Raw genomic sequence first — 461,373 nt, forward strand, 5'->3', positions numbered from 1 at the left:
TCTTCAGTTACCAAATGGAAAAATGGCTTTGCCATTGAATATCGCAAAGACGAAGAGGCTGATTATGTACATGGCGTTTTAGTGGTATCTGACGCCGGAAAATTAGTTTATAACTATCAGCTTAGCCGTACCGAATAATAACAACAGGCAAATTTATTTGCCTTAACTTTAATGATATGGGTTTTACCAATTTTTTTAAAGAGCAGTTTGCAGCAGTTATTGAATGGAAAAATCAGCCGCAGGAGTTGCTGTTTTATAAATATCCATTTAATAGCGATGAGATTAAAAATACCAGTAAGCTGATTATAGCACCCGGACAGGGATGTGTGTTGGTGTACGAGGGCAAAATAACCGGCGTGCTGGATAAGGAAGGCACGTATACCTTGCAAACGGATAACGACCCGTTTATTACCACTTTGTTTAAACTGATGCAGGGTTTTGAAAGTGAACATAAACTGAAAATATACTTCTACCGAAAAGCTGAAATAACCAATCAGGGGTGGGGTACCTCAAGCCGTGTTAAGTATGAAGAGCCGGTTTACCGGTTTCCGGTTAGCTTGGGAGCTTATGGTAACTATTCTTTTAAGCTGATAGATGCAACGTTGTTTTTAACTGAAATAGCTGGACTGACTGACAGTTATACCACAGCGCAAGCCCAAATGTTAATTCAGTCCCGTATCGAACAGCAGCTTACGGTTACGCTGGCTTCCGCTGCCTATTCAATTTTACAAATTGACAGCAAGCTTAATGAACTGGCCGGTGAATTAAAAACACAATTGAACAGCAGCTTTTCGGTACTTGGGTTCGAGCTAACGGACTTAAAAGTGCAAGGCGCATCTTTTGATCAGCAAACACAACAGCAGGTTAATCAAATAGCTAATGCCCGGGCAGGAAGCTTAGCTGCCGAACAGGCGGGGCTAACTTATACGGAGATGGAAAAGCTGCAAGCCCTGCGTGATGCCGCCCGTAATGAAAGCGGCGTTGCAGGTGCTGGCCTGCAATTCAACTTGGGTACTGGCTTAAGTAACATGCCGAACAATGTAAATAGTTCGGCTATTGAAAAGCAGGAAGATGCTGTAGCGCAATTACAAAAATTAAAATCACTTTTAGATCAAGGAATACTTACCCAAGAAGAGTTTAATTCTAAAAAGAAAAATTGGTTAGATAAATTATGATGAAGGTAAAAACTATATTCAGTTGCTTTTTGCTGGTGCTGCTAGCGTTTACGGCATGTCAGCAAAATCCGCAAAATCGTGCGGTTAAAAAGAACCGCATCAAACCCAAAACTCAACCTGCCGTAACCAGCAAAGAAGATCAGATAGTAGATTTGATTATAAACCTGGAAGAAGTAAAGCGGAAAGGTGACCAGGTAGAAAAGCTTAGCAAAGGCAAAAGACACTTATCAACTTACGTTGAAACCGAGCCTACCGCTCAAGACCCCAACTATTGGGTAAAGGTAGCTGAAGACAATGGCGGTAGCCTGGTTACTTATTATACTTTTGCAGTAGACGGCAAAACTAAACAGATACAATACTATGATGTAGTACAAGATACTGTGCTATCGCTCAAACAGTGGCGTCAAACTACACCACTTGCTGAACGATAGCCTATTTGCTTTATAAGCGCTGAGCAGTGTAAAAACGTGTATTAAATTGCGCCAACTAATCAACTTTAGCTAATTGCGATAACGGCATAAAGCCTGTTGTTTCTTTGCCTGCTTTGTTCATATAAGACACAAAGACCCAACTGGTATTGCTGGCTGCAATGTTTTGCATATCAAGCGTTACTTTATCGCCTTTTAGTACATATGCTTTAAGCGGGCTGCCTTTATCAGGCTTTTTGTAAAAGTAAACTTTGGGTACAGTTGCCTGGTAATCTCCTGCTACCGCATCTGTAATTTTGGTATACATGCCATTAAAATCTTCCGTAAGGTGGTCGGTTGCACAATTGGCAAATGATGCTTTGATTTTATCCTGCACCAAACTTAGTGTTACTTTACAAGTGGGTTCATTTTCATCACTATGCAAAACTACTGTGTTGTTTTTGAGCGTACCCTGTCCATAATAACTGCCTGTTTGGGCATTGGCTGAATTCCACCATGAAAAAGCTTCTGCCGTAATTTGATTTCCGCTTTTTTGAAACGAAATAACGCAATAAGCCCCTTTAGGATTCTTTTTCTCATAAGTGCCGCTTTGTGCAAATGCTGATGTTGTGCCCAGTAAAATGCAGGCTGCATATACAATCTTTTTGCTATGCCCTGAAAGTAATGTGTAAAAATCCAAGTAGCGAGTGAATTATTTAAGTTTGTTAGTATACGATGCTCGTTTTGTTCGTAAAATGTATGTGGTAACAGCCGGAACAGGAAGCCAATAGCTCTATTCTAGCCGTTATTTACATACTGCTATTTACCATCAATATAATCACGCAGGTAGCTGCACTCTCCAACGGCTTGTTTATAAAAAGCAGTAGGTTTATATTGGGTCATTTCTTTGAAATACTTGTTTTGCTTTAGTGCTGCCAGGTATTCTTTTTCACGCTTATCATAAGTATCATAATTTATAAAAGAAGGCGCTTCATATTTCTTTTGTTCACATTTAGCAGCCATGAAAGTACACTTAGCTTTAAATTCCTGGTTGTTGCTCAAATCTCGTGCTTTCAGATAATACTGTTTAGCCAAGGTCGTATTAATATAATCCCCGTCATAATAGTATAGCGGTTTTCTGCCAAAATCGTAAGACGACCATTTGTAAGCAATTAACCCCCATGAGTTACCATAGGTGGAGGTGTTGTAAATACCGTTGGCCATTTGATAAAATAAATCTGCATTTTTTGGATCCGACTTCATTTTACTTTCTAATTCGGCCATCTTTTGAGCGAATGTTGATTTTGTATAACGCTTGCCCGAAAAGTGTTTAGGGTAATCGTTTATCCCAACAGAAAACGGATCGCCTTGATAGCTCTCGCCATTGCTGTAATAGTCTTCACCATTATAAAGCGCGTTCTTTATCTTTTTATCTTTAATGCGTTGAAATGCCACCGCCGCTTCCGGATAGTGGTGTTCACGCAATGCGATAGTGCCCAGAAGTTCATAGATCTTATCATTACTCACAGTTTTTAGGTCACTGCTTAAAAAAGACAGATAAGAATTGGTTTGCGGATGTTCTTTCCAATTTATAATTTGTTTTAAATGGTTGGAATGCAAAAAATTAAACCAAAAGTCTGGAATACGCTCGTCAATGTAACCACTGTAGCTTAAAGGGTCGTTATTGCCGGCTTTTAACATGGCTAAGGCGGCTCTTGCCGTATCACCCTGGCGTAGGTAAGCCGGCGCCATTACATAAGTATAAAAATTACGCTCGGTGATGGCAAACCGGTTATAATTTTCGGGCTTTTCCGGGTACTCATTAGTTTTATGCTTACTGGCTTGGTTGGCTTTACCATGTAACCACTGTAAAGACGGAAGTAGAGCGGTTTCATCAACTTCCTTGACTTGTTTAAGGCGCTGGGCTGATAGCAACAACTTAATGATCTGTTTCTGATCTGCCAGGTTGCTGTTTAATGATTGATTGTCTAATTTACGCAGGCTTGCTAATCCATCATCACTTTTGTTTTGCATAAAACACAGGTAGGCGTTTGCAATAGTGCCAATTTGTGGTTCAGCATATTTACCATCGCTGTTAAGCGTAGTACAAAAATTTTTCAACTTTTCAATATGCGCATCATATTTCGCTTTAATACTGTCAGGCACATTGATAAAGAAACTGCCCTGAGTTAACGATTGGGCATTGTTAGAAGGTTTGTTTTTCAAATAGCTGACGGCAAACCAGGTGATACCCAAAATGCCTGCCACCACCAAAATACCACCGGCTATTTTACCAATTGGTTTTTCATTGCTTTTTTTGATAGCTAAAACAAGTACAGTAATACCGGCAACAAAAATAAGGATACCCACAATTAACGGCCATTTGGCTACAGTTGGTGCAGATTGTTGCAGCACTGGCTGACCAGACCGGCTACTGTAGGCTTCATCAGTGTTGTTGGCCAGTGCAGGAGTTACATAGTATTGTTCCAGCTTGTTAATTTCCCGTACCAACAGCACGCCAACCAAAGAAGAGGAAGGTGCATTGGCATAAACCTGTTCCAAAGCATCTGTTTCAATTTCCGGGTTAGCAAAACTTTTGATGGCGTACAGGTTGGCTTTCTCTTCCGGTGTTTGCGCAAGCTTTAATACATCAGTAAATGGCGCTGCTATGTAATGATAATTACGATAAGCCTGTAACCTGCGTTCAGGATAATCGGCAAAAACCTTGGCGAAGAGATAGGCTGCGTGCGTAGTATCGCCTAAGCGTCGTTCTTCGCCGGCTTTTAATGCCAATGCCCATCCCTTTACATGGCTTTTTAATGGTATTTTTGCAATGTGCTGATCGTAAATATCTTTAGCCTGTGCATAATTCTCCGCATAATGATTAAGCTTTTGTGCCTGATACAGATACCGCAGTTTTAAAAAGTTATCGCTCTCATGAAGTGCGGCTTGCTGGGCTGTATCAGCGGTGGCTTTGAGCCCGGCCGTATCCAGCGGTGCGGGTTCCCAATAATTATAACTCGATTGACCTAAATACTCGGCCTGTTGTGCAAATTGGTAATATTTCCTGGCGGCGGCATGCGCCGGATCTTTTAATGCCCACAAAAACTTGTTGGCAGCTAAGCTGTCGGCAACCGGTGGATCTTGTTCAAAAAAATGAACGGCTCTTTCTTTACCGGCACTATCCAGGCCGTACATTATCTTTTCTACATCTCGCGGCTTTACCGTATTGCCCAGATAATTGGCCCACTCTGCAGCGTTTACCGATGCCTCGCTTACCGGTTCTGCATCGGTATAAGTAAATTGGTAATCGGTAAAATAAAACGCGCTATAATTTGCTTTACCCTGAACATCCGGGTGAAAAAAGGACGTATAATAATCATAAGGATCTACTTCGCCTCCGCAAGCCAGTACTATAACTAAGCAGGTTAGCCATACGCCGGTAAGGCTAACGGAATAAAGCAGCAGTTTCTTCCAAAGTTTCATAAGGGTAATGTTTGAGTGATTGTTCGTCTAAGTGAAAGTAAATGATGTTTACGGTATCTGATTTTAGGTACTTTTGAATGTGTTGTGCCGCATGCTGCAACTGATCTCCCGATATAGTTTCCCACCTGATTTCGTCGGCACGTTTAAGTCCGTAGTCCGGCAAGTTTTGCTGTAAAGTGTACAGATGAGGCTCATTTTGGTGAAATAGCTTGTTGTCAGACAACAAAGCCAGGTTTAGTCTCTTAGCTATTCCGGCATATTGTTTTTCCCTGAATACCACCGCCCAGCTAAAAAGCGGCAAGCCTACATCTACCGGCATGGGATATTTGGATAAGTTATGCCCTATATATTTTTCAAGCTCGCTTTGTTCTAAAATTGAATTCTGACTGCCGTACTTCCGCAAATTTCCCATGTTATAACACATCAGCATAACACGGTTAACTGGCGGAATGCCACTGCCTTTTTGGTTTTTAAGCTGGTGCAGGCGTAGGGTGGCCGACAGGTATTTGTTTTTAAGTTGATTATTAGCCTTAATACAATTGAGCAAGTAAAAGTAATTATCACGAGTGGTTTGGGTCCAGTCGCAATCAATTTGCAATTCGTTGAAAGAGGTTTTGCCCGATTGTTTAATTTTCCCGGCAACGTAGTAAACTATTTTTCCGGCTAAATCATCCAGTTGTTTGTGCGTTCGGTTTTTAAGTACTTCATTAACAACAAATACTACCGGAACAATTTGAACAGAATCCGGCAACGGCGTTTTAAACGTAACTGGCGATACCGGTATTGTGTTGCCATCAACAACATCTACATCCATCATTCGCACATACATTTTTTTACAGTGCAGCGTGTCGAAGTATTGCTGTTCTGTTGAACTGATATTATACACCGTTTTCCAAAAGTAAAACGAGGTTTGAACCGTCCTCTTTTTATGGCAGGAAGCCAGTGTTATTAATGTGAGGGCCGTAACTAAGTAAACACGTATGTTAAACTTCGTCATACAAAAATGCGCAACGTTATATTGTTCAAATAGATTATGTTGTTATGGCTCATGATACGCATTGGGAATTTTCAAAGCTATTATGCTACTGAATTATTAAGCTTTTTCTTTTTATAATAAGTAATTACAGAGAATATGATAGTCGAAACCGGAATAACTACAGCTGTTAAAGAAATTCCTAAAAATGCAAAACCGACCGATGGTGTAGCACATTTGGTACCGGGAGGCAAATTGATAATATCAAGGTAGCTGGCCAGTACCGGCAGTACTATGCCCAGCAAAAAGCATATCAGTGTTATTAAAATTATTGATAAACTGATACGCCCGGCAATATGCAGGCTGCATAAAATAATATGCGCTACAGGTGCTGTAATCATTAAAATTAAGCTCAGCAGAAACACCATTGTACCGTTATTTTAACTTAATACAGCAAGGTAGGCTAATGTAACCCTGTTGCTTGAAATAGTTAAGTGTTAAACGTTATTGTTCAATGGTAATGCCGTTAATAGATATTTCCTTGCAGCCAAATGAAATGGATGATGCGCCATATGCATCGCTATAAGAGGATGTTGACATTTGGTCGGCATAACTGTATAAACTGGCTTGCTTGAATTTAATGGTGCGAGTTGGGTTTTTGCCGTAAGTGTCAACTATTGTAATGGTGCCGTCAAACCGGTTTTGCTTTTTAGAAAATACATTAAGCAATTCATCACTGATTTTTTTGGCATCCATTGTAATATACAAAGAGCCTGGATAGTATAAAGGTGATTTGCTTTTGACAGAATCCTTTACAGCTGCCACTGGCGGTGTTTCATCATTACTGCGAGATAAAGAAGTGCTTACAGTGTTTAGGTCGGTAACGATGCTTTTGTCACCATACACCACTGTTAACTGTATCTTAGTGCGGTTTTCATCAGACTGTGCTTGAGTGCTTGTAGCAAAAAGAAGAAACGATAATAATGATAGCGTAAATGCAAATAAGTTTTTCATAGGTTGATTTGAATGAATATGTTGGTAACAAACACTCTTAGTGGTTGTTGGCTTTTGTGTAAATAATTTATGCTATCAGTAAGTATTGCTAAGTAATTGCAGGTAATAGTTTCAATTGTATAGTTTTAGATGCTGATGTTGTTATGTGTTATGGTACAAAAAATGAAGCAGCCCTGTTTTACAGGGCTGCTTCATTTTTAATTGATCTCATCACCTTCTTTTAACTCATCACCGGCGTTGAGCACCAGATGTTCGTTCGGTTTCAGATCTCCGAATACCTCTGTTGAGTCGTGGGTGGTTAAGCCTTCTTTAATATTAATTAATGCTGCTTTACCATCTCGTACAGCTACCACATACTCGCGTTCTGTAGACCGGACAATGGCATTATTGGGTATTAATAACGATTTTGCGCCCGACACCATAGGTATTTCTACCTCGGCATACATGCCTGGCTTGAATTGCTGCTTATTGTTAACAACATCAATTTCAATGGCTTCAGAACGCATGCTTCCCAATGCATTGGCCGACCGGCTGATTTTTCCGGTGTGTTGTTGGCCAGGCATGGCATTAAAGGTGTATTTAACATATCTTTTTAAATCAACTTTATCCACATAGTCTTCCGGTATGTAAACTTCCAGCCTCAATTTACGGGTGTCTTGCAATACCAACATTGGTTGATCGGTTGCTTTACCTGGTGTTACCAAAGCCCCTGGCGATACATTCCGTTGCACAATCATGCCATCAAAGGGAGCATAAATATTTAAATAACCTTGTAAAGTATTTACCGATGTTACATTTGAACGTTCTGAACTGGCCAGCGCGGCATCTGCTTTCATTTTTGCCAAGGCGTTATCTAAATCGAGCGGCGATACCGATCCAGGCTCTTTAGCGGCTTCTTTTAGCCGCTGGTATTTTTCGCTGCTGGCTTGTGCGTTTTCCTGTGCCTGCAAATAGCGTGATTTGGCCGCTTGCACCTGCGACTGCATTTCGGGCGCTTCCAGCCTGATGAGCAGTTGACCTTTTCGTACAACAGAGCCGCGGTCTACAAATACTTCTTTTACAAAGCCGTTCACTTTAGGAAAAAGATTTACCTCGTTAAAAGGTCTTAATTGTCCCGGCAAACGTACCGCGCTTGAAAGTGCCTTTTCGGCTACCGTAGCTAACTGCAATTCGGATGTTTTGCTTTTAGAATTGCTCTCGGTTAAATCTATCGGTTTGTGGTTGCCTGAGCAGGCATATAATGAAGTTGCTGTAACAGCAAGCAAAAATGGTTTTATATATTGTTTCATGATGAGATTAAGCGTTTACAGTTTCCGGTTCAATGGTTGGTTCATTCTCTGGCATTAAGGCCGGCGAGTCGTAGGTAGTTTTATCCTGTACCCAAGCAAATACCAGTGGCAGGATGAATAGGGCAGCAAGCGTGGACGCAATTAATCCTCCAATTACGGCACGGCCAAGTGGTGCAGATTGTTCACCAGCTTCGCCAAGGCCCGAGGCCATGGGTATCATTCCGGCAATCATCGCTAAGCTGGTCATCAATATTGGGCGAAGACGAATGGATGCACTGGTAACCGCAGCCTGGGTCGCATTCCGGTATTCCAACCGAAGCTTTTCTGCATTGGTGACGATAAGGATGGCGTTGGCTACAGATACCCCGGTTGACATTATCATGCCCATGTACGATTGCAGGTTAAGTGTAGAACCGGTTAACAGCAATAAACTCAGCGACCCTAATATTACCGCCGGAACGGTAGAAAGTACGGTAAGTGATACTTTGAAAGACTGGTAGTTGGCAGCCAGAAGCAGGAAGATTACCAGGATGGCAAATAATAAACCGTTTTGCAAGCTGCTCATAGTTTCAGTTAACAGGTTTGACATGCCGCCAATGGTTGCCAGCAATCCTTTAGGCGGCGTACCTGTTTCTTTAAGCGCCTGCGCAACATCTGTAGTAGCTTTGCCTAAATCCTGTTTATAAATATTGGCGCTTACGGTAAGGTAACGGCGAGGGCCGTCGCGGTCATATTCACCAGGAACATATACTGTTTTAAAAGTGGCCACATCACCAAGTACGGGTGTGCTTCGTCCTTTAAGTAACGGTATTTCCCTTAGCTGATCCATATTGTTCATTACATATTCCGGTACCTGCACCTGCACCGAATAGGTATAGGCTCCTTTTTCATCCAGCCATAGGTTCTTTTGGGTAAAACGGCTGGAGGTAGTACTTGCGGTAACGGAATTAGAAATGTCTTTGATATTAATACCGAACTGCGCAGCCTTTAAACGGTCTACGGTAATTGAGATAACGGGAAATTTTAAAGGCTGGTTAATTTGTATATCGCGCAGGTAATCTATCTTTTTAAGCTTTTGGATTACCTTATTTGCATACCCTTCAATCTGCTGCATGTCTTTACCGGCTACCTGCACCTCGATGGGGGTAGACGCACCCTGACTCATAATCTTCTCTGTCATGTCTATGGGCTCAAAAGTGATCTGTAAATCGGGTAATGCCTGACGGATGTTTTTACGCAAGGCATCCTTTAGCTCATCCATGTTGATATGGTAGTCTTCATCCAAATTAACCTGTAATATTGCTTCTTGTGTCCCGGTATTAAAGATGTACAAGTTGCTGCTGCCGTAACTGCTTGGAATCAGGCCAATATAGCCTGAAGTGATTTTTACATGGCCATCTACAGTTTTATTAATGATGTTGAGCACTTGCTTAAACTTGTCTTCCGTCCGTTCCAAACGGGTACCGGCAGGGGCTTTCATCCTAATCTGAAACTGTCCGTTATTAATTTTCGGCATCATGTCTTTGCCGATGAATACAAAACACAATCCGGCCAGCAGGATAACGCCCACCAGATACACTGATATAATTAGTTTTTTTCGCGGTATCATTCGTTCAAGCGACTTGATAAAGCGAAGCTTAACCCTTTCAAAGCCATCATTTTTTTCCGGTTCTTCTACCTCGTGCCGGTAATGCTCATTCACCTGTATTTCCTCGGGGCGGTTTAATGCTTCGCCGGCATGGGCATGCAAGCGGCCATGCTCATAGTGCTGGTATTGCTCTGCCTTAATAAGCCAGTTGCTCATAATTGGTACCAGTGTTTGGGCTACAACATAAGACACGATCATGGTAAGGCCGATGGACATGGAAAGTGGCAAAAACATGGCTTTTGGTACACCGCTCATCATAAATGAAGGTGCAAACACGGCAAGAATACACAGCAGGATAAGCAATAACGGAAAGGAAATTTCTTCACAGGCATCATAAATGGCCAGCCGCTTGGATTTGCCCATTTCCAGGTGCTGATGAATGTTCTCGATAGTAACCGTAGCCTGATCGACTAGAATACCAATAGCCAGCGCCAGCCCGCTTAGCGTCATAATGTTAATGGTTTGCCCGAACAGGCTAAGCAGCAACACCCCTATAAGGATAGAAACCGGTATAGTAATCACCACAATTAAACTGCTGCGCCAATCACGCAAAAACAGCAGTACCATTAATCCGGTCAGCAATGCGCCTAAGCCGCCTTCGGTCATCAAACTCTCTACAGCATTCACTACAAATACCGATTGGTCAAACTCGTATGAGAGCTTTACATCATCCGGCAGCAGCGATTGCATTTCGGGTAGTTTCGATTTTAAATCCTGCACCACCGACCATGTAGAGGCATCTGCTGTTTTCACCACCGGAATGTAAACAGAGCGTTTGCCATTAATCAGGGCATAGTCAACCGTAATATCTGCTGCATCGGCTACACGGGCAAAATCTCTCATAAAAATAGGTACGCCGTTTTGCGTTTTCACCGGGATGTTGCCAAAGTTATCGGCACTTTTAATCAGTGAGTTCATAGAGGTCAGATACATCGTATTATCCATTCGCAAGTTTCCGGATGGTGCCATGACGTTAAACTTCGATAACGCGTCCACCACTTCGTCGGGCGTAAGGTTTAAACTGCGCAGTTTATCTGGATTAACGTTAATGGTTATTGACCTTGCATTGGCGCCAAAAGGAGGGGGGGCAGATAAACCCGGAATGGTAGAAAACATGGGCCGTATACGGGTAGCGGCCAAATCATAAATATCCTTCAGCGGCTTTGACGGACTGGAAAACACCAGTTGGCCTACCGGCAATGAGGATGCATCAAAACGAATTACTTGTGGAGGCAAAGCACCTGGTGGAAAAAAGCTGGTTGCCCGGTTTACCTGTAATGCAACTTGGGCAGAGGCCTCAGCCATATTGGTGCTCTCGTAAAAGGTAAGTTTAATAAGCGTTAGCCCTTGAATATTTTTACTGGTAATACTTTTTACACCATTAATGTATAGGAACTGATTTTGCAAACCGGTTGAAAAAAAACCTTCCATTTGCTGAGCCGACATACCACCATATGATTCAATGACGTAAATTGTAGGCAGATTTAACTGCGGAAAAATATCTATCGGTATTTTAAGTGCGCTGAGTACTGCAAAAATTAAAAGGCTGAGCGTTATCACTATGGTAGTGACAGGCCTTTTTAATGCAGATGTGACCATTGACATAGCTGTTTATTTTAATGTATTTAACAAGGTGTTAACTTGGTTATCGGTAATAGCCTCGCGAAACAATGCGTTGGTATAGGCATATTTGGCTTGCGCATAATCCGTTTCGGCACGATACAAAATATTTAATGCAGCGTTAAGCTCGATGATATCGGTAAGGCCGTTTTTGTATAGGGATAACTTTTGGCGATAGCCTGCATTGGCAGCACGAAGCTGATTAGGAATTTCATGTAGCCGCTCACGAGCCGTTTGCAACTCTGTTTGTGCTTGTGTAGCACTGCTGGCAAGTGCTATTTTCTGTTCATTTAGCTGTCGCTGTGCAAAGTTGCTGGCTGCCTTTTGCGTGCGCAGTTTTAATTGTTTTCGCCTCAGATCAAAGAGGTTATAAGAAACGCTCAGTCCAACAAGATAATTGCCGCGATCAAAATTAAAGCCGCTATTTACCGGCCCGAAATTATCATTAGCATCAACGCTCGATCCACGTCCCCAGGCTGCAGCTTCCAACAGTATTTTAGGGTTGTATTGCTTTTTCACAAGCTCTTCGCGTTGCACACTGTTTTGGTATAACGACTTGTAATAGTTAATCAGTGGATGAGTTGCAGTATCAGGCAGTAAAGGTTGTATTGATGTGGCCTGAGTAAGCAACTGGTTTTGAGCCAAAGTGTCCGCAACAATTGCCTGTGCCGGAAGTCCGCTTACGGCCGAAATCTGCTGTTGTAATTGCCGGTACTGGTTACGAAGTTCAATATAATTCAACCTCGCTTTAGAAAGTTCTGCTTCGGCTATACTGGTATCTACCCCCGGTCTTACACCACTTTTAGCCAAAGCGTAAATAGAGCGTTTAATTTGATCGTTACGTTGGATATTCCGTTGCTGAATGGAAAGGTAATTTTGCAAACGGGCCAGCTGCAGATAGGCACTAATTACAGAAGACTGCAACTGGTATTTGGATTGTGCATAGCGGCTTTGTTCTATTTTAATTTCAGAATTAGCTACGCGGTTTTGTGCACCATAAGCGCCAAAGTTGTAAATTTCCCAGTCAAGCGCAGCAATGCCTAGGTTGTCGCCCGTTGCTGTACTATTACTTCCCAGTCGTACACCTCGTGAGTTGGATGGGATGATACCAAAGCCAAAATAAGGGCCCGCTACATTGTTGTTGGTACCGATATCTGCCTGGTAATTTAATTTAAGATTGGGCAGCCAGTTATTTCGAGTTTCGGCGGCCTGAGCCTGGCGTATGGAAATAGCTGCTGAATCTGTAAGCAGCGAAGGTGCTTTCTGATCAACCTCGCTGAGTAACTGTTTTAATGATATTGGGGTGGTTTGCTGAGCAACGGTATGTAAACAAAATAACAAGCATACTATTAGGCCAGCAACTTTTTTAAAGTCTGACATTTGAAACTTTTAGAAATTAATACTTGATTGAATAGCTCAAAAATGGCACTAAGCCATGTGACTAATACAGTAAGAATTCCTGAAATCAGATAGTAAGTTTACCGGTAAACAAGTACGTTTTGCTGCCGTATTCAGCATCCGTTAAAATGATGCAGACCGGGCTTTTTTGTATTTGTTTGAATAGAAAAGCAAATGGGAATAAAAGCGACAACAGCAATGCAATGCTGATCGTGTTTTTTTGCGGAGGGTTGGAAATTCTGTATTGAAAGCTGGCCTTTTCCTTCTCAGAGTCTTCCAGAAATTCAGGCTTACGTTTGGTAAAAGCCTTAACTAATACCAACCGGCGGTTATGAACATGTTGTAATCCATTTAATGTATTAAAACCTATAAACGGCTTGGCAATAAACAGCAAAGCTGCTATTGCCAATATGAGTTTTATAGCTTTTAAATAATGCATTATTACAAAGTTGATTAAAAATATGAACGCTGCATCAACCGTAACACCTTTGTTGCAATGTGAATAATTTAAATTGGACTTGTTGAGCCAGCGGTTGCTGCACAAGTAATCATCACCTTAATTATTGTGTTGTATGTTGTTAAAAGTAACAAACTTTGGCGAACAAAGACACCGCAATTAATACAGTCCGCAGGCTTTATAATAATAATGGGCGTTTTTGTTTTGGTGTATTACAACGATATTTCCAGCCTTATCTAAACTATGGAAATATTTAATATTCTAAAAGTAGTTACCTTTACTCTCCATCCGGCATGATTCTACTCATCAGAATAGAGCCATTCGGGTGAAGTGAAAAAGATAATTTGAGTTTTGCATTTAACGTGGTAAGCGCAAATATTATTTATGAAAAAAATCGGATTTTTATCATTCGGGCATTGGTCTAACCATCCTGCCTATCAAACTCAAACGGCGGGGGATACCTTGCTACAGTCTATCGACTTGGCTGTTGCTGCAGAAGAAATTGGTTTGGACGGTGCTTATTTCCGCGTGCATCATTTTGCACGGCAGTTGGCGTCACCATTTCCTTTACTTTCGGCAATTGGTGCTAAAACCAGCAAAATAGAAATCGGGACGGGTGTAATAGATATGCGGTACGAGAATCCTATGTATATGGTTGAAGATGCGGGTGCTGCCGATTTAATTTCTGGCGGGCGTTTACAACTAGGCATCAGCCGGGGTTCGCCGGAGCAGGTTATTGACGGCTGGCGCTACTTTGGTTATGAACCTGCCGACGGAGAAAACGACGCAGATATGGGACGCCAAAAAGCACTGGAATTTTTAGATAAGCTACAAGGCGTCGGGTTTGCACAGCCCAACCCTTACCCAATGTTTCCAAATCCGCCTGGCTTACTGCGCTTGGAGCCATACTCGGAAGGGTTGCGCGAGCGCATTTGGTGGGGAGCTGCATCTAATGCCACCGCCGTTTGGGCAGCCGAAAACGGCATGCACCTGCAAAGCTCTACCCTGAAATTTGACGAAAGCGGCAAGCCGTTTCATATTCAGCAGGCCGAACAAATCAGGGTATACAAAGAGGCATGGAAAAAAGCCGGGCACCAGCACGAGCCACGGGTTTCGGTAAGCCGATCCATTTTTGCATTGGTAACCGATCAGGACCGGTACTACTTTGGGCAGCAAGCCAAAGGTGGTGATAGTTTCGGGTATATTGAAAGTGACAAGCGCGCCATTTTCGGGAAAAGCTATGCAGCCGAGCCTGATCAGCTTATTAAAGAACTAGCCAAAGATGAGGCCATTCAGGAGGCCGATACTCTGCTTTTGACTATACCCAACACCTTAGGCGTTGATTATAATGTACATGTGCTATCGGCAATTTTCGAGCATGTAGCCCCGGCATTGGGCTGGCGATAAAAAGCTGTCTATCCAGTAGTTAAAATGGAATATTTATTACCTTTTTAAGGTTTACTTTCTTGTTGATTGGCTTTATAAGCCAATCAACAAGTTGTTTAGCAGCAGCTGAAAATATTTTACGATATGAGTATTCTCCGCTCATTAAACATTGCTACTTCTCATTAATGATCTTGCGCTTACTAGGGCTAGCAACGTAACAACACCTGCTATGGCAAGGTAATAACCCACGTATGGTAAGCCGTATTTGGTGGCCAGTGTGGTTGCCAGGTAAGGTGTAAGCGAAGCGCCCAAAATACCTGCTAAGGTAAAGGCCAGCGATGCGCCTGTGTAGCGAACTGCCGGCGGAAATATTTCTGCCAGCGCCGTGCCTATCGGCCCGTAAGTTAATCCCATCAAAAACATGCCCAGTGATAAAAATACGGCAGTCATTATTACCGAGCCCGTTGTAAATAGGGACGCAAAAAATATCCCGAAAAGAATGATACAAATGGTTGCAATGATAAGCATTTTGTTACGGCCGTAACGGTCGGCTATTACGGCAGAAAGCGGTATACCCATAGCAAAAAATAACATGGAAATCATTTGCATCACCAAAAAAGTTGCTTTTGTATAATGCAAGGCCGCGGTGCCCCAGCTTAGCGTAAACACGGTCATCAGGTAAAACAACAAAAAGGTGGTGATAGTAATTAATGTACCCAGGATAATGGCCTTTGTATTTTTTAAAAACACGTCAGCAATCGGCACTTTAGCCTTACTGTCGGTGTCAATAACCGCCATAAATTCGGGTGTTTCGGTAATGCGTAAACGCACAAACAGACCCAGCCATACTAATACCGCACTCGCAATGAACGGAATCCGCCATCCGTAATTCAAAAAATCTGCATCGCTCATGATTTTGCCCAGCAGAAAGAATACCCCTGTTGAGAGTAAGAATCCTATTGGTGCGCCTAGTTGAGGAAACATACCGTACCATGCTTTTTTATGCGCGGGTGCGTTTTCCGTAGCTAGTAATACAGCGCCTCCCCATTCGCCACCCAGGCCAAGACCTTGTCCAAATCTAAATAATGCCAGCAATATCGGCGCAGCAATGCCGATAGTATGATAACCCGGCAACAATCCAATAGCAACTGTTGATGGTCCCATGGTCATCAGTGCTGCAACCAAAGTTGCTTTTCTTCCTTTACGGTCGCCAAAGTGACCGAATATAGCCGCGCCCAAAGGGCGTGCAAAAAATGCAAGTGCAAAAGTTGCCAAAGACTCCAATGTTGCAGAAGTTGGATCAGCAGTCGGAAAAAATAGTTTAGGAAAAATCAATACCGCAGCTGTGGCATAAATATAAAAGTCAAAAAACTCGATTGTGGTACCAATAAGGCTGGCTGTAAGGATGCGGCCTACAGGATTACCAGGGGACGAATGCGGATTCATAAAACCAAATGTATAAAATCCTAAAACAGTTTTGGGTTCACTTTTCAATTCTCATCTAAAATATTCTGTTATCGTATTGCATCTGCAAAAACAGAAGTTGTATAATAAGATTTAAGGTCATCTACCGCTTATGGGCACTAAATACAGGAATATTAATATATTTGGCGGTATTACATAATCTCTAAATCATAAACACATTTAGCCATGGAAAAATTAGCAGAATTGAAAGCGCTGTTAGAAACAGCTGAAAAAGAAGGAGCGGCCTTTTATGAAAAAAACAATAAAGCCGCAGGTACCCGTTTGCGTAATGCCTTACAAGAAATAAAGGTATTGGCAACAGACCTAAGAAAAGACGTTACTGAAAAAAAGAACGCAGCAAAGTAATCCTGCTGATTGTATCATGAAAAGCTGTACCATAATAGGTGCGGCTTTTTTCATAAGTATATTACTTGATCCCTCTTTTCAATTTTAACCCTTCGGTTCGAAAAATTGAAGCCACTACGTTTCATTAAAATCATTACCTTTCCATTTTAACTGCATTGCGTTAGATTGTATCTGAAACGGCGGATTGCAGGTAAACAAACTAACCATGTTAAATAATTAACAAAAGCAGTTTTTGCTTAATTGTTTAATATGGTTTTATACCGGTTACTGCAGCTGCTTGTCAATAGGGTGTTGCAATGGAAAGCATGTTGTTCTGAATCGGGAATTACACTAGACTTTGTCTTTTATTAAATATAGATTATGCTAAAATATTCTGCTTTACTAACGCTTCTTTTTCTGCTATTTGGCGAGCTTCGCAGTACTGTTGCCCAAAGGCGAACCGATATACTTGCAAATGGTGTTTCAAAACTTACTGTAGGCAAGCCCGATAGCCTTAGTCCTTACCGGTTTGCTGCAATGCAGCCCATGAAGGCGGCGCTAAGTAAACTTCCATCATCTCGTGCAACCTTTCCGGTAGATAGTGTACAGGTTAAAGTAAACAACCGCGGAACTGTTGTAGTGTTGCCTCTATCGGCAGATGAGCAGTTATATGGTTTGGGTATGCAAATTGGTGCGTTTAATCAACGCGGATTAAAAGTGCGGCCCATTGTAAACGATAATCCGCTGAACGATTTAGGCTATACGCATGGTCCGGCTACATTTTACTTGTCTAACAAGGGGTACGGTATTCTCATAAACACCGCGCGTTATACTACCTTTTACTGCGGTACCACTGCAAAGCTACAAACAGTAACCGGCGGTGCGCAGGGTGGAGGTAACTCCGTTGCAGAGCTTTATGCAAATAAAGGTGCAGGTACCGGAACCATTACCGTTGACATTCCGGGTGCACAAGGTGTTGAGGTATTCATTTTTGATGGCCCGGACTTAAAAACGGCCATGCAGCGATACAATCTGTTTTCGGGTGGTGGTGCATTGCCGGCTATTTGGGGACTTGGCATCAAATACAGGGTAAAGGCTGATTTTAACCAGTCGCAAGTTGGGCAAATGGCTGCTTATTTCCGTGATAACCATATACCTTGTGATGTGTTAGGACTGGAACCCAAGTGGCAAACTGCTGCCTATTCCTGTTCATATGTTTGGAATACCAAACTTTTTTCTACGCCCGACAAATTTATAGACACCATGCTTCATAAAGGATTTCATTTAAATTTATGGGAGCATGCTTTTGTATCCAATCAATCTCCATTATTTGAACCCTTAAAAAACCGCGCTGGCGATTACCTGGTTTGGAATGGGTTGGTGCCTGACTTTGGAGACGCTGCGGCGCGCAACCTTTTTGCCGATTATCATGCAAAAACTTTCGCTGCTAAAGGTATTTCGGGCTTTAAGATGGATGAGTGCGACAATAGTAACTTAGCTATGGGTGATGCTACCTGGAGCTTTCCGGAACTGAGTACTTTTCCATCAGGCCTTAGCGGTGAGCAAATGCACCAGCTTTTTGGGCTGTTATATCAGCAAACTATTTACAGCATTTATAAAAAGCAAAATAAAAGAACTTATCTGGACGTGCGTGCATCCGGTGATTTTGCATCGCCTTACCCGGCGGTATTATACAGTGATAGTTATGACCACAAGCAATATATCCGTATGATATCCACAGCTGGTTTTGCAGGTATGCTCTGGTCGCCCGAAGTGCGCGAATCAAAATCAGTAAATGATTTTATGCGCCGTAGTCAAACAGCTGTTTTATCTGCACAAACGTTATTCAACTCCTGGTATCTGAAAAATCCGCCATGGCTTCAAATTAATATTGAAAAGAATAATCATGACCAGTTTATGGACGAGGCCAAGACAACGGAAGCAGAAATACGCAAGCTCTTCAATTTTAGGATGAGCTTAATTCCGTATTTGTATGCAGCCTTTGCCGATTATCAGGCAAAGGGAATTCCACCATTCAGAGCATTGGTTATGGATTATCCCAAAGATTCAAAGACCTTTAATTTGTCTGACGAGTATATGATTGGCAGCGGCATACTGGCCGCTCCGTTGACTGAGGAACAGAACGAGCGGCAGGTATATCTTCCCAAAGGTACCTGGTACGATTTTAATACCAATAAGAAATATCAGGGAGGCCAAACGTATACTATAAAACCAGAACTGACCCAGTTGCCTATATTTATTAAGTCGGGTACAGTGTTGCCGTTGGCCAAGCCGCTGGAGAATGTATCACCCGATTATAAATTTGAATTGGTTTGCTATGTTTATGGCGATGGACCTGCATCTGCTTCTCTTTTTGAGGACGATGGTTACACATTCAATTATGAGAAGGGCAGTTTCAACAGAATCCAATTGAATTGGGATGGTTCTAAAGGAAAGCTAATTCGCAATGGGCAGTTCAAAGAGCATAGATATGCGGTATCCCGTTGGCAACTAATTAAATAGTAGGGTAAGCTTTGCTGCGTAAAGTTGTGCTATACGAAGTAGAGTAACACGGCAGTCATCATACTATACCTAAGATATCTCGAAAAGATGAAACATCCGGATTTTGTATGCTAATTCCAGTGGATGTTACCGACGGGCCTTTCGCCGAAGAAAACGGTTGGACAATGCCGGCCACTTTTGCATAAATAAAAATTTTTCAAGATTGATGGTACAGCTAGCGAATTAGTTAGCTAGCTATACCATCAATAACGGTTATTTTCAAATAGCCTTAGTTGTACGCTGTTACCGTTATTAAAAAGGATAACAGTAGTACGGTCAGATTAGACTATTCGGCCTAAATCTTCAACCCGCCAAAAATGCTGGTCATCATCACGCTTAATACAACAAGCGTGATGATAACATAGAGCTTGTCTTTTTCCAAAGCAAACGCTACCAGCGAGAAGAATACACGTAGTATCGGTGTGGCAATTAAGGCCAGCACGCCCAACTGGATGATTTCCGCTGCGCGCAGGGCTAGTGCGCCTTTCAAAATTCCGCCGTAAGTGGTATAGCCGGCACCTGCTCCAACAAACTTACTATAAGCAGGTATGCCCGAATTGCCATGCTGTATAATGTAAAGTGCGCCACCCAAAAAAGCGATGCCACTGGCAATAATCACACCGTATCTTAACAACTGGCCAACCAGTTGCTCTACATCGGTATCATTCCAAAAACTTTTTGATAGTATCTTTTTCATGTATAGTATGGTTAACTTTTAAAATTTATGCTGGTAGCCGTTGTAAATCATTTCGAGCGCTACAAAGGTGATGGCAACGCAAAATATGATTCTTAAAACCTGCGGGTTCATTTTTTGTAGCAGTTTGGCCCCGGTAAGTGCGCCACCCAACACACCCAGTATCACCGGAAACGCCAGGCCTGGATCCATATAGCCCCTTTGCAGATAAACGGCGGCGCTTGCTGCTGCCGTAACGCCAATCATAAAATTGCTGGTGGTGGTGCTCACTTTAAACGGAATACGCATGGCCGTGTCCATAGCCAGCACTTTTAACGCACCCGATCCAATGCCCAGCAATCCGGATATCACACCGGCTAATGTCATCAACGAAAAACCGGCTCCTACATTTTTAAGCTTATAGGGTACCGGGCCATTGGTTGTAGGGTAAGTACTATTGAGTTTTAAAAGGTAAGACAAACGACTGCCTTGTGTTAATACTTCCTGATTTTTTTTACGCAGGGTCATAGCGGCCGAAAAGATCAGAATGCCGCCAAAAAGCATGGCGATGGTATTGGTTGGCGTATATACGGCAATTAAAGCGCCCAGTACTGCGCCAATGGTTGTGGCAATTTCCAGAAACATGCCCAAACGGATATTGGTAATCCCTTCTTTAACATAAGCGCTTGCTGAACCCGACGATGTGGCAATGGATGCCAGCAAGGCAGCCCCGATGGCATAGCGTATATCCACACCGAACACCAGCGTAAGTAACGGAATCACCACTACGCCGCCACCCAAGCCGGTTAAAGATCCAAGTAGTCCGGCCAGATAAGAACCGGCTAAAAGTATTAAACTGAATGTGAGTATTGTCATACCTAAATTGGATTAATAATTATTATTCAAAATTTGCTCAAGCACTTGTTGCGCTGCCTTTGCTTTTTTTGCTTTGATGGCTTGATATAGCTGCTCGTGCAAATGGTGTGTGAGTGCAAAATGGCTAACGCCTTTTGCTTCCCGCGCCTGAAAAAAGTTTCGGATAAGTTGTGTAAAGCTTTCGTACAGGTCAAAAAGTACGCGGTTACCGGCAGCATGTGCAATGGCCATATGAAAGCCAATGTCAGCGTCCATACACTGCTGGCGGTCTTCCTGTTCAATGGCATTCCGGCGTTTACCGAGCCACTGTGCCATCTCGTCAAGGTGTGCCGTGTTATGATGGCTAACGGCTAACAGCACAATTTCTTTTTCAAGTAACTTTCTTACCGTATTAATTTCATCAAAATCAGCCCGCTTTAGCCGGTTATCTAATGAGTCGGTGGGCTGAGCAGTACTAACAGTTGTACCTACTCCCTGCCGTACGTGTAATACGCCGTTGGTCACTAACGTTTTTACCGCTTCCCGGATAGTTGACCGCCCGACACCGTATAGTTTCATCAATTCTGGTTCTGGTGGAATTTTGTCGCCACCCTTATACTTGCCCGAACTGATGTCTTGCCTGATCTGATTGCAAATGCGATCGCTAAGTTTTTCTTCGCTGTTCATCATACTTAATAATGCAAAGGTATGATGTTTATTTAAACATATGATGTTTTAATTGAATTCTAATGTATAATTGCAACTTTAGATTGATGATTCATGGAAAACTTACAGTACATTTAATAAGAGGCACACGATAGAAGACTTGGCCAACATACCCGACGAAGCGTACCGCATTAATACAGCTGCCATATCCGGTCGGCACATAAAAGGTATAGCCGAAGAAAAGCAAGCAAGCGTGAAAGAAACCGCATGATTTTAAAATACGCTACGCAAAATGGTTGCCGGGTAATATTATCGGGTATCAATGATCAGGAAGATTCTGTTTATATTGTGCTGGACAGGTACAGAAAAAATTTACGTGTTAAAGGATAGCAAATTGCAAGCTGGCCGATATTAACGAATGGGCATAAAAACTAATTATGATTACGACGCTGTAGTAGTAGGCTCGGGCCCTAATGGCCTAGCCGCAGCTATATTGCTACAGCAGCATGGTTTATCAGTATTATTGCTGGAAGGCAAGAGCAGGATAGGCGGCGGTTTATCGAGTGAGGCGTTAACCCTGCCCGGTTATCTGCATGATGTATGTTCGGCCATTCATCCGCTGGCCGTTGGTTCGCCGTTCTTGCAAACTTTACCTTTGGATCAGTTTGGCCTGGAGTTCATCTATCCCGAAGTAGCCGCCGCTCATCCGTTTGATGATGCACCGGCTGCTATATTAAAAAATGATCTTTATGAAACGGCTTCGCTTTTCGGAGATGATAAAGATACTTACTTAAAATTGATGCAGCCAGTGGTTAAAAACTGGCCATTTATTGCGCCCGATATATTGGGGCCTCTGCGTTTACCTAAGCATCCATTAGCTATGGCTGCCTTCGGATTGAAAGCTTTGCAGCCGGCAACACTTTTAGCCAAACACTTTAAAACCGAGCGAGCCAAAGCACTTTTTGCCGGTATGGCGGCACATGCTATTCAGCCTTTGCAAAACTGGGCTACATCGGCCATCGCCTTGGTGCTGATGGCGAATGGACATTTAGAGGGCTGGCCTTTACCTAAAGGTGGTTCCAATCAAATTGCGCAGGCGATGGCCGCTTACTTTACTTCCATCGGCGGAAAAATTGAAACCAATACTTATATCACATCGCTCATGCAGTTGCCATCGGCCAAAACGGTACTGTTTGACATCACGCCACAGCAACTATTGCAAATAGCGGGCGAAAAGCTATCGGGCTTATACAAAAGCCAGCTGCAAAAATACCGGTATGGCATGGGCGTTTTCAAGATAGATTGGGCCTTGGATGCACCAATACCTTTTGCAGACGAGTCCACCCGGCAAGCCGGTACCGTACATTTGGGTGGCACACTAAGTGAAATTGCCTACAACGAACAGCAAACGGCCAAAGGGCATCATCCCGATAAGCCATTCATATTATTAGCTCAGCCCAGCGTGTTTGATCCAACACGGGCTCCTGTTGGAAAACACACAGCCTGGGCTTACTGCCATGTACCCAACGGATCTACCGTTGATATGACGGCGGCTATTGAAAATCAGGTGGAACGTTTTGCCCCTGGTTTTAAAGATAGGATACTGGCTAAGCATACTTTTGATACAGCCGAATTACAGCAATACAATCCCAATTTTATTGGTGGCGATATCAATGGCGGTATTATCGATTTAAGGCAGCTGTTTACTCGTCCGGCCGTGCGCTGGTCGCCATACACTACGTCAGTTAAAGGCCTGTACTTATGCTCGTCATCTACGCCGCCGGGTGGAGGCGTGCACGGCATGTGCGGCTATCATGCGGCTAAACACGCGCTGCAAAATCATTTTCACATTAAAGTTTCATCTCTGCATACTCATTAACAAACAATCAAAATACATGTCATCAACTGATACCAAATTTAAATTACATGAAGACTGGGTGGTGGTCATCCTCGGTTCATTAATTATTCTGCTGGCCCTAGCCGGTGTGTTGCTTGCTGTACCGGCGTTTGGCTGGAAAACCAGCGACGATTTAATTACTAAAGTTTTAGGTGCCGGCAACTTAAAATTAATCGGTTTGCAGTTTTTATTTGTGGGCATAATTGGATTGATAGGCGTATGGTTAAGCGGTAAAAGCTTTACCGATTTTTCACGTGGCTTTCCCATTGTATACCTGCTCACGATTCTTGCACTGATTTTGGCCGGCAGTAGTCAGGCCAAAGCGTTAAATCTCGAGGCGGTAATTTTTAGCCTCGTGATCGGTTTACTCATTAGTAATGTGTTCAATCTGCCCGAACGGCTGCGTAATTCACTATCTACTGAGCTGTTTGTGAAAATTGGCTTAGTGCTGTTGGGAACCAGTGTCATTTTTTCGGATATTCTGAAGGCGGGTTCTTTGGGATTGATACAATCATTGGTGGTGGTTACCTCGGTATGGTACTTTGCTTACTGGGTTTGCCGGAAAATGAAAATAGACGATGAAATTACCATGATGATTTCCAGCGCTGTATCTATCTGTGGTGTATCGGCAGCTATTGCAACCGCTGGGGCTATAAAAGGTGATTCGAAAAAGCTGTCGTATGTCATTTCTATGGTGCTCATTACAGCCATTCCCATGATGATTGTAATGCCGATCATCGCCCACCACTTTAATATGCCGCAAGAGGTGACCGGCGCCTGGTTGGGTGGAAGTATTGATACCACCGGCGCTGTGGTAGCGTCGGGTACTTTGGTAGGCGAAGCTGCTCTAAAAATCAGCACTATTGTTAAATTCTCACAAAATGTATTGTTAGGCCTGGCCGCTTTTGCCATATCTGTTTACTGGACGTACACCAAGCACCCTTCAGCTAACGATGCGGATAAGAAACCTACATTGAGCGTGATATGGGAACGGTTCCCCAAGTTTGTATTAGGCTTTATAGGTGCATCTCTATTGTTTTCTTTTGTTATTCCGGCTGATGTAACCGCCCATGTAAAAGACAGCCTGAAAAATTTGCAAGGCTTGTGGTTTGCTTTGGCTTTTACCAGTATTGGTTTAGAAACTAAATTTAGCGATTTGTTTAGTGCCAATGGCAAAAAGCCACTTTATGCCTTTTTAATTGCGCAAACCTTTAATATTTTCATCACGTTGGCTATTGCTTTTCTTTTATTCAGGTAAATGTTTAGGCTACGCAAAGCGCTCATTTATAGTCATGTGTAAAGCGATGTTTGTAAAAGCCATAGCATACAAGCAGGTTAAGCTTTCAAAATAATGTTACAGCATTTGCCACAAAAAAAGCGGCACAATAGTGCCGCTTAGATAGTTTATACTGAGGCAACGGCCCCCCCTTTAACTGGTTCTTTTATTTATAGCCATTATTATAACTCCGCCCAAAATCAATATGCCACCTGCGTAAGGCGGCCAGTTTACACTTTTTTCTTTATCAGCAGAAACCTGAATCGGTCCTGCATCAATTACTTTTTCTTTTTTGGTGTAAGTAAAACCGGTCCAGATGAGCATAATTACTCCTAAAACGATCATACCTATGGCTAATGGATTTTTCATAGTTGTTGAATTTTTTTGATAGTTATTAAATAAAATTGATAATACTGCTTATACCAATTCATCGCATGTGCACATCCGTTGCAGCAACTCTTGCACGAGGTAAGGCGTCAATAAGTTATAAGAAGCTAAAGACGATTCGCTACCCACTTTAATAGTGAATGCATTGCTGTTCCCTTGAAGTTTTCTAAACATGTCTTCATCTGTTTGGTCATCACCAATACATAAAACAAAATCTGATGGGTATTGGCCCAGCAATTGGGCAATGGCTTCACCTTTATTGATATTGGCACCCTTAACTTCAATTACCTTGTGCCCCTGTAAAATGCTCAGTGCTGCAGGGTCTACCGTTGATGAAAGTAATTGGTAAAGTTGCCTGGCTTTCAACTCAGATATTGAAAGGTCGGCCTTACGGTAATGCCATGCCACCGAAAAATCTTTTTTTTCGATGAAAGAACCAGGGCATTGCTCAACAAAGTTCATCATCAGATTTTCAACATTAAGTAAAGCCAAGCGCGTTGCTGCTGTACCGCGTTCTTGCCAGGCAGTTTTAGGGTGTTTTACTTTAACGCCGTGTTCGGCGATTAACCCCACTGGTAAATGGCCAAGCCATCGTTCAAGTGAGTCGCTGTCCCGGCCAGATACGATATACAAATAGTTCTTCGAATCGGCACTAAGTTCAGCAAGAACCTGTAATACCGTTTCTGATGGTGAAGCTGCCTGAGGGTCTGCCGTAAATGGTGCCAGAGTGCCGTCATAGTCCAGCAATAACAACCTGTTTTCTGCCTGTGTATAATGTTGAAATAGTTTTGCTTTAGCAAAATTGTCCAGCAATCGTGGCTCAGTTTGATTTTGTTGTTGCCGTGCTTGGTCAAGCTTGCTAAAAAAAGCCTTCGCCCAGGTTATTACATTATAAGAACTGATGCGTTGCTGCATGGCCGTCATACGTTCTTCCTGTTCGCCCGGACTCATTTCTAAACCCATGCGAATCATTTGCGCAATCTCTTTACGGTCGTTCGGGTTAATCAGTAATGCCTCGGTCAGTTCGTTGGCTGCTCCGGCCATTTCGCTTAGTACCAGCACACCCTGCCGGTCGCGACGAGAAGCAACAAATTCTTTGGCCACCAGGTTCATGCCATCTCTGAGCGGTGTAATCAGTGCCAGATCGCAAGCGGTATACAAGCCTAGCAGTTCTTCAAAAGAAAGGTGGCCATATTGATAGATAACCGGTTGCCAGCTGATGTTGCCGAAGCGGCTGTTGAAATTGCCAATATACTCGTCAATCATTTTCTTCCGCTCAGCGTATTTACTGATATTATCACGGGATGGTACAATTACTAAGGCAAAAACAACCTTTCCTCTGTAACCTGGATTTTGTACCAAAAATTCGCGGTAGCCTTTAAGACGGTTAAAAACGCCTTTAGTATAATCCAGCCGGTCAACCGAAAATAAAAGCTTTTTGTCTTGCTTTGAACGAAGGTAATCAGCTCTTTTGGCAAGCACGTTACGATCACTCGCGGCATTGTGAAAGCGGTCAAAATCGATCCCGATCGGAAAAGTTCCTGTGCAAATCTGGCGGCCATTGTAGATAATCATCTGGTTTTCGCTTTTAGCCTTAACCACTTTTTGTACACAGCTAAGAAAATGCTGCCTGTAATCTTCTGTATGGAAGCCAATAACATCGGCACCAAGCAATCCGCTCAACAGTTCGTGTTGCCATTGTTTAGGAATCACCCGGAATAGTTCATAAGATGGAAACGGAATGTGCAGAAAGAAACCTATGGTTAACGATGGTAGCTTTTTTCTGAGCATGCCGGCCAATGGCAATAAATGATAATCATGTATCCAAACGGTGTCATCATTATTCAGGTTTTGCAGCAAAACGTCTGCAAAGTGCGTATTGATTTTTAGGTAGGCCTCAAAAAACGATGGCTGGTAATCGGCGAATGAAGGGAAGTAATGAAATAGCGGCCATAACACAGAATTGGAAAACCCGTTGTAATACTGATCGTACGTTTTGGGCGATACAAACAAAGGTTTAAAATCGTAATCTGCACTCATGGTTCCGGCAGCAGTTTGCCAGACAGTTTCCGAACATTCAGAAACCCCAACCCATATTTTTTGGGCAAACCGTGTATTTCCGTCCTGGCTTAGGTAAGCACTTATGGCGGCAACAAGTCCGCCTGATGATTGCCGGTAGGTGTAGGTTTCGCCTTGTTTTTCTATAGTTACAGGTAGCCGATTGGCCACCACAAATAATCTGGACATTTGATCCTTTCTCTTATAGGTATGAAAATAGCAAGCCGCTGTTATCAAATACTGCAACTAGGTTTTGATAGCTGCATTTGATACGGGCGCCTTGTGTAGAATTAATAAAATGATAATCGGCCAAAGCCGTGCAATACCAAAAGGATCAAAACGGGGTTAATCGGAATATAGGAACATCCGGAGATAAGATTCTTTTTACTTTATAGTACGGATTAGATGCTAACGATGTCAATTCTGCTGAAGGGCAGAAACTGGTTTTCAACAAATCAAACGCTTGACAAACTACCCCGAGGCTTTGATACCTGCTACCCATGTAGCGGTAGCTGTACTTTATTTTTTGCGGTAATGCATCGTCATCTTTTCCCAAGCCATTGTGCGTACTGGCTAATAACTTAAGAAGATTATTAGGAACGCGCACATGTTTCTGAACGCTTTGCGAATTACTTACACTGCCCTCGAACGGATTACTGCTATGGAAGCAAACCAGGCTATTAATTAGCCAGACCGAAACGAGTATATAAAGCAGTTTTTTAAGCGCCATCTTTTCTAATATAACAAAAACTTTGCCTTTTATCAAATAATGGGAGTATTTAGTGTTCGAAAATAGAGGTTTGCAATTCGTTTGCGACTCGATACATCAGCGTGTTGCCACTAGGTTACTACGGGTAATCCAGATTACTCAATAAAACCAAACAAGGAAGTGATAGTGAAGAAATTTCTTTTCTTGTTTTTGTACCGAACTTGTCAATCTGATAAAATAACCCTTTCATTTTGGAAGGGTTAGGGGGGAGTTCAATCCCTATAAAGTAATTTTTTGTAATTGTATATTATTGATATACAAATAAATATGTAAAATTCTATGATTTTGGTATTGGGTTTGGCTATGTCGAATCAAATTATCAAAGTTATGCTGACTTTATCCTTACTCGTTGCCCTGCTCATTCTATGCTGGGTCATTTTTAAATCCATCGACTGGTTCGAAAAAATCTAAGAAACTATGTTAGCCTTATTCATTATCTCCATTGCGGTATTCATCTACATGATTTATGTACTGCTTAAACCCGAAAAATTTTAATCTGATTAAACTATGAACACCGAATTTTTAGGCATTGTAGTATCGTTCCTGATTACGCTGCTTATTGGCATTCCGCTGGGTAAGTACCTGGCCAAAATGTTTGCCGGCGAGCGTGTGTGGACCGATTTTTTAAAGCCGCTCGAAAATGGTATCTACAAACTGTCGGGCATCAACCCTAAAGAGCCCATGAACTGGAAACAGTTTTTGAAGGCTATGATGACCATCAACATCTTATGGCTGGTATACGGTTTTTTTATGCTGATATTTCAGGATAAACTGCCATTGAACCCAGATGGCAATCCGGGCCAAACGCCGGATCTGGCTTTTAACACCATCATCAGCTTTGTAGTAAACTGTAATTTGCAGCACTACTCGGGCGAAAGTGGCGCCACTTATCTTACCCAGCACTTTATATTTATGTTTTTGCACTTTACTAGTGCGGCAACAGGTATAGCTGCAGCAGTTGCACTGTTTAACGCATTTCGTGACAAGACTACCGAAAACCTGGGCAATTTCTGGGATTATTTTGTAAAATCCATTACCCGCTTGCTTTTACCGTTAGCTATTGTAGTAGCGTTAATTTTAGCCTTCAACGGTACGCCAAGTAGTTATGCTGGTAAAGATCAGTTCATCTCCATGCAGGGCGATACAGTGAATGTTTCCCGTGGTCCGGCAGCGGCCATGATTGCCATTAAACACCTTGGCACCAATGGTGGTGGCTGGTTCGGGGTTAATTCTGCGCATCCGCTCGAGAATCCCAATTATCTAACCAACATGGTCGAGATCATCTCGCAAATGATAATACCTATAGCCATGATTATTGCCTTTGGCTATTACATCCGACGCAAAAAGTTGGGCTGGGTTATCTTTTCGATGATGACTTTGGGTATGCTGATGCTGATGATCCCGACCATAAGTAGCGAATTGGGCGGTAACCCGGCCATTGCTAAAATGGGCATTAGCCAAGCTACAGGAGCTATGGAAGGTAAAGAAGTGCGGTTTGGCCCGATGGCAACCGGCTACTGGAGCACTTTAACCACCATTGTATCCACTGGTTCTGTTAACAGTATGCACGATAGTACCATGCCGCTTACGGGCTGCTGGCAGCTGCTGGGCATGATGATTAATGGCTTTTTTGGCGGTTGTGGCGTAGGTATACTCAACTACTTTATTTATCTCATAATTGCTGTATTCATATCGGGCTTGATGGTGGGCCGTACCCCCGAATTTTTGGGCCATAAAGTAGAGGCACGAGAAGTGAAGATTGCTGCCCTGATTACCTTACTGAGCCCGTTCCTGATTATGGCAGGTACAGCTCTGGCCAGCTACGTGTATATGGCGCATGGCAATGCCGATTGGTCTGTGAAGCCATCGGCTTGGCTTAATAACCCTGGTTTCCATGGCTTTTCAGAAATGTTGTATGAAATGACTTCCGCGAACGCCAATAACGGTTCTGGTTTCGAAGGTTTGGGCGATAACAATATCTTCTGGAACGTAAGCACAGGGTTTGTGCTTATCCTGGGACGTTTTCTGCCCATTTTCGGTCCGGTGGCTATTGCTGGCTTGTTGGGACGCAAAAAATATGTGCCCGAATCGGCCGGTACACTCAGAACCGATACTTTCACTTTCGGCATCATGACGTTTGCTGTTATCCTGGTGCTTAATGCGCTGTCTTATTTCCCTGCCTTAGCATTAGGTCCGCTGGCAGAATACTTTTCCATGCTTAAATAATTGACGTTTACAAGAATGAAAACTCAATCCAATAAACTTTTCGAGCCGGCACTGGTGCAAACTGCACTTAAAGAATCATTTGTAAAGCTCGATCCCCGCGTTATGCTGCGTAATCCGGTAATGTTTACCGTTGAAATTGGCACAGTGGTAATGCTTTATGTAACCATCTATAGCTTAACTCATAAAGGCCAAGGCTCATTTGCCTATAACCTCATTATCTTTATCATCCTGTTGCTTACGGTACTGTTTGCCAACTTTGCAGAAGCAATTGCCGAAGCACGCGGCAAAGCACAGGCCGATAGCTTGCGCAAAACCCGCGAGGAAACACCAGCCAACGTGCTGTTGGATAACGGTACCATCGTGTCTAAATCATCCAACGAGCTACGCAAGGGCGATGTCTTTGTTTGCGAGGCAGGCGATACCATTCCTACTGATGGTGAGATTACTGAAGGTTTGGCTACGATAGATGAATCGGCAATTACTGGCGAATCTGCCCCGGTTATCCGTGAGGCTGGCGGCGATAAATCGTCTGTAACCGGTGGTACCAAGGTACTGTCCGACAAGATCAAAGTGATGGTAACCACTCAGCCCGGCGAAAGCTTCCTAGACAAGATGATTGCACTGGTTGAAGGCGCATCACGCCAAAAAACGCCTAACGAAATTGCCCTGACTATTTTGCTGGCCAGTTTTACCATCATCTTTATTATTGTATGCGTAACGCTTAAACCGTTTGCCGATTATGCAAATACACCTATCACCATTGCAGCATTAATTTCCCTGTTCGTTTGTTTGATACCAACTACCATTGGCGGTTTACTTTCTGCCATCGGTATTGCCGGTATGGACAGGGCGTTGCGGGCCAACGTGATCACCAAATCGGGTAAAGCGGTGGAAACTGCAGGTGACATTGATGTATTGCTGCTAGATAAAACCGGTACTATTACTATCGGTAACCGTAAAGCCACTCAGTTTTGGCCGGCACCCGATGTATCGCCGGATGATTTGGTAAGGGCCGCGGTACTGTCTTCTTTAGCGGATGAAACTCCTGAAGGTAAATCCATTGTTGAGTTGGCTGCCTCGCATATGGCCATTCCGCAAGTACCCGCCGGTGCAGAGTTTATTAAGTTTACAGCCGAAACCCGTTCGAGTGGTATTAATACACCAGATGGTGACCGTATCCGCAAAGGTGCTTATGATTCTATGCGCAAAATGGCGTTGAATGCCGGGCATACCGTATCTGCTGCTGTTAAAGAACGTGTACAGGCCATCTCCTCAAACGGCGGTACACCGTTGGTAGTAACCTACAACGAAGAAGTGTTGGGTACCATTGAGCTGCAAGATATCATCAAACCCGGCATCGCCGAGCGTTTTGAACGTCTGCGTAAAATGGGCGTAAAAACCGTAATGGTAACTGGCGACAACCCGCTTACCGCCAAGTTTATTGCTGAAAAAGCCGGCGTGGATGATTTTATTGCCGAAGCTAAGCCGGAAGATAAAATGAACTACATAAAGCATGAGCAAAACAGTGGTAAACTGGTAGCCATGATGGGCGATGGTACTAATGATGCACCGGCCCTGGCCCAAGCCGACGTAGGCGTAGCCATGAACAGCGGCACCCAGGCGGCCAAAGAAGCCGGTAACATGGTGGACCTGGATAACGACCCGACTAAGCTGATTGAGATTGTGGAAATAGGCAAGCAGCTTTTGATTACCCGGGGTACACTTACCACCTTTTCTATCGCTAATGACGTAGCTAAATACTTTGCTATTGTACCGGCCTTGTTCATCGCATCTATCCCAGCATTACAAAGCCTGAATATTATGCGCTTACATAGTCCCGAAAGCGCTATCCTGTCAGCTGTAATTTTTAACGCCATCATTATCCCTGCATTAATTCCATTGGCATTAAAAGGAGTGGAGTACAAACCTATTGGTGCCAGTGCGCTGCTCCGTCGTAACCTGCTTATTTATGGATTGGGCGGCGTAGTAGCACCATTTATAGGTATTAAGTTAATCGATTTGTTAGTCGGCCTTTTCTTTTAACAGGCTTAATTCATCGACTCAGTTATAAAAAAAATAAAAAAATGAAAACGTATCTTTTACAGGCATTGCGGTTAACCATCGTTTTAATTGTTCTGCTGTGTGTAATATATCCTTTAATTATCATGTTTGGCGGTAAACTATCCAATGGTCATGGTGATGGCGAAACTGTTAAAGTGAATGGTAAAGTAGTAGGCTATGTTGCCATCGGTCAAAAGTTTGACAGTCCGCGTTATTTCTGGAGCCGTCCATCAGCCGCTGGTTACAACGCTGCGGGTTCTGCAGGTTCCAACAAAGGTTCAAGCAATCCCGATTATTTGAAAGATGTAAATAGCCGAATAGATACCCTGATGAAATATCAGCCTTATCTAAAACGTAGCGATATCCCAGCCGATTTGGTTACGGCATCAGGCAGTGGTTTGGATCCGGATATTTCACCAGAGGCAGCCCGTATTCAAATCAGAAGAGTTGCAGCCAACCGCAAACTGGATGAAAAGCAGGTAGAAAGCTTGGTAGAAAACCATATTCAGCAGCCGCTGCTGGGCTTGTTAGGCCCCAAAACAGTAAATGTGCTGAAGCTTAACATTGCCTTGGATGAACTAAAAAAATAACATCGCCACCTTATCTAAATTCATACACATTTGCGCAGCCTTATAGCGGCTGCGCTTAACAACTTCATCTAATGAAAAAATTTCTATTGGCTGCCGCATTGTTAGGCAGCACATTAGCTGTTAACGCTCAAGATTCTACCAAAAAAGCAAACAACTTTACCATCAGCGGTTACGCTGAGTTATATTATGGTTTTGATTTTAACCGACCGGTAAATAATACCCGTCCGGGCTTCGTATACTCGCATAACCGCCACAACGAGGTGAATTTAAACTTGGGCTTTATCAAAGCTAATTATGATAACGGAAGCGTGAGAGCTAATTTGGCTTTGATGGCCGGCACTTACGCCAATGCAAACTATGCGGCCGAACAGGGCGTACTTAAAAACGTATTTGAAGCCAATGCCGGAATCAAACTTTCTAAAACGGCCAACCTGTGGTTAGATGGTGGTATATTCGCCTCGCACATTGGTTTTGAAAGTGCCATATCCAAAGATTGCTGGGTTCTTACCAGAAATATCGCATCAGAAAACACACCTTACTATGAGTCGGGCGCAAAGCTAACTTACACCACCAATGATGGTAAGTTAACACTAACAGGTTTGTACCTGAATGGTTGGCAACGCATTAACCGGCAAGATGGCAACAGCAAGCCTGCCGGTGGTTTACAAATATATTTTAAGCCAACCGATAAAATTACCCTAAACTATAGCAATTACCTGGGTACTGAAGGGGCTGACTCGATAAGGGTACGCCGTTTCTACCACAATTTTTACGGCATATTCCAAATAACATCTAAACTTGGCTTAACCGCCGGGTTTGATTACGGAACACAGCAAAAAGCTAAAGATAGCGACGGGCATAATCACATCATATCGCCGGTGGCTATTGCCAGGTATCAGTTTGCCGACAAGTGGGCTTTGGCCGGACGGTTTGAGTATTATCAAGACAAAAACGGGATGATTATAGCCACCGGAACGCCACATGGTTTTAGCACCAAAGGTTATTCGCTTAACATCGATTATGCGCCTATGCCTAATGCACTAATCCGTTTGGAAGGAAAGGTGTATGATAGCAAAGACGATATCTTTTCAAAGCTGGAAACAGTGAGTAATCATAGTCCGCTGGTTACGGCAAGCTTCGCCGTTTCTTTCTAATTTGTATAGCACAGCAGTTAATCAAAACGGGTGGTATTGCCGCCCGTTTTTAAGCTTTTTATTCAAAGCCGGCCAATTATGGGGTTAGAAGAAGAACATAAAGACAGTTCTGTTAAAAGTTTTCTGGAACTGGTTAAAACATCACGGCGCGGAAAACTTAAAGTGTACATAGGTATGAGTGCCGGTGTAGGCAAAACATACCGTATGTTGCAGGAGGCACATGCCTTGTTTCGCAACGAAATTGATATACAGATTGGTTACATTGAAACTCATAACCGTGCAGAAACCCATGCTTTGCTGGCCGGTGTGCCAATTATAGCGAGGCGCAAAATTTTTTATAAGGGGAAAGAGCTGGAAGAGATGGATTTACAGACCATCCTGAACCGGCACCCAGAAGTGGTTATTGTTGATGAACTGGCCCACACTAATATAGAAGGCAGTAAAAATGTTAAGCGCTGGCAGGATGTATTGGATATTCTGGACGCTGGTATTAGTGTAATCACAGCCGTAAATATTCAGCACCTGGAAAGTTTGAACGAAGAGGTGGAGGATATCACCGGCATTCCTATTACCGAGCGCATACCCGACAAAGTGCTGCAACTGGCCGACGAAATTGTAAATATTGACCTTACAGCCGATGAATTAATAGATCGGCTAAAGCAAGGTAAAATATACGATCCGACTAAGATTGAACGCGCACTTCAAAACTTTTTTCAAAGCGATAAAATATTGCAGTTACGTGAGCTCGCCTTAAAAGAGGTGGCTCATCATCTGGAGCGAAAGATAGATGTAGAAGTGCCTAAGCAAGTAAAGCTACGGCCCGAACGTTTTTTGGCCTGCATCTCTTCCAATGCCGAAACAGCCAAAGTAGTCATCCGCAAAACGGCACGTTTAGCTTCGTACTACCGCTCGCCCTGGATAGTGCTGTATGTGCAAAGCAGCAGCGAAAGCTTGGACCGTATCAAACTGGATAAGCAACGCTTCCTGCTAAACAATTTTAAGCTCGCTACCGAACTGGGTGCCGAGGTGGTCAAAATAAAAAGTGACCAAATTACCCAAACCATCTTACATATAGCAACCGAGCGGGAAGTTACCACCATTTGCATAGGCAAACCGCACCTAAGCCTTTTTCAGGTGATATTAAAAACTACGGTGTTTAACGAGCTGCTTAAGCGGCTGGCAGCAACAGAAATAGATTTAGTTATACTGTCATGAAAATCAAGAGTAAATTAAGACTTGGATTTGGGTTCTTATTTGTTATCGTGCTTTGTTTTGGCGTATTGTCGCTTTATTACATCAGCCAGATATCTGAAAGTGCTAAGGTAATTCTAAAGGATAATTACAATACCCTACGATATACGCGCGAAATGCGTGGAATATTAGATAAAAATGATTTGCCGTTAAGCCCTTCTGCAATTACAGCTTTCAAATCTGCCTTTGCTAAACAAGAAAATAATGTCACAGAAAAAGGTGAGTTTGAATTGACCACCGCTGTACGGCGTTTGTTTGAACAGGTTCAAAATCCGGTGCTGACTATGCAGGCCAAACAGTTGGCTGTTAGAAGCCTGAGAGCTAAGTTAGGTGCCATCGAGCAACTGAATATGGTTGCTATTGAACGGAAAAATAACAAAGCGCAAGAGTCTGTCAAAAATGCTACTGTGCTATTAAGCTTAACAGCTACTTTAACATTTTTAATCCTATTTAGCTTCAGTGTAAATTTTCCGGGCTTTATTGCTGATCCGCTACGGCAACTAGCTTCGGGGATTCGAGAAATTGGTGAAAAAAATTATGATGAGCGGCTGCATTTTAATAAAGACGACGAATTTGCCGACGTAGCTATTGCCTTTAATAACATGGCTGCACAGTTACAAGAATGGGAAAACAGCAACCTGGCCAATATCCTCTCAGACAAACAGCGCATCGAAACTATTATTGAGCAGATGCAGGATGCCATTATAGGCGTAAACGAGAAAGGAAAAATACTGTTTATTAATACTACCGCCGAAAATGTTTTGAATTTGAAAGAGCAGCAGCTGGTTGGGAAGCCGGTAATGCACTTTGCCCAAAGTAATGATTTGTTAAACTCTATCATCAGTACTCAACCTCCTCAAAAGCCATTCAAAATTGTGGTAGATAAAACGGAAACATTTTTTCAATTAGACGTACGTGAAATTATTGTGCCGGTGGTTGAATCTGTAAAAGACGAATCGCAGCCGCTTAACATTGCTAACCGTTCGGCAGGCAAAGTATACATCTTGCGTAACGTAACAGAATTTACGCAACGCGATGAGGCAAAGTCAAATTTTATTGCCACCATATCGCACGAGTTGAAAACGCCTATCTCATCCATTAAAATGAGTTTGAAACTGTTGAAGGACGGCAGGGTAGGCACGCTTAATGACGAACAACTGCAACTGGTGCAGCACATCACTGAAGACAGTGAACGGTTACTGAACATTGCCGGTGGATTGCTTGATCTTTCGCAGGTGGAAACCGGAAATATCCAGATGAATTTGATGCCGAGTCATCCGGCGGATATTGTCAATTATGCAGTAAAAGCAGTTAAGTTCCAAGCAGAGCAAAAAAACATCCGGTTAGAAACTGTACTGGATAACAGTTTGCCACAGGTACAGGTAGACACCGAAAAGACGGCTTGGGTGCTGGTTAATTTCCTGTCAAATGCACTACGGTACAGCTATGAAGGCTCTAAGGTAGTTATCGAAGTTCGTTTTAGGGGAACGCAAATGATATTTTCAGTACGTGATTTTGGAAAGGGAATAGAAAAGCAATATCAAAAGCGGTTGTTCGACCGGTACTTTCAGGTACCAACCGATGGCCAGAATAAGTCGGGATCTGGTTTAGGACTGGCTATATCTAAGACCTTCATTGAAGCGCAGAACGGACAGATTGGTGTAGAAAGTGCCATTGGCGAAGGAAGTAGGTTTTATTTCACCTTGCCTACAGTAAGTTAAATAAACTAAAAGTGATGATTAGCGAACACGTGAAAAAGGAATGTCATCCGGGAAGTGGCAAAGTGCATGTAGATGGGGTGTGGACACGTTACCAGCATATTCAGGCAGAGCGCTTATTGTTTGGCTGCAATTGCAGTGTGGCATTAGCTTATTTATTAGTGGTGTTCTCGTCAATAAAGTTTTACAATGTTTTTATTGATAAAAATGAATTTCACCTTCAGGTAATCCTTTGGTTAATAGGTGCACTGTTTGGCATTTTTATGTATCTGCATTGGCTCGATTCAAAACGAAAGATTGGGCGGTTTGAAGAGGAAGTTGAAAACCGGATAGTGCCTGCCCATGTAGCTAAACAAGTCCGATTAATTGTAATAAGCCAGTGGCTTTTCTCCTTACTACTTTTGGGGCTCTGGCTTTTGTTTCTATCAAGTAACTACTTGGTTTGGTTGCAAGTGCTATACTTCATGCCTTTATTGAGCCTTTTGGTATACGCTTTGGGATTGTCGCTTTTGTTCTTTCTGTTTAGATTGAAACGGCTTTGTGCCTTTACCGTTAAATATTAAAGGCATATATTGTAAACCCCAGCTTTTAAGCAGCTTAAATATTTGCGGTTTGCAATCGAATCATCCAATAAAATTCTTGTACAGCATGTTTATGAATGCGTACAAGAATCTTATTGGATGAAGCAGTCGCAAATTTTATTAATCTTCTAGCTGTTGTTGTGTCAAAATAGCCATAAGCGATTAATAGAAACGTAACAAATCATGACAGGGGAGCGCGCGGACATGTCAATCGGTAAATTGATACATGATGAAAAACGCCCTGCAGTTTTAGACAAATCGGCTTCGTTTCTATAAGATATTGAAGCATAAGCTTAGCTAATTTCTTTTTCTTTTAATGACTGCATATCAATTACATACCGGTAATGTACTTCCTGATCCTGCATTTTATCATATGCATCGTTAATGTCTTGTATCTTAATCAGCTCTATATCGGGTAGAATTCCATGCTGAGCGCAAAAGTCAAGCACCTCTTGGGTCTCGCCAATTCCGCCAATTAGCGATCCGGCTACAGTTCGACGGTGCATAGCGATATTCATGTTGTTAAGTGCTTTAGCATAAGGTGCCAGCAAGCCAACAGTAACCAATACACCATCTTTTTTAAGCAGGTTGATGTAAAGGTTCACCTCAAATTCGTCGGGAATAGTTACCAAAATGAAGTCTAACGTCAGCTCTTGTTTAGTCATTGCTTCTTTATCAGTCGAAATCAGCACCTGGCTGGCACCAAAGCGCTCGGCATCCGCCTGTTTTTCTTTGTCACGGGTAATGGCCGTAACTTCTGCACCTAAAGCTTTAGCAAGTTTAATGGCCATGTGGCCTAACCCGCCGATACCTACTACACCTACTTTGCTACCTTCTTTAACTCCCCAGTGTTTTAAAGGCGAATAGGTGGTAATGCCGGCACATAATATAGGTGCAGCTGATCTAATATCCAGTGCATCAGGTATCTTAAGCACAAAGGATTCTTTCACTACAATTTTATCCGAATAGCCACCAAATGTATTGTAGCCGCTGCCGTCAGGTTTCATGGGGCCGTTATAAGTGGCCGTCCAACTCACGGGGCCTTCACAATAGTTCTCTTCACCTTCCTGGCAAGGGTTGCAATGGCCGCAAGAGTCAATCATGCAACCCACACCTACGGTGTCGCCCACTTTATATTTGGTAACGGCGCTGCCTGCTTCTAAAACTTTACCAACAATTTCATGGCCTGGAACGCAAGGGTAAAGGGTGTTACCCCAATCGTTCTTTACCTGGTGCAGGTCTGAATGGCATACGCCGCAGTATAAAATGTCAATCAGAACCTCATCTGCCTGAGGTGGTGTACGCTCAAAAGCCATTGGCTTTAAGCTGCTGAAAATAGAGCCTGTAGCGCCGTAGCCTTTGGCTTTTAAGTTTTCCATAGTAACTGTTTAGTGTTTGTTCTATTAGTCAACATTCACCCCACGCACAGGTTTTTCACCAAGTCATTATTTAGAGCAACCATTTACAACCCTTGGCTCTTACTGACGATGTTTCGTTTAGCTTTAGCAAGTAACGGCTACTGCTTAATGTCACTGGTGCTTTTCAAGGCCCAGTAAATTAAAGCGGGCTGGAAAAGTAATCGTGCAAATCTCTTGGTATCGGAATTTAAGCCAAAGGCGTCACGATGATGCGTGTACTGTGCTATATTGCCTGGAAAAACGGCTGCAAAGAAGGCGGCTGCCACTTTGCCAACGGTTTCACGATGTTTTTTGGGGGCGAAGATGATTGCACTGCCTAAAGCAATTTCTGCAAAACCGGAGTATACTACGGTATCATCTATTTTAAGCGGAACCCAATCAGGTACCTGCGCCCTAAAATCTTTGCGCGCAAAAGTGAGATGGCCAATACCGGCGAAGATTAGGTTGCTTCCTAAGAGTACCCGTGCTATGTTTTTAATCTGTTCAGTTTTCATAGTAGCTGATTTAAGGTTTTTACTCTTACAATTACCATTCCACAGTAGGCAGAAGCGCTTTCATAGCCACAGTGGTAAGCATTAACCATTAAAAAAATTAAAGCCCGTTCCTTCTTATCAGGAGCCGGGCTTTAATGTATAGCTTATCTTAAAAGACTGATAATTTACTGTTACCAGATGCTTTGTTTCTTAGACGTTATTTAGTGCTGGCTTTAACAGCCGCAGACTGGCTTCCGTCGGTAAATAATTCGTGCAGCTTAGCAGAAAGCTGTTCGCCGCTTAAGTTTTTGGCGATGATTTTACCAGATGGATCGAGCAAAAAGTTTTGTGGTATGGCACGAACCCCGTAAAGCTGCGCTACTTCGTTGCTCCAGTATTTTAAATCTGATACCTGTGTCCAGTTTAACTGGTCGTCAGCCACAGCTTTGAGCCAAGCCTCTTTTTTGCTATCCAGTGATACGCCTAAAATAGTAAAGTTTTTATCCTTAAAGCGGTTAAATGCCTTTACCACATTAGGGTTTTCTCGCCGGCACGGGCCGCACCACGAAGCCCAGAAATCTACCAGAACATATTTGCCTTTAAAACTGGCTAAAGTTACAGCTTTGCCATCTTTATCTTGCTGTGTAAATAATGGTGCTTGTGCACCCAAAGCTGTTTTTTTCCAGCCATCTAGCCAGGTGCTGTATTGTTGTCCGGCAGCACTACTTTTGACCTGATCACCTAATTGCGCATATAAAGGCGCTACTTCGGTAGCTTCCGGAAAATAGCCACCGTAAGTTTTTAATGCATCCAGTGCAACTACCGATTGATTATACTTTTTGATAAAGGCCGGTAATACCGTTTTTTGTTGTACATTAATGGCTTCCAGTTGTTTATCCAGTGCATCTCCGTTTCGTTGCGCTTCAGGTTGCGCGCGGTATGCCGCCAGCGCTAGTTTTCTTTGCTGTTCAAATGGTGCCAGCACACGATTTAACTCATCATTTATCTTGTTCACATCATAGCCACTCACCTTGGCGCGCAAAACCGAATCGGGTGAGTTTATTGCAATTTTTCCACTTTCAAGATAAATAGCCAATGCATCGGGGCGGCGGATGGTACGCAAGTTTTCGCCATGGTGCGCAATGATAAGCGTAGCTTTAAGCGGTTCGGCCAAGTTGCCTTTAAATGTAAAACTTCCGGCGTTGATAGCGGCAGAATCTGTGACATTACCATTAGCTGTGCGGTAGCTTAAATAAGCCTTGGCAGGCGAATTAAGCTTTCCAATTTTTCCGTTTACAATGTATTGCTGTTGAGCCATAAGCAGGGCCGGGGCTAGCATGGCGATGGTAGCGAGTGTTTTTTTCATCATTTAATATGTGTGATAATAATTTTGTTCTGCTAAATTCAATTTAAAAAATTCATGCGATAATGTTATAAAATATCTTTTGGATACTATTTAATAATTGAGTTTGGCAGCGATTTCAAAAAATTAATGTAGAATCCAATAGTGCTTTTAATGACTTACTTTTAATCTTAAATAGCCACCGGCTGTAAAGATAAATAAATATCTACTATTTCTATAGGGAATATATAATATAGTACTATATTTGCTGCTGTTTATTGAACGTTCTTTGTCAACTTATCCAGAAAGACTGAGGGAAAGGCCCTATGACGTCTTAGCAACCTATACCAGCCTATGGGCAGGTAAAAGGTGCTAACTCCTGCTCTTGCTTAACTGTAAGAGAAAGATAAGACAACAAGTAACATACCGCATGGCGGTATACTGATGTCGTTTTCAGGTTTTCGGGTATAAGTGGCAAAGCTTTGTAGGTCAACTTAAAATAGAAACGACATGAGAATTTATCTGGACAACGCCGCAACCACTCCCTTAGATCCCGAAGTTTTTTCGGCCATGACGCCCTATTTGCTTAATCATTTTGGTAATCCGTCGTCGCATCATGCGCAAGGCCGTCAAGCCAAATCAGCTATAGAAGACAGTCGTGCTGCGATTGCCTCATTGTTAAATGCTTTGCCAGAAGAAATTATTTTTACATCCGGAGGCACAGAAGCTGATAATACAGCTATTTTATCTGCAGTATATGGGCAGGGGATTGATCATGTGATTACTACCCGGTTTGAGCATCATGCCGTATTGCATACGCTTATTGCCTTGCAGGCGCAGGGTAAAATTAAAATCAGCTTTATTGAGCATGATGAGCAGGGAAATTTGGATTTGGAGCATTTGGCGTTTTTGTTGCAAACACACGGCCGCAGCCTGGTATCGGTAATGCATGCCAACAACGAGGTGGGCAATTTAAATGATATTGAAACCATCGGCCGCATTTGTCAAACCTACAACGCCTTGTTTCATTCAGATACGGTGCAAACCATGGGGCATCACCGCTTTGACCTGCAAAAATTAAACATTCATTTTCTGGCTGCATCGGCGCATAAATTTCATGGTCCTAAAGGTGTTGGGTTTGTTTATGTGCGCAAGGGCGTTAAAACCACCCAGCTGATTCATGGCGGCGGTCAGGAAGGCAAACTACGTGCGGGAACGGAAAACATCCCGGGCATCGTTGGTTTGGCTAAAGCACTACAGCTGGCTTATCAGTATCTGGATGAGCATCAGCATCACATTCAGAAATTGAAACAATACACCATTGAGCGGTTGCTGGCCGATGTGCCTGGCATCACATTCAACGGTAATTCGGCCATTGCACACAAAAGTTTGTATACCGTTTTAAATGCAAGTTTTGCAGTAGAGGGCTACGCCCAAAACCTGCTGCAACGTTTAGACGAACAACATATTTCCGTATCCGGCGGAAGTGCCTGCTCTACGGGTGCATCATCACATGTGTTAAGTGCGCTGGATGCGCCAACCAACCGTCAGCACATCCGCTTTTCATTTAGCAAATTTAACACTCAAAACGAGATTGATCAGGTAATGCAAATCTTAACACAGCTATATCAAAGTATAGCTGCTTAAACTATCATCTTGTAAATGCCAGTTGCGCATGCAAAATACTCGCCATAACTTGCAGTTGTTTCTGAATTTGTAGAGGCATGTCTTATTTGACACTTATAATGCATACCTTCTCATAATTATGCCGTATTTTGCATGCGCATGCATCACCTTCAAGATCCTTTATTTCAGATACTGTTCAATCAGCTCAAAGAACCGCGCCTGCTTGTAAAAGCAGCCTCGCCGCACTATACCGTTATAGCTGGTAACCAGGCATGGCAGGAGCTGTTCCGTAAACGGGTAAATGAGTTATCCGGCGCTAATTTTTTGGCAATGGTTGAAGAAATAGCACCCAATGATGCGTTAACTGAACAGATAAATGAAAATTTGCAGCGTGCAGTATTAACTTCATCATCTCAAACGCTTGAACCTTTTTTAATAGCACCGGATGGACTTATCTGGTGGCAGATGGAGTTTTTACCCATAGGCGGAGAGGGCGATGGAGAAGCGAAGTACGTGATGTGCTCCTTGAATAATGTTACCGCTCAGGTGGCTGGTCAGATAGCACTGGAAACTGCTCAGCAAAACGAGCTGCACTTGCTGCGCGAGCAACAGGCGCTTAATGAAGAACTGGCAGCGGCAAATGAAGAATTTAGTGCCATTAATGAAGAACTATTACAATCTCAGGCAAGCCTCTCTGAACTGAATCAGGAGCTTGAGGCTAGGGTAGAACAACGTACGCAGGCGCTTGCTGAAAGTGAGTCAAGAATTCGGGGCATGGTAGAGCAATCTGCCGCGGCTATGCTGGTATTGCATGGCGATAATTTAGTAATTGATATTGCGAATCCACAAATGCTGGAATTGCTTGGCAAATCCGACCATATTATCGGACTTCCTTTGCTCGATGCCTTGCCCGAAATTAAAGGGCAACCTATTTTTGAGATTCTTCATCAGGTTTATCAATCTGGCGAGCAGGTTTCAGAAACGGAGATTCAGGTTGAATTGTATCGCAATGGCCAGACGGAAACCGGCTATTTCAATTTTACTTATACGCCGCTTTGGGAAGAAAATAGAATTACCGGCGTGTTGGAGGTTGCCACCGAGGTAACTGAAATGGTTAAAGCCCGGAACAAAATAGAAGAAAGTGCCAGGCGCTTTACCCGTATGGTATTAACTACGCCCATTGGTATGTGCGTTATAAAAGGCCGCAATTTGATAATTGATATTGCTAACCAACCAATATTAGATGTATGGGGCCGGATTAGTGAAGATGTTTTAGGAAAAAAGCTCATCGATGTTTTTCCGGAACTGGAAGGGCAGCCTTACCCCAAAATGTTGCTAAGCATTTTTGACAAAAAAGAACCGGTTGCCTTCGCCGAACTGCCAGTGACTATCATATTGCCCGAAGGTGGCGTAAAGCAAGCGTTTATTGATTTCTCTTACGATCCGCTGTTTGACGACGATGGTAATGTTGAAGCTATTTTGGTTAGTGTTAAAGATATAACTGAAATGGTGGAAAGTCGCAAGCTTTTACAGGAGCGGCAGGAAGAGATGGAAGCGCTGAATGAAGAATTGGCTGCATCCAACGAAGAGCTCATGACCACTAATGAAGAGCTCACGGAAGCGCAGATGGCTTTGGAGCGAATGGTAGATCAGTTGGCAGATAGCGAACAGCGTTTAAGCAGCTTAATAGACCAGGCACCAGTAGGTATGTGCTTTTTGCGTGGGGAAAACTTGGTGATTGATTTGGTAAACCAAGCCATGCTTGATATATGGGGACGTACACAGGAGGAAGTGCTTGGTAAACTACATAAACAGGCCAGGCCTGAACTGCAGGGTCAGTCTGTTCATGCCTGGATGGACGAAGCGTACCAAACCGGAATTACCCGTTATAATACTGATTTAAAAGTGACGCTTTATCACCAGGGCGGGTTACGGGAGGCATACGTCAACTCCATTTATCATCCGCTTAAAGATCAGAATGGTAAGGTTACCGGCCTTTTAATTATTCTGAATGAAACTACCGACCGCATACTGGCTCAAAAGAAAGCCGAACGCGTGCAGGAACAGCTAAGTATGGCTGTTGAGTCGGCACAGCTTGGCACGTGGTATTTGAATACCGAAACTCAGGAGTTTTTTGCATCGCCCAGACTAAAAGAGCTATTTGGATTTTTGCCGGATGAGGAGATGACCTTTGCAGCGGCCGCAGCCCAAATCACTGATGATTATCGCGACATGGTACTTAACACCATTGAAAAAGTAGCGCTGCAAGGTGGCAGTTATGATCTTGAATATCCTGTACATGACTTTCATGACGGTAAGCTGCGCTGGATTAAGGCAACCGGTAAGCTTTACCCCGCAGAGAATGGGCAGCCGGCTCACTTTTCGGGCACCAAAATGGATATTACCCAACGTAAGCTGGAAGAGATCAGGAAAAATGATTTTATTGCCATTGCCAGCCATGAGCTTAAAACACCATTAACCAGTTTAAAAGCTTATTTGCAGGTAATGAACATAAAGGCTCAAAAAGCAGAAGAAAGTTTTTATAGCAGTGCCTTAACTAAATCGCTTACCCAGATAGATAAAATGCAAGTGCTGATTAAAGGCTTTTTAGATGTAGCCAGGGCCGAGTCGGGTAAGTTGCATTTGGATGCTACGCCATTTGATTTAAACGAACTTTTGCAAGAAAGTGCAGATGAAGCAACGCTTTTGTACCCATCTCATCAAATTAGTGTTTTGCCGTGCAATCAGGTTAAGGTAATGGCCGATCGCGATAAAATTGGGCAGGTGTTAAGCAATTTCCTCAGCAACGCCATCAAATATTCGCCCAAAGGTAAAATGATAGAACTGTTTTGTAGCCACGCTGGTAACGACGTAAAAATTCAGGTAAAGGATGAAGGCATGGGTATAAAACCGCAGGATTTAGACCGACTGTTCGACCGATTTTATCGTGTGGAAAGTAAGCACACAAAAACCATCTCCGGCTTTGGTATCGGCCTTTATCTTTGTGCAGAAATTATCCGTTTGCACAACGGTAAAATATGGGCTGAGAGTACGCCCGGCGTAGGTTCTTCTTTTTATTTCACTTTGCCCATTTATGAGGTAGGCTGAACATCCAAAATCTAGTTTTATATTACTATAAACATATCATTGTGATTTGTAGCGCCTGTTGTAAAAGTGCAGGTTTTAATATTACACAAATTAAAGTTTCACAGGCTGGCTTTTCATACTTTGCTTAATCTTTTCTCTATGCTGCTCGCCCCAGGAGCTTAACTCGTGCAGTACATTTTTCAATGTCAGGCTATGCTCGGTGGCCTCATATATGATGGTTACCGGTGTTGTTGGATATACGATGCGCTTTACAAATTCATTCAATTCCAGGTCTTTTAACTCCTTAGCCAAAATTTTTGGTGAGATGCCTATCACTTCGTGCTGAATTTCATTAAACCTTTTTGAGGATTGTACTAAACTCAATATCAGCGGTAGTTTCCACTTGCCACCCAAAACGTACAAAGCATCCAACACGTTGTTCAGTGAACTTGCACATGTTGCTTTATCAGGAGCGGTTATCAAATCTTCAATCATCATTGTCATATAAGCAAAGCTACGCACTTTCCTGAAAGTAAGCGCTTTCCTTTGGGTAAGTACTGTCTTTTTGATAGTTAGTCCAGATACCTTTGCTGATAATAATTGCGAGAGCCGGATAGCCGTTTGCATAAGGAATCGAAGCTTTGATCATGCATAAACATCTATTGTAAAAACGGCCCTAAAGCTCCCGCCATATGTAAAGCTTTTAATATCAAAAAAAATTATGAAACGTATTTTGCATTTAATTTCCAGCATTCAGGGAAATGAGTCTTACAGCCTTAAACTGGGCCAAGCCATTGTAAAAAAGGCAATGGAAAAATATCCGGACAGCACGGTTGAAGAGGTGAACTTAAACGATTTAGACATCCCGCATTTGAACCCTCAGATTTTGCAATCCATGTTTACGCCCGGCGACCAATTGACTCCCGAAGCTAAAGAGTCGATACGCTATTCTGATGAGGCAGTAAAACAGTTACTGGCTGCTGACATTATTGTCATCGGCGCTCCGCTTTATAATTTCACTATTCCTACCACTCTTAAAGCTTGGATTGATCACATTACAAGGGCTGGGGTTACTTTTGGTTATGGTGAAAACGGCCCTGTAGGTAAGGTTACCGGCAAAAAAGTTTATGTGGCCATGGCATCGGGCGGCATCTATTCGGACGGGCCTTCAAAAGGATACGATTTCGTAGCGCCTTACTTAAAATCGTTCCTCGGCTTTTTAGGGATGACCGATACTAAGGTTTTTCGTGCGGAAGGTGTTAAAGTACCCGGCATTAAGGAACACGCTTTGGAAAAAGGTGTTGCCAGCATACATATAGACTAGTTAACAACCTTCTTTCTTTTCCAATACGTTATTGGTTAAAAGAAATTTAATAACGGCTACATTAAAATAAAAACCCCGAAGCTATAGCTTTGGGGTTTTTATTTGTTAAGCATTACTTATAAAATTTTAACCCAAATTGAATATCGTTTGTGGAATTGAATTTTTTAACAGCTTTTTTATGATCTAATACTTTTTTTTATAGTAAGCACTAACATAAACCTACTATTTATCATATATTAAAATTATAATAATTTTTTAGTATAGATATCTGCAATGTGCCAATAATTCGGTTGAGTCGTTATTGATTTGATAATATGGTTGCGTGGTTGACTTAACAAGGTGAATCTAGTTTTGCCGCAAACTTAAGCAATCAATAATGTTCAAAACTCTACACAAATCAATAGCAATGATGTTGCTGTTGTTATGCTGCTTCGCCCGAACGACTGTATGGGCACAAACCTCACAAGCCGGTATCACGGGTACCATCACCGACGAGAAAAAAGAAGGTATCCCCGGCGCTACCATACAAATCCGGAATGAATCAACCGGCTTTACTACCACCACACAAACTAACCAGAAAGGTGAATATGTTTTTAAACAAGTGCCTTTGGGTGGTCCTTATACCGTTAACGTAAGTTATGTAGGTTACGGCTCACAAAAAAGAAGTGGCTACATGCTTAACCTGAGCGATTTGTTGCAGCTAAACATTCAAATGCAGGCAACCAACAACACGCTGAATGTGGTAGAGGTAAACGGCAACCGTATGCAGAACAACATTCCAAACTTAGGAGCCTCAACATCGGTTAACGCCAGAAATATCCAGAAGCTACCGGTAAACGGCCGTAACTTTACTTCGTTGATTGACTTGTCGCCATTAAGCCGCGGCAATAACCTGTCCGGCCAGTTAGCTACATCAACCAACTTTACCATTGATGGTATGAGTGCCAAAAATCCAACTTTTGGCGGTACCGCAGCACCAAGTTCCCCTTACTCTATCTCTATTGAAGCGGTACGGGAATTTAAGGTAGTAACTAACCAGTATGATGTTACCTACGGACGCAGCGGTGGTGGCCTTATCAACACGGCTACCAAATCGGGTACCAACACCTTTAGCGGCAGTGCTTTTACATTTATCAGAGCCGATGAATTATCATCGCCTTATGATACCCGTGGTAATAAACGCGACGTGCCATTCTCTACTTATCAGTACGGTTTCTCATTAGGCGGACCAATCATTAAAGACAAGGCTCACTTCTTTGTAGCTTTAGATCGCCAGCGCGATGCCAGACCTCTGCAAATTGCTGATATACAGAGCCCGGCCGACGAGTCCCGTTACAGTATAAGTCAATCTGTATTGAATAACTTTTTAACTACTGCCCGCAACAAATACGGCGTAGCGTCCTCCCCGCAGGTGGGTTCATTTGATAAGAAAGAAAACACCACAGCGGTATACGCCCGTGTAGATGTGCAACTGAACAGCAAGAACTTATTAACGGTAAGCAACAACTACATTTATGATCTGAACAACCAGAACATTGGCGATAACACAAATATCACCCTATACGAAACCTATGGTACCACCCGTAATAAAAGTAACAGTACGCTGGCTACCTTACGTTCAACTTTATCGCCGCGTTTAACCAACGAGTTAAAGTTTCAGCAAATGTCGGCTTCTTTAGAAAGCCTTCCCGGCAATCAGCTGCCGCAGGGTACGGCTACAATTCCGCGTGTTATTGTAACAAACGTACCTTCGGTAGTAAATGGTAAAACAGTGCGTACCTCACTACAATTAGGTGGTCAGCGTTATGCACCCGAGTACTTTTTTAGTAATGTATCGCAGTTAACCAATAACGTATATTACAATACGGATAAGATCAACTTCACATTTGGTACCGACCTTATGTATACCCACATGAATTCGAGATACGGTAGTGAAGTGAACGGCAGGTTTTATGTAAATGGCACAAACGGTCTTGATAACTTCAATAACCTGGTTGCCGAACGTTATGCCCGCGAGATTCCGCTGGTAGAGGATCCAAGCGTACGCCAGAATTTCATCAACACCGGCCTGTATGCGCAAATGCAAACCAAGCTGGCAAAAGGATTGGATATGATGGCCGGTTTACGTGCCGATTATACCAATTACCTGGACAAACCAAACTTTAACCAGATAGTGTACGATGATTTGGGTTTAAAAACAGACCATTCACTCACTACTTTCCAGATACAGCCACGGGTACAATTTACCTGGGATATAGGCGAACGTCAGCGTGATATTATTCGCTTTGGTGCAGGTATATTCGGTTCTGATATCTTGAACTATACCATGATCAACAATATGGTATTTGATGGCACTAAACTGGCCGCAGTAGATATTAGCATTCCTAAGACCGGACCAAGCCTGGTACCGGTTCCAAATTTTCCTTTATACCGTGCTGATCCTTCCAAATCTCCGGGTGCAGAATTGTTTAACATCCCCGGCGTATCTAAATTAGCAACCATTAACCTCAACCGCGAGGATGTGAAAATACCGGTAGTATACAAAGCAAACTTCTCATACAACCGCTTTGTAACAGAGCGTTTAAGATTAGGTGTGAGCGCCTACATGACACTGGCCCGTAACAACTATATGTATACCGATGCCAACATGGCCGATCAGCCTTTCTTCAGGCTTTCTAATGAAGACAATCGCGGTGTATATGTTCCGGCATCAAGCATCTTGGCCAGCGGCGCTACCGACTGGACCCTTGGTCGTAAAACCAACCGCGTAGGCCGTGTGCTGGCGTTAAACAGCGATGGCAAGGTTAACCAGTATGCATTTGTGTTTGACGGTACTTACCGTTACTGGAAAGATGGTGAAGTTTCTTTTAGCTATACCTGGAATGATACCAAAGACAATACCTCATACAACGGTAACGTGGCCAATTCGGCAACCCTGTCCGTTCCTGTAAAGGATGATCCACGCGATTTAAGCAAGATGACTGCTTCGGATAACCAGTTCCGCAATAAGATTGTATTTTACGGTACCCTGCCTACTTTTTACGGCTTTAGCGTTGGTTTCCGTTATTCGGGCATAGGCGGTACCCGCTATTCGCTGTTGGCTGGTGGTAACGTAAATGGTGATTTTGTGGCCACTAACGATTTGGCCTATGTTTTTGATCCTAATAATACTGCTGTTCCGCAAGCTGTACGCACCGGTGTACAAACCCTGCTCGACAACCCCGATGTAAGCTCAAGCCTTAAAGATTACGTGCGCAAAAGCATAGGTAAAGTAGCTGAAAGAAATGCTGGTGTCAACGGCTTCTATGGTCAGTGGGATATTCGTATTGCTAAGCGTTTCAGAACTTTTACCAAAAAGCAATACATCGAAGTGTCAGGCGACCTGTTTAACGTAGCTAACTTATTTAACAAAAATAAAGGTGTGACCAAAAACCTTGGCGCTACCAGCATTTACGCGTTAACCGGTTTTGATGCCGCCACCAGCAATTATAATTACAGCGTTAACCCTAGTGCAGGTGTGGTGGTACCAGGCGGTAACCCTTATCAATTTCAGCTAGGATTGCGTTACGGATTCTAAAATCTAGAACTGCTAAATAATGAAATACCTTTCCACTATACTACTGTGTCTTGCCCTTACCGGGGCAAGAGCACAGTCTGTTACCCAGCCAACACCTAAAAGTATTTATTCTCCTCAGGTAGAACAAAATGGTTCAGTAACATTTAGGTTTTTGGCGCCAAACGCTCAAAAAGTTTCTTTGATTATGGACGATGCCAAACCCCGAACTATGAGCAAGGATACTGATGGCGTTTGGACTTATACAGAAACCTTTGCACCTGATGTATACCGCTATACTTTTTCGGTAGATGGTAACGTACTGCCCGATCCAAATAATCCTTACATCAAACCTTTATTTAAACGTGCCCTGGGGCAAAGCCTGGCTCATGTGCCAGGACCAAAAACATTAAGCTGGGAGGTGAATGATGTGCCGCACGGTGTGTTGAGCCAGCATTTCTTTAAATCGAAACTAATTGGTGATGATCGTGACATACGTGTGTACACGCCACCTGGATATGACCCTAAGCGTAAGGAGCCATACCCGGTACTTTACCTGTTTCACGGACTTACTGATGAAACCAGTGCATGGGTAACAGCCGGACGCGAAAATATAATCATGGATAATTTGATTGCCCAAGGCAAGGCCAAGCCCATGATTATTATTAACACGCTTGGTTATGGCGCACCCGAAATGTTTGATCCGGGCACCGGTCAGCGCACCAAAGAAGCTTACCTGAAAAACGAAAAACTATTTATTGAAGCTTTGCTGCAAGAAGTGATACCCATGGTAGAAGGCTTGTACAATGTAGGCAAAACCAAAAAGTACCGCGCCGTTGCGGGGTTATCAATGGGCGGTGCCCAGGCATTGGACGCAGGGTTAAACCATGCAGATACGTTTAATTATATGGGTTCATTTAGTCCGGCGGTGATATTGCTCGACCCGGATTGGAACAAGGCGTTTCCCGGCTTAAACGAGTCGGTTAATCAGAAATTGAAATTAGCCTGGATTGCCATTGGCAAAGATGATTTTTTAACGCCGAATGACCGCAAATTCATCGACTGGCTAAAGGCAAAAAAAATCAACCATCAATACAAAGAAAGTGAAGGCGTGCATAGTTACCAAGTATGGCGCCGCTACCTGACAGAATTTGTTCCCCTGCTATTTAAATAAATTAAATCAACTACTCATAATGAAAAAACTTTTAATAATACCGTTTTGCTGCCTATTGCTTTCGGCATCTGCACAGCAAAAATTGGATGTACAGGCTCACCGTGGTGGCATGGCTTTAATGCCCGAAAACACGATTCCGGCCATGTTAAATGGCGTAAAAATCGGCGCTAAAACTTTAGAACTGGATGTTGTAATATCGGCAGACGGAAAAGTGGTTGTATCACATGACCCATATATGTCGGCAGTGTTTATGACCAAACCGGATGGTTCTTATATTACCAAGGAAGAAGAAAAGAATCTGGCTTTGTATCAGATGTCTTACGATAGTATCAGCCGGTACAAATCAGGAATAAAACCACATCCTATGTTCCCTGAACAGATGAAATTGGTTACCCGTAAACCGCTATTAAGCGATTTGATTGATAGCGTAGAGGCCTATGTAAAGGTGAATAAGCTAAAACCGGTTTACTATAACATCGAAACTAAATGTTCGCCTATGGGCGACGGAAAGTATAACCCTGCGCCAGACGTTTTTGTGAAAACCATGATGGATGTAATCAATCAAAAGGGTATCAAGAAGCGAGTTATGATTCAATCTTTTGATGTTAGAACTTTACAGGTATTGCATAAAACGGAGCCTAAGGTTAAATTGTCATTGCTGGTTAGCGGAAAAATGCAGCTATCTGAAGAGCAGTTGAAAAAGTACGGTTTATCTGCCAAAGAAGTGGCCGACTATTTTAAACAAGTGAACTCAAAGAAAGGCGGCCTGGATGATGATTTAGCAAATTTGGGCTTTGTGCCGGATATATACAGTCCGTATTACAGCGGAGTGGATGCAGCAATGGTAAAAAAAGCGCATGATAAAAAAATGCAGATCATTCCATGGACGGTGGATAAAGAAGAAGATATGACCACTTTAAATCAATTAGGTGTGGACGGTATTATTTCCAATTGTCCTGATAAATTGGTAAAACTATTCGGCTCTTATCAAAAGTAAAAACACATTTACTTAGTTGATTTATGTGCAACGCCTGTATAGGCAAAACACAGTCAAATCATAATGATAAACGAACAAGCCCCTCACATAATTCTGAGGGGCTTGTTCGTTTATAAAAAGGTGTATATTACCCAAAGTTGATTTTTATGGTGCGAAGGCCTCCACGCTGATAGATACATAATGCCCATTTATCACTAAATTCAACATTTTAACCACGCCATGATTGACAATTTCCCATTCTACCTTTGCCTAGTAATCACCATACTGTTGTTGATTATGCTGGCTAATAAAATTAAAATCGCTTATCCGGTTTTGCTGGTTGCTGCCGGCTTACTCATCAGTTTTATTCCGGGTATACCGGAGTTACATATCGAATCTGAACTGATCTTCGTCATCTTCTTACCGCCGTTATTATATGATGCGGCATGGCAAATTTCTTGGAAGGAGCTGTGGCACTGGCGGCGTATTATCAGCAGTTTTGCGTTTATTATTGTGTTTTTTACAGCATTGGCTGTGGCGTTGGCAGCTAATCATTTTATTCCTGGATTTTCTTTAGCGCTGGGCTTCTTGTTGGGCGGTATCGTGTCTCCGCCGGATGCCGTAAGTGCTGGGGCCATTCTCAAATTTGTTAAGGTGCCAAAAACTATTTCATCAATTTTAGAGGGCGAAAGTTTGTTAAACGATGCGTCGTCGCTTATCATATTCCGGTTTGCCATGATAGCGGTTGGTACCGGGCAGTTCATTTGGTACCAGGCAGCCCTTTCATTTGTATGGATGCTTTTAGGCGGTGTAGGTAGTGGGCTGCTTATTGGCTGGCTGATGATGAATGTACACAAATTCTTACCCACGGATGCCAACATGGATATCATCCTAACCTTGGTTACACCGTATGCTATGTATATAACGGCCGAAGAAATAGGTGCCTCGGGCGTGCTGGCTGTAGTAGCGGGCGGGTTATTGCTCTCTAACAGACGGCTGCGGTTTTTGAACAGCACCTCACGGTTGCGAAATGTAAACGTGTGGGAAAGTTTAAGCTTTATTTTAAATGGGCTGGTTTTTATGCTGATAGGCTTGGATCTGTCGCAAATTACAGCCGAACTTGGCGATGTAAGTTTAACTACCGCTATCGGGTACGGCCTGCTGATTACGCTTGTGCTAGTTGTAATGCGATTAATATCTGCATACGGGGCAGTAGTATTTACGTTAATTGCACGTAATTATATTACGGTAGCAGATTCCCGCAATCCGGGTGTTAAAGGGCCATTCGTGATTGGTTGGGCGGGTATGCGGGGTGTTGTTTCGCTGGCTGCAGCTTTATCTATACCGGCCACCTTGCCTGGCGGTGCAGCTTTTCCTGAACGAAGTTTGATTTTGTTTATCACGTTTGTGGTTATTTTAAGCACTTTATTGATACAGGGATTAACTTTACCTGTTATCATTAAACGCCTAAATCTTACGGATGTATATAATGACCAACCCAAAGAAGAGGAGCAATACTTAGACCTTAAAATACAACTCAAAGAGGTGGCTCTAGATTATTTGCACCATAATTACCAAAAAGAGTTAGAGCAGCATCCTGCTTTGCAGCAGATGGCGCAAAAGTGGCAGCTTCATTCAACAGAACCAGATGCTGCCGAACTAACCCATCAACCCAAAGAGATTTACCAGAATATCCTTGAAGAGCAACGCCGCTGGCTGATTCAAAAGAACCACGACGGTAACAAATACAGTGAAGATGTTATTCGGCGGCATTTGCTTTTCCTTGATTTGGAAGAGGAAAAAATGAGTTTCATATAATCTATTTATTTAGAGCTTGTTGCTATAATTAATTGGAAGAGCCAACAAATACTTGTTCAAACACGTTATGAAAGTGTTCACCGTATCCCACCCATTATGTATTTGATGATCGACTGGCACACGCTTTTTGTTAATGACTTGAATGTGGCTTATGCTTTGGAAATTGCTCTCCGAACCATTTTAATGTTTGCTTTTGTGTTATTGATGCTGCGGTTGTCGGGCAAAAAGGGGGTACGGCAATTAACAATTTTTGAGGTAGCCATCATTATAGCGTTGGGTTCGGCGGCAGGCGATCCGATGTTTAATAAAGACATGGCTATTTTACCGTCGCTGCTGGTGTTTGCCATTATACTTGGGTTTTACCGCTTGCTTACCTATATTGCAGCAAGGAGTGTTCGTTTTGAAAGTATGCTGGAGGGCGATCCGATGTATATAATTGAAGATGGTATGTTTACCTTACAAGAGGAAAGCGATAACACTTTTGCTAAAGATGAATTTTTTGCCGAAATGCGTGCAGAAAGCATTGAGCATGTAGGGCAGGTGCGTACGGCAGTTTTGGAAACTAACGGGCAAGTAAGCTTTTTCTTTTACCCGGATGGTGAAGTTCGCCCGGGGCTTCCTGTATTACCGAAGCCATACAGCAAGCGGTCTAAAATCATCAAGACACATGGCGATTATGCTTGTGCTTACTGCGGATATGTAGAAAGCCGGGGCAATAGTGGGCAATGCACCCGTTGTAAACATGAAGAGTGGGTGGAGGCTATAAAAACCCTTAGAATTGGCTGATAAACACCAGTCAAAAAAATAACTTTTAATGATAAATATAATATGAGCACAGAAAAAGCAATATTAGCAGGTGGATGTTTTTGGGGAGTAGAAGAGCTCATCAGGCATTTACCAGGTGTGGTTTCAACGGTTGTTGGTTATACCGGCGGCGATGTTCCTAATGCAACTTACCGTAATCATGGAACGCATGCAGAAGGTATCGCTATAACATTCGATCCGGAAAAGCTTTCTTACCGCAAGCTGTTGGAGTACTTTTTTCAGATACACGACCCAACAACAAGAAACCGGCAAGGCAACGATATAGGCATGTCTTATCGTTCGGCCATTTTTTATCTTACAGATGCACAACGCGATACTGCTAATGCCTTGATTGCCGAGATGGATGCATCGGGCAAATGGCCCGGAAAAATTGTAACCGAAGTTGTACCAGCTACTGATTTTTGGGATGCAGAGCAGGAGCATCAAGATTATTTACAAAAAAACCCATACGGGTACACGTGCCATTTTGAAAGGCCCGAGTGGAAGCTGTAAAGATTTGATTTGATAATAACTTTGGTTGCATTCCAGAACCTTGTTCGGCTTAATTCTGGAATGCAACCAATTGTTTAATAATGACCTTTGTTGCGTAGGTTTTAATAGTTTTTAGCGTTTATTAATTTACGCTTAAAGGCAAATCACACCAAAAAGTACTGCCTTTGCCAAGATCGCTGTGCACACCTATTTTGCCACCATGCCGCTTTATAATTTCGGCACTGATGTATAATCCTAATCCCAAGCCCGAATATTGAGTGCCCGAAAAGTCAGCCCGGTAGTGGCGGTCAAATAAGTGTAAAATCTTTTCTGCCGGGATGCCCGGTCCGGTGTCTCTAACTGATATTCTTACAAACTCGCTTTGCTGTTCTGCCTTCAAGTAAATGATAGGGGAGTCGGGTGCATATTTGACGGCGTTATTAAGTAAGTTAATCAGCACCTGTTCAATACGGTGCTCATCTGCATGTAACTGAAGGCTTTCATCACATTCAATATGCACTTCATGCTTTCCGTTGGCTACGATATGGCTGGATGAGGTGCGAAGCAAATCAATTACGGCAAAAGTTTTCTTTTGCAGTTGAAGTTGCCCTTCATTCATTCTGGTAGCGTTAAGAAGACTGTCAATCAGGCTAATTACCTTATCCACACTACGGCCGGCCTGATCAATCATTTTAGGTAATGCGGCAGAGGTTGGCGTATTTTTAAGACGCTCTAATATTTGCAACGCCATTTTAAGGCTGGTTATCGGTGTTTTAAGTTCGTGGCTGGCAACACTGATAAAATCATCTTTACGCCGCTCCAGTTCTTTTTTTTCTGTAATATCTGTAAATAACCCCACGGCACCGGTAACATTTCCTTCTATATCGATAATAGGTGCCGCATTCATCGTTAAATACATGCGACGGCTACCGGGTCGTTCTATGGCCAATTCGTAATTAAAAACAGGTTTTTTAGTAGCCATGGCCACCATGGTAGGGTGCTCACTGTCGGCCATAGGTGTACCATCGAGATGAATATTGTACCATTCAGGAGAATTGCTGGTTCTTTCGGGAAAACGCTCACTATTGGTGTCCAGTATTTGGTGAGCCATTGGGTTCGAATAAATGATTTGGCCTGATGTGTCTGTGATACCTACGCCTTCGGCCATATGATCCATTACCCGCTTTAATTGCTGCTCATTTTGTTGGAGTAACTGATTGGTACGTGTAGTTTCCGTACAAACCACCAGAATTCCTTCCGGAACGCCTTGCACTCCCCGTATAGGATTGTATGAAAAAGTCCAGTACACATCATCCAGCTTGCCGTTCCGGTATATGGGAATGAGCTGATCTTCCAGATAAACAGAATTTCCGGTGGTTAGAACACCCTCAATCATCGGGCTTATTATCGGCCATATTTCCTGCCAGGTATCTTCTCCCTTTTGCCCTAAAGCTTTAGGGTGCTTACTGTTTACACCTGTGCCCAGAATTTTTAAATAAGCATTGTTATAAAACTGGATTTTGTCTTTTCCCCACCAAATGAACATCGGAAAGCTAGAATCGAGCAAAAGGTTAACGGATGTTAACAGGTTGGCCGGCCAGGTATTTATGGGCCCAAGCATAGTACTGCTCCAATCAAAGGAGCGTATAAGGTTGCTCATTTCTCCCTTACCATAAATATAATTTGCAGCTTCTGCAGTCTCGTTATCCATATCTTTAATTATCCTGCAAATTTGCAGCGAGTACTGGTAAAGTAAAATAAAATGTGCTGCCTTTGCCCAAGGTACTTTCTGCCCAGATGTTGCCACCATGGCCCTTTACAATCTCACAACAAAGGTAAAGACCAATTCCGAAGCCTGCAATATGTTGCGTTTCGTTTCCTTTTACCCGGTAAAATCGCTCAAAAAGTTTAGGTAAATCTTCTTCCTTAATGCCCATGCCTTCGTCTTGAACGCTCATCTGAGCTTGTCCATTTATGGTAACACAAGCTACTTTTATGGTTGAGCCTGCTGGTGAATATTTTACCGCATTGCTGATAAAATTCTCAATAACATGTCCTATCTTTTCCCTATCGGCCATTATCCAGGTTTCATCAACAGGTGCAAACACTACCTGGTGGGTGGTTACAGAAGCAAGAGATTCTTCTTCGGCTTCTTTTACCAGTAAAGCCAGGTCAAACCGTTCCTGGTCTATATGAATTTTACCTGACTCGAGCCGGGAAACATTCAGGAAACCGTTAATCATTTTGGACATTTTGCCCAGCTGCTTGCCGGCGCGCTCTAGCATGCCAGCAGCTACCGTGTCGCCGCTTGTTGATGCTTTTTTTTGTGAAACCTGCACATAACTAAACGCAGAGGTAAGCGGCGTTTTTAACTCATGGCTTACCATACTGATGAAGTCATTCTTACGCTGCTCGTTCTGTTTTTGCTCGGTGATGTCTAACACAGTACCGAGTATGCTCAATGGCTTGCCACTTTCATCTTTTTCAATAACACCGCTTACCCTTAACCATCTTACAGAAATGCCGTTTTGTGGTTGAAGAAGATAGTCTGTTGTAAAGGGAGTATTGTTACGAATAGCGTCGGCAATTGCGTTTTGTATCGGCGCTCGGTATGCTGGGTCTATCCAGTCAAAAAATGCTTCCAGCGTAAGTTGCCTGTCTTGTTCTACACCATGCAGTTCTCTGCTTTTTGTAGAAAGTTGTAACTCTCCCGACACCAGGTTTGCCAGCCATGTTCCCATGCCTGCCGACTGTAGCGCCATTTGCAAAGTTTGTTCGCTGCGTGTAAGATGATTATTAGCTTGCAAAAGGCTTTGTTCGCGTTCCTCTAATTGCTTGTTGGTTTTGTAAAGGTTTTGCTGAGTTTGCCGCAACTCTTCATTAACGGTTTCCACTTCCTTGTTGGTTGCGGCCATCTCTTCATTGGTAGCCTTTAATTTATTTACCAAATTCTGTAATTGTTCCTTTTGCTCTTTTTGCTCGGTGATATCAACGCTAGAACTTATATAGCCTGCAAAAGTGTTGTCTGAACGGAAACGCGGTGTACCCCTGGCTAACAACCACCTATATCCTCCTTGGTAGTTTGGCATACGAAACTCCCATTCCCAGGGCTTCTTTTCTCGAAAAGCCTCTGTGAAAATTTTCATGACATAATCTTTGTCATCCGGGTGCATGGCGTCTATCCACCCAAACTTCATCAGGTCTTCTGTTTTTTTTCCGGTTAAGTGAACCCATGCCTGATTAAAAAATACAGCAGCACCGGTTTCATCACCTACTGAAATGAGCACTTCAGTTCCTTCGGCCATTAACCGGAAGCGTGCTTCACTCTCTAGTATGGAAGCTGCGGCATTGTTGATTTCTGTAATATCTCTGGTAGTGCCGGCTACAGCTTCTACTTCACCGTTTTCATTTACAACGGGGGTGAGAATATAATCATATATCCGCCTGCCTAATGTGGCGTGCGGAAAAGCAACTTCGCCCCTAACAACTTCTTTAGTTGCACGTACATGGTCAATCTCACGTTCATGCATCAGGGCATGCCATTCTTCGTAGCCGTTTTCGCGCAAACCTTTTCCAATAGCGGTATCCCAGGTTTTACCCCACATATCCAGCAATGCCTTGTTGGCATATGTAAAACGGTATTCCAAATCAAAAACGTAAACCAGGTCAGGCGTGCAAGATGTGATGGTTTCGTAAAACCTTTTTTGCTGCTCTGCTTTTTCCTTTTCTTCCCGCAAAGCTTCCTCTGCTTGGGTGCGTCCGGCTAGGGTACAAAAAATGCCTGTTGGCTCGTCATGCTCTCCATATATGGGTGTAAAGCTAAAATCATAGTACGCACTTTCGGTATTGCCGTTTTTATGTAATGCAACATGCTTCAAAGAAGCAGATTGTCCACTAAGTACTTTGCGAAACTCAGGTTCAAATACCGGCCATAGCTCGGGCCATATATGCATACCAGGTTTGCCTAAAGCATCAACACGCTGGTTACCTAAAACAGTAGCAAATGAGTCATTATATATCAAATTGAAATCTTTTCCCCAATATATAGCAGCCGGAAAGTTTGCGTTAAGGCAAATACCTGCAGCCATACGCAGGCTCGGTGGCCATAATTCGATGGCGCCAAAAGCGGTTTGCGACCAGTTAAATTCCAGGATACGTTGGCTCATCTCACCTCCACCCGTTAAAAAAAATAGAGAAAGGCTTGATGGATTAGCTTTGTATATCGGTGCACTCATAGGTTGCGTAGGAGAAAATCTAAAATTATGTGCCAAATTAATTATTATATAATTGTTTTTCTTGAGACTTATGTGATATAAAAACAAGAACAATTAAAAATTTTATATCAACACCTTCTGCCGTTTTACTTAAGTATAACACGCAAAAATTTAAATCTGCATGTTAAAAACCCGTTGTCAGTGTTTGTATTTATTAAATAAATAAATTCTGAAATAGTTTAGCGCTTCAGTTAATATTTAAATGAAAGCCAGATGTGTGGTTATAAGCAATTCAACAATCGAAATACAGGTTTTATTTAATTAATTTGAATGTTTATAAACGCCGTGGTAATTATGGAACAGGTGCTCCGAAATCAAATTGAAAAAATAGTAAAGCTAACAGATGAGGAGTTTCAGTTTGTACTATCGCATTTTACGGTACGCACTTACCGTAAGCATCAGTATTTGGTACAGGCAGGTGATCCGGCGCCACATGATCATTTTGTAGTTAAAGGCTTGCTGAAATCTTTTTATGTTGATGACGCTGGCAAAACGCATATCATGCAGTTTGCCATGGAAGATTGGTGGATATCCGACCCACAGGCTTTTCATAATCAAACCTTGGCTACGCTGAACATAGATTGCATAGAAGATACGCAAGTGCTTTACATATCTTATGATAACCGCGAAAAGCTATGCGCCCGTATGCAAAAAATGGAATACTTTTTTCTGAAAAAGACGGCGGCAGGCTATGTGGCTTTGCAGCGACGGATATTGTCGCTCATGAGTCAAACAGCTGAGGAGCGTTATCAGCAGTTTATTGCGCTTTACCCGTCATTATTGCAGCGTTTGCCCAAAAGCCTTATTGCTTCTTATCTGGGCATTACCAGAGAAACGCTAAGCCGCTTACCTGTATAGTAGCGTGACCTGTATCACACATATTTTGTGCGATACATCCTTTGCCAGCTATTAGGCCATGTTCAAATTTGCAGCTTTAATAAATTATCAAACAAAATAATTTTATAAATGCTCAGTTTGAATATGGAAAAGATAGCATTAGTAGTAGGGGCAAGCGGCATTACCGGCAGCAACCTTGCCGAAAAGCTGATTGCCCAGGGATGGACAACTTACGGATTGGCCCGAAATCCCAATACAGAAATAAATAATCTATTGCCGGTTTCAGCAGATTTATTAAATACCAGCAGCTTAAATACGGCATTGGCTGATATTGCGCCTACACATGTATTTATCACCAGTTGGATGCGTAACGAAACAGAGGCTGAAAATATTCGGGTAAATAGTTTAATGGTGCGTAACCTGTTGGATGTGCTGTCGGCCAAAAAATCTGTGCAGCATGTAGCTTTGGTTACCGGGCTTAAACATTATTTAGGTCCGTTTGAGGCTTATGCCAAAGCCGGAACATTGCCGGTAACGCCGGTACGCGAGGAGCATCCCCGTTTGGAAATTGAAAATTTTTATTATGCGCAGGAAGACGAGGTGTATGCGGCTGCCGAACGAAATGGTTTTGCCTGGAGCATACACCGTCCGCACACGGTAATTGGCAAAGCGGTAGGCAATATGATGAATATGGGTACCACCTTGGCAGTATATGCCAGCATATGCAAAGAAACCGGCAGGCCATTTCATTTTCCCGGCTCCGGCGCACAATGGAACGGGCTTTCTGATGTTACCGACGCTCGTATACTAGCCGAACAGCTAATATGGGCATCAACCACTGATGCCGCGCATAACCACGCATTCAATATTACCAACGGAGAAGTGTTTAGATGGAACTGGCTATGGTATAAATTGGCCGACTGGTTTGGTGTGGAAGCCACCGGTTTTGACGGCACCATTCATTCACTGGAAACCGAGATGGCTAATGATGGCCCGCTATGGAAAGAAATCGCTATAAAGCATAACTTAAAAGAGTATGATTTAAACAGGCTGGCGTCGGCCTGGCACACCGATTTAGATTTAGGGCGGCCTATTGAAGTAATGACAGATATGTCTAAAAGCCGTAAGTTAGGTTTTACCGCCTATCAGGATACCCGCGAATCGTTTTTTGATTTGTTTGAGAAGTTAAGGGAAGAGCGGTTAATTCCATAAATATTTATGTGTGAAGCGGCAAAACAAAAGCCGCTTCACACATCCATTTATCCATTAAGCATATCTTGCAAGCATCCGCATTTTGGCTACATATAGCTATAAATAGAATTCGCTTTACAATATGCACTTCTTCATTAATGAATATGCATTGTTAATTGCTTTGTAGTAGTAATTTGCTAATAGTTAACATGTTGTTGTTTTTGTGATAGGCTGTGTTTAACTTTAAGTAAACTTATCGCATATGTCAGCTTGGGGACCTTTACAGCAACGCTACGAAACTGTCCGGCCGCGAAAGATACTAGCCTTGGATGGGGGCGGTATACGGGGCATCCTTACGCTCGAAATTCTGGCAGCTATAGAAAGCCAGTTAAAAGCCAAGCTAAACCAAGATGATAGCTTCCGGCTTTCAGATTACTTTGATTATATAGGTGGTACCAGCACGGGTGCTATCATTGCAGCAGGCTTGTCGTTGGGGATGTCGGTACAGCAGTTGATTTCATTTTATGAAACCAAAGGCGAAGCCATGTTCGACAAAGCTTTTCTGCTTGAAAAAGTGAAGTACTTTTATCATGATGGCCCTTTACTTAATGAGTTAAAAGCAACCTTCGGATCGGGCAGTATTGATTTGCGGACAGGTGTTTTCAAAACCTTGCTTTTAGTAGTCACCATGAACCGCTCAACGGATTCGCCCTGGCCAATCAGCAATAACCCGATGGGGTATTACAATAACGCTCAAAGGCCCGATTGTAATTTACAAATACCCCTTTACCAATTGGTAAGGGCCAGTACAGCAGCACCTGCTTATTTTAAGCCGGAAACTTTGCAATGGAATCCGGATGATCCTGATAAAACCTTTGTTTTTGTAGATGGTGGCGTTACGCCTTATAACAATCCAGCTTTTTTGATGTACCGTATGGCTACGCAATCAGCTTACGGGCTAAATTGGCAAACGGGCGAACGCAATTTATTAATTGTATCGGTTGGAACAGGTTCGGCAGCATCCACAGGCGTTTATGACAACATCTTGGAAACACTAAAAGAACTGCCCGGCAATTTGATGTATGCCATGCAGGTAGATCAAGACATTAATTGCCGTACGGTTGGACGCTGTATTTACGGCGCACCGATAGACCGCGAACTGCACGACATGATACCCATGGATGCAGCAGGTAATGTGTTAAATATTGATACTGATGCCAACCGGCATTTTTCATACTTGCGCTACAATGCCGATTTAAGTGTAGAAGGACTAACCGCACTTGGACTAAGCCATATCAATTCTGATAAAATAAGAGAAATGGATTCTGTAAAAAATATACGACAGTTGCGGGAAGTTGGACAAAAAGCAGCGGCTCAGGTAAATGTAGCCAAGCATTTCGCTTCGTTTTAAAACGCTACTTTGCGGAATGAAACATTATCTGCTTTTTACAGGCCATATGATAGATAAGGATGGACGAAGTGAAAAGCGTTTTCCACAGGATAAAGAAATATCAGCAAAAGAGAAAATTAAGCAGGTATTAGTTGATATATCAGCTACCATTCACGGGCCATTTGCGGGCATTGCCGGTGGTGCCTGTGGCGGGGATATTCTTTTTCATGAGTGCTGTGCAGAACTGGGTATTCCGTCAAAAATGTATCTGGCCTTGCCGCCCAACGAATTTAAAATCACCTCGGTTTCATTTGCAGGCAAAGATTGGAGCGAACGATTTGACAGTTTAATACATCAATTACCAGTTGTAGTACTGCCAGATAACGTATATGCTGGTGAAGGCTACAATATCTGGCAGCGTGCAAATTTGTGGATGCTTGATGCAGCACTTCAAAACGGTCGCGTTAACATGACACTGATCGTTTTATGGGATGGCAGCCCCAGCAATGCTGAAGGCGGCGCAGCACACATGGTAGAAATTGCAAAATTGCAAAGGCTGACTATAGCACACATAAATACGGCTTTGCTTTGATGCTTAAACCCCCAACTTGTCAGCCATTGCTATTGTCCTGGCTTTAAATTAAGGAGCGAGTTATGCATCCAGCCAATGATTTTAATGCTGCGTACTTTGCCGCTTTGTTTTTGTAAAACCTCGTTTTGGCTGTTTACCAGATAAACTTTACACCACTGCCCGTTGGTTTCGATCAAGCCAACTTCATATCCTGCACCAAGCTTTTTAATAATAGGCGAGTTGGTAGATGATCCGTTGCGGAAGTTTGTTCCATCGGTGTTTACCACGTAAACTTTGCCGGTATTATTAACGCTTCCAAATACCTGTTTCTTAAATTCATTCCACGGAAAAGCCGGACCCGGATCGGGTTTGCGCGCCGGTGAAATATCATCATGCCCAATGGCTGTTATCAGGTGATAGGTATTAAACAACTCCTTACATAATTTATATAGTGCCTGTAACTGAGCATCAGGGAAAATATGCCAGAAATGGTTATCCCGGCCTGTCCAGAACTTATGTTTATGCTCAAGTTTCACAAACTTTTGAGCATCTGTTGCAGGGTAAGTTTTAAAACCACTGTCGGTACTTCTTCTAAAGCTGCCGTCGGTAAGCCTTTCGGCAAAGCCGGGGTTTACAATTTCTATCCCTATGGCATGAAAGTTTAGGTTGTCGGTGCCATCCCATGTGCTAGTGCCTGCATGGTTGGCGCGCCGGTTAAAAGGAATAAGTTGTGTAATGGAGCCATCATAATCAAGCACGATGTGTGCCGCAATTTTATCAGGGTTGTTGCGGGTGTCCATGAACCAGTTAATAGCAGACGATGCTGTATCTGTTGCTGTGTAATGGATGATTACGTAATCAGGATCTATCAAATCCCTTACATTGCCCGATTTGGAGATTTTAATTTTGTCATCGGCACCATCAGGCACCAGCCAGTGATTTTGAATTTTCATGTTATAAGGTTTAGCGTATTTTAAGCTATCAGAGCCCGTGGCGGATTTAACAAATATTCGTAAGCCGCCATAATGGGTTTAAGTTTGCTGAGTTGTTGATCAAACTTTTTGATGATTAAGCCATCGGTATCCAGCGTTTTGGCCTGGTCATAAGCCTGTTGAAAGTTTTCCATTTGGCTTAATCCAAAGTAAGCCTCTGCCTTGTTTACCAAAATCCAGATTTGTTGCTCCTTTAACGTTTTTTCCTGCGATGCTTTAATCTGATCGTCAAGCAAAATAGCTTGCTGTTGATTATGAGCGGTTTGGGTAACTGTAATCCAATCTTCTTCACACATTCTAATCACTTCATGCCTTATTCGCTTGGCCCAAACCATATCGGCAATTTTTTCCTGCTCGGTGTCATATACATCAGAAGCTGCACGTGCGTTCAGTAAAAAAGCCAGGTTTACCGCTTGGTAACGTGATGTTAATAAATAGTAACTACGGGCTGCATAACTGATGGCTTTTTGAAGATGCTCACTTTTTAACGTGTTAAAAAAAAGCCTCTTTTCAATTTTTGCTGCTAGCGCAACGGTTTCAGGATCATTAGTGTCTTTTAAATCAAGCTCCGCTAAGATATTTATAGCTTTGTTTAGTGCAGTTGTTTCATCTGGCTGTTTACTTTGAAAGGTAGCTAAAGCTAAACGCTGAATGATATAGGCAGTGTTAGACATAATCTGGTCTTCACAGCCTTGTTTAAGAATTTGATAAGCCGCATTATAAAAAGTTGTAGCGGCAACAAATTGCTCGCTGTTAAGCGCAGTTTCGCCTTGCTTTATCAGTGTAGATATGGTTTGCAGTGCTGCATCATCATTTTGTTGAGCAATCACATTAGCCAGGTTTTCCTTGCTTTCGTTAACGGCTTTATTTACTTTTTGGGCCAGTTCATCTGCTTCCTTTCTTAACGATGGGGGAATTAATAGATCGTAAAAAGTGTAAACCGGGCTATCCGTATCCGGATCAGATCTTTGTAGCAAAGCGTCCAGCATTTCACCTAAAAGTTTCTGAAACCTCAATACTTCGTAGTAATCTATATTAAGACCAAGATGGGTATATTTTGTAATTAAAATGTGATTTAAATCGAAGGGATAAGATAAGTGATCTTCACTGATGACGATAGTAGTATACGGGCGTAAAGCATGCCTGATTCCTAATTCATAACATGCGTTTGGATTGGCGGTTGATATATCTGCAATAACAATATCAGCTGTAAACAATTGCTCATACATTACCTTGTCTATAACCCCTGCGTGCCTTATCTCATCGGCTCGTACACAAAGCAGGTTTTTGCTTTCTACAACAGGTTTAATCAGCGCATGATAGGTATAATCCAAATCGAGCTTGCGCCCGGTAGCAAAATCGGTTTTTAAACCAAATCCCATTACAACAAAGCACGACTTCTGATTTTCCATACCGAAAGTGGTTATTGCTTATATAAAGCTATATGATATAAAATTAATTAGCAAGTGTATCTTGTTGATTTTGAGAATATTTATGGTTTATTGATTAATAATGTGCAAATAAGTTTCTGGGAATGTTTAACTAATAATGTTTCCGGTTTGACGATGGGTTAAAGTACCTATCAGTTAAAGTATAACTTAATTATTACATAGCTTATGCGCTGTATTAGGTAAGATTTACTAGCTTAAAGAAATTAGTTAATGCAATTTTTAAAAAGTTGCATTTTTTTGGTGAAATGAGTTGAATCTTTTTAAAAAATTAAAAAAGTTTGCTTGTTTATCAGAAAAAAACTAAATATGTAAATCTTTAATTCTCTTAACCAATGCCCCAAAATATATCTGCTTTAGTTACCAATGCTAACGCAATTAAGTGTTTGTATTACAATGAGGCTTTATCAAGCTCTGATATCAGCGGTTATATTGGGAAAAGTATCCCTCATGCTATCAAAGTACTAAATGAGCTTATTAAAGAAGGGTATGTTATTGAAAAAGGGTATGCTAGTTCAAGCGGTGGTCGTAAGCCTTTGCAATATTCGCTCATACCAGATACACATTACATTGTATCAGTAGCCATCAGCCAGTTTTATATTCAAATTGGCATGCTGGATATGAACAACCGGTTTGTTACCGAAATTGTACAGCATGAATTTAAATTGTACGATTTGCAAGCAGAAGAGCTTGCTGCTGAGATTGAAAAGTTTATAACGCAGGCCGGTTTTGAAAAAAATAAAATATTAGGCATAGGGGTTACCATGCCCGGATTTATCGATCCGGTTAAAGGTATCAATTATACCCATTTGGAGTGCAAAGACCAATCTTTGGTTGAATACCTTCAGCAAGCCGTTTCCCTTCCGGTTTTCATTGAAAACGACTCAACCGCCATAGCATTGGGCGAACAGAAATTTGGGGCCGCTATGTATCAGGATGATGCCATGGTTATTAACCTGGGTTGGGGTATTGGATTAGGCATGATAGTAAATGGTAAAATTTTTAGAGGCCATAGTGGGCTGGCCGGCGAATTCAGCCATATTCCGCTGGTTAAAAACGGTAAGCTTTGTAAATGCGGTAAGCACGGCTGTTTAGAAACCGAGGCTTCGCTCATTGCTATTATTTCTAAAGCAGCGGATGAAATAAGGCAGGGGCAAAGCAGTAGCCTGGCTAATTACCCTTCAATAGACGCTGATGCTATTATAGAAGAGGCTATTAAAGGCGACGTGCTTTCAGTAAAACTGATTTCTGAAGCGGCCTATCACGTAGGGCAGTGTTTAGCCATTCTAATTCATATCATGAACCCGGCTACCATAATTTTTAGTGGTAAAGCAAGCGTGATTGGCCGGTTGTGGATGGCGCCTATGCAACAGGCTATTAATGAGCATTGTATACCGCGCCTGGCAGCTTACACCGAACTGGTAATATCAAGTCTTGCCAGCAACGCTCAGCTGATAGGAGGGGCCGTACTGGTAGTAGAGAATATTGGGAAAGTGCTGGAAGATAAGATGGAGGCTTTAAACAAAGAAATTAATATCAATCAATAATACAAACCGGATGGCAAAACAAATACGTCGTAAGCTGGCAAAAAGTGCAATTGTTGTATTGGGATTATTATTTGCCCGTAATGCTGATGCACAGGTGCATGAAATTTCTAAAAAGTATCAGGCTCCTACCGATCCGGCCGTTCAGGCAAAACTGGCCCACTGGCAGGATTTGAAATTTGGCTTGTTTATGCACTGGGGCACTTACTCGCAATGGGGAGTGGTAGAAAGCTGGAGTATTTGTCCCGAAGATGAAGGCTGGACGCAGCGTAAAGGCCCGTACGGCGCCGATTACAACCAGTACAAGCAAGCTTACGAAAATTTGCAAAAAAGCTTCAATCCGCAAAAGTTCAATCCCGAAAAATGGGTAAAGGCGGCTAAAGATGCCGGTATGAAATACGTAGTATTTACTACCAAGCATCATGATGGCTTTTCCATGTTTGACACTAAACAATCTGATTACAAGATAACTGACCCTAAATCGCCATTCGCCAGCAACCCGCGGGCTAACGTTACGAAAGAGATATTCAACGCTTTTAGGAAAGATAACTTCATGATCGGCGCTTATTTTTCAAAGCCCGACTGGCACTCGCCTTACTACTGGTGGCCTTACTTTCCACCAAAAGACCGTAACGTAAATTACGATCCGGCCAAGTATCCCGAAAAATGGAACCAGTTTAAAGACTTTACTTATAACCAAATTCAGGAATTGATGACCGGTTACGGGAGCGTAGATATTTTATGGCTGGATGGCGGCTGGGTACGCCCTAAAAATACTATTGATACAACTATCGACTGGCAGCGCGGCATCAAATTCAACCAGGATATTGACATGCCTAAAATTGCGGCAATGGCACGCCAGCACCAACCAGGGCTTATTGTGGTTGACCGTACTGTACCTGGCCAGTATGAAAACTATACCACGCCCGAGCAGGAAGTACCTGCTGCACCGTTAAGCTATCCTTGGGAAAGTTGCATTACCATGGGCAACTCTTGGAGCTATGTTCCAAAAGATCATTACAAATCAACCCACGATATTGTGCAGTTGCTGGTTAAAATCGTTTCGCGCGGTGGCAACCTGCTCATGAACATTGGCCCCGGTCCGGATGGTGATTGGGATCCGGAAGCTTACAAACGTTTGGCTGGTATAGGTGCCTGGATGAAAATCAATAGCCAGGGCATTTATAATTCGCAAGCAATAGCGCCTTATTCAGAAGGCAATGTTTTTTATACTCAAGCTAAAGATAAGTCGGCCGTATATGCCTATGTACTTAGCGATAGTGAAGAAGTAAAGCTTCCTGCCTCGCTGCAATTCAAATTAAGCAACAATCAAAAAGTTAAAAAAGTAAGCTTGCTCGGTTCATCTCAAAATATTAAGTGGCAGCAATCAGCAGGTGCCATAACGGTAACTGTACCGGCAAGCCTGCAGAATTCAAGTGGCTTGAAGCAAGCAGCTACATTCAAATTAGCATATAAATAAGCATCTAAGTACAGATTACTTTAAAAATTAAAGCCGTTCAACATAATCAATCACTATGGGTAAAAACAAGCATCCTTTACAAAATTTATATCAGCAATACAAAAAAGCTTTTCTTACAGCTTTTCTTGCAACAGGCATTTATGGATCTGTTAAGGCTCAAACCGCCGTTGAACTTAACACCGGATGGAAATGTGCTGCTATAAAAGAAGTAAATACAGATGGTGTAAATATTTCCAAATCTACCTACAACGTTTCTGGCTGGATGCCGGCCACCGTACCTGGCACGGTACTAACCACTCTGTTAGATAATCATAAAGTGCCCGACCCATTTTATGGTATGAACAACGAGCGGATCAAAGATATTTATGATACCGGCCGTGACTATTATACCTATTGGTTTGTAAACAATTTTAAGGCATCTGCACCTGCAAATGGTGGTCAGGTTTACCTGAACCTGCGCGGTATCAACTACAGCTGCGATGTTTTTGTGAACGGCCGCAAGCTGAACGCCAGAACGCACTATGGTATGTTCTTACGTCAGGAGTATAACATTACGCAAATGCTTGATAAATCGGGCAATAACCGTCTGGCCGTTGTAGTTTGCCCGCCCGACCCGGTAGGGAAGGCTAACGGCGGGCAAGGTGGCGATGGCCGTATTGCTAAAAACGTAGGATTACAATACACCGCCGGCTGGGATTGGATACAACCCATGCGCGATCGTAATACCGGTATTTGGGATAAGGTAACCATTGAAACCACTGGAAAAGTAAACCTTAAAAATCCGCATGTAATAACCCTGGTACCGGGTGTGCGTAAAGTTACAGGCCCGCAACAACCGGCTATTATCAAAGCCTCGGCCGAATTGCAAAACCCTTTAAGTACATCTGTAAGCGGTACATTGCAGTTCGTAATCAACGGCAATCGCGTAAGCCAAAAGGTAGTGTTGAAACCCAATTCAACAACTACAGTTAATTTGGGCGATTTGACTTTGAAAAACCCCAACTTGTGGTGGCCTAATGGTTATGGCAAGCCTTATCTATATCCTTCGCAAATTCAGTTTTACACGAATGATAATAAGCTGTCTGATCAGGAAAATATCAATGTTGGCGTGCGCGAAATTCAGTCCACTTGGAACAGCCATACCAACAGTCAGCAAATTTCGGTAAACGGTCAGAAAGTATTTATCAAAGGCGGTAACTGGATTATATCCGACGCCATGCTGCGTTTGTCAGATGCCCGTTATGATGCCGAAGTTCGTTTTCATAAAGACATGAACCTGAACCTCATCAGGGTTTGGGGTGGTGCACTGATTGAGCGCCCGGAGTTTTACAACGCCTGCGATAAGTATGGTATGCTAGTGTTTCAAGATTTCTGGATTTCGGGTGATGCCAACGGCAAATGGGTGGACCCTATGAAAGCCGAAGACCAATGGACACGTCGCAAATACCCGGATAATCATCAACTATTCCTCCAGTCGGCGGCCGATGGGGTTAAGCTGGTGCGTAATCACCCATCACTGGCCATCTGGTGCGGTGGTAATGAAATTACACCACCCGAAGATATTTTAACCGGCTTGCGCGATTCTATCATTCCTAAATTAGATGGCACGCGTTGGTTTGTAGAATATTCCAACTCCGATAAAATGTCACTGAATACCTTAGGTGGTAATGGCGATGGCCCTTACGGTATCCAGCCGCTGTCTACTTTCTGGGAAACACGCACATTCCCTTTCAATTCCGAAATAGGTTCGGTTGGCGTGAGCGATTACGAATCCCTGAAACGGTTTATTCCTGAAAAGAATTTGGTAGCGCCAGAATACTCAGCTTCCAACAATTCATCAAAGGTTGATTCGGTTTGGGATTATCATAAATACATTGGTTACGATGCATCTATTGAGCCTTATGGCAAAGCAAAAAATGCTGAAGATTTTGCAAACAAAGCCCAGCTGGTTAATTACGATCAGTATCGTGCATTAGCAGAGGGTTTCAGCTCACATATGTGGGATTGGTATACCGGCGTAATTATCTGGAAAACCCAAAACCCATGGACTGCGATGCGCGGCCAGATGTATGATTACTACCTGGATCCTAATGCCTGCTTGTATGGCTTACACAATGGCAGCGAGCCGCTGCATGTGATGTACAACCCCATTACTGGCATGGTATCGGTAGTGAACAACACTTTTGAAACCAAGCGCGACCTGATGCTGGTGGTTAAAACCGTGGATATGCAGGGTAAGGAAAGCCCCATTACACAAATTTTTATTGAGGCGCCGGCATCATCAAGCAAAAACTTTTTGCCTCTCAAGGCAGCGATCGACAAGCGGGCTAAAGAAGAGGGTACTTTCCTGTCGTTGCAATTGCAGGATGTTAACAAAAATGTTTTGAGTGATAACCTATACTGGCTGCCTGATGCCGAAGGCAATCATTCGGGCCTGAAACGTATGCCTGCATCGCAACTTCAGGTTTCCGGCAAACGTATGGGGGCTGGCAAAGTAGAAGTAACTTTAACAAACCCGTCAAAAGCGCCTGTGGCATTTTTCAATCGTGTATCGTTGGTTAACAGCAATACTAAAAAACGGGTATTGCCGGTGTTTTACTCTGACAACTATGTATCGGTATTACCAGGCGAAGAGCGAAAAATGATTTTGGATTATCAGCCGGATAATACTAATCCGCAAAATTTGCAACTGTCGGTTAGCGGCTGGAATTTTTCAGAAAAGCTACTGTCTATCACTAACTAATCAATTTAATATAGAGTTCAACTAACTAGAAATACAATTTTATATGGCACGTTTAAATCTCTTAGAAGAAACCCGGTATGAAAAACTACCGGTAACTGTTTATCCGAACCAAAAAGAAGCGTCCAAACAAGTAGCGCAAAGAATTGCCGGTTTAATTAAAGCTAAGCAAGAAATTGGCAAACCTGCAGTACTGGGGTTGGCTACAGGTGTTACGCCCATTGGCGTATACCAAGAGCTGGTACGGTTACACAAAGAAGAGGGGTTAAGCTTTAAAAACGTAATTACCTTCAATTTGGATGAGTATTACCCGATGCAGCCCGATGCCGCACAAAGCTATGTGACCTTTATGAACGAGAATTTGTTCAACCACATAGATATTGAGCAAAGCAATGTTCATATACCAAACGGCACACTTGACAAAGATGCGGTAGCGGCTTTTTGTATGGACTACGAGCATAAAATTGAAGAGCTGGGTGGCTTGGATCTGCAAATTTTGGGTATCGGTCGTACCGGTCACATCGGTTTTAACGAGCCGGGTTCTGCGCCAAATTCGGGAACCCGTTTGGTAACACTTGATGATTTAACCCGTAGCGATGCATCACGTGATTTTGGCGGTAAAGAAAACGTGCCAACCAAAGCCATTACCATGGGTATTGGTACCATTTTTAAAGCTCGCGAAATTATACTGATGGCTTGGAGCCAAAGAAAAGCGGCCATTATTAAAAAAGCGGTTGAAGGAGAAATTTCAAGTGAGGTGCCGGCAACCTACCTGCAATTATCAGAGCACGTAGAGTTTGTGCTTGACGAAGGTGCAGCATCAGACCTGACTCGTTTTGATACACCATGGTTAGTAAAAGACTGCGTTTGGGATAATAACTTGAAAAAGAAAGCCGTAATTTGGTTAGCAGGCGAGCTTCAAAAGCCGGTACTAAAGCTTACCGAAGAAGATTACAATAACCACGGCATGGCACAACTGGCAGTTGAGCAAGGTCCGGTTTACAATATCAACATCGACATATTTAACCAGATACAGCATACCATTACCGGTTGGCCAGGTGGTAAACCCAATGCCGATGACAGCCAGCGGCCTGAGCGTGCCAATCCGGCTAAAAAAAGATCTATCGTATTCTCTCCGCACCCTGATGATGACGTAATCTCAATGGGCGGTACTTTTATTCGCTTGGTTGACCAGGGGCATGATGTACACGTAGCCTATCAAACGTCAGGAAATACCGCAGTTTGGGATGATGACGTGCTACGTTATGTGGAATTTGCCATCGATTTCAACAAAAGTATTGGCGATGATACCGATAAACTTACCGGTATATATGAAGGTATGCGCACTTTTTTACAGCAAAAGCAGCCTAACCAAATAGATAGCCAGGAAATACGTAACGTAAAAGGTTTCATCCGCAAAACGGAAGCCATCGCTGGTGCGCGTTACGCTGGTTTGCCAGATGACCATATTCACTTCATGGCCTTGCCTTTTTACGAAACCGGTAAAACCCAGAAAAACAAAGTAGGCGAGGAAGATGTGCGCCTGACAATGGAGTTATTGCAAGCCGTAAAACCGCATCAGGTATTTGCTGCCGGTGATTTCGCCGATCCGCATGGTACGCACGTGGTTTGTTTCAATATCATTCTGGAAGCGTTGAAACGCCTTAAAGAAACCGAAGATTGGGTAAAAGATTGCTGGTTATGGCTGTACCGTGGTGCATGGCACGAGTTTGCTACGCACGAAATTGAAATGGCTGTTCCGCTATCTCCGCAAGAGGTATTGCGGAAGCGTCATGCGATATTCAAACACCAGTCGCAAAAAGATACCCCGGTGTTCCCGGGTGATGATGCCCGTGAGTTTTGGGTACGTGCCGAAGACCGTAACCGCGAAACAGCGAACTGCTATAACCAGTTGGGCCTAGCCGAATATGAGGCTATGGAAGCTTTTGTTCGATATAAATTCTAATTGATCTGTGGGTTGTAAAGTTCGCAAATTATTTACAAAAATAAACAGGTTAGCTGCAAACATTTATGTTTTAGCTGGCCTGTTGCCGTTCAGGTTAATGGTAAAAGCGTTAGTTTAGCCATTTATCTATCTCTACTTATTACCTATTATGAAAAGAAGTGCCTTTATCCGCAACGCAGGATTACTTACTGCCGGATTATTTGTAAATAAAACCGTTTTAGCTGTTATTGACGAGCGTGTAAGTCAGCGGCCGCCTTTAGCTAAACGTAACTTTAACAGTACAGCTGTTGAAGATGCTATTAAGCAATTTAAAGCAAAAGTTAACAATAAAGAGCTGTCCTGGATGTTCGAAAATTGTTTCCCGAACACCTTAGATACCACGGTATTCTATTCGGTTAGCAATGGCAAGCCAGATACCTACGTTATCACCGGTGATATTGACGCCATGTGGCTGCGCGACAGTTCGGCACAGGTTTGGCCGTATTTAACCTTTATCAAAAAAGATAAAAAGCTGCAACAAATGGTAGCCGGTGTTATCAACCGCCAGATGCAGTGTGTAATAAAAGATCCTTACGCCAACGCTTTTTACAAAGACGAAAATAAAGAAAGCGAATGGAAAACCGACCACACCGATATGAAGCCGGGCGTACACGAACGCAAATGGGAGATTGACTCTTTATGCTACCCTTTGCGTTTATCATACCACTACTGGAAAAATACCGGAGATACGCAACCATTTGATGCGCATTGGAAAAACGGTGTTAAGCAAATTTTAGCCACCTTTAAAGAGCAGCAACGCAAAAACGGACGTGGCAGTTATCATTTTCAACGTGAAACTGCTAAACCTACCGATACTCTGCCAATGGACGGCTACGGCTTCCCGGCCAGACCAAATGGTCTAATCTGTTCCATGTTCCGCCCAAGTGATGATGCTACTATTTATCCGTATTTAATTCCGTCAAACTTCTTTGCGGTAGTAAGCTTAAAACAAGCTGCCGAAATGATGCGGATATTAAATGAAGCCCCATTGGCAGGCGAGTTACAAGCATTAGCTACCGAGGTAGAACAAGCTATACAGAAACATGGTGTTGTAAACCATCCATACGCCGGTAAAATTTATGCTTTTGAAGTAGATGGTTTGGGCAACGCCAACATGATGGACGATGCCAATGTACCGAGTTTACTATCCCTGCCTTACCTGGATGCGGTATCAACATCTGATCCCATTTATCAGAACACCCGTCGTTTCGTATTGTCAGAATATAACCCTTACTTCTATAAAAGCCAGGTGGCCGAAGGTATAGGTGGTCCGCACGTGGGTAAAGATGGAATGATTTGGCCGTTGAGCATTATCAGCCGTGGTTTAACCAGCACCGATCCTCAAGAGATTAAGCACTGTATTCAAATGTTGCAGACTACGCACGCAGGTAAAGGATTCATCCACGAATCGTTCAATAAAGATAACCCGGCCGATTTTACCCGTAGCTGGTTTGCCTGGGCAAATACCATTTTTGGCGAGTTTTTATGGAAAACTTTCCAGCAAAATTCACAACTATTAAACAGCTAATTTTTTCCGGTGAAAATATCTGTCAATAAACTTTTTTCTGCTGTGGCCAGTGTCATGCTGCTGACTGGCGGTTTATCTGCCTCGGCACAAACCAGGCATACCTTTTCTTTGGGCGATGCTGACTTTTTGTTAGACGGTAAGCCGATGCAAATGATATCGGGCGAAATGCATTGCGCACGTGTGCCCCGCGAGTACTGGCGTGACCGCATGAAAATGGCCAAAGCGATGGGCCTGAATACTATAGGAACTTATGTGTTTTGGAACGCCCACGAAGCAGTAAAAGGTCAATTTGATTTCACCGGAAACAATGATATTGCCGCCTTTGTGAAAATGGCGCAGGAAGAAGGCTTATGGGTAGTATTGCGCCCAAGCCCCTATGCCTGTGCCGAGTGGGAGTTTGGTGGCTATCCTTGGTGGTTGCTTAAAGACAGTACTTTAAAAGTAAGAAGTACCGACCCTAAGTTTTTGGCTGCCTATACCAACTACATCAATCATTTAGCCAAGCAGCTGGTGCCTTTGCAGGTAACGCATGGTGGCAATATACTGATGGTGCAGATTGAGAATGAATACGGGTCGTACAGCGATGATAAAAATTACCTGGATATTAATCGCAAAATTTTCCGTGATGCCGGTTTTGATGGCGTTTTATTCACTTGTGATGGGGCCGACCAAATGCCTAAAGGTTATCTACCCGGCTACCTGCCTACGGTAAACGGCCTGGAAGATCCGGTTAAAGTAAAGGAATTGATTAACAAATATCATGGCGGCAAAGGTCCATACTATGTTGCCGAATGGTATCCCGGCTGGTTTGACAATTGGGGGGGCAGGCATGCCGCTGTTCCGGCTGATCAGGCTGCGCAAACGTTGGACAAAATTTTGTCTGCCGGCATTTCTATCAATATGTATATGTTTCATGGCGGTACCACCCGTGGTTTTATGAACGGGGCCAACATGAATGCAAAAGACCCGTATGCCCCCCAGGTATCCAGTTACGATTATGATGCGCCGCTGGATGAAGCCGGTAATGCTACCGAAAAGTATTACAAGTTTCGCGAAATTATAATCAAGCATTTGCCCACTGGTCAAAAGCTGCCCAATGTGCCGGCCAAAAAGCCAACCATGGCTATCAGTAACATTAAGTTGAGTGCTTCTGCCGACGTGTTCAACAACTTACCTAAGCCAACGGTATCTGTTAAACCTTTATCCTTTGAGGATTTAGACCAAGCTTACGGTTTTGTGTTATACCGCACACAGGTTAAAAGCAACGGCTTATTAAAGCTTAAAGACCTGAGGGACTATGCCATTGTATACGTGAATGGTAAGCAGATAACTACGCTAGACAGGCGCTTAAAGCAAGATTCGGTGTTGTTGACGGATGTTCCGGCTAATGCTACACTCGATATTTTGGTTGAAAATAACGGCCGTATTAACTACGGTCCATACCTGGCCGATAATCGCCATGGTATCACGCAGAGCGTAACCTTAAACAATAGCGAATTGCTGAACTGGAAAATGTACCGCCTGCCGTTCAATAGCCTTGCTAGAAATACTTATCAGGCTAAGCCGTTTACCAATGCTCATCCCGGTTTATATAAAGGCTCGTTTACCTTGAACAAGGTAGCCGATACTTATTTGGATATGCGCCAGTTTGGTAAAGGCTTTGTGTTTTTGAATGGGCATAACCTAGGCAAGTACTGGCAAATTGGTCCGCAGCAAACCTTGTATGTGCCTGCCGGCTGGCTTAAAAAAGGCCAAAACGAGGTTGTAGTTTTTGATGAGCTGAAAACCGGCCATCGGAATTTGCAGGCTTTAGACCATTCCATATTAGACCAAAAAATGTAAATTAATTACAGGCGATTAAATCCTCATCATGAAAAATATTTTAAGCCGTAAAATAGCGCTGGTTGCCGCAATGTTTGCATTAGCAGGGGCTGTTAAAGTAGCTGCGCAGGATGTGTCAACACGGTTTCCACTGGTGCCTTATCCGCAAAAACTAACTACTAGTACCGGGCTGTTCGTTATCAATGCGCAAACGGTTATCACAACTCCAGCCGGTAGATACCGCCAGGAAGCCGATTTGCTAAACGAATTGCTGCACAATAAGCTAACGGTTAAAACAGGTGGTGCGGCATCGGCTAAAAATGTTATTCAATTTATTGAAGATGCTACGATTACGGCAGATGAAGGTTATCGCTTACAAATTACACCACAAAAAATTGTAGTAAAGGCTAAAACCGGCGCAGGCATGTTTCGTGCGGTTGAAACCATACGCCAGTTGTTACCGGCAGATATTGAAAATAAGCAGCAAACGTTACCCAGTCAATTATCATTACAGGCACTTAATATTGAAGATGCACCGGTATATGCCTGGCGGGGAATGCACTTGGACGTGTCCCGGCATTTTTTTTCGATAGCTTACCTTAAAAAGTTTATTGACCTGCTGGCGTTGTATAAGTTTAATAAATTTCACTTGCACCTTACAGACGATCAGGGCTGGCGCATAGAAATAAAAAAATATCCAAAACTTACTGAGGAAGGCGCATGGCGCACCTTTAATAACCAGGATTCGGTGTGTATGAAAAAGTCTGTGGATAATCCCGATTTTGTAATCGATACTAAGCACATCATTCACAAAAATGGCAAAACCCTTTACGGCGGTTTTTACACACAAGCGCAAATGAAGGATGTGGTAGCCTATGCCACCGCCCGTCACATTGATATCATCCCCGAAATTGATATGCCCGGCCACATGATGGCGGCTATCAATTCGTATCCATTTTTAACTTGCAATGGCGAAAACTCATGGGGCAAACTGTTTACCAAACCTATTTGCCCCTGCAACGAAACCACTTTTGAATTTGCACAGAATGTTTTTGACGAGATTATGGCCATATTCCCGTCTAAGTACATCCATATAGGTGGCGATGAGGTAGACCGTACCGATTGGGGAAAATCAGAAGTGTGTAAAGCTTTTATGCAAAAAGAAGGCATTAAAGATTTGGCCGGTTTGCAAAGCTACTTCATCAATCGTATGGAAAAATACTTCAACTCCAAAGGGCGCAAGCTTATTGGATGGGATGAGGTTTTGGAAGGCGGTATCAGTCCAACCGCGTTGGTGATGTACTGGCGGGTATGGGTGCCTAAAGCACCGGTTGAGGCTGCAAAAAACGGCAACCAGGTCATTATGTCGCCGGGTAACCCGCTGTATTTTGATACGCCTCCTGACCGCAATTCTGTCGATAACGTTTATCATTTCAATCCGATACCAAAGGGACTTACTGACAAAGAGGCCAAAGGCATTATCGGCGCACAAGCCAACTTATGGACTGAGTACATTCCTTCTGAAAACCGCGCCGATTATATGTACATGCCCCGCATGACGGCGCTGGCCGAAAATCTGTGGTCGCGCGATCATAATTACGACTCATACCAGGTGCGTTTGAATTCGCAATACGAGCGTTTAGGGAACTTGAATGTAAACTACCGTTTGCCCGATTTTGACGGGTTAGTAGAGCAAAGTGTGTTTATTGATAAAACGGTACTTGATTTGAAAAAGCCATTGCCTAATACGACTATACATTACACTACCGATGGCAGTGTGCCTACTATTAAATCTCCAGAGCTGACTGCGCCGCTTACTATTTCAAAAACAAGTTATATCCGTTTAGCTGCGTTTAAAGCGAATGGTATTGCCGGCGATTTGTATAATCTGCATTATACCCAGCAAGCACTGGCTGAGCCTACTGCAAAAGCAGATGTGAAAAATGGCTTATTGTGCAGTTATTATCCCGGCGAGTACAAAAGTTCAACACTGATGGCTAGCGCACAACCGAAAGAAAGCTTTGTTGTAGATAGCTTAAATGTACCTAAAGCAGTAACTGCGCCAAGCTTTGGTTTACGATATCAGGGTTATTTTAATGTGCCGCAGGATGGTATTTACAGTTTTTACTTAACCTGCGATGATGGCGGCATACTTAAAGTAGCCGGCCATACTACGGTAGACAATGATGGCTGGCATGCACCTATCGAAAAAAGCGGCCAAGTGGCTCTTAAAAAAGGGTTGCAACCGGTTGAACTGAGTTTTGTAGAAGGTGGCGGCGGTTACACGCTGAAGCTAAAATACAGCGTAAACGGTTCTCCGCTGCAAACTGTACCGGCCAACTGGTTAAAACATTAAGCTAATGAAAAAGTGGGTTGTAATGGCTGCACTGGCAGCTAAATGGATAACAGGTTACGGGCAAAGTACCCCTGCACCTTATGGTGCATTACCATCGCAATCGCAGCTTAACTGGCACGAAATGGAGATGTATTGCATCATCCATTTTGGGGTAGATACTTATACTAACAAGGAATGGGGATACGGCGACGAAGACCCGAAGCTGGTTAATCCGGCAAAGTTTGATGCTATTCAAATTGTGGGTGCTGCTAAAGCCGGCGGTTTTAAAGGGGTGGTTGTGGTAGCCAAACACCACGATGGGTTATGTTTATGGCCAACCCAAACCACTGAGCATAACATCAGCAAAAGTAATTGGCGCAAAGGCAAAGGCGATATAGTGAAAGAGTATCAGTTGGCCTGCGAAAAGCTGCGTATGCAGCTGGGTTTATACTGTTCGCCTTGGGACCGTAACAGTGCTTATTATGGTCAAGCCAAATATGTAGACATTTACCGTAGCCAGCTTAAAGAATTATACACCCGCTACGGCAAGCTGTTTATATCATGGCATGATGGGGCCAATGGCGGCGACGGATTTTACGGCGGTACCCGCGAAGTGCGTAAAATAGACAGAACTACTTATTACGGTTGGCCGCAAACCTGGGCCATCACCCGCAAATTACAACCCGATGCTGCGCTTTTTGGCGATGTTGGGCCCGATGTGCGTTGGGTAGGTAACGAAGAAGGCCATGCCGGGGAAACCTGCTGGGCGACTTACGATCCGCAAGCGCCAGATGCAGGCAAAAAGCCAGCTAACGGTTATACTAAATATGAGTTAGGAATAGAAGGAACCCGGCATGGCAAGCACTGGATGCCTGCCGAATGTGATGTTTCCTTACGGCCGGGCTGGTTTTATCATGCCAGCCAAAACAGTCAGGTAAAATCACCTTATGAACTGTTGGATTTGTACTATAAAAGTGTAGGGCGAGGAGCAGGCTTGGATTTGGGTTTATCGCCTAATCAGCAAGGTTTGTTAGATACTGAAGACGTTCAATCGTTGCAGCAATTTGGCCGGTTGCTTAAACAAACTTTTGCTGTGAACCTGGCTGCCGGTGCAAAGGTTGAGGCTAGTAATGTACGCGGAAATAACAGTAGCAAATTTGGTCCGCAGTATTTGCTGGATGCCGGGCGCTACAGCTATTGGGCAACCGACGACGATGTGAAAACGCCAGAGTTGATATTTAACTTAAAAGGAATCAGAACTTTTAATGTCATCCGCCTGCGCGAAAATATTAAGCTGGGCCAGCGTATTGAAAATTTTGCGGTAGACGTTTATTACAATGGCGAATGGAAGCAGATTGCCGCAGCTACCAGCATTGGCGCTAACCGCCTCATCAGGTTGCCGCGAAACGTTACGGCTGCTAAAGTGCGCCTGCGTATCACCGGTTCGCCGGTGTGTATAGCCTTAAGCGATTTTGGTTTGTATAAAGAGCCTGCACATTTAACAGCACCGGTTATTAGCCGTAGCCGTGAAGGGGCGATAATTATTACTACCTCAGCGCCCGTTTCGGCCATTCATTATACACTTAACGGTAGCGAGCCTACATTGCAGTCGCCTGTTTATACATCATCTTTCCAAATGCCTGATGGTGGCACGGTTAAGGCCATAGCGGTAGATGGAACACAGCAAAGTGAACTTGCTACGGCTACTTTAGGCTTAAGCAAAGCAGCATGGCATATATTATCTACAGAACAATTAACCACTGGTAGAAGGCCGGAGAATGCAATAGATGAAACCAATTCATTATGGAGCACCTTGCAGGCCGATACCACTAAAGGCTTTGCACCAGCTCAGCTGAGCATTGATTTAGGGAAGGCCGAAAACATAAGCGCTTTTACCTATTTGCCGCGGCAAGATAAATCAGTAGCCGGATTAGTAGACCGTTATGCGTTCTTGGTAAGCACCAACGGTAAAGAATGGCAACAGGTAGCCACCGGAGAATTTTCAAATATCAAGGCTAACCCAATTGAACAAACTGTTGCATTGCAACAGCCGGTTACGGCGCGTTATATTCAGTTTAAGGCCTTGCATGTAATTGCGGGCAATGGGGCAACTGCGGCTGAAATTGGCCTCATCACGAAAAAATAATTGAAATCGAAATAAATGAAATTCACACATCAACGCACAAGCGGGTTTCTAAAAGGTAGTTTAAGTCTGCTGTTATTATTGGCAGGTAGTGCTGCATCTGCCCAGCAGAATTTTAAAGGGCTTGATCTGTTGTTTACCACGCCTAAAAATTATGTTGTAAAACATACCGATGCTGCATTGTCTATGGATGGTAACTTAAACGAACTGGCTTGGCAAAGTGCACCGTGGACGACAGATTTTGTTGACATTGAAGGCACCAAAAGGCCGCTGCCTGAATTTAAAACACAGGTGAAAATGCTGTGGAATGATTCGACGCTATTTATAGCCGCAAAGCTACAGGAGCCGCAAATATGGGCTACGCAAATGCACCACGATGATATTATTTTTAAAGATAACGACTTTGAAATTTTTATTGATCCGGATAATAATACTCACCAATACTATGAGATAGAGATTAACGCTATTAATAAAATATTCGACCTGTATTTACCCAAGCCTTACCGTAATGGTGGCGATGCCCTGATTGGATGGGATGTTAGAGGCTTAAAAAGTGGCGTACAAATTCAAGGCACACTGAACAACCCGGCTGATAAAGACGAAGGCTGGACGGCGGAAATGGCTATTCCGTTAAAAGAGGTTCGTATGGGATTCCCCGTTGCCGTGCCAGAAGAGGGCTCTACCTGGCGTATTAATTTCTCGAGGGTAGAATGGCATACCAAGGTTGAGGACAACAAAAACGTTAAGCTGAAAGGTACCAACGGACGCGATTTGCCGGAAGAAAATTGGGTATGGTCGCCGCAAGGGGTAATTAACATGCACTATCCTGAGCGTTGGGGATATCTGCAGTTTACACGTAAACAGGACGTCACATTTAGCTTGCCTTATGCCGAGCAGCAAAGACAATGGCTTTGGCTGGTATATTACCGGCAAAAAGAATATTTGCAGAAGAATAAGCGTTATGCCACTAGCTTAGTCCAATTAGGTATAAATGCTGCGCCGGTAATTGGTAATCAAAAAAATACTTTGACGCTCGAAGCTACGAGCCAGCAGTTTAAAGCCAGTATTAGCGTAGCTGGTCAGCCAGCTATCAGTATTAATGATGAAGGATTAGTTGAAAATCAAAAATTGAAACCATGACCAGCAGAAGAAGTTTTGTAGCCACCAGTTTACTAGGTGTAGCTGCAGCCGCCCAACCTTTTAAAGGCATAAGTAAAGATATCTCCCTGGCGAAAAAGAAAGCGCCTAAGCACTGGATATGGACTAATCCCGACGTAAAAGATACAGAAGAACAACTGGCTACGCGCTACAAGCAATACTATGAAGCGGGTGTGCGTGGCGTATTCTTTGAAGCCGACAGCGAGAAGCATTTTCGTGCGGCAAAGGCCCAAAAGCTGGAAGCGCACCGCTGGATGTGGACCATGAACCGTGGCGAGAAAACATTACTCAGTTCACATCCTGAATGGTATGCTATTAACCACAAAGGTGAATCATGTGCCGATAAGCCGCCATATGTAGATTACTACCGCTGGCTTTGCCCATCCAAACCCGAAGTGCTACAGTACTTAAAAGATCAGGTAAGCAGCATCCTGCAAAAAGATTATGTAGATGGCATTCACCTGGATTATATCCGTTTTTGCGATGTAATACTGCCCGTGAATTTGTGGGATAAATACGGCATAGACCAAACGCGTGAACTGCCCGAATATGATTATTGCTACTGCGATGTTTGCCGCAGCAAATTTAAGGCATGGCGCGGCACCGATATTAATGATATTCAATACCCACAGGCCAGTCTTTCATGGCGGTTGTTTAGATACAATGCCGTTAATAACATTGTAAACAACCTGGCTTTGGTGGCAAACAGCTACAAAAAGCCTATTACGGCTGCCGTATTCCCAACACCCGAAATTGCCCGCCGCAATGTACGGCAAGATTGGACCAACTGGAACCTGAACGGCATTTGCCCGATGATCTATCATGGATTTTATAAAGAGAAAGTAGAGTGGATAGGCGATGCCGTAACCGAAGGCGTACACTTTTTGAATGGGCGATTCCCATTATATGCAGGCCTGTACTTGCCGGATTTTAAAAATAATGAAGAATTGCACAAAGGCATCGTCTTGGCGCTTCAGCATGGGGCCGCAGGCGTATCTCTGTTTGGTAATCCGCCGCAGGATATTTTGGATACTTTAAAATCGGCAACGGCAAGCAGCCAAAATACCATATGAGTAAAAAGTACTGGTTAAGTTGGTTCTTATTTATGTTGGCTGCCATGCAGGTACATGCACAAAAATCTGTCATTACTAACAGCTACACTACCGAGCAAGGCTTACCGCATTTACAAATAGAGCGCAGCATGATATTTACGCCGGACGATACCTGGTTGTATTCGCATCACGCTTCTATCATTAGCTTTAAAGGTAAACTGATTGCCTTGTGGTCAAACGGTATCAAGGATGAAGATTCACCTGGGCAGCGTGTAGTGTATGCAGTATCTAAAGATTTTAAACATTGGTCGGCACCGGCTGTATTGGCTGTTCCGTCTAAAACCAACGATACCTTGAACGTGCTCACCGCAGCAGGCATGTATCAGCATAACGGTACTTTGGTAGCTTATTACGGCGAGTATACCGTACATCGTACCCAAACTAAATTGTGGGCGAAAACCAGTACCGACGGCGAGCACTGGAGTGCCCCCATCAACATGCAGGTGCCTTTAATCCCTAACCACGGGCCGCAGCAATTGAACAGCGGCAGACTATTAATCAGCGGTAACTTTTCATTCCCTTACACGGATGATCCCACTGGTTTGTCGGGGTGGAAGATGAACAGCTTTTACAGCGCCGATTTATATACGCAGGATAACCCGTCTGCTTTTTACGCTCCGGCCGAAAAGAATGGTTTTCCGCCATTATGCGAAGGCTCGTTCTTTCAAACCAAAGACAACGTGATACACATGTTGCTTCGCGTTACGGGTAAAGGCTGGAAAGGCAAATTGTGGTTAACCGAAAGTAAGGATAATGCCGCAAGCTGGTCAAAACCGGTTGAAACTACCTTTAGCGATAACGACAGCAAGTTTCATTTTGGTCACTTGCCCGATGGTCGCGTATATTACGTAGGTATACCTGATACGTTGCATCATTACGACCGCAATCCTTTAGTGCTAAGTGTTTCTAATGATGGTAAGCAGTTCAATCATGATTACGTTATCAGTGATGAAATCTACAAGCTTAAAAAAGAAGGATTATGGAAAGGCGGGCAGTATGGCTATCCGCACACTATAATAAAAGACGGATATATGTATATAATTATATCCCGTCAAAAAGAATCAATAGAAGTTTTACGTTTTAAACTTAACCAGCTTCATTAAACTGGTTGTTCATTTTATAAATATGATGAGTTTTTTATCTACGAAAAAAAAGATGTTGCTGTTGCCTATGGCGGCAATGTTGGGTGGTTTAGGACTGGGGCAGGTGGCCTATAGTCAGCAAAAGCCCGCTGCCAGTTTAACCAAATATGTTGACCCTTATATTGGTACTGGTTTTCACGGTCACGTGTTTTTAGGAGCTAATGTTCCTTTTGGTGCTGTGCAATTAGGCCCTACACAATTGGGTCCAGCTAAAGGAAAAGATGGTTGGGACTGGTGCTCGGGTTATCACATATCTGATTCCACCATCATCGGCTTTCAGCACATGCACTTAAGTGGTACCGGTATCGGTGATTTGGGTGATGTATCCATCATGCCTACAACCGGGCAACTTAAGGTGATGAAAGGTACGGTAGAAGATATGCAAAGCGGCTATGCCTCCACCTTTAGCCACAAGCAGGAAACAGCCCGTGCCGGTTATTATGCCGTAAAGCTGAAACGCTATAATGTTGACGTGCGTTTAACTACCACACAACGTGTAGGCTTTCACGAATACACGTTTCCAAAATCAGAAGATGCACACATCATCATCGATTTGCAGCAGGGTATAGGTTGGGACCGTCCGGCCAAAACTTATATCAAGCAAATTAACGATACTACCATTGCCGGTTATCGTTACTCGATAGGTTGGGCTAAAGATCAGCGTATCTATTTTACCGCTATACTTTCTAAGCCTATCAAAAACTTTGTGGTTTATGATACCACAACGTCTAAATCAGGCAACGAATTAGAAGGTGAAAGAGTAAAAGGTGTATTAAATTTCCAAACAAAAGCAGGCGAGAAAATTTACATCAAAGTAGGCATCTCTCCGGTAAGCAGTGAAAACGCTTTGGCCAATATTAAGGCCGAATTACCAGGCTGGAATTTCAACAAGGCCGTAGCAGATGCAGATGCGTCCTGGAATAAAGAACTGCAAAAAGTGCAGTTGAAAACAGCCGACGAAGATAAGAAGCGTGTTTTTTATACCGCTTTTTATCATACCATGATTGCACCATCTATCTTTAACGATCATAATGGTGATTATTGGGGAACCGACAAAAAAGTGCATTCAAAAGAAGGTTTTAATAACCTGACTACATTCTCGTTGTGGGATACTTACCGGGGTGCCAACCCACTGTATACGGTTTTGCAGCCAGAGCGTGTGAATGATATGATTAACACCATGCTGGCCATTTACAAGCAGCAAGGCAGCTTACCGGTATGGCATTTGATGGCTAACGAAACCTATTGTATGGTTGGCTACAGCGCAGTACCTGTGGTAGCCGATGCTATCTTGAAAGGCTACAAAGGCTTTGATGTTAACCTGGCTTACGAAGCCATGAAAACTACAGCCATGCAAGATATCCGCGGAACTAACTTTGTTAAAAAGCTTGGTTTTATTCCGGCAGATAGTACGGCCGAGTCTGTATCGATGGGCCTGGAATATGCCATTGATGACTGGTCTTTAGCACAAGTGGCGCGCAAATTGGGTAAGCAGGATGATTATGCTTATTTCAGTAAACGCGGTCAGTATTACAAAAACTACTTTGATCCGAAAGCAGGCTTTATGCGCGGTCGTTTGTCGGAAACAGCATGGCGTACGCCTTACAACCCGTTTACGTCTATACACGAGCATGGCGACTTTACCGAAGGTAATGGCTGGCAATATACTTTCCTAGTACCTCAGGATGTAGAGGGACTGATTAAGCTGCTGGGTGGCGAAGCTAAGTTCAACCAAAAGCTCGATTCTTTATTTATTGCCAAAGGCGATATGGGCAAGTTTGCATCAAGCGATATTTCGGGCTTAATTGGTCAGTATGCACACGGTAACGAGCCTAGTCATCATGTTACCTATATGTACGCATATTCTGGTCAGCCCTGGAAAACGGCCGAAAAAGTAAGGTATATCATGAAAGACTTTTATACCAGCAAGCCTGACGGTATTATTGGTAATGAAGACGTGGGCCAGATGTCATCATGGTATGTGTTCTCTTCGTTAGGTTTTTACCCGGTTAATCCGGCAAATGGTAATTACGTTTTTGGTAGTCCTATTTTTGATGAGGCAGCCATTAAATTGCCAGGTGGTAAAACCATGCGTGTGGTAGCACATAACAACAGCAATCATAACATTTATATACAGCGTGCAACCCTTAACGGTAAAAACTATACGAAATCGTATATTACACACGCCGAGTTGGTGCAGGGTGGCGAATTGGTATTTGAAATGGGTAGCAAGCCTAATTTAAACTGGGGTAAAGCGCCACAAGATCGTCCGTACTCGGTAAAACAATAATTGATTTAAATGTCAACCAATAATTGGAAAGCATGAAGAAAGTATTTTTCCTGGCCTGTTTATTAATTACTGCTGTTTGTGTAAAAGCGCAACCGAACAGCGCCGCATCATTCAACGCGCAAAATTTGCGCATACAGTGGGAGGTGTTGCAAAATAATTATAACGGTAAGCAGCAGTTTAAATCGGTGCTGCGGTTTACTAACAATGATAAGCAAGCCATGTCGGCAAGCGGCTGGAAAATCTACTTCAACTTTGCAAGGCAGATTGTGCCCGATTTGGTTGACGGGCCAGTGAAAATAGAACATTTGCAAGGCGATTTCTTTTGTATGTCGCCTAAAGCAGGCTTTGCCGGATTAAAAACAAACGCCACCTTGCAGGTGGCATTTGTTGCAGGCGCTTGGGTGGTAAGTTATACAGACGCACCAGACGGCTTTTATTACGTTGCAGATAAAACACCTAACGTTACGGTTCCCATCAAAAATTTTAGCCAAGTACCCTCTACTAAACCCGAGCAACTGCAACGAACTCCGGCCGATAGGGTAGCCATAGTTACGCCACAGGCAGTGTTTCAAGAAAATGCCCTGATTAAAGATTTGCCGGAAGCCGAGCTTCCGCAAGTTTTTCCTACACCGGTTAGTTATCAGCAAGGCGGTCAACCTTTTGTGCTTACTGGTAATACAGTTGTGAATGCTGATGCTGTATTTGCTAATGAGGCCGCTTACCTGAAAAAAGAACTGGCTGGCATATTTAAATCATCAGTTAAAACCCAGTCGGTAACAGGCAAAGCTATCACATTTGAAAAAAAGGATGCTTTAGGCGCAGAGGCTTATGAGTTAAAGGTGAATGCAAATGGCATTGTTATCAGTGCCAGTACGGGTGCCGGTGCCTTTTATGGTATTCAGTCGTTAAAAAGTATGCTGCCTGCAAAAGCCTGGACAGGTAAAAATCAAAGCCTGAGTGTTGCAGCAGTGAGTGTTGCTGATGAGCCGCGTTTCGGCTACCGCGGCATCATGCTCGATGTAGCCCGTAACTTTCATTCTCAAAAAGAAGTTTTAAGGGTAATCGACTTAATGAGCATGTATAAGCTGAATATACTGCACTTGCATTTAAATGACGACGAGGGATGGCGGTTAGAAATACCGGCATTGCCGGAGTTAACCAGCGTAGGTTCAAAACGAGGCCATACGCTAACCAATACCGATCACCTGCAACCTGCATACGGTTCGGGCCCAGATGTGAATAACAGTGTTGGTAGTGGATTTTATAGCAAGGCAGAATATATTGCGCTTTTAAAATATGCCAACGCACGGCATATTACCGTAATACCCGAGGTTGAAAGTCCCGGTCATGCACGTGCCGCCATTAAATCGATGGATGTCCGTTACAACCGGCTGATGAAAGCCGGTCAGCAGGCCGAAGCTGAGCGTTACCTGCTACACGATTTAAACGATCAATCGGTTTACTCATCTGTGCAGCATTGGAACGATAACGTGATAGATGTTTCACTGCCAGCGGCCTATAATTTTATCGAAACGGTAACTGATGAGATTATAAAAATGTATAAAGAGGCAGGTGCACCATTAAAAACCATTCACTTTGGCGGTGATGAGGTGCCGGCAGGCGTTTGGGCCAAATCACCATCTGTGCAAAAACTGTTAGCCGGTTCAACCGATACCAAAACCACCGACGATCTGTGGTATTACTATTTTGGAAAAGTAAATCAGATATTAAAAGCCCGTGGTTTATATGTGTCTGGTTGGGAAGAAGCTGCTTTGAGAAAAGTATCTGTGAACAACGTAAAGAAACAAGTTCCTAATCCCGATTTTTCAAAAGAAAACTTCCATATGTATGTATGGAACAACGTATTGGGATGGGGAGCCGAAGATTTGGCATATCAACTGGCTAATGCCGGTTATCCGGTAATACTTGGCTGTGTGAGTAACCTGTACTTTGACATGGCTTACCAAAAGAATTTTTACGAGCTGGGGCAGTACTGGGGTGGCTACGTAGATGTTGATAAGCCATTTAAATTCATTCCTTACAACTATCTGAAAAACATTACGGAAAATGCCATGGGAGCGCCGGTATCAGCTTCGGCTTGGGCTAAAAAAGAGAAGCTTACCGATGTTGGCAAAGCTAATATTGTAGGTATACAAGGACAGTTGTGGAGCGAAGAAGCCAAAGGCAGCGAGCGGATGGAATACCTGCTTTTGCCTAAAATGCTGGGATTGGCCGAGCGTGCGTGGGCCAAAGATCCGGATTGGGCAGTTGAAACAGATAGTGCAAAATCGGATGAGCTTTACGCTACCGCATGGAGCAGGTTCTGTAATATATTAGGAAAACGCGAACTGCCCAAATTGAACTATGTAAGTCAGGGTTTTCAATACCGTATACCAACCGCTGGTGTTGTTGCTGAAAAAGGCACTGTAAAAGCGAATGTGCAATTTCCGGGTATGACTATAAGGTATACTGTTAACGGGGCCGAACCAACTGTAACCAGCCCTGTTTACACCGCGCCGCTTACCCAAAAAGGAACATATAAGTTCAGAGTATTTAATACTGCTGGCCGTGGCGGACGGTCTGTTGCTATAACGAACTAACGGTTGGTTAATAACCCATAAAAAAGGTCTGCAAGTTAAATTTTGCAGACCTTTTTTTATGGCGTAACGGATAGTTATTTACCGATGGTAAAGCTACTGCTAAGCTTTTCTGTTTGCGAATCATTGCCAATTACCACCTGGTACTGGCCAGGGTAAAGCTTCCACTTGTGATTAGCTAAATCCCATTTCAATAATTCTTTTACAGGAATTTCAATAGATACTTCGCTGGTTTGCCCTTTGTTTACGCTTACCCGTTTAAAACCTTTTAGTTCTTTCAGCGGCATACGTTCGGCATTAGGGTATTTAATGTAAGCCTGCACGACGTCGTCGGCATCCATTTGGCCGGTGTTACTTACGTTTACCGTAAAACTGATATTATCGGTAGCTGTATATCGATCTTTAGGCTTACTTTTCCAGTCATAGCCAAATGTGGTATAACTCAAACCAAAGCCAAAAGGATATTGCACTGCGCCGTTAAAATACCGGTATGTGCGGTTTTTCATGCTGTATGATGAATAGTCCGGCAAATCATTGGTTGATTTGTAGAAAGTAAGTGGCAGGTGGCCGGAAGGTGAAACTTTGCCTAACAAAACATCTGCCAAAGCATTACCACCTTGCTGACCGGGATACCAGGCCATAATAATAGCATCCACATACGGTTCAATGGTACTAATATCTATATCGCTGCCGCCTGTAATAACGGCAATAACAGGCTTTTTAGGGTTGCCTTTACGCAATGCTTTGATGAAAGATATATTACCTGCAGGTAAACTTAAATTGGGCTTATCGCCACCCGTAGGAGACAAAAACGCATCACCCGCTTCGCCCTCCAGTACTGGCGACAGGCCAATTACTGCCACGGTTAAATCGCTGTTGCCGGCTGCCCAAATGCCGCCAAAATGTGTAGTGTCGCTGTAGTTTGATCCCAAGTCATATTCTACACGTGTATCCAAACCGACAGCGCCTGTAATACCTTCCACAAAATCAACCATGTGGCTGTTTACACCGTGATAGCTACCAGCCAGTACGTCCAGCGAAGAAGCATTGGTGCCCAGCACGGTAATGCTGGAGTAGGTGTTGGGTTTAAGTGGAAGAATGTTGTTTGCATTTTTTAACAGTACCATACTTTGTGCAGCCACCTTACGTGCCAGTGCCGTATGCGCAGCATTGTTGATGCTGTCGGCACCATAGCTGTAGTAGGGGCTATGGCTCTTCTCGTCAAAAAATCCGAGCTTAAATTCGGTCCTTAAAATTTTGGCCAGCGCAACATCTACGTCTTTTTCGGTAATCAGCTTTTGCTTTACCGCATTTTCAACGTCATTTTGTAAAATGCTGGAGCAATCTAAGCTGATACCTGCTTTAATAGCGGCTGCCGCTACCTGTACGGCGTTGGGCAGTACTTTGTGGCGTAAATAAATATCATCCAGAGCGCCGCAGTCGGTAACCACATGGCCTTTAAAGCCCCATTCTTTTAATAGCACCTGGTTAAGCAACTTTTTGCTGGTAGAATTGGGTTCGCCGTTTACCCGGTTGTATGCGGTCATCACCGATTCAACACCGTTATCAACCAAATTTTTAAATGCATACAGATAGGTTTCGCGTAAGTCTTTCTCATCAGCAATGGCATTGAACTCGTCGCGTGTGGCCTCGGGGCCACTGTGGGCTACAAAGTGCTTGGCTGTTGCCGATACTTTCAGATGTTTAGGATCGTTGCCTTGCATACCACTGACATAGGCAACGCCCATGCGTGACGTCAGGAATGGATCTTCTCCATAAGTTTCCTGTCCGCGGCCCCATCTCGGGTCACGGAATATGTTAATGTTGGGCGACCAGAACGTTAGTCCCATGTATTGCAAGTGGCGGTCTTGCTGCATGGCTAGGTTGTATTTGGCACGAGCTTCGGTTGATATTACGGTAGCTACTTGTTTAAGCAAATCAGGGTTAAAAGTAGCCGCCATGCCAATAGCTTGCGGAAACACGGTTGCCTGGCCGGCTCTTGCTACACCGTGTAAACCTTCGTTCCACCAGTTATAAGCCGGTATATTTAAACGGGGTACTGCCTGGCTGTTATAACCCAGCAAATTCGCTTTTTCTGGTAAAGTTAACTCAGACAATAGCGATTTGACACGTGCATCGATGGGTTGGCTTTCGTCCCTGTATAAGGGCTTGTTTTGCGCATAAGTAGTATGTGCAGCAGTTAAACAGGTAACAAAAAGCGCTTGGGATAGAATGCGCTTCTTTTTACTTAAAAACATAAAATTCATGCAGATTGGGATTAGAGTAGCTGTATTTGGTAGTACTAATATTGGGTATTTTTAAGAGGCTTTATGCCAGCCTTGGTGATAGCGGCAAGAATGTATTGTGCAATGCGTTCGCCTTGCTCATAACCGTTCTCAATCGAATCGCGAAAATGGATGCCGCCATATAAGCGAGAAATGCCTGCTTCTTGCGCAGCTTGCCTGAATGATGTAAAGTTACGCGGCTGCACATCATAAGGTACTTCCGAGTCATCAGTATAAGAAAAATTATCACCCAGCAAATAAGTCAGTACCTCGGCAGATGCGCTGGAAATGATACTATGCCCGCTCGTATAATCTGGAAACGGCGGCGTTTGTAAAAGCGGCGTCCACTTCAAATCAATGTAACGGTTTATATAAGTTTCGGGCCGAATACGATTGCTGGTATATTTTTCTTTCCAGCAGCAGATAAAAGAATCCATCAGTGTGGCGGCCTCAAGCGTTAGCAACTCAATTGTTTGGTCGAAATTAAGATTAGCTTTTGCAGCGGCAATTAACGCAATATTCATCCAATGGCCACCGGGACTAAGTTTTTTAAATCCAATCATCATGTGGCCAGAGGTAACTACCGTAAACGGATTACACTCCCAAAAATTTGCAATGTTAATTTGTTCGGGCGTTGCTGTTTTGGCGGTGGTGTAAACCTCGTTGGCAATTTTGTAAAACTCACTGCCTGTTTCTTTACTAAACGGTACAGCCGGTTTGGGCTTAAATTGCCCACCCGAGTCAATCATCAACGGTTTGAGGGTTGCCCAATTGGGTTCTACCGCTTCCATATAGGTGGGAGGGGTGGGGTACCAGTAAGCTTCGCCTTTAATAGGCGTGTAGCGTAGTTTAGTACTCAAACCAAAATAATTGTCGGTTTTAGCATAGGCTACTACCTGGTTGGCCATGTCAGTAGCTTCAGAAATCGATTGCTGAATCACCTCATCTTTAACCTTTTGCTTTTTCAGCAAAGCGATATACTTGTCTTGCTCTTCCTGCAAAGTATAGCCCGAGGGTAACAACTGTTTTCCGGCTTCCAGCACGCAATATGCGGCTGCAATTTGATAATCTGCACCCTTATATTTGTTTTTTTCAAGTGTAGTGCGATAGCTTTTAGTGAACTGAGAGGCATCGGGCATGCTTGTGTTGTAAGCCGATACAATCTGGTAAGCGCCCAGCATCACATAGGCATAATAGCGGCCCGCAACCGGTGGACTTATGACATCATGCATCATCACCAGCGATATAGCATTTAATGGACGCTGCATAGATAAATGCTCGGGAACATTTTTGGCCGAAAGGGCAAATCCTGGCTTCAATGCAACTATACAAAACAGTATGACAATAATTAATCTTTTCATGGCTCCTTGTAAAACATAAGGGGTTCGCCCGATATCCCAATCAATAAATATTTTGTGCCGCTGATGGTAATTTCTACAGCCGACTTTACATCTCCTTTAATATTTAAACCACTAACCTGCTGACTTACATAAGTAAAATTGCCTTTGCCATCACCTTTTAATAAACAGCCGTAGTTGGCGTCAATGCTGCCAATCTTCAAACGATTATCGGTATGGTTGCCCATCAGTAAAAGGTCGGTTTGCTTATCATGATCAAAATCCTGTGCTACAACTTTGCTTACCATCGAAAATTGTGCTTCTGTTGGAAGGGTGTTTTTTACAAACTTTCCGTTTTGATTTAAAAAGACACAAGTATTTACTTCGTTTGCAACTAGGTGAGTCGCTTTCTCCAGCTTGTCGGCTGGTATAATGTCTTGCACGGCGGCATCAGCATAGGCTTTGTAAGAAGTAAACTTACGGCGCATAGGGTACATTTGCTCATTCAGCTCGTCGCGGCTTACAAATGGGTAGCTTTTGCCTTGCATGTAAAAGCTAAAAAAGGGATCGATAGAACCATTACCATCAAAATCGGCAAAATACATATCGGCAGGTTCTTGAGCAGATGCCTGGATCACCGAGTTGCAACCTAAATTGCCTGCAATGATATCTTCTTGTCCATCGTTGTTTATATCTGCAAGGGCAATGGTGTTCCAGAAGCCATTTTGGGCAGTTGTAAAGTAACTGCCGGTTTGATCTTTAAAACCGTTTATGCTATTGATGTAAACCTTTATCGGCATCATTTCGCCGCATATAATCAGGTCTTTCCGGCCGTCTTTGTCGAGGTCTACCCATTTGGCATCGGTAATCATACCCACTTCAGCAAATGGAACCTCAACCGAACTGAATTTTCCTTTGCCATCATTTAACAACAAATAGCTTTTTGGTGCAAGCGGATATTTACCCGGAACAACACGGCCGCCAACAAACAGGTCAATGTCACCGTCTTTATCAAAATCACACGGACTGACGCAGCCTTTGCTGCTGGCGTTTACAGCTGGCAGGGCTGTGGTGATGAGGTTAAACCGGCCCTTGCCGTTGTTGATGTAAAGTTCATCCTGTAGGTTGTCGCTGTCGGCATCGTATAAACCATAACCACCCTTAGCCAAATACAGATCGGGATACCCGTCGCCGTTGGCATCAAAAAAAACTGCGGCTGATACAGAGCCTGCTGATGGTTTACCGGTTTCTAGATGTGCGCTTGCAAACTTACCACCGGGTTGTTGCAGGTAAATACTGCCTTGTTGCTGATTACCTCCGCTAATGTATAAGTCTTCCAATCCGTCTTTATTTACATCCGCTTTAGCTATAACTGGTGTGGTTTTGGAGTACATAAACAGCATCAGCAACTGTCGTTTGAAATCGTTTATGGCATCTTCCGGAGCTTGATAATTAATAAAAGGTTGTGTAGAGGTGAATAACGGTTTAGCTTGTTTTAACTCGTTATTAGTGCCGCCTGGCTTGTAAGTGATTTCTAATAGCTGATTGGCTGGCACCTGTTTTATTACCTGAACCTGATTGTCGGGCCAGATGATCTTGATGGAATCAACCACAGCAATTTTGCCTAAGCCAAAAACGGCCTGGGTGCTTACGGCCGAAAGGTAGCCGCGTGCCGGGTTCACTTCCTGGTATTGGGTGTTACTACCCGCGTAAACATATATTTTGCTACCGAGAGCTTGTGTGTTTTTATTATTGCCTTTAAGTTTTAGGCTGATGTAGGTACTACCTAACACATCATGTGCTTGATTTTGGTAAACGGATGCGGGTTCGTTGATATTATTAACCACCAAATCCAGGTCGCCGTCGTTGTCTAAATCAGCATATATGGCACCGGCCGAAATACTGGCTTTACCTAAGCCCCATTCTGTTTGCTTATTGGTAAAAGTTAGGTTGTGATTGTTCTGAAAAATATAGTTGGGCAGGGTAGTGGATGGCATGGCCTGTACTAAATCCATCAGCAGATAAGGCTCACGGTCCATCGCTTTTTTGATTTTGTAATCGCCCCAATATCTTAAAAAGTCTTTGTTGGTATAATCGCGCAAATACCCATTGCTGATAAAAATGTCTTTATAACCGTCGTTGTCAAAATCGGCTATTAAGGGGCACCAGCTCCAATCGGTGTTGGAAACACCAGCCAGTTGCGCAATTTCGCTGAAGGTATTGTTGCCGTTATTCAATTGCAACATGTTGCGCATGTATTGTTTATACAAATCTTGTTGCTGCATTAGCTCAAAAGACTCGTAGTTTTCTTCGAGTTGTAATGATTTTTGCCGGTGATTATCACGCGGCAACATATCTAGGGTCAAAATATCAGGATAGCCGTCATTGTTGAAGTCGGCAATGTCAACACCCATCGAGAAATGAGACATGTGCCTCACATATTGTTTAGAAAGTTCGGTAAAAGTGCCGTTGTGGTTGTTAATGTATATATAGTCGGGTTCGTTATAGTCATTAGTTACATAAACGTCGGGCCAGCCGTCTAGATTAATATCGGCTATGGCAATGCCCAGACCAAAAGTTAAGGGGTTTTGAATAATGCCGGCTTTTTTAGAAACGTTGGTAAAATGATTGCCGGCGTTTTCGAATAATTTATTGCCTGCATATTCATCAGTTTCATTTTTGTATTTGGCAAACTCCATGTTGTCAATTTTTTTGACATTATGATTTAGCAAAAACATATCTAAGTCGCCGTCATGATCGTAATCCAAAAATGCGGCTTGTGTGCCATATCCTGGGTCGTCTAAGCCATATTCCGTAGCCTTTTCGGTAAAAGTAAGATTGCCGTTGTTAATAAATAACTGGTTGCGGCGCTTATCCGGATCAGCCTTGCCAGAGTAGCAAACGTAAATGTCGAGCAGTCCATCGCCGTTGACGTCGGCCATGGTAACGCCGGTTTTCCAGCCGTCTGCACGGATAAATAATGCCGGGCAGGCCTGTTTGGTAATGTCTTTAAATTTTAGGTGACCTTGGTTAAGGTATAGTTTGCAGGATTGCATGTTGGCGGTAAAAAACAAGTCGGTAAGGCCATCATTGTTGATGTCGCCTGCTGCAACGCCGCCGCCGTTGTAAAAGTATTCGTACGAGAGTACGTTAAGCTTTTCAGTTTCGTTTATCGCGTTTACAAATTTGATGTCCGTTTCTTTCTCTGTCAGCAATTTAAATAATGGCTGTTGTGCTTGTATAGATGATGTAAATACGAGGCACACTAACAGAAAAACCAAAAAATGCTTGTTAGCAATTAAGCGGCTATCAGTAAACATGAGTAAAATTAAATTAGGTTATAAAGCAAAAGTACAGTACGATATCGTACTGTACTTTTGTGGTAAGTTAGCAATTATTGCTTATCCCACCAAACGCGGGTAGCAAAATCATCTTTGCCGCCCATGCTGGTAACAGCTGCCTGGTAATTGGCGCTATTGGTTTGCGGCAGAGTAATAGGATAAGGCATTCTTCTTGGAACAGAGCCGCTTAAGTATTGACCCTGATAAGTTACCGGCGTTAATACCGGATAACCTGATCTTCTCCAGTTGGCAAATGTTTCGTTGAAGTTGAATGTAGTTGAAGTTACCACATAGTACTCCATATTAATTTGCTGTAAGGCTGTGGCTGCAATTAATGGATGTGCTGCTACATAAGTGTTAATGCTTGCATCGTCAACTACAGCTTGTGCTGTATTGTTCAACTGCGCTAATGATTTCATATCAGCGGCTAAGGCATTTGCATAGTGGGTGGTGGCAGAGCCGGTGTTCCATCCTCTGGTGGCAGCTTCAGCTAACAAAAGTTCACTTTCGCCGTAGGTATAGATGACGTTAACAGCGCTACGGTCATCATAAACAGCAAACCGTGGACGAGAGTATTTACCTACAGGAGCGTCGCCGCTGGCACCCGGATAGTTAGGCGCTTTTGAAATATCAGTAGCACCGCCGTTCAAATCATAACCGTTAGGCATACCAACTTGTAGGGCATAGGTGTTATTTCCGGGTGCAAGTGTTTCATTAGCTGCTTTGCCGGTTCCGTTTGAAATTTCGGCAATAGCACTTACACGAGGGTCGGTTGATGATTTCATAAAATCAATCAGTGTTTTACCCCAACGTACTTCTCTAAAATCGTCCGGAACTAACAAGGCATCAGTGTTAGAGTTACCGTTACCATTTGCATAGTCTGTTAATACTTTAGCGTTATCAGCAATGCTGGTCATCGTGCCACCTGCATAAGCTTTTTCGGCATAAGTTTTGGCAGTAGCAGGATCTACTTTAGTAAGGCGCATTGCTGCTTTCAGCATTAATGAGTAACCTAAACGTTTCCATTTGGCAACATCACCACCGTAAAACAAATCTGACGTTGGTCCTGCTTTACTTGGATCTAAAGCTGCAGTGGCTGTTTCCAGCTGCGACAACATGGCTTTGTAAATATCCTGTTGTTTGTCAAATACAGGGGTAACGTTGCCAGATTTAGCTTGTCCTTCTTGAGAATAAGGGACATCGCCATATAAATCTGTAACGCGTTGTATAAACATTACCCGTAATATGGTTCCACAGGCATCCAGGTTACCATATTCAGCCTTTCCCTGAATTAGGTTTTTCATCTCGTCTATGAAAGTCAAAGCACCGTAGGCTCGATTCCAGGTACGGTTGTAATAACCGGTTCCGCTGCCTCTTAATACATACTTATCACCGTTAGCATAATAATCAAATGTTGAAGCTAAACTTTGCACCCACATGCTTTGGAAAAGCAATTGATCATAGCCAGTTTGTGAAAACTGTATCTGTGCTTGTGATACCAAAAAATTAGGGTTGAAGTTTTCGGCAGTAGCTTTATATGGATCAGTATTGACCTTATCAAAGTTTTTAGTACAGCTTGTTGCTAACGTAGCGCCTGCAATCAGCCAACCGTATATTAAACGTTTTTTCATGTCTTTTAATTTTTGAATTTAAAGTTTACGTTGAAACCATAAGTTCTGGTTTGTGGTAAGCTGGTACCTTCAATACCTGCGTATCTTACATCATTTGAGAAGCCTGATTCTGGGTCAATGTTGTCTGTGTGTTTCATGATAGTCCACAGGTTACGTGCAACAAATGATACGTTGATACCGCTGAATGGTGTACGGGCCAAAATATTTCTTGGCAAGTTGTATCCAAATGTAACCTGACGAAGTTTGATAAAGCTTCCATCTAATACATCTAGTCCTGAGATACGACGTGCTAACTCTTGGTAGTAAGTTTGAGCAAGTACAGCAGTTGTGTTTCCTGAACCATCAGCTTTAACAGAGTTTGGCGTAATCACACCACCTTCACGGCCGTCAAGCGTCATTTGGTTTAAGCCACGCAGAATGCTGTAGTAGTTAGTAGCCGACAAGATTTTGTTACCAAAACGGTAGTCAGTTAAGAATGATAAATTGAATTGTTTATAGTTGAATGAGTTGTTTAAACCGCCATAAACTTTTGGGATAGTTGATCCCATTGGTTTAAGCGCACCTTGTACAGGAATGCCAGCTGCATCAACTATTACTTGTCCGGCAGCATTACGTGCGTAGTCGTAAGCTAATATCTGCGGACCAGACATCCCTACAATTAAAGCAGTAGAAGCATTTTGTGGACGATAGGTACCGAAAGCTACGTTAGCATTGGTCTTTGGATCTGTTTGTAAAATCTTATTTTTTACATAAGTAAAGTTAAACGATGGTGTCCAGCTAAAGCCTGATACTTTCACCGGCGTTCCATGAATCTCTAACTCCACACCTCGGTTTTGCGTAGAACCTGTACCTAAGTACTGATTATTGTAACCAGTTGATGGGTCAATGTTGGTGTTAATGATTTCATTATTGGTTTTACGTGAAAATAAAGCTACGTCAAAACCTAATCTATCACCCCAAAACTTCATCTCTACACCCGCTTCTACTTCTTTTAATGTAAACGGTTTTAAAAATAAGTTAGGTAGCTGTGTGCCGAACCCGCCTGCCGGAACCCCATTGATAGAGTTGTTTACAGAGTAATACACTTGATTTGCATAAGCAGCAGCGTCATTGCTGGTTTGAGCGTATGATAATCTGAACTTTCCGAAATCTACATTCTTCAGATGTAATAGGTCTGAAAAGATGAAACTTCCAGACACGGACGGAGAAAAGATGCCCCGACCTACTGAACTTGAAATACTGCTGTAAGTATCATAACGTCCAGTAGTGCTTAATACCAAATAATCTTTGATAGAAAAATCTGCGGAATAGTAAGCAGAATTAACATGCTTGTTTTGGTATACGCCATTGTCTAAAGTACGTACTGAACGGCTTGCAAAGTTGGTTATTGTATAAAAGTACGGAATAATAAACCCACCGTTACCAGAGGTAATCAAACCATCATATTTACTTTGACGAATGTTTCCACCAACGCTCAAATCCAAATTCAACCAATCTTTAATGATGTCATGCTTAGCGTTAATTAAAGCATCGGCGTTGAACTCTGTAGTTTCAGTATTATACAATGTTAATGCTCCATTGTCGTTACGATAGGCTGTACCTGTTGGTTCAATACTGGTACGAGTATCATTGATATTATCGTAACCTAAACGTGCTTGGGCATATAACCACTTGGTGAAATTGTATTTAGCCGCTAATGACGAGATTAAACGTTTTCTGATGGTATTGTTCTGAAACTCGTAAGCTGCAAAATACGGGTTGGTTACATAAGTATCGTTAGTGAAACTTTGTTCCCTGCCAGTAGCAGTACGGCTGTTAGCTAAAATGCTCTGGTCCTCATTGGGTGCTAAGAACTGAACGTTATTAGGATTACCAGGACCGTCACTTAGCGCTGATCTGTTTTTGCCTTTTTCAATCAGGTAATTAGCTATAACAGTAATGTCTAATTTTTTAGTAACAGATTGTTGACCGTTAAAATTGAACGTTTTTCTGTCCAGATAACTATTTGGTACAATAGAATTGGCACGTAAATTTGATAACGATAAACGGAAACTGCCGTTTTCCCCTCCATTGGTTAATGATACAGTGTTGGTATAGCTAGGTGCTGTCCTATAAAAAGAAATATAATTATCTTTAACAGGTGAGTAAGCATAAGTTTGACCGTTGAACTGAATCACTTGTGAACCATCCATTTTCGGCCCCCAGGCTAAATTACCTGTAAGTAATGCTTCTGCTGCAGTTCCTGGTTTAGTTCCGTTTTGACCCTGCCCATAAACTTGTTGAAAATCAGTATTGTCAACCGGTTTATCAAACTGGAAGTTGGTATTAAATTCAACACCGAAACCTGAATTCTTTTTGCCTGATTTAGTAGTAATCAAAATTACGCCGTTTGCCGCTCTTGAACCATATAGCGCTGATGCCGATTGACCTTTTAGAACGGTCATTGATTCAATGTCATCTGGGTTGATGTTTGAAATACCGTCGCCATAATCTGCACCGCCCCATTCATTTGCTGAACCGCGTTGTGTGTTATCTAATGGTACACCGTTAATTACATACAAAGGCGAACCTGCAGTGAAGCTGGTTAAACCGCGAAGTAACACACGGGCAGATGAGCCTGGACCGCCGTTTGATGCGCCAACGCTTAAACCAGCTACGCGGCCCTCTAATGATAAAGCAACGTTAGACTCGCGGGCTTGGTTCAAATCATTGCCATTTACGGTCGAAACAGAATAGCCTAATTTTTTTTGGTCTTTTTTAATACCCAAGGCCGTTACCACTACTTCGCTTAATGCGCTCGATGATGGCGTAAGTTTAATAGTAATTTCAGTTTTGCCGTTGGTTGGAATTTCCTGCGCAGCATAACCTACATAAGTTACTACCAGGGTAGCGCCTTCTGGAGCATCGATGGTAAAATTACCATCTATATTGGTTACCGTGCCTGTTGGCCGGCCTTTTACTTTTATAGATACACCGGGCAATGCCTGGCCGTTTTCATCAACTACTTTACCTGTAACTTTTACATCGGCAAATATATGGTTGAAGGTTAGTGCCGAGGCCGTATGAGCAGGTGACTCTGGCTTGTACTTGGTTACTGTTGCTGCCGTAGCATCCAGGCTTATGACCAAGGTGCCGGCTAATAACAATTTTTGAGCGAAGGAGAATTTAGGTAGGTTAAACCTGTCCTTTTCACCTTTTAGGGGCTTGGTAAATTTCATACTTATACATTAGTGTGTTAATGACTTTAATCAAATGTTTTTTAGTAGCGAGGGGCCAACTAAGGCTTTGCAAAAGGTTGCTGCCCGGAGCGTTACCTATGCATAATTTTAAGTTAGGTTTTATTCATATAAAATAGGTTTGGTAAGCGTTTGGTGAGGTTTACTTATCAGAATAAATGGTTTAGTAAAAATTGAATTATAACAACGTTGCAAACCGTTATCAATGGAGTTGTGTAAATACGGAACAGTAATAGGATGCGTATAAAATCTATTCATATGTGATTCTGCATATATTTTTGATCGTGTATAATAATAACTCAGGATTTTTAACTGTCTGCAATTATCGTTTACACTTCATCCGTACGTACTAAAGGCTAAATTTTGGTTGTAAGTGCTGATTGTAATTCTGCATCTACATTAGTCTAAGTAAATGAAATAGTTTATGAAAACAAAATATCTTTTAAAAAAAATTAAAAAGTTTTTACAAAAAAGGCGCTTTTTACGGTACTAAAATGTTTTAGCTGGCTTTTTTCTATAAAGTTTCAACTTTTGCGAGTATATTTGAGCAATTTTATTAAAAGTTGCTTTTTTTTGTAGTTTATTACTCCTAAAATTAAAATAAAGCTCGTTTAATTTGACTGAATTTTTAAAAATAATATCTTTCGTTTAGGAATTATGTAATAAATGTGTGTTATTTTTGAGTAATTTATTTTAAAATGGGTTTCGTTCAAGATTGGTCAATTTCAAATCAAAAGGGGAAACGATTTAAAGAGACGCCCGGCTTATTAAATGAAAAGGGTTTTCGATATGCTTGCGTTCATTATTTAAAATGAGCTTTGCTGTTATATCGCCCATTTTCTGAAAATCTGTAGATATGGTAGTTAGTCCGTTAAGTATTATCTTTTTGAGAGGTGTTTCATTATAAGATATTACGCCTACATCTCGCCCTACAATAAGTTTTGTTTGTAATATTCTTTCAATTAAAGCTACTACATCACCTTCGGTTAGGGTGATGAATACTTCGCCGGCGCTTATAGGTTCGGATTGCAGTTCGTTTATAATCTGGTAATTAAAGGCGTATTGGGTACAAAATGCCATAAATCCCTGTAATATTTCGGTTGGAAAATAGGTCTGCTTCGGAAATGCTAATTTAATGGTATTATATTTTGACAGCTGTGGCAAAGCGTATTCCAGCGCCTTAAAAATGTCTTGTTCAAAATTTTCATAAACTGCGGCATATTCACCTTCCACGCCGGTAATAAGTCTGTCCAATAATATTAGCTTCTCTTTAGGTAGCCGGTTAATTACTTCATGGGCTTTTTCTCCGCCTTCCATAAAATGACCGATAATTACATAATGCGTGTAATCATCTCCTGCATTTTCCAGGAACTTTTTAAATAGCGAAAAATCGTTGTTGTAAATGTAAAGATCAATGGCGGCTTGATTATTTAAACCCGCTACCAAGGCATCATAAATGATTTTTTTATGAGCGCTTAGCTTATTGAACAATAAGAACACTTTATACTTAGGCACCGATTCGGTACTTTTAATATAGTAACCTTTTCCAGGCACCGAACCTAAAATGCCTATTGCCTTTAAATGTTTGTAAGCCTTTTCGGCCGTATCACGTGAAAGCTCAAAGTTGTAATTCAGCTCGTTGATAGATGGTACTGTGTCGTTCTTACTAAGCTTATTATCTCTTACAGCTTTTATGATTGAGTTGGCGAGCTGCAAATATTTTGGCGTAGAAGAATGATAATCAATATAAATATATTCTAAAAAAGGAGACGGCATGGCTTAATATTGGTTACAAACGGTGTGGTACCGTTTTGGTAAAAATAGAATAAAATTATCGTTGCATTAAAATTAAGTTTTCCGGTGCAGGCGGGTGTAGGGCAGGTTAACCATGACAGTGCATGATAGCTTTATTATACAGCTTTTATACTTTCGTCTTTATACCAATTGTCATTTATCGTACCTAAATTCATGGAAGCAGTTCTTGGCGTTATATTTCACTTTATCGGCGGCTTTGCATCCGGTAGTTTTTACATACCATATAAAAAGGTAAAAGGCTGGGCTTGGGAAAGCTTCTGGATTGTTGGCGGCATCTTCTCTTGGTTGATAGTTCCGCCGCTTGCCGCTTGGTTAACCATCCCGGGTTTTAGCGAAATCATTAGCCATACCAGTGGCAGTGTGTTAACACTTACTTACATATTTGGCTTGCTGTGGGGGGTAGGCGGCCTAACTTATGGTCTGGGTGTTAGGTATTTGGGAGTAGCCTTGGGTAGCTCTATCATATTAGGTCTTTGCTCTGTGTTCGGTTCCTTGATTCCATCCTTTTATTATGATCTTCATCCGCAGCCCGGTAAAGATTCTTTCAGTATGTTGATGAACAATCATTGGGGCCAGATGGTGCTGCTGGGCATAGCAGTATGCGTACTGGGCATTATCATTTGCGGCAGAGCAGGTGTTATGAAAGAAAGGGAACTATCAAAGCTAGGTGCCGTTGGTGTCAGCAATACCGAATACAAATTCGGATTAGGCATTTTTGTTGCCATAGTATCAGGTGTATTAAGTGCCTGTTTTGCTTTTGGTATTGATGCCGGTAAAGATATGGCCAACGAGGCCAACGCCATATGGAAAGCGGCCAATCTTGGTCAGGGTGAGTTTCTGTTTCAAAACAACGTTACTTATGTGGTAGTGCTTTGGGGCGGACTGACCACCAACTTTATATGGTGTATGTTTTTAAATGCCCGTAATAAAACTTTTGGCAACTATACCGACAAAAGAACCCCTTTATTAAAAAACTATCTGTTCTCGGCCTTGGCCGGAACAACCTGGTTCTTGCAGTTCTTTTTCTACGGAATGGGCGAGAGCCGTTTAGGTAATGGCCCAAGCTCATGGATATTGCACATGGCGTTCATCATCCTGATTGCCAATATATGGGGACTGGTGCTTAAAGAGTGGAAAGGCGTTAGCCGCAAATCGTTAATTACAGTGGTTGTGGGTATAGCCACCATTATATTGTCTGTATTAATAGTAGGATACGGAAATTCTATTAAACCTTAATTCGTAATCAAAAAATCTTAAATACAATGTCATCTAAAACACTTGAATTTAAACATGTAAGTTATTTGTGGGATGAAGCCAAAGCGGCCGAACTGGCTGGTGATGAAGTGGCTTTATTAATATATCGTTCAAATTTGCTTGGTGCCGATTTACGCCTGACTAACTATGGCGGCGGTAATACATCATGCAAAGTAATGGACAAAGATCCGCTCACCGGCAACGAGGTTGAGGTAATGTGGATCAAAGGTTCCGGCGGCGACATCGGTACTTTGAAAAAGAGCGGATTAGCCGCTTTATATGTAGACCGTTTACGCAGCCTTAAAAATGTTTACCGTGGCATTGAGCACGAAGACGAAATGGTGCAACTGTTTAACCACAGCATCTTCGACCTAGACTCTAAAGCGCCATCAATTGATACCCCTTTGCACGGCTTTTTGCCTTTTAAACACATTGATCACCTGCACCCTGATGCAGCCATAGCAATTGCTGCAGCAAAAGACGGTAAAAAAATTACCGAAGAGCTGTTTAGTGGTACTATCGGTTGGGTTGACTGGCAGCGCCCTGGTTTCGACTTAGGTTTGCAACTGCGCGAGTGTTTAGACAGTAACCCCGGTATCCGTGGCATTATGTTAGGTTCGCACGGTTTATTTACATGGGGCGATACTGCTTACGAAAGCTATGTAAACACATTGGAAGTAATTGAGCAATGCGCCGAGTACCTGGAACAAAACTATGGTAAAAAAGGCCCGGTGTTTGGCGGACAGAAAATACAAAGCTTGGATGAAGCCAGTCGTAAAAAACAGGCTGCTGCCTTAGCGCCGGTACTGCGCGGTTTTTGCTCAAGCAAAACCAGAATGATTGGTCATTTTACGGATGATGCCCGCGTGCTGGAGTTTACCAACTCCAACGACCTTGAGAGGTTAGCGCCAATGGGAACCAGCTGCCCGGATCACTTTCTGCGTACCAAAATCAGTCCGTTGGTTTTAGATTTACCAACCGATGCTGATTTGAGCGATGTAACCGCTTTAAAAGAAAAGCTTACGCCTGCATTTGAGCAATACCGCCAAATGTATACCGATTATTATAACACTTGTAAACATGATAACAGTCCGGGCATACGTGATGCTAATCCGGTAGTTATCCTGTATCCGGGTGTGGGTATGTTTACCTTCTCAAAAGACAAACAAACCGCCCGTGTAGCTGCCGAGTTTTATATCAACGCTATCAACGTGATGAAAGGTGCCGAGGCTATTTCTGAGTATACTTCGCTGCCACGTCAGGAAGCGTTTGACATTGAGTACTGGTTGCTGGAAGAAGCAAAGCTGCAGCGCATGCCTAAACCTAAAGCTTTGTCCGGTCGTGTGGCCTTAATTACCGGTAGTGCCGGTGGTATTGGTAAAGCTATCGCTAAAAAGTTTGTAGAAGAAGGTGCCGTAGTTATCCTGAATGATATGAATGCCGAACGCCTTGAAGGTGCCGGCGAAGAATTTAAAGGTAAATTCGGTAAAGATTCTTACGCTACAGCTATATTAGATGTAACCAAAGCCGATCAGATACAGGAAGCCATGAACGTAGCTGCATTAGCATTTGGTGGGGTAGATATTGTGGTGAACAATGCCGGTTTATCTATCTCCAAAACCATTGCCGACCATACCGAAAAAGATTGGGATCTGTTATATGATGTATTAGTAAAAGGTCAGTTTTTGGTAACCCAGGCCGCGGTTGAAGTCATGAAAAAGCAAGCTATTGGTGGCGATATTATTAATATCGTTAGCAAGAATGCTTTGGTTAGCGGACCAAACAACGCAGGCTATGGTAGCGCCAAAGCTGCCCAACTGCACCTGAGCCGTTTGAATGCTGCCGAATTAGGTCCGGACAAAATCCGGGTTAACGTAGTAAACCCAGATGCGGTAATCAGCGACAGCAATATCTGGGCAGGCGGCTGGGCCGAAGGTCGTGCTAAAGCTTATGGTGTTACCGTTGAAGAGTTGCCGGCTTACTACGCAAAACGTACTTTGCTAAACGAAATTATATTACCAGACGATATTGCCAATGCCTGCTTCGCCATCACTGGTGGCTTGCTGAATAAATCGACCGGCAACGTGATTAACGTAGACGGCGGGGTTGCTGCCGGATTTGTACGATAAGCAGTCAATATAAATTCATGGTTCATAATTGGCAGTTCGTAATAACAGGCATTAGCTTTTAATATGAACTGCCAACTATATACTATGACCATTTATGAACCAACCAATTAGAATAAGTTATGCTTATAGAAAAATATAGAATTGATGAACAAAATCATCAGTTAAGCAGCAAACACCAGCGCCAATTTGAGTATGTAGCTGCTGATGTGCCAAACCTGGATGAGGTGATGAAAAAGCTTCAGGCATTTAATATTGCTATTCCAAGTTGGGCGCTGGGTACAGGTGGTACACGCTTCGGCCGTTTTTCGGGCGGTGGGGAGCCACGCAGCCTAGAAGAGAAAATTGAGGATGTAGGCGCGATACATGCACTCAACAAGTCAAGCAATTCTATTTCACTCCATATTCCATGGGATATTCCATCAAACGCAGATGCGATCAAAGCTGTTGCGGCACAACATGGCTTACGCTTTGACGCGGTTAACTCTAATACTTTTCAAGATCAGCAAGACCAGCAGCAAAGCTATAAATTCGGTTCATTGCATCATGCTGATAAAGCGGTGCGTAAGCAGGCTGTTGAGCATAATATCGAGGTGATTAAATACGGTGTGGAATTGGGTTCCAGTGCCTTATCGGTATGGTTGGCCGATGGCTCAAGCTTTCCCGGCCAGTTGAACTTCCGTACGGCATTTCAAAATACGCTGGAAAGTTTGCAGGAGATATACGACGCCCTGCCCGACGACTGGAAAGTATGGATAGAGTACAAACCTTACGAGCCGTACTTCTATTCAACCACCATTGGCGATTGGGGACAATCTTTGTTATTGGCCAACAAGCTAGGTTCAAAAGCATCTACATTGGTTGATTTGGGTCACCATTTACCCAATACCAATATTGAACAAATTGTCTCGTTACTGTTAATGGAAGGCAAACTAGCCGGATTTCATTTCAACGATTCCAAATATGGTGATGATGATTTGACTGTGGGTAGCATTAATCCATATCAGCTATTCCTGATCTTTAACGAACTGGTAGAAGGTATGGACGCACGCGGTATGACACACGCTACGGATATTGGCTGGATGATTGATGCCTCGCACAATTTGAAAGACCCGATTGAAGATTTGCTACAATCGGTAGAGGCCATAAAAATTGCGTATGCACAGGCTTTGCTGGTTGATACGGCTGCATTAAAAGACGCACAGACTGCTAATGATGCAGTGGCTGCTCAGGAGATATTGCAAACTGCTTACCGCACGGATGTTCGTCCACTAGTGGCCGAAGCTCGTTTAAGAGAAGGCGGTGCTTTAAACCCGTTATCAGCTTACCGTAGTTTGGATGTACGTAACAATCTAATTAAAGAACGCGGTGCTAAAACCGTAGCTACAGGATTATAAAATGGCAGCAACTCCCGTTATAGCCGTATTTGACGTAGGCAAAACCAATAAAAAGCTATTCCTCTTTAATGAGGATTACAAAATTGTCTATGAAAAATCGGCACGGTTTAACGAAACGGTTGACGAAGATGGCGATGCCTGCGAGAATGTGGATAGCTTACGCTTATCGGTATTCGATTCGTTGCACGCCATTTTCCGGCGATCAGAGTTTGAGGTAAAGGCCGTCAACTTTTCATCATACGGTGCCAGTTTTGTATATGTGGATGAGGAGGGAATGCCTTTAACGCCGCTTTACAACTACCTGAAACCATATCCTGAAAACTTGCATAAGCAATTTTACGATACTTACGGAGGGGAGGAGCAGGTTGCCCGTCAAACTGCTTCGCCGGTGCTGGGGAGCCTTAATTCCGGTTTGCAGTTATATCGTTTAAAATATGAGCAGCCCGAGGTATATAGCCGAGTTAAATATGCGTTGCACTTGCCGCAATATCTAAGTTATTTGCTTACAGGTCAGGCCAGCACGGACTTAACCAGTATTGGCTGCCATACTACACTATGGGATTTCGAAAAGCAGCAGTATCATAACTGGGTATTACAAGAAGATGCGATTAGCAAACTTGCACCCATATTAGATGCAAACACAGTTTTGCCCGCATCATTTCCGGGCAACAGTTATAAGGTAGGTATAGGTTTGCACGATAGTTCGGCTGCCTTAATACCTTATCTGGTAAGTTTTACTAAACCATTTGTGCTATTGTCAACCGGTACCTGGACCATCAGTTTAAACCCGTTCGATCACTCGCCGTTAAGCGCTGATGAATTGAAAAACGACTGTTTAAATTACATCCAGTACAAAGGGCAGCCGGTAAAAGCCTCGCGCTTATTTGCGGGTTACGAGTATGAGCAGCAGGTAAAACGCATTGCCGCGCATTTTAACCAAAACACGGCGCATTACCGTACCTTAAAGTATGATGCTGATGTGGTTGCCCAGCTGTTAACTAAAGAACCACAAACACTTATTACCGGGGCAAATAGCTTAAAAGTATCAGTATTTGGTCATCGCGATTTGAGCGAATTTGCAAACGAAACCGAAGCCTATCATCGTTTAATGATGGATATCGTGAATCAGCAAAAAATAGCAACAGGCTATGTGCTTAAGGGCAATGCCGTAAAGCGCATTTTTGTTGATGGCGGGTTCAGTAAAAATTCGGTATATATGCACCTGTTAGCTTCGGCTTTTCCAACCATGGAAGTGTTTGCTGCTTCAATGGCGCAAGCCACAGCGGTTGGTGCGGCCCTGGCCATACACCATTCCTGGAATACGGCGCCGTTGCCTCATGATTTATTGGAGCTGAAGTTTTATTCGGCTTCACAAGCTATTACAACTTAATTTACACTATTAGGAGAGAAGATGCGGGTAGGATTATTTATACCGTGTTATGTAGATCAGTTTTATCCTGGTGCAGCCATAGCCACTTTGCAACTGTTAGAAAAACTGGGCGTCGAAGTGGCATATCCCAAAAATCAAACCTGTTGCGGTCAGCCAATGGCCAACTCGGGCTTTGAACATTTGACGGGTGGCTGCAATCGTTTATTCGTCGAAAACTTTGCGGGGTTCGATTACATTGTTGCCCCTTCGGGTAGCTGCGTGTTGCATATCCGCGAACATTTGCACGACGAGAAACAGGAGGAACTGGCACATGCCATCAGCCAAAAAACATACGAGCTTACATCTTTTTTAACCGATGTGTTGAAAGTGGAAAGTTTGCCATCGCGTTTTCCGCACCGGGTAGGCATGCATCAAAGCTGCCACGGTCAGCGTGGATTGCACTTGAGTTCCATGACCGAACTGGTGGCACCTGCTTTTTCAAAGCCGGGCTCGCTACTTAAAATGGTAAAAGGCATTGACCTGATTGAGCTTGACCGTAAGGACGAATGTTGTGGCTTTGGCGGAACATTTTGCGTGGTGGAAGAAGCTGTGTCGGCTAAAATGGGTAAAGACCGTGTGGCCGATCATCTGCAACACGGTGCCGAGTATATTACCGGCGTAGATATGTCGTGCCTGATGCACATGGAAGGCATTTTAAAACGCCAGGGAAGTAAAGTGAAAGTGATGCATATTGCAGAAATACTAAATGCAGAGTGAGATGGAAAGTAACAAAGATCATGCAGCACTAGCTGAAGTATTTAATAAAGACGAAGACCGTGTAGACTGGCACGATGAAACCTTATGGTGGATACGCCAGAAGCGCGATAAAAACGTTCACCAGTTGCCCGAATGGGAACTGTTGCGCGAAACTGCTTCTAATATCAAGCATAATGTATTATCGAATTTAAGCACCTATTTGGAGCAGTTCGAAAAAAGTGCGCTTGCCAACGGTGTAAAAGTGCATTGGGCTGCCGATGCAAAAGAGCACAACGAAATCATATTAGGTTTGCTTAAGCAGCACCAGATTGACCGTATGGTGAAAAGCAAATCAATGCTTACCGAAGAGTGCGGTTTGAACGATTACCTGGCCACGCATGGCATAGATGTAATTGACTCGGATTTAGGAGAGCGTATTGTACAACTGGCCGGCGAGCACCCGAGCCATATTGTACTGCCTTGTATTCACAAAAAGAAAGGCGAGATTGGCGATTTGTTTCACAAATACCTAGGTACACCGTCTAATGTAGACGATCCGCAATTTTTAACGGAAACCGCCCGCCATCACCTGCGCGAGATATTTTTGACCCGTAAAGCTGCCCTTACCGGCGTAAACTTTGCCATTGCCGAAACGGGCGAGTTTGTAATATGTACCAACGAAGGTAATGCCGATATGGGTGCCAACTTGGCCGAAATACACATTGCCTCGATGGGTATCGAAAAGCTGATACCAAAACGTGAGCACTTAGGCGTGTTTTTAAGACTGCTTACCCGGAGCGCCACCGGCCAGCCTATTACCACATATAGCAGTCACTATCGCAAACCTCGCGAAGGTAAAGAGATTCACATTGTACTGGTAGATAACGGCCGTAGTACGCAATTAGGGCGCGAAGATTTTCGTAACTCCCTTAAATGTATCCGTTGCGGTGCCTGCATGAACACCTGTCCGGTTTACCGCCGCAGTGGTGGTCATAGTTATCATACAGCGGTGGCGGGCCCAATAGGTTCCATACTGGCACCTAACTTGGACATGAAAAAGTATGCCGATCTGCCATTTGCCTCTACGCTTTGCGGCTCGTGTTCCAACGTGTGTCCGGTTAAAATTGATATACATCAGCAGCTTTATAAATGGCGGCAGGTGCTGGTGAAGGCCGGTTATGCGCCTGCCGGTAAAAAGATTGCGATGCAGGTTATGGCAGCCACTTTATCGTCGCCTACTTTGTACCATGCTGCCGGTAAAATGGGGCGGGCCACTATTAAGTTTGCGCCATTTGCAGTTAACAACAAACTGAATCCTTGGTACAAGCAGCGGGATATGCCAACGCCACCAAAAGAATCATTTGGCGAATGGTACGCAAAGAATAGAGGAAAATAGAGATAGGAGCCAAGAATTAAGAGCCAAGATTTTTCTGGTGCAAGTGGCCAAACGAGCGATGAACCAAGAACTATCAACCATGAATTAAAAATGACCAGCAGAGAAAAAATATTAGCTGCCGTAACACGTAATCAGCCAGCATCAACGCCATTGCCCGATTTAAGTGTATTTAGTGGTGATACAGATAGTGTAGTGGATAAATACATTTCGGTATTAACAGGTATAGGTGGAACGGCTTATCAGGTAGGTGGCTATGATGAAATAACGGGCATTTTAAATGCCAAGTTTACCGAAGGTAGGGTGGTTAACACGGTGTCCGAGTTGCATCCGCATCATCAGGTACACGTTTTTGATAATGATATACATGGCTTGGAAAACGTAGAGCTGGCCATTATCAGTGCGCATTTTGCCGTAGCCGAAAATGGGGCCGTATGGGTAACCGAAGAGTTAATGGGCCGCAGGGTGTTTCCGTTTATTTGTCAGCATCTGGCAGTTGTGGTACCCATCAGTCAAATTGTGCCTACCATGCACGTGGCTTATAAAGTTATCGGCAGCAAAAACTATGGCTATGGCGCATTTATAGCCGGTCCGAGCAAAACAGCGGATATTGAACAGTCACTGGTGCTGGGCGCTCATGGGCCGCGCAGCATGAATGTTTTTTTGATGGCCACATAAATATCCTTATCATTACCACTTTATAAACCTGTACATTTTTTGAGAACCCTATGGCCAGAAAGAACTACCTGTTTCCTTTTATACTGGTTACGTCTTTATTTTTCTTGTGGGCATTTTTGCACAACATAAATCCCATACTGATACCTCACCTCAAAAAGGCTTGCCATTTAAGTGATACGCAATCGTCGTTTATAGACCTTTCTGTGTCGCTGGCTTACTTTCTGATCGCCATTCCTGCCGGGTTGTTCATGCACAAGTTTGGCTACAAAAATGGTATCTTATTGGGGTTGACGTTATATGCCGTTGGCGCTTTTCTGTTTGTTCCAGCAGCGTCCGACCGTAACTATTTCCTCTTCCTGTTCGCCTTATTTGTAATAGCCAGCGGTGCTACTTTTTTGGAGGCCGTGGCCAATCCGTATGTGTCCATTCTGGGTGATAAAGAAACGGCTGCTCAACGGTTAAACTTTGCCCAATCCTTTAACGGTCTGGGGGCATTTATAGCACCTATTGTAGGTGGGCGATTTATTTTGACCGGAGTAGAGCATTCGGCTCAGGAAATCAAACAAATGTCGCCTAATCAAGTAAACGCCTATCTACAATCTGAAGCTGATACTGTCAAGATGCCTTATATGATCATTGCCGGTGGAGTGTTACTTTTATTGATATTGTTCTTATTCACCAAGCTACCCGATGTAAAGGAAGACGATTCCGCAGAAGATCTGCACGCACCGGGAACTAACTTTTCTGCAAAAGTGTTGCGCCATACGCACTTGCGTTGGGCCATCATCGCACAATTCTTTTATGTAGGTGCACAGGTAGGCGTGGGCAGCTTCTTTATCCGCTACGCCAAATTTGTGGCCGATGTGAATGAAAAACAAGCCGCCTTTTTATGGGGTGCTATAGCTATGGTTGGTTTTATGGCCGGCCGGTTTGCCGGTACGTTATTAATGCGCTTTATACAGCCGCCAAAACTGTTAAGTTTATATGCGCTAATTAACGTAATCCTATTACTGGTTGCGTTATACACCAAAGGTACCGTAGCCTTATATGCGGTTATGGCAGTGCCGTTCTTCATGTCTATTATGTATCCTACCATATTTGCGTTGGGTATTCAGGGACTGGGCGAAGAAACCAAAATTGCAGCGTCATTCTTGGTAATGGCTATTATTGGCGGTGCAATTGCGCCATTACTAATGGGTTTTATATCAGATAAAACCGGCAGCATACAAGTGGCCTATTGGGTTCCGCTGTTATGTTTCGCCGTTATTTTATATTATGGATTGAAAGGGCATCGAGTACAAAAGAAGATAGTTTTGGAGCAGGTGCTATAGTCGGATTTAAGCAAAATCATTCGTTGCATTGCAGCAATCGTTTACTATAATTAGAAAGACATGTTTAGTTTAAAAGATAAAGTAGCCGTAATTACCGGCGGAGGCAGCGGTATTGGCAAAGCCATCTCTGTGCTGTTTGTCAAGCAGGGCGCACATGTTCACATCATCGAATTAAATGCCGAGGCCGGCAGCCAGGTAGTCTCCCAAATTGAAGCTGATGGTGGCAATGCGCAGGTACATGCCGTTAACGTAAGCGATCAGCAGGCTGTGGTTGAAGCCTTTGAAGCCATCGGAAAGATAGATATCTTAGTAAACAACGCAGGCATTGCGCATGTGGGTAACGTTGAAAAAACAGCTGAAGTTGATTTTGAACGGGTGTTTAACGTAAATGTAAAAGGTGCTTACAACTGTTTATATGCGGTTGTTCCGTTAATGAAAGCTAACGGTGGTGGCGCTATCCTTAATCTAGCTTCGATCGCCTCGCATGTGGGTATTACAGATAGGTTTGCTTATTCCATGAGTAAAGGCGCTATTTATGCGATGTCGCTTTCTATAGCGCGCGATTACCTGAATGACCAAATCCGTTGCAACAGTATATCTCCGGCCAGGGTACACACGCCGTTTGTGGATGGTTTTATCACCAAAAACTATCCCGGTCAGGAACCTGAAATATTTGAAAAACTGTCCAAAAGTCAACCCATCGGCCGCATGGCCAAACCTGATGAAGTGGCTGCTTTGGCGCTTTACCTATGCTCGGACGAAGCAGGGTTTATAACCGGTTGCGATTATCCTATCGATGGTGGTTTCATCAAGCTCAACAATTAAAAGTTATTATCCCTTATTGAAGCATCAATAATGTATTGTATTATACAATGTTGATGCTTTTGTTACTATGAAAGATAATTTATCATAATAGAATGCTAAATATGTACAGTTTTAATCTGTGCTTTTTTTATCCCTTTGATTTTAACCAATTATAGCTACCGAGCAGTCGTTTCAACATTACTTAACTTGCCCGTAGTGTAAATCATTGGACTTTTTGACTTAAAACAACATGGCGAACACCGTATCGTTACCTAAAATAATATTTGGCACCAGTAGTTTGGGCAACTTGTATACCGCACTTGATGAAAGTGTAAAGCAGGAGATTGTTAAAGAAATTATCGAAAATTCGCCCAAACCTGCTGTGTTCGACTCGGCAGGCAAATATGGCGCGGGTTTAGCGCTAGAATCGCTAGGCAATGCGTTAAATGCGCTCGGTGTTAGTAAACATGACGTAATTATCAGTAATAAACTAGGTTGGTATCGTACCGAATTAACAACACCCGAACCAACCTTTGAACCCGGTGTGTGGCGTGATTTAAAGTACGATGCTGTTCAAAAAATAAGTTACGAAGGTATACTGGAATGCTATGAACAAGGTAACCAACTGTTAAACGGTTATGACGCGCAACTGGTATCGGTACACGATCCGGACGAGTATCTGGCTGCTGCCGAAACAGAAGCCGACCGGGAAAAACGTTACCAGGATATACTGAACGCCTACCGCGCACTGTTTGAGTTAAAGCAGCAAGGTAAGGTACTGGCTGTAGGGGTAGGCGCTAAAGATTGGAAATCCATCCAGAAAATAACCAATGATGTGCCGCTGGATTGGGTAATGATTGCCAACAGCATGACCGTGCACAGCCACCCGGCCGATTTGTTGGCCTACATGCAATCGTTAAAAGACAAGGGTGTATTGATTCTCAATTCGGCTGTTTTTAACGGCGGCTTTTTGATGGGTGGTGAGTATTATAACTACAAAGAAGTTGACCCCAATAACGAACATGATAAAGCTTTGCTAACCTGGCGCGAAAAGTTCTTCGCGCTGTGCAATCAGTATAAAATCCGTCCGGCCGAGGCTGCTGTACAGTTTGGTTTGAATGCACCCGGCGTAACCAGTATTGCACTGAGCACTACCAACGCCAAGCGGGTAAAAGGCAACATTGATATGGCCAGTGTAAAAGTACCGGCGGCGTTTTGGGAGGATATGAAAAAGCAGGGCCTGATGTCTGCCGAGATAGAGAATTTATAGATACCAACCCCATACCTATGTATAAAATTGATTCGCATCAACATTTTTGGCAGTTTGATAAAGAGCGTGATAGCTGGATTACCGATGATATGGAAGTTATTCGTCGCAATTTTTTGCCGGATGATTTGCAACCCTTGCTAAGCAAGCATGGTTTGCAAGGATGTATTGCGGTGCAGTCCGACCAATCAGAAGAGCATAACTCCTTTTTATTAAAGCTGGCGGATGAATACGATTCTATTAAAGGTGTGGTAGGATGGGTTGACTTGCAGGCTTACGATGTTGAGGACCGTTTAAAGCGCTATCGCCAATACAAAAAGATGAAAGGCTTTCGTCATGTTTTGCAGGGCGAGCCGCAACGCGATTTGATGCTGACAGAGGCATTTAAGCACGGGATCGGTTTGCTAAGCAAATATGGCTTTACTTATGATGTGCTAATTTTTCCCGACCAGTTGCAATACACCGCACAGCTGGTAAGACAGTTCCCTGATCAGGCTTTTATCATCGACCATATTGCTAAGCCGGATATTAAAAACCAAACCATTGATGATTGGGCGCGCGATATACAAACCGTGGCGCAATATCAAAATGTTAGCTGCAAAGTATCGGGCATGGTAACCGAAGCCAACTGGCATCAGTGGCAGGAAAAAGATTTTGAACCTTACCTGGATGTGGTGTTTAAAGCATTCGGTGCTGGTAGGTTATTATACGGATCAGACTGGCCGGTGTGCATGGTAGCCGGTGGGTATGGCCGTATGATAGAGCTAGTGAAAAATTATACCACACAATTATCAGCCCATGAGCAGGACCTGTTTTGGGGCGATAACGCCGCGCGTATTTACCAGATAGATATTGATTAATAAATGAAAACTTTAGTTTGTACTACACCCGGTGCCTTTGCCTATCAGGAGCAGGAAAAACCTGTTCTCGGAAAAGACAGAGCCATCATCAAAATAAAACGTATTGGCGTTTGCGGAACAGATTTACATGCCTTTAGAGGAACGCAACCTTACTTTAGTTATCCCCGCGTGCTGGGCCACGAGCTTTCGGGCGAATTAGTGGAGGCCGATAATGCTCCGGGTTTTGCCATTGGAGAGGCCGTTACCTTTATACCTTATTTTAACTGTGGCGTATGTATTGCCTGCCGATCGGGCAAGCCTAATTGCTGTGTAAACATACAGGTATGTGGCGTACATGCTGATGGGGGAATGGTGGAATACCTGTCCGTACCATCGCGGTTACTGGTACATGGCGAAGGTTTATCTTATGATGAACTGGCGCTGGTTGAACCTTTGGCAATTGGCGCGCACGGCGTGCGCCGTGCCGATGTGCAGGCTGGTGAGTTTGTGCTGGTAATTGGAGCCGGACCAATAGGCTTGGGCACCATGGAATTTGCCCGTATAGCCGGTGCCAATGTAATAGCTATGGACGTGAGCAACGATCGCTTGGAATTTTGCCGTGAGAAGCTGAATATCCAACACACCATTAATCCGGCTGAGGCGGATGCGGCGGAAGAACTGCGTCGTATTACTAATGGCGATATGGCTACCGTTGTAATCGATGCTACCGGTAATTTAAAGGCCATTGAAGGCGGTATCAATTATCTGGCACATGGTGGCCGTTATGTATTGATCGGTTTGCAAAAAGAAGCATTTAGTTTTAGTCACCCCGAATTTCACAAACGCGAGTCGACCCTGATGAGCAGCCGGAATGCTACACGGCAGGACTTTGAACACGTAATAGCCAGTATGAAACAAGGTTTGGTTGATCCTAAAACTTATATCACCCACCGGGTGGACTTTGACCAGGTAAAAGATCAGTTTGAAAACTGGCTGAATCCCGAAATGAAAGTAATAAAAGCCATGATTAGTCATGCTGATTAATAAACATCATATTATAAAATAGTTGAAGCTGGTTTATGAAGGGATTTAAAATTGCCGGATTTTTTGTTGCTGCATTGTTGAATTACACCTTAAGTAATGCTCAAAACAAGCAGGTACTGGGTTTTGATAAGTTAAACAGGTACGTATCTGAGTTTAACCGCACAGATACAGAAACGGTTAAAAACCTGGTGCCCAATGAACAGGCTGCAGCCTGGATGACACAAAACGTTCCGGTATTTGAATGCCCCGATTCTACCATCGAAAAAATATATTATTACCGCTGGTGGACTTTTAGAAAACACCTAAAGCAAACGCCGGATGGCTATGTGTTTACCGAGTTTATTACCCCTGTAAATCACGCCGGTATATACAATACGGTAAGCAGCGCTTTAGGTCATCATATCTACGAGGGTCGCTGGCTGCGAAATCCGCAATACGTCGAGCAATATATTTCGTTTTGGCTGTTTACTGATCCTAAACAGAAAAAGCCGCATCTGCACGCCTTTAGCAGTTGGATAGATGATGCGGTTTATAAGTTTTATTTGGTAAATCAGAACAAGTCGTTTATTCAAAAATTGGTTCCGGCGCTGGATGCAGATTACCGGCTATGGGAAACCGAAAAGCAGTTGCCGAGTCAGATGTTTTGGCAGTTTGACGTTCGTGATGCTATGGAAGAATCCATCAGCGGATCGCGTAAGCTAAAAAATGTACGGCCAACTATCAACAGCTACATGTACGGTAATGCAGTAGCCTTAACCGACATGGCTAAGCTTACTGCCAATGATACCCTGCAAAAAAGATACAGCCTTAGAGCAGCGAAGCTGAAAGATTTAGTTCAGGAAAATTTATGGGACGATACCTCATCTTTCTTCAAAGTGCAATATCCTAACGGTAAGCTATGTGACGCCCGCGAAGAGTTAGGCTACATCCCATGGTATTTTAACTTGCCAGATGATAAAGCCAAATACGCCAAACAGTGGGAACAGCTTACCGATGAAAAAGGCTTTAATGCCCCTTGGGGTATTACCACGGCCGAACGCCGTCATCCGCTGTTCAGAACGCATGGCACCGGCCACGGCTGCGAATGGGACGGTGCAGTTTGGCCTTTTGCCACCTCGCAAACCTTAACCGGCCTGGCTAACCTGCTTACCCGGTACAAACATCATGATGGGATGTCGGCCCAAGTGTTTTATAATGAACTGCATAAATATGCGGCTTCACATCAAAAGCGAGGTTTGCCTTACTTGGGCGAGTATCAGGACGAGAAAACAGGATATTGGCTAAAAGGTGATAATCCGCGTAGCAGCTACTATAATCACTCTACCTTTTGTGATCTGGTAATCAGTGACCTTATTGGCTTGAAGCCAAGGAATGATAACACTTTGGAGATATATCCACTTATCCCGCAAAATCAATGGAACTGGTTTTGCCTGGATAACGTAATGTATCACGGTCGCAACATTACCATCCTATGGGACAAAGACGGCAGCCGTTACCATAAAGGACAGGGTTTACGTATATATGCTGATGGCAAAGAAATCGGCAGAGCTAAAGAATTGAAGCATCTTTCCGCAAAACTTCCATCCTGATTGGTGCAGATGGCAAGATAATATAATAGCATGAAAAAATGTTATAGGGTTTGATAGGCCTGTACAGGTAGTTTTGGCAATATTGAATTACCAATTATACATTTAACCTGATAATTAACTTAAAGTCCTGTAGTAAAATAAAGTATGCGTTTGCATAAATTTATAGGGAATATTTAAGGTAATTAGCAGTTTGGAGAAATCCTATTTATGGCTAAACTAACCAAAGGCTGCATTATTGCCTGTCTGTATTGTTTATTATCTAATTTTTACCAGGCAGACGCTAAGCCTGCTGCCCAGCCGGTAAATATCGTGTTATCTAAAGCAAGTCATGCACGTGTTACTTATGGCGCTCAAAAGCTGGCTGCAGTTTTAGGTAAGCATGGCTATACAGCTAATATAATGTATCAACCGGCCGCATCAACCAAAGGAATATCAATAACGGTTGGTACGTTGCAGGATGCCTGGCTTAAAGCGGCATTAAATAAAAATAAAATTAAAGTAAGCCGCCAGCCGGGTAAAGAAGGGTTTGCCCTGCAATCGGCCAATAACAATATTGTCATTGCTGGCGCCGATAACTCAGGCGCATTATATGGTTGCCTGGAACTGGCCGATCAGGTGCAGGCTAAAGGGAAGCTGCCGGTAAACCTCCAATTAACAGACCAGCCCGAGATGGTGATGCGCGGCGCGTGCATTGGTGTTCAAAAACCTTTTTTGTTACCGGGCCGCGGTACATATGAGTATCCGTACACGCCCGAAAGTTTTCCGTGGTTTTACGATAAAGCACTCTGGCTGCGCTATCTTGATTCGCTCGCGCAAAATCGCATGAACTCCCTGTACCTTTGGAACGGGCATCCTTTTGCTTCTTTAGTTCGGGTGAAAGATTACCCAGAGGCAGTAGAAGTAGACGATGCTACGTTTAAAAAGAACGAGGATATATACCGCTTTATAGCCAATGAGGCCGATAAGCGTGGCATTTGGCTGGTGCAGGGCTTTTATAATATTATCGTACCTAAGCCCTTCGCCGAAAAACATAATCTGGTTACGCAAGACCGCAACCGGCATATCATCCCAATCATTTCTGATTACACCCGCAAATCTATAGCCGCATTTGTTGAAAAGTACCCTAATGTTGGCTTGCTGATTACCTTAGGTGAAGCCATGGAAGGTGTAGGACAAGATGATGTGGATTGGTTCACCAAAACTATTATTCCAGGTGTAAAAGATGGTTTAAAAGCCTTAGGTCGTACTGATGAACCACCTATTGTATTACGTGCGCATGATAGCGATGCACCTACGGTAATGAAATATGCTATGCCATTATACAAAAACCTGTACACTATGGCTAAATATAATGGAGAGGCGCTAACCACCTATACGCCGCACGGCTCGTGGGCTGATTTGCACCGCACGCTTAGCCGTATCGGTACCGTGCAGATAGAGAACGTACATATCCTAGCCAACCTGGAACCGTTCCGTTATGGTTCGGCCGATTTTATACAAAAGTGTGTGCAGGCAATGCACAGCGAGTACGAAGCCAATGGTTTGCACCTGTACCCGCAAGCTTCTTACTGGGACTGGCCATATACTGCCGATAGTGCCAATCAGCGTTTGTTTCAACTGGATCGCGACTGGATTTGGTACAAAGAATGGTCGCGCTACGCCTGGAACTGTCACCGTGACCGGGCCGGAGAGATAGCTTACTGGGGCAACCAGTTAGCGGCGCGTTATGGCTGTACACCGCAGCAAGGCAAAGCCATACTAGAAGCTTATGAGCAATCCGGCGAAATATCACCGCAAATATTGCGTAGGGTAGGTATTACAGATGGTAACCGCCAGACCATGACATTGGGTATGCTGATGAGCCAATTTGTTAATCCCGAAAAATATGGCTTGTTCAGCTTGTTATACACCTCAGAAGCGCCTGTTGGCGAGATTTTAAGTGATTATGCTGAAAAAGAATGGAAACATGAACAACACGTAGGCGAAACACCTATTGACGTAGCCAGCAATGTTCCGTTATACGGTAAAAAGGCTGTGGAAGCCATTAATCAGGCTACAGCAGGTGTTACACGTAATGCGGATGAATTCAAACGGCTTAAGAATGATATGTACTGCTACAATGCCATGGCTAATAGCTATTCGGCCAAAATAAAGGCAGCCGTGCATGTACTCAGATATAAATACTCTAACAACGTGGCCGATTTGGAAAATGCCCTGCCCGAAATGGAAAGCAGCCTGGCTTATTTTAAACAATTGGTCAATTTAACTAAAGACACTTACCTGTATGCTAACAGTATGCAAACCAAGCAGCGCAAAATTCCTGTTGGTGGTAACGACGCCAAAATGAAAACTTGGATTGAGTTGTTGCCGGTGTATCAAAAAGAACTGGATAATTTTAAGAAGAATCTGGACTCGCTGAAGTTGCCAGCGACAAAAGCTAAACAAGCTCAAAAAATTCAGTTTACCAATGCGGATGTAAAAGTACTTAGTGGTACCGAAGGATTCTACACCTGGAATGCCGGGGAACAGCCCTACGCTGATACGGCAGCCGTTATTCAAAATTTTGGACCAGAGTTAAAAGGTTTAAAAGGTATAAAGCTATCTAAAGCCAAACAAGTAAGCGATGGTGCTACCATCAAGTTTAGCAATAGTAAACCGGTTAAAGTGCTGGTTGGATTTTATACGCAAAAGTCTGGGCCGTATTTGCAGCCACCCCAATTGGAAACTGATGCCAGCGCTAACGATTTTGGTCAGGCCGATATTAAGATGGCTAATGCTGCGCTGATTCCGGGAATGCCTCCGGTAAATATTCATACCTACACGTTTAAGCCGGGTACTAACACACTCAGTTTAGGCAAAGGTGCCTGTTTAGTGCTTGGCTTTATTGACGATGCACAACCCGTGCCGATTTATGATGCCGGGTTGAGTGCCACAGGTAACATTAAAGATTTACGCTGGCTGTTTAACTAATTATTTATGCTTGCCAAGTTTTCATATTTCGTTAGCCACAAGAAGGGGCTATTTATATCAGGTGTATTGAGCTTGCTGGCTGCATTAAGTGCTGGTAATGTGTCAGCTCAAACACAGAACTTAAAACTATGGTATAATCAGCCTTCCAAAAAATGGACAGATGCCTTACCCATTGGCAACGGTCGTATAGGCGCCATGATTTTTGGCGGCATAGATACCGAACGTATACAGTTTAACGAGCAAACTTTGTGGACTGGTCGCCCACGTGATTATCAGCGCGAAGGAGCTGCCCAATACCTGCAACCTATCCGCCAGTTGCTGGCCGAAGGCAAACAAAAAGCTGCCGATTCGCTGGCCGAAGCGCTTTTCATGGGCAAAAAGGACAATGAAGATACCTATGAGGCGCAAAAAGCAGCTTGGTTCAAAAAGATACGCAACTTAAATCTATCACAAACACCAGCTTTCGAAACCGGAAAGTGGACGAGCATTAACCTGCCTACCGAAAAAGGATGGGAAACAACCCGTGGTTTTGAAGGACTGGACGGAGCCGTTTGGTTTCATAAAACCTTTACTGTTCCTGCCTCATGGGCAGGCAAAAACCTGGTACTAAGTTTGGGCCGCATCCGTGATATGGATTTTACCTACGTGAATGGTAAACAAATAGGCACTACTGATGGAACGAATTATCGTAAGTATACCATACCCGCTTCTGCACTACATAATGGCGAAAACGAGCTGGCCATACAGGTAATTAATTACTGGGATAAAGGCGGACTAACCAGCGCAGCAAAAGAGCTGATGGTATATCCGGAAGGTGAAAGCCTAGATAGCGGCATTAAGCTAAGCGGTGCATGGCAATACTGGATACAAGATTTTAACCCACCGGCGTTTCCGCGTTACAACGCCGATTATCAGCCGTTTGCCGATGTTTATTTGTTGTTTCCTAACCAGGGTAATATTACCAATTACCGGCGAGACTTAGACATCAATAACGCTACTGCTCATGTAACTTACACCAGCAACGGTGTTAACTTTAGTCGCGAGTATTTTGCCAGTAAGCCCGATCAGGTAATTGCTATGCGGCTCACAGCTAATCAACCTAGTAAACTTACTTTTAATGCTGTGCTAAGCACTTTGCATAAAAATATGTTGCTCCGCAAAGTAAACGATCATACCCTGGCCTTATCTTTAAAAGTTGGCAATGGTGTATTAAGAGGGGTTTCTTATTTAACCGTGCAAACTAAAGGCGGAAAGGTGGATGTTTCAGCTAAAGGTATCAACATTACAGGCGCTAATGAGGCTACATTGTATCTAACCGCAGCTACCAGTTATAAAAATTATAAAGATGTTTCGGGCGACCCTGATGCGATTTGCAAACAGGCCGTAGCCAGCTTAGGTAACAAAAATTACCAAGCTATCAAAAATGTGCATTTGGCCGATTATCAGCGCTTGTTCAATACCTTTTCTATTAACTTAAACCAGGGCAAAAACGCCGCACTGCCTACCGATCAGCGTATATTAAAGTTCAACAGTGCCGACGATCCATCACTTATCAGCCTGTTTATGCAATACGGGCGGTATTTGCTGATATCTTCATCACGACCAGGTAGTGGTCCGGCTAATTTGCAAGGCATATGGAATGATTTATTGACACCGCCGTGGGGTAGCAAATTCACCACCAACATCAATCTGGAAATGAATTACTGGCCTGCCGAAGCCTTGAACTTGTCAGCCTGTGCAGAGCCTCTTTATAATATGATTGATGATCTGTCGCAAACCGGTAAGCTTACGGCCAAAGCGCATTACAATGCACCGGGGTGGGTATTGCATCATAATACCGATGTGTGGCGTGGTACGGCACCGGTTAACGCGGCTGATCATGGTATATGGGTTACCGGTGCTGCCTGGCTGTGCCATCAGTTATGGGAGCATTATGAATATTCGCAGGATAAGACATTTTTAAAGAACCGCGCTTATCCGTTAATGAAAAGTGCAGCTGAATTCTTCAATGCCAATCTGGTTAAGGATTCGCAAACAGGTTACTTGATCAGCACACCATCCAACTCACCCGAGCACGGCGGTTTGGTGGCCGGCCCAACTATGGATCATCAGATCATACGTGATTTATTTAAGAACTGTGTAGCTGCCGCCAAAATTTTAGGGGTAGATGAGCAGTTCAGCCAAACGTTGCAAACAAAGTATAACCAAATAGCACCTAATAAAATAGGCAAATACGGTCAGTTGCAGGAATGGCTACAGGATAAGGATGATACGACCGATACCCATCGCCACGTGTCGCATATGTGGGGCGTATATCCGGGTACAGACATCACCTGGCAAACCCCCGATTTGATGAAGGCGGCAGAGAAGTCGATGTATTACCGAGGCGATGACGGGACCGGATGGAGTATTGCCTGGAAGGTGAACATATGGGCGCGTATGCGCGAGGGCGATCATGCTTACCTGATGCTTAGCAAACTGCTATCACCGGCAGATGCAGTGCCAAATCACGAAAAAGGCGGCGTATATCATAATTTATTTGATGCCCATCCGCCATTTCAAATTGATGGAAACTTTGGCGGTGCGGCAGGTATAGCCGAAATGCTGCTGCAAAGCCAGTCGGGCAACTTGGAACTGCTGCCGGCATTGCCATCAGCATTGCCTAACGGCGAGGTAAAAGGTATCCGGGCAAGAGGTGGCTTTGTGCTTAATCTTAACTGGAAAAGCGGACAGTTGGAGCGGGTGGAAATAACTTCGCAATCAGGCAACGCTTGTTCCGTAATCTATAAAGGTAAATCTATTAAGTTCTCCACTCAAAAAGGGCGTAGCTATAAACTTAATGCAGATTTAAAATTAGTTAAAGCATAATGATTTTATCGAACAGGCATACCTTGTCTTCTAAAAAATGCTTGAGTAAAATATTGCTTCAGGTAGTATGCCTATTGGTAAGTACATGTGCTTTAGCACAGTTAAGGCAGGATATTTCTATAAATAACAATTGGCGGAGCATAGCCAACAACACGCAATCAACCGCCTATGCGGGTTTCGAAAATCAGAATTTTGACGATAAGGTCTGGTCACACGTAACTGTACCGCATAACTGGGATACCTATGAAGGTTACCGGCGGTTAAAGCATGGCAACCGTCACGGCTATGCCTGGTATCGCAAAACCTTTACAGCCAGAAATGCAGGCGCAGGTAAGCGTTACTTTTTATGGTTTGAGGGGGTTAGTTCGTACGCTACCGTTTGGCTTAACGGCAAAAAAGTGGGTTATCATGCCGGGGGGCGTACCTCTTTCACCTTGGATGTAACGGAAGTTATTCAATTCAATAAACCCAACCTGCTAAGTGTTCGGGCCGATCATCCGGCCAACATAGCCGATTTACCTTGGGTATGCGGTGGCTGTTCGGATGAAATTGGCTTTTCGGAAGGTTCGCAGCCTATGGGTATTTTCAGGCCGGTGCATCTGATGGTTACTAATCCTGTCAGGGTAGAGCCGTTTGGCGTACATATCTGGAATGATACCACGGTGTCCGAGAAATCGGCTCTGTTGAATTTAGAAACAGAGGTAAAAAACTATACTGCGCAAAAGCAGGAATTTACTATAGTAAGTACACTTCTGGATAAAAGCGGAAAGGAAGTGGCCCATGTACAGGTGGCTGCAAATATTAATTCTGGCTCATCTTATACAGTATCACAAAAGCTAAACTTAACAGGCAATGTACACTTGTGGTCGCTGCAAAACCCTTATCTGTATAGCTTGCGTACGCAGATACGGAGCGGACAAAAGGTCATCGACGAAACCACCACCACCTACGGCATCCGTTGGGTTAGCTGGGGCATTGATAAAAATAATGGCGACGGCCGATTTTACCTGAACGGCAAGCCTGTTTTCATAAACGGTATTGGCGAATATGAACACCTGATGGGGCGTAGCCATGCCTTTACCAGTCAGGAAATAAAAGCCCGTGTTATGCAAACCCGTGCTGCTGGCTTTAACGCTTTCAGGGATGCACATCAACCTCATAATCTGGAATATCAGAAGTACTGGGACGAATTAGGGTTGCTTTGGTGGCCGCAATATTCGGCGCATATTTGGTTTAATACACCTGCTTTTCGGGCTAATTATAAAGCTTTACTGGTTGAATGGGTAAAAGAGCGACGCAATAGTCCGTCTGTCATTTTATGGGGATTGGAAAATGAAAGTAAACTACCCGAAGATTTTGCACGGGAGTGTACCGAACTAATCCGCAAGCTAGACCCAACGGCATCTGTACAACGTAAAGTAACTACCTGCAATGGCGGTAAAGGCACCGATTGGGATGTACCCCAAAATTGGACCGGCACCTACGGCGGTAACCCGCTTACTTATGCCGAAGATTTGCAAAAACAGATATTAATTGGCGAATACGGTGCCTGGCGCAGCCTGGAACTACACACAGAAGGCCCATTTGTAGCAAACGGCCCCGTAAGTGAAGACCGCATGGCGCAGCTAATGGAAACCAAAGTACGTTTGGCGGAGTCGGTAAAAGGTAAAGTAGCCGGGCAGTTTCACTGGTTACTGTACTCGCACGAAAACCCCGGCCGTATACAAGGTGGCGAAGGCTTGCGGGAATTGGATAGGGTAGGGCCTATCAATTACAAAGGTTTGTTTACCCCGTGGGGGCTGCCATTGGATGTATTTTACATGTACCGCGCCAACTATGCATCCAAAGATAAAGAACCGATGATTTATATTGTTTCGCATACCTGGCCCAACCGCTGGGTTAAACCCGGACGAAAAGATAGCATAACAGTATATTCTAACTGCGATGAGGTGGAGTTATTTAATGATGTACAAAGCGTATCGTTTGGTAAAAAGAAAAGGCAAGGCATTGGCACCCATTTTCAATGGGACGATGTGAATGTGCAATACAATGTACTGTATGCAGTAGGCTATGTAAATGGTAAAGCTGTTGCAAAAGATTACATTGTTCTTAATCATCTGCCCAAAGCCCCTCGTCTTAATCAGTTGAGCACGGGAAACAGCGATATCTTAAAACCAGTGCCTGGTCAAAAATACTTGTACCGGGTGAATTGCGGTGGTGATGATTATCAGGATGGGAATGGTAATTTATGGCAGGCCGACCGTCATCAATCTGGAAAAAATAATTGGGGTTCCCTATCTTGGACGGATGATTTTGAAGGTATGCCGGCATTCTTTGCCAGTCAGCAACGCACGTTTGATGTAATTAAAGGTACGAATGATAGTCAGCTATTTCAATCATTTCGATACGGCACCAATAAGTTAAAATATTCATTTCCGGTACCCGATGGCGATTACCAGTTGGATCTGTATTTTACTGAGCCGTGGTATGGTATAGGTGGCGGCATGGATTGCAGCGGATGGCGGCTGTTTAATGTAGCAGTTAACGATAAAATAGTCCTTCATGATCTGGATGTCTGGAAAGAAGCAGGCACTAATCAGGCACTGAAAAAGACCATAAAAGCGCATATCACCGGTGGGCAACTCATACTGTCTTTCCCTAATGCTAATGCCGGTGAGGCTATCATTTCGGCTATTGCTGTTAGTACCTTAAATCAAAAAGCTACCGCTGCTCCGCCATCAGCAGGTATTATTCAAAAGCTAGATGTGCCAGCGAATTGGAAAGTAAAATCTTGGCTGGATATTGGTGATAAGCTTTATGCTGACCGGTCAAATATCACCCTAAATGAATTGCCACCTGTTTTATACGGAGCCGATTGGCTGCAAACCGCAAGTAGCGCACAGTCAGCCAAATTTACAATGGGAGCTGATGGTAGTGTGTATGTCGCTATTGATGCATCGCCAAATCAACGGCCATCCTGGCTAAAAGATTATGAAGTGAGCGGTTTGGCTGTGAAAACGGATGCCCAAAATGGCCAGTCCTTGCAGTTATACCGCAAGCTTTTTAAAAAAGATGAAACAGTTGTGCTGGGCGAAAATGCCGGATATTTACTATACACGATAGCGGTATTACCGAGTGTGAAACTTGAACCTGCTACCGATCTACGTAAAACCGTTACGTATAAAGCGGATAACGCCCTTACGCAAGGCGCTACAGTGCCTGATACCCTGAGCGGTAAAAAAGTAATTCGATTCACCGGTTCAACAGCCGGAACAGCTACCTTTATCCTGACACCGGGCGTGGCTGACCTGTATGCCTTACGCATTAAATATTATAACCAAACGGATAAATCTTTTACCGGTAAAATGGAACTTCAGGCGGCAGATGGAACGGTGATGAAAACTGAAAACGTTACTTTTAAGCCGGTACAAAAAGGAAAGTCCGGCACGGTGACTACCACTACGGGTACCAGCATCAATGCTGGTAATTACAAATTGATTATATCTGCCGAGCAGGCTGCCGGGCTATGTATATCAAGCATAGAAATGCAGTAAGGCCATATTGATTTTAAGCAAATGATAAAAAGACTTTATATCGCATTGTTATTGTTGCACTTTCATGCTTTTGCACAAGGCGTAAGAGTAAATGCGTTAAAATGCGAGTATAAAAGTAATCCGTTGGGTATCGAGTCGGTCGCGCCGCATTTAAGTTGGTTGTTACAAAGCACCGGGCGCAACGTTCGGCAGACGGCTTACCGGGTATTGGTGGCCGATAACCCTGTCCTGCTGAACAAGAATGTAGGTAATTTGTGGGATTCCAAGAAGATCAGTTCTGACGCCTCCATCCAAGTTGCTTACAATGGAAAGCCGCTCCAAAGCGCTGCCACCTATTACTGGAAAGTAATGGTATGGGATAATCAACACCATGTGAGTGCCTGGAGTTCTGCAGCGCACTGGCAGATGGGCTTGCTTACGCCGGCCGACTGGAAAAATGCCCGCTGGATAGCTTATGATAAACTGCCCGATACATCCAGAATTGTACCCCTGTTGCACGGCCGCGGCCCTAAAAAGCTGGGGTTGGCTAATGATGTGTTGCCCATGCTGCGTAAAGGTTTTGTGGTAAATAAACCGATTAAAAAGGCTACCATGTACATCTGTGGGTTAGGGCATTTTGAGCTGAGTGTAAACGGGCAAAAAGTAGGCGATCACTTTTTGGATCCGGGATGGACAAACTACGACAAGCAGGCGCTTTATGTACCTTTTGATGTGACTCGGCAACTTAAGCAAGGTGAAAACGCAATTGGTGTCATGTTGGGCAACGGCTTCTATTACATTCCGCGTGATAAGCGGTACCGCAAACTTACCGGGGCTTATGGTTATCCAAAAATGATTTGCCGTTTGGTAACGGAATATCAGGATGGCAGTGTAAGTAATGTAATAAGTGACGCTACCTGGAAAACAGCACCAAGTCCTGTTACCTTTACCAGTATTTATGGCGGCGAAGATTATAATGCTAATCTGGAACAAGCGGGCTGGAACAGAGCTGCTTTTAATGACCGGAACTGGAAAAACGCTTTGTTGGTTGACGGCTCGCCGCAATTGAGCGCGCAATTAGCCGAACCGTTGAAAGTGTTTGAAAACTTCAACCCTAAAAAGATTACATCGGTTGCACCTGACAAATGGTTGTACGATTTGGGGCAGAATGCATCGGGTATACCACAAATCACTGTTAAAGGGAAAAAAGGTGATACGGTAAGAATTTATCCGGCTGAATTAATTAATGCCGAAGGTGCCGCAAACCAAAAAGGATCCGGCGGACCGCATTACTATACTTACATTTTGAAAGGAACAGGAGAGGAAACTTGGCAGCCACGCTTTACTTACTATGGTTTTCGTTATGTGCAGGTTGATGGCGCTGTGCCGCAAGGTAAAGGTAATGCACAAAACCTGCCGGTGATTGTAGATATTAAAGGTCTGCATACCCGTAATGCTGCACCGCAGGTGGGTAGCTTTTCTTGTTCAAACGATTTATTTAACCACATTTACACGTTAATAGACTGGGCGGTAAAAAGCAATATGGTAAGCGTGTTTACTGATTGCCCGCATCGCGAAAAACTGGGCTGGTTGGAAGAAGCACATCTGGTAGGCAGCTCTATCCACTACGGATATGATATCGCCAACCTAAGCCGCAAATGTATCAGCGATATGCAACTGGCTCAAACGCCCGAAGGACTGATCCCGGAGATTGCCCCTGAGTTTACCAAGTTTGGCGAACCCTTCCGCGATTCGCCAGAATGGGGAAGTAATGCAGTGATTTTTCCGTGGTATGTATACCAGTGGTATGGTGATAAGCAGTTACTGCAAGATAACTATCCTACCATGCAACGCTACTTGGACTACCTGGCCGGCAAAGCCGAAAATCACATTCTGACACAAGGCCTGGGCGATTGGTATGACATTGGCCCTAAAGCGCCTGGCTTATCGCAAAATACACCTAAAGGCATTACGGCTACGGCCATTTATCACTACGACCTTACTATCGCCGCTAAAGTTGCCGCATTGTTAGGCAAACCCGAAGATGCCAACAGATACAACCAGTTAGCACAACAAGTAAAGCAGGCTTTTAATAGTGCATTCTTTAACGTTGATACCAAACAATATGGTACAGGTAGCCAAACAGCTAATGCGATGGCGGTGTACGCAGGTTTGGTAGAGCCGCAATACAAAGCTGCTGTAGTGAATAATCTGGTACAAGATATACGCAGCCGTGACAACAGCTTAACCGCTGGTGATATCGGGTTCCGTTATCTGCTTCGGGTGCTGGATGATGAAGGGCGGTCGGATGTAATTTATGAAATGAATAACCGCTCGGATGTGCCGGGCTACGGTTACCAATTGGCCAAAGGTGCTACGGCGTTAACCGAATCCTGGCAGGCGCTGGGCGGCGTATCTAACAACCACTTTATGCTGGGGCATATTATGGAATGGTTCTACACGGCTTTAGCCGGTATTCGTCCTGCTGCAGATGCAGTAGCGTATAATCGCATTGAGATAAGGCCGGAGTTAGTCGGTGATATTACCCATGCACAGGCTACTACCTTGTCACCTTACGGAACTATCAGCAGCAAATGGAATAAAATGGCTAATAGTTTTGAGTTGGATGTAAAGATACCGGTCAATACTGAAGCTACGCTTTACCTGCCTGTTAACCAAACTGCTAAGATTGTTGAAGCGGGGCAGTTAATCGGAACCAATAAACAAATTACCTACAAAGGTTACAAGAATGGAAAGGCAGTAGTGCAAGTTGGCTCAGGTCATTACCATTTTGTTGCTCAGTAAATGAATATATTACAGGAATTTAAAGCATGAAAAAAACGAAGATATTAAGCTTATTGCTGTTGATGAATGTGCTGATTGTGGCTGCTGCACAGGCACAAACCAACCGTACGCAGGTGCCCGATAAAGTAATGCAGGAGGTGTACGAAAAAGTCAAAACACCTCACAAGTACGGTTTGGTAATAGCACCCACAGATAACAGCCAAAAGGCCGATTGCCCCAGCGTATTCCGCAAGGGCAACCAATGGTGCATGACGTACATTATTTTTAACGGTCGTGGTTATGAAACCTGGTTAGCCAACAGCAAAGATTTACTGCACTGGACAACTAAGGGCCGTATTCTGTCTTTTTCGGACACTACCGATTGGGACAGCGACCAAAAGGCCGGTTACATCGCTTTGCAGGATACCAAATGGGGTGGAAGCTACCAGTTAAATCAATTTCAGAATAAATACTGGATGTCATACTTTGGCGGGCATGACAAGGGATATGAGAAAGGTTTGCTTTCTATCAGTATGGCGTATACTGACAAGGATCCGTCAACCGTGCATGAGTGGCAGCGTTTGGGCCACCCGGTATTAATGGCTACGGATAACAATGTAAGCTGGTGGGATAATCACACGTTATATAAAGAAACCGTCATTAAAGACAATGCCCGTTTAACCGGCTACCCATTTGTAATGTATTACAATGCCAATGGCGATAGCCTGAACAAAAAGCGCGGAGCAGAGCGTATAGGTATGGCCGTATCTAACGATATGGTGAACTGGAAACGCTTCCAAAAAGATCCGGTGTTGAATCATAACGTGGGCATTACCGGCGACCCTTACCTGCAAAAAATGGGCGACTTATGGGTGATGTTTTACTTCGGCGCTTTCTGGAAAGAAAAAGGCGGTGCTTTTAACCGCTTTGCCTGCTCTTACGATTTGGTGAACTGGACGGAGTGGAAGGGCGATGATCTCATCCAATCATCCGAACCATATGACAATATGTTTGCCCATAAATCATTTGTGGTAAAGCACAAAGGTGTGGTATATCATTTTTATTGTGCCGTTAACAAGGCCGATCAGCGCGGTATTGCGGTGGCGACTTCAAAAGATATGGGTAAAAGTCAGCTCAACTTTGTAGAGCCACCACCATCTAAAAAGAAAAAGTAAGCTATGCGGATAAACATACACTTGAAATATTATGTGCTTATCGCCTGTTTGCTGGGTTTAACCTCGGTGCAAGCCCAACGCAAAACGGAAAATTTCAATAACGGCTGGCGTTTTAATTTGGGTGATGATAGTTTAGCCCGAAACATTAATTATAATGACAGTAAGTGGAGGCTGCTTAACCTACCGCAAGACTGGAGCATTGAAGGTGCATTCAATGAAAAAAATACTACTACTCAGGCTGAAGGCGGCTTGCCGGCCGGAATAGGCTGGTACCGTAAAAGTTTTACGATGCCGGTTTCTGCAAAAGATAAAAAGGTTTTTATTGACTTTGATGGTGTTTACCGCAACAGTGAAGTTTGGATAAACGGGCATTTGTTAGGTAAACGGCCCAACGGCTATATTTCATTCCGCTACGATTTGACACCGTATCTGAGGTTTGGTACCACAAAAAATGTAGTTGCTGTAAAAGCTGACAACTCAGCACAGCCCAACTCCCGCTGGTACACCGGCTCTGGCATCTACCGTAATGTGTGGTTGGTTACCACCAACAAAAGCTATTTTACCAATGGTGGTACCTTCATTTATACGCCGCACGTTAGCGCTGCTACGGCAACGGTCCGTGTGCAAACTGGCATCATGCCAAGTGGTAAAGCGCTGAAATTAAAAACGCTGATTTACAATCACCAAAATAAGTTAGTCGCGTCGCAATTGTCGGCAATCAAAGCAGCAGATGATACCGTTGTTAGCTTTACAGAGCAAACGTTGCAAATTAATCACCCGCAGCTATGGTCGGTAAATCGGCCTAACTTGTATAAAGCACAGCTGCAGTTAGTGTCTGATAACAATACCATACTCGACAGCTATTCAGTAAACATCGGTCTTCGTTTTTTTGATTTTGATGTAGATAAAGGCTTTTCGCTGAACGGTGAGCGCATGAAAATCAAAGGCGTATGTATGCACCATGATTTGGGCGCTTTGGGCGCGGTAGTAAACTTGCGGGCGATGGAGCGTCAGTTGGAGATTTTAAAAAATATGGGCTGTAATGCTATCCGCACATCCCACAACCCGCCCGCCCCAGAGTTTTTAGACTTGTGCGACCGCATGGGCTTCATTGTGATGGACGAAGCTTTTGACATGTGGCGCAAAAAGAAAAGCAAGCAGGATTACTACCAATACTTTGATGCCTGGCACCGGGTAGATTTGGAAGATCAGGTAAAGCGCGACCGCAACCACCCATCGGTAATGATGTGGAGTATCGGTAACGAAATTCGTGAGCAGTTTGACAGCACCGGCATTAGCATCGGCAGGGAGTTAGTTAAAATTGTTAAGAACCTCGACCCAACCCGACCAGTTACCTCGGCGCTAAGTGAGTCTGATCCTAAAAAGAATTTTATATACCAGTCGGGCGCGTTGGATTTGGTGGGGTTGAACTATCATCAGGAGGTTTATGCTGATTTTCCCAAAAACTATCCAGGCCAGAAGTTTATTGCAACGGAAACTATGTCAGCTTTGGAAACTCGAGGGTTTTATGATAAGCCTACCGATACCACCCGGTTATGGCCCCATAGTTCCAAAGAAAAATATACCAAAGGCAATCCCGAAATGGCTGTAACAGCTTACGATAACGTGGCTGCTTACTGGGGATCAACACACGAAGAAACCTGGCGCATTATCAAAAAGCATGATTACCTGTCGGGCCTGTTTGTGTGGACCGGTTTTGACTACATTGGCGAGCCTACGCCATACCCGTGGCCGGCGCGCAGTTCCTATTTTGGTATCATTGATCTGGCCGGTTTTCCGAAAGATGTTTACTATATGTACCAAAGCGAGTGGACCAATAAACCAGTACTGCACCTTTTGCCGCATTGGAACTGGAATGCTGGCGATACAGTAGATGTGTGGGCGTATTATAATAACGCCGATGAAGTGGAGCTGTTTTTGAACGGCAAATCGTTGGGCATCCGTAAAAAACAAGCTGACGATTTGCATGTAAGCTGGAAAGTAAAGTACGAATCGGGTACCCTTAAAGCAATATCGCGCAAAAACGGAAAAGAGGTGTTGGTGCGCAATTTGCATACCGCTGGCAAACCGGCCCGTATACTGTTAACTGCAGATCGCAAAGCCATCCGGGCAGATAATGAAGACCTCTCTTTTGTTAACGTTTCCATTGTAGATAAAGACGGTAACGTTGTGCCGGATGCAGACAACCTGGTGAATTTCATTGTGAAAGGCGGCAAGCTTGCAGGGGTAGATAATGGCTCACCTGTTAGTATGGAATCATTCAGGGCAAGTAATCGCAAAGCGTTTCACGGCTTATGTCTGGCTATATTACAGGCATCTGCAAAAGCCAGTACAATTGAGTTAACCGCCACGGCTGCAGGTTTACCAGCAAGCAAAATAACCATTAAAGCACGATAAAAGAATATCTCTTTAGTAGTGCGTTTATTAAAGCAGCAATCAGAGCGCAACAGCGCTTTAATTGCTGCTTTTTTGTTTAAGTAGGGTATTGAACTACTTGATATGATAACATCCTATATTATCAGGCCAAAATATTATACTTCATCCGGTATGCAACCCAATACATTTGTTTTTAGTGTAGCATTTCGCCATCCGGTTATGGCCTGCCATGTAAACCAATTATTTTATAAACGCCAATGAGAAGTTTGCCAACGCTTGATTTGACTGTAATTGTGCTGTATTTGGGTGCCATGTTGTTGGTAGGCTGGTATTTTTCCCGAAAAAACAAAAATGCCGAACAGTTTACCAAAGCATCAGGAAAAATTCCGGGGTGGGCTATTGGTATTTCTATCTATGCCACTTTTCTAAGCAGTAATACGTTTTTAGGTGTGCCAGGTAAAACCTTTGGCGGCAACTGGAGCGCCTTTGTATTCAGTATTTCAATGCCATTTGCGGCTTGGATCGCCTCTAAATACTTTGTCCCGTTTTACCGCAACACCGGCGAAATTTCAGCTTATACACATTTGGAACATCGCTTTGGTGCATGGGCTCGTACTTATGCGGTAGTTTGTTTTTTGCTGACGCAACTGGCGCGAATGGGGTCTATATTTTTTGGCGTAGCGCTTACGCTGCAGGCACTTACCGGCTACAGCATGAAAATGATTATTCTGTGCATGGGTATTTGTATTATCATTTACACCGTTCTGGGCGGAATAGAAGCCGTTATCTGGACGGAAGTAGGGCAGGGCATTGTAAAAACGTTTGGTGCATTCTTAATACTTTATCTTATCATCATCAATATGCCGGGCGGTGTATCCAAAATCACTGCAATTGGTTTGCATGATCAAAAATTCGGGCTAGGCAGCTTTGCTATAAATTTTCAGGAACCCACGTTTTGGGTAGTGTTGTTGTATGGGTTTTTTATTAACCTCAATAATTTTGGCATGGATCAAAATTATGTGCAGCGCTATCACACGGCTTCATCATCAAAGCAGGCCGTTAAATCTATCTGGCTATGTGTGGTGCTGTACGTGCCGGTGTCGTTACTGTTTTGCATAATAGGTTCTGCTTTGTATGCCTTTTATCAGGTGCACCCCGAGCTAACCGAAGCCATCAGGCATCAGGCCGCCGCCGAGCATTTGCCTGCCAACGCCACCGCCAGCCAAATTGCAAACTTAGCAGCAAATCTCTCTCCAGCCGATTATGGCGATAAGATTATGCCCAACTTCATGATCACCAAAATTCCAGCCGGATTGGTAGGCTTAATCATATCCGCCATCCTGTCGGCCGCTATGAGCACCATTAGTTCGGGCATGAATGCTTCGGCTACGGTGTTTTCGGTAGATATCTATAAACGATATTTCAAACCGGGTATTAACGAAAAGCAAACCCTTTGGCTGTTGCATACCGCAACAGTGGTTGCCGGTGTGGCTGGTGTAGCTGCGGGCATAGCCATGATAGGGGTAAAGAGCGTGTTAGATGTATGGTGGCAGCTGTCGGGCATTTTTGCCGGTGGTATGCTGGGTTTGTTTTTACTGGGCATGATTAGTCGGCAAACCCGTAATCACGAAGCGTTGGTTGCCACCATTGTTGGTATACTGGTTATTTTATGGATGACCCTATCAGTATTACTTCCCGAACAGTATGCCACGTTCCGCAACCAGTTGCACCAAAATATGATTATTGTGGTGGGCACCCTTACCATATTTCTGGTAGGCGTTATCTTGACCAAATTAAGGCAGAAGCAGAACCCCATTGCAACAGTGAATCATCAAAACCCCGTTGAAAAGCACATTTACTAACGTTATAAAATACATACACAAATAACATGAATAGCATCAGCAATAATCAGCAGAAAAAAGGCTTTATTCCGGTAATGCTAACCCCCTTTACCGATGGTGGTAAGATAGATTATGACCAATTAACTTTGCTGACAGAGTTTTACCTGAATGCTGGTGCAGCCGGATTGTTTGCCAACTGCCTATCCAGCGAAATGTTCGAACTAACTGCTGACGAGCGACTACAGATCATTAAACATGTTGTTAAAGTAACGGGCGGTAGCGTGCCCGTGGTAGCAACAGGTACTTTTGGAGGACCCATTGGTTCTCAAGCTGATTTTGTAAATCAGGTACATGATACCGGCGTACAAGCTGTGATAGCCATTACCAGTCTGCTGGCAAACGCCGACGAATCGGATGATGTGTTCAATTCACGTGCTGATGAATTACTGGAACTTACACCCGATGTACCGCTAGGCTTCTACGAATGCCCTGTTCCGTATAAAAGAATATTGTCTGCCGGGCAACTTCAGCATTTTGCGTCAACCGGCCGGGTAATTTACCACAAAGATACCAGCTTAGACATAAATCAGATTAAAGCCAAAATAGCCGTTGCGCAAGGTAGTAACCTGGGGCTGTATGATGCTTATATGGTACATGCTGTGGAATCGTTAAAGGCCGGATCGGCTGGTTTATCCTGCATACAAGGCAATTATTTTCCAGAGCTGATTGTATGGTTGTGCGATAATTACAATAATCCTTCTATGCAAGAACAGGTAGATAAAGTGCAGCAATTTTTTATAGATAATATGGATGTAATGCATGACGTATACCCAACTGTAGCTAAATACTACCTGCAGCAAAGGGGGGTAGAAATATCCACGTTTACCCGGCGCAAGGTGGGCAACTTTAGCAGTGCTATTCGTCAAAATATCAAGAGTTTGTATCAGAAATACAGTCAATTACAGAACGAATATGGTATTCAGCCGGTTGTTTAATCACTAGGCTGAATTCCTGAAAATTTCGCCTAGTATACTTATTGTATACTTTACAATATTATCATATTGCCAATACCTCTATTGCCTTTACTTCGTGTAATGATTAGGCATCACACAATTTAAATTATAAAGAAAAGAATTCACCGTTTAATAGGGCGACAAACGATGTTTTCTTTAATTAAATTGTATATTACAGCTCTTTTTTACATGGGTGACTTCTACAAATTTGGTAAGTGATTAGTCTACATGTTGAAAAGAGCTTTAACTAAACCGAAAATTACAATATGTTTCCAGAATATTTTATGCTAACATCCTATAGTAAATGGATAAAAATTAGCAAAAAACGACGTTCGCGTTAAATGATATTTGTGTATAAACCTGTTTGAGTGTTCAAACAAACCAATTATTAGAACCAATCAATAAACAGTTAACAAACTGTAATTTAGTTTTTTAATTTTTATTGAATCTTGAACAAAAATCAGCTTCAGGCTTGGCCTTTATTAAACAGAGTGGAAGCGAAGCCATCATTGCTTTGATACATAATTATTATAACGATGTTAAAAGGAGATCATAAAAAGCAGATTGTGTTGGTTGCCAGTGGCGATTTAAGGCTATCTGCAAACCAAACCTGCTGGGCCGTGCAAGAGCAGATGGAAGCGAAGCTAACCGCTGCTCTCGAAAAATTGGGCTGGTCTGTTCAACGTGCACATACTTACAATGCCGGCAGGCAACATGGCTTTATCGACTCGCAACGGATGGGCATCGAGGTGTTCAAAACCATCGATACGGAGCAGCCGCTAATTGTTGCTGAAAGTGTTTGGCAGTATACCCACCACGTTTTACCCGGCTTAACTACGCATAAAGGTCCAATACTTACGGTAGCCAATTGGGATGGAACCTGGCCTGGTTTAGTGGGCATGCTTAATTTGAATGGTTCACTTACCAAAGCAGGGGTTGAATACAGCACGTTATGGAGTGAAGATTTTACCGACTCGTTTTTTACCCAAAAGTTGAATGAATGGTTGCTGACAGGTAAGATAAAGCACGATCAAAGTCATGTTCAAAATTTTGATTTGATAGATATCCCTTTGGAAGATGAGATGACTGGTAGAAGTTTTGCTAAAAACTTGAAGCGAAATAAAGCCATCATGGGCGTATTTGACGAAGGTTGCATGGGCATGTACAATGCCATTATTCCCGACGAAATTTTGCACCCTACCGGTTTGTTCAAAGAAAGATTAAGCCAATCTACCCTTTACGCAGCTATGCTAAAGGTACAGGATACCGAAGCTGAAGCGGTTTTGAACTGGCTGCTGCAAAAAGGTATGCGCTTTAACTGGGGAACTGATGAGGCTACCGAATTGACCCGCAACCAAACGCTGGAGCAGTGCAAAATGTATATTGCCGCTGTCAGGCTAGCACATGAATTTGGTTGTGATACCATCGGTATACAATATCAGCAAGGCTTAAAAGATTTAGCTCCGGCAAGTGATTTGGTAGAGGGATTACTGAATAATCAAGATCGTCCACCCGTTTTCAATGAATCGGGAGAAGAACTTTACGCTGGTCAGGCACTGCCCCACTTTAATGAGGTAGATGAATGTGCTGGTTTAGACGCACTGGTAACTTATCATTTATGGAACCAACTGGGTATGCCGGGCGAAACCACCTTACATGATTTGCGCTGGGGGCAACATTTTACCAGTGAAGGAGTGGATGACTTTGTTTGGCTGTTCCTGATTTCGGGTGCTGCACCTCCTGCACATTTTATTGATGGTTATGCCGGTGCGGTGAGTGAACGCCAGCCGTCTATGTACTTCCGTTTAGGTGGTGGAAGTTTGAAAGGGATAAGCAAACCCGGGCATATTGTTTGGAGTCGCGTATTTGTAATGGACAATCAACTGCATTGCGATATTGGTGTAGGTGAAGCCGTTTATTTGCCCGAAGAAGAGACAAACCGCCGTTGGGAACTTACTACGCCACAATGGCCAATTATGCATGCCACGCTTAAAGGCGTAACCCAAAACCAAATGATGGCAAGGCACAAAGCCAACCACATACAAGTAGTTTATGCAACTAACGCAGAAAAAGCATTACAAGCCTGCCGTATTAAGGCGGCTGCTATGGCCGAATTAGGTTTAAAAGTACATTTTTGCGGAGACATAGATTTTACAGTAACCGATAGCAGTGACATAGAAGAAATTAATGTATATGAAAAAGCTGATTAAATACGCTGGTATAGCAGCGTTGTGTGTATTGTTTGCAAAGCCGGTACAAGCGCAGGACGCACAAACGCAAGCAGACAAAGAAGCTGCTTATGTAAAAACCGTAACCGGAAGAGCGGCTAAAATTACGGCAAGCCTGGGGCTGAATGATGAAAGCAAGGCAGCAAAAGTGACCGCCATTATTGCCAAACAATATCAGGATTTGAACAATGTGTATATCACGCGTGACGCCAAACTGAAAGAAGTGAAAGAGCGCTACGCTGATAACAAACAAGAATTGCCTGCCGCACTAAAGGCGGTTGACGTAAGTGTTGCCGAACAGTTGAAGCCGGTACATGCACAATATATAAGCAACTTGTCTGCTTATCTTACGCCAGAACAGGTTAATAAAGTTAAAGATGGCATGACGTATAATGTACTTAACGTTACTTACACAGCTTACAACGATATGATTCCCACGCTTACACAAGAGCAGAAAAGTCAGATCATGACCTGGCTTACCGAGGCCCGCGAGCAATCCATGGATGCAGAATCATCAGAAAAAAAGCATGCCTGGTTTGGGAAATATAAAGGCCGTATCAATAACTATCTATCAGCAGCCGGTTATGACATGAAAAAAGAAGAAGCCGGTTGGATGGAACGTATCAAAGCTTCTAAATCTAATAACAAATAAACTATTGATTGCCGGAAGGTTAAAGCAGTGCTTCACTTTCCGGCATAACCATTAATGAACAAAACTTGGGTATAAAAAAATTTAAGCGTATGAGATAAATTATTACTACTACACACCAATTAAATCTATATTAAACCAATTAATGAACCATTTTAAATTAAGAGATGAAGAAAATCTACTTATTGATTTTGCTTTTGCCACTGTTAACCTACTCGGCATTCGCGCAAAATCGTACCATAACTGGTACAGTAATAAGCGCCGATAAAAACGAGCCGCTTATCGGCGTATCCATCCAGGTAAAGGGTGGAAGTACCGGTACCCAAACTGATGCCAACGGAAAGTTTTCCTTAAAAGTAACTAACCTGCAAAACGTAGTTATTGGCGTACGTTATGTAGGTTATGCTTACCAAGAGCATACTTTACGAGTGGGTGAAAACAACCTGGATGTGAAAATGCAGCCCAGTGCCGAAAGTAACTTAAGCGATGTTGTAGTGGTAGGTTACGGTACACAGAAAAAAATTCACCTTACCGGTGCTGTGGCATCTGTAGATACCAAGCAAATTCAGGATATCCCGGCAACAGACCTGGCATCAACATTACGCGGCCAGGTTCCTGGTTTAAATATATCCGGTGGTAATGCACGTCCTACAACTAATTCAACAACTATCAGTGTCCGCAATCCAATTGTATTTCCCGGCGCTAATAATCCAGGTCCACTATTTATTATCGACGACGTGTTTCGTGACGCGGCCGCATTCAATAACTTAGACCAAAGTGAGGTTGAAAGTATATCCATTTTAAAGGATGCAGCAGCAGCAATTTACGGTATACAGGGTGCGTACGGAGCCATTGTGGTAAGAACCAAAAGAGGCAAAAGCGGTGCCCCAAAGGTAACCTACAATGGTGCATACGGCGCTTCTACTGCTGTTAAAATTCCTGATGTGTTAACTGGCGGCCAAATGGCTCAATTTTATAATGATTATAATGCCACGCCAATCATCGCAAATAATCAAACCATTGATGAGCACGGTTATGTAAGTCCGCTTACACCAGGTGGAGCACCTACAAAAAACCTATCTTATTTTACGCCCGACGAGTTGGCTTATTTCAATAATCCCGCCAATAACACCGATTGGCTAAGATATGCTTTCAAAACCGCTGTTACGCAACGTCACACTTTAAACATTAGCGGTGGTAGCGATAAGGTAACTTATTTTGCAAGCTCAACTTATACCAGCCAAAATTCGAACTTTGCCGGTGTTGGCAACAACCGGTGGACTTATCGCGCCAGTGTTGATGCCAAGGTAGCCAACGGTTTAAAAGTGGCATTGTCGCTTAGCGGATCAATTAACAATTCTAAAATCAGATACTTTAAGCAAGGCACCGAAAGCGCAGATAACGATTTCAGGACATTGCTTACAGTAGCACCTTGGACCCAATACTTTATCAATGGTATTGCAGCGTTGCCCAGCGGTCCGCAAGGCAGCACAAGTAGCAACCTGTTGCAAAATTTTAACTATTTCCAGGCTGCACAACAGCTAAACGATTATTCGTTGACTAAACCAACAGTGCTTAATATCAATCCAACAATTAGTTATGATGTTCCTTTTGTAAAAGGCTTGCGTTTAACAGCCAATTATAACAGGCAAATCACTAACACCTTTTCCAAACAGGTGGGAACCAGTTATACACTTACTCAATTTGCCGGTTTAGGAGAAAATAATCACATTCCCGGCGGTGCAATTTTAAATGCCGATTTGAAACAGAACAACGGTGACTTAATACGTTTTAATCCGGCTTACGCAAATGACTATCAGTTAACTACTACGGCATCTTATAGCCATAAATTCGGGAAGCATGAAATCTCTTTATTAGGCTTATACGAGCAGCAGGAAAGATACCGTGAAGGGATTGAAGCCTATGCAAATGGTGTCTTAATAGGAGGCTTTGATAACCTGAATTTTACCAATGGGGCTCAGGTGGCTAATCAGGCCAACGGTGCTATCTCAAACTTTGGTCGCCAGGCTGTTGCTGGTCGTTTAAACTATAATTACGACGATAAATATTTGTTTGAAGGCGTTTTCAGAGCTGACGGAAATACCAATTTTGCACCGGGTAAAAATTGGGGCTATTTCCCATCGTTCTCGGCAGGTTGGGTAGTGTCACAAGAAGGTTTCTTTAAAAACAATGTAAAATTTGTAGATTTCTTTAAAATCAGAGGTTCAGTTGGATTTTTAGGGGCCGACAATACCAAACCTTTCCAATACCTGGAAAATTATAACTTTGGCCAAACTCAAAAAGCAGCCGTATTTGGCGGTAATAATGATCGTGGCTTGGCTATCTTTCAGTCAGTGGCGCTGGCAAACCCTAATGTGCGTTGGGATAATGCCAATAAATATAACTTAGGCTTAGACCTGCAGTTTCTTAAGAACCGCCTGTCAATGAGTGTTGATGGATTTTTGGATCATCGTTATAACGGACTTGCCAACTTAACTTCATCAACACCATTAGTGGTAGGTGCAAACGTTCCAACTGAAAACTATGCTGTGGGCGATAACTTCGGTTATGAAATTTCGGCTACCTGGCGAGATCATATCGGTAAAGATGCAACCTATTATATTACAGCAAACTTTAGCTGGAGCGATAACAAGTACATTAAAGTAGATCAGGATGCTGGTAAAGCCGGAACTTATTTGGATGGTATCAATCGTTCAAGTGATTTAGGCTTACTTGGCTATGTATATGCTGGCTTTCTAAGAACTCAGGCAGACGTTGACTCTTGGATGTCATCTCACCCTGGTTATACACTCAATGGTATTGCTCCTAAACCGGGTATGTTGGTTTATCAAGACGTGAGAGGTCTTAGAAATGCTGCTGCACCAGGTGGTTACAACGCCCCTGATGGTAAAATCACCGATGCCGACTTGGAATATATTAAACCAAAATCGAGCAACCATTACGGTGGTGCCTTTAATTTTGGTGGAACATACAAAGGCATAAGTGTTCAGGTTATTACTACATTAGGCTGGGGTGGCGCAAGCATGTTAGAGGCAGAAGCGCTTAACCCAATTGGCGGTGTTTTCAGCGCAAATGGTACCATTCCTCTGCAAAATCGTCCGTCTTTCTGGGCTCCGGGCAATTACTGGACATATAGTAACACTAATGCCGAATTGCCAAGTCCTTACTATGTAGGCAGAAACGGTATGAACGACGCAACATCCGATTTTTGGCTTAAAAGTTCGTTCCAATTCCGGATGACTAACCTGAATGTTTCTTACGCGTTGCCAAAAAGATGGGCAAGTAAAGTTGGTGTAAGCGACATTCGTATTTATACAAACGTTGTTAACCCGGTTAATTTCTACAATCCATACGGATGGCGCGATTCGGGTACGAATTTCCTCCAATATCCTTTAGTTAAATCTTACACTTTTGGCTTAAATGTGGGCTTTTAAAAAATAGAATGATGAAAATCAATTATATAATTTTTGCAGCGTTCGCAGGAGCGGTGCTGTTTTCAAGCTGTAAAAAGGTGCTTGATAAAGTAGATGTGGGCAAAGGTACTGCTGAGCAGGTTTACAGTGATTCAATTTTAACCAAACAGTCGGTAGATTATATTTATGGCCAAAATTTACCCACATGGGGAGGTAATGGTGCTGATGGCGGTACCATACCAACTTCATTAACCGGTTTAACTGATGAAACTACCGGAGACAACAAGTTTTTGCAAGGGGTTGCAACCAGTGCGGATGAAGGCTCAATAGGTACATCCAACAGTAACTCCAACTTTTACGGTAAAATGCGTATTATCAACACGTTTATACGTGATTGCCGCGCAGGTACACTTCCAACCGCACAAAAAAACAGGTTCATTGCCCAAGCTTTATTTTTCAGGGCTTTCAAATATTTTAGCATGGTGCGCGTTTATGGCGGTGTGCCGCTGGTACTTACACCACTATCTTCAGTAGGCGATGAAAATAAATTGGCCAATCAGCAGCCACGTGCTTCAACGTCTGCTTGTATTGCACAAATTACCGCTGATTTGGATACCGCTATGAAATACCTGCCTGCAAAATGGCCAAACACCAATGATTGGGGACGCATTACGTCAGGCGCTGCAGCAGCTTTCAAAGGTCGTGTGTTGCTTACTTGGGCAAGCCCTCAATTCAACCCGAGCAATGATCAAACCCGCTGGCAAGCGGCTTATGATGCCAGTACAAAGGCTATCACGTTACTTGCTCAGGGCGGATTTGGCTTGTTTACCTCAACCGGCAATTCAGCAGCCGGTGGTGGTAGTAATGCTTATGCAAATATGTGGTTTACCGAAGTAAACAACCCGGAAGCTGTTATGGTAACCGGATATAATACCACTACTTCCGAGCAATTTAGGAACGGTAACAATTATGATAAAAGTGTTCGCCCTGCCTATCTTGGTGCCGGAGGAAGCTCTTCACAGCCAACATGGGATTTTGTTAAAAACTACCTGATGAAAGATGGTAAAGACACATTAACATCTAAGTATGGTAAATCGGCAACGGGTGGTTACAGCCTGCAAACGTTCTGGAAAAATCGCGATCCGCGTTTTGACTGGACTATTGCTTACAATGGTTGTACATGGCCTACCTTAAATGTGTCCAATTATAAGTTATGGACTTATGTTTATTATACAAACGCTGGAAAAACGGCTTTCAAATCAACTGAAATTTCCGGACAAACATCAACGGGTTTTTACTTGAGAAAGGCAACCAATGCTACTACTAATGCAAGTGACTTACAATACAGCGGTACCGACTGGATGGAAATCCGTTATGCTGAAGTGTTAATGAACCAGGCTGAAGCTGCGGCAGAATTAGGTCGTTTAGGTGTAAGTCAGGAAGCTTATGCAAATATTATCGCCATTCGCAAGCGCGCTGGCATTGAGCCAGGCACTGATGCCCTTTATGGATTAACTGCTGGTATGGGACATGATGAAATGATAAATACCATTATGAATGAGCGTGCTGTGGAGTTTGCGTATGAAGGTAAACGTTTCTGGGATTTGCAAAGAAGAAAGCTTACTCAAACATTGCTTAATTTTGAAAATAGAAAAGCGCGTTACGGTATTACTATTTCATTGAAAAATGCGCCTGCTACCGATTACGCTCTTGCTACCCGCGAGACAGCTAGCTTGGACGATCTTTACACTAACACTTTTGAGGTTAAGGTTAATAGAAAGCTTGACACTAAGTATTCTTTGAACTGGCAAAATAATTATTTATTCTTTGCCATACCACCGAACACTATTTCTAATGACCCCGCCATTGTTCAAACAAACGGATGGGATTTAGGTGGATTTGATCCGCTGAAATAACGGTACTTATTATATAAACAACAAAGGGGGAGTAGTTTACTTCCCCTTTGTTGTTTAAACTAGTTTGTATAATATTAACAATTAAGATTTTAGTAGGTAGCATTGTTAAACTGATTTGAACAGGTGCTATAGCTATAAATGTAACATCTTTGCTATAAACTTATTGTAATGCTGATAATGAGTCCTATGCTAATATTTCACAATACTTTGTTAATATTTCATATAAAATGGGTGTGCAAGGCGTGCATATTTGAACAGAGAACAAAATAAACCAATAGTACCTAAGTTTTCCAATCGCCATATACATTACCAGTTTAAATACTATTTTATTGTATTTTGACAGGCATTTAATGGCTTTAAACTAAACATATTCTATATAATGAAAAAGACTTGTATTCTGCTATCAATGTTTGCTTCCGCCTTGATATCAAAAAATGCTTTGGCACAATATCCCAATATACCTGCTGATATTAAGGCGCAAAGTGAGGCAATGATGAAAGAAAACGAGCGTAAATCCGATTCGGCATGGAAAATTGCTTACAAAGTGGTTGATTATGATATGAGGCACGGTAAGCCTTTCATTCCATGGGCTGCCCGCCCGAATGATTTGCCACAATCAGACCGTTTGGCCTTCCCCGGTGCCGAGGGTGGCGGTGCACATTCTTTTGGCGGTAGCGGCGGTAAGGTTTACGTAGTAACCAGTTTGGCCGACAGCGGCCCCGGTACACTGCGTTGGGCCTGCGAGCAAGGCGGTGCCCGTATTATTGTTTTTAATGTAGCTGGTGTTATCCGTATAAAAACACCACTTATTATAAGAGCTCCTTACATAACTATCCAAGGTCAGTCTGCACCAGGCAGTGGTGTTTGTATAGCCGGCGAGTCAGTTTGGATCAATACGCACGACGTGGTAATCCGTTACATGCGTTTCCGCCGAGGTGAGACTAATGTTGGTCGTCGGGATGATTCGTTGGGCGGTAACCCGGTAGGAAACATTATCATTGATCATTGCTCTACCAGCTGGGGTTTGGATGAAAACATGTCTATCTATCGTCACATGTTCGATCCGGGCGATGGCAGCAAAGAAGAAAAATTGGGCACGGTTAACGTAACTATTTCAAATTGTATTTACTCAGAATCTTTAGATACTTGGAACCATGCCTTTGGTAGTACCACCGGTGGCGAAAACAGCTTGCTGATTCGCAATGTGTGGGCTGATAACACTGGCCGTAATCCGTCTGTTGGCTGGAATGGCATTTATAACTTTGTCAATAACATTGTATTCAACTGGGTACACCGCTCAATGGACGGTGGCGATTATACAGCTAAGTTTAACATCATAAATAACTATTTTAAACCAGGTCCGGCTACGCCTAAAGAGGGCTTGATTAGTTACCGTATACTGAAACCGGAGTCGGGCCGGAGCAAGCTTAAAGAACGCGTGTTTGGAATGGCCTATGTGAATGGCAACATTATGGAAGGCAACGCCAAGGTTACCGCAAATAACTGGGACGGCGGTGTGCAGGTTGAAGGCGCTGGTGGCAAAGAGCAGGAAGCAGGAGAATACGCGCCTTACATGAAATGGAACAAACCATGGCCAATGCCAACTGCCAAAATCCTGACTGCTGAACAGGCGTTTAAATGGAATATTGCCAATGCCGGTGCAACTCTTCCGGTGCGTGATGCGGTTGATACCCGTATCCTGAAACAAGTTGCTACTGGTAAAATTGAATACAAAGAAGGTGTTGAGCTGCCTAAAACGCAGTTTGAGCATCGCCGCTTACCAATCGATTCTTACAAAGTTGGTATTATCACTGATCCTCAACAGGTAGGTGGTTATCCGAATTATTCGGGTACCCCTTATAAAGATGCTGATAACGATGGTTTGCCTGATGATTACGAAGTAAAACATGGTCTGAATCCTAAAAATGCAAATGATTCGTCTCAGATGGCCAAAAATGGTGGCGGTTACAGCAACATTGAAGTTTACCTGAATGAGTTGGCCAAGAAGGGCGAAAAAAGTGTACCGGGAGTTAAATAAGGCTACTTATAGTGACGTTACGAAATTTATATCATAAAAAGTCTTTTCAGATTGGGATCGGCTTCATTGTAGGGTGTATGCTTATGCATGCACCCGCAATAGGCCAAAACAAAAAAAATACACCAAAGCCGCAGCCGCCTATATCAACTGATAAAAGCGGCAAGCTTGTTTATGCAATAGACAGTAGGGGCGATCGTGTACCCGATTTTTCATATTGCGGCTATATGGCATCCGAGCAGCCTATCCCAAATGTAGCTGTCAAGGTAGTGGTTCCTGTAAAAGCGGGCGACGCCACCTGGCGTATACAGGCGGCCATCAACTATGTAGCTGGCTTACCAGCTGATAAAAACGGTTTCCGGGGAACCGTACTGCTCGAAAAAGGAACCTATGAAGTTCAGGGTAGTCTCAAGCTTAATAAATCTGGCGTAGTTTTACGCGGCAGTGGTATGGGTACTGATGGTACTTTACTTGTTGCTGCCGGTAAAGACCGCGAAACATTCATTCGTGTGGAAGGTGTGAATGATAAGCAGGTTGGCGAATTAGTTAAAGTGACTAATGCTTATGTACCTGTTAATGCCAATACAATAAGTGTATCAGGCAGCAAGTTTAAGGCAGGAGATAATATAACCATTCATCGTCCAAGCACCCAAGCCTGGATTAATACGCTAGGTACCGAACACTTCGGCGGCGGTATAACTACACTGGGCTGGAAACCCGGCGAACGCGATATCTACTGGGACCGTAAAGTGGTTGCGGTTAATGGCTCCGCTATTACCTTGGATGCACCTTTAACTACCGCTTTGGATACTGCTTACGGTGGCGGAACAATTAATACCTACCAATGGGCTGGTCGCATCGCGCAAATTGGCATAGAAAACTTGCGTTTGCAATCAGCCTACGATACACAAAATCCAAAAGATGAAGCACACCGTTGGATGGCCATTACTATTTCCAACGCCAGCGATATCTGGGTTAGACAAGTAAGTTTTGAGCACTTTGCAGGTTCGGCTGTATTTGTTTTGGAAACAGCCAAACGTGTTACCGTAGAGGATTGCAAGTCCTTAGCACCGGTTTCTGAGATTGGCGGTCAGCGCCGTAATACCTTTTGGACTATGGGGCAGCAAACGTTGTTTCAGCGTTTGTACGCCGAAAATGGGTTCCATGATTTTGCAGTAGGTTATATGGCCCCTGGTCCGAATGCGTTTGTACAATGCCAATCTTGGCAGCCCTATAGCTTTAGCGGCGGTATTGACAGCTGGGCATCAGGTGTGTTGTTTGACGTGGTGTACGTAGATGGACAGGCCTTGAGCTACATGAACCGCGGGCAGGATGGACAAGGTGCTGGTTGGAACGCCGCCAACAGTGCTTTTTGGAATTGTTCTGCGGCTCGGGTTGATTGTTATCAGCCACCCACCGCACAAAACTGGGCTTTTGGTACATGGGCACAATTTGCCGGCAACGGTTACTGGGGCGAATCCAATAATAGTATAAATCCGCGCAGCCTTTACTATGCGCAGTTAGCTGAACGCCTAAATAAAGATGTTAAACAGCAGGCTGCAATACTACCTGTAGAAACCGAGGCATCAAGTAGTCCTACTGTTGCGCAAGCTGCGGCATTAACCGCTAACTCTGTTAAACCTGCTGTTACCATTTTGGATTGGGTTGATCAGTCATCTACCCGTAATCCTATTCCGGGAAACGCATCCGGCGTTAAAAGTATTTATCAAATCAAATATCCACAGCTGGTTCAGCCGGTTCAGGCTGCCACCATGCACTTAAGTAATGGCTGGTTAGTGAGGGGTAACACCGTTTTAACCGGCATGCGCCACGAGGTGCCTTGGTGGAACGGATCGATTGATCCTGTTTATTTGCAAAAAACGGCTAAACCACATATTACTCGCTGGGTGCCTGGACGTACTGGTACAGGGCTAACCGACGACATTACTGAAGTGAGCAACTGGATGCAGAGTAAGCACATTGTGGCTTTAGAGCATAATTATGCTTTGTGGTATGAGCGTCGCCGCGACGACCACGAGCGCATACGCCGTTTAGATGGCGATGTGTGGCCACCGTTTTACGAATTGCCTTTTGCCCGCAGCGGGCAGGGCAGCGCCTGGGATGGTTTAAGCAAATATGATCTTACCAAGTACAACTACTGGTACTGGAACCGCCTGAAACAGTTTGCCGACCTGGCCGACCAAAAAGGCTTGGTGCTTATCCACCAAAACTACTTTCAGCATAATATCATTGAAGCTGGTGCACACTATGCCGATTTTCCATGGCGTCCGGCCAATAACATTAATAATACAGGTTTCCCTGAGCCGCCGCCTTATGCCGGTGATAAGCGGATTTTTATGGCCGAGCAGTTTTATGACGTGAACCATCCGGTTCGCCGCAAATTGCACGAAGCCTATATTCGCCAGTGTTTGGATAACTTTAAAAATAATAACGGAGTTATCCAGTTTATTGGTGCGGAGTTTACCGGACCACTGCATTTCGTACAATTCTGGGTAGAAACTATTCAGCAGTGGGAAAAAGAAAAAGGTGAAAAAGAAACCATCGGCTTAAGTACTACCAAAGATGTGCAAGACGCTATATTGGCCGACCCTGCCCTATCATCAGCTATTGATGTGATTGACATTCGTTACTGGCACTATCAGGCTGATGGCAAAGCTTATGCACCGGCAGGATGCCAAAATTTGGCGCCACGCCAGCAAGCACGCCAGTTTAAACCTAAAGCCACATCGTTTGAGCAAGTTTACCGTGCCGTGTCCGAGTATCGCACCAAGTATCCCGATAAAGCAGTAATTTATTCTGGCGATGGATATGATCGATATGGCTGGGCTGCGTTCATGGCAGGTGGTTCGCTACCTAATTTACCGGCAGGGGTTGATACACAGTTTCTGGCTGCTTCAAGTGATATGAAATCAACGGCTGGTACTACAGAAGGGGAGTGGGTATTGGGTAATCCAACCAAAGGCTTTATCGTCTATACGAACACTACTAATTCTTTAAAACTGAACTTGGATGCCGATGCCCGTTATACAGCACGCTGGATAGATCCCGAAACCGGAAAATTTTTGAAAGGAACCATACAAATAAAAGGCAGCAATGCTGCCAACCTCACCAGCCCTAAAAGCGGTGCAGTAGTATTGTGGTTAAAACGTATTTAATATGCTAAAAAAGTTTCTTTATATACTAATTGCTGCGGCAATAACGACTTATGCATTCTCTTGGAACAACGCGCAAGAGTTGGAAAAGCTGAGTGTGTCTGCCAACCATCGCTATTTTGTATCGGGTAATCAAAAACCTTTTTTTTGGTTGGGTGATACCGGCTGGCTGCTGTTCTCCAAACTCAATCGCGAGGATGCCGAAAAGTACCTGGAAACCCGCCGCCAGCAAGGTTTCAATGTAATACAGGTTATGGTGGTGCATGATATTAAAGAAACCAACGCCTATGGCGATTCGGCATTAACCAATTTAGATATTTCTCGTCCAAAAACAACTGAGGGTAGCGATGCAGCAAATGCCGAACAGTATGATTATTGGGATCATATAGATTGGATGATAGATCGTGCGGCAGCCAAAGGGTTGTACTTGGCTATGGTACCGGTTTGGGGATCGGTGGTAAAATCAAAGGCAGGCATTACTTCTGAAAAGGCAAAGGTATATGCCAGCTTTTTGGCCAATCGCTACAAAAACAAATCAAACGTCATCTGGCTAAATGGCGGCGATATTGCCGGCACTGACTCAACCCGAGTATGGAACACTATAGGCAATGTATTGCATACCGAAGATGGTAATCACCTGGTTACTTATCATCCCCGTGGCCGCACTACTTCGTCTATCTGGTTTCATAATGAGGAATGGCTGGATTTCAACTGTTTCCAATCGGGCCACCGTACCTATGCGCAGGATACATCCAAAAAAGACTTAAAGTATGGTGAAGACAACTGGCGCTACGTAAAAGTTGATTATAACAAACAGCCGGTTAAACCTACGCTGGACGCTGAACCATCATATGAAAGAATCCCACATGGACTGCACGACGTTACACAACCCCGTTGGACAGCCGCCGATGTGCGCCGGTACGCTTACTGGTCAATTTTTGCGGGCGCTTGCGGCTATACTTATGGCAACAACGACGTAATGCAAATGCATAAGCCCACGGATAAAAAAAGCGCTTATGGCTCTAAAGAATATTGGTATCAGTCTATTAATGATCCGGGTGCACTGCAAATGCAATATGTGAAAAAGCTGATGCTATCACGCCCTTACTTTGAGCGGGTGCCCGATCAGTCGCTTATTGCTGCCGGCAAGCAGGGCAAACGTTACAACTACCTGATGGCTACCCGTGGCGAAAAGTATGCTTTTGTGTATACCTATACCGGGCGCAACATCAACGTAAACGCCGCAAAATTGCCGGGCAAAAGACTAAAAGTAAGCTGGTTTAACCCGCGCACAGGTGCTGTTACCAATGCAGGTGTACAAACCAAAGCCGGTGTAATGAACTTTAATCCGCCCGGCGAAGTAGCCAATGGTAACGACTGGGTGTTGATTTTAGATGAAGCGTAATTGAGGTATTTGAAGATGAAAGGAAACAAGATTTACATATGGCTGCTCTTGGCGTTAACGCTCGCTTCGTGCGCATCAAAAAAGGATGTCTATATGTTTACGTCCTTTCATGAGCCTGCTTCAGAAGGTTTGCGTATGTTGTACAGCGATGATGCTTATCATTGGACTGATCTAAATCACGTTTTCCTGAAACCGGAAGCCGGCGAGGCAAAAATTATGCGCGATCCGTCTTTGGCGCAAGGCCCGGATGGTACCTTTCATTTGGTGTGGACAACCAACTGGAAAAATGATAACGGGTTTGGTTATGCCAGTTCCAAAGATTTAATTCATTGGTCGGCCCAGCGGCATATTCCTATTATGGCCAGCGAGCCAAACACTGTGAATGTATGGGCGCCAGAGTTGTTTTATGATGATGAGCAAAAGCAATTCATTATTGTTTGGGCATCAACCATTCCATTCCGTTTCCCGAAAGGGCAGGAGGACGAGAACAACAACCATCGCCTTTATTACACCACCACTAAAGACTTTGTGACCTTTACTCTGGCGAAACTGTTTTTAGATCCTGGGTTCAGCGTGATAGATGCACAGATAGTAAGAGTAGCTAAGGGAAACTACGTGCTGGTAATGAAAGACAACACCCGGCCGAACCGGAATATACTGGTGGCTTCGGCCAGCAGCCCGCTAGGCCCGTATAGTAATTATAGCAAACGTTTTACAGAGTTGTACTCAGAAGGCCCTAATGCAACTAAGGCTGGTGATAAGTGGCTGATTTACTACGATTCTTACCGGTTAAAAAGATACGGTGCCATGGCCACGTTTGATTTTAAAACTTTTACCGATGTATCGGGGCAGGTAAGCGTACCTGAAGGACATAAGCACGGAACGATATTCAAAGTGTCCAGAAAAACATTAAACAACATTAAAAAAGAAGCCGGTCATCTATAAAGGCTGATTTATAAATATTAGCATGCTGAACTTTAAAAACATATTGCTATTACTTACCACCGGTTTAGGCTGCCATGCAGCCTTTGCACAAGATACCGTACGTTATGTTGGCAATACAGTAGTAAATGTAGATTATCATGATGGTCGCCTTACACCTGTAGTAGGCGTTCATAGCAAGCAAATATTCAGGGCCAATCGCGAGCACCCCGAGCAGGCTGAAGGGTTTGGTTTTACCTATAACCATGCGCCCATGCTGGCCTATTGGAACAACACGTTTTATGTAGAGTATCTGAGCGATAAAGTAGGGGAAAGCGTTCCGCCAGGTCAAACATTGGTGATGACCTCAAAAGACGGTGAAAGCTGGACCAAACCCGAAGTGGTTTTCCCGCAATACAAAATACCTGATGGTACCACCAAAGAGGGCCACCCCGGCGTTGCCAAAGATTTATACTCGGTAATGCACCAGCGCATGGGCTTTTACCGGTCAAAATCAAACCGTTTGCTGGTGCTGGGCTTTTACGGAATTTGTTTAGATGCACATGACGATCCGAATGACGGATTAGGCATTGGCCGTGTAGTGCGCGAAGCACTGCCTAACGGCAAATACGGCCCCATCTATTTTATCCATTACAATCCTAAATGGAACGAAAGTAATACAGCTTATCCATTTTATAAAAAAAGCAAAAATAAAGCTTTTGTACAGGCTTGCGATGAATTGATGGCTAACCCGCTGATGATGATGCAATGGGTGGAGGAAACCGACCGCAAAGATCCATTAATTCCTCTGCATAAAGATTACAAAGCATTCAATTTTTACCACCTGCCCGATGGCCGTGTAGTAGGCTTATGGAAAAACGCCTTAACATCCATCAGTACCGATAACGGTAAAACCTGGCCAACCAATGCATCCCGAGCCCCGCGTTTTGTAAACGCCAACGCTAAAATTTGGGGGCAGCGTACCAGTGACGGGCGCTATGCTACGGTTTATAACCCGTCAGAATTTAGATGGCCGCTGGCCTTATCTGTAAGTCAGGATGGCTTGAATTACACAAACCTTTTACTGGTAAACGGCGAGATATCTACTATGCGTTATGGCGGTAATTATAAATCATACGGTCCGCAATATGTGCGGGGTATCATTGAAGGCAACGGCACGCCGACGGATGGTAAGCTATGGGTAACATACAGCATGAACAAAGAAGATATTTGGGTATCATCCATACCTGTGCCGGTTGCCGATGCTGTAACCGAGCATGCTGACGAAGATTTTGCCAAACTACCCGCCGGTAAAGAACTGGACAAATGGAACACTTATAGTTTGCAATGGGCACCGGTAGGCATCGACAAAGCGCCTGATGGTACCAAAGCTTTGGCTTTAAAAGATTGGGACAGGTTTGACTATGCTAAAGCTGAAAGAGTTTTCCCCGAATCAAAAAAAATAGCCGTTGAGTTTACCATAACACCGGCTCAAAATAATAACGGGCAGCTGGATATTGAATTCCAGGACGCTAAAGGTCAGCCCTGCATCCGCTTAACGTTCGATTCAGCCGGTGTGTTCAGAACTAAGGCAGGTTATCGCAACAAAACTTTAACCAAATATGAGGCCGGTAAAACTTACACTGTTAAAATGACACTGAATGCCGATTCGCGTTTTTACACCGTCAATATCAATGGTAAAAATTTATCACCTTCGTTGTTTTTTGCCCCGGTAACCAGCATTAAAAAAGTAATGTTCCGTACCGGCGATGTAAAGCGTTTCCCGGATGCTGATACGCCAACCGATCAGGATTTTGACTTAAAGAATGCCGGTGAGCCGGTTAAGGCTGCTGCGTTCTATATCCACTCATTTAAAACCGCTAAGTTTTAATACCATGCATCTATCGTTAACCAAATTTTACAAACCATTTATCGCAGCCTTGCTGCTGTTATGCAACAGTGCAGGTGCCGAGGTGGTATTGCCTAAAATTTTGGGTAACGATATGGTGTTGCAGCGTAACCAACCGGTACCGGTTTGGGGAAAAGCATCAGTTGGCGAAGTAGTAACAGTTAAGTTTAGCAAGCAAGTAAAAAAAACAACTGCTGATACGGCGGGTAGCTGGAAAGTGATGCTGGATCCAATGTCGGCATCAGCACAAGGGCAAACCTTGTATATAAGCGGCAGTAACGCCATCGAGCTAAACAATATACTGGTAGGCGAGGTGTGGCTATGCTCGGGCCAGTCGAACATGCAATACGAAATGCGTAAAAATAGCAAGGTGCGTAAACCAGACACCAGTACGGTAAATTCGCCTGTTGATGAACTTGAACGTGCGCATAATCCGGCCATCCGTATATTCATGGCTACGCAAAAGAACTTGCTTAAGCCCGATGCAAAACACGAAGGCTGGAGCATAGCGCAAGATTCGGCTTTGCGGGCATTTTCGGCGGCAGGCTATTTTTTTGCTAAAAATTTATACCAGCATTTACGGGTGCCTGTAGGCGTTATCTGCTCATCCGTTAGCGGTAGCCGTATTGATCCTTGGATACCTGAGCCCGCTTTTGCGGAAGAGTCATACTTTAACAACATTAAGGTAGAGGGTGACCCCGGCAAGTTTTATGCAAAAATGATTGAACCACTGGCACCGTTTGGCATCAAGGGTTTTTTATGGTATCAGGGCGAAAGCAATTGCTTTTTGGGTGAAACCATTAGCTATACCTACAAAATGCAGGCGCTCATTAACAGTTGGCGCAAGCTCTGGCAAAACAAGAATCTGCCTTTCTATTATGTGCAGATAGCTCCCTTTTACTATTCAAAAAGCAAAGGCCAGGTAGCTTACACACCGCAAACGCTGCCCGAGTTCCGCGAAGCACAAACAGCTGCCTTGCAAATACCGCATACCGGCATGATCATCACCACAGATTTGAACGATGATATCAACAACCTGCATCCGCCCTTTAAGTGGGAGGTTGGCCGCAGGTTGGCTTTGCAGGCATTAGCCAACACTTATGGTTTTAATAAATTGGTTTACGCTGGCCCGGTGTACCGGGGTATAAAAAAGAAAGGTAGCCAGATAGAGCTCAGTTTCCGTTCGGAAGGTAGCGGTCTGGTGAGTCATGATGGTAAGCCGTTAAATAATTTTATCATTGCTGGTGCCGACGGAAACTTTGTAAATGCCGATGCGAAAATCAAAGGCAATAAAGTGATTGTTTCATCACCAGCGGTTACTAAACCTGTTGCTGTACGCTTTGCCTGGGATGAAGCGGCTCAGCCCAATTTTTATAACAAAGAAGGATTACCTGCAGTGCCATTCCGTACCGATAACCCACTAAAATATACTTATCATCCATAATTGCTAAATGAAGTCTGTTGGTCTGAAAATATTTGTACTTACACTGTTAACCACTTGTTGGGTAGCGGCTTTCGCGCAACAAACGCAAAAGTCATACCTATCGGGTACCGGTAGCGATCATACCGTAAAATGGCAGTTCTACTGTACAGCGGGCCGTAATTCAGGCAAGTGGACTACCATTCCTGTGCCATCCAATTGGGAGTTGCAAGGCTTTGGCAAATACAACTATGGGTTTAATAAAGATAGTTCACGTGGTAAAGAGGTTGGCTTATACAAGTATCAGTTTAAAACACCTGCTAATTTTAAAGACAAAACAATCAACCTGGTTTTTGAAGGCGTAATGACTGATGCTGAAGTAAAAGTAAACGGCAAAGCTGCCGGACCCATTCATCAAGGCTCCTATTACACATTCAAATATAATGTTACCCCGCTTTTAAAAGCAAGTGGCAACAATTTGCTAGAAGTTAAGGTAGCTAAACACTCGACCAACGAGTCGGTCAATGCAGCCGAGCGTAAAGGTGATTTTTGGATATTCGGCGGCATATTTCGTCCGGTGTACCTGGAGGCCTTGCCGCAACAGCACATTTCGCGGGTATCTTTAGATGCTCAGGCCGACGGCGCTTTTAAAGCTAATGTTTACTTCGGTAATTTGAAAGAGGCTGGCGTTATATCGGCCCAATTATATGCCGCAGATGGTAGTAAAGCAGGCAACGAATTTAGCGTAAATATTAAAGCAGGCGATACCACTGCGTTGCTTCAAACCACTTTGCCTTCGCCTAAATTATGGTCGTCCGAGTTTCCAAACCTATATGAGGTTGTGTTTACCCTGTTGCAAAATGGAAAGGCGGTTCATACCATTAGCAAACATGTCGGTTTCCGTACTATTGAAGTTAAATCGCGGGATGGCGTATATGTGAACGGCACTAAAATGAAATTTAAAGGTGTAAACCGTCATTCGTTCTGGCCATCAACAGGTAGGGCTATAAACAAGGCCTTAAGTATTACCGATGTCAATCTAATTAAAGACATGAACATGAATGGCGTGCGGATGTCTCACTATCCGCCCGACGAGCATTTTTTGGACGTATGTGATTCGTTGGGCTTGTTTGTGCTGGACGAGCTTGCCGGATGGCACGGACATTATGATACGCCCACAGGCACCAAGCTACTGAAAGAAATGATGGTGCATGATGAAAATCATCCATCCATTGTATTTTGGGTAAATGGTAACGAGGGCGGACACAATTATGAACTGGATGCGCTGTTCCGCAAATGGGATATGCAGCACCGTCCGCTACTGCATGCCTGGGAAGATTTTGGCGGCTTTGATACGCAACACTATCGTGATTACAATTATGGTATCGGCAACTATGATAACGGCCATAGCATTGTAATGCCTACCGAATTTTTGCATGGTTTATACGATGGTGGCCACGGTGCAGGCTTGCAAGATTACTGGGAAGCCATGTGGCATAATCCGCTTTCGGCCGGTGGTTTTTTGTGGGATTTTGCCGATCAAGGGGTAGTGCGTACCGATAAGAATGGCAAGATAGATACTGATGGCGACCATGGTCCTGATGGTATTGTAGGCCCCTACCGCGAAAAAGAAGGTAGCTTCTTTACCATTAAAGAAGTATGGTCGCCGGTACGTTTTGATAAGCAGGAATTAACTTCATCTTTTGATGGCGTATTCCACCTGGAAAACCGCTACAATTTTACCAACGTCAGCCAATGCACTTTTGCAGGTAAACTGGTGCGCGTAGGTGATACCTATGGCAAAGCAAAAGCAGCCGAGCAGCGCTTTGCTATAGCTTCGCCCAACATCAAACCATTCGAAAAAGGTGATTTAAAAGTAAATCTGCCGTCTGACTGGAAAAGCTACGACTTTTTGTACATAACCGTAACCGACGTATACAAGCGCGAACTGTTTACCTGGAGCTGGCCCATTACCAAACCTGAGCGTACCGCCCGCAAAATTGTTGTTAAAGATGCACCTGGCAGTGTAATGGTATCTACTGTCGATTCACTTTACCTTATTGCGGCTAACGGCATTAAGCTATCCATCAACAAAAACAACGGTTTGCTGCAAAGGGTTGAAAATGGCAAAGGCATAATACCTTTTACTAATGGCCCAGTAGTGCAGCAAGGTGTTAACAATTTTGCCGGGTTTGATACCCGGATGGAAGGTAAGAACCTGATCATTGAATCCAAGTTTGATAAAAAGAGTAGTTATAATACCCTGCAATGGACTGTATACCCTTCTGGCTGGGTTAAAATGCAGGTGCGTTATTTTCCCGGCGATTACTTTACCGATTTTGCAGGCGTCAATTTTTCGTTCCCCGAAAGCCAGATGAAGTCAGTTGAGTACATGGGCAGCGGTCCGTACCGGGTATGGAAAAACCGCATGAAGGGTACCCGGTTAGGCGTATGGAAAAAAGATTACAATAATACCGAAACGGGTGAGGCCTGGGTATACCCCGAGTTTAAGGGCTATCATTCAAATTTGTACTGGTGCAAATTCATGACCACAAGCCAGCCGTTTACGGTAGTGGCCGAGGATGAAGATACATTTTTACGCCTGTTTACCCCGGCGTTTAAGGATGACAGCTGGCACAATTATTTGATTAAGTTTCCATCTGGTGACATTTCGTTTATGCAGGGCATAGGTGCCATTGGTACCAAAACCCAACGTGCCGAAACCACCGGGCCAATGGGGATGAAGCATGCGTTTTATGATTATGATAAAACTAAAATGCGTGCTAAAGAACTAAATTTATACTTTGATTTTTCGGGCAGATAACGATATGAAAAGAATTTTTAAACATACTGCCTCCATTATATTAGGCTATTTATTGTTGATGGCGTTAAAAGCTAATGCTACCGATATACAATTGCAGAATTTGCGTTGCGAAATGCTGGTTGATCCGCAAGGTATTGATGCAATACATCCGCGTTTAAGCTGGCAAATTAATAGCGATGAAAGAGGCGTATTGCAAACGGCTTACCATGTTTTAGTGGCTTCATCGCCGCAAAAGCTGGCCGCTAACCAAGGCGATTTATGGGATTCTAAAAAGGTAGGTTCCGGCGAATCGGTAATGGTTACTTACGCAGGTAAGGTATTAACCAGCCGTGTGCCCTGCTATTGGAAGGTTAAAATTTGGACTGCGGACGGTGAGAGTAAGTGGAGCAAACCCGCCTACTGGAGCATGGGCTTGCTTAACACTGCCGATTGGAAAGCCCGCTGGATTGGTGCCGAGCATGGCTTTGCATGGGATAGTGTTTCCAAATTCTCCCGCTTATCTGCCAGATATTATCGTAAAGAATTTCGTGCGCCACTGTCCGTAAAAAGAGCTACGGTGTATATTTCCGGGTTGGGCCATTACGATCTTTACATTAACGGTAACAAAGTAGGCAATCAGGTGCTGGCACAAATGCCAACGGATTACAATAAAACCATTTTATATAACACGTTTGATGTCACATCACACATCAGGAAAGGCGGCAATGCCATAGCAACTGTTTTGGGTAACGGCCGGTACTTCACCATGCGGCCTAAATACAAACCGAAAAAAATCAAAGAGTTCGGCTTTCCAAAAATGCTGTTGCAGCTTGAGGTAGAATATACCAATGGCACCAAGCAGCTTATTGTGAGTGATGCCAGCTGGAAAATGACTGCTGATGGCCCTATCCGTACCAACAATGAATACGACGGCGAAGAATACGATGCTACTAAAGAACTGCCCGGATGGAATCAAACAGGTTATCCCGACAGCAAATGGTTAAAGGCCGAATCGGTTCCGGTGCCTTCCGGTAAACTGGCGGCCCAGATGAGTGAGTATATCAAGGTAATGCACACCATTAAGCCTAAAAGTATTACCGAGCTCAAAGCAGGTACCTATATTATGGATATGGGGCAAAACTTTGCGGGATGGGTTCAAATGAAAGTGAAAGGCAAACGTGGCGATAAAGTTACCCTGCGCTTTGCTGAAACCTTAAAACCTAACGGCGAGTTGTACACCGCTAATTTGCGCGATGCAAAGGTGACAGACGTGTATACTTTAAAGGGAGGCTCAGCCGAGGTTTGGCGTCCGGCATTTGTTTATCACGGCTTTAGATACGTAGAAATTACCGGCTATCCGGGTAAGCCTGATGGGGATGATTTTGAAGGTCAGGTTGTGTATGATGCCTTGGCCACTACCGGTCAGTTTGAAACTTCAAACCCGGTCATCAATCAGGTTTATCAGAATGCTTACTGGGGCATTCTCAGCAATTACAAAGGCATGCCGGTTGATTGTCCGCAGCGCAACGAGCGCATGCCCTGGTTGGGCGACCGTGCTACCGGCGCATTGGGCGAAAGCTTTATGTTTGATAACCAGAAGCTATATGCCAAATGGCTAGATGATATTGAAGACTCGCAAACAGCCGAAGGGGCAATACCTGATGTGGCACCTGCATACTGGAACTACTATTCGGACAATGTAACTTGGCCAAGCACCTACCTGCTGATTGCCGATATGCTGTATAAACAGTACGGCGATGCGCGGCCTATAGAAAAGCATTATCCTTCTATGAAAAAATGGCTTAACTACATGCAAGCCAAATACATGAAGGATAACATTATTACGAAAGATAAATACGGCGACTGGTGTGTGCCGCCCGAATCGCCTGAACTGATCCATTCTAAAGATTCATCACGCAATACCAACGGGCAGTTGATTGCTACCGCCACTTATTTTAGGATGTTGTTTTTAATGAAGCGCTTTGCCAAGATGCTCAATAAGCCAGATGATGCGCAGGCGTACTCGGCACTTTCGGCAAAGATACGCGACGCGTTTAATGCCAGATTTTTTAATCAGCAAACGCACCAGTATGATAATGGCACGGTGACCGCCAATTTGTTGCCATTATATTTTGACATCACACCAGAGGCCGATCGTAAGGCTGTGTTCGCCAACATTGTTAACCGGGTGCAAACTACCGATAAAGGGCACATTGGTACCGGCGTTATTGGTACCCAATGGCTGATGCGTGGATTAACCGAATATGGCCGGCCTGATTTGGCGTACCGCATAGCCACAAACAAAGATTATCCAAGCTGGGGCTACATGGCCGAACATGGTGCTACCACCATTTGGGAGTTATGGAATGGTGATACCGCAAACCCAGCCATGAATTCGGGTAACCACGTTATGCTGCTAGGCGATTTGATAGTATGGTATTACCAAAATCTGGCGGGTATCAAAGTGGGGGTTGATAATCCCGGATTCAAAAGGGTTTTGATGAAACCTATCCTTCCGGAAGGGCTCACTTTTGTAAAAGCATCTTACCAGACACCGTACGGCGAAGTAAAAAGCGAATGGCATAACGAAAAGGATTTTACCTGGAAAATTACTATTCCGGCCAATTGCACGGCGCAGGTTTCCATTCCGGCAACCTCAGCTAATTTGGTGAACGAAAGCGGCCACAAAGCAGCGGAAGCGAAAGGCGTTAAGTTCATCAAAATGGATAAAGACATGGCCGTGTTTGAGGTAGCATCTGGCAGTTATGATTTTAGTGTGCAAGCCAATAAGTAAACCAAAAGATAGAGTTATGAGAGGGTATAAAATATTATCAGGAGTGCTGTTTGCGGCTTTGCTGGCAACCATCACATTAACAGCAAGTGCCCAACAATCATCCGGCAACACAGACGCTGCTCCGCAAATGAGTGCCGACGCCCGTGTCAAGTCTGACGAGGAAGCAGATAAAAAGGCGGCGGAGTGGGTAACCTCGTTGAACTTGAGTGATAAGCAAAAAGCCCAGGCGGTAACCTCCGTTATTGCTACGCATTTGAAAACCATACGCGACTGGAATAACGAGCATCCTTACACCACTGTACCCGCAGGCATAAACCCGGCAACTGGTACGCCGCTAAATACTATGGACAGGCAGATCATTGCCATATCGGCCATGCCAAAATCAGTACACGAAAACCTGATGAACGGTTTACGTCAAAACCTTACCGAGCCACAGGTGGAAGCTGTACTGGATAAATATACTATTGGCAAAGTGGCGTTTACCTTGAATGGTTACAAATCTATCGTACCTAACTTAACTGCGGAAGAGGAGAAAGTGATTCTAGACAATCTGAAACAGGCGCGTGAGCAAGCTGTAGATTTTAAGAACATGAAACAGATTTCGGCCATTTTTGAAATCTACAAAACCAAGAATGAGCAGTATCTAAATGCACATGGCCGCAACTGGCATGAAATGTTTAAAGCTTATACTGATGCTGTAAAAGCTAAAAAAGCCGCTGCAAAACAGGCTGCAAAAGCTTCGCAGTAATCCGTTGACTAATTAATATGTCTAAATGAAGAGAAGATATTTTGCATCACTATTGTTGCTTTGTGCTTTAGTTGCAGGCAAGTTAAATGCACAAAACGCCAACCCGTGGCGTACAGGTATTGTTACCGATGAGTTTATTTACGAAAAAGCGCCTTATAAAGAATGCCATGCGGCCACCATCGCCCAAACGCCCAAAGGTTTAGTTGCATCTTGGTTTGGCGGTACTAAAGAGCGTAATCCCGATGTTTGTATTTGGGTAAGTCGTTATGTAGACGGTAAATGGACCGAAGGTGTAAACGTAGCTGACGGTATTCAAAACGATACCCTGCGTTACCCTTGCTGGAACCCGGTACTTTACCAGGTACCTAAGGGCGAATTGATACTATTTTACAAAATTGGCCCAAAGCCAGCGACTTGGAAAGGGTATTACAAAACTTCTAAAGATGGCGGTATCACCTGGTCTGCACAGCAAGCCTTGCCCGAGGGATATTTAGGTCCGATTAAAAATAAACCGGTATTAACAAAAAATGGTACGCTCATCAGCCCAACCAGTACCGAAGGAGAGGGTGGCTGGAAAGTACATTTTGAACTGAGCAACGACTTTGGTAAAACATGGACAATGGCTCATGTGCCCGAGGGTGATAAAACACTAAAAGCTATTCAGCCTAGTATTGTGTTCCATAAAGACGGCCGTTTGCAGGCCTTGTGCCGCAGCCAGAACCGCACTATCCTGCAAACTTGGTCGGTAGACAATGGTAAAACCTGGTCGCCGCTCGAAAAAACGAATTTGCCCAATAATAATTCAGGCACTGATGCCGTGACGCTGAAAGATGGTCGTCAACTATTAGTATACAACCATGTACTGCCGCCGGGTACGCTGGCTAAGGGCCCACGTACGCCGCTTAATGTGGCGATATCTAAAGATGGTGTTAAGTGGTATGCGGCGTTAATTCTGGAAGATTCGCCGATCAGTCAGTACTCTTATCCTGCCGTTATTCAAACGTCGGATGGAATGGTGCACTTTGTGTATACCTGGCGTCGGCAGCGCATTAAGCATGTGGTGGTTAATCCTGCAAAATTAAAACTGGTTGAAATTAAAAACGGCGAATGGCCCAAAGTGGAAGGCTATACTTTGCCGGAAATAAAAAGCGATTCTAAAGATTTATAATATGCAGTTAATAAAGATAAGTGCTTTTGTAACTGGGTTACTATTGCTAGGCAGCACTGCGTTTGCTCAGCAGCTTAATGATTCGGACAACGAATATAAAAAGCCGTTGAAACAGGTACTTACCGAGATACAAGATAAATTCCATGTCAAAATCAAGTACTCGGAAGATATGGTGAAAGACCGCTGGGTACCTTATGCCGATTGGCGTTACAAACCAACAGCGGCTAAAACGCTGGCTGCTGTGCTGGCACCGCTGGATATGAAAGTAAATGAGGAAGGGCCTAACGCTTTTAAGCTCAAATATTACGAGTACTCGCGCATTACACCCGAAGAAGGCCGTGAAAAGCTGGCTTATCTTTCCTCGTTTTACCATGATTTATCTGGCTGGGAAAAGCGCAAGGCGGATTTAAAGCCGTGCATGTACCAGGCGTTAAAGCTATCGCCGCTACCTGCCAAACCAGCTTCAAAGCCCATCATTACCAACAAACGGGTAATGGATGGGTATACCATTGAAAATATTGCTATCGAAACTTTGCCGGGTTTATATGTGAGCGGGTCTTTATATCAGCCCACAAAAGCCAAAGGCAAAATACCGGTAATATTGTGTCCCGATGGGCATTTTGGCGATGGCCGTTACCGTGCTGATGAGCAATACCGTTGCGCTACCCTGGCGCGTATGGGTGCTATGGCCATCAGCTACGACCTGTTTGCATGGGGCGAATCGCTGCTGCAGTTTAAAGGCGAGGATCACCGCCGCAGCCTGGCCATGACTATCCAAGCACTGGATAGTTTCCGCATTCTTGATTATTTGCTGTCTCTAAAAAATGCTGACCCCAACCGTGTAGCTATTACCGGCGCATCGGGTGGTGGCAGCCATACCATGCTGATGACAGCGTTAGACGACCGTATTAAAGTAAGCGTACCTGTAGTCATGTTGTCCAGTTACTTTTCGGGCGGTTGCCCTTGCGAAAGCGGCATGCCGGTGCATCTATGTGGTGGTGGAACTAATAATGACGAGTTGGCGGCCATGGCGGCCCCGCGCCCGCAGTTGGTTATATCCGATGGTAAAGATTGGTCGGCCAACGTACCGGATACCGATTTGCCGTACCTGCAAAAAATATATGGTTATTACGGCAAACCCGAATTGGTCCAAAACGCCCATTTCCCAACCGAAGGCCACGACTATGGCAAATCCAAACGGATGGCTATGTACGATTTTATGGCCAAATACCTAAACCTGAACATCAACGCGGTAAAAGGAGCAGATGGCAAGATTGACGAATCGAAAGTAACTATCGAGAAATATCCCGCCATGTATGTATTTGGTGAAAAAGGAGAGCGTCTGCCCGCCAATGCGATCCACAGCTTCGAGCAATTGGAAAAAGTGTTTGCATCAGCTACCAAAAGCAATGTTTCTGCAACCCATTAAACCTTCTTTATGAAACCAGCTGATTCAAAAGGTCATTTATCTCATTCAAGGCGTAAGTTTTTAAACAGTAGCGCGTTGCTGGCTGCAGGTATACTATTGCCTAAGCAAAAGGGTTGGGCTTCGGCGCTAGCTGCGTTCGCCAAAAGTCCGCGATACAAAGTAGCGGTAGTGGATCTGATGATTCTGAAACGTCAGAAACTCGGCGCTTTTCAGCTTACCAAAGATATAGGTGCGGACGGGGTAGAAGTGGATATGGGAGGCTTGGGAAACCGCGAAACCTTCGATAATCAACTGGCAAAGCCGGAAATACGAGAGCAATTTTTAGCTAAGACTAAAGAGTTAAACCTGGAGATATGCTCGCTGGCTATGACCGGATTTTTTGCACAATCATTTGCCAAGAGGGATGGGGTTGATCGTATGGTGCAGGATTGTATTGATACCATAAAGGCCATGAATGTTAAAACTGCTTTCTTGCCGTTGGGCGTCAATAGTGATCTCACAAAGAATCCCGAATTGCGGCCGGTAGTAGTGGAACGGTTGAAACTTATTGCGCCTAAAGCCGAAGCCGCAGGGGTTATTATCGGTATAGAAACATCATTAAATGCTACCGATGAGGCTAAGCTGCTGGATGAAGTTGGTTCTCCGGCGATTCAAAGCTATTTCAACTTTGCCAACGCTTTGGATAATGGCCGTGATGTATGCGAGGAGTTAAAAATATTGGGTAAAAAGCGCATTTGCCAAATACATTGTACCAATACAGATGGTGTATGGTTGCAAAATGATACTAAGGTCGATTTAAAGAAGATAAAGAAAACCTTGGATAAAATGAAGTGGAGCGGCTGGTTAGTAATTGAACGCTCGCGAGATGCTAAAGATCCACGCAATGTGAAGTGGAACTTTAGCGCTAACGCCGCCTATGTTAAATCCATATTCCAATCTTAAGCTTGTGCGGTATATAAAGAAGGTATCAATTTATCTACGGCTGATTATGCTGGCGGTATGCTTCAACTTAAGCGTACAAGCTGCTGATATTTGGGTGTCGCCGTCGGGAGCAGACAATAACCCCGGTACGGAAAGCAGTCCCAAAGCTACAGTAGCAGCAGCACTGCGTCAAGCCCGCGAGCTGCGTCGGCTAAATGATCCTTCTATCAAAGGTGGTATTCATATCAAGCTGTCAGGAGGTGAGTATAATTTAACAGAACCTATTTTCATCCGGTACGAAGATTCCGGAACAGAAAACTCACCTACGTATATCGAGGCGGCTTCAACGGCTCGGCCCATAATTAGCGGAGGCATAGCCATAACCGGCTGGCAACGGCTGCAAGCCACCGTTGCCGGTTTGCCGGCGCAAGCCAAAGGCAAGGTTTGGGTGGCCGACATACCAAAGTTTAACGGGCAATCATTACAATTCCGCCAGCTTTGGGTAAATGGCAATAAAGCCACCCGTGCACGTGAAGTAAATGATGATAACCAGATGCTGCGCATACTGGCTATGGATAAACAAAAGCAAGAGATGTGGATTCCGGCTAATGCAGCCAGGTTACCGAAAGATATTGGACAGCTGGAAATGGTTATCCACCAAATGTGGGCCATTGCCAATCTAAGAGTAAAAAGTGTAACACCAGAAGGCGACAAGCTAAAGCTTACCTTTCATCAGCCCGAAAGCCGCATACAGTTTGAGCACCCGTGGCCCGCTGCGGTAATTGATAAAGAACATAAGATGAATGGCAATTCTGCTTTTTATCTGGTGAACCATATATCGTTTTTAGATACGCCCGGCGAGTGGTATGCCGATGTAGCCAATGGCAAAATTTACTATTGGCCACGCAGAGGTGAGAATTTGGTAACGGCTAAGGTAACAGTGCCTGAATTGGAAAAACTGGTACAGGTAACCGGTACTATTGATCGGCCCGTTTCATCCGTTTACTTCAAAGGCATCAGCTTTCAATACAGCACTTGGCTGCGGCCGTCGCAACAGGGGCATGTACCGCATCAGGCAGGCATGTATATGATAGACGCCTACAAGCTAAAAGTGCCAGGTACGCCCGAAAAGAAAGGTCTGGAAAATCAGGCATGGGTAGGCCGCCCTGCGGCGGCAGTAGAACTGGCTTATGCTCATCATACAGTGTTCGAAGATTGCCGTTTTGAGCACATGGCTTCAACTGGTCTTGACTATCAGCGCGGTACGCATGATGATGTAATTAAAGGAAATCTATTTAAGGATATTGGTGGAACAGGTGTGCTGGTAGGCGTGTTTTCAGACGAGGCCCAGGAAGTGCATCTGCCATACAAGCCAAGTGATTTGCGCGAGGTGTGTACCAACGAGCGTATCGAAAACAATTTAATAACTGATGTAACCAATGAGGATTGGGGCTGCGTTGGCATAGGCGCAGGTTATGTAAAAAATATTAACATTTCGCATAACGAAGTATCCGAAGTATCCTACAGTGGCATCAGCATGGGGTGGGGGTGGACCAAGCTACCCAATGTAATGGAAGGCAACCAAATTGTCGGTAACAAAATCCATCATTATGGTAAGCACTTGTATGATGTATCCGGCATTTATACTTTATCAGCACAGCCCAATTCAACCATTGCACAAAATTATATTGACAGCATTTATAAGGTGCCTTATGCCCACGATGTGCATCATTGGTTTTACTTGTACTGCGATGAAGGCTCATCCGGTTTTACCGTAAAAAATAACTGGTGCCCAGCTGATAAATTTTTGCAGAATGCCAACGGGCCGGATAATGTGTGGACAAACAACGGTGCGCAGGTAGCGGAAACCATTAAGCAGCAGGCCGGTTTGCAAGCTGATTATAAGAGCTTGTTGAAATTCCAGCAAACCGACAAGCAAGGTAATATCAACTACGTTGGCTACGATATTAAAGCCGATCATCCGCAGGTGCTGGAAGTGATTGACACTACCGGCAAGATGCCCGATGCCGAAAAAGTAAAAGCTGTTTGTGTACGCAACGGTATCCCAGTTTCATCGGTTTACCAATGGCAAAACCGGATAGTGCTGTTTGGCTACCTGCCATCGGCCGAGCGGATTCAAAAGCTGTTGCGTGAAGACTTACCTTCAGCCCAAGTCAAATTATACGACAAGCCTTTTTACGTTTTCAACAACCAGCAACATTGTGCAAAAAATACAGTTGCCGCCAAGCAATGGGATAACGTTGTGTTGACGGCTAATTTGGTGGCTGATCCCAAATTGCAGCAGGAATACCTGGATTATCACCAAACGCAGTTTCAAAAATGGCCACAGGTATCGCAGGGTTTTTGCAATGCCGGTTTCCAGCAATTGCTGGTGTTTAAAAACGGCAGGCAGTTGATGCTCATTATCAGCATACCCAAAGGGGCTAACTTGGATGAACTGAATCCAAAAACTACAGAGAATAACCCGCGGGTTGTGGAATGGAACAAACTGATGGCTAAATACCAGGAAGGCGTTGCCGGAACAAAGCCTGGCGAGGTTTGGGTGTTCTTTAAACCCGTACCAGCCAATTAATATAACTTATAATAACCAATATACTACAATGCTCAAAATCGGAATTTTAGGATTAGGAGAGGGACGAAGCACCATGTCGGCAGCTTTACAAAGCGACAAGCTGGAGCTGAAAATGGTGTGTGACAGAAGTTTGGAAACCTGTAAACACCGTGCTAAAGAGTTCGATTTCCATCAGTATACCACCGAGTATCAGGACATGCTGAATGATGCCGAGATTGATTTGATAGCTATTTATACACCCGACTACCTGCATGCCGAGCATGTAAAACAAGCACTATTGGCGGGCAAGCATGTAGTGTGCACCAAACCCTTTATTGATGATTTAAGCCAAGCGAGTGAACTTATACAATTATCTGAAACCACCGGCAAAGCAGTGTTTATTGGACAAAGCTCCCGTTTTTTTGAGCCGGCTAAACGGCAGCGTAAAGATTTTGAAGCCGGTTTAATTGGCGAGTTAATTACCATTGAAGCGCAGTATCATGCCGATCACCGTTGGTTTTTAGAAAAACCCTGGGCGCTGGAACAAGCTTTCAAATGGCTATATGGCGGCTTAAGCCATCCGGTTGATTTTATACGCTGGTATCTGCCCGATGTTGAAGAAGTAATGGGCTACGGCATGATCAGCAGCAACGGCAAAAATGCCGGGCTTAAAAATGAAGATACCATGCACTTTATTTTCAAAGCTGCTGATGGCCGCATAGCACGTGTCAGCGGATGTTATACAGGACCAACGCAACCAGCCTATCGTGATAGCGGCATGAGTACCATTTTACGCGGAACCGAGGGGGCATCACAAGCCGATTACCATGAGCTGCGCTATGCTGTTACCGATAAAACCAGCGAAGAAAAGATTGTGGTTTGGGGCGATTCTACACTAAAACACTACTTCCGTTTTGAGGGCCAAAGCCACCATGCCGGCGAGTACCAAAATTACCTGGAATATGTGGCCGATTGCCTGGAAAGCGGCCGTACTGCTTATCCCGATGTAAAAGAAGGGGTAGGTACCGTTGCCTTACTGCAAGCTATGGACCGCTCGCTCAAAACAGGTATGCCGGTGAAAGTAAATGATATTTTAAACGAATACGGTTTAAGCCGCGAAGCTTTAAAAGCCTGATATTGATGGGAAACATTGTACAACGCCTTACCACTTTAGATTACTTAATTGTGGCTGCCTATTTGGTGGTGCTGATGATTATTGGCTACCGCGCAAGCTTTGCCAGCCGTAAAAAGCCTGATGAAAGCTTGTTTCTGGCCAATAAAAGCTTAGGCTGGGCCAGTATTGGTTTTAACATGTGGGGTACCAACGTAGGGCCATCTATGCTGCTGGCGTTTGCCAGTATTGGTTATAGCACGGGTATTGTGGCGGTAAATTTTGATTGGTATGCATTCGTGTTTCTGATGCTGCTGGCGTTGGTGTTTGCGCCCCGCTACCTGGCATCGGGCGTTAGTACCATGCCCGAGTTTATGGGCAACCGTTATGGCAGTTCCACCCAAAATATACTGGCCTGGTATGCGCTCATTAAAATTTTGATTTCGTGGTTATCACTTGGATTATTTGCCGGTGGTTTTTTGGTAAGGCAAATTTTAGGCATCCCTATGTGGCAATCGGTAATCGTGCTGGTTTCATTTGCAGGCTTGTTTACGTTTGCAGGTGGGTTAAAAGCCATTGCCAAAGTCAATGTTTTTCAAATGATATTGCTTATAGGCGTATCGTTAACCCTCACAATTTTAGGTATCAGCAAAGTGGGCGGCCTGTCAGCCGTATGGCATCAGGCACCGCCTAGTTACTGGAACCTAATTCATCCGGCTACAGATACCAAGTACCCGTGGTATGCTATACTGCTGGGTTATCCGGTATCGGCCATAGCATTTTTCTGTACTGATCAGGCCATGGTGCAGTCGGTTTTGGGTGCCAAAAGTTTGGAGCAAGGACAGTTAGGGGTAAACTTTATTGGCTGGCTCAAAATACTTTCGCTCCCCTTATTTATACTCACCGGCGTACTTTGCTACGAGTTGTTTCCCCACCTGAAAGATCCGGCCGAAGCTTACATGACGATGGTAACCAATCTGTTTCCGCCGGGCATGAATGGGCTGGTTATTGTGGTGTTAATTGCGGTTTTAGTAGGTACCATAGGGTCATCGCTCAACTCACTAAGTACAGTATATACTATGGATGTATACGTTAAAAAGATAAACCCTAATGCTACCAATAAAGACATCATTCGTGTAGGCCGGTTAACCGTAGCTGCCGGATGCGTGTTTGCTATCATTATGGCACTGGCCATTGACAGCATTAAAGGGCTCAACCTGTTCGATGTGTTTCAATCCGTTCTAGGTTTTATAGCACCGCCCTTAGCGGTGGTATTTTTGCTTACCGTGTTCTGGAAAAGAACTACCCGTAAGGCTGTTAATACTATATTATCCGCTGGCTCGGCCTTCAGTTTGGCTACTGGCATGGTGTACCTTTGGTTATTACCGCCCGACAAGTATCATTTTTGGCCACATTATTTGATGTTGTCCTTTTTAATTTTTGCATTTCTGATGGTGGTTGCCATCCTGATATCCTTATTTGACACCTCGCCCCAAGTATACCAACCTACTGCAGATGACCTCACGCCGCTGGCTGAGCCAACCATGCGTGTAAAGGTTGCTTGGGTGCTGCTTACGGTGGTAATGATTGGCCTTTACATCATATTTAGCAGACATTGATTTATGAAATCAACTATATCTTTTAAAAAGTTTTTAACTGCAATAGCGGTTTTGTGGATAATGTTCAGTGCCGATGTAGCGATAGCACAAAGCAAAGCCACCTGGATATGGTATCCAGGCGATTACGAAATTTGGCTAAGCAATAAAATGCAAAATCGCCGCACCGAGCGCGGCTCGTTCCTTCCGCCGTTCTGGAAACTGGACAGCCATTACGTGTTGATTGATTTTCATAAAGATTTTGAAATTTCGGCATCCGAAACTGCCGAAGTTGCCGTAGAGGGACAGTACAATTTAAAAATTGATGGTAAAGCCATTGCCGGATATCCCAAAAGCATCACACTTCCGGCCGGCAAGCATCGCCTTAGCGTAAAAGTATATAACCAGGCCAGTGTACCTGCGGTATTTGTAAAGAGTGCGCATGTGGTAACCGATACCTCTTGGCGGGTTACTTTTGAGGATAAGGAGTGGATTGATGCATCAGGTAAAACCTCTGATATATCCGCCACTCAATACCTGTCGGCTGATGCCTGGAATTTTAACGAGGCAACGGCATTGCCGTCGGCCTTTCGGCTGCCTACTGTAGCACAATCGGCGGTTAGTCAGGATAAAAAAGGCAATTCCATATTGGTTGATTTTGGTAAAGAAACCTTCGGCTACATTAAATTACAAGGTGTAAAAGGCAAGGGTAGAGTCAGGTTGTATTACGGCGAATCGAAAGAAGAAGCGCTGGATACTTTGGGTGGCGAACTGCTGGACCGTATTGATGTTGACCAACATCAAAGCGGCGATGTAATACTGGATGGTTCACGGGCCTTCCGTTATGTAAACGTACAGTTTGACGAGCAGGTGAGCATCAATGAAGTCTCGATGCTGTACGAATATTCGCCGGTTACCCAACGTGGCAGTTTTATCTGTTCCGATGAACAGATTAATAAGATATGGCAGGTATCAGCGTATACCATGCAGCTCAATACCCGCGAGTTTTTTATCGATGGTATTAAGCGCGACCGCTGGGTATGGTCGGGCGATGCTTACCAGAGCTATTTGATGAATTACTACCTGTACTTTGATTCGCCAACGGTAACCCGCACACTAATGGCCCTGCGCGGCAAAGATCCGGTAACCAGTCACATTAATACCATTATGGATTATACCTTTTACTGGTTTATGGGCATTTATGATTACTACCAGTATACGGGCGATAAAACTTTCATTCAGCAGTTTTATCCTCGTATGCAAAGCCTGATGAATTACTGCCTGTCGCGCCGCAACAAGGATGGTATGATGGAAGGCCTTACCGGCGATTGGGTATTTATTGACTGGGCAGATGGCCTGAGCAAAAAGGGCGAAGTAAGCTTTGAGCAACTGCTACTGGCCCGCAGCCTGGAAACAATGGCTTTATGTGCAAATTTAATGCGCGATGCTAAAGGTGCTACACAATACAACTTATTGGCCAAAGATTTAAAAGCTAAATTGTTTACATACTATTGGAATCCGCAAAAGCATGCGCTGGTACACAGCCGCGTTAAGGGCAAGGCTACGGAAAACGTTACCCGGTATGCCAATATGTTCTCTATCTTTTTTAACTACTTCACCGAAGCGCAAAAGCAGGATGTGAAAAAGTATGTGTTGCTGAATAATGATGTTCCTAAAATAACCACCCCATATATGCGCTTTTACGAGCTGGAGGCTTTGTGCGCTATGGGCGAGCAATCCTACGTTTTACAGCAAATGAAAGATTATTGGGGTGGCATGCTCAACCTGGGCGCAACCTCGTTTTGGGAAGAGTACAATCCCGACAAAAAAGGAGCAGAACATTATGCCATGTACGGGCGTCCGTTTGGTAAAAGCTTGTGCCATGCCTGGGGCGCAAGTCCTATCTACCTGTTAGGTAAGTACTACCTTGGCGTAAAACCAACAGCCCCCGGTTATCAGCGGTATGTTATTGAACCTAAATTAGGCGGTTTACAGTGGATGGAGGGTGCCGTGCCAATCCCTAACGGCGATATTAAAGTGTATTGCAGCACAAAACAGATTAAAGTAAATGCGGCTGAAGGCGATGGTACATTACGTATCAAAAGCAAAACCCTGCCGGTGTGCGAAGGCGCTTCCATTAAGTTGGTTGCAGGTTACTACGAGATTGCTATCCAAAAAGGAAAGGCATACACGGTAGCCTATAGTGCCTTGTAATTGAACATGATGATAAACAGATACGCTATATGTTTTTTGCGGGTACTTTATTGAGTGGCAGTATATACACAGCTGGTTGACAAAACGCCGGTAGCTGTATCTAACGCTCCCCAGGTATACCGTGCCGAGCCTTGGAAAAATCAATTGGTAAATAGCATTAACCACGAGCCTGCCCGGGCAACCACATGCCTTAAGGAAATGGTAACGAATTTTAAATTCAGACAAAACGGTATCATTATGATTTTTACCTGATGCTTCATATCGGTCAACCGGAAACTATCAGTATTTTGAGCGAAAAAATAAAAGGCTGTTACCAGCTATGATAAAAAAAACTTTCTTTTTTACACTTGCTTGTTGCTGTGTTACATTGATACAGGGTTTTGCACAGGTCCGTAAGGCTGCCGCAAAAATTAATCTCGACCAGATATTTCAGCACCCGCCCGAATCGGCCAAGCCTTGGGTGTTTTGGTACTGGATGCAAGCCAGCGTGAGTAACGCCGGTATTACTGCCGATTTGGAGGCCATGAAGCAAGCCGGTTTGGGAGGGGCTTACCTGATGCCGATTAAAGGCCCGGCAAATCCACCCTATATCAATCCGCCGGTTGTACAGCTTACACCCGAATGGTGGGACATGGTTCGCTTTGCATTCAAAGAAGCCAACAGACTGGGCTTAAAGATGGCTCTGCACGATAGCGATGGTTTTGCTTTAGCTGGTGGCCCATGGATTACGCCTGAACTATCGATGCAGAAAGTAGTGTGGTCGGAAACAAATGTAAGTGGCGGAAAACTTTTTAACGATACTTTGCAAAGACCCGAGAGTTATAAGGGTTACTACAAAGATATTACTGTATTGGCGTACCCATCACCGGTTGGCACAGGTATATCTACCAAAACCATTGTTCCCAAGATTACTACGAGTATTCCTAACACGGATGTACAATATTTAGCCGATCCAGGCAATAAAAAGACATTCAGCAGCAACGATTCTTGTTGGTTGCAATTAACTTTTTCGGAACCTTTTACCTGCCGGTCGCTGGTTATCCATACCAACTCCAGCAACTACCAGGCACAGCGCCTTTTATTGCAGGTGAGTGATGACGGCAAAGCATTTCGCGCTGTGGGCCGCTTAGATGCACCACGCCATGGCTGGCAGGATAACGATGCCGATGTTACGCATAGCATTATACCTACAACTGCGCGTTATTTTCGCTTCATTTACAATAAGGAAGGCTCGGAACCAGGAGCCGAGGATTTAGATTTTGCCAAATGGAAACCTACATTGAAGTTATCGGGTATTGAGCTATCATCCGAACCGCGTATTCATCAGTACGAGGGTAAAAGCGGTGCAGTGTGGCGCATCAGTAAACATACCTCTGCCCAGCAGTTACCCGCTTCGTTATGTGTGCATAAAGATAAAATTATTGATATTACTGATAAGTTAGATGCCAGTGGGCGCCTGCATTGGAACGTGCCTGCCGGGCAGTGGACCATATTACGCATAGGCCATACTTCTACCGGGCATACCAACGCAACCGGTGGTGGCGGTATTGGTTTAGAATGCGATAAGTTTAATCCCGAAGCTATCAAACTACAATACACCAAGTGGTTTGGCGAAGCGGTGAAACAATTAGGCCCCGACCTATCCAAAAATGTTTTGAAGGTGTTTCATATAGATAGCTGGGAGTGTGGCAGCCAAAATTGGTCGCCGGTGTTTAGGCAGGAGTTTCAGAAACGCAGGGGATATGATATTGTACCTTACTTGCCCGTAATGGCTGGCATACCAGTGCAGAGTGCCGAGCAGTCGGAAAAAGTATTGACTGATGTGCGTAAAACCATTGCCGAACTGGTGGTGGATAAATTTTACGGTACCATGGCCCAATTGGCACATGCGCAAGGTTGCACGTTTACTGCCGAAAGTATTGCCCCCACCATGACCAGCGATGGTTTATTGCACTACAGCAAAGTAGATGTGCCTATGGGCGAATTTTGGCTGCGTAGCCCCACACACGATAAGCCTAATGATATGCTTGATGCCATATCAGGTGGGCATATTTACGGTAAAAATATTATTCAATCAGAATCTTTCACCGAGTTGCGCATGATGTGGGATGAACACCCCGGTATGTTGAAAATCGCCGCCGACCGAAACCTGGCGTTGGGCATAAACCGTTTTGTGTTTCATGTAAATACCCACAACCCCTGGACGGACCGTAAACCCGGCATGACACTGGATGGTATCGGCCTCTTTTTTCAGCGCGATCAAACCTGGTGGAAACCCGGCCGGGCTTGGATGGAATATATGCAGCGTTGCCAGGCAATGCTGCAGGTGGGTAAGCCGGTTATCGATATAGCGGTTTTTACCGGTGAAGAAATTCCGCGACGATCAGTTTTACCAGACCGATTGGTTCCTATACTACCGGGCTTGTTTGGTGCCGAACGTGTTGCTGCCGAGCAGAAACGTTTGGCAAACGTAGGCACGCCTATGCGTACCATTCCGATAGGGGTTAATAGCGGAGCCAACATGACGGATGCGGAAAATTGGATTAACCCGCTGCATGGTTACGCCTACGACTCCTTTAACCCCGACGCACTGTTGCATTTGGCTAAAGTAGTAAATGGCAGAGTAGAACTGCCTGGCGGCGCGAGCTATAAAGTGTTGGTGATGCCAGGAGCTACTAAAATGTCGCCTAACGGTGATGTGCTATCGGCAGAGGTAAAGCAGCGTTTGCAGGAGCTGGTAAATGATGGTGCAAACATCGTTATCGACAACCAACTTCAGGTAAAGCAAGCCGGAAAAGGCCGGTTGTTACCAGTACCTTATCAAGCCTCAACTTTCAGCGAAATTAATTTGCAGCCTGATGTGATTTTCACAGACTCGTCTGGTACCGTTGCAGAAAACGTAGCTTGGACGCACCGAGCTGCGCCGTCATTGGATATTTATTTCATCTCTAATCAAAACGATGCAGAGCGCACGGTAAACCTGTCTTTGCGATTAGCTGGTCGCGTTCCCGAATTGTTTGATCCGGTAACAGGGACGATTCGGCTGGCTGACAACTGGCAAATGAAAAACGGCCGCACATTATTGCCTTTGCATTTGCTAGCTGGTGAGTCGGTTTTTGCGGTGTTCAGAAAAGCCGGTACGCCAACACAAGTTCATGCCGGTAACAATGCATTAGCAGTAAAACCTATACAAACGCTTAAACAGGATTGGCAAGTAACTTTCGATGCAAAAATGGGTGGCCCTAAAGATCCGGTACGTTTTACGCAATTGCAAAACTGGGGCAGCATGGTCGACCCGGCTGTTAAGTATTATTCGGGCACGGCCGCTTACCAGCAGACGTTTAACTGGAATCAAAAGATTTCTAAAAGCGTATGGCTGGATGTAGGGCAGGTGAATAACATTGCCGAAGTTTATGTGAATAACATTTCATGCGGTGTGGTTTGGACGGCTCCTTATCGGGTAGACATTAGCAAAGCCCTAAAGCCAGGCAACAATACCATTCGCATTGAGGTTGCCAATACATGGGCTAACCGATTAATAGGCGATCATGGTTTGCCTAAAGAAAAGCAAATTACCTGGACCAACGCACCTTACCGTTTAGAAGGCAAACCGTTATTGCCGGCAGGTTTGTTGGGCCCGGTAACCTTGCAAAAAGTTAAGTAAGATACTCCCGCTGGGGCAACTGCGGACATGTTGATATGGAAACATGGGTATCGTTAGGCAGGTAAATCAAAGTAACGATTCTGTCATTTCGAGTGATAACTTTTTTAAAGCAATTAGCAGAATTGCATGCTTTAAAGTTTTCTCACTATCGCTAGAGGTGATAAGTTATTTTAGCATATTCACAACATCCTGCCGCCGCGATTCAGGCAACACTTTCAAGTTTTCCACATGGCCGTTTTTAACCGTAGCTTCAATAGTAGTGTTGTAAGGGGCACGCAGTTTAAAATGTACATCCCATGTTTTGGGCCAGGCGGGGAATAGTAAAATCTTTTTGCCGTCAACCTGTAGCAGCATTTCCTGTAAGCCTATCACGCCGGAGCCGCCCCAATTGTGGTCGGGTGTCCAATCGTAGCCGGGGCCCCAGAACGCCGGAAAGCGCCTGCCGGAATCTTTCAGTTTAAATGTAGTCAGTTGGGCGGCTTCGTCCGTTAACCCTAACCGGGCAGCGAAAATATTGTCTTGCTTCCAGCCAACGCCGCTTCTAAATTTTACCGCCAGGGTATCATACTTCCATGTATTAATGGCTACGTCCAAATCAGGCTTGCCCACACCGTATATTCCCCACGGAAAAACAGGATACAACTGCATCGATTCGGTATTATTTACCCGCTCCCAAGTTATAGCTGGTGATATGGTTTTATGCCCATCAAATTCGCGGAAATTTATTGGTGGAATTCGGTTGAGCATCACTGTCCAGCTTTCGCGTTGCTCAGCACTTAAGTAATGTTCCGGTAATTCCAGCAAACGTGTAAGTACCGTTTTTAAAGCCGCAATGGTAGAGGTGGAGTTGTAAGCCATTTTGTAAGTTTCGCCACCAGCGCCCGGATATAGCACCAAATTTCCGTTGCCATCAAAGGTTTTGTTACTTCTGTTACGGGCTAGATATTGATAGTGCTCGTTAAAGAAGGTAAGGCAGCTTTCAATAAAAGGTATGTAGTCCGATATATTTCTACCTTCGTAGCGTTCTGTTTCCAGCATCATTAGGCAAAATTCTAGTACGGTATCCCATTCATATTCCAGCCAGGCATTGTATTCAACACCTTTATCAAAACTGGTCGGGCGTTTAAAGCCATACTCGGCTATGTTGGGCAAACCAAAGTTTTCCAGCTGCTCGGTAAAGCAGGCTCCATCATGGTTCCAGTATACTTTTGAACGAAGCTCTGCATTATGCAGCGAGCGCAGATAAAAATCGAACTGCGGTTTCATCATATCCCAATCGCCGCTTTTCAGCATTGGGAAATAAACCAGTCGCTGGTTCTGCGCCGTCATTAAGCCGCCGCCCCAGTTCCTGAAATCGGGCGTTAATTTAATATCTGTGTTAGTAAGCTCAGGATCGTAAGTAAACAAGCCTCCGTTAAATTTTGTGGGATATTGCCCATAAGCATTACAGCCCAGCATATAGCGAAACAATTGATAATTGCGGCCCACTTGCCATTCAGTTGTAGTTTGAGGATTGTTAATAAAAACAAAACTCCGGTTCCAGTAGGCTTTCCACCAGTTAGCCGTATTCTGTTCGGCTTGTTTGGCCTTACTTGTCGCTTCCTTTACAATTTCTTGCAACCCGGTTTGCCATTGGCTAACGGATGGTGTTTGCTCGGTATATAGATAAACTTGGACGCTTTGTTTGCGAGTGGGCTTAATACTTTTTAGTTGCCAGCCTTTAAACGCCGTACTGAGGTACTGGCCGCTGTAAGTACCTGCAGGAGCCATATTTGCCGCCGCCATGTATCCGCCAAACGTCAGGTTTTTCAAGGGATTAAATAGTTGTGGTTTTACACTATCCAGCCCTTCATGTTGTACCGTAGCATCAAATATAGTACTGTCTTTATTGTGATGATAAAACAGGATGCCGTTGTTTTGAATGGTAACTACATCTTTATACGTTTTAATATCTGTACGGGGCGACCACTTCCATGAGTTTTGATTATTCTCTCGTCCTTTAATAGGCCGGTCTTCAAACCGCCAATTTTCATAACTAGCCAATGTAGTTACTGGTTGATTGCTCTGTACATCCACATGTACAACTGGCCTGAAAACATCTACCCATACTTTTATGCGGGCCGAAAGTTTACCGTCTCTATCCTGAATAGTAACCGCACCATCTTGCAGGGTAAGTTGCTGCTTAAAATTTTGCCCCGTCAGCGGATTTGGCTGCATTTTAATGCGTACCCGCCCCAATTTTAAAAAGCTATTGTTTTCATCGAAAGTGCCGCTTTTGGATAAATAAAACAGGAGCTCGCCATTTTCTACCCAAACGTTCAAGCCAATATCGCCACCGCCACAGGGCATGGATTCGCCCGAGTTTTTACTTTGGCTCGTCCAGGTAAGGTTGTTTTGTTGCAATTCTGCCGGTTGTGCCAACGAACTTGCTACCGCAACAAGCAGAATAAAAAAGGTCAGGAAAGCTAATTTCATGAAGACTAAAATTTACCAAGCGTCTGTACGGAACGAAGATACCGGTAAACCTTCGGTGCTGTATAAATCGCCCACAATAAAATCGCGGAAAGCGTACCGAACGGCTACAGGTTCTTTCACATCCGGTGCTGATACAGAAATCGAACTGCCATAGATAACCGCTTTTGCGGGATGAAACACCTTATCTTTCCCGGCAATTTCAAAGCTGTTTAACTCTTTTCCAAATGAGGTAAGACCGTTAGTCGCGTTAGTAAATTTTACGACGGCAATATTGCCGTTAATGGTTACAGATTCATAATCTGGACTGGCATAGCCAAAGCCTTTCAAACCGTAAGTTTGTGCCAGGGCCAGGTAAGCCAAACGTGTGCCGCCAGGTTCTTTATGTGCCGGGTGAATAGAAGCTTGCTCACCTATATCCATCAGCACCGCCATACCACTGTTTGGGATGGTTTTTTGAGATTTGCGCTGTGCATCCCTTAAATAAGCAGAATTATACTTGCCGCCCGAGTTGTACGGTGGCAATTGCGCATAATCATAAGGTGCAATCTGTGCGTAATAGAAAGGGAAATTGCCTTCATTCCATAATTCACGCCAGCGGGTTACCATAGCCGGAAATAGCTTTTCATATTGGTCGGGCCGGTCATAGTTTGATTCGCCCTGGTACCATATGCAACCTTTGATGCCGTAACCAATAACCGGGTAAAGCATGGCATTGTATAAGGTAGTAGGGGTGCGGCTTACCGCTTTAATAGAATCAGTTTTAGCCGGAATTTTAATTTCAGGAAAAGCTTTCAGTACATCCGCATCCATCCAAGCTTCTATGGAAGAGCCGCCGTAGCTTACATTGATTAAACCAATCGGCACATTCAACATCTCGTTCAGTAAGCGGCCAAAATAATAGCCGGTAGCGCTGAAGTTGCTCACAAACTCCGGGCTTGCTACATGCCAGGGCGAAGGCTTGCTGTTATTTTGAAGTTCGGTTTTAGATGAGCGCGGTACGGTATAAATGCGGATGTTGTTATTTTTAGATTTTAGAATAACCTCATTTGAACCAATTATAGGTTGCCCTTTAAAACCTTTCATGGGCATTTCCATGTTCGACTGGCCGGTGCATAGCCATACCTCACCAATCATAACATTGTTGAGTTTGGTCGCTTTACCATCGCTGATCGTTAGTGAGTAGGGGCCGCCAGCTGTTGGGGTAACCACCTTAATTCTCCATTTACCCGAAGCATCTGCCTTACCTTTATAATGCTTGCCGTTCCACGAGGTGATAATATTAATGGTTTTGCCGGCATCATCCCAGCCCCAAACTGGTACTTGTGATTGCTGTTGCAGTACCATATCATCAGTAAAAATAGAAGCCAGCTTTACTTGGGCTTTAGTTTGTAATGTTGAAAGAAGAATAGAAGCAAAACCTATAAAGCTGGTAAATTTTATGCTCATGTAAATGGTTAAGTATGAATTGGGTTAAATATCTGAAAAGTTATTGAATAGTGACCAACCCTTCGAAGGTGCGTTTGGTAATTTGTGGTGAAAAGCAAGCCAGCATCTCCTCTGCTTTCTTAACCATCTGCTCCGAGCCAATCACAATAGCGGTGCGCTGGTGCAGATCCGTCACTTCCAACTCCAGTATCCTCGAGTAACCGTTACTCGCTTTACCACCCGCCTGTTCTACAATAAAAGCCATCGGGTTGCACTCATACACCAGCCGAAGTTTGCCGCTGGGTGCCTGTGCTGTCATGGGGTATATGAAAATGCCGCCTTTAATTAAGCTTCTATGCAAATCGGCCACCATTGAGCCGGTATATCTGGACGTATAGGGGCGATTCGTAGGCTTATCTTCTACCTGGCAGTACTTGATGTATTTTTTGATGCCATCCGGAAAGTGCGTATAGTAACCTTCGTTGATTGAATAGATATTGCCATCTTTAGGCATCTGCATATCGGGATGTGATAAACAGAACTCACCAATAGAAGGATCCAGTGTAAAGCCGTTGACCCCTTTGCCGGTGGTGTACACCAGCATGGTCGAGGATCCATAGATAACATAGCCTGCCGCTACCTGCTGGGTGCCTTGCTGCAGTACGTCATCCATCGTGGCTTTGCCTTCGGTGCTTTTTCTGCGGTAGATGGAAAAGATGGTGCCAACGGCCACATTCACATCAATGTTGGAAGAGCCATCCAAAGGGTCAATGGCTACAATGTATTTGGCGTTCTTGGAAATCTCCGAGTCGATATACAGGTACTCGTCGTTTTCCTCACTCACCACAATGCAGCACTCGCCACCGCTTTGCAAAGCCGAGATGAACTGCTCGTTGGCATACACGTCCAGCTTTTTCTGGCCCTCGCCCTGGATGTTGGTCGAGCCGGCATCGCCCAAAATGTCCGCCAGCCCCGCTTTGTTCACCTCGCGGTTCACCAGCTTGGCGGCAATGCCAATGTCGCGCAGTAAACGCGAGAGCTCCCCCTTGGCATAGGGAAAATCCGCCTGCTTTTCAATGATAAATTGTCCTAATGTCTTTACTCCTTGCATAGATAGATGATAGATATGATGTTAAAAAATTATTATCTCGGTAATAGGTATGCTAAAAAAGTACTTGGCAAGTTGTTAGCTTACTTAGCCGGGATAAGTGCTATAGGCTAGCACTCAGGTTTATCTGCTACAAAGGTATAAGTACAGCGTAGCCTGGCATTGCTAATTTTGGCCAAATGCTATACAATATTATCAAAGGGAAGGAAAGAAAGTATTATAGGCTAGTTTTTCAAATAGCGTCGTTTGTATTCCGCCGGTGTTATACCTTTAACTTTTTTAAAATGCCGGTAAAAGTTAGATACGTTGTTAAAACCGCATTCAAAGCAAATCACCTCAGTAATCAGTTTGTTTTCTACCAGTAAGCGGCAAGCGTGACTTATTCTGATCTCTATCAAAAAATCATAATAAGTTTTATTAGTCATCAGCTTAAAATACCGGCAGAACGAGGTGACGCTTAAATTGCTTAATGCCGAAATTTCATTTAGGGTAATGTCGCGCTTGTAGTTGGATAGTGTATAAGTATAAATCTGGCTCAAACGGGCATCGTCGGTTTCACTGGGTTGCTGAAACGCATTCAGATTGTTTACAATGGGCTTAAATTCTTTTGTTTCGGCCAGTTGTTTTAAAATAGAAAGCATTACAATTAAACGATCCAAGCCGCTGGCATCTACACCGGCCCGCATCAAACTAATAACCTTTTCTTTTGCCTCGCCCTGAATAATCATGCCGCTTTTAGCCCGCTCAAACATCTTATTAACAACATACGCTTCAGGAAGCGACAAAATATCTTTACCTAGGCAGGTTGGTAAAAACTGAAAAACAATAGCTTCAATATTTAAGCAGCTGTTGGGCTGGTAATATTCCTCGCGGCAGCGCCAGGCGTGCGGTAAATTTTGGCCCAGCAAAATCAATTCGCCTGCCGAAAAGTTTCCAATATTATCACCAATAAACCGAACACCCTCTCCTTTGATATTATAATGTAGCTCCAGCTCGGGGTGATAGTGCCATATGTTGCCAAAGTTTGGTTTTATATCATGGCGAATAGTGAATGAGGTTTCTGCCTCGCCCGACAGTTTTCGATAAAGCGGCTTCATAGCGGTGATTATAATTGGTCGTTAAAGTTAATAAAACCGGTATAAAAAGTATAATATCTATACCTATAAATGATGTATTCTGAGGCGTTTCATGGTAAGATGCTATTGTTTATAGAAAAAATGCTACAAAAAATGGAGTGTATACGTAGCTATGTTTGTAATGAAGAAACCAGTAAACCACATTATTATTTACTAAAGGATCTATTTAAATGGCGTTTTTAAATACGGCTTTATTTATTTAAGGCGTAGTATTTATCGCTCCTTATTTTTAAAGAAAATTATACTACAAAGCTATAAATGCAAAATTTGAAAATTCACTTTCCGGGTAAGCTGATTTTTGGAAACGGATGTTTGCAAAACTTGGCCGACGAGATTCAGCAATTGGGCTGCAAGGAGGTGTTAATTGTTACCATTGAGCCGCTTCTTTCACAAATTGATGCCTTAATTAAGCAGTTAAAGGACTTATATATTAAGGTTAATATAGATACCAGCATTGTTAGAGAACCTACTTTTACCGATTTTGATGCATTAATGCAAAAGCAAGCTGCATCTAATCCCGATGCGGTATTGGGTATAGGCGGTGGAAGCGTTTTAGATATTGCCAAGCTGGTTGCTGCGCAATTAGGCAATTTGCAAACGTTATCTGAAATTGTAGGCAACGGTCTTTTAAAGCAACGTCACAAAAAACTGATTTGCGTGCCTGCCACCTCGGGCACAGGCAGCGAGGTTTCGCCTAATGCTATATTGGTGGATGACTCGGATAATCAGAAAAAAGGCATTATTAGTCCGTTTTTGGTTCCTGATATTGTTTATGTTGATCCTTTACTTACTATAAGTGTTCCACCCGCTATCACAGCGGCTACCGGACTGGATGCATTAACTCATTGTTTAGAAGCCTATACCAACAAATTTGCCCAGCCTTTTATTGATATGTATGCTTACGAAGGCATGCGCTTAATTGCAGCCAACATAGTTACGGCTGTAAAAAACGGTAATGACGAAAACGCACGTACACAGGTAGCGATGGGTAGCATGCTGGGCGGATTTTGTTTAGGCCCTGTTAATACCGCAGCTGTGCATGCACTTTCTTATCCTTTAGGTAGCATGTTTCATTTGGCGCATGGTTTATCTAACGCTTTGTTGCTCCCTTATGTAATGGAGTTTAATGCGGTAGCAGCGCCGCATCGGTACGCAGATGTAGCGGTGGCGTTAGGTTGCAGCCGGCAAAGCGATGATAGGGCAACTGCTCAGGCAGGCGTTGATAAAATTAAAGAACTGATAGCCCAATGCGGCATCCCGGCAAGGCTCAGAGACCTGGATATTCCGCAGAATGTGATACCGCAAATGGCTGATGATGCCATGAAAATTACAAGATTATTAAACAATAATCCCCGACCGGTCACACTGGATGATGCAATAGCTATTTACCAGGCGGCTTATTAAAACATTCAGCAGACAATTAAAAAGAGATTGAAGCTTAAATGAAAACAAACAAACAATTCCGGGGTAATGTAATACCGGTTATTACACCGCTTACGGCCAAATATCAATTAGATACTGAGGCGGTAGAGCGGATATTTGCCAACCTGTACGCCAACAAGGCGATGCCTTTTATATTGGGTACCACAGGGGAATCGCCTTCTTTATCTGCCGGAATTAAGTACGACTATCTGCGCGAAGCGTCGCGCCTTAAAAAGGCAGACAGTTTGCTGTACGTAGGTATTTCTGGAAATAGCCTGGAAGAAACCATAGAAATGGGCAAACGGAGTTTGGATGCAGGGGCAAATGCACTGGTAGCTACACTGCCGGCATATTACAACCTCACTACCGACCAAATGAAACGCTATTTTACAGATTTAGCCGATCAGGTAGCCGGCCCGCTAATTGTTTACAATATCCCGGCAACTACACACATGTCAATTCCGCTTGATTTGCTGGACGAGTTAAGTTATCATGAGCACATTGTTGGTACTAAAGATTCGGAAAGGAGTAAAGAGCGCCTGGATCAATCGTTGGCGCTATGGGCATCGCGGGCAGACTTTAGTCATTTTTTAGGTTGGGCGGCACAATCAGCCTATGCGCTTTTTAACGGTACCGACGGTTTAGTACCGAGTACGGGCAATTTGCTACCCGATATTTATTGTGAAATGGTTGATGCCGTTTCATTAAGCGATGAAGACCGGGCTTACCGCTTTCAGCACCTGTCTGATGCGTTTGGAAATGTGTATCAAGCTGATCGATTACTAGGAGAGTCGTTGGCTGCCTTGAAAGTGCTGATGCAGGAAGCCGGTTTATGCCAGCCGTATATGATGTCACCTTTGCAAGAATTAGGTGAAAATGAAAAAGTTAGCTTAAAGCAGGCTTTATATGCTTTGATGGACAAAGAAGGAATTAAACTGAATAAATACAATCATGTCTGAAAAACCTATATTAGGCATCACCATGGGCGATCCAGCCAGTATCGGTCCGGAAATTGCCATCAAGGCGTTGCTCAATCAAGATATCTACGAACACTGCAGCCCTTTATTGGTAGGGGATGCTGGTGTATTTAATCACATCATTCAAAAACTGGGTTTACAGGCTACTATCAATCCAATTAGCCAGGTGCAGGAAGCACAGTTTAAATTCGGGCAAATAGATGTGTTCGATTTAAAGAATGTAAACCTGAATGAACTTGAGTTTGGCGTAGTTTCGGCTATGGCAGGTAATGCAGCATTCGAGTCGGTGGTAAAAGTGATTGAACTGGCTATGGCCGGCGAAATTGATGCAACCGTAACCGGGCCGCTTAATAAAAAATCGATGAACGAGGCTGGCCATCATTTTGCTGGTCATACCGAAATTTATGCGCATTATACCCATACCAAAAAGTATGCAATGCTGCTGGTAGAAGATAACATGAAGGTGATCCATGTATCAACCCACGTATCATTACGTCAGGCATGCGACTTGGTAAAAAAAGACCGGATTGTTGAAGTAGTTGAGCTATTACACAATGGCCTGATTAGCTTAGGCGAAACGAACCTTAAGATAGGTATTGCCGGTTTAAATCCGCATGCCGGCGACTCGGGCTTGTTTGGTACCGAAGATGATCAGGAAATATTGCCAGCTGTTCAGGAAGCGCTTAGTTTGGGCTATGATGTAGAAGGCCCTGTACCTGCCGATACGATGTTTTCAAAAGCTGCCACCGGTTACTATGGTGGGGTAGTGGCTATGTATCACGATCAAGGGCACATTCCGTTTAAGCTATCGGGCTTTAAATGGAACCCCGAAAAAAAGCAGATGGATAGCGTGAAAGGTGTTAACATCACCATGGGCTTGCCTATTATCCGTACCTCTGTAGATCACGGTACCGCGTTCGAGATTGCGGGCAAAGGCATAGCTAGTCCTGATGCGATGGTGTTAGCTATTGAATCAGCCATACAGCTGTCTAAAAACAAAACCACAGCATAGCTTTATGATTGCTGTAATTGCTGATGACTTGACAGGTGCCGCCGAACTGGGCGGTATCGGACTGAGATACAATCTTCAGGTCGAGATCAGTACGCACGTCAGCGCAAACACAGCTGTCGATCTGTTAATTATCAACACCGACTCCCGCTCCAAAACAGAAGCGGATGCCGTTGAAGCAGTTACCGAAATCAGCAAAGCATTAAAACAGCTTCATCCACAATTTATTTACAAAAAAATAGATTCCGTACTGCGTGGTCATATCTTGCCCGAAGTGCAAGCTGAAATGCAAGTTTGGGGCGTACAAGGCACATTCATTATTCCCGCGAATCCGGCACTAGGGCGTACCTTGGTTAGCGGAACTTACTGGGTTAATGGTCAGCCAGTACATCAAACTTCTTTTTCCAGCGATCCCGAGTTTCCGGTAACCAGCGCTAATGTGCTGCACATGCTCAAGGCCGCTCAAGATAAATTAGCATTTAAAAAGCACCACGAGGTATACAGCAACACGGGTATAATAGTTGGCGAAGTAAGCGATGTTCGGGATTTAAATTCATGGGCACAAAAAGCGGCTCCGTATCGATACGTGGTGGGGGCAGCCGGTTTCTTCAATGCTTTGCTACAAGCCCGGGTTAATCCTAATGAGCATGCTTTGGTAGAAATAGCACCGTTTGGCATGCCGGCTTTGTATGTGAGTGGTACTACCTTTGCTAATAGCGCCAAAGCCATTAAAGCATTAAAAGTTTCAGGCGGACCCGTAAGTTATTTACCGTTGATAAATGATTTAACGCCCAAAGCTTGGCAGCAATGCCTACACGCATGGTGCGAAGATATATGCAAATTGATCAACGAGCATGGTAAGGCAATTATGTCTATTGATCAGGAGATATCGCTTGATAAAACCATCAGCGCCTTACAATTGCGGGAAGGCATGGCAAGCGTTGTGAAAAAGGTGTTTGAGCAAGTAAATGTTGAAGAGCTGGTTATAGAAGGCGGCTCAACTGCTGCTGCAATATTGAAATGCTTAAAGTTAAATACCCTTTATCCTGTTGAAGAATTGGCTGCAGGTGTTATCAGAAACAAGGCATTGTTTCATCATAAATTATATGTTACTTTAAAACCAGGTAGTTATAACTGGGGAGAGAAGATATGGCATTTTTAACTATCTGCTTGCAATAATACTAACCAAAAAATATGGCCAAACCCGTATTAGCAGTAATTGATTATGTGATAATCATTGCTGTGTTATTAACAACACTTTTTTTTGGGCTACGATATGCGCGTAAGCAAAATTCTACACAAAATTATTTTGCAGCCAAAGGCAGGGTGCCTGCCTGGGCTATCGGGATGTCATTACTCGCTACGTTAATTAGTAGTGTGACGTTTTTGGGTTATCCGGGCGAGGGTTACTCGTCTAACTGGATTTTGCTGGTACAGGGCTTAATGGTACCAGTGGTGCTGTTGGGTACTATATGGTTTATTGTGCCGCTTTTTAGAAAAGTAATTGGCTTGAGTACCTACGAGTATTTTGAGAAGCGCTTTGGTTTGTTTGCGCGTTACTACAGCTCTATTGCTTTTGTGCTCAGGCAGTTTTCAGGAATGGGAACCGTCTTTTTTCTGCTGGCGGTAGCTTTAAGTAACATGACGGGAGGAAATACCTTCGCTATTATTGTGGTGGTAGGCGTAATTATTATTGCTGTTAATTTGCTGGGTGGCATGGAAGCCGTTATATGGCTGGATGTATTTCAGGGTTTCATGCTGTTTGCCAGTGGTTTGTTGTGTTTAATTGTACTGGTGTTTTCGATAGACGGCGGCCCATCTGAAATCTGGAAGGTGGCATCGGCCGGAGGGCGTACCGGTTTTGGACCATACGACATTAATTTTACGCGTTTAACATTCATTGTTATGGCTATAAACGGGCTGTTTTACGGCATACAAAAGTATGGCACCGATCAAACCGTAGTGCAACGATATTTAACAGCCAAAACAGATAAGGCGGCTATCCGGGCATCTTTGTTGGGTATATCGCTTACCGTGCCCGTATGGACCATGTTTATGCTGATTGGTACTTGCCTGTTTGTTTATTATAAACAACATCCGCTTCCGGCAGATACCAACGCCAATGCAGTGTTCCCGTTTTTTATCATGACCAAGCTGCCCAGCGGCGTTATCGGCTTCATTCTGGCAGCCATGATATCGGCAGCTATTTGCAGCTTAAGTGCCGATTTAAATTCACTGGCGGCGGTAGGGGTAGAGGATTATTATAAAAAGTTTAGACCTAACAAGTCAGACAAAGAGTACCTTAACGGGGGTAAATGGTTAATTGTTATTTCTGGCATTATTTCCATCGCTATTGGCGGCATATATATCAATATTGGTAATGAAGGTATCTTGGGTATCATCTTTACCCTGTATGCCATATTTTCGGGTGGTATTGTGGGCGTATTCCTGCTGGGCATTTTTAGTGCACGGGCCAACAGGCAGGGTGTAAATATTGCTATTGGTGTATGTATCCTGTTTACGTCTTACGCATTTCTGACTTCAACACCCATCGGGCTAGGCCAAAACAAATCGTTGTTGCTTGATCTGGGTAAATACAACTTTACACACAACAAACTTATGCTGGGTGTTTACAGCCATTTGGTTGTTATTGTAGTTGGTTATGTGGCCAGCTTGTTTTTCCCTAAACCGGTGCTTGATCAGCGATTGCTGTACAGTGGTTGGCGTCAAAGCAGAAAGGGTCAAAATTCGCAAATTGAAGAGCTTACCAATGCTCACTAACCTATTAAGAATAGAAATTTAAAAAATAATCGGCTGATTTTAAGGACTATTATAATTTAGGTCAATTATTTTGTTGGATTTATAATTTTCACGTCTATCTTTGCAGCAGATTCACAGTTAAGGACATCAATAATAGCTAAATCATCAAACGGTTTAGAAGTTAAAAAAGCCCAATTGTTAATCACTTTAGCAGCCAGAAAATGAAGATTTCGAAATGCTAAAAGTTCTTTAAAATAATTTGCAATAGTAAATAAAAAGCTTACCTTTGCAAACCCTTCCGGGATGTAGCGTAGCCCGGTATCGCGCCACATTTGGGATGTGGAGGCCGCAGGTTCGAATCCTGCCATCCCGACGATACCACATATCAAACGATATGAAAAGCCTGTAAATCATTGATTTACAGGCTTTTTTGTTTTCCTGTCAACGCAATTTGTATCAAATCATCGCAAGTTATCCGTCACCTAACTGAACACCTCTTTTCGTTTCATACTTTTGAGGTATTCAAAAGTGGTTTAAATAGCTGTGTTACAACAGGTTACAAGGCAACGAACTTGCGTTGTTTTACGCTGATTTGAGCTGATCTTTTGATACCATCAGGTATGATTTAATACCAAATAAATGCAAATGGTTTAATTAAATCAATGTTATGAAGCCGATCAACACATTCAGTGTCCACTTTAATTTGAGGACAGAAAAAGGAAAAGAAGGAAAAGCGCCGGTCTATGCGGCAATTAAAGTCAACGGAGAGAAAGCCATGCTGGCACTAAAGCATAGCGTTGCTACAAGGTGCTGGGACGTTCGGAAAGGCATGGGGAAAACTACGACCGCTGAAGGCAGGGAGCTCAACATTTACCTGGAAGAGGTAAGGCAGGTATTGGGAGAATGTTACCGGGAGTTGCAACTCAAACGGCGTGTGCTCAGTGCCGATGCCGTTAAAAACGCTTTTTTGAAAAGTGGTGATGATGAACACACCCTGGAAGAAATTGCTGAGTATCATAATGAAACTTCCCAAGGTGTGCTTGCACCAGCTACTATGAAGAATTATTACACCACCCAAAAGTATTTGCGAGAGTTTGTGAGTAACAAGTTGAAAAGAAGATCATTCTTTCTATCAGAGCTCAATTACAAGTTCATCCAGGACTTTGAGGTATTTCTTCGCAATCACCAGCCGGTGGATCATCAAAAGTCATTAACAACCAACGGCATTATGAAGCATCTTGAAAGGTTCAAAAAGATGACAATTTGGCTTGCCGGATCGAGTGGTTATACCGTGACCCTTTCGAGAAATATCAATTAAAATTCGACCGGGTAGAGAAAGACTTTTTAACATCTGAAGAGCTGGCTGCACTGGAACAAAAACATCTGCTACTGCCTCGATTGAGTGTCGTAAGGGACATATTTGTATTTGCGTGTTACACCGGCCTCGCCTTCGTTGATGTGATGGAGCTTACGCCAGGCAACCTGGTTAAAGGACAGGACGGCGGACTGTGGATCAAGACTTTTCGTCAGAAGACCACCATTCCCGTCAATGTTCCGGTACTCAACGAACCAGAGCGGTTATTGACGAAATACAAAGGAAACGTAAGAGCAGCTGCAAGCGGAACCATCTTCCCCAAATTATCCAATCAAAAAATGAATAGCTACCTCAAGGAACTTGCTGAACTATGTGGGATCAACAAAGTCCTCACCTTTCATATGGCCAGGCATACCTTCGCCACCACTGTAACGCTCGTGAACGGTGTGCCAATAGAAACGGTAAGCAAGCTTCTTGGCCATACATCGATGCGTTCTACACAAGTCTATGCCAAAGTTATCGAAAGAAAAGTGAGCGAGGATATGGCAGCGTTGAAAGGTAAGCTCAAAGGACGTTGTGTCGCTTGATCATATGTTATTTAAAATTTCGAAAGAATGGAAAATCAATCACAGCTGTTTGTTCCTGACGAAGTCGTTATGAGCAAAATATATTTAATACGTGGCCAAAAGGTAATGCTCGACGCTGACCTTGCTGAACTTTATGGAACTGAAACTAAAAAACTTAAGCAACAGGTTAACCGCAACCTTGAGCGCTTTCCGGGCCACTACATGTTCGAACTAACCAAAGAGGAAAATGAAATTTTAAGGTCACAATTTGTGACCTTAAAGCGAGGTGAACACTCAAAATACCTTCCCTATGTGTTTACAGAACATGGGATACTGATGCTATCGAACGTTTTAAAGAGCCAAAGAGCCATTGCGGTCAGTATTCAGATCATCGACATCTTTGTTAAACTTCGAGAAACTCTAGCGGGACAAACTGATATTTGGTTGGAAATTGAAAGGATAAAATCCACGCTGATGAAGCAAGATGGAAAAATTGACTTGTTGTTAAAGTATTTAGATCAGCTCATTCAACAACATCACGAACCTCAGCCAAGACAAAGAATTGGCTACAAGCCTGATAGGTATTAAAGTAATGACAAATCTGGTTTAAAACGGTGAGCTGTAAACTTGGTCTTAATAACACGTCGCAGATAATAATTGCGACGTGTTTTGTTTCCTACGTTCAGATTTGAACAGAAGCATCAGACATTTAATATTAAGAAACTTTCAAATACTGATGACATTTGATAATACTAGTCTGCATGATAATAAATAGTTATCAGTTATTGAAACTACTTGTATACCCAAATTAGAACAATCGTTTTCAATAGCCTTTGAGTACGTGCAGAATAAGCACAAACCCTAAGCGGATAACATGACAAAATGAAAGTAAATATTGACTAGCATAATCAAGATTTCTTTTTATTGTTTAGAGTGTGACATTTTGACTGTCGCTTGACAAAAAGCCTGACAAAAAAATTTTAGGCACAGACTATGCAGGAGTAATTTGAAGATAAAAAAGACGCTAAAAAGTAAGAAGAATACCAGCGCCGGATTGCGCGGACTTCGGGGGCTGGTCACCCCAAATGCAGAAATAAGGCTGTTTTGACGCAGCGAAGATAAATAAACCTAAACAACTTCAAAATTATTCTTCACCTCTTTTTTGCGATACCCGGAGCGATACTTGCGGCAACGAGACACCTAATCGACAGCATGATAGAATTAAAATACAAAACTAATGAGTTTAAAAATTACTAAAATTCAAAAAGACGGTGATGCAAAAGAGGAATATATTCTTTTAGAAGCCACCGAGAATGTAAATATCAGCGCTTACGCGGTTATCGATAAAACGTTTAATAAAGACGGAAAGGTATCAAACGTGCATAAGCACTTTTACCGTTTCCCTTCAAAAACAGTAAAAAAAGGAGAATATGTATCTTTAAGAACGGGCAAAGGCACCAACACGGTAGGTACATTTACTGATGGTTCCACTGTTCATCGATTTTACTGGGGTTCGGATGCTGCATTTTGGAATGACAATAATGTAGAGCAGGCTGAATTGTTAAAAGTAGAAACGGTAGCTAAAAAGGCTGCTTAAGCTGTATTTTAAAAATAGCCCAGTCTGTAAAGGCTGGGCTTATTTAAGTAATATCACACGATCAAATGTAGCCTATGAACAGAATTGACTTTACTAATAAAATCAATACTTATGCAGCGCGATTTGTGCTTGAAGTAGAAGGCTTTAACGCTACTAGCCAATATCATATAAATATCCACGCGGAAAGTTTTCTGATACCTGTGCTGAATGAAACCTTTGGCTTGGAATTAGAGAACCTTAATGCCACACAAAAAAAAAACTTTCCAGCTATCGACCTTGCTGATTTTAAAAACAGGGTTGCTTTTCAGGTGACTTCTACCGCTGATCTTGATAAAATAAAGGGAACGTTAGAAACATTTTTCAAGCACAAGCTCAATGAACAATTTGATGTGCTATATATCTACATTATCACGCACAAAAAAGAGAAATATAACGCTACCAAGTTAGCAGACTTAATTCCTGACAACTTTTCATTTGATATTGATGAGCATATTTTAGATAAAGATGATCTGTTAAAAAAGATTAATGCTATTAGTTCTACCCCCAAACTACAGGCAATTTCAAAGATATATGAGCACGAGTTTTCAGATGTTCAAATACAAACACGGCAGCAAAAATTTGTAAGCGGTTATTTGAGCACCGAAACAGAAGCGATTTTGCCCAACATGCTTCGTGTGAGCTTTCCGCAAGCACTTTACAAAGCAGAATTGAATATTGAAGACGAAGCTTTTATTATTGCAGATGTTAATGAATATTTAGTCAAAAACGAACGTAAGCCTATCAAAAGCATGAAGAAAGGCAAACTCATCAAACATGCTTTGCGGATGAAAAATATCTATTCCGCGGAATGGGTGACTTACGAGAATTGTATCTATACATTTATTGATTTAACTAATTCATCTGAACCAATGCGTCAGATCGTCGACACCGGTAACATCGAACGATTTGAATGTGCTGAATTTTATGAAACTAATGACGATTATAAACGAATATTTAAGCACCTGCTTAGAAATACGTTAATGGCGTTCTGTAAACTTAAGCTGATCGAATGGTTTGGCCCGCGGGAAATTTTCCGCTTCGCAAATAACCCTAAAGTTCCCAATCAAAAAAGGTTAAAATGGAAAGGCAAAAAAGAAGCAACTAAAACCGTAATTTTTGAAATGATGAACAAAAAAGAGCAGCATATCATTTGTTACCGGAATCTTGCTTTTAGAAGTTCTTTTCTCGACTTGGGCGAAGATTGGTTTTTAGTTATCAACCCAACCTGGAGTTTCACCAATCCCGGCGGCTATAAAGAAAGTCGTTTTGAAGCTGATTATATGTCAGGGATCAAACGAATGGAGAATAACAGTGCCGTGTGTAATTACTTCAGGTTCTTTAGCTATTACTTTACGTATGTTGATCTATTTACTCCTGAATACCCGCACTTAAAATTACATCCGGTGGAGCCACTTAGTATCTCACCAAAATTAGAGGAGGCTACATGGAACCCTGCTAAAGTTCCTACAAAAAAAGGTAAAGCCTTAGAGGCAGAGTTACAGGTAGATAACGAATTGTCAGATAACACGCTTTTTGAATAATGAAATTAAGATATATTGAAGAACCTTCCTTACAGTTTGGCACGAACCAGCATATCTGCCCTAAACAGGGAATTTATAATTTTACACCATTTGACATTTCCAACGTGAGGCCGGAAAAAATCACAATTGGCGTTATCGGAAAAGGTGAAAGTGTTGATAAAGTGTTAGAATGGCTAGACAGTTGTAAAGCACATATTGCAGGAAAAGAAAGCAAAAACCCTCATCCTACACTTTTTATGAACTTTTGTGGATTCAATAAAGATATTGGGTTCAAAAGCGAGGTGGTTTACGATGATACTTACATCCGTAAAATTAATAATTCAGACTTTGACGAGATCATTAAGTCTAAATCAAACCTCGAAGAAAGAATAAAAGATATTGCCGGATTGTATCTTACCGAAATTAAGTTTCTTACAAAAAACAAAAAGCCGGATGTGGTTATCTGCGCATTAGGCGAAAACTTTATTACCTATATACAAGACAGTGAGGTTGCAAGACCCGACGACGACGACGATATCGAAAGCGAAGACAGCGAAATAACGGATGAAGAAATATCGATCAAAGAACAAAACTTTCGTCGATACCTGAAAGCTGCTGCCATGCAGTATAATATCCCCATACAAATTGTAAGAGACAGAATTGCTAAGCCAACTTCCGAAATGCAGGATGCCGCTACGATTGCATGGAACTTTTTCACGGCATTATACTATAAAGCTGCGGGTACTCCCTGGGCTTTAGTAAGAAAAGATTCTGCTGAAACGACCTGCTATGCTGGTATCAGTTTTTTTAAAAGCCGTGATAAATCAACCACCCAAACCAGTATTGCTCAAATTTTCAATGAGCTTGGTAAAGGGGTTATTTTGAGAGGTGAAGAAATTACCTTAAAAAAGAGTGATCGGACACCGCATCTGTCGGAAGAACAAGCGTTTAATCTGCTGTCCCAGTCTTTAAAGGAATATTACGACGCAATTAAGATATTTCCTAAACGCTTAGTACTGCATAAAACTTCCAATTTTAATGAGGGCGAAATTTATGGCTTCAAGCAGGCCGCAAAAAACTTTCATATTCATCAGGTAGACCTCGTCTCAATCCAACAGTCAGACATTCGCCTGTATAGATTTGGGGGCTACCCTCCAATGAGAGGCACACATCTCCACTTAACAGATCAGCATCATGTACTTTATACAAGGGGTTCGGTACCTTATTATGAAACTTACCCAGGAATGTACATTCCAAGCGCATTGGAAATTAAACTGGCATCTTACGACGAATCGCCCAATGTGATATGTGATGAAATTCTCGCACTTTCTAAGATGAACTGGAACAATACTCAATTTGACCGAAAATTTCCGATTACTGTCGAGTGTGCAAGAAACGTTGGTGAAATACTCAAATACCTAAATCGTACAGATGAGATGCAATTAAAGTATAGTTTTTATATGTAACAGCAATTTTTTGTCATCGATAAATGCCTGGTTAACTTTCTCTTGATTTCTTCATCAACTTTTTGTTCAATAAAATACTATTTCAATTTTATTTTGAAGCATCATCTTTATAGCCTCATTCGCAGCAAAATATTGATGGCTGCGGTGAAATATTAGTCCTCGATTTCAGAGATTTTGCGGAATGACAACAATTTCAGTTTAGTTCGTTTCTTAAAGTACAGCATTATTAATGCTATAATTGATGCTTAAATCACAAACCGGAATCTCAACTTCGTCTCTTTGAAGTTCCCTTAGCTTCCAAAACTCCTGTTGCGTACCAGCAATATCGTTTATCGCGATTATATTGTACGTCGTATATCCTCCACGGTTTTGATTTGCATATTGCTGCATTATCTGCTCTATCTTTTAAATCACAGCAAGTATAAAAGGGACAACAGTGGTTTTCCGATGGCGATGCCTCTACGCGGGCAGTTGCTATTCCACCGCGATGACTAAAGAAAAAGTGATCGTATGCAATTAAGGTTTTTAATGCGACGGATGTTTCCTCAGGTAAATTTGTGGCCATAAAATCGCGGTTAAACTCCAGATCAACTGCGCCCTCATTAGGCAAAAACTTGTACAAATAATCACAAAGCGGAGCCGTTTCAAGAATTTTATCATATTCCTTGTTTAAGAGCCAGGTTAATTCAAAGAAAATATCCTCAATTCTTTTATCGTAAAGTCCCTTACTTACTTCAGCAAGGTATTTATATGCTACCTCTAATTGAGTTCTTCCTTTAAATGCTTCAACATAAGCATCTTGTTGCGAGAAAAATGGAGCACGTTGCCGTATTAACACCTGCTTAGTCTCTTCTGCAATTTCATTAAGTGTAATATCTTGATCTATACCTTGATAGAAAGCATTACCAATTCGTTGTAAGGTAGATATGAACGCATGCCCCGAATCGATATTCTGTAAAGCCAGCAAGCCTGCTGCCATAGCTATTTCCTGGCGAACTAAAGGAAATATCATTTGAGCGACCATTCGGCAAACAGTATATTCAGTACCCTTTAAAGGGTCTTCAATTTCCTTTAACCCTCTTTTACGCATATCTAATATTTGATCCATTTCATACGCAAGAAATTCAAATAAATAAAATCTACCCAGGCAAATACTGCCGGTAACGGGTTTACCATTTAAGACTCCAGAATAAGTAATGGCAGGCACGTTTATAGTACCATCTTGTTTGCCTTCAGGAGCAATAGGAAAATGAAGCTCTTGTATCTCTGGGGCAATACGATCAATCTTCTTCATTGGAAACTCTAATGGCCCAGATCCGGTCATCACTTCATTTGATTTCCAACTCCGAACAAAACTCATCATTAAATCAGGCTTGTTTTTATCTGTTCCCAAGGATGCGCCAGAGCCAGGTGTCGGATCGAGATAGCTGGTGAATATACTAAGCATCAAGATCCTGTTTTGAAATAATGCGCTACTCAAAATTGTACTCACATCATGGAGATAATGAAAGAACTCATGAAAAATGGTCGGCAGGTTCTCCTGTTGAATTTCATTTTGTATTTCAGCCGAAATCTCAAATTGTTTAGATGACAGTCCAGCCTGCTTACGAGTCCATTTTGTTTGAATTGAGAAATAATATCGGCTCAAATAGTATTTCCCCCATTCTTGACTCGAAAGGTGATCAAAATCATCAAAATTGAAATTATCCATAATTATAGGTTTAGGTTGATTGGCATTAAGACTTATGATTGGTGTTAAAAAAGATTAAACATCAGTATCGGCTTGATTTGAATCATTTGACGGCAATCGCCTACGCTCGTAAACCACACCTGAAGCTCCTATACTAAATGCCTTTGTCGGACTGAGGTTAATTCTGGTGATCAACCGATCTCTTTTCTTGAAAGCACTTTTGGTGCCGATGGCTTTACCATCTTTCGTTAAAAGATAGGAGAAATCCCATTTGTTTTTACTATCGAGAATGAAGTAGATTTCTGCTATGTCTACATATTTTTGCAGACTTAATATTTTTTGATGTACAGCAGCCAACTTAGCCGGTTTAAGTCCTTTTTCAACCTTCGATGAATCGTTGGAGCGTATGTGTAATTCAATATAAGGTTCCCACGGTATTTCGAATATTGTCAACAGCGTTTTATTAGCGGGAATCATGTTTTCTCGACTAATTCTAACAGAGGATGATAATCGGTTTAGTAAACCTTTCAAGCCAGATTTTATGCTTTTATAAAAGTCTTCAGCAATATCTTCTGCTATTTTTTCGCCCATCTTTACCAGAAACGGCTTAACCAAAGGATAAAGGACCATTGCATAAGGAGCTAGCGTTATAACTATCCTTGGATCGGGGTAGAGTTCCTTGCGCATATCCAGTTCGAGAGCAACCTTGCCTTCAAAAGTGTTATGAATATGTCCTCCAGTACTCTGAAGATCACTGATATTTTGAAAGTTATTTTTATCTACAGAAAATGTAATTTTTTCCCCTGGTTTATCCGTCTTGCGGCTCATTAAAGGTATAGCCGTGCTATTTCCTGTAGCTATTAGGTTGTCGTCCCAATCGGCGACCGCCCTCTCTGTATATTCAATTGGCAATACCCAAACATGATGAACGCCGTCAATATTTTGAATTTCTGCGCCGTCGAAATATCCCATTGGCGGAATATCTCTTCTGTGATTTGCCAGATACCGCATTTTGAGAGGGCCATTAACTGCATCAGCATAATCCTTTAACATCTCTACGGTAGTCATATCCCCATGTCTGTCAATCGTTGCTGAGCGGATAATCACTTTTTGAGTCATAAAGCTTTTTAATTAATAATTAAGTTTTCTATATGAAAGCCTAATCCGAAAATAAAGAATTTCTAGGATTAATATCAGCTCTCACATTTGGATAACCTCCTTACTTGACCATGCTGTTCCGTGCTTATTCAAGTAACGGTAGTGTAAATGAATCTTAAATTCAGCTATCTATTTCAAGAAGATAGCATGGTCAAAGTTTAACAGAAAGCTTTGAACTCATTTCCGGAATGGGTTGTCAACGGCTCCAGAATTCCCAGTGGTGTGTTTTATTCTTATATTCATAAGACAATTGCAGGTGTAAATGGAGGGTTGGGCCGTAACGAAAAATTGGTCTTACCTGCTAACCGGATTAATTATATTTGTTGTAAAGGCCTCTGTTTATTTAGGGATAAGTCAGAACCTTATTGATTAAACTATGCCGAATAAAGAAAAGGACTTAAAAGATATTTACCGGTTGCTTGGATCTTGGATAACTGAGATCAGGTTGGAAAAAGCGGTCAAATATTTAGATATTAATAAGGTATCGGAGGGCTTTGCTATGAAGCTGCTTAACCTGATCTACGATTATAATTTAGTTGACCTGAATGATATAAGGGAGGATTTTCCGGGACTGGATCTTGGAGAATTGGATCAAAGTAAAATTGCCTTCCAGGTTACCTCAAGGACAGATACGGCTAAAGTTATTTCGTCTTTAAAAACGGTAATCGCTGAAAAGCATCATGAGACCTTCACCGGAGGCATAAAATTTCTGATACTTGCTGAAGGGGAGAAGATCAGATTCCCAAAGACTTCTGATCCTACCATTTATCTGCAGAGTTTTGATATCAGTAGCGACATTGTTTATCCTGAAGATCTTTCCAAAGCGATTGAAGGGATATATGATAAAGATGACTTTGCCAAATTTCTGAAAATCAAAATGCTGGTTGAAAGGGAACTGCAATTTATCACTACAGTTCGTCCTGAAGTTGTGGCTGAGCTGATTACTGAATCGGAAGGCAGGATCCAGGAAACCATTACAAAACAGTTTGCTGAACTATCGGGCGTAACTACTGCTAATCAGCAACGTTTTTCATACGGTTCAATTGAATTAGCTGAATTTCCATCAATGGAATTGCCCGGTCAGCGAACAGCTTTGGTTAAAGCTTACTTTAATAACTTTGCTAAGAAAGCTATTTTATGGCTCACGGGTATGTCTGGGAGCGGTAAGTCAAGTTTAGCTTATCTTGTCGGGCAAGCGTTCACTGGCGTAAAATTGTGGGTTGATCTGCGCGATGTATTAGTGACTGAACTGCCAAGTACAATCATCGAGCCGCTTTCCAATTCGGTGCATGCACTAAACGGCGTTATTCCTAAGGATTTGGAGAATTTGATGGTTGCTATAGGCAAATCAGCCGTTGTAGTATTAAATGACCTACCAGACCTGGCAGCTAATGATAAAAGCGCGCGTTTCCTAACCGGATTTGTGTGTACTGCGATCAAGCACGGTATTGCAGTTATTCTAACAAGTAATTTCCAGCCGCCATTGAATTTTAAGAGCAGATTCTCCGGACATCTTGTAGTGGATCAAATCCCTTTATTTACCGAACAGGATACCAGCGAAGTTTTAAAGTTTATGGATATCCCGGACGAAGTATTGGAAAGCCATGTTAAAACTGTGCAGGTCCTGTCAGAAGGTTATCCTGTTGTAGTTAATAGTATCGCTGCCTATTTAACAGATAATGAATGGGCGACAGATGAGGGTGTTATTAACCGGATTTTTAAGAACGATTATAATGATCAGCTTAATCATGAAATTTATAGTAAAATAATTTCTTCTACTGAGGATGAGGCAACACTGGAGCTGCTCTACAGGTGTAAGTTGATCATAGGAACGTTTGGCAGTAAAGAAATAGAAGCGCTCGGAAATGCAGGACCGGCAATCACCCATTTTCGCCAAAAGTTTGAGCGATTGAAAGGCGTCTGGATACAAACGAGTCAACCCGATAAGTTTCAACTTTCCCCTTTAATTCGGAGATTAGAAAGTAATGTAAGCGAGGAAACAGCAAAAGCCGTCAATATCTCCCTGGCAAAATTGCTGATCAAAAAAGGAACGCTTGATCAATTCGATGTTAGTAAAGCCTTTCACTATTTCGTTAATGCTGGTGTTTATACGGACGCGGCCTTCCTGCTGATCTCTATACTTCGGGAGTCAATGAAGAAGCCTTCTTTGTTTTTCGAATGGGGTTTTACACTTCATTGGTTTTATAGCCCTATCCCTGTTGAAGTTAATGTAACCACGCGGATTTTTATACGTTTTTTGCAGGTAAATATTTGTATGGCGGCAAAAGAGCCATATGATTTCCTGCTTGATGACATTAAGCAGATTTTGGCTACCGAAAAAGTAAGTGAGAGGGTAGTCGGAATGACGCACATGTCGTTTTTCCAGGCATTGGTCAACAGCGAGCCCCTTGACGCCATGCGTCATTTGGTACTGGCCATTCAGAATGTGCCTTTAAAGGAGCTTTTTGCGGACGCGCAGGGAGAACTCGATCAGAAAGAACTCCAAAATGCTATTTGGTTTCCCTTTAGCAATTGCCGCACGCGAGCTGATTTTGAAAACTGGTTTGATGAGGTTGATAAACTGTCTCTAAGCAGCTTTACTGTTGGTATGGAGGATAATCACGCTTACGTTGCAGCAGGTCTTTCACTTTATTTCAACTTAATTGGTGTGCGCCAGATAGCACAGGTGAACGAGCTTCAGCAGCTCCTTTTCTATATATTGGATAGATCAGTTAATGCTGGGCTTGGTTTGATAACGGCTTACTGCCTGCGCAATCTGGTCGTAGTAATAAGTGAGGATTTGAATGGAGTGAACCAGGCGGAAGAAATGGTTGGTATTTATCATTCCTTTATTAATTCTAATTCCGTTTATAAAGTGTTGGTATACGATGAGTTAGGGCGGCAATTCTTCGCAGCAAGAAATAAAGAAAAGGCGATATTTTATTTAGATCAGGTGGTTGAGCTGAAGCTGCCTGAATTTTTCACGGAACAGGTAGTTAGCTTTAGGGTTTATGCTCAACTTGTTGGAGATGAAAACCCACCACTGGCATTGAGGTTTACTCAGAGGGCTTTGGATTTCATACTTTCAAATTCTTTTTTTCCACCTATCGAAATTGTCAGAAATCATGGAGAAGTTGCTATAGCGAAGTGGCTGGCTGGAGATATTAATGGCTCTGTAGCGTCATTTGAAACAGGTTATGACCTTCTGAATAAAATATTTGACGATAGCCCGGAGCATCGGGCGCAAGTTGTACGTTTTGGTAGTTCGGCCAATTATGTGGCGCAGATACTTACCAAAGGCGTACCGCCAACAGAGTCGGAGTTTGGTGCTTACTCAGTACCCAAACGAGGTTCGTTCTATTTTTTGGATGACAAGATACATGAATCAGGTATCTACAACCCGGAGCGGCGATTCATGTCTGCGAATATGTTCCAGGTCACTTATCAGAAATTAGGAGACTATGACACTGCCCGTAAATGGGCACTGATCTGTATTCAGATCATGCTAGACGTAGAGGAGCCGAGGTTCGCGATCCTGTTACATTGCAGTCTTGTTTATTTAATTATTGACCGGGATTATGGTAAAGCGCTCAATGTGTTCAATTATATCAGGCAGCATTATCGTCCGCAGTCGATAAAGCCGGGAGAGAGTGGGTTTGACGAGGAAGTCAGAAAAACTTCGGAGCGAATTAACAACAATGATGGTTTGTTTTACGATTATCTTTTCGCGCCTATCATCATCCGGGTCATACCCGATATCATGGAAGGGAAAATTGCTATTGATGAAATCGATCAGCTAACAGCAGACCTTTTTGATAACCCTGCATTATCCATTACTGATCCGATGACGTTGAAGTTTATCCGTGAGATATTTGCAGTAGCTATGAAAGGCCGATTTGATGTTTGGGATTTCCATCAAAGGATGAACAGCTACGAAGGCGATTATATGGTTGAAGTTCAGATGATCAGTTACCTTTTGGTGAGTTTACATGCCAGTGCGAAAGAAGCTGCGAATCTTCATCTGAGCATTGTTAACCGGATGGAAAGCCATTACGCTGGTATCTTTTCTCAGATTTGGGACCTAATCATAGCCCCGTTTTTTGAGACGTTCTGGAGGATCAAAGCGGAGCAGCACCAATCTGAATTTTATGATTTTGGTATATGGGCAACCGAAAGTGTTCCGAGATTTAGCCAGGAATCTGGTAAAAAAAGAGCGAAGGCGTTATTTAAAACTTTAGTCTACCATCTTGACCTGGAGCCTCCTGCTAACGTAACTGAGTGGATAAGAAGTAGGTAGTGACGCGTCGCTTTATGCTATTAAATCAATAGTGTTAGGTATGACGCAAAAAAGAACCGATACTTGATACAACCTTGGATTGATTTCGGAGGAAAGCTTGTCCAAAGTGAAACCTGCGCTTGAAGATTTCATCAAGAAGAATGAAGGCCAAACTAAGAAAGTTAATTTCTTCATCCAATGATTGAGCGGTTGGAGTTTAACTTCTATCTGGCACCACAATCTAACGACATCCAGGGCGATTTAACATAGGTTGCTAATCTATATCAATGATATTTCGAATTTAAAAATCCATTAATAATGTTCCACTATACTTTTTCTGATTCAGTGTTCCATTAAGCCTCCTTGAGTCCAAAACCTGCGATTAAACGCAAATTTTCAACAAATTGGTTCGAATCATGTCCATTGTCGGCTTAAGGAAACGCAAATATCAAGCGTTTTCTTTTTTTATTACCATAACTTTTTGACAATAAAGTAGTTAGCCGATTCTAAACCCGGTTCGATAATTTCGCAGTAAGTTTTTCTACTTTTTGACTTGGGGGCTCAAAAAGTGTATTTAGATGTAGTCAGGGGATGTTTTGATATCGTACTTGAGCAATTCCGAGGAAATGTATTGCTCCGCCATGAACTCACTAGGTTTGTTATCGCGCATATTTCAATTGATCAATTTATTTAAAATAACCCAATGCCGGCGAACCTGCCCCCTGATTTTGTTATTGGGCAATTTATTTGCAGCCAAGTGGGCATATGAAATATAATTTCCCCAATTATGCGTTTCCGTTTTGATCCAGTTTGACGGGTCTTTTTTATCCTGCACATAAATGCGCCGGCGCTTTGCTCCGAGGTAGGTATATTTTTTATAAAGTCTTGTCTGAAAAAGTTGGCCAACCGATTTTGAATGTTTAACCGACTTGGAATAATAACGGCTTCTTTGTACCGCGCGTTTCATCTTGCGATAATAAGAGGCCAAACTCGCTGATTTTAAAAACGTATGTTCGCCATCAAACTCAAAACCCAAGTACTCCAAATTCTTGGTTAGATGAATGCCTTTATCATAAACTTGTGAACACCTAAACCTACCGCCTTCACGACTAAACTTGAAGATTTGCGTTTTGTCATGCTGTATTTCCAGTTTTCGTTCTGCAATAGCGGTTTCGAAGGCCAATAATATATCTGCACAATGCTTTTCTGAGCAAACAACAATCATATCGTCGGAATAACGGCGATATAAGCCTCTAATTTTTCTAACGGTTTCGTTAATGCTGTAATCGAAAGGCAACATATATACGTTTGCCAAAACAGCACTCATAGGCGTACCTTGAGGAATACCGATACCACGTTTATAATACCCACTTACAGCATTATTGCCGACAATGAGATTGGCGTTCCGCAATGATTTAACTCCGTTTAAGTCACAGTATGCGATAGCGTGAGAGTCCTTTAAATGCTTAAAGCGTTTAATGGGTTTGATCTTCTGAATACCAGACGGGGTTTCCGTCAGAATTTGCGCTTTGAAATGCTCAAAAATCTCGTTTTCATTAACAAAAGCGAAGTCGGTCAAACTTTTAAAAATATTGTATTCTGCCTCGGTCAGCGTTTTGCTATCATTGATTTCGTACCAGGCTTTTTTCAACCGGCCATGTTCGAGCGTATCAAAAAATCCTTTGATATCAAAGGTTATTGCTACCAAATCATCTTCTTCATGATCCAAAATATATTGAAAAACCTCGGCCGCAAAATCAGCGCTGGATTTATTTACAGATTTGGGATTGCCTGGGCGAACAGCAATTCGCCGGTAGGCTGTTACAGCATTGTTCAGTCCGAACTTATTCAGCTTCTCTTCATAAGCCGCATTTAAGTTTTTAGCATAGTAACCATAAATGCAAGCATCTAAATGGTTGGCGTAATATAACTGACGGGGTTTTGATGAGGCATAGCGAAGTACCGAACGGGCACCTGTTTCTTTATCTACTTTTTTGCGATATTTCCTTACTACTTTACTGCGATGAATCAGCGGGTAAAACGCATGGGCAGCTACTTTCGCCTCAGTGGTAATATAGGCGGTAACCCATGGCCGGTCAATCGCCTTTAAGGGAAGCCCGATATGCGGATATTTTTTTAACCTGAACCAATCTTTTTCTTTTTTCATCTAAGTAATGCAACTAACCGCTGGTGACACGGGCCCGCCCTGACAAATGGACAGATACATGCTCTAACCGGTGCCTAAACACCGCCCTTTCACGTCGGGAAATTAATTGCTTATCTTTACACACAGATACAATGCGCCATATAGTTACATTGCTCTACAAGGTCATCATTCACTTCCTACTGGAAGAATATACTGAGAGCGCTTGCTTGTTTGAAATTACGCACCCTTAACGCCGTATATCGCGTAAGCAAATTTTAATAAACGTACCTGCCAGCCCCTGCGGCCAGCTGCATCAATGCAAATATAACATTTTCAGGAAATTAAGAAAGATGTATCTGGTGTGGAACCTACACCTTGTCCAACACCTCATAAGGTCTTACGAAAGTAACAGAGCATAAATGCAATTATTTATTCAACAACAGATAACTGAACATTATCCTGCAAGTTGTTTAACTGAAAAATTAGCTAACACACTATCCCATTGCATCGCTTAAACAACCGGCAGAAGCAAGCAGGAAAACTGTCAAGGGCGCTGCTGCCATTAAAATTAATGAAGTGCAGCGTTTATATACCCTTGACCGTTTTCCTGTGATGCTAATTTTGTGATGCGGTGCAGTGGTCAATTGCCATACAGAGGGGAAGGCAATTCTATGGTGAGGGATAACGAGCCATAGTATTGCCTGTGCGGCAGGAAGGCTGTCGGTGTTATGGAACCCGAAGCGTAGCGTGTGGTGAAATGCAACCGTCTGCCTTACTGCGAGGGCTAATCCTTGAGTTGCTCTATTATCTGGTTATACATTCCTTCAGCGGTTATATACAGCTTGCAGACTTTGTCCGATAAAGCATTTACTATATCCTTGTCTGCGTAAAAGTCGTCTCTATACCGTGCTGCGGAGTAGGCCGTTTGTAACAAATCAAAAAGCTGCACATCGCTGGCCACGGTAAAGTCAAAGACATTTTTCAGGTCATCTGTAAAGATTAATGTTATCTTTAATTGCCTCGCCAAGTTATGAATGGAAAGGCGGTAACCTAAGCTAACTCGTATAATGGCGCTTAGCGTGCTTTCTACCGCCTGATGCATCAGGAATACAGCTAAATTATAGTTGCCATCATCAAAGCAACTTAACGATGTATCCAAAAAGTCCTTTCCCTGCTTACCTCAACGGTTCCATATGGCTTCCACCTGGTTCTTGATAGACTTTTCATCGGGATTGCGTAGCTCGGGTATTTCCAATTTAGATGACTGGTAAGCTATCTTGTTTTTTCGTAAAGCATTGATAAAAAAGCGACTCCCTTCTTCGAGTGCTCTTATAAAAGCATCTGACTTATGAACAATTGCGCAGACATTGATGAGATGACCGCATTTCTTCTCGATCTTATCTAAAAATTGATGCTCAGGGGTTTTGTCTTTCTCCTCTGTAATAATTAGCAGATAGAATGTGTCAGGATCGGGATGTGTCCCAAGATGAATAATCATCAATACAGAAACGATCTCCTTGAGTATGATCTTTACCAATTGATTTAAGCCAAGCTGTTCAGCGGGGGTAATAGCTTCATTAAATCTGCAATTGAAATTCATTAATGGCAACCTTACAGGATAACGCTTCACTTGGACAGATACCGTCTCATCACGACTATCTGCGCTCTTTTTTAATGTTGGTTCGATCTCTCGCTGCTTGATGATCCATGCGGCTTCGTAGAACCTCTGCATGTTCTCGTAGAAATAGATCACATCGCTGGTATCTAAGAACTCATCTGCCGAATGATTGGACAAACCCGTTTCCAGCCACTCATAAAGCAAATTAAGATATTGACTAACAGTATAGACCTTAAAGAAATTACTGATAGCAAAATATGGATTGATGCGTTCTATAGAGGACAGGTGAACAGGATAATGCAGCCATTCCTGCTCTTCCTGCTGCAATTGTTGATCGAAGTTGATATGAATGGCACCAGCAAGCTTCAATGCCCTTTTAGTTCGGCTGATTAAGTAAACGGCTTCAATTAGCCTTGCATTCAACTGGTGCGTAAAAAGCAACCCAGCTGGACTTTTTTTATGCTCATCCGTGTAATAGCCCTCTTCGATCACACGCTTTCGCCATTCGAGTAAGCTTTCTAAATGTCCAGGTAGCCAGTCGGCGGAAAAGAAATCATTGATCACCTTTAAAGGCTCGTTGACCTCATCCTGGTCAAGATACTTAGGATGAAAGTTCTGTACATCGTATTGCTTTAAGTCCATGACTGATGCTATTGTTACGGGCCTGCATTGACCGGCAACACAAAAGAATAGCAGTGTACGCGCGTGCCGAACCATAGCGATTTGTACTTTACAATAATGAGCTTGTTTCGTACATTTACAATAATTGATACATTTACACCATGGCAGAGACTTTACACATTGGAAGAAAGATCAGTAAGATTCGTGAGTTACGTGGTATGAAGCAGGAAGCTTTAGCTGCGCTACTTGGCATAAGCCAACAAGCGATTTCTAAGATCGAGCAAAGTGATGAAGTTGAAGATTTGGCTCTGGAAAAAATTGCTAAAGCTCTTGGCGTTACACCTGAAGGAATTAAGAAATTTAGTGAGGAGGCAGTCTTCAATATAATCGGTAACAATTATCATGACAACTCAAGCTCAGTTCAATATCAATGCACCTTTAATCCTATTGACAAATTGGTAGAAGTGTTTGAAGAAAACAAAAAGCTTTATGAACAACTACTAGCAAGCGAGCGTGAGAAAATCGAACTTTTAAAAAACTCGAAATAATATAAAGCTCCACAAGGGGCTTTTTTTATTTGCTATCGCATCCTTAATAGTTCGTTTATTAGAAATGCATATTTCTGCATTTCTAACTTTATGCATTTACAGAAATGTTCATTTCTACAAATACAGAAATCTAGTTTTCTATATCTCTACATTTGCAGGCTATATATGGAATTAGTAAAATTATTTGTCGGGGGCTTTCCACTGGAGATCGACGAATTGGAGCTAGCCAAGTTGTTTGGCCCTCATGGTGACATTAGCACCATTAAGATCGTTCGTGATAAGAAAACACGGATATGTAAAGGCTATGCATTTATAGAAATGAATGACCGCAGAGGAGCTGAAGCGGCTGTTGAATCACTGGATGGGGCGGAAATGAACGGGAAACAGCTCACCGTAAAGATCAATGAGGAACCCGCTGTAAAACCAGCGTATGCGCCTAAAGCTTTTTCTCCGCAAAGGCAGACCGTTTACCAGAAAGTATCAAGGCCTGGCACCGAGGAAAGAAAGAAAAGACCAAGAAGGGCTTTATGATCAAAAACCATTACTAACCTAATCTTTGCCCTTTTCGCTTCTTACGTTTGCGTTTGTACTCATTCAATGGACTTTGATCCATATCACCAGCAGGGTGATCAGTGCCGAGCAAACTCCCGATAAGATCGCCACCAGGTAAAGCCTGATGACCCACCTGCTGCCTACCTTGTTGTTCGCTTTGGATATCTGCTCCGCGCTGTATACGATGCTTTTGATCTGGAACGCCAGATTGGTTGCTGTGCTGTCCATCAGTTCCAGCCGCCTGCTGGTATCTGCTATCTTTTGCTCTGATCTGATCCTGTAGCTTTCCAGCGCCTTGCTGTATAGCTTTTCTATTTCCGGCAGTAACTTTTGTATCTGCGTCAGTTCCGGTTGCTGGTCTTCTTGTGGTGGATTCACTGGCTCTTGCTGATCGTTGGGCGTCTCTTGTCCTAACATTTGCCTGGTAGATTGCTGTGCGATCTCTTTCTTGTTCATAACTGATAGCATTTTTAATGGCCTGCCATTTATAAGCGTTACCTAAATGAGCGCCTTTGAACTGTATACCCTCATAACCGTATGATATGCCGCTCACAAAACCGGTACTGGCCTGGTTAAACAATACGTTGATACCCTTCGCTTCCAGAGCCTCAATGAATTGTGCTGCATCTGGCTTTCTACGGAGCACATCCTTAATGATCTCCTGTAACTGCATTTTGGAGGACGGCACATTGGTCCGCTTCATCATTTCCAGTTCATTCTTTGTCATCGCCCTTTCTTGAGCCTGTCTACTTGAGATGACCTCGGTCAGGCCATACTGCTTCTCCAGCTTTCTAAGCACCTTCTCGCTCCGCTGATAATCTTTGCTGTCAGACACGACTGTGCCATCGTAGCCAATACGGTTAACAAGAATATGCAGGTGCGGATGATCCGCATCGTAATGCCGGAAGATGGCATATTGGTGCTGGTCAAATCCCATATTGTTCAAATATTCATTTGCAATAATGTTCATTTGTTCATCTCCCAAGTTCTCATTCGGCGGAAAGTTTAGGGAGGTATGATAGAAGTACTTTTGGAGGTTGGGTCTTAACATTCTGACCAAAGCCACTTCACGCATGATAGAATCCTCTTTGCCCGATGTAAAAGTCATATCCAGGACTTTCGCCTTACCTTGCTCGACCTTTTGCAGGTTGTACCGCAACGCGCCCCTGAATCCTTTTCCTTTTACCTGGTCCGCTGTCATTTCATTAAGCAGTTAAGAATGTCCTTTTGAGTTTTCATCAAAGCGGTTAGTATGGTTACAAAAGCCGGTGATAATTTACCCGAGTTAAGTTGCTTTACTGCTTGGTTCAGGTTAACACCGATCTTATGCAATTCCCGGTAAAGTGCTGCGTTGATCGGCGAAAGCTTGATGACAGGGAACCTTCCGGTAAAAGCCTTCTGCCTGATCCAGTTGGCTGGTGTCATTGCCGATGCCTGGGCATAATTGCACACCATATCGTTCTCTTCTTTTGTAAGACGGATATTGACCTGAATGATCCTTTTATTCTCTTCCTGTAAAGCCGGTCTTCCCATGATCCTAGATTTTAAAACGAAGTGCAAAATCTTGCTTCCTCCGAAGGAGCAAGCCGTTTAAGCGTAGCGAAAACATGGCTTGCTCCTAAACGCTGAACACACTTCTAATTACTGAAACTGATCCGCTTGCTCTTCACATCACCCTTTAAAACCTTCATGATATCCTCGTAATTGTAATACAGGATACCACCGATTTTTGTAAAGGGAATGGTGCCATTATCTCTGAGCGTTTGTAAAGTGTTGCTGGAGATCTTGAGCAGGTTCTTGACCTGGTAACTCTTTAAAAACTTCCTTGGCTCTTCATTTGAATCGCCGTTGATCAGCGCTTTCATTTGACTCAGCAGTCGTTCGCCGAACTCCTGCAAGTCTTCCTTCGTGATGATTTCTGCTGCCATAATTATTCATTTACTTACATAAAAACTCAAACCTAAACTCCTGTCAGATGCTCCACAAGTACAACTTTGAAGTTGTACCCCTGCAACAAAGTTGTACCCTTACTTTAAGAATAGCTGACAACCTGCACACACCTTGGGTGCTTTTTCACATTGCGTTTATTTAAGTACAAAGGTGCTGACCTGATATAAATAAATATCACACCTCATGTACGAGGTAGGATGTTTTATACAAAAATGAGTGAAGTGAATTGGAATTTACTCCGAGTTTATCCGAGTCGGATTTGAAAACTCCCAATATAGATTTTAGGCTCATAACCTGAAGGTCATAAGTTCGATTGCTGCTCCCGCTATTTAATAATAAGGCAGTTACTTTAGATCGTGATTGCCTTTTTTTCTGTTAACGTGTTGTTAACGTTTTCCTGCTTTGCAAACGGCTTATATGAAGATATGAATTTGAGTCGAATCAAAGAAACTTTAAGCGCGTTCATCATCCTAAGATTGGCGGATTGCTTCTGCGCCTGCTATTAAACATAGTAAGTTAGGAGAATAGTAGCTACCATTCTTGGTATCGGTCATATAGTGTACGCTAAATACAAAGTAGCCGACTGGAATCAAAATGAATAGCAAGATTATAATTTATTCATTAATTAAACCCAACGAAGCGGCATGTATTGGTATAGTAATAGCTTCTTCTACTTCAACTCTATTAGCCACTTCTATCTTATTATAAATTTCGTTCTCTTTACTTATCGCCTCAAAACTGATGACCAGAGCGAAAGGGATTTCAGTATCGGTTCCTTTATCCCAACCTTTGTGTCCAACTACGGCAAATGATAGCTCAGCCGTAAGCACATTAGATTTTAAAATAACCCAGTCCTTTTGGGTGGCGCTGTCTTGTCGTTTCATACCTTTTACTTGACCATAGCCAGGAGAGGTAGAAACGACCCATTTTATACTGTTAACGTCCTGTTGAAGAGTATTTTCGTCGTCCGTTTCTTCCTCCATCCGTTTAAGAACCCGGTCAGCAAAATCGTCGAAGGATTCGCCAAGTTTGGACGATTCCCAAGTAAGCCAGGAACCAAAATATGATTTGAGTCTCTTTCGTGTTCTTCTCGGCTCAGCAGTGTATACCAGCGTGACTTCTAATAAAATATCGTAGTCGTCTCCTGCACGGGTTAATTCGCTAGGCACGTTAATAGAATATAAATTGGCTTGGTGAGCGGCAACTTTTCCTTCTGTCGTAAAGGTAATTCGGTAAGGCGTGTTTTCGACCGCTCGTTGCAGATCAGGAATACCAAAACCGAACGCGCGCATCGTATTACGATTGGGTTGGTGGAATGCATGTTCCGGTAAGCGTGCGGATTGCACGACCAACGCCTTATACAACAAGGTGCTTTCTGTTGGAAAACGTTTAGCCAGGTGCGCAATAATATGAGCTACTTTTGGGGCCGCGAAAGAAGTTCCGATGGCGTATCCGGTGGCATTCGCGCCGGTTTTAATAACTTTGACGGATACAGAGTCGTCCTGCGTCACTAAAAACCCCCTTTTTTCACGAAGCAAATCTCCACCATATTCTACCACATCCGGTTTAACACATCCCCATAGCCCCGGCCCCGTACGGGAAAATGCAGACAGACGTCCCCTGGTACCAAAAGATTTACGGTCCTGGTCCTCAAAATCTGCATTGCAAACAGAACCTACCGTGAGACTTAATAAACTTTGCGCCGGATTGGCGATCCGGCAACTGGACTCCAATAGATAGCGCGGATAGTCTCGGCCAGCGGTGATGTGTTCCAGAACGCCGGGCCGTTCCGCTAAACCGGTGCTGATTTTAAGGTTTCCTGCCGCCAATATAAAAAGCAATTTTCTCTGATGGATGAGACTGTCTAATTTGGCCGCCCAGGTGGAAATATGATTTAGGCGACATGGTCCTGATGTTGCAACCGACATATTAAAAAGCCTTATCCCGTCGAAGTCGTCCGCAATTTCTTCCATCAGTTCCGCAGGGAAAAGCCGGTCTGACAACCTGTTATGTGCATCCAAAATACGCGCATTGACCAAAAAACAAGGTGGCTGGTAGGCCCCATCATCGGGTATAGTATTACCAAATAAAATGCTTCCGGCTACTTTAGTCCCGTGACCACCATCAGGTACATGGTCGGCGGTCGTATCCTCGTTAGGGACGTAATTTTTTGAATAGGTAGTTAAAATTGCAGGTTCAAGGTAAAGATGCTTTTCCTGTATACCGCTGTCAATTACGCAGATTACCGGAGAGTCCTTTTCCGGAGGAGTAATATCAACCGCTGGAAAAGCGAAATCGGAGGCCGGTTCTTCCATTTGGATTTCTTCGCCTTCGGTGATTTCAAATACGTAAGCGTAGTTCCGGATTAAATCCTTTAAGGCCTGGCCGTTCATTTTTGCCTTAAAGCCAAAACTGTCTTCCAAATCCACGAAACTGCTCAACAGTTCACCCTTATATACTTTTTCAATAAAGTTAGTCAGGAAATCTTGTCGTTCGCTGGCGATGTTATCGCGCTCAATTTCTGCCGCTTGTGTTCTCTTTAACCAATCATCCAGTTTTCGCTGATATTGTTCATCGCTTTCTGGTTTGCGGATAGACCGATATTCTTTTTTTTCAGGATTATCTTTATTCTTTGCTTCATAATGAGCTTTGTTTTCCGCATATTCTTCGTCAGTTTCCGGCATTACCCGAATTGGCTTGGAAGGCATTTTTAAATAACAAGCAACGGAAATATCTACTGTAAAAAGTTGGCCGTCCGCCATTCCATCAGGAAAAAGCTGCTTTAAGCCGGGCGACAAAATATAATCGGCCCGCCACTGATCACCCTGGACGATTTGCCAAAGTTTGGCGGCTTGATCTTTCGACTTGCCTTTTTGATCAATGAACTGCTGGATCTTATTGGCCAGTGAACTAAAACTATCCACGTTAGCACCAATAATAAAGCCATTTTCTTCTTCGGCGACAATTTCAATTCCATAACCCTTCAGCGCTTCGATATCAAAATCGCGCGGGTCTACTTGAAGGAATACAGGCAGTACAGTTTCAGAAAAGATATCAGGCAAACCAGCTTCCTTCCTTTGCAAAAGTTGCTGTGTGTACGCTTGTTGCAATCCTGACGCGGATGCCGTTAAAGCAGCGCCATGCCCAGCCCGGTTGCTTAGATTGGCCGCTGTTTGCGCGTCAATTTTTTTATCAATAGGAACGCCGGTAAATTGATACGGACCGTTGATTTTTCTTTTAAGGAGTAGGTGTGGGAATTCAGGCATTAGGCTTTGTGATACAGTTCATTTTCTTTCAGAGACAGATCAAAGTGGCCCTGGCTGATGATGCCGTTTCCCTGAATGACTGAAAATTTTGCTGCATCTGTTGCCACCTTTACGACCATCGCTGACGAAAAATCTTTTAATTGTCCGCTGATTTTTTTCCAGTCAACAGTCTTATCCGATTTTATCGACGCTAACGTTGACCTTAATATCCGGTGGATCTCATCCTGACCAGGTTTTGGTAGTTCGATAATATCGTCGAAACGCCTGAAAATAGCTTTGTCAATAGCACCTTCCAGATTGGTGGTCGCAATGATCAGTCCGGGACCATTGAAATCCTCTAATACATTAAGTAAAATATTAACTACCCGGTGCATTTCGCCGACATCCTGTTTGCCATCACGGGACTTGGCTATAAAATCAAACTCATCCAATAAAAGGACACTGGGGTAGTTTTTTATTGCTTCAAATAACTTAGTGAGATTGCTGGCCGATTCCCCCAAGTACGAAGATACCACTGCTTCAAATTTAACTTTCAAAAATGGCAGGCCAATATTCCAGGCAATTCTTTCCGCACTCATTGACTTGCCGCAACCTGGTGCGCCATGGAGCAAGATTCTCCTCCGAGGCTTCAGTCCATAATGTGCTAATCGCTCTCTGGCCAGGAATTCTTTTTCTATACGGGTGATCTTTTCCTCAACATCTGCTGACAAAACCATCTCGTGACGGAGCAATTCATTAGGAATATGTGCCGCAAGCGGAATATTACTCCGTTTGTCCGTTGGTATCAAGACAGACCCGCCAAAAATATTTCTTAATTCGCCTTTAAAAGATTGATTGGTCTTGATATTCTTTTCCAGTATTCCCTGCAACCGGTCGGCAAGTTTGGCATGACCTTTTCTTCGCTCGTCTTCAATGATCGAACCGGCAACCCTTACGATATCATCGGATTGTTCACCGTCTATGGAACGGAATAAGCGGACGAGCAGGTCTTGGTTCATGATTTAAATAAATTCAAACGCAAATATATTACAAATAATATGCCTATCGCGATGATTTAAAGTTATGTTAAATATAATGCTAATCGCCGTCAGCTCAAAACTTATTAATTAAGGAGAAACGAATTTCTCTAGCAATTTGATAAAATCGTTATTTTCAACTTTATTCGAACAACAAGCTTTTAAAATATTGAACTCCAAATAAAATTGCCAAACTATAATTCTTATCACAACATGCCCGTAAGTAAATTGAGAAATAAATACTCCAAAGCAAAAAAGAAGAAGATAGTAATCAGCAGGAAGATAGTTTTTAAAAATGCGATATCAAAGCGAGATGAACGGGGGATTTTGCCGGTAAGGACTTTGTGCTATAATTTTTCGGAGTTGTTTTTTAATATCTCTCCCGATTTTAAGTCCGAATTCGATGTTGAGGTGGCAAGCGGTTTAAGTGATAAAATACACTACAAAATCTCTGCCCAACCTGTCCGCGAAGTTGCTGAGTTGAAAAGCTACAAGGAACCCGGAGAGGTAAAAAGCATTCAAGAGATCGTGTTGTACGAAAATTATAATCAATTTCTTTGGTCACTTTGCTATTCACTTTTAGTTCTTTTCGATAAGGGCATACACGAGCCTCGTTTGAATGGTGTTTACAGAGGTACATTCGTGGACACCAAACAAGTACGTGAAGCGTGGGAAGTATTTAAAGCAGGAATTTCTTTAACCACCGAATTTAAAAGAACGATCTTTTTTGCTCTCCCAAACCCCGAGATGGACTCTAACCGAAAATATGTAAGTTTAGCAAACGCGATTTACTGTGCTGCACTTGAATTTATATTACTGCATGAGTTCGGACACCAATTTTTTGGCCACTATGCCGATGATCCAAACCCAGAGCAATCAAAAGAACATGAATTTTTGGTTGATGATTTTGCCATTGAAAAGATGTCAGCACATTTTTCAAAAAAAGATGGCCCGACTTTGAAGGCAGGAATCTTATTCGGAACGCTTTCATTCTTTTTCCTTGATCGCCGTATCAACGGAGGTGATACCCATCCAGATTTGGACGATCGCTTAATCGAAATTGTTGACAAGCTGGAATTAAATGAATTAGATAATTTATGGGGCATTGCCAGCCTGGGTATTAACCTATGGGGACATCATTTTAATCACAATATTAAAATACCTAGAATCGGTGAAACGTACCAGGCATTGTTTAAAGACACTGTTAAAGACTTAAAACGATTCAAGTAATTATAAAGCCAAAGGGCGCAGCTAGGTTAGTGAGAATCACAGTTTTCTTTTCATTCTTTAGAAAATTACCCATAGATTAGTATTTTTTTAATCAGACTTTCTGATTACTTGCATGATCTTATCTAGGAATCAAATGGGGATATAGTTCTTGTATTTTTGCCTTCTTTTCATCGGTATCTGCCATGTCCATCATCCTCTGATATACATCAGTTCTTAGGTAATGTGTCTCAGCACCTTCGTAATAATAGCCGCTGATAAAGTCTACTGATAATTCTAGTAACGACTTCATTTCCGCTAACCCAGGCGCATCATAAAGGATTATCGTGTCGTCTTGCAAATTATCATCGTATTTGATAAAATGTTCTTTGAAATTTCTCGGAAGCATTGCTACATGCTCAACAATTTTAAAAAGTGGTTCAAGGACTATTATCTGAAAAAGTGAGTTACCATGCCCATGATTATTCATCGCTTGTAGTGTTGTTTGATAAATCAACAAAAGGTTATGGCTATGAGGAGTTTCAGTGCCTGTCAATGATAGGTATGCTTTGCAAAAGACCTCGATATAGAAAGTCACATTGTGAAAGATTGTTGGTGATAATTTGCTAAGTAAAGAGAATTTGTAGGAATCAATATCATATACCCTGTTATCATTGACAAGATCAATGGCTTTCTCTATTAACATTAAGATTACCATGTGTTGGTTCAAGCAGGCGTTGACTGCGCGATTAGCCGTTGCCTTATTTCGGGCTATCAACCCATAAGTACTGATCCATACATAACCAAATTCACTTTCTGAAATATGAAGTTTACGAGCTGGATCATAATAATAGTACCTGGTTGAGAAGTCCTCATCATCGATGTTTAATGCATTCAGTAGCTTAGTAAAATAGCTTCTGTCTGAAAATTTAAACTGATTTGCGAAGAGTTGCCGGTCTGTAAAGCACTCTATGATTTCATCAAAATCAGTTTGATCCGAGATCAATATATACTGTTCCTCTTTTTCGGTAATAGTTTTCATTTACTTAACATGGATTTCTTTTTAAATACATTAAGGAACAAATTAAAAACAGTCATGCGCATCCTATTTGCGTAGTTCTTAGAAAAAGGAATAACTATGGCTGTTTTGTTATTATCAATTCCTGGGCTAACTCATCCAGCAAAGCTTTGTCTGGGCCGTAAGCAATCTTATTGAAATGTTTGATCGCAAAATTGTTGGACATCCGGATCATATCATCCGATGCCTCAACCATAGGAAATTGCTTTACAGTGGGAGCAGCTAAAAAAAACGGATCTTCAGATGCATCTGAAATAGTAAGACAGTACGAGGCTGTAAGGGGCATAAAGAATAAAAAATCGTGGTCAAAATAAGTATTATGAATTTTATTGTCACTATCAATAACGCATCCCGGATTGTCATTGCTGATAAACTTTCCATTTGATCTCATCACTACCCATCTACATTTAAGTAATTTAGGTACGAGTGATGTCAGCAACGTATCGTAGCCGTCTTCCCTATTTACGAGTGAAGACAAATGTGCGTGTTTCTTAAATTTAGGGTCGTTTAATAGCATACCCTTTACCGAATGGTTAATAGCCGCCATTTCTTCAGGGGTAATTCCTAAATATTTCGTTCGAAATTCCGGATCGTTCACGAAAGTAGCCTTGATCTCTTCAAAAGCCTCATTAATTACTTCGGTTTGTCTCGGGCCTATTAATTTTTCCCGGTAATATTTATTCCTGAATTTCAGGTCAACGATAATGCGAATCAACCTTGATGCATCGTTAACACTTAATGTAGGACCTGAAGTAACTTTAGTTATAAGTTCCTGAAAAGTGTTCTCATATTCATGGAAACTTTTTTCTACCAAAAACTTGTCGGTCACCTTGCTGAGATTGTACACTTTCGCATCCTCTTCTACGGTGTAAAAATGCACATCCTTACAAATCTTAGCCGGATTAGATTCCCTGGCGTAAGGCCTTTTACCGCGCTCAACAAACAATTTCAGATCCAGTGAAAACAATTTTCCTTTTTCATTAACAAAGCCGTTTAAATAACATTGTGGTAAAAAATGCTGATCCTTGATCTCTTGTTGCTCTCCCATACGTACCTAAAATAAAAAAAGCCCTTTCGGGCTAAATATAAAGAACTCTTTCGAGTGTATTTTCAGGCGGGGATCGAACCCGCACGCTCTAAAAGCACGGTCTTTTGCGAGACCTGTTTTTCAAAAGCCGACATACAACCGCAATAGCGGCTAAAAATGGGCAAGTTACATTTCCCTCCCTTTCTATTCAAAGTTCCCTGTACATTGTTAGTGAACTTTATTATTATCGTTACTTCCGAGATACGCAAGCCAATAATCTTCGCCGTTAATCACAAAGAAGTATTTATAAATATAAACCAAGGCTTTTGTTTAATTAAGATTAAATGTATATCTTTAATTATGAAAAGAGGTGGTTACCTAAGTGAACACCTGCTTTGATTTGTTTCAATTACGACGTTGATAATAAGGAATTTACAAGCATAGGTTATCGTCCTGCCATCCCGACTAAAGCGATACCATTAAGTATCAAAACCCTGTATATGAAATATACAGGGTTTTTTTGTTTTTAGACAGTTCCCTAAATAGCTAAAATAAACCAAAGTTTTCCATATTATATTTCCCCTATCTGAACACCTGTTTTGGTTTGTACCTTTGCAGTTGTTTTGAAGTATTTTAATATTCAATAAATCAACTATTTATAAAATATTAAAATTGAGTGATTCTGATTGGTTTTAGAGCCCTTTTCGAGTGGGTTGGAAACACCTAATTCGCCATAGGATTAGTTCTTACAGTTTATGAAAACAGTTAAAAGTTTTGATATCTATTTCAATGTCAGGTCAAAAAAGAAAAAGCAAGAAAAGCGCCTATTTGTATGTGTACAGTAGAGTGAAAGAAAACATGGGTTGCCTTGCAGCAGAAAATTTCAATCAAATGCTAGGATACCGGCAAAGGTGTCGGTAAATTAAGGCATTTTCGCTAAAAGGCTTCAGCGATAGGAAACAAACAATTAAAATCGAAAAGTTTGCAGTACAAAAGAAGTGAATTACGAACTTTCTATCAGTAAAATGGATTGCGTTTCCTCTTTTTTTTGACAATCACTATATTTATTAATTATATTCGCTATACAAGAAGTGAGTGACTATAAGCAATATACCGATCGAGAACTAATGTCCTTAATTAAGGGTAATGATCACTCTGCGTTCACCCAGATATATGATCGCTATCAGGGTTTGTTGTATATATATGCCTGTAAAATTACCAAGGATGAAAACGAAGCTGAGGATATTGTACAGGAAGTACTATTTTATCTTTGGGATAAGCGTTCCACGATATCTTTTGAGCATAACCTTGCATCTTACTTATATAGTGCGGTAAGGTATAAGTTTTTTAACTTGCTTGATCGTAAAAAAGTAAGAACCGATTACGCCGTATCTTTTCAACAGTTTATCGATCTTGAGACAGTTCAGGCGGACTATGTGGTTCGGGAAAAAGAATTTAGTCGATTAATAGAGAAAGAAATTGCTTTATTGCCCGAAAAGATGAGAGAAGTTTTTGAATTGAGTCGGAAATATCATCTTTCACATAAAGAAATTTCGATAAAGCTTGATATATCTGAGAAAACAGTCAAAAATCAAGTTAATAATGCGCTAAAAATTCTAAGAATCCGGCTTGGGTTCCTTGCATTTATATTGTTTTTAATAAATTATTAACAATTTATTAAAAAAACTGTAAAACCTTCTAGGCCTTGGGTGCCGTCCAGCTTACATATATTATATCCCCATCGGGATAATAGTATATGGAAGACGAAAATACACCGGAAAAACTAATACAAAAGTATGCAGATGGTACTTGCAATGAACAGGAGAAAGCACTTGTAGAAAGCTGGCATCTCTATGACTTGTCTAAAAGCGACTTTAAACCATCAGAAGAAAGCATCAATGGCGCCTTTACACGGGGTCGGCAGGCAGCAATGGCTCATTTACAGGCTAGCCGTACAGTGCTTAATTTAATGCCGCAAATTCTTATAGCCGCCGCTTTTTTAATTTTCTTAAGCATTGGCGCTTTCTTTTTGTTTTCACAACACCATTCGCCTATGGCGGAAGAGAGACTTTCAGCTATTAAGCCCGGAGGAAACCAGGCTGTTTTAACATTAGCTAATGGTCAGCAAATCAATCTAACCAATGCTAAAATTGGGCACCTTGCCTCTCTGGGTGGTACAAGTATCAACAAAGCCACAGCCGGCAATTTAACATTTCATACCGTTTCAGACAAAGGTAGTGATAATACTAAATTGAAGTTTAATTCAATGAGCACGCCAGTAGGCGGTCAATACCATTTAACACTTGCTGATGGTACTGATGTTTGGCTTAATGCCGCATCATCTATCAGGTTCCCGACTGTCTTTCTAGGCGCCGAGCGTAAAGTTGAAGTGACTGGCGAGGTTTACTTTGAGGTAGCCCATGATGCAGCTAAACCATTTAAAGTAATTGCCAACAATCAGTCAATTGAGGTTTTAGGAACGCATTTTAACATTAATGCATACGCTGATGAATCGAGCATAAAGACCACATTGCTGGAGGGTTCGGTAAAAGTTACTGCCGGAAATACGACTACAGTTATAAAACCAGGACAACAGTCGATTTTACAGGCTGGCAACTTAAGTGTAAACAAAGCGGTTGATCTTAACGAGGCAGTGGCTTGGAAAAACGGTTATTTTCAATTTAAAGATGAAAAGATAGAGAGTGTTATGCGCAAGCTATCCCGCTGGTATAATATTGAGATGCAATACCAGGGCGAACCATTGAATGAAGGATTTAATGGTACTATATCTCGTTCTAAAAATATCAGCCAGGTTTTAAAAATGCTGGAAAGAACAAAGGCTGTCCATTATAAGATTGAAGGAAGGAGGGTTACTATAATTCAATAAAATCTTTACTAATAATTTTAAAAAAAGCCATTCCGATTGAGCCCGGAATGACTTACAATGAATTTTCAAAAATAATAACTATTGATGAACAGTGCTATGCCTCTCTCATTCGCACAATGCAGGGCCATGCACTTAAACCCATGTTTCCCAAATGTACAAATTTTACCCTAAAATTTTTGTACAGCCGCCCGGCTGTATCCACCGTTTGATCTTGACTATGAAGTTAACTGTCCTATTCTTATTAATAGCTGTTTTTCACGTAAGTGCATCTACATATGCGCAAAAGATTAGCCTTTCAGAAAAAAATACACCCTTAGAGCAGGTTTTTCAAAAAATTCGGACACAAACTGGTTACGATATTCTTTATACAACGTCCTTGTTAAAAGGTTCAAGGCCTGTTACCCTTAAAGTAACCAACGGGAATATAGATGATGTGTTGAAACGGGTGTTTGATGGACAGCCGCTGGAGTATTCTATCGAAGACAAATCTGTTGTGGTTTCCAAAAAGCAAGAGACCCTTTTTGAAAAGGCGATAAATTTATTTGCTATTCCCGTAGATGTAAGCGGACGGGTAGTGAACGATTCTACCAGAGCACCACTTATTGGAGCGAACGTTCGGTCAAAGGCAAATAACGCCGTTGCAACGACCGACGTAAACGGTGCGTTTACGTTAAAAAATGTAGAGATTGGCACTGTATTAGAAATTTCATACATCGGTTTTGTAACGCAGCAGATAACAGTAACCCGCGAAAACGCTTCAAGTATTGACATTATCCTCAAAAACGATGTAAGCAGATTACAGGAAGTTTCTATTGTTTCTAACGGTTATCAAACTATTGCTAAAGAAAGAAGCGCAGGCTCATTTGCCAAACCGGATTTGACTGTTGTTGTCAACCGTTCAACCAGCATGAATATTCTACAGCGTCTGGATGGTTTGATACCAGGCTTAACTGTAAACAATGCACCGGGGCAAACTGCTTCTCCTTACATTATCAGGGGTTTAACTTCGGTAAGTATTAGCTCATCGCCATTGTATGTAGTGGATGGTATCCCGATTGCTGATGTTAGTAGCATTAACCCGCAGGATATAGCTGATATTACCGTGCTTAAAGATGCAACAGCCGCCTCCATATGGGGTTCGAGGGCTGCCAACGGGGTTATTGTTATTGCTACTAAAAGAGGTGCAAGGGCTGAAAAAGTAAGGCTTACCTATGATGCGTTTGTTAACTTCCAGGGCAAACCTGATTTAAATTACTTTCCTGTATTAAATAGCCAGCAATTTATACAAGCTGCCCGCGAAACTTTTGATCCGGTAGCTTACCCATACAACACCGTTACTTTGCCAAATGCAGGAGCAGGATTAGCGCCACACGAAGTAATACTTTATAACCAAAATTTAGGCAGAATTACTGCTGCGCAGGCAACCGCCAGTTTAGACAGTTTGGCCGCTATCAATAATAGTCGTCAAATTAAAGACCTGTTTTACCGTAATGCTATGCTGATGAATCATACTTTATCAGTATCGGGCGGACAAAAGAATTATGCGTTTTACAGCTCATTGGCTTATACAGATAGTAAAAATAACAGTCCGGATCAAAGCAATAAAACTGTTAAAATAAACATACGTCAAGACTTTAATGTAGGTAAACGCATAAAGTTGGGGTTGATAACCGACTTATCCAATAATTTTGGTAGTAGCCCAAGAAATCTCACCGTAACCAATCAGTTCTATCCTTATCAACTGTTTCAGGATAACGCAGGCAACAATATTTCCATGCCTTACATGACGACTTTGCCTGATGCTGTTAGGCTTGATTATGAAACGCGTAGCCGTATCAATTTAAATTATAATCCGCTTGATGAGGTTAATTATGGTTACAATAAAACCGATCTGCTATTGAGCCGCAACATCTTCAATGTTAATGTGAAGTTAATTGATGGGTTAAGCTTTACCGGAACTTATAGTTTTATAAAAAGCACCAGTCGCACGCGTGATTACGATGACCGCAATAGTTTTAGAGTCAGGGCACAGACCGCACAGTTTACTGTTGCACCCACAGCAACATCAACACCTGTATATAACCTGCCTAACATAGGCGGCAACTATCAGGTAAGTAATGCAAACCAACGTAATTGGACGGTACGCAACCAGTTAGATTACAACAAGAGCTGGAAAAATGGACTGCACCAACTCACATTGCTGGCCGGCCAGGAAGTACAGGAACAGTTCAACGTTAATAATTTAAGTAGCATAAAGGGCTGGGATCCGTTGCTGCAAACAGGATCATTAATTAATTATAATACGTTGAATGCTGGTCTGCAAAATCCGGTTTGGCCTACCGTTTTAGGGTTAAACATTAGCCAGTTAAATGATCCATTTTTTGGACAGGCAGAAGTGTTGAGCCGTTTCAATTCTTACTTTGGTAATGTAGCATATACATTTGATCATAAATATGCTATTAACGGGAGTTACAGAATTGATAAAAGCAACAATTTTGGACTAAATACAGCTGCACAAAATAAACCTGTTTGGAGTGTAGGTGGAAAATGGGCAATTGACGAAGAGAATTTTATAAAAGGCGTTACCTGGTTAGATAATTTAGCCTTACGTGCAACCTATGGTATAGCCGGTAACGCCCCTACACCAGGTACAGCGGCTTCTTACGATATTATTGCGCCAACATCGAATAGCTTTTTGCCAAACGGCCGTGGTCTTCAGATAGCTACTCCAGCCAACAGGTCATTGACTTGGGAGGGTAGCACTACCATCAATTTGGGCGTAGATGTTGCCGTACTTAATAACCGCTTAAGCGCTGCCATTGATGTTTACCAAAAGAAAACAAAGGATTTGTTAGGTTATTTGCCTACCAATAGCCTTACCGGCTATCCAAGCATATATGGTAATTTAGGCGATTTAGAAAATAAAGGGATAGAGCTTAGCTTAACTTCTATTAATCTGCGCAAACCAAATTTTACCTGGAGCACCACACTCAATGGGGCGTATAACAAAAATAAAATCACCAGCTTAAATATCTCTACTACACCTGTAACTACAGGTAGCGGCAGGGTTTCACAACAATTTACAACCGGTTACCCAGGTTATGCATTATTTGCTTATGGATACGCTGGTTTAGATAATCTGGGCGATCCGCAAATACGTTTGGCTGACGGTACGGTTACCAAAGCCTTAAACGCAAGCAAGCCCGATGATATTAAGTTTATGGGTAGTACGCAACCAAAATGGAGCGGCGGTTTATCAAACAACTTTACTTACAAATCTTTTGGACTTAACCTGAATGCCATCTTCAATTTGGGGCATGTAATGCGCAGGGATGTAAATAATTTTTATTCAACCCGTTTAACACATGGCTCTACTTCCGGCGGCTTTACTACCGGGAATGTTCACGCTGATTTCCTTGACCGCTGGAGACAGCCGGGCGATGAACAGACTACCAATATACCATCTTTTGTAGCTAACCCAACTATAGCCGCACGGCGTGATATAAATTATTATACGCTTGCCGATATAAACGTGATCAGCGCATCTTTTATTAAAATGCGCGATATAACGCTCACTTATAGCTTGCCTCAGCAATTCATTAAAAAGATTCATGCCGAAGGCATTACGCTGCGTGCGCAAGTGTCAAATTTAATGCTTTGGAAAGCTAATAAAGATGGTATAGACCCTGAGTTTCAGAACGGTTACAGTGGTTACAGAACCTTACGTACCGGCCAGGGAACAGTATCATTCGGATTAAATGTAAGATTATAATATCTCTCAAAATGAAATATCGCTATCACAAAATAACGCTTTTATCCCTGTTGCTGTTGATTGCCACAACTGCTTGTAAAAAAAGCTTTTTAGAAGTAATTCCAAAAGGCAGGCTTGTTGCACAAACAGCTTCAGAATACAGCTTACTTTTAAGTAACCTTGACTTGCTAAATATGGGTGCCGCTAATGTTCAGGTTCCCATGGGGGATGAGGTAGCTGCAATTGAACCTTATTTTACCACAGGCGTGTCGGCATCATTAAAATCGCAAAGAAGCTTTCGATGGGATGCTACCATTTACGAACCAAATGAAGATGCAGGTGAAACATTGGTGCCGCTCAGAAACATCTACCTGTACAATAAAGTAATTACCGAAGTGCCAAATGCTACCGATGGTTCGGCTCAGCTCAAGCTTCAAATAGAATCTGAAGCGAGGGCAGGCCGTGCATGGGCTTATTTTCTGCTCATTAATTATTACGGAAAACCTTACAATGCAGCTACCGCTGCTACAGATCCGGGTTTTCCAATAGTAGAAGTGGCCGATGTTACCACTACAAAGTTTGAAAGAGCTACTGTGCAACAGGTTTATAATTTTATTATTAATGACCTCACTACAGCCATCCCTAACCTTAACAACCAGGTAGTTAACCGTACGCGCATGTCTAAAGCAGCAGCCGAAGCTATATTAGGTAAAGTGTATACGTTCATGGGGCGGTATAATGATGCACTGCCTATGCTTAATGCCGCTATCGCTGATTTAGCAAACCAGGCAACGCCCGTAAAAATATATGATTACAACGTTGAATTTGCTACCGGAGGTGTGTTCTTACCCATAAATGCCACTTCGGGTCCGGCTTCAATTTTGCTCCCTAATAATGCTGAAAGCCTGTATTCAAAACAGTTTGCAAACGGCTTTACCAGCTCGTATAATGAAATTGTAATTACACCGCAAACGGCTGCTTTATTTGGGCCTACAGATCAACGTTTAAAATTCTATTCAAACTCTACCTATAGTACAAAGCTTCCATTTCCGGTAGCGGGTGTTTTGCGTAAACAGAAAGGTTCGCAAACACTATTTGGTGTACAACTGCCCGATCTTTACTTACTAAGGGCTGAATGCAGGTGCCGTACCAATGATTTAACGGGTGCCAAGGCTGATGTGGAAGCATTAAGAACAAAGCGTATGCCCGCAACCGATGCTACTGTGCCTTCAGCTATTGAAAATCAGCAATTGGCATTACTCAATTTTATTTTGGATGAGCGTATTCGTGAATATGCGGTTGAAGGTTATCGTTGGTTTGATATGAGAAGACTCTCTGTTGATCCTCTTTTCGCTTCTAAAACTTACACTCATACCTTGTATTCAGCAACAGGCGCTGCCACTACTTTCCAATTGAAGCCCGAACGGTTTACCCTAAAGCTTCCCCAAAAAATAATCGATCAAAATCCTAACATCGAGAATAATCCGTAATTGTTATGACTTTAAAAAAAATAATTTCACTTATTACTGCCTTAGTTCCTATGGCAGTAATGGCACAAGGCAGTTACACGCTAACCGGTAAAATACCAGGATTAACTGTGACGGCCAAGGCCTACCTGGTTACTTTACAAAATGGTGCCTGGAAAGAGAAAGATTCGGTAGCTATCATCAATGGCAAGTTTCAAATTAAAGGAAGTGTCGCTGAGCCTCAGCAAGCTATTTTAGCTGTAAGGCGCAATGGCGTGCCCGAGGTACCGGCACGCCCCGATAATTTAGGCTTCTTCCTTGAAAATTCGAATATTGTATTCACAACTACCGATTCCATCACCAAATCGAAGGTTTCGGGCTCTGTTGCCGATCGTGAAAACAGGGACCTTGAAGCTGTTATAAGACCCATAACCAAAAATATCATGCGGTTAAATAACAAATTTTCAAAAAGCAACAAAGCTTCGGCAAACTACACTGCTGAGGAGCGTAAAATAGCGTCGGACAGCGTGGCAGCATGGGTAGCCGAGATAAAGAACATTCGATTAAAGTTTGTAGAATCGCACCTGAACTCTTATGTGGGTTTATACACTTACAACTACGCTATATTAGGAAGCAAATTTGATCCCGCAGCGATGGAACCCTTGTTCAAGAAGTTTTCTGCAACGCTTAAAGCATCGGCATTGGGCAAAATTACTGCCGAGCGGATAGCTATTGCCAAAAGAGGGCAGGCGGGCATCAAGGTAACCGACTTTACGCAGAATGATGTAAATGGTAAACCATTCACACTTTCATCTTTGCGCGGTAAATATGTGCTGGTAGATTTTTGGGCCAGCTGGTGTGCGCCCTGCCGTGCAGAAAATCCGAACGTACGTAAAGCTTACCAGGTACTAAAAGATAAAAACTTCGAGATAGTGAGCGTATCGCTTGATGCCGGTAAATCACAATGGGTGGATGCTATTAATAAAGATGGCATGCCCTGGATACACGTAAGCGATTTAAAAGGATGGAAAAACGATGTGGCCGTTTTGTACGGCGTTAACTCTGTGCCTCAAAATTTCCTTGTCAACCCCGAAGGAGTGGTTGTAGCCAGAGATTTGCGGGGCGAAGATCTCACTGCCAAATTATCGTCATACATCAAATAAATGGTCAGTTATAGTAAAAAAGCAATGAAAAATATAATATTAACAATACTTTGTATAATGCCCTTTGTGGTTAAGGCTCAGGATAAATTTGAAGTTAACGGTAAGCTTACAAATGAAGGAACCAACAAGCTTGCCATACTCAGCTACAAAAACAGCCAGGGTAAAGATAAGAGCGACACCGTAGCCGTTAAAAACGGCGCGTTTAAATTCATGGGCGAAACTGCATTTGGTAACAGGGCTTACATTATTTTAGTTCCTGCTAAAAAAGACAGCGTTAAAACACGTCGGCAAGCCGATTACAAAGACTTTTATCTTGAAAAAGGTAAATATGCAGTAACAGCTACCGATAGCATTAAGTATGCAAAAATAACCGGTGCCCAGGCACAAACAGATTATTTGGCTTACAACGAACAAATGGGACCATTACTAACCCAGTATCAGCAACTCACAAGCCGTTATTTAAAAGCCAGGTCTGCAAAGGATACAGCCGAAATGAAAAGGATACAAACAGAAGGCAGACCACTGGGGGTAAAAATGAACAGTACATTGGATGCTTTTATTCTTAGCCATCCCGATTCGTATGTAACGCTAGATCTTGTAGCTACAGAAAAAGCTGCAGTAATTGATCCTAAAATTTTTGACTCCTACTACAAACCACTAAGTAAAAGAGTGATGGCCAGTTTTACTGGAAAAAGGCTAACGGCGAAGTATGAAAAAGCCAAGCAGCTGTCCATTGGTAGAACCTTAGACTTTACTCAACCCGACAATAAAGGCAATGAATTCAAATTATCATCGCTAAGGGGAAAATATGTGTTAGTGGATTTTTGGGCCAGTTGGTGCGCGCCGTGCCGCGCAGAAAACCCTAATTTGTTAAAAGCTTACAAAGAGCTGAAAGACAAGAAATTTGAGATTGTGGGTATTTCCTTGGATGAAACCAAGGCCGCGTGGTTAAAAGCCGTTGATGCAGATGGTATGCCGTGGATACAAGTTAGTGATTTAAAAGGATTCAAGAATGACGTGGCCATTCAATTTGGCATTACAGCCATACCGCAAAATGTGCTGATTAATCCTGATGGCGTTATCATTGCAAAGGATATACGAGGGGAAGATGTTAACACAAAAATTTCCGCATTTATTAAATAAAGCATAACAAGTCGGTAACTTAATAACGTTCATAGTCTTTAATAAGGTGAAACGGCAGGGGCAAAGACCCCTGCCCACCTGTTACGCTGCGTAGGTTCAATAAACAGGTGCATGGCCGCCTGCATGATAGCGGATAGGCAGTCTGGCTCTTGGTTCCCGACAAAACAAAGGAGCTTTGCAAGGTGGTAATGCAGGGAAGCCTGAACACATTAATTCGATAAAAGTCGTAATAGGCATCCATATTACTATTGGCAATGTGGAGAATAAAGTCAGAAATACCGGTCATTTGAAAACAGTCTATCACTTCCGGAAATTATTTGACTCTCTCTCGTTCAAAGGTGCTTAGGGTTTCACCGGTGCGGTCATTCGAAAGCAGCGGGCTGAAAGCAATAAGGCTCTGGTTTATTTTCTGATGTACAGAATAGAGACGGTGCGTTTAATAATAACCATGCTTTTTTAATCGCCTGATTCTTTCAAGAACGGTGCAATAGACTTGTTCAATTTAATTGATATTTCCTTATTAGTCAGTAAGGCATCTGTTTGCAAAAGCTTCAAAATCTTGGCTTTTGTCGGATCTAGTTCGGTAAGAGGCATGGTAGTAGGTAAGGTGCTGAAGAAATCAAGATTTTGATCAAAAAGTAGAAAACAAAACCGAATAGCTTTCTGAAAAAATATATCCAATTCTTGAAATATCAGCTCATTCATTGTAAAAAGATACTTTTTAGATGAGCGTTACTAAACTTATATAACAATAATGATAAATGATGAAATAGTCAGCGCAGCTGCATCTTTAACAAAGAAGTTTAACAATCTGTGGCACTTGGTTGGTAATACTCCTATGCTCCAGTTGCGTTACACCTATCGGGGTAAGCCAGGAAAAATATACGTAAAATGTGAGAATTACAATTTAACCGGTAGTGTAAAAGACAGGATGGCTTTGTATATCATGCACAAAGCTTATGGTGCACAGGTTATTAAATCCATTGATGTAATTGTTGAGGCCACCTCTGGCAACACCGGTATTGCTTTCGCGGCCATTGGCAAGGCTCTGGGCCACGAGGTTATTATCATGATGCCCGACTGGCTTAGCAAAGAGAGGCAGGACATCATTAAAAGCCTCGGTGCTAAAATTCATCTGGTAAGCAAATCACAGGGCGGTTTTATGGGCAGCATACTTTTAGCAGAGCAGTTGAATAAGCATTCTGATAAGTATTTTTTGCCCCGGCAATTTGAAAATATTTATAATGCCGAGGCGCACGAAATGACAACTGGTCCAGAGATATGGGCCCAGTTGCAAAGCGAGGGTCTAACGCCCGACGCTTTTGTTGCCGGTGTAGGTACCGGCGGCACGGTAATGGGTACCGGCAAATTCCTGAGGTCAAAAAATCCAAACATCAAGATTCACCCCCTTGAGCCTGCCGAATCGCCAACACTTACCACTGGTTACAAAGTTGGTTCACACCGTATCCAAGGCATTTCGGATGAGTTTATACCAAACATCGTTAAGCTAAGCGAACTAGATGAAGTAGTACAGGCTAATGATGGTGATGCCATCATCATGGCACAAAACCTAGCTAAACAACTGGGGCTGGCAGTGGGAATTTCATCAGGTGCTAATGTAATCGGTGCTATTAAACTGGCGGAAAAACTAGGGCCGGATGCCGTGGTAGTGACTTTACTTTGCGATAGTAACAAAAAATACCTCAGTACAGATCTGGTTAAAGAGGAGCTGGTAAAAGACGGTTACCTCTCAACCGATGTAATTTTTACAGACTACCATCCAATCTGCAGGTTAACAGAACCTATGATTAACCAGACGCTATAATTTATTGAAAATTTAATATTACATGAAAAAAATTTTAGTTGCGCTGATGCTTTTTTTGGCTGCGGCCTCACTTAAAGCACAGATCTTAACACCTGTTAAATGGGCATATGCTGCCAAAAGAATAAGCAAAACGGAAGCTGTAGTAATGATGCGGGCTACGGTAGATGATGGCTGGCATATCTACTCTCAGCATGTTGCCGACGGAGGGCCGGTAAAAACAACTTTTACTTTTACTGCAAGCCCCAATTATGCGATTGCAGGAAAGACTGTTGAGCCTAAGGCCATCACAAAATACGAAAAGGCATTCGGCATGAATGTGAGCTATTTTGAGCATTCCGTTATATTTCAACAAAGGGTTAGGCTCATGAGTGCCGGTCCAGTTACGGTAAAAGGCACGTTGGAATATATGACCTGCAATGATGAAAAATGCTTACCGCCAGATAATGTAACGTTCGCTGTAGCCATTAAATAATAATCTCAAAAGTATCCGCTGTGCAACACTTAAAGCGCGTCTATATTTTATTTCTGTTTGTAATGATGGTACTGTTGCTACCCCTAGCCGGGTTTGCAATTGGTCAGGATACCGTCTCCACTGCCGACCTTGAGTTTACATCCGTCGAAAGCTCTGCAGCTGCTACCCAAGCCACCGGGACAGTTACAAAAATTGGCAGTATTAAAGGGGCTAAAACACAAGCTGTAAAGCCAACACCGAAGTTGACAGCGCAGCAGGAAAACAAGCAAACACTTGGCGCCATATTTATAGCCGGCTTTTTAGGCGGATTGGCTGCGTTGCTCATGCCCTGTATTTTTCCGATGTTGCCTTTAACGGTAAGCTACTTTACTAAAAAGTCGCATTCACGAGCGAAGGCTATCCGTACTGCATTTTTTTATGGCATTAGTATCATTAGTATTTATGTGGTACTTGGACTGGTGATTACCATCGTCTTTGGTGCCGATGCACTCAATAGCCTATCAACTAATGGTATATTTAACTTCGTATTCTTTTTGTTGCTGGTAGCTTTCGCCGCGTCATTTCTGGGAGCTTTTGAGCTTACCTTACCAAGTGCATGGGTAAACCGCATGGATGAAAAATCTGATAAGGGGGGCGTTGCAGGAATCTTTTTTATGGCTGCCACACTCTCACTGGTATCGTTCAGCTGTACCGGGCCCATTGTTGGTACCTTGCTGGTACAGGCTGCGGTAAGTGGCGCATTATTGGGACCAGCTATTGGCATGCTAGGCTTTTCTCTGGCATTAGCTATTCCATTCGCATTATTTGCCATGTTTCCCAGCTGGCTTAGTGCCTTACCCAAATCAGGCGGCTGGTTAAACAGCGTCAAAGTTATACTAGGTTTTCTGGAGCTGGCTCTGGCACTTAAATTTCTATCCAACGTGGATCTGGCCTATCGCTGGCATTGGTTTGACCGGGAAGTGTTTCTATCACTATGGATCGTCATCTTTGCGCTAATGGGGCTATACCTGCTAGGCAAACTCCGGTTTAGCCATGATAGTGAGTTGCATTACGTCAGTGTTCCCCGTTTGTTCCTCGCCATTGTCGTACTTTCATTTACCAGCTATATGGTGCCCGGACTTTGGGGTGCGCCTCTCAAGAGCATCAGTGCATTTTTGCCACCGCAGTCTACCCAAGATTTTGATCTGTATACTGCCAGCCTAGATGGTAACGGCACTAATGCCGCTGTTTTGACCGATGCTAGGCCACGCAAGTATGCCGAGCTATTTGAAAAGCCTGCAGGGCTGAATCCGTTTTTCGACTATGCCGAAGGCATGGCTTATGCTAAAAAGGTAGGAAAACCTGTTATGATTGACTTTACAGGCCACGCCTGCGTAAACTGCCGCAAGATGGAAGCTAATGTTTGGACAGATAGGACGGTGTTGCCGGTAATTCGTAATCAATATGTATTAATCCAGCTTTATGTAGATGATAAGGAGTTATTACCAGCAGGGGAACAGTATACCAGTAAATTCAGCGGACGAAAGATCACAACGATTGGTGCCTTAAACAGTGACCTGCAAGCTTCACGCTTTAACAGTAACTCTCAACCTTTCTATGTATTGTTTGATCCTAACACGGAGCAGGCACTTGTACAACCGCAAGGCGCCGACTTTGAGGTGTCTCGTTACCTCTTATACCTGCAAAGTGGATTAAGCGCTTTTAAACCCTGATCTTCATTTGTTCTTTTTATAGTTCAGTTAATTAAATGGTTTTTTTTCAGCGAAGCGTTCCCTGGAGAGGGTGCTTCGCTTTATTATCCAACATCACATTAAGTTTCAATATTACTTTAACAAAATGAAATATTCTAAAATTGCGTTGTTCGTTTTCCTCGCTGGCCTACCCGCACTTGGTAATGCCCAGATTATGCCAAAAACGGCATCGCCCGGCAAATCCAGTAGCAGTCAACCGCTTCCGTTAAACCCGCTAGTTAGAACCGGCAAACTACCCAATGGATTTACGTACTATATTCAAAGAAATACGGAGCCCAAAAACCGTGCTTATTTATATCTGGCCAATAAAGTTGGTTCCATTTTGGAGACTGAAGAACAACAAGGTTTGGCTCACTTTATGGAGCATATAAATTTTAACGGTACCACGCACTTCCCTAAAAATGAATTAGTAAATTATCTACAAACAGCCGGTGTTAGATTTGGCGCCGACCTTAATGCTTATACAAGCTTTGATGAAACCGTTTACATGTTACCCATACCATCAAACAAGCCCGATGTGTTAGCCAACGGTTTGCAGATTATGCGCGATTGGGCACACGGAGCCACGCTGGATGTGGAAGAGATTAATAAGGAACGGGGGGTGATTTTAGAAGAGAAACGGTTGGGGCAGGGTGCCGCGCAACGCATGCGAAACCAGTATATGCCGGTAATGTTCAACGGATCCCGATATGCGTCACGCCTTCCCATAGGCCAGGAAAAGATATTACAGACCTTTAAGCCCGAAACTATCAAAGCTTTTTTTAATGATTGGTACCGGCCCGATCTGCAGGCGTTAATTATTGTAGGCGATGTAGATGTTAGTGCTATGGAGGCTTCGGTAAAAAAAATGTTTTCTACACTCAAAAATCCGGCGAAAGAGAAAGCCAGAACGGCTTACACTGTCCCGCTAACCGGAAAGAATCAATTTATTGTTGCTACAGACAAAGAATTTCCTCAAACAGTAGTACAGGTTTTCTTTAAGCATACTGGTAAAACCATCAAGAGCAATATGGATTACCGGACACAAATGGTAGAAAGCTTAATGAACCAGATGCTGGCTGTACGTTTCAGTGATTTGAGTAAGGTGTCTGATCCGCCATTTGTGAATGCGGGGGCCGGTAACAGTGAGTTTATCTCCAACCTGGAAGCGTTTACCGGTTATGTTAATGCTAAGCCAGGGCAGCTGGAACAGGGCTTTAAGGCCTTGTGGAGCGAACTGGAACGGGCCCGGCAATATGGTTTCACTGCGGGCGAACTGGAGCGTGCTAAAACGAGTTATCTCAAACGAGTAGAATCGCAGTGGCGGGAAAAAGACAAAACACAGTCGGCAAACTTTGTAGACGAATACTTAAAGCACTTTTTACATGGCGAAGCCTCACCAGGTATTGACGCAGAGTACAAGCTGGCGCAGCAGTATCTGCCAGGTATCACGCTCACAGAAACCAGTACACTGATACAGCAGCTTATTGAAGCACAAAACCGGGACATTATTATTATGGCACCCGAAAAAGACAAAGCAACCTTGCCCACCGAGGCAGACGTTACTGGTTGGATAAGTGCAGTACGCCAGTCGGGTGTGACGGCATATAAAGAGGAAGCAACATCAGCGGTGCTGATGGCCGTTAAACCGGTAGCCGGAAAGGTTATCTCAGAAAAGAAAAATGATAATCTAGGTATTACGGAGTTAACCTTGAGCAACGGCGTTAAGGTAATATTAAAGCCTACCACGTTTAACAATAACCAAATCAGCTTCACTTCATTTAGCCCCGGTGGTACATCCCTGGTTAGTGATGCTGATTATCAATCAGCCGCAAATGCCGCGAGCATACTGGCTTCGGGTGGCCTCAGTAACTTGAATGCTGTACAGTTACCCAAAGTACTGAACGGCAAAGTGGCTGGTGCCATGCCTTATATCTCCGAACGGACTGAGGGTGTATCAGGAAGCGCTGCTCCTGCTGATCTGGAAACCGCTTTGCAGTTAACACATCTGTATTTCACCAAACCCAGAAAAGATACCGCGATATTCAAGGGTATCATCTCGCGGGTAAAATCGTCCCTGGCAAACCGGGAAAACGATCCGGGAAATGTATTTAACGACACCATTAGTGCTGTTCTGGGTAGCTACAACGTGCGGCGCACCGGTCCAAGCATTGGTAAACTGAACCAGATTGATCTGGAGAAGGCCTATCAAATTTATAAGGATCGTTTCGCTGATGCTTCAGATTTTACTTTCCTTTTTGTAGGAAGCTTTGATGTTGGAAAGATTAAACCATTGCTTGTGCAGTACTTAGGTTCACTGCCCGCACTAGGCCGTAGAGAAGCAGCTAGAGACTTGGGTATACATACTCCTGAAGGACGAATTAACAAGATTGTTTATAAAGGAACGGAGAATAAAGCTACGGTATACATGATTTTGAGTGGCCGTTACGACTATAATATGGAAAATAATTTGAGGCTTGATGCCTTAAAGGAAATCATTGGTTTTAGGATGTTGGATCGTTTGCGTGAGTCGGAAGGCGGGGTATATACGCCGGGCGTGAGGGTTAATTATAGCAAAAGTCCACAATCGCGTTATGCATTCTTCGTCAACTTCGGATGTTCTCCGGCTAACCGGGAAAAACTTTTAGCCGCTGCAATGGAAGAAATTAATCGTCTTAAAAAAGATGGCCCAACAGTAGCCGCACTCCAGAAGTTTATCGCACAGGAAAAGAACAGCACGGAAACAGCCTTAAAAACTAATAACTTTTGGTTGAGTTATCTGAATAGCCAGTATCAAAACGGTGAAGACCCTAATGAGATATTGCGCTACATGGAACGGTTAAACAAACTAAATCAGGATGTTGTTAAGGCCGCTGCAAATTTGTATCTGAGCGATAAAAACCAAATAATATTCAGTCTGCTGCCAGAAGAGCGGCCAGGCAATTAAATAGCGTGCAAAGCTGTGCAATGTCTTAGCATTGCAGTTATCAAATTAAGAATCTGATACCCAAAAGGCATAGCATGGTATGCATTGATGACAATTATCTCAAATTCATGTAGGATAAGCGATAATTAACGAGCTTCAATTCTAAACAAAGCAACCCCAAGCTGTAAAAGCGAGTGGCTGTTTTGTTTAAACTCTTTAAGTTGATGGCTATCATTCAGAATCTTGACATATATTAGGTACGGTAACTAACTGATGGTATTGTAAAGGAAAAAATTATAGGTTTCTAAATCAACAGTTTTTCTTAAGTAACTGCATGTCTTCACTAATTTTGCTGTCATTACCTTTGCATAGATTTGCTTAGGCCTTATACTAGTATGTCCCATTATTTTAGTAACGCTCTAAATAGGTACGCCGTTGTTTAATGTTACGGTCGTTGCGAAGGTATGCCGGGCAATGTGAAAGGTAAGCAATTTGCTAATCCTGAAATCTTAAACTGGATGTTGTCTAAGTAGGTGTTTAAGGCTTGAGCTCTGCCTTGCTGCCGGTTGCCCGCTCGGTGGCATTATCCCATTTGCCGGGATCGCACTTGCGGCTGACCGCAAGTTTCCTACACTGGCCGTCTATCGTAATGCGGAGATAGATAGGATATCTCGCCTAACGAATAATTTTTTGGCTTTCTGAATGAAAAGCAGGGAGAGTGTGGTTCTCATACCTTTTGATCAATTAAAAAAGTGAAACTAATTTGATTAATTAATCATCAGGAATCAAGATGTTTGTGTGCTGAACCTGCTGCTGATCGGTCTATTATGAACTGATTCGTGAGTTGCTTTTGTTGGTTCTAGATGACTCCCGAATTATTCACACACACACACACATTGTGATTTGCTAAATAATTTGGTGTACCCCTGAAATGAAAAACGCCTCAGATGAGGTCATCTAAGGCATTTTTGCTGTCGTTAATATTGACTTTGCGGAATGGACGGCTCCGTAACCCTGTCNGCTTGGTAATGTTACCTTTTTAGCGGAATGGACGGGACTCGAACCCGCGACCCCATGCGTGACAGGCATGTATTCTAACCAGCTGAACTACCACTCCTCCCGTTCGGGAATGCAAATATAGACACATATTTTGTCTATACAAATACAATAATCGAAATAGAGGGTAATTTTTTGTATTGTGCTTGCTTACTGATAATTAAATTTATTGTAAGATATAAGGTTCATCGTTATTTTAAAGTTTTTGACACATACATCATCTCCTGACGCTGAGATGTCTACTACAATGTTGTATTATAGTTTGCTATATCGATTCTTATAGTGACAAGGATATTGTTAGCATATATTTTCTGAAATGGCATAAGAACTACAATAAGATATCAAATGAGTCTGTACGCTGCTGCGGTTATATCTGATAGGTCATGGTCAACTGTCTGATATTATTATACCGATTTGATAGTGCGTGTAGTATCAGAATCATTTTCAGTCGGTGAGGCCCATTTGTTTACTTTGGTACTCATCATTTTTTCTTTGCTTCGCACAGTTTACCTGACAGTCTGCACTGTAATTTTACGGCCACCTATTATAGCTTTATTTAACTGCTTCTTTAATTGGCTTTCTGTGCCAGTAAGTAGCCAGTAACGAGCCGGTGATATTCATCAATGGTCCAAAAACAGCAGGCGCTAAACCGACTGTCGCCATTTTTCCCATCTCTTTAGCTAGGCCCGATGCTAAGCCGCCATTTTGCATGCCTACCTCAATAGCCATTGTCCGGCAATCGCGTTCGTCCATTTTAAACAGGCGACCGGCCCAGTAGCCGAAAGTATAACCCATTAAGTTGTGAATCAGTACAATTAGCACCAGCATAAAGCCGATATTCAGCAAGCTGCTGCGGCCCGCCGCTGTGATGATGACGATGATAAAAGCAATGCCAAACATGGATACCAGTGGCATTACCACTTCAAGCCATTTGGCTCTTTTAAGTAAATAGCGGTTAAATAAAATACCGGCACCAATAGGTACAATTACCATTTTTGTGATATCCCACATCATATCCAAAACCTTAATTTCAATGAATGCGCCACCAAGCGTTTTCATCAGTAAAGGCGTAAAAATAGGAGCCAGCATGGTTGATATGGCTGTTATCGTTATGGATAAAGCCAAATTAGCTTTTGCCAGATAAGATATAACATTAGACGCCATGCCATTAGGAGAGCAGCCAATAAGAATAATACCTGCTGCTATTTCGGGCGGAAAACCGCTTAGCTTAGCCAGTGTAAAGCCCAGCGTTGGCATAATTAAAAAATGGCTAAACACGCCTATAAATACACCTTTAGGCATTTTAATAACACCTACAAAATCCTCAACACCCATCGATGTCCCCATACCAAACATAATGAGCTGTATTAATGGCGTAATAAGAGCAGAAAGCTTAAAGCCATTTACGGTAATAAAATACTGTGGGTAATACAGCGCTGTAGTTACCGCCGCAAAGATAATAAGTGTGTAAGAAAACCCTCTTAACAGCGCAGACCCCCGGAAAGAAATGGATAAGGCAACAAAAAAGCCTATAAGCAAAGGTCCGGCTTTGGCAATATTGCCTTGTATGATAAGTACCAGTGCAATTAGCAAACAGAGTACAGCTATGCCTGCTAATATTTTGTAAGTATTTTTCAATTGGTTAGTATTAAAGTTTAGAAGTTAAAGCTTTTAGTACGGTGGTTGCCTTAAATACAAGCGTTACCACGTGCGCTTTTGCATAAACTCGTCTAATTGGGCACGGGTCATCTTCATTTCTTCGGGATGCTGAGCCAGCCATTTTAAAAAGGCGTCTTTGATTTGACTGGTCCACTGGCTGTCAATTTCGCCGGTAGTGTAAGTGCCTGCCTTTAACATGGCCTGGCCAAACTTATCGCGCAGGCCTATAAACTCAGCAGTAACAATTACCTTTTCGGCTAAATGAGCAGGGATGAACAGCACGCCTTCCTTTTCGGATATTACCAAATCACCAGGCAGTACAATAGCACGCCCAATTCGGATAGGGGTATTTAAACCCATCAACACCACAGCATCCAGGTACGACGGATCAAAATCGCGCACAAAGGCATTAAAACCCTGAATTTTGCTTAAACCTTGCAAGTCTCGTGCAGAGCCATCAAAAATAACCCCGTTTCCCGATTTACTGTAAATGGAGTTACCCAGATTGTCGCCGATTAGCGTTCCTTCTTTTATTTTGCCAAAGCCATCAGCTACATAAACATCGCCTTTGGTGAGCACGTCAATAGGCCATGCGTTGGTGTTGCCTTTGCGGCCTTGTTTTGCACCTCTGGCTTTAATGTTTTTCTCAACGTCGGGGCGGCTGGGCATATACATGGCTGTTACCACGCGGCCTACAACGGGTACATCATCATGCACCATTTTCCAATTACTTTCGAACTGGTTAGTGTAGCCTTCGTTTTTTAAAACTGTCCATGCTTCTTCAATACCTATGTTTTTTGCTCTTTCTATTAAATTGTCAGGTATCTTAGGCCTGCCGTCGGCAAAGCGTTCGCCTTTCCATTCGGAGGTATAAAATATAAGTTCGTCTTTAGATATGGTTTGAGCTTTTAATGGACGGGCATAACTCAGACCCAGCATAAGTGCTAGGCACAAGTACGTCCTGTAGTTTACTTTCTTCTTATTCATAATTCAGGTTATTGCCAGCGTAGTACTACTGCTGTTATCCGTTAGTGCTCGTTTGTAGTTTTAGGCGGAATGATAGGAGTGGCAATACCGTTAAGGTCGTACACAATTTTGCCGGCTCTGATGGTCATCTCACATTCCAGTTTTTTCTTGGCCTCTACTTTATAGCCGGTGTAATCAAATAAGCCAAATTTGCCATCACGCAAGTTCAGGATAGCTACGTCGGCGTCGGCACCTACTGATAGGTTGCCCAGTTCTTCGTGCTTAATCTCCTGCGCCGGATTAGAAGTAGATGCCTGAATTACGCTTTTTAAATCCATACCGATAGCCAGGAATTTCGACATGGTGGTTAACATATCTTTCATGGCTGCGTTCATGCTGCCTACGTGTATATCGGTACTGATAGAGCTTGGAAAAAATCCCTCCTTGGCAGCCGGGATAGCTTGCGAGTAAGCGAAACTAATACCGCCGTAGCCCACGTCAAAAAAGATTCCTTTTTTTCGGGCTTCCCATACAAACGGTTTTACTTTTTGGGTATTAATATCAACAATGTATTCCCGGGTAGCTAACTGGCCAAAGCAATGAGTAAATATATCGCCAGGGCGCAAGTGTTTCATGAACAATTCTTCGATAGGCAAGGGGGGATTACTGCCGCCAAAATCAACCATTACCGGGATGTTGCCGGCCATTTTACCAGCTTCCACCGCACGGTCAACCGGCGACCAGTCGTGCCCTTCAAAGTGTGCTACTTTAAATCCCACAACATAGTTTTTATACTGCCGAGCTATTAAAGCAGACATTCTCGAATCCATATCATTCAAATTCTGCTCGTAGCCGCCACGCATACCTTCACCCACAATATTGATAAATGCTAGTACACGTGTTTGTGATTGATCAATGGTTTGTGCTTTGAAAGTGGCAAAAGTACGCCAGCCCGAACTGCCTGCATCTACCACAGTAGTAACGCCATTGCGAAAAGTAAAGCCATCGGGCGGAAGCGCCAGGTTGCCATTCTCGTACTGGTGGTCGGGCTGGGTACCCCAAAAGTTGTGCGAGTGGATGTCAATAAGCCCTGGCGTAACATAAAGTCCTTTAGCATCAACTGTTTGCACGGCTTTTTTACCGTCAATATTTTTAGCTACGGAAACAATTTTACCGTTGGTAATGGCTACATCCATTACACCGTCAATATTGTTTTTGGGGTCGATAACATGTCCGCCTTTAATAACAATACTGTATGATTGTGCCCAGGATACCTGGCTTAAGCTTCCCCAGGTTATCAACAGCGCAAGTATGGTTTTTTTCATAAATAGGTTTATTCAATTTAAATCAGCAGTTCATTATTAAATAGTTGTGTCATTAATAATTTTTGCAAGATTGTGGTTACAGGGCCAAAGTGTAGTCACTGCACAGCCCTTAACTGTTAATTAACAGCCTGTAAAAAATAATTTTAAATAGTGCTGCTATACTGCCACAGCCTTTTGTAGAATCTCTTTTACCCGGCCTGCTACAATGTCAAGCTGGTCTGGACGTAATAAAACTACACCCACAATCAAGCTGTCTCCTCTACGATTGGCAACGATGCTTGGTGTGCCGTTTTTTAAAGCAGTTAATACATCATCGGCCTTGATTTTTATTTTATTGGGGTCCCAGGTTACTTGCAGACTAGGGAAAGCATTGGCCGGTCCTGGATCTACAACCGTTTGGGTTTTTACGGTTTGCACTGTTTCCAGTTTATTGCCAATGTATTTGGTACGCTGCAACCAGTCTTCCCATTCTTTTTTATGATCGCGTTCCAGGTAGGCTTTTAATGCTGCATACATGCCAAACATCTCTTCTTTATTTACCTTCATCGGGCGACCGATAGGTGCCTCGTGCGGACTATGATTAAGGCGTGCTGCGGCAATCAAATCTTTGCGTCCAAACAATAAACCTGCGCTTTGCGGGCCACGTATCATTTTGCCACCCGAAAAGGTTACCAGGTCAAAGCCTATTTTCTGGAATTTAAATAAGTTTTCTACAGGTGGTACATCAGCTGCGGCATCCAAAAAGGTGGGTATATTGTTTTGCTTAGCAATGCTTACAAACTCTTCGTGTGTAATGCTGCTTTTGTCTGCTGCATTAAAAAACAATGCCATAACGGTATTTTTGTTGATAGCTTGCTTCATTTCTGCCGGGCCTTCCACTTCAATAATCTTAGCGCCGGTTGTGGTTACCGCCTGGTCAAATAGGTAACGATGCGTTTTTTGCATGATAACCTCTGGCCTTGGCCCTGGATGGTTGGGCAGCATTTTAATTTTAGCAGCATCGGTGCCGGTAATGGCAGCGGCAGTGCCTAACAACATGGCGCAAGCAGCGCCCGATGTTACCATAGCTGCTTCAACGTGCAGCATTTCAGCTATTTTGGCGCCAACTTTATCTTGCAACTCATACATGTTGGCGAAATCGTGACAGGTAGAGTTGATAGCCTCCAGTACCTCGGGCAACATGAGCGAACCTGATAAAAACGTCATGGTTACACCTGCATTGATAACAGGCGTTACACCTAGTTCTTTAAAAAAATCGCGTTTAGGTGCGGCAGCGGCAGGCGCCGATTTTGTTCCTAATGCTGTTGCTGCCTTGGCTACAAAGCCGTTGGCAAGCGGAAGTAGGGTAAGGCCCTTAAGTATATTTCTGCGTTTCATGGCTTGTTCTATTTTTATACGTAAGCTATGCAATCCATCTCTACCAATGAATCGCCGGGAACGCCGCCTTTGGCAACGGCAACGGTGGTGCGTACCGGCGGGTTTTTACCAAAGCGACCTTTGTACACTTCATTCATGCCTTTATAGTCGGCAATATCGTTCAGGTATACGTTTACCTTTAAAACCTTTTCCATAGATGAGCCTGCTTTTTTTAATTCGGCTTCCAGTTCTTTCAACACAATTTCAGTATGTGCTTTAATTTCAAATGGAGCAACGTGAGCGCCTTTGCCCGCTATAAAAATCATGTTGCCTAATTTGGTTGAACCAGAAAATAGCGGTACATCTTGATAATTGGTGACGTTATTAACCTCTTTTTCGTCTTTTGCTTCCAGTGGGTTTGCTTTAGCCAAGCCGAATACTGAAATGCCACCAACAGAGGCTAATAATTTTTTTAAGATTGATCTTCTTTGTGCTTTCATTTTTGGTTTGTGTATGATGTTTAATGTTTATTTGATGCTTTTACCCAGACCATTACCCGTGGCAAGGTCTGGGCTACTCACTTCAATAAATTTAATCATTTAATTTAATTACGGGCGATCCCACCATATGCGTGTCATCAGTTCATCCGGACCCTGACGAGCTATAACGGCCTGATAGTTTTCGGCGTTCAGGTTCTGTTCGTTTTGTGGGTAAAGGAATCGCCTGAATATTTTGCCGCCGGTAGCATTGCCTACATAGTTATTAGGCGTAAGGGCAGGGTAGCCGGTGCGCCGGTAAGTGGCATACACCTCTTGTGAGTTTGGATATACGCCTACCCAAAACTGGGTGTAAATTTGCGCCATCTGGCTCTCAAAAGGAGCCGTTGCATCCAGTTTGTGATACCTAATGTACGTTTGGATCTGATTGCTGTTAATAACGCCTCCTGTTCCAAATAATGCCCACTGGCGCATAGAAGCACTGATACCATTCTCGTACAAAGTGCTTGCCGAATTAGTTGTGTACCAGCCACGCAATGCAGCTTCGGCCAATAAAAAGTTAGTTTCGGCATTAGTTAATAACAGGTACGGGCTATTAAATTGTAATATAGTGCTTGGGTTTGGCTCAGAATAGGTTACAAAATCAGCGGGTTTAGTACCCAAAGTTGCCGACATACCTTTTTGCAGCGCAGCTGATGTGTCAACAGTGGTTTTGCTGGTCCAAACAACGGCCAAAACGCCTAAACGAGGGTCTTTGTTACTTTTGAGGTAATTAATGAATACATCCTGATATTTTCCACCTTCGGGGTTGTTGGTACCAAAGTTGGCGGGGTTATAATCGGAATTGTACATGTTCAAAGCCAGCGGATTTTTGTTGATATCCTGGCCTGAAGATACATAGCCATTTACACGCGCCATATCGGCATCTTCCAAAATAACGCCGCCGGTTATAGCCTTTTGAGCCCAGGTTTGCGCTGCTGCAATATCAACCTTGGTCATGCGCATGGCTGTGCGCAGCATTAGCGAATAAGCAAACTTTTTCCATTTATTAACATCGCCTCCATAAATTAAATCTGCAGCGCCAAAAGTAATTTTTGCGGCATCAAAGCTTTTTGCAGCTTCGTCAAGTTCCTTTAACAGGTCTGCATAAATTGCTTTTTGCTCATCATATGCAGGTTTGTAAAGTGCGCTGGTATAGCCTTGTGCGGCTTGCGAATAGGGGATGTCGCCATATAAATCGGTAAGCCGACTAAAGCAATAGGCTCGCCAAACGCGTGCTGCAGCCAGTTGGTTAATCAATTCGGGCTTTCCGGTTACGGCGGCTATTACCTGTGTAATCTCATTAATTTCGTTAGGGTAAGCGTTGGTGAAAGCATTCCAAGTTTGCTGAGTTTGACTTAACACATACTTAGCGCCAAAACCTGCTACGTCATTATAACTGGTGGTATACTGCATGGTGCCTTGCAACAGAACCTGGGCTCTGCTTGCACCATCCAGTTGCGCCTTTGTAAATACGTAGGTAGGGGTAGGGCTGCTTGATGAGTTAGGATCGGTATTCATTTCATCAAAACCCTTATCGCAGGCTTGTAATCCTATACTCGCCGCAAAAAACAGTATTGATAGTTTACGTTGATATTTTCTCATGTTCATTTACATTATCAGAATGATAAAAATTAAAACTTAACCATCAGGTTCAAACCAAAGCTCCGTGTTCTTGGCAAACCAAACGATTCTAGACCTTGTGCCCTGTCGTTGGTAAAACTTGCTTCAGGGTCAAAATTGTCAGTTTGTTTATAGATAGTCAGCAGGTTGCGGGCAACGAATGATATTGAGGCGCCTTGCAGATTCACCATTTTAAGCTTGTTAACCGGAATGGCATAACTGAAGATGATTTGTCTAAGCTTCACAAACCCTGCATCGTGCAAAAACAGTTCGGAGTATGATTTATAGTTGTCATAATAAGTTCTTAAGTCGCTGATGGGAACTGTTCTGGAATATGGTGCACCGGTCTGGTCAACACCATTAAGCTGTAATCCACTTTCTCGACCTGGCAGTGTGGTTTTCATTAAACCTAAACGGGTACCATACACTTCCATTAACGAGAAGATTTTGTTACCGAACTTGCCGTCAACTAAAATGTTCAGCGAGAAGCGCTTGTATTTGAAGTCGTTGGTTAAGCCCATGGTGTAAGGGGCAACGCCATTACCTAACACTTGCAATCCTGTGGCTACAGGCAGTCCGGTGGTGCGGTTAAATACAGTATTTCCGCTAGCATCTTTTAACATGCGTGTACCTACAATAGAGCCGAATGATTCGCCAACGATATTGTTAATATAAGCCCAGCTGTTAACTGAAGTAGCCATTTGAATTTGATTTAAACCTGCCGCCAGTTTTTCAACTTTGTTTCGGTTGTAAGCAAAGTTGTAGCTGGTATTCCAACTAAAGTCTTTGCCTTTAACAGGTGTTCCGGTAAGTAATAGTTCTACACCACGGTTATCCAACTCGCCAACATTCAATACAGCAGCGTTGTAACCGCTTGCACCTGATATAGCAGTGGTTACGATATCATTAGTTGTTTTACGATCATATAAGGTTACATCAAAACCTACGCGGCTGTTCAAAAAACGGGCTTCGATACCCGCTTCGGTAGTGGTTGAGGTATAAGGGCGTAAATTTTGATTGGTGATAGTTGTGCTGGAAACGTTTTGTATAGGCTGCCCTGAACTTGGAACCATTCTGAAAGATTGGTTAATAACATACGGATCTGGAGCGCCGCCACCTACCTGCGCCCATGATGCTCTTAATTTAGCATAGCTGATGGCCGAAGGCAATTTAACCGCTTCAGACAGTACAAAGCTACCACCCACCGATGGGTAGAACAAGCTGTTGTGTTGAGGACTTAACGTTGAAAACCAATCTTTACGGCCGGTAAAGGTTAAGTAAGCGTAACCTTTAAATCCTAAGTCAACCGAACCCATTAATGAATTGATACCCGTTTTGTTGTTGGTAGGTACAGTAGAAAGGGTTGATAAGTTTGTGGCGCTATAAAAGTAAGGGATGATATAATTGCTACCGGTTATAGCGGTTTGGTTATACACCGAACGCTGTTGATTGCCGCCTACAAAGGCTGTTAAGGCCAAGTCTTTGCCAATTTTACCGCTGTAATTTAAGGTCAGCAATCCGTTGGTTTCTGATGCGTCGGCTTTTAATTCGTTGTATTGTCCGTTCAAAAAGTACAGGGTACCGGTAGGGATAATGTACTGGTAGTTATAAAAATAAAAATCGCGGCTAACAACGGCTTTTAATGATAGGTTTTTAATAAACTCGTAAGTAACGCCACCTTGACCAATAAAGCGGTTTTTGGTATCGCGCTGTTGAAATTTGTTTACCACAAAATAACTGTTGGTTGCAATAGAGGCATCATTCCAGGCAATCTCATTACCAGAGGCGTCATAACCTGGTTCTAACCAACGGATGTCGGCAGTATTGGCCGCCATGTACGGTGTCCAGTTAGGGTTACCCGAAGCGTCACCAGCCGAAGCACGGTTTTTAGCTCTTTCAATATTGTATTGGGCAAGCGCTTGAAAAGTTACCTTGCTACCTAGTTTTCCGTTCACATTAAGGTTAAAAGTTTTACGGTCAAAATTGCTGTTAGGCAATACGCTCTCGCTTTTCAAATCAGCAACCGAAAATCGGTAAGTAACCGCCTCAGTGCCACCAGTTGCGGCGATGGTGTTGGTAAAAGTAGAACCGGTACGGTAAAAGTCTTTGATTTTATCTTTTTGTGCTACGTAGGGGTGCTCTTTTCCATCAAACCCCACAAAGGTAGAACCGTCAATTTTGGCACCGAAAGAGCGACGGCCGGTGGTAATAGCAGCACTTTGTGTCATCGGTTTAACACCGCCATCACCTTGGCCATACTCATATTGCCAATCAGGGAAAACAGCCGGAGTTTCCATGGTATAAGTAGTGTTATACTCAATACCCACTCCTTTTTGCGCGCGGCCTTTTTTGGTAGTAATTAAGATTACACCATTGGCAGCACGGGCACCGTACAAAGCTGCTGCGGTACCACCTTTCAGCACGCTCATGGTTTCAATATCGTCAGGGTTAATGCCGGCTATACCGTCGCCACGGTCAACGTTACCAGCACCACCGCCGGTAGTGGCACTGCCGCCAGGTACCGAGTTGTCTATAGGCATACCATTTACTACGTATAAGGGCTGGTTATTTCCGCCTAAAGATCCATTACCACGAATGATAACCCGGCTTGAGCCGCCAGGTCCGGTAGATAAACCGGTAGCATTTACACCGGCTACTTTACCGGTAAGGGCATTGGCGATGTTGTTTTCGCGGGCTTGGGTAAATTCGTCGCCTTTAACCTCGCTTACCGAATAGGCCAACGCTTTTCTTTGGCGGGATATACCCAGTGCGGTAACAACTACCTCATTTAAATCCCGGCGCTGTTCTTTCAGTCTCACGTTAACTACCTGTCTGCCGTTAACCGGTATTTCTTGAGTGATGAAACCTACGTATGAAAACACCAATACCGCGTTACCATCAGGTACGTTAATATTGTATCTGCCATCGGGATTGGTAACCGAACCGGTACTGCTTCCTTTAACTTTAACGCTTACACCTGGTAGGGTGGTGCCTACACTGTCGGTTACAATACCGGTAACACCTTGCTGTGTTTGCGTTTGTTTAGGAGCTTCGGTTGGGTTAATTTTCTTTTTTTCGATGAGGATTACGTTACCGGATATAGAAAAATCCATGCCCAGCGGATCGAACATTTTTCTGAGTACCGAGTTCAGTAATTCGTCTTTTACATCTAAACTGATCGCCTGATTGGTAACAATCGCGTTACTAAAAACAAAACTAATTTTGGTTTCTTTATTAATGTGTTTGAGTACATCTTTAACGGGCATATTTACTACCCGTAACGATATTTTGGGATTAAGGTCTTGTATGTCGCGTGGCTTTGCATTTGTCTCTGTACAAAACATGGCAAACGTAATAGCTATCATGACTATCCTGCTTAATGCATTACATAGCAAACAAAAGGACAATGGTTTTTTTGTCATATATTTGATCAAAATTTGTAGTGGTGAAACTCCCTTTATGGGAAACTATGAATTGATTCGGGCCTGGCCCAATATGGGTTGGATGTGCTGGAACCACATTCAACCTTTTTCTTTTTTTGTAAAGCTCTCTTTATGCTATAGGCAAACTCCTTTCTTTTTTAGAAGCGTTTTATAATTTTTTTCGATTATAAAGGGTGTAAATGTTATCGTTTTGTAGGTACTTCGCATGGGTAAGTTTGGTAATTGCATTCAAAATACCCGTTAGGTTTTGTCCCTGAAAAATGGCGGTAATGTGTTGCTGTGCTAAAGCCTGATCTGTTATCTTAATATTAACACCGTACTTATTACTCAGCTTTAAAGCCACTTCATTTAAGTTAGCGTTTTCAAATATGATTTTGTCTTCTGTAAATGCAATCGCATCTTCTGGTGTGGCAAGGCGTGCCAGCAAAAACTTGTTATTCCCCTGCCAGGTAGTGGCCGACTGGCCTCTGGTTAATACAGCAAGGGCTTGGGTGCTTTCATTTTTTACCGCAACTTTACCGGTAAGCACAGTTACATTCATTGGTGCCGTTTGCGAATAGGCACTTACTGTGAAAGATGTGCCTAAAACATGGGTGGTTAATTTACCCGAATGAATAATAAATGGCTTTGTTTCGTCATGAACAACGTCAAAATACGCTTCGCCTTTTAAATAAACTTCCCGGCGTTCGCCATTAAATTTTTCCGGATACTTCAGTTCTGAATTTGCATTAAGCGTAATCTTAGAGCCATCGCTCAGCACAATTGATTTTGTTTTGGCTGATGCGGTATGCTGGGTTAAATATTTTACAGGAACGGTAGCTTTTTTCAAGAACGCAACTGCTAATAAGCCCATAACTACTGTAATAGAAGCTGCGTATTTAAAATAGCTGCTGGTTTTTACAATGCTGTTATTCTGTGTCTTTACCTTGGTGCTTATCCTGTTCCAGTTAACGTTGTGGTGTCTTAAATCTTGATGATTAGTGGATGCCCAATACCGTTGCATAGCCTCATCAAATGCTTCGTTATCCTGAGTGTCTTTAAGTGTATTGATAAATTCATCGAACTCTTCTTGCGTACAAGAATTATTCAAATACTTTTCTAAAAGGTCAGACTTTCTTTTGTTGATATTCATCTATGCCCGGTTTCTACAATAAAGACACAGCAAAATCAATAATAGACTAACTTGTTTTGAATTTTTATCTAATTGATATGGAAAAAATTAAGTATCCGGCTTGTTGGAGTGAAAATATATTCAAAATCAACAGTTATTTGTTATAAAAATTAAACAAATAACCTTTTTTATTTAGCAAAATGGAATTTATTTGATGAAAATGCGGCAAAACTGTAAAAGAAAGTAGTCTTTTCTTTTATTGTGCCGATATTATAAACAATAGAAAGTAAGTATAGCAATTAATGTGGGATGCACGCCGTTTTTTGTCAGGTAACTGTTAATAAAACTGAGTGCAGCCAACAGGTGGTTTTTTACGGTGTGTTTGGATAAATTTAGGTGTCCTGCTATTTCATCATAATTTAAGCCTTCTTCTTTGCTCATCCGGTAAACAATCTGTCGCTGAGGCGATAGTTGGCTTACTGCTTTTGAAATTAGATTTTTGCATTCTGCTACCTGTATTCTGGATTCTGTATTATTGTCATTAGTAACGGCAACACGTAAAAGTTCGTCAACCAAACGGCTGTCACTAGCAGCTTTTCGCAAATAGTTTAAAGAGTAATTGCGCACCATAGTATAAATGTAACCATCAAGATTATTTATACTTTTTAACGTATCCTGATTCATCCATAATTTGATGAATATTTCTTGAGTAACTTCCTCAGCCGCATACTGCGATTTGGCTATAGCGTACACCTGCGCATAAACACGGCGTTTATAGTCTTCAAATACTTTTTCAAATTCAAAATTCTGATGTTGGTTTAAAGTAGCAACTCTCATTAATCAGCAACAGCTTAAATGTTAAAAAAAGGTTAACTCATTTAGGAATCCCAATTTAGATAAAATTTTATCTTGTGCAATAAAAACCAAATAAAACATTAGTAATTTGTGAATATTTCAATCATTAATTCCATTTATTAGCACATCTTGTATCAATGTATGGGTATTTTGTGAATTTATTATTAAAATACTTGCCATTTAACACCATCACTCATCATTACAATAAATTTATATATATAATTTATGCAAAAGCCTGATAGTATTATATTTGACATGGACGGTACCCTTTGGGATGCCGTGGATACCTACGCGCAATCATGGAATATTATTTTTGAACAGAAGAATATTAACCGGGTGATAGAGCGCCACCATTTAATGAATATGATGGGGTGGGAAGGAAAAAAGGTAGTAGCTGCTTTGCTACCTGAATACAGCGAAGATGAAGGCATGGAAATTTATAACACGGTAACAACGTTGCGCAGTGACATATTGCCCAAAATGGGAGGGCGGTTGTATGAGGGCGTAATTGATGGCTTAAAACAATTATCAACCCAATACCAATTGTTTATATTAAGTAACTGCGCCAAAGGGCATATCCGCTTGTTTATGGATTGGGCCGGTATAAATGAATATATTGTTGATGAATTTGCTTATGGTGTTAACCGTATGCCTAAACATCACAACATAGCACTGTTGCAACAAAAGCATCATCTTAAAAATCCGGTTTATGTAGGTGATACCGAAGGCGACGGTCAGCAAAGCCGGTTGGCCGGTATTCCGTTTGTATTTGTGAGCTACGGCTTCGGAAAAACGGACGATTATGATGTTAAGTTTGACGACTTTACATCGCTCACCAAATATTTTTTAGATTTATAAGTGTTCGCACTTAAATAATACAGATATTTTGCTTTTAATTAAGCTTAATTCTTAAGCGCCTAAATTTAAAACAAAAAAAGTTTGTAACTTTTGTGTTGCCATTAGTCGCTGTGTTAATATAGTGTGTCTTTAATGTGTTCTGGTTTTTTGTTTGCCCTACCTGTAGCATACCCCGCTGCATGCATTCGCAGAAACCGGCTTAGTGATTTGGTCCTTTAATAGATTAGCGCGTGTTTTTAAATATCATAAAACCAATAACCAATATTAAAACCTGTACACCGCATGAACCTAAGAGAATATGGTTTAAGACAATTAAGCAATTTAAAATTTCTTAACAGCCGCTACTTAAAAGTTGTCGGAGCCGGCTGCCTTTTTGTTTTTACAGCTTTTACGCTGTATTCCGACGAAAAACATTTACCACAGCCAGACACCGACAATGGCGGACTTTACCTGCCCGATGGTTTCGGTGCCATAACCGTTGTTGATAGCTTAAAGGGGCGCGCCAGGCACATTGCCGTGAATAGCAACGGCGATATCTATGTAAAAGCCAGGTTTCATAACCTGAACGATGGCGATGGCAACATTGCCCTACGGGATACCAATGGCGATGGTAAGATGGACATAATACAGCCTTTTGGTAAATATGACGGCCACTCGTACGGTACGGCTATGCGTGTACATAATGGCTACCTGTATTTTAGTTCTGAGCTTACGGTTTATCGCATGAAACTTAAACCCGGTCAGTTGGTGCCTGATGGTAAGATTGATACCATTGTAGCTGACGATCCGCCTTATCATGAACATCAAACCAAACCTATTGCTTTTGATAATAAAGGGCATATGTTTGTGGGATGGGGAGCCGGATCAAACGCCGGGCAGGAACGGAATCGTGTTCCGGGCTCAAAAGGGGAGGGCGATCCTTTTTCTGCCGACAAGGGAAATCCGTTGCTGAAAGATCATGGCGGCATATGGATGTTCGACGCCAATAAGCTTAATCAAAAACAAAGTGATGGCAAACGTTACGCAACTGGCTTGCGAAGTATTGTCGCGTTGGATTGGGATCCGAAAAGCAAAGCGCTTTATACCGTTAATCACGGTCGCGATGATTTTAGATTGTTGTGGCCCGACATTTATACGCCCTGGGAAAGTGCCATGCTGCCCGCTGAAGAATTTTTTAAAGTAAATGAAGGTCTTGACGGCGGATGGCCATATTACTATTATGACCAGATTAAGGGTAAAAAACTGTTGAACCCCGAATTTGGCGGCGATAAAATTAAAGAAGGTAACGGCGCTAAACTACAAAAGCCTTTAGTTGGTTTCCCAGCTCACTTTGCACCAAACGATCTTTTGTTTTATAAAGGCAAGCAGTTTCCTGACCACTACAAAAATGGCGCTTTTATTGCCCTGCATGGTGCCACTAACCGCGCACCGTATCCGCAAGCGGGCTATGTCATTGCCTTCGTGCCATTTAAAAACGGAATGCCTTCGGGCGATTGGGAGGTTTTTGCAGACGGTTTTGCCAGAGTAGATCCTATTGTAAGTGTAAGCAATGCTGTTTATCGCCCGATGGGGCTGGCTGAAGGGCCAGATGGTTCACTGTATATTAGCGATACTGAAAAAGGTAGAATATGGCGAGTAATGTATAAAGGCGATAAAAAGGCTTTCGGTACGGCACAATTGGCGGCCATGGAAAAGCGTAAACAAACGGCGTCAAACATTAAAACACCTAATGAGATAGAAGATAATTTATTTAAAAATCTTCCAAAAAGCTCTGCTATATACACTACTTATTGTGTATCATGCCATCAAAATGATGGTAAAGGTGACGGAAACCGCTTCCCGCCGCTGGCACAATCAGAATGGGTAAACGATAAGAATCGGTTGGTTTACGTTATACTAAACGGGTTAAAAGGACCAATTACCGTTAAAGGCCAGTCATACAACGAAGTAATGCCTGCCCACGGCAGTTTCCTGTCTGATGAACAAATTGCGGAGGTGGCAACTTATGTAAAATCTAATTTCAATAACACGCCCGATATCATCACTGCTTCTGATGTGGCGCGGGTACGTAAAATGCCAATCAATAAATAATATGCTTAACTATCAATCTTTTAAAAAGATATTGTTACCAGCACTGGTAGCTACTGTGTTTAACGCCAAGGCACAAACAACCGATAAATCGGCTCTTTTTACTTCTTCAGTTTTTACACCTCCGCATAGTTTTACCGTAGGAGCAGAGGGCCCCGCCGTTGATAAAGAGGGAAACGTATATGCGGTGAATTTTGACCACGACGGTACCATAGGTAAAGTAACGCCGGATGGAAAAGCGAGCGTGTTTATCGAACTCCCTAAAGGAAGCGTAGGTAACGGAATCAGGTTTGATAGTCACGGTGATATGCTGATTGCCGATTATACCCATCATAATATCATCAAGGTAAATATGGCTACTAAAGAACAGCAAATATTTGCGCACGAGGATAAAATGAGCCAGCCTAATGATATTGCTATAGATAAGTATGACAGGCTTTATGCCAGCGACCCAAACTGGAAAGCTGGTACCGGTAAAATATGGCGTATTGATACCAACGGCAAGGTTACCCTGCTGGATAGTATGGCAACGGTTAACGGTATTGATGTAAGTCCGGACGGCCATACTTTATATGTGAACGAACTTCGCAAAATATGGGCTTATGACTTGTCCAAAAAAGGTGCTATCAGCAATAAAAGACTGGTGATTGAATTTGCCGATTTTGGTATGGATGGTATGCGTGTTGATCTCGACGGTAATATTTATCAGGCCCGTTACGCAAAAGGAACGGTTGCAAAAGTATCGCCCCAAGGCAAAGTTTTGCAAGAGATTAAATTAATCGGCCAAAAACCCACCAATGTAGCTTTTGGTGGTACTGATGGCAAAACAGTGTATGTAACCCTGCAAGATCAGGGTAATTTGGAAACTTTCAGAGTAGATACTCCAGGCCGTGAATGGCTGATGACCCAAAAGCAGAAAAAATAATATGAAACTAAACTTATGGATAGCAGGTGCAGCCTGCATAATGCTTACCGTTTGTGCAGGCAGTACCTTTGCACAAGCTAAAAAGGTTACTGCGAAAACTGCTGTTAAAAAAACAGCCGCCGTCACAAAAGCCGCTCCAAAACCATTCGCCACCGCACAAGAAATAGAAGATGGTAAAGCGCTTATTGCCAAATCCGATTGCTTGGCCTGCCATAATGCAGAAACTAAGTTAGTGGGACCGGCTTACATCGCCATTGCACAAAAGTACCCGCAAGACCAAGCTACTGTTGCAGCTTTAAGTGAGAAGGTAATTAAAGGCGGGAGTGGCGTATGGGGACCTGTACCGATGACACCGCACCCTGCCCTGGCTGCGGCAGATGTGAACAAGATGGTGGCTTATGTGCTGTCGTTGAAAAAATAATGGAACATCGAGCAAAATGTTTAAGCAGCTTTTATGAAAAATTATTCCGATAATAGCTAAGCTTAACCAGCTAAAAGCCTGATTTTTTTATGAACCATGTCTATCTCACCCGCATAGCGGCAATGTTATTGGTAATGTTGTGGTCTGCCGCATTTCAAAAAGTATCGGCCCAAAAACTTTCGGTGTATGGCCTTACGGTCAATCATCAGGTTAATCCGCTGAGTACTGATAATTTAATGCCAAGGTTTAGCTGGAAGATTAAGTCAGCGCAAAAGAACACCGTTCAGCAATCCTATGAACTAAAGGTCGGGGAGTCTACTATGCGTGCAGCAACCGATCAGTCGGTGCTGATTGCTTATCAAGGACCTGGGCTAAAGCCGGGCACCGTTTATTATTGGAAGGTAAGGGTTAAAGATAATCATGGCAATACGTCGCCATGGTCGGCACAGCAATTTTTTCAAACCGGCATTAAAGCCGATGACTGGACTGCCCAATGGATTACAGTAGCTGAAAAAGATACACCGGCTAAAAGCCCGCTTTTCAGAAAAGAGTTTAAACTGCAAAAGTCCATCAAATCGGCTATGCTGTATATCACGGCAAAAGGGCTTTATGAAGCGCGTATAAACGGAAAACGGGTAAGCGATAATTATTTGGCGCCCGGTTGGACCAGCTATAATAAGCATTTGCAATATCAGGTATATAATGTTACTGCCGATTTAAACAAAGGACCAAACGCCATTGGCGTAATATTGGGCGATGGATGGTACAAAGGCCGGGTGGCCTTTAACGACCGGCATAACTTTTATGGCGATACCCGTGCATTGCTTATGCAGCTAAAGGTGACCTATACCGATGGCTCCAGCGAAGTGATTAAAACGGATAACAGCTGGAAATACGCCTATGGCCCAATTCAGGCATCCAGTATATATGATGGCGAAATTTATGATGCCCGCTTGGAAAAGACGGGGTGGGATGCAGCGGCTTATGCGGAAGATAAAAACTGGGCTAATGTTCGGAGCATAGACAAAGGCAAAGAAGAGCTTATCAGCATGAGCGGGCCACCGGTTACCGAACATGAGGTATTTAAGCCCATGAAAATTTTTAAAACCCCTAAGGGTGAACTGGTAGTTGATTTTGGACAGAATCTGGTAGGCTGGGTGGTATTAAAAGCCCAAGGCCCCGTGGGTACTAAAATTAAGCTAAGCCATGCCGAGGTGTTGGATAAAGCCGGTAATTTTTATACTGCAAACCTGCGTTCGGCCAAACAGCAAAACACCTATATATTAAAAGCAGGCCCTGAGCAAGTATTTAAGCCGCATTTTACTTTTCAGGGCTTTCGTTATGTGAAAGTAGAAGGTTATCCTAGAGAATTAAAAGCTGAAGATTTAACCGCTGTAGCGCTATACTCAGATATGGCGCCAACAGGTAAATTCAGCACATCTAATGCCTTACTTAACCAGTTGCAGCATAACATACAATGGGGGCAAAAAGGTAATTTTGTTGATTTACCTACTGATTGCCCGCAACGTGACGAGCGCCTGGGCTGGACAGGAGATGCGCAGGTGTTTTTTAATACGGCCGCCTACAACATGGATGTTGCCGGCTTTTTTACCAAGTGGCTAAAAGATGTAAAGGCCGATCAGTTGCCCAACGGAAGTGTGCCTTTTGTGGTTCCTAACGTGTTAAATGCGTCGGACGCCGGATCAGCCGGGTGGGGCGATGTGGCCACTGTTATTCCCTGGAATTTGTACACCGTTTATGGCGACAAGCAGATACTGGAAACGCAATACGGCAGTATGAAAGCTTGGGTCGATTACATTACATCTGTGGCCAAAAACAACCTTTGGAATTCGGGCTCTCACTTTGGCGACTGGCTATTTTACCGCCCGGATGATGATAATGATGGCCGGGCCGCTGTTACCGATAAGTATATGATTGCGCAAAGCTTCTATGCAAATTCTACACAATTGCTTATTAATGCGGCAGGTGTGTTAGGTAAAATGGATGATGTGCAAAAATATACAGCCTTGCTGCAAAACATCAAAAATGCTTATGTTAAAGAATATCTTACAGCTAATGGCAGGCTGGTGTCCAATACGCAAACGGCCTATGTGTTGGCTTTACAGTTTGATATGCTTCCGGAAAATTTAAGGCAACAAGCGGCCGAAAGGTTGGTGGCCAACATACGCGATTATGGCAATCATCTTACCACCGGATTTTTAGGTACACCTTATTTATGCCATGTATTAAGTAAATATGGATTTAACGATGTGGCATATGATTTACTGTTGCAGGAAACCTATCCATCATGGTTGTATCCGGTTAAGATGGGTGCCACAACTATTTGGGAAAGATGGGATGGGTTAAAGCCTGATGGTAGCTTTCAAACTATAAGTATGAACTCATTCAATCATTACTCTTACGGTGCCATAGGCGATTGGATGTACAAAAATATCACCGGCATTAATCCAGGTGCTAGCAGTTCTGGTTATAAAAATATTATCATCGCGCCAAAACCGGGCGGAAAGCTAACCCATGCTACAGCTGAGTTGGAAACAGTATACGGCGCAATTAAATCCTCGTGGACTATGGATAACGGCTTGTTTAAACTGAATGTGAGCGTCCCCTGCAATACTACAGCCATAGTGATATTGCCTGATGGAAACAGGCATGAAACAGGATCCGGAGATTACCATTTTGAATGTAAAGCCGGTACTATAACAACACTGAGCAGTCAGCAAAAGTAAACAGTAAGTACGCCGGATAAATCTCTTTTCTATTTAAGAAGCTGATACAATACTATTGTACTTTTGCAGCAATTGCTACCGGCTGTTTAATTGTGCAAATGATATCACAACAGACGGTAGGCCTGGGCAAAATTTAGCTTTTAAACAAATTTTAAATGAAAGAACAATTAGTTGAATTGATCAACAATCTAAAAAGTCAGTCGCTTGTATTTAATGATGTTATCAAGTTTATAGAAACCTACTACCAGCATCAGCCAACCGCATTTAAAAATGGTGATGTGTACAACGAAGCCACTCAAAATCAAGGCAGCGCCAAGGTGTTTGCTTTTGGTAAGCTTAATAATTTGAGTGAAGAAGATACCCTGTGTTTATTTGCCGAACATTACCAATCTGTACTGAATCATCCGGATGCGGCAGACCATCAAAACATAAGGCAGTTTATGGTTCATGGATGGTCGGGAGTAGTATTTGAAGGTGAGGCATTATTAGCAAAATAATTGCGTATGATTATTTACGGTAGGCCTGCCATTGCGTTGGCTTACCGTAAGTAAATTGTATGATCTATGTCTGATATTTTATGTGTTAGTGTTTAAGTTTTTTAAGCCATTAACTCGGGTTTGATAAGCAAGGTTAAACAAGGTGGTTGTGTCTGTGTTGTAGTCTTACATCTATCAAGAGTACTATATATGATCAAATCAACCGAAACCACTACTGCAGCCCGGTTTATGTTTGTTTACAACGAAGAAATAATTTTTTGTACATCAGATTTAAACGCCTACAAAAAAGCTATCAATCCACATGATATAGGCCAGATTTCTTCGCAAGATCAGGTCCTTATCCACGAAGAAGCGTATACTATTGAAAGTATACAAATTGAACACTATTCGTGGCCTATGGATCATCCCACACCTAATCAGGCTGGGCAACCGTATCTATATACGATTAACGTAACATTAAACCTTTCGAAAACATCTGATGATCAGTATTAATCTTAACCGGCTTGTGTTATGGCTTTAAAAGTTTACCGCTATTAATTGGGAGTTTTTTATTTGTATCCCATGGCTTGTAAATTAAACAAGTTGGCATAGTGTCCGCCTTTGATAAGCAATTCTTCATGAGTGCCCATCTCCGCTATCTGTCCTTTTTCTAGCACTAAAATGCGGTCGGCCATCCTAACGGTAGAAAACCGGTGCGATATCAATACGGCCATGCGGCCTTGGGTTAATTCAGTAAAGCGTTCAAAAACCTCAAACTCAGCCCGGGCATCAAGTGCAGATGTGGGCTCATCCAGTATCAGCAACTGTGCATTGCGCATGTAAGCTCGGGCAATGGCTATTTTTTGCCATTGCCCGCCCGATAGCTCAACACCTTCTGCAAACCGTTTGCCCAACATTTGCGCATAGCCCCCCGGCAGCCCTTGAGCAACCTCTTCGGCCAAACTTAGCCGCGCAGACATATGGATAAGGTCTTCGTTCTCTGATTCGCGGATATTGCCTGCTGCAATGTTTTGCGAAAAGGTCATTTGGTAACGCAAAAAATCCTGAAATATAATGCCGATATGTTGCCGAAGCTCTACTAAATCATATTTTTTCAAATCATAACCATCCAGCAAAATACGGCCTTCGGTAGGGTCATATAATCTGGCCAGTAATTTAACCAGGGTGGTTTTTCCGGCGCCATTTTCGCCAACCAGTGCCAGTTTTTCACCGGGATGTAGCGTAAAATTTAAATGCCGGTTGGCCCAACGCTCACTGCCTTCATATTTAAAGCCTACATTCTCAAAAGTAAAGCCGTTACATATGGGGTTGGGCAAAGGCCTTGGTGTGGGCGAGTTATGGATTTTAGGTTTGATGTCAAAGAATTCAAAAAAGTCGCGCAAATAAATAGCACCCTGTGATACCGCAGAAAAACGTGTAAGTACACCTTCCAGCAAGCTTCTTAATTGCCTGAAAGAACCGGCCAGAAAAGTAAGTTCGCCAATAGAAAGGTGGCCGCTAATGGTGCGTACAATCATAAATAGATATGCACCGTAATAGCCCGTGCTGCCTATCAAGGCAAAAAGAGTACCCCATAATGAACGTTGTACGGCAATGCGTTTATTATCGGTATAAAACTGGATAGCTAGCTTTTTAAACCGGTTGATGATAAAGCCAGATAAGTTAAAAATCTTAATTTCTTTAGCTGTTTCGTCGCTGGCACCCAAGTAGCGTAAATAATCCAGTTCGCGCCGTTGGGGCGTTTGGCTTCTGGACAGGGCATAAGTTTGATCGTTAAAATAAGATTCGCCTAAAAATGCCGGCAAAATGGCAACCAGCAAAAGCAGAATAAGCCACGGATTAAAAGCAAGTAGCCCGGCGGCCAAAAAAGTCATCGTAATTAAATCCTGCACTTGGCTTAATACCTGCGACAGCAATATCGTTCGTCCAACGGTTTGTTGCCTGGCCCGTTCCAGCTTATCGTAAAATACAGCATCTTCAAACTGGTCCAAATCAAGCGTTGCGGCATGCTCCATTATCTTTACCGATGTATGGTTAGAAAATAGGTCGCCTAACAGGCTATCCATTAAATTGATAATCCGGCTAAGAGCATCAGAAACAATGGCCAATATGAATTCAGCAGTTACCAGTTTCCATAAATAAGTATGCGATGTTGTAACTGTTGTTGCTCTGTTCAAATGAATAACCTCATCAATAATAAGCTTGCCAACATACAGTATAAGTAGCGGAAAAGCTGCCTTTACAATGCGCAGCAAACTGCTGGTGAGCATCATTTTTGGGCTGGCTTGCCACACTAGTTTAAAAAATGCAGGCAAATTGCTAAGTGCCTTTAGCCGTTCTTTCCAGCTAGGCTTGGGTGTTGGTTTAAATACAGGTCTTCTCAATGCTAAACTTAACGTGTTTGTGTAAAGATATGGACTATGATTAGAGTAGATACGTTAACAAGCGTGATGATTTTAAATATTGCATTTCAATTGATTGTTTATGATATTTAGCCTCTGTTTTAGACAAAGCCTGCGTGATAACACATTTAATGACGAGAGCGAATAGCGGCGACAAACACAATCTGGTATTTAAAGGCGCCAACATTGCCAACTTAACCGAAACCCTTATTGCGCGCCATACCAGCGGCTCAATAGATTGGGATGGCAAAGCATGGCAAAACGTTACGCCGCAATATCTGGACATCAACAGCGGCGCATTTACCAGTTTTTTTGCTTCGGCTACTTCTGCGGTGGTAATCATCACCCAGCAAAAAGATGGTTTACATATCTCGTGCGACTGTACGGCCGGGCCGGGTATGCTTTGCGAACATCAGGCAGAGGTGCTGTGGGCCATTGTCAAGAAAGAGGAGTTTCGCTTATTTTTTGATGATGCCTTACGCTATAATAAGCTTCGTAAATTCGCTGCTGATTATGGGCTGGAACAAGAGGCCAATCTGGATCAATACTTTAGCATTGCTTATATTAACAAAAAACTGCACCTGGCGCCTAAGTCGCCCGCACTGCTGCCAGTTACCAAAGAAAGCTTAAATACTTTACAGCAACTTATAGTTCAGGATAGTATTCTGCCGCATACTGCTGCTAATGAGGGTCAACAGATAACTTGTGTGGTACTCAAACAGCATAAGTATTATAAATATCTTTTTATAGAGCTATACCAGACGCAAACCACCCGGGAAGGTAAAATTAAAAATCCGCTCACGTTTTTGCCGCCTTTAGATCAGGTTTGGCAAACGGAAGATGCTGAACAATTGAAGTTTTTTACCGGTATAAATAAGTTTCAAAATCATTTAAACAGCAAGCGTAGCGACGCAGATATAGCTGCGTTAAGGGCGGTGGTTAAAAATCCGTTAGGGTATCCTTTTTATTATCATAACAGCGAAGTGTCTGATAAAATAACCGCCGCATCTGTAATGCCGGTAGTTGTAAAATCATTACCGAATCAATTAACGCTGACGGTTGCTCAGAAAGGTAATTTTTTTGAGATAGCGGGCAATGTCAAAATAGCTGGAGAGACGTACGAGTTGAAGTCGATGCAAGTTGTTCTTACTTACTTTGTAAAGGCTGGCGAAGTGTTTTATTTAGCCGATAACCTGCAGGTGCTCAATGTGATTGAGTTATTTGCCGGTAAGCCCGAAAATTTGCTGATACATCAAAGTAAATATCCCGAGTTTAAATTACAGGTGCTTTCTAAACTGGAAGATAAAATTCATATGCGTTACCAGCATATAAAACCGGCAACATCTATACAGTTGCAACAGCAGGGCTTTAATGCGGAAACAGAGAGCATTATTTACCTGTCTGATTTCGGTTCTCATGTAATGCTGATTCCGGTAATGCGCTATGGCGAGGTAGAGATATCCACACGTACAAAAAGGCAGATTTATAGTGTAGATAACCGGGGTAACGAGTTTATGGTGCAACGTAACGAGGCTGAAGAAGATGATTTTACGGCCTTACTTATTAAACAGCACCCGCAGTTTGAAGAACAGTTATATGATAATGACCTGCATTATTTCTATCTGCACAAAAGGCATTTTTTAGATGAAGACTGGTTTTTGAATGTGTTTGAAGAATGGAGAAGCCATCGTATTACTATACTGGGTTTTAACGAGTTGGAAGGCAATCAGTTGAATCCACACAAAGTTAAAATTAGTATTAAAGTACTAAGCGGTATCAACTGGTTTAACGTGCAGGTAGGTGTGCGCTTTGGTAAAACCCGCGCAGCGTTAAAGAAAATATACCGGGCGGTAAAAAACAAATGTAAATACATTCAGCTCGACGACGGTACGCTAGGTGTATTGCCCATCGAGTGGCTCGAAAAGTTTGAAGGGTATTTTAACTCGGGCGAGGTGGCCGACGATGAAACCATTCGCGTTCCTAAAATTAACTACACGGCTATTGAGCGATACTACGATGCCGAGCAGTTGGACGAGGGTGTGTTGGACGAACTAAATATTTACCGCAGGCAACTGGCCGATTTTAGCGAGATTAAAGACATTCCGGTACCTGATGGCTTAACCGGAACGCTGCGTCATTACCAAAAGCAGGGCTTAAACTGGCTTAACTTTTTGGATGATTTTAACTTTGGCGGTTGTTTGGCCGATGATATGGGCTTAGGTAAAACTATTCAAATCATCGCCTTTATCCTGTCGCAGCGTACTAAAGTAAGTCATAATACTAATTTGCTGGTGGTGCCAACATCACTGATATTTAATTGGCAGCAGGAAGTTGAAAAGTTTGCGCCATCTATAAAAATGCATACCATATATGGAGCTAATCGTATCAAAAGTATTGAAGCGTTCGATCAATACGAGATTGTGCTTACTTCTTATGGTACCTTACTATCTGATATTAACTTTTTAAAAGACTACACTTTCAATTATGTTTTTCTGGACGAGTCGCAAAATATCAAAAATCCTGAATCACAACGCTACAAAGCTGCCCGTTTGCTAAAAGCCCGAAACCGGGTGGTGATTACCGGAACGCCCATAGAGAATAACACTTTTGATCTGTACGGGCAGTTGTCCTTCGCTTGCCCAGGGTTGCTGGGTAGCAAGCAGTATTTTAAGGATATCTATTCATCGCCCATTGATAGTTTTAAAAGTAGGAAGCGGGCAGTGGAACTGCAAGAAAAAATAAAGCCGTTTATTTTACGTCGCACCAAGCAGCAGGTAGCTACCGAACTGCCCGAAAAAACCGAGATGGTGCTGTACTGCGAGATGCAGCCGCCGCAGCGCAAAATTTATGATGCCTACGAAAAAGAGTTTCGTGAATATATCTCGGCCACTACGGGCGATGTGTTAAAGAAGAGCGCTATGAATGTGCTAAAGGGCTTAACCAAACTTCGGCAAATATGCAACTCGCCACTACTGCTCAAAGGCGAAAAGATGCCGGGCGATGCTGCTATTAAAATTGACGTTTTGATGGAGCAGATAGAAGAGAAGCGTTCGCAGCATAAAATTCTGGTGTTTTCGCAGTTTGTATCCATGCTGGATTTGATTCGTAAAGACCTGGTGAGAAAGGGTATAGGCCATACCTATTTAAGCGGGCAAACCAGAAACCGCGAGGCTGTGGTTACCGAGTTTCAAACCAACCCGCATGTTCGTGTTTTTCTCATTAGCCTTAAAGCTGGCGGTACCGGACTTAACCTTACCGAGGCAGATTATGTTTACCTGATAGACCCTTGGTGGAACCCGGCTGTAGAAAACCAAGCTATTGACCGTAGCCACCGCATTGGTCAGGATAAAAATATTGTGGCCGTCAGGCTGATATGTCCCAACACGGTAGAAGATAAAATAACGGTGCTGCAGCAAGCCAAAAGGGATTTAGCACGGGATTTAGTAAAAACGGACGCCTCGTTTATACAATCGCTTAAAAAAGAAGATCTGCTGAACTTGTTAGGACATACTAGTGACGATTAAAGCAGCCGGCATTTTATTCATCATTTTGTTCCATTTGGGTGATGATTTGGTTTACTTCCGATTCGGCATTTTGTAGCTTGGTTTTGCAAAGGCTCACCAAGTACGATGCACGCTTAACTTTTGCGGCCAGCTCGTCAACCGACATGGTTTCTGATTCCAGTTCGCGGGCAATGGCTGTTAGCTCAGTATAAGCTTGTTCATAGGTTATTGTCTCTTTCATCGTGTTCTTTCTTGTCGGTTACTGTAGCTAATAGTTGTTGCTTGGCAAAGATAACGGCTATTTCATTACCCGGTTCAATGTTGTTGCCGTTGCTTACAAACTGTTCGTTATGTTTAATAATCGCAAAACCTTTTTTCAATACGTTTTCTGATGATAACAGACGGATGTAGGTCGAGAAGTTATTCAACGAATGTTGCTGGTTTTGTATAAAGTGTTTGCTGTTTAACAACAGTTTTTCAGCCATACCATCAATATCCCTTTGCTTTTGGTAAAGCAGCAAGCTGGGCCGCCTTGATACCTTTGCCGATAAAGCTTGCAGGTTTGATCGGTGCTGATAAAGCAGCTTTTGGCTTTGTGTAGCCACAAACTGATTCTGATTGTTTAGTTCTTGCTTTTGTGTGGTAATTAAATCTTTGACTGAGCTGATTAGGCGGTTGTTTATCTGCGCCAAAGCCTGCATATGGTTGGATACCATTTGCTGCGCACGAATGATGATGCTCTTTTCCATCGATAGCATGTCATCAAAGAAATCGCGATTGTGAGCGATTATAAACTCGGCCGCTTTAGTTGGCGTTTTAACGGCGGTATGAGCCATTAAATCGGCTACGGTTTCGTTTTTTTGATGACCGATACCAGTGATGATTGGAATTGGAAAACGGGCTATGGCACGGCCAACGGAATACTGTTCAAACAACAGCAAATCGGTTTGAGCACCGCCGCCGCGGATTACAACCACCGTATCATAAGTCTTACCCGAATGGTAAATCTCAATCAACTTTTCTACAATATACTGTGCATTGTTTTCGCCTTGAACTACCGTAAAATAGGGTTCTATCTTAAAGGTGTAACCAAATTTGTTGTTTTGCAGCGTATGTAAAAAATCTTCATAACCAGCCGAAGTACTGGATGAAATAACAGCAATATGCTGTAGTACATGGGGTAACTCTAATTCCTGGTTAAAGGTGATGTAATTATCATTCTCTATCCGCACATGGTCAGCATTCTCTTTAACAAGTCTTAATAAGGTAGCCTGTTTCTGCTTTTCAAGTGTGCCCAGTGTAAAACTGGTATCAATATCATGCACAACCAGCTGTAAGCCAAAAGCAGGGTGGTAATTTACGCTTACCAGTACCAGCACATTGATATCATTGGTAAAGCGTTGACCGGTTGCTTGTTCAAATGCGGTGATTTGTTCCGAACCTTCTGTCCAAGCCCTGGCAGCAAACTTGGCTATGATAGCGCTGCTGCCGGGGTCTTTTTCAATCAGGTCAAAATAATGGTGATTTTTGCCGGCTTTATAACTGTGGCTGGTTACATCTGCTATTACCCAAAAGGCCCTGCCCGAAAAAACCTGTTCCATTACCCCGGCCACTAGGCCCGATAGTTCGGATAAGCGGAAAAAAGGTGCGGTGCTCAATGATAGTATAATTTGTTAGCTGCAATCAAGAACTTAAAGCGCAGGTGCAAGTGCTAAGCTCGCACCATTTCTACATGTGGTATGCCATCTTCATCGTAATGCTCGCCCTGAGCCACAAAGCCAAACTTTTCATAAAACGGTAATGCGTATACCTGTGCGCCAATACGAACCGGCCCCGAGCCAAATAAACGCTGAACTTCTTCAAGCGCACGCTCCAGTAATATACTTCCCATTCCGGTACCTCTAACTGTACTGCTGGTTATAATTCTGCCAATAGATGTTTCAGGGTAGGATATACCGGGCGGTACCAAACGGGCATACGCCACCAAACTGCTATCCTGCCAAAGCATCAGGTGATGGCATTTTTGATCTTTATTGTCGGCATCTTGAAACACACAATTTTGCTCTACTACAAATATCTCGTTACGCAAACGTAATATGGCGTAAAGCTCGATAGGGGTAAGATCGTAAAAAGATTTGCAGCGATCGATATAACTGATTGACATTAATGTGTTTTTCGAATTAATTGTTGTGTAAAGCCTCTAACTGGCTGGCAATAGCCTGTAATAGTTGCGGATTTAGTTTTTTACTTTCTTTTTCGGCCAGTTCAGGACTGATTAAGGCTCGGTACCGGTACTCTTCATCCGGTTCAAAAAGCACAGCAATGCCATTAACATTCACCTCAAATTTATGCTGGTAGCCAAATTGCAAAAGCCTGCTATCCAAAAGCAACTCTTGGGTGTCATAATTAACCGGAAGTTGAAAAACATCATCCATGCTGCAAAAATAAGCTAATTTTTTTAGGATTAGTTAGCTAACTATATACAATAAGATAAGGAATTGTTAATGCAGGGTAATTTAGACAGCAACTTTTTAACAAGGAACGAAGCGCTTATGAGTAACATTCTAATTACGTAATCATAACAAAAAGATATAATAATTTACAATTGTTTTTATTTAGACTGATTCTTATTAAATTCGCTTCCGTTATACCGTAGTTTGTTAACTCATAGTGATAAGGTATACACCTGCTGTTAATTGCCACAAAAATGAAAAAGATACTTATTACTATTTCCGCCTTTATTTCTCTTTCGGCGTATGCACAAAAGAATACATTACTAGATCAATCTTTTTGGCAAAATAAGCCTGACGTTACCCAAGTAAAAGCCGAGGTAGATAAAGGTAACAGTCCGTCGCAATTGAACGGCATGAGCTTTGACCCGGTGGTGATTGCTATTAATGCGCAGGCATCAACCGAAACCATTAAATTTTTGATAGATCAGCCAGGTAACGATGTCAACAAATTAACTCATGATGGCCGTACTTATTTGCATTGGGCAGCCAACCGAGGTAATGACGAAGTAGTAACTTATGTAATATCAAAAGGTGCTAAAGTAAATTTGGAAGATAGTCATGGTAGTACACCTTTAACTTTCGCTGCCGGCAGCGGCCAGCAAAACACCAAAGTGTACGATGCGCTTGCAGCGCATGGTGTAGATTTGAAAAAAAGCACTAATCAGGATGGTGCAAACGCACTGTTGCTGGCTATAGCTAATGATAAAGATTTTGCGCTCACCAATTATTTTGTGTCTAAAGGGCTTGACTTAAAAAGCACTGATGCTGCAGGCAACAATGCCTTTAGCTATGCGGCTAAAAGCGGCAATATGGAGTTAATGAAAACAGTACTGCAAAAAGGAGTTCCGGTTAATCAAAATGCCATGCTGATGGCTGCGCAGGCAGGCGGTGGTCGTCGCGGACCTGGCAGCAGTGCCGGTGCAACCCTGGCCGTTTACCAGTATTTAGAAAGTTTGGGTGTTAAGCCAACTACAACCAGCAAAACCGGCGAGAATGTATTGCATTACATTGCACGCAAACCCAATCAGGCTGAAATTATACAGTATTTTCTGAGCAAAGGTGTAGATGTTAACAAGGCCGATGAAGAAGGTAATACGCCTTTGATGAATGCTGCATCATCTAACCGCGATACAGCGGTGTTGGGTGCGTTATTACCCCGCGTAAAAAATATTAACCAAGCTAATCAAAAAGGTGTAACTGCGCTGGCTTTGGCGGTGCGCAACAATTCGCCCGAGGTGGTACGTTTCCTGGTAAACAAAGGCGCCGATGTAAAGGTGACCGACAGGGCAGGCGATAACCTGGCTGCTTACTTAGTACAGTCTTACAGTAGTGGTGAAGGTAGATCTGGCGGTTTTAACGGCCCTAAGCCTGAGGATTTTGATGCTAAATTGAAAATTCTTCAGGATAAAGGTTTTGACTTAAAAGCACCGCAAAAAAATGGCAACACCCTGTATCATTTGGCTGTTACCAAAAATGATATTTCATTGCTTAAACGCATCCAACCGCTGGGTGTAGATGTAAATGCTAAAAACAATGAAGGCATTACCGCTTTGCATAAAGCCGCTATGATTGCTAAAGACGATGTGATGATGCAATACCTTTTATCAATCGGTGCTAAAAAAGAACTGACCACTAATTTTAAAGAAACGGCATTTGACTTAGCCAGTGAAAACGAGTCATTAACCAAAAAGAACGTATCTGTTAATTTCCTGAAGTAATACACATGTCTAAGTTATTTAAAGCAACATTTTTATTCGTGGTGCTAATTTTTGCGCTGTCAACCGTATCTTTTGCTCAGTCGGGCGCTACCTCAAAGTATCGCTGCATGATTCAGATGACCAATTACATGGGCGAGGGGGCATACATTGTAATATCCTTAATTGATGGTAAAGGCAATTACGATAAAACACTGTATGTGCTGGGCTCTGATAAAAAATGGTACAAAACGCTAAAAGAATGGAATAAATTTTACGCTAAAAAACCAACCAACATCAGCGCCATTACCGGTGCATCGGTTACCGGTGGCGACCGTAGCGTAAATGTTATTGAAATTGAAAGTGCAAAAATTAACGCTGGTTATAAACTGCGTTTCGAAAGTGCGGTAGAAGACAAAAACTACTATGTGAAAGATCTGGAAATACCGCTGACTACCGAAACCCTATCGGGCAAAAACGAAGGCACCGGATTTATCCGTTATGTGCGCTTCAGCGCTAATTAAGGCATTTTAATATCGTATATGACTATTTCGATATGGAGATACAGCCACTTAGCTTTGGCTGTATCTTCTTTTTTGTTGCTTACGCTGGCATCTGTAACGGGTGTTATACTTGCTTTCCAGCCAGTATCCGAAAAGGCGCAACATTATCGTGTTGATGGTTTTAACCAAATCACACTTGCTCAGGCATTACCAGAATTGCGAAAGCTATATCCTGATATCAGCGAGCTTACTGTAGATGCCAACCAGTTTGTCCAAATCAAAGCCAGCGACGCACAGGGTAAGAATCTAGTTGCCTATGTAAATCCTTTAACCGGTAAAGTGTTAGGTAAACCTCGCCCTAAAAATGAATTCTTTCAATGGGTGACTGATCTGCACCGTTCCTTGTTTTTGCATGAGACAGGCCGCTTTTTTGTTGGCTTAACCGCTTTTTTGTTATTGCTGATTGCGCTATCGGGCACTATGCTCATCATTCAGCGGCAACGAGGGGTGAAACGCTTTTTTACCCGTGTAGTACGTGATAACTTTGCGCAGTATTATCATGTTGTTCTGGGGCGGCTGTCGCTTGTAATTATTATCGTTATCGCGCTTACCGGCACCTACCTGTCCATGTCTCGCTTTGGTTTGGTTAATACAAACGTCATATCTCCCAAAGTTGATTTTGATGCCATTCGTTCCAACCCTAAAGTAAATCCTGAGGATATAGCCATCTTCCGTAATACTTTACTGTCGCAGGTGCAAAGTGTAGAATTCCCTTTTTCAGAGGATGTTGAAGAATATTATACCCTTAAACTTAACGATAGGGAGCTAACGGTAAATCAAATAACCGGAGATGTTCTTACCGAAATTAAGTACCCTACGGCTATAATCATTGCCAATTTAAGCCTTAACCTGCATACGGGACGGGCCAGTGGTATTTGGGCTGTTATTTTAGCTATAGCATCCGCCAATATCTTGTTTTTTATTTATTCAGGCTTTGTAATTACCTGGAAGCGTTTGGCCAATCGAACCAAAAACAAGTATAACGTAGCTGATTGTCGCTTCATCATTTTGGTTGGTTCAGAAAACGGCAGTACCTTTCGCTTTGCACAAGCAGTACACAATCAGTTGCTTAAACAGGGTGAAAAGTCGTTTTTAACGGATTTAAACAGTTATACCGCTTTTCCAAAAGCAGAGCATTTGTTGATTATTACCGCTACTTATGGCATGGGAGAGGCTCCAACAAATGCATCTAAGTTTGCTACCCTTTTGGCCAAATATCCGCAGCCTAATAAGATTCACTACTCGGTACTTGGGTTTGGTTCGCACGCTTACCCTGACTTCTGCAAATTTGCGTTTGACATAAACAACCTGTTGGCTAAACAGGAGTGGGCTCGGCCGCTGATTGATATCCAAACGGTTAATGATAAATCTCCAGACGAATTTAGCTTATGGGCCGAGGCCTGGTCGCAGCAATCAGGTATACAGCTGGCTGTACTTCCGGAACTAAATAGCACTAAATCTGCCCGCTATGAAACGCTTGTTGTAAAGAACATCACGCCATTAACCCGTACCAATGGCACTTTTCTGATTCGTTTACAACCCAAGCGCAAGCTACGCGTTACCTCGGGCGATTTGTTGGCCATCTATCCGGCAAATGATCACCGGGAAAGGCTCTACTCTATTGGGTTTGTCGAAAACGAAATCCAATTAAGTGTGCGACTGCATGAAGGTGGACTAGGATCAGGATTTTTACACCGTTTGCAACCCGGTGACGCCATAAAAGCGCGCATTATTAACAACGAACACTTTCATTTTCCGGCTAACGCCCCCGAAGTGGTAATGATTTCGAACGGCACCGGCATTGCCCCATTTTTAGGCATGATTAGCCAGAACACTCAAAAAATATCTTGTCATTTATACTGCGGTTTCCGGGATGGCGCTTCTTTTGAAATATATCAAGACATCGTTGATAAAAATAGGGCCTTAGGCAAACTTACCCGACTGCATGTAGCTCGTTCGCGCGAAGGGGAAAAACAGTATGTTAGTCATCTGATTGACAGGGACGCTAAATTTATTGCCTCGGTGTTGGCAAAAAGTGGTGTAATTATGATATGCGGCTCGCTCGCTATGCAAAAAGATATTATCGAACTGCTCAAAAGTATTTGTCAGCATCAAACCGGAAAGGGTGTTAGCTTCTATCAGTCGCACGGGCAAATTTTAATGGATTGTTATTAGGATTTCAGATTTATCATCGCCTGATTATAGCGCATACTTTTTTACATCCAAGTTCTGCGAAAAGATTTTTTCATCGTCCCCAATCATGATGCAGCTATAATGCGGATACCTTTTAATGAGTTGCAGTCCTTTTACTTTTCCTAAAACCATCATAGAAGTGCTTAGTCCATTTGCCACTTCGGCACTGGGGCCAAATACGGTTACGCTGCACAGCCCGGTAGCCGGGTAACCAGTGGCCGGGTTAATGATATGTGAATATCGCTTTCCATTAAAGATTACATATTTTTCATAACTGCCAGACGTAACCACCGCACCTTGCTTCAGGGGCACTACGGCAAATATGGTATCCTTATGTAGAGGGTTAGTAATACCAATGGCCCAATCGTTGCCGTTGGGTTGCTTTCCCCAAGTGTTCATATCGCCCGAGCCGTTTACAATACCAGCTTTAATACCCCGTGCCAGCATCATGTCGCGGCAACGGTCGGCTGCATAGCCTTCACCCAAGGCACCAAAGCCAATCTTCATACCTTTCTTTTTTAAGAAGATAGTGGAGTTTTGGGCATTCAATACAATATTGCGGTATCCCACTTTTTCTACCGATTTCTTAACGGCCTCGGGGGTAGGCATCTTGGTCATAGAGCCATCAAACTTCCAGATGCGATCCATAGCGGCAAAACTTATATCAAAAGCGCCGTTAGTTATTACGGATAAATGAATTGCCCGTTGAGTTAATGCAAATACCTCGGCGCTTACTTTTACTGGTTTAATGCCGGCATTACGGTTTACCTCCGATATCTGGGTGTCAGCTTTCCAGTCGGATATTAAATTTTCTATCCGTGTAATTTCTGCTATAACGGTGTCTATGTTTTGCTCTGCAGATAATGAATCATTAGCCACAATCGTAATATCAAAACGGCCGCCCATCAGCTTGGTTGTTCTTTTTCGCAGCACCTGTGCCGATGTGCTAAAGCTAATAAGGATAATCAGCAGAAATAATATTTTTTGCAAAGAATGGCTATTTATTTTCATGCAGTAGCTAGGATGCTATAAATGTTTAATTTAAAGTAGATAATGCTTTTCTACAGGTGATAAATTGTGCAAAATTACTACTGTAAGTTGATTTCATGATAAAGAGATTTTAGAAAAAATGTACCTTTGTTTCATTTCATTCACTGCTCCTCAATTTATATTTGACACCTCTAACACACTTCATTAAAGGTAATTATCGAACAGTATTTTCGATAAGTGTTCTTTGCATAGTTTTTTATTTGTGTGTTCAGCAAAATTACCTGCTTTTTCATACAGTGGTCGAGCTTTTCTCTATCGTGATAGCTTTTGCGGTGTTTATTGTGGCCTGGAATTCCCGTAAAATGCAGGATAACCACTACTTATATTTATTGGGTATATCATATATTTTTATAGGAGCATTGGATTTGATGCATACCCTAACCTTTAATGGAATGCACTTGGTAAAAGGGCCTTCTTATGCAGCCAATCAGTTTTGGGTGGCTACCCGCTTTTTAGAATCGGTTACTTTTGTAATAGGATTCAAATTTATAAAAAGCAAAACACGACTGAACGCCGAAATTATATTTTTAACGTACTTCTTAATTTCTCTCGCCGTTTTCCTCTGCATTATGGTGTGGCGTATTTTTCCGGTGTGTTATATAGATGGCATAGGTCAAACACAATTTAAAATATATGCCGAATACGCCATTATTGCTGTTTTGCTGCTGGCTGGCTATTTGCTTATAGAAAATAGAAAGCATTTTAGTTTGGCTGTTTACCGGTTGCTTTTTGCATCACTGATATTTACCATCATCAGCGAGTTCTGTTTTACCCTGTATGTATCCAATTACAGTACAGCTAATGAGCTGGGCCATTATGCCAAGCTGATTTCGTTTTTTCTAATCTATAAAGCTAATGTGGAAACTGGTTTTTTAAAGCCAACCACTGCCATTTTTAAAAATTTGAAAGAGGACGAAGTGAAATACCGTACACTGGCCGAAAATATGCCGGGGCTTATTATGCGGTTTGACGAGCAGTTGAATTGTTTATATACCAACAGCGTTTCAACCAAGTTGATGGAAAACAGTGGCGTTCCGTTATTAATTAGTAACCGGGAGGTGCCGCTAATGCCAACAAATTTACCACAGCTTATTAGTAAAGTTAAGCAAACGCAAGTGCCGCAAGAAACAACATTAGCGTTTACTGATAACGGAAATCAACAGATATACGCTATACAGGTGATAGAAGAAATGGCTGGCACAGCTACAGATTCAACTTACTTGGTTATAGGCCAGGATGTAACCAAACAAAAAATGGCCGAATCGCAAATGTTAGAACTGAATGCTACAAAAGATAGGCTTTTCTCCATCATTGCGCACGATCTTAAAAATCCATTCACCTCATTGCTTTCTTTTAGTGAACTGATTTATAAAAATGCTGAAAAGCTTTCTAAAGAAAAGGTGGAGCAGATGGGGCTGCGCATAAACGAATCGGCAAAGCAAGCTTATGCACTTTTAGAAAATTTACTGGAATGGTCAAGAATACAAACCGGTGTGTTAAAAGCTAGTCCGAAAAGTTTATCGATTGCTACCTTACTTACCGATGTAAAAAGATATGCTTCGCCACTGGCGTTGCCTAAAGATATTACTGTAGAGATTGACACCACTACCGAAAGTACAGTTTATGCTGATCCGCACATGATTGCTACCGTTTTAAGAAATTTAGTCTCAAACGCTATTAAATTCAGTTATACCAAAAGTACAGTAATCATCAAAGCTGAAAAGCAGTTGCATGAGGTGTTGTTTTCGGTAACAGATTCTGGAACCGGCATTGAAAAAGAGAATCAAGAGAAGTTGCTGCGAGTAGATAATACTTTTACAACACCAGGTACTGCATCTGAAAAAGGCACAGGGTTGGGCTTAGTATTATGCCGGGAGTTTGTAGAAATGAACGGCGGAAGTATATGGTTGGAAAGCGAATTTGGGATGGGTACTACTTTTAGCTTTACGCTACCATTTCACTAAGTGATTTTCGAAAAAAAAGTAAAGGCGGGCCTGTTTACAGCGCCCGCCTTTTTTATGAGATAAGGGTTTATTATATCAATTCCAGCCGCCGCCTAACGACCGATATAGGTCAATAGAGGCGTCTAGCTGAGCTTTTTTAAGGCTGGTTAGTTCCAGTTCGCTTTGCAATACATTGCTTTGGGCTGTAATAACTTCCAAGTAATTGGCCAGTCCGTTTTTAAATAGCATGTTGGCATTGCGGGTGGCCTGTTCTAAAGTTTGGGTTCGGGCGGCTGCAATTTGTTGTTGTTGCTTTAATTTATCTATCCGTACCAAAGCATCAGATACTTCGCCCACAGCAACCAGCACTTGTTGCCTGAACTGAATTACAGTTCGTTCACGATCAACTTTGGCTAATTCGTAATTGGTTTTCAATGCGCGGCGTTGAAATAACGGTTGTGTAATGCCGCCAGTAGCCAAGCCAAATAATGAGGCCGGAACATTAAACCAGTTGCTGGCCTTAAAAGCATTCACACCACCCTGCGCTGTAATAGTAAGTGCCGGGTACATGCTGGCTTTGGTGTAACCCACTGTAGCGTTAGCCCGTTCAATAGCTAGCTCAGAACTTCTTACATCTGGCCGTTGGCTCAACAATTGAGATGGCAAGCCGGCAGATAAGTTTTGCGGAAGAGTTACATCGTTTAACCTTCCCGAACGGGTGATGGCATCAGGTAACTTGCCGCTTAAAATACTCAAGGCATTTTCTTGCAGAGCAATGGCTTGTTCAAATTGAGGCACCAATCGTGCAGCAGTTAGTTGTTGTGCTTCGGCCTGCTGAACAGCCAGCGAAGTAACCTGACCAGCATTGTATTGCAAGCGAATAATGCGTAAGGTGCTATCATTCAACATTACGTTCCGTTTAGCTATCGTTATCTGTTCGTCCAGCAACAACAAGTTGTAATAGCCTTGCGACACGTTGGCAATTAATTGCGTTTGCACCGCTTTACGGGCTTCGTCTGTTTGCAGATATTGAGCCAAAGCTTCGGCCTTGCGGCTGCTAATTCTGCCCCAGATATCTGCTTCCCACGAAATATTAGCAGCAGCGGTATAATCTTCAATATGCTTGCTGCCTAAAAACTGGCTTAGGCTGATGCCGTTCAAGCTATTGTCTGACGGGCGGTTAACAGTAGCGGTAACTTGTAAACCAACCGTAGGTATATTTCCCAACTTGGCTTGTTGCAGAGTAAGCCGCGCAGATTCAATGTTTTTTACGGCGATTTGCAAATCGTTATTACGGGTAATGGCACTGTCAATTAAACGCTGCAGTGTAGCATCGGTAAAAAAGCTTTTCCAAGGCAACTTGGCAACCGAGTTGGTATCAGCGGCTGTTGTTGCTGTGCGATAGGCGCCGGGCAAGTTCATATCCGGCGCTTGTATATCTTTAGATACCTTACAGGCGCTGGCAATGCTCAGCAGCAATAGAAGCAGGTATCCGTTTATATTCGTTTTCATTTTATTGTTTAAATTGATATTAATGTGCTGAAATCTCTTCGTGGTGATGCACAGATGGTCCGTTGGTATTAGGCACCTTATTCACTGGTACACCGCTAATGCGTTCCTGCAAATGCTGGAAGATGACAAACAGCACAGGTATGATGAACAATCCTAAGATAACACCCGTTAACATACCACCTGCAGCACCGATACTGATCGAGTGGTTGCCCTGGGCAGATGGACCGGTTGCACGCATCATCGGAAGCATACCGGCAATAAAGGCCAGCGACGTCATGATGATAGGGCGCAAGCGAGATTTGGCACCATCTAGTGCGGCAGCAATTAAACCTTCGCGGTTACGGCGGCGTTGCAAGGCAAATTCCACAATCAGGATGGCGTTTTTGGCCAGCAAACCGATAAGCATAATCAGCGCAACCTGTACATAAATGTTATTGTCAATACCACTTAAGCCAATGGCCGCAAACACACCGAATATACCGGTAGGGATTGAAAGGATTATAGCGAACGGTAATATGTAACTTTCGTACTGGGCAGATAGCAGGAAGTATACAAACACCAAACAAAGAATAAATACTACAGTTGATTGTCCACCTGATGAAATCTCTTCGCGGGTTTGACCTGAAAACTGGAAGGCAAAACCTGCCGGTAATTCATCTTTAGCAACTTCCTGTATAGCCTTGATGGCATCGCCCGAGCTGAAGCCCGGTTTAGGAATAGCGTTGATTTGTATGGAGTTAAACAGGTTGTAACGTGACGCGGTTTCTGAACCATAAACACGAGTTAATTTAACCAGCGTATTAATAGGCACCATTTCGCCTGACTTATTTTTTACAAATACACGATCGATAGATGCAGGGTCGGTTTTATCAGCAATATCTGCCTGAACCACCACGCGGTAATATTTACCGAAGCGGTTAAAGTCTGATGCCTGAGCACTACCAAAGTAAGCCTGCATGGTTTGCAAAACGTCTCTTACATTTACGCCTAACTGGTTAGCTTTTTCATCGTTCACTTCTAGTTGTAGTTGCGGATAATCGGCCTTGAATGAGGTAAATGCGTAAGCAATAGCTGGTTTTTGCATCAGCTTACCAATAAAGTTATTGGCAACACCGCTAAACTTATCCAGCTTGCCGCCAGTTTTGTCTTGTAAAACCAGGTCCAATGCCTCAACGTTACTGAAGCCCGGTACGGTAGGGAAGCTGAACACGAAGAAGCTACCTTTTGATATGGCTGCTAATTTGCCGCGAATGATGTCTTGAATGGCGTTGATGTCTTTTACTTCACCACGCTCCTTGTTGTCTTTCAAGAGTACAAACACTACTGCCGATGATGGGCTGCTGGAGTTAGTTAATAAGTTAAAGCCAGAAATTGCCGTAACAAAACGTGCAGCAGGCAATGCTCTTAATTCGCCTTCGGCTTGTTTCAGCATTTTAGTGGTTGCATCTAACGATGTACCTGACGGCGATGAAACTGAAATGGCCACAAAGCCTTGATCTTCTGTAGGGATGAAACCCGATTTGGTGGTTTGCATCATGTAAACGGTAGCAATCACTACAATTGCCAGTCCGCCCATGCTTAACCATTTATTCTTGATCAGGAACTTAAGTCCGCCCACATAGCGATCGGTCATGCTGTTAAAGCTCCTGTTAAAACCGGCGTAAAACCGTTGAACAAAACTTGTTTTAACTACCGTTCCATTGTGGTTTATATGGTTGCTCTTTAAAAACAAGGCAGCCAATGCCGGACTTAACGTTAAGGCGTTTACAGCCGATATAACGATGGCGATAGACATGGTAAAGGCAAACTGGCGGTAAAATATACCAGTTGAACCGGTCATGAAACCTACCGGCAAAAACACCGCTGCCATAATTAAAGTGATGGAAATGATAGCGCCTGTAATTTCGTGCATGGCCGAGGTTGTCGCTTCTTTAGGGCCTAAATGCTCGTTTTCCATTTTAGCATGTACCGCCTCCACAACCACAATGGCGTCATCCACCACAATACCAATGGCTAATACCAAGGCAAACAGGGTAAGCAAGTTGATAGAGAACCCAAACAGGTTCATGAAAAAGAACGTACCTAATATCGCAACCGGAACTGCAATAGCCGGAATTAAGGTTGACCGGAAATCTTGCAAAAACAAGAACACAACAATGAATACTAATATAAAGGCTTCAATCAACGTATGTTCTACCTGACTGATCGATTCATCGAGTGCAGTTTTGGTGCGATAGAAGTTGTTGTATTCAATACCGACAGGAAAATCTTTCGACGCTTTTTCCATCAGTTCATCAATAGCTATCTGAATTTCGTTAGCGTTGGAGCCTGCTAACTGTATTACACCAATAGCAACACCATCATTACCGTTCAAATGGCTTACGCTGCTATAAGAGTAAGCACCCAATTCTACACGGGCTACATCCTTTAAACGCAGTACTGAACCATCGGGGTTGGCACGTATGGCAATGTTTTCGTATTCTTCTGGCTTGGTAAGCTTGCCTTTGTATTTAATTACATATTCAAATACTTCTTTGCTTCGTTCGCCCAATTTACCTGGTGCAGCTTCCAGGTTTTTATCCTGTATGGCGGCCATTACTTCGGCGGGGGTAATTTTGTAGGTAGCCATTTGGCCGGGATTAAGCCAAACACGCATCGAATAATCTTTTACCCCGCCAAAAATGGTTGCCGAACCTACACCGGGTATCCGTTTTATTTCGGGAATGATGTTGATTTGGGCATAGTTGGCCACAAAAGTCTGGTCGTATTTTTTGGGATCCTTGGTATACAAACCTACGGCACCAATTAAGCTGTTTTGTTGCTTGGTGGTGGTTATACCTTGTTGTATTACCTCGGCAGGCAACTGGCTTTGCGCTTGCGCCACGCGGTTTTGTACGTTTACAGCAGCCTGATCGGGGTTGGTGCCTTGTTTAAAGTAAACGGTGATAGCCAACGAACCATCGTTGCTGGCGGTTGAGCTCATATAGCTCATATTTTCCACACCGTTAATAGATTCTTCGAGCGATGGGGCTACAGAGCGTAATACCGTTTCGGCATTTGCACCAGGGTAAATAGCTGTAACTAATACCGCTGGCGGTGCTATATCCGGAAACTGTTGTAAAGGCAATTTGGTTAGGCCAAGCACACCCACAATCACCAACAAAATGGAGATTACGGTGGAGAGTACCGGCCTTTCTATGAATTTCTGAAACATGATTTTAATGTTTTAGCGTTGAAATTAATTTTTAGCGATAGCAGGTGCTTTTTCAGGCGCTTTTTGCGGACTGATTTTCATGCCATCCTGTAAGTGGTCTATTCCGCTTAGCACGATATGCTGGCCGGCTTTAAGGCCGTCTTTTACCAGGTAGTTGGTGCCGCTTTTACCTGCAATGGTAATAGGTTGTTTGGCTACTTTATTACTGTCGCCAACGGCGTATACAAATACCTTATCCTGCATTTCTATGGTAGCATCTTGTGGTACAACAGCTACGTTGCTGTGTTGCAGGCTTAAACGTACTTTGCCGGTATTGCCCGAGCGTAATAAGCCAGAAGCATTAGGGAAGTTGGCTCTGACGGTGATGGCACCGGTTGTTTTGTCAAATTGCCCGTCTATCACATCAATGTGTCCGGGAATGCTGTAGGTGCTATTATCTGACAATACCAGGCTAACCGGTGGCAAATGCTTTATTTTATCTTGCAGCGTACTACCTGCATATTGCGATTTAAAATTGATAAAGTCATTTTCACCTAATGAGAAATATACATGTACCTGGTGTACATCTGATAACTGGGTTAAGGCTTCCGCATCATTTGGTGCAACCAAGCTACCCTGCTTTTTTTGTAGGCGACCGATATAACCGCTTACCGGTGCTTTAATCAACGTATAGCCTAAGTTAATTTGTGCTGTACCTACCTGAGCCTGGGCTTGCTCAACATTGCCTTGGGCAATTTCTTGTGCGGCTTTAGCTGCTTTTAACTGGTACTCGCTTACTACTTTGTTTTGTACAAGTGGTGTTAATTTTTCAACTTCCAGCTTGGCATTTAACAAAGCGCCTTGGGCAGCGTGTAAGCTTGCTTTCGCGTTGTTTAATGCCTGGCGATATGGGTTGTCGTTAATTTTAAATATCGGTTGTCCTTTTGATACATAAGCGCCTTCATCGGCAAAAACGCGGTCTAAGGTGCCGCTCACCTGCGGGCGAATCTCTACATTAATCGCTCCTTCAACAGAAGCTGGATATTCTTGATAAGTGGTAGCCGTATCTATTTGTACTTCGGCCACTGGCAAGGCCTGTGGTGCTGCGGCTTGTTGTTGCTGGGGCGGCTGTGAGCAGCCATATAGTACCGCCAGCGTAAGTAATAATGCTAATGGTTTCATGAGTGTGTAGTTTTTATGAGTGGTTGGCATAGTTGTGTGTTTTATGTATGAATTTGTTTGATTTTTGTAATCACCAATTGGTAATAAAAACATATTTTATAACAGTATTAAAAAATCTAACAGTGTTAATTAATTGTGATAAGAAGTTGTAAGTCATGTGAATACATTTTATAAAATTAAAAAAGGGAAATACTTGAATGTATGATAGAAAGGCAAGCTAGCCTTTAATAGCTCTTATAACACCACCAATGGCATCTCTTAGCACCTGTTTGTTAATATCTTCAGAAACACCTTGCCGTACTAGGTTAATAGATATTAAACCATGCACAACCGACCAAAAGGTATAATAACGCCGGCAAACTTCATCTTCCGAAACATTTTCTCCGCCCATCAGTTCGCGAATAGCATTGCTGATCATGGTGGCAGGAACTTCAGATTCCGGAATTTCATTGTCAAATACACAACAGTTTACTTCAATACCAAACATTAGCTGATAAAGCTCTTTTTCGGTAAAGGCGAAGTGCCAATAGGTGAGCCACATGGCTTCCAACTGCTTTTCGGGTAAGTGGTGCTGATTGCGCGCGGCTTCCATGTCGCGGCTCAACATCAGGTAACCTTTTTTAGTAAGCTCCAAAAGCAAAGCTTCTTTGTTGGCAAAGTACTCGTAAATAACGGGTGGCGTGTATTCAATCACATCAGCAATTTTGCGCATACTAAGCGATTGCCAACCTTCGTGTTTGCCTATAGTATGGGCAGCGTCCAGAATATTGCATCTGGTTTCGTCTTTTAAACGTTGCTTTCTTTCTTTACTGCCCATTTTAAAACCGCTATTAATTTATCTAACAGCGTTAAGCAAATGTAGAAAGGTTTTAGAGAGATAGTTTAATTTAAATGTCATTAAATCATCTCAAGTTAAATTTGGTTTCAAATACTTAAATGTTTTGACGGCGCCGTTAGCAAATATTTAATAATGATAATTTTAAAGTATAATTTTGTCAAACTAAATTGTTTTATCGGGTGTAAATGTTCTTGATAACTCCCAACCGATAATGGCTGTTTTACGTGTTTTGTTCCAACGGTAGCCACCATAAATACCTGTGCCTTGTATGACACGGTGGCACGGAATTAAAAAAGCAACCGGGTTACTACCAATGGCCGTGCCTACAGCCCTCGAAGCTTTAGGGAGCTCAACTTTTTGCGCAATGGTGCCATAAGTAGCTAATTTTCCCATGGGTATAGTTAATAAGGCTTCCCAAACTTTCAGTTGAAAATCGGTTCCTTTTAGATGGAGTTTTATTTGCGACAACTGATTCCAGTCGTTTTGGAAGATGGCTAAAGCATTTTGCTGAAGTTCATTGGTTTGTGGAATAAGGGTAGCATTCGGGAACTTCACTTTCAGAGTTTCTAAAGCTTCGCTTTCTTCGTCATAAAAAGCCATATAACAAACGCCTTTTGGCGTTGAAGCGATCAGCATATCACCAAATGGACTGGCCGACAAACTAAAACTTATTAATAGGTTTTGTCCTCCATTCTTATATTCAGCAGGGGTCATTCCTTCAATAGTCACAAACATGTCGTGTAAGCGACTGGTACCCGATAAGCCGGTTTCGTAAGCGGTATCAAAAAGGCTGACCTTATGTTCTGACAGTAATTTTTTTGCATAAGCTATGCTGGTGTATTGCAAAAACTTTTTAGGCGTGGTGCCAGCCCACTCGCTAAATAGCCGCTGAAAATGGAACGGACTAAGATTCACCACTGCGGCAATTTCCTCCAGGCTTGGCTGTTTTTTGAAATTTGTGCTAATGTACTCAATCGCTTGCGCGATGCGCTTGTAATTTAACTGATCTTGGTTTTCCAATTGTTGCAAATCCATAAAACAAATGTCGGCATGTTCTGGCGGTATTAAAATCCGAAAGTTGCTAAAGTTTAATTAGCTAACTGATGTAAACGATAGACATGCCTATCAAATTTTTAACAAAGTATGCCAAGTGTTGTTAAGCTAATATGGCTAGCAACTTAAACAGGTTTATAGACGCCCAAGAGCGGGATTATGATACGGCACTATCCGAAATTAAGAACGGCCGTAAACGCAGTCATTGGATGTGGTATATTTTTCCGCAAATACAAGGTTTGGGTTTAACGGATACCTCGAGGTATTACGCCATTAATGATATGGCCGAAGCGGAAGCATATCTGGCTCACCCGGTGTTGGGTCCGCGGTTAATTGCTATTTCGCAGGCATTACTTAAGCTTCCGGGAAGTAATGCTACACAAGTTATGGGAAGTCCGGATGATTTGAAATTGCGTTCGAGCATGACTTTGTTTGCCAACGTGCCGGGTGCCGATTCGGTTTTTCAAGCCGTACTGGATAAGTTTAACAACGGTCAGCAGGATACGCGTACTTTACAGCTTATCTGAGCAAATCGTATTTTTACATCTAGTGGCGTAAGTGAATTTAGTTTGATAATTTCGCGCCATGCAACCCCTAGCAGTAAAAAGAACAAACAGTACAGATACTAATTTTAGAAAACTGGTAACTGAATTAGACCAGGTTTTACGCCAGCGTAACGGCGAAGACATGATGGACGTGTACGACCAGTTTAATGTCATCGAGAAGATAGATACAGTTGTAATAGCCTATTGGAACGATGAGCCGGTTGGATGCGGTTGTTTTAAGCCTTTTGATAATGAAGCCGTTGAAATTAAACGGATGTATGTGCGTGATGTATATAGAGGAAAAGGCATCAGCAAAGCATTACTGGCAACATTGGAAACTTGGGCAAAGGAGTTGGACTACCATTTTACTGTTTTAGAAACCGGTACCAAGCAAATAGAGGCCATTAGTTTATATGAACGATACGGCTATCAACGCATACCTAAATATGGGCCGTATATAAATTTGCCCGATAGCATATGCTACCGTAAGCAGCTGTTGTAGTTTCGGTTACCATAAGTCAAACATTAACCGGCTGATTATGGTAGTATAATAAACCATTCATGTTATGCAATCTGTTGTTTATAAAATTGTAATTTCTGGATTTTTATTAACTGCCGCTTTAACCGCCTGTCATCATAATGAACCATCTGCAGGTGCAGGTAATCAAAAGCCCAATGATACACAACCAGGTACATCAACGCCTGTTGAAACCAATGCACCTAACAGTAGTTATAAACCTGCTTTTGCGGGGCAAACGCGTATAGGCGGCGTGCATACCCAAACACCATTGGCTATTACCGTTCTCAATAGCAACTTGCAACGCCCGTGGGCGATATGCAATTTGCCCGACGGACGCTTTTTGGTAACGCAAAAAGGGGGTAGCATGCTCATCCTTGCACCAGATGGTAAAGTGAATAAGCAAATAACCGGATTGCCTGCTGTTGTTGATGAAGGGCAGGGCGGCTTATTGGATGTGAATATTGATCCGCAATTTACCGATAACCGCATGCTTTATTGGGATTATGCGGAACGTACTTCGGGCGGTTCTTTACTGGCTGTAGCCAAAGGCCGGTTATCGGCAGACGAAACTAAAATTGAAAATGTGCAAGTTATATATCGGGCCGAACCTGCTTACAATGGAGGGTTACAATATGGTTCCCGAATTTTGTTTGACGAGCAAGGTAACCTGTTTGTAAGTACCGGCGAACGCGGTGCTGATGATATTCGTGTTAAAGCACAAGATTTAAGCGCAGCTATTGGTAAAGTTATTCACATCACCAAAGAAGGTAAGCCGGTTGCCGGAGGCCCATTTGCTGGTACAGCTGGTGCTCGCCCCGAAATTTATGCATACGGGTTGCGCAACCCCGAGGGAATGACTTGGAACCCAGATACGCATGAATTATGGGAGGTAGAATTTGGTCCGCGCGGAGGCGACGAAGTAAACATCATTCGTGCCGGTAAAAACTATGGCTGGCCGGTTATCACTTATGGTATTGAATACGCGGGCGGTAAGGTAGGCGAGGGCATACAGCAAAAAGATGGTATGGAACAACCACTTTACTACTGGGATCCTGTAATATCACCGGCGGGCATCACTTTTTACAACAGCGATATCATCCCGGAATGGAAAGGTAACCTGTTTATCGGCGCCCTAAGCGGGTCGCATGTTTGCCGTTTAGTAATTAAAGACAATAAGGTTGTGGGCGAAGAACGTTTACTAGCCGATAAAGGCGAACGTTTTAGAGCCATAACTCAAGGTAAAGATGGCGCTTTGTACACAGTAACCGATGGTGGCAAGTTATATAAAATAGCAAAAAAGTAAGTTTAAGGACATTGCATAGTTAATCATCTATTGGTAACTCAATGGTAAATGCAGTGCCAACACCTACTTCGCTTTCTACAGAAAGAGTACCGTCTAACGCTTCTATATGACTTTTTACCAAAAATAGGCCTAATCCCTTTCCTTGCGTGTGGGTGTTGAATCGCTTATAAGGTTTGAATAAATCGCTGCCATGCTTAGCTAAATCCAATCCGATGCCGTTGTCGCGAACGCAAATACTCACAGCTTTGTAACCGGCTGTAACAGTAATATGAATTATAGGCTGCTTTGATGATCGATATTTGATAGCGTTGCTAATTAAGTTGTAAAAAATGCTGTATACATAAGCTTTATGCGAGAACAAAATAAACGGCTGATCCAGTTCAGTAATAACAGCGTCCGAACGGATGATAGCATCCTTTAAATCAGTTTTTATGTTACTGATAACTTCTTGCAAATTAATGCTTTCATGATGAACCATCAGTGATCCGTCTGTAGCCGATAAAATGGTGCTTAAATCTTTAATTACCATGTCTAAGCTTTTAACGGCTTTCTTAAGGTTATCAGCGCACATTTCAACTGTATCTGCGTCTTCCTTGTCCATGTCAAGCAAATCAGCTATACCCATAATGTTGGCAACCGGCGAACGCAGGTTGTGGGAAACAATGTAGCCAAATTCATGCAGTTCCTTGTTGCGCTTGTATAAATCATCTGCAAACGCTTTTAATTCTTTTTCTGCTTTTTTTTGCCCCGATATATCGTGCATGGCACCAACCATGCGTAATGCTTTACCTCGTTCATCGCGTATCACAAAGCCTTTATCTACTACATACGCATAAGTACCGTTTGCCCGTAAAAAGCGATATTCGTCAACCCAGGTGTTTTCTGTGCTGTTTATCACATTGTATATTCCGTCAGATACCCTTTTAGAATCTTCGGGATGTATATTGTTAATCCAGGTGTTGATGCTTAAATCATCTTCGTTTATTAAGTGGCCAAAGGTTGTTTCAAAGCCTTCACCTAAGTAATGAAGGTTTTGCTCCAGGTTCCAGTCCCAAATAGCATCAGAACTGGCTTTGGTAGCGTACTTGTATCGTTTGGTACTTTCCTCAAACGATATGGCAAGCAGCTTTTGTGCAGTGATGTCTTGCAGGGTACCTATTACAATATACTCGTCGGTTTTATCATCTTTTACTTTGCGGCCGGTTTCGCAAACCCATTTGATAGTGCCATCGGTATCAATAACCCGGTATTCAATGCTATGTTCTTCACCACTTAAGTACTGAGCCTGCTTTTTAAAATATCTTTCTTTATCATCCGGATGAATGACGGTTAAGAGAGATACCACATCGTTCAAATCTGCCTTTTTGCTTATGCCCATAATATTAAAAACCTCGTCAGACCAGTAGCGGTTAGTACCATCTGCCAGGTGCTGCCAATACCCTAAGCGGGCAATCTCCGCAGCTAATTTTAATTTTGCTTCGCTTTCCTTTAGCTTGTCTAACGCCTTAATTCTCTCTGTAACATCACGTGAGTTGGCCACTATGCCGCCAATAGTTGGGTCGCTTAGCCGGTTGGTTAACACCGTTTCCAACCAGCGATATCCACTATCTTGATGTTTAAAACGGAAAGGCGGGATATGAACAGTTTTTAAATTAGTTAGTTGCTTAAAAGCAGTTAGCACCATTTCATGATCGGCAGGATGAATAAAGTAAAAAGCATTGCGGCCAATAAATTTTTCGGGGTGCCAGCCGGTGATGGCGTAAGATGATGCACTTTTGTAAATGTAATTGGCATCCATGCTCAAAATGGAAATCATATCCGAACTATGTTGAACAAGGCTTTTAAAGCGCTGTTCGTTTAATTGCAACTGCTGGGCTGCCTTTAACCGTTCGGACCCATCGCGGGCTATACAATATATCATCTTTTGCTCATCGTCACGCCGGGCCGACCATGCCATAGGTGCAAGTGATCCGTTTTTACATATAAAGCGGTTTTCAAGGTTTGTAACGCTATGTCCGGCCTTAATTTTTTGACCTTCTAGACGAGAAGCAAGCTGATCATCAGGATGAATGAAATTAAAAACATGTTGGCCAACCAGTTCGTCTGGTTTATAACCCCAAATAGATAATGCAGCAGCGCTAACAGTAACAAACTTCCCTTTAGCATCTATAGTGCAAATAACATCAAGGGATAAATCCAGTAGCTTACTTAGCTGAATTTGATGTTGATTATTTGTTTGATGCGTTATAATTTCTTGGTCTGCCATTAGGGAAATTTGAGTTCTATTGTCTAAGAATGCATGCTGGTACGTTGCAATTTATAAAATGATATTTTATGTCTGAAATTAATAGCATCATTGCTTTAAAGGCAAAATTTATATAATGTTTTTTGAAATATTATTAAATTAATCTTAGTCAAATGGCTCTTGTTACAACAACCTATGGGTTGGCTTGTTACTGAACCATGAAACATGCTTCCCGACTATACGAGCCCATTGAAAATTACGGAATTATAGGAGACCTGAAAACAGTAGCCCTGGTATCGCTTAATGGTTCTATCGATTTTATGTCTTTCCCAAGATTTGATTCACCAACAGTATTTGCTTCCATGTTGGACGCTAATAAGGGCGGTTACTTTTCTATTGAACCGCAAATGGGCAAGTATAAAACCAAACAACTATACATTCCGGGAACGGCTATTTTACTAACCCGTTTTTTTTCGGAGTCGGGTATTGCCGAAATTATTGACTTTATGCCACTAAACCCGAAGGATAAAGATTCAGTGAGCACTATCGTTCGCAAAGTGAGGGCCGTTAGGGGAAATATTACTTTCAAAATGCATTGCGCCCCAAGGTTTAATTATGCCCGTGATGAGCATAGCAGCGAATTAAAAGATAACCATATCATATTTTCGGCCAAAAATGACGGTATAGCAAAGCTGCGTTTACAAGCCGACGTTCCATTGCAGGTACAAGACCAAGATGGGTATGCCGAATTTACGGTCGATGAATCGGGTGTAGCGCATATCATCTTGGAGTCGGTCGAAACCGGAAACGAAAGTGCGTTTCATAACTTGGAACATTATACACACAACACCTACCAGCAAACCATATCCGCCTGGCGTAAATGGATTACCAAAACAACTTACCGGGGCAGGTGGAGCGAGTTAGTATGGCGGTCGGCCATCACTTTAAAGCTACTTACGTCACATAAATACGGTTCGGTGGTTGCGGCGGCAACTTTTGGTTTGCCAGAAGCTATTGGTGGTAACCGTAACTGGGATTATCGGTATACTTGGGTAAGAGATGCTGCTTTTACCATGTACGCTTTTTTGCGTTTGGGGTTGTATGACGAGGCGACTGAGTTTTTGACCTGGATTTTTAATGTCAGCACTAACAACAAATTACAGTTAATTTATGGAATTGACGGTACTACCGAGCTAGAGGAAAAAGAGCTGGATCATTTAGATGGATACCGCGATTCTAAGCCGGTACGTATAGGTAATGCCGCGCGCGACCAGCTGCAGATTGATATTTATGGCGAATTGATAGATACCATTTACATCTACAATAAATCGCACAAACCGATTACTTACGAGTTTTGGCAGGTGGTGTGCCAGTATGTACAAGTGGTTATCGAAAGCTGGCATTTACCCGACCATGGCATTTGGGAAATCAGGAATGAGAAAAAAGAATTTTTGCATACCCGCCTAATGTGCTGGGTGGCAATGGATAGGGCTATCAAAATAGCCGATTTCCGTTCATTCCCATACCCGGAGCAGGAATGGAAAAAAGTACGCGACGAAATTTACAATGATATCTACCATAATTTTTGGAACGAAGATTTAAAGGCTTGGGTACAATACAAAGGTGCACAGGTTGTTGACGCCAGTGTATTACTAATGCCGTTGCTGCATTACATTTCGCCTGTTGAACCGCGCTGGCTATCTACTATGGAAGTGATTGATGATAAATTGCGTTTGGATGTTCTTATTTACAGATATCAAAACGAATTCGAGAAAATTGACGGATTGGATGGCGAAGAGGGTACTTTTAACATGTGTTCTTTTTGGTTTATTGAAGCTTTGGCTAAGAGTGGTGAAATTGAACGTGCTGTAGAAAATTTTGAAAAAATGAGAGGTTACGCCAATCATTTAGGATTGTTTAGTGAAGAGCTGGGTAAGCAGGGCGAGCATCTGGGTAACTTTCCACAGGCGTTCACCCACCTGGCACTTATCAGCGCTGCACTCGAGTTAGATAAGCAAATAAGCAGATTACATTAGTATTAAGCAAGGGTAGGATACGATTCAAAAATTTTTCAAAAAAATTTTTGAATCGTAAATGTAGTTTCTATATTTGCGCTCCCAAACGGAAAGAAGCTTATTAAAAACAAGCCTTTCCAAACAGGCGAAAGTAGCTCAGTTGGTAGAGCACGACCTTGCCAAGGTCGGGGTCGCGAGTTCGAATCTCGTCTTTCGCTCTTCAAAAAGCCGGTAAGTAATTGCCGGCTTTTTTGTTATAATAATATTAAAACAAAAAAGGCCTTCCCATCGGAAGGCCTTTTTTGTTTAGTACGCTAAAATCTACTTATAAAGTAGACATGTCAATTACGAAGCGGTAATGCACGTCGCCAGCTAAGGTGCGCTCATAAGCTTCATTGATTTTGTCGATGCTGATCACTTCTACATCCGAAGTAATATTTTTCTCAGCACAGTAATCCAGCATTTCCTGTGTTTCTTTAATACCACCTACCAGTGAACCTGCCAGCGTACGGCGACCTAATATTAACGGGAAGGCTGCAACAGGGGTTGGTTCTGGCGGAGCGCCCAATAGTACCATCACACCATCCGTTTTCAACAAGTTCAAATACTCATTGTAATCGTGAGGAGCTGATACGGTATTGATGATAATGTCAAAACTACCGGCCAGTTCACTCATGGTATCTTTATCGGTAGTTAATTTGAAATAATGTGCACCTAATTCGGCGGCATCTTTCTCTTTACTTTTAGAGCGGCTTAGCATGGTAACTTCGGCACCCATTGAGGCAGCCAGTTTAACAGCCATGTGGCCCAAACCGCCTAAACCTACTACGGCTACTTTATCGCCTTCCTTAACATTCCAATGGCGCAATGGAGAATAGGTGGTGATACCAGCACACAAAAGCGGTGCAACTTTTTCAAGCGGCAATTTATCCGATACCGATAAAACAAAGTGTTGGGTTACCACAATGTGACTTGAATAACCACCTAGCGTTATAGATGATTGGTCTTGTGTAGGGGAGTTGTAAGTTTGCGTATGTCCGTTCAGGCAATACTGCTCTAAATCATGCTCGCAATTAACGCAGTGCATGCAAGAGTCTACAAAACAACCTACACCTACGGTATCACCTTCTTTAAAGCGGGTTACATTTTCACCCACACGTGTTACTTTACCTACAATTTCGTGACCGGGAACGGCCGGGTAAACTGTACCACCCCACTCATTACGGGCAGTGTGAATGTCGGAGTGGCATACGCCACAATATAAAATTTTGATTTCTACGTCGTCCGGACCGGGTTCGCGCCGATCGATGGTAAACGGAGCCAATGGCTTGTCGGCTGCCTGGGCAGCATAGGCTTTTGCTGATGTCATGTTTGGTTAATAGTTTGTACAAAAATGAATACCCAAAGCCGAAGTTTTGTTTGCAGAATGCAATTTTGAAGTTTAAACATTCAAACAGTATTTTCGAAACATAAAAAGTCCCACTTCTGAGGTGGGCCTTTAAACTATTAATCACAATTAAATTCTTACTGCTTTTCAGGAGCTTTACCAATCAAATCCATAAACTGATCCAGTTTTGGCGTGATAATGATTTGTGTACGGCGGTTTTTAATTCGTCCGGCCTCCGTGCTGTTGTCAGCAATAGGATTGTATTCGCCACGGCCACCAGCGGTTAAGCGTTTGGGATCTACACCGTAATTGGTTTGCAGCGCCAATACTACTGATGATGCACGTAAAGCACTCAAATCCCAGTTGTTACGAATGTTTTTCTGGGTAATAGGTACATTATCGGTATTACCTTCAATCAGCACATCATAAGTGCTGTAATCTTTAATAATTTTAGAGATTTTGCTCAGCGTTTCTCCAGCCTGAGGTGAAATTTCATAACTGCCCGATTTATAAAGCATGTTATCAGCCAGTGAAATATAAACCACACCTTTTAATACCTGCACATCTACATCACGCATTTCCTGCTGACTTAACGAACGTGTCAGGTTATTGGTAAGTACCATATTAAGCGAGTCGCTTTTGTTTTTAGCGTTCACCAATTGCTGAATGTATTTGTTAGAACGATTAATCTCGTCAACCAGTTTAGAGATATTAACGTTACCCTGGCTGCTGGAATTTAAACATTTGTCTAAAGCCTCCTGCAATGTTTTGTTGTTGGCACGTTCCGAAGCAATTTGTTCTTCCAGGCTTTTTACCCTGCCGTTTACCACCGCCAAGTTGCGTTCGCTGGTTAAAAAGCGGCCACGCATGTCGCGGGTGTTGCTATCTAGCCGGTTGTAGCGGGTTTGCAGTTCAGTGTATTGTTTTTTGCTGACACAACTCTGGGCCATCACGGCCAACAAAAGCAAGGCCGGTATAGTTAGTTGAATTTTCATAAGCTAATACTTAAGTTAGTAATATGTACGAATGATAGTTAAACTAAAAAAAGGCAAGAAGGTTTGATTTGTGGTTGTAAGCTGGTTGGCATCGTAAATCCAAAATGCTGATATATCATAAAAAGCTGCAGCAAATTACATTGTAAACTCCTCATAGGCGGCTGTGAGGCTCCGCTTAATACCATCGCCCTGCCATTCAGTAACACCAGGTATGCTGGTGGCAGCCAATATTTCGTCTTTACTTTTACCGGCTTTGATACTGCTTTTTACAAAATCTATTAGGCGTTCCATATAGTTTTGCATAGCAGCTAAATCGGCCATAGATCCGGTTACCTTCTCGGGGTCAAAGGCATGACCAAATACGAATAAGGTATCTTTATTAAATTGCTTTTGCGCTTTTTGTAATACGTTTACCCAGCTTTGCACGGATGCACCTGTTGTGCGGTCAACAAAAGGGTAGCGGCGGTTAAATACCAAATCGCCGGTGTGTACAATGTTGGCGTTTTCAAAATGAATCATGCTATCGCCGTTGGTATGGCCAGCGCCCCAGTAATAAGCATGTATGCGCTCATCGCCCAATTTTACTTTCCATTCAGTGGTAAAGGTAGTGTCAGGGTATAGCTGTTTGTCATCGTTGTTTTGCTTAGCGGCTGTACTTTTTTGATTAGCCAGTGAATTGGCGTGTGAGGCTACGTGTTGTGCTATGCCTTTAAATGAGATGTTCCCACTGGTATGATCGCCATGATGGTGGGTGTTAATAAGCCATTGAATAGGTTTGTCTGATTGCTTTTTTAACTCGGCAATTAAATGCTCGGCTGGTGCCGGAAACTCGGCATCTACTACAGCTATACCTTCTTTATTTACCAGCCAGGCAATAGTGCCGCCCTGCTCTGCAAATATGCCCACGTTGTTGCGTAAAGGTTTAAACTTATAACCGGGCTGCAATGCCCAGGCTAAACTTTTTTGATTAGCCAGTGACAAGGCACCCGCTGATAATAAGCTGCTGGTTAAAAACTGACGACGTTGCATAATTGGTTTAATGATTTTGGTTCGGTAAGATAAAAAATTAATAAGAACTTAATTATACTAGTTACTTTGTTATACATTGAGTTGTAAGTAAGTTGTTAATTTCAAACAAATTCAAATGTCAGTACTTTAATCTGCATCTTATTAATATGTTATATAGCAGATATGCTTATGTGGAATACACTAAATAAATCATACAAGATATTACTGATCCTACTCGTTGCTTTAATTATATTCAGGCTATTGCTACCAAGCATTGTCAAAAGTTATGTGAACAAACAGTTGAATGAATTGCCGGGTTACACCGGCCATGTAGACGATATTGATATTCACTTGTTGCGTGGCGCCTATGCCATTGATGGGCTGGTGCTTAAAAAGCGTTGGGATAAAAGTAAGTACCCGTTTCTGCATATTGATCATACTGATCTTTCCATTGAATGGAAATCGGTATTTAAGGGAAAGTTAGTTGGAGAAGTAATTATGGATCGCCCGAGTATCTATATTTTGGCGGCATCGGCAGATTTGGACAAAGAGCCATCCCGCGAAAGCTGGACAGAAACTGTCAAAGACCTGATGCCTATTACCGTTAACCGGTTGCAGGTAAATCAAGGGAAGTTTACCTATCTGGATTTCGGCGCCAGTCCGGATGTGAATTTATACATAACCGGCATGCAACTTACCGCCCTAAATTTAGCTAATGCAGATAAGAAAGGAGAGCGGCTGCCATCCAGTGTTACGCTTACCGGTACATCTATCGGCAACGGGCATTTGAAAGCCGATATGAAAGTGAATGCATTAAAAGATATTCCCGACTTTGATATGAATATGCAGCTTACCGGTGCCCAACTTACTAGTCTCAATGGTTTTATTAAAGCGTACGGAAAATTTGACGTTGAGCGCGGCAGCATCAACATTTTTAGCGAGCTTAAATTGATGAACGGTCAGTTGGATGGTTATGTTAAACCTTTTATTAAAAACCTGAAAGTGCTTAACTGGAAAAAGGACAAAAAAGAGGGTGGTATATTACAGGCCGTCAAAGAAGCGGTAATAGGCTTGTTTGGAAAGGTGGTAGAAAATCATAAAACCAAACAAATAGCTACCAAAGTACCCATCAGCGGTAATATCAGGGATCCTAAAACCAGTAGTTGGAAAACCTTTTTAGGTGTGCTTAAAAACGGATTCATTAAAGCTTTTAATCAGGGTATTGAGGGATCATTGAACTAAGCAAAAATGCCTTGCCTGTTTTATAAAGCAAGGCATTCAAATAGATTACTGGTTTTCCTTTAACAATTTTTGCGCCCGGAATAAGTTATCCGTAGCCTGCAAAATTTTACCTTTTAGCTTAGAAGGATAATTGGGATGTGTCTTTAAAAAGCTTTGCACAATTTGATTAGCTTCCGCACTTTGATAGCTGCCAAACGTAGCACTGAGCCACGATTGCGGGAAAAATATATCGCCGGTTGACTGAATCTCTTCCATTAAATCCAAACTTTTGGGTAAATACTTAACAGATGTGCTTTGCCTTAACGGGTGATGCAGATAGCCTAACGCGGATAGTACCCAAGCTTCCTTACTGCGATTGCTGCGTTGCGCTAAGCTGTTAAAAAATGTGTCCCTAACCGAGGCATCTAATGACAAGGCGGGCATCAAAAATTCCAACCTTTTTTTGCGGTCGGGATTTTTAATACGGTCTTCCTGTTGCTTTATTACCTGGGTTGCTGTGTCACTTTTTAAGGCAATAGACAGCGCCAAAGACGTGTAATCATCCTCGGTAAGCTTCACACCTGCCGGGGCCTGTTGCTTTTGCCAGATGGCGTACATGCTGCTTTTTGCTGAAGCTGAGGTGTAGATGCTTTGATATAATGAAAATAGTATCTTTTTATTGTTGGCCGCAGTTTGTTGCTGCATGGCATCCCAAACCGATTGTTCCAATTGGGCAGACAGGTTTTCGCGTATAGAGGGTTGTAAAAACGTCCAGTAAATACTGCTTAGGTAACCGGTAATCAAACGCAGGTTCATTTCATTTTTTTCAACCGTTAGTCCGGTTTGCAATACATGAAGCAATTCCAGCGGTTTGAAGGAACGGCCAGCCAGCATATTTTCATAAGCCGCTATATACACGGATGCTCGTTGCAGCGGACTTTGAATGGTATATACATTTGAATCTAAATTTTTATCCGTTGGAAACAATCCATAACCAACCCCATCAGAATTGAAAATGATATAGTTAGGTCTGGGCATCCCGTGGGCGGCGGTAAGTTCAGTTCGGGCTGTATTGGAGTTAACGATAATATCTTTACTATGGTCAGCGTACACTAAGGTAACTTTAAATACTTGTGGCCATATCCGGTCTGGTGAATACTCAGCTTTTTGGAAGATGGTTAACTTGCTGATAGTACTACCATTGGTGGTCATGTCGAAATCAAAAATCGGTCTACCGGGTTGATTTACCCACACCTTATTCCAGCTGTATAAGTTGGTTTTGGTATGTTTACTTAAAATAGCTATTAAATCATTCCAGGTGGCATTGGTATAAGCATATTTTTTAAGGTATTCCCGTATGCCTAGTCTAAAGTTATCTTTACCCATCAGCGTTTCCAGCTGGCGCATCATAATAGGTGCTTTATGGTAAATGATGTTGCCATACATGGAGCCGGCTTCCTGTAAGTTGTCCAGTTGTTGGCGAATGGGATTGGCACCCAGCGTACGGTCAACACCATAGGCGGCAGGGTAGTGGTCTTGCAAAAATTTGAGGTTAAAGGTTTCAGTACCCATTAGTTTTTCGGTTACCTTATCGGCCATAAAATTGGCGAAAACCTCTTTCATCCATACATCGTTAAACCAGCGCATGGTTACCATATCGCCAAACCACATATGCGCCGTTTCGTGCGAGATAAGGTTGATGCGGGAAATGAACTGGTCCTTAGTGGCGCCTTCATCCAAAAATAAGCTCGATGCTTTGTATTGCACCTCTCCGGGATGTTCCATGCCACCAAACTGGAAGTCGGGTATAGCCACAAAGCCTACTTTTTGAAATGGAAACGGAATGCCTGTCCACTGCTCCAAAAAGCTGATAGCATCCTGATGGGCCTCAAATACCGAATCGACACTCAATCGTATTTTGGTCGAATCTGTTTCCCGGTACAAAAACTCGGCCGAACGAGCACCTACCATCTTAACGGCTGATTGATACTTGCCTGCTGTGAACGAGAATAGGTAGGTAGGCAGTTTATCTGAGTTGGCAAAATGATACACCGTTTGTGCACCATCAGCAACCGAATCTTTTTTAGCCCCATTAGCCTGAACCTTCCAATTTGCAGGTACACGCAAGGTGAGCAAAAATCGAGCTTTCAAGTCAGGCTGGTCAAAGCAGGGAAAGGCCGTGCGGGCATGGTCGGGTACAAAGAGCGCATACAGATAGTCATCATTGCGGTTCAACGAGGCATCTCCGGCTGTGAATTGAATGGCTATGTTGTTTACTCCCCTTTTTAAATACCGGGGTTCAATCACCAGGTGTTCTGCAATTAAGGCAATGCCTACCGATTTGCCGTTTACCGTTATGGTTTTAATCCGCTCGGGGCTTTCTTTAAAATCGAGTTGTAAAGGCTGACTTACATCAGATAAATTGAAGCTTATATTTTCGACTGCTGCAATGCCTTTCGCTCTTTCGGCAGGGATAGTGAAATCTAAATTGTACTGTATATTGCTGATAATCGAATGCCGGTAAGTGGCCAACCCTAAAGATACGCCCGGCTCAACCGCCACAAGTTTTGTTTTTTGCTGCGAAAAAGCAGCGGTGCTTAAGCTTAACAGAAGTATAGTTTTGCTGATAGATAGCTTCACTTTGGTAAACAATTTATGTTTTAAATTCAATTTTAAAATAAGTCGGTAATAGCGCCTGCGCTCATCCAAGTCATAATGGCTACTACCATTATACCCAAAAAGGTTAACCAAAGTGGCTGTTTATACTCGGCCACAATTTTGGTACGGTAAGCCGCAATCAGCATTATACTTAAAGCAATGGGGAGTATAAGGCCGTTTAAAGCGCCAACCATGATTAGTGTTTTGACCGGTTTTCCAACCAGCAGAAATATACAAGTGGAAACCCCAATAAACGCAATGATGATTTCCCGGTTCAATTGCATAATACGGGGATGAAAGCTTTTGATAAAAGAAACCGACGTATAAGCCGAGCCCACAGTGGATGAAATACCCGCCGCCCACAGCACTAAGCCAAATAATTTATAACCAACATTGCCTGCAGCCAATTGAAACACAGAAGCCGCCGGGTTATCAGGGTTTAGCTTACCATAATGGGTAACTACGCCCAATGCTGCAATAAACAGCAAAATGCGCATTAATGAAGCCAGACCAATAGCGCTTAAAGCCCCTTTATTTATTGCCGACAGATTTTCTTTACCAGTTTGCCTGGCGTCCAACAAGCGGTGAGCACCGGCAAACGTAATGTATCCACCCACGGTTCCACCCACAATAGTTAGTACAGCGGTGAAGCTGAATTTTGACGGATTGACAGACCGCACCATAGCCTCGGCCACAGGCGGATTACTGATGTAGGCAATATAAAGGGCTAACAGTATTTTGATTAGACCCATCGTTTTGGCAAACGTATCTAATACCTTACCTGCTTCGCGGTATATAAAAATTCCAATGGCAATAATGGCGCTCATTATAGCACCTTGCCCTACGTTTATACCAAACAAAACATTTAAGCCTAAACCAGCACCGGCAATGTTGCCAATGTTAAACGCTAATCCGCCTAAAAAAACCAGCATGGATATAAAGTATCCCAATCCCGGTAGCAACTGGTTGGCAATATCCTGTGCCGGTTTATCGGCCACAGCTATAATGCGCCAGATGTTCAATTGGGCAATGGCATCCAATAATACCGAAAGCAAGATAACAAAGCCAAAGCTAGCTCCTAATTGTTGGGTAAAGGTGGCCGTTTGTGTTAAAAAACCCGGACCAATGGCCGACGAAGCCATTAAAAATGCGGCGCCAATTAGAACGCTCCAGTTGTACTTTTTCATTTATAAACAGGAGCTTTTACGTTTACACCTTCGGCTTTTAGTCTTTGGCTGATGGTTTTCGCAAACTCCACTGCGTGTGCACCATCGCCGTGAAGGCACAGCGTTTCGGCTACCAGTGAGATGTTTTTTTGGTTAATAGATATTACCTGTTGTTGCTTTACCATGAGCAATACCTGATTGATAGATTGCTGCTCATCTGTAATTAAGGCATTGGGTTGGCTACGGGCGGTAAGCAAACCATCGTCCTGATAAGTGCGGTCGGCAAATACTTCGGAGGCTGTATAAATGCCGATTTGCTTTGCAGCCTTTATCATCTCACTCCCGGCAAGGGCATATAAAATCAGGTCGGGGTCAAAATCGTGTACGGCCTGTACAATAGATCGCGCCAAAGCCGCATCTTTTGCAGCCATATTATATAAGGCACCATGTGCTTTTACGTGGTGTAATTTGGCGCCTGCTGCTTTTACAAAACCATATAAAGCACCTATTTGATACAAGGTTATCTGGTAAGCTTCGTTTGCCGATATCTTCATCTCGCGGCGACCGAATCCCTGCAAGTCGGGCAAGCCAGGGTGTGCCCCAATAGCTACGCCTTTTTTTACAGCCATGGCTACGGTATGCTGCATTACGTCATGATCGCCGGCGTGGTAACCGCACGCAACATTGGCCGAGGTAATGTAATCCATCAAGGTTTCATCATTGGGCATTGGATAGTTACCAAAGGCTTCGCCCATATCGCAGTTTAAATCGATAGTTTGCATTTGTGTGCTATTTTGTAATTGTTTAAGCATACTTGCTTTTTATAGCGTGGGTAAGCTTTTGTAACTGTTGTTCCTGTTCAATATACAGCATTTCGGCTTTCTGGCGGCTGATTTCTTCAAATTGGATCTGGTCGCCTGGTTTTAGTTGCCCGCATAGCGGCACATCTACAGCTGCCACTTGGGCAATGCGCGGATAGCCTCCGGTAGTCTGGCAGTCGGCCATCAGTAATACAGGGTTGCCGCTGCCGGTAACTTGTATAGTGCCGGGTGTTACCGCGGTGGATAGTAATTCCTTGTGTATCCTGCGGTTTATTACGGGACCTTCCAGTTGATAACCCATGCGGTTGCTTTGTGAGGTTAATGTAAATGGAGTAGTTAAAAAGTTGATGATAGATTGGCTATTAAACCACGTAAACTCTGGCCCCGGAACCACACGGATGATTTTACGGTTAGAAGGAAGAAATGCGTGGCTCGTTAAGCTCCATGCAGGATATTTAAGATGTTCGCCGGTTAAACTATTTAATATTTTGGATGTTGTTAAACCGAGTTGGCTGGTGTTGTACAGTAGATCATTGCTCTGCAATAGCCTGCCATGTAAGCCACCTAACTGAGCGGTAGTATATGTGCTACGGCTACCCAAAACTACCGGCACATCAAAGCCTCCGGCAATAGCCAGGTAAGTGCGGCAGCCTGCCGGATTATTGGTTAAGTGCACAATGTTGCCTGCCGGAACAAACACGGGCCGATCCGTGGGTATAGCTTGATTATCGCACTTCAGCAATGCACCATCGCCGGAGTAAGCTATCAGTAAATCAGTTTCTGCCTTAAACGACGCTGAAGAATAAGTAAATTCAATAACCGCGTCGTTATCATCATTCCCTAAAACCTTATTAGCCAGTCGTGCTGCAAGTGCATCCATTGCACCCGAAACCGGCACAGCTTGCGGCAGAAAGTTCCATCGGCCTAAATCTTGCACCGTACTGAGTATACCTGGTTTAATGATGCGTATCTGCATGGTGACGGTATAAATCAAACTCGTGGTGAGGGATAGGTTCAAATTTAATGGTGTCGCCGGCTTGCAATAAGGCAGGTTGTGAGCGGCTAGCAGCAAATAAGGCAAGCGGTGTGCGGCCAATTAACTGCCAGCCACCCGGTGTATCTAACGGATAGACACCGGTTTGTTTCCCGGCAATACCTACCGAGCCGGTAGGTATTGCTTTTCGCGGCGTGGTTAAGCGGGGTGTTGCCAGTACTTCGGGCATGCCGCCTAAGTAGGCAAATCCAGGTACGAAGCCAATCATGTATACCTTATATATAGCCGAACTGTGCAGGTCAATCACTTTGTCGGTTGTAAAGCCGTGTGATGCTGCAACATATTTCAAATCCGGTCCAAATGTGCCGCCGTAGCAAACAGGTATGGTTATCATTTTGCCTAAGCCAGGTTGATCCTGAGCCAAGTGCTGCTTTAGTTGCTCCAAGTAATGCGTTACTTTGTCAAAGCAGTCTGTGCCGGGCAAATCTGACTGTATAACCAGCAAAGGATCATAAAATACTGTAAGCGTTGTATATGCCGGAACGGTTGTGTAAAAACCAGGAAAAGGTTTTCGATGTAAAGTATGGTTAAATTGGGTAATCTGTTGTAACGTGCTATCGTCAATGTCGCTTCCAAATACAACGCTGATGGCTCGTTCACTTAAAGAATAAGTGTTGAAAAAAATAGCGTTGTGCATTTGAGACGACATTCGAAGGTGAAATTTAATGATTAACACATTAACCATGCAAGTTTTTAACTAACATCGTTACACAAAGCATCATCTAAACCATTTTCCACATCTCGACTTTATGTTCATGCTTGGTTTATTTGGGCAAAACATAACCTTTGCATACGTTGTTAAGCCGTAATCTGAATGTGTGCCCGGTGGGTTAGTGATGCAAGGCTTTTTCATACTATCAATCTTACCTGTCTTAATGAAGAAACTGCTACTCTGCTTTTTGCTGTGTTTACCGTTAATAGTAATGGCACAGGACTCCGTATTATATCGCATAGTTTACATAGGTGATGCCGGCGAGCTTGATCCGCAGCAAAGCGGTGTGCTTAGGCACGCTGCCAATAATATAATTCCCGGTAAAAGCACGGTGGTTTATTTAGGCGATAACATTTACCCAACCGGAATGGGCCTGCCCGGAAGCCGTGAAGAAGAAGAAACGAAGAATATTTTGCAGTCGCAATTCAAGCCCATGCGGCAAAAAGGAGCGCCTGTATACTTTATTCCCGGTAATCATGACTGGGATCGTATGGGGCCGCGCGGACTGGCCAAAGCCAAACGGCAGTGGGAGTACATCGCCGAGCAAAAAGACTCACTACTAAAAGTGATACCCGAGGATGGCTGCCCCGGCCCGTACGAGATTAAGGTAAACAACGATATCACCATTATCGCATTCGACTCGGAATGGTGGTTGCACCTGTTCAGTAAAGATAATCCGAACGCCGATTGCGATTGCAAAACCAATGATGAGATCATTGCCAAGATGCGTGAGTTGCTTTACAAAAATCGTGATAAGATTATCATGTTGTGCGATCATCATCCTTTCCAATCGTACGGTCACCATGGTGGTTACTATAACCTGGCTGATTATTTTTTTCCGCTCACCTCAGTTAAACACTCTTTATATATACCGTTGCCTGGTTTAGGTGCGCTGTACCCATTTTTGCGCGCCAACTTTGCCACCGCACAAGACCAAGGGCACCCGCTGTATCGTAATATGGTGCAGCAAATTGATGCCGTTTTTGATGGTTTTCCAAACGTAATACACATATCGGGGCATGAGCATGGCCTGCAGTTTATCAATGGCAAGCAAATGCAGGTGGTGAGTGGGTCGGGGGCTAAGCAGGCCTTTGTAAAGAAAGGAAAAAATGCTTTGTACGCTGCATCAATTGGTGGTTATGTAACAGCCGATCTGCTTTGCAGCAAGCAGATTAAATTTACCTATTATGCCAGTGAAGATAGCGTTTTACGTCAGGTTTTTACTTATACAAAGCCTTATGTGTCTGTTAGTGAAGAATTAGAGGCAAGTGGTGAGCCACTGATGCAGGATAGTATTATAGTTAAGGCGCATCCGCAGTTTGATGAAGTAAGCAATTTTCACCGCAAATTGTACGGCGAAAATTACCGCAAAGAGTGGGCTGCCCCCGTGAAGCTGCCGGTCATCCGCATTAGCGATGCCAAAGGCGGTTTAAAGCCAGTACAATTGGGTGGCATTCACCAAACCGCATCATTAATTTTGAAAGATGCTCAGGGCAAGCAATGGGTGTTAAGCAATATCGAGAAGTATCCGGAGGTGATCTTAACGCAGGCACAAAAAGAAACGCTGGCCAAATCGTGGTTGCGCGATGCCATGTCGGCTCAGCATCCTTATGCTACTTTGATGGCACCGGTGCTGGCTAATGCGGTAAAGGTATCACATACCAACCCAATAATTGGCTGGGTATCGCCCGACGCAAAGCTGGGCTATTATAATAAGATATTTGCCAAGACTATCTGCATTTTGGAAGAGTACAACCCAGGCGGCCGGTCGGACAATACCGGCAACATGCTTAAATCGTTAGATCGCGACAATGATAATTTGATTGATACCGCCGAGTTTTTTAAAGCCCGTTTACTTGACTGGTTTATGGGCGATTGGGATCAGCAGGAAGACCAGTGGCGCTGGCAAAATCGAAGTGTTAATGGGCATAAGTATTATTTTGCTGTGCCTCGAAACCGCGACCAGGCATTTTATATTAACCAAGGCCTAATACCAAAAGTAAACTCCAGTATGTGGGTGGCGCCTTATTTAAAGGGTTACACGGCCGATGTTTCTGCAATTAACTTTTTTTACTACAGTGGTAGTTCCTTAAATACTCGTTTTTTGGCCGGACTAGACCATGACACCTGGAGGAGGCTAGCGCGACAAGTGGCGGCAGGGCTTACCGATTCGGTGATACAAGCTGCTTTATTAAAATTGCCGGGCGAGACTTATCGCATAAGGCATAACTGGTTGCAGAAACATATGCAAGAACGGCGGGATCACTTAGTAGAGGCCTCAGAAAATTACTACCGCTTTTTTAACTGCATTGTTGACATTAAGGCAACCGATAAGCATGAATTGATAACTGTTCAGGATACATCAAACGGTGACCTATACGTTACCATTCGTAAAATATCAAAAGCAGGCATTGAAAAGCAAGTGCTGTTTAGTCGTATTTACGAGCCAAGTGTCACTAAAGAAATTAGGATGTATGCTTCAAAAGGTGATGACAGTATATTGATCAACGTAAAGCATTCACCCATCAAACTGCGCATCATTGGCGGCACGGGTAGCAAGCGTTATAATGCACAAAATGCTACTGGTAGAATAGACGTTTATGAGAAACTAGATAACGCGACTTTTAGTGGCCAGGCACAAAGTAAATTAGATAAGCACATCAGTAAAGATTCATTAAACGTAAGCTTTGTGCCAACAAACTTATATAACACTTATGCTCCGGTGCTAATGGCTGGTTATAATCCCGACGATGGTGCATGGTTGAATGTGGGCGTACGCTTCGTTAACCAAGGATTTCGCAAAAATCCGGGTAATGTGCAGCAGTTTACGGCAATGCATGGTTTTGGTAATAACGCCAATAAGTTCGGCTATACCGGCCAATGGTATGATGCCATTGATAAGGCAGATATTGAAATAACCGGTAAAGTAAGCCTACCTAACGTAATTAACTTTTACGGCAGGGGCAACAACACTGACTTTGATAAGGTAGATGATTACAAAACATATTATCGTGCCCGTTTCAATTTGTACGATTTCAATGCATCCTTACGCTGGCAAAACGCCAGTGGGGTAACCAGCTTACGTATTGGGCCGGCTTTTCAGTACTATCATTTTTTACCGGATGATAAAAATAGGCTGATTTATAATACTAACCTGATACACAGTTACGATAGTACCACGGTAGCGCAAGATAAATTACATGCAGGTTTGTCTATTACCTATATCAACGACAAGCGGAATAATGCCGTGCTACCATCATGGGGTATCTATTTTGGCGTTAATGTAAAAGCAATGGCCGGATTAAATGGCAGCTCGGGTTCTTATGCGCAGGTGACACCATTAGTTGAATTTTATAAAAGTGTAACTACCAATTCTAGCTTTGTTATTATCGATAAATTGGGTGGTGGTTTAACGGTAGGTAAGGCGGCTTACTACCAGTCTTTATTTTTAGGCGGGCCGGATAACCTGCCAGGATTCCGTCAGTACCGTTTTGCCGGTCAGCAAATGCTTTATAATAATCTGGAAGCAAGAGTAAGGCTAAACCGTATGGCTACGTACATTTTGCCTGGTCAGTATGGTGTTACTGGCTTTTATGGAATTGGCCGGGTTTGGGAAAATAAAATGAATTCAACTGCTTGGCACAATGTAGTAGGAGGAGGTATGTATTTTTCTCCGGCAGATCTGGCTTTGTTGAAAGTTCAGGCTGGTTATTCGCATGAAGGTTGGTATCCGTTTGCCACTTTTACGCTAAGTTTTTAAGTGGCCTTTCTTAATAACAAGAAGTATTTTTTATTATAATGTCATTTCGAGTGATAACGAGATATCTATTGAAGCAGATAGACAGGTTAACTGTTCGCTTTTAGAAGATTTCTCGTTATCACTCGAAATGACATTTCCATTGAAAATTTTAAAAGCCTTCCCTAAAGGCAGACAACTTATTGAAAACCCAACACCGGATGAGGTATATACAATTCTTCCAGCTGTTTAACTTCTTCGTCCGAAAGTTTTACTTGCAATGCGGCAACGGCATCTTCCAAATGTCCCGGCTTGCTGGCACCTACTATAGGAGAGGTTATGTACGGTTTGCTCAGCATCCAGGCCAGTGCGATTTGTGCGTTGGGTACGCCTTTTTGATCGGCAAGGTCTGATACACGGTTTACAATTTCAAAGTCTGCGTCCTGTCCGTACAGTGATTTGCCGAAGGCGTCGGTTTTAGCACGCTCCGTTTCGGTACGCTCTTTACTGCGGCGACCGGTAAGCAGGCCACGCGCCAGCGGCGACCATGGAATGATAGCTATCTTTTGATCGATACAAAACGGAATCATTTCACGCTCTTCTTCCCGGTACACCAGGTTGTAGTGCGGCTGCATGGAAACAAATTTGGTCCATCTATTGCGCTCGGCAGCAAATTGGGCTTGGGCAAATTGCCAGCTATACATAGATGATGCGCCTATGTAACGCACCTTACCTGCCTTAACTAAATCGTGCAGGGCTTCCATTGTTTCTTCAATAGGGGTGTCGTAATCCCAACGGTGTATTTGGTATAAATCCACATAGTCGGTACCGAGGCGTTGCAGGCTGGCGTCAATAGCGCTCATGATGTGCTTGCGTGATAAGCCTTTGTCGTTTGGGCCGGGTCCCATGGGGTTAAATACTTTAGTTGCCAATACTACATCGTCACGTTTGGCAAAATCTTTCAAAGCACGGCCTACTACTTCTTCGCTGGCTCCGGCCGAATACACATCGGCAGTATCAAAAAAATTAATGCCCAGTTCTAATGCTTTTTGAATAAAAGGACGACTCTGTTCTTCATCCAGTGCCCAGGGCCAGCGCTCGGTAGGGCGACCATAGGTCATGGTGCCCAAACATATGCGCGATACCATCATGCCCGTGTTCCCAAATCTTACATACTCCATAATCAGTGTGTTTTTAAAGAGTACAAATGCCCGTCAGATAGGTTTTTATTCACGAAGAAAGATGGTTTAAGATTGTAAACATAAAACTACTTATTTGATATTGTGTGGCTTAATGTTTATACTTAAGCAGAAAAAAGTAGAAAAGTACTTATGTAAAGTATAAAAAGCAGGCGATTTGCATATTATTATTTTAATTATTAAATTAAATAGGAAGTCATATTGTCATTTGCATATAGGTATCCTTTATGCAATACAAAAGCTGTTAAACGAAACGTAGCCCGTATTGTACTTAAAAAGCGCCCATTTATTAAGCGATTAACAGTGCGTTCAATTTTTGGTGATGAATGTAATTGAGCGGACCACCTTCTAAAGTGGTAAGTGATTTTGACTTCAAATTGAGCGAAAATAAATTAAAATTAAGGCTTCGTAGAAGCGTTTAAAGGCGTTTTGAAATTTATGTTGTGTTTACTTTTAACAAATGGCACTTTTTTGGTGTTAAGCATACACGTCGAAATTTTTAGCTGATGAGTAGAGTATTTACTATAGTTGAGGGTCTTGAAAACTTAGGTGCGATGCGCACGGGCGGCCAAGGCTCAGTATATAAGGGTAGAAGAACAGGGCAGATATTAACAGCCGTTAAACTGCTGCCTACACCCATTCATAATGAGAGCGAGGATGATGCCAACTACCGCCGTTTTTTAAACGAAGTAGAAAAGCTTAAAAAGGTAAACGAGCAGCCTAGTCCGCATGTGGTGAAAATTCTGAGTTCCGGCCTTACCGAAAGTGGTAACTTCCCCTTTATTGAAATGGAATTTATTGAGGGGCCCGACCTGGCAGATCTTTTAGAGCCACCCAAAGGCGAAAAAGTTTTCACCATTAAGGAAACCATTAAAGTAGCCGAGCAATTGGCCTCTGCTTTGGCACACTGCCATGGGGTAGGCGTAAAGCATGGCGATATCAAAAGCAACAACGTCAAGTACAATGTGCATACCGGCAACTATGTACTGCTGGATTTTGGTCTGGCAGTGATGTCTGACGAACAGCGGAGAACCAGCATTCGGCATGCCGGGGCCATTGAGTTTATGGCGCCCGAGCAACATGAAGGTGTGATGTTGCTCGAAACGGATATATACAGCTATGGCGTAATATTATATGAACTGCTGGCGGGACAAGTACCTTTCCCTTTACATGACGGCGGTGAAACAGCCCGGAATGCGGTGATTGTATCCCATATGGAATCGGCCATTCCTAACTTTATGGAATTGCGCAGTAAAAACGTACCGTCTACATGGACTTATGAAAAGCAATTGCAGGAAATGCAGGTACCCGAATGGCTTTCGGGTATTATTCTTAAATGTTTGCATAAAGATCCTAAACAGCGTTTTGCCAATGGGGTAGAGCTGCATTATGCAATCGTGCAAGGGAGTTTATCTGCCAGTGTAAACAGTGCGCAGGATGTAAATGCGCTTGCCCGATTAACTGCATTGGAGAGTGAAAACAAACGATTGGAAAACTTATTGCTTCAATACCAGCAGGCTGATGCTGACAGGGAAACAACCGAAGAACCCGGTGGACCCAATGTGTCGGTATCTAAGCCATTATTTGCTGCTATCTTATTTATCCTGGTTACGTCCATGGCGTTTTCTATGTATACTTTGTTCTTCAAAAAAACGACACCATACAATGCAGCCGATAACGCCGCTTATCAGGATACCACCAGCACCATGCGTGTTGATACCGGTGGTGGGGTAGGCGCACCGGCTACTGAAGATCCGCAAACACCTGTAAATACACAGCCGGTGGTTCAACAGCCGGTAGATACTGCAGATTCTACGCCTAAAGAGCCGATCAAGAAACCTAAACCGGCTAAAGACAGTACCGAAACGGAAAAAAGTGACACTACAGAGGTAGAGCCCTTTTAAGTGTTTGGCAATATTTTGATGGTTGGCTGATTACGTTGCGCTCGCAAACATCAAAAGGCGTTTTGCTGTTCAGTACTCACAAACAAATTGTAAATCATTGGCAAAGCATTTTGCCTGTTAAATTGACGGGATTACCTTTTATGGAGTCTAAACCTAACTTTTGGCAACGCATAGGGTTGCAAGATTGGTTCCTGACCGATCAGAAAAATGATTCGGGCAGTCAGCCACAAGCATTAACGCCCGATAGCGTATATAAATATATCATTGACAAGTTTAAAGAATCCATTGCCGAGCTTTCATTTGCCCAACGCGTGGTTTTTTATCATGAGTATATTATCAGCTTTAGTCCGGATGATTATCATGCTTTTATGCAAAACAAGCAGGGCATCTTCGGCATTATCGTGCACGAATCAGTTAATCAGTTCTACGAGATATTGAAAGAGTACCGGGCACAAGGTAAAACCGTGGCGCCATCGGCCTCTAAATGGGTATTCCGTTTAGTGTCTCACCCCGATTATACCCGTGGCGATAAAGGCTTCATCGGCAAGCTGCTGCCCGATAACAATACAAGTCCTAAAGAAGAAAACCTGCGTGTTACGTTCATACCGCGCCAAACCGGTATTGCGCAAACCTTTGACGTAAACCAGGATGTGTTAAAGGGTTTTACTTACTACAGTGAGGGGTATTATGAAATACCTTACGATGAAGGTTTGGAACAGGATACGGCAACACCAGGCGTTAAATCAACGAACGATTCGGTGTTGGCTCGTTTAGAAACCATTTTTCCTAACCAGCAGTTTGCCGGTAAAAAGGTGGAATATTTAATGAAAGAAGAAGAAATTCTGGTATCGGGAAAAGATGGCGACCGTAAAGAAACCAACGTTTTTTGGATACCATCTGAGTGGGTGGATACACCGCATTTGGGCATTAAATATGTAAAAGGCGAGGATAAGTTTTATGTGGCCTCGTACGGAGAAATGACCACTTTAAATGAAGCGCCCCTAGAGCGTAGCGATTTTATCAACCCAAAATGGACAGAACTGCCGGTTAACTCCCGAATGTTGCTTAACGGCATTATCGGGATCAATATTTTTAAATCTTAAACAATGATGTCGCAGATATTATCAATTGGATTATTGGCTATTGGTGTGCTATTGCTGGCAACCCATTTTGCCGAAATTAAAAATTCAGGTAAACGCAATGGCTAATAACATATACGGACTAACAGACACTGGCCGGGTACGCGGCAACAACGAAGATACTTTTATTGCACTACCTGTGCTTGGCAACCAATATTTGCTGGCATGTGTAATTGACGGCGTAGGTGGCTACCACGGTGGCGAAGTAGCGGCTGAAATAGCCCGCGAACAGATATTGTACCAATTTGCCGTTAAACCCAGTGATATGAAAACGGCCATGCTGGAAGCTTTTAAACAAGCTAACGAAAATATATTTTCGGAACGGCAGCGGGTGAAAGAGATGGATAGTATGGCTTGTGTGGCAACCTTGGCCATAGTAGACATTGAAAATAATCAGTTACATTATGCCCACATCGGCGATACGCGTTTATACTTGCTGCGCGATAAATCTTTGATCAAAATCACCAAAGATCATTCATTTGTGGGCTTTTTGGAAGACTCGGGTCGGTTGACTGAATCTGCAGCCATGAATCACCCAAAGCGCAATGAAATCAATAAAGCGCTGGGCTTTGCCAGCCCCATCAATACTGACGGCGACTATATTGAAACGGGACAATCGCCATTTTTACCGGGTGATATGCTACTGTTGTGCAGCGATGGGTTAACGGATATGGTAGATAAAGATACCATCACCAATATCATCACATCTGACCAGTCGCTTCAGCAAATGGCTACTAATTTAGTAGAAGCAGCTAACCTTAATGGTGGGAAAGATAACGTAACAGTGGTTTTGGTGAAAAACGATAAGGCACCTGTAGTGCAGGAAGCCGTGCAACCGGCAACAGCCGTAAAAAAAAAGCCTGAGCCAAGTCCCCAACAGCCACCACTCCAACAGCCAACTAGACAACAACCTGTACAGCCAAAACCGCAACCGGTAAGCGCGCCGGTTGCCGAGCCTGTAGTTGCCGCTACACAGAAACCCAAAAGCAGTAGCAGCGGACTTACTATGCTTCTGGTAGTTTTATGTCTGGCGTTGTTGGCTTCAACGGTTTGGTTCTATCTGCAAAGCAAAAAAGGCGGGCAGTCATCAAGCACTGTTGTAAAACCAGACAGCGTCGCTAGAAATCCTTCGGAAATCAAGTTGCAACAACTTATTAATTCTGCCAAAGGCGATACTGTTTTGCTTACTGATTCGGCATTCAAATCACCTGTTGTAATTAGTAGTGCTATACAGGTTCAACAAGATACGTTATATATTAAGGCTAAAGGCAAAATTGAACTGAAAGCCGATTCGGCATATTCAGGCCCGGCGCTTTTATTGGCTTCTAACTGCAAAGTGGTGGTGCTGGATAGTTTGCAGTTTAGCAATTTCAAAGTAGGGATATCTGTTTTTAACGATGCGTTAAAGCTTAAACATACGCAGTTTAACCAGTGCCCTTCAGCTGTACAGGTTAACTACGCCCTGGCCGATAATCAACCAATTAATGGGCGTTCGCCGGTTTCAAAATTTAAATCTGACTCTCTAGCTTCATCTACTTCAAAAACTAATGGCTCCCGATAATACTATTCAACCTGCATCTGCCGGACGGGGTAAAGAACGTCTTTTCTTATTACTGATTGCTGTTGTTTTGGGCTTGTTATTTTACAGGCTTTACACGGTAATTCAACAGCGCTTTGCCGATGTTGATCGCCGTTTAAAAGATGGCACCATGGTAAACCTGAATGCAAAAGACCCAGCTGGTCATCTTAAAGTGCTGCTCGAAAAAGGTTATTACTTTGAAGATAAGCGGGATGTTGCATTGATAGAGTCGATTGTTGCAGATAGATATTCGTCTGATCAACAAACAGATAACATTGGTGAGCTCAACAAACGCAAATACTTTATTGATGCTGACGTAGCCTTTACCAAAGGCGGCGAATCATTTAAAAAGCGGGTAGTTGCCTCAAGGTCATTGTTGGGATACACCGGTGCCGACTCAGTACGTTTTGAACAGGAACGGACTAGTCCACCGCAACTACCATCTGCAACAGATCTAGGTGTAGGGCAGCATAGTTTGTCGGGCAATATTGTTAACGAACAGAAACAACCGGTTAGCGGCGTACTGGTGCGCTTACAAATGGTTGTTCCACAGGATAGTATTTTCAATGATGACGAGATAGAAAGCATCCGCATTAACAGAGAAGCAGGAGCCGGTTTTCGCAAAGAGTACTTGCCCGATAGTGCTGGAAAACGGCGTTTACAAAGCCTGACGGCTTTTGCCCGTACCGATGCCGAGGGGCATTTTGCATTTATGCACCTGCCTGATGGCAAAGCTTTCAGAGTGTTGCCTCTGCAGCCTGGATACCAGTTTGGTACTTCACAAGGCGTACAAGCCTTGGATGATGATGATGATGATGTGAACTTTAGACAGGCACCACATACTATTCGCTTGCTATCTACCCGCGATTTCAATATCCTGAAAAAAGAAAAATCTCTTATAGTACGCACTCCGCAGCAATTTAACCACTGGTACTGGATAATTGTAGGAAGCTTTTTTGTAGGTTTTTTGCTAGTGCATTTGCTGTTATCTATTCGCTTTAAGGCTGCTGATCAGTTACTGCTGCCATTGGTTATGATATTGGTGGGTATGTCGTTCCTGACACTATTAAGTTTGCAAGACCCGCTGCGTGACCGCTTTCTGGCGAAAGACAGTTTAACTTATCTGGGTATTGGCTTGCTGGCTATGTGCATGCTCATGTTTTTTAACATCAAACGCTTTACGGCCGATTCGGGTTTATACCGAGCTTTCGTATTCAGAAATACATCTAGTGCCGCCAATGGCTGGCCTTGGGCAGCTATGGCTATGGGATTGTTGTCGCTCACTATTTTGTTTGGTACAGGTCCTGAGGGTAGCGGCGTAAAAGTGAACCTGTTTGGCTTCCAGCCCAGCGAAATTGTAAAGTACCTCATCATCTTGTTTTTGGCAGGCTTTTTTGCAGCCAATGAGCGGCTTATTAGTGAGTATACTAGCTGGACCAAGCGCTGGTCGTTCTTTTACATAGCCTTGTTTGCTATTGTAATAACCTTGTTTCTGTTTCTGATGCTGGGCGATTTAGGACCGGCTATGGTGGTTTGTTTCACTTTTATTGCGCTGTTCTCATTCTCACGTGGCGATTTTATGTTTATGGCTGGGGCTGTAGTCATCTACGTGCTGGCATCATGGGTATTAAAGAACGTATGGCTGTCATTGTTGGTTACCGTGGCTACCGTAGGTTTGGTTATGCTATTTAAACGTCGCCAGCTTAGCGAATCGGCTGTGATGGTGCTGGTCATTATGGCTGGCTTCTTAACCATTGATAAAATTCCAAAATTAGATAAGTTAATTCCCGGCCCTGTGCAGCGATTGGTTGATCGTAAAGCCATTTGGCAGGATGCCTGGAACAACGAAGTATACGGTGGCGATCAGGTAGCTAACGGCCTATGGGCCATGTCGAGCGGTGGTGTATCTGGCCAAGGCATAGGCGAGGGTTTTGCCAAAACCATACCCGAAGCACATACTGACATGATATTGCCATCAATGGGTGAAGAGTTTGGATGGACAGGTATCGTCTGTATTTTTGTAATGTTTTTACTTTACCTGCACCGCTCAATTTTAATAGGCAGGCAAACAGGTACACCGTTTTTGTTTTACCTGTGTGCTGGTATTGGTATCTCCACTTTTGTGCAGTTTTTGCTGATAGCCGGAGGGTCTACCGGTGCACTGCCGTTGTCGGGAGTGTCATTGCCTTTTCAAAGTTATGGCGGTTCGTCGTTGGTTGCTAATTTACTGGCATCGGGTTTTCTGTTGTCTGCATCATTAGTGAAAGGTACGCCTGTGCAAATGAGTTACATCACTAAGCAGCAAGATCGCAACTTGGTGCCTGCACTGATGGCCGCTTGTATGGGTTTGTTGTTATTAACGGTAAACATATCCCGATATTTATTCAACAATAAAAAATGGGTGGTGCAGCCAGCGCTTGTAGCCGATAAAAGCGGCTTACGTATGTTTAGTTATAACCCACGTATCGCTATTTTGATGAATCGCCTGCAGGCAGGCTCATTATATGACCGCAACGGGCTAATATTGGCAACCAGTCATCCCGAACTGGTTAAAAAACAACGAGCGCAGTTAGCAGGTGCCGGTATGGCCAATTATAATCTGGATTCGGCTATGCACAAGCGTTTGGATAGATACTATCCATTTGATGAGCAAACTTTTTTTTGGATAGGTGATGCTAATACCGGTGTATTCAACGGCAGTAGCAACGGCTACTTTGCGGAATATGAACATGCGGCCGAGTTGCGCGGCTTTGAAATGCCCACTACCAATTACAATGTATTGGCTACCCGTTTCCGCGAAGACCGTTTATTGCCTAAGGGTGTTAAGGAAATGACCGTAGTTAAAAAAGATTACGGCGCTTTGGCCCCGTTACTGTTGGCCGGTATCAATAGTGCCGAAGTAGAAGCTTTCAAAAAACGTAACCGCGATGTGAAACTCACCATTGATGCCGGACTGCAAACCACTATCCAAAATTCATTGGCTACCGATACTTCATTGCTGGATAACCGCGTATCTGTTGTGATTATGGACGCTAATAAGGGCGATGTGCTGACCTCGGCTGTATACCCCCTGCCACCAGTGCATAACTGGGAACAATTGACTATGAGCTATTCCGAGCAAAACCAATTGGCCGGTTGGATGACTACGCAGGATTTAGGTTTTACCCTGGCCACACAGCCTGGTTCAACAGCTAAGGTGCTTACTTCTATGGCAGCATTCAATAAATTAGGAATGGCTGCTGTCGATAAAAAGTTCACCGTTAGTGCGGCCGAGCGTATCCGTACCAAAGGACTTGAGCCGGACGAAACTGGCGTAATATCGATGGAACGGGCCATTGTAAAATCTAACAACGTGTACTTTATCAAGCTGGCCAATGAAGAGCATTTGCAGGAAGATATGGCTAGCCTGTATTTAAAAACCGGTATGTTTTTGCATGGGGTAGGCGGTTATTATTACGGCCGGCAAACGGAAAATGCGGCGCAAGAAGAAAAGTGGCGCAATTTATGGCGAAAAACAGAGTTCAATACTAAGCCGCGGTACAATCCCAATAACATTCGCCGTACACGGGCCAAAGGCATTTCCGGTATGGCTTGGGGGCAAGGTGAGTTGATTGCTACACCAGCGGCAGTAGCGCGATTGGTATCGGGCGTGGCTAACAATGGCACTTTAGTTGACAGTCGTTATGTGCTCAAGGTCAGCAATTCAGAAAGTCAAAGTAAGGGTAGTATTCAACTGGCCGCCAATCCGCAATACGCACAACTCATTCAAAAATACATGATCGAGCAAAGTGCACCGAAAGCTTATACTCTTGGCATTGCAGTAGGAGGTAAAACCGGTACGCCCGAGCGTATTTGGAAAGGCGAACAAATTAACGATGGCTGGTATACCTTTTTTGCACCAAAGGCTAAAGGGCCGGGCTACATGGTGGTGTGTGTTCGTATAGAATCAACTAAAGGATCATCTGATGCAGTAAAGCTGGCCGGACAACACGTAGTGCCATATCTGCTTAAAAAGGGTTATATTAAAAGCCTGATAACGCAAACAACCGTTCAGCAGTAAGTTTAAATATATCCGAACAAAAAGAGATATTTGTGGTGCGAAAAATGACATAAAAGCATGTAAACTTTTATATAATTTTAGAGTCGGATACAATAAAATATACGATTAACTATGGTTTTCAATCTATTCAAAAGCGATACAGACGAGCGGCCCGACGACGTGAAAGGCGTACGCCAAGCGTTGCTGCGCTTTATTAAAGATGTTTTGCAGAAAGCCGAAGGTGGCGAGGGTGCTCACATCAAAGGCTTATGTCTTTTTATGGCCTGTAACGAAGACGATAAGCACGTTTACGAAGCTGCTGTATACTTAGAAGAGCAGGAACAATTTAAAAACGAAATTCAGCGTATTGCCGACGATTATGCCATCGGTTTACCGCCCAATTGGACGCTTGAGTTTATTTTTGGTGAAGATTATCCTACCGAAGCGATAAAGGCATCTAATTTGGATGCTGCACTATTTATCAAAACCAATAAGCATTTTATACAACAAAAAGCATCAGCTTATATCAGAGTTCTGAGTGGAGAAGCGGAAAAAAATGAGTATGCCATTACTTCTGATACAGGCAAGTTAAATATCGGTCGCGACCGCAAAGCGCAGGTAGATGATGGGTTTTTCCGAACCAACCATATTGCCTTTCCGTCAACTTCTGCTAACGATGCTAACAGATACATTAGTCGCCAGCATGCCCACGTTGAATGGAGTAATGATGCTGCCTGCTTTATGTTGTTTGCTGATGATGGTGGCGTACCGCCCCGTAATAAAATAAAAATCCGTTCTGTAGATAGTGAAGAGTTGATAAAGCTGCACTCTACACATATTGGCCATCATTTAAAAGAGGGAGATCAGATTGTACTAGGCGAGTCGGCCGTTATTGAATTTAGCTACAAGCCAGAAGAAGACTAACGAATGAGCAGAGTGTTTACTATAGTTGAAGGCTTGGAAAACCTGGGTGCTATGCGTACCGGCGGGCAGGGTTCCGTGTATAAGGGAAGACGCACCGGTCAAATATTGACGGCAATCAAAATGCTGCCAACGCCTATACATCATGAAAGTGCGGATGATGCTAACTATCGCAGGTTCCAAAACGAAGTAGAAAAACTTAAGAAAGTTAATGAACAGCCAAGTCCGCATGTTGTAAAGATTCTAAGTTCCGGACTTACCGAAAGCGGCTCTTTTCCTTTCATAGAAATGGAATATATTGAGGGGCCAGATTTAGCAGAATTGCTTGTTCCACCAAAAGGCGAACAAGTTTTTACAATTAAAGAAACAGTTAAAGTAGCCGAACAACTAGCCTCTGCATTAGCACATTGTCATAAAGTAGGCGTTAAGCACGGCGATATCAAAACCAATAACGTTAAGTATAACTTGCACACCGGCAACTACGTGCTATTAGACTTTGGATTGGCCATCATGTCGGATGAACAACGGCGAAGTAGCGTCCGGCATGCCGGCGCTATTGAGTTCATGGCACCCGAGCAGCATGAAGGTGTAATGCTGCCTGAAACTGATGTGTATAGCTTTGGAGTAGTGCTGTACGAGTTACTGGCTGGCCAGGTACCTTTTCCGTTGCAAGACAACGGCGAAACAGCCCGTAATGCAGTGCTGGTTTCTCATATGGAATCCCCAGTGCCCGACTTACGTATCGTACGCAGCAAAAACCTGCCGAGCAGTTGGACCGCCGATAAGCAACAATCGGAAATGCAGGTGCCGCAGTGGCTGTTGGATGTTATTGACTGCTGTTTAAAGAAAAAACCGTTAGAACGTTTCAGGACAGGAGTAGAGTTGCATCAGGCCATCAATTCTGGTATGGTATCCGTTTCAGTGCAGGGTAACCAGTTACAGGCGGTACAGCAGATTACCGAGTTACAAGATGAGAACCAACGGTTAGAAAAGCTTTTGTTTCAGTACCAACAAAGTGACTCCGAAAAAGATAAGAAGGTAGATACACTGCAAACAATGCTCTTGCAAGCTGGCGGTACGTTCAATTCAGAAAAAGGCATAGTTGAGTTAACTAAATCTACCGTACATATTTCCAAAAGGTTATTTTATGGAATAATTGGTTTTGCAACCTTGTTTATGCTATTATTCATTTTTTCATTCCTGAATAAGAAAGACGGAGATGGTAGCAACAATGTTTATAAAACTTACGAACCATATCTAAGCTTGCCGGTAAAATCTGAAATGGAAAAAGCTTTAGCACTGAAACCATATACTTATGACAGCTTAATTGTTGACCAAGCGGAATCAAACGCCCGGCGTGCTGCTGCATGGCGACGAAGTCACCCGCCTATACATCATCAATGGAAAGTGAAGAAGAATAAGAGTTGGTTTAGCATATTCTTTTAACAAATAGAGACTTATGTATTTGTATATGTTAACTATAAAATATATATTTTCACTAAATGGAAAATATGCCAATTATTAAGCTTACCTTGCGAGCTTAGTAAAAAATATAATGCAAAAAGAAGGAACAGTAAAGTTTTTCAACACCGAGAAAGGTTTTGGATTCATTTCACAGAGTGATAACAGAGACGACGTTTTTGTACACTCAACTGGCCTCATCGATCAAATTCGTGAAAACGACAAAGTATCATTCGATGTGGAACAAGGTCGTAAAGGCCTTAATGCGGTAAATGTAAAAGTAATTTAAGTATCACTATATCACATAATCGTAAAGCACCTGCCCTTAACCAGGCAGGTGCTTTTTTATTCTTTAATTTTTAATATCAAAGCATGGCTAAATCAAAAGCGTCATTTATGAAAAAAGAGCTGGAAAAGAAAAGGCTCAAAAAGAAAGAAGAAAAAGAACAGCGCAAACAAGAGCGTAAAGAGAATTCGGCGGGCGGCGATCTTGATAGTATGATGGCTTACGTTAACGAATTTGGTGAGATTGTATCAACACCCCCCGAAAAGATTGAAAAGAAGCCAGAATAATTATGTTGTTCGTTGCAAAAGCTTCAGCTTACTGTATCAGAGTTTTATATAAACAAAAAACGCCATTGCAAAGAGATTCAATCGTGCTTTGCAATGACGTATGGTACAGTATTAATTTAGCCTTTTAAAGGCTGTATTACTTTATCATTACCCCAGGTTTGTTCAGCACCGGCAGGCGTATAAAGTTTGACTCCACTATGCTTTCAGGCAAAAAGATAAACTTTTTGTCGTATATGTCCCGCCCAATATAATAGCTCAGCCAGTATTCGTTATTCAAGCCAAATGTCTGCTCGTCGATGGGCTCAATCAAAGCTGATGCATTGGCTTCAACTAAAGGTATCATATGGCGCAGGGTAGAAGTTTTAACTTGTTCTCCATCTTTTTCACCATAGCCCTTTGAGGTTACAAGAACGTTTTCAATAGGGTGGTCTTTTAAGTTGACGAGGTATACATACCAAATTTTGCTTTCTGCACTTTCTTTTTCCAAAGCAACCGCAATGGCAACGTCCTCAACAATATTTTCGGGCAAATCTTTTTTCATAATGTAAAAACGCCTGTTTTTAGCAGGCGCGATGTAGTATTATTTCTTTTTAACAGCTTTTTTTGCAGCCGGTTTTGCCGGTGTTTTTGCTGCTGTTTTGGCGTTTCTGCCAAATCCCTTCTTCGCATCTTTAGGCATGGCATCGGCTAAGGCTTTGCACTGCTCGTAAGTAAGCGTTTGTGGGTCGGTAACGTCTTTCGGTATCTTGACATTTAACTTGCCAAACTCGATATAAGGTCCCCAGCGACCGTTTAATATTTTAACTTCCGGGTCTTCGTCAAAAGTTTTAATCAGCTTCTCTGCGTCTTTTTTACGTTTCTCTTCAATAATTTCGATAGCCTGCTGTTCGGTAACGCTCATTGGGTCTACACCTTTAGACAGCGAATAAAAGCTGCTGTTGTGCCTAATGTATGGACCAAACTTGCCAATAGCTACAGTCATCTCCTTGTCTTCAAACAAACCGACCTTTTTAGGCAATTTAAAGAGTTCTAAAGCATCTTCTAACGAAATAGTCTCAATCATCTGCCCAGCACGTAAGCTGGCGTATAAGGGCTTCTCTTCGCTTTCTGCGTCGCCAATCTGAACAAATGGACCGAAGCGTCCTATGCGTACGGACATCTTCTTACCGGTTTCAGGGTGCACACCCAAGTCGCGCTCACCACGTGCTTTATCAGCCGTTTGGATCGTGCTTTCTACACCCTCATGGAAAGGATCGTAGAAATTGCGGATCATTTTAGTCCAGTCCTTTAAGCCTTGCGCTATCTCGTCAAACTCTTTTTCAACGTTGGCTGTAAAGTGATAATCTACAATGCCTTTAAAATGCTGAACCAAAAAGTCGTTCACTACAGCGCCAATATCCGTCGGGAACAGTTTGCCGCGCTCGGCACCGGTGTTCTCCGATTTTTGCTCTTGCTTTATCTCTCCGCTTTTTAAGGTCAATACCTGGTAGTTGCGATTCTTTCCTTCACGATCCTCCTTCACCACATAACCGCGGTTTTGCACCGTGGAAATAGTTGGAGCATAAGTGGAAGGACGGCCAATACCCAATTCCTCCAGTTTTTTAACCAAGCTGGCTTCTGTATAGCGGGCAGGAGGGCGGGAGTAACGCTCAGTGGCACTCATTTCCTGCAATGTTAATTGCTGCCCTTTGGCCAATGGCGGCAAAATAGCATTGTCGCCATCCTGATTGTTATCATCATCGTCGTCATTCGATTCGAGGTAAACTTTCAGAAAGCCGTCAAACTTCATCACCTCACCATTAGCAACTAAGTCTTCCTGGCGGGCAGATATATCAATCTTGGCAGTAGTTTTTTCAAACTGCGCCTCGCTCATCTGTGAGGCAATAGCCCTTTTCCAAATCAATTCATACAAGCGTTTTTCGGCGTTATCGCCGTCAACAGTATGCTCATTGAAGTAGGTTGGGCGGATAGCCTCGTGCGCTTCCTGAGCGCTAGCCGATTTAGTTTTGTATTTTCTTTGCTGATGATAGCGTTCGCCATATGCTGAGTTAATTTGCTGAGCAGCAGCTTGTAAAGCTGTGTCAGATAAATTAACACTATCTGTACGCATGTATGTTATTTTACCCGACTCGTACAACTTTTGTGCTACAGACATCGTACGTGATACTGAAAAGCCAAGCTTACGGCTGGCTTCCTGCTGTAAGGTAGAAGTGGTAAACGGTGCAGCGGGCGAGCGTTTGGTTGGTCGAGTATCTAGTGATTTAACAATGAACTCAGCCCCGATACAATCTTTTAAAAACTGCTCAGCATCTTCCTGTTTTGTAAAGCGTTCTGGAAGTTCGGCCTTGAACGCTTCACGTCCTTTGCCAAATATAGCGACAATACGAAATGCAGCTTCAGCTTTAAATTTATTAATCTCGCGTTCGCGTTCAACAATCAGGCGTACAGCTACTGACTGGACACGGCCAGCCGAAAGGGAAGGTTTTACCTTTTTCCACAGAACCGGCGATAGTTCAAAACCTACAATACGGTCTAACACCCGGCGGGCTTGCTGAGCATTCACTAAATTGTAATCTATTTTTCTTGGATTTTCGATAGCCCGCAAAATGGCCGGCTTCGTAATCTCATGAAAAACGATGCGCTTAGTTTTATTTTCTTTCAGACCTAAAGTATCAAATAAGTGCCAGGAGATCGCTTCACCCTCCCGGTCCTCATCGGAAGCTAGCCAAACAGTTTCTGCTTCTTTAGCTAATTTTTTTAATTCGCTTACTATCTGCTTTTTATCTGCTGGTACCTCGTATTTTTGTTCAAAGTTATTAGCTAAATCTATAGCATCTTCCGACTTGATCAGGTCTCGGATATGTCCGTAACTTGACTTTACCGTGAAGTCTTTTCCAAGATAACCTTCAATGGTTTTGGCTTTCGCCGGGGACTCAACTATGAGTAAGTTTTTCGCCATTAACGCTTAATTTTCTGCAAATAAAACACAAAGAATGTGAATCACAAATTCGCACGCTTTATAATTTATATCTTTCTAACATTAAAAACAATGATTTGTTCGGACCCTTAAGCCCAGCAGTCAGGATATTGACTACATCAAAAAGCCACCGCCCAGCAGATCATTCCCTTCATAAAACACAGCTGATTGCCCAGGTGCAATGCCCGATACATGGTGATGAAAATCAACCTTCATGTTCTCACCCATTTGCACAATAGTACTTTCAGAACCTGCGTCTTTATAACGTATTTTTGTAACGGCTTGTATAGGTTCGTTAATGTTTTCGTATTTAACCAGGTTTAAATTACGTACCCAAGCTTCCTTGCGTTGTAATTCATCAGCAATTCCTAAAACAACGGTGTTAGTAGCGGCATCGATACGGGTTACAAACATAGGTTGGCCTAAAGCAATACCTAAGCCTTTACGCTGACCAATAGTATAAAAAGGATAACCTTGATGTTTGCCTACTACAGTGCCATCAGTAAGTACAAAGTTTCCCGGACCAACACGTTGATCCAAGTCTTCTACCTTATGGCGTAAAAAGGCGCGGTAGTCGTTATCGGGCACAAAGCATATCTCATAACTTTCACTCTTGCCAGCCAGTTCAACCTGGCCGTAGTCTAACGCCATCTGGCGTATTTCAGCTTTGGTAAAACTGCCTAAAGGAAATTTAGTGCGTGCCAGGTTTTGTTGTGATACTCCCCAAAGTACGTAAGACTGATCTTTGTTTTCATCGCGACCTTTCGACACTACATAGCGGCCATTATCTTGTAAGCGAATATTGGCATAATGGCCGGTGGCGATAAATTCACAATCTAGCTTATCAGCACGTTTTAACAGGGCTTCCCATTTGATGTGCGTATTGCAAAGCACGCATGGGTTAGGCGTACGGCCCGCTAAGTATTCGTCAATAAAATTGTCAATTACAAAGTTGCCAAACTCGTTACGAATGTCCAGAATGTAATGCGGAAAGCCATAACCTACAGCCAAAGCGCGGGCATCATTGATGCTATCTAAACTGCAACAACCTGTTTCTTTAGAATTGGTACCTGATGAGGCATAGTCCCAAGTTTTCATAGTAAGGCCAATCACCTCATAGCCCTGCTCATGCAGCATAATTGCTGCTACCGAACTATCCACACCACCACTCATGGCTACTAATATTCTACCGTGCTTACTCATGATTTTACAAAGATAAGCTTTTATGCACTGGTGGTGAAAAAGTGATGGTCAGACTTAGGTAAAAGATAGTTTAAAATTAACAATTGCGGTTAACTATAGGTTAACTGCAATTGTTAATCAGTAGGTTGTAATGGTTAAGTAATTGGTTTGGTTAGATCGTCTGTTTATTTTCTGTTCAATTATTTTATATAAACCGTCTTAATATTTAGAAACTCATGAATGCCAAACATGCCTAATTCGCGACCATAGCCCGACTCTTTAATGCCTCCAAATGGCAACCTTGGATCGGACTTAACAAGAGAATTTACAAAGCACGACCCGGCTTCTAACTGGGTAGCCGCAATGCGTTCACCTCGTTTAATATCTTGTGTAAACACTGCCCCTCCTAAGCCGAACTGACTATTGTTGGCAATCTCTAAAGCTTCAGTTTCATCTTTTGCAACAATGATAGAAGCTACGGGGCCAAACAACTCTTCATCAAAAGCTGGCATACCTTTTTTAACGTTAGTAAGAATTGTTGGTGGGTAATAAGCGTTATTGCCTTCCGGAATCTGGCCACCCAAAATACATTGTGCACCTACCTCTATTGATTTTTGTACCTGCTCATGTAAACCATCCCGCAAATCAACTCGGGCCTGTGGTCCAACCTCCGTTTCTTTATCTAACGGATCGCCCATGCGTTTGCCTTTCATCTTTTCCAACATCAGTTGGGTGAACTGCTCGGCAACCTCTTTTATCACAATAAAACGTTTGGCAGCAATGCAGCTTTGTCCGCTGTTTATTAAACGGCTATCTACGCAGGTGCGTGACGCATGTTCTAAATCGGCGTCTTCCAGCACCAGGTAAGCATCGCTGCCACCTAATTCAAGCACTGTCTTTTTGATGAGTGATCCTGCCTTGGCCGCAACTTTTTGTCCGGCCTGAGTACTGCCAGTTAAGGTCACTGCTTTGATAAGCGGATTTTCGATAATGGCGTCAACCTCACTGCTGCCTACCAGTAAGGTTTGGAACACGTGCTTGGGAAACCCAGCTTGCTTTACTACATCTTCAATAGCCAGCGCACAGCCTGGTACATTAGAGGCATGTTTAAGTACGCCGCAGTTTCCGGCTGCTAAAGCCGGTGCTAAAAAGCGGAACACCTGCCACAGTGGAAAATTCCAGGGCATGATAGCCAGCACTACACCGATAGGCTGGAAGGTGACATAGCTTTTTTGCGCATCCGACTCAATTACCTGATCTTTTAAAAAGCCGGCAGCGTTTGCAGCATAGTATTCACATACTGACGCACATTTTTCAACCTCGCTAATGCCTTGGCTAACGGGTTTGCCCATTTCTAATGCCATAAGTTCGGCTAATTGGCTTTGTTGCTGGCGCAATACTGCTGCCATTTGGTTGAGCATGGCTGAGCGGTCAGTCGGCTCTGACAAGCGCCACTGCGTCCAGGCTTGATGTGTTTGTTGAATTTTAGCGCTCGCCTCTTCGGCGGTATGTGCAACATAAGTTTTGATGCTCTGTCCGGTAGCCGGATTTATACTGGTAATGGCCATTTTTAATAAAAAGTAAAAAGTGATTTTAAATTGTTTAGGGCGTTTTTTGCTCAAAATCGCATTCAATGCGTTTTTGAATAAAAAATACCTGCTGTGATAATAACCGTTGAAAAGGGAAAAGGAGTTAAATAACTGTAAACTTTAAGTTATTTTCTTAAAAAATGCTGGAGTTTGATGAAGAAAATATATCACAAAACTTCACACATTGATTTTTTTACAAAAGTGCAAGAAGGGGTTGCACGCATCGTTAGGGCCACTATATTTGGATTTATACCCTAATATAATATGAACATCAGTAAATTAACTTTAGAGCAAAAACTGCAAGGTGTGATTCTACTAATCATCACTTGTGTAGCTTTTATCAACTATGTGTTGTAGCAGTACACTTGTTGATTTAAATATTGATTAAACCGGCGCTATTTTTTAGCGAAATCATGGCCCCAGTTTTTAAGAGAGTAGTTCCAGTTGGTTTCAGAAACATCACCATCTGGCTTTTGTGCCGAATGGCGCTTAATGTAACCCACTACTTTTTGCATATGCTTATAGTCGGCTTCATTGAGGTCGACTTTTTTCTTGTGTAGAATCTCGATGATTTTCTCGCCCGACTTGTGACCAACCGATTCACCGTCGCCGCTATCCCAGCCAACTGATTTTGATTCATCTGTTTTTAGCCATTTTTCAAGCGCTGAAGCGGGCATATTTACCAGTTCTTTGAACTCTTGATAAATCTCTTTTTCGTGCTGTTCATCCAAATGCTTATCCATGCCTTATTTGCTTTGGTAGGATAAACAGTAGTTAAATCGTTTTGTTAGATATGATTTAATTCTTGAATGGTGTAAACCTGCTACCGATTGTAAATTTGATAAGTGCCAACTACGTGGCGTTCTTCGGGCAAGCCAACCAATACGGTTGCAATTTTTTTATCCATCATTAATTGTTCGGCTTTATGGATAAATTCATCTTCCGACACAATAACCGGATTGCGGGTCATCATATCTGCTGGTTTGAGGCTTGATGTGTCCGGATGGCGCAATAAGGCCCTTCGCAAGTCGCCGTCGGTAATGATGCCTTCCACATGCGCTGCGTTGCCCACCATCACCATACCTAAGCGACCTTCAGACATGCGCAGCAAAATTTCGGTGAAGTTTGCATCCGAATCAATAAACGGCAAGTTGTCCGTACGCATCAGGTCTTTTACTTTAACCAGTAGTTTTCTTCCCAAACTGCCACCCGGATGGAACCGTGCAAAATCTTCTGACTGAAACTCCCGTGCTTCCATCAGCGCTACGGCCAAAGCATCACCCATCACCAGCGTAGCGGTAGTAGATGAAGTTGGTGCCAGTTTAAGTGGACAAGCCTCATGGGTGATATGCACGTTAAGGTGGAAGTCTGTATTTTTGGCAATGGTAGATTGCGGGTTGCCGGTGATACTGATAGTCGTGTTCTTATTCCATTTTAAGAAAGGGATGATTTTGATAAGCTCGTCAGTTTCGCCCGAGTAGGAGATAAGCACTACCAAATCCTCAGCACCTACCATACCTAAGTCGCCATGAAAGGCTTCGCCGGGGTGCATAAAAAAGCTTGACGTTCCGGTGCTGGCTAGTGTTGCCGAAATTTTTCGGCCAATCAGTCCCGATTTACCGGCGCCCGATATAACCAGTTTGCCTTTGCACTGCAAAATAGCTTCTACACACAGCGTAAACTGCTGGTCTAAAACGTTAGCAACTTCTTGTAAAGATTCTATCTCGTCTTTAAATACTCTTTTAGCGATGTCTTGCATTGGGGGCGTTCTCGGTTGTCCGTTGTGTGTTGTCTGTGTTTTTTATGTATTAAGTCACATAGCTGACAACTCGCAACAGACAATTAAATCAACGGTTGTATTACTCGGTCTAAATCTTGTAGTTTAACCATGTTGGGGCCGTCGCTTAGGGCATTGTCTGGGTCAGGGTGAATTTCCATGAAATATCCGTTGGCACCAAATGCTTTAGCGGCAAGAGCCATCATGGGCACAAAGGTACGGTCGCCGCCGGTTTTGCCACCCGCGCCACCCGGGCGTTGTACTGAGTGAGTGCAATCCATACAAACCGGGTAGCCAAAGGCCTTCATATCATAAATGTTTCTGAAATCTACCGCCAAATTATTGTATCCGTACATATTACCCCGTTCGGTTAAAATAATTTGTTTGTTGCCGGCTTCTATTACCTTTTGGGCCGGATAAAACATATCCTGGCCTGATAGAAATTGTGCCTTTTTTACGTTTACTATTTTGCCGGTTTCAGCAGCGGCAACCAGTAAGTCGGTTTGGCGGCATAAAAAGGCGGGTATCTGTAAAATATCTACTACCTGTGCGGCTATGGCTGCCTGAGAGCTTTCGTGAATGTCAGTTGTTACAGGCAGGTTAAAACGGTCTTTTACCTTTTGTAGCATTTCTAAGCCTTTTTCTATACCCGGACCACGGTAAGAGTGAATAGACGTGCGGTTGGCTTTGTCAAATGATGACTTAAAAATCACAGGTACTTGATATTGTTCACCCACGCGTGCCACTTGTTCGGCCACCTGGTATAGCAATTCCTGATTTTCCATCACACACGGGCCCAAAATAAAAAAGGGCTTGCTTTGCATTTGTTCAAAAAGCATAATCATCAATAATTTGCAAATATGCTAAATATTATGATTCATTCTTTGCAATGTAATACGAACGAATTGTAATTTTTTAGCCAGTTTTCAATAGCTACACACTAATGCTTAAGGCCATCCCATAATGCTTTAAATGGGTTCTTTCTATATCGTACGTTGTCTTTATATAATTTCCGGTAACATTGCAAATATAAGTCGGCATGCTTAGACATCAAGTATGTCATCATTCGCAGGTACCTTTCCTGTTGCTGAAATTCACTTGAATGTGAGGTGTTGTTAATTCTATAGTAAAACAGTTCAGAATCTATAAAATGCATTTTCCAACCAGCCTTCACTATTCGTATCCATAAATCGTAGTCTTCATGACCTACTTCCGGGTGTTCATCAAAGCCTCCTATTTCATCAATAGCTTTTTTCCTCACTATCGCACATAAATCGATATAATTACCTGCTAGCAACTTATTTAAGTCAAAGGCTGCTGTAACGAAACGAGGCTTTGTAGTTGCGCCAAAAAATATGGGTTTGCCATAAATTACGCCAATATCCTGATTTGCATCTAATGCCGCTATTCCTTTGATGATATAATCAGGCCTGATTTTATTATCGCTGTCTAAAAATAATATATAACGACCTTTTGCCGCTTTTAAACCAACGTTTCGGGCGACAGCCTGACCTTTGTTTTCCTGATGAATCACCCGGCAACCGTCTTGTCCCAGCTTTTCAAGCAACAGTGTTGCCTCGGGCTGAGTAGAGCCATCGTTAATAATGATGATCTCATATACTTCTTTGTTAGGGTAAAGCCACACACTTTCTACCGCCTCCATTATGGTTTCAGATGCGTTGTAAAAGGGGATTATAACGGATACAATGGGATTCATTGATTTAAATTTTTATCCATGCAGGTAGCTGAATTTGTATTTTAGCGTTTATGTGCGCTGGCTTAACCCATTGGTGCGGAGCTATCACAATTTTATTTGGACTACGGTTTAAATAAGCACCCCACCAGCTAAAAGAACTATTGGCAATAATGTGGTGCCTGCACTTGCTCATTGCATCCAGTTCCAAATAATCTTTCGAACCGTTATCAATATCTACAAAATAAACGTCGTTATTTAATTTTAAATTTTTCCTGGCCCAGTCCAAATCATCAGAAAAAACATAATAATTAGGCGCTTTCACTTGCTCATTAATGTAAGCTATCGCTTTATCATAATAAGTAAGAGGTAGTACCCCTAGCAAATCGAATGCATTTGGGTCACTTATATAATCTCCCCGCCTGATATGTATGGAAACAGCGTTATCGTCGGCCTTGAGCATATCAAAAATCGGGTAGTTATTTCTTTCTTGCTCATTTTTTAACGTAAGCTCGTCAAATATACGGTCATCAATATGCTCAAAATACCTATGATGCTGCCAATAACCATCCAGATAAATATTCGAATTTGCTGAGTAAAGAGAAGGTTCATATACCCACGGTTCGAGTTCTTTAAAATAGCGCTTGCCATGGCGGGGCTTAAGTCGTTGTATTTTTCGATATAACCGGGCGCGCAATGACTTGCTTTTCAAAACATAAAAAAAGTTATCCAATTCTTGTTGCGTTGCAACCTCAGCTTTAATATTGTAATGGCTTAATTTAAAATTACGAAGCTCCTGTGTTTCATAAAACGATACATCCAACTTCAAAGGAACATGCCTTAAGTAAGATAATTGCCTGGATACTGCATATTGGAAAAGCTGGTTACCCAAACCGCTTATTAACTTGCTATAAATCATTACTGGCTAGTTTATACCTAACTTTTTTAAGATGATATTTAATAAAGAGGGCTTGGAGTTGATTTTTTTTACAATCTCCACATGATTAGGAAAGTGCTTAGTTGATATGTATAAGTGATCGCCTTGCATACCCGTTACACAGTTCTTCGCTAATACAAAGTTATGTTGTTGCATAAAGTCCTGAACATCGTTAACCAAGGGCTGGTTTTTATATAAGTGTACAGTAGATACTTCGAGCCAAATGGCCTTGATGTGTTGTAAATAATCAGCTGCGCCTTCAAGCACCATCAATTCTGCGCCCTGTACATCCATATGTATAAAATCAATTTCAATGATATGATGATTGGTGCAAAACGTTTTAAGGGTTTGTGTTTCTACTAAGATTTGCTCATTGAAACTAATGAAATCTGCCAATTCCTTATGTTTGTCGGGAGGTAACAATGAATTGGATTTGTTTCCGTAATCCCAGTCTGTCTCAGTTGCATGTTCCGGTCGGCCGCTGGATACATGAAACTCTGTTGTTCCGTTGATGGAGGAGAGCGCTAATTGATGAACGGAAACGTTATGCGCCTGATATTTGGCAATATTACTGCGTATATATTCAACGTTTTTTGGTAAAGGCTCAAGGGCATACACTTTTGCGTGAGGGAACAAGCGTGCATACCTCATGCTGTCTTCACCTTCGCATGCACCAATTTCAAATATAGTTAGTGGGCTGCCTGTTTTGAAAAGCATTTTAAGCTCTTTTTCAATTGCTATAGGCTCTATAATATAAGTTGCTCTATCAAAACTCATCTGTGTAAGGCTGCACGTAAGGTATTATTAACAGAAATAAAATTTGAATATATATAAAAATTGCCGTCCTTTTGGCATTATTAAATCAAATCTTTGATTTTTCAGTTATACGTTATGACCATTAGCTATTTCGAATTTTACGATATCCCAGAATCTTTTAACGTTGATGCTGCAGCGTTAAAGAAAAAGTTTTATGCATTAAGTAAAGAGTATCACCCCGATTTTTTTGCCAATGAAGATGAGGCCCGCCAGCAGGAAATACTGGAGATATCTACCATCAATAATAAAGCTTATCAAACGCTGTCCGATCCGGCCAAGCGGTTAGAATACATTCTTCGGCAGCATGATTTGGTATCGGAAGGGGCCAAGCCGCAGCTGCCGGCCGAATTTTTAATGGAAATGATGGACATCAACGAGCGCCTGATGGAGGTAGATGATGCCCAACAACTGGCAGAAATTACTACCGAAGTATTAGAAGTTGAAAATAATTTGAACAGCGAACTGTTAGCTTTAACGGCTGATTATGAGACGTTAAATAATACCGCTAAAGAAAATAGACTGAATTCGATAGCAGATATTTACTACAGACAGAAATATTTGTTGCGAATTAAAGAGAGTTTAGCTACATTTGCATCCCGCTTCTGAAGGAACGGGACAGGCCCAGATGGCGGAATCGGTAGACGCGCTGGTCTCAAACACCTGTGGCCGCAAGGCCGTGCCGGTTCGACCCCGGCTCTGGGTACTACTTTAAAAGCCGCTAACTTTATGAGTTAGCGGCTTTTTTATTTGTTTCAATTGTAGGTTTGATGGAAGTTCAGAGCGCGCTTGATTTGCCAATAGTTACTTACTTGTTGGCAGCCGTGCTAACTGTACTCCGATCCTGCACAAACTTTATCCGCAACCATTTCCGAACCGGCTCATCATACCATTTTAGTACGGCATAGGCCAAAACAATTGCACCTATTAAAATCAGCAACGCATAAGGCCAAGCCTGCATAATGGTTATGCCTTTATGATTGCTGATCCAGGCAACATAAAAATAGACCAGCGGGTAATGTACCAGATAAAGCGGATAAGATATGTCGCCTAAAAATTTGCATATTCTGTTCTCTCTTTGCGTTTGTATCACGCCACTGGCACCCAGGTATACGATAAGCGGAAAAACGATAATAATGCAAACAGATTCATAAATGCCATTCATCCAAACACGTTCAGCACCACCAATACGCGGCATATAAAGTGCAATAATTACTAAAAGGCTGCACCATAAAAAGGCATTCCTAATTTGAGTAGGCTTTGCTGTACGCGAGAGTAACAGACCGGCAAAGAATGGGTATATGGTGCGTGTTAAACCAATGCGTACCTGTTCTACATTTAGTGTCCAGCCACCGCTAACATCGCCGTTTGTGATGGCCAGGTGCGCAAGTGCAATAGCTGCTATACCCACTAAAATACTTAATGCCGTTTTGGAAAACTTCCTGATCCAGACAGCATAAAGAACGTTGGCTAAGTATTCAAAAAACAATGACCATCCTACGCTATTCAAAGGGTGCATCTCTTCCCATCCACGTATATCCAGCGATAAGGGTACAGGCAGGATGGTATAACCGATCAGCATCACCAGCAACATTTTCCAGACAGGAATGGTGTGGATGAGTGGCCATAGCGTAGAATCCGTGAAGTAGAATCCGATAGCACCGAGGGTCATCCCTAAAACTACCATTGGTTGAAGACGTTCGATACGGCGTTTGAAAAAATTGCCAACCGTCATCTTACGCCAGCGATCATCATAAGCATAGCCGATTACAAAACCAGATAATAAAAAGAAAAAATCGACTGCCAGATAGCCGTGATTGACCAGTATATCCAGGTGCCCAGTTCCTAATGGCTCGGTTAAGTGAAAGGTGACAACGATAATGGCTGCAACACCGCGAAGGCCATCTAATATGGGATAGTGTGGCTTAGTGGCCAGCTCATTATTCAGGTCAATTCTCATCTAATAGGTTGTAAAAACAGCAATTTGCAAAAAATAGCCAACATTTAAATATCTAGCCAAATTTTCCATAATCAGTTGATGATTATCGTTCAATCCTGTTTGATGAAGTATGAGGTTTTGAAAGTGCGATTGTAATTGAAAAATTGAGTAGCCAGTTGCTTAAATTAGTATAAGTTTTAAAAGGGGATTTCTACCAATCGAAATTAATACAGGCGCAAAAACGTTTATGTCGTCAAGCTTTTTGTGCTAAGTATCTGACCAGCCTTGGTAAAATATTCTTAATTTTCGCTCTCGAAACCAAATTATACCATTATGAGTCGTTTAAAATTTTTTGCAGCACTTGTGGCCCTGCAATTATGTTTTGCTGCTACTACTTTAGCACAAAAGCAGTTCAAAGTGTTATTAGTGACCACAACCCGGGGCTGGCACCACGAGTCGGTGCACGCGGGTGTACTGGCAATACAGCAATTAGGTGTGCGCAATTATTTCGATGTAGTGTTATGGGAAGATCCGGGCGGTTTCACTGATAAATATTTGCAGCAGTTTCAGGCGGTTATCTTTTTAAACACTACCGGCGATATTTTTAATGAGGAGCAGCAAAAGGTGATGGAGCGATTTATACAGTCGGGTAAGGGCTATGTTGGTATTCATAGTGCATCAGATACAGAGTACGATTGGGAATGGTACAATAAATTGGTTGGCCGTATGTTTAAGATACATCCTGCCGTACAAACCGCCAAAATGAAAGTGCTGGACGCCAAATTTCCAGGTTTGCAAGGCTTTGCAGACGGCCGGTTGTGGACAGAAGAGTGGTATGAATTTGGCCCGGAAAAGGTGTCCGATTTAAATTATGTTTTAGGCGTGGATGAATCCACCTACAACCCTAAAACAGATTGGGGAGCAAGGGGAAAAGGTGAGGGGATGGGCAAACTGCATCCTTTAGCCTGGTATCATAATTTTGATGGAGGCAGAGCATTTTACACGGCACTGGGGCATGTGCCAAGCAACTTTAGCGAGCCAGCTTTTATGAACCATTTGTATGCAGGGATACTTTGGGCTGCTACAGGGAAGAAATAAGGATTTGCATTTATAAGAATTCATGATAATAAAAAAGGCCCATGTATATACATAGGCCCTTTTTATTATTGCAGATTACCATCCAATACCATAATCTTCGCCATGATTACTGGAGCCACCCCAAAGGCTGCCATGTTTCCAATCAAAGTAAACAGCATTGATAGGGCCGCTTGTACGATCAGCGAAGCTTAAATTGTAACCCATCTTTTTTAATTCGTTGCGTACAGATTCGGGCGTATTGCTGTTAAGCAAAATTTGACCAGGCTTCGGTTCGCGGTCGGCCATTTTAGTGCCGCCTAAAGACAGCCACAACTGATTTGTATTAAAATTGGCCGCCTCTGTAGCCTTTTGTACCGGCATGCCGAATTCGACTATATTCAAGAAGAATTGCAACAGGTTTTGATCTTGCGTATCGCCACCCTGCACGGCGGCTGACAGAAAAGGTCTGCCATCCTTTAGAAACAGGGAAGGAGAAAGCGTAACCCGCGGACGTTTACCAGGCGCAACCACGTTAAAAGGGTTCAAAGTAGAATCGAGCACAAAGCTTTGCATACGCTGACTCATGCCAATACCTGTATTGCCTGCGATACAAGCCGGCAACCAGCCGCCACTTGGTGTGATGGATACCACCCAACCTTCTTTGTCTGCCGCTTCAACTGATGTAGTGCCGCGCCACAAACGGTCGTGATACAAGTCTTCGGATGTATGGCTCATACCTAAATCATGTCGGGGAGCAAAGTTTCGTTTGGTGGTATCCAGCTCAAATCCCCTTTTCTTCAGCAGGTCAATATAGGGGTTCATTTTTCCTTCAAAAGGATATGGGTTGCCCGGACCAATCTTCGGATCATTTTTGTCGAACTGTATCAACGCTGAACGCTGTTTGGCATAGTCCTTACTTAACAGCCCCTGAATGGGTTCGCGCGGGGTGGCATATGAGTCGCCATAATAAAAATCGCGGTCGGCAAAAGCAAGGTTCATGGCCTGGTAAACCGTATGAATGTATTTGGTGCTATTGTAACCCATGCTTTTTAAATCAAAATTTTCCAGGATGTTTAGTGCCTGTAGCATTACCGGGCCTTGTGTCCATTGTTGAAGTTTGTATACATCTATACCTTTGTAATTTACTTTCAGCGGCTCTTCTTCAATTGGTTTCCAATTAGCTAAATCTTGCAGCGTAATTAGTCCGCCTTGTTCCTGGCAGCCGCGCACAAATTCACGCGCAATATCGCCCTTATAAAACCGATTATAAGCCGCCATGAGCGCTTGCTTACGTGATCTGCCTTCTTTAAGAGCCGTCTGTTCAGCATCCACCATTTTGGTTAAAGTTGCTAGCAGGTCTTTTTGCGCAAATATTTCTCCGGGTTCAGGCGCTTCACGTTTCTCGCCCGGATGCGTTAAAAATACCTTTTTGCTGTAAGGCCACTGTTTCAGCATTTCTTTATCACGTTCCATTGTATTGGCGGCCTGTGCTTCAATGGCATAACCTGCCGCCATATGCATGGCGGGTGCCAGCACCTGTTTTAAACTCATGGTGCCATAGTTCATGAGCATATAAATAAGGCCGCCAGGTGTGCCAGGCGTAGTAGCCGCCAGCGGACCGTACTCGGGCGGAAAATTGTAGCCTTTATTCTTAAAATATTGTACTGTAGCACCGGTTGGCGCAAAGCCCATAGCGTTTATGGCAATTACCTTTTTAGTTTTCGGATCGTAAATTAAGGCCTGAGTTTCGCCACCCCAACTTAAGGTATCCCACATGGTGCATGCAGCGGCCAGCATAGCACAAGCTGCATCTACAGCATTGCCGCCTTGTTGAAAAATCATGGACCCGGCGGTAGCCGCCATGGGCTTACCCGTTATGGCCATCCAGTTACTGCCATACAGCATTGGCTTTTGCGTTGGCTGTGCTGACAATGATAATGTAAAACAAATAGAAATAAGTAATGCCGATAACCGTTTCATGTTCCTAATTTATCATAAAGTCACATAAAAGTTGGTCAACAGGGATAAAATCAACCTCAAGTCAGGCAAGATTTATCTTTTTTACAAATAAAGAATCTCATTTAGCCACAACCCAATAGACATTTAGTAGACACCCACGCAATGATTACCGATAGATGTTGTATAATAAAGATATAAATAGTACGTTTGAGAACAAGTAAGCAACTCGCTTACTATTGTGATAAGGTTTAGGTTGAAAGCCCCCAAACAGCGAGTGTAAGGGGGCTTTTTTTATGCGGTTTAATGTTGTGAATTTTTAAATTTAATAAGCTATTGCCATTTTCACACAAAAACCACATATTTGCACCGCAAAACACTTGCGGGGTTCCGTAGCTCAGCTGGATAGAGCAACTGCCTTCTAAGCAGTAGGTCTTTGGTTCGAATCCAAACGGAATCACTTTAAAAAGCCTTCCCATGATGAATGAGGGGGGCTTTTTTGGTTTTAAGCCTATCCATGAAGGTCATGGAAATCATCAGTTTGTTTGTGCATTGTTTGTACACTGTTTGTACAATCACAGCGACCATAAAATCAAAATTATGGTTTATTACAAAGTTGTCCTTGACAACAGAAGGCCAAAAGCAGATGGCATTTACCCAGTAGTTATCCGGTTAACTTTTAATCGTAAGATGACAACATTCTCTTCAGGAGTTAGAATTCACGAGAACCAATGGAATGGAAAGGTGTCGCAAGTATTTCCCTCCAATGCTAACTTTCAATTGTTAAATAAGAGGATTACAGAATTCTATCTTAAGGTTCAGAAGCTCGTTTTGGAGTTAGATGCTGAACAACTGTTTTCTTTTGAAGCTTTAAAGGAACGATTGCAAGACGGTTTTAAAGCACCTGTAATATCTAAGTCAAGCGTGTTCAAAGAGTTTGCAGATAAGCTTGTAGAGGATTTGATTTCAATTAATAAAGCAGGAAACGCAATGGTGTATAAAGTTGCTATTAACCGCTTTAACAAGTATGTTAAGAATCCAAAACTTAAGTTTGTTGATATTAATTACAATTTATTAGAAAGTTTTAAACGTCAACTTATAAAGGATGGTGTCAAACAGAATACCATTAGTAATTACTTTCGAACAATACGGGCTATTTACAACAAAGCCATTAAGGCGAAATTAGTTGATCGTTCACATTACCCTTTCTTGGATATTCCTATAAAAACCGAACGAACAGCGAAGAGAGCTATCAGTATTGACGACCTAGTTGCAGTTTCACAAAAAGCTCTCCAACCAAAATCCCAGGAATGGCATTCACGCAATTACTTCTTTTTGAGTTTTTCTTTAATAGGTATGTCATTTACAGACCTTGCTTACCTTACATCTAGTAATATAAAGAAGGGTAGATTGATATATAAAAGAAGGAAGACAGGAAAGGAATTGAGCATCAAATTGCATCCTTATACAGAGAAGCTATTTAGTTATTACAAGGGATCTAGCTCCAAGTACCTTTTACCAATACTACCAGCTGATATTGTGGAGGATAGTATGAAAGCTAAGTCATTACTTATGTCTAAAATCAAACAGGTCAATAAATACTTAAATAGAATCCTCGAAGATAGTGATATTGAGTTAACAACATATGTAGCTAGACACTCTTGGGCAACAACAGCTAAACGTCTCGGTTATGCGATAGAGATTATCGCTGAAGCAATGGGGCATGAGCATGGTAACCGCATTACTAATATTTACCTTGATAGCTTTGATCAGTCTTTAATTGACGAAGTAAATGAAAGAGTAGTTAAGCTGATAGAATAAGGCACTTATAAAAGGATAGCGGAGTGTGATAGCTTCGCTATCTTTGCATTATGTTATACTTTAATCTTTATCCAGATTATGAGATATTAAGCAAGTATGTTCGCTTCAATCAAACATTTGAGCAACTTGTCAACGAAGCGGATCAAGGTTACCCGATAGTCGTCGATTACTTTGATACTGATGATAAAATTGATCGTGTGCAAAAGACATTTAGAAAGCTGCTAGTTGATAATAAGCTAGAGGCCCATTATGACAATTTGTTATTGTTAAGCCTAATACTAATAAATCAACATCAGTCGTTCATAACAGCAGCCAACGATTACTACCAGATTCAAATCGCAAAAAAAGAGATAAGAAAGTTCCTGTCCACTTGTAACAAAAATGGGATAGCCTTATCCGTAAAAAAACCTAATGGCAAATCAGATAAAATTAATAATAAGCCTGTAATTGAGTGGATAGGTAAATTAATTCAAGAGGCTATTGACAATAACAACATGCCACGTAGCATCTCTGGTCATTTAGGGTTCTCTGCTATTCCAAACTATATATTTAACATTAACGCGCCAACTCTAGACTCTTTTATTAAACAGAATGATACAAGATTCATATCAGAGTTTTGTATAACCGTTTGCACATACTTGAATAGCGAAACCACTTTGCAGAGTTCAATAAATGGCGACTTTGACCATGCTCAATTAACATTTGTTTATCATTTGATGGTTATGTTGAATCTATTGAAGGATAAAGTGTTTCAACTTGGGTCAACTGTTGAGCATTATGATTATCAGCCTCACAAATACATTAGATCTACGCTCAACCAATACAAAAAAAAGTTGAAACTTGACGGAAAGAAATTGAAGAATCCTAATTAAATACCTTTCCTCGTCAGGTTATTACTTACAAGTAGTTTTAAAAACTCAAAGGCAATAAAGTCTTTGTTAAACTATTTAATTTATGGAAAAATGGCGTGAAAGGCGATCTAAAGCTTCTCAAAATGGAGACATTAAGACGCTGTCTACTGCTGCCTTCTTGGGTAAAGATGGTAGTACTCCCTATGTCAAACCTGAAGAGTTGTTAGCCTTTAATGACAATGGGCGCATTGCTGACATCGAAGGGATGGCAACTTTATTTAATCTTATAAAAGGTCGACATCAAATTATTATCAACCGTAAAGATGGTAAAGACAAGGCTGGCAAGGCTTACAAGTATCAGCCGTTTAATAACGGTGGTATGGCCGATGGTGCTAAAGTTGTTCTGATAAGCAGAATGGCAGACTTCTTCAATGATCTTTATAGCAAGAAGGTCATTACAGAATTTACCTATGATGAGCTTTTAGAAGAAGCTGAGAGAGCTTAGTTCCATTTCTACCCGGCAGCAATTCAGTTGCCGGGTTCTTTAAACAACTATTTTATTAATCTACCTGACATAGCATGTTACTGCTCTGTGTAGGACAACTATTTTATTATGAAATCAAAAACAATTTCAATAAGCAAAGATCAAAAGATTAGTCACCTTAAATTCTTCAAAATGTTTGGCATAATTGCCAACGCTATCTATAACAAGACCATTCCAGGCTGTGGGTTTACCCGCTTCGCCATCGAATTCTTCTTACATCATCTAATCTGTATTCTACCGAATGTTCCAGTGATAGAGGGTAAAGTTCGCAAGCACAATGAAAAACACCCTGATGATAAAATATTAGGTGTCTACAAGGGTATTGATGTTGAGGACATTAAAACCTATTTAAGATCAGATGTACAATACAAGAAAATCTTAACCACACCAGAAGGATTTCTTTATAAAGTGCTATTGGCATTTGACGATTTAACCGTAATGAGAAGTTTATTCTTTTTATTGTTTGATGAAAGTGAGCGCATTGTTACCGATGTGTCTTATCGCGGCGATATCGCGGCACCTATCGACGAGTTTTTTAAGTTTAACAACAAGGCTTTAGTTTCTGCTACAACACTACCGTTCACAGATGAACGGTTCAAAGACTTTGAACACTACGTAATTGAACCCGACTATGACTATAGCCAACCATTAACATTGATTACAACAAACAATGTAGCAGCATCGGTCAGAAATCACTTAAATAACTTAGACAGTGAGCATGTTTGCATATTTATTAATTCAACCAATGGTATCAAAGCAATTGCTGAGAATATTGGCCTTGAAGCGGAAAGCAAAGCCTTTTGTGCAGAAGAAAGTGTAGCCTCTCTTGCTATCAAGAAATACAAGCATGCCAGTAGTCGCTTTAATACAAAAGACATGGTTAGATACAACTTTTTTACAAGCCGTTACTTTAGTGCTGTAGATATAGAACTTGATTACAAACCCGATATAGTCCTCGTGACAGATGTGATTTTTGCAGATCACAGCATATTAGACCCACATACCGAAGTCATACAAATAGCAGGTAGGTTTAGGAACGGAATAAACAGTATAACTCATATTACAAACTTTGACTCTAAGTTACAAGCTAAGAGTGAATCAGAAGCATTAAGTTTCTTGCATGGAAGATTTGAAGCATACGAAGACTTTGTTCAAGCTCATGCAATAGCAATCAATCCGGGCAGCAAGTTTGAATTTGAAATAGCTATAAAAAACTCGAAAGCTAATGCATTTTATACTGACGGCAAACTTAATCAGTTCATGATAGACAATTATCTTTATGAAGAGCGGGTTAAGGGCTATTACCAAAATGCCGAGCAGTTGAAAGCAGCTTACGCAGAGGTTAGTAAACATTTTGTAATTACTCATAAGCCTGAGAATTATAATATTGGTGATAGCGACTTGCGAATGTTATCCAGCAGGCAGACACTTAAAGAGAAATACAAAGTAGTTGCAGAACTTTTAGACAAGAATACGTCAAGAAACGACCACTTCGTGTTTGGCAAAGAGGATTTTGTTAACAAGATAGCGGCTAAATACCCGAAAATTACACAAGCTTTTCATATAATCGGCTTAACGGGGCTTGAAGCAACTGGCTACATCATGAGCGCAATAGAAGACGCTGTAAAAGAAGCTAAAGAGCGTAAGGAGATCGAACGGTTAGCACCATATGTTTATGCGTTCACAAGTGAATTTGGAACTTTTGAAGAAACCTACTTATTAACGCAATTCACTTTATTATACAGCAACAACGGTATTGTAAGGAAGCCTCATGCAGCAGATATAATGAAATATTATGTTGTGTATAGAAGCTCAAGGCACGGTATTAAGGTTTACAAAACACAATTGAAACGTTTTTCTCATATCGACGCTTTTCAATCCAGCGGATCTTAATATTTAGCTTTTATAGAGGTAAGTAATTCTTTGGATTGACTGTCCTTCAATTAATCTATCAATCCTTAATTAATTAATTAATTGCTTTTATAGAGGGTATAGAAATCGTGGATTGTTAAGAAGGCTGCCAATGTGCAGCCTTCTTTGTTTCTATAATAATTATATTTTATATGTCAACCATCGCAACCTTATACGTTAACCACTTCCAAACACCCCTATACCCAATTTGGCTCCCTCCGGCCTTCAATTCTAAGCCTCGGCTTCTATTAGCAGTTAAATCTGTTATTTTTCGGTCCATCTCTGGAAAAAATCTTTTGAGAGGTTTAACCACGCCTCCAGGTCTGAAATTACCGCCCTGCGTTGATTACGGGAAAAGCGAAAAATATCTAAGGTGAGTGCACTCCGTGCGCTTTGCTTTCTTGAAAAAGCTGATCCTACAGCAAGCAATCACTTTTGCTCAATACCTTCCATGACTAGTGCCTCAAGCACTTTCGTCCGCTAAACATTGCCTGCCACAATCCTCATTTCACCTTTAAAAGTAAACCTATGGAATTCACCGACAAATCAAAGTCTAACTCTTATTCCTATGACTTATCCAAGCATCCACCTAAGCTCAGACGCTATTCTAAACGCTGGCGGGTGGCAAGACTTAAATGGAACCAAAACTCCGTTCATCAAGCTAACCTGTCTACCGAAAGGCAATACAAGGATATCTTAATCAAGATCAAGAAGTGCTATATCCCGGAAGGTACACTATACTTTGAAAAGGATTACCGTAATGATAATTCAGAGAATGCTTTCAGTATGCACCGGTTCTATACCAACAACTTCTCCATTGAGCTGGATTGTGATTTCCTTTATTACTATATCGTGCTTTATGACTTTGATAACTGTCCTTACGAGCAGGAATTGCAACAACTTATTGATGCTTACTTCATAGAACTGAAAACAGAAAGGTGTCATCACAAGCCATCCCTAAATGCTTACTTTGATGTCATCAGAAACTACCAATCGCAAGAATACTTCTTTTATCACAGAGCCGAGGCGAAGTAGCCACATTACATCACTAAACTTATTCATTCACCCGAAAGCCTGATTCATCCAAGAGTCAGGCTTTTATTTTAAAAGTAAACCCATGAACCATCAACCATCATCAACACTCACAAAGGAAGAAGTCTTAGCTTATAACAAGACTGTTCGGCAAACCTATTTTCAAATCCTTAAGCAAGCCAAAGCTATGCTGGCTGCTATTGAAGAGGAACCATTACGTTTTACCCTGATAAGGGAAGACAAGCAACCCGTCACGCAAGGTTCTATTATACATGAGATCGTAAGCCCATTGCTTTATTTACGTTTAGAATGCTATGCAGAAAACAAGCTCGGCATCCATTACGGCTTTGAGCTGTCACCAACTTTCGGTCAGTATTACCATTTGACCAATACATTTGTCCGCATACTTTATAAGTTATCGATGGCTAATGCTACACCTGTTAATATTGAGGATAGTATCAGAACAGACTATGTTCTTAATGATTGTTCTGCCTTATATGAGCATATTGAAGAAAGAGGCTGTAAGCATCATACTTTCATGCTGATACCTTATAAGGCTAAGCCAGTCAAAAGAAAGTTGAGGAAGGTAGCTTAACTTATAAATAGGAGTCTACGTACTCCTATTTAAATGGCTCATCAGGCATGAAATCTTTGATAGAGCAGTTAAAGATTATCGCCAATTTATTCAAGTGATTAAGGTTATACTTTGTGGGCGAGTTTGAACTTTCTGCTTGGCCAATAAAGCCGTTCGATACATCTAACCGTAAGGCAAGTTCAGATTGTGATAGTTTTGCTTGCTCACGCTTCTCCTTGACCTTTCTGATTACATAAGCTTCAATATCCGTTTTTAGGTTAGCTGCCATCAGCTACGAAAGAATTAAAACAATGCACAATATTTACTTAGCAATAACTAAGTATTTTCATAGCTTTGTACAAGCAACTAGTCCACTGCTTGATGATTAATCCACCGTAAGAAAGGACTGCTTCGGTACTTCAACCCTTTACCCAATGTCCGATACTACTAGAGGATGGTTAGCTTTCGCTATCCTTACTGTTGCTTTTTACGCTATTGTTTCGTTTACCCAACTGACCATTGACTTTACTGACTGGTCAGTTACTGCACGCACTGTATTAATTGCAGGTACAGTTGCCATAGGCATATTCGTCATGTGGCTCACAGACCCACCAACATAAAACTAGCGCATCCTACATTCTTTAAAAGTCAACCATTGCAAGCAATTGCATTCAACATGCATTTAACAACAATCCCTAATATATCACAACAAGATCAACACAATGAAAAAGATCATTATCCTTGCCTTATCCGTAACTACATTATTCGCCTCATGCTCAAAAAGCAGCAATGAACCAGAAACTACGCAGCCAACCCTCTTACTCAAGCGGATCACGGAAACAACAGACGGTACACCAGTAGTCAACATAGAGTTGACTTATAATGGTAAACAGCTTACCAAAGCCAGCTACGAAAAGAATGCGAATGGCAGCTTTGCTATAGAGCATAACTTCACTTATAACAGTTATGGCCAGCTTACCGGCATGAACGTTACCTCAACCATTCCGCAGCCAACTTATAAGAAAGCAGACATTACTTATAACGGGAATGACCTGGCTCAGGTTAGCTTCACCCGTTATGACAACACTTTAACCAAAGTATCTTACACTTATAATAATGGTAAGCTGGCAACAGAGAAAATGGAGAATACAGGCAGTACCATCAATAGTCAATATACTTATGATGCAAGCGGACACAATACAAAGCAAACTTATAGCAGTATATCAGGCGGACAAACCTTAAACGGCACTTATGAGTTCAGCACGTTCGATGATAAGAAAAGTTTGATCTCAGCATTGCCTAGCTGGATATACTTCAAAGCTTACAGCTACGATATGCAAGGTTTGGGAGATGCGTTTGGTACGAACAATGCACTCACTGGTAAACTTACAGCTACAGGCGGCACTTATCCAACTAATGAAACCTATACTTACAGCTACACCTATAACAGCTATGGCTATCCGGCTACAATGACAAGAAAGGACAATACAGGTTCTATACAGTCATTCAGCTATGATTACATTGAAGTGAAATAGCAATTTCGACCACATTCTTTAAAAGTCAACTATGTTGAATACAGAGCTTACCTGTTTGGGTAGGCTTTTTTATATTATCTTTAACAGTCATGGAATCAAATAACGTACAGCAAACATTAACTTTTGAAAAAGAACATACCGGAAGATGGTATGTGGTATTACCTGAGTGGACAGGAGGCAAGGCGGCATTGGAAATGGTAGAAGGTGCAGATACGATGCTGGATATCATGGCACAAGGTGAAAAGGAAGTAACACTTACAGTAAGTGAACAACCTTTTGAAGATGCCAATAAACTGATTTTAACGGAAGACTTATCCAATAGTATAGGTGGCGGTATGTACCTTTTAAAAGATTATCAGGGTGGTGAAATTAACCATAAGATGTGGTTATGCGAGGTGATCACTTATGTGTTTAAGAAATTGCCACCAGTAGTTTATTTCAAATAAAGCTATTATAAGGAGCTTGGTAAACAAGCTCTTTTACTTTTATATGAGTATATACAAAAGTTGTATTGGTGGTATAACAAGTTTTAAATAGTCACTGCAAAAACATTGTATCAGCAATATAACAATGTGAGCTTACACCAGTGCCAGAACGGTCAAAACCATAGTATTCCCTTTCTCACAGGAGTTGCTTATGGGTAGGTATACTATTTTGACTTCATTGTGTTTGTGTTGGAAAGATTTGTACTTAAGTAAAAGCATATGTAGATTTAAGCCTTAGTGACAATTCGAGCAAAGCAAATCCCACTTATAGTTGTAGCGGTAGTGTTATTATGTATTAATTACGTTACTGTGAAAAGGTTGCTTATAGGCAGAAGTGAGCTAACTAAGGTCACCGGAACCATTGATAAGCAATATAGGTTCTATACGGAAGGAAGAAGTTCATCTGTATCCATCGTAATAAGCTTAAGTGACCATCGTCGTGAATTTGCCATACAAGACACAAAGGAACGTGCATTTAAGTATTTGTCAACGCACGATGTGCAGGGCAGTGAAGCAACTATCCTTTATGATGAAGACGGGTTTACTGGTTACAGTGATAGGATATTTCACATTTACGAACTGTATATCGGTAAGCAGCAGTTAATGACACTAGATGAAGCTAAACACCCTAATATAGTAGGACTCGAAATATTATCAGTGTTTGAAGTCGTTGCCATTGGAGGCGCATATCTGGCTGAAAGAAGTAAACGCAAAAAGTTTAGTATACAAAGTAGTTGAATACTCTTACCTAAGCCTTCACTTGCCTTACCCGCTGATGGGTTGCCTAAGACGGGATAAGACAAGCTCTGCTTATGTCGCTCGGTCCAGGGCCAACCGCACCACCCACGAGGAAGATAGGTATTACGCAACACCTAAGCTTCTCAAAAGCAACCGCCAGATGTCGTTACGTTCAACAAGCTTTTCAAGCACGTTTCACTGCACTGCTCCTGCGCTCAATGCCACACATTTTTATTTCAACCCCCTTACTCTAATACCACCCGCAATAAAAATGTGCAGTTATTCTTTGCCCTGGCTACGCAATCTGTCACTTGCTTTGAGTGTAAGCAAAGGTGCTGCCCCATGAAACCTTTCTTTGTCTCTGCTTGCATTACGCTAACGCTACATTACAACCAAAGTCAATCGGTTTCCTCAATTTTACTCACCTACGCATCGGAGAAGACTTCTAAACTGTCATGGGATTTGATAACACTTCTGCACATGCCCTATGTTCAAATCCAACGCCAGTATCTTGTGAAGCATACTTTGTAGCCGCACTACGTGCTATTCCTACAAAGATCTTCTCCTCAGTTCGTAGGTCGGTTCGCTGCTTTGCTTATTGATCAATTAACTAAATATTCTAAAGTTTGAAGCTTTGTTCTATATGATATTTTACCATCACTAAACCTGTTGTTTGGTCTCCAGGTGGCTTGTGAGAGGATAATTATTTTGTTGGCATTATAAACATACAGTATATTTACTGTAAATATCCTTATCACATATTACATGCAGCCCAATGTTTTTGTCAGAAATGCGTTTTTTATAATAATAGGCACAACAATCCTTATAGTTAAGTCGGATGTGATTGAAGCTTTATACGGTTTTAAAAATCCACAATCCGCATTAATTGTAAGTTTAAGTTTAACGCTCAGTTCGGTTATCTTCCTTTTATTTGGTATCTCAAGGTTCCTTTTTTTTTATCTACAAGGCAACTTTAATAAGCCAATTCCAAAACAAACTGAGATAAATATTTTCTCTAGGTTAGAAAAGATAGACGAAGCTGTAGCAAAACTTGCGCAAGAAACTCGATTAGATGAAGATGCTCGAAAACACTTAAATGAAAAAATTGAAGAATTAAGTACAGAAGAGTTTCTGAAGTCTGTTGAAGGCAAATATGAAGAAAGGCTATTCGAAAAGGCTAAGCTGGATTATATCTTTACAGAGTTAAAAGCAATCAATGAGAGGTTTTCAACGGAAGTAAAAAGAATACATAGAATCAGCAATATTAATCTTGTACTTGGTTTTTGTACAACAGTTATTGCAATAACATTTTTAGCGATATCTCTTTTAACAACAGACGATGCTACAAAACAAATATTTGATCTCTTAAGCGTAGACACAGATAAAGAAAAGGATGTACAAACCCTTTTGCCTTTATTTCTTATCAAATTTTTGCCTAGATTATCGGTTAGTATCTTCATAGAGCTTTTCTCCTTTTTCTTTTTGAGAATGTATAAAAAAAATATTGACGATATTAAGTACCTGAATAACGAACGAACAAATGTTGAGTTAAAGCTTCTATCGCTTATTACCTCGTTAGTTAGTGAAGGTTCTCCCTCGCTTGATGTAATTCTAAAAGAACTAAGTAAAACTGAAAGAAACTTTATTTTAAAGAAAGATGAGAGTACAGTTGAAATTTTAAAAGAAAGAAATGAAAGCAGCTTTTATAAAGACAGTTTAGAACAAATCACTAAAATTCTGAAAAAATAACTTTTTTTACAGAATAAGGTTAAGGATGCACATAAAAATGCTAGCCCTTCATGAAAACTTTAAATTGTTTCTTTTTAAGGCTCTAGTTGCAATCATACACAAGATACGCCCTTCATAGTCACCTTGCAACTCTCTATAGGGAGCCGTTGCTTTTCATCAAACTTAAGTTCATATGTTTAGCATTTTATTTGCCAGCTGATTGATTTTTCACAGACTAAAGTTTCTTTATATTTTGCTTGAATATATAATACAAACTAACTATTTCTACCAGATTAAATTAATTAGTAGCCTTCTACGGCCAACAAATACCATCAATGAAATTAAAGAAGTCATCCTTAGAAACCTATCAATCATCTTTTCCTGATATTATCAAACAAGTCGGTGACTATTTGAAGCTGATTGTAAGTAAGGACAGTTTAGATACTTTGACGACCTCCACTGGCACATTTGCCACATTAATAAAAGTTTTCAGTAAGCCAATAATAGACACCGTTTTTAAGCAAATAGAGTCAAAACAACTTGAAGATTATGGATTGAACATATATATTGAAAGTTCCATAGAGCTTGCCAACGAATGTCTAACAAAAATATTGGAAGATGAAGAAGTGCAATTTATTGAGGGTATTACAGAAGATCTTAATAAAGATGTAATTACGGAGTCAATAAGACGACAAATAGATATACATTCAGTAAATACAGTTTTAATATTTCAACCGAGATTTCACCCTATAGTGGTGTTAATCAAAAATATTTATTCAGATATACTAAAAAGACAAATTGTCAATGATGAGATTAATAATAAGTTCTTAAAAATGTTTAACACTAATATTAGCGAAAAAATAAAAGCAAATTTTGGTGGTAATTATTATAAACATTTAGAGGAAGTAAAAGCCTCGCATTTATCTGAAAAAGAAGCGGAAATTTTACATGAAGCTATACAGAATGCAAGAATTGGATTTGATGAAAATGAATCTTTGAATTATGTAGAATCATTCGCCCAATGGGAAGAAGTTAGTAAGATAGATATTTCTATTAACAGAATCCTTCTTGACAAAGAAGAACTATCTAAAACAGAGTCAAGTCTAATTGAAGCAAAAGAACTAATAAGGACTTATTTTGAAAGTGACAGTGAAGCGACCATTGAAAAGATATTGTTTTTAATTGCGGATTTCGGAAAAGGGAAGTCAGTCTTCTTAAAAAATTATGCATCTCAGTTAGCTAAAGAGTATCTACTCAATTCAGAAGGTTACATACCAATATATTTTAATTTAAGAGACTTTAGCAGATATCATTCTGATTCAAGAAATGGTGTAATTTATGATTTTATTGAAACTAAATATGGAGTTAAGCTAGATGACCAATATTTTAAAAGTAAACGTTATATATTCTTAGTTGACTCATTAGATGAAAGTGGTGAGTTAACTAAGCAGAGTGTTGACAAGGTTGTAAATAGTATAAAACGCATACAGAATATAGATAAAGAACACTGCAGAGAAAACAGAATTGTAGTAACCAGCAGGCCTTTTGACGAAGGACTGAAGAATCATTTATTATCCCATCAGCCTTTTCAAAAAACGGGAGACAACGGTAAACCGCAGCCACTTTTCATTTCGTTGTACGGATTTAAAAAAGATCAGTTTAATCAATGGTTGAGTTCGATGTTGATAAAAAATGAGGCCTTTCTTAATGGAGCAAGAAGCACGTATAGTATTAAAATCATTAGTTCATTAAAAGAAAGTTCTGTAGTTGACTTATATGATACATTGAGCAAAGATGAAACGTTATCATACGAAGAGCTGAAGCGACCAATCTTCGGGTATATGATTTATCAACTTTTGATAAATGACTATGACTTTTCGAAAGTAGGCAAGATTGGTGTTTATCTCTCATTTATTAACTTGTTAAGTAAGGAGGCGAAATATATACATGATAAAGACTATTCATTTAGTTTAACTGAGCAGTTTGAATGCAGAAATATCTTACATTCTGTAGCCTCGCTATGGGCTCATGAAAGGGTTTTAGGAAGGCAAGGTTCTCTTAAAAAGGCTGACATTTGTCGAGCTATGGAAGCTGATATCATCAACCCAAATGATGAAAAAGTTTTAGCAAAATATAAGGGCGAAGGCATAAACGAGATTAGCTTTTTATCGCACTCCTATTTTGGTGAAAATGACAACGTATTGCACTTTCAACATCAGTCATTTGCTGAGATCCTTCTAGCGGAATATTATCTCAAAGTTTTAATCAAGTTTTCATTAGATCGCACTGTCAACTATAATCTGGCAAGAAAAAAGTTGTTCGTAGGTCAGCCATCTGCTCAAACGTTAGATTTTTTTAAGGGGTTGCTGATGTTGTTTAGAGAAACATGCTCTGATGTTATCAATGACGACATATTAGAAAAAAGAAAACTCTTATTTCCATTTATATCCTCAATTGCTTTAGAAAAGTACAATAAAGAACTTTCCTCTGAAACGTTATTTTTTAAATGGTTTGAAAATTTTAATTGGAATAAAAGTATAAGTGAGCCACCTAAAACTTTACTTACAAACTGGTTCTTCAATCGTGAACATATCACTAAAATAGCGGACTTGTGCCAAGAAATACTTGAGGATGACAGTTATGAACTTATTATTTCAAATTCATCAAATGAAACTGCAATTTTCAACAACGAACTTACAAAGTTGAGATCTGAAGACTTAAATATAAGGCACCTAGATAAATTAATCTGTCTATTTGCCGGAAATATTTTACTCAATGATAGTAGCAATGACCAATACTTCATGAGAAGATTTTCACCTATCAGCAGTGAAGTAATTTTAAACCAACTATTAAATAAAAACTTCAAGATATTTAAAGCTTTTAAGACAAATTGCTTTAGAGGAACTATAATTAAGAGTGATAATGTCTTTGATGCTAGTAACTTAGACTTAGAAAATGTAGACTTTGCCAACTCACACTTCTCTAATGTTACGTTTAAATACTTAAATTTATTTAACACGAATTTTCGCAATTCAACATTCTATAATGTAGATTTTTCACGGGCTGATATATATTCCACAGATTTCGAAGATTGTAAATTTATGGGTGTCGCTAATTTTGCTTTATCAATAATTGGGCAAGGAGTTTTTTTTCCATATTCTCTTGCTTCAAGAATCTTTGATTTAACCAGTCCTCCAGAATTTGAAGAAGACAATTTAGACATCGAATTTATTGGTATATACACCTGTTTTGGCGATAATAAATCTGTAATTCGGTCGGAATATTATAAACCTGGGACGGACTACCTGAACTCTTTCAAACAAATAATTCAAGCATTTATCAAAAAGAACACAATAACCATGGAAGAGGTGTTAGATGGTTTTTACTTTGATAAATCGGATAACTTAGAATATACTAACAATATAGAAGATTTGTTAGAATACTTAAATTGTTAGGTTAAGCAAAGATAAGTGTTTATCAATCGCCGTTTATTTTAGAGCCTATGACAATTAGTTATCAAATGAAGTCTTCGTTGGCTTACTTTAAAGAAGCTTGAAATATTTCCTGACATTCTTTTCATTAATTAAGTGTCTGAAAACTTCGGCAATGAATCCTTTATAATCTGTTAGAAATGTAAGGGTAAATGCTTAGTTGACAATAAAATGTTAAACTATCTAATCCTCTACTCAAAGTTAGCTTCACACCCGCACGTAGTCGCTAACGCTTCAAGGTAGTATCTCGTAATTGGGTATCCATTGTCATGGAGCCTCCGTAATTACTCAATCTCCACCTTGCCTTAGTGCTGCCGTTCAGCAGTTCGTTGCTTCGAGAATTCACTCGAACATAAAACTTACTGCTATGACAGAGATTAAACCACTACTTACTGCTTTTGAACGTTTTGCTTACGGCACTTCGTTACACACTGCTTTTACTGATCTGCTGGATTGGATGCTGTTACCTTTTAAGATGCATGAGAATGCAGAAGCACAAAGTGCAGCACTGGATACATACCGCAACCATAAGAAAGTGAATGAACTTGTTGAACTTGTAAAGATAGTAGGCGACTTGTCAGAAGGCTTTAGAGATCCACTAGGTGAACTGTATATGCAAGCTATCAGCAATGGACATAATGGTCAATACTTTACACCTGAACTTATCTGTGATATGATGGCAGCCATAAGCGTCGGCAATCCAACCGATGGACAAACCGTTGCTGATTGCGCTTGTGGGAGTGGTAGAATGCTGTTGAGTGCAGCTAAGATCAACCGACACCTTAGGCTTTATGGAGCAGATCTTGATATAACATGTTGCAAGATGGCATTGGTTAACATGTTGCTGAACTCTTTACAAGGTGAAATAGCACACATGAACTCTTTAAGCAATGACTTTTATAGAGGTTACAAGATTAATACCACATTGGTGAATGGCTACCACATGCCTTACTACATTGAGTTTACCGAGCCTGAGCAAAGCTATATATGGCTTAAGCCTATAAAGGAGCAACCTAAGTTTGATAAACCGTTTGAACCTGTGAGGGCTAAGTCTCCTATTAATGGTGTTCAAGGTAGTTTGTTTTAACACTACCGATGCAAATTTTATTTGCTTATAAATGTATACATTGCAATATAGTTTACTGATACAGAATCAATAGTCTTTATGAAACCTAAAACCGTTACTAGAATCATTAATTACTTCGAGCTACAAATCAATTACCAACCATCTAAATCTTATCAAGACATTCTATTGCTGTTCTCGTTTTTGAAGAAACAAACCGATAGTAGATCGAAAGACCGATTTGTAGTAAATTCCAATAAGATAACATACTTGCATGAAGTGAAGTTTGATGCTCCTAACAAGCAAATATCCGGCAAACTCCTATTTATAAGAACAGATGTGTTTCCTGAGCTAATGAACACTGATGACGACAAAATACGTGACATCGAGGCTGCTGAAAATGAAGGTATTATCGAAACGACTCACTTCATTTTATCCTATAACGAGAACACAATTTTTGTATCACTAGAGTTCAATCAGTATGGTCCTAGAATTAGTGATTTTGTCTACTATCTAAATCATTATGGCTACAAACAAGGAATCACGAATGGAATTGATTTTCTTGCCTTATACAGAGATGACCTTAACTCCTACAAAGAGAGGATTAATAGAGTATCCTGTGTTACCGCTAAAATACATAAGAATAATATAAGTCGAATGAATGATATCGATACAGAGCTTTTTGAAGGGTTTGCTGTTGCGGAGAAAGCTTCTGAAGCCGAATATGTGACGCTAACATTTAAGTATGATTATCAACAGGCAAATGGTGTGTCGAAAATAAGAAGCAAAGTACTTAATATTATTGACAAGCTTAAATCAGATAAAAACAATGTTAATGTGTTAAATACACTTAAAGTGAAAGCTGAGGATCAAAGTCGGAATAACAAACTTAAAGAGTTTGATCTTTTAAATATTTGGGTTAAAAGCGAAGTTAACGTCGAGCAAAGATCCAAAAGTAGAGCTATTGTTTCCAGTGATATTTTAGATAAAATGAAGAAGGAACTTTTGCAAGAGTTTAACAGATGAGCAAGATTTTAGATATATACATTAAAAGGCCTTTGCTGTATGATCTCATTATATGTACCTTAATGTATCTTATTATTGGTTCAACAATTGATCACTTGAAGTACCAACTAGATTATAAAGCGGATGATCTCAAATCCATTTTGTATGACATAATTACAACTTCAATTTCTTTAGTTGGATTCATACTTGCTTCGTTGACAATAATAGTGACATTCAAAGATAATATCGCGAGGAAAGTCAAAAACGAAACATCCAAGGATACTAGTCTCAACAATCAACTTACAGGACTTGAAGTACTGTTTTCTAGTAAGCAATACAGAAGAATAGTAGGCGTTTTTACAGGTGCTGCTTTCATATTCTTATTGATTTTCTTGATTTGTGAACTTGTAAGGTTATATAGCGTAGTGTTGCCTTTGAAAGTATTGTATCGTACTTCAATATGTTCTCTACTTTTGATAGCCTTAACAGTTTTTAGATGTTTGTTTGTATTATATAAAGTTGTCAAGCTACAGGTAAATGATAGTCAATAAGAGTAGTGAAACCCATCAACCTTCCAAGCAAAGTAAAATCAGTTTTACTCGCTTCATAAATGGAATCAAACATGTGCGAACTAATACGTCGTGCAGTTACTCGAATGCTGACTTCCATATGTTGGCTTTTAAAAGATACAGGTAAACTATCAACCTCATTTTTCTAAACGGCACAATCCTAAAAAATCATCCACCACAGATTCCATAACTATGGGTTATAAAACCCTTTTTAATCAATTAAGTGTAGTGGACTTCATAATCGTTAATCCGAATTTTTAGTTGCCGGTATAAAGAAAGAAAAATGAGTTTTCGTGGATAGATCATCTACAATTACTTATTATAAGATAAGAGTTGTAATTTGCTACCACCATGCTTAAACAATACTTCTGCTACTTCCTCTACGGATTTATTATCTTCTATCTAAATCTTTTCATTTGGGGATTCTCAGCAGGTGCAGCGGACTTTAGACCTTACCTTACACTAATATCATCAGTTTTACTCTTTGCTATTGCTTCCACTTATTCATTATATAATCCTAAGATTGCAGCTATATTAGGAAGTGTTGGTATAGTTGGAGCAACACCTTTTGCTGCTTATATAGTTACTGATTCTCTACAAGGTAAATTAAACGTTTTTGCACTTTTCATAATTGTAACACTGGCATTGCTGTTTGTATTAAGCACTCTATTCACTGTTATGACATTAAGGAAATACAAAGAACCATCTTCCAGGTCGACTACGAATAAATATTTACGAATAATACTAACTGCTTTACCACTTATTTTAATCGTTTGGTGGATAGTAGGTGTATTTATCATTAGATAAGTTTCACTCAAGTTTGGACTACCATAACTTTTAATCCAAGGTATTTCCCTCCGGTATAAAGTAAGAAAAGTGAATAATCGTGGATTGAAGAAAGAAGAAAATCATAAAATTATTCAGCAAAGTTACGCCCATAGCTGCTGTAGCGTGCAAGAGCTTCCGGCATAAACCCACAATGCAACCGCACTACCTATTTATTCCTTTTCCATCTTGCACTTGATTGCTATAAGCGTGTTGTGGCACCATAATTCTTTTATTCACTTTAAATAATTAGTTATGGTAGATACATCTTAAACACATTTCGTCATTACACGCCAAAGGCGTACATTAGCATTGCAGTTCATTAATTTATTAACTCGGTTGCTGATGTTTGTACATAGTTTGTACAACTGCACATAAACAAGTCAAAAAAGGCTATTGTGATACCATAAACGAATATATGACCTCTAGCTTCTAAGCAGTAGGTCTTTGGTTCGAATCCAAACGGAATCACTTATAAAAGCCTTCTCATGATGAATGAGAGGGCTTTTTTGTTTGCGTTTAAATTTGAAATCAACTGAGCTACAGAACCCCGCAAGTGTTTTGCGTGCAAATTGCTTGCAAATTTTTATAAGTGCATAAACATTGTCATATCAACTCTCCAAGTTGAATCTTACATTCTTGCTTAAACTTTACCATAACTTCCTTGGGAGGAGGTGCTAATATAGAATCGGGGTAAACTTTCTTTAATTTCGAAATAACGCAATTACAATATTCTCTCCTAATTTCAGCACTCTCATTAATGAGCTGTTTGTCGTAAGCTTCTTTAATTAATTTCTCAGCTTCTGGTGACCATTTGGTACAAAATGGTTTCATTTTGGTGTGCTTACCTTCTCTTTTGTGCTTACAAACATACGCTGTTCCTGTTTTTGCATTGAGAGTTTGTATGCTATCCTTTGAAACAGAACTACTACTTTCAGGTAAATCCTGCTTCAATCTACATACATTAAATTAGAAAAACTACCAGCTGTTAGGTGCATGAAATGCACCTAACAGCTGGTAGGCCTAAGCTTAACTTCAGTTTAGGCTTGGCGCGGTAAGAGAAATGCAAACCGCGTGCCTATAACAAAGTTTAAATTCACTTTTATGATTTGTTTGATGGCCTATTATAAATCAGGTTGAACCTCATAGCCAATAGGCTTAAATGAATAGTTGTTTGACATTTCTGCCGAGCAGGCCGTCATACCAACAATCAAATCCATCTGCGCCTCAATCACAATATGATCGCCTGCTTTACTTTTTGGAGGCAGTACACTTATTTTTCCGCTCTCGCCATCTACTGCCACATGCATAAACACGTTAAAGCAAATGGGGATCTCGTCGGGCGTAATGCCGTAAGGTGCTAAAGCTTCACACAGGTTGCCAAAGCAACCTCGGTGGGGGTTGGTATCACCGTATATTATACGAAATGTATCGGCACTGCACGGGGTCAGTAAAAAGTCATGTCGTCCAACCGTATCTTCTACAATTTCGAACATAATATTGCTCCGGTTAGAGTAAAACGGATTGCCTTTAGTCAGGAAAATTGTTTCTGCATAGTCAATCGTTCGACCAGAGGAAAGGTATTCTTTGGTATCATGCTGGTTAAAGCAGATAAAATCAGAAACCTGCTCGCCTTGAATATCGGTGATCAGAAGGCGCTCGCCTTTTTTGAGTGTAAAGGCAGCTCCGCTGCGTGGGGGTATGGTGTTCATAGAGTGTTACGTTTGAATGGGCATTGCCAAGTGCTATCGTATTTCATGCCGCTGTATTGATAAACTTCAGATGCTGTTCCGAAATCTTGCAGCATGGGATTGATAGAACCGCTTAAGGCAACATCTTTTTTACGCACTATGTTTTTCATTTTATCATATCGCTCCAGATATCTAAGTTCTTCAAACTGGTCATGGGGGTTAAATACAATTACTGGATAGTTAAACCGCCGGGCCTGCCTGCTGCTGTCGGCATGAAGACCGATAACGAAAAAGGCCTCTTCTTTTAAAGAAAAACTAAAATTTTCGGATTGGGGGTCAGAACTTACACGCTGATCATAGCCGTATCTTTTGGCGTCAAGGTTAGACAGCGATTGCAGGCGCATCCACAGAAAACTCTCAAACGTCGCTTCATTAATACCTGTTGCATCAGGAAAAATGACACAGGCAGTATGGAACTGCGCCTCAGACTTGCGATAATTATCTACAAAATCATAAATAAAGTCCAGAATAGCAGCATCATCTTTAGGACAAGCTAGATGACCGGCTACAAATAGCTTCATGTGGTCTTTATTTAGGGCGGCTTTTGCTGCTACACATGGAAATGATGGGTCGTCGATGAACGCTTTAAATTCTTCTTTGATGTAGTCTTGCTCTGCTGATTTAAGCAGTCTATCTTCTAAATTTTCGGTCGTATCAATCGGTCTCATAACAGGTAAATTTGCAAAGCCCGTGCCATTGGTAGGCGTATAACTTCACCTGCATTATTATAAAGTGCGTTTAAATGAGATAATTTGATGGCTGAATTGTTGACGCAAAGGCTTTTACACAGCCATCAAACCAGTCAATAATGACAAATATGCCTGTACTGATATTGGTACAAATTTTAATCTTTTCTGTGATGTGCTGTTTCATTCAATAATACCCGATCAGGCTACAATAACGCCGGTTTACAGCGTTAAAGAATCTTTTAGCTGGACTGTTTAGCTACTAATTCCGACTTTTAAAACTTCACTCTAAAGTTACGGTATTAGAAAAGCGCATAATTATATATGTTATAGGTGAAGTTTCAAAGGTTTTGAGCTGAGTTTAGTGTAGATAGCATGTTTTGCACCCAGATGAAGTATAATTAACTATTTACAGTGGCGCCGAAATTCTGCTCCATTTACAACTGCTTTGTTAACGGCAACACAATGCATGCAGATGATCTAAAATATTCGTTCTACATAATTTCTATATGCATGCAGAGTGTGTAGCATCTCTTTTACCGCCACCTGATACTAAGTACCAGCTAACGTATAAGGTACATTAAAAGGCAATTAGCTAGAAGATGATATATGAAATGAGGGAGGAAAGGTAAAGGCCTATATTATTTTAGCTTAAAGTTGGTAGAGCTGGTAACAAAAGTTAACGGTTTCAAATGATTCTTAAAGGTTTCTTGGCCGACTTATTGCAAACAGGTAGTGAAACATTATATACTATGGAAAGCATTAAATCATCTTCATTGAAAAGCAAGCAGGAGGTCATTAACGATCTTAAGAAACTTTTAGCGTTAATTAACGACGGGAAAGAGGGTTACCAGTCTGCAGCAGAGTCAACTGATAATGAGCAATTAAAGGCCTTGTTTCTTAAATTTTCTGGTGAGCGAATTGTTTACGCATCAGAATTAAAAGACCATATTGCGCTGCATGGCGACGAAGCAGAGAACGAAAATGGTGGTGTATTGGGTGGTTTACACCGGGCTTGGTTAACCGTTAAGCAAGCGTTGATCAGTAAAGAGGATATCTCGATTTTGAATGCAATTATGACAGGGGAAAAAGCCGCCATAAATGGATATGATGCCTGTATCACCGATTTCGCAGATCATGCAGATCATATTACACTGTTAACGGAACAAAGAGACGGCATTAAGGCTGCGCTTGCTGAAATTGAAAGACAAGCGGTTCTTGCAAACCATTAACATAAAAGGGTTGCTTATTCCAACCCTTAATTCACATATAGCTGGCCGCAATCATTTTTTGATTGATTACCGTCGGCTTTCAACCGTATAAACAAAGCTATCGGCTTTATAATAGCCTAAGTTGTATTCAATAGGGCGTTCTCCTGGGTCAAATACAAAGCGCTTCCTGAAAAGTACGGGTTCACCGGTTTTTATATGTAACTTTTCGGCTATATGTTGCTCGGCCGCATGGGCACTAATTTCTTCTTTAGACAAAGTTGCAATTGTGGAATAATCATGTTCCAGCAACTCATATAATGGTCGTTTGAAATCCTCATCTCCAGTTAACCCAATTCTGGGATGAAAGTAGGATATAAAGTAAACAAAGGGGTCGTCTTTTTTACCGCGAACTCTTTCCAGCTTTAGAATTTTCTTATCTGCTGTAATCTCAAAAAAATCGGCAATTTGTTTGTCTGGAAAAATCCATGAAATATGAAGTTCAAAATTAGTAACGGTGATGCCACGCAATTTCATTTCTTGCGAAAAGCTTAGCCAATTGTTAGATTTTGAACTAACTGTCTCCTGATTGACTTTAGTACCTTTCCTTTTTTTGCGAATTAGCAAGCCTTCAAATACAAGTTTATTAATGGCTTGGCGTAACGTAGTGCGCGAAATAGCAAGCATTTTAGCTAACTCTACTTCATTAGGCAACAGTTTTCCATTCTGAAATTCTTCTTCGGTAATTAATTTCCGTAAAAGTTCTTCCGCCTGTATATGTAAAGGAACGGGGCTTTTATGATCGAGAGAATATTTCATAAGAAACAATTGCACTGCAATTATAACAAATTTAACGGGTGTTATAACAATTATACACACAGATGCGCTAGTTCATTTCAATTGATTGGGCATAAATAAATTTAACAAATGTTTGTAATGATATATTTTGTTTATATGTTTGTACATATAGTTATAAACCAACAATAGCACACATTTTATAGACATTGCTTTCCTTTAAATCGCTTGTCTGTGTGTTGCTAAATATGTATATACATTACAACAAAAAATGATTACTGATATCAACAATCGCGAGAAAACAGCTACACTGTATTCCGAAGTAAGGAAAACTTCACAATTCTTAATGCCTGCTCAGTTAGACAATTCTTGGAATACTGATGGTGCATACGATATATATCCAGTTGCCTCATTAGGATCAGGAAAGATATTTAACGGTTTTGAATCATTATCAAAATATATCATCGAGAATAAAACTGTTGTAATAGATGGTTATGCAGGAGTGTTTTGGGATAAGATTCAAGATAACCTACAGCTGTGCTTTGAAGAAAAGGGGTTAAGTGTAAATTGGATAAACACCGCCAACCTGTTGAAGCCCGCCGAGCAGATAGATGCGCTGGTAGCACCATTTTTAGGCGAACAAGCATCTGTATGGGGTACTAAAACTACGTTGACGTTAGCCGATTTGTTTACTGAGACTATCACTGCACAGTCTATAAACCGCAGTTGTGATATCAATATTATTATTGGTACAGGATCTACATTATCTGGCTGGGATGCTCCAGTTATTTATTTTGACATTCCCAAAAACGAAATACAGTTTAGGATGAGGGCCGGCAGTGCCACCAATTTAGGTGCTGATAGCTTAGCAGAACCTTTCCAGATGTACAAGCGGTTTTACTTTGTGGATTGGGTAATGCTCAACAATCACAAAAAAGCAGTTCTTGACCGTACAGCTGTAATAGCCGATGGCCAGTGGCCAGACACGGTTAATTGGATGTACAAAGCAGATTTTGCTGATGGATTAAACCAATTAAGCAAATCGGTACTGCGTGTGCGGCCTTGGTTTGAGCCGGGTGCCTGGGGTGGCCAGTGGATGAAAAAGCACATCAAAAACCTGAACACCGACGTGGTAAACTTAGCTTGGTCATTTGAGCTGATTGTACCTGAAAATGGCTTGGTGTTTGAAAGCGACGGAAACCTGCTGGAAGTGTCTTTTGACACAATCATGTTCAGCAACAATAAAAATGTTTTAGGTAAGCATGCTGAACGCTTTGGCGATGAATTTCCTATCCGTTTCGATTTTCTGGACACTGTTGAAGGCGGCAACCTGTCTATCCAATGCCATCCAAGACTAAAATATATACAGGAAAATTTTGGCGAAAATATCACGCAGGATGAAACTTACTATATACTGGATTGCGAGGATCAGGCAAGCGTTTACTTGGGTTTCCAAGACAGCATTAATCCGGCAGAGTTTAAAAACGCTTTAGAACAAAGTCAGGCTTCCAGCAAAGCCATAGATATTGAACAATATGTGCAAGTGCATGCCGCAAAAAAGCATGATCTGTTTTTGATTCCTAACGGCACAGTTCATAGTGCAGGCGCAGGTAACTTGGTACTAGAAATAAGTGCTACACCATACATCTTCACTTTCAAGATGTATGATTGGGTGCGGTTAGATTTGGACGGTAACCCACGCCCTATAAATATAGATCACGCATTCAATAATCTCGACTTTAACCGTAAAGGTGAGCAGGTACAGAAAGAACTGATTTCATTACCTCAAGTAATAGAAAGTGCCGAAGGTTATCAACTAGTACACCTGCCTACTCATGCCGACCATTTTTACGACGTACACCGCATTGAATTCGACAGTGAAGCAAGAGTGAATACAGATAATGTATGCCACGTACTGATGCTGGTGGAAGGAGAGGCAATTATGGTGCAAACGGCCGATGGCACCAAACATCGCTTTGCTTATGCCGAAACATTTGTAATACCGGCAGCCGCACAGTCTTATACCTTAACCAACCTTGGTAGCGCCCGTGCAAAGGTGATTAAAGCTTTTTTAAAATAATGGCGATGGCAAATTCAACTGTTCACAGCGAAGTTAAACAGAGCAGCATTTACCTGTATCTGGTTTGTCTTGTAGCCGCTCTTGGCGGATTCTTGTTCGGTTTTGATACGGCGGTTATCTCAGGTACCGTTAGCCTGGTCAAGCACGATTTTGACTTAAATGCAGTTAGCGAAGGTTGGTTTGTAAGCTGTGCCTTATTGGGCTGCATTGTTGGCGTTGCTTTTTCTGGAAAGCTAAGTGATAAATACGGACGTAAAATTGTGCTCATCCTGTCAGCTATACTGTTTTTAGCGTCGGCATTGGGCTGTATGTGGTCCAATTCATTCAATGTGCTAATTATTTTTCGGCTTATTGGTGGTTTAGGTATTGGTGTTGCCTCTATGGTGTCGCCATTATATATATCAGAATTTTCGCCGGCCCGGTACCGTGGTACTATGGTTTCGCTATATCAACTTGCTTTAACCATAGGCATTGTACTGGCATATTTTTCTAATGCTTGGTTAGCTAATCATGCTACTGATAATATTGGTACAGGTAGTTCTCATCTCATCTTATCTGCTCAGGTATGGCGCGCTATGCTGGGCTTAGGCGCTTTGCCTGCAGCTATATTTTTGGTATCATTATTTTTAGTGCCAGAATCGCCAAGGTGGTTATTGCTAAAAGGAGAGGAGCATAAGGCTAAACTTATTCTTACAAAGATAGATGGTGGATCAGCAGCTGCTCATGAAATTGATGCTTTTAAAGCACAAGCCGACAGCGATGATACTTCATTAAAGGAACTATTTAAACCGGTGTATCGAAAAGCCCTTTGGATTGGTTTACTATTACCATTCTTATCACAAGTATGTGGTATTAACGCCGTAATATACTATGGACCCCGAATTTTAGAACAGGCCGGTTTCACCCTAAATAACGCTTTGGGTGGTCAGGTAACTATCGGCTTAGTAAATGTTGTGTTTACCTTTGTGGCAATTTTTACCATAGACAAATGGGGACGCAAGCCGTTGCTTTTTGTTGGTGTGGGTGGGGCCGTAGCTTCGCTCATCATCATAGGTGCCTTGTTCATGTTGGGCGTTACCTCCGGCCCTTGGATATTGATATTTATTTTGGCATTCATAGCCTGCTTTGCGTTTTCATTTGGCCCGGTTTGTTGGGTAGTAGTGGGCGAAATATTTCCTAACGCCATTCGCGGCAGTGCTATGGCACTCGCAACGCTATCCTTATGGGTAGGCAACTTCTTGGTTGGCCAGCTTACGCCAGTGATGCTGGAAGGCCTTGGCTCATCATGGACATTTTGGCTGTTTGCTCTTTGCTGCTCGCCAGCGTTATGGATCACCTGGAAGCTTATCCCCGAAACCAAAGGCCGCTCATTAGAAGAAATAGAAAATCACTGGAAACAGACCTATCAAGATAGAACCTAGCAAAACTCTTGCCGATAAATCAAAACCAATTTAACCAATTAATTATGAGATTAAAACTATTACACAGATTCCAAAAGCTGGCTCGGTGTCACAGCAAATCGCTGCTCGCTTGCACGCTTTGCCTTGTTGCATCAAGCAGTATGGCTATGGCCGGTGGTGCTGCCACCAACGAGTATCAAAATAAAAGGGCGGTTGATGTTGCTATATCCGGCCGGGTACTTGATGATGCCGGTCAGCCGTTACCGGGTGTTAATGTGAGTATTCCGGGTACTACCATCGGTACAGTTACAGATGTAAATGGCCGGTACAAACTAAATGTTCCTGACGCTTACGCAAGCCGTAATTTGAGTTTTTCTTTTGTTGGCTTTGCCACTCAAAGTGTAGCAATTGCCGGCAAAACCGAAATAAATGTAAGCCTCAAAACAAATAACAGCAACCTTAGCGATGTGGTGGTTGTTGGCTACGGTACCCAAAAAAGAATAAATGTAACTGGTGCTGTAGGTACCATCAGCTCTAAAAATATTGAAAATAAGCCGGTGCTTAACACCTTTCAGGCGTTACAGGGCGAATCTCCCAATTTAATTATACAGCAAAATAATTTCAATCCGGGCAGTGATGTTACGGTTAACATCCGTGGTGTTGGAACCTTGGGTGATAATAACCCCCTTGTTGTAATTGATGGTATTGTTGGGGGCAATTTAAGTACGCTTAATCCTAATGATATTGCAAGCGTATCGGTGCTGAAAGATGCTGGCTCCGCTGCTATATATGGATCACGCGCTGCCAACGGTGTATTGTTGGTGACAACTAAAGGCGGAAAGTTCAATTCAAGATCTACAGTTAATTATAGCGGTAGTTTTGGTTTGCAAGACGCAAGGGTACTGGTACACAAAGTGGACGCGTGGGACAACGCTTATTATAAGAACCAGTCGTTAATTAATTCTGGCTTACCGCCTGCTTATACGCCTGATCAAATTCAAGCTATAAAAGATGCTGGTAATGGTACTTGGGATATTGAGCATTTACTGAAAAAAGCGCCATTGCAATCACATAACGTAAGCTTTACGGGCGGTGGTGAAAAGAGTTCTTATTACGTATCTGCAGGTTATCAAAACCAAGGTAGTAACTTGATTGGCAACGGTGGATCGGGAGCAGATTTTGGGTATCAAAAATACAACTTAAGGGTTAACCAAACTTCTATTGTCGGTAAGCTTAGAGCAAACATCATCTTAAATTATACTAAAACACGCAATAAAACCAATAGTGTTGGCGACAACAACATCTTTGCTGATGCGAACCGTGTACCTTATAATTACAGTTGGAAGGATGCTGACGGAAATTACCTAACCAACCCAGTTGCATCACAATACAACGAATATGGTGTGCTTGAAAAAGGTGGTTTTAATCAGGCAGATAACGATGAAATCTTCGGTGCGTTCAACGGTCAGTTAAGTATTACCAAAGACTTAAAATTAACAGGTGAGTTTGGTGGTACCTTGCAAAATAACGGTACATTCTTTAGGCGTACACAGGTAAACTACTTGCCGGCCGGTGTGTATGGTAATGACCTGTCGGTGTTAGACGGTAATAGCAAATCTTCCTTGTTCAATACCAAACTTTATGCTGAATATGGAAAAAAGATAACCGATCACACTTTTAAAGTTCAATTAGGTGTATCAAGCGAAAACTATAGTCAGCGCGGTTTTCAGTTCCAAAATACTTTCACTGATCCCTATTTGGGAACGCCAACTACAGGTACTATTGCAGATACACAGAACTCTAATAACAGTATAGGTATTAATAGCAATAGTTTACTTTCCGTATTTGGCCGCGTAAACTACTCTTATAAAGACAAATATCTTTTCGAGGCCTTGTTCCGCGATGATGCTTCATCAAAGTTTGCAGCGGGAAATCGCGCCAGTTTCTTCCCATCGGTTAGCGCAGGCTGGATTGTAACCCAGGAGTCGTTTATGGAACCTGTAAGAAATACATTGAGCACTTTTAAATTAAGAGCTTCATACGGTATTGTCGGAAATCAGAATGTTAACAATTTCCAATATCAAACCCTATATTTTAATTACCCTAACGCTTACGGTTTTGATAAAAATGTTGTTGGTGGTGCAGGTACAAATATCGCCAACCGCGACATACGGTGGGAAAAATCAGCTAAATTAAACATCGGTTTTGATGCTGGCATATTTGACGATAAATTAACGGCTACTTTTGATTATTTCAGAGAAACCAGAAGCGATATACTAGCTCCAAGGGCTGATGTGCCTTATATTTATGGCGCAGGTACTCCCGATTACAATGTGGCAAAAGTTAGAAATACTGGTTGGGAAGCCGCATTAACTTACAACTTAAGAAGTAAAAATGTTACCCAAAGCTTTAGTGTAAACATAGCTGATAACAAGAACACGCTGCTTAAATTAACCGGTTCCGCTACAGAGTTCATCCAGCCGCAGGATGTGTTCCAGTTAATCAGAAGAGTAGGTGACCCTATTACCCAGTACTATGGATACCAAACAAACGGTTTTTTCCAAAATCAGCAAGATATAGACAACTCACCTAAAATTGCAGGAAATAACGTTCAGCCGGGTGATGTGAAATTTAAAGACCGTAATGGTGATGGTGTTATTGATGAGAAAGACAAAACGGTTTTAGGTAACCCATTTCCACGTTATACTTTCGGTTTTACATACCGGATAGCTTATAAAGGATTTGACATGTCTTTATTCATCCAGGGTGTAGGTAAGCGCGATGCCTTTTTACGTGGCGAGCTTGTTGAGCCGTTCCATTATGGTTATGGTGCTACCATTTACGAACACCAAACAGATATCTGGTCGCCAACCAACCCCGATGCCCGTTACCCAATTCTGGCTAACATCGGATCGCCGTCAAACACTAACAACTGGCGCACAGGGTCTGACCTTTACAAGTATAACGCCGCTTACGTACGCTTAAAAAATGTAAACATTGGCTACACATTTAGTAAAGGCGTTACACAAAAGCTGGGTATCCAAAGGTTGAGAATATCATTAATCGGCCAAAATTTGGCCACTTTAAGCAAGCTTAAATTCATTGACCCAGAAACCTCAGAGTTTAATAACAGGGTTGATATTTATTCCTCATCAAACAGTGCGAGGCAATATCCGCTGCCGGTGTTTTACGGCGCAGGGCTCGATGTAACATTTTAACAGATCATCTTTAAAACATACAGAAAAATGAAATTTTTTAAAAAGCTTTTAATCGTATCTGTTGCGGTTGTAGCGGTATCAGGTTGTAAAAAACTTGATATTGCGCCAACAGATCAATTTTCTGACCTAACCTTTTGGCAGATTGACGTAAACGTTTACAATGCGCTTAACAACAACTATAGTTTAATGTACAACAGCGGCCTCTACTTTGACGCTGAGGCATTATCTGATAACGCCTATTCACCGTCTGGCGATTTGAACGTGATTGCAAGTGGCGGTGCAACAACACAAACTGCGAAATTTGAAGGTGACTGGAGAAGTTACTACTCGGCTATCAAGTCATGTAATATCTTTTTGGCCAACATCAACAGAAATACTACGCTGCCGGCTGCAACCATAGCGAGGTTGACTGCCGAAACCCGTTTTATGCGCGCTTTTGAACATTTTAACCTGGCTAAGTGGTATGGCGATGTACCCATTGTTGACCATGATGCCACACCTGAGGAAGCACAAACTATTAGCCGTTCGCCAAGAGCAAATGTGTACAAATTTGTGATTGATGAACTAGAGGCTGCTGCCGCTGCATTGCCATCAAGAGATGCTATTCCGGCATCAGAAAACGGCCGTATTACAAAAGGGGCTGCGCTTGCTTTAGAGGCAAGGGTGCTGTTGTATCAGGGCGACCGCATGGCTGATGTAGTACGTATCTGTGAAAGATTGATGAACGAACAAGGTGCTAACGGAAGTTATAGCCTGGAAAGCAGTTACAGTGCTTTGTTCAGTGATCCGGACGTGAACAGGAACACAAAAGAAAGCATCCTTTCATTGCAATACGTTCCATCTAGACGTACCTGGAACAATTTCTGGGATTTTGCTCCACGCACCGTTGGTGGCCGGGTAAGCAGCATGGCACCTACTCAGGAATTAGTTGATGATTACATTATGCTGAATGGAAAAGGAGTTAAAGAGGGCGGATCTGGTTACAACGAGTCAAATCCTTATGTAAATCGCGACCCCCGTTTAACCGCTACTGTGGTATACGACCGTTATACTTGGGTTAACGCCGACAGAACAACGAAAACTATCTATATCAGGCCTGGTAGCGATCCTGTGCAACCTGGACTAGATGAATACAGCGCTGGTTCACAAGCGGCATCAGCTACCGGTTATTACTGGAGAAAATATTATGATCCAAGCGCACTGCCCAATTTTGTATCAGGTAATAACCTGCACTTGATCAGATACGCCGAAGTATTGCTGGATTATGCAGAAGCCAAACAAAGCCTTGGTCAAATGGATGCAAGCGTTTGGAACAAAACAATTGGTGCTTTGCGTGCCCGTGCGGGTTTTACAGACGCAGGTGCATTAAATTATCCTGCTGGAGCCGATTTAACCAACATTATTCGCCGTGAGAGAAGAGTTGAACTAGCTATGGAAGGTTTGCGTGTTGATGATATCAGAAGATGGAAAATTGCTGAGACGGTAATGAACGGCTACGCACATGGTGCTAAGTTTTCATCAGATGTAAATACCGATAACGGGTACATCAGGGCACAGTTCAGAAAATTCAATCCATCAAGGGATTATCTGTGGGCTATACCTGCACATGATGTTAACTTGAACAGCAATTTAGGTCAAAATCCGGGCTATACCAATTAAACCAATAAAACCAAAATTATGAATAAGATTATAAAGCTGGCAGGTTGCATGCTGCTGGCATTGATTATGATTAGTTCCTGTAAAAAGGATGATAGACCTTTAGATTTAAATCTGAATCCGGTAGGTACTTTGGCAACACCAAATGACAATGCTGATGTAAAGCTTGATCCTACAAGCTCGGCAACAGTACTATTTAAATGGGAACCGGCAACTACTGAAGATGGTGGAGCCATATTGTACGAGGTTGCTTTCGACAAAGCAAGTGGCGATTTTTCCAAACCTGTTTATAAAATAGTGTCTGATGGTGCAGGTGTGAAACCGCAGCTGAGCATCAGCCATAAAGACCTGAATAAAATTGCTAACGCAGCAGGTATTTCATCATCAAGTACAGGAAAGCTTAAATGGACCGTTATTGCGTCAAAAGCTACTAACGCAAAACTTGCATCTGTATCACGTACATTGCAATTGGAGCGTCCGGCTGGTTTTGCCGAAAGCCCAACCGAACTATATATTACCGGTTCGGCAACAGAAGGCGGCGCAGATCTTAGCAAAGCTGTGAAATTTAAAAAGAATGAAGAAGGTGTATTTGAATTATACACGTCTCTTAAAGCGGGCGATTATATTATCACCGATAAAAATACAGCCGGCGGAAAAACTTACTACATAGATAACGGCATCCTTAAAGAAGGAAACACACCGGTAAGTGTAAGTGGCACGCAAAAAGTTTATCGTTTAAATTTTGATTTTTCATCTGCTACGTCTAAAGTTACGGAAATCCAGTCTATCGGCTTGTTCATGTCAGCTTATAATAGCGAAATTGGCACGTTAAATTATACAGGAAACGGCAAGTTCGAAGCGGCCAATGTTGCGGTTGAATTCTATCAGTTTTCGTGGGGTAGGGATGAACGATATAAGTTTGTTGTTCATACGGCTGCGGGTAACGAATACATGGGTAGCGTAAACCCAAACAATGATGCACCTGCAGGTAAACCGGCATCTTATTTTTATCTGGTACCTGTTACCAATTCGCAGTGGGATAATACCTACAAGTTTGATCCATCTGCAGACAAAAAGCATGTAAAGGCTGAAGTAATGCTGCAGCCTGATGCTTACACACACAAGATTACCGTTTTATAAGCCAATAATAATATCAGCCCCCTCCGTTGAACGGAGGGGGCTTTTAAACCTAGAGTGATGAAGAACGTTTTATTAGGGTTGATGACAGCTGCAACAATACTTACGGTATCATGCAGTAAAGACAAAAATATCGAACAGGGCGGTGGTACTAAACCACCGGTAACACAGCCGCCTGTAGCCACAAAAAGTTACCTGGAACTGGCCAAAGAAACCCGCAGCTTTTCAACAAACAATTTGCTTACTCCCAGTTTTGGCTACCGAGCCAATACCACAACCCGTGCTAATGAATGCCATGAATGGTATAATGTTAGCCAAATATATGCCGATGCTGCTTTAATAGCAGCAGGAGATGCATCGGCATTACCATACATGAATAATACTTTTAAATTCATGGAAAACTTTTGGGATAAAGCAGATGCACGGGGTGGTTACTTTGCAATTGTAAACCTAAACGGCGCAGGTGCTGCCGGCGATAAATTTGTTGACGATAACAGCTTGACCGGAATGGTTTACCTGGAAGCTTATGAAATTACTACTGGCGCAGATAAAGCCGCTTACTTAGCTAAAGCCCGGGCTTGTGCCGATTGGCTCATCAACAGCGGTTTGTGGGATAATACTTACAACGGTGGCTTTTGGTGGAGTACATCGAAACCTGACAAGCCTACACAGTCGAACGGCTTAGCGATGCAGCTTTTTTCAAAGCTATATACCGTTACAGGTGAGCAGGTTTATCGCGACTGGGCCGTTAAGGTAAACAACTGGTTGCGTAACAATATGTACGACTCGGCGAGCGGCTTATATATCTGGAAAGTTGATGGAACCGGTGCCGGAACCAAGCATTATGAAAAATTTACCTATGATAACGCTATAATGCTGGAAGCTGATATATTATTTGGCAAAGCCACCAATGATGCCTCATATTTAGCTAATGCACAATCAATTGGTAACGCTATGAATGCTGTTTTGTGGAATTCGCAGTACAAAGGCTATATCTTCAATACCGACCCAACGCAAACACGTGTAAATCCGGCTTGGTGTGGTTGGGGAACACAGGGTATGATTCGGTTGTATGAGCAGGATAAGGATGAAAAATGGCTAACCTACGCACGTAATAATATTGATGCGCTTAACAAAGCTGCAAGAAATGCCGATACACATGCGTATTATTACTTCTCGGGATTTGCAGGCAACAACCGCTCGCCCGAGATAGAAGGTGTTGACCAAGCCTGGATGCAAAGAATACAGGCTATGGTAGCAAAATATGACAAGTAACTAGGTGATGGTTTAGGCCATTAATGTTAATATATCTACATGAAAATTAAAATGATTTCTGCTGCGGCGTTATTGTCAGTATTAATGGCAAGTTGCAGCGTTAAACGAGAAAGTGTTTTTAAATACGTTGATCCCAATATTGGTACCGCACACAGCCGCTGGTTTTTTTACACGCCTGCTGCAGTGCCTTACGGCATGGCTAAACTGGCACCATCAACTAATGGACATTATGGCAACCCATCCGGATGGGAAGCTGTTGGGTACGATACCCGTCAAAATTCTATTGAAGGCTTTGTGCATTTCCATGAGTGGCAGGTTGGCGGCGTAAGTTATATGCCAACAACAGGCACATTGAAAACCAAGCCCGGCGATTTAGAAGACACCCAATCAGGTTACCGCTCAAAATTTGACCGGAAAAACCAAGTGGCCGAACCGGGATACTATAAAGTATTGCTTGACGATTACCAGATCACAGCCGAACTCACCGCTACTAAAAGGGTGGGCTTTCAACGCTATACTTTCCCACAAAATAACCAGTCGCACATCATACTGGATATTGGTAACAAGCAGGGCGAAAGTGATATTGTTACTGATGCAAGCATTAAAATGCTGGACGATACCCACTTTGAAGGCTTTGTAAGTACTTATCCTAAATATGTAAAAATTTACGATCCGGCAGGCAAGGTAGCCATGTACTTTTATGGTGAAATTAGTAAGAAACCAGCAAGTGTAACCGCATTTACCGCGAACAAAGTAGAAAGTAATACCAACACTGCGTCAGGTAAAGGTGCCGGGCTGGTTCTGAATTACCAGACCAGCGAAAACGAAACTATTGAAGTTAAAACTGGCTTGTCTTATACCTCAAACGCTAATGCTAAGCAGAATTTTATTGCCGAAGCCAATGGTCTGTCATTTGCGAAAGCAAAAGAACAGGCACAAAAAACATGGCAGCAGGAATTAGGTAAAATAGCAGTACAAGACACCAACACGCAAAATAAAACCAAATTCTATACTGGGTTATTCCACGCCCTGCTGGGCAGGGGTATAGCTAGTGATGTTAACGGAAACTATCCCAAACATGCCGGCCAAACCGGGCAGCTACCGGTACAAGCAAATCAACAGCTTAAAGCAGAATTTATTAACACCGATGCCATATGGGGAGGTTACTGGAACCTTACACAGTTATGGTCACTTTCTTATCCGAAATGGTACGGTAGCTTTGTAAACACCCAGCTTCAGCTTTATAAAGATAGGGGCTGGTTTGGAGATGGTATCGCCAACAGCGAATATATATCTGGCGTGGGTACCAATTTTGTAGGACTCGCTGTGGCAGGTGCCTATAACGTAGGCATTCGTAACTACGATGTAAATCTTGCTTACGAGGCTGTTAAAGCTAATGATCTAAACTACAAAAACCGCCCGGTAGGAGCGGGCAAGATGGATACCAAAGCATTTATACACTACGGCTATGTACCATACTTTGATCAAACCGGACGTGATTTTGCCACGGACTCAACGGGATCAAATTTTGCCGGTTCACATACGCTCGAGTATAGCTACAGTGCATTTGCCACCGCGCAAATGGCCAAGGCTATGGGTAAAAACGAAGACTACAACAGGCTGATTAAATTATCAAACGGCTGGCGGTATATATTCAACCCACAGAGTAAGTTGATACAACCCAAACGCGCAAACGGGCAGTTTATTGAAAAGTTTGATCCTTATCAGCCTTGGAGAGGATTTCAGGAAGGAAACGCGGTACAATATACTTTTTTTGTGCCACAAAACCCGGCTGGTTTAATAGATGCTATTGGAAAAGACAATTTTAATAAGCGCTTGGACAGTATTTTTACCGTATCAGAAAAGCTTGGCTTTGGTGGTGGTAAAACCATCGATGCTTTTGCTGGCATTAATTCTATTTACAACCATGGCAATCAGCCTAACTTACATATCAGCTGGTTGTTTAATTTCTCAGGTAAGCCGTGGTTAACTCAAAAGTGGACAAGACGCATAGGCGAGGAGTTTTATGGTACGGAACCAATACATGGTTACGGTTATGGACAAGACGAAGACCAAGGGCAGCTCGGATCATGGTATGTGATCAATGCTTTAGGTCTGTTTGATGTGAAAGGGTTTACCGATTTGCGTCCTATCATAGAACTGGGCAGCCCGCTTTTTGACAAAACCACTATCGCATTAGGTAATGGTCAACAACTCATTATTCAAACTCAAAATAATTCAAAAGATAATGTTTATATACAGTCAGCTGAATTTAATGGTAGGCCGTTAAACAACAGTTGGCTTTACCGCGATGAGCTGATGAAGGGTGGTAAATTAACCTTTGTTATGGGCAGTAAGCCTAATACAAACTGGGGCGTGAACACACCGCCGCCATCAGTGCAATAAGCAGCTGAGGTATAAATACTTGCACATTTTCAGAATTTATTTTAATGAATTTAACTAGTAAATTTAAAGGTGCAGCCGCGTTACTCGCTTTCTGTGTGCTACCCGGCTTTTCTTCTGCACAAAAAAGCTTAGCAGCAGAATATAAAGCAAGAGCTGAAACTGTTTACAGGAATGTTTGGACACGTTACCGGGTACCATCTCAAAGGGCACTTTTTTCAGAAAACTATCCGTCAAACAAAAAGGATACGCTTAACTATTTCCAGGGCGAAGCAGTAAAGGAGAAAGAGGTTAGTTTTTTATGGCCATTTTCAGGCGTTTCTTCGGCAACTAACGTGCTGATGAAAATACCAGTGCTGAAAGCCAGATATAAGCCTTATCAGGACAGTTTGGCAATGGGAATTGAGCAATATCGGGATACTGTTCGCATGCCAACAGGCTACCAGGCTTATCCGGTTAAATTTGAAAAGGCTGATAGGTATTACGATGATAACGGCTTGGTGGGTATCGATTATATGGAATCTTACTTTAACACTAAAAACCCGCTGTATTTGCAGCGGGCTAAACAGGTGTTTAAGTTTATTTTAAGCGGATGGAATAATGACGCAGGAGGTGGCGTAACCTGGCTGGAAGGACATAATGACCAAAAACCGGCATGCAGCAATGGCATGGCTACGTTAACAGCGTTGAAAATATATCAGGGTTGTAAAGAGAAGTATTACCTGGAGCAGGGTAAAAAGTTTTACAACTGGATGTACGATACCCTGCGCGACAGCACGACAGGTATCATTACCAACGATGTTAAAATTGATGGCAAGCAGAACCGGACGTTTTGGACTTATAACACCGGTTCGGTGATTGAAGCTGCCGTAATGCTTTATCAATTTACCGGCGAAAAGCAATACCTGGAGCAAGCCAAGCAGTTAGCCGCCGACAGTTACAAATATTACAGCGGTGTGCCGCATGATAAGAATCTGATTTTACATATCGACCTGCCTTGGTTTGTTACGGTGCTGTTTAGAGGTTATGAAGCCTTATATAAGGTAGATCATAATGACAAGTACGTAGCCGCCGTTGAACATGACCTAAATTATGCCTGGCAAAACACCCGCGACCAGTATGGCTTTACAACCCACAGCTGGACGCCCAAACAGGATGAAATTAAGAAGCCTAAATGGCTGTTGGATGAGGCTTGTATAGCTGAGTTATATGCCCGGCTAAGTATATTAAAAGGAGAGAAATAAAGAAGCTTTTCGCAATCTTTCGACGATAATAATAATCAACCTTAGCTTATTTTAATTGAATAAGGCTATGGAGTTTGTTGAAAGCAAAGTAAAAATAATACAATACAGAAGAGAACTTTATCTAAAAGTTCTCTTCTGTATTTAATAAGGTTCCATTCTTACGCCTGTTGTTGGTGCAAACTTTGAATGTTACACTGAATTGTTACCAACCGTAATTTTGTACAAGGGCAGGGTCTATATTAAGTTCTGTTTGTGGTATAGGCATCAGGTAGTGTCTATCTAAAAATACCCTTGTTTGATCTACAACAACTTTATAAAATACTGCTACTCCCGCAGCTTCGCTATTAGGATCTAAGCCTGTAGCATTTAGCTCGGCAGGGGCCGGCCTGGCATTTAATCCGTGCATATTGCCATTGTCAACATTTTTGGCAATCAGCCAGCGGCGCACATCCCAAAAGCGTTGGTTCTCAAATGCAAATTCAACACGTCTTTCGTTTTGTATCCTTTTCCGCATTCCCTCTTTGCTATTGTCGCTAGAGATGATGGGAAGTCCAGGCATAGAAACGCGGCTTCTGATTCTGTTTACAGCGTCAAAAACTTCGTTGTTAGGCGCCGGCAAAAATTCATTCATGGCTTCAGCATAAATCAAGTACATTTCGGCTAAACGTATAATCGGAAAGTTTCTGTTGGCATTACCGCCGCCTTTTAGATTAACTTGCGGATCAGCCCATTTACGCCAGTTATAGCCTGTTTCGCAATTAGTTCCGGGTTTTGGCCAGCCGTCGCAAGCTCCACCATTATTTCCAAACCAGGCAAATCTTAGCGGCCGGGCGTTATTGGCGTAATTCCAAACGCCGTATTGAAAGAAAATGGTTGCATAAAACCGTGGATCGCGGTTTTTGTACATATTCGAAACGTTAGACACAGGCGTGTTTCTTACACCATCCCATAATGTGCCGTTCCAAAAGCCGGTTTCCTGGTACCCTGATTGCGGGTCACTAATCGGACGGCCATTGTTCATTTCATACGAGTCAACCAGTTCCTGGAAAACGCTCATTTTGCCGTTACCGTTCACCGCGTTTGCATCTCGGCCATTAGGCATATAGTTACCTTCAAAATCACGGTTGCCGCCCATAACCAACGGTAGAATTATTTCGTCAGAATTTCTGGTGAAAAATAATTGTGCGTAATTATCAACCGGATTGCTTGGATTTGGACTAGATAGCGTGTAGGCATTCAAATCTATCACTGCTTTGGCAGCATTTGCAGCCAACTGCCACTTGTTGTTATCATACGTTTGCGGAAACAATTGCTTACCATCAGCATTTCTAATACCGGCATACATGGTATTGCCATTAAACAAAGGGCTAGCAGCATAAAGTAGGGTACGTGCCTTAAGGGCCAGCGCAGCGCCTTTAGTAATACGTCCGTAATCGCTTGAGCCACTGGGGTAAGATATGGGTAAACTTGTTGCTATGTCATCACACTCCGATGTAATGAAACCTACCACTTCGTCTATAGAGTTTCTTACAGCATTGGTGGCCGCAGGATCGGTGGTGGCTAATGCAGTATTAATTAAAGGTACAGCACCGTACCGTCTGAACAGTTCAAAGTACTGGTTTGCCCGCAAAAATCTGGCCTCTGCTTTATATTGTGGAATGCGGGGCTGATAATAATCGAGCCGCGAGGCCGGAAGGGGTGTCTTGTCTATATTCGCTAAAAATATATTTGCCGAACGGATGTATTGGTAAGCACGTCCCCACATGTCCAACGAATTACTGGTTGCATTCCAAGCGCCGGAGTTAAAAGGTAATTCAGGTACGTTTTCCCAATGATTTTTACATTCATCTGTACAAGCGCCCAGTATAGTTCCACCACCACGCACAAACTGCACATCATTATTATTTAAAGAAGCATATAAGTGAGACCAGGCACCTTCAGCATTTTGAATATTATTAAATACCGCTTCTTGGGTAACCAGTTCGGTGGGTACAACGTTTAGATATTTTTTGCAGGAAGCTGCCAGCAAGCTAACAGCTAATATGAGGTATAATATTTTAGTCTTTTTCATATCAGTCAATTTAGAAGGTGAATCTTAAGCCGGCATTTATCACTTTTTGCTGCGGATAGGTACCGGTACCATTGCTGCTTATTTCAGGATCAAAATTGAAGTCTTTCAGCTTGCTCCACGTCAGCAGATTGATACCATTTACAAAAAAGCGAGCATTGTTAACACCTATTTTCTTTAACAATTGTTGTGGCAACGAATAGCCTAATTCTACCGTTTTTAATCGTAGGTAATCTGATGAGTATATCCAAAAAGTAGAAGCTTGTTGGTTATTTACGTTGTCGCTGGCTGAAATTCGCGGGAACATGTAGTTTCCGTCGGGATTTGATGGCACCCAATGATTATCCACTACCTGCACCAATGAGCTGGCAAATCTTGAGAAGGTAAACACACCCGATCCTGACAGCAACGTAGAGCCACCCAGGCTGCCCTGAAACAATACGCTTAAATCAAAACTGCTATAGTGATAGCTTAATGAAACGCCAAACTGCGATTTTGGATTGGCTATTTTATCGGGCAGATATCCCGCATCAAGGCTGGTTATAGAGCCATCTCCATTTAGGTCTTTATATTTGATATCACCTGGTTTGATAACCCCGAAACTTGACTGGGAAGGGCTGTTATCAATATCTTCCTGACTTTTAAATAAGCCCACAGCCGTGTATCCGTATATTTCGTTAATGCTGGTGCCTTTTAGTGCCTGCCATTCACGTCCGGGATAATCTGGTTGTGCAAAAAACAATATTTTGTTACGTGCATAAGAATAATTGATGGTTATACCATAGCCTTGTTTTCTGCTAAAATCATGTCGGTGGGTTAGCGATATCTCATAACCTTTGTTTTCTGTGATACCAGCATTTACGGTAGGTATCTGTGGCAGGCCGATGAAGCCTGGAATTAGCTGAGAAGTTGCCAATATATTGGTTCGGCGTTCTCTGAATATATCTGCTGTTAGCGATAAGCCCCCGCGCCAAAAACTCAAGTCAAACCCCAGATTTAGCTTACGGGCTTTTTCCCAAGTAATAAGCGTATTACCTGCTTGTCCTTCCAGATAGCCGGTATAGCTGTTGCCATTGTTGTTTAAACCAAACGTATAACCATCTCCTGTTACCCAGGTGCTCAAATACAAAAATCTTAATGGGTTGTTAGGGTCCGGCGCAATCTTATCATTACCCACAATACCGTATGAACCCCTGAACTTTAACTGGTCAATAAAGCTTAGCGACGGGTTATCTTTAATAAAGTGTTCGTTAGAAAGCAGCCAGCCTGCCGATACTGCCGGGAAAAATCCGAACCGGTGTCCTTTAGCAAAGTTTTCCGATCCGTTATAACCAAAGTTAAACTCGGCCAGGTATCTGTCGTCATAAGCATAAGCCAAGCGTCCTAAGTAGCCTTGGTATTTGTAAGGCAATCCATTTTTAGCGTTGCCTACACCACCGTCTACATTATTAAAAAAATTTGTTTGATTATAGATGGCCATTGCCTTTACCGAATTTTTGCCAAAATCCCTATCGTAATTAATGTAGGCTTCTAACACGGTACGGCGGCTGCCATTTGCAGCTACCCTGTAATCGAGCGTACCGTTGCCATTGTTTAAGGTAAGATAATGCCCATTGGCAATTAAATCTTGTACGGTATCGTCAACCCCTGGGTTTAACTGGTACTGGTAAGTACTATAAGATAAAGGCCGGGATACATTTCTGTAGTTATCATTGTCAAAAGAAAGCCGCACACGTGTACTTAAGCCCTTGGTTAGCCAACCCCAATCCCATTTAAACCCTGCAGTTGATTGGAGCTGAGTCTGAAAGTTTCTTTGATAACCCGACTGCGTTAAATCTACATAAGGTGATGGGTTAGTATTTGGTGCGCCGCTGGGCGATCCGTCGGGGTTTGTAATAGGATAATACCAGGCCGGCGTTTGTTTTATATCGTTAAATATTTGGGATGCGTTAACGCCGGGATAATTCCGGTCGAACACAATAGCACCCAGGTTTAACTCCATTGACAGCCTTTTGGTAAGCGCTAAATCAATGTTAGATCTGAAGTTATACTTTCTGGTTACTGCTTGTATATCATACTGGCTTATTGTATTCTCATAATTATATAACCCGTTTTGTTGCAAGTACGATAATGATATAAAATATTTTGCTTTATCGCCGCCACCCGAAACGTTTAAGTTTGCTTGTGATAAGTAAGAAAAACGTTTTAACATAGCTTTGGTCCAGTCTACATTAGGGTATAGGTACTCGTATGCCGGGTTGGTGCGGTCCCTGTATTTGTTCAGCATCACGTCAGTGTATGCACTGGTATCTGAAAACCGGCCGTCATTTATTAAACCTTCTTTAAAAAGTTTTCGCCCGGTATAGGAGTCAACATACTTTGGTAGGGCAGTAGGCGATTGCCATCCGTTTTGTGCCGTTACTGAAATACTGGCTGCTGCATTCTTGCCCCGCCTGGTGGTTACTAAAATTACGCCGTTAGCACCTTGAATACCGTATATCGCTGTGGAAGCCGCATCTTTAAGGATACTTACGTTTTCAACTTCATTAGGGTCTAGTCCGCTAAAATCACGCTGTATACCATCCACCAAAATCAGCGGCGCAGCGTTATTAGTGGTACCAAAACCCCGGATATTAAGGTTTGAGCCGTCGGCTCCGGGCTCCCCGCTATTTTGCACCGTTAATAGGCCTGGCAAGCGGCCAGCCAATGCATTACTTAAATTTGCTACCGGGCTTTGTTGCAGTTCTCTGGTACCAACAGCCGCAATAGCGCCGGTAACACGTTCTCTTCTTTGCGTGCCATAACCTACAATTACAACATCGCTTAAGGCGTCTGTGCGCGATAATTGAATCCGATGCAAATCATCCCTTGCAGCAACTTCTCTTGCCTTATAGCCGCTAAAAGAGATAACCAAAATAGCATCATCAGGTACATCACCGATGGTAAATTCTCCTTTTTCGTTAGTTATACCGCCTTTAGTGGTTCCTTTAATTTTTACGGTTGCACCAGGCAACGGCTCACCGGTTTCATCAACAACCACCCCTTTGATAGTAATATTGGGTGGTGCGGTGTGAAAATTGGATATGGGTTTAACGGTAGGTATGCTTTTTATCACAATTATTTTGCCGGCAAACTCATAGGATAATAATTGTCCTTTCAAGCACAGATCGAGTACATCTTTTATATCAGCATCTTTTACATTTATAGATACCGGATGGCTGTTTTTTAAAAGTTTGTTTTTATAAAAAAAAGTGTACCCACTTTGTTTTTTGATCGCTTTGAACAGCCTGTCTAGCGATGCTGCATTCTCGGATAAGGTTATTTTCTGTGCGTATACACCAGCCTTGGCCTGCAGGGCAAAAACTATTGTTAACAGAATAATTAATTTCATTAGCAAAAACGATCTTCGATATATAGAAAGATGTACATAGAAAATTCTACCACGTAAATAAAATTTCATAGTTTCGTTAGGTTTTGGTTAGATAATTAGTGAACGCGAAGGTTTTTCTGAGATCTTTAAGCCAAAACACTGCGCAAGCAGATTCCGCCGGTTGTGTTGGCGCACATCCGGCATTTTTGTTGGCCAAGATTTCAATTGAGGTTAAAAGGTCTGTTTTTTATTCATCATAATTTGTGGGTTTTGGTTTTTAATTGGTTGGTTTAATAAGTAGCATCATTTTTAAAAGCACATGCTAAACACTTTTTATAGCGAAACGATAATAGTTCGTTGACTCACTTTTAAATTGATGTCGTTTAATTTCAAAGCTTTAATTACTTCGTCTAAATCTGCATTTCTGGATATCTCTCCGCTATAGGTGTCATCTGATGGTTGCCCCTGGTACGTTACTTCCACATCATACCATCGGGCTATCTGGCGCATAACGCTTTTGATATCCGCATTTTTAAATACAATGAATCCGTTTTTCCAGGCAATGACATCGTCGGCATCTACCACCGATTTAGATAATTGGTTATTTTTAAACGTGGCCTGTTCATCCGGTTTAATAACTAAGCCATTTTTTTGAGAAGCAGATGATGAAACGCTACCAAAAACTTTTACGCTTCCACTAAGTAAAGTAGTTCTTATAGCGTCTTCATCAGCATAAGCATTGATATTGAAATGTGTACCCAGAACTTGCACTACTTGCCCCTTACTTAACACTTTAAAGGGCTTGGCTTTGTTATGTGCCACTTCAAAGTAAGCTTCACCAGATAATTCCACTATGCGCTCGTTTCCGGAAAAATAAACCGGATAACGAATAGAGGAAGCTGCATTTAGCCAAACTTTGGTTCCATCTGATAATACAAGTTCATACTTGCCGCCCCGTGGCGTTACCATCGTATTAAATATCTTTGCTGCACCAAAACTTTTAGTGCCGTCTTTTTTATAAGTTACACTGGCAGCTTCATCTTTATCTACCAGTATATGGTTCTGTGAAAATAAAGTTCCTTTTTGGGAGTTGTCCAGTGCTATTTGTCTGCCATCCGATAAAATTAGAATGGCTTTATCTATACCATGATTAATAATGTTTTTTCCCGCTGCTAGATGATGAGTGGCATCCTTATTTACGCTTAGGTAATTGATAGAAACTAAAACTCCTCCTACTAATACTATAATTGCTGCTGCTACGCCCCAGTAAAATCTTTTAATGGGTTTTACTTTGTTGTCACGCAGTCTGTTCTGTAAATCTTCCCGCAGCTTTTTTTCTATTGCATCACGGTCGCCAAATTGGGGTGCCCAAGGAATATCCGATAAATCGAAGCCGTCGCAATATTCTTCGAATAGTTTTTGCTCTTCGGGTGTGCAGTTTCCTGCCGTACAGCGTTCGTACAATTCTTTGAGTTCCTGGAAGGTCATAAATATAACTGGTACTTATATAGACAACCAATTCAGGGCAAACTCACATACTTTTTTTATTTTTTTTAGTAAATATTTATTGCTCCACAATTTGCAATTAAATTAATAACTGAAATAAAAAAGTTGTTGTTAATGATATAAAAAGTTACATTTAAATTCCGTTTAAATGAACCAATTTCTGCCCCTAGATGACGAGTTGTTTGCAGCAGTTAAGCTTAATGATAGAAAAGCTTTCAATCTGTTGTATGAACGATATTGGGCATTAATTTACAAAAAAGCTTTCTTGTATTTGCAAGACACCGAAGCCTGCATAAGTATTGTGAATGATATATTTATCAATATCTGGGAAAAGAGAGATGTGCTCAATATCATAAACGTTAAAAATTATCTCACTGCGGCTGCACGTTATCGTGTATATAATTATATCAAGGCTAATAAATCCTTGCGCCTGACTTACATTGACGATTATGAGAAGTTTGAAAGCACAGCAGTTGAATATAACGTTGGAGAGGCTGTGTTTCATGAAAATGACTTAGAACTGCTATTGAATAAGTTACCTGCCCGGTGTAAGGAAATATTTTTGTTAAGCAGGGTAAACCATTTAACCAATGATGAAATTGCCCTTAAGTTGTCTGTTTCCAAACGGACGGTTGAAAATCAACTTTCTTATGCGTTAAGATATCTAAAGCCGCTGCTTAAGCATTATGCGGCGATGATATTACTAGCCGGAATAACTTTTAATTATCTGCATAACAGCAAAATGCTTTTTACAGCCGAACGGCAGTTTAATCAGCGTAAGCATTAAGTTCGTATTAAGCGGAATGCAGATTGGTTAGTTACAATGATATTTTACGTTTCTATTTAGAGTAAATACTCCAATGCCATAATCTGGTATATGTAAAGTGAGTAATGTTATAGCTTTACGTGTCACACACGCTTTCTTATTAAATATTTTAAAAAAATGTAATATAAGAAGAGGAAAGCCTTTTACAGCTTTCCTCTTCTTAATTTTAACTTACAACTGGTAATGAGCCGCCGTCAATAGCGTAAATTGTTCCGGTTAGGTAAGCTGCGGACGGAGAAACGAGGAAGTGCACAAGAGATGCCACCTCTTCGGGTTCAGCCATGCGGCCCATAGGGATGCCTCCGGTTTGTACCATCAGTTGTTTCATGCCTTCTTCTGCCGTAATGCCAGCTGACGCCGCGTAATCATTGATAAATTTTTCCATAGGCGGGGTCTTGGTCGCACCCGGTGCTACCGTCAACACGCGCACACCTTTGTCGGCCAGTTCAGTTGCCAGCGCCTTGCTATAACTATTTAAGGCCGCTTTCGAAACTGCATATGCCAGGTTTAAATTCCATAATGCCTGTTTGGCGGCAACGGAAGAAATATGGATGATAACGCCATTTTCTTGCTCAATCATTTGCGGCAAAAGTGCTTTGTCTAAACGGATTGCAGATAGAAGATTGAGCTGTAACTCTTGTTCCCAATGCGCATCCGTCAGTGTGCTGAACCCGCCACCCGGCGTGGTTAGGCCGCCTACGTTGTTAATGAGAATGTCAATGCCGCCAAAGTTGTCTTTAATTTCTTTTGTCAGTTGCGCTACGTCTGATGGACTGGTTAAATCAGCTGCAATAAAATGATGGGCACTTTCTTCGGGTTGCGTTCTGGCACTAACAATAACTTGTGCGCCTGCCCGGGCTAATTCATCTGCAATAGCTTTGCCTATACCTTTTGTGCCACCGGTTACCAAAGCTTTTTTTCCTTTAAGATCTGTTGTTTCCATGATGTTGTGATTTATTCTGAAACAAATGTTTCAGAATGGGTAAAAAAAATTTATCTTGATAATTGTTTAATAAAGTACTGCGCCATGCGCTTTATTTTAATGGGATCCTTGTGCAGAATGTAGGATTCGTACCAACCCGTCCAGGTGCTATTAAAATAATCGGCCAGTAAAGCCGGGTCTTCATCAGCACGAATTTCGCCCTGTTTCATTGCATTCTGAATCAGGTTGTACAAAAATTGATAAGCCCGGTCACTGTCGGCTTTCAAAATATCCTTAATACGTTGGTCATTTGTAGCTACTTCAAAAGCGCTTTTTACCGCCATACAGCTGTCCTCACCATTAATAATTATGTTCACCGCTTCGTGAATATAATCTACCAGTATCGAAAAAGGAGAACTACTGCTGGCAAGGCGTTTTTCCCAGTCGTGCTTCCGCAAATCGGTGTAATACTGTACACAACGAACAAATAATTCCTGCTTATCGCCAATAGTATTATACAAACTGCTGCTGTTAATCTGCATAGCATCAGTCAGGTCACGCATGGATGTACCGTTATAGCCTTTTTTCCAAAAAACTTCCATTGCTTTTTGAATTGCTGCCGTTTCATTAAACTCTACATTTCTGGCCATGACAATGCAAAGGTACATTAATTTGAAACACGTGTTTCAGATTAATGTCATTATAGTAAAGTGAAACAAAGGATGATGGTAATCAAAAGTACCAGACCAGTAAGGCCATACACAAAAATTTGCAGCCGTTTCGCAAATACATTTTTGGGGGTTGATGCCGTTGATGGATTGCTAGGGAACATTCGGCCTAGTAATAAAGATGATAATCCGACAGCAAATAAATACCCACCAATCCCAATCAATGAAATAGGGTAAGCTATTTTAACATCTGGTTTTAGAATAATTAAAATTATGCCGGCAATAAGCAATATTATGCCAAGTACAACGGATGTGATTTTTATAGTATTCATACGATATCATATGAATACTATAAAAATGATAATTAGTTTGCCATGCTTGATGAGTAGATGTATTAATTTTTAACTAACGGATAATACATTTAGCCATGGCAATTGAACTCAATAGCAAGGTTGCAATTATGTAGCCATAAAATAGGCTTTAGCTATTCCGCATAGAATTAAATGATTGGCAAGGCGCAATTTCTTGCTTTACTTTTACCGCTGTAAAACCTGATTTAACTTCGGTTTCCTTAAATCATTTAAACTTTCAACGATGGATACAAATTCAAATGACATCAGCAAGTGCCCATTTCATAATGGCACCATGAAACACAACACAGCCGGCGGTGGTACCCGTAATAACGATTGGTGGCCCAACCAGCTAAAATTAAATATTCTCAGACAAAATTCGTCTTTGTCTGATCCTATGGATAAAGACTTTAATTATTCAGAAGCTTTTAAAACACTCGATTTAGAAGCTGTTAAGCAAGATCTTCACGCATTGATGACCGACTCGCAGGATTGGTGGCCGGCAGATTTTGGTCATTATGGCGGTTTATTTGTCCGTATGGCATGGCATAGTGCAGGTACTTACCGGGTAACCGACGGTAGGGGCGGTGGCGGTGCTGGCTTACAGCGTTTTGCGCCATTGAACAGCTGGCCGGATAATGTAAGTTTGGATAAAGCCCGCAGATTACTGTGGCCTATTAAACAAAAGTACGGACGTAAAATTTCATGGGCCGATTTAATTATTTTAACCGGTAACGTTGCCTTAGAATCCATGGGCTTTAATACTTTTGGGTTTGCCGGTGGCCGTGAGGATGCTTGGGAAGCAGACGAGTCGGTTTATTGGGGCTCGGAAAGAACCTGGTTGGGTGGCGATGTTCGTTATGCAGATGGATCGGAAGGCGTACCCGGCGGAGGCGTACTGGTATCGGATGATGATGCAGACGGCAAAATTCACAGCCGTAACTTGGAAAAACCGCTTGCAGCGGTACAAATGGGCTTAATCTACGTAAATCCCGAAGGCCCTGACGGTAATCCTGATCCAATAATGGCTGCTAAAGACATCCGTGATACTTTTGGCCGGATGGCTATGAATGATGAGGAAACCGTTGCACTGATTGCCGGCGGGCACAGCTTTGGCAAAACACATGGCGCAGCATCGTCAGACCACGTAGGTAAAGAGCCGGAAGCTGCGGATATGGAATCTCAAGGTTTTGGCTGGAACAACAGTTTTGGATCGGGTAGAGGTGCTGATACCATCACCAGCGGTTTGGAAGTTACCTGGACCACAACTCCAACGCAATGGAGCAATAACTTTTTTGAAAACCTGTTTGGTTTTGAGTGGGAATTGACCACCAGTCCGGGCGGTGCTCACCAGTGGGTTGCTAAAAATGCTGAAGCAATTATTCCTGACGCATTTGATGGCACTAAAAAACATCGCCCTACCATGTTAACCACGGATTTGGCGTTGCGTTTTGACCCAGCTTATGAAAAAATATCCAGACGCTTTCTGGAAGACCATGAAGCATTTTCAGATGCCTTTGCCCGTGCCTGGTTTAAACTAACACACCGTGATATGGGGCCACGCAACCGTTATCTTGGCCCGGAAATTCCGCAGGAAGAATTATTATGGCAAGACATCATTCCTGCTGTCAATCATAATTTGATAGATGAAAGTGATATTGCTACTTTAAAAGCCAATATTTTAAATTCAGGTTTAAGTATCTCCGAGCTGGTTTCAACAGCTTGGGCTTCAGCATCTACATTTCGTGGTTCAGACAAGCGTGGCGGAGCCAATGGTGCACGTATTCATTTGGCCCCTCAGCGTTACTGGCGTGTAAACAACCCGGTACAACTGCAGAAAGTGTTAGGAGTGCTGGAAGGTATTCAAAACGAGTTTAACGGTGCGCAAGTTGACGGCAAAAAAGTGTCGTTGGCCGATTTGATAGTATTGGCAGGTAACGCTGCTGTTGAACAAGCTGCTGCTGTTGCCGGACATACTATTCAAGTGCCGTTTAATCCTGGCCGTATGGATGCTTCGCAAGAGCAAACTGATGTGGAATCATTTGGCTATCTGGAGCCGTTAGCTGACGGTTTCCGTAACTATCGCAAAGCAGGGCTTCGGGTATCAACCGAAGAACTTTTAGTGGATAAAGCGCATTTATTGACGCTCACTGCACCAGAACTTACTGTGCTAATGGGCGGCTTAAAGGCTATTAACATTAACTATGATGGCTCAACTCATGGTGTATTTACCTCACGCCCTGGGCAGTTAACCACTGATTTTTTTGTGAACCTGCTTGATATGCGCACCGCCTGGAAAGCAGCATCAGCAGACCGGGAAATTTATGAAGGCAGTGACCGTACTACAGGTGAACCCAAATGGACTGCTACCCGTGCCGACCTGGTTTTCGGTTCGCATGCCGAACTGCGGGCTGTTGCAGAAGTTTATGCAAGTGCCGATGGCGAGCAGAAATTTTTGAATGATTTTATATCTGTTTGGAATAAAGTGATGAACCTAGATAGATTTTAATTTAATTCCACTTAGCTAGATAATGAAAAACGAAAGGGCTTACACCAGTAAGCCCTTTTTTTATGATCATTTAAGAATATACCATAAAGGTCATCCACAGAAATTATATGCTTGCATCTCTTCTCATAAAAGCTCGTTTTGTTCGGCTTTTAATGATAAGCATTCGGTCCAAACGCCCCTGACTTTTTAGCTTCTCAAATTGCAATTAAATAAATTCAATTATTATAAGTTATTTTTTTGCAACTGCTATAACCTTTTAGCAAATTTGTTTGTTACACAATACAACCAATAACACCGTCTGACTATCAGACAACAAAAGCCCCCTCAGGCAAAAAACCTTTTTAACCAATTTACTGACTTAAAATTATGAGAAACGAAAACACAATTTTTTTTGGGCAATCTAAATTGTTCGCTACGCAGTTACATGGCTGCAAAAAGCTATTAGCTATTACTGCTTTAGCACTCGGCACAGTGTTCACCGGGTGTAAAAAAGATCAGATGGACAGTAGTACAGCAATATCTGGTACAACGGCTGCTACGAATAAATTTTCTACACTGGCAACTCCAGCTTTACCTACTAAAGCTGAAGCTTTACTGGCCATGCAGGTTTACAACAATCATTTTTACAACCAGTACGGCACATACGGGCCATCTTATAAAGCTTACTACTGGAAAGATGATAACCATACCGGCCGGATGGATTTTTGGACCCAGCAGGAAGCTATCGAAATGCTTATAGACGCTTATAATATTAACCCCAGTGCCGACCTAAAAAATAAAATCTCTTATCTGTACAATGGTGTTAGGGATGGCTACGGTTTGCTTTGGACAAATAATAAATTTAATGACGATGTGGTATGGGGTTCGTTGATGTGCGTTAGAGCTTATAAAATTACCAATGACGGTGGTATGTTGGATATGGCCAAAAATAATTTTAACATGATGTGGAACCGTGCCTGGGATACGCAATCGTTAGGTGGCGGTTTGTGGTGGACTACCGATAATCAAACCAAAAACACCTGTGTAAACGCACCGGCAGTTATATGTGCCATGCTGCTATACCAAGCAACCGGTGATGCCACTTACAAAACTAAAGCCAAGCAAATTATGGATTGGATGGTTACCAAACTTTATGATGCCAATACAGGTGAGGTAAAAGGTGCCATTAACAAGGCGGGCACCATTACCGAAGGGGCACTGTCTTACACACAAGGAACTTTTATAGGTGCGTGTGATTTGCTGCGGGCCGATTATCCGTCGGTTAATTACCTGGCTATGGGTTCAAAAGCAATGGATTATGCGCGCAGCAGCATGTGCAATTCATCTGGCGGAATTTTGAAAGACGAAAACGACGTTGCCGACACCCAAGGTATGAAAAGTATTTTTGCACGTTGGGCTTGCCTTTTTGTAAAGAATACCGGCACGGCAGGCAACTACGGCGCTTGGCTGGATGCTAATGCTGCACAGGCATGGTCTATCCGCAATTCACAAGGGTTGATGTGGAATATATGGGGGACCCGCACACCCGAAAGTGTACGCAATGCTTTTGAAACTACCTGCGGCGTAGCTATGGTTAACGGCATTTACTATTACCGGTAGTGATATAATCTGTTATTAAAATACAGCGAATCTCGTACCGATTATAAAAGCTATAAAAGCCACTTGTTCAAGTGGCTTTTATAGCTTTTAGCATTAATTATCCCTCATTGTCCGGATAATCCGCACCTAAAGAAAGTTCTTTCCAGTCGGTAAAATTCTTTTGCAGCATATCAAGTTTTTCCACAGCCATATCATATGCTATTTTACCTAGCAGTAAACGCAGGTGTGGTGTGCCATTTTCTACTGCCGTAATTATCGCCTCACAACCTCTAATGGGATCGCCTTTTTGCTTGCCGCTACCCGAAAGGCTGGTCTCCATGCGTTTGCCAACGGTATCTTTATAATCGTCAAACTGGGTAGGCGTATCTATTCTGGAACGGCCTGCCCAATCGGTACGGAAAGGACCGGGTTCTACAATAAGCACTTTGATACCCAATGGGGCCACTTCCTGTTGTAAAGACTCGGACAAGCCTTCTAAGGCAAACTTAGTAGCATGGTAGTAGCCGGTTGAAGTAAAACTTCTTAAACCACCAATGGAGGAGAAGTTAACAATAGTACCGCTACGCCGGCTGCGCATGCCCGGCAACACTTCCTGAATCAGACGCACCAAGCCAAAAAAATTAGTTTCAAACTGCTGCCGGATTTTATCTTCTTCGCCTTCTTCGATGCTGGTAAAATAACCGTAACCGGCGTTGTTTACCAGTACATCAATCTTTCCAAACCGGCTTTGCGCTTCGGCTACCGCAGATTGGACCTGGGCAGTGTCGGTTACATCCAAAGGTAAAACTAAGGTGCTTTCTGCAAAACCCTCGGCCAAATCTTTTACCTTATCTTTATCACGTGCGGTGATGACTGCATTCCAGCCTCTTTGCAATACCAGTTTTACTAATTCCCTGCCAAAGCCAGTGGAACAACCGGTAATGAACCATACCGGTTTATCTGTTGATGTTGTCATGATACATATACAGTTGGCTTAATCAAATGTTGCAAAGTGTAGCTTTTCTAACAAGCTGTTTACAATTTAGCGCCAGTGTCACTTTCTCGGCTTCGTTAAAAAATTATTCACTATCATCAAATTCGTTATTAATCTCACTCATAACTTCAGCAAACAATTTGATGGATTTGATGCGGTCTTCAATAGCGTAGGTAGTGGATACTACGATGAGCTCGTTCAGTTGTGTCTCTTTTAAAAATGTTTTTACCTGTGCCTTAACCTTTTGCTTACTACCAACAAACGAGTATTTGAGCATCTGGTGTACAGAAGGATGTTTTAAAATGTCTCTCAAATCGTCAGTCATGTCGGTAGGCGGGTGCAGGGCCTGTGTATTTCCGGTTAACACGCCTACAAACATTCTAATTAAGGTGGTAAATAATCTTTCGGCTTCTTCATCGGTATCGGCAACAAATACATTTATACCGGCCATAGTATACGGCTGATTCAAAGATTCTGACGGCTGAAATTCCTTTCGATAGATTTTTAAAGCCTCTAATAAATGAGTAGTTGCAAAGTGGCTGGCAAACGCATAAGGTAACCCCTTGGATGCTGATAAATGCGCACTGTCTGTACTGGATCCTAATATGTATAAGGGCACGTTTGTGCCTTCGGCAATGGCTGCCCTCACTTTAGAACTTTGATTTGCTACAGAAAAGTAGTTTTCAATTTTATTAACTTCTTGCGGAAAAGACTGTGCCGCCCGCATAAAATCTGACCGGATAGCCTGGGCCGTATCCATATCAGTGCCAGGTGCCCTGCCCAAACCCAAATCAATGCGGCCGGGATATAAGTGAGCCAGGGTGCCAAATTGTTCTGCTACTACCAACGGCGAGTGGTTAGGAAGCATTATACCGCCCGAGCCAACCCTTATACTATGCGTATTATCTGCCACATAGCCAATAAGCAATGATGGCGCATTGCTGCCGATATAAGCAGAATTGTGATGCTCTGCAAACCAATAGCGTTTGTAACCTAAAGATTCTGCTTCTTTGGCTAAAGCCAGCGAATTATTCAGCGTTTGTTTAATTGTGCTTCCTTGCGGAACAAGTGCCAGTTCTAATATGGAATAAGCTATATTTTCTTTTTTCACGTTGATTGTAAGATATGGTCAATTGGCAAGCCGGAAATAGTCCAGCTTGCCAAACAAGGCTTTAAACCTCATCAATACAAATTTAGCAACCTTCTTCTCGCTCCGTCCAAGCGAAGCGTTATCTCAGTGTAATAAAATGAATTGCATACCTACTAAGCCCCGGTGCAAATAGTAGCGAAGCGAAGTATTTAAGGTTTCCTGCTTTATAGTTTTCCAATCATGCAATAATAAAAATCAGCTATCAGCCATGTAAGGCAATTCGCCAGTTAGTAGTAATTTAAATAATCTTGTCTAGATAAACACATGGAACCAGTTCTGTAGGGCATTAAAACCGAAGTTTAGTCAAAGGCTCAACTGTGTAAGGCCGCGCTAAATTTAAAATTGAAGTGTATCATCCGGGGCCGAAAAAGCGTGCACTTCAATTTTTCTTACCCCAACAAGGAGTAAACGATAATTCTGCGTAACATTTGCTGAATTTCTCAAGTATAATTGCCTGCTACGAAAACACTTCAACCGTTTCAAAATATGCTGTGGGCTAGAAATGAGAGATATTTTAAGTTACCGGTGAAGTTAATTTGCAGATGCTTATGCTAGATATCCCCGTTTCTCGTGCTCATAATGTCGACAAAGCGCATACCCCTTTATGTGGTTCTGGTTGTAACCATACATTAAATTCTGCCTCCGACACAAATCGTCCAATTGCAGATTTTTTCAGTAAGCTTTTTGATACTGGCGATTTTCCGGCTCGATGGCATTGTGGTAACTGGACAGATTTTCATGGCTGGTTGTATATCCTATCAGATGTTGCGATCTGGCTAGCTTATTTTACCATCCCGGTTCTGTTATTGCGTATCATGATCAAGCGAAAAGATGTAGCTTTTAACGGCGTGATTTACCTTTTTTTGGCGTTTGTGCTTCTGTGCGGTTTAACGCATTTGATAGATGCGGTTATATTTTGGTGGCCAGCCTACCGGTTAAGTGCATTGTTGCGCCTCGCTACTGCCATCGTTTCCATCATTGCAGCTTACGCGTTAAGCCGTTCATTTCCTGCACTGCTAGGACTCCGATCGGTCAGAGAATTAAAACGGGAAATCGGTAAGCGAAAAAGAACAGAAGAGCGTTTGTCTGATAGCGAGTTTTTGTTATCGGAAGCGGGTCGGATTGCCCGAGTGGGCGGATGGGAATATGATCTTGTAACACGTAAGTACAGCTTATCTAAAACCGTTTATGAGATTTTAGAGATTCCGGCCGATTTCGACATTTATCAATACCATCCATTGTCTTACTACCCGGATCCGTTCCGCGGTCTTTTAGAAAAGGCCGCATTAGACGCTATTAAAACAGGAACCAAGTGGGATATAGAAACACTCGCCATAACTACAAACAATAATAGCTTGTGGGTTCGACATATTGGAGAGCCTGTGTTTAATCAACAAGGGGAGGTTGTTAAAATTCGGGGAACACTAACCGATATCGACCAATACAAAAAGCACGAATTGGAATTAAGCCGGTTGCTAAAATCAACACAAGAAAAATCCGAACAGTTGAAAAAATTCAGCTATGTATTATCACATAACATTCGCAATCATACCAGTAATTTGGCTGCTCTAGCTGATTTAGCCGAAGTGGATAATTTAGATGAAGACAACAAAGAAGTTATATTAAAAAGCAAGCAGGTTACGGGCACGCTAACAAAAACCTTGGACGACTTGGCTGAAGTTATAGAGGCTCAGCATACCAGTGTAGTTGAAGAAGTAGTTAACTTTGAAAGTGTAGCAGCAAAGGTATTGGATGGGCTGTCGTTAGCAATCAGTCAGGCTAATGCGCAAATATCGTTGTCTTTTGCGGTACCGGAAGTTCGCTTTTCTACCTTGTATCTGGATAGTGTTCTTAAACATTTACTGTCTAACGCCATTCGCTACCGTAATCCGGCGAGGGTTCTAAATATAGAACTGAAATCTTTTTTGAATGATACCGGTCAAACAGTGCTGGAGTGTCGTGATAACGGATTGGGCATTAACCTTAATCAGAACGGTGCAAAGCTATTTAACCTGTATGCTACTTTTCATCCCTCTCTGAGCGCCAGAGGCGTTGGTTTGTTTTTGATCAAAGCACAAATAGAGTCGCAGGGCGGAGAAATTACTGTTAGAAGTAAGCTTGGTGAAGGAACTGTTTTTCAGGCGCTTTTTGGCGAAAAGGATGTATTAAATCCTTAAAACAGAGGAGTGGCACAGGCTAAAGTGAGCTTATTTGATGATTGAAATTTAAGGTTTTTTATTGGCATACCACTGAATTTAAAAGGCAAGCCAATAACTTACTTAAATCTTGTTAAGGGCAATGTTGAATCCGTTTTATTTTGGGTAATTATTGCTTAGCGTAAACTTTGGGAATTTCTTCTCTTGATTAAGCCAACGGACTGAAGCAGCTTATAGCTACCCCTGCACTGACCTAAGGTTAAAGCTCACGGTAATAAAACGCTTCTAAAAACTTTACATAACCTGCACCGTCAGCTTTGTTCGGTTTAAATTCTTTGATAACGCCGCCAAGTTGCAGTTTGGTTTCCGGAAGCTTTTCTTTGCCATGGGTATGGGCCACAAAAAATGTATCTGATGTTTGTTCATCATAAATTTCGTAAACATCATAGCGGTCAATGATCGGTATCATTGACATGGTCATTACACTTCCGGCAAATATGGGAATCATAATAAATCCTTTAAATTCACTTTTAGCATCAATGCGCCTGGGAACGCCGGTCATTACGGCACTGGACGATACTTCGGCTTGGGTCGCTGCTTGTGCAGGGGTAAGAAATATCGGATAATATTGTTCAAACGCCGTCTTTAATTCGGGCGAAAGTGAGTAAAGCACCTGTTCGCGGGCAACTGGAGTTAAGTCTAGTACCGACATGGATAAAAAAACCGACATCTGTTGCTTGTCGGCATATACGCCCGCTACTTTACCAAGCTCTGCTTTTGTAACGATGCCATCATTTGCCTTGGTAGCTAGATTAAAAAAATGTCCGCCATTGTCTAATATAACCAGGGCATCATCTGTACTTTTAAAGGGAACTATTTGCTGCATGAGTTGGATTTGTCAGCGTAATTTAGAAAAGTTTCGGCACATTCGGTCAGCTTAAGCTTTTGTACGAATAGTTGATTTTGCAATTATCCTTTATTCATTTTATTCTTAAGCTAATTTTAACTACTTTCGCCGCCCTTTAAAAATTTAAGGTTGTTGCAAACACGGTATATGGATAAGTTTTTATACGGAATTGATTTCGGTACTACCAACTCGGCTTTGGCTATTTACAACGAAGAATCTAGGGAAATTGCGCATACCATCATTATCCCTTCGCTTATTTACTTTTATGAACAGCGCAATTCGGACGGTACGCCCAATTTTGTTGTAGGTGAAGAAGCCATCTCGGCTTATTTGAATGAGGGTATGAAAGGGCGCTTCATCAAGTCGGTTAAACAAGTTTTATCACGATCTAGCTTTACAGAAACCCGTATTCAAAACAAAAGGTATACCGCAGCCGATTTGGTGGCTATTATTTTGAAGGAGTTGAAAGGCAGGGCGGATAGTTTAATTGGGGAAAACTGTCAAAAAGCAATCATTGGCAGACCTGTTTTTTTTGACGATGATAATGTGCAGAAGGATACATTGGCACAAACTCGCCTAAGCAAGGCTGCCGAACTTGCCGGTTTCAACGAAGTTCGCTTTCAGTTTGAACCCATCGGCGCTGCCTTTGCTTATGAAAGAACCTTAAGTAAAAAAGAAAACGTATTGGTGGCCGATTTGGGCGGCGGTACAACAGATTTTACTTACTTAGTGCTAAATCCGGAGAAGGCCAATAGCAAAAACCGCAAAAGTGACATGATGGCTACAGGTGGCATTTATATTGGCGGCGACAGTTTGGATGCAGCGTTTATGTGGGAGCGTGGGACGCCTTACTTTGGCAAGCATACACAGTATGAGGCTACATCGGGTAAGCGGCTAACGGTACCCAAATCACTGTTTGCCAACATATGCTCGTGGGAACAAATGAACTTTTTTAACGGGCCGCGTATCAAAAAGGATATTGAAGACTACTACTATTTTTCGGGTAAAAACCGAAAGTTTAAAAACCTGCTTACGCTTATTGAAAATAACTTAGGCTATTCGGTATTCAGATCCATCGAAAATACAAAGATCACGCTCTCGGGTGCAAACATGGCCCGGTTCAGTTATCAGGAAATGGACATTGAAATAGATGAGGAAATATCTTTGCCGGATTATGAGCAGATCATCGCTAAAGATGTAAACCGAATTGCCAACTACCTAGATCAGTTCCTGTTACAACACCATATAGAACCTACAAACATCGACAGTCTTTTTCTGACTGGCGGTACATCTTTGGTGGGTAGTATCCAAAAGTTATTTAAGGAGCGGTTTCCGCATGTGAACCTGAATTCGGGCGATAATTTTAAAAGTGTAGCGACAGGATTGGCCTACAGCGGTTACCTGTTTGAAAAGTAAAAAGGTTGTTTAGATCTCACATTTCATTTATCTGTTCAAATTTTAAAAATTAAGGTATAAATGATATCGTCAAGCTTTAATTGAGCAGTACTGTAACTAATTGGTTCGAACTTGCATCTTATGGTTATGGTATCACAACGAGTATTATTTTTAACCTTATTTACAATGTTGCTATGCAAGTGGACTTACGCACAAACTCATAATAGCAAAATATCCGGTTTAATACTAGATGATACCAAAAAGCCGCTCGACGGCGCAACAGTGATATTACTTGCTGCAAAAGATTCGGCAGTGGTAAACACACAACTGTCTAATGCAGATGGTACTTTCAGCTTTTCAGACGTTAAAAATAATACTTACTTAATCAAGGTAACTTACATTGGTTATCGTAATTACCGTAGCGCCGATGTAATTGTCAGTCAGCAACAAGCGGTTAATCTGCCTGCCATTATTTTACAGCCTGCAGGAAAAGCATTAAAAGAAGTAGCCGTTACCGGGCAAAAAGCTTATATACAGCAAAAAGTTGACCGTACAGTGGTTAACGTTGGCGCTTTGATATCAAACACCGGAGCTAATGCTTTAGAAGTACTGGCCAAAACGCCCGGCGTGCAGGTAGACGCCGATGGAAATATTACTTTTAAAGGTAAAAGCGGTGTGTTGGTGATGATAGATGACAAGCCAACTTACCTTTCTGCCGCAAATCTGGTAACTTACTTGCGCTCATTACCTTCTACTGCGTTAGACCAGATAGAATTGATGGACAATCCACCAGCTAAGTACGACGCCGCCGGTAATGCAGGTGTTATCAACATTAAAACCAAAAAGAATTCTCTCAAAGGTTTAAATGCCACTGTATCGGCTAATTACGGGCAAGGGTTTTACGGCCGTACAAACGAGAGTCTGAACTTTAATTACCGTATCAATAAAGTTAACCTGTTTGCCAACGTTTCTTATAACAAACAGCGTACTTTCAGAAGGCTGGCGATTGATCGTATTTATTTAGACGAAAGCGGAAATCAGGCTTCTTCTTTACAAGATATATCTTATTTCAGGCCCAGAAGCAATAGCACAAACATCAAGGCGGGCATGGATTTTTACCTGTCAAAGAAAACCACCTGGGGTATAGTGTTTACCGGTAACATATCACCCGATCATGACAGCAGTCCGGTTTATAGTTTGCTATATAATCGTAACGGCCAGTTAGATTCTTCAGTCACTACATTTAATACCTCTAAAAACAAGTTTAATAGTAAGGGTATCAACATGAACTATACGCATAAGTATGATAGTACCGGCAGACAGCTTACTTTTGATTTAGATTACATTCGTAATAAATCGGGTAGCAACCAGTTGTTTATGAATGATACTTTTTTGCCGGATAACACTTTAATTCTGACCCAGGTCATACGCAGTGACCTACCGTCAATTATTAATATCTATGCGGCAAAGGCAGACTATACCCAGCCGCTTAAAGGCAAAGCTAAGCTGGAAGCGGGTGTGAAAAGCAGCTATGTAAATACCGATAATGCAGCTAACTATTTTAACGTTATTAATGATGTAAGCACTATTGATTATAACAATACCAACCGGTTTTTATATAAAGAAAATATCAATGCGGCTTACCTGAATTTCAACAAAACCTTTAAACGATTTTCTATACAAACAGGCTTGCGGGCAGAAAATACAAACGGTAATGGTCATCAGCTGGGTAATAGTCAAAGGCGCGATTCATCTTTTGTAAAGCATTATATCAACCTTTTTCCAACAGCGTATCTTTCTTACAACCTGGATACGGCGGGGCACCATGTGCTGGTTGCTTCATACGGCCGACGCATAGGCCGGCCCAATTATGGTAGTCTGAACCCTTTTACCTTTTTTGTAGATAAGTTTACTTATTTTTCAGGTAATCCTTTCCTCCGGTCAGAGTTTACCAATAATTATAAGCTGGCTTACAGTTTTAAAAGTCTTTTAACCATAGCAGCCACTTATAACTACACCACCGATGTGCAGGGAGAAACCATTCGTAAAGAAGGCAATATTTTCGTTAGTACCACTGGCAACATCGGTAAGCAAAAAGTGCTGAACTTTTCGGCCAATACCAATTTTCAGCTAACTAAGTGGTGGTCGGTTAATTTATATGCCGAGGTGTTCAATAACACCTACCAAGGGGCCTTTTATACCGGTTACCTTAACCAGTCTAAAACAACATTTAGCATGAATGGTAACCAACAATTTACTATATCAAAAAACTGGAGTGCCGAGTTAAGCGGTTGGTATAGCAGTGGTGGTACCTACGGCCAATTTATATCCATACCTACCGGTATGCTAAATGCTGCATTGCAGAAAAAGATATTGAACAACAAGGGCTCTATAAAATTAAACGTTCAGGATGTTCTACGTACTTTCAGCCCAAGCGGTACCATAACTAACATAGCCGGAGCTACAGCAACTTACCGCAACTTTTCAGATACGCAGGTAGCCACACTAGCATTTACCTACAATTTTGGCAAATTAACAAACAGCGTTTCAAAACGGGAAACCGGTGGTGCAGAAAGCGAAAAGGGCAGAGCTCATTAGTGAAACGTGGTTTGTAATTTTATGAAGTTTTCTCTGTCTGCTAACTCAACTATATCGTAAAAGGGTGTAATATTAAGATGTTTTTAATATTGCATAAGTGATAACCTTATGTCGGATGTTACTATTTATGATTTTTGTTCCAGCCTATTTTTATTTTTCCATTTTCATCGTCATGCGCCAAAATATGTAACACGATACCTTTGTATCGCCTTTCTTGCAGCTCTTTTTCGTCGGTAATATCTTCGTCTTTTTTAGGATTTCGCAAAGGGATGTCCAACGCAATACTGGTTCCCTTGTTTAAGCCATATACACCCTCAACGTCAGCATTTAGTACACTCGAACTTATTTGCATAGGTTTAATGATAATATGTTCACCCCGTACATCAAACCGGCCGTTTAAGGTTGGAATAGTGATATTATTTAAATCGCGGAATGGAAAAGCAAACTTTCCTACTTTTATTAATGGATCGAAATCAAGCAATGCGGCATTTTGCAAATTCAATTCAACTGTGCCGTTAAGCGACCGGGGTAGCAAACTCCCTTTGTCTGTAATACCACCATTGAGCTGGGCTTTGGCCGATAAATATCCTTTAAGATTTTCGTATGAAAAGCCGCTCATTCCAAAATTATCAAAGGCTTTGAAAAACTCGCGCACGTTTACCCTGCTTATTATAGTATTGATAGCAAAACGGTTAACGTTGTCGCCCTGTGTCATACGTCCCTTAACTTCTAAAGATCCGCCTGCATGCCTTAGTCCCAAATCTTTTATAAAAATGCCTTCTTCATAGGTAAGCAAGTTGGCATGAACGTTAGTGGCTAAAAAGTTTTTATAATAAAGTTTATCTACAGAAACATGCATTTCAGCATTGCCTTTGTCTAAAGCGTTACTCAACTGGTCAATAATGTTAGTGCTGTTGGCGGTTCTTCGAACAGGTCTTGCTGAAGGGCGGCGCCTGTTTAAAAAGCCTAAAAATTCTGCCACCCTCAATTCAGGGCTGCGGATTTGCCAAGTCAATAAAATCTTTTCGGGATCATTGTAATACAAGTTCAAAAAGTTTTTTACCCGGCCCTGCATATACACCACACTATGGCCGCTTTGCACACGCATATCGCTAAGTACTAAATCGTTGTTAATAAAGCCCAGCGACATAGATGTGTTCTGAAACTTTAAATTCCGGGGAATATAGGTAGCGTCGGCTTTAACCAGCTTAATCATTCCGCTGATGATGGGTTTGTTAAGACGGTAGTCTACCACGTCAGCTTTAAAATGCAGATTTAAATTTGCAGAACCAGTGCTGAATTTAGCTATATCCTTACCCAACAATTCGTTTAAATTAACTAGCGGAAAGTTGGATACAAAGTTGCCGGTAACAATAGGCTTTTTCAAATTGGCTATAGTACCGGTATCCACCCTTACAGGCACTTGGTGATATTTGCCGGTAAAATGGTATACCTTAATAACAGAGTTTTCATCTGTTAAACCTTTGCCTTTTTCTGCCTCATTGGTAAATTGGGCATCAAAGCTGCAATTGTCAAAATCGCCGCCAGGCGTGGTTAATCGGTTGTTGTTAATATTGCCAACTACATTAAGTTTCGGGTCGCCTCCGCCAAAGCTTCCGGCAATGGTTGCTTTTACAGCAAACGGCTTTTCTAAATTAAATTTGTTGAGTGTGATAGCTATGTTGTTTGCCAGCAGCGCCGATGCGTGCCGCCACAGTATTTGATTGGCCGATACCTGTATATTAAAATCAGTAGGCTTATTGCCAGTATTAAATGTTGCTTTAATACCAAAGTTGTCGCCACCAATGGTTAGGTTTTTTGATTCTACATTGATAATGCCTTTGTCTTCGTTATACCCGGCCAGGAGCTGGCCGGCTACTTCCTTGTTTTTTAGAAAGCTACCGCGGTCGGTATTAAAGGCAAAGCTTTGAGGTAGCACTTTTAATTGCAAGTTGGCATTCCATCCCGAGTCGGGATAATGCATTTTGCCTCGCAACTCTTTTACATCAAACTGAAACAGCTTGTTCTTCTGCTGATTGTTAACAGCGAACTTTACGTTATTCAGGTCGATATTGCCAAACTCCGTATCAGAGTCGCCACTGCTGGTATCTTTTGGGGTCTGTTTATTTTTCTTTTTAAATATAGATGTATTGCTGTAACCTGCAGTATCTGTATACAAATCGATGGATGCATCATTAATAGCAATGCGGCTAATGCGCACCGTGCCTTTAAATAATGATGCTGTATTAATGGTTACGCCAAGGCTTTGTGCGTCAAGTAGTGTATGATGATGCTCTGCCCAACGTTTGTCGCGCACCAATACTTTTTTGAGAGATACAGAAATACCTGGAAACCCACTAAAAAAGCTGGTTTGCAAATCGCCAATGGTTAAATTGCCATCCAAATTTTTATTTAATTCGGTATTAATCAGCGATAGTACTTTGGCTTTGTGTGTACTGATGTATATGGAAATTCCTACAAATAGCAAAATAATTGCGCCTACAATTACTGCAAGTACCTTAAATAAAACTTTTAACCACTTCGGCATATAATTAGTTTAAACAGAAAGCTATATATAGCAAAGATTGTTTTTGGTAAAAGTGTTTGACTGATTAGCGGCGAATTGGTGTTTGTGATATTTATGAAGCAACAAATTGCACGTTATGTAATATTCACTTGAATAGTTTAAACACAAAAGCCTCTAACTTAAGGCTAGAGGCTTTTGCGTTTGCATATAGTTGGCCAATTGTATCATAGCATAAGGGCTTTTAACGCCGTTTTGCCATAATTGCCCCAATTAGTCATGGCCGATTTAATGGTTTCTGCAAGTTTTTTGTTATCCATCGGTTTACCTTTGGATGGTGGTTTGATAGTGGCGGCCTGTACAGTTTGGTCGGTAACCCGTGTGGCAAACCAGGTTATGTTTTCGTGGGGCATGGCCAAGCCCAGTATCATGCCGGGTAAACCGGTGAATGATTCGGGGCCACCCGAAGTAGGAATCTCATCTGTGTAAAAAGCTACCACATAAATAGAGTCCATAACCACGGCATTAGCCCTGCGGCACGAGTAGCCGGCAATATCCCGCCTTTCATCTGTTATTTTCCAGTTGATGTGGCGTATGCTGTCTTTCACCAGAAACGACTGTTCAAAAACTGTTTTTAGTGTAGTGCTCAAACCATCGCCAAGGTTAGTGTAGGTGGTATTATTTTGTGTCACCATCGGACTGGAAAATGTCTGATCCTCGTCTGCATCTTCATTAGGTACAAATAGCGTTTGGTTACCATTAAACGTCAGCGTACTTTTTAATTTCTTGAATTGTGGCTTTTGCTTTTTGTATGCCTCAAATGCCGGTAAAAAAAAGCTTTCGTTATCCTTGTCCATCATTTTTTGAATAACGGCGTACATGTTTACCGATTTTTCAAACTCAATGGTACCACTTGGGGTAAAACGTTTGGCTTGTGCTATAGCTGTGTAACCTGCTATTGCAAGCATTATTAAAGTTAAGATAGGTCTTTTCATGGCTGTTATTTTTTAGGTTGAGCGCCACCGCCCATTTTGCTGAAATCCCAAGAAAGGGATACCATAAAATATCTTCTGATGTTGGTGTAAGTAGTTTGCGTAAGCATATTGCCTAATGCGCTTCTGTCAAAACCCTTGTTTTGATTAAGTAAATCGTACCCTGTAAGCGAAATTTTTAGCTGATCTTGCTTGGTAAAGGTTTTGGCGATAACGGCATTCCAAGTAAAACGCTCAAACCGCTGGTTAAACGATTCGGTTTTAGCACGGTATTGATAGTCGCCGTCTGTGCCAATTTGAAACTTAAGCGGCAGATAAAAATTGAAGCCGCCCCGGCTATTAAAACCAAAACCATTGTTGTTTAGGCTTTGCAATGATGATTTGCTTACAGTATAATTAGGGCCACCAAATATATAAGCATCATACTTTTTTTCTTTGTATTTCGAAATATTTAAGCCAGTACTATAGTACTGCGATTTAGTGTAGTTGATGGCATCGTTAATAAGGTTGTATGAATTGTTGCCATTGGCAGAAAGGTTTAGCCCCAGGTTAATACTGCCTAACGCTTTAATTTTTCGTCCGGAATAAACCTCCAGATAATAATTGGTTGAGTTTTTATTGAAGTTTACAGACCGGTAAGTGCTTCTGCCGGCCGAATCGACTGTGGTATTGCTTACAATAGGATTGGATGTAAACGAATAAGAACCATAAAGGCCGATGTACTGATCGGTTAATACTTTGTAAGAGTTATAATTGAAATCAAAGTTGTTTCTGAACGATGGCTTCAAATCCGGGTTACCCAAGGTGATATTAAGCGGATCGGTGTTGTTAAAAACCGGCTGAAGCTGGTTTATAGTAGGTTGTAGCGTATTGCCTTGATAAGCCACACGCATGTTGGTTTGCGGACCAAATTTATAATTGTATGATGCTTGCGGATTCCAGTTAATAAAGCTGCGTTTAAAAACGCGGTCGGTAAATTCATCAACCTGTTTATAATTAACGGTAGCCGCTTTGGTTCCAAAGTTTAGCGTCCCTTTTTTGCCTTTTAAATTGAAAATGGCTCCGCCTTCATTGTATAACTGATTAAATTTGTAATCGTTACTTAAAAGACTGTCGAGTAACGTGTAACCGTTTGCCGAACGGTTATACGATCTTCTGTCAGAACTACTGTTATTTACCGAAAAAGCGTAGTTAACAATAACCGTAAAGTTTTTAGCCAGTGGTTCGGTGTAGGCAACGTTGGTTTTCAATATGGTACTTTTTACATTCTCCGTTTTATACTGGTCAATTTCTTGCCTGCTTGTGAACGTTCCGGTAGTATCGTAAAAGTTGATTTTAGAATTTAAGTATCCTTTTGCATTGTTTTCATTATAAAGTTCGTCGGCTGTAAAAGATATAGTACGGCCTTTTTTCTTGAATTTTTTATTCCAGAATACATTGGCATGAAATACTTTGCCATCAGTGTTATTGTCAATGGTTCTGTCGCTCTCATTCAACAAAACATCGTTACCTCTTATACTGGTGGCTTGGTAGCGGTCTTTAACACTACCGTTTTTAACCGTAGCATCAGCTATCACTTTAAGGTTGGAAGAAGTGTCAATTTTTAATTGATAAGTAGCATCCAGTTTTTGCCTGAACATGTGCTTATCAAAAGTTTGGTTATTGTTGCTGTTGATGGTACCGGTTGGCAGATTATTTTGCGACAAGATGTTTTTGAAGCCGGTAACATCCAAAGAGCCCGCTTTATAGTTAGTATTAAGCGATTCTTTGTCTTTATTCCATTTCGTATCATAATGCACGCCGCCGGTTCTGGCCGTTGGTATACCTTCGCCATTGTATCGCCCGTCAAACGAGTCGAGCTCATCATTACCGTTGTCAAAATTAATCATTATGCCACCGCCATCCATTAACTCAACGTTCCCGGACGATGCGTACTTTTGGTTATCCTGCCAGCCCAGGCCAGTTTTGCCGGTATTAGCCAATGTGCCGTATACTGAAAGTTTTTGTTTTGCTTTAAAAGCATTAAACATGGCTTGCGTTTGGTAAAACTTGTTTGTACCAACTCCACCATCTAGCTTACCGAAGTAGCCTTGCTTCTTGTCATCTTTAAGCTGTATATTAATGGTCTTGGTTTTCTTGTCATCATCAATACCGGTAAAAGCCGCCTGGTCGCTTTTTTTATCATATAGCTGTACTTTGTCAACCATATCTGCCCTTAGGTTTTTGGTAACCAGGGTAGGGTCATCTCCAAAAAACTCTTCGCCGTCAACCAATACCTTATTTACCGTTTGGCCCTGGGCAGTTATCTTTCCGTCTTTGTCTACCTGTATACCGGGCAGTTGTTTCAGCAAGTCTTCCACCTTAGCATTTGGTTGTATTTTAAACGCACTGGCATTAAACTCGGTAGTATCACCTTTTATTTTTATGGATGCCTTTTCCGCCTTAACAATTACTTCCTGTAAAAGCCTCGATTTAAGCAGCATATTAATCTTGCCGAAGGCTTTATTATTGGTAACAGAGTCAAGGCTAAAATGCTCTGTATAGTCGGCATAGTCGGGATAGCTAACCAATAATATATACTTTCCCTTATTTAAGGTGTTTATAGTAAAGCTGCCGTCGGGCTTTGCCCTAGCAAAACTCCGCAAAATAGAGTCTTTGGCATTTAATATACATACCGTTGCATTTTCGAGCGATTGGTTTGACGTAGAATCTCTAATACTGCCAGTTACAAGGTACTTGCTTTGAGAATAAGCTGAAGCAGTAACAAGAAAAGAAAAAAATAAGAATAGAAAAGGGTATTTCATGTAAGGCGTTGGTTAGGCAACTAAAATACCTTTTTTTGTAATCAAACATCGGTTTTTTACATTATTTAACATTTTACTATGGTTACCCAATAATTAAACCTGTATACAAAAGCTTTTGCTTTTAGCAAATTAGACGGGAGTAGGGGTTAAACAATAAGCGTCTATCTGCTTAGTTGCAGCAAACAGGCTTCTGTATGCGCGGTGTATTTGAAAGTTGTGGGTTTACACTTTTTCTCACAATTGCATATTATCATTATCAATCTTTTCCACTTCATATTCTACTTATATAATACTTGTATTTTCAAGTAAAAAACAGCCGGATTTTGTTGGATATACATATATAATAATACTGTAATAAGCTACAAAACGTGTTACACTATTTCACATGAAAATTTGAATGTTCTCGACCTTAACTAATTACAATTCAATGAATAAAGATGCCAAAATATTTATTGCAGGCCACCGAGGTATGGTGGGCTCTGCAATTTGCCGGAAACTGGAAAAAGAAGGATTTACAAAACTTACGGTACGTACATCATCCGAACTCGATTTACGCAATCAAAAAGCTGTCGCTGAATTTTTCAGCACAGAAAAACCCGAATATGTATTTTTAGCCGCAGCTAAAGTAGGGGGCATATTGGCAAACGAACGGTATAAAGCCGACTTTTTATATGACAACCTGCAAATTCAATCTAACGTGATTCATTCTTCTTATGAAAACGGGGTAAAAAAGCTGATGTTTTTTGGGTCAAGTTGCATTTATCCTAAGCTGGCGGCGCAACCTTTAAAAGAAGATTGTTTGCTGACCGGCCCGCTGGAACCTACAAATGAGCCTTATGCTGTTGCAAAGATTGCCGGCATAAAAATGTGTGATTCATACCGCGATCAACTTGGCTGTAATTATATCACCGTAATGCCTACCAACCTGTATGGCTATAATGATAATTATCATCCAGAGCATTCACATGTATTGCCAGGCATGATACGGCGGTTTCATGAAGCTAAAGTGAACAATTTGCCATCAGTTACCATATGGGGAACTGGTACACCCCGGCGCGAGTTTCTATTTATAGATGACCTGGCAGCGGCTTGTTGTTATTTGATGGACAATTATGACGAAAAAGGGTTAATCAATATTGGTATTGGTGCAGATATCAGTATTAAAGAACTGGCTTATTTAGTAAAGCAAACGGTAGGCTATAACGGAGATATTAACTTCGACACAACCAAGCCTGATGGTACACCCAGAAAATTGATGGATGTAACCAAGTTACATGCAAAAGGATGGAAACATAGTGTGGAGTTGCCAGAAGGTATAAAAATAGCTTATCGGGATTTTTTAGCAAGCTATGTTAATGAATATGCAGAAGTAGGAGATCAGCATTAAATTAAAGTAGATAAGCTAAATCATAGTTGGTAAAAAGGCCTGTCAATTACAATATTGAACCTGTAAAAATTAAAGAATTATTAAAAAGATACCAGTTTTTAGGATTAAATTAAGGAGTTAGGAAGTAAAAATTCACGTATTTTCTCAGTTGTTTACAAAAAGATAACAACACTGTAAATTGCTTTTTGATGCAAGGTAAACTATCTACTTTTAGAATGTCAGACACAGCGTAATAAACTGGTCTGACAATGAAACCATCAACGCTTACAAAAGAGAAATCATGTAAGCGAAATGGCGAAGCTATAGCAACACCATTCTCTTACTTACTAATTTGCTTCTGAACAAGTCAGATCAAGTTACTTCCGTCAACTTATATTATCACTTAACTAAAAAAAGATGTCTAAAAGGCTATTACTATTGCTGTGCATAATTGTATCGTTTTTATCAGCTTGCAACTCATATAAAAATGTTCCTTACTTCCAAAATTTAAAAAGAAACGGAACTGTAAAAGAGGCTATTACCAACTTTTCACCACTCGTTATACAACCCGAAGATTTATTAACCGTTAACGTTACCAGTTTAAATCCAGGTGCCTGGCAAGATTCCAGCAGCAAGGCAGAATACCAGGTAAGTCAGGAAGGTACCATCCAATTACCTATATTAAATGAAGTTAAAGTAGCAGGCTTTACCGCTTCACAATTACAAGATCAGTTAAAAAGACAACTTACCAAGTACCTGAAAAATCCGAACGTTAACGTTCGGATAGTAAATTATAAAGTTGCTGTGTTAGGTGATGTGCTACGCCCCGACGTATTTAAAATTCCGAACACCCGTGTAACACTTTTAGAAGCACTCAGTTTGGCTGGCGATTTAACCATAACCGCTAAGCGAACCAATGTGCTTATTATAAGAGAGGTAAATGGCGAAAGAGAGTACCAGACAGTTGATCTCACTTCAACCGACTTCATAAAATCGCCGGCTTATTATTTAAAAAACAATGATGTGGTTTACGTTCAGCCAGACAAAACCAAATTTGCCACTGTTGACCCAGGCTACCGCACTTTAAGCTTAGTTCTATCAGGCTTATCAATAGTTGCCATTGTTTTAGCTAACGTTTTAAACTAACACCAATGATACATAATCAACTTTCTACCAACGTTGCCAACGGTAACGAAACGGAGACGGCTAGCCAGGCACAGTATTTTAAAAAGATGTGGGACTCGTATTCTTTTCACTGGCCCCTGTTTTTAATCAGCATAGCCATATGTTTAACGCTTGCCGTGTTGTACATTAAAAATACTTTACCTGTATACCATGTTGCGGCCAAACTGGCCATGAATGATCCTAAAAAAGATCAGTTGAATGCAAAAACGGCGTTGGAAGCACTTGATATTTTGCAAAAGCCAAAGGTGATAGAAAACGAAGTTGCCATACTGCGTTCACGGCAAATGTTACGCTCTGTAGTACGCGACTTAAACTTATGGGTAAATTATCAGGAGCCTTATAATTACATTTATAAAGACCTTTATACCAAAAGCCCTCTACAATTCCAGTACATTAAGCCATCTGGAGATTTAGAAAAAGCTGACTTGGATATCACGGTAAAAAATGCCAACTTTTTTGATCTGAAACTAAAAGACGGAACAAGCATTACTTTACCGTTTAATAAACCATTAAAAAACGGATTAGGCATATGGCAGCTGAACACAACCGACAAGATTGCCAAAAACGGTGGCAAATCTTTTAGAATACAGGTTAAAGACCCTGAAGATGTGGTTTCTGCCTATCAAAAAGATATAAGTGTAGTTTTAGATAAAAACGCACCTATTATTGATTTGCAACTGGATGACCAGGTGCCGGCACGTGGTGTAAAAGTGCTTAACACTTTAATTGCTGTTTATAAAGCAGCCAACGCCGCCAACAAGAATAATGAAACCGCCCGTACTTTAAAATTTATTGATGAGCGCTTATCATCATTAACGCAGGAATTAACTGGGGTAGAGAAGAACGTAGAAGATTATAAAAGCAGTATTGGCTTAACAGATATTACCTCACAATCACAATCATATCTGGATAACATCCGTACAAATGATGCCAAGTTAACAGACGTAAATATCCAACTGAATGTAATTAACGGCATCGAGCGCTATGTAAATTCGTCGGCCCATACGGCAGTGCCCGCTACTATTGGTATTACCGATCCGGGGTTGGTAAGTTTAGTTGAGAAACTGACACAGTTAGAATTGCAACGCAACCGCTTACTGGCTACTACTCCTGAAGATAACCCGATATTTGCACCGGTTAATAGCCAGATTGTAAGTACAAAAGAGGCCATCAGAGAAAAAGTAAGGGCCATTAAATCTTCACTGGTTACAACACACAACCAATTGCAGCAGTATGGCTCTAACATCGAAACATCTATAAAAAGTGTTCCTAAACACGAAAGACAGTATGTAAGCATTAAACGCCAGCAGGGTATCAAAGAAAACCTGTATGTGTATTTGCTACAAAAACGCGAAGAGATTGCCTTAAGCTATGCTTCAATCATTACCGATGCATTTACTGTTGAGGATGCATTTTATAATGATCCGCAAACATCAGCAAAGATGCCGGTAGCTTTGGCTTTGATATTCGGGTTTTTGATTCCGGTAGGATACCTTTCATCTAAAAAGGCGTTAAACAGTAAGGTGTTAACCCGTGATGAAATTGAGCAAGGTACTTCTGCTCCAATTATGTGCGAACTGATGCATTCTAATGAAAATAACGCCATTGTGGTGTTAGACCGCGAATCATACGCCATTGGTGAGCAGTTCAGGTCGTTGCGAACCAGTTTATTGTATGTGAACAACAATGCCGAACGCGGCAAAGTAACGTTGATCACTTCAAGCGTTGCGGGAGAGGGTAAAAGTTTTGTAACCAGCAACATTGGTGCTTCGCTTGCCGCTTCTGGTAAAAAGACCATCATACTGGAGCTGGATTTACGCCGCCCAAAAATTACCAAGATATTCGACTTGGATATTATGCACCCTGGACTAAGCGATTTTTTAAATGGCGAAGCTACCATGCAGCAAATTATTCAGCCGTCGGGTGTGCATAGCAATTTACATGTCATGCGTTCTGGATCGCCGGTAACCAATCCGTCCGAATTGTTGGAAAGCGAGCAAATGGAGCAGATTATTAATGATTTGAAATACGAATATGATAATATCCTGATTGATTCTCCGCCACTAAAATTAGTAACCGATGCCATGATTTTAGCGCCTAAGTGCGATGCTTGCTTATATGTAATCAGGCAAAATGTTACCCTTAAATCAGACTTACGCTTTATAGACCATGTATACCGGTCAAACAAAGTACGCAACATGAATCTGATTTTTAACGGTGTGCGGATGGAACGCCGCTACGGTTATACCATGGATTGGGGATACTATGCAGACCGGTCTGTTAAGCAACTTCAAAAAAAATCAGTATTCGAAAACTTCTCGCATAGGTTTTAATACATAAAGTAATCAGTTCCTTAACTAAATCGAAATTCCTACTGGTGTTGCCAGTAACAAATTATTTATAGCCTCAACTTATTTATATAAATGTCTATTGCCAAGCGCTTAATATCCGGGAGCATAGCTTCATGGGTTCAAATAGCAATTACTATCATCGCACAAGTAGCACTTTTGCCTATTTATCTTTCCTCTTGGGATATTAAAACTTTTGGATTATGGATAGCCGTTCAGGGTTTGAGCGGGATGATGACGTCATTAGATACCGGGCATCACACTTATCTGAGTTTTGAATTTATACGCTTGGGTCGGGATAAACTTAAGCTTACCAGCTTCTATTTATGGTCGGGCGTATGGGTAGGATTAATTATGGGTTTTTTGCCAATTGTCATAATAATCATAGGCTTGCTTTCGGGTACATATAAATATTTTTTGACTGATAAAGTAGGTGGAAATACCGACCTTGTTTTTCAGGCGGGCATTGTTTTGCTGTTGCAAGCTGCCACATGGTTTATTTGCAGTAGCGTAGGGGGCTTATTTTTGAGGGTGCTAAGTGCATTTGATTATTACGCCAGAATTGCCTGGTGGAATGCAGGGATAGCAGCATTTACCACTATATTGCCGGCGGTAGCAGTGTTTTTTGGCGCAGGATTATTAACCACCGGAATTATACAAGCCATTATAGCAGTAATTGGATTTGGTATGTTAAACATAGATGTTTTCTACCTACTGCGTAAAGAGAAAATTAGTTTCTCAAAAGGCTCGTTAAAATTCGGCTGGAAAAATTTTACCAATTCTCTGGTTCTGTCTGTCAAAAATCTGCTCGAAAACGTTCGTAATGTAGGCTTTCGGGCCATATTGGCGGTGCTAACCAGTGCAGCAAACCTGGTTACCTTTTCCTCTATCCGTACGGGTGCCAACTTTGCCATGCAGGGTTTGCATACCATTACTTACCCGCTTATGCCCGATTTAATCAGGTTTTTGCACCAGCGCGATCAGCAACGCAGCGAAACGGCATTTGGCACCATCTGGATTATTGTAGTGGCTATTATGGCCCCGGCGTTAATTGTACTGCAAATTTTCATAGAACCACTTTTTCATTTATGGACGCGCGGAAAGGTGCCTTTTGATCCGATTTTGTTTGCTGTATTGTCATTAAGCGTCATGGTTTACGCTATTTCACAACCGGCAATAGCGGTTATCACCGGAAACAACCTGCTTAAAATACAATTTAACATATCTGCGCTGGCGGCGTTTGTTGTGGTAGCTGGTTCGGTACTGACGGTGCCCGCCGCAGGTATACTCGGTGCCGGAGTAGTGTTGTTGTTATCAGAAATTGCCTCGGCTATTTGGTATAATCAAACTGCCAAGGTATGGCTGGCAAACAACGGCTTGTTGTGGCCTAAAATGGCTTGGCGCAGTGCACTATTATCTGTTGTGATAACTGCGGCTGGCATGGCTGCCATTATTATGGTTCCAAGCTTCAAATACATTAGCTTGATAGCAACGCTGGTTTTAATGTTTATTAACGCATTTAAATACTGGCAATTTTTACCGCCGCTTGCCCGGCAGCGCACTACCGAAATTTTGAAAAAAAGTCCATTTGTCAAATATTTCATAACCGTTTCATCACCGGTAAGCTAAACAGAAACCAAACTATTGCCATTTTAAATAATGCATAATTACCTAACCCCATTCACATATATGGACGGTGTCATCACTCATCAGCAACCGTATGCTAACGTAAACCAGGCAAGCGTTAAGCAGGTGCCTGCCGCAAATTTTACGGGCGTGCTTGCCAAATGGTCATGGATAGTTTTGCTGATAGCTGCTTTTGTGCAAGTGCTGATATTTACCACGCTGCCTAACGTAGTGGCTGTAGCCAGCGTACTGTTGGCTTGGCAAATTGTTAAAAGAATTTTTCTGAAAAAAGAAATGCTGGAGGCTTTCCCGCTTTCTTCTTTTCTGATTATAGGTTATGCATCTACTCAGTTCTATTTTCCAATTATATTTACGCTTATTGAAGGCAAGCCCTTGGTATTCAATTTAGACTTGCCTTATGACGTTTTTCTGCATTCAACCGTTACCATTGTTGTTTTAGCACTGGCACATTACGTTTACCGTTCATTGCCTTATAAGCATGGCACGCAGTCAAACTCATGGTTGGTTAAGGCCGGTTTGTTTAATATACCATCCGATCTGCAATTATGGATTATGGGTTTTATGGGCATAGGAGCTACCTTCTACGTATACTTATACACGCCGGATATTGGTTGGGAAGTAACCGGATCAGCATCCGATAAAGCAATTCAGGCGCTGATGCCATTTAGTTACATCCCGTTCTTTATTCCTTTTGGCGAAATGTATGGCAAGGATAAGCCAGTAGGCAAAAGCACCGTGCTGTTACTAATTGGCTATACATTGCTGCTGTTTTTAGTAAGTATAGGCCGTAACAGTAGGGGCGGGTTTATGATTGGCTTTACTACTCTAGGCTTTTCTTACATCATGGGACTGATGCTGGGCAAGTATAAGAACAAGATTTTTACCGTTAAAAATGCCATGATTGCGGTATTTGCCGGGTGGTTGCTTACTGGTCCGGTTGCTGATATCGGCACAGCTATGGTACTGGTAAGGGCTCATCGTATGAACATTCCATATGATGAACTGATAGGTTTAACTTTAGATGCTTATGGTGATAAAGAAGCCATCAGACGGTACCGATTGGCCGATATTACTTCAAAGCACGATTGGGACGAGAATTACCTGGATAATATTTTATTAGCACGTTTTTGTAATATCAAATTTAATGATGCCAGTTTAGTGCAGGCGGCCCGCATAGGTGGCCAGGACCCTTACATGGCTACCTTTGTTGAAGATTACATATGGGCTACGCTGCCGCAACCTTTTTTAGATGTGTTTAAAATAAACATCGATAAAAAGATGCTCAAAGGCGTTTCTATGGGCGATTATTTGTATTACCGGGCCGGCGGTCCTAAAGAGGCGCTGGGCGGTTTCAGAACGGGCAGTATGGCCGGTACGGGTATGGCAACCTTTGGCTGGTGGTATATGGTGTTTTTAGGCGTAGGTATGATACCGGTTTTTTTGTTGTTTGACCTGCTGTATTACAAACGAAAAGTTCAGAACCCGTTAACAGGTACCATATACATGCAAGCTACTTTCAGTATATGCGGCATGCTGGGGTTAGACGCCGTATTTAGATACCTTCCTTCAGAAAGCGTGGCCTCAATTGCCATTTTCTTAATACGCGATTTTATACAAGCCATTATATTATACTTAGTTATTTATCATGGTACCAGGATGTTAAATCTGTTAGTTCGTAAGCGCAAGCCTGCTTTGGTGACAAGCAACTAAACATTCGAAATTTTATTTCTATAACAAAATTACAACTCTCTATAACCCAAATCACAATCATATGGCTAATATACTTTACATGGGCGATATCAACCCCGGCTCAACCAGTGCACAGCGCGCTTTAGCTCTTGAGCGTTTGGGGCATACGGTAATAGCTAAAACGCCATATGGTGTTTTTAAAACCCATCGGTTTGAGCCTATACATTACCGTACAGGATACCGCCTGGTGCAGGGGAGTATGTTAAAATGGGTAAAAAGTGTAATTGATAGTTTAACTATTGATATAGATGTGGTTTGGATAGATAGTGGCGAACTGTTGGGCCCTAAGTGCGTAAAGGCTTTGAAAACTTTGGGTTGCCCCGTGCTGCTTTACAACGTAGATGACCCTACAGGTAAACGCGACGGTAGAAAGTTTGATTTGTTGATTAAAGCGATAACACTGTATGATGCAGTTTTTGTGGTTAGAAAAGAAAGCGAGGAAGACTGTAAGCGGTTGGGCGTAAAACAAGTGACACGCGTTTTCAGAAGCTATGATGAAGTGGCCCATAAACCATTTGATAAATTATCTGATATTCCTCCGGCTTTTCGGTCGGACGTGGCCTTCATCGGTACCTGGATGCGGCATGAAAATCGCGAGAAGATATTTTTAGAGTTAATCAAAAACAACATATCGTTTAAGATTTGGGGGCCTCGGTGGGAAAAATCGCCACAATGGGATGTATTAAAGCCTTATTATGGCGGTGGCAGCTTAAGCGGTCGTGAATATGTAGCAGCCATTCAGGGAGCTAAAATTTGCTTGGGCCTGTTATCTAAAGGTAACCGCGACTTGCATACTCAACGTTCACTGGAAGTGCCTTATGCAGCGGGGTTATTCTGTGCCGAACGTACTTCTGAACATCAGGAGTTGTACAAAGAAGGTGTAGAGGCTGTGTTTTGGGCAGATGAAAAAGAATGTGCAGCAGTTTGCAAAAAACTATTAGAGGATAACACCCTTCGCGAGCAGATCCGCTTGTCTGGCATGAAACGAGTTAAAAGTTTGGGGCTGGGAAACGAAGATATTTGCCGTAATATTTTGAACGAAGTATTGGCACCTGTTTTAATGCAAAGTTGACACACAGAAACGCATGAGTAAACGTTTCTATAAACCAGCCAATCTATCTCAATACTTATGTTAGTAAGTAATGCTTATGTTATATGGCATTACTTTCATATATACTGTTTAAAACCTACAACCATCACACCATTTCAAATATGGACATACCTAAGTTCGAACAACATGCAACCAAAGTATTTATTACCTCGGCTTACGGTGACCCTGAACCTATTTCTTCTTTCTTAAAAATAGCCGCTCAAGATAAAATTCAACAATATCAGATTGTTGGTGATCCAGAAGAGGCAACTATTATACTCTTCATCGAAAATTCCAGATATCATTCAGATTACTTTTATAGAAAGCTAAAGAACAATAGTCTGGTAAAAAAATATCCCGAAAAGGTATACATGTACAATCCGCATGATAAGCCTTGGCTGGTGTTGCCGGGCTTATACGCTTCGATGCCTAAGCAGTTTTTTAATAAAGCTTTTATGGCTGCAGTACCTTATATCGAGAGTATCAATCCTTATATTACCTATCAAAAATTTACAGAATTTAAATATCTGTTCTCGTTCCTGGGAAGCCCAAATTCTCCACCCAGACGGAAAATTTTGCAGTTGCATCATGATCAAGCGTTTTTAAAACCGTCGCTTAATAATATGTTTGGCAGTGCCGATTTGAAAGACGTAAAACTACAGTATGCCGAGTTATTAAGCAGTAGTAAGTTTGTACTATGTCCGCGTGGAGCCGGTACATCTTCCTTTCGCATTTTTGAAACTATGCAAGCTGGAAGAGTACCCGTTATTATATCAGATAACTGGGTAGCGCCTAATGGTCCTGCCTGGGAATCATTTGCCATATTCGTACCAGAAAGCGATGTGGAGCTCATCCCTGAAATATTGAAAGCAGAGGAAGTGGTTTGGGAAATTAAATCTCAAAAAAGCCGCGAAGCCTGGGAAACTTTTTTTGCACCTGATGTTATCTTTAACTACATGATCAGCAATCTCTTAATGCTGGAAAAAAGTCATGCAAATTCAGATTTATTGATACATGTTTTTCATACTATTCCTTATCTAAAATATGTTTTCAGAGCGCTATGTATTCAAAATGTTAAGCGCATATTGAAACACACAAAAGATTTAATTTTAAATAGAAAGCAGGTAACCAAGCTTAAAGAGCTTGCCTGAAATTGACTATTACACCATCAGCAAACTCGGGAGGAATGCTGAGTAGTAGAAAATATATGCCGACGCTAGCTTTTAGCAGGCTTTTGTTTGTACTTGCCTTACAACCATTTGTTGTAGGGCTTTCTAAGGGTAATTAAACATAAACACACACACACACAACTAATTTTTAATTTATGAAAGCAGTAATTCTTGCGGGAGGCTTAGGCACAAGAATCAGCGAAGAAAGCGGCGTGAGGCCGAAACCCATGGTGGATATCGCTGGTAAGCCCATTTTGTGGCATATCATGAAAATTTATTCGTACTACGGTATCAACGATTTTGTTATCTGTACCGGTTACAAAGCACATATTATTAAAGAGTATTTTGCAAACTATTGTTTAAATAACTCGGATGTGACGTTTGACATGGCCAGCAACACCGTTAACGTTCACCGAAACGATACCGAGCCTTGGAAGGTTACCGTGGTAAACACCGGGCATAACACCATGACAGGCGGCCGCTTAAAACGCATTAAAGATTACGTTGGCGATGAAACCTTTTGCATGACTTACGGCGACGGTTTAAGCGATGTAAATATTGAAGAGCTTGTCCAATTTCATAAACAACAAGGAACCCTGGCTACGCTTACGGCAGTGCAACAACCGGGCAGGTTTGGTGCGTTTAACCTGGCAGCAGGCGAAAATCGGGTTAACCATTTTCACGAAAAACCCAAAGCCGCAGATATGCCTTGGATAAATGGTGGTTATTTTGTATTAGAGCCTAAGGTGTTTGATTATATAACCGGCGATGACGTTATGTGGGAGCATGAGCCGTTAGAATACCTGGCACAGCACGAAGAGTTATCAGCCTATCGCCACACCGGCTTTTGGCAACCGATGGATACCCTAAGAGACAAAACTTTGCTGGAAGAAATGTGGCAAACAGGCAAAGCACCTTGGTACCATATGGTTACATCACCGGCTAAAGTTTTATCATAAATTATATAAACCTCAAAACCATCACACAATGAAGATTTTAATTACAGGAAACATGGGCTATGTTGGCCCCGGCGTGGTAAGTCAGCTGCGCGAAACATATCCGGATGCTATATTAGTGGGCTATGATATGGCTTACTTTGGTTCTTGCTTAACTGATGCTACTATATTTCCGGAAAGCAAACTGGATATGCAACTCTTTGGCGATGTAAGAACCATGCCCGAAGAAGTGTTGCAAGGCGTAGATGTAGTTATACATTTGGCCGCCATATCAAACGATCCTATGGGTACCCGGTATGAAAACATCACTATGGATGTTAACTATCGGTCAACTATCAGTATTGCCAAAATGGCTAAAGCTGCTGGTGCACGGGCTTTCATCTTTGCGTCTAGCTGCAGCATGTACGGCGCTGCCGAGGATCGCCCTAAAACAGAGGAGTCTGCCGTTAACCCGCTAACAGCTTATGCTCGTTCAAAAGTGGCATCAGAACAAGAACTTAAACCACTGGCCGATGAAGATTTTACAGTTACCTGCCTGCGCTTTGCTACAGCCTGCGGCATGAGCAACCGCTTACGTTTAGATCTGGTATTGAACGACTTTGTTGCCGGAGCGGTTATATCAAAACAAATAGGCATATTGAGTGATGGCAGCCCATGGCGTCCGCTTATTCACGTAAAAGATATGGCTCGGGCAATTGACTGGGCCGTGGACCGGGATGCAGACAACGGCGGTCAGTTTTTAGCGGTTAATGCCGGTTGCGACGAATGGAACTACCAGGTAAGTGAAATAGCCGATACTGTAGCAGAAATTATTCCGGGTACTACCGTTTCATTAAATCCAAATGCTCCGCCAGACAAGCGTTCTTACCGGGTTGACTTCAGCCTGTTTAAATCGCTTGCACCTCATCATCAGCCGCTTTATACGCTTAGGCAAGCAATAAAGGAATTAAGAGACGGGTTGGTTGCGATGAACTTTACCGACAACGACTTTAGAAATTCATTGCTTATTCGTTTAAAAGTGTTAACCAAACTACAAGATCAGCACTTAATTAACGAAGAGCTGGAATGGACTTTTAAATCAAGCCAGCAAACTTTAACCGCCGTAACCTTATAATCACACTACTATGATTTTTACTGAAACCAAGCTAAAAGGTGCCTTTATTATAGACGTAAAACGCATTGAAGACGAGCGCGGCTTTTTTGGTCGCTCTTACTGCAAAAACGAGTTTGATGAGTACGGTTTAAACACCAACGTTGTTCAAACGAACGTAAGCTTTAACAAAATACGCGGCACGCTGCGTGGTATGCACATGCAAACGTCGCCTTTTGGTGAAACCAAGCTGGTGAGATGTACAAGGGGCGGTATTTATGATGTCATTGTAGATCTGCGTCCGGATTCAGAAACCTTTAAAGAGTGGATAGGCGTTGAGCTAACTGCCGATAGTTTTCGTATGCTGTATGTACCCGAGGGTTTTGCCCATGGCTTTTTAACCTTGGAAGACAATACAGCGGTCACCTACCAGGTAACGCAGTTTTACACCGCCTCGGCCGAGCAAGCTTACCGTTGGGATGATCCGGCATTCAATATCGAATGGCCTTTTGAGCCGGCATTGGTATCTGGCAAAGATCAGGCACATGCACCGTTTGAAGATCAAATATCTGCATAAGGCATTATTAAACTTTTTACACACTTAAACTTATTACACATGATTATAGTTGACACCGCGTTAGCTAAACGCGAAGCTGAAAATAATCCAATAAAAGTGGCTATGATTGGCGCCGGTTTTATGGCGAAAGGCATAGCTATCCAAATTTGCAATTATGTACCCGGTATGGAACTGGTTGCTATTTCTAACCGTAACCTAGAGAAAGCTAAATATGCTTATGAGCAGGCTGGTATACTAGAGGTACAGCAGGTGAGTGACCTGTCACAACTGGAAGAGAACATACGCGACGGCAGATGCAGCATTACCGATGACCCGATGCTGCTTTGCCAGGCAGACGGCATTGACGCCATTATTGAAGTAACTGGTGCCGTAGAGTTTGGCGTAAATGTGGCCTTAACTGCCATTGAAAACAAAAAGCATTTAATTATGATGAATGCTGAAGTTGACGGAACGGTTGGCCCAATATTAAAAGTTTATGCCGATAAAGCCGGTGTAGTGTATACCAATGCCGATGGCGACCAGCCGGGCGTGGAAATGAATTTGTATCGCTTTGTAAAATCGTTAGGTGTAAAGCCGGTACTGTGCGGCAATATTAAAGGTTTGCATGATCCTTACCGCAACCCAACTACGCAAGAAGGCTTTGCAAAAAAATGGGGACAAAACCCAGCCATGGTTTCTTCATTTGCCGATGGTAGCAAAATATCATTTGAGCAGGCCATTGTAGCCAATGGCACCGGTATGCGTGTTGCAAAACGCGGTATGCTGGGCCCATCTGTACCAACCGGAACGCCACTCAAAGAAATTGTAAGCCAGTATCCGCTGGAAGAATTACTAAACGGTCCTGGCATTGTTGACTATGTGGTTGGTGCCGAACCCGGTCCGGGTGTATTTGTGCTGGGTACGCATGACCATCCGGTACAACAGCATTATTTGAATTTGTATAAGTTGGGCGAGGGGCCGTTGTACTTGTTTTACACGCCTTATCACTTATGTCATTTTGAAGTGCCACTTACGGTTGCCCGCGCGGTACTGTTTAATGATGCCGCTTTAACACCTAAAGACAGGCCTTATGTAGAAGTGGTAGCAACAGCTAAAAGAGATTTAAAAGCCGGAGATGTGATTGACGGCATTGGCCATTACATGACCTATGGCTTATGTGAAAACGCCGACACGGCCGAATCGGAAAACTTGCTGCCAATGGGTATAGCCGAAGATTGCATACTTAAACGCGATGTTGCTAAAGACCAAGTGCTTACTTATGATGATGTGATACTGCCCGTAGGCAGAACTGTTGATCGTTTAAGAAGCGAGCAGCGGGTGCATTTTAAAGTTAGTGATAGTTTGGTTGTGGAGAACTAAGCTGTTAAAAATCTTTAGCTTATGAAAAAGTCACTAGTAACGGTGGTAATACCCATCCATTTAAGTGAACCCAGTGAGCTTGAAAAAATTTCGTTAGCACAAACCCTTGCTGTACTGCACAAGTACACCATTACCTTTATGGCGCCTTATGGTTTAGACATTAGCTGGTACGAAGATTTTTGCTTCGGGAAAGCCGAAATAGCTGTGGAGCGCTTTGATTGGAAAGGGTATGAAGCCTACAGTGTATTGCAAAGCAATTATGTTTTTTATAAACGTTTTTTAAACTACAAATACATATTGATTTGCCACTTAGACGCTTTTGTTTTTAGAGACGAGTTAGAAAAATGGTGCAATTTAGGATATGACTATATCGGATCGGTGATATATAATCCTGTTTTCCAACTGAAAAACACTTTGGTAAGAAGGATAACAGGATTCACCAGTCCTGAATATTTTGGAAATGGCGGCTTCAGTCTAAAAAGGGTAGCCACATTTTACCGGATTGCATTTAAGTACAGGGCCTACATACGTTTATACCATAAGATCAGAAAAATACAAAAGAACCCATTTTACGATGACCTCTTTTTTACACAGCACTTTCCTAAGTTATCATCAACGTTTAAAATAGGACCTAAGCACCTTGCCCAGCATTTTGGTGCGGCTTATGAACATTGGCCCGAACAAGATCTGCCGTTCAACAATCAGCAAAATGATAATTTGCCTTTTGGAACGCACGGCTGGATTCAACACCATCGAGATTTTTGGTTGCCATGTATTCGCAGGTACGGTTACCCTGTTTAACACTCGTTTTTATACTGTAAAAGCAAGCTAACAATATTTTCAACTCAGCTGTATCTAAAAACCTGAATTGAAGTTGATTATGCAAAATAAACTTGTTACTGTTGTGATTCCAATCCATTTGGAAGAACCACCCGAATTGGAAAAAATATCGTTAGCACAGACTTTGTCTGTGCTACACAATTTTCCAATTACCTTTATGGCTACAGCCAATCTGGACACATCTTGGTATGAAAACTTTTGCCGTGGAAAAGCTGTAATAACTTTTGAGCGGTTTGACTGGAAAGGCCATGGCCCTTTTGGCGAATTGATGACCAGCCATTTGTTTTATAAGCGCTTTCTCAATTACCAATATATGCTTATTTGTCACCTGGACGCGTTTGTGTTCAGGAATGAGTTAGAAAAATGGTGCGATTTGGGATACGATTACATTGGTTCGGTTATTTACAACACCTTTTGGCATGGCCGCGACGGTATTATCCATAAACTGGCCGGTTTTAAATATCCGGAATACTTTGGTAACGGCGGGTTTGCGCTGAAAAAAGTGAGTACTTTTTACAGGATTACATTTGAGCACAGGCGATACATCGCTTTTTTTCATTGGGTGCGAAAATTGCGAAAGCAAGGGTTTTTAAACGACCTTTTTTTCTGCCAGCATTTTCCTAAACTGTCTTCATCATTCAGTATGCCGCCAAAACATATTGCCCAGCAGTTCGGTGCGGCTTATGAAAACTGGCCAGAAACGGATTTACCTTTTAACAACCGGCAAACTAATAGTTTGCCATTTGGTATTCACGGATGGATTCAATACCAATTTGATTTTTGGAAGCCGGTGATTAGTCGTTACAAGTATCAGTTGGATGATGTAAATAAGGAGTTAACCCCATGGACTTAGGCATCTCGTTCGATCAAAATTATCTTACGCCCTTTTATGCACTCATAACATCTATTTTTCTGAACAATCCGGATAGTGAATTTCATATTCATACCATAGTTACCGGCGTAAGCGAAAGTGATAAGAAAGACATGAAAGATTATGTAGAGCAGCACAACTCGACAATATTCTTTTATGAAATATCACCGGAGAGTATAGCGCGTTTAAGTAAAACCTCACATGCTTACCTCACTGTGGCCGCTTATTACCGAATGTTTTTTCCGGCACTAGTACCATCAACTGTTCAGAAAATTTTATACCTGGATACCGACATCATAGTAATTGGTAACCTTGCCGAATTGTATAATACTAACCTCAACGGCTACCCAGCAGCAGCCGTTGCGGAAGTAAATGCAACGCCCAGCCGGCCAGATTTAGGTATACATGAAATCGGCTCTTATTTCAACTCGGGTGTAATGCTCATGAATGTTCCGGAATGGAAGGCGCAAAATGTAACAGAAAGGGCCATTCAGTTTGTGCAGGATTTTCCGGAAAAAATTGTTTGGATGGATCAGGATGCATTGAATGTAGTGTTGATGAATAACTATGTAAAGCTGCATCCTAAGTATAATGTTATACCCTTTGATATTCCTTTGTATTTACCCAAAATTAAGTACCGCGAATTTTTGAGTAGTAAAGTGATTATCCATTACACCTTAAAAGAGCATAAGCCATGGGTAATGTTTAGTGTTAACAAATTTAAATTTTTATATTACTATTATTTGCGACGTTCGCCAATAGGCAGCGGGAGGGAAAGTAAGCATACCCAAATCACAAACAAGCTGGCTAAAAAAATTGCCAAAGTAAGAGTAGCAAGACTCATACTTAAATATCCTAAAGTAGCAGGCATTATCAGTGTTTTAGCTCACATTGATTTTAGCGAGTGGCTGTTTTGATAGATTTATTAAATCATATTGCAGTCAATCGGTGTAAGTGATTAGTTGCCGGCAAGCAACCACGTGTTTTAAGGCGCTGTTATGATTGATGCTCATGGGTAAGGACAAGTTACAAACCACAACATTTCTGTAGTTTGTAACTTGTCCTTTTTTGTTTAGGTAAAGTAACTACACAGATGCCTTTTTAATGCTATCCTAAAAGTTGCTATATTGAGTAACTTATAGACAAGCAATTAAAAAATAAAAGGATAGCAGATGAGCTGCTATCCTTTTTCATTTTAGGTTTATAATTGGTGGTTTAGTATTTTGCTTCAGGATGATCGCCCATGCAAAGCAGCAGATCATTGTATTTTTCCATCAGGTTGATGTATTTATCTTTCCAGTAATTCTGGTTATTGTTTTCAATCTTAACTTCAACGTTAGGTTTAACAAGCCTTAGCCCGTTATTGAATTCGTTGGGCGAAAACATGCTCGGAAACTCAATTGAAAAGTCGTGATTTAAGGCACAGCCAATCCGGTAAATAATTTCCGATCGTAAGTTTTTCTGATTGAACCAGTTATACACAGACCGTCTATTAACGTTGGTTAAACGGGCCAGCTCGCTGATACTATAGCCGTTTCTTCTTATAACTTTCTCAACGATATGTCCATAATGCTGATCCATACGATTGTTATTTAGTGATAGGTGAGGAATTGTTGTCATTTAGTTATTGAGTATAATTTGATCCTGACTTAGTTTTACAATTAATGCACAGCCTAACTGTTCTAATACCATTAGCACCGATGCACCATGTACTTTAACTATTTCGCCACTGCAGTCGGTAAACGGGCCGTTTTTGATTTGAATTTTGTCGCCAATATTATAACCGCCACGGGAGTTGATGATGTCCAGGTTAGTATACGAACTTACAATTTCTTTTACCCTGGTAATTTCAGAATCATCCACCAAAACTGGTTTGCCGCAATGTTGTACAAAATCAATAATGCCGGCTGTTTGCTTCACCTTAAATTGGTCAGTGGCCGAAACCTGCACAAATAAGTAAGATTTAAATAGTGGAGTACTCACCGTTTTATACCGGTCGGCCCATTTGCGTTTTTCAGAAACAGAGGGACAAAAAGAAATTATTCCTTTATCCTTTAGTAGCTGGTCTGTCTTTTTTTCCCAGTTCGATCGTGTGTAAACTACCATCCAGCTTCTTGTTGCTGATGTATTAAACGATGTTGTATTGCCACTCATAAAATAGATTTGGTATCAGGTTTTTACAAGTAACAATTTACGCAAAAGCGATTTTACTTACGGTACTGTACCTTTTATGTATAGCACTATGTCTATAACCGGGAAAATTTGAGAAAATAGTGTTACTATAAGTGTCTAATTGTTAGCTGGTTATAAGAAGTTAAGTGTGAATGTTTTGTGAAATTGCAAACGTAAGTTGCCTAAATTGGTTAGTTTGATTTATCTAATTTTGAGATAAAACGGCGAATTATTGCCCACAATCTAAATTTCTGTGTCAGATGTATGGTTAGGTAACGAGTACCAAAGCTTGCGGCCAATCTTGGTTGTGTTCAGTAAGTTTTGCGCTTTAAGCTCGCACAACACGGTTGATATTTGCCTTATCACAAACTCTTTGCTTAAACCGGGTTGCAGCAATGTAATCTGTTCGGCAATGTCTTCTTTAAAACCAGAGTGTATAACGTTTAAAGCATACGAAATTTTATGACTGATGGAGAGCCCAGGCCTAAAGTTTTCAGGTACCTGTAAAACTTTGTGCGATTTAACTCTAACAGGCGCTTTTCTTTCTAAATCTTCATGAACAGTAACGTGCGCCGAAAGCTCGCTATGGGGAACAAAGGATTTATTAAACGTGCTTTGCGTAATTGCGGCAATAATGTCTTCTATACGTTTAAGCTCTGTTTTGTGAAATTGAGCTTTTTCCTGTAAAAACGTAATAATGTCTTTTTCAGTGATTGGCATTATATAACGAAAGAGTAGATTTAGAATAAGTTTAAATTTGGCTGGATATGTATTTTCCGATAGCTAATGATGACGTGGCTGCAGGAGAAGGGGCGTTTCTGACGTGCACAATGTTGTTTCGTTTCAAAATATTGAAATCGTCAATCAATATACCTTTTCTGTCGCAAGCCTGTGCTCTGATGCCTGCGCCACCCGGTACCAGGTCATCTTCCTGAATTTCGGGAACAAGCGCTTGTAGGGCTTTGGTGAAAGCCGATTTGGACAACGATCTGTAAATTTCACCCATGCCAGTTTTACCGTACTTAGCTACAATCTTCCAAAAGCCAGGCCATGAAAAGGTATCCCAGCAGTCTTTGCCGCTGAAATCGAAGAATTTATATCCTTCTCTTTTAAAGGCTAATACTGCATTGGGCCCTGCTTCCACGCCGCCATTTACCATGCGGGTGAAGTGTACGCCTAAGAATGGAAAGCTCGGATCGGGTACTGGGTAAATAAGGTGTTTTACCAGATATTGCTTCTCTTTTTTTAGTTCATAATATTCACCTCTAAAAGGTATAATTCTTAAATCGTTGCCTTTTTCGGTATAACTAGCCACACGGTCTGAAAAAAGCCCTGCGCAAGTTATCAGTTTATTTGTTAGGTATTGACCGGATGAGGTAGTGACTAATACAGTATCCTTCACATTGGTTACCTTAAGTACAGGCTCACTAAATCTAGATTCTCCGCCTAATTGGTGATATATTTTGAGTAAAGTAGTTGCCACTGCCGGATAATCTATGATCCCGGTTTGCGGTACATGTATAGCCTCTACACCAGCGCAATGCGGCTCTCTTTCCTTAATTTGTTCGGCATTCAAATACTTAATGCCGGTTAACCCGTTAGCCACGCCTCTTTGGTATATGTTATTTAGTGCTGCAGTTTCTTTCGGGCTAACTGCAACAATTAACTTACCGCAGATATCGTAAGCAATGTTGTGCTCCTGTGCAAAATCAATAAGCGTTTGATAGCCTGATATACAATTTTGTGCTTTTAAGCTACCTGGCTTGTAATATATACCGCTATGAATAACGCCACTATTATGGCCCGATTGATGTTTAGCAACATTATCTTCTTTTTCGAGAATAAGAATTTTGCAATCCGGCTGTTTAAGTTTTAACTGGTAAGCTACCGATAAGCCAACCAGCCCGGCACCAATAACAATATAATCGTAATGACTTGTATACATAAATATAGAGTAAAATAAAGAGGGTGTAGAATTAAGGATCTAATTATAATCGGGCAACTCCTGTAACGCATTACGTGTAAGCGTGGCCAGTTTAGATGGATTTTTTAGCAAATCGCAAATATGGTTTGCCCAGATATCTTGATTTAACGGCAATACGTAACCATTGCGATCATGTATAACATTTTGCTTAAATATACCGGTGAGCGGCGTGGTAATGACCGGCAATCCGCTTTTGCAAATTTCAGCAAAAGCCGCCTCGCACATATAATTGCAATTAGGAAACAGAAGGATCTTTACTTGCGGATAGTACCATGACTGGTTTGGCAAAGTGGTACGGCTTAGGTAGTCAAAGTCAATACCTGCCATAAGTAGTTCCTTTATGTATGCGTTTCTTAGCGTACCTTCTCCCAAAATGAGTACCCGGCAGTGTCCAACTTTGCTTTTAGTTTTTTTTGCAACGCCCGCAAAAAATGCAGGCAGTTCAGGCGCTGTTAAATTACATAAGAACATTAAGTCAAACTTCTTATGCTTCAAAGTTTTTGTTAATGTTGTGTTTTTCAACTTAGGTAAGTTTGTAGTCGATAGTCTGATAAATTAGGCGACGGGCATATGATGAAGAGGTGTTTCTGTACTGGGTAGTTCTTCGCCAATATCCCGCAGTACTTGCTTTAGTATGCTATCGCGGCTTAAATATGTATTGGCATATTCAATTGCATTAATTTTCTGGAGCTTGTTATCCATGCTGCAGCATTCTAAAATGCTTTCTGTTAACGCATCCTCATTTTCAGCAGGTACAATAACGCCCATATCGTATTCATTTATCAACTCATACAAATGAGTGCCGGGGTCGGCGGTTACTAAAGCCAATCCGCCCACCGCTAAAATGTTGGTAAGTTTAGACGGCATCATCAAGTCACTTGCATTTTTCTTTTGAATGACTAGGTGCACGTCGGCCATGTTTAAAAACTTATTAAACACATCCATTTCCTGAAACGGAAGAAAAAAGACATTGCTCACATTATTTTCGGTAGCCAACTGCACTAATGCTTCTTTATAAGGGCCGTTTCCACAAATTAAGAATTTAATTCGGGGTTCAAATTCCAAACGCTTGGCTATAGAAATCAATGAGTCTAAACCTTGCTTTTCACCTAAGCTACCAGAGTATAAAACCACCTTATCATCCGCATCAAATCCCCATTCGTTTTTATAAGCTGAGTCGTTTTGCAAGGGCCAGAAGTTTTCAAAATTTACCCAGTTAGGAAAATATTTAACCGGCTTAAAGGTTTTTTGCATAATTTTTTTCCTCATGCCCAATGATACAGTAGTTAACACATCACAGTGATTCAGAATATATCGCTCAATAGTAAAGAGCATTTTAAAAAGTGCATCAAACCTAAGGATGCCCAAATCACGAGCAGCTTCTATTTCCATATCATGAATATGATATATCAGCTTGCCACCTTTAAAAAAACGGTAAAATAAACCTAAGTAGCCTAGTATAAATGGCGGAGCCATGCAAAAAATATAATCGTGCCGTGGCTTAAACAGCAGGGATAGGATTACAAAAAACGAAGTAATACAAAAAGTTAACTCATGAATGATACGCTTAGCACCAGTAGGTTGTGCCGGTACGTACATAGGGCAACGGTAAACAGTTACGCTGCCATCGTTTGATACTTCTTTTTTGTAAGTACGGCCCGAATACGGTGATTGTGTTTTCCAGTACGGATAATAGGGGAAAGAGGTAACAACAGTACAGTCGTAATCATTTTCAGTAAGCCAGTCAACCATTTCACCCGTGTATTTTCCGATGCCGGTTAGCTCAGGAGCAAAATTAATTCCCATCAATAGTACTCGCTTTTTTTCTGCGTTCACAGTTTTCATAAAGTTGTGGTGTATTTAGGTAATTGCGGCTAATAGTAATGCTTACCTTAACTGGTTATAAGCTGCAATACGGTAACTAGCTATGTAAAACCGGCTTTAAATTAGGTTTGGCAACAGGTTGTTGTACGCGGTAGCCTTTATGCTCAACAAGCCAGTTTATAGTTTTGGATGTGCCGGCAGCACGCGAAAACGGCGCTTCACCGGTTAATTGATTTATATCTTCCAGCGGGAAAATATTATCCGTCATCATGTTTTTTAGCCTAAAGCTGGTCATTGGAAATTTAACATGCACCTTGGTTAGCATGTTACCCACTAAGGCAGCGGCTTTAATAAAAGCAAATGGTATTGATTTGACAGGCCCTTTGCCTAGCTTTAATGAGATCTCATTCGCCCAGTCAGAAATCGGAATAGGGGTTTTATCTCCTAAGTAAAATGTTTTGGCATGTACGTTATCAGCGGCCATTATTTTTCTGATTTGGAAAATAGTGTTACCTACATAGCCATATGTTTTTGTACAGCACTTGCCAAAATCAAAGTACCGGCCACTGTACACGGTGTTGAAGAAATCTATATAAGGCACGTTAAACCAAGGGCCCCAAATAGATGTTGGCCTGATGATGGTCCAGCTGTAATGCGGATTTTTGATATTTATAACCAACAGTTCGCCGGCTACCTTGCTTTCGCCATACCGGGTGTGCGGTTTAAAAGTGCGATAGTCGGTTGGTATAATGCCTGGTTTGCACACATACATGGATGATGTGTAAATCACCTTTTTTAACGAAGGTGTTTTAGCTGCCACATCAATAACATTTTGCGTTCCGGCTACGTTAGTCCGATAGTAATCATCTGTTTTACCATCCAAGTCGGTAACTGCAGCCAGATGGATAATTATTTCTGGTTCAAATTCAGTTACCGCTTTTTCAAGCGCCTGGGCATTTAAAATATCTACGTTCTGCCAATACGGAATTTGCTCGGGATTAACAGGCGACGACTTATCCAAATTCAGTACAGAAAAGTTATCCTGCACTAAGTTTTCGATTAAATTGGTGCCAATAAAGCCTGAGCCGCCGGTGACGATGACTTTAATCATATGACTATAATTTTAAAGGGTGTGTTAAACAGATACTGTTTCAGCATTTTTGACCGGAATGCGGTCTTTTACCGGACGTGCAGGGTATCCAATACAAATTTTGTTTGAGGGCAGGCTTTTAAGTACAGTGCTTCGGGCACCCACAATAGTGCCTTTTCCAATGGTTATCCCTGCGGCTACAAAAACATCGTTAGTTACCCAGCACTCATCTTCTATTACAATAGGAGAGGCGTAAATGTCAAACGTAGGCACGGTATAATCATGGCCGCCGGTATTCAGGTAAACCCGGTGCGCAATAGCTACGTTAGATCCAATGGTTATATTGCCTAAGCTGTACAGCACGCAATCGTCGCCAACCCATGAATGATCTCCGATTGATACTTTCCAGGGGTAGGTAATTTTTGTAGTGGGGCGGATAGATACATTTTTGCCAATTTTAGCACCAAACAGCCTGAGCAGAAACCGGCGCCAACCAAACATTACCTGTGGCGACAGGGCAAACAGTGTACTTTGAACAATCCACCATAATTGCACCGTTACTTTTGAGCGACCTCTAAAACTGGCTGGTACCGTAAACGATGTTAAATCCTGATATTTCATACGCCGGCAACTACTTGAGGTTTAACAATAATGGATTCGGCAGGCTTATAAAGCATTTTGTGATAAAAGCTTCTGTATTCGGGTATTAAACTTTTAAGGCGGAAAGGCTCGCTTACCAAAACCGGTTTCTTATCAGCAAGTGCGTTGTTCGTAAAATCGTTGTAAATGGCAGATATTTGGGCAGTTATTGATTTTACTTCATGCTTGCACAACCAGCCGCCGTTTGGAATGATGCTTTCCCAGATATATACATTATCTGATATCAAAACCGGTAAGCCGGATTGTAATGCTTCAATAACTGATATGCCATAGTTTTCATTCATCGAAGGCAAAATGAAACAGTCTGACCCAGCAAAGGCATCGGCTTTTCCCGAACCGGTTAAAAAGCCACTTACCACTACATGTGCCTCGAGGTTAAGATCGTGAATGGTTTTACGGATAAAAGCTTCATAAGCAGGCTGTCCTTTTCCGGCAATTACTAATTTGGTGTTGGATAATTGGGTTTCGTCTAAAAACGCTTTGTAAGCGTACAAAAATAAGTCTAGCCCTTTTTTATAATCAACCCGCGAAAGAAACAGAAAGACTAGCTTATCATCAGAGATGCCTAATTTTTCTCTGAAGGTTTTACGGTCTCCTTTTGCCTCATAATCAATGGGTAGTGGTAAAATATTGATGTTGTTGTTTTGTTTATTGTAAGTTCTTAAAACAGATTTTTCAATACCCGAGGTACAGCATATGGCACCTGCATTGCGGGTCATACTGGCAATCAATAGTTTGCCTACCACCTTTTTCAACTGTTTTTTCTTTTGCAGATCGAAAGGGTCAAGCGAGCCATGCGGCCAGATTGCATACGGTGTGTTTACGCTATTGGCTAAGCGGGCTGTTTGAATAGCCAATGCGCCCCAGGCTTCGTGAATAAGAATTAGATCGAAGTTGTGTATGTGTTCTTTTAACCACTGATAAGCACCGGCAGAGTAGTTGAACTTGTAAGGGAAACTTGGCTCAAACAAATGAACGCGGTTTTGCAGCAAATCGGCGTCAAATTCCTGACCTTCCGAATACAAAGACAATACCTCATTATCGTAGCCTAATTCGTTTTCTATGGCCATTATAGACAAAATGGCCGAATAAGTGCCGCCAAGCTTTTTGTCAAAAGCGCCAATGACATGTAAGATCTTCATGAGAAAATTTATTGGGGGAAATGGAGATTATAATTGTTGGTACAGGTTGGCGTATGCCTCTGCAATATTTTTTTTGCTATATCGCCGGGCATTTTCAAAGCCTTTTTGGCGAAGCTCTTTTTGTAGTTCGGTGTTACTGATTAAAGTTTTGACGCCGTTTCTGATAGCGTTTACGTCTAACGGATTAACCAGTAGTGCACCATCACCGGCCACCTCGGGCATTGAAGAGCAGTTAGATGTAATTACCGGAATGCCTGTAGCTTGTGCTTCCAAAATGGGCATTCCAAATCCCTCTAACGTTGATACATAGCATAAGAGGTTGCTTTTCTGGTATTCAGCATACAACTCTTCTATGGCCAAATCATATTTGTTTTCGTACCGGATATGATTTGCTTGCAAAAGATTAATAATGTGTTGCGATAGCCGGCCGATAATAACCAGTGTGCAGTCTAAATCTTTAATAGCTTCAATCAGCCGTTCAAGGTTTTTGTTAAAAGCAGTGCCGATTTGCAGTAAACGCGGAGGCTTGCCTTGCTGAAGCGTTGCTATTGGCTTATAAATTTCATCAATAAAATTGCCTATAACACTAACCTTTTTGGGATTTACTTTTATGTACTTAAGCAATTCACTTTTGGTGTGATTGGATACAACCGTCACCTTTTGGGAAAAAGTTACGGGAAAGTAAATCCAAAATAGCCAATAGACGTTTCGAGCCAGCCAGCCTTTGTTGTGCATAAAGCCGAAATCATGAATGGTTAAAACACGTTTGCTAAACCAGGCTCCCAAAATGGTGTAATGGACATCGCCAGTAATATGAATAATCTTCTTTTTGTGCGATAGTAGTGCTGATGTATTTAATACTCGGTTAAGCAAGCCTTTACTATAATGAGATAACTCAACATTGTTTATAGGTAAATTCTGTTTGTTGAGTGAAGATGAAATATTGTAAAACAGATATTCAATGCTGCATTGACCCGGAAAGGGTTTCCTGAAAATAAGCACAATCTCTTTCATTAACGCGATGGTATTGCTGGTTACAGTTATTATGCGCCCATAACGGTAATGGGCAGTAAGCGGATATTTATGTAGATGAGTAGCGTTTGCTGCTAGCACCTTTTTATTAAAATAGAGTAGCTTTTACCTGGAGACATTTGTGCTGTTACAGAAAACAGCTTCGCCATTTTGCTTACAGCAATTACTTTTCAAAAGGCAACAAAGCATGGTTGTTTACTTGTTGCTGATGGTGAAATTAGGTATAGTTTAATTAAGAATTAAGGATAACTGGGCTTATGATACCCTAATTGTGAAATAAGGTGAAGCTTTGTGAAATGGTGGTTGAAAAAGAAAAAATGTATGGAGAGAAAGGAGAGATGTGATAAGTAATAATAACCTCATATCATTACAAAAATACCAAGTGAGCTATTCTGAATATTGCATTTGCCTGTGCAAAAAGTAACATAACTTCACATAAGATGTGCATTGATACTCAGTTTGTTTCAATTATTTTGATGGCTGTTTGCTAATATTCAAATTTGAGCTTTATGTCAGTAAATAGTTAACGGGTCCTGGTTGAGTGCGAGATTCAGCCAGGCCTTTTTTAAATCGCCCATCACTTAAATAAAACAACAAAGGCTACGTTGAAAATATACGTCCTGTATGCAGCTTCTGATAAATAATTAAAATATGAATTTCCAATTAATTAAATATCCTTTGGCAAATGTTGAGGGTGAGGTAGATGCCAACGGTATTTGGTTAAGCCCCGAAATTAATTACGAAGAAACGATTAATGCAATCAATCTGTACTTGAATGCCAAAAATCTGAAACTGGTTAATGGCAGTTTTAAAGTAGTTAAAGAAGGATTGAATTTATACGCCACCGGCTATGCCGAAAAGCGTATGAGCAGGTGGACGTCCGGCGAGGATGACCCAATATCTTAAAGTAGTTTAGTGAAACTTTATGTGGCTACACATAAAATCGGCACCAAATTGTTCAAGAAATTATATTTAATAATAGCTACTACTAATCTTTTAAGATAATAAAATGAACAGCATTTTGTACTGTAAACAATGTGGAAAAGACGATGTGGAACGTATTAAGAGAGGGTACATCTTCAGAACTTTTCTTCCTTGGCTTCCTGTTTATAAATATATATGCCGGGCTTGTTTAAAAGAATGGTACTCTTTCAGCAGAATTTAAATTGACACGCTTGAATATTTCTGCATTTCCTATATTTTAATAGGCTTAATCTGGAACAGAGACACATATCGTCAATCGACTAAAGCTCTATAGATATTAGTAGCGATTATAGTCCCTATCTTTTTTCCTAAACATAACATACATCGGCCTTTTGAAGCTACAAATGGTAGTAGATTCAGTTGCTCTTTTACTTTAATGATTAAATTCTTGTGGAGGTACAAGTCCAATATATAGCTTAAAGATCATGCTTTTTTCACTGCCAAGCTTGTGAAGCACTGTAAGCCTTATAAGTAAGTACTGGTAGATTATTATTCGATTAAGCGCAAGTAATGATAGCCTACTAAGTGCTCAATCATGATTTGTATTAAAACGCTGAAAAATAAGCCATTAGAGATATAATTAAAATTTTTGATTTTTATGGTAACCAACTCGTACAAATTACCGTAAAATTCATTTAACATAGCGGCTAACGATTGAATAAAGAAGCTCGTTTAAATAGATTTAAATCTATTTAAACGCAAAAAAGCTTAATTGTATTCTTATATTTACGACATAATAAAAATTTCCGTTTAAGTAAACACCTTTTAAGGTGTTTAAATATTTGTTTTGTGTATTTTATGAATAACTTTCAATCTGATGACTTTGACGCGGCCATCGATATCACTATAAAAGGTGTTACGTATAGTTTTAATACGGTTTACATCAGCGATTTTTTAACCAATTGCGAAGCTTTCATGTCTATTGACGGCAACGATTTTGAAGTAATGACTCAAAACATTGCAGACGCGGTTATAGACAATGCAACCACCGAAGCAAGTATTAACGAGCTTAGGCCGCAGTTGAAATTTTTACGAGAAATTGGCTTTTTGCTGAAAGGATTTACTAAAGTCTCAGATGAAGAATAATTCTTCACTGTAACTTATACTACCAGGTTTATACTAAAAGTTGCCAGCTTCCCTTTGCTTCATGCTGTTTAAAAGCAAATTGTTATATTTTTCTAGCAGTGCAATGTACTTGTCTTTCCAATAATCGTCTGACATTTCTTTTAATTCTTCTTCCTCATTACTGTTTAACAACACGATGTTGTTTTTAAAGTATTTAAACTCACTAGAACTGAAAAGATTCGGAAATTCCACAGAGAAATCGTGCTTAAGTGCGCAACCAATTCTGTAAATAATTTCTTTTTTTAGTCTTCTCTGGTTAAACCAATTGTAAACAGATCTTCTGTTAACATTTGTAAGACGAGCTAGTTCAGTTAAGCTATACCCATTTCTTCGTATAACCTTTTCTACTATCTGACCATAGTGCTGTTCCATCATTGTGTGTTTAAGTTTTAGGATAAGATATTATTTAAATACAAGTAACTACAGACATTTAACTGCATAGGTTTATTGAGTTAAGTAATATTTAGTTTTTTAAATGTACGCAATATTTTTTTCTAATAATGATAAATATTTTGAGAAATAAATTTTCTGTATTGATAATTTAATTATAAAGATAATTTATTTTCGTTTAATATAATATCTTTTTTTCGTAATAATTATAACTGGAATGCCACCCAACTAAGATATTTATATTTTTAATATTATTTAAGGGGTGTTTTAACCATATTTAATATTATAAATAATTTTAATTTAGGTTAATTTCTATTCCGTGTAGTTTTGTAAAATTTTTATCACATTAACAAATTTCCCTGTAAACGCTATGTCTAATTGATGAATATTAGCTAATAGGAAACTTTTTTCTCGAATTTCACACATTTATATATACTATTATACAACAGCTTAATTTAAGATTGTAGCTTCTGTTTTCCATGTAACTTTATTTCAGTAAAAGCTAAAAGCACATTACATAATTATAAATTCTGAAGCTAATGAGCGGTTCTAACCCTTTATTTGGTTAACTGTCAGAATAGTTACATGCGTCTGGGAATTTGAATCACCTATCCATTAATACACTTAATTAAGCATTTATGAAACCAACATCACAATTTAATCGCAAAGCTTTAATAGCTGTTCTAACTCTTTCTGCTTTAAGCTTTCATGTGCATAGTCAGAGCCAAGCATTGCAAACAAATTTTGCAACTGCTTCAAAAGTTAACCTTACCGATACGTCTTATACTGTTAAATCAACCTCAATAATTAAAGATACTGTAGCATGTATGTTCAACCAGGTCGGCAGTAAACGCCCAATGCTGATATGGCGCAAAGGATACATTGTGTTGGTCAATAATCAGGTTACCGTTAATAATCAGCCATATGCCTCTAAAAATGTGTCAAGTCTTACTGGTCTGTACGGCAATGAATTTTTAACGGCTAGCAAAAAGCCTCTTGGCAAAAGAAATGTTATCCAGGTAATCTTATTAAATTAATCAAATTACGAATCCTGTAATTTGATACCTTTTAGCGGCGCTGTCCCTGTCGGGCATGCTAATATTTATAAGCAGTGCATTTTACCGCCGTTGCACCCACGTTATTTAACTGTTTAATTGTAAATAAGATATATGCAAAACCGTTACTTATATATCGCAGGTATAGTGTTGCCATTGGTCGATTTTTTAGGCATCAACGTAGCTTACATGGTTGCTTTTGATGTACTGAACCCAACATGGCGCAGCATACCCTTCAGTAACCTTATGCAAATGCTTATCATATGCAATTTGCTTTGGGCTATGATTGCAAAGTACATAAAGCTGTATGACGAAGTAAATCTATATAGTCTTAATAATTTATTCAGCTTAACTACCAAAAGTGTTTATATACACCTTTTGTTGTTCATTGCATACCATGCCATTGTAGGTAGTTTCATAACCTATTACGTTTTTTTAATAGTTTTTTATGCGCTGCTACATGTGCATTTGATATGTAGTTATTATACTTATAAGCTGCTGCGGCCTTTTATTAGGCAAAAGTATAAGTTAAAAAAGCCTGTTGCGCTGATGGGGATGAACCCGGAAAGTACGCAACTGGCTTACTATTTTCAAAGCAATAATTTGGATTACAGCCAGACGAGGTTTTTAGATGAACATGATTGTTTGGTAATTGAAGACAAGGAGCTTACTGTACAGCAAACATGCCAGCATATACAAGAAGTGGCTCAAAAAGGTATTTATGAAGCCTACGTGCTGTTATCTCCCGAAAAAATTAGTGGTATTGAAGTTTTGATTAATGAAGCTAAGAATCATTATGTAAATTTAAAATTTGTTTCCGATTTTAATCCTGCCTTAACATTGCCGTTGCCCAACAATCATCTGGCTTATTTCTCCATTAAAAAAATGGATAATGAACCCTTAGAGGAAATTAAAAATCGATTTGCAAAACGCGTTTTCGATATTGTGTTTAGCTTGTTTGTTATTGTATTTATATTAAGCTGGTTATATCCCATTTTTGCTTTAATCATTAAGCTGGAGAGTTCCGGTCCTGTGATTTTTAAACAGTTACGTAGCGGCCGGTACAACCAAGATTTTTGGTGTTATAAATTCAGAAGCATGCGAATGAATAACGACGCTGATAATCGCCAGGCAACCAGATTTGATAACCGTGTTACGAGGTTCGGTCGTTTTATCAGGGCTACTAGTTTGGATGAGCTACCCCAGTTTTTTAATGTTTTGATGGGAGACATGAGCATAACCGGACCCAGACCCCATATGCTGAAACACACAGAAGAGTATCGCGGAATTATAGATAATTATATGGTGCGGCACTATTTGAAGCCTGGCATAACCGGCTGGGCTCAAGTGAATAACTTAAGAGGTGAAACCACTGACGTTCAATTGATGCAGAAGCGTATCGATCATGATATCTGGTACTTGAAAAATTGGTCGCTACTATTAGATATGAAGATTGTTTTTCTTACAGCGCTTAATGTTATCGCCAGAAACGGTGAAGTATATTAAGTACTTTGTTAATTATAATTTCGGTGGCGTTTTCTGTATTGAAACTTATGCATCACTGCTACTAAAAATTCAATAACAGTGTAATGATAGAATTTGAAGCCGGTTGGCATTTGAAAGTGTTAAGTCTGTTATCTTTGTTGTATCAATTTCAGGCATATGCTTCACGTAAATCAGCTTTACATTTATCCTATTAAATCATTAGGTGGTATTTCAGTAACGGAAGCTCGTGTAACGCCCACTGGTTTAGAACACGACAGGCGCTGGATGCTGGTAGATGAGCAAAATAAATTTTTATCGCAACGTACCTTGCCACAGCTGGTTCATTTTAAATTGCAGTTGACCACAGAGGGATTGCAGGTACAGCACCAGCAATCAGAAGATTCAATTGTAATTCCTTACCAGCCCCAAACACAAGAGTATGCCCAGGTAAAAATATGGGATGATATATGTACTGGTCAGTTTGTAAGTGCCGAAGCCGATGCATGGTTTACGGCACAAAGTGGTTTAAGCTGCCGTTTAGTGTACATGCCCGATAGCACACAGCGGCAGGTAGATTTAAGGTACGCGCAGCCAGGCCAAATTACATCATTTTCTGACGCTTATCCAATCTTGCTCATCAGCCAAGAATCATTAGACGATTTGAATAGCCGCTTGCCTGAACCATTGCCGATGAACCGATTCCGGCCGAATATAGTATGTTCTGGCGGCGAACCTTATATTGAAGATATGCTAGCCCAATTTGATATTGGTGGAATTCATTTTTATGGTGCAAAATTATGCGCCCGCTGTATAATGACAGGTGTTGACCAAGACACCGCCCAAACCGGAGTTGAGCCTCTAAAAACACTGGCTACGTATCGTAAGCGTAATAATAAAATTTATCTCGGCCAAAATTTACTTTATAATAGCAACGGGGTTATAAAAACAGGCGAAGTTCTGAATATTCATAAAATGGCTAATGTTCAGCCATTTGGATAGTGAATTCAATAGGTCTTCATTAACGATCTGTGAAAATTATTACCTTCACAGAACCAATTCAATACAAGACAGGTTTAATATAATATGAAAAACGCTTTCGAAATAGATATTCCGATGAAAGATCACCCGCTGGTGATTATGGTTAAACCACGCGAAGCAGATGCCGAACATGTTTTTGATCTTTACTATTGTGATGAACTTTGTGGTTGCTTAGTTAAAAACGAGCACAATGTTTGGATTTACGAGCCACACGCTCATGCTGCTTTGCTATTAAATGCAGAACAAATTCAGCACCTTGGGCAGGAGATAGGCTCACATCAGTAATTGCAAGCCTAATTACCTAAGCTTCATCAAGATCGCTCTTAATGTAATGAACATTCAAGATTGTGTTAACTGAAATGTCTTAACAATTGCTTGAATTGTATCTAATCAACAGCGGCGTCAAAATAAAAATGCCTGGTTGCTTTAAAATCTGCATCCAGGCATTTATTTATTAAAATATGTATCGTATGCCGCACCATGGAATTTCTTCAGTAAGCATATTAATAAATGTATCAATCATTCGCGCTTTTAACTGGTGCTGGTAGCGGATGTTGATGCCACCAAAACTGCTGCGTTTTGTTTCCTGTAACTCGGGCAGCCACAGTAATTCTTCTGCCTTAGGGTTAATGTTGAGATTAGCCAAATGCTGCATTTCATTGTGTGTTAAAAATATCACCTCGCTTTGCATTTGTTTCTTTACCTCAGTACTTACTACTGCATTTAGTTGCCTGAACAATTCACGATAATCTTCTTCCCAATCGCGTTCTACACCGCGTAGCCTATCATATACAATCACTGGCGAAAAATTAACATGCACCTCGTAACCGGCAGCATAAAAGTCGTTTATTGCTTGCAAACGTTTTTCTATGCTATCCGTACGTACATCAACCAGCTTACTCACATCGGTTGGCATCAGGCTAAATCTGATGCGTATTTTTCGTTGTGGGTCAAAATCAAGCATATTATGGTTTACAAACTTAGTAGCAAATGTAGCTTTGGCCCTTGTATGCTCTTTGTAAAACTGAAACACATCGGCTATTCCCGGTGATATATCATAATCAATGGATACATCAGAATTGCAGCCAATATCATAAGTATAAAATTGAGGGTCTGTTTGATTAGGCACCCGTGGCCAAGGTTGTGTCATAACATGCTTTTCAACCGTAGCAATTATCTCGTCTGTATTGGTAAACACAGTTATGGGGTTTAGCGATTTGTGGCGGTCTACATAACAATAAGCACAGCCGCCATAACAGCCATTCGCTAAACTGGGCGATATAAAATCGGAGCTGCGTCCACTATATTTAATTTCACGAGTTTTAAGCCGTCCAAGTACCAACAGGTCAGACTTAGCTTTGTAATGCTGCATGTCGTCCAACTCGGGCAACCGGTTATGTTGTTTTATAGGCAGGCGCACAGCATCCGGATATTTAGCAGCAACAGCTTCTCCGTTTTTATTTAATGCATCAGGTGTAAACAGTATTTGTTTGGGCTTAAAATCGGGCATAATCTGTTTTACAGGTTCATTTTATATGCTTAAGAACCATGCCAACTACCGTTTGGCAGTAGGTTAATTGTAATGCTGGTGCCATATTCAGCCAGCTTAACAGCATTAAAACTATAGCTTAAAAAGGTTGTTATAACTGGTAGAAAACATCATAAATGCGAACCGAAAACACGCCACCAAGTGAACTTTATACAACAAGCCGTACACAAATTCAGCATTATGATATGGCAATTGGCCAACGGCTCATTTGGCTTAATAACAGTCAGGCGTTTATGTTTGGTGTATATGCAGTAACAGTCATCATCAAATCGCCAACACCGCTGTTGGCCGGCAAATTGCAGGTACTGGCGTTTGTAATACCTATACTAGGTTTAACAACCACTTTGTTCACGCTGTTTGATATCATCAGCAGTATAGTGCAAATGAGCAAGATTACCCGTAATTATCAGAATGCTAATAACAACAGCGGAAAAGAAGCAAATTTCCCGCTGTTAAATGGTAATCTCAAAGACCAAATTTTGCTACGTATATCACCCGTAATTTCGGCGTTGCTTTTTCTGTTAGTTTGGGGTTTTCTAATTGGTTACGACCATCAACTAATATAAAAAGCCTACTCTACAATTTTTATTTGCTCTGGCTCGGTAATAACAATTTCGGGTTTGCCTTTATAGTCTATCACCATACCGGTGATGGTAACTTTTTTGCCCTTAAAAGCTGTTTCGGGTGCAGTGGTGAATTTTTTGCGATCGTCACCTTTTATCAGCAACGTTAATAATTCATTGGGATGAGCAGCACCGATATCCAGTAAGGTAATATCAGAACCGCTAAGATACTTGCCCCCGGCTACAATATCGGTAATAACAACCTTTTCATTTTTATGACTGGCAGCGTCTTTTGCATTAATAACGGTTTGACTAAATGCGCTGAAAGACACAAAGGAAACAATTGCGCTGAAAAGAAACTTTTTCATAACGTTTAAATGAGTTGTTATAACTAATTCTTTATTAACGAAGATACATCATTGGTTTGCATAACTCAAGTGGTTCGTGTTAGGCGGGTATAATTTAGTTTTTTAAAGTATTGATACCGTGCAATCAATTTACCACCGCAGCTGTTTTGAGCCAAAAATGGTGTATCGAGGTTAAGCAGCTTATAATATTCAAGTAACCAAGTGGTTTAGTAACATAGGCATTGGCGCCAAATTCTATGGATGAATGAATGTCGCGCGGATTATCGGATGTAGAGAATACCACTACAGGTACTTGTTTTAACGTTTGTGATTCTCTTATCTTTCTTAAAATATCCAAACCCGACACACCATTCAAATTCCAATCCAGCAACACCAGCCTTGGTAACGATTTATCATCTGCCAGCTGTTGAAGCGTTTGCAGAGCTATTATACCGTCATCAATACTTTTAAGCGAGGTTTGCTGATCAACCTGGGTTAAGGCGCTTTCTACTATATCAATATAATCTAAATCGTCTTCTATGTAAAAAATATCAGGCATCTTGTATGTTTCTAAAAGCTACATAAAAAGTCGTGCCAACTCCTAGTTCGCTTTCCACCCAAATGCGTCCCTGGTGTTTTTCAATTATACGTTTTACAATAGCCAAACCTACACCTGTACCCTCATATTCGCGCACATTGCTCATGCGTTTAAATAATTCAAATATACGATTGTAGTATTGCAGGTCAATTCCGATACCATTGTCGGATATAGCATATACAATTTCGTTGTTGTTTTCTTTGCCTTCAATAGTAACTACAGACGGATTGCTTTTACCCGAATATTTAATTGCATTGTTTAGCAAGTTCGCAAACACCTGGCGAATCATGGTTGGATCCCCGTGTATATCTGGGGTATTACCAACGGTAAGTTTTAAATGTTGTGGATTTAATGCCACAGTAATCTCATTTTGCAGCTCCTGAACCAAATGCTTCATGTCAATGCGCACAAATTCAACATCGGTTCGGCCAACCTTTGAATAATGCAGAACTTCTTTTATCAGAAAATTCATCTTGTCTGCACCATTCACCACTTTTTTCAAAATGTTGCGCGCGTTATCATCCAAACTGGTGTTAGTTTGCAACAATAATTCAGAGTAGTTTTTGATGCTTGATAGGGGAGTGCGCAAGTCATGCGATATGGTGAAGCTAAACGTATCCAGCTCCTCGTAAGCTTGTTGCAATTTTTCGTTTAGCGTACGTATTTGCGTAGCCTGCCGGTTAATGGCATATAATATTTCTTCGCGTAGCTTAAGTACATAGGTGATTTCTGCGCGTGTCCAGTGTACCGATGCGTATTGAACCGTCTCCGACCAAACCTCGAACGAACGGCGTGGCGATAATTGTAATAAGCCGTCTTCGCGTATTTCTACCGGTTTATCCGGATTACCAGCCCAATTAATAGTAGACAACTGCTCCGGTTTAAACCAAATCATCATCTCGCCCAATTCTTTAGATAATGTACAAGCCAGTACGCCGCTGGCCACCTGGCTAAAGGCTACTCCTGGTTTATATACATTAGATAAATTGTGCGTGTAATAAATCTGATCGTCCATGTTTTGCTTTAGCCAATTTACCAATTGGGCTAGCTGTTCTGCGTTAGGTGTATTGCCTAACGTAGCTGTGCGGTCTTCTAAAATCAACGCGGCACCAGTGGCATCAGTTACATCAAGAATGGTAGTTGCATGGCGGGTAACCGCCTCTGTAATGTCACCGTCTTTTCGTAATAACTCAGTTAACTCGGCAAAAGCATCTTTATACTCAGTAATTTTAGCGGTATCTTCCTCTTCCTGTTTGTACTCTAAAGCCGACGATATAATTTGTCCAACCAGTTTAGATGCGTCCCGAGCTTGATAATTGATAAACCGGGGAGTATAGTTGTGGCAGGCCACTAAGCCCCAAAGCTCGTCCTTGTACATTAAGGAAATACTAAAGCTCGACGCTACGCCCATATTTTTCAGGTATTGGATATGTATAGGCGAAACAGCACGCAACGTGGCGTGTGTAAGATCTAACGATGTCGACTGTGAATTGTCAACAATAGTTAAAATAGGTGATGATTCTGTATTGACGTCAGATATAATACGGGTTAAATTAATTTTATAAAGTTCTCGTGCTTGTTTAGGAATATCTGTTGCAGGATAGTGTAAGCCTAAAAATGGCTCAAGGTCATCATTTTTCACTTCTGCAATTACTTCGCCGTGCCCATCCTCCAAAAACTTGTAGATCATGATACGGTCATAACCAATCAGGCTTTTAATCTGATTAGCGGCATTTTCTAATAGTTGCTGCAAGTGCCGGCCATTAAGCATCTCGGATACAGAACGGCCAATAATTTTTTGAATATCAGTTTGTGTAGCGCCTGCTGCAGGTTCAAATTCAAATATAAAGCACTCGCCGGTTTTGGATAAAATCAAATTATAACCAACGCTATCTATCTCCAGGTAATATGGATTGATATAATCATAATTTTTCGCCCGCCTGCTCATTTGCAGCATTTGTACTAAAAAGCCTGGTGTGTCTGGCTGGTTTAGTAAATCTTCAAAAGCAGTAACCGGTTTGCCTAGCAAACTGGAAGCAGTAGCAGGTAAAAATGCGCTTACATTTTCACTGACGAACTGGATATGATTAGCGGAATTTACGGCTACTAAAAAGCCGTGCGATTGAACTTTTCCGGGTATGTGAATAGGCTCCCGGTCGCAGTTGGTTAAATCAACCTGATAATCCATTATAATTACTATATAATTTTAGTAAAAGCTATTAAGCAGAGCGATATACAGATATACAGTAATGACAGCGCAAACAGACAAGTATCGTATAAATGGACTATATAAAGCTTGATCGTAAAATACAGTTTTGTATGCAAAATTATAAATAATTATAAACTTATCACCTGCTATTTTAAATTACCACAAAAGGCATTTAACTATTAACTTAATGTTTTTACCTAATTGCTTTACTTTTAATTAAATTTTCAGAAAAAGGTTTGCTATTCTACGATTTATTGATGAGATTAGTTATAGCATCTGTTTTTATGTTAACAAACACAACCGGGCTACCGGAAAGCGGTTTTTTCCAAACTGACAACCAGTTAAAACACCTAGTGATGCAAGCGCCAGCATTAATGGCCATATTGCGCAAGCGCGAAGGCATCTGCCAATTTTTTAACCCTGTTTTTGCAAAAGTTTGGGGCGACCGTGATATGCTCAACAAATCGATGAGACTGGCTTGGCCCGAATTGGAAGGGCAAGGGTACTTTGAACGTATTGAACGGGTTTACGATTCTGGGATGCCGGAATATGACTACGATTTTAGAGCCAGGGCCGACTGGAATAATGATGGCAATGTTACTGAGGCGTATTTTGATTTTGTATATGCACCTTACCGCGATGATGATGGTACCATAGAAGGTGTTATGATCATTGGTGTTGATGTAACCGGCAAAGTACACGCCCGGCAGCAATTAGCCGAACAACAGCAGCTTTTTAACGATATAACAGACGCAGCCGGAACAGCTTTGTGGATGGTTGATGCGCAAGGGAATATGACCTTTGTAAACAAAACCTGGGCCGATTGGACCGGGCAACCGAAAGAAGCACATTTGGGCCGGGGATGGGTTGAATTTGTGATGCCCGAGGATAGAGAACAAGTCATATCAAGCTATCTTAGAAGTACCACACAATACACACCATATCAGGTAGATTTTAAAGTGTTGCGAAGCGACGGCAAAATACAATGGGTAGCGGCCACAGGTAGGCCCAGGTACCTACCCAACGGCGAGTTTGCAGGTTACGTTGGTTCGTGCATGGATATTACAGACCGAAAAAAAGCAGAGCAGAAACGGCAAGACAACGAAGCGCTTTTCAGAACCATAGCCGATTCGGCACCCGTACTCATATGGATGGCCGGCCCCGATATGCGAACTACTTTTTTAAATACCAGCTGGACACGGTTTGCCGATGTTGCGTCGCTCTTGTCAGACGATGGATATTTACAAAGCAATTTAATACATGAGGCTGATGCAGATCAAGTGTTGAAGCGGTATAAGCAGGCATTTAGTCATCAGCAGGAGTTTTACCTCGAATATCGTATGCAGTGTCGTGATGGCAGTTATCGTTGGGTGGGTATGAAAGGTGTACCCCGTTTGGCAGTTGACGGTTCACTGGAAGGGTACATTGGTTCGGGCATGGATATTACCGAAATGAAAGAGCTTGAGCAGATCAAAAATGATTTTATTGGTATGGCCAGCCACGAATTGAAAACGCCTATCACTTCAATAAAGGCTTACGTGCAGTTGTTATTATCCATGTATAAAAACACTGAGGATGCTTTTCTTAAAAAATCGCTAACTACAGTTAACAAGCAAGTCAATAAACTAACCCGTTTGATAACCGATTTTCTGGATATTTCAAAAATGGAAAGCGGGCGTTTAAGCTTAAATTATGAGCAGTTATTATTAAACGATGTTTTAAGGGAAACTATTGAAGAAGTGCAGCATACTGCTGCACAGCATAATATTATTTACACCGAAAACGTAGGTAACTTTACGGTTCATGCGGACCGTGATCGCATTGCGCAGGTGATTATCAATTTTTTGACTAACGCAATAAAATACTCGCCCCAAAGCAGCCGGGTAGAAGTAAATGCAGCCCGTACAGATGAAGAGGTGGTTGTTGCCATTAAAGATTACGGTATAGGTATAAAAGCTGAAGACATTGACAAGATTTTCAATCGTTTTTATCGGGTAGAAGGTCGTAACGAACAGAATTTTTCTGGCTTCGGTATTGGTTTGTACGTAGCTGCCGAGATAATAAGGCGCCATAACGGGCGCGTATGGGTGGAAAGCGTGCCAGGCAAGGGCTCTGTTTTTTACTTTACTTTACCTGCGTATCCCCAAGGTGTATGATCATTGCACCTAAGCCATCGGTTTGATCAAGACCGGATGCTGCCTGCTAAACTTTTATCTTTCTGTAAGTCATTATCCAAAAGCCAAAACATTATCCTTAACCATTGATTAATAAATTAAACCTGCTGCTAATCTTCAGGTTGCAAAGCGGATATGGCTGAAAGGAAGAATAAAAGTGTGTGGCGGTGGGTGCTGGGTTCTTTAACAGTAATCGCTGGAGTTATTATAGCAGGATGGTTTTTTGTAAAGAAGGATCTTTCAAAACCTAACCAGTCGGCAAATGGCAAAGGTTCGATACTGAAGCCGCTGATTCAAGATAAGTTAAAAGATATGGTGGTTGCAGCAAGCGACAGTTTATATCACATCACCTTCTCCAAATTTGACATGAACATTGATTCAGGCTATGCTGTGATGAGCGATGTAAAGCTTATTCCCGATTCAGCCGTTTATAAACGGTTAGTGGCCGCACACAAAGCACCCGATAATCTGATGCGAATGAGTGCCCAAGATTTGCGACTGACTAAATTTGGCTTTATCAATACATCAGATGGTAAGCGCTTCGGCATTAACAGGGTAGTAGTAGTGCGTCCCAAAGTGGTAATCAGTAACCATCGTTTGGCGGCCAGTCAACCCGATCAGGATAAACAATCATTGCTCTATAAAACTTTCATGAGCTTTTTTAAGCGGATGCATATTGAGCATATGTCTGTCCGTAATGCTGATCTTACTTATATTAATAAGAATGAAGCTTTTGTAAAATCAGATTATCTGCATAACCTTAATATAGACGTAACTGGTTTTACAACCAGTCCGTCAGCTAAAGGCGATAGTGGCAGCAGTTGGACGAACGTTAGTGTAGCCAAATTTAGGCTGGCAACTCCCGATAGTACTTATTACCTGGATATTAAAAATGCGCAGTTGCTGCCTGCTGCACATCGGCTTACTATGGAGCATGCCTCGTTACTGCCACGCCAAAGCAAGGCGCAGTTTCAAAAAACTTATGGCTTTGCCCGCGACCGTATCCATTTAGAGTACGACGATATCAATTTAAGTGGTATCGATATAGAGCGATTCATGCGCAAGCAACAAGTGTATGTTTATAATTATAACGTTGGCAAATCGTGGGTAGAGGTGTACACTAATTACAATTATCCGCTTAAAAATAAGCTTCGGCGCAATGCTTACTTTCACCGCCAACTACAAACATTGGCGTTTGACATCACCATTAAGCAAATGAATATTTCGCATGGTGATGTATATTTCAGGATACTAGCAAGCAAGTCAGACAAAGTAGCAACGCTGGCGTTAACAGATTCGAAAACAATTATTTATAATATTACCAACAATATTGCCGAAAAGCAGAAGAATCCGTACCTCACGGTTGTTAGCCAAGCACTGCTGATGAATGCCGGCTTAATGAAAACCCGCTACGTGTTCAACTTAACGGATAAAACCGGTGGTTATACCGTAAGTTCAACCATAGGGACGATGGATGGCCGCGCATTTAATGATTTGTCTATGCCGCTTGGTTTAATGGAGGTGAAGGAGGGACGCATTAATCGTTCTGAAACGTTTATGCAGGTAAACGAATATCATGCTACGGGGAATACAAACATGTATTACAGTGGTGTAAAAGTAGCGTTGCTGAAAAAGGACAAGGACGACGGTGACCTCAAGCGAAGGGGCTTTTTATCGTTTGTAACCAACATGGTAATGCCTAATGACAATCCCCGTAAAAACGGCGACTTTAAAAAAGGACCTATCAATGTGATTCGGGATCCGCATGATTCTTTTTTCGGCTTTTTGTGGAAAGGCATGGCCGACGGTATGTCGTCAGCAATGATGGGTATGCACCAGCATGGCAAAAAGCCCGATCAAAACATCATTCAAAAGGTAGGTAAGTTAATATCTGGTCCGGGACGTAAGGCGGATAACGTTAAGAATGGGAAGAATCAGGATAAAAAAGACTGATAAAGAACAATTTTCTTAACTTTTTTGCAAATTGCTGTAAACACAAACCCGATATAAACTGTTAAGCAATAAAATCATCTACTAAAAAGGATTAAACATGAAAGATCAAACTAAAATTATCGCAGCCCTATTGGTGGGTGCTGCTGCAGGTGCAGCTGTAGGATTATTATTAGCACCAGAAAGCGGCTCTGAACTGAGAGAAGATATTGCCGATTACGTAAATGACCTGCTTGAAAAAACCAAAGATAAAGCACAGCTTACTGCTGATGATTTGAAAGAGTACGGTAATACTTTGGTTGATAAAGCTAAAACCAAACTTAATGGTGTAATGGGTGCTGCGGCTGAATACAAAGACGAAGCACAAAATGCTGCTTCTGATGCAGTTGATGCTGCTAAATCAAAAGTAAAAGATTCTGCTAATGACCTGAACACTTCAGTACAGAACGCATAACGCTATACTGAACATAAATAAAAAAGCCGGGCTTGATTTGAGCCCGGCTTTTTTATTTATAAGTTATTTACTTAGCTGGAGTCCAGCTGTTGTCTTTTTCGTTTGCATCCATAAAAATACCGCCGTCTATCACTGCTGATTGAATGGCTTTAGTTGTTTTTATGTTAACGCTCGCCTGGCGCTGGTTAGTTGCCCAAACAGCAGGCGTTTGATGAATAGTTTGTTTACTGCCGTCGGTAAATGTAACGTTGATATCAAACGGAACGGCAAAGCCGCCAATATTGCTTACTTGTGCCGTATAACTGCCTGTTGATTTAGTTAATTTCAAAGCCAAGTCGATATAATAATTGCTGAAAAACCAATTGTTAAAAAACCAGTTTAAATTTTGGCCGGATGCACTGCTCATAGAATTGAAATAATCCCATGGAATAGGGTGCTTGCCATGCCAACGGCTCACGTACTCGTGCAATGCTTTTTTAAACAGGACATCGCCCAGCATATCTTTAAGTGCTAAATAACTTAATGACGGTTTGCCGTAAGCATTGTTACCATAACCAGAGCTTAACTCGCTGGTAGGGGTAATGACCGGCAAATCTTCGGTAGTGGAAGCATCATGAATCCATTGGTTTACCCTGAACATTTTGTATAAGTCTTCGGCTTGCTTTTTACCAACTTCGGCAGTGCCAATCAGCAACTCAAAAGTGGTGGCCCAGCCTTCGTCCATGAATGCGTAGCGCGTTTCATTAATGCCCATATAAAACGGAAAGTAGGTGTGCGCAATTTCATGGTCTTGTACAAACTGGGCAAAGTGTGCGTCTTCCTGATGGCTGTCGTTCACCATCATCGGGTACTCCATATCGGCAAAACCTTGAAACGATGTCATTTTAGGAAACGGGTACGGAATACCTGGCCAGTTGTGTGATAACCAGCCTAATGAGTTTCGGCCAAATTGTACAGACTGATGGAAATCAGCAGCGTTATCCAGAAACGCGGCCTGCATGCTGGCCCGACGTTTGGTGGCGTCGTCAACTACTACACTAGCCGCATCCCACACATAGTGGTTGCTAATACCTACGGCCATGTCGCTAATGTCATTGGCTGTCCAGGTCCAGGTGTTAACATCTTTTTGGGCTGTAATATTTTTCTTTTCCAAATCAGCAGCAGTAGCCACATGGATGGTAGAATCGCTGGTGAATGACTGTTGCAGGCGTTTGGCATACGCAGGCTGCAATACTTCATTGGTATTTTGCAAGGTGCCGGTTGCCCATACAATGTAGTTTTTAGGCACTTTTACATGCAGCGTGTAGTCGTTAAAATCGTTATAAAACTCCTGCGCGTCGGTAAAGGTTAAACGGTCCCAACCGTTATAGTCATCATAAACCGATACACGCGGGTAAAAGTAGGCGAGGTAGTAAGTGGTCGAATCAATCATGCCCTCGCGGCCACTTTCCAGCGATATTTGGTAATGCCAGTTTACATTCAGCTTAACCGAATCATGTGGCATGAGTGGTTTAGGCAATGTGATAGCCTGATTGGTTGAGGAAGCTGCCTGATTGTTCCAGCGTATTGTCTGGCCGCCTACCATAAAAGTATCTACCTGTAAACCCGGCGTTAAATAGTCGGGGCTTGCCGGACTTAAACGCGGGGCACCTGGGCGGTGTATATTTAAAATCAGCTTCATGTTCAGCCGCTTCAGTGTATCGGGGCTGTTGTTGAAGTAAGTAATCTGTTCGGTTCCGCGTATATTACGATCGGGCGGCAATGCTGTAACCGTTATGTTGTAACGGGCCCGGTTTTGCCAGTAGTTTTTGCCGGGGCGGCCATCAGCCGAACGTGTGCCCTTGGTGTAGGCCTTCTGTATATCACGAGGCATATACAAACTCTGCGCTTGTAAGGATAGTGTGCCCATTGCTAGTAAAGCAGCAACTAAAAATTTATTCATAAAGCAAAAGTCTGTTTATTTCTTAACGTATTCATCAGCAATTAGCACAAAAAGCTTATCGTTATCGTTCGATTCATCAAAGCTTTCTGTAAGAAGCTGTTCCGCCTGCTGATAATTTAAGGCAGATGCCAAAATTTTAAGCATCCGGTATGACGTAATGTTGATATGCTCCAGCAGTTGCAGATAAAGGATAATATCTACATCGTTTAAAAGTGTGTTGTTGGTCTCATAATCTTGCGGGTCAAAAGCGTCTTTAAAGACGGCGATGATGGGTACACAATTTTCGGCCATAGGCTCAGCATTGATAAGCTGATAGATGGCTTCAATGCGGGAAATTTGTTTATTCACATCGTCTAACACCTCCTGAATAGCATGTTGCAATTTTTTCAAAGAAGACTGCGTAATTAACAGCGGTAAGTGCTTTTGTAAATAGGTTTTTCCGTGGTATATTCTGTTTAGATGATGCACAAAGTGCTGCTTTAAAACTGCCGGATCGGTAAATTGTGGGTTGTTGGCTTCCATGCGGTAAAGTAAACGATAAAATTATGGCTTTACAAGATACATAGGATTTATGTTAGTGTTTACATAACACAAATGCGTGATAAGTTTGTGCGAAAACCCAAACCATACCTGGTGCTGATTGTAAGTAATTTATGCAAGAAGATAATTTTGACGACCTCGATTTTGACAAGGAGCATAACGAAGAGTCATTCCATATCGAAGTGGATTTTTATGATACCGGCGATTTAAGCAGTATGCTGGTGATACCCTGTAATGATGCATACATAGTAGTATCTAACAACGAGCACTTGTGTACGCTGGTACGCACCTGTAAAGAAATTGAATGCTGGGAACAGCAAGAAGGAACTTTAGATGAAGAGTTGGTTGAAAAAGTAGGAGCAGCCATACAAGGTGCCCGACCAGAAGATTTTTATAACGAGCAGTAGATGGAGCGAACGAAGATTTGGAGTAAGGAGCGGTTTAAATATTTACTATCTGCTCTTCGCTCCAAATCTTCAACGCTAGCTATAGTTCCTTACGTAAACGAGCTACAGGGATGTTCATTTGCTCACGGTATTTGGCTACCGTTCGGCGGGCAATGTTATAGCCTCGTTCTTTTAATATCTCTGTTAATTTTTCGTCGGCCAATGGATGGCGTTTGTCTTCGCCACCAATACATTCTTCCAGAATCTTTTTAACTTCTTTGTTTGATACTTCCTCGCCGCTTTCGGTTTGGATAGCTTCTGAAAAGAACGATTTCAGTAAAAATGTACCGTACTCGGTTTGTACATATTTAGAATTGGCCACCCGCGATACAGTAGATATATCCATACCAATGCGGTCGGCTATATCTTTTAAAATCATGGGTTTCAGGTTCTTCTCATCACCGGTTAAAAAGAAATCGTACTGGTAATGCATAATAGCATTCATGGTTTTCAGCAAAGTTTGCTGGCGCTGTTTAATGGCGTCAATAAACCATTTGGCGGAATCGAGCTTTTGCTTTACAAACTGTACCGCTTCCTTTAGTTTTTTATCACGCTGCGATGCCTTATCGTAATGTTCAAACATCTCCTGGTATGAACGGCTTACGCGAAGTTCCGGAGCGTTTTTGGCATTAAGCGTTAATATCAGCGTGCCATCATTATTGGTAATATGAAAATCGGGGATAACCTGGTGTTGCTTGGTATTTACCTCGTTAGAGTCGCCGGGTTTAGGGTTGAGCTTCAATATCTCGTTCACCACACCACGTAACTCGTTCGAGTTTAGATTTAAAGCTTTTTCAAGCTTATCATAGTGTTTACGGGTAAACTCTTCCAGGTAGTTTTCTACAACCAGTATAGCTTTTTTGATGATAGGATCAGTCACATCCTTGCGGCGCAACTGAATCAATAAGCATTCCTGCAAACTGCGTGCACCAACGCCCGGTGGGTCAAAACTCTGAATAACCTTCAGCATCTCTTCCACCTCTTCATCCTCAGCCATTACATTTTGCGAAAAAGCCAGGTCGTCGGTTAATGACATGATAGGGCGGCGCAGATAGCCATCATCATCCAAACTACCTATAATTTGCTGCCCGATGCGAAAGTCTTTGTCAGACAGCGGAACCAAATCTAACTGTGCCTGCAGGTTTTCAAAAAAAGAATTCTGAATGGCAATTGGCATTTCCTTGCGGTCTTCCTCATCGTCGCCGTTTTGGTCATAGCGTGATCCGTAATCATTTACACTATCATCCTGCAGGTAGTCGTCTATATTAAACTCGTCATACTCGCCGTTATCGTCGTCGCTATTGTATGTATCTTCGTCCGGGTCGCGGTCAGGATACTGCTCCTCGGGCTCGGTCATGTTGGTTAAGCTCAAATCTTCAAGCGCCGGGTTTTCTTCCAGTTCTTCTTTGATGCGGGCATCTAAAGACACGGTAGGAACCTGTAGCAGCTTAATAAATTGTATTTGCTGCGGCGATAGCTTTTGTAAAAGTTTTTGTTGAAGATTCTGTTTTAACATAATATAGACTGTGCCAAAAATACACTAATTGGCAGTATTATTCAAAATGTAAAAGCGGATTGATTTAATGCTAAATATTAAAACGCTGCTTTTGTTTGTACGCGAACAAAAACTTTTTGGTTGAATTTTTTTTATATATTAGTTTTCAACCAATAGCAATTGCATATGTCGTTCATTAAAGAGTTTAAAGAATTTGCCGTTAAAGGAAATGTATTAGATTTGGCTGTAGCCGTGGTGATTGGTGCTGCGTTCAATCGCATTATCAGTTCGCTGGTTGAGGATATTATAACACCCGCCATACTTACGCCGGCACTTAAAGCCGCTCACTTAACTAACCTGGCCGAGCTAACCATACCTGGAACAGCCATTAAATATGGCAATTTCATCTCGCAGGTTATTTCGTTTTTTATTGTGGCTTTAGCGTTGTTTGTAGTAATCAAAGGCATCAACCGGTTTAAAAAGAAAGAAGCCGTAGCGCCAACCGTAGCACCTGCACCAACCAAAGAAGAGCAGTTGCTTACCGAGATCAGAGACTTGCTGGCTGCTAAAAATTCAAGGATTTAAACTATTGGTCGTCTTTTATAAGGCGGGCATCGGTTACAATGATATAATCGTTGCTCTTGCTGTATTTGCTCCAATCAACCTGTTCAAAATCATTGATGGCATAAGCCGTGATGTTGAGTATGCGGGCTGCAGCTGCATATTTTTTGATTTGCGCTGCGGCGCCTAATTTATCCTCGCTATGGAAAGAGCCGTTTATCTGCAATATTTTGCTGCCCGGGTGTGCTTTTAAGTAGCGTGCTATTGACCAGCCCATTGCGGCATCCCACAAGTTTTGCGATTGGTAAATTTGCATGCCGCCCATACCACCATGGCCGCCCATTAGGTCAGTGAATTTTTGGTAGTAAGCGCCGGTAGCAGTGTCAATAGGTAGCGGCGGTAGCCAGCTTTTGCCAAAGCTATCCAACTGTTGCAAACTGTTTAATCCTAAGCGGGTTACACGATTGGTGTACCGGGCGGGAGAGTTGGCTGCAATAACCGGCAAGTGTTTTTCTTTAGCCAACTCAATTAGCGGGCGATAGTCTTTATAATTAGGCCAGGTACGTGCTTCGGTAATAAAGTTCTTTTCGCGGATGAGTCCGTTTAAGTATTCGTTTAGGATGGGTTGCGTATCAGTTTCAAACATTTCAAGCGATAGTACTGCTTTATCTTTATACTTTTCGCTGATGCGTTGCCACAAGGCCAGTTCCAGCGTGTGGCCTACCGAGTCGTTGTGTTCTTCGCCATAAAACAACACATCGGCTTTAGCCATATTATTGACAATATCATCTAATGTCACCTGCTTTTGCAAACCTGTACTGTATATTTTGTAACTTTGTGCATAACCTATAAAAGGGAAGACGAGTAAAAAAGTATAGAGAAGATATTTCATAAAATACAATAAACAACTGCAAAGTACCCGCAAATACTTACAAAGGCAAATTGTAATATTTATATTTGAATACTTTAATATAATTACTACATTTGCACTCCCGTTTTTATTAGGAATAACGATTACAATATTACAATACAATCATGAAAAGAACGTTTCAGCCGTCTCAACGTAAAAGAAGAAACAAACATGGTTTCCGTGAACGCATGGCAACTGCTAACGGCAGACGAATATTAGCTGCAAGAAGAGCTAAAGGCAGAAAAAGATTAAGTGTTTCTGACGAGCGTCGTCACAAAGCATAATTTAAAGGTTGCTTTCCTCATGTGTTGAATGAGGATTGGAGCCGCTTATTTCGATAACACGGTTTACCAGTCAAAAGCAATCATGTACACTTTTAAAAAGGAAGAACGGCTATGTAATAAAAAGCTTATTGATGGGCTTTTTCGTAGCGGCTCTTCCTTTTTGTGTTATCCTTACCGCATATCGTGGATGGAGGTAAGTACGCCGCAATCAACGCCTGTACAGGTGCTGCTTGCTGTAGCAAAAAAACGCTATAAACGTGCAGTAGACCGCAACTTGGTTAAACGCCGCATGCGTGAAGCCTATCGTGTGCACAAGCAAGAACTGTTATATCAGCACTTGCAACAAAAGCACATCATTTTATCCATTAGCTACATTGGTAACGAGATTACCGACTACAGCTTTATGGAAAAGAAGATGCAGAAGATGTTGCACCAGCTTAATGAATTAGTGAATGCAAAGGTTACTGCAGCTGTTTAAAAAAGCAATAGGTGCTTTGTTCATTGGGCTAATCCGGCTTTACCAGATTATCCTTTCGCCCATATTAGGAGCGTCGTGCCGGTTTACACCAACCTGTTCACATTACGGCATACTGGCTGTACGCAAGTACGGGCCTTTTAAAGGCGGATGGCTTACTTTAAAACGTATTGTTCGGTGTAACCCTTGGGGCGGGCACGGACATGATCCTGTTCCATAAACAACTATGGCATTAATACTTCAATTAGAAACCGCCACCACGGCCTGCTCCGTTGCACTAACGGATAATGGCCAGTTATTGGCTCATAAAGAACTGAACGAGCGTAATATTCACGCTGAAGTAATTACTGTTTTTATAGAAGACGTGCTCAAAGCGGCCGGTAAAAGCTATGCTCAGCTAGATGCTGTGGCGGTGAGTAGCGGCCCTGGTTCTTACACCGGTTTGCGTATTGGCGTGTCAACGGCCAAAGGTTTATGTTTTGCCTTGGATAAGCCATTGATAGCCGTTGAAACCCTACAAGCTATGGCCGATGGTATGGCTGCCCAAAATGCCGATTCAGATATATTGCTATGCCCCATGATTGATGCTCGCCGTATGGAGGTTTACACGGCTATATTTGATGCCACCGGCAAACGCATCAGGCCAACATCAGCAGAAATTATTGATGAAAACAGTTTCAGCGATTTGCTGGCTGAGCATAAAATACTCTTTTTTGGCGACGGAGCGGAGAAATGTAAAGCTGTATTGCAAGGTAATCCCAACGCAAATTTTGCTACTGATTTTGTCAATTCAGCCCGATATATCACAACCGGCGCTGTGGCAAAATTTAAAAATAGCGATTTTGAAGATGTAGCTTATTTTGAACCTTTTTACTTGAAAGATTTTATTGCCGGTAAAAAGGGAGGACAGTAATCATATTGTGTTACCTGTCAAATAATCTGGTCCAAAAGCGTCCCAGCGGACCAGGCTCGCCGCCAGTTGGTATGTAGCTGGTATTACGCCATCTTTCAAACATTCGTCCAAATTTAACTGAGAATCCCAGAAAAACACTTGTGCCGGAATAGGGCATGTTCTTTTCAATGGCCGATTGATTTTTGTTGTTTGCGCTTAGCATATTAGCGCTCTGAGACAATTGCTCACTACCAACATAAAACTCCACATTTGGTGCTTTAAACATCAGTTGACCGCCCAGGCTTAGTACATGGTTATAATCATAAATACCTGTAGCTGTAAGTATAAAATTGCTGTATTGAATATGGTTTACCAATGCCGCTGTAGAGCCGCCGTGGTATAAAGCTTTAGCTACTATAGCCGTTGGTGTGTAGCTGATAACACTACCGGTAAACTTTTTACTTACAGATATTTCTGCCCGGCCTTCAATGGGAATATAATTGGCATACCTAATTGGAGCTTTCTCTACAAGTCTAGATAATGCGTTGATAACATTTTTTTCTCGGCTGCCTGTTCTTAGTCCCTCAACTGTGGTAGCATTACCAAAATAGGAAGCCCTGAAATTGTCTGACCAGCGAATGAATCCCAAGTCTTTAATATTACCTTGAATAGTAAAATTATCATCAGTTTTATAGGTAGCCCCTAAGCTAACAGAGGCCCCCGGATTTTTAAAGGAAAATAAGTCCTTTCTTCCAAATTGGCCGGGTTCAAATGAACTTAAGTAACTGCCGTGCATGTACCATGTAGCATTATCGGCAGTGGGATCAAAAGTCAATGTCGATCCATCAACCGTAATCTTATTATATGCAATACCTAGCAATGCACTTAGCTTAATGCCCAACGATAAATTACGTGTGGCCTTTTCGCGGTAGGTAAGGCTAAATTGATGGTAGCTTTCATAGTAAGCGCTTCCATTAAATATATTGTCGTATCTAGTGCCTGGTGCAAAAGCTTGTGATCCATTAAAAAAGGCAAACGTTTCATCAGTTAAATTGCCACGGCCATTGCCTTTGGTTTGAATGGAAGCGCCCAATTCCTGATCGCCGTTTTGATTACTCAAAATGCGAATCATTGCAAGGTATACATTTGCGTTTACCAAGATGTTATTAGGTCGTGCCTGTCCAATTTGCAACGCATCATTGTTGTATCGGCCTGTAAATGCTCTTGATTTTAAGGTAGTTTGTGCATTGCCTTTCAGATAACCAAAAGTGTTCAAATTTGGAACAAGGAAGTTAAAAGCGATGGTTCTGGTAGTATCTGCTATAAATACGCCTTGTGAGGGGTTTTCAAAAGACTCATATAATGTGCCGGTGTTGTAGTGGGAGAATCTTTGCGCCAGCGTAGCTGTACTGATGAAAAGAAAACTGAATGCAAGTAATGCTTTATTCATATCAATATGCCCCTTAGTCATTACGACGGTTGGGAGGATTTATTGCAGGGTTGAAAAATTACAAGTACAACACAGTTAGTGCTATTTTGTTCCGGCGGAACTTGCGGTATCAAGTTTCATGCAAAAGTTGGTATAAAATTCGTTATCCGATGCACTAAGTTGGTATGATGCGCCATAGAAATTATTTAATCCTGATTGTTGTTGGTATAATTGATACGTTTGGGGTTTAAGGTGACGTTTGAAAATAAAAGCCGAGTTTTTGAAGTTTACGTAAAAAGCTACATTGCATTGTTGACTTAGTAAGTTGTTAAATTCATTAAAAACAGTGCTATGGCTCAAAAAACGTGCGTTTAAATAATTGTCTTTATAGTTGCTTATTTCGCGTTTGGTATTGGCTAGTATCAGGTAATTATCCAAAATAATAAAGTGCGGGCGCTTTACAGCGTTAAATACATCTCCTAGCAAATAGTACGGTATGCGGTCATAATTAAGTTGTCCAGACTCGTCATCCGTCATGGTACTGATGTTAGTCAAAAAAGGCCGAAGTGCAGACCCGTCTTTCAATTCAACAATCACCAGCTTTTCATCAAACCGCGTGGTTAAAATAGCAAATTCGTGCCCCAGCTGTTTGTTAAATTCGTTGTCAATCTGTATACCCGTTTCCTGTTTAATTTTTTTGAATAGAGACGATCTCTCGGTGCTTAAACCCGCTTTTCGCTGCCAGTCGGCCAGCTTATATATAAATTTATTGATATCGTCAACCGCGAAGTTGTTGCTGTAAGCCGTAGTAAGCGGGAATATGTTTTTAAGGTGGTTGTTGACGGGTTTAAATGCGCTAAACAGGTTAAGATAACTAACCGCGCCATGAGCATTAAAATTGGTATAGCCGTTAAACATCAATGCGTCACTTTTATAATTCAAAGTTAACGCAGCGGTTGCTGGTAATATCCGTAAGGGCTTTAAAAAATCTGGATTATGCTGCTTAAACAAGGCATCAAATAAAGGTGTAAACGCCAGATTGTTGATGTACAGGTTGCCCAAACTATTGGCCGATTGTTGAGCAGGAAGCAATTTAAAAGTGGAACTGGTTTGCTTGGGCTCATAAGCAGCTGCTTGTTCCAGCAAAAGTTTTGAAAAGCTGCCTGTAAATACATTTCTTCCTTTTGTGGTTAGGTAGAAATCCTGGTTCTGTTTATTGAGATGAATACAATAACCCGGCTTACCAGCCAGATCGATTGCTTTAATAGTGATGGCAGTGTCGTGTAAAGCCGTTACTGTTTCAGTAGTAACGGCGTTTTTTACTGGGAGAGTAAACAGCAATGCAGGCACACCTTCGGCTTGTGGGTGAATAGATACATATATGTTTTGATCGTAAAAAGCGGCTTTTAGCACAGGATTCCGAAGAAATGCGTTTTGCAAGGTGTTCAAGCCTTGCAGTTGCTGTTCACCTATAACGCTCGAAAATAATGAACTGCTATCATATATATCATAAAAGCTATCGTCATTATCAAACTCAAAAATCAGTGCAGCTGTATTAGGAATAGTGCTGATTATTTGGTTGGTATGCGCCCCTGGCGGACTTAACTTTTTAAAGTAAGCAACTGTTATCGTCACGGCAGCAGCCAGCAGCATTAGGGTCAGGATAATCAGTCTTTTCATATTCAGGGTTATGCAGCAAAGTTAGATTTTTTACTTTGTGCCTATAAAGTAATTATTACAATTGGCTAATTTAGCTGTTTGCTATATATACGCATGAACCGAACAATAATTGTAACCGCTGCTATATTAGGCGCTATTGCCGTTGTAGCAGGCGCTTTTGGGGCACATGGTTTAAAAGCCATTTTGTCGCCGCAACAACTACAGATATGGGGCACGGCTGTTCAATATCATTTTTACCACGTTTTTGCGTTGTTATTCTTATCCACTTTTGCTAAATTTAAAAGTAACCTGATTTTTGCCAGTTACTGGCTGTTTTTATTAGGTATTTTATTTTTTTCAGGTTCCTTGTACCTGTTGTCATTAAGTAGTGTTTTAAACTGGGGATGGCTGCACGTGTTAGGACCTATTACGCCGGTTGGCGGACTGCTTTTTATTGCCGGTTGGATTACCCTGGCAGTAGCTGCAATCAGATTTAAATAAACAATGTTAGAATTTGCCGATACACACCATACCTCCGGTCGCATAACGTTATTTGCAGAAGTAATTCTGCCGTTGGCGATTTCTAAGAATTATACTTACCGTGTGCCTTATGAGTTAAATGAGGTGGTTGCGGTAGGTAAAAGGGTAGTGGTGCAGTTTGGCAAAAGCAAATTGTATACGGCCATTATCCATTCCCTTACCGAGCAGGCCCCCGAGCGTTACGAGGCAAAATATCTGATGGAGGTTTTGGATGATCGGCCCATTGTTACCCAGCAGCAATTGCAATTTTGGCAGTGGCTGGCCGATTACTATTTGTGTAACACCGGCGAAGTAATGACTGCTGCGTTGCCGGCTGCTTTTAAGTTGGCGAGCGAAACCCGCATCATGCTTAATCCCGATGAGCCTGTTGACCGTTCGTCCCTGCACGATAAGGAGTTTTTAATTGTTGATGCGCTCGATTTACAACCTGTACTTACGGTAAGCGATATTTCAAAGTTACTGGGACAAAAAACGGTAATGCCGGTATTGAAATTTATGTTTGATAAGAACATCATTCATATTTCCGAAGAGGTAAACGAAAAATACAAACCCCGTAAGCGTACGTACATCAAGCTACACGAATTTTACCAAGATCCGGACAACCTGAAAGCGCTTTTTACACAGTTGGAAAGACGTGCCCCAAAGCAATCTGACGCGGTGCTGGCTTATATTCAATTATCCAGGGGAGGTAAACTGGTTTCCAAAAACGATTTGATGGAAGCCAGTGGTGCTAATGCGGCTATAGTGAAATCATTAACCGACAAAAAAATTCTGGTGGCTGAAGACAAGAATGTAAGTCGCCTGTATTATGACACCTTAGAGTCGGCGGCAACTTTTACGCTCAATGAAGCACAGCAGGCGGCATTAGAGGCGCTTCAGCAGCAATTTCAGGAAAAGGATGTAGCGTTATTGCATGGCGTAACCTCTTCAGGCAAAACCCAAATATACATACGGCTGGTTGAAGCGGCTATACAGGCCGGTAAACAGGTGCTGTACCTACTACCTGAAATTGCTTTGACCACTCATGTCATTGAGCGTTTACGCAAATACTTTGGTAATGATATTGGCGTTTACCATTCCCGCTTCAATGATAATGAAAGGGTAGAGGTATGGCATAAGGTACTTAACCACGAGTATAAAGTGGTTTTAGGTGCGCGCTCATCGGTATTTTTGCCTTTTGATAATTTAGGATTGGTAATTATTGACGAAGAGCACGAAACCTCTTATAAACAATTTGATCCGGCACCTCGCTACAACGCACGTGATGCGGCTATCTTTCTGGCCAGCCGTTACAAAGCGAAAGTGTTGTTGGGCTCGGCCACGCCATCTTTCGAAACTTATTTTAATGCACGTACCGGCAAGTACGGTTTGGCCGAACTTACAGAACGTTTTGGTGGTGTAAGCCTGCCCGAAATACAGGTAGTAAGCGTTACCGAAGAAACTAAGCGGAAAACCATGCATTCGCACTTTACCAGTGTATTGATGAATGATATGGAGCTGGCGCTGAAGAATAAAGAGCAGGTAATCCTGTTTCAAAACCGCCGTGGTTATGCACCTGTACTAATGTGCAAGGTTTGTGCTTTTACGCCTCGCTGTATCAATTGTGACGTGAGTCTTACCTACCATAAAAGCAGTAAAAATTTGCATTGCCATTACTGCGGTTATAAGGAAGAAACGCTTAACATTTGCCCTGCGTGCGGTTCAACTCATTTAGAATATAAAGGTTTTGGTACTGAAAAGATTGAGGATGAACTAAGCGTATTATTACCCGATGCCCGCATAGCGCGTATGGATTTGGACACCACCCGTGCGCGTAACGCTTACCAGAATTTACTTAATGACTTAGAAGAAAAGCGTATAGACATCTTGGTGGGTACGCAAATGGTGGCTAAGGGGTTGGATTTTTCGGATGTGACGGTTATTGGCATTATCAATGCTGATAGCTTATTAAAATACCCGGACTATCGGGCCAACGAGCGCAGTTTTCAAATGCTGGCTCAGGTAAGTGGCAGGGCGGGGCGCCGGGGCAAGCAAGGGAAGGTGGTGATCCAAACTTATAATCCGCACCATAGGGTGATAGACCAAGTGATCAAAAATGATTACAAAGATTTGTACCTGACTGAAATCGAAGAGCGTAAAAGTTTTAACTACCCACCGTTTTACCGTATCATTCAGATGGACGTAAAGCACAAGGATGCCGAGAAGCTCTTTCACCAATCGCAATATCTGGCTGATGAACTGCGCAAGCATTTTGGTGATCGGGTGATAGGGCCTGAGTTTCCGCTGATAAGCCGTATTCGTAACTATTACATCAAATCTATTATGCTCAAGTTTGAGCGGGACACGATTTCTATTGCTAAGGTGAAAACAATTATCCGCGAGGTGATATTGCTATTTCAAACTACAAAGCTAAGCAAAGGGTGTATTGTACAGCCCGATGTGGATCCGTATTAATCCATAAAATTTATATTTTTTATGTTGATTATGGGTATGCCAAGATTGCCGGCTGATACAGGTACCATACCACAATGGTATCGCTTTGCTGTTAATTTATACGACACCCTGATTTTGGCATTTTCCTTTTTGTCAGCCTCTCTTAAATTGTCTGGATGATACCATTCATTTCCTGTTTGCATTTCCCAGTCGCAACCATCCGCAGCTAAACTGCCAGTGTAAATAAGTACGCCTTCTGCGTCTTTTGTTTCCTTGTCCTTTTTACACGCGCCGACGGAGATTAAAATGCTCAAAATCAATATTTTTAAAAGAGATTTCATGTAATTGGTTTATATATAATTACGCACGTTTTGAGTTTTAGCTACAATCACCTGAAAATAAAATTAGAAGGTTGCAAGTCAAATCATTAACCCTTTAACTAAAATTAATAGCACGAATTGGCTTAATAAGAGCCGCTGTTTTTTTAGCTTTGTATTGAAAATGGCTTATAAGTTTGTAGATAATTACCGCGAAAAAGGTGCGCGAAAAAGACTGGTTGAATTGCTGAAAAAGAAGGGGATTGGAGATGAGTATGTATTACAGGCCATTGGCAAGATACCCCGTCATTACTTTTTTGATGAAACGTTTTGGAGCCAGGCTTACAAGGATATTGCTTTTCCAATAGGCGAAGGACAAACTATATCGCAGCCTTATACCGTAGCTTATCAATCAGAATTACTGCACATCCGCAAAGGTGATAAGGTGCTCGAAATTGGCACCGGGTCGGGTTATCAAACCTGTGTTTTGATGGAATTGGGAGCCGAGGTGTATACCATCGAGCGCCAGGAAAAGCTATTTGAGCGCACCGTTAAGGTGTTACCTTATATGGGCTACAAGCCGCAGTTTTTTTTAGGAGACGGCTCAATGGGTATTGAAACGCATGCCCCTTATGATAAAATTATCGTGACTGCAGGAGCCCCAACGGTGCCCGAAGTATTGCTGCGTCAGCTAAAGATTGGTGGCTTGCTGGTTATACCGGTTGGCAACGAGCAGGAACAAAAAATGGTGACTATTCTGAAAGTAGCAGAAAACGATTATGAAAAGGTGGTGCTTGATACATTTAGGTTTGTACCACTGGTAGGAGATAAGGCTTGGTGACTGGCCGAGTCAAAAATTAAGAAACAAGAATATAAATTTGCTTAAATGGAGTGTTCCCTGCTCTTAAATCTACATTCTTGTTTCTTTCAAATCATCGCTTCATTACTCGGCTCAATTCAATCTTTGCATCACGTTCTTTCATCGTCTCACGCTTATCGAACGCTTTTTTACCTTGCGCCAAGCCGATTTTAAGTTTGGCAAATCCACGTTCGCTGATAAACAATGCCAGCGGCACTATAGTAAATCCTTTTTCCTCACTGCGGAACTTTAATTTTTTCAATTCCTTTTTATTAAGCAACAACACACGGTCGCGCTTGGCTTCGTGGTTATAAAACGAACCGTGTGAGTATTCAGAAACGTGCAGATTGCGTACATACAACTGATCGCTGATAAAAGTACAGAAGGCATCGTTCAGGTTGGCTTTGCCTTCGCGTATAGATTTAATTTCGGTACCAAGCAATTTTATACCGGCGGTATATTCGTCGAGTATATGATACTCAAAGTATGCTTTTTTATTTTTTATGTATAACTGTTCACTCATGGTTGGCACTGCAAATATGCAAATTATTTTTTCTGTGGTTTAACTACCAGCACGGGCACGTTAACCAGGTGCCGTACTGTATCAACTGTAGTGCCATAAATCAAATCTTTTAAAGCTTTGTGTCCATGCGAACCCATCACCAAAAAATCTACTTTTTGTTGTTTAACTACTTGTGCAATGGCTTGTGCACGGTTGCCATAGCCAATATGTGCATGTGAAGTATATCCTAAGTTATTCAACGCGGTTACATATCGTTGTAAATTGTCTTGGTCGCTTTGGGTTTCATAGTCGTTCGCTTGGGTACCATGGTAGCGAGCACCGGCTGTTTCAACAACATGTATCAGCGAGTAAGTGGCGTTCTTACCGCCCTGCATCAGGGCATGGCTGATGCTGTCTTGGTCATTGTCCGAAAAATCTATGGTAATACCAATCTGGCTATAATGTATAGCCTTTAATTCTTCAATAGCTTTAGCTATGCCATGCGGTATTGCTGCAGGCTTATGATCGGAATGATGAATGAAAGGCTTTATCAGTATATACAGTAAGAGCATACCGATGGCAGTAGCGATCGGGGTAATCAAATAATGAACAAGCGGTGCCATAGCAGGATTAGCCTGTGACCAATTGCCAATTTCCTCAACAACCAATCGTCCGTTCAAACCAACAATCAGCACCGTGAAAATCCATGCGGCTATTTTCATCCAAAGTGGTATAGCAAATTTGCCCATTAACTCCTTATCTGAAGTAAAGTGAATGAGTGGTATTACTGCAAAGCCCAATTGCAGGCTTAGCACTACCTGGCTTAATACCAACAGTCGGCTTAAACCTTCGCTACCTGAATAAAGCACCGTTAAAAAGGCCGGTACTATAGCCAGTAACCGCGTAATTAAACGTCGTAACCATGGTGCTATACGCAAATTAAGGTGGCCTTCCATTATAATTTGCCCAGCCAGGGTTCCGGTAATAGTTGAACTCTGGCCCGACGCAATTAGTGCAATAGCAAATAATGCGGGAGCCATAGCACCAAAAATGTTATACAACAGTTTGTGTGCATCTTCAATTTCGGCTACCTGATGATATCCGTTTTTAAAAAAAGCGCTGGCCGCTAAAATTAAAATAGCTGCATTTACAAAAAAGGCAAGGTTAAGTGCAACCGTGGTATCTATCAGGTTAAATTTTAACGCACTGCGTATACCCTCGTCGCTACGGTCAATTTTTCGGGTTTGCACTAATGATGAATGTAAATACAGGTTGTGTGGCATTACCGTTGCACCTATAATGCCTATGGCAATATACAAGGCACTATGGTTCAACGTCGTCGGCACAAAACCTTTCATAATTTCGGGCACAACTGGTTTTACAATAATCATCTCTATCAAAAACGAAAGGCCAACGATGAATATCAACGATACAATAAAGCCTTCTAACTTTCGCATGCCTTTGTTAAGTAAAAAAAGCAGGAGTATGGTATCTAATAACGTAATGGATACACCCCAAATAAGCGGAAGTTTAAAAAGCAGCTGCAAACCAATAGCCATGCCCACAACTTCGGCTAAGTCACAGGCTATAATGGCTATTTGCGCTAACACGTATAAACAAAAATTTATAAAACGGGGATAGGCATTTTTAGATGCTTGTGCAATATCCAGCCCGCGTACTATCCCCAACCGGGCACTTAATGATTGCAGCAGTAATGCAATCAAATTAGACAATAACAATACCCAAATAAGCCTATAACCAAACTGACTGCCCGCCTGCAAATCTGTAGCCCAGTTGCCGGGATCCATGTAACCGACACTTATTAAATAAGCCGGACCAATAAAGGCCCAGAATTTTCGCCACCCGGTTTTGCTTTCTGTTTGCACAGAACCGTGTACATTGCCAAGCGATTCACTATTTGTAGAATTCATATAGCTATCAGTAAGTTTTTAGCCACTTCGCGGCTGATGTTCAAGTGTTTTTTGTCTGATTTTATTTCCAGGCAAAGGTCGTATTCGGTTATCTCGGTAATGCGTATTTCTTTGCCTATCGTTAATTGTATCTTTTCCAGGTACTGTAAAAATGACGCAGAGTGATCGCTTACACCGGCAACGGTACCGCTTTGGTTTTCGCTTAGTGTTAATGCCGGATGCAGTAGGTGAGATTTAATTTCGCCGTTGGTGTTTGGTATCGGATCACCATGTGGATCAAATTCAGGGAAGCCCATAAATTCATCCAGCCGGTTAATCAATTCAGTCGAAGAAATATGTTCCAGTTCTTCGGCCATATCATGCACCTCGTCCCATTTAAATCGGAGCTTCTCTACCAAAAAGTGCTCCCACAAGCGATGCTTCCGGATAATACCTAAAGCTACTCCTCGACCGGCTGATGTAAGGCTTGCGCCTTGGTAACGTGCATAATTAATCAGCTTTTTATCAGCCAGTTTTTTTAGCATGTCGGTTACTGATGCAGCTCGCGTGTTAAGTGCCGCAGCAATATCATTAGTGGTAGCCTGATCGGCTTTTTCCAGCAAATGATAAATGCTCTTGAGGTAGTTTTCTTCGGTAAATGAGTGCATTTTAACAAATCTAATTAAAAATTTAGACTAGTCTAAATTTTGTAACTGGTAAAATTTGGTTTTGTTTGAGTTATTCATTAAAAAATTTTATTTTGAAAAAGGGGCTATTATATTTGCGCTATGGCCGCTGAATTAGATAAGATAGATTTACAAATACTTAAAATTTTACAAGAAAACGGAAGGATTACCAATTTGCAGTTGTCAAATGAAATTGGTTTATCACCTGCACCTACGCTAGAGCGGGTTCGAAAGCTTGAAAACGCCGAGTATATTAAAAGCTATCATGCGGTAGTAGATGAAGAGAAGCTAGGTTTGGGCATTAAAACATTCATCCAGGTTTCTCTTGATTTTCATAAGAGTAATACCATCGAAATATTTCTGGACGCCATTCAGCATATTCAGGAAATTACCGAGTGCCATCACGTAACTGGGCAGTGCGACTTTCTGTTAAAAGTTTACGTACGTGATATAAAATTATATGAGCAATTGATTATGGAAAAAATCAGTCGTATCCCGGTGGTAAAAACATTTCAAACCATGATGATTATGTCTACCAGTAAACGGGAATCTACCTTGCCACTGGAATATTAGGATAGAGCCAAGAAACAAGAGCCAAGAACTAAGATTTCTGACGGGTTTAAACCATGCGGATTATCTTGTCTCTTGCTTCTTAGCTCTAAAATTTAATGTATCTGCCAGTCAATGGGCGCATCGCCTTCCTTCTCCAAAATTGTATTGGTTTTTGAAAAATGGTGGCAGCCAAAAAAACCACTGTCTGCCGAGTAGGGTGAAGGGTGAGCGGCTGTAAGGATATGATGTTTGTCAGCGTCAATCAGTTCAGATTTAGCCTGCGCAAACTTACCCCATAACAAAAATACAACGCCTTCTTTTTGTTCCGATATCTTTCGGATTACAGTGTCAGTAAAGATTTCCCATCCTTTTTTTTGATGCGACCCCGGTTTGCCGGCACGCACAGTAAGCGTAGCGTTTAATAACAACACGCCTTGGTCGGCCCACTCGGTTAAGTCGCCATGGTTAGGGATGGTAAAGCCTGATATATCGGTTTGTAACTCTTTATAAATGTTTTTAAGTGATGGTGGTACGGTAATTCCTTTTTGCACAGCAAATGATAAACCAAAAGCCTGGTTGGCGCCATGATAAGGATCTTGACCCAGTATTACTACTTTTAATTTGTTAAAAGGCGTGTGTTTAAAAGCATTGAATATGTTGCTGCTTTTTGGATATACGGTTTCGCCAGCATCTTTTTCTTGTTTCAAGAATGCTTTAAGCTTCAACATGTAATCTTTTTCAAATTCGTCATGCAAAACTTCCAGCCAGGAAGGTTCTAAATCTATAGCCATAAATATTTGTGCAGGTAATTGATTAAGAGTATAAATAAACGGATATTTGCACTTTAATACAAAGTACAAACGATGTCAAATATTGTTCGGTTAATTATTGCCTGTGTTATTTTAGGTGCAGGCGTTACCTTAGCAGGTTTCGGCTTTTGGGGATGGGGTATCCTGGTGTTCCTGATTGGCGGCTTAGTACTGCTTACTTATTTCTTTAATGAAAACATGCTGGTAGCTCAATACTATCTGCGTAAAGAAAATACAGACGAATCTGAAAAATGGTTAGGTAAAATTACTGACTATGAAAAGCAATTATTCAAAGGCCAGCATGGCTATTATAACCTTTTGGTGGGTTTGATTGAGTCGCGCAAAGCACCATTGAAGTCAGAAAAATACTTTAAGAAAGCACTTTCACTAGGCATGACTATGTCTCACAATACAGCTTTGGCTAAATTAAGTCTGGCGGGTATTGCGATGGCGAAACGCAATAAAATAGAGGCACAACGTTACTTACAAGAAGCTGCCAAAGAGGATAAAAATAAGCTGCTGGCCGAGCAAATAAAAATGATGAAAGGCCAGATGGCTCAAATGGATAAACAAGTACAACGCGGTTTCCGTAATTATTAGTTGCTTAAATAAAGCATATTAAAAAAAGGCTTACCTAATAAACTGGTAAGCCTTTTTTTATTTAAGTTGACGGTACACTTTGTTCTTAATTACCCAATACAATCCTTTTACATCTGTTTTCCATACTGGTAATATAAAAATTAAGGCAATTTCTTCTACCAGATCAATCAGCGTGGCAATAGCGGCAATATAAAATAACAGTACAATAGGGTCATTAAAAAAGTGAAACAAAATCAAGAATATTCCCTGAAGTACAGCTGCTATTTTAGCCGTGTAAGTATGAAAAGAGGTCATTTTACCATATTTAAGCCAGGCATAAGCGTTCTGTACTAAGTAAAGAATAACCAGCAAACTGCCTAATACAATTTCCTGCTTCAAAAAATCTGGCTTAAATATGTAAATGCCAACAATAGCGGCAAGCACTGTTAAATCATCCGCAATAGAATCAATAGTTGAACCCAGCGAGCTTACCACTTGGTATTTGCGTGCCAGGTAGCCATCAATAGCGTCTGTAAAAAAGCTAATGGCCAGCAGCCATTTAAATATTCCAGGCTGATGGGTAAATATAAGGTAAAGCAGCACAGGAGCTGCCAGCATACGGTAGAAAGTGATGAAGTTAACTATATAAAAAAAACGTTTGCGCATATTATTTGAACTGGCGTCTGGCAATAAGTTGTATGATACTTTTCCTAAAGTAAAGCATCAGTATCAAACACAAATTTAACTTACATGCCGTATTTAAGTTTTAATACGGCTGACTGCGTTGATTTATTTACATTACTTACAGACTTTTAAATCAGTTTCAACCTGCTTTAAATTAAACAATCCCAACTGATTTCCAAATGAGTTTTGCACGTAGGTAAGTACCTTCGCTATCTCAATAGGGGTTAAACCGCTAGCCGGCATTTTGCCGTTGTAATTGTTGCTGTGGATGATAATATTGCCGCTTAATCCGTTTTGCATGTAGCAACTCAGCTGTGCACGGTTGCTTTTTAAAAAATCGGCATCATTAAGTGGGGGAATCAGCGCAGCTAATCCTTGCCCCTCCTTGCCGTGGCAGTTTTGACAATGCGTTTGATAGATGAGCTGCCCAGATGAATAATATCTTTTAAATTCCATTTCCTGCTCGCTCTGGCAGGCAAACATTGCACATATTACAATAGTCAAGAGGATAATTACGCCAAACAACCTCATTGTGCTATCGCTTCATCAGGCTCGGCCTGCAAGGTTTTAATATCAGTAACAAGTTTGCTTACTTCTTTTTCGTCTGTGCCATTGTATGTACCACG

The 461,373-nt window shown here is 42.1% G+C and carries 341 protein-coding genes, 5 tRNA genes, 1 pseudogene and 1 riboswitch (2 of these 348 running past the window's edge); of the genes and pseudogenes, 208 read left to right on the forward strand and 139 right to left on the reverse strand.

All coding sequences use genetic code 11. From position 1 onward, the window contains the following. The 3 genes in view from GPM24_RS13920 to GPM24_RS13930 are tightly spaced (at most 38 nt apart) and all read left to right on the forward strand, a layout consistent with a single transcriptional unit that may run on beyond the window. Nucleotides 1-138 carry the 3' portion of a hypothetical protein gene (locus GPM24_RS13920; RefSeq protein WP_158827423.1) on the forward strand. It extends 1,080 nt beyond the left edge of the window, so 138 of the gene's 1,218 nt are visible here — the last part of the coding sequence; its start codon lies off the left edge, out of view; it ends in the stop codon at nucleotides 136-138. A 38-nt stretch (nucleotides 139-176) separates the two neighbouring features. Beyond that, a complete protein-coding gene (locus tag GPM24_RS13925) occupies nucleotides 177-1,175 on the forward strand; it encodes an SPFH domain-containing protein (protein WP_158827424.1) in 999 nt (332 codons plus the stop codon). Beyond that, nucleotides 1,172-1,606: a hypothetical protein gene (locus GPM24_RS13930; protein ID WP_158827425.1), complete on the forward strand. Its 435-nt coding sequence runs from the start codon at nucleotides 1,172-1,174 to the stop codon at nucleotides 1,604-1,606. Before GPM24_RS13925 ends, GPM24_RS13930 begins: the two co-directional genes overlap by 4 nt. Before the next feature lie 55 nt (nucleotides 1,607-1,661). Here GPM24_RS13930 and GPM24_RS13935 read toward each other — a convergent pair whose 3' ends face one another. The 9 genes from GPM24_RS13935 to GPM24_RS13975 form a co-directional block, all read right to left on the reverse strand. Further along, on the reverse strand, nucleotides 1,662-2,282 hold the full coding sequence (locus GPM24_RS13935; RefSeq protein ID WP_158827426.1) for a hypothetical protein: 621 nt from the start codon (nucleotides 2,280-2,282) through the stop codon (nucleotides 1,662-1,664). A gap of 119 nt (nucleotides 2,283-2,401) precedes the next feature. Next, entirely contained in the window at nucleotides 2,402-5,068 is a 2,667-nt protein-coding gene (locus tag GPM24_RS13940; protein ID WP_158827427.1) for a hypothetical protein, read from the reverse strand. Then, entirely contained in the window at nucleotides 5,031-6,065 is a 1,035-nt protein-coding gene (locus tag GPM24_RS13945; RefSeq protein ID WP_199269764.1) for a hypothetical protein, read from the reverse strand. The genes GPM24_RS13940 and GPM24_RS13945 overlap by 38 nt, the downstream gene beginning before the upstream one ends. Nucleotides 6,066-6,145: 80 nt before the next feature. Next, the gene (locus tag GPM24_RS13950) at nucleotides 6,146-6,442 is read right to left on the reverse strand and encodes a hypothetical protein (RefSeq protein WP_158827428.1); all 297 of its coding nucleotides are present in this window, start codon (nucleotides 6,440-6,442) and stop codon (nucleotides 6,146-6,148) included. A 103-nt stretch (nucleotides 6,443-6,545) separates the two neighbouring features. Next, entirely contained in the window at nucleotides 6,546-7,055 is a 510-nt protein-coding gene (gene tssD / locus GPM24_RS13955; RefSeq protein WP_158827429.1) for a type VI secretion system tube protein TssD, read from the reverse strand. Between the two features lie 197 nt (nucleotides 7,056-7,252). Further along, nucleotides 7,253-8,344, reverse strand: coding sequence for an efflux RND transporter periplasmic adaptor subunit (locus tag GPM24_RS13960; protein ID WP_158827430.1), 1,092 nt, complete (start codon nucleotides 8,342-8,344; stop codon nucleotides 7,253-7,255). Nucleotides 8,345-8,351: 7 nt separating this feature from the next. Further along, complete coding sequence (locus GPM24_RS13965) at nucleotides 8,352-11,597, reverse strand: efflux RND transporter permease subunit (RefSeq protein ID WP_158827431.1); 3,246 nt, start codon at nucleotides 11,595-11,597, stop codon at nucleotides 8,352-8,354. A 6-nt stretch (nucleotides 11,598-11,603) separates the two neighbouring features. Then, nucleotides 11,604-12,992, reverse strand: a complete 1,389-nt coding sequence (locus tag GPM24_RS13970; RefSeq protein WP_158827432.1) for a TolC family protein — start codon at nucleotides 12,990-12,992, stop codon at nucleotides 11,604-11,606. Nucleotides 12,993-13,077: 85 nt separating this feature from the next. Continuing rightward, nucleotides 13,078-13,449 (reverse strand): hypothetical protein, encoded by a 372-nt coding sequence (locus tag GPM24_RS13975; RefSeq protein WP_158827433.1) that lies wholly within the window; start codon nucleotides 13,447-13,449, stop codon nucleotides 13,078-13,080. A 402-nt stretch (nucleotides 13,450-13,851) separates the two neighbouring features. Between GPM24_RS13975 and GPM24_RS13980 the strand changes: the two genes are divergently transcribed. Next, entirely contained in the window at nucleotides 13,852-14,874 is a 1,023-nt protein-coding gene (locus GPM24_RS13980) for an LLM class flavin-dependent oxidoreductase (RefSeq protein WP_158827434.1), read from the forward strand. A gap of 141 nt (nucleotides 14,875-15,015) precedes the next feature. Here GPM24_RS13980 and GPM24_RS13985 read toward each other — a convergent pair whose 3' ends face one another. Beyond that, entirely contained in the window at nucleotides 15,016-16,299 is a 1,284-nt protein-coding gene (locus GPM24_RS13985; RefSeq protein WP_158827435.1) for an MFS transporter, read from the reverse strand. 204 nt (nucleotides 16,300-16,503) lie between these two features. Between GPM24_RS13985 and GPM24_RS13990 the strand changes: the two genes are divergently transcribed. Continuing rightward, nucleotides 16,504-16,683 carry a BF3379 family histone-like protein gene (locus GPM24_RS13990; RefSeq protein ID WP_158827436.1) on the forward strand — a complete coding sequence of 60 codons (180 nt, stop codon included), beginning with the start codon at nucleotides 16,504-16,506 and terminating at the stop codon, nucleotides 16,681-16,683. A 360-nt stretch (nucleotides 16,684-17,043) separates the two neighbouring features. Next, on the forward strand, nucleotides 17,044-19,185 hold the full coding sequence (locus GPM24_RS13995) for a glycoside hydrolase family 31 protein (protein WP_158827437.1): 2,142 nt from the start codon (nucleotides 17,044-17,046) through the stop codon (nucleotides 19,183-19,185). A 334-nt stretch (nucleotides 19,186-19,519) separates the two neighbouring features. Here GPM24_RS13995 and GPM24_RS14000 read toward each other — a convergent pair whose 3' ends face one another. The 3 genes from GPM24_RS14000 to GPM24_RS14010 are packed head-to-tail and all read right to left on the reverse strand — an operon-like array spanning nucleotide 19,520 to nucleotide 21,442. Continuing rightward, the gene (locus GPM24_RS14000; RefSeq protein ID WP_158827438.1) at nucleotides 19,520-19,921 is read right to left on the reverse strand and encodes a DUF1634 domain-containing protein; all 402 of its coding nucleotides are present in this window, start codon (nucleotides 19,919-19,921) and stop codon (nucleotides 19,520-19,522) included. Between the two features lie 18 nt (nucleotides 19,922-19,939). After that, a complete protein-coding gene (locus tag GPM24_RS14005) occupies nucleotides 19,940-20,773 on the reverse strand; it encodes a sulfite exporter TauE/SafE family protein (RefSeq protein ID WP_158827439.1) in 834 nt (277 codons plus the stop codon). A 12-nt stretch (nucleotides 20,774-20,785) separates the two neighbouring features. Beyond that, entirely contained in the window at nucleotides 20,786-21,442 is a 657-nt protein-coding gene (locus GPM24_RS14010; protein ID WP_233268835.1) for a FadR/GntR family transcriptional regulator, read from the reverse strand. A 243-nt stretch (nucleotides 21,443-21,685) separates the two neighbouring features. Between GPM24_RS14010 and GPM24_RS22310 the strand changes: the two genes are divergently transcribed. Genes GPM24_RS22310 through GPM24_RS14020 form a run of 3 tightly spaced genes read left to right on the forward strand, consistent with a single transcriptional unit; the run spans nucleotide 21,686 to nucleotide 24,573 of the window. After that, nucleotides 21,686-21,808, forward strand: a complete 123-nt coding sequence (locus GPM24_RS22310) for a hypothetical protein (RefSeq protein WP_255459128.1) — start codon at nucleotides 21,686-21,688, stop codon at nucleotides 21,806-21,808. A 28-nt stretch (nucleotides 21,809-21,836) separates the two neighbouring features. Further along, on the forward strand, nucleotides 21,837-23,297 hold the full coding sequence (locus tag GPM24_RS14015) for a phytoene desaturase family protein (protein ID WP_158827440.1): 1,461 nt from the start codon (nucleotides 21,837-21,839) through the stop codon (nucleotides 23,295-23,297). Between the two features lie 16 nt (nucleotides 23,298-23,313). Beyond that, nucleotides 23,314-24,573 carry a YeiH family protein gene (locus GPM24_RS14020; RefSeq protein ID WP_158827441.1) on the forward strand — a complete coding sequence of 420 codons (1,260 nt, stop codon included), beginning with the start codon at nucleotides 23,314-23,316 and terminating at the stop codon, nucleotides 24,571-24,573. A gap of 171 nt (nucleotides 24,574-24,744) precedes the next feature. Here GPM24_RS14020 and GPM24_RS14025 read toward each other — a convergent pair whose 3' ends face one another. The 3 genes from GPM24_RS14025 to GPM24_RS14035 form a co-directional block, all read right to left on the reverse strand. After that, complete coding sequence (locus GPM24_RS14025; protein ID WP_158827442.1) at nucleotides 24,745-24,960, reverse strand: hypothetical protein; 216 nt, start codon at nucleotides 24,958-24,960, stop codon at nucleotides 24,745-24,747. A gap of 48 nt (nucleotides 24,961-25,008) precedes the next feature. Beyond that, the gene (locus tag GPM24_RS14030; protein ID WP_158827443.1) at nucleotides 25,009-27,225 is read right to left on the reverse strand and encodes a bifunctional alpha,alpha-trehalose-phosphate synthase (UDP-forming)/trehalose-phosphatase; all 2,217 of its coding nucleotides are present in this window, start codon (nucleotides 27,223-27,225) and stop codon (nucleotides 25,009-25,011) included. A 145-nt stretch (nucleotides 27,226-27,370) separates the two neighbouring features. Next, entirely contained in the window at nucleotides 27,371-27,766 is a 396-nt protein-coding gene (locus tag GPM24_RS14035) for a hypothetical protein (protein ID WP_158827444.1), read from the reverse strand. A 456-nt stretch (nucleotides 27,767-28,222) separates the two neighbouring features. Here GPM24_RS14035 and kdpF point away from each other — a divergent pair, with 456 nt between their 5' ends. From kdpF to GPM24_RS14075, 8 genes are all read left to right on the forward strand, one after another. Beyond that, on the forward strand, nucleotides 28,223-28,300 hold the full coding sequence (gene kdpF / locus GPM24_RS22380) for a K(+)-transporting ATPase subunit F (protein WP_158828607.1): 78 nt from the start codon (nucleotides 28,223-28,225) through the stop codon (nucleotides 28,298-28,300). A 12-nt stretch (nucleotides 28,301-28,312) separates the two neighbouring features. Further along, nucleotides 28,313-30,031 carry a potassium-transporting ATPase subunit KdpA gene (gene kdpA / locus GPM24_RS14045; protein WP_158827445.1) on the forward strand — a complete coding sequence of 573 codons (1,719 nt, stop codon included), beginning with the start codon at nucleotides 28,313-28,315 and terminating at the stop codon, nucleotides 30,029-30,031. Nucleotides 30,032-30,046: 15 nt separating this feature from the next. Then, nucleotides 30,047-32,074: a potassium-transporting ATPase subunit KdpB gene (gene kdpB, locus GPM24_RS14050; protein ID WP_158827446.1), complete on the forward strand. Its 2,028-nt coding sequence runs from the start codon at nucleotides 30,047-30,049 to the stop codon at nucleotides 32,072-32,074. A 41-nt stretch (nucleotides 32,075-32,115) separates the two neighbouring features. Then, entirely contained in the window at nucleotides 32,116-32,682 is a 567-nt protein-coding gene (locus GPM24_RS14055; RefSeq protein WP_158827447.1) for a K(+)-transporting ATPase subunit C, read from the forward strand. Between the two features lie 71 nt (nucleotides 32,683-32,753). Then, a complete protein-coding gene (locus GPM24_RS14060; protein ID WP_158827448.1) occupies nucleotides 32,754-33,836 on the forward strand; it encodes a porin in 1,083 nt (360 codons plus the stop codon). 78 nt (nucleotides 33,837-33,914) lie between these two features. Next, nucleotides 33,915-35,051, forward strand: coding sequence for a sensor protein KdpD (locus tag GPM24_RS14065; RefSeq protein ID WP_158827449.1), 1,137 nt, complete (start codon nucleotides 33,915-33,917; stop codon nucleotides 35,049-35,051). Further along, nucleotides 35,048-36,808, forward strand: a complete 1,761-nt coding sequence (locus tag GPM24_RS14070; protein WP_158827450.1) for an ATP-binding protein — start codon at nucleotides 35,048-35,050, stop codon at nucleotides 36,806-36,808. The genes GPM24_RS14065 and GPM24_RS14070 overlap by 4 nt, the downstream gene beginning before the upstream one ends. Nucleotides 36,809-36,822: 14 nt before the next feature. Beyond that, nucleotides 36,823-37,368: a hypothetical protein gene (locus GPM24_RS14075; protein ID WP_158827451.1), complete on the forward strand. Its 546-nt coding sequence runs from the start codon at nucleotides 36,823-36,825 to the stop codon at nucleotides 37,366-37,368. A gap of 311 nt (nucleotides 37,369-37,679) precedes the next feature. On the opposite strand, the gene GPM24_RS14080 is transcribed toward GPM24_RS14075, so the two are convergent. From GPM24_RS14080 to GPM24_RS14090, 3 genes are all read right to left on the reverse strand, one after another. Continuing rightward, nucleotides 37,680-38,765 (reverse strand): NAD(P)-dependent alcohol dehydrogenase, encoded by a 1,086-nt coding sequence (locus tag GPM24_RS14080; protein WP_158827452.1) that lies wholly within the window; start codon nucleotides 38,763-38,765, stop codon nucleotides 37,680-37,682. A gap of 137 nt (nucleotides 38,766-38,902) precedes the next feature. Then, entirely contained in the window at nucleotides 38,903-39,298 is a 396-nt protein-coding gene (locus GPM24_RS14085; RefSeq protein ID WP_158827453.1) for a DoxX family protein, read from the reverse strand. 196 nt (nucleotides 39,299-39,494) lie between these two features. Beyond that, nucleotides 39,495-40,646 carry a TlpA disulfide reductase family protein gene (locus tag GPM24_RS14090; protein ID WP_199269765.1) on the reverse strand — a complete coding sequence of 384 codons (1,152 nt, stop codon included), beginning with the start codon at nucleotides 40,644-40,646 and terminating at the stop codon, nucleotides 39,495-39,497. 267 nt (nucleotides 40,647-40,913) lie between these two features. Further along, a riboswitch (SAM riboswitch) is annotated at nucleotides 40,914-41,032 on the forward strand. 97 nt (nucleotides 41,033-41,129) lie between these two features. Here GPM24_RS14090 and GPM24_RS14095 point away from each other — a divergent pair. Continuing rightward, complete coding sequence (locus tag GPM24_RS14095; protein ID WP_158827454.1) at nucleotides 41,130-42,266, forward strand: cysteine desulfurase family protein; 1,137 nt, start codon at nucleotides 41,130-41,132, stop codon at nucleotides 42,264-42,266. A gap of 138 nt (nucleotides 42,267-42,404) precedes the next feature. Continuing rightward, nucleotides 42,405-45,353 carry a PAS domain-containing protein gene (locus GPM24_RS14100; RefSeq protein ID WP_158827455.1) on the forward strand — a complete coding sequence of 983 codons (2,949 nt, stop codon included), beginning with the start codon at nucleotides 42,405-42,407 and terminating at the stop codon, nucleotides 45,351-45,353. A 90-nt stretch (nucleotides 45,354-45,443) separates the two neighbouring features. On the opposite strand, the gene GPM24_RS14105 is transcribed toward GPM24_RS14100, so the two are convergent. Continuing rightward, nucleotides 45,444-45,959: a winged helix-turn-helix transcriptional regulator gene (locus GPM24_RS14105; protein WP_233268837.1), complete on the reverse strand. Its 516-nt coding sequence runs from the start codon at nucleotides 45,957-45,959 to the stop codon at nucleotides 45,444-45,446. A 94-nt stretch (nucleotides 45,960-46,053) separates the two neighbouring features. Between GPM24_RS14105 and GPM24_RS14110 the strand changes: the two genes are divergently transcribed. The 7 genes from GPM24_RS14110 to msrA all read left to right on the forward strand — a co-directional run bounded on the left by GPM24_RS14110 (nucleotide 46,054) and on the right by msrA (nucleotide 55,494). Beyond that, entirely contained in the window at nucleotides 46,054-46,656 is a 603-nt protein-coding gene (locus GPM24_RS14110) for an FMN-dependent NADH-azoreductase (protein ID WP_158827456.1), read from the forward strand. Nucleotides 46,657-47,032: 376 nt separating this feature from the next. Then, nucleotides 47,033-50,233 (forward strand): TonB-dependent receptor, encoded by a 3,201-nt coding sequence (locus GPM24_RS14115; protein WP_158827457.1) that lies wholly within the window; start codon nucleotides 47,033-47,035, stop codon nucleotides 50,231-50,233. Nucleotides 50,234-50,252: 19 nt separating this feature from the next. After that, nucleotides 50,253-51,383, forward strand: coding sequence for an esterase (locus GPM24_RS14120; RefSeq protein WP_158827458.1), 1,131 nt, complete (start codon nucleotides 50,253-50,255; stop codon nucleotides 51,381-51,383). A gap of 19 nt (nucleotides 51,384-51,402) precedes the next feature. Beyond that, nucleotides 51,403-52,380, forward strand: coding sequence for a glycerophosphodiester phosphodiesterase family protein (locus GPM24_RS14125; RefSeq protein WP_158827459.1), 978 nt, complete (start codon nucleotides 51,403-51,405; stop codon nucleotides 52,378-52,380). A 219-nt stretch (nucleotides 52,381-52,599) separates the two neighbouring features. Then, complete coding sequence (locus GPM24_RS14130) at nucleotides 52,600-54,177, forward strand: Na+/H+ antiporter (RefSeq protein ID WP_158827460.1); 1,578 nt, start codon at nucleotides 52,600-52,602, stop codon at nucleotides 54,175-54,177. Between the two features lie 96 nt (nucleotides 54,178-54,273). Further along, entirely contained in the window at nucleotides 54,274-54,963 is a 690-nt protein-coding gene (locus GPM24_RS14135) for a DUF421 domain-containing protein (protein ID WP_233268839.1), read from the forward strand. Nucleotides 54,964-55,005: 42 nt separating this feature from the next. After that, nucleotides 55,006-55,494: a peptide-methionine (S)-S-oxide reductase MsrA gene (gene msrA, locus GPM24_RS14140; RefSeq protein WP_158827461.1), complete on the forward strand. Its 489-nt coding sequence runs from the start codon at nucleotides 55,006-55,008 to the stop codon at nucleotides 55,492-55,494. 121 nt (nucleotides 55,495-55,615) lie between these two features. Here the strand turns inward: msrA and GPM24_RS14145 are convergent, their stop codons facing one another. Beyond that, nucleotides 55,616-57,184 carry a PAS domain-containing sensor histidine kinase gene (locus tag GPM24_RS14145; RefSeq protein WP_158827462.1) on the reverse strand — a complete coding sequence of 523 codons (1,569 nt, stop codon included), beginning with the start codon at nucleotides 57,182-57,184 and terminating at the stop codon, nucleotides 55,616-55,618. 4 nt (nucleotides 57,185-57,188) lie between these two features. Then, nucleotides 57,189-59,708 (reverse strand): PAS domain S-box protein, encoded by a 2,520-nt coding sequence (locus GPM24_RS14150; protein ID WP_158827463.1) that lies wholly within the window; start codon nucleotides 59,706-59,708, stop codon nucleotides 57,189-57,191. A gap of 309 nt (nucleotides 59,709-60,017) precedes the next feature. Here GPM24_RS14150 and GPM24_RS14155 point away from each other — a divergent pair, with 309 nt between their 5' ends. The 4 genes from GPM24_RS14155 to GPM24_RS14170 all read left to right on the forward strand — a co-directional run bounded on the left by GPM24_RS14155 (nucleotide 60,018) and on the right by GPM24_RS14170 (nucleotide 63,757). Next, nucleotides 60,018-60,605, forward strand: a complete 588-nt coding sequence (locus GPM24_RS14155) for a Crp/Fnr family transcriptional regulator (RefSeq protein WP_233268841.1) — start codon at nucleotides 60,018-60,020, stop codon at nucleotides 60,603-60,605. Nucleotides 60,606-60,713: 108 nt separating this feature from the next. Further along, nucleotides 60,714-61,796 (forward strand): SDR family oxidoreductase, encoded by a 1,083-nt coding sequence (locus GPM24_RS14160; protein WP_233268843.1) that lies wholly within the window; start codon nucleotides 60,714-60,716, stop codon nucleotides 61,794-61,796. A 241-nt stretch (nucleotides 61,797-62,037) separates the two neighbouring features. Next, nucleotides 62,038-63,186 (forward strand): patatin-like phospholipase family protein, encoded by a 1,149-nt coding sequence (locus tag GPM24_RS14165; protein ID WP_158827464.1) that lies wholly within the window; start codon nucleotides 62,038-62,040, stop codon nucleotides 63,184-63,186. 16 nt (nucleotides 63,187-63,202) lie between these two features. Next, nucleotides 63,203-63,757 (forward strand): hypothetical protein, encoded by a 555-nt coding sequence (locus tag GPM24_RS14170; protein WP_158827465.1) that lies wholly within the window; start codon nucleotides 63,203-63,205, stop codon nucleotides 63,755-63,757. A 29-nt stretch (nucleotides 63,758-63,786) separates the two neighbouring features. Here GPM24_RS14170 and GPM24_RS14175 read toward each other — a convergent pair whose 3' ends face one another. After that, a complete protein-coding gene (locus tag GPM24_RS14175) occupies nucleotides 63,787-64,689 on the reverse strand; it encodes an N-acetylmuramoyl-L-alanine amidase (protein WP_158827466.1) in 903 nt (300 codons plus the stop codon). Nucleotides 64,690-64,709: 20 nt separating this feature from the next. Next, nucleotides 64,710-66,140, reverse strand: coding sequence for a tetratricopeptide repeat-containing protein (locus GPM24_RS14180; RefSeq protein WP_158827467.1), 1,431 nt, complete (start codon nucleotides 66,138-66,140; stop codon nucleotides 64,710-64,712). A 371-nt stretch (nucleotides 66,141-66,511) separates the two neighbouring features. Here GPM24_RS14180 and GPM24_RS14185 point away from each other — a divergent pair, with 371 nt between their 5' ends. From GPM24_RS14185 to GPM24_RS14245, 13 genes are all read left to right on the forward strand, one after another. Beyond that, complete coding sequence (locus GPM24_RS14185; protein ID WP_158827468.1) at nucleotides 66,512-67,723, forward strand: ROK family protein; 1,212 nt, start codon at nucleotides 66,512-66,514, stop codon at nucleotides 67,721-67,723. A gap of 10 nt (nucleotides 67,724-67,733) precedes the next feature. Continuing rightward, entirely contained in the window at nucleotides 67,734-69,200 is a 1,467-nt protein-coding gene (locus tag GPM24_RS14190) for an alpha-L-fucosidase (RefSeq protein WP_158827469.1), read from the forward strand. A gap of 55 nt (nucleotides 69,201-69,255) precedes the next feature. Further along, nucleotides 69,256-71,943: a glycoside hydrolase family 2 protein gene (locus GPM24_RS14195; RefSeq protein ID WP_158827470.1), complete on the forward strand. Its 2,688-nt coding sequence runs from the start codon at nucleotides 69,256-69,258 to the stop codon at nucleotides 71,941-71,943. 43 nt (nucleotides 71,944-71,986) lie between these two features. Further along, a complete protein-coding gene (gene nagB / locus GPM24_RS14200) occupies nucleotides 71,987-73,906 on the forward strand; it encodes a glucosamine-6-phosphate deaminase (protein WP_158827471.1) in 1,920 nt (639 codons plus the stop codon). 148 nt (nucleotides 73,907-74,054) lie between these two features. Further along, complete coding sequence (locus GPM24_RS14205; RefSeq protein ID WP_158827472.1) at nucleotides 74,055-75,473, forward strand: glycoside hydrolase family 125 protein; 1,419 nt, start codon at nucleotides 74,055-74,057, stop codon at nucleotides 75,471-75,473. A gap of 9 nt (nucleotides 75,474-75,482) precedes the next feature. Beyond that, nucleotides 75,483-77,315, forward strand: a complete 1,833-nt coding sequence (locus GPM24_RS14210; protein ID WP_233268844.1) for a glycoside hydrolase family 35 protein — start codon at nucleotides 75,483-75,485, stop codon at nucleotides 77,313-77,315. A 28-nt stretch (nucleotides 77,316-77,343) separates the two neighbouring features. Continuing rightward, entirely contained in the window at nucleotides 77,344-79,650 is a 2,307-nt protein-coding gene (locus GPM24_RS14215; protein ID WP_233268846.1) for a family 20 glycosylhydrolase, read from the forward strand. A gap of 4 nt (nucleotides 79,651-79,654) precedes the next feature. Further along, nucleotides 79,655-81,775, forward strand: a complete 2,121-nt coding sequence (locus GPM24_RS14220) for an alpha-L-fucosidase (RefSeq protein WP_158827473.1) — start codon at nucleotides 79,655-79,657, stop codon at nucleotides 81,773-81,775. Nucleotides 81,776-81,790: 15 nt separating this feature from the next. After that, entirely contained in the window at nucleotides 81,791-82,912 is a 1,122-nt protein-coding gene (locus GPM24_RS14225) for a carbohydrate-binding family 9-like protein (protein WP_158827474.1), read from the forward strand. Beyond that, nucleotides 82,909-84,003, forward strand: a complete 1,095-nt coding sequence (locus GPM24_RS14230) for a family 10 glycosylhydrolase (protein WP_158827475.1) — start codon at nucleotides 82,909-82,911, stop codon at nucleotides 84,001-84,003. The genes GPM24_RS14225 and GPM24_RS14230 overlap by 4 nt, the downstream gene beginning before the upstream one ends. Continuing rightward, entirely contained in the window at nucleotides 84,000-85,145 is a 1,146-nt protein-coding gene (locus GPM24_RS14235) for an exo-alpha-sialidase (protein WP_158827476.1), read from the forward strand. Before GPM24_RS14230 ends, GPM24_RS14235 begins: the two co-directional genes overlap by 4 nt. A gap of 22 nt (nucleotides 85,146-85,167) precedes the next feature. Continuing rightward, nucleotides 85,168-87,474, forward strand: a complete 2,307-nt coding sequence (locus tag GPM24_RS14240; RefSeq protein WP_233268848.1) for a GH92 family glycosyl hydrolase — start codon at nucleotides 85,168-85,170, stop codon at nucleotides 87,472-87,474. A gap of 32 nt (nucleotides 87,475-87,506) precedes the next feature. Beyond that, nucleotides 87,507-90,074 (forward strand): family 20 glycosylhydrolase, encoded by a 2,568-nt coding sequence (locus GPM24_RS14245; RefSeq protein WP_158827477.1) that lies wholly within the window; start codon nucleotides 87,507-87,509, stop codon nucleotides 90,072-90,074. A gap of 74 nt (nucleotides 90,075-90,148) precedes the next feature. Here the strand turns inward: GPM24_RS14245 and GPM24_RS14250 are convergent, their stop codons facing one another. The 6 genes from GPM24_RS14250 to GPM24_RS14275 form a co-directional block, all read right to left on the reverse strand. Beyond that, complete coding sequence (locus GPM24_RS14250; protein WP_233268849.1) at nucleotides 90,149-92,338, reverse strand: glycoside hydrolase family 3 N-terminal domain-containing protein; 2,190 nt, start codon at nucleotides 92,336-92,338, stop codon at nucleotides 90,149-90,151. 35 nt (nucleotides 92,339-92,373) lie between these two features. Beyond that, nucleotides 92,374-93,717, reverse strand: a complete 1,344-nt coding sequence (locus GPM24_RS14255) for a vanadium-dependent haloperoxidase (protein WP_158827478.1) — start codon at nucleotides 93,715-93,717, stop codon at nucleotides 92,374-92,376. Further along, the gene (locus GPM24_RS14260) at nucleotides 93,714-97,013 is read right to left on the reverse strand and encodes a VCBS repeat-containing protein (protein ID WP_199269766.1); all 3,300 of its coding nucleotides are present in this window, start codon (nucleotides 97,011-97,013) and stop codon (nucleotides 93,714-93,716) included. Before GPM24_RS14260 ends, GPM24_RS14255 begins: the two co-directional genes overlap by 4 nt. Before the next feature lie 74 nt (nucleotides 97,014-97,087). Then, entirely contained in the window at nucleotides 97,088-98,665 is a 1,578-nt protein-coding gene (locus GPM24_RS14265; protein WP_158827479.1) for a SusD/RagB family nutrient-binding outer membrane lipoprotein, read from the reverse strand. Nucleotides 98,666-98,670: 5 nt separating this feature from the next. Beyond that, nucleotides 98,671-101,883 (reverse strand): SusC/RagA family TonB-linked outer membrane protein, encoded by a 3,213-nt coding sequence (locus GPM24_RS14270; protein WP_158827480.1) that lies wholly within the window; start codon nucleotides 101,881-101,883, stop codon nucleotides 98,671-98,673. A 765-nt stretch (nucleotides 101,884-102,648) separates the two neighbouring features. Beyond that, on the reverse strand, nucleotides 102,649-103,677 hold the full coding sequence (locus GPM24_RS14275) for a GntR family transcriptional regulator (protein WP_158827481.1): 1,029 nt from the start codon (nucleotides 103,675-103,677) through the stop codon (nucleotides 102,649-102,651). Nucleotides 103,678-103,869: 192 nt separating this feature from the next. Between GPM24_RS14275 and rhaT the strand changes: the two genes are divergently transcribed. From rhaT to GPM24_RS14490, 43 genes are all read left to right on the forward strand, one after another. Further along, nucleotides 103,870-104,952 (forward strand): L-rhamnose/proton symporter RhaT, encoded by a 1,083-nt coding sequence (rhaT, locus tag GPM24_RS14280; RefSeq protein ID WP_158827482.1) that lies wholly within the window; start codon nucleotides 103,870-103,872, stop codon nucleotides 104,950-104,952. Nucleotides 104,953-104,978: 26 nt separating this feature from the next. Then, nucleotides 104,979-107,099 carry a bifunctional aldolase/short-chain dehydrogenase gene (locus GPM24_RS14285; protein WP_158827483.1) on the forward strand — a complete coding sequence of 707 codons (2,121 nt, stop codon included), beginning with the start codon at nucleotides 104,979-104,981 and terminating at the stop codon, nucleotides 107,097-107,099. 119 nt (nucleotides 107,100-107,218) lie between these two features. Then, nucleotides 107,219-108,493: a sugar isomerase gene (locus tag GPM24_RS14290; RefSeq protein WP_158827484.1), complete on the forward strand. Its 1,275-nt coding sequence runs from the start codon at nucleotides 107,219-107,221 to the stop codon at nucleotides 108,491-108,493. 1 nt (nucleotide 108,494) lies between these two features. Continuing rightward, nucleotides 108,495-109,883, forward strand: coding sequence for an FGGY-family carbohydrate kinase (locus GPM24_RS14295; protein WP_158827485.1), 1,389 nt, complete (start codon nucleotides 108,495-108,497; stop codon nucleotides 109,881-109,883). A 21-nt stretch (nucleotides 109,884-109,904) separates the two neighbouring features. Then, nucleotides 109,905-110,639 carry a (Fe-S)-binding protein gene (locus tag GPM24_RS14300; RefSeq protein WP_158827486.1) on the forward strand — a complete coding sequence of 245 codons (735 nt, stop codon included), beginning with the start codon at nucleotides 109,905-109,907 and terminating at the stop codon, nucleotides 110,637-110,639. Nucleotide 110,640: 1 nt separating this feature from the next. Beyond that, nucleotides 110,641-112,014, forward strand: a complete 1,374-nt coding sequence (locus GPM24_RS14305; RefSeq protein WP_158827487.1) for a lactate utilization protein B — start codon at nucleotides 110,641-110,643, stop codon at nucleotides 112,012-112,014. Between the two features lie 90 nt (nucleotides 112,015-112,104). Beyond that, a complete protein-coding gene (locus GPM24_RS14310) occupies nucleotides 112,105-112,689 on the forward strand; it encodes a LutC/YkgG family protein (protein ID WP_158827488.1) in 585 nt (194 codons plus the stop codon). A gap of 50 nt (nucleotides 112,690-112,739) precedes the next feature. Further along, entirely contained in the window at nucleotides 112,740-114,020 is a 1,281-nt protein-coding gene (gene fucP, locus GPM24_RS14315) for an L-fucose:H+ symporter permease (protein WP_158827489.1), read from the forward strand. A gap of 60 nt (nucleotides 114,021-114,080) precedes the next feature. After that, nucleotides 114,081-114,845: an SDR family NAD(P)-dependent oxidoreductase gene (locus GPM24_RS14320; protein WP_158827490.1), complete on the forward strand. Its 765-nt coding sequence runs from the start codon at nucleotides 114,081-114,083 to the stop codon at nucleotides 114,843-114,845. 229 nt (nucleotides 114,846-115,074) lie between these two features. Beyond that, a complete protein-coding gene (locus tag GPM24_RS14325) occupies nucleotides 115,075-116,094 on the forward strand; it encodes an aldo/keto reductase (RefSeq protein WP_158827491.1) in 1,020 nt (339 codons plus the stop codon). A 17-nt stretch (nucleotides 116,095-116,111) separates the two neighbouring features. Continuing rightward, on the forward strand, nucleotides 116,112-116,951 hold the full coding sequence (locus tag GPM24_RS14330; protein WP_158827492.1) for an amidohydrolase family protein: 840 nt from the start codon (nucleotides 116,112-116,114) through the stop codon (nucleotides 116,949-116,951). Nucleotides 116,952-116,954: 3 nt separating this feature from the next. Further along, the gene (locus GPM24_RS14335) at nucleotides 116,955-117,974 is read left to right on the forward strand and encodes a zinc-binding alcohol dehydrogenase family protein (protein ID WP_158827493.1); all 1,020 of its coding nucleotides are present in this window, start codon (nucleotides 116,955-116,957) and stop codon (nucleotides 117,972-117,974) included. A 35-nt stretch (nucleotides 117,975-118,009) separates the two neighbouring features. Continuing rightward, complete coding sequence (locus tag GPM24_RS14340) at nucleotides 118,010-119,563, forward strand: MGH1-like glycoside hydrolase domain-containing protein (protein ID WP_158827494.1); 1,554 nt, start codon at nucleotides 118,010-118,012, stop codon at nucleotides 119,561-119,563. Between the two features lie 207 nt (nucleotides 119,564-119,770). After that, nucleotides 119,771-122,533, forward strand: a complete 2,763-nt coding sequence (locus tag GPM24_RS14345; protein ID WP_158827495.1) for an alpha-d-galacturonidase — start codon at nucleotides 119,771-119,773, stop codon at nucleotides 122,531-122,533. 6 nt (nucleotides 122,534-122,539) lie between these two features. After that, a complete protein-coding gene (locus tag GPM24_RS14350; protein WP_158827496.1) occupies nucleotides 122,540-125,401 on the forward strand; it encodes a glycoside hydrolase family 95 protein in 2,862 nt (953 codons plus the stop codon). Beyond that, nucleotides 125,401-128,955, forward strand: coding sequence for a malectin domain-containing carbohydrate-binding protein (locus GPM24_RS14355; RefSeq protein ID WP_158827497.1), 3,555 nt, complete (start codon nucleotides 125,401-125,403; stop codon nucleotides 128,953-128,955). Before GPM24_RS14350 ends, GPM24_RS14355 begins: the two co-directional genes overlap by 1 nt. A gap of 21 nt (nucleotides 128,956-128,976) precedes the next feature. Further along, nucleotides 128,977-131,739: an alpha-L-rhamnosidase gene (locus tag GPM24_RS14360; RefSeq protein ID WP_158827498.1), complete on the forward strand. Its 2,763-nt coding sequence runs from the start codon at nucleotides 128,977-128,979 to the stop codon at nucleotides 131,737-131,739. Nucleotides 131,740-131,765: 26 nt separating this feature from the next. Next, a complete protein-coding gene (locus GPM24_RS14365; protein WP_158827499.1) occupies nucleotides 131,766-132,893 on the forward strand; it encodes a glycosylase in 1,128 nt (375 codons plus the stop codon). Between the two features lie 3 nt (nucleotides 132,894-132,896). Beyond that, entirely contained in the window at nucleotides 132,897-135,311 is a 2,415-nt protein-coding gene (locus GPM24_RS14370; protein WP_158827500.1) for a glycoside hydrolase family 2 TIM barrel-domain containing protein, read from the forward strand. Between the two features lie 236 nt (nucleotides 135,312-135,547). Next, the gene (locus GPM24_RS14375; RefSeq protein WP_158827501.1) at nucleotides 135,548-137,152 is read left to right on the forward strand and encodes a sodium:solute symporter family protein; all 1,605 of its coding nucleotides are present in this window, start codon (nucleotides 135,548-135,550) and stop codon (nucleotides 137,150-137,152) included. A gap of 26 nt (nucleotides 137,153-137,178) precedes the next feature. After that, nucleotides 137,179-138,126: a dihydrodipicolinate synthase family protein gene (locus GPM24_RS14380; RefSeq protein WP_158827502.1), complete on the forward strand. Its 948-nt coding sequence runs from the start codon at nucleotides 137,179-137,181 to the stop codon at nucleotides 138,124-138,126. Between the two features lie 554 nt (nucleotides 138,127-138,680). Continuing rightward, nucleotides 138,681-140,354, forward strand: coding sequence for a fucose isomerase (locus tag GPM24_RS14385; RefSeq protein WP_158827503.1), 1,674 nt, complete (start codon nucleotides 138,681-138,683; stop codon nucleotides 140,352-140,354). After that, nucleotides 140,338-141,024 carry a DUF3826 domain-containing protein gene (locus GPM24_RS14390; RefSeq protein WP_158827504.1) on the forward strand — a complete coding sequence of 229 codons (687 nt, stop codon included), beginning with the start codon at nucleotides 140,338-140,340 and terminating at the stop codon, nucleotides 141,022-141,024. Before GPM24_RS14385 ends, GPM24_RS14390 begins: the two co-directional genes overlap by 17 nt. Before the next feature lie 164 nt (nucleotides 141,025-141,188). Beyond that, nucleotides 141,189-144,476 (forward strand): SusC/RagA family TonB-linked outer membrane protein, encoded by a 3,288-nt coding sequence (locus GPM24_RS14395; protein WP_158827505.1) that lies wholly within the window; start codon nucleotides 141,189-141,191, stop codon nucleotides 144,474-144,476. 8 nt (nucleotides 144,477-144,484) lie between these two features. Further along, the gene (locus GPM24_RS14400; protein ID WP_199269768.1) at nucleotides 144,485-146,371 is read left to right on the forward strand and encodes a RagB/SusD family nutrient uptake outer membrane protein; all 1,887 of its coding nucleotides are present in this window, start codon (nucleotides 144,485-144,487) and stop codon (nucleotides 146,369-146,371) included. Between the two features lie 379 nt (nucleotides 146,372-146,750). Beyond that, complete coding sequence (locus GPM24_RS14405; RefSeq protein ID WP_158827506.1) at nucleotides 146,751-148,409, forward strand: pectate lyase family protein; 1,659 nt, start codon at nucleotides 146,751-146,753, stop codon at nucleotides 148,407-148,409. An 83-nt stretch (nucleotides 148,410-148,492) separates the two neighbouring features. After that, on the forward strand, nucleotides 148,493-151,582 hold the full coding sequence (locus GPM24_RS14410; protein WP_233268851.1) for a DUF6298 domain-containing protein: 3,090 nt from the start codon (nucleotides 148,493-148,495) through the stop codon (nucleotides 151,580-151,582). A 1-nt stretch (nucleotide 151,583) separates the two neighbouring features. Beyond that, nucleotides 151,584-152,984: a glycoside hydrolase family 140 protein gene (locus GPM24_RS14415; RefSeq protein ID WP_158827507.1), complete on the forward strand. Its 1,401-nt coding sequence runs from the start codon at nucleotides 151,584-151,586 to the stop codon at nucleotides 152,982-152,984. Nucleotides 152,985-152,999: 15 nt separating this feature from the next. Continuing rightward, on the forward strand, nucleotides 153,000-153,929 hold the full coding sequence (locus GPM24_RS14420) for a glycoside hydrolase family 43 protein (protein WP_158827508.1): 930 nt from the start codon (nucleotides 153,000-153,002) through the stop codon (nucleotides 153,927-153,929). A gap of 22 nt (nucleotides 153,930-153,951) precedes the next feature. After that, on the forward strand, nucleotides 153,952-155,796 hold the full coding sequence (locus tag GPM24_RS14425) for an exo-alpha-sialidase (RefSeq protein ID WP_158827509.1): 1,845 nt from the start codon (nucleotides 153,952-153,954) through the stop codon (nucleotides 155,794-155,796). A gap of 4 nt (nucleotides 155,797-155,800) precedes the next feature. Continuing rightward, a complete protein-coding gene (locus GPM24_RS14430; RefSeq protein ID WP_233268852.1) occupies nucleotides 155,801-157,258 on the forward strand; it encodes a sialate O-acetylesterase in 1,458 nt (485 codons plus the stop codon). 7 nt (nucleotides 157,259-157,265) lie between these two features. After that, nucleotides 157,266-160,058, forward strand: coding sequence for a glycoside hydrolase family 2 protein (locus GPM24_RS14435; protein ID WP_158827510.1), 2,793 nt, complete (start codon nucleotides 157,266-157,268; stop codon nucleotides 160,056-160,058). Nucleotides 160,059-160,062: 4 nt separating this feature from the next. Then, nucleotides 160,063-162,831: an alpha-L-rhamnosidase gene (locus GPM24_RS14440; protein ID WP_158827511.1), complete on the forward strand. Its 2,769-nt coding sequence runs from the start codon at nucleotides 160,063-160,065 to the stop codon at nucleotides 162,829-162,831. 16 nt (nucleotides 162,832-162,847) lie between these two features. Continuing rightward, on the forward strand, nucleotides 162,848-163,579 hold the full coding sequence (locus GPM24_RS14445) for a DUF3826 domain-containing protein (protein ID WP_233268853.1): 732 nt from the start codon (nucleotides 162,848-162,850) through the stop codon (nucleotides 163,577-163,579). Nucleotides 163,580-163,604: 25 nt separating this feature from the next. Beyond that, nucleotides 163,605-164,747 carry a sialidase family protein gene (locus tag GPM24_RS14450; RefSeq protein ID WP_158827513.1) on the forward strand — a complete coding sequence of 381 codons (1,143 nt, stop codon included), beginning with the start codon at nucleotides 163,605-163,607 and terminating at the stop codon, nucleotides 164,745-164,747. A gap of 1 nt (nucleotide 164,748) precedes the next feature. Continuing rightward, complete coding sequence (locus GPM24_RS14455; protein WP_158827514.1) at nucleotides 164,749-166,176, forward strand: alpha/beta hydrolase family protein; 1,428 nt, start codon at nucleotides 164,749-164,751, stop codon at nucleotides 166,174-166,176. Nucleotides 166,177-166,185: 9 nt separating this feature from the next. After that, nucleotides 166,186-167,118: a sugar phosphate isomerase/epimerase family protein gene (locus GPM24_RS14460; RefSeq protein WP_158827515.1), complete on the forward strand. Its 933-nt coding sequence runs from the start codon at nucleotides 166,186-166,188 to the stop codon at nucleotides 167,116-167,118. A 46-nt stretch (nucleotides 167,119-167,164) separates the two neighbouring features. Next, the gene (locus GPM24_RS14465) at nucleotides 167,165-169,690 is read left to right on the forward strand and encodes an L-rhamnose mutarotase (RefSeq protein ID WP_158827516.1); all 2,526 of its coding nucleotides are present in this window, start codon (nucleotides 167,165-167,167) and stop codon (nucleotides 169,688-169,690) included. Nucleotides 169,691-169,718: 28 nt separating this feature from the next. Next, nucleotides 169,719-170,804 carry a Gfo/Idh/MocA family protein gene (locus tag GPM24_RS14470; protein WP_158827517.1) on the forward strand — a complete coding sequence of 362 codons (1,086 nt, stop codon included), beginning with the start codon at nucleotides 169,719-169,721 and terminating at the stop codon, nucleotides 170,802-170,804. 5 nt (nucleotides 170,805-170,809) lie between these two features. Then, the gene (locus GPM24_RS14475) at nucleotides 170,810-172,399 is read left to right on the forward strand and encodes a sodium:solute symporter family transporter (RefSeq protein ID WP_158827518.1); all 1,590 of its coding nucleotides are present in this window, start codon (nucleotides 170,810-170,812) and stop codon (nucleotides 172,397-172,399) included. 3 nt (nucleotides 172,400-172,402) lie between these two features. After that, nucleotides 172,403-174,589: an alpha-L-rhamnosidase-related protein gene (locus GPM24_RS14480; RefSeq protein ID WP_158827519.1), complete on the forward strand. Its 2,187-nt coding sequence runs from the start codon at nucleotides 172,403-172,405 to the stop codon at nucleotides 174,587-174,589. Nucleotides 174,590-174,643: 54 nt separating this feature from the next. Next, nucleotides 174,644-174,841, forward strand: coding sequence for a hypothetical protein (locus GPM24_RS14485; RefSeq protein ID WP_158827520.1), 198 nt, complete (start codon nucleotides 174,644-174,646; stop codon nucleotides 174,839-174,841). A 67-nt stretch (nucleotides 174,842-174,908) separates the two neighbouring features. Next, nucleotides 174,909-178,253 carry a glycosyl hydrolase gene (locus GPM24_RS14490; RefSeq protein ID WP_158827521.1) on the forward strand — a complete coding sequence of 1,115 codons (3,345 nt, stop codon included), beginning with the start codon at nucleotides 174,909-174,911 and terminating at the stop codon, nucleotides 178,251-178,253. A 165-nt stretch (nucleotides 178,254-178,418) separates the two neighbouring features. On the opposite strand, the gene GPM24_RS14495 is transcribed toward GPM24_RS14490, so the two are convergent. The 4 genes from GPM24_RS14495 to GPM24_RS14510 all read right to left on the reverse strand — a co-directional run bounded on the left by GPM24_RS14495 (nucleotide 178,419) and on the right by GPM24_RS14510 (nucleotide 184,358). After that, on the reverse strand, nucleotides 178,419-180,728 hold the full coding sequence (locus GPM24_RS14495; protein ID WP_158827522.1) for a DUF5703 domain-containing protein: 2,310 nt from the start codon (nucleotides 180,726-180,728) through the stop codon (nucleotides 178,419-178,421). Nucleotides 180,729-180,740: 12 nt separating this feature from the next. After that, entirely contained in the window at nucleotides 180,741-182,174 is a 1,434-nt protein-coding gene (locus GPM24_RS14500) for a sialate O-acetylesterase (RefSeq protein ID WP_158827523.1), read from the reverse strand. Nucleotides 182,175-182,214: 40 nt separating this feature from the next. Beyond that, nucleotides 182,215-183,264: a class 1 fructose-bisphosphatase gene (fbp, locus tag GPM24_RS14505; RefSeq protein ID WP_158827524.1), complete on the reverse strand. Its 1,050-nt coding sequence runs from the start codon at nucleotides 183,262-183,264 to the stop codon at nucleotides 182,215-182,217. A gap of 221 nt (nucleotides 183,265-183,485) precedes the next feature. After that, complete coding sequence (locus GPM24_RS14510; RefSeq protein WP_158827525.1) at nucleotides 183,486-184,358, reverse strand: AraC family transcriptional regulator; 873 nt, start codon at nucleotides 184,356-184,358, stop codon at nucleotides 183,486-183,488. A 297-nt stretch (nucleotides 184,359-184,655) separates the two neighbouring features. Between GPM24_RS14510 and GPM24_RS14515 the strand changes: the two genes are divergently transcribed. The 5 genes from GPM24_RS14515 to GPM24_RS14535 are packed head-to-tail and all read left to right on the forward strand — an operon-like array spanning nucleotide 184,656 to nucleotide 190,586. After that, nucleotides 184,656-185,801, forward strand: coding sequence for an iron-containing alcohol dehydrogenase (locus tag GPM24_RS14515; protein WP_158827526.1), 1,146 nt, complete (start codon nucleotides 184,656-184,658; stop codon nucleotides 185,799-185,801). 38 nt (nucleotides 185,802-185,839) lie between these two features. Beyond that, nucleotides 185,840-186,778, forward strand: coding sequence for a dihydrodipicolinate synthase family protein (locus GPM24_RS14520; RefSeq protein WP_158827527.1), 939 nt, complete (start codon nucleotides 185,840-185,842; stop codon nucleotides 186,776-186,778). Further along, nucleotides 186,771-187,808 (forward strand): 4-hydroxythreonine-4-phosphate dehydrogenase PdxA, encoded by a 1,038-nt coding sequence (gene pdxA / locus GPM24_RS14525; protein WP_158827528.1) that lies wholly within the window; start codon nucleotides 186,771-186,773, stop codon nucleotides 187,806-187,808. The genes GPM24_RS14520 and pdxA overlap by 8 nt, the downstream gene beginning before the upstream one ends. A gap of 4 nt (nucleotides 187,809-187,812) precedes the next feature. After that, nucleotides 187,813-188,967, forward strand: a complete 1,155-nt coding sequence (locus tag GPM24_RS14530) for a four-carbon acid sugar kinase family protein (protein ID WP_158827529.1) — start codon at nucleotides 187,813-187,815, stop codon at nucleotides 188,965-188,967. A 32-nt stretch (nucleotides 188,968-188,999) separates the two neighbouring features. Next, nucleotides 189,000-190,586, forward strand: coding sequence for a sodium:solute symporter family protein (locus GPM24_RS14535; protein WP_158827530.1), 1,587 nt, complete (start codon nucleotides 189,000-189,002; stop codon nucleotides 190,584-190,586). A 65-nt stretch (nucleotides 190,587-190,651) separates the two neighbouring features. On the opposite strand, the gene GPM24_RS14540 is transcribed toward GPM24_RS14535, so the two are convergent. Then, nucleotides 190,652-190,897 carry a hypothetical protein gene (locus GPM24_RS14540; RefSeq protein ID WP_158827531.1) on the reverse strand — a complete coding sequence of 82 codons (246 nt, stop codon included), beginning with the start codon at nucleotides 190,895-190,897 and terminating at the stop codon, nucleotides 190,652-190,654. Between GPM24_RS14540 and GPM24_RS14545 the strand changes: the two genes are divergently transcribed. The 7 genes from GPM24_RS14545 to GPM24_RS14570 all read left to right on the forward strand — a co-directional run bounded on the left by GPM24_RS14545 (nucleotide 190,865) and on the right by GPM24_RS14570 (nucleotide 197,068). Further along, nucleotides 190,865-190,938: transfer RNA gene (locus GPM24_RS14545), tRNA-Pro, on the forward strand. The two genes, GPM24_RS14540 and GPM24_RS14545, sit on opposite strands and share 33 nt — an antisense overlap. Nucleotides 190,939-191,232: 294 nt before the next feature. Further along, nucleotides 191,233-191,883: a phage integrase SAM-like domain and Arm DNA-binding domain-containing protein gene (locus tag GPM24_RS22215; protein WP_233268855.1), complete on the forward strand. Its 651-nt coding sequence runs from the start codon at nucleotides 191,233-191,235 to the stop codon at nucleotides 191,881-191,883. Between the two features lie 143 nt (nucleotides 191,884-192,026). Beyond that, a complete protein-coding gene (locus GPM24_RS22220) occupies nucleotides 192,027-192,467 on the forward strand; it encodes a site-specific integrase (protein ID WP_233268857.1) in 441 nt (146 codons plus the stop codon). Nucleotides 192,468-192,494: 27 nt separating this feature from the next. Further along, nucleotides 192,495-193,034: an ORF6N domain-containing protein gene (locus tag GPM24_RS14555; RefSeq protein WP_158827532.1), complete on the forward strand. Its 540-nt coding sequence runs from the start codon at nucleotides 192,495-192,497 to the stop codon at nucleotides 193,032-193,034. Nucleotides 193,035-193,683: 649 nt separating this feature from the next. After that, entirely contained in the window at nucleotides 193,684-194,043 is a 360-nt protein-coding gene (locus tag GPM24_RS14560) for a lamin tail domain-containing protein (protein WP_158827533.1), read from the forward strand. Between the two features lie 74 nt (nucleotides 194,044-194,117). Continuing rightward, on the forward strand, nucleotides 194,118-195,623 hold the full coding sequence (locus GPM24_RS14565; RefSeq protein WP_255459130.1) for an SMEK domain-containing protein: 1,506 nt from the start codon (nucleotides 194,118-194,120) through the stop codon (nucleotides 195,621-195,623). Then, on the forward strand, nucleotides 195,623-197,068 hold the full coding sequence (locus tag GPM24_RS14570; RefSeq protein WP_158827535.1) for an argonaute/piwi family protein: 1,446 nt from the start codon (nucleotides 195,623-195,625) through the stop codon (nucleotides 197,066-197,068). The genes GPM24_RS14565 and GPM24_RS14570 overlap by 1 nt, the downstream gene beginning before the upstream one ends. Before the next feature lie 265 nt (nucleotides 197,069-197,333). Here GPM24_RS14570 and GPM24_RS14575 read toward each other — a convergent pair whose 3' ends face one another. After that, entirely contained in the window at nucleotides 197,334-198,779 is a 1,446-nt protein-coding gene (locus tag GPM24_RS14575; protein WP_158827536.1) for a hypothetical protein, read from the reverse strand. A gap of 54 nt (nucleotides 198,780-198,833) precedes the next feature. Next, entirely contained in the window at nucleotides 198,834-199,877 is a 1,044-nt protein-coding gene (locus GPM24_RS14580; protein WP_158827537.1) for a hypothetical protein, read from the reverse strand. Between the two features lie 415 nt (nucleotides 199,878-200,292). Between GPM24_RS14580 and GPM24_RS14585 the strand changes: the two genes are divergently transcribed. Further along, nucleotides 200,293-204,213: an SMEK domain-containing protein gene (locus GPM24_RS14585; protein WP_158827538.1), complete on the forward strand. Its 3,921-nt coding sequence runs from the start codon at nucleotides 200,293-200,295 to the stop codon at nucleotides 204,211-204,213. A 652-nt stretch (nucleotides 204,214-204,865) separates the two neighbouring features. Here GPM24_RS14585 and GPM24_RS14590 read toward each other — a convergent pair. From GPM24_RS14590 to GPM24_RS14600, 3 genes and pseudogenes are all read right to left on the reverse strand, one after another. Further along, nucleotides 204,866-206,359: a reverse transcriptase domain-containing protein gene (locus GPM24_RS14590; RefSeq protein WP_158827539.1), complete on the reverse strand. Its 1,494-nt coding sequence runs from the start codon at nucleotides 206,357-206,359 to the stop codon at nucleotides 204,866-204,868. 763 nt (nucleotides 206,360-207,122) lie between these two features. Next, a pseudogene (locus GPM24_RS14595) lies at nucleotides 207,123-207,500 on the reverse strand (HEPN domain-containing protein); the annotation flags it as partial. 18 nt (nucleotides 207,501-207,518) lie between these two features. Then, the gene (locus tag GPM24_RS14600; protein WP_158827541.1) at nucleotides 207,519-208,598 is read right to left on the reverse strand and encodes a hypothetical protein; all 1,080 of its coding nucleotides are present in this window, start codon (nucleotides 208,596-208,598) and stop codon (nucleotides 207,519-207,521) included. A 140-nt stretch (nucleotides 208,599-208,738) separates the two neighbouring features. Here GPM24_RS14600 and GPM24_RS14605 point away from each other — a divergent pair, with 140 nt between their 5' ends. Together GPM24_RS14605 and GPM24_RS14610 are read left to right on the forward strand one after the other, a co-directional pair. Beyond that, the gene (locus GPM24_RS14605) at nucleotides 208,739-209,125 is read left to right on the forward strand and encodes a helix-turn-helix domain-containing protein (RefSeq protein ID WP_158827542.1); all 387 of its coding nucleotides are present in this window, start codon (nucleotides 208,739-208,741) and stop codon (nucleotides 209,123-209,125) included. Nucleotides 209,126-209,290: 165 nt separating this feature from the next. Further along, complete coding sequence (locus GPM24_RS14610; protein ID WP_158827543.1) at nucleotides 209,291-209,656, forward strand: RNA recognition motif domain-containing protein; 366 nt, start codon at nucleotides 209,291-209,293, stop codon at nucleotides 209,654-209,656. 13 nt (nucleotides 209,657-209,669) lie between these two features. On the opposite strand, the gene GPM24_RS14615 is transcribed toward GPM24_RS14610, so the two are convergent. The 5 genes from GPM24_RS14615 to GPM24_RS14635 form a co-directional block, all read right to left on the reverse strand. Beyond that, complete coding sequence (locus GPM24_RS14615; protein ID WP_158827544.1) at nucleotides 209,670-210,878, reverse strand: relaxase/mobilization nuclease domain-containing protein; 1,209 nt, start codon at nucleotides 210,876-210,878, stop codon at nucleotides 209,670-209,672. Continuing rightward, on the reverse strand, nucleotides 210,875-211,210 hold the full coding sequence (locus GPM24_RS14620; protein ID WP_158827545.1) for a plasmid mobilization protein: 336 nt from the start codon (nucleotides 211,208-211,210) through the stop codon (nucleotides 210,875-210,877). Before GPM24_RS14620 ends, GPM24_RS14615 begins: the two co-directional genes overlap by 4 nt. 104 nt (nucleotides 211,211-211,314) lie before the next feature. Next, complete coding sequence (locus GPM24_RS14625; RefSeq protein WP_158827546.1) at nucleotides 211,315-211,605, reverse strand: helix-turn-helix domain-containing protein; 291 nt, start codon at nucleotides 211,603-211,605, stop codon at nucleotides 211,315-211,317. 636 nt (nucleotides 211,606-212,241) lie between these two features. Beyond that, on the reverse strand, nucleotides 212,242-214,893 hold the full coding sequence (locus GPM24_RS14630) for a S8 family peptidase (protein ID WP_158827547.1): 2,652 nt from the start codon (nucleotides 214,891-214,893) through the stop codon (nucleotides 212,242-212,244). Continuing rightward, on the reverse strand, nucleotides 214,893-215,891 hold the full coding sequence (locus GPM24_RS14635) for an AAA family ATPase (RefSeq protein ID WP_158827548.1): 999 nt from the start codon (nucleotides 215,889-215,891) through the stop codon (nucleotides 214,893-214,895). The genes GPM24_RS14630 and GPM24_RS14635 overlap by 1 nt, the downstream gene beginning before the upstream one ends. A 231-nt stretch (nucleotides 215,892-216,122) precedes the next feature. Here GPM24_RS14635 and GPM24_RS14640 point away from each other — a divergent pair, with 231 nt between their 5' ends. After that, nucleotides 216,123-217,139: a phage exclusion protein Lit family protein gene (locus GPM24_RS14640; RefSeq protein ID WP_158827549.1), complete on the forward strand. Its 1,017-nt coding sequence runs from the start codon at nucleotides 216,123-216,125 to the stop codon at nucleotides 217,137-217,139. A 118-nt stretch (nucleotides 217,140-217,257) separates the two neighbouring features. Here the strand turns inward: GPM24_RS14640 and GPM24_RS14645 are convergent, their stop codons facing one another. Together GPM24_RS14645 and GPM24_RS14650 are read right to left on the reverse strand one after the other, a co-directional pair. Continuing rightward, a complete protein-coding gene (locus GPM24_RS14645; RefSeq protein ID WP_158827550.1) occupies nucleotides 217,258-218,157 on the reverse strand; it encodes a hypothetical protein in 900 nt (299 codons plus the stop codon). 94 nt (nucleotides 218,158-218,251) lie between these two features. Continuing rightward, nucleotides 218,252-219,241: a DUF4238 domain-containing protein gene (locus GPM24_RS14650; RefSeq protein ID WP_158827551.1), complete on the reverse strand. Its 990-nt coding sequence runs from the start codon at nucleotides 219,239-219,241 to the stop codon at nucleotides 218,252-218,254. A gap of 1,106 nt (nucleotides 219,242-220,347) precedes the next feature. Between GPM24_RS14650 and GPM24_RS14655 the strand changes: the two genes are divergently transcribed. The 6 genes from GPM24_RS14655 to GPM24_RS14680 all read left to right on the forward strand — a co-directional run bounded on the left by GPM24_RS14655 (nucleotide 220,348) and on the right by GPM24_RS14680 (nucleotide 229,630). After that, entirely contained in the window at nucleotides 220,348-220,890 is a 543-nt protein-coding gene (locus tag GPM24_RS14655) for an RNA polymerase sigma-70 factor (protein WP_233268859.1), read from the forward strand. A gap of 86 nt (nucleotides 220,891-220,976) precedes the next feature. Further along, nucleotides 220,977-222,107, forward strand: coding sequence for a FecR family protein (locus GPM24_RS14660; protein ID WP_158827553.1), 1,131 nt, complete (start codon nucleotides 220,977-220,979; stop codon nucleotides 222,105-222,107). 217 nt (nucleotides 222,108-222,324) lie between these two features. Continuing rightward, entirely contained in the window at nucleotides 222,325-225,879 is a 3,555-nt protein-coding gene (locus GPM24_RS14665; RefSeq protein ID WP_158827554.1) for a SusC/RagA family TonB-linked outer membrane protein, read from the forward strand. A gap of 11 nt (nucleotides 225,880-225,890) precedes the next feature. Beyond that, the gene (locus GPM24_RS14670) at nucleotides 225,891-227,348 is read left to right on the forward strand and encodes a RagB/SusD family nutrient uptake outer membrane protein (RefSeq protein ID WP_158827555.1); all 1,458 of its coding nucleotides are present in this window, start codon (nucleotides 225,891-225,893) and stop codon (nucleotides 227,346-227,348) included. Nucleotides 227,349-227,353: 5 nt separating this feature from the next. Then, complete coding sequence (locus GPM24_RS14675) at nucleotides 227,354-228,487, forward strand: redoxin domain-containing protein (protein WP_158827556.1); 1,134 nt, start codon at nucleotides 227,354-227,356, stop codon at nucleotides 228,485-228,487. A gap of 57 nt (nucleotides 228,488-228,544) precedes the next feature. Beyond that, entirely contained in the window at nucleotides 228,545-229,630 is a 1,086-nt protein-coding gene (locus GPM24_RS14680; RefSeq protein WP_233268861.1) for a TlpA disulfide reductase family protein, read from the forward strand. A gap of 19 nt (nucleotides 229,631-229,649) precedes the next feature. Here GPM24_RS14680 and GPM24_RS22225 read toward each other — a convergent pair whose 3' ends face one another. Together GPM24_RS22225 and GPM24_RS22230 are read right to left on the reverse strand one after the other, a co-directional pair. After that, entirely contained in the window at nucleotides 229,650-229,916 is a 267-nt protein-coding gene (locus GPM24_RS22225) for an Lrp/AsnC ligand binding domain-containing protein (RefSeq protein WP_233268899.1), read from the reverse strand. Nucleotides 229,917-230,086: 170 nt separating this feature from the next. After that, entirely contained in the window at nucleotides 230,087-230,335 is a 249-nt protein-coding gene (locus tag GPM24_RS22230) for an Lrp/AsnC family transcriptional regulator (protein WP_233268863.1), read from the reverse strand. A gap of 49 nt (nucleotides 230,336-230,384) precedes the next feature. Between GPM24_RS22230 and GPM24_RS14690 the strand changes: the two genes are divergently transcribed. From GPM24_RS14690 to GPM24_RS14705, 4 genes are all read left to right on the forward strand, one after another. Then, nucleotides 230,385-231,455, forward strand: coding sequence for a PLP-dependent cysteine synthase family protein (locus GPM24_RS14690; RefSeq protein ID WP_158827558.1), 1,071 nt, complete (start codon nucleotides 230,385-230,387; stop codon nucleotides 231,453-231,455). Between the two features lie 22 nt (nucleotides 231,456-231,477). Next, nucleotides 231,478-231,927, forward strand: a complete 450-nt coding sequence (locus GPM24_RS14695) for a protein-disulfide reductase DsbD N-terminal domain-containing protein (RefSeq protein ID WP_158827559.1) — start codon at nucleotides 231,478-231,480, stop codon at nucleotides 231,925-231,927. A 62-nt stretch (nucleotides 231,928-231,989) separates the two neighbouring features. After that, nucleotides 231,990-233,639: a protein-disulfide reductase DsbD family protein gene (locus GPM24_RS14700; RefSeq protein ID WP_158827560.1), complete on the forward strand. Its 1,650-nt coding sequence runs from the start codon at nucleotides 231,990-231,992 to the stop codon at nucleotides 233,637-233,639. Between the two features lie 124 nt (nucleotides 233,640-233,763). Next, complete coding sequence (locus tag GPM24_RS14705; protein WP_233268865.1) at nucleotides 233,764-236,604, forward strand: M16 family metallopeptidase; 2,841 nt, start codon at nucleotides 233,764-233,766, stop codon at nucleotides 236,602-236,604. Between the two features lie 516 nt (nucleotides 236,605-237,120). On the opposite strand, the gene GPM24_RS22385 is transcribed toward GPM24_RS14705, so the two are convergent. The 11 genes from GPM24_RS22385 to GPM24_RS14760 form a co-directional block, all read right to left on the reverse strand. Beyond that, nucleotides 237,121-237,246 (reverse strand): hypothetical protein, encoded by a 126-nt coding sequence (locus tag GPM24_RS22385; RefSeq protein WP_158828622.1) that lies wholly within the window; start codon nucleotides 237,244-237,246, stop codon nucleotides 237,121-237,123. Between the two features lie 380 nt (nucleotides 237,247-237,626). Further along, nucleotides 237,627-237,700: transfer RNA gene (locus GPM24_RS14715), tRNA-Asp, on the reverse strand. 491 nt (nucleotides 237,701-238,191) lie between these two features. Next, a complete protein-coding gene (locus GPM24_RS14720) occupies nucleotides 238,192-239,277 on the reverse strand; it encodes a bile acid:sodium symporter family protein (protein WP_199269769.1) in 1,086 nt (361 codons plus the stop codon). Between the two features lie 63 nt (nucleotides 239,278-239,340). After that, a complete protein-coding gene (locus tag GPM24_RS14725; protein WP_158827561.1) occupies nucleotides 239,341-240,285 on the reverse strand; it encodes an RraA family protein in 945 nt (314 codons plus the stop codon). Between the two features lie 41 nt (nucleotides 240,286-240,326). After that, complete coding sequence (locus GPM24_RS14730; RefSeq protein ID WP_158827562.1) at nucleotides 240,327-241,589, reverse strand: amidohydrolase/deacetylase family metallohydrolase; 1,263 nt, start codon at nucleotides 241,587-241,589, stop codon at nucleotides 240,327-240,329. 156 nt (nucleotides 241,590-241,745) lie between these two features. Beyond that, a complete protein-coding gene (locus tag GPM24_RS14735) occupies nucleotides 241,746-242,966 on the reverse strand; it encodes an aminotransferase class V-fold PLP-dependent enzyme (RefSeq protein WP_158827563.1) in 1,221 nt (406 codons plus the stop codon). Between the two features lie 14 nt (nucleotides 242,967-242,980). Then, nucleotides 242,981-243,445 carry a RidA family protein gene (locus tag GPM24_RS14740; RefSeq protein WP_158827564.1) on the reverse strand — a complete coding sequence of 155 codons (465 nt, stop codon included), beginning with the start codon at nucleotides 243,443-243,445 and terminating at the stop codon, nucleotides 242,981-242,983. A gap of 108 nt (nucleotides 243,446-243,553) precedes the next feature. Next, nucleotides 243,554-245,086, reverse strand: a complete 1,533-nt coding sequence (locus tag GPM24_RS14745; protein ID WP_158827565.1) for a SusD/RagB family nutrient-binding outer membrane lipoprotein — start codon at nucleotides 245,084-245,086, stop codon at nucleotides 243,554-243,556. Between the two features lie 29 nt (nucleotides 245,087-245,115). Next, nucleotides 245,116-248,469, reverse strand: coding sequence for a SusC/RagA family TonB-linked outer membrane protein (locus GPM24_RS14750; protein ID WP_199269770.1), 3,354 nt, complete (start codon nucleotides 248,467-248,469; stop codon nucleotides 245,116-245,118). Nucleotides 248,470-248,695: 226 nt separating this feature from the next. After that, the gene (locus tag GPM24_RS14755) at nucleotides 248,696-249,679 is read right to left on the reverse strand and encodes a FecR family protein (RefSeq protein ID WP_158827567.1); all 984 of its coding nucleotides are present in this window, start codon (nucleotides 249,677-249,679) and stop codon (nucleotides 248,696-248,698) included. Nucleotides 249,680-249,928: 249 nt separating this feature from the next. Further along, nucleotides 249,929-250,495 carry an RNA polymerase sigma-70 factor gene (locus tag GPM24_RS14760; protein WP_158827568.1) on the reverse strand — a complete coding sequence of 189 codons (567 nt, stop codon included), beginning with the start codon at nucleotides 250,493-250,495 and terminating at the stop codon, nucleotides 249,929-249,931. 243 nt (nucleotides 250,496-250,738) lie between these two features. Here GPM24_RS14760 and GPM24_RS14765 point away from each other — a divergent pair, with 243 nt between their 5' ends. From GPM24_RS14765 to GPM24_RS14795, 7 genes are all read left to right on the forward strand, one after another. Next, nucleotides 250,739-251,371, forward strand: a complete 633-nt coding sequence (locus tag GPM24_RS14765) for an HAD family hydrolase (protein ID WP_158827569.1) — start codon at nucleotides 250,739-250,741, stop codon at nucleotides 251,369-251,371. A gap of 282 nt (nucleotides 251,372-251,653) precedes the next feature. Then, nucleotides 251,654-253,462, forward strand: coding sequence for a PQQ-dependent sugar dehydrogenase (locus GPM24_RS14770; protein ID WP_158827570.1), 1,809 nt, complete (start codon nucleotides 251,654-251,656; stop codon nucleotides 253,460-253,462). 1 nt (nucleotide 253,463) lies between these two features. Then, complete coding sequence (locus GPM24_RS14775) at nucleotides 253,464-254,384, forward strand: SMP-30/gluconolactonase/LRE family protein (protein ID WP_158827571.1); 921 nt, start codon at nucleotides 253,464-253,466, stop codon at nucleotides 254,382-254,384. 1 nt (nucleotide 254,385) lies between these two features. Beyond that, nucleotides 254,386-254,805: a c-type cytochrome gene (locus GPM24_RS14780; RefSeq protein WP_233268866.1), complete on the forward strand. Its 420-nt coding sequence runs from the start codon at nucleotides 254,386-254,388 to the stop codon at nucleotides 254,803-254,805. An 89-nt stretch (nucleotides 254,806-254,894) separates the two neighbouring features. Then, nucleotides 254,895-257,552: a glycoside hydrolase family 78 protein gene (locus GPM24_RS14785; RefSeq protein WP_158827572.1), complete on the forward strand. Its 2,658-nt coding sequence runs from the start codon at nucleotides 254,895-254,897 to the stop codon at nucleotides 257,550-257,552. 155 nt (nucleotides 257,553-257,707) lie between these two features. Continuing rightward, nucleotides 257,708-258,049: a HopJ type III effector protein gene (locus GPM24_RS14790; protein ID WP_158827573.1), complete on the forward strand. Its 342-nt coding sequence runs from the start codon at nucleotides 257,708-257,710 to the stop codon at nucleotides 258,047-258,049. A 189-nt stretch (nucleotides 258,050-258,238) separates the two neighbouring features. Next, nucleotides 258,239-258,541, forward strand: a complete 303-nt coding sequence (locus GPM24_RS14795) for a hypothetical protein (protein WP_158827574.1) — start codon at nucleotides 258,239-258,241, stop codon at nucleotides 258,539-258,541. Between the two features lie 56 nt (nucleotides 258,542-258,597). Here GPM24_RS14795 and GPM24_RS14800 read toward each other — a convergent pair whose 3' ends face one another. Further along, nucleotides 258,598-260,433 (reverse strand): ABC transporter ATP-binding protein, encoded by a 1,836-nt coding sequence (locus GPM24_RS14800; protein WP_233268867.1) that lies wholly within the window; start codon nucleotides 260,431-260,433, stop codon nucleotides 258,598-258,600. A gap of 149 nt (nucleotides 260,434-260,582) precedes the next feature. Between GPM24_RS14800 and GPM24_RS14805 the strand changes: the two genes are divergently transcribed. Further along, the gene (locus GPM24_RS14805) at nucleotides 260,583-263,975 is read left to right on the forward strand and encodes a DEAD/DEAH box helicase (protein WP_158827575.1); all 3,393 of its coding nucleotides are present in this window, start codon (nucleotides 260,583-260,585) and stop codon (nucleotides 263,973-263,975) included. Nucleotides 263,976-263,988: 13 nt separating this feature from the next. On the opposite strand, the gene xseB is transcribed toward GPM24_RS14805, so the two are convergent. The 4 genes from xseB to GPM24_RS14825 are packed head-to-tail and all read right to left on the reverse strand — an operon-like array spanning nucleotide 263,989 to nucleotide 266,389. After that, on the reverse strand, nucleotides 263,989-264,195 hold the full coding sequence (gene xseB, locus GPM24_RS14810) for an exodeoxyribonuclease VII small subunit (protein WP_158827576.1): 207 nt from the start codon (nucleotides 264,193-264,195) through the stop codon (nucleotides 263,989-263,991). Beyond that, nucleotides 264,173-265,612, reverse strand: coding sequence for an exodeoxyribonuclease VII large subunit (xseA, locus tag GPM24_RS14815; protein ID WP_158827577.1), 1,440 nt, complete (start codon nucleotides 265,610-265,612; stop codon nucleotides 264,173-264,175). Before xseA ends, xseB begins: the two co-directional genes overlap by 23 nt. Nucleotides 265,613-265,665: 53 nt before the next feature. After that, a complete protein-coding gene (locus GPM24_RS14820; protein WP_158827578.1) occupies nucleotides 265,666-266,118 on the reverse strand; it encodes a GNAT family N-acetyltransferase in 453 nt (150 codons plus the stop codon). A 16-nt stretch (nucleotides 266,119-266,134) separates the two neighbouring features. Then, the gene (locus GPM24_RS14825) at nucleotides 266,135-266,389 is read right to left on the reverse strand and encodes a hypothetical protein (protein WP_158827579.1); all 255 of its coding nucleotides are present in this window, start codon (nucleotides 266,387-266,389) and stop codon (nucleotides 266,135-266,137) included. A 272-nt stretch (nucleotides 266,390-266,661) separates the two neighbouring features. Between GPM24_RS14825 and GPM24_RS14830 the strand changes: the two genes are divergently transcribed. From GPM24_RS14830 to GPM24_RS14840, 3 genes are read left to right on the forward strand one after another with little or no spacing between them, the layout of a single operon-like run. Next, nucleotides 266,662-268,185 carry an ankyrin repeat domain-containing protein gene (locus GPM24_RS14830; RefSeq protein WP_158827580.1) on the forward strand — a complete coding sequence of 508 codons (1,524 nt, stop codon included), beginning with the start codon at nucleotides 266,662-266,664 and terminating at the stop codon, nucleotides 268,183-268,185. Between the two features lie 5 nt (nucleotides 268,186-268,190). Then, entirely contained in the window at nucleotides 268,191-268,685 is a 495-nt protein-coding gene (locus GPM24_RS14835) for a DUF2271 domain-containing protein (RefSeq protein WP_158827581.1), read from the forward strand. 18 nt (nucleotides 268,686-268,703) lie between these two features. After that, nucleotides 268,704-270,899: a PepSY domain-containing protein gene (locus GPM24_RS14840; RefSeq protein ID WP_158827582.1), complete on the forward strand. Its 2,196-nt coding sequence runs from the start codon at nucleotides 268,704-268,706 to the stop codon at nucleotides 270,897-270,899. A 24-nt stretch (nucleotides 270,900-270,923) separates the two neighbouring features. Here GPM24_RS14840 and GPM24_RS14845 read toward each other — a convergent pair whose 3' ends face one another. Further along, entirely contained in the window at nucleotides 270,924-271,928 is a 1,005-nt protein-coding gene (locus GPM24_RS14845; RefSeq protein ID WP_158827583.1) for an FAD:protein FMN transferase, read from the reverse strand. A gap of 161 nt (nucleotides 271,929-272,089) precedes the next feature. Between GPM24_RS14845 and GPM24_RS14850 the strand changes: the two genes are divergently transcribed. Beyond that, complete coding sequence (locus GPM24_RS14850) at nucleotides 272,090-273,931, forward strand: sensor histidine kinase (protein WP_158827584.1); 1,842 nt, start codon at nucleotides 272,090-272,092, stop codon at nucleotides 273,929-273,931. A 75-nt stretch (nucleotides 273,932-274,006) separates the two neighbouring features. On the opposite strand, the gene GPM24_RS14855 is transcribed toward GPM24_RS14850, so the two are convergent. The 5 genes from GPM24_RS14855 to GPM24_RS14875 form a co-directional block, all read right to left on the reverse strand. Beyond that, nucleotides 274,007-275,422, reverse strand: a complete 1,416-nt coding sequence (locus tag GPM24_RS14855; RefSeq protein WP_158827585.1) for a TolC family protein — start codon at nucleotides 275,420-275,422, stop codon at nucleotides 274,007-274,009. A 19-nt stretch (nucleotides 275,423-275,441) separates the two neighbouring features. Beyond that, nucleotides 275,442-278,636, reverse strand: a complete 3,195-nt coding sequence (locus GPM24_RS14860; RefSeq protein ID WP_158827586.1) for an efflux RND transporter permease subunit — start codon at nucleotides 278,634-278,636, stop codon at nucleotides 275,442-275,444. Nucleotides 278,637-278,660: 24 nt separating this feature from the next. Further along, nucleotides 278,661-279,797 (reverse strand): efflux RND transporter periplasmic adaptor subunit, encoded by a 1,137-nt coding sequence (locus GPM24_RS14865; RefSeq protein WP_158827588.1) that lies wholly within the window; start codon nucleotides 279,795-279,797, stop codon nucleotides 278,661-278,663. A gap of 217 nt (nucleotides 279,798-280,014) precedes the next feature. After that, complete coding sequence (locus tag GPM24_RS14870) at nucleotides 280,015-280,614, reverse strand: TetR/AcrR family transcriptional regulator (protein WP_158827590.1); 600 nt, start codon at nucleotides 280,612-280,614, stop codon at nucleotides 280,015-280,017. A 183-nt stretch (nucleotides 280,615-280,797) separates the two neighbouring features. Beyond that, complete coding sequence (locus GPM24_RS14875; RefSeq protein ID WP_199269771.1) at nucleotides 280,798-281,670, reverse strand: bifunctional helix-turn-helix domain-containing protein/methylated-DNA--[protein]-cysteine S-methyltransferase; 873 nt, start codon at nucleotides 281,668-281,670, stop codon at nucleotides 280,798-280,800. Between the two features lie 131 nt (nucleotides 281,671-281,801). Here GPM24_RS14875 and GPM24_RS14880 point away from each other — a divergent pair, with 131 nt between their 5' ends. The 3 genes from GPM24_RS14880 (at nucleotide 281,802) to GPM24_RS14890 (ending at nucleotide 284,056) form a co-directional block, all read left to right on the forward strand. Then, nucleotides 281,802-282,215 (forward strand): DUF1810 domain-containing protein, encoded by a 414-nt coding sequence (locus GPM24_RS14880; RefSeq protein ID WP_158827592.1) that lies wholly within the window; start codon nucleotides 281,802-281,804, stop codon nucleotides 282,213-282,215. A gap of 58 nt (nucleotides 282,216-282,273) precedes the next feature. Then, nucleotides 282,274-282,735, forward strand: coding sequence for a GNAT family N-acetyltransferase (locus tag GPM24_RS14885; protein WP_158827594.1), 462 nt, complete (start codon nucleotides 282,274-282,276; stop codon nucleotides 282,733-282,735). Between the two features lie 64 nt (nucleotides 282,736-282,799). Next, entirely contained in the window at nucleotides 282,800-284,056 is a 1,257-nt protein-coding gene (locus GPM24_RS14890) for a PQQ-dependent sugar dehydrogenase (RefSeq protein ID WP_158827596.1), read from the forward strand. A 19-nt stretch (nucleotides 284,057-284,075) separates the two neighbouring features. On the opposite strand, the gene GPM24_RS14895 is transcribed toward GPM24_RS14890, so the two are convergent. Next, on the reverse strand, nucleotides 284,076-286,322 hold the full coding sequence (locus GPM24_RS14895; RefSeq protein WP_158827598.1) for a PAS domain-containing sensor histidine kinase: 2,247 nt from the start codon (nucleotides 286,320-286,322) through the stop codon (nucleotides 284,076-284,078). Between the two features lie 197 nt (nucleotides 286,323-286,519). On the opposite strand from GPM24_RS14895, the gene GPM24_RS14900 reads away from it, so the two are divergent. Both GPM24_RS14900 and GPM24_RS14905 read left to right on the forward strand, forming a co-directional pair. Continuing rightward, nucleotides 286,520-288,337 carry a glycoside hydrolase family 15 protein gene (locus GPM24_RS14900; protein ID WP_158827599.1) on the forward strand — a complete coding sequence of 606 codons (1,818 nt, stop codon included), beginning with the start codon at nucleotides 286,520-286,522 and terminating at the stop codon, nucleotides 288,335-288,337. A gap of 124 nt (nucleotides 288,338-288,461) precedes the next feature. After that, nucleotides 288,462-288,534: transfer RNA gene (locus GPM24_RS14905), tRNA-Gly, on the forward strand. 107 nt (nucleotides 288,535-288,641) lie between these two features. Here GPM24_RS14905 and GPM24_RS14910 read toward each other — a convergent pair. The 3 genes from GPM24_RS14910 to GPM24_RS14920 form a co-directional block, all read right to left on the reverse strand. Beyond that, nucleotides 288,642-289,685 carry an NAD(P)-dependent alcohol dehydrogenase gene (locus GPM24_RS14910; protein WP_158827601.1) on the reverse strand — a complete coding sequence of 348 codons (1,044 nt, stop codon included), beginning with the start codon at nucleotides 289,683-289,685 and terminating at the stop codon, nucleotides 288,642-288,644. A gap of 155 nt (nucleotides 289,686-289,840) precedes the next feature. Then, the gene (locus GPM24_RS14915) at nucleotides 289,841-290,698 is read right to left on the reverse strand and encodes an OmpA/MotB family protein (protein WP_158827602.1); all 858 of its coding nucleotides are present in this window, start codon (nucleotides 290,696-290,698) and stop codon (nucleotides 289,841-289,843) included. A 135-nt stretch (nucleotides 290,699-290,833) separates the two neighbouring features. Then, on the reverse strand, nucleotides 290,834-291,727 hold the full coding sequence (locus GPM24_RS14920; RefSeq protein ID WP_158827603.1) for an MBL fold metallo-hydrolase: 894 nt from the start codon (nucleotides 291,725-291,727) through the stop codon (nucleotides 290,834-290,836). A gap of 267 nt (nucleotides 291,728-291,994) precedes the next feature. On the opposite strand from GPM24_RS14920, the gene GPM24_RS14925 reads away from it, so the two are divergent. Beyond that, nucleotides 291,995-292,948 carry a DUF748 domain-containing protein gene (locus GPM24_RS14925; protein WP_158827604.1) on the forward strand — a complete coding sequence of 318 codons (954 nt, stop codon included), beginning with the start codon at nucleotides 291,995-291,997 and terminating at the stop codon, nucleotides 292,946-292,948. Nucleotides 292,949-292,993: 45 nt separating this feature from the next. Here GPM24_RS14925 and GPM24_RS14930 read toward each other — a convergent pair whose 3' ends face one another. From GPM24_RS14930 to pxpB, 5 genes are read right to left on the reverse strand one after another with little or no spacing between them, the layout of a single operon-like run. Continuing rightward, the gene (locus GPM24_RS14930; protein ID WP_233268869.1) at nucleotides 292,994-295,597 is read right to left on the reverse strand and encodes a M1 family metallopeptidase; all 2,604 of its coding nucleotides are present in this window, start codon (nucleotides 295,595-295,597) and stop codon (nucleotides 292,994-292,996) included. A 2-nt stretch (nucleotides 295,598-295,599) separates the two neighbouring features. Beyond that, nucleotides 295,600-296,772 (reverse strand): NRAMP family divalent metal transporter, encoded by a 1,173-nt coding sequence (locus tag GPM24_RS14935; RefSeq protein WP_158827605.1) that lies wholly within the window; start codon nucleotides 296,770-296,772, stop codon nucleotides 295,600-295,602. Beyond that, entirely contained in the window at nucleotides 296,769-297,563 is a 795-nt protein-coding gene (locus GPM24_RS14940; protein ID WP_233268870.1) for a LamB/YcsF family protein, read from the reverse strand. Before GPM24_RS14940 ends, GPM24_RS14935 begins: the two co-directional genes overlap by 4 nt. Next, nucleotides 297,556-298,548 carry a 5-oxoprolinase subunit C family protein gene (locus GPM24_RS14945; RefSeq protein WP_158827606.1) on the reverse strand — a complete coding sequence of 331 codons (993 nt, stop codon included), beginning with the start codon at nucleotides 298,546-298,548 and terminating at the stop codon, nucleotides 297,556-297,558. Before GPM24_RS14945 ends, GPM24_RS14940 begins: the two co-directional genes overlap by 8 nt. Then, nucleotides 298,529-299,275 (reverse strand): 5-oxoprolinase subunit PxpB, encoded by a 747-nt coding sequence (gene pxpB / locus GPM24_RS14950; RefSeq protein WP_233268871.1) that lies wholly within the window; start codon nucleotides 299,273-299,275, stop codon nucleotides 298,529-298,531. Before pxpB ends, GPM24_RS14945 begins: the two co-directional genes overlap by 20 nt. 274 nt (nucleotides 299,276-299,549) lie before the next feature. Between pxpB and GPM24_RS14955 the strand changes: the two genes are divergently transcribed. Continuing rightward, the gene (locus tag GPM24_RS14955; protein WP_158827607.1) at nucleotides 299,550-303,098 is read left to right on the forward strand and encodes a BamA/TamA family outer membrane protein; all 3,549 of its coding nucleotides are present in this window, start codon (nucleotides 299,550-299,552) and stop codon (nucleotides 303,096-303,098) included. A gap of 176 nt (nucleotides 303,099-303,274) precedes the next feature. Here the strand turns inward: GPM24_RS14955 and GPM24_RS14960 are convergent, their stop codons facing one another. Next, nucleotides 303,275-304,255 carry an aldo/keto reductase gene (locus GPM24_RS14960; RefSeq protein ID WP_158827609.1) on the reverse strand — a complete coding sequence of 327 codons (981 nt, stop codon included), beginning with the start codon at nucleotides 304,253-304,255 and terminating at the stop codon, nucleotides 303,275-303,277. Nucleotides 304,256-304,779: 524 nt separating this feature from the next. On the opposite strand from GPM24_RS14960, the gene GPM24_RS14965 reads away from it, so the two are divergent. The 8 genes from GPM24_RS14965 (at nucleotide 304,780) to GPM24_RS15000 (ending at nucleotide 315,889) form a co-directional block, all read left to right on the forward strand. Then, a complete protein-coding gene (locus GPM24_RS14965; protein WP_158827611.1) occupies nucleotides 304,780-306,177 on the forward strand; it encodes a serine/threonine-protein kinase in 1,398 nt (465 codons plus the stop codon). A gap of 140 nt (nucleotides 306,178-306,317) precedes the next feature. Further along, the gene (locus GPM24_RS14970; protein WP_158827613.1) at nucleotides 306,318-307,280 is read left to right on the forward strand and encodes a hypothetical protein; all 963 of its coding nucleotides are present in this window, start codon (nucleotides 306,318-306,320) and stop codon (nucleotides 307,278-307,280) included. A gap of 97 nt (nucleotides 307,281-307,377) precedes the next feature. Next, the gene (locus GPM24_RS14975; protein WP_158827615.1) at nucleotides 307,378-308,877 is read left to right on the forward strand and encodes a PP2C family protein-serine/threonine phosphatase; all 1,500 of its coding nucleotides are present in this window, start codon (nucleotides 307,378-307,380) and stop codon (nucleotides 308,875-308,877) included. Then, nucleotides 308,864-312,955 (forward strand): FtsW/RodA/SpoVE family cell cycle protein, encoded by a 4,092-nt coding sequence (locus GPM24_RS14980; protein ID WP_158827617.1) that lies wholly within the window; start codon nucleotides 308,864-308,866, stop codon nucleotides 312,953-312,955. Before GPM24_RS14975 ends, GPM24_RS14980 begins: the two co-directional genes overlap by 14 nt. Nucleotides 312,956-313,066: 111 nt before the next feature. After that, nucleotides 313,067-313,858, forward strand: coding sequence for an FHA domain-containing protein (locus GPM24_RS14985; RefSeq protein ID WP_158827619.1), 792 nt, complete (start codon nucleotides 313,067-313,069; stop codon nucleotides 313,856-313,858). Nucleotides 313,859-313,861: 3 nt separating this feature from the next. Next, entirely contained in the window at nucleotides 313,862-315,301 is a 1,440-nt protein-coding gene (locus GPM24_RS14990) for a serine/threonine protein kinase (protein WP_158827621.1), read from the forward strand. Between the two features lie 109 nt (nucleotides 315,302-315,410). Then, nucleotides 315,411-315,605: a cold-shock protein gene (locus GPM24_RS14995; protein WP_158827623.1), complete on the forward strand. Its 195-nt coding sequence runs from the start codon at nucleotides 315,411-315,413 to the stop codon at nucleotides 315,603-315,605. An 83-nt stretch (nucleotides 315,606-315,688) separates the two neighbouring features. Then, nucleotides 315,689-315,889, forward strand: a complete 201-nt coding sequence (locus tag GPM24_RS15000) for a hypothetical protein (protein WP_158827625.1) — start codon at nucleotides 315,689-315,691, stop codon at nucleotides 315,887-315,889. A 136-nt stretch (nucleotides 315,890-316,025) separates the two neighbouring features. Here GPM24_RS15000 and GPM24_RS15005 read toward each other — a convergent pair whose 3' ends face one another. From GPM24_RS15005 to GPM24_RS15050, 10 genes are all read right to left on the reverse strand, one after another. Beyond that, on the reverse strand, nucleotides 316,026-316,430 hold the full coding sequence (locus GPM24_RS15005; RefSeq protein ID WP_158827627.1) for a hypothetical protein: 405 nt from the start codon (nucleotides 316,428-316,430) through the stop codon (nucleotides 316,026-316,028). Nucleotides 316,431-316,469: 39 nt separating this feature from the next. Further along, on the reverse strand, nucleotides 316,470-318,848 hold the full coding sequence (gene topA, locus GPM24_RS15010; protein ID WP_158827629.1) for a type I DNA topoisomerase: 2,379 nt from the start codon (nucleotides 318,846-318,848) through the stop codon (nucleotides 316,470-316,472). A 132-nt stretch (nucleotides 318,849-318,980) separates the two neighbouring features. Beyond that, on the reverse strand, nucleotides 318,981-320,069 hold the full coding sequence (gene mnmA, locus GPM24_RS15015; RefSeq protein WP_158827631.1) for a tRNA 2-thiouridine(34) synthase MnmA: 1,089 nt from the start codon (nucleotides 320,067-320,069) through the stop codon (nucleotides 318,981-318,983). Between the two features lie 179 nt (nucleotides 320,070-320,248). After that, on the reverse strand, nucleotides 320,249-321,616 hold the full coding sequence (locus tag GPM24_RS15020; protein ID WP_158827633.1) for an NAD-dependent succinate-semialdehyde dehydrogenase: 1,368 nt from the start codon (nucleotides 321,614-321,616) through the stop codon (nucleotides 320,249-320,251). A gap of 416 nt (nucleotides 321,617-322,032) precedes the next feature. Then, entirely contained in the window at nucleotides 322,033-322,380 is a 348-nt protein-coding gene (locus GPM24_RS15025; protein ID WP_233268872.1) for a DUF3140 domain-containing protein, read from the reverse strand. A gap of 80 nt (nucleotides 322,381-322,460) precedes the next feature. Beyond that, a complete protein-coding gene (locus GPM24_RS15030; RefSeq protein ID WP_158827635.1) occupies nucleotides 322,461-323,396 on the reverse strand; it encodes a KpsF/GutQ family sugar-phosphate isomerase in 936 nt (311 codons plus the stop codon). Nucleotides 323,397-323,479: 83 nt separating this feature from the next. Then, on the reverse strand, nucleotides 323,480-324,253 hold the full coding sequence (gene kdsA / locus GPM24_RS15035) for a 3-deoxy-8-phosphooctulonate synthase (protein WP_158827637.1): 774 nt from the start codon (nucleotides 324,251-324,253) through the stop codon (nucleotides 323,480-323,482). 101 nt (nucleotides 324,254-324,354) lie between these two features. After that, on the reverse strand, nucleotides 324,355-325,131 hold the full coding sequence (locus tag GPM24_RS15040; protein ID WP_158827639.1) for a glycosyltransferase family 2 protein: 777 nt from the start codon (nucleotides 325,129-325,131) through the stop codon (nucleotides 324,355-324,357). 4 nt (nucleotides 325,132-325,135) lie between these two features. Then, complete coding sequence (locus GPM24_RS15045) at nucleotides 325,136-326,026, reverse strand: alpha-1,2-fucosyltransferase (protein ID WP_158827641.1); 891 nt, start codon at nucleotides 326,024-326,026, stop codon at nucleotides 325,136-325,138. A 6-nt stretch (nucleotides 326,027-326,032) separates the two neighbouring features. Next, complete coding sequence (locus tag GPM24_RS15050; protein WP_158827643.1) at nucleotides 326,033-326,821, reverse strand: FkbM family methyltransferase; 789 nt, start codon at nucleotides 326,819-326,821, stop codon at nucleotides 326,033-326,035. Nucleotides 326,822-326,935: 114 nt separating this feature from the next. Here GPM24_RS15050 and hscB point away from each other — a divergent pair, with 114 nt between their 5' ends. Together hscB and GPM24_RS15060 are read left to right on the forward strand one after the other, a co-directional pair. Further along, nucleotides 326,936-327,466 (forward strand): Fe-S protein assembly co-chaperone HscB, encoded by a 531-nt coding sequence (hscB, locus tag GPM24_RS15055; RefSeq protein ID WP_158827645.1) that lies wholly within the window; start codon nucleotides 326,936-326,938, stop codon nucleotides 327,464-327,466. 13 nt (nucleotides 327,467-327,479) lie between these two features. After that, nucleotides 327,480-327,563: transfer RNA gene (locus GPM24_RS15060), tRNA-Leu, on the forward strand. Nucleotides 327,564-327,665: 102 nt separating this feature from the next. On the opposite strand, the gene GPM24_RS15065 is transcribed toward GPM24_RS15060, so the two are convergent. Further along, entirely contained in the window at nucleotides 327,666-328,817 is a 1,152-nt protein-coding gene (locus tag GPM24_RS15065) for an acyltransferase family protein (protein ID WP_158827647.1), read from the reverse strand. A gap of 312 nt (nucleotides 328,818-329,129) precedes the next feature. On the opposite strand from GPM24_RS15065, the gene GPM24_RS15070 reads away from it, so the two are divergent. Further along, the gene (locus tag GPM24_RS15070) at nucleotides 329,130-329,894 is read left to right on the forward strand and encodes a ThuA domain-containing protein (RefSeq protein ID WP_158827649.1); all 765 of its coding nucleotides are present in this window, start codon (nucleotides 329,130-329,132) and stop codon (nucleotides 329,892-329,894) included. A 75-nt stretch (nucleotides 329,895-329,969) separates the two neighbouring features. On the opposite strand, the gene GPM24_RS15075 is transcribed toward GPM24_RS15070, so the two are convergent. Further along, complete coding sequence (locus GPM24_RS15075) at nucleotides 329,970-331,853, reverse strand: gamma-glutamyltransferase family protein (RefSeq protein WP_158827651.1); 1,884 nt, start codon at nucleotides 331,851-331,853, stop codon at nucleotides 329,970-329,972. Between the two features lie 362 nt (nucleotides 331,854-332,215). Here GPM24_RS15075 and GPM24_RS15080 point away from each other — a divergent pair. The 7 genes from GPM24_RS15080 (at nucleotide 332,216) to GPM24_RS15110 (ending at nucleotide 338,583) form a co-directional block, all read left to right on the forward strand. Then, nucleotides 332,216-332,289 (forward strand) — tRNA-Arg (locus GPM24_RS15080). 17 nt (nucleotides 332,290-332,306) lie between these two features. After that, complete coding sequence (locus tag GPM24_RS15085; RefSeq protein ID WP_158827653.1) at nucleotides 332,307-333,650, forward strand: site-specific integrase; 1,344 nt, start codon at nucleotides 332,307-332,309, stop codon at nucleotides 333,648-333,650. 50 nt (nucleotides 333,651-333,700) lie between these two features. Further along, the gene (locus GPM24_RS15090; protein ID WP_158827655.1) at nucleotides 333,701-334,522 is read left to right on the forward strand and encodes a hypothetical protein; all 822 of its coding nucleotides are present in this window, start codon (nucleotides 333,701-333,703) and stop codon (nucleotides 334,520-334,522) included. 82 nt (nucleotides 334,523-334,604) lie between these two features. Continuing rightward, nucleotides 334,605-335,006, forward strand: a complete 402-nt coding sequence (locus GPM24_RS15095; protein WP_158827657.1) for a protein kinase family protein — start codon at nucleotides 334,605-334,607, stop codon at nucleotides 335,004-335,006. Nucleotides 335,007-335,114: 108 nt separating this feature from the next. After that, nucleotides 335,115-336,938 (forward strand): hypothetical protein, encoded by a 1,824-nt coding sequence (locus GPM24_RS15100; RefSeq protein ID WP_158827659.1) that lies wholly within the window; start codon nucleotides 335,115-335,117, stop codon nucleotides 336,936-336,938. Nucleotides 336,939-337,484: 546 nt separating this feature from the next. Further along, nucleotides 337,485-337,991, forward strand: a complete 507-nt coding sequence (locus GPM24_RS15105) for a hypothetical protein (protein WP_158827661.1) — start codon at nucleotides 337,485-337,487, stop codon at nucleotides 337,989-337,991. A gap of 82 nt (nucleotides 337,992-338,073) precedes the next feature. Beyond that, entirely contained in the window at nucleotides 338,074-338,583 is a 510-nt protein-coding gene (locus GPM24_RS15110; protein WP_158827663.1) for a hypothetical protein, read from the forward strand. A 25-nt stretch (nucleotides 338,584-338,608) separates the two neighbouring features. On the opposite strand, the gene GPM24_RS15115 is transcribed toward GPM24_RS15110, so the two are convergent. Next, entirely contained in the window at nucleotides 338,609-338,851 is a 243-nt protein-coding gene (locus tag GPM24_RS15115; protein ID WP_158827665.1) for a helix-turn-helix domain-containing protein, read from the reverse strand. 145 nt (nucleotides 338,852-338,996) lie between these two features. On the opposite strand from GPM24_RS15115, the gene GPM24_RS15120 reads away from it, so the two are divergent. From GPM24_RS15120 to GPM24_RS15160, 9 genes are all read left to right on the forward strand, one after another. Further along, entirely contained in the window at nucleotides 338,997-339,182 is a 186-nt protein-coding gene (locus GPM24_RS15120; RefSeq protein ID WP_158827667.1) for a hypothetical protein, read from the forward strand. Between the two features lie 102 nt (nucleotides 339,183-339,284). Next, nucleotides 339,285-340,097 carry a hypothetical protein gene (locus GPM24_RS15125; RefSeq protein WP_158827669.1) on the forward strand — a complete coding sequence of 271 codons (813 nt, stop codon included), beginning with the start codon at nucleotides 339,285-339,287 and terminating at the stop codon, nucleotides 340,095-340,097. An 89-nt stretch (nucleotides 340,098-340,186) separates the two neighbouring features. Continuing rightward, a complete protein-coding gene (locus tag GPM24_RS15130; protein WP_158827671.1) occupies nucleotides 340,187-340,543 on the forward strand; it encodes a DUF6717 family protein in 357 nt (118 codons plus the stop codon). Nucleotides 340,544-340,891: 348 nt separating this feature from the next. Then, entirely contained in the window at nucleotides 340,892-341,320 is a 429-nt protein-coding gene (locus tag GPM24_RS15135; protein WP_158827673.1) for a hypothetical protein, read from the forward strand. Nucleotides 341,321-342,085: 765 nt separating this feature from the next. Further along, nucleotides 342,086-343,069: a hypothetical protein gene (locus GPM24_RS15140; RefSeq protein ID WP_158827675.1), complete on the forward strand. Its 984-nt coding sequence runs from the start codon at nucleotides 342,086-342,088 to the stop codon at nucleotides 343,067-343,069. A gap of 314 nt (nucleotides 343,070-343,383) precedes the next feature. Beyond that, a complete protein-coding gene (locus tag GPM24_RS15145; protein WP_158827677.1) occupies nucleotides 343,384-346,503 on the forward strand; it encodes a pentapeptide repeat-containing protein in 3,120 nt (1,039 codons plus the stop codon). A 403-nt stretch (nucleotides 346,504-346,906) separates the two neighbouring features. Further along, complete coding sequence (locus tag GPM24_RS15150; RefSeq protein ID WP_158827679.1) at nucleotides 346,907-347,626, forward strand: N-6 DNA methylase; 720 nt, start codon at nucleotides 346,907-346,909, stop codon at nucleotides 347,624-347,626. A gap of 78 nt (nucleotides 347,627-347,704) precedes the next feature. Continuing rightward, nucleotides 347,705-348,628, forward strand: coding sequence for a hypothetical protein (locus tag GPM24_RS15155; protein WP_158827681.1), 924 nt, complete (start codon nucleotides 347,705-347,707; stop codon nucleotides 348,626-348,628). Nucleotides 348,629-349,527: 899 nt separating this feature from the next. Continuing rightward, nucleotides 349,528-349,983, forward strand: coding sequence for a hypothetical protein (locus GPM24_RS15160; protein ID WP_158827683.1), 456 nt, complete (start codon nucleotides 349,528-349,530; stop codon nucleotides 349,981-349,983). Between the two features lie 624 nt (nucleotides 349,984-350,607). On the opposite strand, the gene GPM24_RS15165 is transcribed toward GPM24_RS15160, so the two are convergent. From GPM24_RS15165 to gntA, 3 genes are all read right to left on the reverse strand, one after another. Next, nucleotides 350,608-350,955 carry a hypothetical protein gene (locus tag GPM24_RS15165; protein ID WP_158827685.1) on the reverse strand — a complete coding sequence of 116 codons (348 nt, stop codon included), beginning with the start codon at nucleotides 350,953-350,955 and terminating at the stop codon, nucleotides 350,608-350,610. A gap of 170 nt (nucleotides 350,956-351,125) precedes the next feature. Then, nucleotides 351,126-351,713, reverse strand: a complete 588-nt coding sequence (locus tag GPM24_RS15170; protein WP_158827687.1) for a DUF1989 domain-containing protein — start codon at nucleotides 351,711-351,713, stop codon at nucleotides 351,126-351,128. Further along, complete coding sequence (gene gntA / locus GPM24_RS15175; protein ID WP_158827689.1) at nucleotides 351,710-352,420, reverse strand: guanitoxin biosynthesis heme-dependent pre-guanitoxin N-hydroxylase GntA; 711 nt, start codon at nucleotides 352,418-352,420, stop codon at nucleotides 351,710-351,712. Before gntA ends, GPM24_RS15170 begins: the two co-directional genes overlap by 4 nt. Nucleotides 352,421-353,190: 770 nt before the next feature. On the opposite strand from gntA, the gene GPM24_RS15180 reads away from it, so the two are divergent. Then, on the forward strand, nucleotides 353,191-353,670 hold the full coding sequence (locus GPM24_RS15180) for a PA2169 family four-helix-bundle protein (RefSeq protein WP_233268873.1): 480 nt from the start codon (nucleotides 353,191-353,193) through the stop codon (nucleotides 353,668-353,670). Between the two features lie 66 nt (nucleotides 353,671-353,736). On the opposite strand, the gene GPM24_RS15185 is transcribed toward GPM24_RS15180, so the two are convergent. Further along, entirely contained in the window at nucleotides 353,737-354,465 is a 729-nt protein-coding gene (locus GPM24_RS15185; protein ID WP_158827691.1) for a GntR family transcriptional regulator, read from the reverse strand. A 247-nt stretch (nucleotides 354,466-354,712) separates the two neighbouring features. Here GPM24_RS15185 and GPM24_RS15190 point away from each other — a divergent pair, with 247 nt between their 5' ends. From GPM24_RS15190 to GPM24_RS15225, 8 genes are read left to right on the forward strand one after another with little or no spacing between them, the layout of a single operon-like run. Further along, nucleotides 354,713-356,521 carry a class I mannose-6-phosphate isomerase gene (locus GPM24_RS15190; RefSeq protein ID WP_158827693.1) on the forward strand — a complete coding sequence of 603 codons (1,809 nt, stop codon included), beginning with the start codon at nucleotides 354,713-354,715 and terminating at the stop codon, nucleotides 356,519-356,521. Between the two features lie 5 nt (nucleotides 356,522-356,526). Further along, on the forward strand, nucleotides 356,527-357,942 hold the full coding sequence (locus GPM24_RS15195; RefSeq protein ID WP_158827695.1) for a sugar porter family MFS transporter: 1,416 nt from the start codon (nucleotides 356,527-356,529) through the stop codon (nucleotides 357,940-357,942). A 44-nt stretch (nucleotides 357,943-357,986) separates the two neighbouring features. Further along, nucleotides 357,987-361,139, forward strand: a complete 3,153-nt coding sequence (locus GPM24_RS15200) for a SusC/RagA family TonB-linked outer membrane protein (protein ID WP_158827697.1) — start codon at nucleotides 357,987-357,989, stop codon at nucleotides 361,137-361,139. A 27-nt stretch (nucleotides 361,140-361,166) separates the two neighbouring features. Continuing rightward, complete coding sequence (locus tag GPM24_RS15205) at nucleotides 361,167-362,798, forward strand: RagB/SusD family nutrient uptake outer membrane protein (protein ID WP_158827700.1); 1,632 nt, start codon at nucleotides 361,167-361,169, stop codon at nucleotides 362,796-362,798. Between the two features lie 18 nt (nucleotides 362,799-362,816). After that, nucleotides 362,817-363,935 (forward strand): SusE domain-containing protein, encoded by a 1,119-nt coding sequence (locus tag GPM24_RS15210; protein ID WP_158827701.1) that lies wholly within the window; start codon nucleotides 362,817-362,819, stop codon nucleotides 363,933-363,935. Between the two features lie 57 nt (nucleotides 363,936-363,992). Beyond that, the gene (locus GPM24_RS15215; protein WP_158827702.1) at nucleotides 363,993-365,207 is read left to right on the forward strand and encodes a glycoside hydrolase family 76 protein; all 1,215 of its coding nucleotides are present in this window, start codon (nucleotides 363,993-363,995) and stop codon (nucleotides 365,205-365,207) included. A gap of 39 nt (nucleotides 365,208-365,246) precedes the next feature. Next, complete coding sequence (locus GPM24_RS15220; RefSeq protein WP_158827704.1) at nucleotides 365,247-367,613, forward strand: GH92 family glycosyl hydrolase; 2,367 nt, start codon at nucleotides 365,247-365,249, stop codon at nucleotides 367,611-367,613. 44 nt (nucleotides 367,614-367,657) lie between these two features. Next, nucleotides 367,658-368,854, forward strand: a complete 1,197-nt coding sequence (locus GPM24_RS15225; protein ID WP_158827706.1) for a glycoside hydrolase family 76 protein — start codon at nucleotides 367,658-367,660, stop codon at nucleotides 368,852-368,854. Between the two features lie 202 nt (nucleotides 368,855-369,056). Here GPM24_RS15225 and GPM24_RS15230 read toward each other — a convergent pair whose 3' ends face one another. The 3 genes from GPM24_RS15230 to GPM24_RS15240 form a co-directional block, all read right to left on the reverse strand. Continuing rightward, entirely contained in the window at nucleotides 369,057-370,925 is a 1,869-nt protein-coding gene (locus tag GPM24_RS15230) for a RagB/SusD family nutrient uptake outer membrane protein (protein WP_158827707.1), read from the reverse strand. A gap of 10 nt (nucleotides 370,926-370,935) precedes the next feature. Then, on the reverse strand, nucleotides 370,936-374,313 hold the full coding sequence (locus GPM24_RS15235; RefSeq protein ID WP_158827708.1) for a TonB-dependent receptor: 3,378 nt from the start codon (nucleotides 374,311-374,313) through the stop codon (nucleotides 370,936-370,938). A gap of 312 nt (nucleotides 374,314-374,625) precedes the next feature. Continuing rightward, nucleotides 374,626-375,780 carry a FecR family protein gene (locus GPM24_RS15240; protein ID WP_158827709.1) on the reverse strand — a complete coding sequence of 385 codons (1,155 nt, stop codon included), beginning with the start codon at nucleotides 375,778-375,780 and terminating at the stop codon, nucleotides 374,626-374,628. A gap of 166 nt (nucleotides 375,781-375,946) precedes the next feature. On the opposite strand from GPM24_RS15240, the gene GPM24_RS15245 reads away from it, so the two are divergent. Continuing rightward, nucleotides 375,947-376,585 carry a sigma-70 family RNA polymerase sigma factor gene (locus GPM24_RS15245; RefSeq protein ID WP_158827710.1) on the forward strand — a complete coding sequence of 213 codons (639 nt, stop codon included), beginning with the start codon at nucleotides 375,947-375,949 and terminating at the stop codon, nucleotides 376,583-376,585. Between the two features lie 205 nt (nucleotides 376,586-376,790). Here GPM24_RS15245 and GPM24_RS15250 read toward each other — a convergent pair whose 3' ends face one another. The 3 genes from GPM24_RS15250 to GPM24_RS15260 are packed head-to-tail and all read right to left on the reverse strand — an operon-like array spanning nucleotide 376,791 to nucleotide 378,546. Next, nucleotides 376,791-377,567, reverse strand: a complete 777-nt coding sequence (locus GPM24_RS15250) for an SDR family oxidoreductase (protein ID WP_158827711.1) — start codon at nucleotides 377,565-377,567, stop codon at nucleotides 376,791-376,793. Nucleotides 377,568-377,617: 50 nt separating this feature from the next. Continuing rightward, nucleotides 377,618-378,196 carry a TetR/AcrR family transcriptional regulator gene (locus tag GPM24_RS15255; protein ID WP_158827712.1) on the reverse strand — a complete coding sequence of 193 codons (579 nt, stop codon included), beginning with the start codon at nucleotides 378,194-378,196 and terminating at the stop codon, nucleotides 377,618-377,620. Nucleotides 378,197-378,246: 50 nt separating this feature from the next. Next, nucleotides 378,247-378,546, reverse strand: coding sequence for a hypothetical protein (locus tag GPM24_RS15260; RefSeq protein WP_158827714.1), 300 nt, complete (start codon nucleotides 378,544-378,546; stop codon nucleotides 378,247-378,249). Nucleotides 378,547-378,808: 262 nt separating this feature from the next. Here GPM24_RS15260 and katG point away from each other — a divergent pair, with 262 nt between their 5' ends. Further along, nucleotides 378,809-381,073: a catalase/peroxidase HPI gene (gene katG, locus GPM24_RS15265; RefSeq protein WP_158827716.1), complete on the forward strand. Its 2,265-nt coding sequence runs from the start codon at nucleotides 378,809-378,811 to the stop codon at nucleotides 381,071-381,073. 366 nt (nucleotides 381,074-381,439) lie between these two features. Continuing rightward, nucleotides 381,440-382,672 (forward strand): glycoside hydrolase family 76 protein, encoded by a 1,233-nt coding sequence (locus GPM24_RS15270; protein ID WP_199269772.1) that lies wholly within the window; start codon nucleotides 381,440-381,442, stop codon nucleotides 382,670-382,672. A gap of 97 nt (nucleotides 382,673-382,769) precedes the next feature. Here the strand turns inward: GPM24_RS15270 and GPM24_RS15275 are convergent, their stop codons facing one another. Together GPM24_RS15275 and GPM24_RS15280 are read right to left on the reverse strand one after the other, a co-directional pair. Further along, a complete protein-coding gene (locus GPM24_RS15275; RefSeq protein ID WP_158827718.1) occupies nucleotides 382,770-383,627 on the reverse strand; it encodes an oxidoreductase in 858 nt (285 codons plus the stop codon). Nucleotides 383,628-383,730: 103 nt separating this feature from the next. After that, nucleotides 383,731-384,756, reverse strand: a complete 1,026-nt coding sequence (locus GPM24_RS15280) for an LLM class flavin-dependent oxidoreductase (RefSeq protein WP_158827720.1) — start codon at nucleotides 384,754-384,756, stop codon at nucleotides 383,731-383,733. A gap of 587 nt (nucleotides 384,757-385,343) precedes the next feature. On the opposite strand from GPM24_RS15280, the gene GPM24_RS15285 reads away from it, so the two are divergent. Further along, the gene (locus GPM24_RS15285) at nucleotides 385,344-386,972 is read left to right on the forward strand and encodes a sensor histidine kinase (protein ID WP_158827722.1); all 1,629 of its coding nucleotides are present in this window, start codon (nucleotides 385,344-385,346) and stop codon (nucleotides 386,970-386,972) included. Nucleotides 386,973-387,210: 238 nt separating this feature from the next. Here the strand turns inward: GPM24_RS15285 and GPM24_RS22150 are convergent, their stop codons facing one another. Further along, nucleotides 387,211-387,837 carry a hypothetical protein gene (locus GPM24_RS22150; RefSeq protein ID WP_199269773.1) on the reverse strand — a complete coding sequence of 209 codons (627 nt, stop codon included), beginning with the start codon at nucleotides 387,835-387,837 and terminating at the stop codon, nucleotides 387,211-387,213. 168 nt (nucleotides 387,838-388,005) lie between these two features. Between GPM24_RS22150 and GPM24_RS15295 the strand changes: the two genes are divergently transcribed. Together GPM24_RS15295 and GPM24_RS15300 are read left to right on the forward strand one after the other, a co-directional pair. Beyond that, nucleotides 388,006-389,274, forward strand: a complete 1,269-nt coding sequence (locus GPM24_RS15295; RefSeq protein ID WP_158827724.1) for an Hsp70 family protein — start codon at nucleotides 388,006-388,008, stop codon at nucleotides 389,272-389,274. Nucleotides 389,275-389,439: 165 nt separating this feature from the next. Beyond that, nucleotides 389,440-391,851, forward strand: coding sequence for an outer membrane beta-barrel protein (locus tag GPM24_RS15300; protein ID WP_158827726.1), 2,412 nt, complete (start codon nucleotides 389,440-389,442; stop codon nucleotides 391,849-391,851). A 121-nt stretch (nucleotides 391,852-391,972) separates the two neighbouring features. Here GPM24_RS15300 and GPM24_RS15305 read toward each other — a convergent pair whose 3' ends face one another. The 3 genes from GPM24_RS15305 to GPM24_RS15315 all read right to left on the reverse strand — a co-directional run bounded on the left by GPM24_RS15305 (nucleotide 391,973) and on the right by GPM24_RS15315 (nucleotide 398,171). Further along, nucleotides 391,973-394,399, reverse strand: coding sequence for an AsmA family protein (locus GPM24_RS15305; RefSeq protein WP_158827728.1), 2,427 nt, complete (start codon nucleotides 394,397-394,399; stop codon nucleotides 391,973-391,975). 203 nt (nucleotides 394,400-394,602) lie between these two features. Then, the gene (locus GPM24_RS15310) at nucleotides 394,603-395,370 is read right to left on the reverse strand and encodes a GLPGLI family protein (RefSeq protein WP_158827730.1); all 768 of its coding nucleotides are present in this window, start codon (nucleotides 395,368-395,370) and stop codon (nucleotides 394,603-394,605) included. A 5-nt stretch (nucleotides 395,371-395,375) separates the two neighbouring features. Further along, nucleotides 395,376-398,171 (reverse strand): outer membrane beta-barrel family protein, encoded by a 2,796-nt coding sequence (locus GPM24_RS15315; RefSeq protein WP_158827732.1) that lies wholly within the window; start codon nucleotides 398,169-398,171, stop codon nucleotides 395,376-395,378. A 427-nt stretch (nucleotides 398,172-398,598) separates the two neighbouring features. Between GPM24_RS15315 and GPM24_RS15320 the strand changes: the two genes are divergently transcribed. The 14 genes from GPM24_RS15320 (at nucleotide 398,599) to GPM24_RS15385 (ending at nucleotide 415,335) form a co-directional block, all read left to right on the forward strand. Next, entirely contained in the window at nucleotides 398,599-399,558 is a 960-nt protein-coding gene (locus tag GPM24_RS15320; protein ID WP_158827736.1) for a GDP-L-fucose synthase family protein, read from the forward strand. Nucleotides 399,559-399,954: 396 nt separating this feature from the next. After that, a complete protein-coding gene (locus tag GPM24_RS15325) occupies nucleotides 399,955-400,683 on the forward strand; it encodes a polysaccharide biosynthesis/export family protein (protein WP_158827738.1) in 729 nt (242 codons plus the stop codon). A 5-nt stretch (nucleotides 400,684-400,688) separates the two neighbouring features. Next, nucleotides 400,689-403,055 (forward strand): GumC family protein, encoded by a 2,367-nt coding sequence (locus GPM24_RS15330; protein ID WP_158827740.1) that lies wholly within the window; start codon nucleotides 400,689-400,691, stop codon nucleotides 403,053-403,055. 90 nt (nucleotides 403,056-403,145) lie between these two features. Next, a complete protein-coding gene (locus GPM24_RS15335) occupies nucleotides 403,146-404,699 on the forward strand; it encodes a lipopolysaccharide biosynthesis protein (protein WP_158827742.1) in 1,554 nt (517 codons plus the stop codon). Nucleotides 404,700-404,729: 30 nt separating this feature from the next. Continuing rightward, a complete protein-coding gene (locus GPM24_RS15340) occupies nucleotides 404,730-406,427 on the forward strand; it encodes a hypothetical protein (RefSeq protein WP_158827744.1) in 1,698 nt (565 codons plus the stop codon). A 61-nt stretch (nucleotides 406,428-406,488) separates the two neighbouring features. Beyond that, on the forward strand, nucleotides 406,489-407,538 hold the full coding sequence (locus tag GPM24_RS15345; RefSeq protein ID WP_158827746.1) for a CgeB family protein: 1,050 nt from the start codon (nucleotides 406,489-406,491) through the stop codon (nucleotides 407,536-407,538). Nucleotides 407,539-407,678: 140 nt separating this feature from the next. After that, nucleotides 407,679-408,707 carry an exostosin domain-containing protein gene (locus GPM24_RS15350; RefSeq protein ID WP_158827748.1) on the forward strand — a complete coding sequence of 343 codons (1,029 nt, stop codon included), beginning with the start codon at nucleotides 407,679-407,681 and terminating at the stop codon, nucleotides 408,705-408,707. A gap of 173 nt (nucleotides 408,708-408,880) precedes the next feature. Next, nucleotides 408,881-409,684 (forward strand): glucose-1-phosphate cytidylyltransferase, encoded by an 804-nt coding sequence (gene rfbF, locus GPM24_RS15355; RefSeq protein WP_158827750.1) that lies wholly within the window; start codon nucleotides 408,881-408,883, stop codon nucleotides 409,682-409,684. Between the two features lie 28 nt (nucleotides 409,685-409,712). Further along, nucleotides 409,713-410,795 (forward strand): NAD-dependent epimerase/dehydratase family protein, encoded by a 1,083-nt coding sequence (locus tag GPM24_RS15360; protein ID WP_158827751.1) that lies wholly within the window; start codon nucleotides 409,713-409,715, stop codon nucleotides 410,793-410,795. Between the two features lie 10 nt (nucleotides 410,796-410,805). Next, nucleotides 410,806-411,348 carry a dTDP-4-dehydrorhamnose 3,5-epimerase gene (rfbC, locus tag GPM24_RS15365; protein WP_158827753.1) on the forward strand — a complete coding sequence of 181 codons (543 nt, stop codon included), beginning with the start codon at nucleotides 410,806-410,808 and terminating at the stop codon, nucleotides 411,346-411,348. Nucleotides 411,349-411,387: 39 nt separating this feature from the next. Continuing rightward, entirely contained in the window at nucleotides 411,388-412,707 is a 1,320-nt protein-coding gene (locus tag GPM24_RS15370) for an NAD(P)H-dependent oxidoreductase (RefSeq protein WP_158827755.1), read from the forward strand. A 21-nt stretch (nucleotides 412,708-412,728) separates the two neighbouring features. Continuing rightward, entirely contained in the window at nucleotides 412,729-413,508 is a 780-nt protein-coding gene (locus GPM24_RS15375; RefSeq protein ID WP_158827757.1) for a DUF5672 family protein, read from the forward strand. Nucleotides 413,509-413,587: 79 nt separating this feature from the next. Beyond that, entirely contained in the window at nucleotides 413,588-414,400 is an 813-nt protein-coding gene (locus GPM24_RS15380) for a DUF5672 family protein (protein ID WP_158827759.1), read from the forward strand. Further along, a complete protein-coding gene (locus GPM24_RS15385; protein ID WP_158827761.1) occupies nucleotides 414,391-415,335 on the forward strand; it encodes a glycosyltransferase family 8 protein in 945 nt (314 codons plus the stop codon). The genes GPM24_RS15380 and GPM24_RS15385 overlap by 10 nt, the downstream gene beginning before the upstream one ends. A 298-nt stretch (nucleotides 415,336-415,633) precedes the next feature. Here the strand turns inward: GPM24_RS15385 and GPM24_RS15390 are convergent, their stop codons facing one another. From GPM24_RS15390 to GPM24_RS15435, 10 genes are all read right to left on the reverse strand, one after another. Then, nucleotides 415,634-415,999 carry a helix-turn-helix domain-containing protein gene (locus tag GPM24_RS15390; RefSeq protein WP_158828633.1) on the reverse strand — a complete coding sequence of 122 codons (366 nt, stop codon included), beginning with the start codon at nucleotides 415,997-415,999 and terminating at the stop codon, nucleotides 415,634-415,636. Between the two features lie 39 nt (nucleotides 416,000-416,038). Then, complete coding sequence (locus GPM24_RS15395; protein ID WP_158827762.1) at nucleotides 416,039-416,572, reverse strand: UpxY family transcription antiterminator; 534 nt, start codon at nucleotides 416,570-416,572, stop codon at nucleotides 416,039-416,041. A gap of 261 nt (nucleotides 416,573-416,833) precedes the next feature. After that, nucleotides 416,834-417,310, reverse strand: coding sequence for a hypothetical protein (locus GPM24_RS15400; RefSeq protein WP_158827764.1), 477 nt, complete (start codon nucleotides 417,308-417,310; stop codon nucleotides 416,834-416,836). A 31-nt stretch (nucleotides 417,311-417,341) separates the two neighbouring features. After that, nucleotides 417,342-418,535: an L-2-hydroxyglutarate dehydrogenase gene (gene lhgD / locus GPM24_RS15405; protein WP_158827766.1), complete on the reverse strand. Its 1,194-nt coding sequence runs from the start codon at nucleotides 418,533-418,535 to the stop codon at nucleotides 417,342-417,344. A gap of 39 nt (nucleotides 418,536-418,574) precedes the next feature. Next, nucleotides 418,575-419,045, reverse strand: a complete 471-nt coding sequence (locus GPM24_RS15410; RefSeq protein ID WP_233268901.1) for a glycosyltransferase — start codon at nucleotides 419,043-419,045, stop codon at nucleotides 418,575-418,577. 84 nt (nucleotides 419,046-419,129) lie between these two features. Next, complete coding sequence (locus GPM24_RS15415) at nucleotides 419,130-420,419, reverse strand: WcaI family glycosyltransferase (protein ID WP_158827770.1); 1,290 nt, start codon at nucleotides 420,417-420,419, stop codon at nucleotides 419,130-419,132. A 76-nt stretch (nucleotides 420,420-420,495) separates the two neighbouring features. Next, a complete protein-coding gene (locus GPM24_RS15420; RefSeq protein WP_158827772.1) occupies nucleotides 420,496-421,509 on the reverse strand; it encodes an NAD-dependent epimerase/dehydratase family protein in 1,014 nt (337 codons plus the stop codon). Between the two features lie 24 nt (nucleotides 421,510-421,533). Continuing rightward, nucleotides 421,534-422,109, reverse strand: a complete 576-nt coding sequence (locus GPM24_RS15425; protein ID WP_158827774.1) for a putative colanic acid biosynthesis acetyltransferase — start codon at nucleotides 422,107-422,109, stop codon at nucleotides 421,534-421,536. Beyond that, nucleotides 422,106-423,290 (reverse strand): glycosyltransferase, encoded by a 1,185-nt coding sequence (locus GPM24_RS15430; protein WP_158827776.1) that lies wholly within the window; start codon nucleotides 423,288-423,290, stop codon nucleotides 422,106-422,108. The genes GPM24_RS15425 and GPM24_RS15430 overlap by 4 nt, the downstream gene beginning before the upstream one ends. Before the next feature lie 27 nt (nucleotides 423,291-423,317). Then, entirely contained in the window at nucleotides 423,318-424,403 is a 1,086-nt protein-coding gene (locus tag GPM24_RS15435; RefSeq protein WP_158827778.1) for a glycosyltransferase family 4 protein, read from the reverse strand. Nucleotides 424,404-424,973: 570 nt separating this feature from the next. Between GPM24_RS15435 and GPM24_RS15440 the strand changes: the two genes are divergently transcribed. Together GPM24_RS15440 and GPM24_RS15445 are read left to right on the forward strand one after the other, a co-directional pair. Continuing rightward, the gene (locus GPM24_RS15440; RefSeq protein WP_158827780.1) at nucleotides 424,974-425,228 is read left to right on the forward strand and encodes a hypothetical protein; all 255 of its coding nucleotides are present in this window, start codon (nucleotides 424,974-424,976) and stop codon (nucleotides 425,226-425,228) included. 876 nt (nucleotides 425,229-426,104) lie between these two features. Continuing rightward, the gene (locus GPM24_RS15445; protein ID WP_158827782.1) at nucleotides 426,105-426,392 is read left to right on the forward strand and encodes a hypothetical protein; all 288 of its coding nucleotides are present in this window, start codon (nucleotides 426,105-426,107) and stop codon (nucleotides 426,390-426,392) included. Between the two features lie 33 nt (nucleotides 426,393-426,425). Here the strand turns inward: GPM24_RS15445 and GPM24_RS15450 are convergent, their stop codons facing one another. Beyond that, on the reverse strand, nucleotides 426,426-426,803 hold the full coding sequence (locus GPM24_RS15450; RefSeq protein ID WP_158828634.1) for a helix-turn-helix domain-containing protein: 378 nt from the start codon (nucleotides 426,801-426,803) through the stop codon (nucleotides 426,426-426,428). 656 nt (nucleotides 426,804-427,459) lie between these two features. Here GPM24_RS15450 and GPM24_RS15455 point away from each other — a divergent pair. The 4 genes from GPM24_RS15455 (at nucleotide 427,460) to GPM24_RS15470 (ending at nucleotide 430,684) form a co-directional block, all read left to right on the forward strand. Further along, nucleotides 427,460-427,858: a hypothetical protein gene (locus GPM24_RS15455; RefSeq protein WP_158827784.1), complete on the forward strand. Its 399-nt coding sequence runs from the start codon at nucleotides 427,460-427,462 to the stop codon at nucleotides 427,856-427,858. Between the two features lie 132 nt (nucleotides 427,859-427,990). Next, nucleotides 427,991-429,382 (forward strand): exopolysaccharide biosynthesis polyprenyl glycosylphosphotransferase, encoded by a 1,392-nt coding sequence (locus tag GPM24_RS15460; protein ID WP_158827786.1) that lies wholly within the window; start codon nucleotides 427,991-427,993, stop codon nucleotides 429,380-429,382. Nucleotides 429,383-429,538: 156 nt separating this feature from the next. After that, nucleotides 429,539-430,360 carry an MOSC domain-containing protein gene (locus GPM24_RS15465; protein ID WP_158827788.1) on the forward strand — a complete coding sequence of 274 codons (822 nt, stop codon included), beginning with the start codon at nucleotides 429,539-429,541 and terminating at the stop codon, nucleotides 430,358-430,360. Nucleotides 430,361-430,444: 84 nt separating this feature from the next. Beyond that, a complete protein-coding gene (locus GPM24_RS15470) occupies nucleotides 430,445-430,684 on the forward strand; it encodes a hypothetical protein (protein WP_158827789.1) in 240 nt (79 codons plus the stop codon). A gap of 169 nt (nucleotides 430,685-430,853) precedes the next feature. Here the strand turns inward: GPM24_RS15470 and GPM24_RS15475 are convergent, their stop codons facing one another. Beyond that, nucleotides 430,854-431,909: a spore photoproduct lyase family protein gene (locus GPM24_RS15475; RefSeq protein WP_158827790.1), complete on the reverse strand. Its 1,056-nt coding sequence runs from the start codon at nucleotides 431,907-431,909 to the stop codon at nucleotides 430,854-430,856. A gap of 155 nt (nucleotides 431,910-432,064) precedes the next feature. On the opposite strand from GPM24_RS15475, the gene GPM24_RS15480 reads away from it, so the two are divergent. Next, complete coding sequence (locus GPM24_RS15480) at nucleotides 432,065-432,514, forward strand: hypothetical protein (RefSeq protein ID WP_158827792.1); 450 nt, start codon at nucleotides 432,065-432,067, stop codon at nucleotides 432,512-432,514. Nucleotides 432,515-432,519: 5 nt separating this feature from the next. Here the strand turns inward: GPM24_RS15480 and GPM24_RS15485 are convergent, their stop codons facing one another. The 3 genes from GPM24_RS15485 to GPM24_RS15495 form a co-directional block, all read right to left on the reverse strand. After that, nucleotides 432,520-432,879 carry a hypothetical protein gene (locus GPM24_RS15485; protein WP_158827794.1) on the reverse strand — a complete coding sequence of 120 codons (360 nt, stop codon included), beginning with the start codon at nucleotides 432,877-432,879 and terminating at the stop codon, nucleotides 432,520-432,522. Between the two features lie 124 nt (nucleotides 432,880-433,003). Continuing rightward, a complete protein-coding gene (locus GPM24_RS15490) occupies nucleotides 433,004-433,417 on the reverse strand; it encodes a response regulator (protein ID WP_158827796.1) in 414 nt (137 codons plus the stop codon). After that, on the reverse strand, nucleotides 433,410-435,644 hold the full coding sequence (locus tag GPM24_RS15495; RefSeq protein ID WP_233268875.1) for an ATP-binding protein: 2,235 nt from the start codon (nucleotides 435,642-435,644) through the stop codon (nucleotides 433,410-433,412). Before GPM24_RS15495 ends, GPM24_RS15490 begins: the two co-directional genes overlap by 8 nt. Nucleotides 435,645-435,949: 305 nt before the next feature. On the opposite strand from GPM24_RS15495, the gene GPM24_RS15500 reads away from it, so the two are divergent. From GPM24_RS15500 to GPM24_RS15510, 3 genes are all read left to right on the forward strand, one after another. Further along, nucleotides 435,950-437,821 carry a PAS domain S-box protein gene (locus tag GPM24_RS15500; protein ID WP_158827797.1) on the forward strand — a complete coding sequence of 624 codons (1,872 nt, stop codon included), beginning with the start codon at nucleotides 435,950-435,952 and terminating at the stop codon, nucleotides 437,819-437,821. Between the two features lie 153 nt (nucleotides 437,822-437,974). After that, nucleotides 437,975-439,792: a hypothetical protein gene (locus GPM24_RS15505; RefSeq protein WP_158827799.1), complete on the forward strand. Its 1,818-nt coding sequence runs from the start codon at nucleotides 437,975-437,977 to the stop codon at nucleotides 439,790-439,792. Nucleotides 439,793-439,889: 97 nt separating this feature from the next. Continuing rightward, nucleotides 439,890-440,243 (forward strand): YtxH domain-containing protein, encoded by a 354-nt coding sequence (locus GPM24_RS15510; RefSeq protein ID WP_158827801.1) that lies wholly within the window; start codon nucleotides 439,890-439,892, stop codon nucleotides 440,241-440,243. A 67-nt stretch (nucleotides 440,244-440,310) separates the two neighbouring features. Here GPM24_RS15510 and GPM24_RS15515 read toward each other — a convergent pair whose 3' ends face one another. Both GPM24_RS15515 and GPM24_RS15520 read right to left on the reverse strand, forming a co-directional pair. Then, nucleotides 440,311-442,185, reverse strand: a complete 1,875-nt coding sequence (locus GPM24_RS15515) for a M1 family metallopeptidase (protein ID WP_158827803.1) — start codon at nucleotides 442,183-442,185, stop codon at nucleotides 440,311-440,313. A 15-nt stretch (nucleotides 442,186-442,200) separates the two neighbouring features. Next, on the reverse strand, nucleotides 442,201-442,707 hold the full coding sequence (locus tag GPM24_RS15520) for a DUF892 family protein (RefSeq protein WP_158827805.1): 507 nt from the start codon (nucleotides 442,705-442,707) through the stop codon (nucleotides 442,201-442,203). Between the two features lie 131 nt (nucleotides 442,708-442,838). Here GPM24_RS15520 and GPM24_RS15525 point away from each other — a divergent pair, with 131 nt between their 5' ends. Next, nucleotides 442,839-443,132, forward strand: a complete 294-nt coding sequence (locus GPM24_RS15525; protein WP_158827807.1) for a hypothetical protein — start codon at nucleotides 442,839-442,841, stop codon at nucleotides 443,130-443,132. A gap of 79 nt (nucleotides 443,133-443,211) precedes the next feature. Here the strand turns inward: GPM24_RS15525 and rpoN are convergent, their stop codons facing one another. Next, the gene (gene rpoN / locus GPM24_RS15530; RefSeq protein ID WP_158827809.1) at nucleotides 443,212-444,687 is read right to left on the reverse strand and encodes an RNA polymerase factor sigma-54; all 1,476 of its coding nucleotides are present in this window, start codon (nucleotides 444,685-444,687) and stop codon (nucleotides 443,212-443,214) included. Nucleotides 444,688-444,852: 165 nt separating this feature from the next. Here rpoN and mscL point away from each other — a divergent pair, with 165 nt between their 5' ends. After that, on the forward strand, nucleotides 444,853-445,251 hold the full coding sequence (gene mscL, locus GPM24_RS15535; protein ID WP_158827811.1) for a large-conductance mechanosensitive channel protein MscL: 399 nt from the start codon (nucleotides 444,853-444,855) through the stop codon (nucleotides 445,249-445,251). A 1-nt stretch (nucleotide 445,252) separates the two neighbouring features. On the opposite strand, the gene GPM24_RS15540 is transcribed toward mscL, so the two are convergent. Further along, entirely contained in the window at nucleotides 445,253-446,119 is an 867-nt protein-coding gene (locus GPM24_RS15540; protein WP_158827812.1) for a ChaN family lipoprotein, read from the reverse strand. Nucleotides 446,120-446,262: 143 nt separating this feature from the next. Here GPM24_RS15540 and rpmH point away from each other — a divergent pair, with 143 nt between their 5' ends. Genes rpmH through tsaB form a run of 4 tightly spaced genes read left to right on the forward strand, consistent with a single transcriptional unit; the run spans nucleotide 446,263 to nucleotide 447,809 of the window. Then, on the forward strand, nucleotides 446,263-446,421 hold the full coding sequence (gene rpmH, locus GPM24_RS15545) for a 50S ribosomal protein L34 (protein ID WP_158827814.1): 159 nt from the start codon (nucleotides 446,263-446,265) through the stop codon (nucleotides 446,419-446,421). Between the two features lie 28 nt (nucleotides 446,422-446,449). Next, the gene (gene rnpA / locus GPM24_RS15550; RefSeq protein WP_233268876.1) at nucleotides 446,450-446,899 is read left to right on the forward strand and encodes a ribonuclease P protein component; all 450 of its coding nucleotides are present in this window, start codon (nucleotides 446,450-446,452) and stop codon (nucleotides 446,897-446,899) included. Then, complete coding sequence (yidD, locus tag GPM24_RS15555; RefSeq protein WP_158827816.1) at nucleotides 446,874-447,116, forward strand: membrane protein insertion efficiency factor YidD; 243 nt, start codon at nucleotides 446,874-446,876, stop codon at nucleotides 447,114-447,116. Before rnpA ends, yidD begins: the two co-directional genes overlap by 26 nt. Nucleotides 447,117-447,122: 6 nt before the next feature. Continuing rightward, nucleotides 447,123-447,809 (forward strand): tRNA (adenosine(37)-N6)-threonylcarbamoyltransferase complex dimerization subunit type 1 TsaB, encoded by a 687-nt coding sequence (tsaB, locus tag GPM24_RS15560; RefSeq protein WP_158827818.1) that lies wholly within the window; start codon nucleotides 447,123-447,125, stop codon nucleotides 447,807-447,809. Between the two features lie 10 nt (nucleotides 447,810-447,819). Here tsaB and GPM24_RS15565 read toward each other — a convergent pair whose 3' ends face one another. Beyond that, nucleotides 447,820-449,238 carry a DUF5723 family protein gene (locus GPM24_RS15565; protein WP_158827819.1) on the reverse strand — a complete coding sequence of 473 codons (1,419 nt, stop codon included), beginning with the start codon at nucleotides 449,236-449,238 and terminating at the stop codon, nucleotides 447,820-447,822. A gap of 81 nt (nucleotides 449,239-449,319) precedes the next feature. Beyond that, nucleotides 449,320-450,897 (reverse strand): hypothetical protein, encoded by a 1,578-nt coding sequence (locus GPM24_RS15570; protein ID WP_158827821.1) that lies wholly within the window; start codon nucleotides 450,895-450,897, stop codon nucleotides 449,320-449,322. A gap of 93 nt (nucleotides 450,898-450,990) precedes the next feature. On the opposite strand from GPM24_RS15570, the gene GPM24_RS15575 reads away from it, so the two are divergent. Together GPM24_RS15575 and priA are read left to right on the forward strand one after the other, a co-directional pair. Then, nucleotides 450,991-451,377, forward strand: a complete 387-nt coding sequence (locus GPM24_RS15575) for a DUF423 domain-containing protein (protein ID WP_158827823.1) — start codon at nucleotides 450,991-450,993, stop codon at nucleotides 451,375-451,377. Nucleotides 451,378-451,380: 3 nt separating this feature from the next. After that, nucleotides 451,381-453,870 (forward strand): replication restart helicase PriA, encoded by a 2,490-nt coding sequence (gene priA / locus GPM24_RS15580; protein ID WP_158827825.1) that lies wholly within the window; start codon nucleotides 451,381-451,383, stop codon nucleotides 453,868-453,870. On the opposite strand, the gene GPM24_RS15585 is transcribed toward priA, so the two are convergent. Further along, nucleotides 453,867-454,190, reverse strand: a complete 324-nt coding sequence (locus tag GPM24_RS15585; RefSeq protein ID WP_158827827.1) for a hypothetical protein — start codon at nucleotides 454,188-454,190, stop codon at nucleotides 453,867-453,869. The genes priA and GPM24_RS15585 overlap by 4 nt on opposite strands. Nucleotides 454,191-454,350: 160 nt before the next feature. On the opposite strand from GPM24_RS15585, the gene GPM24_RS15590 reads away from it, so the two are divergent. After that, the gene (locus GPM24_RS15590; protein ID WP_158827829.1) at nucleotides 454,351-455,007 is read left to right on the forward strand and encodes a protein-L-isoaspartate(D-aspartate) O-methyltransferase; all 657 of its coding nucleotides are present in this window, start codon (nucleotides 454,351-454,353) and stop codon (nucleotides 455,005-455,007) included. 91 nt (nucleotides 455,008-455,098) lie between these two features. On the opposite strand, the gene smpB is transcribed toward GPM24_RS15590, so the two are convergent. From smpB to GPM24_RS15605, 3 genes are read right to left on the reverse strand one after another with little or no spacing between them, the layout of a single operon-like run. Then, entirely contained in the window at nucleotides 455,099-455,548 is a 450-nt protein-coding gene (gene smpB, locus GPM24_RS15595; protein ID WP_158827831.1) for an SsrA-binding protein SmpB, read from the reverse strand. Between the two features lie 23 nt (nucleotides 455,549-455,571). Next, entirely contained in the window at nucleotides 455,572-457,458 is a 1,887-nt protein-coding gene (locus GPM24_RS15600) for an Nramp family divalent metal transporter (RefSeq protein WP_158827833.1), read from the reverse strand. Then, entirely contained in the window at nucleotides 457,455-458,105 is a 651-nt protein-coding gene (locus GPM24_RS15605) for a metal-dependent transcriptional regulator (protein WP_158827835.1), read from the reverse strand. Before GPM24_RS15605 ends, GPM24_RS15600 begins: the two co-directional genes overlap by 4 nt. A gap of 120 nt (nucleotides 458,106-458,225) precedes the next feature. Between GPM24_RS15605 and GPM24_RS15610 the strand changes: the two genes are divergently transcribed. Beyond that, on the forward strand, nucleotides 458,226-458,696 hold the full coding sequence (locus tag GPM24_RS15610) for an Lrp/AsnC family transcriptional regulator (protein WP_158827837.1): 471 nt from the start codon (nucleotides 458,226-458,228) through the stop codon (nucleotides 458,694-458,696). Between the two features lie 92 nt (nucleotides 458,697-458,788). Here GPM24_RS15610 and ung read toward each other — a convergent pair whose 3' ends face one another. Further along, nucleotides 458,789-459,466, reverse strand: coding sequence for a uracil-DNA glycosylase (gene ung / locus GPM24_RS15615; protein WP_158827839.1), 678 nt, complete (start codon nucleotides 459,464-459,466; stop codon nucleotides 458,789-458,791). A gap of 72 nt (nucleotides 459,467-459,538) precedes the next feature. On the opposite strand from ung, the gene GPM24_RS15620 reads away from it, so the two are divergent. Next, complete coding sequence (locus GPM24_RS15620; RefSeq protein ID WP_158827841.1) at nucleotides 459,539-460,084, forward strand: tetratricopeptide repeat protein; 546 nt, start codon at nucleotides 459,539-459,541, stop codon at nucleotides 460,082-460,084. Between the two features lie 57 nt (nucleotides 460,085-460,141). On the opposite strand, the gene GPM24_RS15625 is transcribed toward GPM24_RS15620, so the two are convergent. The 3 genes from GPM24_RS15625 to GPM24_RS15635 form a co-directional block, all read right to left on the reverse strand. Continuing rightward, entirely contained in the window at nucleotides 460,142-460,729 is a 588-nt protein-coding gene (locus tag GPM24_RS15625) for a CDP-alcohol phosphatidyltransferase family protein (protein ID WP_158827843.1), read from the reverse strand. A gap of 132 nt (nucleotides 460,730-460,861) precedes the next feature. After that, nucleotides 460,862-461,251, reverse strand: coding sequence for a c-type cytochrome (locus GPM24_RS15630; RefSeq protein ID WP_233268877.1), 390 nt, complete (start codon nucleotides 461,249-461,251; stop codon nucleotides 460,862-460,864). Nucleotides 461,252-461,274: 23 nt separating this feature from the next. Next, nucleotides 461,275-461,373: the end of an SCO family protein gene (locus tag GPM24_RS15635; RefSeq protein ID WP_158827846.1), read on the reverse strand. Its footprint extends 555 nt past the window's final position; 99 of the gene's 654 nt are visible here — the last part of the coding sequence; its start codon lies beyond the right edge, outside the window — the gene reads right to left on this strand; it ends in the stop codon at nucleotides 461,275-461,277.

Origin of the sequence: Mucilaginibacter lacusdianchii (assembly GCF_009770985.1) — a bacterium.
GTDB classification, from domain to species: Bacteria; Bacteroidota; Bacteroidia; order Sphingobacteriales; family Sphingobacteriaceae; genus Mucilaginibacter; species Mucilaginibacter lacusdianchii.

Coding starts and splice junctions, on each gene's coding strand:
- GPM24_RS14410 (WP_233268851.1), top strand. CDS start 148,493: ATGCATGCACCCGCAATAGGCCAAAACAAAAAAAATACACCAAAGCCG.
- GPM24_RS15325 (WP_158827738.1), top strand. CDS start 399,955: ATGTCTAAAAGGCTATTACTATTGCTGTGCATAATTGTATCGTTTTTA.
- GPM24_RS15005 (WP_158827627.1), bottom strand. CDS start 316,430: ATGAAAAAAGATTTGCCCGAAAATATTGTTGAGGACGTTGCCATTGCG.
- GPM24_RS15025 (WP_233268872.1), bottom strand. CDS start 322,380: ATGGATAAGCATTTGGATGAACAGCACGAAAAAGAGATTTATCAAGAG.
- GPM24_RS14275 (WP_158827481.1), bottom strand. CDS start 103,677: ATGCCGTCTCCTTTTTTAGAATATATTTATATTGATTATCATTCTTCT.
- GPM24_RS15590 (WP_158827829.1), top strand. CDS start 454,351: ATGGCTTATAAGTTTGTAGATAATTACCGCGAAAAAGGTGCGCGAAAA.
- GPM24_RS14475 (WP_158827518.1), top strand. CDS start 170,810: ATGGGAAACATTGTACAACGCCTTACCACTTTAGATTACTTAATTGTG.
- GPM24_RS15390 (WP_158828633.1), bottom strand. CDS start 415,999: ATGGATCAGCATTATGGACATATCGTTGAGAAAGTTATAAGAAGAAAC.
- kdpF (WP_158828607.1), top strand. CDS start 28,223: ATGTTAGCCTTATTCATTATCTCCATTGCGGTATTCATCTACATGATT.
- GPM24_RS14575 (WP_158827536.1), bottom strand. CDS start 198,779: ATGGATAATTTCAATTTTGATGATTTTGATCACCTTTCGAGTCAAGAA.
- GPM24_RS14490 (WP_158827521.1), top strand. CDS start 174,909: ATGATAAAAAAAACTTTCTTTTTTACACTTGCTTGTTGCTGTGTTACA.
- GPM24_RS15385 (WP_158827761.1), top strand. CDS start 414,391: ATGGACTTAGGCATCTCGTTCGATCAAAATTATCTTACGCCCTTTTAT.
- GPM24_RS14455 (WP_158827514.1), top strand. CDS start 164,749: ATGCAGTTAATAAAGATAAGTGCTTTTGTAACTGGGTTACTATTGCTA.
- GPM24_RS14795 (WP_158827574.1), top strand. CDS start 258,239: ATGATCAAATCAACCGAAACCACTACTGCAGCCCGGTTTATGTTTGTT.
- GPM24_RS14830 (WP_158827580.1), top strand. CDS start 266,662: ATGAAAAAGATACTTATTACTATTTCCGCCTTTATTTCTCTTTCGGCG.
- GPM24_RS14540 (WP_158827531.1), bottom strand. CDS start 190,897: ATGTGGCGCGATACCGGGCTACGCTACATCCCGGAAGGGTTTGCAAAG.
- GPM24_RS14785 (WP_158827572.1), top strand. CDS start 254,895: ATGAACCATGTCTATCTCACCCGCATAGCGGCAATGTTATTGGTAATG.
- GPM24_RS15345 (WP_158827746.1), top strand. CDS start 406,489: ATGGCTAATATACTTTACATGGGCGATATCAACCCCGGCTCAACCAGT.
- GPM24_RS14985 (WP_158827619.1), top strand. CDS start 313,067: ATGGTTTTCAATCTATTCAAAAGCGATACAGACGAGCGGCCCGACGAC.
- GPM24_RS14000 (WP_158827438.1), bottom strand. CDS start 19,921: ATGAAAAAGATACTATCAAAAAGTTTTTGGAATGATACCGATGTAGAG.
- GPM24_RS14855 (WP_158827585.1), bottom strand. CDS start 275,422: ATGAAAACGAATATAAACGGATACCTGCTTCTATTGCTGCTGAGCATT.
- GPM24_RS14885 (WP_158827594.1), top strand. CDS start 282,274: ATGCAACCCCTAGCAGTAAAAAGAACAAACAGTACAGATACTAATTTT.
- GPM24_RS14260 (WP_199269766.1), bottom strand. CDS start 97,013: ATGTTTACTGATAGCCGCTTAATTGCTAACAAGCATTTTTTGGTTTTT.
- lhgD (WP_158827766.1), bottom strand. CDS start 418,535: ATGTATACAAGTCATTACGATTATATTGTTATTGGTGCCGGGCTGGTT.
- GPM24_RS14870 (WP_158827590.1), bottom strand. CDS start 280,614: ATGGGCAGTAAAGAAAGAAAGCAACGTTTAAAAGACGAAACCAGATGC.
- GPM24_RS15255 (WP_158827712.1), bottom strand. CDS start 378,196: ATGGCCAGAAATGTAGAGTTTAATGAAACGGCAGCAATTCAAAAAGCA.
- GPM24_RS15185 (WP_158827691.1), bottom strand. CDS start 354,465: ATGAAATATTCTCTCGATCATAAAAGCCCCGTTCCTTTACATATACAG.
- GPM24_RS13975 (WP_158827433.1), bottom strand. CDS start 13,449: ATGCATTATTTAAAAGCTATAAAACTCATATTGGCAATAGCAGCTTTG.
- GPM24_RS15350 (WP_158827748.1), top strand. CDS start 407,679: ATGGACATACCTAAGTTCGAACAACATGCAACCAAAGTATTTATTACC.
- GPM24_RS15565 (WP_158827819.1), bottom strand. CDS start 449,238: ATGAATAAAGCATTACTTGCATTCAGTTTTCTTTTCATCAGTACAGCT.
- mnmA (WP_158827631.1), bottom strand. CDS start 320,069: ATGAGTAAGCACGGTAGAATATTAGTAGCCATGAGTGGTGGTGTGGAT.
- GPM24_RS14790 (WP_158827573.1), top strand. CDS start 257,708: ATGAAAGAACAATTAGTTGAATTGATCAACAATCTAAAAAGTCAGTCG.
- GPM24_RS14615 (WP_158827544.1), bottom strand. CDS start 210,878: ATGACAGCGGACCAGGTAAAAGGAAAAGGATTCAGGGGCGCGTTGCGG.
- GPM24_RS14845 (WP_158827583.1), bottom strand. CDS start 271,928: ATGAAAATAAATAGCCATTCTTTGCAAAAAATATTATTTCTGCTGATT.
- GPM24_RS14730 (WP_158827562.1), bottom strand. CDS start 241,589: ATGAAAAAAACCATACTTGCGCTGTTGATAACCTGGGGAAGCTTAAGC.
- GPM24_RS13985 (WP_158827435.1), bottom strand. CDS start 16,299: ATGAATCCGCATTCGTCCCCTGGTAATCCTGTAGGCCGCATCCTTACA.
- GPM24_RS14500 (WP_158827523.1), bottom strand. CDS start 182,174: ATGAGCATAAAATTTACCAGCTTTATAGGTTTTGCTTCTATTCTTCTT.
- gntA (WP_158827689.1), bottom strand. CDS start 352,420: ATGAGACCGATTGATACGACCGAAAATTTAGAAGATAGACTGCTTAAA.
- GPM24_RS14360 (WP_158827498.1), top strand. CDS start 128,977: ATGATAAAAAGACTTTATATCGCATTGTTATTGTTGCACTTTCATGCT.
- rhaT (WP_158827482.1), top strand. CDS start 103,870: ATGGAAGCAGTTCTTGGCGTTATATTTCACTTTATCGGCGGCTTTGCA.
- GPM24_RS15335 (WP_158827742.1), top strand. CDS start 403,146: ATGTCTATTGCCAAGCGCTTAATATCCGGGAGCATAGCTTCATGGGTT.
- GPM24_RS14255 (WP_158827478.1), bottom strand. CDS start 93,717: ATGAAAAGATTAATTATTGTCATACTGTTTTGTATAGTTGCATTGAAG.
- GPM24_RS14975 (WP_158827615.1), top strand. CDS start 307,378: ATGGCTAATAACATATACGGACTAACAGACACTGGCCGGGTACGCGGC.
- GPM24_RS14820 (WP_158827578.1), bottom strand. CDS start 266,118: ATGTCAATCAGTTATATCGATCGCTGCAAATCTTTTTACGATCTTACC.
- GPM24_RS14355 (WP_158827497.1), top strand. CDS start 125,401: ATGATTTTATCGAACAGGCATACCTTGTCTTCTAAAAAATGCTTGAGT.
- rnpA (WP_233268876.1), top strand. CDS start 446,450: ATGAGGATTGGAGCCGCTTATTTCGATAACACGGTTTACCAGTCAAAA.
- GPM24_RS14735 (WP_158827563.1), bottom strand. CDS start 242,966: ATGAAACGCAGAAATATACTTAAGGGCCTTACCCTACTTCCGCTTGCC.
- GPM24_RS14090 (WP_199269765.1), bottom strand. CDS start 40,646: ATGATGAAAAAAACACTCGCTACCATCGCCATGCTAGCCCCGGCCCTG.
- GPM24_RS15360 (WP_158827751.1), top strand. CDS start 409,713: ATGAAGATTTTAATTACAGGAAACATGGGCTATGTTGGCCCCGGCGTG.
- GPM24_RS15070 (WP_158827649.1), top strand. CDS start 329,130: ATGAGTCGTTTAAAATTTTTTGCAGCACTTGTGGCCCTGCAATTATGT.
- mscL (WP_158827811.1), top strand. CDS start 444,853: ATGTCGTTCATTAAAGAGTTTAAAGAATTTGCCGTTAAAGGAAATGTA.
- GPM24_RS15130 (WP_158827671.1), top strand. CDS start 340,187: ATGGAATCAAATAACGTACAGCAAACATTAACTTTTGAAAAAGAACAT.
- GPM24_RS14170 (WP_158827465.1), top strand. CDS start 63,203: ATGAAACATTATCTGCTTTTTACAGGCCATATGATAGATAAGGATGGA.
- GPM24_RS15195 (WP_158827695.1), top strand. CDS start 356,527: ATGGCAAATTCAACTGTTCACAGCGAAGTTAAACAGAGCAGCATTTAC.
- GPM24_RS15190 (WP_158827693.1), top strand. CDS start 354,713: ATGATTACTGATATCAACAATCGCGAGAAAACAGCTACACTGTATTCC.
- GPM24_RS15410 (WP_233268901.1), bottom strand. CDS start 419,045: ATGTTCTTATGTAATTTAACAGCGCCTGAACTGCCTGCATTTTTTGCG.
- kdpA (WP_158827445.1), top strand. CDS start 28,313: ATGAACACCGAATTTTTAGGCATTGTAGTATCGTTCCTGATTACGCTG.
- GPM24_RS14995 (WP_158827623.1), top strand. CDS start 315,411: ATGCAAAAAGAAGGAACAGTAAAGTTTTTCAACACCGAGAAAGGTTTT.
- GPM24_RS14690 (WP_158827558.1), top strand. CDS start 230,385: ATGATAAATGATGAAATAGTCAGCGCAGCTGCATCTTTAACAAAGAAG.
- GPM24_RS14695 (WP_158827559.1), top strand. CDS start 231,478: ATGAAAAAAATTTTAGTTGCGCTGATGCTTTTTTTGGCTGCGGCCTCA.
- GPM24_RS15275 (WP_158827718.1), bottom strand. CDS start 383,627: ATGACAACATCAACAGATAAACCGGTATGGTTCATTACCGGTTGTTCC.
- ung (WP_158827839.1), bottom strand. CDS start 459,466: ATGGCTATAGATTTAGAACCTTCCTGGCTGGAAGTTTTGCATGACGAA.
- GPM24_RS15515 (WP_158827803.1), bottom strand. CDS start 442,185: ATGAATAAATTTTTAGTTGCTGCTTTACTAGCAATGGGCACACTATCC.
- GPM24_RS15500 (WP_158827797.1), top strand. CDS start 435,950: ATGTTAACAAACACAACCGGGCTACCGGAAAGCGGTTTTTTCCAAACT.
- rfbC (WP_158827753.1), top strand. CDS start 410,806: ATGATTTTTACTGAAACCAAGCTAAAAGGTGCCTTTATTATAGACGTA.
- GPM24_RS14725 (WP_158827561.1), bottom strand. CDS start 240,285: ATGAATAAGAAGAAAGTAAACTACAGGACGTACTTGTGCCTAGCACTT.
- GPM24_RS15520 (WP_158827805.1), bottom strand. CDS start 442,707: ATGGAAGCCAACAACCCACAATTTACCGATCCGGCAGTTTTAAAGCAG.
- GPM24_RS14935 (WP_158827605.1), bottom strand. CDS start 296,772: ATGAAAAAGTACAACTGGAGCGTTCTAATTGGCGCCGCATTTTTAATG.
- GPM24_RS15610 (WP_158827837.1), top strand. CDS start 458,226: ATGGCCGCTGAATTAGATAAGATAGATTTACAAATACTTAAAATTTTA.
- GPM24_RS14750 (WP_199269770.1), bottom strand. CDS start 248,469: ATGATAGCTATTACGTTTGCCATGTTTTGTACAGAGACAAATGCAAAG.
- GPM24_RS14070 (WP_158827450.1), top strand. CDS start 35,048: ATGAAAATCAAGAGTAAATTAAGACTTGGATTTGGGTTCTTATTTGTT.
- GPM24_RS14220 (WP_158827473.1), top strand. CDS start 79,655: ATGAAAAAGTGGGTTGTAATGGCTGCACTGGCAGCTAAATGGATAACA.
- GPM24_RS13950 (WP_158827428.1), bottom strand. CDS start 6,442: ATGATTACAGCACCTGTAGCGCATATTATTTTATGCAGCCTGCATATT.
- GPM24_RS15480 (WP_158827792.1), top strand. CDS start 432,065: ATGCGAACCGAAAACACGCCACCAAGTGAACTTTATACAACAAGCCGT.
- GPM24_RS14865 (WP_158827588.1), bottom strand. CDS start 279,797: ATGAAACCATTAGCATTATTACTTACGCTGGCGGTACTATATGGCTGC.
- GPM24_RS15300 (WP_158827726.1), top strand. CDS start 389,440: ATGTTGCTATGCAAGTGGACTTACGCACAAACTCATAATAGCAAAATA.
- GPM24_RS14565 (WP_255459130.1), top strand. CDS start 194,118: ATGAACAGAATTGACTTTACTAATAAAATCAATACTTATGCAGCGCGA.
- GPM24_RS14530 (WP_158827529.1), top strand. CDS start 187,813: ATGATTGCTGTAATTGCTGATGACTTGACAGGTGCCGCCGAACTGGGC.
- GPM24_RS15475 (WP_158827790.1), bottom strand. CDS start 431,909: ATGCCCGATTTTAAGCCCAAACAAATACTGTTTACACCTGATGCATTA.
- pxpB (WP_233268871.1), bottom strand. CDS start 299,275: ATGTCGTCTCAAATGCACAACGCTATTTTTTTCAACACTTATTCTTTA.
- GPM24_RS14310 (WP_158827488.1), top strand. CDS start 112,105: ATGACCAGCAGAGAAAAAATATTAGCTGCCGTAACACGTAATCAGCCA.
- GPM24_RS14920 (WP_158827603.1), bottom strand. CDS start 291,727: ATGCAACGTCGTCAGTTTTTAACCAGCAGCTTATTATCAGCGGGTGCC.
- GPM24_RS14225 (WP_158827474.1), top strand. CDS start 81,791: ATGAAATTCACACATCAACGCACAAGCGGGTTTCTAAAAGGTAGTTTA.
- GPM24_RS14755 (WP_158827567.1), bottom strand. CDS start 249,679: ATGAATATCAACAAAAGAAAGTCTGACCTTTTAGAAAAGTATTTGAAT.
- GPM24_RS14945 (WP_158827606.1), bottom strand. CDS start 298,548: ATGCAGATACGCATCATTAAACCAGGTATACTCAGTACGGTGCAAGAT.
- GPM24_RS15145 (WP_158827677.1), top strand. CDS start 343,384: ATGAAATTAAAGAAGTCATCCTTAGAAACCTATCAATCATCTTTTCCT.
- topA (WP_158827629.1), bottom strand. CDS start 318,848: ATGGCGAAAAACTTACTCATAGTTGAGTCCCCGGCGAAAGCCAAAACC.
- GPM24_RS15420 (WP_158827772.1), bottom strand. CDS start 421,509: ATGATTAAAGTCATCGTCACCGGCGGCTCAGGCTTTATTGGCACCAAT.
- hscB (WP_158827645.1), top strand. CDS start 326,936: ATGACCATTAGCTATTTCGAATTTTACGATATCCCAGAATCTTTTAAC.
- GPM24_RS14375 (WP_158827501.1), top strand. CDS start 135,548: ATGAGAAGTTTGCCAACGCTTGATTTGACTGTAATTGTGCTGTATTTG.
- GPM24_RS14960 (WP_158827609.1), bottom strand. CDS start 304,255: ATGGAGTATGTAAGATTTGGGAACACGGGCATGATGGTATCGCGCATA.
- GPM24_RS15240 (WP_158827709.1), bottom strand. CDS start 375,780: ATGACCTTCCAGGAACTCAAAGAATTGTACGAACGCTGTACGGCAGGA.
- GPM24_RS14395 (WP_158827505.1), top strand. CDS start 141,189: ATGAAGAAAATCTACTTATTGATTTTGCTTTTGCCACTGTTAACCTAC.
- GPM24_RS14345 (WP_158827495.1), top strand. CDS start 119,771: ATGGCTAAACTAACCAAAGGCTGCATTATTGCCTGTCTGTATTGTTTA.
- GPM24_RS15050 (WP_158827643.1), bottom strand. CDS start 326,821: ATGAGTTTTGATAGAGCAACTTATATTATAGAGCCTATAGCAATTGAA.
- GPM24_RS14250 (WP_233268849.1), bottom strand. CDS start 92,338: ATGAATTTTATGTTTTTAAGTAAAAAGAAGCGCATTCTATCCCAAGCG.
- GPM24_RS15585 (WP_158827827.1), bottom strand. CDS start 454,190: ATGAAATCTCTTTTAAAAATATTGATTTTGAGCATTTTAATCTCCGTC.
- GPM24_RS15315 (WP_158827732.1), bottom strand. CDS start 398,171: ATGAAATACCCTTTTCTATTCTTATTTTTTTCTTTTCTTGTTACTGCT.
- GPM24_RS14900 (WP_158827599.1), top strand. CDS start 286,520: ATGAAACATGCTTCCCGACTATACGAGCCCATTGAAAATTACGGAATT.
- GPM24_RS13990 (WP_158827436.1), top strand. CDS start 16,504: ATGGAAAAATTAGCAGAATTGAAAGCGCTGTTAGAAACAGCTGAAAAA.
- GPM24_RS14400 (WP_199269768.1), top strand. CDS start 144,485: ATGATGAAAATCAATTATATAATTTTTGCAGCGTTCGCAGGAGCGGTG.
- GPM24_RS14185 (WP_158827468.1), top strand. CDS start 66,512: ATGCCCCAAAATATATCTGCTTTAGTTACCAATGCTAACGCAATTAAG.
- GPM24_RS15395 (WP_158827762.1), bottom strand. CDS start 416,572: ATGAGTGGCAATACAACATCGTTTAATACATCAGCAACAAGAAGCTGG.
- GPM24_RS14305 (WP_158827487.1), top strand. CDS start 110,641: ATGGAAAGTAACAAAGATCATGCAGCACTAGCTGAAGTATTTAATAAA.
- GPM24_RS14970 (WP_158827613.1), top strand. CDS start 306,318: ATGGAGTCTAAACCTAACTTTTGGCAACGCATAGGGTTGCAAGATTGG.
- GPM24_RS14895 (WP_158827598.1), bottom strand. CDS start 286,322: ATGGCAGACCAAGAAATTATAACGCATCAAACAAATAATCAACATCAA.
- GPM24_RS15310 (WP_158827730.1), bottom strand. CDS start 395,370: ATGAAAAGACCTATCTTAACTTTAATAATGCTTGCAATAGCAGGTTAC.
- fbp (WP_158827524.1), bottom strand. CDS start 183,264: ATGCAAGGAGTAAAGACATTAGGACAATTTATCATTGAAAAGCAGGCG.
- GPM24_RS14480 (WP_158827519.1), top strand. CDS start 172,403: ATGAAATCAACTATATCTTTTAAAAAGTTTTTAACTGCAATAGCGGTT.
- GPM24_RS14405 (WP_158827506.1), top strand. CDS start 146,751: ATGAAAAAGACTTGTATTCTGCTATCAATGTTTGCTTCCGCCTTGATA.
- GPM24_RS15160 (WP_158827683.1), top strand. CDS start 349,528: ATGCTTAAACAATACTTCTGCTACTTCCTCTACGGATTTATTATCTTC.
- GPM24_RS14980 (WP_158827617.1), top strand. CDS start 308,864: ATGGCTCCCGATAATACTATTCAACCTGCATCTGCCGGACGGGGTAAA.
- GPM24_RS15465 (WP_158827788.1), top strand. CDS start 429,539: ATGCTTCACGTAAATCAGCTTTACATTTATCCTATTAAATCATTAGGT.
- GPM24_RS14175 (WP_158827466.1), bottom strand. CDS start 64,689: ATGAAAATTCAAAATCACTGGCTGGTGCCTGATGGTGCCGATGACAAA.
- GPM24_RS14290 (WP_158827484.1), top strand. CDS start 107,219: ATGCTTATAGAAAAATATAGAATTGATGAACAAAATCATCAGTTAAGC.
- GPM24_RS14610 (WP_158827543.1), top strand. CDS start 209,291: ATGGAATTAGTAAAATTATTTGTCGGGGGCTTTCCACTGGAGATCGAC.
- GPM24_RS14965 (WP_158827611.1), top strand. CDS start 304,780: ATGAGTAGAGTATTTACTATAGTTGAGGGTCTTGAAAACTTAGGTGCG.
- GPM24_RS14580 (WP_158827537.1), bottom strand. CDS start 199,877: ATGACTCAAAAAGTGATTATCCGCTCAGCAACGATTGACAGACATGGG.
- GPM24_RS15455 (WP_158827784.1), top strand. CDS start 427,460: ATGAAACCAACATCACAATTTAATCGCAAAGCTTTAATAGCTGTTCTA.
- GPM24_RS15370 (WP_158827755.1), top strand. CDS start 411,388: ATGATTATAGTTGACACCGCGTTAGCTAAACGCGAAGCTGAAAATAAT.
- GPM24_RS14760 (WP_158827568.1), bottom strand. CDS start 250,495: ATGAGAGTTGCTACTTTAAACCAACATCAGAATTTTGAATTTGAAAAA.
- GPM24_RS13980 (WP_158827434.1), top strand. CDS start 13,852: ATGAAAAAAATCGGATTTTTATCATTCGGGCATTGGTCTAACCATCCT.
- GPM24_RS14340 (WP_158827494.1), top strand. CDS start 118,010: ATGAAGGGATTTAAAATTGCCGGATTTTTTGTTGCTGCATTGTTGAAT.
- GPM24_RS14230 (WP_158827475.1), top strand. CDS start 82,909: ATGACCAGCAGAAGAAGTTTTGTAGCCACCAGTTTACTAGGTGTAGCT.
- GPM24_RS14190 (WP_158827469.1), top strand. CDS start 67,734: ATGGCAAAACAAATACGTCGTAAGCTGGCAAAAAGTGCAATTGTTGTA.
- GPM24_RS14680 (WP_233268861.1), top strand. CDS start 228,545: ATGCCCTTTGTGGTTAAGGCTCAGGATAAATTTGAAGTTAACGGTAAG.
- GPM24_RS15090 (WP_158827655.1), top strand. CDS start 333,701: ATGTTATACTTTAATCTTTATCCAGATTATGAGATATTAAGCAAGTAT.
- GPM24_RS15085 (WP_158827653.1), top strand. CDS start 332,307: ATGATGAATGAGGGGGGCTTTTTTGGTTTTAAGCCTATCCATGAAGGT.
- GPM24_RS14670 (WP_158827555.1), top strand. CDS start 225,891: ATGAAATATCGCTATCACAAAATAACGCTTTTATCCCTGTTGCTGTTG.
- GPM24_RS15600 (WP_158827833.1), bottom strand. CDS start 457,458: ATGAATTCTACAAATAGTGAATCGCTTGGCAATGTACACGGTTCTGTG.
- GPM24_RS15450 (WP_158828634.1), bottom strand. CDS start 426,803: ATGGAACAGCACTATGGTCAGATAGTAGAAAAGGTTATACGAAGAAAT.
- GPM24_RS14365 (WP_158827499.1), top strand. CDS start 131,766: ATGAAAAAAACGAAGATATTAAGCTTATTGCTGTTGATGAATGTGCTG.
- GPM24_RS14770 (WP_158827570.1), top strand. CDS start 251,654: ATGAACCTAAGAGAATATGGTTTAAGACAATTAAGCAATTTAAAATTT.
- GPM24_RS14145 (WP_158827462.1), bottom strand. CDS start 57,184: ATGGATAACGAGACTGCAGAAGCTGCAAATTATATTTATGGTAAGGGA.
- GPM24_RS13940 (WP_158827427.1), bottom strand. CDS start 5,068: ATGAAACTTTGGAAGAAACTGCTGCTTTATTCCGTTAGCCTTACCGGC.
- GPM24_RS15490 (WP_158827796.1), bottom strand. CDS start 433,417: ATGCCTGATATTTTTTACATAGAAGACGATTTAGATTATATTGATATA.
- GPM24_RS14470 (WP_158827517.1), top strand. CDS start 169,719: ATGCTCAAAATCGGAATTTTAGGATTAGGAGAGGGACGAAGCACCATG.
- GPM24_RS15305 (WP_158827728.1), bottom strand. CDS start 394,399: ATGCCGAAGTGGTTAAAAGTTTTATTTAAGGTACTTGCAGTAATTGTA.
- GPM24_RS15330 (WP_158827740.1), top strand. CDS start 400,689: ATGATACATAATCAACTTTCTACCAACGTTGCCAACGGTAACGAAACG.
- GPM24_RS15170 (WP_158827687.1), bottom strand. CDS start 351,713: ATGAACACCATACCCCCACGCAGCGGAGCTGCCTTTACACTCAAAAAA.
- GPM24_RS14645 (WP_158827550.1), bottom strand. CDS start 218,157: ATGAAAACTATTACCGAAAAAGAGGAACAGTATATATTGATCTCGGAT.
- GPM24_RS14010 (WP_233268835.1), bottom strand. CDS start 21,442: ATGATGAACAGCGAAGAAAAACTTAGCGATCGCATTTGCAATCAGATC.
- GPM24_RS14740 (WP_158827564.1), bottom strand. CDS start 243,445: ATGAAAGCACAAAGAAGATCAATCTTAAAAAAATTATTAGCCTCTGTT.
- tssD (WP_158827429.1), bottom strand. CDS start 7,055: ATGAAAAACTTATTTGCATTTACGCTATCATTATTATCGTTTCTTCTT.
- GPM24_RS14555 (WP_158827532.1), top strand. CDS start 192,495: ATGGAAAATCAATCACAGCTGTTTGTTCCTGACGAAGTCGTTATGAGC.
- GPM24_RS15230 (WP_158827707.1), bottom strand. CDS start 370,925: ATGAAAAAGACTAAAATATTATACCTCATATTAGCTGTTAGCTTGCTG.
- GPM24_RS14640 (WP_158827549.1), top strand. CDS start 216,123: ATGCCCGTAAGTAAATTGAGAAATAAATACTCCAAAGCAAAAAAGAAG.
- GPM24_RS14300 (WP_158827486.1), top strand. CDS start 109,905: ATGCGGGTAGGATTATTTATACCGTGTTATGTAGATCAGTTTTATCCT.
- GPM24_RS22220 (WP_233268857.1), top strand. CDS start 192,027: ATGGAGCTTACGCCAGGCAACCTGGTTAAAGGACAGGACGGCGGACTG.
- GPM24_RS13965 (WP_158827431.1), bottom strand. CDS start 11,597: ATGTCAATGGTCACATCTGCATTAAAAAGGCCTGTCACTACCATAGTG.
- GPM24_RS14025 (WP_158827442.1), bottom strand. CDS start 24,960: ATGAAAAATCCATTAGCCATAGGTATGATCGTTTTAGGAGTAATTATG.
- GPM24_RS15415 (WP_158827770.1), bottom strand. CDS start 420,419: ATGAAAACTGTGAACGCAGAAAAAAAGCGAGTACTATTGATGGGAATT.
- GPM24_RS22150 (WP_199269773.1), bottom strand. CDS start 387,837: ATGCAGCAAATAGTTCCCTTTAAAAGTACAGATGATGCCCTGGTTATA.
- GPM24_RS15340 (WP_158827744.1), top strand. CDS start 404,730: ATGCATAATTACCTAACCCCATTCACATATATGGACGGTGTCATCACT.
- GPM24_RS15485 (WP_158827794.1), bottom strand. CDS start 432,879: ATGAAAAAGTTTCTTTTCAGCGCAATTGTTTCCTTTGTGTCTTTCAGC.
- GPM24_RS14270 (WP_158827480.1), bottom strand. CDS start 101,883: ATGAAATTTACCAAGCCCCTAAAAGGTGAAAAGGACAGGTTTAACCTA.
- GPM24_RS15095 (WP_158827657.1), top strand. CDS start 334,605: ATGGAAAAATGGCGTGAAAGGCGATCTAAAGCTTCTCAAAATGGAGAC.
- GPM24_RS14910 (WP_158827601.1), bottom strand. CDS start 289,685: ATGACATCAGCAAAAGCCTATGCTGCCCAGGCAGCCGACAAGCCATTG.
- GPM24_RS14005 (WP_158827439.1), bottom strand. CDS start 20,773: ATGACAATACTCACATTCAGTTTAATACTTTTAGCCGGTTCTTATCTG.
- GPM24_RS14465 (WP_158827516.1), top strand. CDS start 167,165: ATGCTGGCGGTATGCTTCAACTTAAGCGTACAAGCTGCTGATATTTGG.
- GPM24_RS15320 (WP_158827736.1), top strand. CDS start 398,599: ATGAATAAAGATGCCAAAATATTTATTGCAGGCCACCGAGGTATGGTG.
- GPM24_RS15525 (WP_158827807.1), top strand. CDS start 442,839: ATGCAAGAAGATAATTTTGACGACCTCGATTTTGACAAGGAGCATAAC.
- GPM24_RS15540 (WP_158827812.1), bottom strand. CDS start 446,119: ATGAAATATCTTCTCTATACTTTTTTACTCGTCTTCCCTTTTATAGGT.
- GPM24_RS14825 (WP_158827579.1), bottom strand. CDS start 266,389: ATGGATGATGTTTTTCAACTTCCGGTTAATTATGACACCCAAGAGTTG.
- GPM24_RS14990 (WP_158827621.1), top strand. CDS start 313,862: ATGAGCAGAGTGTTTACTATAGTTGAAGGCTTGGAAAACCTGGGTGCT.
- GPM24_RS15380 (WP_158827759.1), top strand. CDS start 413,588: ATGCAAAATAAACTTGTTACTGTTGTGATTCCAATCCATTTGGAAGAA.
- GPM24_RS14105 (WP_233268837.1), bottom strand. CDS start 45,959: ATGCAAACGGCTATCCGGCTCTCGCAATTATTATCAGCAAAGGTATCT.
- GPM24_RS14450 (WP_158827513.1), top strand. CDS start 163,605: ATGAAGAGAAGATATTTTGCATCACTATTGTTGCTTTGTGCTTTAGTT.
- GPM24_RS14440 (WP_158827511.1), top strand. CDS start 160,063: ATGAAAAGAATTTTTAAACATACTGCCTCCATTATATTAGGCTATTTA.
- GPM24_RS14635 (WP_158827548.1), bottom strand. CDS start 215,891: ATGAACCAAGACCTGCTCGTCCGCTTATTCCGTTCCATAGACGGTGAA.
- GPM24_RS15220 (WP_158827704.1), top strand. CDS start 365,247: ATGAAAATTAAAATGATTTCTGCTGCGGCGTTATTGTCAGTATTAATG.
- GPM24_RS15250 (WP_158827711.1), bottom strand. CDS start 377,567: ATGGAAACAACAGATCTTAAAGGAAAAAAAGCTTTGGTAACCGGTGGC.
- GPM24_RS14805 (WP_158827575.1), top strand. CDS start 260,583: ATGACGAGAGCGAATAGCGGCGACAAACACAATCTGGTATTTAAAGGC.
- GPM24_RS15235 (WP_158827708.1), bottom strand. CDS start 374,313: ATGAAATTAATTATTCTGTTAACAATAGTTTTTGCCCTGCAGGCCAAG.
- GPM24_RS15020 (WP_158827633.1), bottom strand. CDS start 321,616: ATGGCCATTACCAGTATAAATCCGGCTACCGGACAGAGCATCAAAACT.
- GPM24_RS14245 (WP_158827477.1), top strand. CDS start 87,507: ATGAAGAAAGTATTTTTCCTGGCCTGTTTATTAATTACTGCTGTTTGT.
- GPM24_RS14055 (WP_158827447.1), top strand. CDS start 32,116: ATGAAAACGTATCTTTTACAGGCATTGCGGTTAACCATCGTTTTAATT.
- GPM24_RS14335 (WP_158827493.1), top strand. CDS start 116,955: ATGAAAACTTTAGTTTGTACTACACCCGGTGCCTTTGCCTATCAGGAG.
- GPM24_RS15205 (WP_158827700.1), top strand. CDS start 361,167: ATGAAATTTTTTAAAAAGCTTTTAATCGTATCTGTTGCGGTTGTAGCG.
- GPM24_RS15030 (WP_158827635.1), bottom strand. CDS start 323,396: ATGCAAGACATCGCTAAAAGAGTATTTAAAGACGAGATAGAATCTTTA.
- katG (WP_158827716.1), top strand. CDS start 378,809: ATGGATACAAATTCAAATGACATCAGCAAGTGCCCATTTCATAATGGC.
- GPM24_RS15140 (WP_158827675.1), top strand. CDS start 342,086: ATGCAGCCCAATGTTTTTGTCAGAAATGCGTTTTTTATAATAATAGGC.
- GPM24_RS14835 (WP_158827581.1), top strand. CDS start 268,191: ATGTCTAAGTTATTTAAAGCAACATTTTTATTCGTGGTGCTAATTTTT.
- GPM24_RS13970 (WP_158827432.1), bottom strand. CDS start 12,992: ATGTCAGACTTTAAAAAAGTTGCTGGCCTAATAGTATGCTTGTTATTT.
- GPM24_RS15225 (WP_158827706.1), top strand. CDS start 367,658: ATGAATTTAACTAGTAAATTTAAAGGTGCAGCCGCGTTACTCGCTTTC.
- GPM24_RS14765 (WP_158827569.1), top strand. CDS start 250,739: ATGCAAAAGCCTGATAGTATTATATTTGACATGGACGGTACCCTTTGG.
- GPM24_RS14240 (WP_233268848.1), top strand. CDS start 85,168: ATGATGAGTTTTTTATCTACGAAAAAAAAGATGTTGCTGTTGCCTATG.
- GPM24_RS15620 (WP_158827841.1), top strand. CDS start 459,539: ATGTCAAATATTGTTCGGTTAATTATTGCCTGTGTTATTTTAGGTGCA.
- GPM24_RS15075 (WP_158827651.1), bottom strand. CDS start 331,853: ATGAAACGGTTATCGGCATTACTTATTTCTATTTGTTTTACATTATCA.
- GPM24_RS14840 (WP_158827582.1), top strand. CDS start 268,704: ATGACTATTTCGATATGGAGATACAGCCACTTAGCTTTGGCTGTATCT.
- kdsA (WP_158827637.1), bottom strand. CDS start 324,253: ATGCTTTTTGAACAAATGCAAAGCAAGCCCTTTTTTATTTTGGGCCCG.
- GPM24_RS14095 (WP_158827454.1), top strand. CDS start 41,130: ATGAGAATTTATCTGGACAACGCCGCAACCACTCCCTTAGATCCCGAA.
- rpoN (WP_158827809.1), bottom strand. CDS start 444,687: ATGTTAAAACAGAATCTTCAACAAAAACTTTTACAAAAGCTATCGCCG.
- GPM24_RS14875 (WP_199269771.1), bottom strand. CDS start 281,670: ATGGATTTGCAACAATTGGAAAACCAAGATCAGTTAAATTACAAGCGC.
- GPM24_RS14745 (WP_158827565.1), bottom strand. CDS start 245,086: ATGAGAAAATATCAACGTAAACTATCAATACTGTTTTTTGCGGCGAGT.
- GPM24_RS13930 (WP_158827425.1), top strand. CDS start 1,172: ATGATGAAGGTAAAAACTATATTCAGTTGCTTTTTGCTGGTGCTGCTA.
- fucP (WP_158827489.1), top strand. CDS start 112,740: ATGGCCAGAAAGAACTACCTGTTTCCTTTTATACTGGTTACGTCTTTA.
- GPM24_RS14235 (WP_158827476.1), top strand. CDS start 84,000: ATGAGTAAAAAGTACTGGTTAAGTTGGTTCTTATTTATGTTGGCTGCC.
- GPM24_RS14285 (WP_158827483.1), top strand. CDS start 104,979: ATGTCATCTAAAACACTTGAATTTAAACATGTAAGTTATTTGTGGGAT.
- GPM24_RS14065 (WP_158827449.1), top strand. CDS start 33,915: ATGGGGTTAGAAGAAGAACATAAAGACAGTTCTGTTAAAAGTTTTCTG.
- GPM24_RS14880 (WP_158827592.1), top strand. CDS start 281,802: ATGGCTAGCAACTTAAACAGGTTTATAGACGCCCAAGAGCGGGATTAT.
- GPM24_RS15460 (WP_158827786.1), top strand. CDS start 427,991: ATGCAAAACCGTTACTTATATATCGCAGGTATAGTGTTGCCATTGGTC.
- GPM24_RS15125 (WP_158827669.1), top strand. CDS start 339,285: ATGAAAAAGATCATTATCCTTGCCTTATCCGTAACTACATTATTCGCC.
- GPM24_RS14415 (WP_158827507.1), top strand. CDS start 151,584: ATGCTAAAAAAGTTTCTTTATATACTAATTGCTGCGGCAATAACGACT.
- GPM24_RS13995 (WP_158827437.1), top strand. CDS start 17,044: ATGCTAAAATATTCTGCTTTACTAACGCTTCTTTTTCTGCTATTTGGC.
- GPM24_RS14215 (WP_233268846.1), top strand. CDS start 77,344: ATGAAAAATATTTTAAGCCGTAAAATAGCGCTGGTTGCCGCAATGTTT.
- GPM24_RS14150 (WP_158827463.1), bottom strand. CDS start 59,708: ATGAGTGCACCGATATACAAAGCTAATCCATCAAGCCTTTCTCTATTT.
- GPM24_RS22230 (WP_233268863.1), bottom strand. CDS start 230,335: ATGAATGAGCTGATATTTCAAGAATTGGATATATTTTTTCAGAAAGCT.
- GPM24_RS15425 (WP_158827774.1), bottom strand. CDS start 422,109: ATGAAATATCAGGATTTAACATCGTTTACGGTACCAGCCAGTTTTAGA.
- GPM24_RS14100 (WP_158827455.1), top strand. CDS start 42,405: ATGCATCACCTTCAAGATCCTTTATTTCAGATACTGTTCAATCAGCTC.
- rfbF (WP_158827750.1), top strand. CDS start 408,881: ATGAAAGCAGTAATTCTTGCGGGAGGCTTAGGCACAAGAATCAGCGAA.
- GPM24_RS15605 (WP_158827835.1), bottom strand. CDS start 458,105: ATGCACTCATTTACCGAAGAAAACTACCTCAAGAGCATTTATCATTTG.
- GPM24_RS14620 (WP_158827545.1), bottom strand. CDS start 211,210: ATGGGAAGACCGGCTTTACAGGAAGAGAATAAAAGGATCATTCAGGTC.
- GPM24_RS14195 (WP_158827470.1), top strand. CDS start 69,256: ATGGGTAAAAACAAGCATCCTTTACAAAATTTATATCAGCAATACAAA.
- GPM24_RS14120 (WP_158827458.1), top strand. CDS start 50,253: ATGAAATACCTTTCCACTATACTACTGTGTCTTGCCCTTACCGGGGCA.
- GPM24_RS15400 (WP_158827764.1), bottom strand. CDS start 417,310: ATGCCAATCACTGAAAAAGACATTATTACGTTTTTACAGGAAAAAGCT.
- GPM24_RS14570 (WP_158827535.1), top strand. CDS start 195,623: ATGAAATTAAGATATATTGAAGAACCTTCCTTACAGTTTGGCACGAAC.
- GPM24_RS13925 (WP_158827424.1), top strand. CDS start 177: ATGGGTTTTACCAATTTTTTTAAAGAGCAGTTTGCAGCAGTTATTGAA.
- GPM24_RS14060 (WP_158827448.1), top strand. CDS start 32,754: ATGAAAAAATTTCTATTGGCTGCCGCATTGTTAGGCAGCACATTAGCT.
- GPM24_RS14890 (WP_158827596.1), top strand. CDS start 282,800: ATGCAATCTGTTGTTTATAAAATTGTAATTTCTGGATTTTTATTAACT.
- GPM24_RS15510 (WP_158827801.1), top strand. CDS start 439,890: ATGAAAGATCAAACTAAAATTATCGCAGCCCTATTGGTGGGTGCTGCT.
- GPM24_RS15155 (WP_158827681.1), top strand. CDS start 347,705: ATGAAACCTAAAACCGTTACTAGAATCATTAATTACTTCGAGCTACAA.
- GPM24_RS15215 (WP_158827702.1), top strand. CDS start 363,993: ATGAAGAACGTTTTATTAGGGTTGATGACAGCTGCAACAATACTTACG.
- nagB (WP_158827471.1), top strand. CDS start 71,987: ATGGCACGTTTAAATCTCTTAGAAGAAACCCGGTATGAAAAACTACCG.
- GPM24_RS15495 (WP_233268875.1), bottom strand. CDS start 435,644: ATGGATTATCAGGTTGATTTAACCAACTGCGACCGGGAGCCTATTCAC.
- GPM24_RS14160 (WP_233268843.1), top strand. CDS start 60,714: ATGCTCAGTTTGAATATGGAAAAGATAGCATTAGTAGTAGGGGCAAGC.
- GPM24_RS14675 (WP_158827556.1), top strand. CDS start 227,354: ATGACTTTAAAAAAAATAATTTCACTTATTACTGCCTTAGTTCCTATG.
- GPM24_RS14585 (WP_158827538.1), top strand. CDS start 200,293: ATGCCGAATAAAGAAAAGGACTTAAAAGATATTTACCGGTTGCTTGGA.
- GPM24_RS14115 (WP_158827457.1), top strand. CDS start 47,033: ATGTTCAAAACTCTACACAAATCAATAGCAATGATGTTGCTGTTGTTA.
- GPM24_RS14435 (WP_158827510.1), top strand. CDS start 157,266: ATGAAGTCTGTTGGTCTGAAAATATTTGTACTTACACTGTTAACCACT.
- GPM24_RS14560 (WP_158827533.1), top strand. CDS start 193,684: ATGAGTTTAAAAATTACTAAAATTCAAAAAGACGGTGATGCAAAAGAG.
- GPM24_RS14020 (WP_158827441.1), top strand. CDS start 23,314: ATGTCATCAACTGATACCAAATTTAAATTACATGAAGACTGGGTGGTG.
- GPM24_RS15200 (WP_158827697.1), top strand. CDS start 357,987: ATGAGATTAAAACTATTACACAGATTCCAAAAGCTGGCTCGGTGTCAC.
- pdxA (WP_158827528.1), top strand. CDS start 186,771: ATGTCTGAAAAACCTATATTAGGCATCACCATGGGCGATCCAGCCAGT.
- yidD (WP_158827816.1), top strand. CDS start 446,874: ATGCAAAGGTTACTGCAGCTGTTTAAAAAAGCAATAGGTGCTTTGTTC.
- GPM24_RS15445 (WP_158827782.1), top strand. CDS start 426,105: ATGAATAACTTTCAATCTGATGACTTTGACGCGGCCATCGATATCACT.
- GPM24_RS14660 (WP_158827553.1), top strand. CDS start 220,977: ATGGAAGACGAAAATACACCGGAAAAACTAATACAAAAGTATGCAGAT.
- GPM24_RS15295 (WP_158827724.1), top strand. CDS start 388,006: ATGGATAAGTTTTTATACGGAATTGATTTCGGTACTACCAACTCGGCT.
- GPM24_RS15260 (WP_158827714.1), bottom strand. CDS start 378,546: ATGAATACTATAAAAATCACATCCGTTGTACTTGGCATAATATTGCTT.
- GPM24_RS15105 (WP_158827661.1), top strand. CDS start 337,485: ATGGAATTCACCGACAAATCAAAGTCTAACTCTTATTCCTATGACTTA.
- GPM24_RS14425 (WP_158827509.1), top strand. CDS start 153,952: ATGCTGAACTTTAAAAACATATTGCTATTACTTACCACCGGTTTAGGC.
- GPM24_RS15000 (WP_158827625.1), top strand. CDS start 315,689: ATGGCTAAATCAAAAGCGTCATTTATGAAAAAAGAGCTGGAAAAGAAA.
- GPM24_RS14420 (WP_158827508.1), top strand. CDS start 153,000: ATGAAAGGAAACAAGATTTACATATGGCTGCTCTTGGCGTTAACGCTC.
- GPM24_RS14460 (WP_158827515.1), top strand. CDS start 166,186: ATGAAACCAGCTGATTCAAAAGGTCATTTATCTCATTCAAGGCGTAAG.
- GPM24_RS15115 (WP_158827665.1), bottom strand. CDS start 338,851: ATGGCAGCTAACCTAAAAACGGATATTGAAGCTTATGTAATCAGAAAG.
- GPM24_RS14860 (WP_158827586.1), bottom strand. CDS start 278,636: ATGTTTCAGAAATTCATAGAAAGGCCGGTACTCTCCACCGTAATCTCC.
- GPM24_RS14080 (WP_158827452.1), bottom strand. CDS start 38,765: ATGGAAAACTTAAAAGCCAAAGGCTACGGCGCTACAGGCTCTATTTTC.
- GPM24_RS14605 (WP_158827542.1), top strand. CDS start 208,739: ATGGCAGAGACTTTACACATTGGAAGAAAGATCAGTAAGATTCGTGAG.
- GPM24_RS15120 (WP_158827667.1), top strand. CDS start 338,997: ATGTCCGATACTACTAGAGGATGGTTAGCTTTCGCTATCCTTACTGTT.
- GPM24_RS14135 (WP_233268839.1), top strand. CDS start 54,274: ATGTATTTGATGATCGACTGGCACACGCTTTTTGTTAATGACTTGAAT.
- GPM24_RS14130 (WP_158827460.1), top strand. CDS start 52,600: ATGATTGACAATTTCCCATTCTACCTTTGCCTAGTAATCACCATACTG.
- GPM24_RS15065 (WP_158827647.1), bottom strand. CDS start 328,817: ATGAGAATTGACCTGAATAATGAGCTGGCCACTAAGCCACACTATCCC.
- GPM24_RS14015 (WP_158827440.1), top strand. CDS start 21,837: ATGGGCATAAAAACTAATTATGATTACGACGCTGTAGTAGTAGGCTCG.
- GPM24_RS15570 (WP_158827821.1), bottom strand. CDS start 450,897: ATGAAAAGACTGATTATCCTGACCCTAATGCTGCTGGCTGCTGCCGTG.
- GPM24_RS13960 (WP_158827430.1), bottom strand. CDS start 8,344: ATGAAACAATATATAAAACCATTTTTGCTTGCTGTTACAGCAACTTCA.
- GPM24_RS14320 (WP_158827490.1), top strand. CDS start 114,081: ATGTTTAGTTTAAAAGATAAAGTAGCCGTAATTACCGGCGGAGGCAGC.
- rpmH (WP_158827814.1), top strand. CDS start 446,263: ATGAAAAGAACGTTTCAGCCGTCTCAACGTAAAAGAAGAAACAAACAT.
- msrA (WP_158827461.1), top strand. CDS start 55,006: ATGAGCACAGAAAAAGCAATATTAGCAGGTGGATGTTTTTGGGGAGTA.
- GPM24_RS14180 (WP_158827467.1), bottom strand. CDS start 66,140: ATGGAAAATCAGAAGTCGTGCTTTGTTGTAATGGGATTTGGTTTAAAA.
- priA (WP_158827825.1), top strand. CDS start 451,381: ATGTTAGAATTTGCCGATACACACCATACCTCCGGTCGCATAACGTTA.
- GPM24_RS14085 (WP_158827453.1), bottom strand. CDS start 39,298: ATGAAAACTGAACAGATTAAAAACATAGCACGGGTACTCTTAGGAAGC.
- GPM24_RS14780 (WP_233268866.1), top strand. CDS start 254,386: ATGAAACTAAACTTATGGATAGCAGGTGCAGCCTGCATAATGCTTACC.
- GPM24_RS15110 (WP_158827663.1), top strand. CDS start 338,074: ATGAACCATCAACCATCATCAACACTCACAAAGGAAGAAGTCTTAGCT.
- GPM24_RS13945 (WP_199269764.1), bottom strand. CDS start 6,065: ATGACGAAGTTTAACATACGTGTTTACTTAGTTACGGCCCTCACATTA.
- GPM24_RS22215 (WP_233268855.1), top strand. CDS start 191,233: ATGAAGCCGATCAACACATTCAGTGTCCACTTTAATTTGAGGACAGAA.
- GPM24_RS14370 (WP_158827500.1), top strand. CDS start 132,897: ATGCGGATAAACATACACTTGAAATATTATGTGCTTATCGCCTGTTTG.
- GPM24_RS14705 (WP_233268865.1), top strand. CDS start 233,764: ATGAAATATTCTAAAATTGCGTTGTTCGTTTTCCTCGCTGGCCTACCC.
- GPM24_RS14110 (WP_158827456.1), top strand. CDS start 46,054: ATGAAACGTATTTTGCATTTAATTTCCAGCATTCAGGGAAATGAGTCT.
- kdpB (WP_158827446.1), top strand. CDS start 30,047: ATGAAAACTCAATCCAATAAACTTTTCGAGCCGGCACTGGTGCAAACT.
- GPM24_RS14940 (WP_233268870.1), bottom strand. CDS start 297,563: ATGCTTAAACAATTACAAAATAGCACACAAATGCAAACTATCGATTTA.
- GPM24_RS14535 (WP_158827530.1), top strand. CDS start 189,000: ATGGCCAAACCCGTATTAGCAGTAATTGATTATGTGATAATCATTGCT.
- GPM24_RS15270 (WP_199269772.1), top strand. CDS start 381,440: ATGAGAAACGAAAACACAATTTTTTTTGGGCAATCTAAATTGTTCGCT.
- GPM24_RS14125 (WP_158827459.1), top strand. CDS start 51,403: ATGAAAAAACTTTTAATAATACCGTTTTGCTGCCTATTGCTTTCGGCA.
- GPM24_RS15150 (WP_158827679.1), top strand. CDS start 346,907: ATGACAGAGATTAAACCACTACTTACTGCTTTTGAACGTTTTGCTTAC.
- GPM24_RS14515 (WP_158827526.1), top strand. CDS start 184,656: ATGCAAAATTTGAAAATTCACTTTCCGGGTAAGCTGATTTTTGGAAAC.
- GPM24_RS14295 (WP_158827485.1), top strand. CDS start 108,495: ATGGCAGCAACTCCCGTTATAGCCGTATTTGACGTAGGCAAAACCAAT.
- GPM24_RS22310 (WP_255459128.1), top strand. CDS start 21,686: ATGATTTTAAAATACGCTACGCAAAATGGTTGCCGGGTAATATTATCG.
- GPM24_RS15375 (WP_158827757.1), top strand. CDS start 412,729: ATGAAAAAGTCACTAGTAACGGTGGTAATACCCATCCATTTAAGTGAA.
- GPM24_RS14205 (WP_158827472.1), top strand. CDS start 74,055: ATGAAAAGAAGTGCCTTTATCCGCAACGCAGGATTACTTACTGCCGGA.
- GPM24_RS14155 (WP_233268841.1), top strand. CDS start 60,018: ATGTTTATAAACGCCGTGGTAATTATGGAACAGGTGCTCCGAAATCAA.
- GPM24_RS14700 (WP_158827560.1), top strand. CDS start 231,990: ATGATGGTACTGTTGCTACCCCTAGCCGGGTTTGCAATTGGTCAGGAT.
- GPM24_RS14915 (WP_158827602.1), bottom strand. CDS start 290,698: ATGAAAATTCAACTAACTATACCGGCCTTGCTTTTGTTGGCCGTGATG.
- GPM24_RS15625 (WP_158827843.1), bottom strand. CDS start 460,729: ATGCGCAAACGTTTTTTTTATATAGTTAACTTCATCACTTTCTACCGT.
- GPM24_RS14075 (WP_158827451.1), top strand. CDS start 36,823: ATGATTAGCGAACACGTGAAAAAGGAATGTCATCCGGGAAGTGGCAAA.
- GPM24_RS14665 (WP_158827554.1), top strand. CDS start 222,325: ATGAAGTTAACTGTCCTATTCTTATTAATAGCTGTTTTTCACGTAAGT.
- GPM24_RS15505 (WP_158827799.1), top strand. CDS start 437,975: ATGGCTGAAAGGAAGAATAAAAGTGTGTGGCGGTGGGTGCTGGGTTCT.
- GPM24_RS14385 (WP_158827503.1), top strand. CDS start 138,681: ATGTTAAAAGGAGATCATAAAAAGCAGATTGTGTTGGTTGCCAGTGGC.
- GPM24_RS15100 (WP_158827659.1), top strand. CDS start 335,115: ATGAAATCAAAAACAATTTCAATAAGCAAAGATCAAAAGATTAGTCAC.
- GPM24_RS15210 (WP_158827701.1), top strand. CDS start 362,817: ATGAATAAGATTATAAAGCTGGCAGGTTGCATGCTGCTGGCATTGATT.
- GPM24_RS15285 (WP_158827722.1), top strand. CDS start 385,344: ATGCTAGATATCCCCGTTTCTCGTGCTCATAATGTCGACAAAGCGCAT.
- GPM24_RS14390 (WP_158827504.1), top strand. CDS start 140,338: ATGAAAAAGCTGATTAAATACGCTGGTATAGCAGCGTTGTGTGTATTG.
- GPM24_RS14590 (WP_158827539.1), bottom strand. CDS start 206,359: ATGAAAAAAGAAAAAGATTGGTTCAGGTTAAAAAAATATCCGCATATC.
- GPM24_RS14600 (WP_158827541.1), bottom strand. CDS start 208,598: ATGGACTTAAAGCAATACGATGTACAGAACTTTCATCCTAAGTATCTT.
- GPM24_RS14265 (WP_158827479.1), bottom strand. CDS start 98,665: ATGAAAAAACGTTTAATATACGGTTGGCTGATTGCAGGCGCTACGTTA.
- GPM24_RS14495 (WP_158827522.1), bottom strand. CDS start 180,728: ATGAAATTAGCTTTCCTGACCTTTTTTATTCTGCTTGTTGCGGTAGCA.
- GPM24_RS14510 (WP_158827525.1), bottom strand. CDS start 184,358: ATGAAGCCGCTTTATCGAAAACTGTCGGGCGAGGCAGAAACCTCATTC.
- GPM24_RS14655 (WP_233268859.1), top strand. CDS start 220,348: ATGTCCTTAATTAAGGGTAATGATCACTCTGCGTTCACCCAGATATAT.
- GPM24_RS14445 (WP_233268853.1), top strand. CDS start 162,848: ATGAGAGGGTATAAAATATTATCAGGAGTGCTGTTTGCGGCTTTGCTG.
- GPM24_RS15440 (WP_158827780.1), top strand. CDS start 424,974: ATGAATTTCCAATTAATTAAATATCCTTTGGCAAATGTTGAGGGTGAG.
- GPM24_RS14325 (WP_158827491.1), top strand. CDS start 115,075: ATGGCGAACACCGTATCGTTACCTAAAATAATATTTGGCACCAGTAGT.
- GPM24_RS15245 (WP_158827710.1), top strand. CDS start 375,947: ATGAACCAATTTCTGCCCCTAGATGACGAGTTGTTTGCAGCAGTTAAG.
- smpB (WP_158827831.1), bottom strand. CDS start 455,548: ATGAGTGAACAGTTATACATAAAAAATAAAAAAGCATACTTTGAGTAT.
- GPM24_RS15180 (WP_233268873.1), top strand. CDS start 353,191: ATGGAAAGCATTAAATCATCTTCATTGAAAAGCAAGCAGGAGGTCATT.
- GPM24_RS14350 (WP_158827496.1), top strand. CDS start 122,540: ATGCTTGCCAAGTTTTCATATTTCGTTAGCCACAAGAAGGGGCTATTT.
- GPM24_RS15040 (WP_158827639.1), bottom strand. CDS start 325,131: ATGAATCCCATTGTATCCGTTATAATCCCCTTTTACAACGCATCTGAA.
- GPM24_RS14625 (WP_158827546.1), bottom strand. CDS start 211,605: ATGGCAGCAGAAATCATCACGAAGGAAGACTTGCAGGAGTTCGGCGAA.
- GPM24_RS15045 (WP_158827641.1), bottom strand. CDS start 326,026: ATGATTTATAGCAAGTTAATAAGCGGTTTGGGTAACCAGCTTTTCCAA.
- GPM24_RS15430 (WP_158827776.1), bottom strand. CDS start 423,290: ATGAAGATCTTACATGTCATTGGCGCTTTTGACAAAAAGCTTGGCGGC.
- GPM24_RS14520 (WP_158827527.1), top strand. CDS start 185,840: ATGAAAACAAACAAACAATTCCGGGGTAATGTAATACCGGTTATTACA.
- GPM24_RS15470 (WP_158827789.1), top strand. CDS start 430,445: ATGAAAAACGCTTTCGAAATAGATATTCCGATGAAAGATCACCCGCTG.
- GPM24_RS22225 (WP_233268899.1), bottom strand. CDS start 229,916: ATGACCGGTATTTCTGACTTTATTCTCCACATTGCCAATAGTAATATG.
- GPM24_RS14165 (WP_158827464.1), top strand. CDS start 62,038: ATGTCAGCTTGGGGACCTTTACAGCAACGCTACGAAACTGTCCGGCCG.
- GPM24_RS14030 (WP_158827443.1), bottom strand. CDS start 27,225: ATGTCCAGATTATTTGTGGTGGCCAATCGGCTACCTGTAACTATAGAA.
- GPM24_RS15575 (WP_158827823.1), top strand. CDS start 450,991: ATGAACCGAACAATAATTGTAACCGCTGCTATATTAGGCGCTATTGCC.
- GPM24_RS14650 (WP_158827551.1), bottom strand. CDS start 219,241: ATGGGAGAGCAACAAGAGATCAAGGATCAGCATTTTTTACCACAATGT.
- GPM24_RS14035 (WP_158827444.1), bottom strand. CDS start 27,766: ATGGCGCTTAAAAAACTGCTTTATATACTCGTTTCGGTCTGGCTAATT.
- GPM24_RS14955 (WP_158827607.1), top strand. CDS start 299,550: ATGGCACAGGACTCCGTATTATATCGCATAGTTTACATAGGTGATGCC.
- GPM24_RS14380 (WP_158827502.1), top strand. CDS start 137,179: ATGAATAGCATCAGCAATAATCAGCAGAAAAAAGGCTTTATTCCGGTA.
- GPM24_RS14430 (WP_233268852.1), top strand. CDS start 155,801: ATGCATCTATCGTTAACCAAATTTTACAAACCATTTATCGCAGCCTTG.
- GPM24_RS14775 (WP_158827571.1), top strand. CDS start 253,464: ATGCTTAACTATCAATCTTTTAAAAAGATATTGTTACCAGCACTGGTA.
- GPM24_RS14630 (WP_158827547.1), bottom strand. CDS start 214,893: ATGCCTGAATTCCCACACCTACTCCTTAAAAGAAAAATCAACGGTCCG.
- tsaB (WP_158827818.1), top strand. CDS start 447,123: ATGGCATTAATACTTCAATTAGAAACCGCCACCACGGCCTGCTCCGTT.
- GPM24_RS14330 (WP_158827492.1), top strand. CDS start 116,112: ATGTATAAAATTGATTCGCATCAACATTTTTGGCAGTTTGATAAAGAG.
- xseB (WP_158827576.1), bottom strand. CDS start 264,195: ATGAAAGAGACAATAACCTATGAACAAGCTTATACTGAGCTAACAGCC.